The organism is Microlunatus phosphovorus NM-1, from assembly GCF_000270245.1.
Classification (GTDB): Bacteria; Actinomycetota; Actinomycetes; order Propionibacteriales; family Propionibacteriaceae; genus Microlunatus; species Microlunatus phosphovorus.
This window is the reverse complement of sequence record NC_015635.1, coordinates 575521-1036893: the sequence shown is the minus strand read 5'-3', so window position 1 is coordinate 1036893 and position 461373 is coordinate 575521. Positions and strand designations below refer to the sequence as shown.

Sequence of the window (461373 nt, the reverse complement as noted above, 5' to 3'; positions counted from 1 at the left end):
GGATCTGGACCTCAGGTCGTTCGATCGCCGCGGCACCCATGCGCTCGACGCCGTCGAGGACGAAGTCGAGACCGACCTCGAACGAGTCGCCGAAGTCGTACCCAGGTCGCATGACGTGTTCGGCGGTGAAGCGCACGAGCGCCGGGTAGTCCTCGGCAGACAGCGGGGCGATGATCTGCGCGCTTGCCTCGGTCAGGTCGCCGCTCGACTCACCGAAGGGCAGTGCCGCCTCCTGCAGGGCGAAGCCGTAGACGAAAGCGTCGACCACCGCGAGCGCATGTGCAACGATCGGGAGCGGGAAGCCGGTCGTCAGCCACGTGGCGACCACGGCCTCGTGATGATCGAGGATATCGGTGCCCGGCTTCCGGCGCGACTCCATGAGCGGGATCGCCCAGGGATGACGCCGTAACGCCGCCCGTAGCGAGCGGGCACGCCTGCGGCTCCCGTCCTGCCACGGCACCATGGGGTCCGGTCGCTCCACCTCGTCGAACACCCGGCCAACCATGCCGTCGATGATGTCGTCCTTGCCGTCCACGTAGTGGTAGACGCTCATCGGTTTGACTCCGAGGTGGCTGGCAAGACGGCGGATCGTCAGCGGCTCGAGCCCGATCTGGTCCGCGAGAGCCACGGCCCCGTCGATGATCCGATCGCGGCTCAGTGGCGCGCGTGCGTTGCCCGTAGGCAGTGTCATCCGTTCCTCCTTCAGCAGGGTCTTGACTCATCGTACTAAGTATGTTTATCGTTGAGGAATCGCCGTACTAAGTACGAACCAGTCGTCGGACCAGCATAGGCAGCGAGGGAACGAGCCATGACCGAGAAGTGCGTAGCCGGCACTGCAGCCGAGACCGTGCCCGCCACCATGCATGCCGTCGTCCAGCGCGGCTACGGCGCGCCCGGCGTTCTCCAGCTCGAACAGATCGCGGTCCCGACGCCCGGGACTGGTCAGGTCTTGGTCCGGGTGCACGCGGCAGGGCTCGACCGTGGGGTGTGGCACGTCATGGCTGGGCTGCCCTACCTGGTGCGCCCCATGTTCGGGTTGTCGACACCGCGCCAGCCCGTCCCGGGCTTCGATGTCGCGGGCACGGTCGTCGCGCTCGGCGACGAGGTCGACGGACTCGCTGCCGGCAACCGAGTCTTCGGCACGGCCGACGGCAGCTACGCCGAGTACGCCGTCGCGGACGCCGCCACGCTCGCACCCATTCCGGACGGGCTCGACCTCGACGCAGCCGCGGGGGTCGCGGTGTCGGGGCTCACCGCTCTCGAGGCGGTCCGCGATCACGGCGCTGTCCGGGCCGGGCAGCGAGTGCTGGTGATCGGCGCGTCGGGCGGGGTCGGTGGCTACGCCGTGCAGATCGCTGCCGCGGCAGGCGCCGAGGTCACCGGGGTGGCCAGCGCGGCCAAGGTCGACTACGTACGTTCGCTCGGGGCCGGGTCCACCATTGACTACGCTGCGGACGACGTCACCGAGCTTCCCGACCGGTACGACGTCATCATCGACATCAACGGCCGTCTGCCGATCGCTCGCTTGGCGCGGATCCTCACCCCGAGGGGCACGCTGGTCGTGGTCGGCGGCGAGGGCGGTGACCGGTTGACCGGCGGCCTGCACCGTCAGCTGGGCGCGAGCATCCGCTCCGTCTTCACGCGTCGCAAGCTCGGCTTCTTCATCTCCTCGCCATCGCCGGCCGGACTCCGCGACCTTGCGGCGCTGATCGCGAGCGGTGCGGTGCGGTCGACCGTCGAGTCGGTGCGCCCGCTGGCCGCCGTGCACGACGCGATCGCCGACCTCTCCGCCGGCCGCATCCGGGGCAAGGCCGTGCTCCGCATCACCGACTGACCACTCTCACCCACGACCCGAAGGAAGCATCATGCTCACTCCCTCCGACACCACTCGTCGTACCGCAGTCCGCGTCGCCGGCGCCGGTTACGTCGCCTTGTTCGTGCTCGCGATCTTCGCCAACTTCGTCGTGAAGCAGGGGATCGTCGATCCCGCCGACGCCGAGGCGACCGTCGCCGCCATCCGCGCGCAGGAGTGGCTGTTCCGCGTCGGAATCGCCGCGTTCGTGCTGGTGTTCCTGATCGACGTCCCCGTCGCCTGGGGTCTCTATGTGCTGTTCGTGCCGGCTGGCCGCGCGAGGTCGCTGCTGGCGGCGTGGTTCCGCATCGTCTATACGGTGTTCCTCGGTGTCGGTGCGGTCTTCATGTTCCTCGGGCTACAGATCGCCACCGGCGACTTCGCTCTCGGGGAGCAGCAGGCGATGCTCATGCTCGCGGCCTTCGACGTCGCGTGGTATGTCGGGCTGATCGCCTTCGGCGTGCACCTGATGCTGCTCGGCGACATCATCATCCGCTCGCGCATCGCCCCGCGCTTCATCGGCATCGTCCTCGCGGTGGCGGGCTGCGCGTACGCGGCCGACACCCTGGTGCACATCCTGGTGGCCGACTACGCGGCGGTCGCCGACCTCATGCTCGCGATCGTCGCGATCCCGTCGATCGTCGCCGAGCTCACCTTCACGATCTGGCTGCTGCTCGCTGGCCGCCGATCCAGCGCCGTGACGCGCGACGACCTGATCGAGCGGACCGACGTCGCGAGTCCTGGTCGCCCCCTTGCCCGCGAGACGTCGGGCCTCTGAGCTCGTGCTGCGCTTGCTGGGCGCCGTCATGCTCGGCCTCGCCGTCGCGCTGTTCGCCGGGAGCGGCGCCGCGGCCGAGCCACCGATCGCCGCCGGCCCGAACGGCGCGATCGAAGAGGTCATCGATCGCGAGCTGGCGGCATCGGGTGTCCCCGGAGTCGCCTACGCGGTGGCCGAGAGGGGCGAGATCTCCGCCGCGGGTGCCCGTGGCGTCGTGCGAGCTGGCGCCGACGCCGCTGTCACCCCCGACAGCGCGTTCCGCTGCGGGTCGGTCTCGAAGAGCTTCACTGCGCTCGCCGTGATGCAGCTCGTCGAGGCGGGGAAGATCGACCTGGATGCCGGGCTCGCCACCTACCTGACGGAATTCACCGGTCGGCCCGCCGCCATGATCACTGTTCGCCAGCTGCTCACGCACACCAGCGGCTACTCGACCTTCCAGGGAAATGAATCGCATTCTGACGACGAGGTCGGCGAGGACGCTCTTGCCCGGAGCGTGGCGGGGCTGGTCGACCTTGATCCGGCGTCCGCTCCGGGAAAGCGGTGGGAATACTCGAACACGAACTACCAGCTGCTCGGCCGCATCATCGAAGTCGTGAGCGGTCGGAGCTTTCAGCAGTATGTGGGCAATGCCATCCTGGGACCGATCGGTATGGATCACGGCTTCGTCGACGATGGTGAGGTGCACGACGACACCGCGGTCGGTCACACCCCCTGGTTCGGCACCAAGCGGCCCGTGGCCGACCACACCACGCATCGTGCCACCGGCCCGCAGGGAGGCATCGTGGCGAGTGCGGCCGACCTGGCGCTCTACCTGCAGACGATGATGAACGGTCAGGACGACGTGCTCAGCGCCGAGGGAAAGGCGCTCATGCTGCAGCCGGCCGGTGGCGCCTCGCCCTTCTATGGCTTTGGCTGGTTCGTTGACCCATCGGCGGGCACGGTGTGGCACTCAGGCTCGACCCCCGGGTTCGAGTCGCTCGCAACGATGGTGCCGCGCGAGCAGAAGGCAGTTGTCGTGCTGGTCAATGGTGGGACCGGACTGGGATTCGGTGAGACAGCCGGGCTGCGTGATGCCATCACGGCCGCCGCCCTCGGCCTCGACCAGGCCGGCGGGGACTCCCGGTGGTCGCAGAAGGCGCTCTTCACCGGACTGGTGCTGCTGCCGATCGGCTATCTGCTGGCGATGACCTGGGCGTGGTGGCGTCGTGACGGCATCCGTGCCAAGTCTGGTGTGTCTGGTTTGTTCAGCCTCTGGTTCCCGCTGCTCACCACGGCAGTCGCGGCCTGGGTGATGCTGGGTCTCGTGCCGAGGCTGGTGGGAGCGCCGCTGCGCACCATCGCGCTGTTCCAGCCGGATCTGGGAGTGCTGCTCCTCGCTGGAGCCGTGACAGGAGTGCTGTGGGCCGGGTTCCGGCTGGCCATTGCCTACCCGGTGCGATCTCTCTCAACCTCGGGACGGCACCGTCGTCAGGGCGCGGGCCGAGCGAATCGTGCCCGATAGTCCGTTGGAGTGATGCCGAGGACTCGCTTGAACGCGCGATGGAGGGTCTCGCCGTTGCGGAAACCTGTGCTGTGCGCAATCGCGTCGATGCCGGCGTCGGTGAGCTCGAGGAGGCGACGCGCGGCGTCCAGGCGGACGCGCTCGACATACCGGGCTGGGCTCGTGCCGATCTCGGTCGTGAAGAGGCGTTGGAAGCCCCGTTCGCTCATCAGGCTTCGAGCCGCGAGTGCACGCACCGTGAGATCGGCATCGAGGTGGTCACTGATGAAGGCGAGCAGGTCGGCGAGCCCGGGATGCTGGGAGGCCTGTGCGGCGAGGTGCGTCGAGTACTGCTGCTGCCCACCGGCACGACGGAGATAGACGACGAGACAGCGCGCGGTCTCTGCCGCGATCGTCGCGCCGTGGTGGGTGCTGAGGATCTCCAGCGACAGGTCGATGCCCGCCGTCACACCCGCCGAGGTCCAGACGCCGTCGTAGTGGAAGATGCGGTTCGCGTCGACCTCGACCTCTGGGTGTGCGGACGCGAGCGTATCGGCGAGCGCCCAATGCGTCGTCGCGTGCTTCCCGGTGAGGAGCCCGGCACGGGCCAGCAGCAGTGCGCCCGTACAGATGGAACCCACCTCCTCGCTGCGGGACGCAAGCGAGGAGAGGTCGGCGACGAAGGCGTCGTCGGCAGCCGCGGCGTCGACCTGGAGGCCGCCCGCCACCAGCAGGACATCGGGGGAGAGGCCGGGGTCGCCGACCGATCGGGTGGCGACGAGGGCCGGCCCGGCGGCTGTTGCAACTGGTCCCGGCGAGGCAGCGGCGACCTCGACGGTGTAGAGCGGATCGGTCTCCCCGGCCTGCTCTGCCACCCAGTTCGCGAAGTAGAAGACGTCCGAGGGCCCGAAGACATCAAGGCCTTGCACTCGCTCGAAGACGACGATCACGACCCGGCGGTGACGCACTTCGCCAGCGTGATCGGCGCCACCGCGGGTGTCAACCGGGTCGGTCACCGTGAGCGCAGGTCAACCGGCCGCAACAGGAGCGGGTGATGGCCTGCCGAGCCGTCGGTGCGCAGGCTGGAAGTGCCAGAGTGTGACTCCGACGAGCGAGAACCACACGATCATCGTGACCCCGAACACCGATCCGGCATCCGTCAGGCGCGGGACCATCGTCGCAAGGCCTGCGAGGCCCGTGACGATGCCGAATGCGGCAATCCAACGAGGCAACGCGCGCCCGATCCACGTCGATACACCGACCAGGATCACCCAAACACCGCCGACGACCTCGTTGCCGCCGCCGAGACCGTTGCCGATCGTGTCGACGGTGAGCCACAGGGCCTCCGCGGCTGAGGCGTCGGTGGCAGCGAGGACGCTGACGGTCGTGAGACCGACGCCGATGACCATGCCTGCGGCGACGATGACCGCTGCCCACATGATGCCGAACACGAGTCCCACGCGGCCGATTCCCGATCCGCGGGTGCCGGCAGTGCGGTCACGCAGAGCGATGGCGAGTGGCACCAGCGCGATGCCGAACAGGATCGTGATGACGAGGTTCCACAGCGCAAGCATCGACTCGTGCTCCAGGAGCTGCGACACAGCCGAGGCCGAGTCGGTAGCGGTGACGTACCCGTGGAGCGTGGTGACGGCGAGGAGCAGCCCGAACACGAAGGTGCCGGCTGCGACGTATGCCGCGGCCCCGCCGATCTTCTGCCCTGGTTCCATGGGCCGCGCGGTTGTGTCTCCTGCGGCGATGGGACCCTCGTCGCTTCGATCGATGCTGTGCTTCGCTGTCATGGTTCCACCATCACCGTGAGTGGTGGCCGGCGCCAGGACGGATGACTGACGATTCGCGCCAATCAGTCGCGGCGGACCTGCGGGACCAGCAGCCGGCCGGATCGCGGTGGCCAACTACTGGATGACGTATTCTCGCGCAGCCATCATTGCCGGGCCTTGTTCGTGCGCGCCTTCCCCGCGGTGAAGACATAGGCGAAGGCAGTCCTGGCGTACGCGACTCCACGTCCTTGCCGTCGGATCTCGTCGGGGTCGGCGGCCGATGCCCGCTTCGGAATGAGGCAGCTGTCGAGACTCGCGGTATCGAGACGGTAGCTGCCGCCTTGGTGGTGGACGGCTGTCACGACCTGGTGACGATGAACCTCGTGTTGCATGAGACAGGTGCTCATGGGGACTACCTGGTAGTGCTTCGTCGAGTCCTCGACGCGCTGCGGTCCGAGGGCGCGATCGTGGTGTCGGAGTTGCCGTACCCGGATGATATCAACTCATACCGCACTGACCCGGTGCACCGCCGGCTGGCGGGGGTGCAGTTGTACGAGACCGTTGTCGGGTGTGGCGCGATCACCCAACGTGAACTGCTCGGGCTTCTCGATGCCGCCGGGTTCGATGACGTCGCGCCCATCGATCAACCGCGCGCCACCCGTTTCGTCGTTACGGGAAGGCGTCGGTGACTTCGGCGTTGTCAGGTCTTCGCCTCCGACCAGATGGCTTGGACCGCGGAATGGATGCCATTCTCCCTGCTGAGTTGGTCGCCGAGCTGCTGTGCGCGTGCTCGGAGGTCGCAGTCGTTCAGCAGCCGGTCGATCGCCGGGTGCAGCCGCGCGTCGGTGATCTTCCAGCTGGGGATGGGACCCGGCCCGGCGCCGAGGTCGTGCACGCGGTGGCCCCAGAAGGACTGGTCTCCGATGAAGGGGCAGATCAGGGTCGGTCGCCCGGCTCCCAGGCCCGCGTGGGTGGTGCCGGAGCCCCCGTGGTGGATCACGGCTGCGGTGCGGGGGAACAGCCAGTCGTGCGGCACAGATCGGATCGTGTGGACCTGCTCGGCGTCGGTGTAGCGGGTGAGGCCGCCCCAGCCGGTCGCGAGCAGCACCCGTCGTCGGTGGTTGGTGAGGGCGTGGACGATGCGGGCGGTCCGCTGGGCGGCGTTCTTGAGGAAGCCCATGCTGCCGAACCCGACGTAGACCGGCGCATCGCCGGCGTCGAGGAACCGGGCGAGGTCGGCAGGCGGGGTCCAGGCCGGGTCGGTGTCGAGGGTCCAGGGGCCGGTGATGTGGGCGTGGTCGGGGTAGTCGGCAGGTCGGGGCACGAGGTGGGTGCTGAAGGGGTAGAGCGCAGGGACCGGGGTGCCGTCGCGGCGGGACAGCAGAGCATCGGTGCGGGGTGTGCGGCGCAGCCCGAGGGTGTCGGTGCGGAAGGTGTTGATCATTGACCCGTACATCAGCATAGTGGCGTGGTTGAACGCATAACTGGCCTTGTTCGCCGCGCCGCCAAGGGGCCAGCGCCCGATGAAAGGAATCGGGAACGCGGCGGTGGGGGTGAAGAACGGCAGCGGCAGCGAGATGAATGCGGGCAGGTCGAGCCGTTCGGCAATGTGTAGCGCGCCGAGACATTTTGGGTGGTAGACGATCACATCGGGACGCCAGCTGCGGGCGGCGGCCCACTCGTCGAGCATCATCTGCCGCATCGCGGCTTGCATCCGCCGAGCCAACTGGTAGCTGTCGGCTGCGCCGCGCATCGAGGGCATCACGGTCTGGATCAGCTCCAGGCCCGCGTTGTCCATCGGCAGATGCTCCACCTTGTGGGCGGTGAGGAGGTCGGTGAAACCGGTGGGAGTGCAGATCGCGGACTGATGTCCGGCCCCTGTCAGACCGGTGGCGAGAGCGACGAACGGACGAACATCGCCCTCGGTGCCGAACGCATGGATCAGGACCCTCACCGCGCCGCCCCTTCCGACACGGGCAGGTGTGGGCGAATAGCAGAACTGATCATGGGCCGGGGCCTCGTTTCTGATCGGTCGATACGTGATCAACGTTGCCGACCAGGCTTCCCGGCTCTCCGAGCAGCAACGATACGCCGCCACCGGCCCCACGGCCATACCTACAGGATGTGGTGGCTGGTGGGACCCGCTCGGGCCTCTCCGTCAACGGGGGCCGCGGCGTGTCGGGAAGTCTGGTCGATGTTCTTGTCGGCGAACCCGGCGGCAGGGGTGCGCCGAGAGCACTCGTATGCACGATGCTCGGTCATGCTGCCGCTTGACCGGCCGTGCCCGCCGATGGGTGGCTGCGGAGACCACCAGCGGCGCGTTGTTGAAGCACGGGACCGTCGTTGGGAGCCTGCGCCACATCCGGGAGGCGGCAGTACCGGTGCTCGACGCTGTGGGAGGGATGGCACGGCCCGCGGGGGTGTTCGTCACGGTCGAGCTCGGGCTCGGCGATGCATCCGCGCTGCACGAGTGGGCGATCCCCACCGCAACGACATCGGGTTCGCGCTGGCGGTACTGGCGATCGTCGGCCACGGACCGCCCAGCGTCCCACGCACCTTCCTGCTCACCCTCGCCGTGGTCGACACGACCTGCTGGCGATCATGGTGATTGCCGTCTTCTCCTCAGTCGCCTGCCTGGCGGTATGGGCACTTGGCAATGCGCAAGTGGTCACAGCGGAGTGCGCTGGGGAACATGAACAGCGTGACGTTATTGGTTAGTTGGCGCGGATTTCCACGCAGTTGGATCGGCTGCGCGTAGTCCGCGTCAATTAGTTGACCTGCTGCGTCATAGCCCGCCAGGGTCTAGTGTTGTCCATGGAGTGCCGGGAAGCCTGGTCGGCGTCGACATAGTCGTTCGCTGCGAAGGAGTTCCGATGCGTGTGCCGTCCGAGCCTGCCGTACGAACCGAGGGCCTGACCAAGAGATTCGGCAAGACCGTGGCCTTGGACCGGCTCGACCTGGAGGTGAGCGCCGGAGAGGTATTCGGCTTCCTGGGCCCGAACGGGGCTGGTAAGTCCACCACGATCAGGCTGTTGCTCGGATTGATCCGTCCGACGAGTGGGCGTGCCCTGATCTTCGGTATCGACGCGGCGGACAGCGTCGTGGCTCATGCTCACCTCGCCCACGTCCCGGCGGATGTGGCGCTGTGGCCCGATCTGACCGGCGCCGAGGTGCTGGCCCTGTTGGCGGCTCTCGGGGCTGGCTCGGACCTCGCCTACCAGGCTGAGCTGGTCGATCGATTCGGCCTGGAACCAGATCGGCGCTGTGGCACCTATTCCACCGGCAACCGCCAGAAGGTCGCCCTGATCGCGGCGTTCGCCAGGCGCGCACCGCTGCTCGTCCTCGACGAGCCCACCAGCGGACTGGATCCGTTGATGGAGCAGGAGTTCCGTGCCTGCTTGCGCGAGGCGACCGCCCGTGGACAGACGGTGTTCCTCAGTTCCCACCAACTTGCCGAGGTCGAGGCAGTCTGCGACCGCGTGGGCATCCTGCGGTGCGGCAGGCTCGTCGAGGTTGCTGGCCTGGCGGAGTTGCGCCGGCTTCGGTTGACCGAGCTCACCGCAACCTTCGCCGACACCGCGCCAGGGTACGAGCGGCTTGCCGCCATCCCCGGTGTCGAGTCCGCTCGAACGGTGTCGGAGAGCACCGTCGCTCTGGTGCTCTCGGGACCTCCCGGCCCGGCGCTGCAGTTCCTCGCGACCGATGGCCTGGTCGGCGTGGCTGCCCGTGAGCCGAGTCTGGAGGAGATCTTCCTGGAGTACTACGGCGGGAGCGCGTCGTGACTGCTGTGATTGCCGGCACTCCACACCGGACATCGAGTCCTCGGGTCCGGCTGTTGCGGTTGCTGCGGCTGGATCTGCGGGGCATCTCCCGCAGTGCTGTCATCCTCGGCCTTCTCACTGCTGGGTTCACCGCCATGGTCGTCCGGATCTATCCGACCACCGTTGCGACCCCCGCGGATGCTGCGGCGCTGGAGCTGGTGGCCGGCAACCCGGCGATCCGGCTGCTGTTCGGCGTGCCGCGAGCGCTGGACACCCCCGGCGGTTTCGTCGTCTGGCGGATCGGCACGATCGCCGCCGTCGCGATCGCCGCTTGGGCGCTGTCGACGGCGGCCCGGTTGACTCGTGGCGAGGAGGACACCGGCCGTTGCTGGCTGCTGCTGGCTGCGCCCATCCGGCTGGCCTCGACGGTGAGTGTGCACCTTTCCGCGATCGGCGGCGCGGTCTTTGCCATGGGTGCCGCGACGGCCGTTGCCCTGGTCGGAACCGGCGCCGGGCCGCGCGGTGCGGCGCTCTATGCGACAGGGCTGGTGGCGATCGGGTGGTTCTTCGCGGCTGTCGGTGCCTGCTGCGGCCAGTTGCTGGGCGAGCGCTCGTTGGCGGGCGGGCTGGCCAGCGGCGCACTCGTGGTCGGACTCGTCATTCGGATGGTCGGTGACGGGCTCGAATCGCTCGGATGGATCCGCTGGCTGACCCCGTTCGGCCTGCTGTCGCTCAGCGAGCCCTACGCGGGTGATCGTTGGCTGCCGGTGCTGGTGTTGTTGGTTGCTGCGCTGGGGAGCGGTGTGCTGGCAGTATGGCTGTCCAGTCGTCGTGACCTGGGGGTCGGGCTGATCGTGAGCCGCGGCACGAGGTCAGCACGAACGCGTCTGCTGACCTCGTCGATCGGTTTCGCCGCTCGCCGCTCGCTCCGGTCGCTGTTGGGCTGGGGTGCCGCACTGGGGGGCTACTTCCTGCTCATCGGGCTGCTGGCAGTGTCGCTGACAGACTTCTTGACCGCCAATCCGCGGTTCGCCGATCTGGCTGCGGCCGCCGGGTTCGGCGACCTGGCTCGCGTCGAGGGCTATGTGGCCTCGCTGTTCAAACTGCTGCCCATCCCGCTCGGTCTCTACGCCGCCATCCGGATCTCTCGGCTGGCGGCCGACGAAGCACGCGGCCGGATGACGTTGCTCTTCTGCACGCCCAGGCCTCGGGTCATTTGGCCGCTTGCCGAGGCGTCCGTCGCGTTCTGGGCGTGCCTGGTGCTGGCAGCGATCGCAGCTGTCGGCACCTGGATCGGTACGACCGTCGTCGGTGCTGATCTGGGACTGGGAGATGCCTTTGCCGGCACACTCAACGTGTTGCCGGTCGTGCTGCTGTCCCTGGGTGCGGCCGTGCTGGCGTGGGGTTGGCTCCCGGGGGCGGTGCTTCCGATCGGGGCGTTCCCGACCGTGGGCGGCTTCGTCTGGTGGATCCTGGCCGAGTCTCTCGGCTGGAACGAACGGATCCAGGCATTTTCCCCGTACGCCCACCTCGCGGCCGTGCCCGCGGATCCCCCGGATCTCGCGGCCGCCGGCGTGATGGTCGGGCTTGCTGCTGCCTTCCTCGTCGTAGGTCTGGTCGGATTCTCTCACCGGGACCTGCCCCACGGGCGATGACCAGTCGGAATCGCCGCGGGCCCGGCTGCCCGTCACGATTGCGGCTGCTGACTACATCGGGCACCTCCGGTAGGTGTGGACCGGCCGCTTCACCGGGTCGGTATCGTCCACGGCGACGGCGGGGTTCCCATCAGGAGCCGAAGGGTGTAGTGACAGTTCCTTCTTGATCTGCCACCAGCTGCCTACGTTTGACGGGTGCGAACCGAGAAGCTGACTCACACGGCCTAGGCGACGATGGCGACTCTCGCCACGCTGGCGCCGCTAGCCGGGTGCTCTCCGCAGGCGCCAGTCCGACGTCATCTCCGTCTGCGTCTCGGTCCACCGCAACGGCGGAAACGTCACCTGATGGCCCTACGGCGACATCCGACTACCAGGACGGCACCTATAGCGCCATGGGCACGTACGGCGGCGGGCCCTCCTACCTTGACGTCACCGTGACTCTCAGCGACAACGTCATCACCGCGGTGACCGTCGAGCCACAGGCGGAGAACGAGACATCCCTCGACTACCAGGAGCGCTTCGCTGCCGTCGCAGCAGCCGTTGGGCGACGAGCACCCCAGGGTTGGGGCCGACGACGAAGAAGGCCCCGGCCCTGATCTGCTCGTCAGTGAGTTCCTCGGCCAGGAGCTCCCGGCTCAGGAGGGGAACGACACAGATCGTGACCGTCAGACGGCCACCCGAGGACGCCTCGTAGCCGGTGAGAAGGTCTCGGTAGTAGGCGTCGCCCGGGGCGCCCACCAGCCAGATCAGGTGGATGTCACGAGTGGTGCGATAGGCGCCAAGGAGGCTGAGCAGAGGGGAGACTCCGGCCCCCATCCCCAGCAGGATCACGGGCTTGCGATCGTCATGGTCGGCGATGAGGGAGTCGAAGCGGCCGAACGGCCCTTCCAGGCGTGCGCGGGAGCCGACCTCGAGGGATCCGAGCTTCCTGGTGTAGTCGCTATGCTGCCGAACCGTGAAGGTGAGGACTCGGCGGTTGTCGTCGGTCACGGAGAACGGGTGGGCTTCGCGACCGACCGCCGACGACCCTTCGAAGCTGACGAAACAGAAGTCACCGGGCTGCACGGCCGACTCCTCACGATCCAGCGCCACGACGATTCGGCGACTCTGCTCGCTCAGCGGATGATTGGCGACGACGGTGCCGACGACAGCATTGCCTGGCGCGACCCACTTCTTCCAGGCATAGATGCCCAACACGGCCACCGTGTACAGGTCGAAGAGCACCATGAACACCAGATACTGATTCATTCTGGCGAGCAGGTGAGTGTGCAGCCAGATCATCAACAGGATGACGATGTTGAGGCGATGCAACCACACCGACAGCTGATGCCGGAACAGCCTTCGCTCCAGGAAACGCTTGGCAGCCAGGAACGGCCGGAACCGTTCGACCAGCCAGCCGCTGGGGAAGAACACCGCGAGACACAAGGTGGCGATCGCCCCGTACAAGCCCCAGTCACCGAGGGTGCGGGCGAGGCGGTTACTCGTATAGGAGTTCTCGGCGTGGACGTACGCCAGCACGATCGCCAGTACGCCGAGCATGCCGTGGAGCCCATAGATCGACGGCAGTCCGACGAACCGGTCGAGCCAGCGCGGCCTGACACTGAGCAGGATGGACAGCAGCCACCAGCAGTAGGCGATGAGGCCGAACAGCACGAGCTGCTTGAGGCTGACCGGCTCCGTGGCAATGGCGTCGTAGACGAGCACCAGCGGCAGCGGGAAGATCACTGCTACCGCCCAGAACGCCAACGTACGCAGTGTGCTCATCAGAAGCGGCCGCGGAGCGCGGCGAGGTCGCTGATCACCGCGGCCGGCTCATCGGCCAGCGCGAGATTGTCCCGGTCGTAAGGGCCGTCCAGCGCCGTGTCAGGAGCCAGCGCGGCGAACAGCGGATCGAGGTCGGCCGGGGCATTGCCCTTCTCGGCGACCAGCTCGAAGGTCTTGTGGTCGGCGGCGTCGGAGGTCAGCGCGGCCACGAGCACCTGCGCGATCTGGGCCCGGGAGATGACGCCGTCATCGGGGGAACCGGCCCAGCGGCGGTCCCCCTGCAACAGCACCAGGTGGTGCTGGTCGGGCTCGTTGTAGTCGAACCAGCCCGGCCGCACGATCGTGTACGGCAGGCCGCTGGCGCGCACGAGCCGCTCCGCGCGGCGTTTCCAGTCGTGACCAGTGGTCGGCTTGGTGACGCCGAGGGTGGTCATCAGCGCAATCCGAGCCGGAGCCTGCAACGCGTCCAGCACCGCCTTCACCGGCCGGTAGTTGACCCGCTCGGCGTCCGCATCGCGGTAGGTGCCCTGGGTGAGCACCACTCCGACGACGCCGTCGAGGGCGTCGTGGAGCACCTCGGGGTCGCTCGGGTCCCCGACGACGACTCGGGCGCTGCTCGGAAACAGGGATGCCTGCTCCGGATCGCGCACCAAGGCTCTCGTTCGAAGCCGGCTCGCAGCGATTCCGCGACGACGTGCCGTCCGATGCTGCCGCTGGCTCCGACGACCAGCACCGCGTTCGTCGAGTTGGTCGTGCTGGAGCTGTCTGCCGATGCGTGCGCTTCGTGAACCATATGGTCGACGCTAAGCGGCAGCCGCGGCGCGGAGAAGGAACTGCTGGTACACCCATCGCCAGCTTCTTCCCACTACCGAGGGGGACTGTCAGCTGCCGGCCGCCTGCTCACGGATCTTGGCGAGAGCTTCGTTGAAACCATCGGCGCAGCCGCCGGCGCCGGAAGCGTGACAAATCCGCGACTCAACCTTCCCAACCGGCGCGACACGCCGCCCCATGACTACTGAGCTGCACATCTGTCACCTGTTCGGATCCGGATCAGAGGAAAAGCTCTCCCGGGAAGTCGTTGGACCACTGCACCCGCCCGTCGGCGAGCATGCGCACCCAGGAGAACTCGAACATCTCGAGCCGCTCCGGTTCGGCGACGAACAGGGCGGTCGCCAGCCCGTCGGCAGTGGCTGCGTCGGCAGCCATCACCCAGGTCGCCACGACGTCGGACACGGGCCTGCCGGTCCGCCCGTCGAGAACGTGGTGCAGCCCTCTGCCCCAGGCGCGACGGGTGATCGCCGAGGCGCACAGCGCCGCATTCGCCAGCGGTGCGGTGCCGATCACCCGATCGGGCCGGGTGGGGTGCTCGAGGCCGACGACGATCGGTTCGGGTCCGGCATGATGCAGGTCGCCGCTGCCGTCGACCACGTACCGGTCGATGCCATGCTCCCGGAGCGTCGCGGCAATGAGGTCGACGAGGTGACCCTTCCCTGCCGCGCCGACGTCGATCACCAGCGGGCGGGCCGTGACGAACGCGTTGCCGTCCCGACGGACGTCGCGCGTCCAGACGTCCGGGACCCGGTCGGCGAGGCCGGCCCGATCGGGTGTGAGGGTGTACCGCGCGTCATAGCCGAGCAGCTCGAGGTCGCGCCCGACCAGCGGATCCACTGCTCCGTCCGTCGCGGCAAACAATCGGTCGTACAGATCCAGCAGGGGCAGGTCGCGGGCGGGGAACTCGAACCGTCCCCCGTCGGCCGCGGAGGCGATCTCGGCGATCGTCGAATCCGTGCGGAACCGCGACCACGCCCGGTCGAAGTCAGCACACAGCTCGGCGATCTCGATCCGCAGCCCGTCGGTCAGCGGATGGTCGGTGTCGAGTTGCCAGCCGGTGCCGATCGCCGTGAAGCGATGCACTGCGCCGGAGGATCGCTCAGGCCTCCGGGATATCGCGGTGGAACGACTCGAGGGTGATGATGTCGGGGTCCGGGCCGCTGCGCACCCCGGTGTCCAGGGCGTCGATCCGGCCGAGCTCGTCGGCGGACAGGTCAAAGTCGAACACGTCGAAGTTGGCGGCGATCCGCTCCGGCTTCACCGACTTCGGGATCGCGGAACGGCCCTCCTGCAGATGCCAGCGCAGCATCACCTGCGCGGGCGTCTTGCCGTGCGAGGTCGCGATCTCGCCGATCACCGGGTCGTTGAACGTCGACCGGCTGGAATCTCCGCGGTAGCTGGTGATCCCGCCCATCGGCGACCACGCCTGGGTGATGATCCCGTGCGCGGCATCAGCCTGCTGCACGTCGGGCTCCGAGAAGTAGGGGTGTCCCTCGACCTGGTTGACCGCGGGCACCACGTCGGTCTCGGCGAGCAGCCGCTCGAGCACATTGGGCATGAAGTTCGAGACACCGATCGCGCGGACCTTCCCGTCGGCGAGCAGCGTCTCCAGCGCCTGGTACGCGCCAATCGTCTTCTCGAAGTCCGCGGTCAGCGGCTGGTGCAGCAGGAGCAGGTCGATCTGCTCCACACCGAGCTTTCCGGCCGACTTGTCGAAGGAGTGCAGGGTCTGGTCATAGCCGTAGTCGCTGATCCACAGCTTGGTCTCGATGAAGATCTCCGACCGGTCGAGACCGGATTGGCGGATGCCCTCGCCGACCTCGCGTTCGTTGAAGTACGACGCGGCCGTGTCGATCAGCCGGTAGCCGACGCGCAGCGCCTCGGCGACGGAGGCGACGGTCTGGTCCGGCGGGGTCTGGAAGACGCCGAAGCCCAGGGCCGGCATCTCGACGCCGTTGTTCAAGGTGATATTCGCGCTCATGGCGCCACCCTAGGCTCGAGACCGCCGGCAAGGGAGGAACTGTCAGTTCACCTCTCGCCCCTCGACCATCGCCGTACGGGTTCTACTGCTCGACACCGGCCGGGCCCGACGCGGCGAAGCTGCCCAGCAGTTGGAGCCGCTCCTCGGTGGGACTGCCGGACTCGGCCGTGTGCGCGAACAGGAACCAGTCCGGGTCCGCGGGCAGGTCCAGCGCCTCGTAGTCCAGTTCGAGGTCGCCGACGATCGGGTGGTGGATGCGCTTGACGCCGAGCCGGTGAAAGCGGACGTCGTGTCTGCTCCACCGGGTGCAGAAGTCGTCGCTGCGGGTCACCAGCTCCCCGATCAGATCGGTCATCGCCTTATCGCGAGGGCACTGCCCGGCATAGCCGCGCAGGGTCGCGACGACCTCGTCGGCCACCCGGTTCCAGTCGGGGAAGAACTCCTCCGCGGCGGGGTTGAAGAAAATGAACCGGGCCGTGTTCGACCCGTTCGCCCGATCCTCGATGATCGGCGCATACAGCGCTCGCCCGAGCGGATTCGTGGCGACGATCGTCGTCCGACGATCGCGGATCCACGCCGGTGCGCCGGTGATCGCGTCCAGCAGCCGGCGCAGGCTGGGCCTGATCCCCTCTTCCTCGGTGCGCCGACGCCGTGGCGCCCGCCGGGGGCTCGCGGCTCCAGCGAGGTCATGCAGATGCGCGCTCTCCGCCTCGTCCAGCTTGAGCGCCTGGGCCAGGGCGTCCAGCACGGCGGGCGAGACGCCGGAAAGGTCGCCGCGCTCCATCCGGGCGTAGTACTCCACGCTGACACCGGTGCGCATGGCCACCTCTTCCCTCCGCAGCCCGGGCACCCGGCGGCGTCCGCCGCCGATCAGACCCAGCTGCTCGGGCACGATGCGGTCCCGACGGCTGTGAAGGAACTCCGCGACCTCTGCTCGATGATCCATACGCCCACGCTAGGGACCGCCGTCTCCCGGAGGGAGGCACTGGCAGTCCCTGGCTCGGCGGCGCGAAGAGTCGGCGGCGCGAGCAGTCGGTGGATCAGCCCACGGAGCGGTCGTCGCTGACCAGGTCGTCCGGGATCGCGACACTACCGAGAAGCTTGAGCCGCTCCTCGGTGGGTGATCCGGGCTCGGCGGTGAAGGCGAACATGAACCAGTCCGGGTTGGCGGGGAACTCCATCGCCTCGTAGAAAAGCTCCAGATCGCCCACGACCGGGTGGTGGATGCGCTTGACCCCGTCGCGGTGGTGACGGACGTCGTGTTTGGCCCAGCGGTGCCGGAAGGTGTCGCTGCGGGTGACCAGCTCGCCGATCAGCTCGGTGAGCCTCTTGTCCTGCGGGTTCTGCCCGGCGTACGTGCGCAGCGTCGCCACCAGGTCGTCGGCGTTCTCCTCCCAGTCGGGGAAGAAGACTCGGGAGGCGGGGCTGAGGAAGGTGAACCGCGCGGTGTTGCCCTGATTGGCCGGATCCTCCAGCATCGGCGCATACAGCGCCCGGCCGAGCGCGTTGGCGGCGACGAAGTCCAGCCGTCGGTCTCGCACCCACATCGGCGCACCCGTGACCGCGTCCAGGAACCGCTGCAGCGTCGGTTTCACGGCCTGCTCCACAGGCTTGCTGCGGCGGCGCCGCGGCGGTTTCGGCCCCGCGGCCCGAGCGAGGTCGGCCAGGTGGTCGGTCTCGGCCTCATCGAGCTTCAGCGCACGGGCGAGCGCGTCGAGGACCTCCAGAGACACGCCCCGGAGGTCGCCGCGCTCCATCCGGGCGTAGTACTCCACGCTGACGCCGGTGAGCATGGCCAACTCCTCCCGACGCAGGCCAGGCACCCGGCGGCGTCCACCGCTGATGATGCCCGCCTGCTCGGGCGTGATCCGGTCCCTGCGCGTGCGCAGGAAATCGGAAACCTCGTCTCGGTGCTCCACGACGTCAACGCTAATCGCGGACGGCGCAGCGTGGGAGGAACTGGGAGTGCCCCCGTCGCCTCGCTGCCTGCTGCGCGGTCTCAGGCGTGAGTCTCGTGGCCGCTGCCACGGGCACCGGTCACGGCCAGGTGTGCGGAACGCTCGTCGATCTCGGCAACCTCCTCGGGAGTCAGCACGACCTCGGCAGCGGCATTGTTCTCCGCCACCCGTTCGGGCCGCCGGCTGCCCGGAATCGGCACGATGCCCGGCTCCTTCGCCAACAGCCAGGCCAGCGCGACCTGCCCCGGCGTGACCTGCTTGCGGGCGGCGACCTCGACCACCAAGTCGACGACGGGCTGGTTGGCCGCCAGCGCCTCGGGCGTGAATCGCGGGAACCGGCTGCGGATGTCGTTGGCGGCGAAGGACTCCCCACGCCCGACCGTGCCGGTCAGGAACCCCTGCCCTAGCGGCGACCACGGCACCAGACCGATGCCCAGTTCCACACAGGCCGGCAACACCTCAGCCTCGACGTCGCGCGCCCAGATCGAGTACTCGTTCTGCACCGCGGCCACCGGCTGCACGGCGTGCGCCCGGCGGATGGTCCCCGCCGCGGCCTCCGACAGTCCGAAGTGGACGACCTTACCCTCACCGATCAGATCCTTGACCGTGCCGGCGACGTCCTCGATCGGCACCTGCGGGTCGACCCGGTGCTGGTACAGCAGGTCGATCCGGTCGGTGCGCAGCCGCTGCAGGGAACCCTCAACCGCCCGGCGGATGTTCTCAGGTCGGCTGTCCAGCCCGGTCCGGGTGGTGCCGTCGAAGCCGAACCCGAACTTCGTGGCGATCACCACCTGGTCGCGGATCGGTTCCAGCGACTCGCCGACCAGAGCTTCGTTCGCGAACGGACCGTACGCCTCCGCAGTGTCGAAGAACGTCACGCCCTGCTCGTACGCTCCGCGGATCAGACCGACACCGTGGGCAATGTCGACCGGCTCGCCGTAGTTGGCGCTGAGGCCCATGCAGCCCAGGCCGATGGCCGAGACCTCCAGAGTCCCGAGCGAACGCTTCTTCATGGCAGTGCCCTTCCTTCTTCTCTTGACCTTCTCTTTGACGGACTCCTCACGGTAGGCGCGACCGCTGCGGCGTGGGAGGAACTGTCAGTGCACCGATAACCGGTCCCTTCCTCGCCCGGTCCTCGACTGGTTGCCTGGCTTCGTCCCACCGCACAGAACCGAGAGCCGAGCATGTCCGAGACCACCGCTACCCCCAACACCCGCGCTGTCAAAGCCGCGAGGCCACGTGCCTCCCTCGCCGTCGCCATGCTCGGCTTCTTCGTCGTGGCACTCGACGCCCAGATCGTCAACGTCGCACTCCCCCACATCCGCGCCGACCTGGGCGGCGGACTGTCCGGCCTCCAATGGATCGTCACCGGCTACACCCTGATGTTCTCCGCCCTCCAACTGTTCGGCGGCACGCTTTCCGACCGAATCGGAGCCCGCCGCGCCTACGGCATCGGCATGGCCGTGTTCGTCGCCGGCTCCGCCGCCTGTGGGGCAGCCCCGAGCCTGACCGTCCTGATCGCCGGCCGTGTCGTGCAGGGCATCGGCGCGGCCATGATCACCCCGACCTCGTTGGCACTGATCCGCGAAGCCTTCCTTGACGCGGTGCAGCGGGGACGCGCGATCACCTACTGGGCGCTCGGCGGATCCGTCGCCGCAGCCGCCGGACCGGTCCTGGGCGGCGTACTGACCCAATTCGGCTGGCGCTGGATCTTCCTCGTCAACCTGCCCGTCGGGATCGTCGCGCTCATCGTGCTCGCCCGCGTCACTCCGTCCGCAGGTCGCGTCGCGCCGTTCGACTGGGCCGGACAGATCGCCGCCATCGCTGCCCTCGGCGGGCTCACCTTCGGCATCATCGAGGGTGGCTCGGTGGGCTACGCCGCACCGGAGGTGCTGGCCGCGTTCGTCGTCGCCATCATCGGCGCCATCATCTTCCTGATTGCCCAGGCTCGTGGACGCCACCCGATGATGCCGCTGGACCTCTTCCGCTCCGGGACGGTGTCCACCGGTCTGGGCATCGCTTTCGTCACCATGGCTGCGTTCTATGGCGTGGTGTTCGTGCAGAGCCTGTACTTCCAGGAGCAGCGTGGCGCAAGCGCGCTGGTCACCGGGCTGCTGTTCCTGCCGATGACCGGCCTCGTGGCCATATTCAACCCGTTCGTCGCCCGGGCCATGGAGCGCCTCGGGAAGATCGTCACCACCATCGGTGGCATGGTCTTGATGGCACTCGGCCTGATCGCCCTTGCCTGTCTCCCCGCAGACGCCCCGATCCTGGTCGCAGCGCTACTCATGGTGCCGGTCGGGCTCGGCGGCTCCTTCACCGTCCCGCCGGTGACCGCACTCATCCTGGATCAGGTCCCCGCCGCGCGGGCCGGCACCGCCAGTGGCATCCTCAACACCGCCCGACAGATGGGCGGCTCTCTCGGCATCGCGATCTTCGGCGCGGTCCTCGCCGTGCAGCCCACGTTCCAGACCGGTCTCCGGACCGACTACGCCGTCACCGGCGCCGTGCTCCTGGTGCTCGCCGTCGCGGCACTCCGCCTCCGCCGGGCGGCCTGATCGGCCACATCCCCGAAGGTGCAGCCATCCGGTGGAAGGGGGGAACTTCCAGTACCTTCCTCGGACGTCAATCCCCTGATGCGATAGCAACGCACATCAGACTCAATCGAAGGAGCGTCACCTATGAACGATGACCAGAGCGCCGGCCGCGTCGCGGTCATCACCGGAGCTTCCTCCGGCATCGGCGCGGCCACCGCGCGTGCCTTGGCCGCCGACGGCTACCGAGTCGCGCTGCTCGCGCGCCGCCTCGCCCGGATCGAAGCTCTCGCCCAGTCGTTCGGCAACGGATCGATCGCGATCCGGGCCGACGTCACCGACCGGGATTCCCTGCTGGCTGCGGCCGAGCGCGTGCAGGAAGAACTCGGCGGCGCCGACGTCTTGGTGAACAACGCCGGCGTCATGCTGCTCGGCCCGTTCTCCGCCGAGCAGCATACGGACTATCGGACCATGATCGAGGCGAATCTGCTCGGTGCGATTACCGCCACCGAGGTCTTCCTCGATCAACTCAAGGACGGCGGGGCCGGAGATCTGATCAACATCTCCTCCGTCGCCGGACGCACTGCCCGCGCAACCAACGGGGTCTACGCCGCCACCAAGTGGGGCCTGAACGGCTGGTCCGAGTCGCTCCGCCAGGAATTCCTGCCCGACATCCGAGTCACCCTCATCGAACCCGGCGTCGTCGATACCGAGCTACCCACCCACATCACCCACGAAGCCACACGCAAGGCCGCGCAGAAGGGCTACGACGCCGCGACCGTCAAACCCGAAGAGGTCGCCGAGATCATCGCCTTCGTCCTTTCCCGCCCCCGCCACCTCGCCATCAACGAAATCCTGCTCCGCCCGGCCGACCAGCTCGGCTGAGCAGCTCCAGACCGCGCTTCACGAGGGAGGACAAGGGAGGAACTGCCAGTACCTCCCGTCCCTGCATCGGGATGCCTAGGCTCAACGGAGGAGAATCACGACAGGAGAAGATGGCGTATGAAGCACCGCACGCTCGGCCGGAGCGACCTGACCGTCTCGGCAATCGGATTCGGCTGCATGGGACTCAGCCACGGCGACGGCAAGCCCGTCGACGATGCGCACGGCATCGAGGTGATCCGGCGCGCCGTAGACCTGGGTGTGACCTTCTTCGACACTGCGCAGGTCTACGGCCCCTTCGTCAACGAGGAACTCGTCGGCAGGGCCCTCGCCCCGGTACGCGACGAGGTCACGATCGCCACCAAGTTCGGCTTCGACTTCGACGGAACCCGCAAGTCCGGACTCAACAGCACCCCCGGCTACATCCGCACAACGGTCGACGCCTCGCTGACCCGGCTCGGTGTGGACAAGATCGACCTGCTCTACCAGCACCGCGTCGATCCCGAGGTGCCGATCGAGGACGTCGCCGGCACCGTGAAGGAGCTCGTCGAAGCCGGCAAGGTCACGCACTTCGGTCTCTCCGAGGCCGGCGCATCGACGATCCGCCGCGCCCACGCAGTGCAGCCGGTCGCTGCGCTGCAGAGCGAGTATTCGCTGTGGTGGCGGGAGCCGGAGGCCGAGATCCTGCCCACTCTGACGGAGTTGGGCATCGGCCTGGTGCCGTTCAGCCCGCTCGGCAAGGGCCTGCTCACCGGCACCGTCGATGCCTCCACCTCCTTCGCCGAGGGAGACCTTCGCGGCAACCTGCCCCGCTACAGCGAGCAAGGCCGCAAGGCCGGCGAGCAGGTCGTCGACCTGCTCGCGACGATCGCGCATCGTAAGGAGGCCACGCCTGCCCAGGTCGCCCTCGCCTGGCTGCTCGCCCAGCGGCCCTGGGTCGTCCCTATCCCCGGGACCACCAAGATCCACCGTCTCGAGGAGAACGTCGGTGCGGCATCCGTCACGCTCACCGACGACGAGCTGGACCAGCTCACCTCGGCATCAGCGCTCATCGACACCTCCGTCGCTCGCTACCCCGAGAAGATGCAGAGCTGGATCGACCGCTGACCTATTGCCGTAAGCGTTCGCAGACGATGCCTGGTCGCTCGGGCCCACCGCACCCGAAACGGCTCAGCCCGCGACCGCTTCCGCGAAGGTCTGCTGAGCTGCGACCTGCCCACGCGCAGCGGCTCGCTTCCTGCTGAACAAGATGGCGAGCGGTACGAAGTAGAGCGCGGCGATGCAGGCACCCACCAGCACCGGCCCGGTCGCCCCGAGCGACGATTCGATGGCGAACCCGGCGATCCAAGAGCCGGCCGCCGTGCCCGCGTTGAACGAGGCAGTGCTCAACGCCGAGGCCAGTGTGGGTGCCCGATCCGCATAGCGGACGGCCATCCCGATCAAGACCGGATTGGTCGACATGCCGAACAGTCCCAGCAGCACGACCAGGCCGACAGTGACGACCGAATGGTGGGAGAACAGGCACAGGGCGACGAGCACCAGGAACGTCGCGGTCGCCGAGACGAACAAGACCGCGTACAGACGGCTCGCGCCGAGTCGGCCGCCGACGTTCGTGCCGACGAACGCCCCGAGCCCGTAGCCGACCAGCACCAACGGGACCGCGGACGCAGCCAGACCGGTGTTCTCGGTCAACAGCGGTGAGATGAAGCTGTAGGCGGCGAGGGAGGAACCGCAGACAATGGCGCAACCGGCCAGGACCAGCCAGATCCGCCCATCGCGCAGGCTGGTGATCTCGGCCCGTACCGACGGCACAGGACCGGACTGAGGGTCGGCGGGCACGTGGCGGTAGACCACGACCGCGGCGGCCAACGCCGCCACAGCCAATGCCCAGAACGGCCCACGCCAGCCGATCAGCTGGCCGGCGAACGCACCGAGCGGGACACCGATGACATTGGCGAGCATGCCGCCGCCGAGGACGATACCGAGTGCGCGGGAGGCTAGCTCGGGGCCGGCGACCTTCGCTCCGACCACGGCCGCAACTGCCCAGAACGCGCCGGTGGCCAGTGCGGTCAGGAACCGGGCACCCAAGATCAGCCAGAAGTGCGTGGTGATCGCGACGATGATGTGACCGATGGCGAATACGACCAAGGCCAGGGTCAGGGTGACGCGGCGCGGCAGCTTGAGGGTGAGGATCGCCATCGTCGGCGTGCCGACGATCATGCCGATGGCGAACACGGTGATCATCAGGCCGGCGTTGGCGACCGAGGTGCCGAGATCATCGGCGATCTCGGGAAGGATGCCGGCGACGATGAACTCTGTCGTACCCATCAGGAAGACCCCGACGGCGAGGATGTAGATGACGCTCGGCAATCGGCCGGATTTGGTGACTGACGAAGCTGTGGTGCGCATGCGAAGCTCGATCTTTCTGTCTTTCTCGTTCACTGCTGGTTTCGAGTTCGCGTCGTTGCGCGCAAACCGCCTGCCAGATCGGCGTCGCTGGGAACAGAACACCACAAGATGCCGACGGAGTGGGAGTCCCGGTTGATGGCGGTACCCACGAGGACCCTCAGCTGCGCCAGACTGCGATGGTTCGATTGAGGTAGGTCTCGACACTGGTGGTGACCTCGGTGGATCGATCGAGCGAGACGATGGCTCCGCTCCTCATGGAAGAGAAGGAAGCTGCGATGAAGTACTCCGTCCTCGGTACGACCGGTGTCAAGGTGTCCCGGATCTGTCTGGGCACCGCCACGTTCGGGGTCGCGCCCATCGCGCAGGACGCCGACCGTCTCGTCGGTGCCGCGATCGACCTCGGCATCAACTTCGTCGACACCGCCGACGTGTACGGCAACCTGCCGGTCTTCGACCGGCCCGGCGCCCCAGCTGCCGCTGACCGTGAACCCGCCGAGCAGATCCTCGGCCGCGCGCTCCGCGGCCGTCGCGACCAGCTGGTGCTCGCCACCAAGTCGAACGGCATCGTCGGGCCCGACGTCAACGACCGCGGCCTGTCCCGCCGCCACATCATCCGCCAGGTCGAGAGCAGCCTGCGCCGCCTGCAGACCGACTACATCGACCTCTACTATGCCCACGATCCCGACCCGGACACCCCGTTGGAGCAGACCCTGGCGACGTACGACGATCTCATCCGGCAGGGCAAGATCCGTTACGTCGGCCTGTCCAACCATCCCGCCTGGCAGGTCACCCAGGCACTGTGGATCGCCGACGACCGGCGCCTCCAGGCCCCTGTCGCCGCTCAGGTGAAGTACAACCTGATCGATCGAGCGGCCGAACGAGAACTCGGACCCGCCTGCCAGCAGTTCGGGCTGTCCATCGTTCCGTATGCGCCGTTGCACGGTGGTCTGCTCGCCGATCTGGCCGTTCTCGACCGCGAGGTCTCCGGCGACCAACGTTTCGGCGCGGCTGGATTCAGCGACTCCGAGATCGCCGTCGCCCAATGGGTCGACAGGCTTGCCCGTGCTTGGGGGCTAGCGCCGTACCAGGTGTCGCTGGCCTGGCTGCTGTCTCGCCCCGCGGTGGCCTCCGCCATCGTCGGTGCGGAGACCCCCGAAGAGCTCCACGCCAACGCGACGGCGGCCGACGTCGAGCTCGATCGAGCCCAACTGGACACGCTGACCGCGTTGGCCGCCGGCCTGGTCCCCTGAGTCAGCCCGGACGCGCAGCCCACCCAGCCAGAATCAGGAGCCACACCTCTCATGGCACTCGTCCTCGTCACCGGCGCCTCAACAGGCCTCGGACTCGCCACCGTGCGACAGCTGGCCGACGCCGGGCACGACGTGGTGTTGCACGCCCGCAACCCCGGCCGCCGACGCCGCACGTACGACGACTCGAAGCTCTATGTCACGACACTCGCGATGGCCCTCGCCAGGATCCGTACCGACGCGCTGGCGCACGCGGTCGATCCCGGTTGGGTGCCGACCCGGATGGGCGGACCGGCTGCCTCCGACAGCCTGGAGGAAGGACACCGTACGCAGACCTGGCTCGCTACTGCGGACCCGGCACAGATCGACCCTCCCACCGGCGGATATTGGTTCCACCGCAAGGCCCGCCGTCCTCATCGGGCCGCACTCGACACGGCATTCCAGAACGAGCTCTTGGCCAAGCTGGAGGCGCATACCGGCATCCCGCTCGAACGAACTACCGACCTCGCCACCTGAGCGCTCAGTCGGCCCGCTCGATGGTCACCGGGCGTGCCTCGTCCCAGCCCTTCAGGATCGAGATGTCACCATCGATGCGGCCGAGGCGGACGATCCCGTTGTAGCGGCCGACGTCGGTGTAGTACAACACCACAACGCCATCCGGCGCGTAGTAGCCGATCGTTCCGGCCGGTGCGCTCTCTCCATCAGGCATGCCCTCCATCGTGAGCGGCCGAGGTGGTTCGGCCGTCACTTCCTGACCGCCGAAGTCGGCGAAGTCGAGGGTGAGCGGCAACTGCGCGACGAGGGATTTCGCGGCCGGGTTGTCCGACAGAGTCGCGTTGAGCGTCTTGCCGGCGACCACGATCCGGATGGGAGCCTCGCCCGAGGCCTCACTCGTCGCCTCGGCTGAGGTCTGGCGGGTGGGCGCCGGAGACTCTGCCGGGGTCGACGTGGCCCCGGCAGCAGCGGACGCGCCGGAGCCGGGGGTCGGCGCGGGACTGTCGTCGTCCGTACCGCAGCCGATGAGACCAGCGCAGGCAAGAACGAAGGCGACTGCCACAACTCGTCGCACCCCGCCAGCTGGCCCAAGGCCGCTGATCCGACCGGTCATGCTGGGGCATCACCGACCGTGACCCGGAATGGACCCGGCACGATGTGGAGCTGCCACAAGCGTTCGGCGAGAGCGTCAGGATCGAAGAGCGGATCGCCACCGCCGATCGCGCCGGGAATGATGAGCTGCCGCACCTGCACGCCTTGGGCAGCGACTGCGTCATGCAGGATGGCGCCGTAGGCGGACTCCCCGGCGAAGGCGACCGAGGTGCCGGCAACCTTCCCATTCGGCGTGACCGCACTCGACCCGTTCACGAACACGATGGTGCCCGATGCTCGTTCGAGCATGCCGGGTAGCACCTGCTCGACGGCGGTGGCCGGCCCGAGGATCGAGAACTCGGTGGCCGCCCGCAGGTCTGCGGCGGTGGTGTCGAGGACAGGTCGGAGGAACTGGCTGCTCGGCACCGGGCTGTACTGCAGCACCTCGATCGGACCCAGCTCCTCCGCCGCGAGACCGAGGGCAGCGACCAGCGCCTCCCGATCGCTGACGTCCCCCGGGTACGCCTTCGCGGCGATGCCGTCGGCGGCGAGCGCCTGCTCCAGCGCGGCGAGCTTGTCCCGGTTGCGGGCAATCAGTGCGACGGCGAAGCCCTCGCGGCCGAACTTCAGTGCGGCAGCAGCCCCGAGTCCAGGGCCGGCGCCGATGATGGCGATTACTGGCATGGTGCCACGCTACGTAACCGTGAGTGGCCGAGGGAGTCCCTGGTGATACCCCTACCAAGCGGGCGTTCCTCGCCGGCGGATCAGTCGGGATTGTGGGCGGCCACCAGGGTGACCACGGCCGTGCAGCAGCCCGCGGATCGAGGCGCTGACCGCGATGCCCTGTCCGGCGCCGGCGATCAGACTGGCCGATGAACTGACTCAGACCCCCGCTGGCCAGCGCCGCGACGACGCTGACCATGCCAGCCAGGAAGATGCTCATCCCCAGCCGTTGTGCCGTCGCTGGGCTGAACCTCCCGCCGAGCGGCGCACCCAGCACGCTCGGCGCCATGTAGGCGGCGAACACCAGCCCGATGACCAGCGCGTTGCGAGTTGCCGAGCTGATCGACGGTGAGTGCCGGCACGAACCCCTGGTAGCACGCCCCCATCGCCCAGGTCGCCAGGAAGATCACCGCGGCGACTGGCACCGGCCCAGCACCAGCAGCGCGGTGATCGTACCGACGAAGTAGGCGACGACGGCCAACGCGATCCCGGCGTTGCTGAAGCCGTCCTCGGCCCAGTAGGTGTCTAAGCTCCGGGATGTGCCTGGCCGCCGCACGCGCCTTCGCCGCGGCGGGTGCCGCTGTCGTCATCGTCGACATCGAGCAGGCTCAGGCGTCGGGAGGGTAGCGACTCCGCACCGTGCGCGGTCGTGACGGCTGGACGGTCCGATCACACGACCGCCCGCTGGTTTGTTTGCCCATCCTCCACGGGGGTATGAGACACACATCGTCGAGCACCCGAGAGAGGACAAGTCATGACAACCAGCCCATGGGAATGGAATGCGTGGGACTTCCGTGATCGAGAGAGCGCGTCCGCCGAGGACCGCGGCATCGTCGGTTTCAAGGTCAGCGCCACCGACGGGGATATCGGCAAGGTGGACGCGGCGAGCACGGAGGTCGGTGCTAGCCAGATCGTCGTGGACACCGGACCGTGGATCTTCGGGCGGCAGGTCTTGATTCCAGCTGCCTGCATCGAGCGCATCGACTGGGACGAAGAGAGAGTCGTTGTCGATCAGAGCAAGGACCAGATCAAGAACTCGCCGGAGCTTCGCGAGGGCTCCACGTGGGACGATCCAGGCTATCGGGCGGACGTCAGCAAATACTTCAGCGACTCCTACGGTGGCGGCCGGCACACACTGTGACATCCGCTTTCTACCGCGCCGGCTGGGACTGATCGCCCAAGCGCCACAGCCCCACTACCGCAGATCGCAGCGTTCGGGTCAGGAGATGCCGGCCTTCCGCGAAGATCGCCAGGAAGATGGCATATCCGAGGCAGACCCTCGTATCCCGGTCACGCTCTCCAACTCGGCGAGGCGTTCGGCGGTCTGGACGTAGAACTCCTCCCTACCCAGGAGTGACCACCTCCCGGGCCAACAACACCCACGGCGCATCCGGCTCGTCGTCGACGAAGAGCGCGAGCCCAGAACGCAGGAATCCCTTGCCCTTCAGGACGGGATCACTGTCATCCATCCACTCATGAGCGGAGGACAGATCCCGGAAGTCCCCCGCTGTGTCCACCACCGCCAGCAACGTCGCCCCGACCGCTGATGGGCTCAGGTGAAGATGTCGTCGATGGTGTTGGCAGTCAGGATGCGGCGGGTCCAGATCTCCAACTGGCTCGTCGGGGCGGTGCGGACCTTCTGCTCGATGTCAGTCGGCAGATCGCTGAATTTGATGTCGAGTTGCTCCAACAGCGTATCGGCACGGCCTCGTGCTTCGCCTTCGGCACGGAGTACGTCGGCAGTGGTCATGGCGACCTCCTTGGCTTCAGGCCCAAGTCGGGCAAGAAAATCAGTGAGCTCTGGTTCTGGAGTGTTGCTGACAATCAAAGCGTACGTCCACAAAATGACCAGATCAGACCGCCGCACCGCCTCCAAATCAGTCCGCCAGTCCGGCAGCACCCGGGTGAGATGCTCGCTCCCCGGAGCCTCACGCATCAGCACAAAGCTGAGTCGCACCGCGTGTGTCAGGGGTCGTGACCGAAGCTCCTCGACGCCGAGACGGTGCAGATCGTCCAACAGATAGCTGAACCTGGGCGCGAAACCGACGGTGTCATCGTCGGTGCCGATCAAATCGATCAGATCCAGTGGTGGGCTCCAAGGAGCGCGGCCCTGGTAGACGACGATCGGGATGATCGGCGGCAGCCGCCGCACACCGGGATGCTGCTCCAAGTGCCGGGTCCAGATCCGGGTGAGATAGCTACACATCCGCAACGCCATCCACCGGTCGGGCGTGGACTGGTGTTCCAACAACACATAGATCAAGGCATCACCCTGGTCGAGGCGGGCACGGAACAGCACATCGGTGTGCTGCTGACGCAGAGCCCGGTCGACGAAGCTGCCATCGACCTGTTCGAGCTGGTCGAGATCCAGCCGACTCGCCAGCCCGGCAGGCAGAATCGAGCGAAGCTCCGAAGCAGCATGCTCAGGCTTACCGAGAATGCCCTTGAACAAGCCGTCATGAGGCTGACCGGCGACCGACGGAGTCACGCTCTCGGCTGGTGGATCCGGCGGCTCGGCGGCGGTCATGGACGAGACGTTACGGGCAGCCACCGACACCGGCTCGGCAGCTTGTGGACGCCGAGTCACCGGGGCTCGATGGTGACGGCGCCGTCCGACACCTCGAGGCGAGGCAGTCAGACCTTCGTAGCCGAACGTGGTGTACGACAGACCGTGCCCGAACGGGAACCGTGGGGGAGCCCGTGCTGGTCGAACCCGCGGTAGCCGATGAACAGGCCTTCGGTATAGGGCACGTCGACATTCCACTCGTTGCCCACCGGGTTGGCGATGCCGATCGTCGCGTACCGATCCTCGCGGAGCGCAACCGTGTACGGCAGCTTTCCGGAGAGGTTCACATCACCGAACAGCACCCGCGCGCGCCAACCCATCCTGCTCGCGCCGCAGCGCCAGTGTGGTTTGGTCCTGCCGCTCGCCCTCACGGGAGCGGACAACACCACGGCGACATCGGACCGTTCATCAGCGTCTCGCCGGCGATGTTGGCTGCCTGCCGCTGGCAGCCGTCACCGGCCGCGCCGACCTGCTCGATGCCGTCCAACCCGATGGGCTCGGCGGCACCTGCTCGGGCAGTCCGATCGCTTGCGCCGCCGCTCTCGCGAGCATGGACTACCTAACCGAGCACGATCTGCCTGCCCGGGCTCCGGTCGTGTCGTGAGACCCACTAGTGGGAGCGGACGTTTGCGTCGGTGGTCATCAGGATCTGCTCGTTGGCCATTTTGGTGCCGATGAAGACGAGAAGCGCCCCTGGCGCTCCCCAAGCCAAGTACTGCACCATGGCGCCGCCGAGAACCGCATCGGCCTCACCGTCACTCCCCGCGGCCCAGAGGTCCATGGACCGCTGGGTCGCCTGGTCCAGCGCCACTCCGACCAGGATGTAGCCGACGATGATGATGAGCCGGCCAAGGCGGTCAAGCCAGCCGCGCCGACGGGCGCCGCGCCAGACGTACGCACCGTTGGTGACAGTCACCGCACCCCAGATGACCCGGCCTATGGCGTCGGCGAGCGCCGCTGAGCCCTCGGCTCCGAAGGGGTCAGGATGATCGTCCGTCTCCAGCACCTGACCCACCCCGCCGACGATCATGAGCAGTCCCGCGCCGAACACCAGGGCGCCCACGAACCAGCAGAGCACGTTCGGCCTCGGTGGTTCAGGCGAGGTCGTCACCTCCGACGCAGCCGCACCCGAGCGCCGAGCTGCGCGCGCTCTCCTGATCCTCGCGTCTCGTGCCAAGGCCGTCACGGTCCAGGCAAAGAGCATGACCCAGAGGGCCGCCAGGATGAGGACGACAGTGGGGATCGCGATCGTCTCCATTGCAACCATCGTGGTTACCCCGAGCCTTTCAGCACCGGCCCAGGCGTGGGCCTTCGGCGAGGCGGATACTCCAGGCGGAGTGTCTGGTTCGGCCGCAGCTCACGCGAGGGGAAGGTGACGTCGTGGACGCCGCGACCGTTGATCTCGAGCACGATTGCCACGCCGAACCGGTCGACAACGATCCCGTCCTGGCCGGCGTCTTCCGTAGGCTGATTGCTCATGGCGTCTCCCGGTACGACTGGCTTGGTTCGACCGCTTCAGCTGATGCGGCGGACTCGCACCCACAGGTCGTAGTCAGGTCCCCCGGCCACGTCGAACGGCAGATCGCCGCTCTTGCCGCTGAACCGGAAGCGCTCCTCGAAGCTGGCGCCGGGACGAGGGAGCCGACGCTCCAGCGTGCGTGCCGACCACAGCACGGTCCGCGACCCCATCAGGTCGTCGGCGATCAGGTTGTTCAACGAGTCCCGGATGACTCCGCGCGCCTTGCCCACCCAGTCCCCGATGACCGGCGCCCACTGAGCGAGGTTGAGCGCCTTCTCCGTCTTCTTGGCGACGTCGTCGGGATTTCCCTGGTCCATCTCCCAGAGCTGGATGGCCAGGGCGATCGGGCCCGGGGCCCCCTTGGTGTCGCGCGCGACGGGCCACACGGTGTTCTTGTTGCCCGTTGCGTCGAAGTTGAACGTCTCCCCGGAGTCGACATCGCCGAACTCACGCGACCGGCTCGTGGTCACCCGGCCCCCGGCGTTGGCGGTGAACACCCAGAGCGGCTCGTCTGAGCCAGTCCAGTCGATACCGGACTCGTCCACTGCCTTGAACTTGACCGCCTTGACGGTGTAGCTCGCCATCTCTGCTCCTCTTGCTGGTGCGTGCCCCGCTGGCACGCTTCTGTCCTGGAGGCGTGACATCGTTGTGCCAGGCCGTGGCACACGACCTGGCACGGTGCCACCATGGCGAGATGAGGTCGATGACCATCGTCGAGCGGCGCAGCGAACTGCGCCGGATCGGCGAGTACATCGAGGGCGCCCTGCACAGGCGGGGTCGGTCTGTCTGTCTGCAGGCTGCCGCCGGCCTGGGCAAGACCGCACTGCTGAGGGAGGCACAGTCCGCGGCCTCGGCCGCGGGGCTGGCTTCGGCGGCGGGCACCTGCTGGCGAGAAGGGTCGATGCCGTACGAGCCATGGCTTGACATCCTCAATCAGCTCCAGGTCTCGACCGGGACCACCGGCTGGCCCTACCGGCCCGGACTGACTGGCTTCATGGAGGTCGAGCGCGCCCTCGCCGCGGTGGCCGACGAGCGGCCCCTGCTGATCGAACTGGACGACCTGCACTGTGGGGACGAGGGAACCCTGCTGCTGACCCGCTACCTGGCCGGCCGTGCCGAGCGGTTCGGGCTCGTCCTCCTCGCGGCGGTACGAGACCTCAACCCCGCCGGGCTGCTCGCCGAGACCCTACGGCCCTTCGACCGGATCCGTCTCAGCCCACTGACCGAGCACGCCGTCGGCGAGCTTTGCATCCAGCGCGGCTACGCCGGCTTTTCTGACGCAGCGGTGAAGACCCTCACCACCGCGACCGGGGGCGTGCCGCTCCAGGTGATCGTGGCTCTCGAGTCGACCAGGCTGGATGCCGTCGAAGCGAACCTCGGCGCCGATTTGCCGGCCATGATCACGTCGCGGATGGACGAGCTGCCTGACCATCAGGCCGCCGTGCTCGCCAAAGCCGCCGTCCTCGGCCAACTCAGCGACCTCGCCACCGTCGCCGGCGTTGCACACGTACCGGAGGCCGAAGCGGCCGCCGCCATCCGCGCCGCACAGGCCCTCAGCATCGCCAGGCCCGGCACCGCCGATGTCCTCGACCTTCGCCACGACCTGGTTCGACAGGCTGTGCACAGCTGGCTCACCCCCGCCCAGCGCACCGAGGCCGAGGTCGCCGCTGCCGACTGGTTCGCGGCGCGATCGATCAGCGACCCAGCACTGCTGATCCGCGCCGCTCATCACACCGTCACCGCCGCCGGAGTCGATCGACGCCATGCACGACGTGCTGTCGAACTCGGACGGCTGGCGGCCCGGTCTCTCGCCGCGCAAGGGGCTCCCGAGGACAGTGCCCGTCTCCTCGAGCGACTCATCGCCATCAACGAAGCCGACCCTGCGGTCTCCCACGCGCTGCTCCTCGTCGAGCACGCACAAGCCGTGTTGCTGACCGGCCGCCTCGGCGCCGCCATGCGCCACTTCGACCAGGCACTCACCGCTGCCTTGGTCGAAGACGACCCGCAGACAGTTGCCGAGGCTGCCGCCGGGCTCGGCGCCCTGTGGGTCAACAGCATTCGCTCCCCCGACCACCAAGCTCACGTGCTTTCCACTCAGCGAAAGGTGCTCGCATATCTGCCACCCGGCTTCGGTTCAGTGCCGTTGCGGCTGCGTGCGCGCATCGCGGCCGAGTCAATGTTCTGGGAAGCGGCGCCACCCGACGCGCTCTTCGCCGTGATCGATGACGCGCTGCGGCTGGGCGATCCCGCCACCCTCGTCGAGGTGTTGTCGGTGGCACACAATCCGCTGCTCGGACCGCAGCACACGGCACGACGGCTCAGCATGGCCGAGTCGATGATCACCCGGGCCGCCTACATCGGCACCGGGGTTCTCCCGCTGATGGCCTGGTGCTGGCGTACGGTCGATCTGTTCCTCAGCGGGGACTCCAAAGCACCGCAGTCCCTCTCGCAGCTCCGTGCCGCTGCCGAAGCGACCCAGAGCCTGTCGGTGATCTACATCGTCCGCGCGATCGAGGCCATGGTGCTGATCGGCCGGGGTGACTTCGCCGCCGCCGAGGCGACCGCCAAGCAGGCCTACGAACTCGGCTGCGCGGCGGAGGATCCCGATGCCCTCAGCTACCTGACCGCGCATCTGGTGACCATCGGCTGGTACCAGGGCCGCGACACGGAGCTGCTGGCCCTGATGGAGCAAGCGGCGGGCAACGCCAGTATCGACGCCGTCGACTTCTCCTTCGACGCCGCGGCGGCTGCCATCGCGGCCCGCGCCGGACAGCACGACCTGGCCACTCACTACCTCAACAAGATCACCGACACCGGGCTCGATGCACTGCCGCGGTTCAGCACCTGGCTGATGGCGGTCTCCCTGGTCGTAGAGGCCGCGACGCAGCTCGACGACGCCGAGACGTTGGCCCGCGCCTACGCCCTGCTGACGCCGTACGCGCACCTGCCCATCATGGGATCGCTGGCAGTCGTCTGCCTGGGCAGCTGCCACCAATGGCTCGGCCGAGCCGCGCTCGCCCTCAACCGGCTCGACGATGCCGAGCGCCACCTTCGCGCCGCCGTGGACGCGGAGATCCATCTCGGGAATCTACCGGCCCTCACCGTCAGTCGCGCCCTGCTGGCCGACTGCCTGACGCGGCTGCCTGACCGCGCCGGCCGAGCAGACGAGATCGACACCCTGCTCAGCCGCTGCCGCAGCACCGCCGCGAAGCTCGAGATGTCAGAGGTTCTTCACCAGGTGGAGACGATCAGCCGGCGCGGAGCCAGCCAGCGCTGCATCAAGATCAGCCGAAGCGGATCCGAATGGCTGCTCCAGCTGGGAGCTGAGACCGCGCTGGTCCGCGATCTGGTCGGCATGCCCATCCTGGCAACCCTCACCTCGGCCCCCGACCAGTGGTTCCCCGCCCACGAGCTCGCCTACGCAACGGCCCCCGCGTCCGGCACCGCCGACAGCCTGCTGGACGATCAAGCACGGCACGCCCTGCGGGAGCGGATGACCGAGCTCGCGGACCAGATCGCGCGCGCTCGAGACGATGGCGATCTCGCCGGCCAGGAGGCCGCCGAGAACGAGCTCGACGCACTGACTGACTATCTGCGGCAGAGCAGCGGCCTGGGGGGCCGTTCCCGCAGATTCGCCGGCGACAGCGAGCGGGCCAGAACCTCGGTACGCAAGGCGCTGGTGCGCGCCATCGACGAAGTCCAGCGCTCCAACGCCGACATCTCCGCGCATCTGAAGGATCACATCGTCACCGGCGCGACCTGCTGCTATCGGATCCGGCAATGATGGATCCACGGTCGCCTCAACACCTCGCGGTGACCGGTGAGTTCGTCAGGCAGCGCAGCGGGACGTAGCAGCCGGCCCGCCACCCGACCGATCAGGAATCCGGCTCCTCCGGCGTGCCTCGAGTCACCGTGAACGGGTCGCGGCTGGTCCAGGCACCGGCTGGTCCGATCAGCTTGAGTGGTCCGGTGACTGCCTCCGCGGGCACCTCGGTCGTCACCTCGGACTCCGAGGCCGTGAGCACAGCAACTGAGATACCGCCGCCGAACCTGACCTGGGTGATCAAAGAGAGCCCGGCTCCGCTGATCTTGATCAGATCACCGACCGCACCCTCCGCAGGCGTGATCTTGTCGATCGTCGTGGTTCCGGTGAGCGAGTCCTTTCCTTTCTCGGCCGGCGACAGCAGGACCTCGAACACCGCCTTGAGCTTCTCCACGGCCTCTCGTGAGAACAGGCCGGCCAGGGCGCTGATCGCCGCGATCCCGTAGGGGTTCACGTTGTCGGTGGTGCTGAACGAGGTGGTCAGCCCGCCGCGAAGGACCAGATAGGTGAGGAGAGCCATCCCGCTGCCGGTCAGCGGCAGCGCCAGATACATGAGTGTCCAGCTCGAGTGCAGGTTCCGGTTGCCCACGTACCAGTAGAAGGAGCGCACGCTGTGGGCCAGTCCACCGAGCGCCCCGGCGGCGAGCACGATGATGAAGAGTTGTGTCTCGTCGGCCATGACGCCATGCCAACTGAACCAGTTCGAGGCGGTGTCGGAGCCGCCTGCCGGCACCGGGATCGGCCAGAACGCGACAAGTGTGTAGGCGGCGATTCCGGCGAGGGCGAAGAGGACGGCGGCGATCATGACGATCGCTGGCGCGGCGACGTACCCACCGCCAGGCCCCTCGGTGGCGGGTACGTCGCTGCTCTGATCTTGCTCTTCCATGGTGATCTCCTGTCTCAGACCCGCCAGAGCACGGCCGGGGGCTTGGGTTCGAGGCCTGCTACTTCTCGCATGCTCGGGTGAAAGACGTAGCCGGCGGGACTGTCGGGCAGTGTGAGACGTCCCATCCGGTCAAGGGAGAAGAAGATGTCGCCGCCCCGATCGCCGGCAAGGCCTAGCAGGCCGTTCTGCCACAAGATGGTGCCGACGTCGGGCGCTCCCAGAATCTCCCTGGCGCGTGTTCGCAGGTCGAGCATCTCCGAGACCGAGATTCTGGTGCCGCTGCACTCTTGCAGGATCCCGGTCAGCATTGCCGCTCGGTCGATCGCATACTCCTTGACCGACAGGTAGGAATCTGTGTACTCGTGGGCTGCCGCCCCCGCGGGGATCTCGTCCGAGACCATCTGGTTGGCCGCGACCGAGATCTGCTGCAAGCCGGAAAGTCGGGCGATGTTCTCGATCACCGCCTTGAACTCTGCCGACGTCAGCGAGCCGATGCCCGCCCGCTCGATGGCGGGACCGAGGACGTTTCCCAACAAGACGACGTCTCGAGGCAGGCACTGCGTGTGTCGGAGCGCGTAGGAGTAGAGATCCTCGGTATTGCCGAACCTGTTGGTTATCGACTTCAGGCCGGTCCATTCCTGCAGGTTGGCGGGCGGTGACGGCCTTCCTCGCCAGAGTGTCGGATCAAGCCGGGCGAGCTTGGCATCGACGAACGCTCGAGCAGCGTCGAATCCCCAGCTGAGCACGCGCATGTGAGGATCGCCGACGTAGCGCGAGGCGTGTTCACTGCGAAACACCGAGTACAGCACGAGGTCGCGGATCGAGATGACGATGTGGAGTCGGGCGCCGAGCCGGGAGTGACGAAGCAGCCTCATCACCTCGTAGAACAGCCCTTTCTGGCATCGCATCCAGTACATGGGGGCATTGGAGAACTCCTCGTCGATCGCATCGACGATCATGTAGAACGGTGGCGCCCCCTCGAGCAGGTAGCCGAGGTAACCCTCGAGATCGTCCCAAAGCGGGTTCTCCAGAGATCGCAGCAGGTCACGGCGGCTCGATGCCTCGTTGATCAGCGTGCGAATGGTCACGAAGGGGCTCCTGGGCCAGGTCGCCCCGCTCAGCAACGGTCCGAAGTAGCGCCGCAAGTGGGATTCCTGTTCCTCGCTGAGGACGTCCCTGATGTCGCGGTTGTGAAGCAGATGGGTGGCGACCGAGGACAGGATCGCCCGCCCCCAGAGCTGCTGCCAGATCTCGGTGAGGATCTTGTCGTCGAACCAGTGCGCGACTCGAATGACGTGCTCGGTGCTCATCAGCTCGGTCTGCTCTGTCTCAGCGACGGTCGCGGGCTCGCCATTGAGCAGACGGGTCGACGTGTTCACCTTCAGATCGGCCTTCAACTTCTTCAGGAAGAAGGTCTTGCCTGAGCCTTTGCGCCCGACGACGACCCGCACTCGCTCCTCACGGGATCTCGTGTAGGACGATCGCCGGAGCTCGCCGATCTCGACGAAGTCGGCGATGTTGGCACGGCTGCCATCTGGGTCGCCGAAGAAGCGAGCATCGCCTTGGTACCTGTCCAGGAAGCCGCCACCCGAGCCAGTCGGGTCGACCGGGCTGTGCTCGCTAGCCATGGAATGCGCTCCGTGCCGCCTGTGTTCGGACATATCGCACGACTCCTGACTGATCGGGGAAGAGAGTGAGGTCGTCGATGGTCATGTGCTCGAGGTCGACGAGCGCCTCTTCGAAGATTCGGGCGGGAAAGGTGTATGCGTGCAGGTACTGATGGAGCCCACGCTCTTGCATGAGGTCGACCAGGCAACCTTGAGCCTCGATGCTGAGGAACAGACCGCGCTGTGCCCTGAGGCGTGCATTCCACGGGCCCGCTCCGAGGCGCACGATGCTGATGTCTGCCGGGCCGGCGAGTCTGCGGTGGCTCGTATCCAGACGCCAGACACACGCCGTCGACTCCACCGACACCGTGCGAGAGACCTGATCCGACAAAGCGAAGTAGACCGCGACCATCGGGCTCGTGGTCCAGTCCAAGAGCGGTGTCGGCAGCCCCCAGTGCTGTCCCAACGCCCAGCGCTCCAGGTCCGCGGTGGGGACGAACTCCCCCACCGTGGCGAGCTTCTCGGCATAGAGGCTCTTCAACACATCCTGCATGTTTCGTCGGTCGGTCACGCCCTTTTCTTGGCAGAACCGCTCGAAGCTGGTCTTGATGCACCACTCGGCGTCGCCCATGCCCCTCCAGACGTGACTGCTGGAGGCCTCACGGAACAGGAGGTCGCGAAGCTCGGGCCAGGTCTCCACGAAACGTGAATCGACGTTCCTATACGTACCCAACGGAAATCTCCTCCCAGGTCGGAGTGAGCTTGCACTCCTCGGCCAGCACCGGATTCCAGCCGGCCAGCGTCCACGCTGGTCCGAGCCGGTCGCTGTAGGTCCGCGAATACAGCCACCTGTTGCCCTCGACGCGCGCGACGAGACGGGAACGCCAGAGCGCCTCGAGGATGAGGAACCGGAGACTGTCGGGGAATGCCTCGAGCATGCGGGCCGCCTCGCTCGGGGTGAAGGTGTCCTTGTCCATGGCCGAGATGGAGGTGATGAGCTGACGGCGCAGCTGGTCCTGCTCGTCGTTCGTCTCGACAGAGGGCTGTCGTGCAAAGCCCCTCGAGACGGACAGGGATCTCAGGTCACTCACGGTGTTGTGGGCAAGCGCGTTCAAGATGTCGATGGCCGTCGACGAGATCCCCTCCTCGAACTCGTCGGCAGTCAGCTGGCGGCCGACGAAGTCACGCTTCTCACATAGCACCCCGGCCAGCTTGTCAACGTCTCCGGCGACCAAGGATGTGTGCTGAAGCAGCTGGTCGATCCGGCGCTGAGCGGAGGACCGGACTTGGCCATCCTGACCCACGGGGCGGACGAGCCACCTCATCGTGCGCGGCCTGCCGTCGGATCCCCTGAGTCGTTGAAGAAAGAGCCTCTCGAGCGACCCCAGATCCCAGACGATCTCCTTGATGCATGCGGCCGTGCTGAGGTTGGGGACACCGTTCTTCCTGAGGAAGTCGAGGGTGCTGCGTCGAACGGCCGCGAGCAGCCGAACGTTGCGCGGGATCCAGCGCTGGCGGTCGTTGTGGGCGATGAGAGCCACGAGCCCGCCTTGGACCTCGGCCATCTCGCTGGGGTGGTTGTCGAAGTAGTTGTCGAGGTGGTCGATGATGATGACCACTGGCGGGAGCAGCGGCGCGAGATCTCCGGTCACCCGCTCTGCCCGCAGCCAGTCTGCCTCCTTCCCGTTGGTGAGCTCGCTTCCGGACGCTGAACGCAGACCGCTGGAGAGCTCGGTCATGACGGTGTACGGATGACGAACCGAGTGCGGGTCGCCGAGCGGCAGGGTCGTCATGACCGATCGGAGCCGCTGTCGGTCCTCCTCGTCGAGGAGGTGCTGATGCACGTTGGCGAATGACAGGTAGCTGCCGACGATCAGGATTCGCCACACGTTCTCCCAGTGCGACACGTCGATCGTGGGCCTGCTCAGACGTCGCCAGACGTCCGTCCGCGGTGTCGACGGCGGTTGCATGAGCTGCCACTCCGATGGCACCCGGGAGGCGACCTCAGACAGCAATCGGCTCTTGCCGCTGCACGCTGCACCGACTACCACGAGGTTGTGCACTTGGGCCGAGGATCCTCGGATGTCTGCACCGGCCCGTGACGGGCCCGGCTCCACCCAGACCGGTTCGTCCGAAGGCTCGTCGATGCCAGACATCTCATCGGCCCTCCGGTCGGGGCGGACATGGCCGTGAGTGCTGTCCACCGGGAAGAGGCAGACAGCAGGTCGACCATACGATCGCTCGGGTACGACATGGGCTCACGACCGACGGACCGCTCAGCTCGGGATCTGATACGTCACGAACATTTCGGTCCCACCTTCTCGATGTCGACGATGCGGTTCGGCGAGGTCACCAGACAGCGCAGCCTGGGGGTAGCGGGGGCGTAGCAGCGGCCGACCCCTGCGCTCCTGGCCGGCACCAGGCTGCATATAGTCACTTCGACGGCTCCGCCAGCTCGGACGCGGCAATGGGGCCATCGATCCAGCGAGTGGGAGACCTGCATGTCCGAAGCACCCGAACTGCCGAACGCATCTGAGCTCACGCTCGAGGAGAAGGCGTCGCTGACCAGCGGACGCGACTTCTGGACGCTGAAGGGCATCGACCGGTTCGGCATTCCGCCGATCATGGTGACCGACGGCCCGCACGGCCTGCGCAAGCAGACCGGCGGATCCGATCACCTCGGACTCGCCGGCAGTGTGCCCGCCACCTGCTTCCCGCCGGCCGTAGGGCTGTCCGCGACTTTCGACCCCGAGCTGGCGGCCCGGGTCGGTGAGGCACTCGGCGTCGAGTCCGCGATCGAGGACGTCGCGGTGATCCTCGGACCCGGCATCAACATCAAGCGGTCCCCGCTGTGCGGCCGGAACTTCGAATACATGTCGGAGGATCCGATCGTCTCCGGTGTGATGGGCGTCGGGCTGGTACGCGGCATCCAGTCGAAGGGGGTCGGCTCCTCCCTGAAGCACTTCGCCGCGAACAATCAGGAGACCGAGCGGATGCGGGCATCGTCCGACATCGATCCGCGGCCGCTGCATGAGATCTATCTGCGCGGCTTCCACCGGGTGGTCACCGAGACCCAGCCGTGGACGGTGATGTGCTCCTACAACCGGCTCAATGGTGTCTACACCTCCGAGGATCCGTGGCTGCTGACCGATCTGCTGCGCGGTGATTGGGGCTTCGAAGGTCTGGTCGTCTCCGACTGGGGTGCCGTCAACGATCGCGTCGTCGGCCTGCCTGCCGGCCTCGATCTGGAGATGCCCGCGAGCAACGGACGTACCGATGCTCAGCTGGTCACCGCAGTCCGCGACGGTCGACTCGACGAGAAGTACCTCGACATCGCCGCCGACCGGGTGCTCGACCTGATCCGGAAATCACTGGCCCGCCCGGCGGTCGACGGGCCGTTGGACGTCGATGCGCATCACGCGCTGGCTCGCGAGGTCGCCGGCCGCTCGATCGTGCTGCTGAAGAATGACGGCGGCGTCTTGCCGCTCAGCCCCTCGACCAAGGTCGCCGTGATCGGCGCCTTCGCCGAGACGCCGCGCTTCCAGGGTGCCGGCTCGTCCCAGATCAACCCGACCCGGCTCGACACCGGCCTGGCCGAGATCCGCGCACTGGCCGACGGCGAGGTCGCGTACGCCCCGGGCTTCACGATCGACGGCTCCGGGGACGCCGCGGCACTGCGTACGGAGGCCGTCGAGGTGGCCGGCGCTGCCGAGAAGGTCGTGCTGTTCCTGGGTGTCCCGGCAGCGGAGGAGTCGGAGGGCTTCGATCGCGAGCACATCGATCTGCCGGCAGCTCAGCTGGAGCTGCTGGATGCCGTGCGCGCCGCCAACCCGAACGTCGTCGTGGTGCTGTCCAACGGCGGCGTGGTGGCACTCCCCTTCGCCGACGAGGTGCCGGCGATCCTCGAAACCTGGCTGCTCGGCCAGGCCGGTGGCGGCGGCACCGCCGATGTCCTCTACGGGGTGGTGAACCCGTCCGGGAAGCTGGCCGAGACCATTCCGCTGCGGTTGGAGGACAACCCCTCGTACGGCAACTTCCCCGGTGAGTTCCTGCACGTGCGTTATGGCGAAGGCCTGCTGGTGGGCTACCGCTGGTATGACGCCAAGGGTCTGGACGTCCGCTACCCCTTCGGCCACGGTCTGTCGTACACGACGTTCGAGTTCGGCGACGCGTCCGCCTCGGTCAATGCCGACGGCGACATCGAGGTGTCGGTACCGGTGACCAACACCGGTACGGTCGCCGGACGCGAGGTCGTGCAGGCGTACTTCTCGCTGCCGGGCTCCTCGATCTCCCGCCCGCCGCGCGAGCTGAAGGCCTTCCAGAGCGTGGCGATCGAGCCGGGCGAGACCGCGACCGTCACCTTGGTGGCGCGCCGCGACGACTTGGCCTATTGGGATCTCCGCGTCGACGGCTGGATCGTCGAGAGCGGCACCTACACCGTCGAGGTCGGCGCCTCCAGCCGTGACCTGCGGACGAGCACCACCGTCGAGATCGCCGGCGACGAGCCTGACTTCCCGCTGAGCCTGAACTCCAGCTACGACGAGGTCTTCGCTCATCCGGTGGTGGGACCGACCATGGCGGCAGCGTGCAAGGCAGCACTCGCCGGCGACGACGAGAACCTGCTGAACATGATCGGCAGTGTGCCGGTCAACCGGCTGGACGGTTTCCCGCTGCCGCGCGCCAAGGTGCTGGAAATCCTCGCCGAAGTCGGTGTGACCGAGTAGTCGTCAGGCCAGGCGGTCGATGCGGCGGTGGAACCGCATGCCGCTCAGCCCACCGAGGACGGCTCCAACCAAGGCGACGGCCAAGACCAATAGCGCGGTGAGAATCCCTGCCGCGGTCAGTTCCTCAGCCGTGAGCGGGATCTGCGGCCCGCCATTGAGGTAACGCGTGGCATCGTGCTGGCTGCCGGTGATCAAGGTCAAGGCCGCGACGACGACAGCGGCGACGATCGCCCACAGCCACACGCCGACGCCTTGCCGGGCTCCGTTGAAACGAGCCATGCGACCCGCGACGTAGCCGCCGCAGAAGTAGGCGACGAAGGTGACGGCCAACAACACGACTGCACTGACGATCCCCAGCGTGCCTGCGCTGCCAGTGACCTGGTCGGGGTTCAGATTGGTGCTCAGTCCGATGCCTGCGCCGACGGAGGCAAGCAGCGCGATCATCAGCACGCCTGCCCCGGCTGCGGCCAGCCAGCCGAAGAAGCTGGCTCCGATCTTCAGCCCGCCGAATCGATCCCGCTGACGCTGCAGGGTCGATCGTTCGTCCCGGTCACCGACCACGTAGGTGCGGTCGGTGTCAGGTGCCGGAGCGACTGGAGCAGCCGGATCGGCCGAGTGCTCCCGCTCCCGTCGCGCCTCGGTGTTGCCATGTACAGGGCCTGAAGTGCTCATTTGTGGCTCCTCCTCACGAGGATCGTGATCTGAGGCGACCGAGACCGTTCTGTCGAACGTCCTGCGTCGCGCCCTTCGGCACATGTTCGGTTCGCCTGTTCTTGTGATGCCCCGCTGAGAGGGAAACCAAACCGGCCGTCTCGACTTGTCAGGGTGCTGGATCGGCAGCACAGTGACTCCATGACCAGGGATCGGACGACCAGGGACCCCGTGACCACGCTGGTCACCGCGCCCGGCGACGCGAGCTGAGCCCAGGATGCGGTATGGCGCGCACCTGCCGCTCATCGACTTCGACGGTCGAGGCTGGCCGCTGCCGACGCTGACCGGGTACGTCCGAACCGCCGCGGGACTCGGCCTCTCGGCACTGGCGGCAAATGATCACCTGGTGTTCCAGCGCCCGTGGCTGGACGGGATCGTGGCGCTGGCCAGCATCGTCGAGGCCAGCGGCGACCTGGAGTTGGCCACCACCGCAGTGCTCCCGGTGGTCCGCGGCACCGCGACTGTCGCCAGTTCGGCGGCTGCCCTGGACGCACTCTCCGGCGGACGGCTGCGGCTCGGGCTCGCTCCGGGTTCGTCGCCGGCGGACTTCGCCGCAGTCGGGGTGCCCTTCGATCAGCGATGGTCCCGGTTCGACGACGCGGTCGTCGCGCTCCGACGGGAGCGCCCGGAGCGTCCGCTCTGGGTGGCGAGCTGGGGTTCACCAGCGGGCCTGCGCCGCGTGGCCAGGCTCGGTGACGGCTGGCTCGCCTCCGCGTACAACACCTCGCCCGAGCAGGTGGTCAGCGGACTGCAGGTCTTGAGCGACGAGCTCACCCGGCTCCGCAGGGAGGACCGGAGACTCCCCTGCACGGTCGCGACGATGTGGCTCCACATCACCGGCAGCCGGACCGAGCGCGAGTCGACCCTCGAGCTGCTCGCCGGCATGCTCGGCCGGTCCGGGGAGGACCTGGCAGGCCGAGTGCTGGTGGGCGCGCCCGAGCAGTGCGCTGGTCTGGTACGCGCCTACGCCGAGGCCGGCGTCGATCTGCTCTGTCTGTGGCCGATCGTCGAGCCGGAACGCCAGCTCGAGCGCTTCATGACGCAGGTGGCGCCACTCGTCTAGCCTCACTCGTCTGGGACCCCGCTCGCCGGTGGACTCCTTCGCCTTGGTCAGTGCGGCGATCCGGTGGCCGACGCAGCCGCGCCGTGACGTCGATCAGGATGTCCGTCATCGCCCGGACCTGCGGCAGCACGGGCTCACCCGGCAACCGGGCGACACTGATCCGGCGGGCCGGAGCCGTCGGGAGCTCGCGGACGACGATGCCCGGCAACGGGTGCGCCGCGGCCAGACCCGGCACCACCGCCACCCCGAGGCCGGCGGCGACGAAGGCTTGCACGGCGCGGTAGTCGTCGGTGGCCAGGATCGTCCTCGGCTCGAAACCGGCCGTACGGCAGGCCTGCTGCACGATTCGGAACCAGGTGCTGCCCGTCCGCCCGCCGATCCACGACTCCCCGGCGAGCGCCCGCAGCGGCAGGCTCGCTGCGCCCGAGGCATGTCGATGACCGGCTGGCAGTAGAGCGCGGTAGTGGTCATCGAAGAGGGTGACGTGCGACAGCCCTCCGAGCACCTTCCCTGGCAGCCCCGGGTGGTGGTCGAACACCACCGCCAGATCGAGCTCGCCGCTCTCCAGCCTCGGCACGAGTCCCTGCATGTGCTCGTCGACCACGGTGAGCTGCAGTCCCGGACGCTGCTCGCGCAGCTTGACCAACGCCTCGCCGACGAACGACACCAGCGCCGTCGGGAAGCTCCCGAGCCGCAGCCGCCCCGCGAGCCGGCCACCGATCTCCCCCAGCGTCTGTTCCGCGCCGTCGAGCTGGGTGAGCATCACCGTGCCGTAGCGCACCAGCGCGGCGCCCGCCTCGGTCAGCTCGAGCGGACGGGTCCCGCGCTGCACCAGCGGCAGCCCGACCACGCCTTCCAACGCACCGATGTGCTGGCTGGCCGCCGACTGCGTCATCCCGAGCGCGCGGGCCGCCGCGGCGAACGACCCGGAGTCGGCCACCTGGCAGAGCACCCGGATCGCCCTGACCTGACCTATTAGCAACACTGTCGATCCTCAAGGAAACGGTATTGATACTGATACTGCCAGGTGATTCGCTCCGGTGCATCCACCGAAGGAAAGGGCAGCATCATGACCGACACGATCAGCGACACAGGGATCAACGACGCGGCGACCAACGACCCGGGGACCGACGACGTCGGGACCGGCAATGCGGGCCAGGCAGAGATCGACACCGACAAGCTGATGGCTTTCGTCCTCCGCGCCGTCGACGAAGTGGGCGCCACCCTCAACTGCGCCCTGGTCACGATGGGCGATCAGCTGGGCTACTACCGCGACCTCGCCGAGCACGGGCCGACGACGGCGGCCGAGTTGGCTGCGCGCACCGAGACCCCGCTCCCGTACGCGCGGGAGTGGCTCAGCGCCCAGTCCGCCGGGCAGTATCTCGGCTACGACCCGGAGACTCAGCGCTTCAACCTGCCACCGGAGTTGGCCGTGGCCTTGACCGACGAGTCGAGCCCTGCCTTCTTGCCCGGCTTCTTCCAGATCGCACTCGGCACTGCCCGAGACGCTGACAAGGTCATCGCCGCGGCTCGCGATGCGCAGGGCGTCGGCTGGCACCAGCACCATGTCGACGTGCATGTCGGCTGCGAGCGGTTCTTCCGACCGGGTTATGCCGCCAATCTGGTCAGCGCCTGGCTACCGGCCCTCGACGACGTGGTCGACAAGCTCGAGATCGGTACGACGGTCGCCGACGTCGGCTGCGGCCACGGTTCGTCGACGATCCTGATGGCCCAGGAATACGGCCGCTCACGATTCGTCGGCTCCGACTACCACGCCGCCTCGATCGAGGTGGCCCGGGAACGGGCCGAGGCGGCCGGTGCGGGCGGCAATGTGAGCTTCGAGGTCGCCTCCGCCGCCGAGTTCAGCGGCAGCGGCTATCAGCTGGTGACGATGTTCGACTGCCTGCATGACATGGGCGATCCGCTCGGTGCGGCCCAACACGTACGCGAGGTGATCGCGCCCGACGGCACCTGGATGGTTGTCGAGCCCGCCGCCGGAGACCAGATCGAGGACAACCTCAACCCGATCGGTCGCGCCTACTACGGGTTCTCGACCCTGCTCTGCACCCCGGCATCCCTCTCTCAGCCCGGCGCCGCGGCGCTCGGCACCCAGGCCGGACCCGCCCGGATCCGGGACCTGACCGCTCAGGCCGGATTCACCCGCTTCCGGATCGCGGCTCAGACGCCGTTCAACAACGTCTTCGAGATCCGACCCTGATCAGGTCGCCGGCTCCTACCGCACCATGAGTCGACCAATGGCATCCTGAGCCCTCTGATCAGACTCGTGCGTCGCAGTCTCGCTGGGCTCGAGCACGACCACACCCGCCTCACTACTCGATCTCGATCCGCGACGCCGGGCATGCCTGTGGCCACGGCTTGGGCGCCGCGTACGGCGACCGGCAGCAGGACACGTCGTCTCGCCCGGCGGGCAGGCCACGTCATAAACACCTGGATCAGGGCTCAGGAGGCCGCGTTCGGTTGGACAAGACGGACTATATCGCCAGTTTCCACTAGCAGATACCACAAGTTTGCCGCGTTAGAGTACAAGTCGGATTCAAATTTCTGAAGCTTTGCGTTGTAGGAGGAGTCTACTTGCGAGGACAGCGCTTGGCAGCCTTCTAGGATCTGGCTTGCGTACAGCGATATGTCCTGAGCATAGGACTTGATGTTCCCATAGTCGTATGCTTGGTCGACTGGGGGCTTGGGAAGCTGCTTGTAGCTATTTTCGGTCATGGCTTCTCCGATGTTTGGTTTGCACGCGATGCTTCTCGCAATCACGCGCCGGAATTTAGGTACACACAGCTCGAACCGTGTTCGACCCGACGTCGGAGCCGATTCGATTCGCCAGTCCGTATCTCTCGAACTGGCTTCACATACTCGAACCGAACCAGCTAGCCACGAGCGGAGAACTCAGGTGAACATCACCCAGGCGATGCCTGTTGCGTCGGGACCATCATTGGTGAATTCGACAAGAAAGCTACCGTTACTTTGAGGCATGCCCAGTGATATCCGGATCTGATCGTTGCCCTCTACCTGGAATCCCGCCCCGATCGCCGGGCCGTATCCATTGAGGAACGCCAGCTTACTCCCGTGAGGAAAAGCGAAATCCTTCCAGCATCCGACACCAGGCCAGGAGGAAGAAGCCGAAATCACCGCCTCCTGCTCGTCGCGAGGACCCAACTCGAATACAGGCACATCCTTCAACCCAGTACTCGTCGTCTCTTGACTCATGACACAACACCTCCGAACACCCCGAGGCTCCATAGGACAGCGCCGCTCTCCGCGGACCCCAAAGATGCTCGCCATTCTGCGTGCTCCCGCGACGACTCTGCGACGCTACCGCAACTCATCCCGCGGTGACAAGATACTGACGCGCCTCGCAAGATTTGAGGTCGTCACCGGCCGGGCTTGCCCTCATGGAAGGCAAGGTTCGACCTTGCCGGCGGATCGAGAAGGAGCAGATGCAGCCAAATTCGCTCGTTTGACCTGTGTTTGCTCCTTCTCGAGGGTCGCTTCTCCTTTTCGGTGAACGGCGAGAGCACGAACAGCGGACAAACCCGAGCAAAGCGGGCCGAGGCCCCGATCAGCTGGACATGGTCAGGGCTGGACGACCACGCGGCCCATGGTGGGGTTGGCTTCGACCTCGGCATAGCCGGCAACGAAGTCCGTGAGCCCGAACGTGGCGGCGACAGAAGGGACGAATCGTCCGTCGGTCAGCCGAGGCTCGAAGTAGGCGATTGCCTCGCTGCGTTTGACCGAGTCGGCGACGACCTGCCCGACCGTATAGCCGCGGACCGTCAGGGCACGCCCGATCACCAATTCCTGCGGGAACCGTCCCGCCTCGCCGGCGAGGATGCCGTACGCGATGATCGTCCCGCCGGATGCCGACGCAGCCGCCGCCTGGGTCAAGAAGTCCCCGCCGATGGGGTCGAAGGTGACGTCAGCACCCCGACCATCGGTGATCTCCCTGACCCGCGCGACGTACTCCTCGCTGTCGGTCACGATCACATGATCGGCACCCTTCGCACGGAGCTCGTCCGCCTTGCTCACGGAGCGCGTGGTGGCGATCGAGACCGCACCGGCATCCCGCACGATCTGCAGCGCGGCCGCCCCTACTGCCGACGAGGCGGCCGGCAGGGCCACCACATCACCTTCCTGGACGGCACCGACCAGACCATACGCAGTGCCGTACGGCACCCAGAACGCCGCCGCCTGCGCCGGGGTCAGACTGGCGGGGTGCCGCGCCAGCACTGGGACGATGCCTCCCGCATCCCGATCCTGAACATCGTCTTCGATGGGCTTCGACCGTCAGCCCGCACATCGGAGCCCTGACCGAGAGACGCCCTGGCAGCACGGATCTGCTCGATCTTGTCGGCCTCGCACCATCTACAGACCGAGCAGGACCGACAAACCCGAGCAGATCCGGCCTCCCGGGGGGAGGGGAGGAACGAGAGGCCGGACCGCCAACGGTGTGGGTTCAGACGCGTCGCGCGGTCACCAGAAGGTATTCCCAGGGCATGACCCCGTCCTCCAGGAACCGCTCGCCCAGGGCGGCCAGCTCGGCATCCAGCGCCGAGACCAACGCCGGGTCGTCGGCGTTGAACCGGTAGACCGCGATGGTCGGCCCGTAGTTGCGCTTCATGAAGTCGCGGAACTCGGCGCCGTCGGCGAAACGGTCGACCGGCAGGACGCGCTGGTGCGCGACCAGATCGCTCACCCGATCCCCGAAGAGGGCCCGGACGTGATCGGCCCGTCCCCACAACGGGGCCGGCGAAGCACCGGGCGGAGGCGGCGGCGCGTACGGCTTCATGACCGCGAAGAGCTGGCCGATGAAGCCCTCCGGAGTCCAGCTCAGGACACCGACGGCGCCACCCGGCCGGCACACCCGGACCAGTTCGTCGGCGGCCTGCTGGTGGTGCGGAGCGAACATCACCCCGATGGTCGACAGCACCACGTCGAACTCGCCGTCCGGATACGGCAGCCCCTCGGCGTCCGCGGTCTGCCAGGTGATCGACAGGCCCTCATCCGCCGCCTCGGCCCGGCCGATGTCGATCAGCTCCGGGGTGAGATCGGTCGCGGTCACAATAGCCCCGCGGTGAGCGGCGGGCAGTGCTGCCGTCCCGGTGCCGGCGGCGACATCGAGGACGCGTTGACCGGGCTGGATGTCCAGCGCGTCGACGAGGACTCCGCCAAGCGACCCGACGACCTCGCGTACGACAGCGTGGTAGCTGCCGCTGGCCCACATGGCCGCGTGCTTGGCTTTGAGCGCTTGGTCCTCGGGCGTGCCGATGATCGAGGTGTCACTCGTGTTGACGGTGATGCTCACGGTTCTCTCCGTTCGGTTGGTTGACGATCACCACCGTACGAACGCAGCACCCCGCCGGACATCGGCGTCAGCGCGTAACTTCGGCGCCTCGCCACACAAGGCTGATGGCGGCTGACGCGTAGCCGAGAACCGTGATCAGGCGCGGGAGAGGAGTCGCCCGACGGCAGCGGCGCGGGCACTACGTCCTTGCAGACCGAGCTTGGCGTACGTGTTCTGCAGGTGCCGCTCGACCGTCCGCACCGACAGCACCAATTCCGCCGCGATCGCGTCATTGTCGAGTCCCCGCGCCGCCAGCGAGAGGATGTCCAACTCACGCGGCGAGAGCTCCGCCAAGGCCGAAACGGGAACCGGCGAGACCGCCGGAGCCAGCGACCGATCGGGCGCCAGGAAGCTGGTGATCTCGCGCAGGAACACGGGCCAGGCCGGCTCGTCGGCCAGCAGAATGTGGTTGTCGCTCTCCAGCGCCACCAACCGCGCGCCGCGGATGCCGGTCGCCAGCGCGCGACACTCCTGGAACTCGATCATCTGATCGCCGCGACAGTGCAGCACCAAGGTCGGCAGGTCGAGTTCGACCATCCGATGGCTCGAATCGATCGCCTGACGCTGCGCCCGGGCCAGCACCGCGGTCTCGGCATCGACCGACATCCGCTGCAGATCGTCCAGCCAGCGCATCTGCTCCTCGGTCCCGCCCGGGATCATCATACTGCTGAACACCCGCCGGAACTCCGACGTGGGGCGGGCCCAGCCCACCTTGATCATGGCCTGGAAGGCGGCATACAGCTCGAGTTCCTCCGGCGTGGCCGCGGCCTGAGCGCCGGGATAGCTCCCGTAGAACGCCAGCCGGGTCAGCCGTTCCGGATGTCGCGCGGCATACTCGATCGCGACCGGCCCGCCCTGAGCCATCGCCAACAACGCGAACCGCTCGAACCGGCATCGTCCGCGACCGCTGCCAGGTCGGCGACCCGGGCCTCCAGACTGTGATCGGTGACGCCCCGATCCGACAGGCCGTGACCGCGTTCGTCGTATCTGATCACGGTCGCGATCCGACCGAGCTCGACCAGGAAGTGCCGCCACACCGGACTCTGCCAATCGAACTGCAGGTGGCTCAACCAACAGGCATCGATCAGCAGCGGCGGACCCGAGCCGTGCACCGCGTACGCGATCCCCACGCCATCGGCCGAGCGGGCGAAGCGGATGTCCTGCATCGCGTCCGATCCCCCGGTCACCACCAGACGATCGTAGATCGCCGGAGCGTCACTCCGACAGCAGATTTCTCGATCCCGCATGCGTGCTGACTGCTTACGTCCGTTCAGCCGAACCGTTGCGCCGTCGCGCACCATGTGGTCTGTTGCCCCAGGAGTTGGACGTCAAGGGCCATCCATCGAGCACAAGGTCATCCATCCCGCCGAGCATCCCTCATCAGCTCGGGGCGAGCTCGCCGAAGCGATAGGCGGCCGTGACTCCCCCGTCCATCAAGAAGTCACTACCGGTGATGAAACCCCCATCGGGCCCGAGGAGCAACGCTCCGACCGTACCGACCTCGTCTGGCGTGGCCGCCCGCCCGACCGGACACAGCTGGATCATCCGCTGATAGCCCTCTGCCCGAGGCCCGCTGAGTTCGTCACGGGCCAATGGTGTGATCACGATCCCCGGACTGATCGTGTTGACCCGGGCACCACGCCTCCCCCACCGCAGCGCCTCCGCCATCACGCGTAGTGAGTTGCCTCGCTTGGAGAGCTGATAGGCGTGCAGCGAGTCGGTCACCAGGTCAGGCTGCAGCATGGGCAGGGCCAGCAGTTGCTCGGTCGGCGTCAACGCCAGTGCGCGATCCTGCTCCGCGGTCAACGCACCCAGCCGATGCCCCGACTGCGATGCGATCACCACCCCGGCACCACCCGGCGCGACGACACCGCCGAACACCTCCAGCACCAGCGCTGTGCCGTACAGATCGACCCGCAGGATCGTCCCAGGAGAGGCCTGACTCGGCGAGACACCAGCCGCATGGATCAGACCCGTGATGTCACCCAGACCCGTAGCCACCTCGACCAGGGCCTCCACCGACTCCCGTGACGAGACGTCGACAGCCGTGGTGGTGACCTCGAAGCCGGCGTCAAGCAATACCTCGGCTGCTCGATCAGCATTCTCCGTACGCAGATCCGCCAGCAGCAATCGCTTGCCCGCACCGATCCGGCGCGCAATCGCCAGACCGATCGAACCGGCACCGACAACGACCACAACCTCAGCCACGAGCGTTCCCGTCAGCCAGGTCGGACAGACTCTGCGGATACTCGGCGTCGGCGAGGTGCTCGGCCCACTCGGTCTCCGGACCGTCCTGGCCCTCCGCCAAGCTCTCCCACATGGCCAGGTGCGCCATGAAGTGCTCCGGCGCCGCGCCATGCCAGTGCCACTCGCCCGGCGGGGTGTAGACCGTGTCGCCCGCCCGAATCACGATGATGTCGCCGTCCCGGGACTGCACCAGACCGAGGCCGTCGACCACGTGCAGGGTCTGTCCGTTGGCGTGCCGATGCCACGCCGTGTGCGCACCCGGGGAGAAGCGGACCAGGTTGACTCGCAATCGGGACGGGAGCACACCCGCGGCAATCACGTCGAACCAGACGTCGCCGCTGAACAACTCGGCTGGGCCTTTGGTGCTGGCGGTCTTGGGTAGCAGATTCACGGTTCCTCTCCTCTACTGCTCATGGGGCATCTCGTCACTGGGCATCTCGAGTCTGCGCTCAGAAGTCGTACGCAACCAGGCCCTGGCAGGACCCCCGACAACCAGGGGTGACCCAGTCCTCCGCGCTGTGGTCTGCTGCCGCCAAACGCCGCCGCGGCTCGGTTTGAACCAGTCCGTGTCACTACACTTCCCGCTCGTGAAACCAGCCCTCCGCCGTGTCGCGGTCTTCTGTGCATCAAGCGACGGGACCGATCCGAAACTCGCCGAGTTCTCGTACGGGATCGGCCGCGGACTCGCCGAACGCGGTATCGGGCTGGTGTACGGAGCCGGCAGCCAGGGACTGATGCGCCAGGTGTCCCAGGGTGCCCTGGATGCCGGCGGCGAGGTGATCGGAGTGATCCCCCGGTCGATGGTCGACCGCGAGTGGGGGCGCGCCGATATCACCGAGCTGCATGTCGTCGAGACCATGCATGAACGCAAGGCGATGATGGCGCAATACGCCGATGCGTTCCTCTGCCTCCCTGGTGGTCTGGGCACGTTGGAGGAGATCTTCGAGGTCTGGAGTTGGCGCCAGATCGGATTCAACGACGACCCCGTCTGCTTCTTGAACGTCGCCGGCTTCTGGACTCCCCTGCTGGAGGCCCTCGACGGCCTGGTGGCCGCAGGATTCGTCCGTCGTGAGGTTCTCGACGACCTCGTGGTCGCCGAGAACCTCGACGATGCACTGGCCGGTCTCGGCGCCCGGGTCAGCGCCGCCCTCGAGAGCGAGCTACCCGCCCAGCGATAGTAGTGAGTAGTGGCGTCGGCGTGGACAGCGTAGGCTTCTCGGGTCCGTGCAACACGAACGAGGAGGTGAGACCCATGAACGAAACGACGTCGGTGCTCCCCTCTGGAGTCACGGTCGGGCGATAGGTCGTCCGGGAGCGCCGTCCCAAGCGCACTCCCGAAAGGCACGACCATGCATCTCAATTTCACTTCCGAGCCGCGTCTGGCCGATGGCGTCATCGAACGCGATTTCACTCTCGGCGAGATTCCGGGCATCTTGTGGACGCCCGAGTCCATCTCGACACCCGTCCCGCTGATCCTGCTCGGCCATCCCGGCGGCCTGACCACGATGCACGCCCGTCTGGCAGCCCGAGCCCGGCGCGCCGCCGCGGACGGCTTCGCTGCAGCGACCATCGAACTGCCCGGAAGCGGGGGCCGACCGAAGCTGGCCGCCGTCGACGAAGCCCGCACCGACCTGCGCCGCGCACTGGGTGCCGGAGAACCAGTCAACCCGGAGATCATCGACCGGCTCATCCTGCCGCTGGTCGAGCAGGCAGTCCCAGAATGGCAGGTCGCCCTGGATGCCCTCCTCACGCTGCCGGAGATCGGCGGCCCGGTCGGGTACTCGGGAGGGGTGATCTCCATCGGCGTACGGCTGGCCCTGGTCGAGCCGCGCATTGCGGCCGCGGGACTGTTCGCCGGGAGTTTTGTGCCCCGCGCCATCTTCGACGAGGCCCGCCAGATCACGATTCCGCTGCACGTCCTGCTGCAATGGGACGACGAGTGGAACGACAGGCAGGCGGCCCTGGACCTGTTCGACGCCTTCGGCTCCCGAGAGAAGAGCCTGCACGCCAACATGGGCGGGCATACCGGCGTCCCGGCGCACGCGGGAGAAGACGCCGCCGGGTTCTTCGCCCGGCATCTGAGGTAAGAGGCGCGGACGTTTGGCGCCGGCGGGCCAGAGACGACCAGCGGTCGGACGTGATCTGCGGACGTTTGGCGCCGGCGGGCCAGAGACGACCGAAACAGGTCCTGTGAGGCGTCCTCGATGCAATCCAGTGCCGCCAGTACGGTTCTCTCAGGTTGAGTCGCGACACTATGTTGGGCGGGGACATCGATGAGAGCTTTCGTTGTTCGATCCTTCGGCACCAAGAAAGGCATCGACTTCGATCGGGTTCACCGCGAGTTGATCGGGCCGGCACTGGACCGGATAGGTGCGGGCGGTGGTACGACCGGCGAGGTCATCGAAGCCGGCAACATTCGCGAGGACATGTTCGAGCAGCTCATCTCGGCGGATCTCGTGGTGGCAGATGTTTCCATCCACAACGCGAACGTCTTCTACGAGTTGGGCATTCGACATGCGGTCCGGGATCGCGCGACCGTGCTGATCCGCGCCTCCGTCGACGAGGTTCCGTTCGACCTGCGCACCGACCGGTATCTGTCCTACGACCCGGCCGCACCCGGTGAGGCGAAAGAACAGCTGGTTCGAGCGTTGAACGCCACCTTGATGGGTGAGCGGATCGACAGCCCAGTCTTCTCCCTGCTCGGGCGTTTCGTGGCCACCAACCATTCGGCGCTCATCGCCGTGCCCCGGACCTTCCAAGAAGATGTGGCATCGGCGACCAGCTCCGGCCGCGCCGGGGCACTGCGACTCATCGCCGAGGAGGTCGACGGCCTTCGGTTCGAGGAACCAGCGCTGCGGCTCGTAGCCACGGCACTGCAACGCGTCGGTGACAACCACGGCGCACGGCCCGTCTGGGAACGGCTACGTGCCTTTCGCGTCGACGACCTCGAAGCCAACGAGGCCTTGGCCAACATCTACCGCCGCCTCGGCGATGGATCCGGCGCCGACGATCTCGCTGTCGCCTCCGACCAGGCCATCGATCGGGCGTTGTCGAACCACTCGGTGAAGAACCGTCCCTTGGCCGAGCTGTCGGCGCTGCGCGGCAGCCTCAGCAAGCTTCGCTGGGAGGCCCAGTGGCGGCAGGTGCCCCAAGATCAGCAAGACCGCGAGGCGCTGCGGTCGCGAGAACTGGATGCTGCGCTACGCCTGTACTCCCGCGGATTCAAAGAGGATCTCAACCACTACTACTCCGGCCTCAACGCCTTGGCCCTGGTGGAGATCGCCGTCGCCCTCGCCGACCGATTCCCCGATGAGTGGCGATATCACGCCACCAGCGACGAAGTGGCCGATCTGCGACTCAAGGAGCTACGCCAAGACTCCACGATGCTGCGCGTGTCAGTGGGTGCCGCCATCGAAGCGACTCGTCAACGATTGGACCGAGACTCCGCCGTCGATCCATGGCTCGGTGTCAGCTTTGCGGAGCTCTTGTTGTTGAGAGGCGAGGATCCCGAGCGGGTCGCGAACGCGTACGCGACACTTGCCAGCCCGGTGTTCGGGCCCAGTGAGCGAGCGAGCATTCGCCGCCAGCTGGATATCTACCGGGACCTGAAGGTCCACACCGAGCAGGTGGAACGCGTCTTCCAGCGCAACAACGCGCTGCTCAATCAGACCCAGCAGAAGCAGACGCATCCCATCGTGTTCGTGGGCGACATCGTCGACAACAACCGGATTCCAACACCGTGGTTCCCCGCCGACAAGGTGGACGCGGCCAAGGCCGCGATCAAGGAGAGGGTGCAGGAGGTGCTGGATGCGGGCACGGCCAACGGTGATCAGTTCATCGGCATCGCCGGCGTGTCCGACGGTGGCGACCTGCTCTTCCACGAAGTCTGCCATGAGCTCGAGATCCCGACCGATGTCATGCTCCCGCTCCCCAAACGTGACTACCTGGCCACGGTGCAGGCCGACCACGCCTCCGGCTGGGTCGGCCGCTATCACCAGGTCCTCAGCGCAGCTGCACATGTGCACGTCTTGTCGCGTACCGCTCAGTTGCCGCCGTGGCTTGTGGAGCGACCGAGCTATTCACCTTGGCAGCGTCAGAACCGATGGATGCTGCACCATGCCTGGGCCATACCTGGCGTCGAGCGGGTCACCGCTGTGGCTATTCCAGGAGACGTGGGTGAAGATCCAGGCGATGGCGGCGACTCGACCGGCACCCAAGGACTGGGCAGGGCTGAGGTTCCCCCGATCAACACCTCAGAGCTGTTCAAGATCGCCTCGCTCTCCTCGGCCCAACCACCGGCCGCGTCCGAAGCCGTTGAGCCCGACGGGGTCGCCGGCGCAGCCTCACCCGAGGACCCCGACGCTGACTTGCTGCCGCTCTGGAAAGCCCAGCAGGAGTTCTCGGCCGTCGCCAGCAGCCTCGGCCAACGTATCCGGCGAGCTCGGCTGCTCAACCTCGTCCTCCTCGTCACCGGCGCGATCCTCGGGGCCACGTCCGCGCTGTCCTGGCTCACGGGGAGTCCGTCCCGGGTGCTGTCCTTGATCGCCGCTCTCGCCCTCGCGACCGCCGGATTCATTCAGGCTTACGCACTCAAGAAGGATCAGACCGAGACGTGGATCGCGGCCCGGGTCACGTCGGAGTCGCTGAAGGCGGACGTGTTCCGTTTCCTCGTTCGGGTCGCCCCCTACACCGGCACGGATCGGGTCGAGCTGCTGAACCAGGCGCTGGCCGAGGTCCAGGAGAAGCAGTCCATCCTGCAGGCCGATCACGGCAACCCGACAGCAGCCGACCGACAGCTCCCGCGCGTCCACGACTTCACCACCTACGTCAGCGTGCGAGCTCAAAAGCAAGCCGACTGGCATCGAACGAGGGCGCGGGCGTACGGCCGGACGAACCGACAGCTGCGGAGGCTGCAGCTTCTCGTGACGTTCATCGGCATGCTCCTGACTGGGATAGCCACCGTCCAGCCGATGCCGGTGTTGTCCTCGTGGACGGCGGCGGCCACGACGATCGCTGCGGCGCTCGGCGCCCATCTCGCAGGCCGGCAATACCGCCGGCTGGCCATCACGTTCGGCAACACGGCTCTGCGCCTGGAGGAGGTGATCACCACGGCTGGAACAGTGGCACGATCCCCCGAAGGTCAGGCCCAGTTCGTCGATCAGGTCGAGGGCATCCTCGCCGCCCAGAACGGCAGCTGGCCGGAGTCGCTACGCGCTCAATAGATCGCGGACCTGGGTGGCTCATACTGAGGGCGCGGCAACCGACGGCTGGAGGCGACCAAGTTGACGGAACGAGTGCTTTGGGTGAGCGGTCACCGCACCGACGATCCGGGACGGCCACGGCCACGGTTCCCCGAAGACCGGGTGCCGCAGGTCCGCAAACGGATTGCGTGGGAGCTCAGTCAGCTGGACGTCGGGCCTTCGTGGACCATCCTGACCGGCGGCGCCCGAGGCGCTGACCTGATCGCTGCAGAGGAAGCACTGCGGCTGGGAGCCCGGGTCGAGCTGTGCCTGGCGCTCGAGCCGGAGGATTTCCTCAACCGCTCCGTCCGCGACGGGGCGAACGGCAGCGTGTGGGAGCAGAGCTTCGCCTACGTCCGCGACCACGCGACGGTCGAGGTGCTGCCGGGTGACGCAGGCGACGCTCGCGGCTCCCAGATCTTCGCCCGGGCAAACGACTGGATGATCGCCAAGCTGGCGGCGGCGCCCGAGGCACACGCCCTGCTGATCTGGGACGGCGTGGTGGCCACGGGAGGCGGCACCGGCAATGCCGCCCAGCAGGCGTTGAAGACCGTTCGGGAGAAGTCCGGGACCTTCACGATCATCGATCCCACCCCTCGGGCGTACGCAGCGCGCCAGCGCGGACCCGGTCCGAAGAAGATCCTGACCCTCACCGGCGGCGGCCTGCGAGGAGTGATCAGCCTGGAGATCCTGGCCGAGATCGAGTCCCAGCTCCGCGACACGCTCGGCCAACCCGACCTGGTGCTGGCGGACTATTTCGACTACCTGGCCGGCACCAGCACTGGCGCCATCATCGCGACCGGGCTTGCGCTCGGGAAATCGGTGGACGAGATCCGCACCCGCTATCACCAGCTCGGCAAGCTCGCCTTCCGGCGCAGCCTCGCTTCCGTGCCCTATCTGTCGCGGTTCGGGGCCAGCGGCATCACCGAGCAGCTCGAGGAGTTCTTCGGCACCGACCTCACCCTGGGCGACCCACGCCTTCGTACGCTGCTGCTGCTGGTGCTGCATCGCATCGACTCCGATTCAGCCTGGCTGCTGAGCAACTGCACCCAGGCCAAATACAACCGGACCGACCGGCTGATCACCGAAGGCGGCGCGGACCGCAACCTCGACCTGCCCTTGGTGAAACTGGTCCGGGGCAGCACCGCGGCGCCCACCTATTTCCCGCCGGAGACCGTCCAGGTCGGGCAGCAGCGGGTCCGCTTCCAGGACGGTGGTGTGACTGCGTTCAACAACCCGGCGCTGATCGCCGCGGTGATGGCCACCGTGCCCGCGTACGGGCTCGGCTGGCCGACCGGCAATCGTGACCTGCTGGTGGTCTCGGTCGGCACCGGCGTACGCGCTCAGGCCGGTCCAGAGCGGTCCTGGCAGCCGCTGGAATCCCTGGCGAATCTCGGCAGACTGCCCTCGGTCTTGATGAACGGCAGCGCGTTCAGCCAGGACCTGCTGTGTCGGGTGATCGGTGACTGCCGCTTCGGACCTGAGCTCGACCGCGAGGTGGGCAAGCTGACCGGGCAGCTCTTTCCGGCGCACGACCTGGACGCCTGGGAGCAACAGCAGGAACTCAGCCAGCAGGTCGGCATCCCCGCCATCGGCCAGTACTTCAGCTATGTCCACTATGACAGCGACCTCGGTCCGGACGGCCTGACAGCGGCCGGCATCGCCGACCAGGACTGGCCGGCGGTCACCGCCATGGACAACTATCGCCAGATCGACAACTGGCAGAAACTAGGCACCCTGGCCGCCCAGGATGTCGCGGTGGGTAAGCATTTCAGTGGCTTCCTGCCGCCCAGACCTTCCGGGGAGGCAGCGTGACAGCTTTCATCAGTCATTCCTTCAGCAACAAAGCAGAGTTCAGAAACGTTGCCGATTTTCTGACTCAGGTCAACGTCCCGTACTGGGAACCCACCAGTATTCGCTCCGGCGAGGGCCTGCGCAATCAACTCAGAAGCACCATTCGCGAATGCTCGGTGTGTGTCTTCATCGCGACTCATGACTCGGTGAATTCTGCCTGGTGCGGAGCCGAGCTGGGGGCTTTCTGGGGCGCCGGCATCAAAATCGTCACCTACGTCGCCGATTCCTCCCTCCAACCAGACGATCTGCCGCCGGTCGTTCAGGGTGATGTGTGGGAGCGCGAGCTTCGCCGCGTGGCGGAGACAGCCAGACGCATCCATGACTCCGCCAGACCTCGAGCTGGGACTGATCCGGCACCGCAAACCCCGCTCACGAACCTGACCGCGATGGAGCTGACCTCGCTGATCGCGAGCGCCGTGTCGCTGAGCCGTGCTCAAGAGCAGAGTCCGGCAGGCACCGGCGCACCGATGGCAGCCGACATCCTGGCCGACCGGGTGATCCGGGCAGCTGATGCAGCACACAGCACCAGCCGAGGAGCGCCGGCTGGTCAGCCAGATTCCTTGCTCTGGGTCGACGATCGGCCGGAGAACAACATCCACGAAAGGAGAATGTTCGAATCACTTGGTCTGGCGGTCGAGCTGGCCTTGTCCACCGACGAAGCCATGGCTCGCCTGGAGAACAACCGCTATGGCGTGATCATCTCCGATATGGGCCGCAAGGAGGGCGCCCGCGAGGGCTATAGGTTGCTCGCGGAAGTACGGCGGGCAGGCATAGGCACTCCCTACTTCATCTACGCCGCCTCGGGCTCCGAAGCCCATCGCCGCGAGGCATTGTCGAGGGGCGCTCAAGGATCGACCAATAGACCAACTGACCTGATAGAGATGGTGACGGACGCCCTGGGTCGGTCAGCACGTTGACAGCGGCGTGATCAGGCACTGCCTGGTGCAAGTCGCGGATCCACCGCCACCCCCAGCGCATTCAGCAACTGACGCAGACCAGTGCGAGAAGTCGAACTCTGGATCACCCGCAGTGCCGGAAAGGGGTCCGTCGCCAGCGGCGACGAGGGCGGGGCGAAGGCCGCGGCTCGCCACAACGCCCCCCGGGAAGGCGTTGACGTCAGTGGTGTCGTCCACCAGGGCGACGACCTTGTGCAGCGGCACCAGCGCGACAAGACGTTCGAGTTCCTCGGTGACCCCGGCATGGTGGGGGCCGAAGCCTCGGAGATCCAGCAGGATGACGTCCACGCTCGAGATCAGTGACTCGACCGTGGGACGCCAGGTGTCGTCATGGCACATGAGTTCGTTGACTCGGTATCTGCCGTCCCGGTCAGGTCGCAGATCAAGCGATTCCAGACGGTGCCCGATCATGCTCTCGTCGCGGACGAAACGGCGCGACAGCCGGAAGCTGATGAAGTCCACCAGTTCGTCAGGCGTGAGCGCCTCGGTGGCCAGATCGGGTGCGGTGATCAGCTCGACGCTGCCGACCCACCGCCACTGGCGAGTCAGGTCGCGGAGCAGCCGGGTGCTTCGCCGTCGAGCACCGAAGGTACGCAACAGCAGCAGCCGGACCGGGGCCTGCCGCCCTGGGCGTTGCAGCAGGAAGGAGACGAACAAGATGACGAGGAGGACGGCGTACGGGATGAACCCGACGGCGACCGCAGCGGCGCCCAGCGGAGTCAGCAGGGAGGCGTACACGATCGTGGCGACGAACCACCATTGCAGGAGCAACAACGTCTCGTCGCCGATCAGCTTCACCGCATAGATCCGGGTCATCAGCCAGGCGTACGCGGGCACGAGAGCCAGATAGCCCAACGCCTTGGCGACGAACGGCACGGCCAGAACGCCGACCCACACTCCCTCGAGGAGGGCGAAGACGACTGGATAGAGCTCCCAGAAGGCCAGGCCGATCATGACCATCGAGGGGGCGACCAGCCACGCGGCTCCGCGCATCGATCGGGCGCTACTGGCCAGTACGAAGAGTGCCGGCAACCCGATCAGCAGTCCGATCCCACCGAGGATCTGCAGCAAAGGGAGTCTCCCGATCACCAGCAGCACCACGATCAGGGCCAGCCAACCTGACCAGATCAGCCACCGCTCGGCACGACCAATCGGAGTCAGCGAGATCAACGTGGGGACGATCGGCCAGCTGAAGAGCAGACCGAGGACCAGGCTGCGAACGGGCAGCACCTCCATCGATTCGACCTGGTGGAAGACCACCACCGCGGCCACCCCGTAGCCGGCGGCCGCAACCGCGTACACCCACTGAACGCGCCGGATCCCGCGGAGCGCTTGCGCACCCAGCGGGGACGCAACCGCCGATCTCCCGTCCACAAGGGATATCTCGCGCACCGGTGCCGTCGGTGTCGGCTGCGCCATGGTCGGTGTCGGTGCCAACTGCCGGGAGCGCCGCATGCCACGCTCGATCGCCTTCCGGTACAACGAGAGGATCAGCAGGCACACGGGCCAGGTGCCAATGCCCGCGAAGAGCAACACGGCGATGGCCATCCCGGAGGCCAGCGTCCAAGCATCGGGTGACGGCTGGGTCATCGCCCACCCCGCAATCTCGCTCATCCCGGCAGAGATGCGTGCTCCCGCTCTCCATCGCCGAGAGAATGATGGTACCGATCGCGACTTCCAAGGAGTGACCCGCACTCATGCATCCCGGCACGCCTGTCCCCCGCCCGGAGCACCCCCGACCGCAGTTCTTCCGGTCGTCCTGGCTCAACCTCAACGGCACCTGGCAGTTCGAGATCGACCGTGGCGACAGCGGGCTGGAACGGGGTCTACGCACCCGCGAGCTCGGCGGCGAGATCGTCGTGCCGTTCTGCCCGGAGAGCGAGCTCTCCGGCGTCGGCGACACCGATTTCCTCGAGACGGTCTGGTATCGCCGGACTGTGCCGATTCCGGCCGAGTGGGCCGCGCAATGCGTGCTGCTGCATTTCGGGGCCGTCGACCACGACACCACGGTGTGGGTCAACGATCATGAGGTCGGCCGGCACCGCGGCGGCTTCTCCTCGTTCACCTTCGACATCACCGACGCCGTGGATAGTGGCGCGTACGGCGTCGAGCGGGACGACGAGGGCGAGGGCGAGCGGGACGAGATCACGATCGTCGTACGCGCTCGCGACACGATCCATGCCGTCCAGGCGCGCGGCAAGCAGTCCAGGCTCTATGCCAATCATGACTGCGACTACACCCGAACCACCGGCATCTGGCAGACGGTATGGCTGGAGGCAGTCCCCCAGGTTCATCTGCGCCGCGGCCGGGTCGTACCTCAGCTGGGATCCGGCGCCTTCACAGTCGAGCTGCCGGTCAGCGCGAGCCGTACCGGCTGGACGGCGAGCGCGACCCTGTCCGACGAGCACGGCACGGTCGGCTCAGCCACGACGAGGGTCGATCTGGACCGGGCACCGACGGTCACGGTGACGGTGCCGCCGGAGCGCCGACGGGTTTGGGAGCCGGCCGATCCGCACCTCTACGGCCTACGACTCGAGCTGTGGGACGCCGACGATCAGCTGGTCGACCAGGTCGACAGCTATACGGGCCTGCGCTCGGTGACCATCGACGGTACCGCGATCCTGCTCAACGGCGAGCGCGTCTTCCAGCGACTGGTCCTCGATCAGGGCTACTGGCCGCAGAGCCTGCTGACCGCACCCGACGACGCCGCGCTGCGACGCGACATCGAGCTGTCCATCGAAGCGGGATTCAACGGTGCGCGGCTGCACCAGAAGGTCTTCGAGGAGCGCTTCTTCTATCACGCCGATCGTCTCGGCTATCTCGTCTGGGGCGAGTTCGGCGATTGGGGCGCGCGGATCAACGGCGATGTCACCGACAACCAGCAGCCCACCGCGTCTTTCGTCACCCAGTGGCTCGAGGTGCTGGCTCGCGACGTCAACCACACCAGCATCATCGGCTGGTGCCCGCTGAACGAGACGCATCAGGTCCTCCGCGACCAGATCACGCAACTCGACGATGTCACCCGAGGCATGTGGCTGGCGACCAAGGCCGCCGATCCCACCCGGCCGGTGCTCGACGCCTCCGGCTACAGCCATCGGGTGCCGGAGACCGAGGTCTGGGACTCGCACGACTACGAGCAGGACCCGGATGGGTTCGCCGCGAACCAAGCCGGACTGGCCCAAGGCGATCCCTACCGGAACCGGCGTACCGAGGGTGAGTTCTCCCTCCCGTACGCCGGCCAGCCCTACTTCGTCAGCGAGTTCGGCGGCATCTGGTGGAATCCCGACCTCTTGGACAGCCACGGGTCCGACAGCGGCAGCGACGGGTCCTGGGGCTATGGTCAGCGGGTCCGTGATGTCGAGGACTTCCATGCCCGCTTCGAAGGTCTGGTCGGCGTACTCCTCGACGACCCCCTGATGTTCGGCTATTGCTACACCCAGCTCACCGACGTGTTCCAGGAGCAGAACGGCATCTACCGCTTCGACCGCTCCCAGAAGCTCGACATCGATCGGGTACGCCGGGCGCAGCAGCGACCGGCCGCGTACGAAGCTCGGTGAGCCGGAGCGCCCACCCGAGCCGTTTGTCGCCAAGTGAGCGCGCACTCACTGGTGCGCCAGGGTTGCTTCGCAACTCGCGAAGCAACGTCAGCGCACCTGTCGATGGTGTCGGCCCCGACGGCTGCTTCGCTCGGCGCAGGTGATGCAATCCCGAGTCTCCGGCCGAGCCAGCAGCCGCTCCGGCGCGATCGCTCGGCCGCAGACCTCACAGACGCCGTAGCTGCCGTCCTCGAGACGCCGTTGGGCTGCCGCCAAGTCGGCGAGCGTCTGCTCCGTACGCTCCAGCAACGCACTGTCCCGCGCCTGATCCAACGACGCCAGTGAGCCGTCCGGGTCATGCTCGTCATCGGCGAAGTCGAGGCTGCGCGCGGTCCGGGTGCTCTCGATCGCAGCTATCAGCGCCGCCCGCTGTGCCTCTGCCCGTGCGATCCGCCCAGACAACGCCTCGGCGTAGGTCAGCAGCGGGTCGCCCATCTCACCATTCTGCCTATCCACGCACACTTTCAGTCGGCCGGCACCAGGATCGCCGCACCGGCTGCCGGCACGGTGACCTGGATGGCCTTGCCGTTGGCGGGCAACACGACCGTCTCGCTGTCGATCCTGGCCGGGTCGCTGCTGTAGCGGTAGCGATAACGCTCCCCCGCCGTATGTAGCTCGTTGTCGATGGTGATCAACGCCGTACGGCTCTGACTGATGTCGGTGTTGACCACGACCACCAGCTCGCGATCGGACAGGATGCGGCTCCAGCCGATCAGGCTCGTCAGCCGACCGGATCCGATCCTGGTGGGAAACCAGAATGTCTGGCCATCGGTCGAGATCTGCCGCAGATACTGCCGACCGCGTCGCAGCGCGAGCTCGGCTGACCGGACCGACAGCACGGCAGCAAGCTCGCGATAGATCGCCGAGCCCTCGTCGAAGCAGTGCCGATGCCGGCTGCGGAAGGGCCCGAAGTCGCCGCCGAACATCGCCTCCCTGAGATAGCGATCGTGATCACCATGGCCGTCGAAGCGCTGCTCGCTTCCGTAGTAGACACACGGAATTCCGAGGGTGGTGACATTGACCACCAGGGCGACGAGGGCCAACGCGGCGCCCTCGGCATCTGCGGCGAAACGTGCCTTGGCCCCTCCCTTGCGTACCTGATCATGGTCGTCGTACGAGGTCACCACGTGCGGACCGAACCAGGTATGACTGCCCTGCCCGACCAGGTCGGAGTTGCGGAACAGATCGAAGTAGCCGGCCGGATCTCCCCAGCCCTTGGCCGTGCTCTCCAGCTGGCCCTGCACATCGGCCAGGCCGAGGGCCGCGTCGAGTCCGGTCACCTGCATCAGCTCGAAGGCGAACGACCTGCTCCCGGTGATCTCGCCGACACAGAAGAACCGGTCCTTGCCGATCGACTGAGCGAACTCCTTGATCACCGAGGTGAGATACCTGGTGGCGCCCGGATCCATGTGCTTGACCGTGTCGATCCGGAAGCCGTCCAGATCCGCATAGGCGATCCAGTAGCTGTACGCCCTGGCCAACGTCCGCAGCGCTGCTGAGGTCTGATAGGCGTCGATCGACCCACTGCCGTGTTGGACATCCTTGTAGGTCTCGAAGTCGCCCTCGAGGAACTCCGGATCGTTGTCCCAGTTGACGATCCGACCCTTGCCTGTATACGTGGCCGGCTGCTGCAGCTCGGCCGGCCAGACGGCAGCATCAGGTCGATCGCCGACGCTTTCGCCGAAGTCGAGTTCCGGCGAGCCGGTCTCGTCGCGCCAGCCCGCGACCGCGTACGGCCGGCCGTCCCACCGCGGATCCATGATGTGTTCGCCGGTGACTGGATCGATGCTGGCGTAGCGATCGGCGTCGTAGTCGAAGACGTCGCCGGTGTGATTCAGCACCACATCGAGGATGACGTACATCCCGAGTCGGTGCGCCTCGCTGACCAACAAGCGCAGTTCCTCGGCGGCGCCGAAGTGCGGATCGACCTCGAGGAAGTCCTGGATGCCGTAGCCGTGGTAGTCCTCGGTGCCCGGTCGCTGCCGCAGGACCGGACTGACCCAGAGGGCAGTGACCCCGAGCCGGTGCAGATAGCCGAGCTTCGAACGCGCGCCGGCCAGTGTGCCGCCGTTCCAGCGCACGCCGGCTGCCCGCCATTGCGCGGCGTCGGACTCGGTGGCCACGGCGCTACCGGTGTCAGCGGGGGTGAACAGTGGCGTCGATCCGCTGCCCGGCACACCATCCGGATCGGCCACGCCGTCTTCGTTCCCGTCGGAGAACCGGTCGAGCAGGAAAAAGTACAGCACCTGATCCGCCCAGGAACTCGGGGACGGATGATGCGGTCCGGCAAGGACCGCTGACCAGTCCAGGTCGGTGAGGCGGCGTGCACCCATCGGTCTCCGATCAGCGAAGCGGGCAGACCGCATCGTAGCGTCGAGGTGGCTTGCGGTATCTGGGCCGGAGCCCGAAGACTCTGTCACAGATATCAGCTCAGGCAGCGGCAGGGGGTTCAGCGATGAGCATCGACCGAGCGCACGAGGTCAGGATCGTGGTCGACCCGCACCCGCCGAACACGGTCGCGGCGGTCCGTGTCGTGGTGACCGCCACGCTGGGTCCGGGATGGCAGGTACGGCGGCTGGTCCCACGCAGGCCGCTGATCGTGGTCAGCGGTCGCAGCGACGAGCCAGTCGCCACCGTGGGCCACGCCCGGCGCAGTCATCGGGCCGCGATGGCGCTGGCCGCGACCGGCAGGTTCGCGCGCGTAGAGGCGGACGTACCGATCCGCGGATATGCAGAGAACGAGCAGGGGGCCTCCGCAGACGAGACCAGGGCCGCCGACGCTGGGATCGATGACGCTGGGATCGACGGGGCGGAGATCGGGCCGCTCCCTCAGGCGCAACCGGAGCCACCGCGGGACTGGGTGCATCGGATCCTGCGCTGGGAGCAGGCGCTGGCCGCGATGTCGGCCGACGTACGGGGTGGTCGCGGCATCCGGATCGGGCATCCCGACACCGGGTACACGCTCCATCAGAACCTCGGCCTGACCGGCTTGGACCTGACCACGGATCGCGACGTGATCGACAGCGATGACGACGCACTCGACGACCTGCGACAGAACGCCCTGTGGCCGCTGCCCTTTCCCGGGCACGGCACGGCCACCGCCAGCGTGATCGTCGGCCACGGGCCAGTCAGTGCCGGCATCGTCGGTCTGGTTCAGGAAGCCCGGCTAGTGCCGATCCGCGCGATCGAGAGCGTGGTGCAGGTGTTCGACTCCGACGTAGCCAAGGCCGTGGAGCACGCTCGGCGCGTCGGCTGCCACGTGATCTCGATGAGCCTGGGCGGCAAGGGCTTCTTCGGCCTGGAGGAGCAGATCCAGCAGGCGGTGGATGCCGGCCTCATCGTGATGGCCGCGGCCGGCAACTTCGTACGCTTCGTGACGGCGCCGGCCAGCTATCCCAGCTGCCTCGCCGTGGCCGCGACCGGTCCCGGTGATGTCCCCTGGTCGGGCTCGTCGCGCGGGCCAGCCGTCGATGTCTCAATGCCTGGTGCGCAGGTATACACCGCGCAGTTCACCGAGGATCACAAGCCCATCGTGGGCCTCGCCAATGGGACCTCGTTCGCCGTCGCGCACCTGGCCGGAGCTGCCGCCCTCTGGCTCGCTCATCACGGCCGCGACACCCTCATCCGGCGCTATGGCGCCCGCCGGATCCAGGCCACCTTCCTCGCTGTGCTGCGTACGCCAGGAGTCTGCGTGGTGCCTCCCGGTTGGCCGGCCGGTTGGGGCGTCGGCCGGGTCGATCTGCCCAGCTTGCTGAGTGCCCCGCTGCCTTCCCTACCAGGACCGGCGGTTGCGTTCACCGGGTCCACGGCCGAGGCGGAGCCGGAACCGACCGCTGCTGTCAGCGAGACGGCCCGGCGGATCGCGTACGCCCTGGGCGCCGATCCCGAGGTCGTGCAGATTCGGCTCGTCGAACTGCTCGGGATGGAGACCGCCGACACTGAGCAGTTTGCCGAGCAACTACAGCTGCATGAGGGCGAACTGGTCTATCTCGCCTACACCGACCCAGGATTCGCCGCCAGCGTCTCCTCACGAGCGGAGGCATTGGCCGACGTCGGAGCCGCCGAGATCGCCATCGAGCCTCGTGGTGTCAGCGACAGCCTGGCCGCCCTGCTGACCGCGCGCGGCTGAGCCGCCATCCCGGCGGTGACCCGCGATCTCCTCACATCGAGTGGTGCGCAGATGTAGCTTCAGCGACGCTGTAACTACATCCGCGCACCTTTCGCTGCCTCCCGGTCGGGAAGCCGCGCGGCGCCAACGTCACTGGCGTGGTGCTCCGACATGGTCGCAAGTCAACGACCTCGGCTTTCGACGACCTACGTTTGCCAACTGTTGCCAACTCGTCGCTTGTTGCCTACTGCTCTGCGGAATCGGCTGTTGCTCTGGTGCGCTGTTGCTGCTTCGCGTGAGCGCGGACTCACAAGGTCGAAGCAATCGCGGCGCACCGGTGGGTGCGTGCTCAAGAAGTAGGGAGGTATGACGGTGTGCCCGAGAGTTCGGGAGGCTATCCGTCCAGTCCGTTCGCGTCCGGCTGGCGACCGTCGGGTTCGCCGCCGCCGGACGGGCCCGGACGGAGCCGATACAGCACCTCGCCGGCATGGGGCTCGACAAAGGTGTCCGGATCTGCCTCGTACGCGGCGATGTCAACCGCAGCAGGATCGAGGTAGTTGAGGTTGACCGCGCGTACGACATCCTCGGGGATCCCGGTGGCCAAGGTCACCGTGACGCGGTTCCGCTCACCGTCGACCACATCCCAGGTACCCTGGCCGCGCAGGTGCGTGGAGTGGGCCAGGTCGCCCCACGGCCGGTCTTTGAAGCGTTCCCACTGGCCGACGAAGTAGTCGCGGTTGTGATAGCCGATCTCACTGATCTGTGGGTGCATGACCGAGACCTCGGTGATGTGCGGCGCGTAGATGATCACCTCACCGCCGTCCGCCACGATCGGCTCCAGCTTGTAGAAGCCCTTGGCTGCGGTCCAGATGTCCTCGTACTTGGTCGGCATGATCGACAGCACCCGCCGTACAGGGGCGTCCCGATAGCTGATGTGGGTCTCAGCAGATACCGCGGCGCAGGCAGCCCAGGCGTCCTCCGGGGTGCCGAAGGCTGCCGCGTGCAACGTGTCGGTGCCCGACGCCACGACCAGGCAGAGCGCCAACCGGTAGGCCGGGATGAGCGTGGCTGCCTCGTTGATCAAGGCCCGGACCGGGGTGACACCCCGGCTGCCGATCATCTCGGCGCTGGTGATCAGCGCGCCGACCCAGTGCGACAGGTCGATCAGTTCCTGGCCTGAGACCCCGGGAAAGAAGTACTTGTTGCCGCCGGAGAACCCGACGACCTCGTGCGGGAACACCGGCCCGACCACGATCGCCACGTCGGCCTCGGCGACATGACGGTTGATCCGTACCTCCACCGACGTGTCGGTGAGCAGTCCCCCGGTGAGCTCGGCCAGCCGGTCCGCGCCGATGCTGCCGAGAGTCGCGAACGTCTCCGGAATCCAGGACTCGTGATTGAGCACCGTCCAGCCCGGATAGGTCTCCTCCAGTGCCCCGGCGTCGTAGCCAAGGTGCTGGGCGAGGTGCTCCTCGCTCATTCCCTGGTGGGTGCCGAGCGCGATCACCACCGTCACCCGCCGAGCGCGGCCGTCGAGCGCGGCGTGCGCCGCGCGCAGCAGCAACGGCAGCGGACAGGTCCGGGTGCCATCCGGCACGACCAGACACACACTCTTGCCGTCTATGTCTGCGCCGGCCAGCGCGTCGGTGACGAACCCCGACACCTCGGCCGGGTCCAGTCGCTCGCCGACACCCCCGATCGTCAGCGCCCGGTCAGGATCACCGAAATCAGTGCCGAAGCTGCCTTCTGGGGACGCGGCGAGCCTGGATCGGGTGGGTACGGTCATGTCGGCCACTGTGCCGCCGGTTCGGCATTCTTGCCAAGGGAATCGGCCCATATCGGCAACAGTCGGCAACAACTGGTCGCGCCCCCGCCGCGCGTCATCTCAGGTGACGCCGCTGCCTTATCGACTCTCGGACCGCGTTTGGGTCACGGGCCAAGGGCGAGCGCGGACCAGGCGGTGGGTCCGTATGTCTTGCGCCCCCGGGCCAAGGACGACCGTCACCTAGGCACAAAGCCCGTACGTCTTGCGCCCGTGGGCCGCAGACGAGCGCGGGCCAGACGCAAGGCCCGTACGGTGTGCGCCCGGGGGCCACAGACGACCACGAACCAGGTGCAGGTCCCGTACGGTGTGCGCCCGGGGGCCATAGACGACCGGTGGTCAGGCGTGGCCGGAGCACAGCTTGCGCCCGTGGGCCGCAGACGTCCATCGATGCAGACGCAGGCCCGTACGGTGTGCGCCCGGGGGCCACAGACGACCGGTGGTCAGGCGTGGCCGGAGTACGGCTTGCGCCCGTGGGCCACAGACGACCACGGACCGACCGCAAGCCTGGGTGCGTGGGCATCACGACCGGGGAAGGGCTAGCGCAGCCGTGGCTTCGGCAGGTCGAGCCGACCAGCTGCATCGTCGGCCAGCCGGATCAGGGTCCGCTCGGAGTGCCGAGGGCCGATCAGCTGCATGGCCAGGGGTGCCTCGGGTACGCCGCAGCGTCCCACCGGAAAGCTGATCGCCGGCAGGCCCGCGAAACTGGCCAGCGTCGTGTAGCCGACTTCGCTGTCGTAGTCGGGGTCGTCAGGAGTAGGGATGGTCGATGCTCCGGGCCGCCGCGATACCGCGCCCCGCGGTCGCGGCACTGTCGGATCCAGGGGGAGCAGCCAAGCATCGACCCGCTGCTCGACGAAGAGACCGGCCACCGCAGTCCGAAGGCGTCGTTGGCCGTCCTTGATCTCAGCCAGCCGCCGGTCATCCACCCGCTCGCCGGCGGCCAGCGCGGCCAGGGTGGTCGGGCTGAGCTCATCGTCGATCCAGTCCCGAAGCGCAGCGAAGCCGTCCACGGCGTCACGCGCGCACAGTTCCCAGGCCGCTCCACGCCACTGCCACAGCTCGCCGACACTGACCGCACACAGCTCATGGCCGGCTGCCTCGAGCGCGTTGGCCGTCTGGAGCCAGGCTTGCTCGATGGCCGGCTCGACCGTCCCGTCGCCGATGTCGGTCACCACCCCGATCCGGCACCGCCGCGCTAAGACCTGACCGCCTGGGACCTGACGACCTGAGACCTGAGAACCTGGGACCTGATCCGCGGGGCCGTCCATGCCACCCAGGCCAGCCGCGCCACCGGGGCCGGCCGCGCCATCCAGGCCGGCCGCACCGCCCAGGTTGAGTCTGTCCCAGAGCACCGCCAGGTCGTCGGCGGTCCTGGTCACCCAGCCGACCGCGTCCATCGACGGCGACAGCGGCAAGATCCCGTCGAGCAGCTCCGCGTCGTGAGTGGTCCGGAGCCCGACGACCCCGCAGCGACCGGCCGGCCAGCGGACCGAGCCGAGGACGTCGGTGCCCAATGAGAGGTCGCAGATCCCGGCGGCGACGGCCACCGCCGACCCGGTGCTCGACCCGGCCGGATCGATCTGCGGCAGCAGCGGATTCCGGCAACCCGATCCCAGCCCGATGTTCAGCTCCGTGGTCACGACCTTGGCGTTCACCACCCCGGCCCGGAGACGCTCCAGCACCCTGGCCGACCGGACCGGGTAGTGCCGGAACCGACGAAGACCGAGCCTGGTCGAGAACCCGACGACGTCCACGGTGTCCTTGACGCCGACCGCGATCGGCAGCGCGCTGGCCGACAACGGGCGCAGCTCGGTGCAGGCCCGGTATCGGGCATCGGCCGACCGGCTCCACTCGTCGGCCTGCACCCGCCACGCCGCCTGGTCGAACGCGCCGCGGTCGAACTGCTCGAGCCTGTCGCGGAGCGAGCCGGTCAGCAGCTCTGAGGGCTGGGGAGCCTCAGACATGGACGAGCTCTCGTTAGACATGGACGAGCTCCTCCGCTGCCGGTTGCGACCGGCCGCCGACCCTGGCCAAGGCGCCGCCGGTGGCTAAGGGATCCGCGGTGGCCGAGGGACCCACAGTGGCCGAAGGACCCACAGTCGCCGAGGGATCGCCGAGAGCACCGCCCAACGCGACGCTCATCGCACCGCCACGCAGCGCGGCGGCCAAGGCACCGATCTCGGTGTCGAGCCGGCGGTCCCGGTCGCTGAAGCGGACGTGCCGACGCACCACCTCGTACGCCAGCCGGCTGCCGTCGCCGAGTCGGTCCGCACCGCGGAGATCAGCGGCCTGAGCCAGCGCGGCCAGATGCAGGGCGGCGAGGTCGAAGACGATCTCCAGCGCCGCCCGAGCATCCCGGGCAGCAATGGTGCCCATGGACACCTTGTCCTGATTGTGGGCCTCGGTCGACCGGGAGAACGCCGTGGCCGGCATGCCCAGCTTGAGCGCCTCCGCGGCCAACGCCGACGCGGCGATCTGCACCCCTTTGAAACCGTGGTCCAAGCCCGCTTCGGCGGCGTTCGCCGGAGGACGGATCAGATTCGGGGTCAGGCCGTCGTTGAACTTGTCGTCCACCACCAAGGCGAGCTGCCGGTCCAGCAGGTCCCCGACGCTGGCCACCACCACCTTCAGGGAGTCCATGGCCAGCGCGACATGGCCGCCATAGAAGTTGCCGCCGTTGTGAACGGTCGCCGATTCCGGATCGAACAGCGGGTTGTCGTTGGTCGAGCAGATCTCGACGCCGAGCCACCGGTCGACCCACTCGGTCGTGTCCCGCAGCACGCCTACGACGTGTGGGGCACAGCGCAGCGAGTAGCGGTCCTGGATCGGCTGTGCCAGCCGCTGATAGTCGGCCTGCCCGATGTCCGGGTTCGTAGACCGGATCGACGACGGGTCCTGACAGTGCCCGGACCCCTCGAGCAGCCGGAAGATCGTCGCGGCGCTCGCCAACTGCCCGGGGTGTGGCTTCTGTGCGTGCACGAACGGGGCAAAGGCGCCGCGGTTTCCCCGCAGCACCTCGGCGGCCAGGGCGGTGCACGCCTCCGCGACAACGGCAAGCTCGGCGGCGTCCGCGGCGGCCAGGACCGCGAAACCGGACATGAACGAGGTGCCGTTGATCAGCGCCAGCGCCTCCTTGGGCTGCAGCGTGACGGGTTGGATCCCGGCGTCGGCCAGAGCCTCATCCGCCTGTCGCAGCACGCCGTGCTGCCGGATCTGGCCGCCGCCGGTGACGACGTCGGCCACATAGCAGAGCGGCACCAGGTCCCCACTGGCCCCGACCGATCCGCGTTCCGGCACCACCGGAAGGAGATCGTGAGCCAGCAACTCCAGCAGCACCCGGACCACCTCCGGCCGGACCCCGGAACAGCCCCGGGCCAGGCAGTTTGCCCGGATGATCATGCTGGCCCGGACCACCTCGTCCGGGGCGATCGGACCGCTGCCCACCAGGTGGTAGCGGATCAGCGCTGCCTGCAGCTCGGCCGCCTTGGCTGCCGACACCTGGTGGACCACGCTGGCTCCGAACCCGGTGGTGACCCCGTATACCGGCTCACCGGAGGCCACCAGGACATCCCGGGCGGCCACCGACCGTCTCATCCGGGCCTCCACGGCCTTGTCCAGGACCAGCGTGGCGCCCGGCCGTCGGGCGAGGCTCACCACCTCGGCCGGGGTCAAGGTGTCGTCGCCGAGCGTCGGCATCACGACACCGTCTCGAGCCGGGTCGTGACCGTCAGCGCGTCGACGAACGCGTCCAGCACCTGCTCGGCTTGCTCCTGAGTCAGCCGGGGATCGCAGCCGCTCACGTACCTGGGCAGCGCTGCCACCCCGATGTCCTCCCGCCGCGGCACGCACTCCGTGACGTCGTCCGGGGTGCACTCCAGATGAAGCCCGGCCGGGCGTTGACCACTCGCCCGGACGGCCTCGACGAACCCGTGCACCTCGGCCACGATGTCGCTGACCGCTCGGATCTTCCGACCGTCGGCGAGCTTGACCGTGTTGCCGTGCATCGGGTCGCACAGCCACACCGGATGAGCGCCGACTGCCGCGGCGGTCGCGACCAGCGCCGGCAGCCGGTCCAGCACCCGACCGGCCCCCATGCGTGAGATGAAGGTGAGCCGTCCGGGTTGCCTTTGCGGGTCCAGCACCTCGATCAACTCGATCACCTCCGCCGGCGTCGTCGACGGTCCGAGCTTCACGGCCACCGGGTTGTCCACGCCGGCCAGCAATGAGATCTGCGGTCCGGAGGCGGATCTGGTGCGTTCCCCGGCCCACAGCAAGTGCCCGGAGGACGCGTACGGTGACCCGGTCCCCACGTCGCGGCGGACCAGCGACCCCTCGTACTCGATGAGCAGGGCCTCGTGGCTGGCCCACACCGGTTCGCCCGCCCACTGGCTCAGTCTCCGCAGCACGGCCGCGGAGCAGTCGTACGCGGTCAGCATCCGGCGCGGATCGGCGGCTCGACCGGCGTGCGTCGCCAGCACCGTGTTGACGGCATCGCCGCGGTACACCGGGATCTCGCCGCCATCCGGACCTGGCTCGTACCCACACGAGCGGGGCTTGGCGAACTGTCCGGCCATCCGCCCGATCAGCACGGACGGCAGTTCGGTGGCCTCGGAGAGGCGGCGACCGAGCCCGGCCAGCTGGGCCCGCTTCCGATCGGTGGTGCGGTCCGACACCTCGGCGAACAGCTCGGCGCAGTCCCCGCCCTGCATCACCAGGGCATGACCGAGGGCCGCGGCGGCAAGCCGCCGGCGCAGCGCCCAGCAGTCGGCATACTCGACCAGCGCGAGTCGGCCACGCAGCTCGGTGACGGCCGCAGTCAGCTCAGGACCCGACGGCCACAGCGGCGACACAGCTGCTTCGGAGGCCGGCGGCGGGTCGCCCAGCTCCAGCAGGATCGGGGTTGCTTGCGGCGCGTTCATCGCGACACCTCCAGGTGCACGTCGCGGGAGACCTGGGCCTCCAGCTGATCGAGGGCATCGGGTGAGGTGGCATCGATGACGAACATGCTCACCCGGTCGGCGGACTCGCGGAGCGGTCCGAGTTGGCTGCCGAGCGGCTTGAGGGCCATCAGGCAACGAACCGTGGGCGGGTCGGTGGCGGCACCAGCCTCGCGGACGGGGTCATGCGCAGCGGCCCGGTCAAACCACGTCACCCCCAGACCAGCACCATTCGGGGCCGCCATTCCGGAGAGAGTGCCGGGCTGGTGGGGCAGATAGACCTGGCGGGCGTAGCGGCGCGGATGCGACGGCGGCACGACGTCCTCGCCGACCGCCAAGCCGATCAGTGCGTCCTCCAGAGGTGTGCCGGTGGCCAGCCAATGCAAGGCCAGGATGCTGTCCCCGGGCGGTCGGACGGCCACCTCGGTCAACACGACCCGCCCGCGAGCGGTGACCCGATATTCCCCGTGGGCGATGCCGGTGCCGAACTGCAGCCGGTTGAGCACGGCGGCATGCGCGGCCAGCAGGTTGGCCCGTGCAGACTCGGTCAGATTGACCGCCGGGGTGGTGTGGCCCAGCTCCACGAAGTACGGGGAGTCGCCTTCGGTGGTCCGCTTCTCGGTCACCTCGACGTAGAGACACTCCCCGTTCCGGCTGAGCGACTCGACGGAGAACTCCGGCCCGACGACCCGCTCCTCGAACTGCAGCACCTCCCCCGGCTGGTACGCCTCGAGCGCCTCGACCAGCTCAGCCGGGGTCAACACCAGCTGGACGCCCGAACTGGCCAGCCGGCCGATCGGCTTGACCACCGCCGGGAATCGGTCCCACGCTGCCACCCGGGCAACGCGTGCCGCCGGGACGACCAGGTCCGAGCGGGGGCTCCAGGCCGACAGATAGCGCCGCTGCAAGAACTTGTTGCGACTCACCCGGCTGGCTCGCAGACCCGGACCAGACAGGCCGAGCAGATCAGTCACCAGGCCGGCCGCCTCGACGAACTCCTCGCGCAGACTGCAGATCCCCCGGACGTCCCACCGATCGGTCCAGTCCAGGCATGCCTCGAGCACCCCACCCACCTCGCCGGGCTCCCGCTCGGCGCAGTCGGTGACACCGTGCAGCGGGTGCCCCGAGCTGGGTGACTCCGAACTGGGTGATTCCGAGCTGCGCGACTCCGAGCTGGCCGAGCGGCGCTGCTCCACCAGCCCGGCCAGTCCGGTGGTCGGGCCGTCAACCAGCAGGACGGCCAGGCCACGGCGGCGGGCGGCGTGCAGGAAGCGGTGGTTCCAGGTGGCGACCATCCCACCCAGCAGGATCACCGCCGGCGGCTTCATGATGTCCGTCCTTCGGTTGCCAGCGTCCTCGACGGGCTCGCCTCGGTCGCGAGAGTCGGACCGGTTGTCGTCGGCTCTTCGGTCGGCGGGGTCGAGGCGCTGGCCCGCCGGAAGGCGGCGACGGTGACCACCAGGCCGAGCGCGGCCAGCACCGTTCCACCGGTCAGATAGGTGGCGCGCAAGGTCACCGCTCCAGCGGACACGGCCAAGGTCCCGTACACGATCAGCCGACCGATGCCGACGCTGGTGATGATCAAGGCCATCACCCGACCCTGCAGATCGACCGGCACCGCCTCCTGCACCCGGGTGCGGAACACGTAGAAGGCCTGGAAGCTGACCCCCATGGCGGCGTACAGCAGCATCGGCGCCAGCAGCCCGGAGGACAGCCCCATGCCCGCCAGCGCCAACCCCAGACCGATGACCCCGAGACCGGCCAACCGATCCCGGTTCAGCCGGGCGGTCAGCAGCGGCAGGGCCAGCCCGCCGCAGACCGCGCCAAGCGCGAACATGGCGTCGATCAGACCCAGACCGCCAGGCCCGACATCCAGCACGTCCACCGCGAACGGGGCCAGCAGCGTGTTCAGCATGTACAAGGTGGCGAATAGCAACAGCAGCATCAGGTACGAGGGCAGCATGCGCGGGTGGGCCCACAGATAGGTCAGGCCCTGGCGGGACCAGGCCATGGTGGAGCGCCAGCCGCGCGGACCGGTCGGCGCGGAGCGGCTCCGCCCGGCGTCCCGGAGTCCGAAGATGAAGGCGGCCGAGGCCAGGAAGGACACCATGTTGGCGACCAGCACGATGCCCACCGAGGAGACCGCGATCAGCAGTCCTCCGGTCGCGGCACCGAGCACCTGGCCCAGCTGGATGGCCACCCCGCTGGTGGCGTTGGCGGGCAGCAGCTTGTCCACCGGGACGATCTCGCGAACCAGAGCGGCACCGGTCGGCATCGACGTCGACTCGACCAGACCAAGGAGGAACACCATCACATAGACATGCCAGATCTGCAGGTTGCCGCTCAGGGTCAGTGCTGCGGCGGCGGCCAGACTGATCGCGGCGAAGAGGTCGGTGATCACGAACAGCAGCCGACGCGGAAAACGGTCCATGGCCATGCCGATCAGCGGCCCGAGCAGCACGCCGGGCAACGCGCCGGTCAACAAGACCACCGGAACGCCCCACGGGTGGTCGGTCAGCTCGAGGATCAGCCACACACTGGCCACGAACTGCATCCCGTTGCCGAAGTTCGACACCATCAGCGCGGCGGCGACGCGGCGATAACCGGGCGGCCGCAGCGGCTCCAGCCGCTCGCGCAGCAGCGCTCGGGCGCCGCCGGCCGCGGACGTGCGGCTCATCCCGCCACCGCCCCAGTTTCGACCAACTGAGTGTGGACCAACCCAGCGTCGACCAGCCCGTTGTCGACCACCTCAGCGTCGACCCGGACGTCGATGGCCAGGTCACAGCGGCGTTGCAGTTCCTCCAGCTCCGGCACCGTGGCGGCGTCGAGGATGTACATCAGCAGCCGGTCGCCGGACTGGCGGATCGGCACCAGGACATCGCCCCGGTTCCGGCCGACCACGACCATCCGAACCGACGCGGGCTCGGCTCCGTCCACCGGATCCGGCACCTCCGGCCAGGCCCAGCGGGCAGCCAGCCAGGTGACCGGCACGCCCAGCCCGTCGGCGGTCACGTCACGCAGCACTCCGGTCGGGTGCGGCAGGTAGACCTGCCGGGCATAGCGGCTGGGTGCGGGATAGCCGGCCGGGTGTCCGGTGGCGATGTCCAGCAGCGCCGGCTCGATCGGTGTCCCACAGGCCAGCTGATAGAGGGTGAGGATGCTGTCGCCGGGCGCCCGGGCGGCGAGCTCCATCAGCACGACCGACCCGTCGGCGCGGATCCGGTATTCAGCGTGAGCGATGCCGTCGCCGAAGGACAGGCGGGTCAGGATCTCGGCGTTGGCCGTGAGCACCGCGGCCCGCGCCTGCTCGTCCAGCGCCGGATCGGGCACGGTGTGTCCCATCTCGACGAAGAAGCTCGAGCCCGACTCGTTGGTCAGCTTGCCGGTCACCGAGGCGAAGATCACGCGGCCCTGCTGAACGAGGCTCTCCACGGAGACCTCGTGGCCGTCGACCAGTTCCTCGATCAGCAGCTCCTCCCCCGGCTCGTACGCGGTCAGCGCCCCGCTCAGGCCGGCTGGGTCGTCGATCCGCTGCACGCCGGAGCTCGCCTCGCGCCCGACCGGCTTGAGCACAGCCGGGAAGGTGTCCCAGGCGATGTCGCGGTCGGCACCGATGAGGCGGGACTGCGGACTCCACCGCGCCAGGTAACGCCGTTGCAGGTGCTTGTTGCGGCAGACCCGGCTGGCCCGCAGACCCGGGCCGGGCAGATCGAGCAGGTCGCAGACCAACCCGGCCACCTCGACGAAGTCCTCGCCGAACGCCAGGACGCCGCGGATGCGATGCTGTCGAGACCAGGTCAGCACCTGCTCGATCACCTCCTCATGCTGGTCGCCGGGGATCCAGGCCAGCTCTGCCACGCCCGCCAAAGGGTGGGTGGGGTCGCTGCGGCGGGCGGCGTCGACCCGCTGCTTGAACGGCGACGGCCCGTCCACGCCGAGTACGCGGAACCGCCGGGCGGCGGCAGCGGGAAACAGCCGTGGGTACCGGCCGGCGAACATCACGCCGAGCACGACGACCGCGTCGGCCGGGCTGGTGGGGTGGTCAGGCTGGTTCATCTTTCACTTCCTTGGTGGGTTGGTCTGGTGGGCTATCGGCCGAACAGGGTGCCGCCGTTCACATGCAGGACCTGGCCGCAGACCCAGGAGGCGTCCGGGCTGGCCAGATAGCTGACGGCCGCGGCCACGTCGGCTGTCTCGCCGGCTCGGCCGGTCAGCGTCTGGCCGACCAGCCATTGCACTCGCTCGGGCGGGAAGTCCTCGGTGAAGCCGGTGTCGGCCACGAATCCCGGTGCCACGGCATTGACCGTCACGCCCTGCGGGGCCAGCTCTCGAGCCATCCCGTAGGTCAGACCGATCAGGCCGGCCTTGGCTGCGGCGTAGCCCTGGGCAGCGCCGGCCCCGCTGCCGCCGGAGTAGGCGGCGATCGAGCTGATGTTGATCACCCGGCCGCCGGGTCGGGTGAGCAGGTCGTTCAGGGCCGCGGTGACCTGGTAGGCACCGATCAGGTTGACGCCGAGCTGCTCGGTCAGCGCGGCGGCACCGTTTGCCCGGTCGGCCAGGGTCACCGGCAGCAGATAGCCGGCGTTGTTGACCAGCACATCGACCCGGCCGAAGCGCCGGCTGAGGGTGGTGGCGAGGGCGTCGACGTCCTCGGGCCGGGAGACGTCGGCCGACACCGACAACGACCTCGGGCCGAGGGCGGCGACTGTCTCGGCCAGCACCTCGCTACGCCGTCCGACGATCACGACGGCGGCGCCGTCGGTGGCGAACCGCTCGGCTATCGCCCGGCCGATGCCGGTGCCGCCACCGGTGACCACGACGACCTGAGGTGACTTGCTCATGATGCCTCCTGGAGGTGATAGGGCTGGCAGAGTGCCGACACCAGCTTGGCGGCGGAGATGAGCAGGTCCTCAGCGCCTGGTCGAGCCAGCAGTTGCAGACCGATGGGGGCGCCGTCGGTGGACAGGACAACCGGCAGCGCCAGCACGGGCAAGCGGGCGTGGCTGGCCAGGATGGTCAGACTCAGGTCGACTGCGTCGGGCTGCTCGGTGGGCACCACCGACGCGTACTGCCGGTCGGCCCGGTCGGGCAGCCCCTTCTCCAGCGGCACGGCCAGCAGATCGAACTCGTCGGTCAGCAGCCTCGCCAGCCGGCTGCTCACCTGCTGCTGCCGTCGTCGCAGCTCTGCGTAGCGCGCATCGCTGGTCCGCGCGCCGGTCTCGACCGCGAGTCGGGTGTCCGCCGCCAGCGGGGTGCACCGGGTGTCGTCAAGCAGCGCACCGAACCCGTCGTACGCCTCGCGGGAGAGCAGTTCCCAGGCGTCGGCGCGTTGGCGCCACGCCCAACCCAGGTCCGGGTGACTCAACACATGCCCGCGGTCTGCCAGCCGGTCCGCGACCGCGGCCAGGGCATCGGCCACCTCGCTGTGCAGCCGTTCACCCGGCGGCACGGTGACTCCGATCCGCAGCCGGTGCCGTTGCAGGCTGGGCTCGGCGCCCAACGCAGCACCCAGTCCGTACGTCCGCCACAGCCAGTCCAGGTCGGCCGGGGTGCGGGCGATCAACCCGACGGACTCGAGGCTGGGCGAGACCGCGTGCACGCCGGTCAGCCGGTCTGACCGCGGTGTCAGCCGCAGTGCCGTCGCCCCGCAGTAGACGGCCGGCCAGCGGATCGAGCCACCCGAGTCGGTGCCGACGGAGACGTCGCAGAAGCCTGCCGCCACCGACACCGCCGACCCGGTGCTCGAACCGGAGGCGGAGAGATCGGGATAGGTGGGGTTGAGGCTCGGGCGCTCGGTGCCCAGGGCACACTCGGTGACGGCCGCCTTGCCGACGCAGAGCAGCCCGCGGGCCGACAGCTGGCTGGCGATCGCCGCGCTTCGGCTCGGATAGCTGCGGTAGCCGCTGCGGATGCCGAGCCGGGTCGGGAACCCGGCGACGTCGATGGTGTCCTTGTAGCTGACCGTGCAGCCGTACGGCAGGGGGCTGCCTTCGAGGTCGGCCGGACGCCAGTCGGCGAAGGCCCGGACCTGCGGGTCGAACCGCCGGACGTAGTCGACCAGTTCGCGGCGATAGCGGTCGGCGTCGATAGCGCCTCGCTCCGCCAGCAGTCGGCGGCGGGCCAACGGAAGGGTGAACCTTTCCCGTTCCGCGGCCGGGATGCTCATCATCAGGAGTCCCCCCTGCGCCGCAGCACGATGGGCGTCTTGGCCGTGCGGGCCACCGTCTCCAGCCGGTCGACGACGACCACCGGAAGCGCGTGCTCCTCGCTGCCGCGCAGACCGAACCGCAGATCGATGTGGCTGTCCAGGACGCGCTGTCGGACCGCGGAGAGATCGGGGCCGGCTGGGGCGACCAGCCGAAGCTCCAGCGCCTCGGTCTCGCCGGCCGCGGTCTGCCTCAGCACGCCTTGGGCGGCCTGCACTCCCGGCATGCCGGCCGCGACCCGCACCAGCTCGGCCGGGTCGACGAGGGTGCCGGCCAACTTGACCAGCGTCCCTTCGCGGCCGAGGATCCGCAGGGCCCTGCCGCGACCGCAACGGCACTGGACCCAGGCCCCCCGGTCACCGACCCGATAGCGGATCACCGGCCCGATGGTGGCCGGATGGGTGGTGGTGACGAGTACGGCCGAATCGACGACCTCGACGTGCTGGTGCGGCAGGACGTGGAAGCTGTCGGGGTCGCAACCAGGCCCGTTGTGGCCGATCACCCAGGTCTCGGTGGAGCCGTAGTTGCCGTACAGCTCCAGCGCCGGGGTTGCGGCGCGGCACAGCTCCAACAGATCCGGACCGCAGCTCTCGCCGAACCAGATCCCTGCCCGCAGCTGTTCGATCAGCGGATGAGCCAGGTCGGCGCAGCGCCGGAGCACGGTGGCCAGTTGCCCGGGCGTGCCGACCAGCACGGTGGTGCCGGCCTGCGCGAGGAAGTCGAGCCAGGGGTCCAGCTCGCGCTCCTCCACGTGTCCCAGTCCGATCACACCGGCGCCGGCCCGCTCGGCCAGCCGGTTGTAGAACAGATGGGCCGACCACAGTCGGCCGGGCATGGCCAGGTTGGCCACGGTGTCGGTGGCGCGGATCGGCCGCCAGTGCGCCTCGATCTCAGGCAGGTGCAGTCCGGCGGGGATCCAGGCGAGCTTGGGCTCGGCGGTGCTTCCGCCACTGGTGAACAGGTAGGCGGGCACGGCACGGCCCGACTCGACGCGCCGAGCCTGCCGTGCGGCGGCCGTCACGTCCTCCCGGGTCATCTCCGGCACGGACGCAAAGGCGAAGTCGCCACTCAGGTCGATGGCCGCGTACGCCCGGGCCAGGTGGGGCAGCCGGGCGGCCCGGCGGACGACGGCCCGCAGGGCGGCCGAATCGATCGCGCTCATGCTGCTCGCACCGTTCGTGGTCGTTGCCAGGCCGGCAGGGTGCGGCAGGCTCGCTCGATGTCGGCCAGGTCGGCCGGGCCGGCGGCGGAGACGTGGACGTCGAACCACTCGCCGCGCCGCGGGTCCGCGGCAGGCTGGCAACGAGCGATGGCCCCGGGCACCTGGCAGCGGAGGGCAGCCTCCACCTGGTCGAGATAGAGTCGACGCCCGTTGACCTTGAGCAGCCGGCTGGACCGACCCAACCAGCGGAAGGTGCCGTCCGGCGCGAAGCTGACCACGTCCTCGAGCACCGCCGAGGTCCGGTCCGGCCCGCCGGGCCTGGCTGCGATCCGGGGGCTGTGCACGATCAGCCGGCCGCTGCCCGGCTCCGCGGTGAGCGTCACGTCCGGGGCCGGGGTCCACGGCGCGTCCTCGCTGCGGCGGTAGCCCACCAGACCCGTCTCGGTGGAGCCGAACAGGTCGACCAGCCGGGCGCGACCGCCCAGGTCGTCGAGGAGCGTCCTGGCAGCTGGGGGCAGCACCGCTGAGCCGTGGACGAGAACGAGCTCGTCCAGGCCGCGGAGCACGCCGAGGTTGTGCTGCAGGGTGGCGATCGCGGCGGGCAAGGCCGCCACGAGCGGGCGGTGCAGCGCGTCGAAGGCCCACCGCAGCGGCGCGGTCAACGAGACCAGTCGGCAGGGCACGTTCAGAGTCGTCGGCATGGCGATGCCCATCAGGTGCCCGTACAGATGTCGCGGCGGCGCGAAGCTGACCACGCCGTCGACGCCGGCCTCCGATGCCCCGCAGAGGGCGGCGAGCAGGGCGGCCTCGGCGCCGATCTGGTCGGCGGTGCGGTGCCAGACCACCGGCGTCCCGGTGGTGCCGGAGGTGGCGAAAGCGTGGATCCGGCTGTCCATCAGGTCCATCCGAGGGCTTCGGCGTCGGCGAGCCGACGACGGACCAGCTCGCTGATCGAGGACACGCTGCGGAAGGTGACCCGCAAATCGTCGTCGACCAGGTCGATGGAGATGTCGAACTCGTCCTCGACAGCGGCAACGCAGTCCAGCACGCCGAGGCTGTCGTAGCGGTCAGGATCGAGGTCGGCCAGCGGGGTGGCATCGTCGGCCGGGTCGAGGTCGCGGCCACCGAGCAGGTCGGCGACCCGCGCACGTACGCGGTCGGTCACCGCGATGCCAGTGTGGGTCTCAGTCATGAGTGTTCTCCTCCGTTCCCCAGTCCGAGGTGGGGGTGAAGTGGTCGGCGGGATCGGTCGACTGCATGGCCACGAACACCCGCTCCGGCGGGATGTCCGGGCCGAGCACCCGGCGGACCTGGCGGGCATAGGCCGCCCGGAAGGCGGCATCGCGGTCGGCGGCCAGGACGCAGACCACAAAGGCGAACGGGACCTCGGCGCGGTCGCCGGCGTTCGGAAACGGTCCGAGGAAGACCCGGTCTGCAGCCCCGGGCAGGAATCGGGTCACCACGTGCGCCGGGTCGACGCCGTGGCGCCGCCACCAGAAGGTCAGGTCCTTGGCGACTCGGCGGCGAAAGGGTGCGCCGTCCAGCGGCGTCTCGACGGTGGTGGTGGGCACGGCAGTCCTCACAGGCTCAGACGGGGCAGGGGTACGGGATCGCCGGCGACGGCCTCGGCCAGCAGCCCGCCGAGGGCGCCGGCCAGCGCGCCGCCGGGTCGGCGACTCAGCGGGCTCCAGGCGTAGCCACCGCCGACCTCCAGCCGGTGCAGCAGCCGCCCGACGTGCCGGCGGTCCCAGGTCCGGCCGAACTGCTCGAAGGTCAGCACCGCCTGGTAGGTCGACAGCAGATCGGGTACGGCGCGCGGGGTCGCGGCGTAGCCGCCGAGCGGACTCGCCCAACGGGTGAGCAGCTCGCTTGCGTAGTCCGGGTCGCTCGTGTGGTCCGGATCGGTCGCGCGGTCCGGGTCCGTCGCGACGCCCAAGGCGTGCCGGACGCGTAACGCCTGGGCGGTGGCGGCCAGGGTCGTCTGCCCACCCGGCACCGGGGCATAGCCGTCCGCGGTGCGGCAGCGCTCGACGAAGCGCAGCACCCCGCCGCGGTCCAGCACCTCGGCCGGAAGGCAGCCGGCGGTCTGGCCCAGCTCGACGGCGGCGGCAGTGGAGACCAGATCCGATCCGCGACCGACCCAATAGCCGACGCCACCGTCGACGTTCTGCAGCCCGCGGAGCCACGAGCCCAGCCGGGAGCTGTCGAGTCCGGACCCGGTGCGATCCAGCGCGGCGGCAGCCCACAGGGTGCAGCGCACCTCCGCGCCGCGGCCGGGCATGTACATCACGCCGCCCTCGTACGGGGTCTGCGCGGCTCGCAGCCATGCCTGCAGTTCGGCGGTCCGCTCTGGTTCGGCACCCATGAGCAGGACAGCGGCGGTCGCCAGGCTGTCCCCGGCCGCGTCGGGCTGCCGGTAGGTGAAGCCGGTGCCCGGCAGCTGGCAGGCGCGGACCGCCTCGACCGTCGCCGGAACGTCGGCCGCCGGCAGCGGACGGTCCACGGCCAGCCGGGCTCCGACCACGCTGAAGCAGGCCCATACGTCGGCCACGCCGTAGCCCAGCCAGCGTTCGTAGCCACCGCTCGGCAGCCGGCGGGCGTCCAACCAGGCGAGCAGACCGTCGACGTCGCGGGGCCCGGCGCCGAGCGCCCGGAGAGCGTGGGTGGCCCGGAAGGCGGCCCAGGCGCAGGCAGCCACATCGGGTCCGAAGGCGAAGCCGCCGTCGCCACCCTGCCGGTCCTGCAGCCAGCGGACCAGACTGTCGGTGTCCCACGGGGTCGACCGACCGGCGTCGGCCGCCCGCCAGGCCAAGGCGCCGTAGTAGCCGGCCCGGACGTCGACCTGCCGACTGCCCGGTGACCAGCCGAGTCCGCCGCTCGGTGTCTGCAGCCGGGCGAGCCAGCCGGCCAGCGCATCGCGGTCCGGCACCGGCCGGCCGAGCACCTCGGCGTACAGGCGAGTTGCGTAGTAGGTCGCCCAGACGTCGGCGGACTGGCCGGGCGTCATGGCGAACCCTCCGTCCGCCGTACGGGTGCTGGACAGCCAGTCTGCGAGCCGGTGGGGGACGGGGACCGGCTCGCCGAGGTCTCGCAGCGTCTGCGCGCAGTAGTAGCTGGCCCAGACATCGGAGGGCAGGCCACGTTGCCAGGCGAAGCCGCCATCGTGGTTCTGCCGCGCACGCAGATAGTCGGCGACGGTGTCCGAGTCGTCGGGGCGTGCCCCCAGCCAGTGCAGCGTGCGGGTCGCGGCGTAGCTGCACCACAGGTCGGCCTCGGGCTGCCGGGCACCGCCGTCGGCGGTGGGCAGCACGCCGACCTGCATCAGTTCGGTGGTCGCGGCGCTCATGCCACCCTCGCCACGTTGGTCCGCTTCCAGCTCTTCTGGCTGCCGCCGGACTTGTTGGTCACCGGCAACTGCGAGACCACCACGATGTCGTCCCACTCCAGACCAGCGGCGGCGCAGCGGCGACGGGCGGCGGCAGCGATGTCTGCGTCGCCCAGGGCGGTGTCGCCTGTGTCGGTGTCGGCCGTGTCGGTGCCGGCCGGCACCTCGACGTCCTTCTCCAGCACCAGCCGGCCCTGGGATCCGTCGGCCCGGAGCTGCACCAGATAGCCGGTCAGCCGCGGATCCTCGTACACCACGGAGCCGAGGGAGTGCTCGGTGAGCGACTGGCCGCGCCAGACGATCCCGTCGTCACCGCGGCCCTGGACCTGCACGGGAGGAAGGCCCAGTCCGCATGGGCAGGGGGTGGCGGCGCCCACCTGCACCAGGTCACCGGTCCCGTACCGCAGCAGGGGTCGGGCGTGGTTGTTCAACGTGGTGGTGATCAACTCACCGCGCTGCTCACCGGTCGGCTCGATCGCCAACGGACGGACTTCGGCCCCGTCACGAATCTCGAAGACGTGTCCGGCGGCCAACAGGTGTAGCGCGCCGTGCTCGCAGGCGGCCGCCATGGTGCCGGTCTCGGTGCTGCCGTAAGAGGCATCGAGGACCTGGGCGTTCCAGTCCCGGCCGAGCTTGCGGCGTTGTGCGGCCAGGCTGACCTCCCCGAGCAGCAGGACGGTACGGACGCTGGCGCTGACCTCCGCGAGTCGGCCGCGGCTCTTCAGCACCCGGGTCCACTGAGCCAGCACGCCCGGGGCGGCGAACACGGCGTCGGGGCGGTAGCTCTCGAACAGCGCCTCCAACCGGTCCCAGTCGCAGATGCCGAGGGTGAACGGGTAGCTGCGCAGCAAGGTGTGACCGAGGTATTCGCAGGCCGCGGAGACGAGGTCACCGACGGGCAGCACGTCCGACGGCAGCAGCGCAGCCACCCGCCGCGGCTCCGGTCCGAGCGAACGGCGCCACAGACCGGCCACCGAGATGGCGTTGCCGATGATGTCGGCCGCCGTACGCGGGGTCGGGGTGGTCCGGCCGGAGGAGCCGGAGCTCTCGTAGTACTTCAGCACCCCACTGAGATCAGTACGAGCGAATCGGTGGGGGTCGGCTTTGACCTCGTCCTTCGTGGTGATCGGCAATCGGCTCAGGTCGCACTCGGCGAAGCCCGGCAGGCGCGTGTAGTGCGGGATGCTGCGAGCGCGGCCCCAGACCAGGGCAAGCTTTTCGTGCCGGATGCGCTCGGTCACTGTCGGTGCGTACGAGGTCGCCTCGAGGAGGTGCAGGTGGGCATGCGCCTCACGGAAGGCGGCCACCGCCGACGGGTCGGTCAGCCACATGAGGAGACTCCGATCAGGTTCAGCCGGGGCAGCGGCCGGGGATCGGCCTGGGCCACCCACCACGCCTGGCCCTCGGCAGGCAGGGTGTGGATGGGGTCGACGTACTCGTACTGACGGGAGGGGTCTTCGGCCACCGGGTCGAACGGCCCACGGAACGACTTGGTCCAGGTGGAGATGCCCCGGACCCGGTCGTAGGAGGCGGCCTGGTGCACCCAGTGCTTCCCCGCGTACGGCACGTCGCAGACCAACCGCGGGGTGGCGAAGCCGGGCAGGTAGCCCATGATCGACTCCTGCAGCCGCTGGGCCTCGTGCAGCGGCAACCGCCAGTGCTCGCTGCCCGGGATCAGATCGCAGAGATAGAAGTAGTACGGCGTGACGCCGGCTCCGTCGGCCAGCGCGAAGCACAGGTCGAGCAGCTCGTCCCGGGAGTCGTTGACACCGGCCATCAACACACCCTGGTTGCGGACGTCCCGCAGCCCGGCCCCCAGCAGGGCGCGGGATGCCTCGGCGACCAGCGGGGTGATCTGCGCGGCGGCGTTCGCGTGGGTGTGCAGGGCCAGACTCACCCCGCGCTCGGCGGCCACCCGGGCAACCCGTTCCACCCCGGCCACCGTGCCGGCGGCCAGCCAATGCTGTGGCAGGCCGATCAGCGCCTTGCTGGCGAACCGGATGTCGCGGAGGTGCTCGATCTCCAGTAGCCGGGACAGGAAGTCCTCCAGCCGCGGCCAGGGCAGGTTGGCCACGTCGCCGCCGGAGACCACGACATCGCGCACGGTGGGCGTGGCCCGCAGGTACTCCACGATGCGCTCCAGCCGGTCCCCCGGGCGCAATGCGAACCGGTATTTGTCGACCTGCGGGGTCGACGGACCGACCAGATCCATCCGCGTGCAATGGCCGCAGTACTGCGGGCAGGTGGACACGACCTCGGCCAGCACCTTGGTCGGGTACCGGTGGGTCAGCCCTTCGGCGGCCCACATCTCGGCCTCGTGCAACGAGTCCCGCATGGCGTACGGGTGGCTGGGCCAGATCGGGTGCCGATCCGAGGCGATCGGCAGCATGTAGCGCCGCACCGGATCGGCCCGCAGCCGGGCGCTGTCCGGCGGCGCGTCCGGCACCATCGTGTTGAGCATTTGCGGCGGCAGCAGCATCGACATGGTGGCCGACTCGGCCTGGTCTCGGGCCAGGTCGGCGAAGAACAGGTCATCGACCAGGTCCCCGGTGACCTCGCGGAGTTGGCGGATGTTCTTCAGACAATGAGCGCGCTGCCACTGCACGTCGAGCCACTCCTGGCGGGTGACGTCGCGCCAGCCGGGGAACCGGCGCCAATCCGGCTCGGACAGCACCCGCTGCCGGTAGACGTACGCTGTCTCGCTCATCGTCGGTTCCTCAGCTCTTCGATCCCTGCGAGCAGCCGTAGGGCCCTCGGGGGAACCCCTAGGTCCTGGGGCTCATCTGGTCGTCGTTCGGTCAAGCCCTTCCAGGTTCAGCGCGCGAATGTCCCTGTCGCCAGGGCGCGGCGCCCGGCGTTGCGGGACATTTGCCCCGCCGGCTGCCCTGCCGAGTGCGCTGCCCGGGGTCGGACCCGTCCGTACCGGGCGCGGCGAGTAAGTTGGCCGTCCGTGACCACCACAGCCGGCGGTCCGGTCACGGTGCTGATCATCGACGACCATCCGCTCATCCGGCACGGCCTATCGGCGCTGCTCGGGCTAGAAACCTGGGTGGCCGAGGTCTTGGCGGCCTCGAATGCCCGGGAGGGTCTGGAACTGGCCGTCACCCGCTCCCCCGGCTTGGCCGTCGTCGACCTGAGCCTGCCCGACGTGACCGGGACGGAGCTGATTGCTCGGCTGCACCGGGCCCGGCCCGACTGCGGTCTCTTGGTGCTCACCGTGAACTCCGAGGAGTCTGCGGTCCGCGACTGCCTGCTGGCTGGAGCCAACGGCTACGTCCTGAAGGGCAGTGCGCCGGAGGTGGTGCTGCGGGCGGCGCAGACCGTGGCCGACGGCGGTCTGGTCCTGGGGCCCGAGGTGCGAACCGGCACGCTGGTCGAACCCGGCACGCCGAAGCTGCCGGAGCCGCTGAGCCGGTTGACTCCGCGCGACCTCGACCTGCTGGCGCACCTCGCCGAGGGCAGCAGCAACCGGGAGATCGCCCGGACACTGGGGCTGAGCGAGAAGACGGTCCGGAATCGGTTGTCCGGGGTGTTCCTGACGCTCGGCGTGGCGGACCGGGTCCAGGCCGCTCTCGTTGCCCGCGACAACGGGCTGAGCGTCGCCAGCCGGTCAACCTGGTCCTGAGCGGTGCCGGCGGGCGAGGTTTGAGTGTCGACCTCCGATTGGACCTGATCGGTATCAGCCTCCCAGCCGCCCACTCCTTGACTGTCAGGTGTACGAAATCGCCGCCCCTCGCGCCGTTCGGAACTCGCGCGCCACGCTGCCCATGACGGGACGCTGGCCTGCTCGAGCCGGTTGCCGTGAGGCGGGGCACTGAAGGTTCGGGAGCACGACTCATGAACAACTCGGAAGACCTGGTGGACTTCGACACCGACGTCCTCGTCTTGGCCATCAGCAGCGACGACAGCATGCTGCACGTCGGCTCCGCGAGCGGTGTGCTGGCGCACCTGGCACCACCGAGCCCAAAGCGACCAGGGCGGCCGTCGCCGCCCCACTTCGCACCGCACGCGGTGACTCGCACCGCCGTCGGTGTCACGCCGGGCAGTTGCCTACAGCTGTTCGATGTGTCAGGTGTCCGGTTGACCATTCGCTCTCCGCGGAAGAACTCGACCCTGGCCGCGGTCCATCCACCGGAGGTGGTTCCGGAGAGAGCCTTGCTGGCGCGGATCTCCGCCGCGCTGGACCATATGCAGTCAGTGCTGGACGCGAACCCCGCGCTCGGCAAGGACGGGCAGATTCAACACGACTCCGTGCCCCGACCGGAAGGCTCGCTGATCGAGGTGCTCACGCAACTGGCCGTCTTCTTCGACCCGTTGGACCCGAAGATTCAGACCAATCGTGGCAACTGGTTGCACAACCTGGCGCACGCGGCGGGCTTCTAGGAGGGTGGTGTCGCATGGCGGCCGTAGCGAGCACCGCCCTCCCAGGATCATGACCGGCCTGGCGATGCTCCGCCGGCCGGCGGAGCCGCTTGCCTGGGTGATGGCGCCGCTCCGCCGGGTGGCCGGGATGGATCGCGGACTTTCCCAGCTGCGGTGGCCGCTGCTCGGCGCGGTGGCGATCAGCCTGATCGCGACGGGTGCGATCGGGCTGGTTCTCGGCCTGGACGGACCCACTGCTGGGCCGGTGTGGATGACCGTCACCTTCGCCGCCTCGTTCACGCCGTTGGCGCTGTTCGTGCTGCGCCGGGTGCCTGCTCATCCGATCGGTCACCTCATGCTCTGGATCGGCCTGAGCGCGATCGCGGCGACCCTGGCCATCTGCTGGTCGGCCATGCTGCCGATGGCCTGGCTGAGCCAGTGGGCTTGGTGGCCGCCGATTGCCTTGATCCCGCTACTGCTGCTGCTCTTTCCGGACGGCCGGCTGCCGTCGCCGCGTTGGCGACCACTGGCCGTAGTGCTGGTCGCTGCCGCCGCTGCGGCCACCGTCGCGCTGGCCTCCGCCGCGGTCATTGCACCGCGAACGCTGGTCACGGTCGGCACCCGCGTACCGTCGGCCGGGCGACCGCTGATCCTGGTAGCGCTGGCCGCTGTGCTGGTGCTCGGCTTGGCCACGGTGGCTGTTCTCGTGGCCTTGGTCCGCCGGGCCCGGGTCGCCTCACCGACCGAGCGGTGGCAGCTGGTCTGTCTGTTGCCCAGCGCGGCGTTGTTCCTGGTCGGTTTCGCGCTGGACTATCTCAACGTTCCCGGCGGCTGGCTGGCCACCGTGATCACGCTGCCCGTCGGGCTGACCTTCGCGATCTTGCGCTATCGCCTCTACGACCTCGATCTCTACATCCACCGCGGTGTGGTCTGGCTGCTGCTGACCACGCTGGCCGTCGCGTCGTACGCCGGGGCGGTCACCCTGGTCGAGGGCGTCATCTCACCGGACAGCTCGGTCACCTCGACCCTGGTCGCCGGTGCCGTGGTGGCGGCATGTCTGGTGCCGGCCGAGCGGTGGGCTCAGCGAGCGGCCAGTTCCCTGCTGTACGGCAGCCGGGACGACCCCTACACCCTGATGACCCGGGTCGGGTCGCACGTCGAGGCCCTGGCGGACCCGTTGGCCGTGCTGCCCCGCTTCGCCGCGACCGTGGTCGACGACCTCCGTGTCCCCTACGCGGCCATCGTGCTCACCGCCGGCCAAGACGATCCGCTGCTCGTCGAGCACGGCCGGCTGAGCGGCGAGCCGGAGCGGTTCTCGATGCGCGCGCACGGGAAGGAGATGGGCGAGCTGCTGGTCGGGCAACGACGCCCGGGCGCTCAGTTCTCCGGCGCCGAACGTCGACTGCTGCTCGGTCTGGCCGGGCAGGCGGCCCTGGCTGCCGAGGCCTGCCGCAGCACCCTGGACCTGCAGCGGGCTCGCGAGCAGCTGGTGCTGGCCCGGGAGGAGGAGCGCCGCCGGCTGCGCCAGGATCTGCACGACGGAGTGGCATCGGCATTGGCGGGAGCCGGAATGCTGACCTCCGCGGTACGGCACTGCGTACCCCCGGACGGGCGGGCGCCGGAACTGCTCGATGTGCTGGCCGGTGACCTGGACTCCTGCACGTCCGAGATCCGCAGGCTGATCGACGGGCTGCGGCCAGCGGCGCTGGACGACGGCTTGGCCGCGGCGCTCAGCACCGTCGTAGCCCGGGTGCAAGGGCCGACACTCACCTCGACGCTGACCGTGGACAACGACCTCGCTGAACTGCCGGCTGCGGTGGAGGTGGTCACCTACCGCATCGTCACCGAGGCGGTAGCCAATGTGGCCAAACACGCCCATGCCCAGCACTGCACGGTGCGGGTCGACCGGGCCGGACATCTGGTCCGGATCACCATCGACGACGACGGCCGGGGCCTGGCCGCCTCTGCCGCGCACCCGACCGGGGTGCCGTCCAGCGGGGTCGGCATCTCTTCCATCCGTGCTCGCCTGGAGGAAGTGGGCGGCAGCCTGGAGATCGCCTCCTCCGCGGCAGGGACGTCGGTCCGCGCCACGATCCCCGTGCACCGGGCCAGGATCGAGAAAGCGAGCTAGAACCGGGCCGGTCGGGTGCCCTGCCCAAGCCCCGTGTCAGCAGCCATCCGCCACATCGACAGGTGCGCTGTTGCTGTTTCCAAGTGACTCGAAGCAACCCTGGCGCACCAGTGAGTGTGCGCTCACTCGGTCTGTGACACGTCAGACACTCTCTAGCGATCCTTGGTCGCTAAGTGTTTGAGTCTTGAGCCGACTTTTCAGGTCGCGATTCTGGCGTCGTTGATGTAGTCGGTGATGGCGTTGTCGAGGACGCGGAGGGCTTGTCGGACTTCGAGTGGGGCGGGTGGCTGGTTAGCGGCCAGCAATGGTCGTAGTAGCCGGTTGTGGACTTTGCTGTAGAAGATCGCGAAGCGTTGTCCGTCGTCGGTCAGGGTGTAGGTGTTGGAGTGCGGCAGCCGCTCGATCAGCCCTTTCAGCCGGAGTCGGCGCAGGTCGTAGCAGCATTGGGCGCGGCTGTAGGGCTGGCCGTAGAGTTGTTCGACCAGGGGTCGCAGGGTTTTGTTCGACAGGCCGCCGATCAGGTGGGCGGTGACGGCGAGGGCGCCGGCCAGGGCTTGGACCCGAGGGTCGCCGAACCTCAAGGCTGGGGCCCTCCGACCGTCGGTGACCGACGGTTGCGCGATCCGCTCAAAGGCTGGACTCGCGAGGACGCAGCCCCGACCGACATGTTCATGATCCAACAGTCGGCGGTTCACGTCACGGGCTTTGGCCTGCAATTCGGGCAGGTGGACCAGGCGCCGTTTCACGCCGAGATCGGTCGAGTCGTTGACCACGGTCTCGATCCGCAAAGCGCGGCCTTCTTTGAAGTACTCCTTGACCCGGGAGTGCTTGTAACCGGCGTTGATGGTCACATCAACACCGCGGGTGACGACCCGGGTAGCGAAGACGCCGGTCGTCGAGGGCAGGATCTTCCTGCCGAAGATCAGCTCGAGACGCTCGGGCCGGCCCAGATCCAAATTGTCGGCCGCGAGCGCTTCGAAGAACGCACGGCCGTTACGGGGCTGGTCGAACACGATCGTGCGGGAGACCTCGATCTGCCGCATCGACAACTCCCACCAATACCCGTGGGCCCGGTCCTGGTCGGTCAGCGGCACTGGGAGCCGGTCCAGCCAACGATCGAAAAATGCCTGGATCTGCACCGGACCGAGGTGGTCGCAGATCGTCTGCAACCCGATTGGATCGGTGCAGGTGGCGAATCCGTTCGCCAAGGCGGTCCAGCCGATCCCCGCCTTGTCGGCTTGTCGCTTCGCCCATTCGTGGCCGTTCAACCACACCTTGATCGGGTACGGGAAGTAGGAGCCGATCTTGACAAACGCCGGTCCGAACTCGTCGTCCCAGACATAGAAGTAGTAGCAGGTCACCCGGCGTTCGGCCCGGCCCCAGCCGAAGTGCGGGGCGCCGCCACCGTGGGCCGGGGTCGTGGTGCACGAGGCCACCCATTGGAACTCCTGCGCCCAGCCGATCGCGGCTACCCCCGGCCGGCCTGTCTTGGCCTGCCGGGCCAGATACGGGGCCATCTTCTCGATCTTGCGGTCACCTTTACGAAACGTGACCATCGCGATCTTGTTGTTGTCGGCGAACGAGCGCACCGAGGCCCGGAACTGGTCACCGATCCGACCCACCACCGCCGGTGAGGGGATCGGGAACCCCCGCGACGCGAGGAACGACACCACCTGCCCGCCGACCTGTAAATTCGGCACGTACCCGTTGAGATAGATCCGGTCCAGACACGACACATCAAGATCGACATGCCCGGCCAAGAGATCTGAGGTCCTCACCGCACGACTGGTCATCACGCACCCCCTGCGACCAGGCTGGACCCACCAACCCCGACACCGCTACCGCCCAGACCAGATCAACCCGCCGACCCGACCACCAACCTCGACGGTCCGAGGCGGAGCCTCGTTAGCCCCTTTCGTCTGCGGGTGGCTCGGTGAACTGCTCGAGCAACTCGACCGCTTCGCGTGTGAGCGTGTGCAGGGTGGTGTGTGCACCAGGCTCGTCGGGCTTGATCATAGAGACGCCCGACATGTATGAGATCGCGATAATCCGGGCCTGCTGGGAATTAGAGAGACCTCGCGTAATATCGTCCCAAGGGCGTCTGTAGAACAGTACTACCAGATCAACGATTCCAACCCCGGCGATCACGATTGTGGAGGATGAAACAATCTGTTCGTTAACTGCTTTGATGAGTGCTACAGACAGGAAAGCCAACCCGATCAAGAACATTGTGACGCTCATCGCAGTGAGAATGCGAAACGTCCAGGTGATGTGGCCGAACGGCTGCATGAGCATGCGACGCACTTGAGAGTCAGGCTCGACGTCCCCATTCACGGTCGTTTCGCCCGGCCGTAAACGTCGTCGCTCAGCAGCGTTGACAATGCTGAGCAGGAGGGGACCAGCCTCGCTCGGCAAACCTAGTCGGTTGGCCTCACGCTCCGGCTGCTCGAGGAGCGCTTGTCGCACCTTTGCGCTGCCAAGGACCGACGGTACCGTCCTCAGCGCACGCACCATTGCATCACCCGTTGGCGTGCCGATCCGAGGTGGGTCAGGCGCAGGTTCGGAGATCACCTTTCACCGCCGTCGGGCGACGGCCGCAGCGCGCTTCGCAAGGAGGTCGAACTTCGCCTTCTGTGCCACCAGTTCATCGCTTACCTTGTACATGTAGTCCTTCCGGTCCTCAATGGTCCTGGCGGTCTCGGCACGACTGATCATGTTGTACAAGGCCTCTTCATAGAGCCAAGCGACCTCGCCCTCGCGCTCCTGTAGTGCCGAGGTGAATCGCCGCCAGGCGTCGACGCCGTCGATCGTGACGCCGGCTGGAAGAAACCGCAGATCCTCACCGAGGGCCTCGAGTTCGTCGCACCACCGCCGCGCGCGGAACACCGACTCCAGAGCTTCGTGGTGCAGGGAGCGGAGCACGCGTTGGCCCTCAGCAAGGGTCGGCACGGTGCATACTTCAACCGTGGCATTCAGGATGTCATCGTGGATCTCAACAAGAAGTTGATAGACATCCCGTGTCCGCCGCAGGTAGGGCGCAGTGTCTGGCCTTTGGCTGAGCGCATCGAGCACTTCGCTTCCGACAGCCGCAACCTCGTCGAAGAAGCCTATTTCGGTCATCTCACACACCTCGAATTCGCGTTGTTCGTGGAGTCGAAAATACCGCTCGGTAGCGCTCGTGTGAACCTTTCACAGGTCCGCCTCGGTCTCGAATTGCTGTTTTGGTTGGTACGAGTCCCGTACGCACCCGATCTGGCGAGGGTGGACTCGGCAGTCGCGGTCCGCATTCAACCTCGATGATTCATCGTGGCCTGACGGTCGCTTGATCTGGGCTGGATGTTGATCAACGTTGATCGCCGTCAGCCGAAACCGCCGAGCGCCCACCGTCTTCCGTTCCTTGACAGCGGGAATCAGGCGTTCTCGGGGCCTCGCCGAAGACGTGTCGGGGCGCAGCAGACCTGGTGCCACTTTCGACGAGCGACGACAGACAGGTCTGTCGGTTCGTCGAACATAGACGGATGCCCTATTGGGCAGCCCTGTTCGTTGACTCTTCTGCTGCCTCGGACTTCGGATCACCATGAGTGCCTGAGGTGGACCGATCGATTGGCGACGCAGACGTCCGCGATCGTTGGCGGGCAGGTCAGTCGACGTAGGCCCAAGTCGACACAGATGGTCGGCCGGGACGAGCCCGGGTCAGTCCGGACCGGGATCCAGGAATGACACCTACTGCACCCCAGGTACGGCTGTTCGATGGGAAGAGCGAGTCACCTACCGCAAGGTCATTATAGGCGGGCTTTGCTCGACCGCCGCCAAAGTCGGCGGCAGCAAACATTTCACCGTTGCTGTTCTGATCAATGAGTGGGTTTCCTTTGATACCGCGGCTGTCCCAACGCCAGATCTGACTGCCTTTCGTGGTCAGACCTTTGCCCGATCCGTAGATGACCTCGACCGGCACCCAGTTGCCTGCTGAGCTCGTCAACCTCGAAGTCAGTGCTGGCCCGACAGCCAGGTCGTCGAACCGGCGTCCGGCCCTGTCCCGTCCAAAGTTCTCCGCCGCCAGACTTGCGCCGAAGAACGTGTCCAGGTATTCCTTCCCGGCCAGGCCCTTCGATTGTGGCGTCAACAACTGGTCACCTTCGCTGACAGCCTCTTTCGACTGCCGTAGAGGATGTTGACCGCTCCGCCGTACTTGCGCGCGTCAGTGGCGGCACGAACACCAACAGCAAGATCAGCGGTGGCACGTCCGGCGAAGTGACCAGCCGCGAGCGACGAGCCGAACTGCTCACCGTCAACTGGCTTGCCTTTGACGCCTCGGCTGCTTTGACTCCACAACTGACTGCCCCGGGCGGTCAGTCCGGCCGCTGAGCCGTAGATGACGTTGACGGCACCCGGGCCTTCACCACCCTTCCTTCCGCCGTCTCCGGGGACACCGATAGCCAGATCAGCATAGGGACGGCCCGCGAATGGCCCCGCCGCGAGCGCGCCCCGAAGACGTCCGCCGCGGCCGGATTGCCAGGGATCCCGGGCGATGCCTGTGACCACAGTTGACTGCCCGTGGCGCTCAGTCCTGTCCCGGACCCGTACATCACCGTTACTTGACCGCCACCGTCTCGTTCAGGCGCTCCGATCGCCAGATCGTCACGCCCCGTGTCGCCAAAGTTGGCGGCGACCAGGCTTTCCCGAACGAGTAATCGTCCGAGCCGTGGAACGCAGGAAGGCCTGAGCTGGCTGACGTCCACAGTTGACTCCGGCCCCGTTGCAGCCCAGCCGATCCGTACAGAATCCTGATCGCACCGGTCAGAGGAACGAGCTCGGGATCTGACGGATACAACCCAACTGCGAGATCGGTGAAACCGTCACCGTCGAAGTCGGCGGCAGCAATGTCCCCGACCAACCGAAATGGCGTAGCTTTCATCGGGAAAGTCGAGCTGCCATACCTGATTTCGGGCAGCGGCGAGACCATGCGGCGACCCGTAAATGACGCTGACAACCCACTGTGGAAGGTCTGCGTCGTTGGCATAGTGCACGCCGCGACCGCCAAGTCGGCATAACCATCCCCGTTGAAGTCCGAACCTGGTCCCACCCCTGCCCCAGCCGTCGCCTTCAGCGGGCTCGGGGCCGAGACCGGTGTGGTTCTCTCCAGGCTCGACGACACCGGAACCAGACCGCTGCCCAGCAATAGCAGAATGCCCGCCAGCACCGATGCTCGCACCAGGCCTCCTCAAGGGCCAGAACGTCGCCGTCTGCCCTCCTTCTGCGCCGCTCGTCTGCTGTCGATCCTCAGCATCGCTCGCCGGGTTATTAGCCGTCCATACCCGGCCCGCGCGGCTGAGCGCATTTGGGCAATGACCAAACAGTTCCGCGACCCGACGAGGGCATTCACGCTCTGTGCACCACTTTGTGGACCGCGTGTTTGACCACGTCCGACGGCATTGCGGACCACGGACGATACAAGCCGGCTCAGAGACCGAGCACTCCTGTAGCAGTGACATGCAGTTCCATGGTTCCTGGTTCTGAAGCGACTGAAGAGGTGACGTCCTCGACACCAAGCAGCAGGACGTGGGTGGGCACGGAGATGCCTCCAGCTACTCTTTCCCTGAGTTTCACCACGGGCATTGCCAACGGGAACGCTTCCTTCCGAAGCCATCCTCCTTCGCTGGTGCACTTCCAGATCAACACTGGCTGCGGACTAGCCACGTAGAGACCCACACCCGATTCTGATACCACCCATGCGCCTTCATAAGAGAGACATAGATCGTCACCAGACCTGATGAGGTCGAGGTCGGCACCCAGCCCGAAGAAGTAGCAAGGAATGCCATTAAGCTCACCTCGAGCCCAGCTATGGTAGCCGATGATCGGCGCCCAGTCGAAGCGTTGGCGCATCCGGGCCACCTCACTGCATGCGCCTCTCATCAGCTCCGCGGCGGTGGTGTCGGATACCAGCATTGACGTGGAGAAGGGGGTCTCGGCGAGATCGTTCATTCTGTATGTCACGTGCTCTGCGGGTTCCCGTTGCACTGAGGTGGCGGCTCGGCAGAGCACGAGATGGGCGCGATCTTCCTCCGTACCCGGCGCCGCGTCGCCGACCAGGACGTCAAGCACCGTGCACAGCTGATGGGCTTCTGCCACATCTTGACTTAGGACATCGATAGCTGCGCGGCGCCAGGCGTTGAGGATCTCGACCCACCCCGAAGATAACCCCAGCCCTCGCACGTTAGCCTCTTCCGCGAGCGCCTTGAATGCTTGAGCGGCCTCCGTGTACCTGCCAAGCACCGTGAGAGTCTCGGCCCGGACAAATGACAACTGCATCCTGTTGTACGTTCCCGCCTCGCCCGCGATGGCCTCGGTCAGCTCCGTCAAAGTATCCACATCGTTGTTGTCTGGACTGCTCAGGGCTCGCGAGACCTTCGCCAACGTGCTCGGTCCGACTTCCAGATCCAGTGCAGACAGACGCCGCGTCCAGTCTTGAACTTTCGGGCCATGGTCACACGCTGGTGAGAACTCCAAGACAGCCATCACCTCGAGCAGCTGGGTCGCCGGTTCCACGAGGACTTGCTTCGCTTGAGCGTCAGATGACAGCACCTGTTCACACGCAGCCAAGCAACGGTCAATCAAGTCGAAGACCCGTGATTCCCCAGTGTTGAGACTCAGTTCGCACAATGCGAGGGAGGCAAAGATTTTCGCACGCAGAACGGGAGAGTCAAGCTCTGCCTTATCGAGCAGGTCCAATTGGAGTTCGAAATGACTTCTCGCCCATTCGAAATCATGAATTCTTAGTGCATAGTTTGCCTCGTTGCCCAGCAACGTCAGCCCGTTCAACGTCAGGGCCTGAGCTTCCAGTGCGTGGCGGAGGACATGTCGACCCGACGGGATCAATGCGCCGGCAACCAAGTATCTTTCCGAGACCAGCGCCTTCCGCAGGACCGAGTCAATCGTCAATTGGAGGGATTTCAGAACTCGTTCTACAGTCGAGGCATCCTGGCGGTCGCGCACAATTTCGGCCACAATGCTGTTCATCCGAATACACGGCCCGACTGCTGGATCCTGCTGGATCTGGACCAGCGACGATCTCGCTAGACCGCGCAAGGACTCGTCGAGGAGCAAGTCCTGGTCAGCCCTGGACTGATGCGAGCCGGGTTCTTCTCCGGTCGCGTGGCCACTCCAGATGGCATTGGCGGCAATCGTTGCCGGAGCATGCAGTGGTGGTAGGTAGGCGATGAAATCGAGGAGTTCACTAGGCGCGAGTTCGTATCGCGAAACCGAGCGCGCCAGGGTGTCTTCGAGTGCGACGAAGACCGCCCCGAGCAACGTTGCATGTGTCCGGTAGGAAGGCGGCGTCAGCTCTTCATCGCTAATCACTCGACTCCGGATCCGAGCCAAGTACTCCGACGTGACCGACAGTCTTCGCCCCGACTGCACTAGATGCGCGCACGCCAACTCGATAGCGAGTGGCCACCTGTCGAGCGCCAATACCAGTTCCGAGGCTAATCGGCGTTCATGATCGTTGAGACAAGGCTGTTGGAGCCTTATCCGAACGAGTTCAAGTGCGTCGATTCGAGCCATGCCCTCAATCGATAGTCGACGCCACGTCGACCATGTCGACGTGGATGTCGATGTCGCGATCACATCAACGTGACCGTATGCGGGAACCCACGGATCAAGGTCGCGTGCGCTGACCGCGTTGTCGAACACCAATAGCCATTGGTCTGCAGACTCCCCAATGCAGTCGCGGAACGCAGCGGCGACATCGGTACCTGGTTGCCGCCCGATTCGCTCGAGCACTGAGTGGGCAAGTGCGCGCATGCTCGAGTCGGCTCCGGCGTCGAACCACACGATCCGGTCGTAGCGCGACGCGGTGAGCTCGACGAACGTCGCTACGGCTATCGACTTCCCTGCACCGGAAAACCCATTGATCGACAGCAGTCGGGGTGCGGCTCTACGCGGCGGCCCCTGCAGTTCGAGCATGATGGCGTCGAGCACATCGGATCGGGTCACGCGATCGCACACGGGAACCGGACCGATGACCTCTCCCCAGTCGTATCGGCCCAGTGCGCCCGCCAGTGCATGCGATGGAGATCTCAGGAGCGCTGTCGCGGCGTCTCGATCAAGACACCTGTCACTACGACGTCCAGAAAGGAACAGCATCTCAGCGACGAGATACCCGAGGAGAACACGTGCGGACCCAGATCCGGCGCCCTGGAGACGCGAGCGTCGGTGCTCCAGAATGCGGTCCGTCAGCCGCTGGACCAACTCGAAGTTGGTCCCGTCGTGATAGACGACCTGGAGCCGATTGAGGGCAAGGAGGCGATCTGGACTGAGACTCTCCGATACGTCAGCAGCAGTGCCGCAGCGGCTGAGGAGCGCTTGAACGTCAGATGCGCTGCGCAGGGCTCCCTCCTGCAGAGCGGCGAGCAGGGACTTGGTTGCCGGAAACAGTCGCCGATTGGTGTCGATCCGGTATTCATCCGCAGCCACAGCCGCGAGCCTGATGCCTATCCTGATGACCTCCGAGGGACCGAGCGGACGGCCACCCGCGCCATCGACGGCACCTTTGGCCTGCGCCGCGACGAGTACCCTGCCGTCCCGGCTGATCGTGTAGTCGATGGCATCATGTGTTTCGTGCTCGGTACCGAGCACGAAGTCCTCACAACTCGACTCGAGTTGATCAATGAGAGCTTGCAAGGCCGCGAGATACTGGAACCCCAGGCCTGCGGCGCTCCCCACGCCCCCGGATGCGGATGTTTCCATCTCGGCTCCTTTCGACTGGCGACCGAAGATACCGTCATCAACTGACATTGGCCTCTGAGTGGGCCCGTGGGGGTGTGCGTCAGGTTTGTGGTGTGGGCCAGAGAAGTTCGTTGCGGCCTGATTGGTGGCCGTCGATGCCACCGGAGGTGATGGCTTCGGTGATCGTGTTGCAGACTTCGAAGGGCCAGTGGGGGCCGATGCCGAGGCTGCGGCGTTCGTAGGCGGCCATGACCCGGAGCAGCAGGTGGTGGCGGTGCCGGCCAACAGGGCGAAGCCGAGCTCGTCACAGATGACCAGGTCAGCAGGACCTGGCCTTCGGGCATCGCAAGGGGCCCGGGATCGAAGTTGGTGATGGCCTCCAGCCATTCGGACGACGAAGATGCAGCACGTCCTCGGATTCGGTGTCGAGCCAGTCGAGTCGTTCCTCGGTCTGCAGTTCGCGGCGCAAAGCGATCGCGCGCCGATAGAGCGCGAGCACGGAGGCCGGGACGTGGTCCTGAGCCTCGACGGACTGGGCTGCGTACCAGTCGGGTTGCGGCAGATGCGGCAGCGCGTCCCCGAGCCGAGGGAGGTGCCGGCGGTGCTCCAGGGCAGCGGGACGCGGCAGCCGTCGCGGCCGATCTCGACGCTGGGATTGCGGAAGAAGGAGGGGTCCTGGTGGGCCTCGTCGGGGATCTGTCCGACTTCGCGCAGCCCGAGTTACTCGCCTGGTAGAGATAGTTGGAGCCTGTCAGGTCGAGCAGCAGCAGAGTCGCGGCCTCGGCACGGCGCCGGCCACAGTCGGTGTCGATCTGGGCGAGGTCGCCGCCAGCGAGCAGCCAGGCTCCGCCGATCCGCTCGTCGCTGTCGTGGCGGGCGTTACCCGGGTGGGCCGGTAGTGCTACCGGGTGGCGTGCAGGACGGCGGCGTGGTCGGACAGCACCCAGTTGGTCGAGGAGCCGGTGGCGGCAGCTTCGGTGAGGTTGTCGGCGATGAGTAGCCGGAACTGTGTGGCGTTGAAGTCGGCCTTGGTGAGATCGAAGTTGAACGCCTGTCCGAGTCCGGAGGGTGCGGCGTACTTCGCGCGGCGTTCGGCGGTGGCGACCCAGGCTTCGGCGACGGCGATGCGGGGCGGGTCGTACTCGTCGAGCACACTGCGCCACTCGGCGTAGATGTCATGGACGTTGTCCCGGCCCCACATCGGGTGGAACCCGTCCTTGGGGAGTTCCACGAGCTCGGCCTGAGTCGGCGGGTGGTCCGGGAGGTCCTTGCGAGACCATGGGCGACATCGACGCGGAAGCCGTCGACGCCGCGGTCGGACCAGAACCGTAGAGTGGTCAAGAAGTCGTCGCGTACCTCACGGTTGTGCCAGTTGAGGTCGGGTTGCTCGGGGGCGAAGCTGTGCAGGTACCACTGCCCGTCGGCGACCCGGCTCCAGGCCGGATCGCCGAAGATCGAGGTCCAATCCGCGGGCGACAGTTCGCCGTTTTCGCCCGTGCCGTCACGGAAGATGTACCGGTCGCGGGCGGCCGAGCCTTGGGGCCGCGGTCAGGGCGTCTTGGAACCACGGCGTCGGTACGCGCTTTTGGGTCCGGTGTTCACTTCCGGGTTCAGTGTCATGGGTGTTCCTGTCTGTGGGGTGTGGATGGTCACAGGGTCTGGAGATATCCGGTGCGGTCGGCGTCCGTGATCGGACGGATCACCCGGGCGGGTACGCCGGCGGCGACGGTGCGGGCGGGGATGTCGCTGGTGACGACGCTGCCGGAGCCGATCACAGTCCCGTCGCCGACGGTGACGCCCGGGTTGACAGTCACGCCGGCGCCGATCCAGACACTGTTCCCGATGACGACGGGCTTGGCGATGCAGGCGCCGGCGGCGCGCTCGGCGGGGTCGAGGGCGTGGTTGGTGGTGTAGATGCCCACGCGCGGTCCGAACAGGACATGGTCGCCGATGGTGATGCCACCGCCGTCGAGCATCACGCAGTCGAAGTTGGCGTAGAAGCCTTCTCCGACCCAGATGTTGTACCCGAACTCGCATCTGAACGTGGGCTCGAAGAACGCACCCGTCCCGGCGTGTTGGAGCAGGTCGCGGAGCAGCGCCTCGCGAACCTCAGGCGGCTGACCGAAACTGGCGTTGTATCGGTTGGTGGCCATGACGGCACGTTCGCGGGCCTGGACGAGTTCCTCGGTGAGGTCGTTGTAGATCGCGCCGGCGAGGATCCGGGCACGCTGTTGGTCGAGGTTCACTGGTGGGCTCCTACGGCGAAGTGCGACAGCCGCCATCGGCGAGCATCGCGAGATCAGCACGCGTACGAGCGTACATCTATGACGTACGCTCGTACATCTCCAAGCGGCGGTTTGACCGAGATCACAGAAAGTAGGCGTCGCCGTGACGCTCGAGCGCGGCGAGCGCCGTGCCATCGACGATGCCGCGACTGCGGTTGTCCAGGTCGCAGCGGGCATTGAACGCGATCATCCACGCGGCAGCGGCGAAAGCAACGTGGCTCTCCTGCGCACTGAAGGGACGGACCCGGCCTCCTCGAAGTCATCGAGAAAGGCGGCGACGTCCTCCGGTGCGGGAGTCGTGTCGGTCCGATAGCCGCCGGCGGACAAGGCCGGCGAGGGCCTGCTGCGCGTCGGCGACGGTCCGTCGGGCGACGAGATCCACCGGCGGACGGCGGACCTTCAGCACGAGCCGTCGGCCATCATCGGACTCCACCCCGTAGACGGCGTCGATACGTCCGGCTCGAAACAGGGTGCGCACGGGCGTCGTACCCGTCAGTTCCTGGAACACCCGCGCGACCCAGGCGTCGATCTCCGGCCGCGAGAGCAGCCCGAGCAGCGCCTTCTCGGTGCCGGTGGGTGCCTCGTCAGGCATGAGCTTGGTCCTCTCGAGTGTCGTATCGCCGGCCCGATCGTCTGACACCGGTTCGAATCACGCGTACGACCGTACAGCACTCTGGTACGATCGTACGCGTGACTGCCTACTTTGCGGGCGACGAACGTACCCATCGAGAGCGGATGCTCGCGGGCGATCTCTACATCGGCGGCACCGACCCCGACAGCGCCAGGATCGCGCAACGGGCCGTGCAACTCGCCGATGCTTACCACCGGGCGGCCATCGCCGACGAGGCCGCGGCCCGGCCACTGCTGGCGGAGTTGCTGGGAACCCTGGGCGAGGGCGCCTTCATCAAGCCGCCGCTGTATGTCGACTACGGGGAGAACATCCACCTCGGCGCGCGCAGCTTCATCAACTACAACCTGGTCGCTCTGGACGTCGTCTCGATCACGATCGGCGAGGACTGCATGATCGGCCCGAACGTGCAGTTGCTAACCCCGACCCATCCCGTCGAGCCGCAGCCGCGCCGGGACAAGCTCGAGGCTGCCCAGCCGATCACCATCGGGAACAATGTCTGGCTCGGCGGCGGGGTCATCGTCTGCCCGGGCATCACGATCGGCGACAACAGCGTGATCGGCGCAGGCTCTGTCGTGACCAAGGACGTCCCGGCGAACGTGGTCGCGGTCGGCAATCCTGCCCGCGTCATCCGGGAAATCTGACCCGCATGGCAGAGCATGAGCGGGCGCGAGGCCAGGCCGACCCTGGCCGGCGGGACCGGATCATCGACGTAACCCTCGACGTGATCGCCGCCAATGGCGTGGCCGGCACGTCACACCGCAAGGTCGCTGCCGCCGCCGGCGTGCCGCTCGGATCGATGACCTACCACTTCTCCGGCATGGACGAACTGCTCCGCGAGGCCTTCGGTCGTTTCGCCGACCGAGGCGTAGAACGGTTCTCCACGCGGATGGCCCAAGCCCAGACCCCTGCCGACGCACTGGAGATCGTCGCCGGCACCATCGTGGACGACACCCCGGCAAGCGGCTCCGACGAGCAGGTCGTCACCTACGAGCTCTACACGCTCGCTGCGCGAGACGCGTCCTTCCGGGACATCACCGAGCGATGGATGGACCGGACCAGGGGTGTGCTCGAGAAACATTTCGACCCACTGACCGCACGGCTGCTCGACGCCCTCCTCGAGGGCCTTGCCGTCCATCGCACCCTCGATCGCGACCCGGTGACCACGGCCCAGATGATCGAGGGCATTCGTCGAATCACGAAAGAGGCCACCACATGGTAGTAGTGCGCGAGACCGCGTCCGCGGTGCCGGTCAACACCGAGCAACTCGTCGCGGAGCTGCGTGCTCTGGGAGTGCACGAGGGGTCGACCCTCATGGTCCACACCTCATTGCGATCGCTCGGCTGGGTCATCGGCGGCGCACAGGCTGTGCTGGAGGCGCTGCGCGGCGTGGTTGGGCCACACGGCACCCTCGTCATGCCGACCCAGTCCTGGCAGCTGTGCGATCCTGCATTCCTGCAGGAGGCCCCGGCCGAATGGTGGCCGGCCATCCGCGACCATCTGCCCCTCTACAGCCCGGCCACGACCCCGAGCCAGACCATGGGTGCGGTTGCTGAGCTCTTCCGCACCACGCCCGGTGCTCACCGCAGCTCCCACCCGCACCGGTCGATCACCGCAGTCGGTCCCCGGGCGGAGCGCATCACGGCCCGCCACCGGATCGACTCACCCGCGGGCGAGGAATCGCCGCTCGGCGCGCTCGTCGACCTCGACGCCTCGGTGCTGCTCCTCGGAGTGACCGCCGCCAAGGCGACCGTGCTGCACCTCGCCGAGCATCGCGCGTCCTATCCGGGCAAGCGAACCGTCCCGAACGGCGTCGCCATGCTCGTCGACGGCCGCCGGACCTGGGTCACCTGGGAGGAACTCGACGTCCACGACCACGACTTCGAAGAGGTGGCCGAGGCCTTCGCCGCCGACACCGGTCTCGTACGGACCGGCCGGGTCGGCGAGGCAAAGGCCCAGCTGCTGCCGACGCGTCCACTCGTGGAGTACGCCGCCGACTGGTTCACCACCCATCGCCGATAACCGGAGAGCCCCCGGGGCCCCGATCGTCGTCGGGCGGCACCGTATCGAGAGACGCGCGCTCTGAGGCCACGGCCGGGTTGAACCAGACCCAGGACCGATTGCTGCCCGCCAGCGCGCGGATCTGTGGGCTCACGCAGCTGTAGCCGCCGAGCCGACACCAGACCTCGACCAGATTGAGCCATAGCCCGGACTGTTCGACGGTGTGGAACACGAGTCGGGAGTCCGTGGCTGCGATCTGACCGAGACGGATCGTCAGATCCTGCCCCCCACCATCGACGACCAAGTGCGCTGGCCCGTCGGAGGCGACCGATCGGACGCGCTCGATGAACTCGCGGACCGAGTCGCCGATCCCCAGGTAGGCACCGAGCCGGCGACACTGGGCCGGTCGCAGCTGCGGATCATGATCGCGGCGCGGCCTGGCGATCACTTCGATCGGGGCTGCGCCGCGATCACCGAGGTCAGGCTGTCGAGCGCGGCGCGAGTGAGCGCCCGGTCCTGCGGGTCGGTGTCCAGCGCGATGTGCATGGCGGCGCCTTCGACATAGGCGTCCAGAATCCGCGCGGTATCGGGAGGAAAGTGACGGCCGAGCGCGGCTCGACTGGCGCGCATCCACTGATCGGTGATGACACGGAACCGGGCGTGGCGAGCGGCGAGTGTGTACAGCTCATAGGTCAAGACCTGTTCCCGGTTGGAGCGCTGCAGGTCCACGTGGATCAAGTCGACGATCGCGTCCAGCGCGGCGTCCGGGTCGGGGAGATCGTCCATCCGCTGCTCGAACGCTGCGGCGATGGTCGCCGTGAATCTCGTGAATGCCTCGATCAGCAACTCATCCATGCTGGCGAAGTGATAGGTCATCGATCCCAGCGGCACGTCGGCGCGAAGGGCGACCTTGCGATGCGAGGTCCCGGCCACGCCCTCCTCGGCGATGCAGTCGATCGCGGCATCGATGATCCGGTCGCGTCGTTCCGGATCGAACCGGCGGACCATCAGTGCGACCGGTTCGCGAAACAACGTGCCACACCGCGAGTGTACATGCGTACGCACTGTGCGCACGATCGTACGCATGAACTCACGCCACCCCTGCTGCCCCGGCCGCAGGTCGACGATCACCTCACCCCCCACCACCGCCGTCGGCCCTCCTCTGCTCCGTGGCCCGGCAGGACCAACGCTGCACGTCTATCGCCTGAGCAGTCGATAGACTCTCAGCCCATCAATTCGACCGATGGCTGGGCAGCCCCCGACCGTCCTCGGACAGGAGGTCGGCAGATGAGTCGGCGACCAGACGTGACCTTGACCCAGTTGCGCTACTTCGTGACCGCGGCCGGCAATGGGTCGATGACCCAGGCGGCGGCTGAGCTGCACGTCGCCCAGTCCGCGGTGTCCGCGTCGATCGCGGAGCTGGAACGGCAAGTGGGCACCCAGCTGTTCATCAGGCAACCGGGCCGCGGTCTCATCCTCACCTCGGCCGGCGAGGAGTTCGTCCGGGAGTCCCAGGCACTGCTGGCACATCTGGACGAGGTGCTCGGCAGCGCCCGGGGCCGCAGCGACCAGGTGCGGGGCCACATCCGCTTCGCCTGCTTCACCACCCTGGCCCCGTTCGTGCTGCCCGAACTGCTGGCTGATCTGGCGGAGCACTATCCCGGACTGGAGGTCGAGGTCATCGAAGCCGAGGCCGAGGGACTCGGCGCCGCCCTGCGCACCGGCCGGGCCGAGCTGGCCCTCGGCTACGACCTGGGGCTCGGGCCGGACATCGAGCGTCAGCTCGTCGCGGAGGTCGAGCCGCACGTCATCCTGCCGGCCGGCCATCGGCTGGCCAGTCATAGCCGCATCCATCTCGAGGACCTCGCGTCCGAACCGATGGTGCTGCTCGACCTGCCGCACAGCACGGAGTATTTCCACCGGCTGCTCGCCTCGGCGGGCGTCGAGCCGACCATCCGCTATCGCTCGGTCAACTACGAGACCGTACGCGGACTGGTCGCTCGAGGGCACGGCTACTCCATCTTGAACCAGCGGCCGCAGCACGACATCACCTACGGCGGCGGCAAGGTCGAACCCCGACCGATCGCCAACGATCTGCCACCGCTTCGGGTCGTCACGGCACGGCTGTCCATGGCACGGCCGACAGCGCGAGCTCGGGCGATCGCCGCCCGGGCCCGGCTGCTGCTGCAAACGTCCTGGACCTGAGGCTCCGCGGACGTCAGCGACGGCCCTTGGTGCCGTCGGAGGTGATGACGTCGATCGTGGTCCAGGCCATCAGCACCGCGGCGTCCAGCAGGGCACGTTCGGCGGCGGGACCGATACAGGCAGCGGCGAACCCGGGCTGGTGGTTGGTATGCGGCAGCGAGTCGACCCCGATGTAGGGATGGATGGCCGGCACGACCTGCGACACGTTGCCCATGTCGGTCGAGGCCCGGTTCATCCGTCCGGCGACGGCCGGGTCGGCGAACACCCGTCCGCGAGTGACGGCGTTGGCGCGGTAGGCGGCCAGCGCCGCGGCGTCGGTGCGGAACTCGGCGTACGGCTTGCTCTCCGGGGTGATGGTGAGCCTGGCCCCGGTCGCCAGGGCTCCGGCTTCGAAGCAGCGCCGGACCCGGTCCTCCAGTTCGGCGAGCTGATCGAGGGTGTTCGCCCGGACGTACCAGCGGCCCTCGGTGTGTTCGGGGATGGCGTTCGGGGCGGATCCGGCGACGGTCTGGATGCCGTGCACCCGGGTGTCGGCGGGCAGTTGCTGGCGGAGCAGGGCGATGGCCAGCTGCGCGACCAGGAAGGCGTCGTTGGCGTTGACACCTTGGTCGGGGTAGGCAGCGGCGTGCGCTGAGACCCCGTCGTAGGCGATGTGGTTGTGGGTGACCGCGAACGGTCGGGCCTCGGCGACGTCAACCGCGGCCGGGTGGACCATCATCGCCAGGTCGAGGTCGGTGAACGCGCCGGCTTCGAGCAGCTCGATCTTGCCGCCGCCACCCTCCTCGGCGGGGGTGCCGTAGACCCGCACCGTGATGCCGAGGTCGTCGGCCAGCCGGGCGAGCGCGAGACCGGCACCGACGGCGCTGGCGGCGATCAGGTTGTGTCCGCACGCATGCCCGAGGCCCGGCAGGGCGTCGTACTCGGCCATGATGCCGATCGTGGTCGGCCCGCTGCCCGCCTCGGCGAGGAACGCCGTCGGAAAGCCGAGATAGCCCGGGGTGACCGCGAAGCCGCCGGCGCTCAGCGCGTCGCCGATCCAGCCGGCGGCGCGATGCTCCTGCCACGCCGTCTCGGGGTGGCTGTGCAGCGTCTCGGACAGCCCGATCAGGCCCGGAGAGGCTGCGGTGACGATCGCGTCGGCGACCGCCTTCAAGGCGTCGGCTCGCTCACTCATCGCCGGGTACGCCGTAGGTGGGCGCCGCCGACGGATTGAGCCCGCGATTGACGTAGTCGTCTCGCTGCGGCAGCCAGACCTCGAGCAGACCCGCGAGTTCGGCGATCGGGTCACCGTCGGTCCAGTCGACCCGTAGATCGGTGACTCGCCAACCCGCGTCACGCACCACCGACAGCCCGGCGGAGTGCACCGGTCCGGCCTCACCGCCAGCCTGCATGGCAGCCTGAGCGGCGGCCAGCAGCCGGAGCTCGAGATCGCCCTCGGAGTCCTCGAACCGATCGACCATGAGCTGCGGGATCGCGGCGGAGGCGAGGAGATTGCCGCCGGCCACGACCCCGTCGCCGATCGCGTGGCCGAAGACGCCGAGGGCATGCTCACCGGAGTACGCGGCAGCCCGGCCGGCCGCGTCGACGACCAGAAGCTGGCGGAACGCGATGTTCTCGGTCTCCTCGGTCAGAGCCCGCAGCGCGTCCGGCGCCGGATCGCCACGGCGGAGTCGCTCCAACAGGACGGGACCAAGTCGGGGGTCGGTGATGTTCTGCGAGTTGACCCCGCCGACGCCGTCGGCCAGGTGCACGCAGCGTGCGGCAACGGCCGGCGACGACGAGCAGATCACCGCGCCGAAGGCTCCTCCGGCATCGCGGGCCACAATGGAGAACGTCACTGGATCGTCCCTTCCTCGTTGGACCGGCGCTCGCTGACCGCGCCAGAGTTGACCACACCGGAGTTGCCCGCGCCGGAGGACGTACTGATGACCGCGGTGGCGTCAATCTCGACCAACCACTCGGGCCTGGCCAAGGCGCTGACCACCAGACCGGTCGACACCGGATAGACCCCCTGCAGCCAGCGGCCCATCACCCGGTAGACGGTCTCGCGGTAGCGTGGGTCGACGAGGTAGACGACGACCTTGACGATGTCGGCGACCGAGGACCCCGCCTCCTCGAGCAGCATCGCGATGTTGGCCATCGCCTTCTCCGCCTGCACCTCGACGTCACCGATGCCGACCGATTCCCTGGTGTCGAGGTCCTGGCCGATCTGACCGCGCAGGTAGACCACGCCGTTGGCCACGACCGCCTGGCAGAGATCGTTGTCGAGATTCTGCTCGGGATAGGTGTCCTTGGTGTTGAAGGGACGGATGCGGACATGCGTGGGCATCAGGCAGCTCCTGCCGCCGCAGCTGCGGCCTGGTGATCGTAGGCGAGGTAGCCCCGCTGGATCTTGACCTGATCAGCGAGGTATTTGGCGTCGTGCCAGACGCCCCAGATGAAGCTCGAGCCGCGTCGCGACTGCCAGGGCAGGCCGAGGAAGTAGACACCGGGCTCCGCGGACACGCCGCGCTGGTGCTTGGGCCGGCCCGCCTCGTCGAAGGCATCGACCTGGAGCCACCCGTAGTCGAGTGCGAAGCCGGTCGCCCAGATGACGGAGCTGACGCCGGCCTCGGCGAGGTCGAGCTCGAGAATGGGATTGGTGAGGCACTCCGGGTCGGGGCCCAGGACACGGGCCTCGGGCTCCTCCGGCAGGTCCAGTCCGTTGCGAGCCACGTACGCGTCGGCCTCGTCGAGCAGACCCAGGTAGTTGGCATCGCCGTTGGCGATGTTCGTGCGCAGGTCGGCGGAGAAGTGCATGGTGCCGTCGTGGTGGGCGGCCGCCCGACCCAGCAGAGTGATGCCGTTGGCTGCCAGGGAGCGGAAGTTGACCGTGTGACCTCCGTGCGCGCCGCTGACGGCGATCGTCACATGTTCCGCACCCGCCGGCGGCGCCGCCATGTCCCACTTGCCCAGCACGCCCAGCCACCAGCAGAAGTCCCGGTCCCGGTAGCTTCGCGGCGGGCGGTCGTGCGGGCCGACGGCAAGGTAGACCTGCCGGCCCGAGCGGCGGAGCTCGTCGGCGATCTGCACTCCCGAGGATCCGGCCCCCACCACCAGCACCGCGCCTTCGGGTAGTCCCTGGGGGTTGCGATAGGAGCTGGAGTGGATCTGGTGGATCCCGGCGCTCTCGGGGAGAACCGTCGGGATGACCGGCCGCTGGAACGGACCGGTGGCGGCGACCACGTACCGCGCGTCGTAGACACCATCGGAGGTCTCGACGCGGAAACCGGGCCGTCCCTCGTTCCGCCGGACCGAGGTCACTTCGACGCCCGTGCGGATCGGGGCGTCGATCTTCTCCGCGTACGTGACGAAGTAGTCCGCAACCTCGTCCTTGGTGGCGAAGGCGTCGGGATCGACTGCGAACTCCAGGCTCGGGAAGCGGTCGTGCCAGGCCGGTCCGTTGGCCACGAGCGAGTCCCACCGACCGGTACGCCACCGCTCGGCGATCCGCTCCCGCTCCAAGACGACGTGGGGCACGCCTCCCTCACTCAGATGCTCGCTCATCGCCAGCCCGGCTTGTCCGCCGCCGACGACCACGACCTCGATCTCCTGGTTCGACATCTTGACCTCCCACGCACCAGCAAACCCCAATCGAGCCTCCCTGGCGAATAGCAGATAACGGCCAGACCCATCAGTTCAAGTGATGCCTTCAGCGGATTGCATCAATGATCCAGCGCGCGCACAACCGTCGACTGCGCCGCGAGTGTGTACTCCTCGCAGGCGATCGCCGGCTCGACCTATCTGAATGGCCTTCCGTGGTGCATGCTGCTTTCCGCGTCTCCTCCGCACGTTGTCGTCGTCATCCCTTCGGTCTCACGTCATTCCCCCCACCCCCGCCGTATGTTCCGGTTGAACTCTGGCGTTACGATGCAGCTGGTTTAATACGACCGATGAAGGAGTGAGAAATGGCAGGGCAGTTCGAGATCTACAAAGACGGGGCTGGGCAATTCCGTTGGCGGTTGAAGATGGCCAACGGCGAGGTGGTCGCCAACAGCGACGAATGCTTCCCCGAGGCTACGATGGCTGGCCTCAAAGCGGAGGTGGTACAGGATGCCGCAACTGGGGCCAAGCTCGTGTTCCCTCCCGACGACTGAGTTGAGGCCATTGACGCGGGCGTGCTGTGAATCAGCACCTCGGTTGCCTTGGTGTGCCTGGGTGCTGCATACCGGGGTTAGTGCTTGGCTCATGTGGGTAGGGGGCGGCCGCCAAATACCACCCGCGATCATCGAGTGATCTGACTCAGCGAAAGGCTGGCTGGCTTCTGGCTGCGTCCCGCAGGGATGACCCCTCCGGAGGACCGCGTCGGCACCTCGACCTGAGAATCTCCGTTCGGTCATGGTTCGAGTGGGTGTGGCGTAGAACGAGAATGTCCCTCTGGCGAATCAGTCATAGGCGACACCTCGCCGGTGAAGACATGCCTTGCCTTGCTGGTGGCAGGTGTTGGGTTCGAACCAACGTAGGCGATGCCGGCAGATTTACAGTCTGCTCCCTTTGGCCACTCGGGCAACCTGCCATGTCACCTCGACTCCTCGCGGAGCGTCGGCAACGACCGCAAACAATAGCAACTCTCGGCGGCGCCGCCCAATCGATACCGTGCGGCGCGCTACCGTACGGCTCGCAGCCCGAACCGACACAGAACAGGAGTCGCCCCATGGCGTCGGATAGCTCGTTCGACATCGTCAGCAAGGTGGATCGACAGGAGGTCGACAACGCCCTCAACCAGGCCGCCAAGGAGGTCCGGCAGCGGTTCGACTTCAAGAACACCGACGCGAGCATCCGCTGGTCGGGCGAAGCCATCGAACTGGAAGCCAACTCCGAGGAACGGGTGAAGGCCGTCCTCGACGTCTTCGAGTCCAAGCTGGTACGCCGCGGCGTCAGCCTGAAGTCGCTCGACGCTGGTGAGCCGCGTTCCTCCGGCAAGCTCTACAAGATCACCGCCACAACCTCCGAGGGGATCACCCAGGAGAACGCCAAGAAGGTCACCAAGCTGATCCGCGACGAGGGTCCCAAGGGCGTCAAGGCACTGATCCAGGGCGATGAACTCCGGGTCAGCTCCAAGAGTCGCGACGATTTGCAGCGGGTTCAGGCCCTGATCAAGGCACAGGACTACGACTTTGCGGTCCAGTTCGTCAACTATCGCTGAGCTGTCCCCCGACGCGGAGGCAACCGGATCGAACCATGGCCACTGATCAGAGCCACGGTTAGCATGGCGCGAAGAGCTGTCCCGACGTACGTGGCAGCCGAAGCGGAGAGGCGATCGGTATGGGTTTGGTCGACGACATCAAGCACAAGGCGGAAGAACTTGGCGAGAAGGCCGGTGAGGCATTCGAGCAGGCCAAGCAGAAGGCCGGAGAACTCGGCGGCAAAGCGGAGGAAGCGTTCGAGGCCGCCAAGGACAAGGCCGGCGATGCGCTCGACAGCGCCAAGCAGAAGCTGGACACCGATGGCGACGGAGATGTCGATGCTGAGGACGCCTCGCGAGCCTTCAGCGCGGTCAAGGACAAGGCGACCGAAGCATTCGACGGACTGAAGGACAAGGTCAGCGGCGGCCAGGATTCGGCAGCCGAGACTGTGGCCGATGCCGCCTCGAGTGCAGCCGCGTCAGCCACGGACACGGCGTCCAACGCCGCGGATGTGGTCAGTGACGCAGCCTCGGATGCCACCGACTCCGTGAGCGATGCAGCCGATTCGGTAGCTGATGCCGCGGGCGATGCAGCCGATTCAGCGGCCTCCGCCGTGGACGATGCAGCGAAGAGCGCGGCCGACGCCACCGGTGATGCAGCCCAGTCTGCAGAGTCGGCCAAGGACGATGCGCTGAGCGCCGTCCAGGATGCGGCCGAGGATCTGAAGTCGGACAGCTGACCGAGTCCTGCATACGTCGCTGCCGCCCCGTCGTAACCCGTAACAGGGGCGGCAGCGTTTGCGACCCTCACGCTCGTCTAACTCGAGTCGGTCGTCACCGATGTCGGCAGACACCGCCATCACACCACCGAGAAGGCGTAGTTACATCCCAATTCGCAAGTTTGAGGTGTGATTGCTCCTTCTCGATGTGGCCTGCTCCTTCTCGGTGCGTGATCGGTCAGTCGCGGACAACACCTGATCCGAACGGACAACAACTACTCGCGTTCGGGAGACAGATCGGACAACAGTCCTGCGGAAGCATTGGGGAATCTCGCGATGCGGTGACCGTAGGGCTCTCCAGCAAGCGAGACGTCCGGTTCGCGTCTGAGCCCGCTGTTGTATAGGGTCCGGCGCCAAGGAAGGAGGTGCGGCTGTGGTCAAACGTCTGCGGGTCGTGGCCTGTGGGCTGGTCGTCTTGGCTGCCTTGCTGGCAGGTGGCTGTACGCCCGAGTCCGGGCCGGCGCAGAGCACCTCGCCGAGCCCGGTGATGTCCGCGCCACCTTCACCCACGCCCAGCCCGACACCTACCGAGAACGCGCAGGAGCGGCAGCAACGGTTGGACTTTGAAGCGGCGAAGGGCGCCTACTTGGCCGCGACGTCAGAATTCGACCGACTCCTAATGTCAGGAGGGGCTCGCGAGCCCACACCCGCTCTCTTAGCGACCACCAGCGGCGACTATCGACGTGCTCTGATGTATGTGCTGCAGACATTCAAAGCCAATAGGTGGCATTCTGATCGGCCGATCCCCCAGATCGTTGTCATCAGGGGCGGTTGGAGTCCCAACGAACTAGACCTCGCCGCGTGTGAGGACACATCCAAGGTGAGGTACCTCGATCGGCGCGGCAAGGAAGTACTTACGGATCGCGAACGACGCTATGTCCACTCATTGACAGCCAAGAAGACCAAGGGGCAGTGGAAGATCGCCACCATCGACTCGGAGGCTGTCGAGAGCTTCACTCATGAGGCATGCGGAAAATGATGGCGATCTGGCGTCGAGTCGGTCTCGCCCTGGCAGGTGCGATCGTGCTGACAATCTCGACTATCGTGCCGACGTCCGCTGCTCCCGGCGATCCTGTCATTTCTGAGCCGGATGCCTGCCCAGGTGGTGTCTGCGAGGTGAGAGCCCAGAAACCAGACACCTCCAGCAGCTCAACCACCACGACGTCGTCTCGGGTGGGCCCATCGGCCAAGGAGGTCTGGCTCAAGCAGGTAGCCCAGATCCGCCGCTACAACCAACAGTTCGAAAGCTACGAGCGCTGCCTGGCGACGTCGTCCAACACCTGCACCGCGCCCGATCGAAACGCGCTCCCCGAGCTCGCAGCCTGGACCGACCTACAGTCGGACACCGCCGCACCCACGCTGTCTCCAAGCCAGGCTGGAGCCATCGCCGTCGCTCGCCTCCGGCTCCCCCTCACACCACCGAAGGTCGGACCGGATCCCAACCTCAACAAGTGGAAGATGGCCGCAGTCGGCTACCCGCTCTGGATCTGGGCGGATGGATCCACCCACGTCGGACCGGTCAGCGACAGCGTCGGCGGCCTGAGCGTGTCCCTCGACGCCCGCCTCGCCAAGACCGTGTTTCGGATGGGCGACGGCGGCACTGTCACCTGCACCGGAGCCGGTACGCCGTACAAGAACAGCGTCAAGCCAGGAACCGCGTCGCCGACCTGCGGCTACCGATACGAGAAACCCAGCCTCCCCAAAGGCAACTACACCGTCACCGCGATCAGCTACTGGGCCGTGACCTGGACGGTCAACAACACCAGTGGTGTTATCACCGTCCCTGTCGCCGCGAGCGCACCACTGCCTGTCGGCGAGGTCCAGACCCTGGTCAGATGACAGCTGGGTCCGATAACCGCGCGATTCGACAACGACCGAGTCCGATGATGACCTCACATTCCAGACCTCCCGCGCGTCTTCTCAAGTGATGACTGCGAAACCGACGTACGAAAAGCCACCGTACGAAGAGCTGGTCCGGGACCACGGGATCCGGGTTTGGCGGGTCTGCCGGGCCATCCTTGGCCCGGCCGATGCAGACGACGCCTGGTCGGAGACCTTTCTGGCCGGGCTACGCGCCTACCCGAACCTGCCCACCGACGCCGACCACGGTGCCTGGCTGGCCACCATCGCCTATCGCAAGGCGATCGACGCGGTACGCGCCCGCCAACGTCGAGCCACACCCACCGCCGACATCGAGACTGGCCCTCACTCGGCCGGCCTTCAGCCAGCTGAGTCGACACTCGGCCGGCCGGGAGCAGGCCCGGACGAGGACCTGGTCGATGCGGTGCGGTCGCTGCCTGACAAGCAACGGCTCGCGGTCACACTCCACTACCTCGCCGACCTTCCGTATGCGCAGGTCGCCGCTGAAGTCGGTGGCACCCCTGACGCTGCCCGCCGGGCAGCATCAGACGGCTTGCGTACGCTGCGGAAACGGTTGGCGAACCCAACCTCAGGAGGACCACGATGATGTCACCCGACCAGATCTCGCTGAACGAAACGCCGCTGGACGTGCCCCTCGACAACCCGCTGCCCCTGGACAACCCGCTGAGCAGGCTGCCCGAGGTCGACTCGGCCACCATGAGCCGGCTGCACGAGGCCCTGACCGCCAAGGCCGCCGATGCCGGCCTTCTCGATCTCGCCTATCGCACGGTCGACTCACCCCTCGGCTCCCTGTTGCTGGTCACCAGCGACCGCGGCCTGACCAGGGTCGCCTTCGCCAGTGAGGGTCACGACCAGGTGCTGACAGCGCTCGCATCCACCGTCAGTCCACGGATCCTGCGCGCCCCCGGCCGACTGGACGAGCCTGCCCGCGAGCTCGACGAGTACTTCGCCGGCATCCGTCGCAGCTTCGAGCTGCCCCTGGATCTGACCACCACCGGCAGATTCCGGCGGGCCGTGCAGTTGCTGCTGCCGGGCATCGCCTACGGGACGACCGTCTCGTATGGGGAGTTGGCGGCCCGGGCAGGCCGGCCGGCCGCGGTCCGCGCGGTCGGCACGGCCTGCGCGACCAATCCGCTGCCGATCGTCGTGCCGTGCCATCGGGTGCTGCGCAGCGACGGAAGCTTGAGTGGCTACCTCGGCGGTCTGCCGGCCAAACGTGCCCTGTTGGACCTCGAGTCACGCGCCAGCGCCTGACCGACAGCGCTCAGCCCGCCTTCACACCGAGATTCCCGACAAGCACGCACCCGGACGATCTACCCATCGAGGAAGCGTCCGGATGTGCAAAGCGCCCGCACACCATGAGTGTGCGGGCGCTGCGGACTTCGGATGGATCAGGCCTGAGGCGGCGCAGGCGGCTGCTGGCCATAGCCCTGCTGCGGCGGCTGGCCATAGCCCTGCTGCTGCCCATAGTTGGGCTGCTGGCCGTACGGATCGGACGGCAGCACGCCCGGCTGCGGCGGGTAGTAGCCCTCCGGTGCCGGCGGGCCATACTGCGCGGCGTTCGGCGAGGTCGGCATGGCGCACAAGATCACCGTCACGATGCCGAGTCCCACGATGTTGAAGAGGTAGAACCAGCCGGAGTAGCCGGCGTCGTGGAGTCGACGGATGGTGATGGCGATGTTCGGCACAATCGTGCCCAAGGCCCACAGGCCGAGCAGCACGAGCGGGAAGGTCGCCGCGGGCGGGAACTCGCCGCGCGCGGTGGCAGGCGAGGCCGCGAGGATGGCGAGAGAAATCCCATAGAACACGAACACCACGATCGCGTTGGCGAGCACCCACCACCAGTACTCGCCGCGGCTGGCGCGGCCGTCGAACTTGGCGTACTTCTGGAAGGCGCGCTTCACGGCCGGGATGAACCCGATGCCGTAGTGGGGCCAGTCAAGCGGAGGAACAGGAATACTCATGATGTTCTCAATTGTCTCTCGGCTTGGGGTCATTGCAGCATCGCAGAGACGTGATTCCTGACACCGAACCAATCGGGCCACTGGTCAGCAGCGACCCTGCACCTCCGCCAACACCGTCCGATAGCGGGCATCGAGTTCCTCGGCCGTCACCGCACCCCTCGCTCGCGCCTGCACTTCGTACCGACCCGAAACCGGCGAGGACCACTCCGGCAACGCGCCAGTCAGCGCCCACCCTGCTTGCCGCGCGGCACCGACAGCCACACTCTCGTACGGATCGGTGGTCAGCACCGGGACCCCGAACACGTCCGCCGCGATCGAGCGAACCGCCGCCGACTGTGCGGCTCCCCCGGTCAACATGATCTGCTCCACCGGGGACGCCTGCTCGCGCAAGCTCTGCACCCCGTACGCGAGGCTCCACAGCACCCCCTCGATGGTGGCGCGCGCCAGGTTGGCGGCCGTCAGGTTGGTCAGCGTCATCCCACGCAGTTCACCGGTCGCGTCGGGCAGCGGCGGCGTCCGCTCCCCCTCCAGGTAAGGCAGGAACACCAGACCCTCGCTGCCCGGCGGCGCAGACATCGCCAATTCGCTGAACTCCGCCAGCGGCACCTTGAGCGCCTTCGACATGGCCACCAGATTGCGAGCACCATTCAGGGTGCAGACCAGCGGCAGGAACTGACCTGTGGCATCGGCGAACCCGGCGATCACACCGCTCGCGTCATGGGTCTGCACCGGGCTGGGCAGGCACGCCACCCCGGAGGTGCCGAGCGAGATGAGTGCCGTCCGATCGGGCACCACCATGCCCAGCGCGGAAGCCGCGTTGTCACCGGTGCCGGGCCCGATCGCGATCCCCTCGGAGGTATGGCCCACGATCTCGGCAGGCGGAGCCACGCGGGGCAACGCGACCGTACGGTCGAAGGCCAGTACGACCAGATCGTCCCGATAGGTATTGCTCGCCGCATCGAAGTAGCCGGTCCCGGACGCGTCCCCGCGATCGGTCACCGGGTCGAAGGACCGGCTGCCGATCTCCCAGGTGAGGTAGTCGTGCGGCAAGATCACCCGGTCGACCCGGGCTGCGTTCTCCGGCTCGTGCCTGGCCAGCCACCGGAGCTTGGCGACGGTGAACGAGGCGACCGGCACCGAGCCCACCGCGTCGGCCCAGCGGTCCGGACCGCCGAGGTCGTCGATCAGTTCCAGCGCATCGGCCGCGGACCGGTTGTCGTTCCACAGCAGCGCATCGCGCACCAGCTCGCCTTCGGCGTCGAGGGTGACCATGCCGTGCTGTTGGCCGCCGACGCTGATCGCCTCCACACCGGCCAGCAGCGCCGGGTCGGCGGTCGCCTCGCGATAGGCGGTCAGCCAGGCTGCGGCGGACACCTCCGTACCGACCGGATGATCCGCCCTTCCGGAGCGGACCACCGCTCCGGACTCGAGGTCGCAGACGACCACTTTGACCGACTGGGTGGAGGTGTCCACCCCCGCGACGAGCCGGCGAGAGGTCACCCGCGGGCGCCCATCAGGTGCTCGAGCATCAGCTGCTGAATCTTCACGAAACCGAACCCCTTGCCGTTGTAGTAGGACGCCGCGTCGAAGTCCTCGTACGCACTAGCATCCGCCAACAGGTCGGTGTAGGTCTCACCGGGGTTCAGGGTCGGCTCCGACAACTCGGCCACCTTGGCCGCCGCCAGCGCCTCCTGGACCTCCGGATCGGCGCGGAAGGCGGCAGCCCGGTCCTTGAGGATCAGATACATCCGCATGTTGGCCCGCGCGGACTCCCAAACTCCGTTGTAGTCCTCGGTCCGGCTCGGCTTGTAGTCGAAGTGCCGCGGCCCGGTATACGCAGGCCCACCGCCGGGCCCGCCGTTCTCCAACAGATCAACCAGGGAGAACGCGTTCTGCAGATCGCCGTGGCCGAAGACCAGGTCCTGGTCGAATTTGATGCTGCGCTGCCCGTTCAGATCGATGTGGAACAGCTTGCCGGCGTCGAGCGCCTGGGCGATGCCGTGGGTGAAGTTGAGCCCGGCCATCTGCTCGTGGCCGACCTCGGGGTTGACGCCGAACAGGTTCGGCTGGTCGAGGGTTCCGATCCAGGCGATGGCGTGGCCGACGGTCGGCAGCAGGATGTCGCCGCGAGGCTCGTTCGGCTTCGGCTCGATCGCAAACCGCAGGTGGTAGCCCTGATCCGTCACATACTGCGCCAGCAGGTTCGCGCCCTCGCGGTAGCGGGCCAGCGCCGCCTGCACGTCCTTGGCCGCGTCGAACTCCGCCCCCTCCCGGCCGCCCCACATGACGAAGGTCTCCGCACCGAGCTCGGCAGCCAGGTCGATGTTGCGGAGCAGTTTGCGGAGCGCGAACCGGCGGACGGCCCGATCATTGGAGGTGACCCCGCCGTCCTTGAACACCGGGTGGCTGAACAGGTTGGTGGTGATCATCGGCACGGTCACGCCGGTGTCGGCCAGCGCCTTGGTCAGCCTGCCGATCTGACGGCTGCGTTCCACGTCCGTCGCCTCGAACGGAAACAGGTCGTTGTCGTGGAAGGTCAGACCGTACGCACCAATCTCGGCGAGTTTCTCGACCGCCTCGACCACGTCGAGGGGCTCGCGGCTGGCGCTGCCGAACTGGTCCTGACCGACCCAACCGATGGTCCACAGACCGAAGGAGAACTTGTCGGCGGGGGTGGGCGTGACGGTCATGCGGGCCTCCAGAAGCCAGAGTTAAATGTTGAGAAGAACAACATATTGCCGGGTGTGCCGTCCGTCAAGGGCCGATCTGCGCTACAGTCAGCCCATTGGCTGAATGTCAGGCCCAGCAACAAATAGCCTCGAAGGACCGGTGAGCGAACGGTGGGAGATCAGGAGTCGAACGCCGGCGTCGCCTCGACCCGCCGAGGCAACCTCAGCCGCTTGCTGACGTCAGTGCACCGCGATGGGCCGTCGTCCCGCGCAGCCCTCACCCGGCAGACCGGACTCAATCGGTCCACCATCGCCGGTCTGGTCGCCGAGCTGGTCGGTGCCGGGCTGGTGTCGGAGGGGATCGCGGAAAGCGCCCGTAGCGTCGGTCGGCCCAGTCCCCTGGTCATCGCGGAATCATCGGTGGTCGCACTGACCGTGAACCCCGACATCGACGCCGTCACGCTCGGCCTGGTCGGCTTGGGTGGCGTGGTGCACAAGCGGGTGCGCTACCCGACCAGCGGATCGTTGACCGCCGACGAGGCGGTCAACCTGGTCGAAGCGTTGGTGGCCGGGATGCGCTCGGAACTGGACAGCCGGTTCTCCGTGCTCGGCATCGGGGTGGCCGTGCCCGGCTTGGTCGAGCGAGCCACCGGTACGGTGACGCTGGCTCCCCACCTGCGCTGGCGTGACGAGCCGTTCGCGGCGCGGCTCACCGAGGCGACCGGCTATCGCTGTGTCGTGGCCAACGACGCCCGCACCGCGCTGGTCGCCGAAGGGCTGTTCGGCGCCGGGCGAGGCCGCCCGGAGTTCGTCTACCTGAACGGCAGCGCCAGCGGGATCGGCGGCGGCATCGTCGCCGCTGGTCGCCCGGTGCTCGGGCGGCACGGGTACGCCGGTGAGTTCGGACATCGGGTCGTACATCCCGGCGGGCTGCCGTGTCATTGCGGTCGGATCGGCTGCCTGGAGACCGAGGTACGCCGGGATCGGCTGCTGGCCGCGGTGGGACTGGATGATGTGACAGCCGAGCAACTGCCGCAGGCACTGACCGAAGCCCTCGCCGAGGGCCTGACCCGGAAACGGTCGACCGAGGTCAGGGCCGAGCTAGACCGGCAGGTCGGCTGGCTGGCCCAGGGATTGTCGGACGTCGTCACGGCGCTGGACCCGGAGGCGGTCGTGCTCGGCGGCTTCCTCGCCACCCTGGCCGATGCCTCCGACGGCAGGCTCCAAGAGCTCGTCCGGAGCACCGGGTTCGCGGCGCTGAGTGGTGACATCGAGGTCGTAGCGGCCGAGCTGGGCACCGACCTGCTCACCATCGGTGCGGCGGAACTGATCTTCGCCGACCTGCTCGCCGATCCGCAGTCGTACGCCTCCTTGGCCTCCTGATCCACTTCGCACCAACTGCTGTCACTGCGCAGCCCGTGTACCTGGTGCGCAGTCGCAGCAAATGGTGCGAAGTGGTGAATAGGGTGGCCTGGTGACCACCCCGACGATGCCGTCCGCACGCTCCGCCACCCCGCGCTCCGTGGTTCCGGGCTCGGTGGTGCCGCGCTCCGTGGTCCCGCGCCCGGTCAGCACCGAGCCGCGCTCAGGAACGTTCGTGCTGCCCGCGGGGTTGGCGATCGCCACCGACCAGCCGGGTTGGGCTGCAGTGGTACGACGGCTCCTCTCCCCCGGCACCGGGCTGGAGTTGCCCGAGTCCGCCGACGGCGCACTCCGGTTGACCAAGGACGACTCGCTGGCCGAGGAGGCATACATCGTCGAGGTCACTGAGGATGGCATCGAGCTGACCGCGGCAACGCCCCAGGGACTGAACTGGGCCACCCAGACCTTGCGTCAGTTGCTGCCCCCGTCAGTGCTGCGACCGGCCCCGTCCGGCGACCCGTTGACTCTCGCATGCGTGCGGATCATCGACGAACCACGGTTCGGTTGGCGGGGCGTGCACCTGGATGTCTGCCGGCACTTCATGCCGCTGGCCGACCTGTTCCGCTATGTCGATCTCGCGGCGCTGCACAAATACAACGTGTTCCACCTGCATCTGACCGACGACCAGGGCTGGCGGTTCGCCTCGAACCGCTACCCGCGGTTGCAGGAGCGAGCCAGCTGGCGGAGCGAGACTCAGCGGCATCTGCAGGACTTCGCCGATGGCACCCCGCACGGCGGCTTCTATACCCTCGACCAGCTCCGCGCCCTGGTGCGCTACGCCAAGGATCGCGGCGTCACCGTGATGCCGGAGCTCGAGTTCCCGGGCCATGTGCTGGCCCTGCTGGCCGCCTATCCCGAGCTGGGCAACCATCCCGAGACCGGCTATCAGCCGGCCACCACCTTCGGCGTGTTTCCCGAGGTGCTCAATCTGTCCGATGAGGCGATGCGGGTCATCTTCGACCTGTACGAGGAACTGCTGGACATCTTCGACAGCCCCTACATCCACGTCGGCGGCGACGAGTGTCCGCGTGACGAATGGGTCGTCTCCCCAGCCGCGGATGAGCTGGCGGCGCAGCGAGGGCTGGCCGGCCCCGAATACCTGCAGCGCTGGCTCACCGAGCAGCTGCGCGACTGGCTCGCCGACCGCGGCCGGCGGCTGGTCGGCTGGGACGAGATCAACGACGAGGGCCCACTGCCGGGCGCGGTGGCGATGGCCTGGCGCGACGCTGCATACGGGGTGAAGGCCGCCGAAGCGGGGATGGATGTCGTGATGGCTCCGCTCAGCCACACCTACTTCGACTTCTACGCCAGCGACGACCCGAACGAGGCGTACGCGATCGGCGGGCTGACCACGCTGGAGAAGGCGTACGCGTTCGAGCCGCTGGCCGGTGTGCCGGATGAGTTCCAACCCCGCGTGCTGGGCACCCAGTGCCAGCTATGGCGGGAATACATCGCCGACACCCGGCGGACCGACTACATGCTCTACCCGCGGGCCTGCGCGCACGCAGAGGTGGCCTGGTCGGCACCGGACGGGCGATCGTACGAGGAGTTCCTGACCCGATTGGGTCCTCATCTGGACCGGCTGACCGCCCTCGGCGTCGAATACCGACCCTTGGCGGGCCCGCTCCCCTGGCAGCAAGGGGGCACCGGCGCGCTGCGGCGCCCGATCGAGCACGGTGGACCCGCTACCGAGAGCTGATCCGCGAGTTATGGATAGCTTCGTCTCCGATGTCGGTGACGAAACTATCCATAAGTGCTCCCACCAGCCCTACGCCAACTCGAAGACCCAAAATCACCCGGCTGAGAAGGGAATAATCCGCGGTGAGGACGCCCTTATCATGACTGAGGCGCTGACGCGTCTCCGCGGCGCGCTCCCATGAGGATTGGGCCGCACCCACAGGTCCTGCGCACCACACGCGCGTAGGGCCGCGCCCAAACCGGCCCGGCGAGGGCAGGCCAGACGGAAGAAGGCTCCACAGCAGTGCGACAGGTCCACACGCTCGACCGGGTGGTCATCCGCTTCGCCGGCGACTCCGGCGACGGGATGCAGCTGACCGGTGACCGCTTCACCGCCGACTCGGCGACCTTCGGCAACGACATCTCCACGCTGCCGAACTTCCCCGCCGAGATCCGCGCGCCGCAGGGCACCATCCCGGGCGTCTCGAGCTTCCAGCTGCACTTCGCGAACTTCGACATCATGACCCCGGGCGACCGCCCGGACGTGCTCGTCGCCATGAACCCGGCCGCGCTCAAGGCCAACATCGCAGACCTGCCCCGCGGCGGCCTGTTGATCGCCGACACGGCCGACTTCACCAAGCGCAATCTGGCCAAGGTCGGCTACGACGCCAACCCGCTGGAGGACGGCTCGCTGGCCGACTACCAGTTGCACGCGCTCGACCTCACCGGGATGACCGTCGAAGCGGTCAAGGAGTTCGGTCTGACCCGCAAGGACGCCAGCCGGGCGAAGAACATGTTCGCGCTCGGTCTGCTGTCCTGGCTGTACGGCCGCCCCACCGAGGGCACCATCAAATTCCTGACCAGCAAGTTCGCCAGCAAGCCGCAGATCCGCGACGCCAACATCACCGCGTTCAAGACCGGGTACGCCTTCGGCGAGACCACCGAGGTGTTCGCGGTCACCTATGAGGTGCCGCCGGCCCCGATGCCGCCCGGCACCTATCGGCAGATCTCGGGCAACCTGGCACTCGCGTACGGGTTGATCACCGGCGCCCGCAAGGCGGATCTGCCGCTGTTCCTCGGCGCCTATCCGATCACCCCGGCATCCGACGTGCTGCACGAGCTGAGCAAGCACAAGCGGTTCGGTGTCACCACGTTCCAGGCCGAGGACGAGATCGCCGGTGTCGGTGCCGCGCTGGGTGCGAGCTTTGCCGGTCACCTCGGCGCCACCGTCACCTCCGGCCCGGGTGTTGCACTCAAGGCCGAGACCATCGGCCTGGCCGTGATGACCGAGCTGCCCCTGGTGGTGTGCGACATCCAGCGGGCCGGGCCGTCCACCGGGATGCCGACCAAGACCGAGCAGGCCGATCTGCTGCAGGTGATGTACGGCCGCAACGGCGAGGCGCCGGCCCCGGTGCTGGCCGCCCAGTCGCCCGCGGACTGCTTCGACATCGCGATCGAGGCGATCCGGATCGCAGTCAAGTACCGGACGCCGGTCTTCGTGCTCTCCGACGGCTACGTGGCCAACGGTGCCGAGCCGTGGCAGGTGCCGGACGTGGCGGCGATCGAGTCGATCGACCCGGGCTTCGCCACCGCCAGCAACGCGGTCGACGCGCAGGGCAAGGAGATCTTCCTGCCCTACCTGCGCGATCCCGAGACCCTGGCCCGTCCGTGGGCGGTGCCCGGCACGGCCGGTCTGCAGCACCGGATCGGCGGCATCGAGAAGGCCAAGGACACCGGCGCAGTGTCCTACGATCCCGGCAACCACGACGAGATGGTGCGTACCCGGCAGGCCAAGATCGACGGCATCGCCCGCGACATCCCCCATGTCGTCGTCGACGACCCCGATGCCGCGGAGGGCATCGGCGCGAGCGTGCTGGTGCTGGGCTGGGGATCGACCTACGGCCCGATCACCGCGGCCGTCCGCCGGGTCCGCAAGACCGGCCGGCGGATCGCCCAGGCGCATCTGCGCCACCTCAATCCGTTCCCCGCCAACCTCGGTGAGGTGCTTCGTCGCTATGACCGCGTGATCGTCCCGGAGATGAACCTGGGCCAGCTCGCGACGATGCTGCGCGCCAAGTACCTGGTCGATGTGCACAGCTACTCCCGGGTGCGTGGCCTGCCGATCTCGCTCAGCGAGCTGGCCGCCGACCTGGAAGCCGAGATCGACTCGATCGAAGGAGTACTCGCGTGACCGCCGTCAGCGGACATGACATCGCCAACGGGCAGGAGTCGCTGGCTGCCGTCAGCCAGCCGACTCGACCCGTACGTGCCGAGCGCCCAGACCGTCCCGAGCGCCCGGCACGGCCGGCGGGGAGGACCGCGGGCGGGCCTGCCGGCCGACGCGCGCCGGCAGCGGCTCCGACAGCGCCGATCGGACCCGGCTTGGCCGGCGTACCGCTCGCTTTGGAGCCGCTGAACCGCAAGGACTTCACCTCCGACCAGGAGGTGCGCTGGTGCCCCGGCTGCGGCGACTACGCCGTGCTGGCCGCGTTCCAGGGCTTCATGCCCGAGCTCGGCATCCGCAAGGAGAACACGGTCATCATCTCCGGGATCGGCTGCTCGTCCCGCTTCCCGTACTACGTCGACTCCTTCGGCATGCACTCGATCCACGGCCGTGCCCCTGCGATCGCGACCGGGGTGGCGACCGCCCGCGAGGACGCCGCCGTGTTCGTGATCACCGGTGACGGTGACGCACTGTCGATCGGCGGCAACCACCTGATCCACGTGCTGCGGCGCAACGTCAACCTGACGATCCTGCTGTTCAACAACCGGATCTACGGGCTGACCAAGGGCCAGTACTCCCCCACCTCCGAGATCGGCAAGGTCACCAAGTCGACCCCGATGGGCTCGCTGGACAACCCGTTCAACCCGGTGTCACTGGCGCTGGGTGCCGAGGCGACGTTCGTGGCCCGGACCATCGACTCCGATCGCAAGCATCTGACCGAGGTGTTGAAGGCAGCCGCGGCGCACCGTGGCACGTCGTTCGTGGAGATCTATCAGAACTGCCCGATCTTCAACGATGACGCGTTCGCCTCGGTGAAGGAGGCCGAGACGAAGGCGGAGGCGATCATCCCGCTGCAGCACGGCGAGCCGATCCGGTTCGGAGTGGACGGCGCCAAAGGTGTGGTCCGGAATCCGGTGTCCGGTGCGTTCGAGATCGTCGATGTGGACGCGGTCGGCGCCGACCAGCTGGTGGTGCACGACGCGCATGCAGCCGATCCCAGCTTCGCGTTCGGGCTTTCCCGGCTGACCGACTCCGGGGTGCTGCATCGGGCCCCGATCGGCATCTTCCGCGACGTCGAGGCACCTGCGTACGACGATCTGGCCCGCGAGCAGGTGAAGCTGGCCTCCGCGCAGGGCTCCGACGACGACGCCCTGCAGGCCCTGGTCGCCGGCCGCGACACCTGGACCGTCGTCGGCTGAGTTGTGTTGGTCGTCACTCACTGTTCGGCTGCGCTCCCAAGACTCCGTCTTCCCCTCGTCGCGCGTAGACGACAAAGCGTTGTCTGCGCGCTCCTCCGTCCAGACGGAGCCCTCGCTACGCCTCACGGCCGCTCGCGACAGGTAGCGGGTAGCAAGTAGAGAGAAGGTTGTCAGTGGACCAGCAGCGGCACCGGCGCGGGATCGCGTACGGGCTGGCGGCGTACGGGCTCTGGGGGCTGGTGCCGCTCTACTGGCCGTTGATGGCTGCGGCCAGTCCGCTGGAGATCCTGGCGCACCGCATCGTCTGGTCGCTGGTGCTGGCTGCCCTGCTGCTGCTCGTGCTCCGCAAACGCGGCTGGTGGCGCTCGGTGGCCACCCCGCGGATCCTCGGCCTGCTGGCCCTGGCCGCGAGCATGATCGCCCTCAACTGGGGTCTCTACATCTGGGCGGTCAACTCCGGGCACGTGGTCGAGGCAGCGCTCGGCTACTACATCAATCCGATCGTCTCCGTGCTGCTCGGTGTGCTGGTGCTGCGTGAGCGGATGGTCGCCGGACAGTGGGTGGCCATCGGGCTCGCGGCAATCGCCGTCGTCGTGCTGGCCGTGGACTATGGGCACCTGCCCTGGGTCGCACTGATCCTGGCGGTGAGCTTCGGCCTGTACGGGCTGCTGAAGAAACAGGTCAACTCGGGGGCGCTGGAGACCATGACCGTCGAGTCGGCGGTGCTGACCCCGATCGCCGTCGGCTACCTGGTGTGGCTGCAGGCCACCGGCTCCCTGGTGTACGGCCACCAGGACACCGGTCTGTCGCTGCTGCTGGTCTCCACCGGCCTGGTCACCTTGACCCCGCTGTTGCTGTTCGCCGCCGCCGCGACCAGGCTGCCCCTGAGCACCGTCGGACTGCTGCAGTATCTGACACCGACGGCACAGTTCCTGCTCGGGGTCTTCTACTTCGGCGAAACGATGTCGCCGGCCCGCTGGATCGGTTTCAGCCTGGTTTGGACCGCCTTGATCGTGCTCACCGTGGTCGGGCTGCGCAGCGCACGACGCAGCCACGTTGCGAGGTCCATGGATGCCACTGCCGAAGACTCTGTGGTGACGGTGGCTCGCAAGCCGACCTGACTCACCCGGTTCGGGTGAGATCTGGCAGGGCTCATGCCTGCTGCCTCACATTCCGCGAGCCGGAGGCCCGGTTTCTCCTTTTGCGCGCAAGGATAGATGCGTCCCCTGCGTTATGTGGACCTGTCAGAAAGGAACGTCATGTCCACCATTCCCAACCCGGTCTCGACCACCTATGCCGACATCGCCAAAGGTGCCTGGATCTGGGCCGTCGTCCGCGGCGTCATTGCGATCATCTTCGGCATCGTCGCACTGACCTCACCGATCACCACCGCGATCGTGCTGGCCACCGTCATCGGTGTGTTCGCCATCATCGACGGCATCATCGACATCGTCGATGCGATCCGTCACCGTGGCACCTCCGGCGTCGGACTCCGTGTCTTCCTCGGTGTCATCAGCCTGCTGTTCGGCATCATCATCCTGGTCTGGCCCGGCAAGACGGTCGGCTTCATGGTGATCTTGATCGCCATCTGGTCGATCGCCATCGGCCTGCTCCAGATCATCGCCAACGTCGGCATCCGCAAAGAGGCCCCCGGCGCCTGGGTCTGGGGTGTCATCTCGGGTGCGCTCGGCGTGATCTTCGGCATTCTGGTGCTGTTCAACCTCGGCATCGGCCTGGTTGCACTGATCTGGCTGCTGGGCATCTGGGCGATCGTCTTCGGCATAGCCCTGGTCGTGCTCGGCTTCCAGGTGCGCAAGGCAGCGAAGGCAGTCACCAGCTGACCTCGTCGGTCGGCGATCTCCGGATCGCGACCATCCGACAGCCGCCACCCACAGGGGCGTCGACTCGCCGTAGTCGGCGCCCTTGTCACATCTCACATCGCCGAACCCGTCTCAAGAGGCCCCGATTGGCCCGATGACTGCGTAGCCTCTTTGCAGTGAGCGGGAACGATCCATACCAGAACCAGCCCGGCCAGCCGCGGCCCGACCAGCCTCAGGGCCAGGGCCAGCAGGGTCAGCCCAGCCCTCCGGGGCCTCAGTACGGCGGCCCGAGCTACCCCGGACCGGGGTACGGCCAGCAGACCCCGGATCCCAGTGGGGGCTACCCACCGGCCTACGGTCAAGCCTCGCCGCCGCCATACGGTCAAGCATCCCCACCTCCGTACGGTCAGGCCTCGCCGCCGCCCTATGGTCAAGCCTCCCCACCTCCGTACGGCCAGGGAGTCCCCGGCCCGCAGGGACCGCAGGGACCGGGTGGGCCCCAGCAGCCCTACGGCATGTATGCCCCGGGCCCGCCGCCGAAGAAGAACTCCAAACTGCCCATCATCATCGGTGCGGGTGTGCTCGCCCTGGTGCTGATCGGGGGGCTGATCGGCTTCGCCGTCCTCCGCGGCAACGACAAACCGACGACCACCGGCACCACCGGGTCGAGCCAGGCCCCCGTCCCCGTCCAGGCGGACAAGCCCTCGGATGCGGTCCAGAACTATCTGCAGGCGCTCGCCGGCGGCGATGCGCAGACTGCGCTCTCCTACGCCGCGACCCAGCCCGCGGACACCACCTTCCTCACCAACGAGGTGCTGGCGGCGTCCAACAAGCTGGCACCGATCGCTGACATCACCGTGCCGGTGGTCGACGACGAGTACGCCTACACCATCGACGCGTCGTACACGCGCGGCGGCAAGAAGGTCAACACCTCCTTCTCGGTCCAGAAGGACGGTGACTCCTGGAAGCTGCGCGAGGCCGCCTACGATCTCGATCTGAGCTCCCGCCTCAACAAGACGCTGCCGATGATCATCAACGGGGTCACAGTGGAGTCCGACAGCATCGCGCTCTTCCCCGGCTCGTACGAGTTCACCACCAGCACCAAGAACATCAGCTACGGCAAGAACAACGTGGTCGCCATCGACAGCCCGTCGGAGTATCCGCGTGGCCTGACCAAGCTCGAGCCCACCGTGACCTCGACCGGCGAGAAGGCCTTCACCAAGGCGTTGGAGGCCAGCATCAAGGCCTGCATGAAGTCGAAGAAGCTGAAGAACCCGGGCTGCCCCAACCACGTGACCAAAGTCACCGGAACCACCCCCAAGGAGGGCACGTTCAAGTGGTCCTGGGACAAGGACTCGCTGGACAACCTGAAGATCCGGCTGGACTACAACAACCCGGCGATCGCCAGCACCTCGGTCTTCCTCAACATGAAGGCCGAGGGCGACTGCAAGCAGGGCCGCTGCCGGATCACCCCGTGGACCTCGCCGAAGCCCTCGGCGAAGCTGACCGCGGACAAGATCAAGGTCGTCTGGAAGTACTGAGATCCCCCAAGAAGGCGCAGGGATCGGTCGGAGGCATTGGAGCGTCCCGGGCTGGGTAGCATCACTGAGCGTGACGCAACCCAGCCCGGCCCTCGACTTCACCGCCTTCGACCATGACGTACGGGTCCAAGACGACCTCTACCGACACGTCAACGGCGGTTGGATCGCCAGCACCCCCATTCCTGCGGACAAGCCCCTGACCGGCTCGTTCATGCTGCTTCGCGACGCCGCCGAGGAGGCCGTCCGCGCCATCATCACCGGCATGGACCGCTCAGCCGTCGTCGAGGACAGCGACGAGGCCAAGATCGCCGACCTCTACGCCAGCTTCATGGACACTGACACCATCGAGGGCGCCGGCGCGACGCCGCTGAGCGGTTACCTCGAGCAGATCGAAGCGGTAGCCGATGTCCCCGACCTGATCACTCTGATGGGCTCGTACGCCCGGCTGGGCGTGCACGGGTTGGTTGGCGTAGGCACCGAATCCGACCCGGGGAATCCCAACCGGTACGTGATGTTCATCGGCCAGAGCGGTCTCGGGCTGCCCGATGAGGCGTACTACCGCGAGGACGCGTACGGGGAGGTCAAGACGGCCTACCTCGGGCACATCGAGCGGATGCTGGCGCTGGCCGGCCTCGATGACGCCGCGGCCAAAGCTCAGCAGATCCTCGATCTGGAGACCGCGATCGCCGCCTGTCACTGGGACAAGGTCAAGACCCGCGACATCCGGCTGATGTACAACCTGATGTCGTTGGCCGACTTCGCGTCCGGCAGTCCCGCGCTGCACTGGCGTGCGTTCATGGCGGCGGCCGACATCGATGAGCGGCAGATGGCCGAGCTGGTGGTCGAGCAGCCCTCGTTCTTCACCAAGGTGGCGGACCTGCTGACCGAGGATCGGCTGGGAGCTTGGCGGCTTTGGCTGACATGGCGGGTGATCGGCTCGTACGCGCCCTATCTGTCCAGCGCTTTCGTCGAGGAGAACTTCGCCTTCTACGGCACGACCCTGCAGGGCACCCCGGTGCTCAAGGAGCGCTGGAAGCGCGGCGTCTCCCTGGTCGAGGGGGCGCTCGGTGAGGCGGTCGGGCGGATCTATGTGGCCCAGCACTTCTCGCCGGTCGCCAAGCAGCGGATGGACGAACTGGTCGCCAACCTGATCACGGCGTATCGCGCCTCGATCACTGACCTGGGCTGGATGACCGACGAGACCAAGGCCGAGGCGCTGGCCAAGCTGGCGAAGTTCCGCCCGCACATCGGCTATCCGAGCAAGTGGCGCGACTATTCGGCGCTGGAGATCTCCGCCGACGATCTGCTGGGCAATGTGCAGCGAGCCTCGTCCTTCGAGCTGGACCGGTCGCTGACCAAGATCGGCCAGCCCGTCGACCGCGAGGAGTGGCTGATGACGCCGCAGACGGTCAACGCCTACTACCACCCGCTGAAGAACGAGATCGTCTTCCCCGCCGCGATCCTGCAGCCGCCGTTCTTCAACGAGTACGCCGACGATGCAGTGAACTATGGCGGTATCGGGGCAGTGATCGGGCACGAGATCGGGCATGGATTCGACGACCAGGGCTCGACCTGCGACGGCGACGGCGCCTTGCGCGACTGGTGGACCGCGGCTGACCGGGAGGCGTTCGAGCAGCGGACGGGCGCGCTGATCGGTCAGTACGACGCGCTCTCCCCCGCGGAGGCGCCGGGCTCCCAGGTCAACGGCAAGCTCACCATCGGGGAGAACATCGGCGACCTGGGCGGTCTGTCGATCGCGCTGAAGGCGTACCGGATCGCGCGTGGCGAGGGGACCGTGGAACCGATAGACGGCTACACCGACGAGCAGCGGCTGTTCTTGTCCTGGGGCGCGATCTGGCAGTCCAAGTCGCGGCCGGAGCTGGTCAAGCAGCGGCTGGCCACCGATCCACACTCCCCCAACGAGTTCCGGTGCAACCAGATCGTGCGCAATGTGGACGACTTCTACACCGCGTTCGACGTGACCGAGAGTGACGCCCTGTGGCTGGATCCAAAGGAGCGGGTCGCCATCTGGTGACGTACCCGCGGCTCAATGTGCTCAGCGCGGCGTGTCGCGGCCGCGTGAGCCGCTGAGGCCCGCGTTTGTCACTCCTAGTGCGACAGCTCCCGTTCGGGCGAACCCAGCCCTGGATAGCCGGCGTACGCCGACAGCGCCGGCTGACCGCCCAGGTGCGCGTACAGCACTCGTGAACCAGCGGGGATCTCACCGGAGCGGATCATCCCGATCAGCCCGGCCATCGACTTGCCCTCGTACACCGGGTCGGTGAGCATCCCCTCGGTGCGGGCGGCGAGCTGGATAGCAGCAACGGTCTGGGCATCCGGCAGGCCGTAGGCGGGCCCCACGTAGCCGTCGACCAGAGTCAGCTCGTCGTCGCGGAGCGGCCGGTCGAGCCCGACCTTCTCCGCCGTGTGACTTGCGATCCGCCAGACCTGGTCGCGGGTCTGCGCCAGCGTCCCGGAGGCGTCGATCCCGAGCACACGCCGACCAGGACGATCCGAGAGCGAGAAGCCGGCGATCATCCCGGCATGGGTCGAGCCGGTGACCGTGCAGACCACCACGTGGTCGAAGAAGATCTCTCGCTCCGCTTCCTGGGACTCCACCTCGACCGCCCAGTTGGCGAAGCCGAGTCCGCCGAGCGGATGGTCCGAGGCGCCGGCCGGAATCGGATAGGGCTTGCCGCCGGCTGCGACCACCGAGTCCAGCGCCCGCTTCCACGAGTCGCGCATCCCGATGTCGAAGCCGGCCGGATCGATCCGGATGTCGCCGCCCATGATCCGAGTCAGCTGGATGTTGCCGACCTTGTCGTACGCCAGGTCGTTGTAGTCGACCCAGCCCTCCTGGACGGTGACCGCCTTGAGCCCGAGATGGCAGGCGACGCCGGTGACCGCCCGCGTGTGATTGGACTGGATGCCGCCGATCGAGACCAGCGTGTCGCAGCCGGTGTCGATGGCGTCGGCAGCCAGATACTCCAGCTTGCGCACCTTGTTGCCGCCGAACGCGATGCCGGAGTTGCAGTCCTCCCGCTTCGCCCAGATCTCCACCTTGCCACCGAGCGCCTCCGACAGCCGCGGCATCGGATGGATAGGCGACGGTCCGAAGAGCAGCGGTTCACGGCGGAACTCGGCGAGGGTCATAGGGGTCAGGCTAAACCAGGCGTGCATGTAACCCGGCGCAGCGCAAGCCAGCGCGGCCGGGAGTGCAGGAGCGATCGGGCCAGGACACGCTCTTCGTCCTGGCCCGATCGTGACGAACGAGTGGCCTAGAGCGCTGGCGAGCAGCGCCAGAATTGGCGCGCAGCGCCAGCCAGCGCGGCCGCTGGCGTACCGACAGATCTGCTCGGGTTTGTCGGCATTGCTCGATCTGCTGATAGTGCAGAACCGACAAACCCGAGCAGATCCGGGAAGGGGCTAAACTTCAGCGCCCCCTCAACTCACCTGTGCAGGTCGAACCGGTCCAGCTCGGTCACCTTGGTCCACGCCTTGACGAAGTCGCGGACGAACTTCTCGTCCGCGTCGTCGCTGGCGTACACCTCGGCGAGGGCCCGCAGCTCGGAGTTGGAGGAGAACACCAGGTCGGCACGGGAGCCGATCCAGGTCGCCTCACCGGCGGAGTTGGTCGCCTGGAAGGCGTGCGAACCCGGATCCAGCGGCTTCCAGGTGTTGCCCAACTCGAGCAGATTGACGAAGAAGTCGTTGCTCAGCACCCCCGGCCGATCGGTGAGCACACCGAGCTTCGAGCCGTCCCAGTTGGTGTCCAAGACCCGCAGACCGCCGACCAGCACGGTCAGCTCAGGCGCGCTCAAGGTGAGCAGGTTTGCCTTGTCGACCAGCAGGTACTCCGCGGGCAGCTCGGCGTATTTGCCGTAGTAGTTGCGGAATCCGTCGGCGATCGGCTCCAGGTAGCCGAACGACTCGACGTCGGTCTGCTCGGCGCCCGCGTCGCTTCGACCCGGGTGGAACGGTACGACGATCTCCACACCGGCGGCCTTGGCCGCAGCCTCGACACCCGCGTTGCCGGCCAGCACGATCACGTCGGCCAGCGACACCTTCTTGTCCCCGGCCCCCTCATTTCCGGCTTGCGCATCATTGAACCGGGTCTGGATGCCCTCGAGGGTCTCCAGCACCGAGGCGAGGCCGACCGGATTGTTGACCTCCCAGTCCTTCTGCGGTGCCAACCGGATCCGGGCGCCGTTGACGCCACCCCGCTTGTCGCTACCGCGGAACGAGGATGCCGCCGCCCAGGTGGTGGCGACCAGCTGAGACACCGACAGGCCGGACGCCAGGATCTGCTCCTTCAGCGCGGCCACATCGGCCTCGTCGATCAGCTCGTGGTCGACCGCCGGCAGCGGGTCCTGCCAGAGCAGATCCTCGGCCGGCACCTCGGCACCGAGATAGCGCGACTTCGGCCCCATGTCACGGTGGGTGAGCTTGAACCAGGCCCGCGCGTACGCATCGGCGAACTCGTCCGGGTGCTCGTTGAACCGCTGGGAGATCGGCCCGTAGATCGGGTCGAAGCGCAGCGACAGATCCGTGGTGAGCATCCGCGGCTCGCGACGGGTCGACGGATCGTGCGCCAACGGCACCAGGTCGGAGCCGGCGCCGTTCTTCGGCCGCCACTGCCACGCACCGGCCGGCGACTTGAACAGCTCCCACTCGTAGGAGAACAGGATGTGGAAGAACTCGTTGTCCCAGCGGGTCGGGTGGTAGGTCCAGGTGACCTCCAGACCGCTGGTGATCTGATCATCGCCCTTGCCGGACCCGTACGCGTTCGCCCAGCCGAGGCCCTGCTGCTCCAGCGGCGCAGCCTCCGGATCCGGGCCCACGTTGCTGTCCGAGGCAGCGCCGTGGGTCTTGCCGAAGGTGTGCCCACCAGCGATCAGCGCGACGGTCTCCTCGTCGTTCATCGCCATCCGCTTGAACGTCTCGCGAATGTCGTGGGCCGCCTTCAGCGGATCCGGCTCGCCATTGGGGCCTTCCGGGTTGACATAGATCAGGCCCATCTGCACGGCGGCCAGTGGACGGTCGAGCTCCCGGTTGCCCTTGTAGCGCTCGTCGCCCAGCCAGGTGGTCTCCGGGCCCCAGTAGACGTCGTCATCGGGCTCCCAGGAGTCCACCCGGCCGCCGGCGAAACCGAAGGTCGTGAAGCCCATGGACTCCATCGCGGCATTGCCGGCCAGCACCATCAGGTCACCCCAGGACAGCGACTTGCCGTACTTCTTCTTGACCGGCCACAGGACGCGACGCGCCTTGTCCAGGCCCACATTGTCCGGCCAACTGTTGAGCGGCGCGAACCGCTGCTGCCCGGTGCCCGCACCCCCACGGCCGTCGGTCACCCGATAGGTGCCGGCCGCGTGCCAGGCCATCCGGACGATCAGCGGCCCATAGTGACCGAAGTCCGCCGGCCACCAGTCCTGGGAGGTGGTCAGGGCCTCAACGATGTCGGCCTTGACCGCGGCCAGGTCGAGCGCGGAGAACGCAGCCGCGTAGTCGAAGCCCTCGTCCAGCGGATTGGACACCGCCGGGTTCTTGGCGAGGATCTTCAGGTTCAGCTTGTTCGGCCACCACTTCTCGTTCGCCGAGCCCGAGGTCGGGTGCGGCTGCTGCTCGCCGTGGATCACCGGGCAGGCGCCGGCGGCGGGGGTCTCCTCGCCGGTCACCGTCGTGGACTCGGTCTCCTCGGCCGTCACGACGGGGGTGTCGCTGTCAGTCATTGCTGTCCTATCTGTGAGTGGTTCCACCGATTGCGTGGGGAGTTCATGGCTGCTGATTGGTCGCGGACGTCGCCGCCGCGCAGGGGGCGCAGAGACCCCAGAAGGTGACCTCGGCCTCACGGATGACGAACCCGTGGTCGTCGGAGGGGGTCAGGCACGGTGCCGAACCGACGACGCAGTCCACGTCCACCACCGTGCCGCACTCGGAGCAGATCAGGTGGTGATGATTGTCGTTGACCCGCAACTCGAACAGACCCGGATGCCCGGCCGGCTCGATCCGGCGTACCAGCCCGGCGTCGGCGAAGTCGCTCAACGCGTTGTAGACCGACTGCAGGCTGGTGCCCGGCACCGTGGGCAGTACGCGGTCGAGGATGTCGTCCGCTCTGGCATGTGGGTTGGTCCGAAGCGCCTCGAACACGGCCCGCCGAGATTCGGTCACCCGCAGCCCGACACCACGAATCGCCTCGTCGACGCTCGGCGTCGGCGGTGACTGGGTGACCATGTCCGGAGACTAGCACTCTTTTGAGTGATCCAAAACAATTCCTCGATGGGGGCACCCTGCGGTGAACTGTCGACTGGTTAGGGTGACTGAATGGCGGTGATCCGGCGCTTCGGGGTCTGGCAGCTGGCCCGCCGCGCGCTGTGGCAGCACCGCGGACAGACCCTCCTGCTGATCCTGGTTGGTGCCCTCATCAGCGGCGCGGTCATCTTCGCGGCCGGCTACCAACGGCAGGTGCAGCAGGCCATCGCTGACGCTACCTTCGCCGCCGATGGCCCTGGCAATGCGTGGCGGCTGACCGGCCTGCAGCAGGCTGACCTGCGATCGATCCTGCCGAGCGAGACCGAGGAGCTGTTCGGAGATCCGATCGCCGGCGCTACCGTCCGGTCGAGTTGGAGCAGCGCCCGATTCAGCATGGCGGTCCAAGGAACTCTGAGCTGGCGGCAGGACCTGTGCGACCACGTGGTGATCGTGACGGGCCGCTGCCCCACCGGTGAGGCCGAGGTGATCGTCGCCGCCGAGGACAGCAACGCGTACGGGGCCCGGCCCGGCGACGTCTTGGAGATCGGCGCGACCGGCGGGAGTCCCCAGGAGGCGACGGTGTCCGGGGTCTACCAAGCCCGCGACATCGCCGACCCCTATTGGTTCGACGTGCCACCGGTCGGTCGATCGGGCTTCGACGAGAACGGTGTTCCGCACGCCAATCCGCTGTACGCCACCCAGGACCTGATCGTCGGCTTCCAGGTCCAGCACTCCCTCGAGTTCCGGCTGGACAAGCAGGCGCTCGAGCTGGCAGACCTGCCGACACTCTCCGCGGCGACCTCGGAACTCATCGCGCAGGCAGCTCAACACCAAGGCAGCTTGACGACGTCCATCCCGGACAGTCTCGACCACATCGCCGGCGAACGATCCCGCGCCCGCGCGGGCCTGGCGTTGCTGTTGACCCAGCTGGCCGCGCTGGCCGTGGTCGTCGTCGGTCTGCTGGTGAGTGTGACACTCGCCGCACAACGTACCGAGCTTGGGCTGGCGCGACTCAGAGGTGAACCGACCGCCCTCCTGCGCCGGGAGGTTCTCGGGCGCTGGGCCGCCGCAGCCGGGCTCGGCTGGGCACTGGGCTGGCTGCTGGGGCTCGGGCTGCTGACGGTGACGTCCGGCCAGTTGCCCGGCGACCGAGCCCTGCCGGTGTCGCCGGTGCTGATCCTCGCACCAGGCCTCGCCCTGCTGTTGCTGCTCACGGCAATGGTCCCGGCCAGTCGACAGCTGCTGGCCCAGCCGGTCGTCGGGCTGCTTCGGGCGGTCCCACCGTCAGCGCGTGGTGGAGGACGCTCCGACCTGCTCATCGATCTGTTGGCGGTCACAGTCGGGATCGGCGGCGGCGTCGTCGCGCTGCAGGTCGGCACGGACAGCGTGATCGGGCTGCTCGTCCCGGCCTTCGCCGCGATCGCACTCGCGGTGGCCCTGCATCGCGCCATCGGGGGCGTTGCCGCAGTCGTGCGAGCCCGCTGGTCGGGGCGTCCGAGGTCATCGAGTGTCCTGCTGACCATGGTTCTCCTGCTCCGGCTCCGCGGCTCGCGGATCATGATCGTCACCATCTGCCTAGCGACCGCTGTGGCGACGTTCGGCCTCCAGTTGCTGCTGATCGGCAGCGCCGCGCGGCGCCATATCGCCGAGGTCAGCACCGGCGCCGCCGAGGTGTTCACCGTCTCGAGCGATCCCGCCACCGTGCTCCGGGCATTGGACACGATCGATCCCGGCCGAGCGACCGGCTCGGCCGCCACGAGCGTCGTCGTGGTCACCCGTCGGGTCGACGAGGCCGCGGTCCGGGGGATGTTCGTGGAGCCGAACATCTTCGCGCACCGGGCACTGGGCGCCGGGCTGACCGTCGGCCAGCCGGACTGGGACGCGATCTCGGCCCCGCCGATCGCACCGATCGAGCTCCGCGGCGACAGCGTCGAGCTGTCCGTCGGCGCGCATTGCGACCTGCGAGCCACCGAGGCGAACCGGACCGGTACGTCCGCAGCGGTCGGTCTCGAGCTGCTCACCGCGCGGGGCCGACCGCTGAGACTCCAGCTGGGTCGGATGCCGTTGGCCCCGGGCCCGGCTCAGCGACTGCGCCAACCGGTCGACTGCGCCGACGGCTGTCGGCTGCTGCGGATCACACTCGAACCGAACGGCCCGATGGACGGCACGGTCTCGCTGACCGGACTGCACGCCGTGCAGAACGGCCGGCCGATGCCCGTCAACCTCGGCCAGGGCGAGAGCTGGCAGTCGTTGCCGGTGCAGACGCCCAATACCGAGGTGGCCAGGAGTTCCGCGCCCGGTGGACTGCAGTTGACGGTGCGGACCGGTGGTACGCCGGGTGGTGTGCAGCATGCCTGGCTCCCCGGACTGGTCCCCGTGCTGGATGCCGGCAACGGCAGGCTCGGCACCAACCCGACGATCGCTGCCCCGGACGGCTCGCCGCTGTCGGTCCACCCGGTGGCCGCCGCCGACGACGCTGTTCCCCGTGAGCTCACCGGAGTCGCGGTCGCGGACCTCGACTCCGTGCTACGGGGCGGTGCCGGTCCGGTCGGTGATCGCACCTCGGTGCAGGTCTGGCTCTTCGATGCCGCTCGGACCTCCGAGATCACCCGGGGACTCCTCAACCACCAGATCAGGATCATCGGAAGCGACCAGTTGTCGGCGGCGCTCGCGGCGCAACGCACCACCGCGGCTGCGCTCACCGCTGGGGTCATCCCCGGCTTCGTCGGCGCCGCCGGAGTGCTTGCCGCACTGGGAATGGCCTTGGTCATGGCGGGCCACCGCGGTGTGCTCGCTCGCGACCTGGTCGGGCTGGCCGTCGCCGGGACCCGCCGGCGAACCTTGCGCCGGAGCGTCTATGCCGCCTATCTGGTACCGGGACTGCACGCCGTCGCGTCCGGGGTGGTAGCCGGCGCACTGGGCTGCGCGCTGGTCATCGCCGATCTGCCCTTGGTGCCGGACGCACCGGCCGTGATCGGCATCGATCGAGCGTTGCACCTCGAGGCCCTGGCCTGGTGTCTGGCAGGGTCAGCGGCCGTCGTCGGGATCATCGTGCTGCTCGGCACCCACCGACTCGCAGCCCGCTCCGCCGAGGTCTTGAGGACGTCGCGATGAGCGGCCGTGAGCCGACCGGTGTCGGGGTGGTCACCCGCGATCTGGTGCACGTCTTCCATGCCGATGGCCACGATGTCGCGGCGCTCTCGGGTGTGAGCCTGACCGTCACCGCCGGCGAGCTGGTGGGTTTGCTCGGCCCCTCCGGCTCGGGCAAATCGACACTGCTGCTGGCCTGTGCCGCGCTGCTTCGACCGACCGCCGGCCGGTTGCTGCTCAACGGCACCGACATCGTCAGGCTCCCCGATGCCGAACGGGATCGGCTCCGGACCTCGACCATCGGCATGGTGTTGCAGGGTGCCTCTCGCAACGTCCTCCCCTATCTCACAGTCGCCGAGAACATCCTCCTGGCGCAGCGTGCCGCCCAGCGGACCGGCGCCGATGTGCCGGAGCCGGCAGCCGTGCTGGAGCTGATCGGGTTGACCGAGCCCGACAGCGCCCGGGCGGATACCCTTCGGCCAGGAAGCCGGCAGTTGCTGGCTCTGGCCTGTGGCATCGCCCACCGGCCGCGGTTGCTCCTTGCCGACGAGCCGACCAGTCGGCTGGCAGCCGCGGAGCGGGATAGGGTGCTGGCTGCGCTCGACACGCTCAACGACCGCTGGGGCACCACCGTCGTGCTCGTCACCCATGACCCGGCGGTCGCCGCCGCGTTGCCGCGTACCGTCACCATCCGCGACGGCCGGATCGGCGCCGAGGGACGACGGGGCCAGGAATACAGCGTGATCACCGCCGACGGCTCAGTGACCTTGCCCGCCGAGGTGCTGGCCGACCATCCGCCGGGCACGCTGCTACGGATCGAGCGGGCCGGCCCGGGGCTGCTGCTCTCCCCCGTCGGTGACGATCCGGCCGGCACGGAACCCAGTGGCAAGGAGGGCCGATGACAGCATCCACCGCACCGCGACTTCAGTTCGATCACATGGTCGTCGGCGACCGACCACCGCTCACCGGGACGGTCCAAGCAGGCGAGATGGTGGGCCTGACCGTCTGGGAGGCCACGGAGGTGTTCTTGATCGCCGCCGGCTTCGGTGCGCCGGTGGCAGGCGAGGTCACCGTGGACGGCCAGGCGATCGCCGGTCGCGAGGCTGCGCTGGCTGCCGGAGTAGCACTGATTCCGGACGGTGGCGCCCTCGCCTCGCTGCTGACGGCGTACGAGAACGTGGTGCTGCCGCTCGTCGATGGTCGCTTCTCCGGTGACGACCCGGTCGGCGCAGCCCACGAGGCGCTGGCAGCGGTCGGTCTGGGCGAGAGCGCCGATCACCTGGTGGAGGAGCTCTCCGGCGGTCAGCAGCAGCGGGTGTCGATCGCCCGCGCACTCGCCACCGCTCCGCGTGTGCTGCTCGCCGACCAGGTGACCACCGACCTCGATCCAGCCAACCGGGCCCGCGTACTGACACTGCTTCGCGATCTCACCCGCACCGGAGCCGCGGTGCTGCTGGCCAGCGACGACCCCACCGTGATCGAGTCCTGCGACCGCACCCTCAACTGACCGATCCCCCGACGAGCCCCCGACGACAACGCGTTCCTGCTCGATCTTGTCGGCTTTGCTCTATCTGCAGATCGAGCAAGACCGACAAACCCGAGCAGATCCCGTCGCAAGCGCGCTAGCTCACGCCGAGCGGGTTACCACCGTGTCGCAGAGTTCGGCGAGGGCGTCGCGGGCGGGGCCGGCGGGGAGGTCGGCGAGATAGGAGCGGGCGCGTTCGGAGCGGCGGCGTACCTCGGCGCGGGCCTGCTCGATGCAGGGATGGGCCCGCAACAACGACAGTGCCTCGGCGAGATCGGCATCATCACTCAGGTCGGAGTCCAGGAGTGCCAGCAGCCGGGAGTCGGTCGCCGAACCAGGATCAGCGTGCCGCCGGAAGAGCAGGGTCGGCAGGGTCGGGATGCCCTCACGCAGGTCGGTGCCAGGCGTCTTGCCGGTCTCGTCGGAGGTGATGTCGATGATGTCGTCCGACAGTTGGAAGACGGTGCCGATCTCCTCCCCGTACGCGGCCAGTGCCCGCTGCACCCCGGGATCGGCCCCGGCCACCTTGGCTCCGAACAGCGCCGAGGTCGCGATCAGCGACGCGGTCTTGTCGGCGACCACCTTGAGATAGTGCTGCAGCGGATCGGCATCGCCCGGGCCGACGGTCTCGGCGATCTGTCCCTGCACCAGTCGGGCGAACGTGCGGGCCTGCAGCCGTACGTACTCGGTGCCGAGCTCGGCGACGACTTCCGAGGCCCGCGCGAACAGGAAGTCCCCGACCAGGATCGCGACCGTGTTCCCCCAGCGAGCGTTAGCACTGTCCGAGCCCCGGCGCAACCGGGCCTCGTCCATCACGTCATCGTGGTAGAGGCTGGCGACGTGCGTCAGCTCGACCACCAGCGCGGCCCGGACGACATCGTCGATCGGCGCAACCGCGGTCACCGGATCGAGCTGGGAGGCCAGCACCACGAGCAGCGGCCGGAACCGCTTGCCGCCGGCTGCGATGACATGCTGCGCAGCCTCGGTCACCATGGGCGAGTCCGCCTCCGCGATGGCAAGCAGAGCGGACTCGATCTCGTCGAGTTGTTCGCGGACCGTCGCCTCCCAGGAGACCTCCCGCGTCCCGGAAGCCAGCACTACACTCCTCGATCCTCAGCCGCCCCGCTCGACCATCGAACGAGTGAGGACCCTATTGTGACTCAGCGGACGAACTCTCCGGCCATTTGCGCAAGTTCGAGCACCGGACCAGGGAACAGTCCGAGACCCACCGTGGCGACCACCGCAATGCCGACCGCCACCAGCGTTCCGGTGCCCGGCTTGATCACCTTCACCGGGCCAGCCTCCGGCACCGCGAAGAACATCAGCACGATCACCCGGACGTAGAAGAACGCGGCGATCACGCTGATCACCACCGCCGTGACGACCAGCCACTCCGCGCCGCCGTTCCAGGCGGTCGCGAACACGGCCCACTTGCCGATGAAGCCGCTGGTCAGCGGGATCCCGGCGAAGCTGAGCAGGAACAGGGTGAAGACCACGGCCGCGGCCGGCGAGCGCCGGTACAGGCCCACCCAGCTGGACAGCTGGGTCGCCTCTCCGCTGGGGTCTCGGACCAAGGTCATCACGGCGAACGCGCCGATGGTCGCCGCGCCGTACGCCACCAGATAGAACATCACCGCGGAGACACTGGTCAGCCCGTTCGGCCGGCCACCGGAGATCAGCTGCGAGGCACCCACGAACGCGGTCATCAAGAAGCCGGCGTGCGCGATCGAGGAGTAGATCAGCATCCGCTTCACGTCGGTCTGGCTGATCGCCACGATCGAGCCGACAGCCATGGTGGCCACCGCGATGATCGCCATCAGCGGCTGCCAGTCCCAACGGTCCGCGCCGAGCGCGACGTAGAACAGTCGCATCAGGGCACCGATGGCGGCGATCTTGGTGCAGGACGCCATGAAGGCAGTGACTGCGGTCGGCGCTCCGACGTACACGTCCGGGGTCCAGGAGTGGAACGGCACGGCGCCGAACTTGAACAGGAGTCCGATCCCGACCAGCGCCATCCCGGCCAGCAGCAGCTTGGACTCCGAGCTGCCGCCCCGCAGCGCGGCGTCGATGGCGGCGAAGTCGAACGACCCCGCGTAGCCGTAGAGCAGAGCCGCGCCGTACAGGAAGATCGCCGACGACATCGCGCCCAGCAGGAAGTACTTGAGCGAGGCCTCCTGGGACAGCAGCCGCCGCCGGCGAGCCAGTCCGCAGAGGATGTACAGCGGCAGCGACAAGACCTCCAGTGCCAAGAACATGGTGATCAGGTCCGAGGCCGCCGGGAACAGCATCATGCCGGCCAGGGCGAACAGCGCCAGCGGATAGACCTCGGTGTGCTCGACACCGGCCTTGACGGCCTCGTCCTCCTCAGCAGTGCCCGGCACTGCGGCCGCCTGCGGTGCGAAGATGCTCGCGCCGTTCTCCGCGGTCCGGTCCGCGATCAACAGGAACGAGATCGCGCCGAAGATCAGCAGGATGACCCACATGAAGTAGGTCGGACCGTCGATCGCGACCGATCCCTCGGCCGCCACCTTCGCCGGCTGCCCGGCCCAGTTCTTCAAGGTCATGAACAACGCGGCGGCGATCGACGCGTAGACGATGGTCAGCTGCGCGCCTCGGCGACTGCCGCGAGGCACGAACGCCTCGACCAGGACTCCCAGGCAGGCGCCCGCGAAGACCAGGATGAAGGGCATCAACAGCCCGTATTCGATGCTGGGTGCGGTGATTTCCATGTCAGCGACCCCCCTCCGCCGTGACCCACGGTTGCGGGTCGCTCACTCCGACGTGCTGCATTGTGGCCTGCACCGCCGGCTCGATCACGTCGAGCATCGGCTTCGGGAAGAAGCCCAGCACCAAGACCAGGATGACCAGCGGCGCGATGGCCAATCGCTCCCGACCGCTCAGGTCGTCGGTGACGGTCCGCTCCACCTCGGGTGTGACCGGTCCGGTCATGGTGCGCTGGTACATCAGCAGCATGTAGAGCGCGGCCAACACGATGGTCACGGTGGCCACCGCGGCGAAAGCCGGGTGCCGGCTGAAGGTGCCGGCCAGCACCATGAACTCCGAGACGAACGTCGACAGACCGGGTAGCGAACATGTGGCCAGTGCCGCAAACATCCACAGCGAAGCGGCGACCGGGGTGTTCGTCTGCACACCACCGAACGCGAACACATCGCGCGAGCCACGCCGTTTGATGAAGTAGCCGACGATCAGGAACAACAAGGCGGTCGACAGCCCGTGGTTCAGCATGTAGAACGTCGAGCCCACCATCGATTGGGTGGTGAAGGCGAAGATGCCCATCACCATGAAGCCGAAGTGGCTGATCGAGGTGTACGCGATGAGCCGCATCAGGTCCCGGCTGCCGATCGCGGCGATGGCGCCGTACAGGATCGAGATCACGGCCAGCACCAGGACCACCGGTGTCGCCCACTGGGACGCCTCCGGGAACAGACCCAGGCAGAAGCGGATCATCCCGAAGGTGCCGATCTTGTCCATCAGGCCGACCATCATGGTCGCCCCACCGGGATTGGACTCCTCCGCCGCATCGGGCAGCCAGGTGTGGAACGGCACCATCGGCGCCTTGATGGCGAACGCGAACATGAAGCCGACGAAGAGCCAGCGACCGGTGCCGGTGGCGATGTCCAGCTGGCTGAGGTCGGAGAGCAGATAGCTCGGCTCACCGGCCCGGGCCGAGAGCACATACAGCCCGACCACGCTGGCCAGCATCACGAATCCGCCGAGCAGGCCGAAGAGCAGGAACTTCACTGCGGCGTACGAGCGGCGAGCACCGCCGAAGCCGCCGATCAGGAAGTACATCGGCAGCAGGATGGCTTCGAAGAAGACGTAGAACATGAACACGTCGGTGGCAGTGAACACGAACAGCGAGAGGCTCTCGACCACCAGCACCAAGGCGAAGAAGACCCGGGCGTCGTACTTGGGCGCGGGTGCCGCCTGATTGCCGGAGGCGATCCAAGCAGCCTTACCACCGTCGAAGTCGTTCCAGCTGGCCAGGATCACCAGCGGGGTCACGAAGGTGACCAGCAGCACCAGGGTCAGCCCGATGCCATCAACGCCGAGGGCGTAGTGGACACCGAAGGGCTTGATCCAGGTGACCTGCTCGTTGAACTGCATGCCGCCGCCGGGCTGGAACCCGAACAGCACACCCAGCGACACCGCGAAGGCGAGCACGGAGACCGCTAGTGAGAGCGACTTCGCGGCGCTGCCTTTGATGAAGATCAAGAGCGCCGCGCCGACCAGTGGCAGCAGAGCCAGGACAGTCAACCAGGGAAACACTGTCATTCCTTCCTCAGCCGAGCCGTCCGAGCGCGATGACCGCACCGACGACGACGGCCCCGAGGACCATCGTCAGCGCGTACGAACGCACGAATCCGTTCTGAACCTTGCGTAGCTGCCCGGCGATCTGGGAGACCACCGAGCCGGTGCCGTTGACGGCTCCGTCGATGCCGTCGTCCTCCACCCGCAGCAGCCCGTCGGTGAGCGCCTGGCCCGGCCGCATGAACACGGCCTCGTTGAAGGCGTCACCGTAGAGGTCGTTGCGGGCCGCGAGGGTGAACGGGGACCGGCTCTCCGGCGCCGTGCTCGGGATGTCCTTGCGCGGGCCGAAGACCACGAAAGCCACCGCGATGCCGGCTGCCACCAGTGCCATGGTCGCGATCCCGACCGGGGTGACATGCAGCAGGCTCGGCGCGTGACCCTCGGCGTGCGCGATGCCGAACGCCGGATTCAGCCAGCCACCGATCCAGTTGTTCAGCACCAGGCCACCGGCGAAGGACATGATCGCCAAGATGATCAGCGGCACCGTCATCACCAGCGGCGACTCGTGCGGATGCACGCCCTTCAACCAGCGCTTCTTGCCCAGGAAGGTCATCAGCATCAGCCGGGTCATGTAGAACGCGGTCACACCGGCGCCGAGCATCGCCAGCGCACCGACGAACGCGCTGCGTTCGAAGGCGGCCTCGATGATGTGGTCCTTGGAGTAGAAGCCGGCGAAGAACGGGAAGCCGATGATCGCCAGATAGCCGGCGGCGAAGGTGAAGAAGGTGATCGGCATGACCCTCGACAGCGCTCCATAGTGCCGCATGTCGACGTCGTCGTTCATGCCGTGCATCACCGAGCCCGCGCCGAGGAACATATTGGCCTTGAAGAAGCCGTGCGTGAGCAGGTGGAAGATCGCGAAGGCGTAGCCGGCAGGGCCGATGCCCGCGGCCAGCATCATGTAGCCGATCTGGCTCATGGTGGAGCCGGCCAGCACCTTCTTGATGTCGTCCTTGCCGCAGCCGATCCACGCACCGGCCAGCAGCGTCACCGTGCCGACCACGACGACAGCCGTGGCTGCCGTCTCGGTCTGCTCGAAGACCGCGAACGAGCGGGTGACCAGATAGACGCCGGCGGTGACCATGGTGGCCGCGTGGATCAGCGCCGACACCGGGGTCGGGCCCTCCATCGCGTCCAACAGCCAGGACTGCAGCGGCACCTGAGCCGACTTGCCGCAGGCGCCGAGGAGCAGCAGCAGACCCATCGCGGTGGCGATGGTCGGCGGCATCGAAGCGGCACCGTGATTGACGTCGACGAAGGCCGAGGAGCCGAAGGAGGCCAGCATCAGCATCACGGCAAGTGCCATGCCGATGTCACCGACCCGGTTGACGACGAAAGCCTTCTTGCCGGCGACCGCCGCCGACGGCTTGTGCTGCCAGAAGCTGATCAGCAGGTACGAGGCGAGGCCCACGCCTTCCCAGCCGACGAACAGCACCAGGTAGTTGTCGGCCACCACCAGCAGCAGCATGGCGGCGACGAAGAGGTTGAGGAAGGCGAAGAACCGGCGGCGGCGCGGATCATGCGCCATGTAGCCGATCGAATAGATGTGGATCAGGCTGCCCACACCGGTGATCAGCAGCACGAACATGATCGACAGCTGATCGATCAGCAGACCGACGTTGATGCTCCAGTCGCCGGAGGCGATCCAGGTATATAGCGGTACGCCGACAGCGCGCGCACTCTCCTCGCGGCCCAGCAGCTGGACGAACATGCCCAGCCCGATCACGAAGGACGCGATCGGCGCCAACGTGCCGAGCACGTGGGCCCAGGCGTCGCCGGCCTTGCCGATCAGCAGCAGGATCCCTGCGCTGACCAGCGGAATGACGATCAGCAGCCAGGCGTAGGAGAAGAGTCCCTCGGCCGCGACCGGGGTGACCACCTCGAGTAGGTTCACCGATCTCTCCTCAGAACTTCAACAGGTTCGCGTCGTCGACCGAGGCCGAGCGCCGGGTTCGGAAGATCGCCACGATGATCGCGAGTCCGATCACGACCTCGGCCGCAGCAACCACCATGACGAAGAAGGCCGCCACTTGTCCGTCCAACGCGCCGTGCACTCGGGCGAAGGTGGCCAAGGACAGGTTGGTCGCGTTGAGCATCAGCTCGACGCACATGAAGGCGACGATCGCGTTGCGCCGGGTCATGAACCCGATCAAACCGATCGTGAACAAGATCGCCGACAGGCCGATGTAGTAGTCGGGATTCACTGGTGCTCACTCCCTCCGCCGGTACGGGATTGCCCAACGTTGCGAGCGACGTCGCGGCCCTGGCTGCCTGGATTCGGCAGGTCGTCGGGCCCCCCGCCACCGTCTTCGTCTTCGATCTCGCCCAGGATCCGGCGGATCGGGCTGGACAGCTCGTTGATGTCGGCCACCGTGCCGCGCGCCTTCAAGGTGGCCGAGACCGACAGCTCCGACGCGGTGCCGTCCGGCAGCAGCGCCGGGGTATCGACCCCGTTGTGCCGGGCGAAGACACCCGGGCTGGGCAGCGGGCCGGGGTGCTGACCGGAGTCGGCGTACTTCTGCATCCGCTCGGTGACCAGCTCGATCTGGTTCTTCTTGGGCTTCAGCCGCTCGCGGTGGGCGAGCACCATCGCGCCCAGCGCCGCGGTGATCAGCAGGGCCGCGGTGGCCTCGAAGCCGAACACGTACCGCTTGAACAGCAGTGCCGCGATCCCCTGCACGTTGCCGCCGTGGTCGGTGTTGGCCGCCTGCAGACCCACCGCATCACCGACTACGGCGTTGCCGACCGCGAAGACCAGCAGCAGGCCGAATCCGATCCCGCCGACGACAGCCCACACTCGCTGACCGCGGATGGTCTCCACCAGCGAGTCGGCCGCGTCGACGCCGATCAGCATCAGCACGAAGAGGAACAGCATCAAGATCGCGCCGGTGTAGACGATGATCTGCACCACGAACAGGAACGGGGCGTCCTGGGCGGCGTACTGCACCGCCAGCGAGATCATCACCACCGCCAGGCACAGGGCCGAATGGACGGGCTTGCGGGACAAGATGATGCCCAGCGCGGCCAGCACCATCACCGGCGCGAGCAGCCAGAAGGCCACCTGGGGGCCCGTCACCAACGGGATGAGCACAGTCATCGGTTCGCCTTCTCCCGCTTCTCGGCTTCCTTGGCAGCGCGCTTTCGCTCGTTCCAGCCCTTGATGCCCTGATTCGGGACCGGTGGTCGCCAGCCGCTGATGTCCCCCGCCCGGTCGTCGGGCTTGCCGTTGCCGGGCAACCCGAGGAAGTAGGCCTGCTCGTCCGGTCCGAGTCGGCGTTCGTGCGGGGCCGGCTCCATGCCGGGGAGCAGCGGGCCGAGCAGCTCGGACTTCTCGTAGATGAGCTTGGCCCGGGTGTCGTCGGCCAGCTCGAATTCGTTGGTCATGGTCAGTGCCCTGGTGGGACACGCCTCGATGCACAACCCGCAGAGGATGCAGCGCAGGTAGTTGATCTGGTAGACGCGCCCATAGCGCTCACCCGGCGAGTAGCGCTCGCCGTCGGTGTTCTGGGCGCCCTCGACGTAGATGGCATCGGCCGGACAGGCCCAGGCGCACAGCTCGCAGCCGACGCACTTCTCCAGACCGTCGGGCCAGCGGTTGAGCTGGTGACGTCCGTGGAACCGGGGCGCGGTCACCTTCGGGGCAACCGGGTAGTCCTGCGTGAACGTCTTGCGGAACATCGTGTTGAACGTCACGCCGAAACCGGCGATCGGGTCGAAGACTCCCATCAGGACTGCTCCTCTCGGGTCGTCTGGTCTGAGGTCGCCCGGTCTGGGGCGGGCATCGGTCTGGCGGCACGGCGGGGGGTCGTCGTTTCGGTGGCCTCGCCCTCACCGACGAGCACGTCAGCCAGTTCCGGCAGCTGTTGGTTGCCCTGGGGGGGCACCGGGAAGCCACCGGCGAAGGCGTCGAAGGGCCCGTCCGGCACGGTCTCGACCGGCGACTTGTCTTCCTTGCCGCCGACGAAGGCGAACACGATCAGCACGATCAAGATGACTGCCGCGACCACCCAGAAGGCCGGGGTGGAGAACCAGCCCTCACGGTTGCCCATCCGGAAGGCGGCCACGGCCATCAGCCAGACCAGAGCGATCGGGATCAGATACTTCCAGCCGAAGCTCATGAACTGGTCGTAGCGCATCCGCGGCAGGCTGCCGCGTAGCCAGATGAAGATGAACAAGAAGCCCAGCACCTTGATGGTGAACCAGAGCAAGCCCCACCAACCCTGATCCAGACCGGGAATCAGGTTGAACGGCAGCGGCGCGTGCCAGCCGCCGAGGAACAAGGTGGTGGCCAGCGCCGAGACCGTGATCATGTTCATGTACTCGGCCATGAAGAACATGGCGAAGCGCATCGAGGAGTACTCGGTGTGGAAGCCGCCGACCAACTCGCCTTCGGCCTCCGGCAGGTCGAAGGGTGCCCGGTTGGTCTCGCCGACCATCGAGATCAGGTAGATCACGAAGGACGGGATGAGCATCAGGCAGTACCACATCGGGAAGCGCATGCCGAAGATCTCGAAGTTGGGCACCGCCTGGGCGGCCACGATCTCCGAGGTCGACAGCGAGCCCGCGTAGAGGAACACCCCGACCAGGGCCAGGCCCATCGCGATCTCGTACGAGATCACCTGGGCGCTGGAGCGCACCGCGCCGAGCAGGGAGTAGGTGGAGCCGCCGGACCAGCCGGCCAGCACGATGCCGTACACGCCGATCGAGGCCAGCGCCACGATGAACAGCACCGAGACCGGCAGATCGGTGACCTGCAGCGGGGTGCTCATGCCACCCGGCAGCGGCACCAGCCCGGCCATCGGGATCACGCAGAACACCGTGACGGCGGGAATCGCCATCACGAACGGCGCCAGCATGAAGACGACCTTCTCCGCGTTCTTCGGCGTGAAGTCCTCTTTGAACATCAGCTTCATGCCGTCGGCGAGCGACTGCAGCAGACCGAACGGACCGTTCATGTTCGGTCCCTTGCGGTGCTGCATGAAGGCCACCACACGGCGCTCGTACCAGATCGTGAACAAGGTCATGACCAGCAGGAAGACCAGGGCGAAGACCGCCTTGAGGATGATCAGCCACCACGGGTCGTGCGAGAACAAGTCCAAAGACCAGTCGTTCATCTCATGCCCCTTCGATCCGTACGGGATCGCCGGCTGCGGCCGCCAGGTGCTCGGCGACGTCGTGCCCGCGAGGTCGGGTCGGTAGCCAGACCACGCCTGGCACCATGTCAACGGCCAGCTCGACCGGCAGGGTGATCGAACCGTGGTCGTTGCTCACCGTGACGCGGTCGCCGATGCCGGCGGCCTCGGCCGTGTCCGGGCTGAGGATGGCGACCGGCGGCTTCCCGGTGTCGAGCAGGTACGGCTCGTTTGCGACCGCCGAGCTGCGGTCGATGTGCAGCCGCCAGGTGGCGAGCAGCACCTCCCCGGCGCCGGGCACGGCGGCAGCGGCCGGACCGGCCGACGGTGCCGCGGCGCGATCGCCCGTCCAGGCGCCCAGCTCGATCAGCTCGGCCCTGGCCTGAGCGGCGGTCCGCAGCCCGAGCGGCTTGCCGAGACCATCGGCCAGGGCGGCCAGCACCCGCAGGTCGCTCATCGAACTCGGCTTGGAGAACACCGCGTTGAACGAGCGCTCCCGGCCCTCCCAGTCGACGAAGGTGCCGGAGCGCTCCTCCATCAAGGAGACCGGCAGCACCACGTCGGCACGCTCGGTGACCTTGGAGGCCCGGGTCTCGATGCTGACCACGAACCCGACCTGCTCCAGGCCTTCGAGGGCGGCTTCCGGATCGAGCAGATCGCCCGGGTCGACGCCGGCCACGATGAGTGCGCCGAGCTCATTGTCGCTGGCCGCCAGCAGCATCTCGTCGAGGTCGCGGCCCGGTTCGCTCGGCAGGCTCCTGCTCCCCCAGGTCGCTGCGACATCGACCCGCGCGGCGGCGTCGAGGACGGGGCGGCCACCAGGCAGCAGATTCGGCAGACAGCCGGCCTCGATCGCGCCCCGGTCACCGGCGCGACGCGGCACCCAGGCCAGTCCGGCGCCGGTGCGCTCGGCCAGGTCGCTCACCGCGGTGAGCGTGCCGCCGGACAGCGCCGCGCGCTCGCCGACCAGGATGATCGTCTCCGCGTCCGGGGTCAGTCCGCCCAGATCCGCCAACGCCTCGGCCTCAGCACCCGGCGAGGTGGCGATCAGTGTCGCATTGAGTTTGTGGTTGCCGTTGCTCAGGTACGGCGCGACGGTCGCGACCTGGAGGCCGCATCTGCGCACCGCTTTGCGGAGCCGCAGGAAGATGGCTCCGGCTTCCTCCTCCGGCTCGAAGGCGACCAGCAGCACCCGCTTGGCCCGCTCCAGCTGCGCATAGGTGACGCCGAGGCCGGTGCCGGCCACCGCGTGCGCCAGGAAGTCCGCCTCTTCGCTGCTGTGCGGACGGGAACGGAAGTCGATGTTGTTGGTGCCGAGGATGGCCCGGGCGAACTTCGAGTACGCGTACGCGTCCTCCTCCGTCAGCCGACCTCCGGTGAGCACGCCGACCCGGCTGCCAGGGCTCGCCTGCCGCGCCTGCAGATCGTCCGGATCTGCCGGCGGGTTCATGGCCGCTCGCAGTCCCCGCACCGCGACGTCGATGGCCTCCGGCCAGGAGGCCGCGCGCAGCACCGAGCTGCCGTCCTCGGCGGTGTCCCGGATCAGCGGCCGGGTCAGTCGATCGGTCCCCCGGCCGTACATGAAGGCGAACCGGTCCTTGTCGGTCACCCACTCCTCGTTGACCTCGGGGTCGTCGCCGGCCAGTCGGCGCATCACCTGACCGCGCCGGTAGTCGACCCGGATCGCCGAGCCGCAGGCATCGTGCTCGGCGATGCTCGGCACCGACACCAGGTCGAAGGGCCGGGACCGGAACCGGTAGGACGAGCCGGTCAGCGCACCGACCGGGCAGATCTGGATCGTGTTGCCCGAGAAGTAGGACTGCAGCGGCTCCTTCTCATAGATCCCGACCTGCTGCAGCGCGCCGCGCTCGATCAGCGCGATGAACGGGTCGCCGGCCACCTGCTCGGAGAACCGGGTGCAGCGGGCGCAGAGCACGCAGCGCTCCCGGTCAAGCAGGACGTTCGCCGAGATGTTGATCGGCTTCGGGTAGGTCCGCTTGACATCGTGGAACCGGGTCTCGGCGTAGCCGTGGGACAACGCCTGATTCTGCAGCGGGCACTCGCCGCCCTTGTCGCAGATCGGGCAGTCCAGCGGGTGGTTCATCAGCAGGAACTCGAGGATCCCGTGCTGTGCCTTGTCGGCCACCGGCGACGTGACCTGGGTCTTGACGACCATGCCGGGTGCGACCTCGAGGGTGCAGGAGGCCTGCGGCTTCGGGAAGCCGCGTCCGTTCCCGGCATCGGGCACCTCGACCATGCACTGCCGGCAGGCACCCACCGGATCCAGCAGCGGGTGGTCGCAGAACCGTGGGATCTCCGTTCCGATCAACTCCGCGGCGCGGATCACCAGGGTGCCCTTGGGCACACTGACCTCGACATCGTCGATGGTCAGCGTGACCAGGTCCTCGCGCTTCTCCAGGTCCTGCCCTGAGTTGGCTGTCACGGTCATGAGCGGAGCCTCTCGGGAGTGCAGGAGCGATTCTGGGCGACGCGCCCGCGAGTGAAGCGCGCTGACGCAGCAGAGTCGTCGCACAGAATCGCGACGAACGAGCGAGACCTCGCGGAGCTCATGACCGCGGAGCGCGGAGCGCGACCATTCAACAGAGTCATGCCGAGGCTCCTTCCCGAACGAAGATCGAACTGCGCTCGTACGGGAACAGCTCCCAGGCCGGGGTGTGCATCCCGGCCTCGAACTCCTCCCGGAAGTACTGGATGCCCGAGGTGATCGGGGAGGTGGCACCGTCACCGAGAGCACAGAACGCGCGACCGAGGATGTTCTCGCACAGGTCGAGGAGCTTCTCGATATCGCCCTCCTCGCCCTTGCCGGCCTCCAGCCGCTTGAGGATCTGCACCAGCCACCAGGTGCCCTCCCGGCACGGGGTGCACTTGCCGCAGGACTCGTGTTTGTAGAACTCGGTCCAGCGCAGCACCGTGCGGACCACCGAGGTGGTCTCGTCGAAGCACTGCAGCGCCTTGGTGCCGAGCATCGACTTCACACTCGCCACGCCCTCGTAGTCCAGTGGGATGTCGAGGTGCGCATCGGTCAGCATCGGTACGGACGAGCCACCCGGCGTCCAGAACTTCATCTGGTGCCCCTCGCGCATGCCGCCGGACAGGTCCAGCAACTCCCGCAGTGTGATGCCCATCGGCGCCTCGAACTGTCCGGGACGAGCCACGTGTCCGGACAGCGAATAGATCGTCATCCCCTTGGACCGCTCGGTGCCCATCGAGGAGAACCATTCCGCGCCGTTGCCGATGATGCAGGGCACCGAGGCGATCGACTCGACGTTGTTGATCACCGTCGGGCAGGCGTACAGACCCGCCACGGCGGGGAACGGGGGCCGCAGCCGAGGCTGGCCCCGGCGACCCTCGAGCGAGTCGAGCAGCGCGGTCTCCTCGCCACAGATGTAGGCGCCGGCGCCGGCGTGCACGACGATCTCCAGATCGAAGCCGGTGCCCAGGATGTTCTTGCCCGCATAGCCGGCGGAGTACGCCTCGCGCACCGCCTGCTGCAGGCGGCGGATCACGTGCAACACCTCACCGCGGCAGTAGATGAACGCGTGCGAGGCCCGGATCGCGTACGAGGCGATGATCACGCCCTCGACCAGCGTGTGCGGCGAGGCCATCATCAGCGGGATGTCCTTGCAGGTGCCCGGCTCGGACTCGTCGGCGTTGACCACCAGGTACTTCGGGTTCGGGTTGTTCTGCGGGATGAAGGACCACTTCATGCCGGTCGGGAAGCCGGCGCCGCCACGACCGCGCAGCCCCGACTCCTTGACCTCCGCAACCACGGCGGACGGTTCCATCGCGAGCGCCTTGCGCAGCGCCTGGTAACCACCACGACGCTCGTAGTTGTGCAGCTTCCACGCCCGCTCGTCGCCCCAGTTGGCACTGAGCACCGGGGTCAGCACGTCAGTCATGGTTCTCCTCCCCCCTCGAGTCACCATCGGGTGCCGGCGCAGGTGGTGCCGTCCAACCCTTCTCTTCGGCGATCTGCAGTCCAAGCAGCGACTCCGGACCGGCGGCCGGGCCCTCGTCGACCCGGTTGTCGGAGAAACCGGCGAGCACCCGCTCGGCCTCACGCCAGCTGGAGATCCGCGCCCCCCGGGTCGCGGTGACCTCCTCGCCGGCGCGAAGCGCATCGACGACCGCACAGGCGCTCTGCGGCGTGGCGTTGTCGAAGAACTCCCAGTTGACCATCATCACCGGAGCGAAATCGCAGGCGGCGTTGCACTCCAGGTGTTCCAAGGTGATCGCACCGTCGTCGGTGGTCTCGTCATTGCCGATCCCGAGGTGCTCCTGCAGGGTGGCGAAGACCTCGTCGCCGCCCATCACCGCGCAGAGCGCAGTCGTACAGACGCCGACGTGATGCTTGCCCATCGGACGTCGCTTGTACATGGTGTAGAAGGTCGCCACGCCGCTGACCTGGGCGGTGGTGATGCCGAGCACCTCGGCGCACACCTCGATGCCCCGCGGAGTGATCCGGCCGTCGACACTCTGCACCAGGTGCAGCATCGGCAGCAGCGCCGAGCGCGACTGCGGATAGCGGGCGGCGATCAACTCCAGCTCGGCGATGGTGGTCTCGTCGATCGCGCTGTCGGTGGCCGACAGATCGATACTCGGCTGATCGAAATGGCTCTTGAAGTGCCCGTTCTGACCGCTCATCGGTCGACTCCTCCCATCACCGGATCGAGACTCGCGACGGCCACCACCACATCGGAGATCATGGCGCCCTCGCAGAGCGCCGGCATCGCCTGCAGGTTGACGAAGCTGGGGTCACGGAAGTGGGCCCGGAACGGCCGGGTTCCGCCGTCGGAGACGACATGGGCGCCGATCTCACCCTTGGGGCTCTCGATCGGCACGTACGCCTGACCCGGCGGGACCCGGAAGCCCTCGGTGACCAGCTTGAAGTGATGGATCAGCGCCTCCATCGACTCGCCCATGATGTGCTTGATGTGCTCGTTGGAGTTGCCCATCCCGTCGCTGCCGAGCGACAGCTGGGCCGGCCAGGCGATCTTGGGGTCGGCCACCATGACCGGAGCGCCCTCCATCTTCTCCAGCCGGTCGATGCACTGCTCGATGATCTTGCAGCTCTCCCACATCTCGTTCAGCCGGAGCCGGAAGCGACCGTAGGCGTCGCAGGTGTCCCAGGTCTGGACCTCGAAGTCGTAGGTCTCGTACCCGCAGTACGGCTGCTTCTTGCGCAGATCCCAGTCGTAGCCGGTGGCACGCAACGGCGGGCCGGTGATACCCAGCGCCAGGCAGCCGGCGAGGTCGAGGTAACCGACGCCGTCCAGCCGACCGATGAAGATCGGGTTGGCGTTGCAGAGGTCGGCGTACTCGGGCAGGTGCTTGCGCATCCAGGCCACGCAGTCACGCAGCTTCGGCAGCGCGTCGGGCGGCAGGTCCTGGGCCACGCCACCCGGACGGATGTAGGCGTGGTTCATCCGCAGTCCGGTGATCAACTCGAACATGTCCAGGATCACTTCGCGCTCCCGGAACCCGATGGTCATCACCGTGAGGGCGCCGATCTCCATCCCACCGGTGGCGATGCAGACCAGGTGCGAGGAGATCCGGTTGAGCTCCAGCATCAGCACCCGGATGACGTCAGCCTTCTCCGGGATCTCGTCCTCGATGCCGAGCAGCCGCTCGATGCCCAGACAGTAGGTGACCTCCTGCGAGAACGGCGACAGGTAGTCCATCCGGGTGCAGAAGGTCACACCCTGGGTCCAGGTGCGGTACTCCATGTTCTTCTCGATGCCGGTGTGCAGGTAGCCGATGCCGCAGCGGGCCTCGGTGACCGTCTCACCCTCCATCTCCAAGATCAGCCGGAGCACGCCGTGGGTCGAGGGATGTTGCGGCCCCATGTTGACCACGATGTGCCCGTCGCCACGCTCGGCCTGCTCGGCGACCAGAGAGTCCCAGTCCTGCCCCGTGACGGTGTAGACCTGCCCCTCCGCCTCATCGTTCGAGAAGGCGCCGTAGGGGTCTGTGTTCACACTTGTCGCGCTCATGAATATGACCTCCGCTGGTCCGGGGGCGGAATGCTCGCGCCCTTGTACTCCACCGGGATGCCCCCGAGGGGGTAGTCCTTGCGCTGCGGATGGCCGGGCCAGTCGTCCGGCAGCAAGATCCTGGTCAGCGCCGGGTGGCCGTCGAAGATGACGCCGAACATGTCGTACGTCTCTCGCTCCTGCCAGTCCGCCGTCGGGTAGGTCCGAACCACTGACGGGATGTGCGGATCCGAGTCCGGGCAGCTGACCTCGAGCCGGATCCGCCGGTTGTGGGTCATCGACGTCAGGTGGTAGACGACATGCAGCTCGGCGCCGGCATCTTCGGGATAGTTCACCCCGGAGACGCTGCTGCAGAGCTCGAACCTCAGATGTGCGTCATCCCGCAAGTGCTGGGCCAGCTCGGCGAGATGTCGCCGATCGACGTGGAAGGTGATCTCACCGTGGTGGATGACCACCTTGGTGATCACGTCGGAGTAGTTCGACACCAGCTGACCGATCCGGTCGTTGACCTGATCCCACCAACCACCGAACGGTGGCTGGGAGGCGGCCGGGAACTCGATGACCTTGGTCAGGCCACCGAAACCGGAGGTGTCGCCGGTGCCGTGCGCGCCGAACATGCCGTGCCGGACCTCGATCACCTCCGAGGTGGGCCGGGAGGTCTCGACGGCGTCGCTCTGCGGGACGACCGCCCCGTTGGTGTCCTCGGGTGCAGGAGTCTCGTCGCTCACCGCAGCAGCCCCTTCATCTCGTGCGCCGCCGGAGCATGCAACTGAGCCTGCTCGGCGGCCTCGTGGGCAGCGATCTCGTTCGGGCCGATCGGGCGGTGCGCGACCTTCTCGCGCAGCTTGAACATCGCGTCGACCAGCATGTCCGGTCGGGGCGGGCAGCCCGGCAGATACATGTCGACCGGGACGATGTGATCGACACCCTGGACGATCGCGTAGTTGTTGAACATGCCGCCGGTGCTGGCGCACACGCCCATCGCCATCACCCACTTCGGGTTGGGCATCTGGTCGTAGATCTGGCGCAGCACCGGGGCCATCTTCTGGCTCACCCGGCCGGCGACGATCATCAGGTCGGCCTGTCGCGGCGAGGCGCGGAACACCTCCTGACCCCAGCGAGCCGCGTCGTAGCGGGGGGCGCCGTAGGTCATCATCTCGATCGCGCAGCAGGCCAGCCCGAAAGTGGCCGGCCAGAACGACGCACTGCGCATATAGCCGAACAGGCCCTCGACGGTGGTCAACAAGACGCCCGAAGGGAGCTTCTCTTCCAGGCCCATGTCAGCTCCTCTCCTTCAGGTCCGCAGGCAGGCGCTCGGCCCGTAAGTGAAGGGTCATCTCGCTCATCGTCAGTCCCATTCCAGTCCCCCGCGCTTCAGCACGTAGAGGTAGGCCACGAACACCGTGATCACGAACAGCACCATCTCGACCAGGGCGAACATGCCCATCTGATCGAAGGAGACCGCCCACGGATAGAGGAAGACGATCTCGATGTCGAAGATGATGAAGAGCATCGCGGTGATGTAGTACTTCACCGGGAACCGGCCGCCACCGAGCGGCTGCGGGGTCGGCTGGATGCCGCACTCGTACGAGTCGTACTTGGCGCGGTTGTAGCGCCCCGGGCCCACCAGGATCGAGGTGAGCACCGTCAAGCCGACGAACGCCGCAGCGATCGCCAGCATGACCACGATGCCGAAGTAGGGACTCACGAGATCACTCCTGTCCATCCGATCACGGTCATGCCTGCCCTCGCGTTAGGTTCGTCATCTCGATCACGCCGCCGGCGCCAGCTTGCAGAGCGCGTTGATGATCTTGTCCATGGCGTCCCCGTCCCGGCTGTCGTGCAGATTGGCCAACAGCTTGAGGGTGAAGCGCATCAAGGTCTTGCGAGGCAGCCCGTACTTGGTGCAGATGCCCATCACCTTCGGGTTGCCGATCAGCTTCACGAAGATGTTGCCGAGGGTGTAGTAGCCGCCGAGCTGCGCCTTCAACTGGGTCGGGTAGCCCTGCAGGGCCCGCTCCGCGCTGGAGGTGCCGATCCCGCGATAGCGCGCCTCGGCGATCGCGTCGGCAGCCAACTCGGCCGACTCCATCGCGTACGCGATGCCCTCACCGTTGAACGGGTTGACCATGCCTCCGGCGTCGCCGACCAGCAGCAGCCCGTTGACGTAGTGCGGCTGCCGGTTGAAGCCCATCGGCAGCGCTGCGCCACTGACCTTGGTGGTCATGTTCTCGTCGCGGAAACCCCACTCCTCGGGAGTGTTGTCCAGCCAGCGCTTGAGCAGGTCCTTGTAGTCGGTCTTGCCGAATGCCGAGGAGGTGTTGAGCACCCCGAGACCGACATTGCAGGTGCCGTCGCCCATCCCGAAGATCCAGCCGTAGCCGGGCAACAGGTCGCTCTCGCCCGGCTTGCCGGCCCACAGTTCCAGCCAGGACTCCAGGTGGTCGTCGATGTGCCGTGGGCTGCGGTAGTAGGTGCGCACCGCGACACCCATCGGGCGATCGTCCCGCTTGGTCAGGCCCAGCGCCAGGCTCAGCCGCGTGGAGTTGCCATCGGCGGCCACCACCAGCGGGGCTTTGAAGGTGTCACCGTTCTTGGTGGTCACGCCGACGATGCGGCCGGTGGTGTCATCGATGATCGGTCCACTGACATTGGTCCGCTCATAGAGCTTCGCGCCTGCCGCAACGGCGTTGCGCGCCAGCAGGTCGTCGAAGTCCGCGCGGGGCCGGACCAGACCGTACGACGGGAAGTCGGCCAACTCGGGCCAGGGCAACTCGAACGGCGTCGTGGATCCGCCGTAGATCCGCAGCCCTTTGTTGTGCAGCCAGCCCGCTTCGACACTGGTGTCGATGCCCAGCCGGATCAGCTGCCGAGTCGCCCGCGGGGTGAGGCCGTCACCGCACACCTTCTCGCGCGGGAACTGCGACTTCTCCAGCAATGCCACGTCGAGTCCACGCCGCGCCAAGTGGGTCGCGGTCGCCGATCCGGCAGGTCCGGCGCCAACGACGAGGACGTCGGCCTCGACTGACATCGGTCCTCCTCCTGGGTTCTTCGGTGGGGTCGAAACTCACGGGAGATCGTGAAAACCTTCACGATCTCTCGGAACCTACCCTAGACCTTGAGCCCTTGGCGAGGCAGGCGGGGCCACGCCCGCGTTTCGGACGTTTTCCCTTACCAGGCAACGAATCGGTGACGAATTACGCGCCGTTTTGGTTGCGAAAATGCGGCGAGGGTGGTGTCCAACGGCGGCCGTGGCGAGCGGTGCCCAGGTGGGTGCCGGGCAAGGCGGAGGAGAAGCGATAGCGGGGTTCTTCCGCGATCGTTGTGGCCCGCGGGCACGAAACGACCCGGCGCCCGCCCGATCCCCGTTCGTTTGTGGCCCGCGGGCGCGAAACGTACCCGTGGCCCTGTCCCCGATCTCGGGGTCCGCGACGACGTCAGACGCCTATCCCCTTGCTCTGAGCTGGGCTGTGGTGTCGATGTCACTGGTGAGGTCGGCCGACAGCTCGACCTGGCGTGGGGATCGGGGCAGTCGGTGCAGCAGGCGGCGTACGGATTCACCGTGTCCGGCACCCGGTCCCGCCAGCTCGATCAGCGCTTCGGCGACGTTCGGGCGCAAAGCAAGCTGCAACACCTGCTCCCGCCCCTCCGCATCCACCGCCACCACGGCCTCGGGGTCAGTCGCAACGCCACGTTCTCCGTCGACTGACGGAGAACGCTGGTCAGGGTTGGCGGTGAGCGCTCGTACGAGTTGAAGGGCGGCGCGACCACCGGCCGGGGCATCTCCGGGCAGCGTCGCGATCACGCTCGCGTGCCGACCGAGCGCCCACTGCAGGCCGGCGACCAGTCCGGCTGCCGGCCCGCCACCTGGTGGATCCTCACGCAGGAAGGTGACAGCTCTGGAGAGCGGCCGCTCCGGTCCGACGACGGCAATTGGCGTATCCGCCGGGATCCCGTCCAGCGCATGCTCCAGCAGGGTCCGAGTATCAAGGTATGCAACAAGCTTGTCGCTGCCGAACCGTCGCGACTCCCCACCCGCCAGCACGATCACCGCCAGCCCGTCGACGCCGTGGCCCTCCTCAGCCGAGGGCATCGCGCATCGGGACCAGCTTGGCGTTGGACTCGGTCAGTTCCGCCTCGGGATCGGAGCCGGCGACCACCCCGCAGCCGGCGTACAGGCGGATCTGTCGGGGATCGGTGTCGTCGATCAGTCCGCAGCGCAGCGCGATCCCCCATTCACCGTCGCCTTGGGCATCGATCCAACCGACCGGGCCGGCATAGCGCTCCCGGTCCAGGTGCTCCAGCTCGGCAATGGTCCGCCGGGCGGTCTCGGTGGGGGTGCCGCACACCGCGGCCGACGGATGCAACGCCGCCGCCAAACCCAGTGAGGTGCGTTCCGGCCCGGCGACCGCGGTCACATCGGTCGCCAGATGCAGCACGTTCGGCAGCTCCAGGACGTACGGCGCATCGGGCACGTTCATCCCTGAGCAGTACGGCGCCAGCGCATCCGCGACCGAGGCCACGGCGTACTCGTGCTCCTCCAGGTCCTTGCTGGAGCGGCCCAATGCCGCGGCCAGCGCGAGATCGCGGACGTTGTCGCCGCTGCGCTGGATCGTGCCGGCAAGCACCCGCGAGGTGACCAGCCCGTTCTCCCGGCGGAGCAACATCTCCGGAGTGGCGCCGACCAATCCGTCGACCAGATAGCTCCAGCACCGCTCATACCGTTCCGCCAATCGAGCCAAGATCCACCGCGCATCGATCGGCTCCTCGGCCCGAGCGACCAGATCGCGCGCCAGCACCACCTTCTCCAGCTCACCGGCCGTGATCCGCTGCACCGCCTCGGCCACCGCCGCCTCCCATCGCGGGCCGGTGAGCCCGCCGTCGGCGTACGACACATTCCGTGGTGCGCGCGGTGGGCTGGAGGTCGACGCCAACCCTTCGTGGACGAACGAGGTGCCGATCTGGGTCAGCCAGCAGCGGCCCTGACGGCGGCCGAGGATCGTGCGCGGCACCACGAGGGTCGAGCGTGCTGAAGAGTTCGACGGATCGAACACGAAGCTCCCGAAGGCCATGAAACCCGACCCGGGGATGTGTTCCAGCGAGCTGACCGAGACGACCTGGGCGACCAGTCCGGTCCACCACTGCTCGGCGTCGGCGATGTCGGCCGGCTTGCAGCGCGCCACCTCGCCCCAGCCGATCATGCCTTCGCCGCGCCGCACCCAGGCGTACGCGTCCTGCTCCGGCAGCAATCCGACCAGCGGACCGGGATCGTCGATCTCGGTCGTGCGGGCATAGAGCCGCGGCGGCTTCGGATCGGCGGTGGTCACCACGTCGGTCAACCTATCCCTATGCGTAGCAGGTCGTGCTCCTAGTTGAATGGTCGTGCTCACTGAGACGCCCACAAGCCGGCTACTTCGTCGTCGCAAGGAGAGGAAGAACGCCTCTCCCCGCTCCTCCTCAGCACACCGGCGGGCATCTCAGACGTTCGCACTCCTAGCGCTTGCGCTGCTTATCGACCGCCGCGGCCGCCTCGCGCTGCTTCTTCGCCCGTTCCAGCTCACGCTGCTGCTCGGCCTGCTTGGCGCGGATCGACTCGGCGTCCATCGAGTTCAGCAGGATCAAGGCGGCGATCGCACAGATCGCCAGCGACCACAACGGGGAGAACCCGAGCAGCATCGGCGCGGTGGCGATCAGGCAGACGTCGAAGCCACGGAAGACGTTGGTCATCAGCCCCGGCGGGAAAGCCCCTGACGGAGTCGAGATCATCGGCGCGCTGAAGTCGGGGCCCTTGGCCTGAATCCAGCGGATCGCGCCGAGCAGTCCGGCCGCCGCGGTCGCGAGTGACATCACGATCGCCACGTCGATCGGGTGCTTGGTCGCCCCGTCCCCGAACCCGAGATAGGCAGGCATGGTCAGCGCGGCCCAGACAGCAACCAGGATGGCGGGCACGGTGATTGCGGAGATCTTCAACTGGGACAAGGAGAACGGCAGACAGCGTTGCAGTCCACCGGTCCTGGTGAGCACTCGGAGCCCGCCCAGCAGCGGCACGGCGGCGCCGAACAGCGCCAGTCCGGCGATCACCGGGGTCAACGTGGCCAGTCCCAGGGCATCGCAGGCGTACGGCACGATGAGGGTGACCGCGAGCATGAACAACGGTTGCGGGAATCGTTGCAACCGCTGCCACTCTCGCCATACCAGCGCCTGCCGTCCCAGCCCGTGGCCACGTTTCGGCTTCACCGAGCCGACGGCGACCGCGCGACGCTCCACGACGATGTCACGAGCGAGACCGAAGTCGAGCGCGAAGAACGCCCCGGAGATCCCCTTGACCAGGGCGCCACCGCTGGTCAGCCGGGTACGACGGATCCGGCCCAGACGCAGCACGGCGAGCACCCCGTTGACCAGCAACAGCACCAACGCGACGGCAATGACCGCGTACCCGATCTCCGCATCGACATCGGCGGTGATACCGAGGCTGAACCAGCCGGCCGCGATGCCGATCACGACCACCAGCGCGGCCACGCCGAGCACCGCGAACAGATAGGTGACGAACTGGGTCATACGACGGCGTTCGGCGCCTTGCTGAGCGGCCGCACCGGCCACCGAGGCGGTCGCGGCCAGCGCGGTCGCCGCGGACCAGGCCACGATGACCACCGCCTCGCCGCCGGTGAGCGCGGCGATCGCCGCGCCGATCAGGCCGCCGAGCACCAGGGCCACCACCAGCGCCGCGGCCAGCCGCGGACCAAGCAGCCGGGACCGCTTGACCGGCGTGTCCAACAGCCAGAAGCCTTCGGCGGCCGAGGCCAGCACCGGTCCGAACAGGCGCGCCACCGCCAGCGCCAGGGCGATCGACAACGCCAGCGTTGCCCAGGGCAGCACGGTCCGGGCGGAGAGGCAGGACTCGGTCGTGCAGCCGGACACCGCGCGCTGGGCGCGAATGACCACATTGACCAGCGCACCGCCGATCATCAGCGCGGCGATCACGGCGATGTAGGCGTCGGAGAACGCCTCCCAGAGGTTGCGGGTGGCGCGGCCCTTGCGCCAGTGCCGGACCATCCCCTTCAGTTCGGCGGCCGGCGGCACCACCAGGTGGGCGGGCTCCTCGTCACCCTCGAACCCGGCGTCGTGGTGAGCTGGATACGACTCGAACTCGGCGTCGCCGGTGCCCTCGTACGTGCTCATGCCGGCGCGCCGAGCCGGACGACACGTGTGGCCACCGACTCGACCAGCGACGGCTCGTGGCTGGCGAAGACGATCGCGAGCCCGCTCTTGCGCTCGGCCTGGAGCCGCTTGGACAGCCAGGCCACGCCTTCGGTGTCGAGCCGCTGCTCCGGCTCGTCCATGATCAACAGCTTGCGCGGCCGGACGAACGCGGTGGCCAGCGCAAGCCGGCGACGCTGGCCCGAGGACAGGGTGCCCGGCAGTTGCCCCGCCTGCGGGACCAACTGCACCTCGTCCAGCACCTCGTCCACCATCGGATCCGGATTCTCGTAGCCGTGCGCCCGTGCCAACAGGTCGAGATGCTCGACCACGCTCAGGTCGGGGAAGAAATCGAGGTCGTCGATGACGGTAGCGACATTGCGACGGATCTCCGGCGAGGTCTCCGACATCGGGGTGCCGAGCACCTCGATGGTGCCGTCGTCGGGCCGATCCGCGCCGACCAGGCAGCGCAGCAGGGTCGATTTGCCGGCGCCGTTGCGCCCGGTCAGCGCGATGGCCTCACCCGCCCGTACCTCGAGACTGAATTTGTCGAAGATGGTGTGCGGACCGAAGGCGCGCTTCAGTCCGGACACCTTGAGCACGGTGGTGCGTTTGGCCATGACTGCGATTCTGCCTCGCCGTTGCGGTGTCCTTCGGTACGCGACCAGTGGCGGACACTGGCGCCTGTTTGATGACCCTCGTACGAGACAGAATTCATACCTCGGACGAAAGAGGCCCTCATGACGCGCCCACCCAACTCCAACGGATCCTCGCCGGTCGAGCGCGCCAACAAGGTGAAGCTTGTCATCGAGCACCCGTTTCTGTCCGGAGTAGCAGCGACCATCATCGCCGCGATCGTCATCAGTATGGCCGTCGGCGGATGGCATCGAGTGCGTAACGCGATCTCCCCGGCCAGTGCGCTGCTGAACGCCACAGTGGAACCGTTTCCCGGACCAGCACTTTCTTGCCAGGGATATGGCCGGCTCACCGGGCGAGGAGGGGTGCCGACCCCCGCGGCCGCGAACGATCAGCTGAGCCCCGGCGAGGTGGACCTGTGGATCCGACGGGCGGGACTCATAGCTGTCGTCAGCACCGAGTTGGAAGTCCGTATCCAAGGCAGATCCGCCCAAGCAGTAGTCCTCGACGAGCTTCGCGTTGTCATCGACTCCGCCGCACCGGCCAGCGCCAGGGACCACTACTACCTGATGATGGGGTGCGGCGGCGGCTATGAGCCCCGCTCCTTCCAGATCGACCTCGACAGCAAGACACCAGAAGCGGTGCCCACTCCGGGGAGCGACGGCATCCGCGAGTTCCCCGCGATGTCCTTCCCGCTGGTGGTGTCCGACGCCGAGTCTGAGACGCTGATCCTGAGGGTGGCCGCCGCAAAGTATGACGTGTCGTGGCACCTCGAGATCCCTTGGTATTCGGGCACGGAGCGTGACGTTCTCACGATCAGACCTCCGGGCGCCAAGTCATTCACTCTCGCCGGCGACCAGGTCGAACGCACGCATCGGCTGTCTCCTGATGGCCGAACCTGGCTGGATGTGGAAGCTACGAGGTAGCCCAAGTCAGCTCCTCCACATCCACGAGTCGGCAACTCGTGCCAGACTCGGTGGCTGTCATGACAAAAAGTCAGGTTGATAAAGAGATTCTCGGCACCCGTGCGAGCCTGGAGAAGGGCCGGTCCGAGGTGGCGGCGATGTTCGACCGGGTCGCCGAACGCTACGACCTCGCCAACGATGTGCTGTCCCTCGGTCAGGACCGGGCCTGGCGCAAGTTGGTGCTCGAGGCGGTCGACCCGCAGCCCGGTGATCGGGTGCTGGATCTGGCCGCCGGGACCGGTACCTCCAGTGAGCCGTTCGCCGCCGCCGGAGCCTTCGTCGTACCCACCGACATCTCGCTGGGCATGCTGACCGTCGGCAAGCGGCGCAGCCCGTGGCTGTCCTTCGTCGCCGGTGACGGGCTGCAGCTGCCGTATGCCGACGCCAGCTTCGACGCGGTGACCATCTCCTTCGGCCTACGCAATGTCTCCGACACCGTGGCCGCGCTGACCGAGCTCCGCCGGGTGACCAAGCCCGGTGGTCGGCTGGTGGTGTGTGAGTTCTCGACCCCGACCTGGACCCCCTTCCGGGTCATCTATCTCAACTACCTGGTCAAGGCCCTCCCGACCATGGCCCGGATCGTGTCATCCAACCCGGTGGCCTATGAATACCTGGCTGAGTCGATCCTCAACTGGCCCGATCAGCCGGGTCTGGCTGCGCTGATGGAGGAAGCCGGCTGGCAGCAGGTCGAATGGAAAAACCTCTCCACCGGCATCGTCGCCCTGCACCGCGGTCGTCGCTAGTTGGGGTGTCGACGAGCTTTCGGCCGTCCGTCTTGCGCCCGTGGGCCCAAGACGATCGGCAATCAGACGTACCTGAGGTAGGACCGCCACCACAGCCCGCAGGACCCGCAGGACCAAAGCCCGCAGGACGGAAGGAACCAATGACCGACACAGGATCGCTGCTGCCCGACGATGCCGCCAACGCCCTGCTGATCGGTCGTCTCTGGGACCCAGAGCTCGGAGGTCCCCGGGTGATCGTTGCCCACGGCAACGCGGTCTATGACCTGGCCGGGGTGGTCGGGACGGTCTCCGAGCTGCTGGAGCGACCTGACCATCTGGAGATCGTTCAGCGGACGACCACTGGCTCGCCGTCCTGGCGAACCGACGAGGTCATCGAGGCCTCGCTCCAGCAGGACACCTCCCGTCCCCGTCTGCTTGCACCGGTCGACCTGCAGGTGATCAAGGCCTGCGGTGTCACCTTCGTGGACAGCATGATCGAGCGCGTGATCGAGGAACGGATCGGCGGCGACCCGGCGCGTGCGGCACAGGCTCGCGCGCTGATCACCGACGCACTCGGCAGCAGCATCTCCGAGATCCGCCCCGGTTCGCCGGAAGCGATGCGGGTCAAGGCGGTGCTGCAGGAGCAAGGGCTGTGGTCGCAATATCTCGAGGTAGGCATCGGGCCGGACCCGGAGGTCTTCACCAAGGCACCAGTGCTGGCATCCGTGGGGCTCGGGTCGCAGATCGGGATCCCACGCGCCTCGACCTGGAACAACCCGGAGCCGGAACTCGTGCTCATCGTGAACTCCCGCGGGCAGATCGTCGGGGCGACGCTCGGCAACGACGTCAACCTCCGCGACGTCGAGGGACGCTCAGCGCTGCTGCTGGGCAAGGCGAAGGACAACAACTCCTCCAGCGCGCTGGGTCCGTTCATCCGGCTCTTCGACGGCGACTTCACCCTCGACGCCCTTCGGAAAGAGGAGATCCTGCTCCAGGTGACCGGCGAGGACGGGTTCACCATGACGGGCCGCAACAGCCTGTCGCGGATCAGCCGCCCATTCGAGGAACTGGTCTCCGCCACCGTCGGCGACCATCACCAGTACCCGGACGGGTTCGCCCTCTACACCGGAACCTTGTTCGCCCCGACGACCGACCGCGACGTGCCGGGTCAGGGCTTCACCCACAAGACTGGCGATGTGGTGCAGATCCGCAGCACCCACCTCGGTACCCTCGTCAACACCGTCGGCGTCGCCGAAGAGCTTCCGCCCTGGACCTTCGGCATCGCCGAGCTGTTCCGACATCTGACCGCCACCCGTCCCCGCTGACATCGTCGAACCACGACCAGGAGCCCGCACACTCATGACCCCGACAGCCACCACCGCATCCGCGTTGGAGACGATCCTGGCCGGCGCCGCAACGGCGTACGCCAGCTGGGCGCAGGCCACCCGGGCCGACCGTGCCAGCGCCCTGAACGCGGTCGCGGACCGGCTCGATGCCGCGGCGGACGAGCTGGTCACCCTCGCACAGGTCGAGACCCATCTGCCCGAGGGCCGACTCCGCGGGGAGCTGAAACGGACCACCTTCCAGCTCCGCATCTTCGGCGAGGTGCTTACCGAAGGCAGCTATCTGGACGCACGGATCGACCATGCCGACCCCGACTGGCCGATGGGTGCACCTCGACCCGATCTCCGCCGCCAGCTCGAGCCGCTCGGGCCGGTGGTCGTCTTCGCAGCAAGCAACTTCCCGTTCGCGTTCAGCGTGGCCGGTGGTGACACGGCGGCCGCTCTCGCCGCCGGCTGCTCGGTGGTGCTGAAGGCGCACTCCGGGCACCCACAGCTGTCGCAGCGCACCGGTGAGCTCGTCGTCGAGGCACTCGAAGCTGTCGGCGCTCCGGACGGGCTGTTCGCGGTCATCTTCGGCACCGAGTCGGGACGAACCGCGCTGCTCGACCCACGGGTCAAGGCTGGATCGTTCACCGGATCCATCCCCGGCGGGCGGGCGCTGTTCGACCTGGCCAGCTCACGGCCGGAACCGATCCCGTTCTATGGCGAGCTGGGCAGCACGAACCCCGTGTTCGTCACCGAGAACGCCGATGCGGCCCGCGCGGAGGCGATCGCGGAGCAGTTCCTGGGCTCGATGACGATGGGGGCCGGGCAGTTCTGCACCAAGCCGGGCGTGCTGTTCGTGCCCGAGGGATCGTCGATCCCGACAGTGCTGCAGAGGCTGGCCAAGCCGGCAGCTGCGCCGCTGCTCAACCAGCGGATCCAGACCGGGTACGTCAGCGTGCTCGACGAGCGCCTGTCCCATCCCGACATCACCGTGCTCGCTCGAGACGACGCCGCTTTGGCCGACCCACCGTCACCGACGATCCTGCAGACCAACATCGACGCGTTGCTGGCCGACCTGGACGGGTTGTTCGCGGAGTGCTTCGGCCCGACGGCTTTGATCGTGACCTATGCAGATGAGAGCCAGCTGCTCGAGGTGGCTCGCACCATCGACGGCCAGCTCACCGCGACCATCGTCGGCGAGGGCGACGAAGCCGTCCTGCCGGAACTCGTCCGTCTGCTCGCCCGGCGCGCCGGCCGATTGCTCTGGAACCAGTGGCCGACCGGAGTGTCGGTCACGTACGCCCAGCAGCACGGTGGCCCGTACCCTGCCACCACCGCCGCCGGCACGACCTCGGTTGGTACGGCGGCGATCACCCGCTTCCTGCGACCGGTCGCCTACCAGGGATTCCCGCAAGGGCTGCTACCCGACGAGCTCACCGATGCCCCGCAGACCTCCATCCCCAGGCGGGTCGACGGGCAACTCACCCTGCCCGAGTGAGTGGGTACTCACTGGTGCGTCATGGTTGCTTCACCGTCGATCGAAGCAGCAACAGCGCACCAGTGGATGAGTCAGCGAGGGTTGAGCTGGGCGGCCGTCGGGACAATCACCGCCGGTTCACGGAGCGTACGGAACATCAGCCGGCTGAGGACCGGCAGCACGGCGAGTGGAGCCCGCGCGGCCCTGCAGAGAGGTCGCGTCAGCCAGCGCACACCGATCGCGATCGCGAGCGCGGCGAGGAGATAGGCCCAGCGCGCCACGCGCACCCGGTCCCACCGGTTGGCCAACGAGCCGCCTTTGCGGTCGGTCAGCGCCGCAACGCCGACCTGGTCGGCAGCGAGCACCTGATGCTTGCCCTGCTCGAGAATGACAACGGAACCGGGGTCCTCGCCGGCCTCGGAGTCAACGCTGCCGCCGTCGAGTCATTCCTGGACGCCGACGCCGGTAGGCCTGCCGAGTCCACCTGAAGACCACCGCGGTCAGTCTCCGCCTCACACCGCTGTATCACCGGGCGTCGTTCATGAATCTTCTCTTCAACGATCGGATGTGACCAGCACCAGAGGCGGACCACGATGTCGAAGTTGTCGAGCTATCTCAAGGGCGGCTTCGCCACGACCGCGAACGTCGCTGCGTACGCCGCCACCAACGGCCGCTACGTCCTGCTGGAAGGCCGCATGCAGGGCGGGACGTTCCGGAACTGGGCGCTGCGGTTCGCCAACGTGCCCCGGAAGTACGCCCTGCCGACAACCCGCGCGCAGATTGTCGAGCTGATCAAACGGCCCGGCCGACTCCGGGTGGTCGGCTCGGGTCACTCGTTCAATGACGGCATCGTCACCGACGACACCTTGGTGTCACTGGACAACTACTCGGGCGTGCTCCGGATCGACATCGACAACCAGCAGTTGACCTTCCGCGCCGGCACCCGGGTACGCGACGCGGTAGCGATCATGCTGCAGCATGGGCTGGCGTTCACCGCACTGCCCTCCCACGATGCTCAGAGTCTCGGCGGCATCCTGTCCACCGACGTCCATGGCACCGGGAAGGACTGGGGCTTCGTCAGCGAGTCCGTGGTGGGACTGACGATCGTCGACGGCACCGGCGAGATCCATCGCTGCGGGCCCGACGACGACCTGTTCCGGGCCGCGATCGGCGGTGTCGGGGCCGTCGGGATCATCACCGAGGTCACCGTGCAGGGCGTACCCAGATTTGCCATCGACCAACAGACCTCGATCCAGGAGCTCGCCTGGGTGCGCGAGCATCTGGACCTGCTGATCGCCGGTCACGATCACGTCAGCCTCTATCTGTTCCCGTACGCGGAGCATTGCCAGGTCAACACCTGGGACCGAACGGCCGCGGACAAGACCTCAGGCGGGGAGCTCAAAGAGTTCCTCAACATCTCCCTCGACGCGCTGCTCGCGGCCTGGGTCGGGAACCTGCTCGCCTATGCCGGGCTGCTGCCGCTGGCCAGACACTGGTCGCGGCTGGCGTACCTGCTCAGGCGTGGCACCCAACTGGTGATGGAGAGCAACAACGCCCACAACCGGACCATCTATCACCTGCATCAAGAGCTCGAGTTCACCGTGGACTTCGAGCAGGTCTTCGAGGTCTGCGACCGGCTACTCGCGCTCTACGCCGAGTTGTACAGGGCCGGGCTGCCCTATCTGCTGCTCGAGGTCCGCTTCACCCCGGCCGGGCACGACCGCACGCTGATCGGCGCTGGCCAGCAGCGCCGCTGCGCCTGGATCGACCTGATCTGCAACGACTCCGAGGGTTTCGAGACCTACTACGCCGCCGCGGTGGAGCTGATCAAGAGTGTCGGCGGCAGACCGCATCTCGGCAAGTACACCGAGGGATTCGACGGGAACTATCTCGCTGGACTGTACGAACCGAACTATCAGCGCTTCCTGGAGCTGGTCGCCCAGCACGATCCGGACGGCAAGTTCAGCAACGCCTTCACTCGCCGGATGTTCGGCACGCCGATTGAGGTCTCCAGCGAGCACGCCGCCTGAGCGTCGCTGAGCGCTCTTGATCCGACTTCGCACCATTTCGCGTGGCCTATCCCGACTTCGCCGCCCACCCCCAATTCCGACTTCGCACCATTTGCTGTCACTGCGCACCACGTCTACGCAGTGACACGAAATGGTGCGAAGTCGATGCGGGATCTCGGCGGTCGGCGGTGGAGGCGGGTGCAGGCAAGTCCCGTTCGGCCTACCTCCCCGGCGCAGGTCCCCGCGAGAAGGAGTTTTGGCACCTGTTTCGGCCGTGAACAGGTGCCTTGCCTCCTTCTCGATCAGCGATCCCATCCGACAGAGCGAGAAGTCACCGCTTCGGCGCTGATCTGTGGCCCCGCGGCGCGAGACGTACGCCGCACACACCCGCTCAACGACCGTCCGTGGCCCCGCGGCGCAAAACGTACGCCGCACACACCCGCTCAACGACCGTCCGTGGCCCCGCGGCGCAAAACGTACGCCGTGCACGCGCAACTGGTGGTCGTCGTTGGCCCGGCGGCGCAAACCGACTCAGCATCCCGTCAGAGCCGGGTACATCTCTGACCCGGCGGCGCCAGCCGGACCGGCGACCGCAGGTCACACCATCTCAATCCCCACTTCGCACCAGCTGATGCGACTGCGCACCAGGCGTACCTGATGCGCAGTTGACCTAATTGGTGCGAAGTCGGGATCGGACCAAGTCGCTGTAGTGCCGGGCGCTCGGTTTGACCCGACGTTCGAAGGTGACCGGATCGAACTCGATCAGGCCGAAACGCGGCTCATAGCCCATCGCCCATTCGAAGTTGTCCAGGGCCGACCAATGCAGATAGCCGAGCACCTCGACACCGTCGCGCATGACCTCGCCGAGGGACGCGAGGGCGGTGTCCAAGAACTCGATCCGCAACTCGTCGTCGCCGGTGGGGATCCCGTTCTCGGTGACCAGGATCGGCGTGCCCTCGGTCTCCTCCCAGGCTGACTTCACCGCGTGTCCGAGTGCCTGCGGGTAGAACTCCCAGAGGTCGGTCATCCGAGCGTCTGGGCCGACCGGCACCAGGCCGTTGCGATCGAACGTCGTACGGAAGTAGTTCTGAACTCCGACGAAGTCGTCGCCCCGCGCAGCGCGCAGGAACCTTCCCTCGTACCGCTCGAACCACTCGCGGGCCGCGGATTCGCCGTCGGCGTCGAACTGCAGATCCGCGATGCTGACGGTCCAACCGGCCTTGACGCCAGGCACACTGTGCACGACTTCCGTAGCACTGCGATGGGCAGCGATCAGGTCGGCGACCTCCTGCTCGGAAGGTACGGGCATGGGTCCCCCGTTCCAGGCCGCCAGCGCCTCCGGATCGTTCGCGTGCAGCTTGGTCATCAGCGGTTGCAGATTCGGCTCGTTGATGGTGCATACCCACTGCACGCCCTCGCGGATCACGGGAAGCACAGTCTCGGCGTAAACCGCGAACAGCTCGGTGGCCGAGTCGGCCGCCCAGCCGCCCGCCCGCCGGAACCAGGCCGGCATGGTGACGTGCTGCAGCGTGACAATCGGCGTGATGCCCCGCTCGAGGCAGCCGGCGACCATCCGGCGATAGTGATCGATCATCGCCCGCGAGATGTAGCCACGCTCGGGCTCGATCCGTGCCCATTCGACACTGAACCGGTACGCGTTCAGGCCCAGGCCAGCCAGCAGATCCAGATCCTCCGGCCAGCGGTGGAAGTGATCGGCTGCGTCGCCGCTGGGCTCGGCGACGACCGTGGAACCGGAGTGCTCGAGCTGCCACCAGTCGCTGGCGTAGTTGTTGCCTTCGACCTGGTGGGCAGCGGTGGCGGTGCCCCACAAGAATCCGGGGCGATGCGGGAATGCGAGCTGTGTGTTGGTGGAGGTAGGGGTCACGGCGGAGGCAGGGGTGGTGGCGGACGGGTTCATCAAGACTCCAAGTAGTCATTCAAGACGGGAGTCGACTCGCTCGGCGGCCTGAGACTGCGAATTCACGCGCCACACGTGATGGCGGAACTATAGTCACAGCTCCGATGGAAGGTCCAATGACTGTCAGCGACGGCCCACCCACAGCGTCGGCATCCACGACACCGGCGACGACCTCGACGACTGCAGTAACGACCGGGCAAGCACGGCGCCGGAAGACGGGGTACGCCCGCGGCGAGGCGGCGCGCCGCCGGATCCTGGACGTCGCGTGGGAGGCGTTCGCCGAGCGTGGGTTCCGCGGGACGTCGTTCAACGAGATCGCCAAGGCCGCCGGCCTGACCATGGCTGGGTTGATCCACCATTTCCCGACCAAGATCGACCTGTTCACCGCCGTACTCCAAGCGCACGAGGCCGAGGACCGGGCCCGGCTGCACGACATGTTGGGCGACGAGCCGTCAATCTTCGAGGTGCTCGATGCCTTCGTGGCCACGGCCAGGATCAATACCGGTCGGTACAGCTTCGTGCAGCTTCATCACGTGATCGCCGCCGAGTCCGCCCGGGGCGATCACCCCGGCACCGAGCACGCCCATGCGCACTTCGCCCGTACGCGCGAGCTGGTGAAACAGGCCGTACGCCGCAGCATCGAAGCAGGCGACATCAGCCCCCGGACCCGGCCGGAACCGATCGCGCTGCGCGTGGTCGCGATGATCGAAGGGCTGGAGAACCAGTGGCTCCACGATCCCGACACGATCGACCTGGCCGGCGTCTTCGAAGCGTGGGTCGCCGAACTGAAGCAGCAGCTGGCCTCACCCTCGCAATGACCCCGAACCCCACGAACTTTGTCGAGCTATTCAGCCCAGGTGGCGATAGCTCGACAGAAGTCGCGTGTGATCGGGTCCACCTTGCAATACCTACCAACTTATAGGTAGTTTTTGATACGCCACACGTAGGCACCGCCGGTGCCCGACTCGTTCATCCCAAACGTCCCGACTCAGCTCAAGGAACAGACCAAGGAGCCATCCCCGTGAGTGCAACAGCAGTACCGCAGCCCGCCGATACCCATCTCCGGCTGATCTGGCCGCAGTGGCAGGGCGCGGGCAGCAGCAGCGTCCGTCAGTTCACCACCGAGTTCCCATTCGACGTCGGACGACGCGGGTACGCGGTCGGCGCGAAGGTCCTCGAAGCCGTGCTGCCCGAGCACGACGGCCCGACCGCCGTAGTGCCGGTCGAGATGGGCGACCGCGGTCTGGAGGAGCGCGACGGCATCGAGGCGAAGACGATCGTGCTCGAGCAGCTTCGGGCTGCGCTGGAGATCATCGGCGAGCATGATCCGGCCCGCATCACCACGCTCGGCGGTGAGTGCTCGGTCAGCATGGCGCCGTTCTCCTACCTGATCGACAAGTACGGCGACGACATCGCGGTCATGTGGATCGACTCCCACCCCGACATGGGCACCGGCGAAGGCGAATACCCCGGCTACCACGCCATGGTCGTCTCGGCCCTCACCGGCCACGGCGATCCCGAGCTGCTCGACCTGTTGCCGGCCACCACCACCTCCGACCGGGTCGCCCTGGTCGGCATGCATGACTGGACCGACCCGACGCTGCCGGCGATTGCCGACGAATGGGGCCTGACCGTCTTCGGGCCCGATGCGCTGCGCACCAGCAGCGCTGCGCTGCTCGATTGGATACGCGCCACCGGCGCCAGCAAGGTCGCCATCCACTTCGACGTCGACACGATCGACGCCGACGAGGTCAGGTTCGGCCTTGGCTACGACAAAGGCGGCCTGACCAGGGCAGAAGCTCGCCGCGTGGTAGCCGATATCGACGCAGTCACTGACGTCGTCGCCTTCACCATCGCCGAGTACACCCCGCGTCAGGTCATGCAGCTCCAACAGCTGCTTGCCGACTTCCCCCTTCTGTGAGGCAGACCCGCCGCATCCTCGGACTGCTGTCCGCGACAGTCTTCGTCACCATCACGTACGAGATCTTGCCGATCGGACTGCTCACCCCGATCGCCGTGGGACTCGGTGTCGACGAGCAAGCGGCCGGCCTATTGGTCGGCGGCTTTGCCCTCGTCGTCGCCGTGGGATCGATCCCGCTCAGCGCTCTCGCGGCCCGGTTCAATGCTCGTACGACGCTGCTCGTGCTGCTCGGCGTCATGGTGCTCAGCAGCGGGCTCTTCGCCGCCAGCACCAACCTGGCGATCGCCTTCGTCGCCCGGCTCATCGGCGGCGCCGCCCACGCCGTCATCTTCATCAGCGTCTATCGGCTGGCCCTCGCGGTCGTCCCGATGGAACGACGTGGGCGCGCGGCAAGCACCGTCGCCATCGGCAACGGGGTGGCCCTGGCCCTCGGCGTACCGCTGGCGACCGCACTCGGCACCGCCACCACCTGGCGGATGGCCTTTGTTGTCCTGGCAGTCAGCTTCGTCGTCGCCGGCGCACTCGTCCAACTGCTGGTCCCCCAAGACCTCCGCGACGTTGGCCAGCGGCTCTCTGCCGCAACGGTGCTCACCGCCGTACGCCAGGCGCCTCTGCTGCGAGCAGGTCTGACCATCCTGATCCTCACTGCCGCCCACTTCGCCGCGTACACCTATATCGATCCGATCCTGCAACAAGCCGGCGTCGCCCCGTCCGGGATCAGCCTGGTGCTCCTCGGGTACGGCGTCGCCGGGGTGGTCGGTCTGCTGGTAGTGACACCATTCACCGACCGGCGGCCACTCCTCCTGACCATCGCCACCATGGCAGTGGTCGCAGCCGCCATCGCCGGACTCTTGCTGGGCCGCACCAGTGTGACCATCACCGTCGTCGCAGTGATCGTCTGGGGCCTCGCACTGGGAGCCTTCCCGGTCCTCGGTCAGGTGCTCGCCATCCGCGCCAGCCCAGAGCTGCCCGCCGCCGCAGCACCGATGAGCAACACCAGCTTCAACGTTGGCATCACCCTCGGCTCAGCCGTCGGCGGCCTCATCCTCACCACCTTCGGCGCAGCTCCCCTGATCATCGCCAGCGTCACGGTCGCCGTGGTCATCACCGGTCTCAGCCTGCTGCCCGGCTGGCTGCCCGCCGATCGACCCGCACCGCGGTAGCCCGATTGCAAGAGCGCGACCTGCACGTCAGCTTCCGGCCAAATCGCGACAGCAATCTTCATCCACGGATGGAAATTGCGGCCGCCCGAGCACTGGCCCGAGTCAGTCCTACGAGTCCAAGTGCCTCGTAATCTGAACCCCAATGACACCAACCGTCGCAGAGATTCTGGAGAGCGATCGCGGGTGAGCCCCGACGATCGCGCCGTCCTCGCACACGAGCGCTTGGTGAGCATCGGCGAGGACGATGTCGAGGAGGCGACCAAGCTCGAAGTGCTCCGTGCTGCAGTCGCTCCCACTGAGAACAGCATCGATGAAGGCAAGGGCAGCCGAATTCCGTTGAACGAACCGCGCGAGCACATCCGCAGGATCGGTCATGAGGCTACCGAACGGGCGCGGCAGGTTGCGTGAGCTACCGGCTCGCACCCGCGCCTGAGGCCCGAGAGGACATCAGGCACATCCTGGAGTGGGTTGACCTAAGCGTCCAATAGTGCACTTCTAATGCATTATCATGCATCTCATGACTGGGTCAGAGCTTCGAGCATCACTCCTTGCGGGCTCGCTCGATCGGCAGCCAGGCGATCGACCGTGACCAAGCCACCCGGCGACATCTTGCCGCCCTGGTCGCTGGCGATAGCAGCAATATTCTCCATCCAGCTGAGTTCGGCGCTCGCAGTCTCACTGATCGACTCCATCGGCGCCGGTGGTGCCGCCTGGCTCCGCACCACTGCTGGCGCCCTCCTCCTCTTGCTCATCGCGCGCCCCCCGCTGCGGTCGATCCATCGACAGCACGTACCGGCTCTGGTCGGGCTCGGGGTGACCACCGGACTGATGTCGCTCGCGTTTCTGGCCGCCTTGGAGCACATTCCGCTCGGTACGGCTGTCGCGGTCGAGTTCCTGGGCCCGTTGACGGTCGTCGCAGTCCGCAGCCACAGCCGACGTGCGCTCGCCTGGCCCGGCTTGGCCCTGCTTGGCGTCGTCCTGCTCACCGAACCCTGGCAAGGAGCGATCAACCTGGTCGGCCTGGGTTTCGCCGCCTTGGCCGGCGCCTGCTGGGGCTGCTACATCGTGCTCACCCAGCATGTCGGCGACCGCTTCACCGGCATCACCGGGCTGAGCATCACCCTGCCGATCGCCGCCATCAGCACCGCGATCGTCGGCGTACCTCAGGCGACCGGCCATCTCACCCCGATGATCCTGCTGGCTGGTCTCGGCTTAGGACTGCTGCATCCGCTGCTCACCTTCGCGCTCGAGATGACCGCCTTGAAGCGGATGACCACCGCCGCCTTCGGCACGCTGATGGCTATCGAGCCAGCTATCGCGCTCCTGATCGGACTCGTCGTCCTCCATCAACAGCCCACCCTGACTCAGCTGGTCGGGATCGCCCTGGTCATCGTGGCAGGTGCCGCTGCCCAGCAGCGCAGTCGCCGGCCCGAGCTGCTTCCGACCTGACGGGGACGCGTACGACAATGCAACAGCCGGCGCATTATGCTGCACCGACCATGGACCAGGAAGCAGCATCGCTGTCCTCGGCGATCGGCGCCCGGGTCAAGCACGAGCGACAGACCCGGCGTTGGACGCTGGACCGGCTGGCCGAGGCGACCGGGGTCAGTCGGCGCATGATCATCAACGTCGAGCAGGGCATCGCGAACCCGAGTATCGCGATCCTGCTGCGGATCAGCGACGCCCTCGGGATCGGCCTTCCGTCCCTCGTCGCCCCACCAGAGTCTCCCGCGATCACCGTCACTCGGTCAGGCCAGGGCGCGCTGCTGTGGAGCAGCGAGGGCGGCGGCCGTGGCGTACTGGTCGCGGGCACCAAGCCGCCCGATGTCGTCGAGTTGTGGGACTGGACGCTCGCCCCCGGCGATCGTCACGACTCCGAGCCGCATACTGCGGGCACCAAGGAGCTCCTTCAGGTGCTCGACGGCACCATCCTCGTCGAGATGGGCACGCAGCCGGTGACCCTCGAGATCGGCGACGCCCTGACCTTCGACGGCGATCAGCCGCACTCCTACCGCAACCAGACCACTCGGCCAGCCCGGTTCATGCTGACCGTCTTCGAGCCCGGCGTGGGCTCGGGAAGGACCGACCATGCCTGACCTCCCCGGGCCTGATCTCCCCGTGTCTGATCTCTCCGGATCTGATTCTTCCGGCCTGCAAGCGTTCTTAGCCGACGCCTCGGTCGATGAGGCCGTGTTCGAACTGCGACCCGACTACCGGGCGCTGCTGCTGGCCGTCGACGGCATCACACCCGGACCCAGCGACGAGTCGAGCGAGCAACTGCTCCAGGCCGCCGAGTCGGCGGCACGATACGCGACAGCCAGCACGCCCGTCGATCAGCTGCCACACATCGCTGCCTGGCGGGATGCGTACCGGGCCTTCGGCGCGAAACCTCAGCGGACTCGCAACAGCGTCGAGGCGTTGACCCGCCGGGCAGTCGGCCCGGGTCTGCCCCGGGTCAATCGGCTCACCGATCTCTACAACGCGATCTCCATGCTGCACCAACTCCCCCTCGGCGGGGAGGATCTGAGCCGCTATCAGGGTCCGCCCAAGCTCGTCCGCGCCACCGGTCAGGAGTCGTTCGACACCGCAACCGAGGGAGAGCCGGTCATCGAGCACCCGCTGCCCGGCGAGGTCGTCTGGTGCGACAACGCCGGTGTGACCTGCCGTCGCTGGAACTGGCGTCAGGCCCGACGTACCCAGCTGACCGACGAGACGACGTCTGCGCTTTTCATCCTCGACGTTCTCGACCCGATGACCGACGAACAGCTGACCATCGCCGCCGACGAACTGGTCGACCACCTGAAACAGCTCGGCCCGGAAGTCGCTGTGGTCCGACGGCTGCTGGCCAACCCCCGCGACTGATCCCCCGGCCCAACGCAGTCGCCGTGGTGCTACACCCTCGGGGGAACCGCTCGGTGTTCTAGGAATGACCTGTCGCATCCACTAACTGCTGGCTCATCCCCGAGTACGGGGATAATCCTGCAGCTTGTAGCCGCTGCCCCACCCCGCGATGCCTGCCTGCCTCAGCGGGCAGGCCCCAACCAGGATCCGTAGCCCGCTGGAGGCCGCCGAGGCGGATCTGCCGCCGATGCGCGCAGGCCAGCCGAGGACGCCATGGACCGATGGTGTCTACCCTTGGCAAGGTCTGGGACGGGGTACGTGCCGACGGCCGAAAGGGGCTGGCTGTGACAAGCGAGGACACTTTGGCGGGCGGGCTATCCGGCGGCCAGCTGCTGGCCGAGCTAGACCTCACGACGAAGGTGCGGTTGTTGACCGGCACCTCGTGGTTCACCTTTGGCGACGCGGCCGACGTCGGGGTGGGCGAGATCAGGATGTCGGACGGCATGACCGGGGTCCGCGGCGCGAAGTTCCACGGCGGTCCACTCGTGACGCTGTTCCCAGGCGCGACCTCGTTGTCGTCGAGTTGGGACGAGGACTCGGCGTACCAGCTGGGCCGCCTGCTGGCGGACGAGGCGAGGCTCCGCGGGGTTCAGCTGGTGCTGGGTCCGACGGCGAACCTGCACCGGTCCGCCCTGGGCGGCCGGCTGTTCGAGGGGTTCGCCGAGGATCCGCTGCTGACCGGCAAGCTGACCGCCGCGGTGGTACGCGGTCTCCAGGACCATGGGGTGGGCGCCTGCGTGAAGCACCTGGTGGGCAACGAGTCCGAGACCGAGCGCGAGTCGATGAACAGCGTGATCGACGAGCCGACCCTGCGTGAGCTGTACCTGCTGCCGTTCGAGATCGCGGTGGCGGAGTCGGACCCATGGGCGATGTTGTCGGCCTACAACCGGGTCAACGGGGTCGCCTGCACGGAGCACGATCTGGTCAACAACCAGATCCTCAAAGGCGAATGGGGCTATCGAGGTCTGGTCATCTCCGAGCTGCTGGCTGCCCAGTCGGTCGAGGCGACCGCCAACGGCGGACTGGATCTCGTGATGCCGGAGGTCGGGAGTCCCTGGGCGGCCGGGCTGGTCGACGCGGTCCGGTCAGGTGCGGTGACCGAGGACACCCTGGACGACCATGTCGGCCGGCTGTTGCTGCTGGCCGAACGTGTCGGTGCCCTGCAGGGTAGGCCCGCTCCGCAGGGTGGACCGACACCGCAGAGCAGACCGACACAGCAGCGGACCGAGGAGCCGGCGAACGCAGCAGAGCTGTCGAGCTTCCTGGTCAGCCTGGCGGCCGCAGGCATGACGGTGCTGACCAATCGTGACGCGGTGCTGCCGCTCTCCGGCGATCAACAAGTCGCCGTGATCGGCCGGCATGCGGTCGAGACGACCTGTGTGGGTGGTGGGTCGGCGCAGGTCGTGCCTCCCCAGCAGGTGAGCATCGGCGAAGGGCTGACCACCGCTCTCGGCTCCGCCGTGACCTTGGTCGACGGGGTGGAGATCCGCGCCGAGGCCGTACCCGCTCGGCCGTCGTTCGTTCGCGACCCCACCACCGGGGAACCGGGCGTGGGCTTCGCACTGCTGCGGGCCGACGGCACCACCATCGAGCAGCGGGCCAGCATCACGGCGACCACGATGATCGGACTGGAGGACGAGTTCACCGAGACCGTCGCCTCGGTCGTCATCCGGGCTCGGCTCGACCAGGGCGGTCCGGTGCAGCTCGGGGTGGTCGGGGTCGGCGACTGGAGCCTGTCGGTCGATGACCAGCCGACTTGGGAGACTGCCCTCTCGACCCACAGCGGCATGATGGGTGAGGAGTTCCTGGATCCGCCTCGGGCGACCGTGACCGTACAGGTTCTCGACCATGCCCTGGTCGAAGCCACAGTCTTGTTGCCCCCGGTCGGCGACTCGGGTCGTCCGCCCTCGTTGTTCGGCCTGATCGCGCGATCGGCTCCCCGGCCCGCCGACGAGGTGATCGCCGAGGCAGTCGAGGCGGCCTCGGCGGCCGACGTGGCAGTGGTGGTCGTCGGGCTCACCGACGAGCAGGAGACCGAGGCCGTCGACAAGACCACGCTGGCGTTGCCGGGTGAGCAGGACCGTCTGGTGTACGCCGTCGCGGCGGCAGCACCTCAGACAGTGGTAGTCGTGAACGCCGCGACTCCGGTGTTGATGCCCTGGCTCGACGCCGTCGACGCCGTGCTCTGGGCCGGGCTGCCCGGCCAGGAGGCAGGCCATGCGGTAGCGGCGGCATTGCTCGGCACGATCGAGCCGTCCGGGCGGCTCGTGACCAGCTTCCCGAGCGCCGACGGCGCCGCCCCGGCATGGTCGGTGACCCCGACCGACGGAGACGTGGTCTACCGGGAAGGGACCTTCGTGGGCTACCGCGGGCACTTCGCCGGCACGGCTCCCGCGCCCGCCTTCTGGTTCGGCCACGGACTGGGCTACACCAGCTGGCGTTATGACCAGCCGGTGCTGCTCGACGGCACGGACCCGGCGGCCGTCGAGGTGGCAGTCACCAACGTCGGAGGACGGACCAGCCGCGAGCTCGTCCAGCTCTACTTCGACCCGGCCGACCCCGCCCAGCCGGTCCGGCTGGTCGGCTGGGCTGCCGCGGTGGTCAGACCTGGCGACACCGCCCAGGTGACGGTTATCGGCGACTCCCGGCTGTGGCGCCGCTGGGATGCCGAGACCGGCACGTGGACCCACCTCCCCCGAACCGGGCGTCTGTTAGTCGCCCGTGGTCTCGGCGACATTCGCGGCACGATCACCCTCTGACTCTGCGGGCACGGTCGGGACTGGTGACCCTCCCCCGCGCCGGAAGCGGCAAAACACGCACGGTACTAGCGGCAAATCACGCACGAACTATCCGGCAAAACACGCATCTGACTATCTGCATGAGGTAGTTTGGCCTGACTACCGCACTCGTTAGGCAGGGCAGGCATGGTCCGCGTTCCCCCGTCGCCACTAGGCAAAGTGCTCCCTCGCCATGCGTTCGATACCGCCCGCGAAGCATTGGCAGATACCAGAGTGGTGCTCATCAACGGCGCCAGGCAGAGTGGCAAGAGCACGCTGGCCGCCCAGTTGGGCGCCGATGCCGTGTGGCGGACCTTGGACGACGCACCGACCCGTGCCGCGGCGCTGTCCGACCCAGCAGGTTTCGTGGCACCGACCGGACAGATGCAGATCATCGACGAGGTCCAGCGTGCGCCTGAACTGCTGCTCGCCATCAAGGCGGTAGTCGATCAGAACGCCGATCCGGGGCAGTTCCTCCTCACTGGGTCGGCCCGCGTGCTAGCGATGCGTGGCGTCACCGACGCGCTTCCGGGGCGCACCGAGACCATCGAGCTCTGGCCACTGTCACAAGGCGAGATCGAGCACGAAGCCGACGGCTTCGTGGACGCGATCTTCACCCTCGGCGCAGACTTCCGCCACGAATCCGACGAATCCCGCACGGCATACATCGAGCGACTCGTACGTGGCGGGTTCCCCGGCGCGATCGGGAGACCAGCCCCGCGACGGGCCCGCTTCCTCGATTCCTATGTCGGCGATCTCGTCAATCGTGACGTCGTCCAACTCTCCGAGATCCAGCGTGGACCTGAAATGCATACGCTGATCGAGGTTCTCGCGGGTCGCTCCGGGCAAACGCTGGCTGCGGGCTCACTCGCCACCAAAATCGGTCTCCCACGTGACACTGTCGCCCGCTATCTGCGCTTACTGGAAGAGGTTTTCCTGATCAAGCGGATCCCTGCCTGGGCCCGCAACATCAACACCAGAGCAACCGCGGCACCAAAGCTGGCGTTCGTAGACAGTGGCATTGCCGCCAACCTGCTTGACCAAGATGCCGCATCCCTTCGCCGGCCAGACGCACCCCTCGGCGCCCTGATGGAGGGATTTGTGGCCATGGAGATTGCCCGCCAGCTCACCTGGTCACACACCCGCGCCCGGCTGAGCCACTACCGAACCCGCGACGGAGTCGAAGTCGACCTGGTGCTCGAGGATCGCCGCCGCCGGGTCATCGCGATCGAAGTGAAAGCAGCCTCAACCGTACGAACGGAGGATTTCCGCGGCATTCGCCACCTCGCCGAACGCCTTGGCGACGATCTCGTGGTCGGCATAGTCCTGTATACGGGCGCCCAAACGCTGCCGTTCGGCAACCGCCTGCGCGCCATCCCGATTTCCGCGCTCTGGCGCACACTCTGACCGAGCACTGAGTCACGAATGTCAGCGCCGGTCGGCGGCCAGCCGGAATCCCTCCAGCCGGGTGGCGATCCGGCAGGAATCTCTCTCGACCAGCCGGACCGGCAATACCGTACGGCGCCGGTAACGGCGGTTGGGTTTGGCGAGCCGATCCAAGATCCGCTGGGCGGCGAGGGCGCCGAGTTGCAGCGGGTCCTGGTCGATCACGGTCCAGGACGGCGTGAGCATGTCGGCCAGAGGGAAGTCACCGAAGGTGGTGATGGCCAGGCCACTGTCCTGCAGGATGGGGACGAGACTGATCGCAGCACGGGCGTTGGAGCAGAACACCGCGCTGGGACCGGCACGATCGAGGTCCGCGAACGTCGCGGCGGCCCCGGCACGATCGACGGCGCCCACCGCGACCAGACTGTCGTCGAGGGCTATCCCGGCGTCACTCAGGGCGGCCCGATATCCCTCGAGACGGGCCCGGGTGGTGGGCAGGGCGAGATCGTCGCCAATGAACCCGATGCGGGTGTGGCCGTGCTCGACGAGGTGGCTGGTTGCCAAGTGAGCACCACCGACGTCGTCCTCGATGAAAGAGTCGGCCGCCACTCCCACCGGCTGGCGGTCGACGAAGACCACAGGGGTGCGATCGATCCAGGCCTTGAGATAGCCGTGGTCCAAGGCGGCCGGGGCTATCACCAGCCCGCTGAGCGCCTGCCGCAGGAGTGATTGCACCACCTCGGGCTCACGGTCGGGGCTGCGGAGATTCGTGATCACGACCGACATACCGTGCTCGGCGGCGAGAGTCTCCGCCGCCTTGGCGATGGAGGCGAAGAACGGGTCGATGATGTCGGGCACTGCGACACCGATGACAGGGGCCCGGCCGGTACGGAAGGTGGTCGCGATCGCGTTCGGCACGTAGTTCAGCTCACGAAGGGCCGCCTCGACCCGCTGCTTGGTCTCGGCCGTGACGTGCGGGTTGTCGTTGAAGACACGCGAAACGGTCTTGGCGCTGACGCCGGCGACGGCGGCCACGTCGCGCATCGTCACCATCGCACCTGCTCCTTCATGTCCGGCAGCAGGACCCGTATCCGCCGGTGACATGCTCTCAGGTCCGGACCGCGAACGCGCTGCACCCGAGGTGCGAGCTGTCGACCCGTGAGCGGTCAGCAGCAGGTATAGCCCCCGTCGATCGGCAGCGACACCCCGCTGATCATCGATGCACCATCGCTCAACAAGAACACGATCGGCGCGGCGATCTCGGCCTCGGTCGCCCATCGTCCCAGCGGCATCGCCTCCAGGAATGGGCCCTCGATGTCCGGCCGGCCCCAGTACCAGGCCGACATCGGGGTCATCACGACGGTCGGATTCACACTGTTGACCCGGATGTTGTACTTGCCCAACTCCAAGGCGGAGACACGGGTGATGTTGTCCAGAGCGGCTTTCGAGGAGCCGTACGAGATGTGGCCGCTCAGCCCGACCAGGCTCGCCTGGGAGGACACGTTGACGATCGAACCGCCCCGGCCGAGCCGGACCATCGAGCGCGACGTGTACTTGGTGACCAGCAGTGCACCACGGGCGTTGATGGTGATCACCTTGTCGAATACGGCGATGTCGGTGTCCATCGGCGTAGCGATCTCGCCACCGTAACCACCGCAGTTCACCACGCCGTACACGTCGAGACCGTCAAGAGCTTCGCGGACGCCGTCCTCGGAGGTGAGGTCGAACGGCAGCACCCGGCAGCCGATCTCCTGCGACAACGTACCCAGGGCCTCCTCCGAGCGTCCGCTGGCGATCACGTCGGCGCCGGCCGCGACGAGCTGGCGAGCGGTCTCGCCGCCGATGCCCCCGCTGGCCCCGGTGACCAGGATCGGGCGGCCGTTGAAGTCTGTCATGTGGGTCCTCTTCGCCATTGAGGGCTCGGCCATGTCGGGGCCAGGTAGTCGTTGTTCAGGGCCTGAGCGTAGCCACTTCTCACCGAATTATCACCGGTCACATTCATCTCCTCCCAGGTAGCGCCCGCAGGTTTGACACCGGTGACATGGCAACCCGGCTGGACCGGCATCCGCGACCGGCTGGACGAGGCCTGGTTCCTCGACGTCGCGGCCAACGAGCGCGTCGATCGGCTGGTGGCCAGGCACCAGTCCTACCGCGAATCGGTCTAGACAGCCACAGCCTGGGTGCACGGAGTCGACGAGGCGAACGCCGTCGTCGAGTCGAGCCGGAACCGAGCCGACCTGATCGTGCAGTTGACCGAAACTACCCTGAGTGGAAGTTGACCACCGTGAAGGCTGTCGTCTACGACGAACCCCGGTCGTTCCGCGTCCGCGAGATACCGACCCCCGACCAGGTCCGGGCGGGGTCAGGTGAGTCAGCCACACCTCCGGCACGTCGGTCAGCGACGCAAGCTGGGAGAATCCAGCGGTGGATGAGCTGACGTACTCCCAGGTCGAGGCTGCCGCCGAACGCATCTCCGGCAAGGTTCGCGAGGTTACGGTGGCGCGGGCGGACTCGGACCTGGCCGGCAGCGGCCGGACAGAGGTGTATCTGGCGCTCGAATTCCTGCAGCACACCGGAACATTCAAGGCCCGCGGTGCACAGAACTTCATCCAGGCGCACCGGGACACCGGGACCCTGCCCGATGCCGGCGTGACCATTGCGTCGGGTGGCAACGCCGGTATGGCCTGCGCCTGGGCTGCAAGAGAGCAAGGCGTACCGGCGACGGTGTTCCTCCCGGCCACAGCACCCCGGGTGAAGGTGGATCGGCTGCGTGGTTATGGTGCCGACGTCCGGTTGGTCGGCACCGAATACGCCGATGCGCTGGCTGCTTGTGCGGAGTACGCCGCCACCACCGGGGCATTGACCTCGCACGCCTACGATCACCCGCTCATTGCTGCCGGTGCAGGAACGCTCATGATGGAGCTTCACGCGCAGCTTCCCGATCTGCACACGGTGGTCGTGGCCGTGGGTGGCGGTGGGCTGTTCACCGGTGTGGCCACCGCCGCCCGGCAGTACGGGGTGCATACCGTCGCCGTGGAACCCGAGGGTTGTCGTGCATTGAACGCCGCCCTGCAGGCGGGCCGACCCGTCGACGTCAGCGTGGACTCGGTGGCCGCAGACTCGCTGGGCGCCCGCCGCGTCTCCGAGCTGGCCTCTCGGGCAGCCCTCCGAGGCAACGTGACCTCGGTGACGGTGCCAGACTCCGCGATCGTGTCAGCACGCCAGCTGTTGTGGGACGACTATCGCCTCGCCGTCGAACATGCCGCCGGAGCGGCCCTGGCTGGACTGCTCGACCCAGCCGGCTATCGCCCTCGACCGGAGGAGAAGGTCTGCGTGGTGCTCTGCGGAGCCAACACCGACCCGAGCAGCCTCCGCTGAAGCTGAAGCCAGACAGGTTCGGCTAGCAGAGGGCGCCGATCTGGTTGTCCAGGACGCGGCGCAGGCGGCGGTCGATGACGGCTTCGACGACTTCGATGCCCAGCGGTGGCTCGGCGAGCACCTCGTCCAGCTGATCGGCGGTCTCGACCCGGGAATAGCCGGCGCCGGTGGCAGTGGCCAGACGCTCGATGTCGACGTCGTGGGGCGTGCCGAAGATCCGCTCGTAGCTGCTCGAATGGGTGGGGTGACCATGCTCCAAGGTCGCGAAGATGGACCCGCCATTGTCGTTGGCTACCAGGATCCGCAGGTTCGGCCGTTGCTCGAGCTGACCGGTGATCAGTCCGGTGGTGTCGTGCAGGAACGTCTCATCGCCCATCAGCGCATGGGTGGGACGCTCCACGATCAAGCCCACGCCGATGGCCGTCGAAACGGTGCCGTCGATCCCGGCCAGTCCGCGGTTGGCATACACCGCCGGCGGATCGGGAGTCACGGTCGCCAGATCCAGGTCACGGACCGGCGACGACGATCCCACCACCAAGGTGTCCGCGCTCCCCAGAGCAGACCACAGCCGACCCGCAACAGTCGGACCGCTGAGATAGGGCAGCCCGTCGAGCAGGCTGTTCAGTCGGATCTTCATCGACTCATCCGCCTCGCCCCACCGGGAGCGCCAGTCGTCACCGGCCGGGTCCAGGGCAACCGCATCGGCGACCACCCGAGCGCTGGTGCCGGGGTCGATCCACTCCGCGGTCGACGACACGATGACCAGATCGAGATCGTCGCGAGCCAGCAGCCGCAGCACTGGACGCGACAAGGTGGGGTGACCGAACATGATCACCCGCTCGATCTCCTCGCCCAGCTCGGTACGCAGCAGCAACCGACCGGTGGTCAGGGCATTCGGACCCCCGCGCGCATTGCTCACCGACTCGGCGAGCAGGGGCAGATCGGCCCGCTCGGCAAACGCCCGGGCAGCCGCCCCGGCTGCCGGTGACATGGCCCCGGCGACGACCAGAGTCTGCGGTCCGGGCGTGAGCTCGACCGGTTCCGCCTGCCAGGTGCGCGGAAACACCGTCATCTCGGGCTGGATCGGAGGACTCTCCGGCCCTGGCACCAACGGCTCACTGAACGAGACGTTGATGTGAACCGGTCCCGGCGTACCGCTGCGCGCACCGGTGGCAGCCGTCAGCACCCGACCCAGCTCAAACCGCCAGGACCGAGGAGTCGCCGGGTTGTCATCGATCTGGGTCTCGGCACGCACGTGCCGGGCGAACAGGCCGGCCTGGTCGGTGGTCTGATTGCCACCGGCATAGCGGACCGCGCGCGGTCGATCCGCCGTCAGCACGATCAACGGGACGTGGCTGTGAAACGCCTCCATCACGGCGGGATGGACATTGGCAGCGGCCGTACCCGAGGTCGTGATGACCGCCACCGGACGTTCCGAGGCTTTGGCCAAGCCCAGTGCGAGGAAGCCGGCCGTACGCTCGTCGATCCGGACATGCAGTCGCAGCAGCCCGATCTTGTCGGCCTCGAACAGCTCGTACGCCAGCGGTGCGCTGCGCGATCCGGGAGAGAGCACCACTTCTTGTACGCCCACACCGAGCAGTTCGGTGACCACCAGCTGGGCGCAGCGAGACGCATCACCCATCGAGGTCTCCTCTCTGCCGTTGCGAGGGCCGCTGTGAGGGCCGTTGCGAAGACCCTCGTTCGGCCAGCTGGCGGGTCTGCCCGAGGCGAGCCTGCCAGAACTGCCGGGTCTCGTCGTCCGCGGCGCACGACGTGAGCAGATCCGGATCCGGATTGACGGCCCGGACCTGGATCCGCCCGTCGACGGCGATCAGCGGCTGCGCGGCAAGATCTCCGGTGAACAGCCGTACCGTGTTCAGCCCGCAGGCATAGGGCAGTTCCGGGAGCGCGGCGGCCAGAGCGACCCCGGCGGCGATCCCGATCGAGGTCTCCAACGCGCTGGAGACGACGACCGGGAGCCCGATCTCCGCGGCGATCTGCAGACAGGCGCGGACTCCACCCAGCGGCTGGACCTTGAGCACAGCGACGTCGGCCGCCTGCTTCCGGGCGACCAGATAAGGGTCAGCGGCGCGTCGGATGGACTCGTCGGCCGCGATCGGAACATCCAGGTTCGCGCGAGCCAGCGCGACCCGCAGCGTCGCCAGTTCGTCGACCGTACGGCATGGCTGCTCGGCGTATTCCAGCTCGAACCGACTCAATCTGGCGAGCGCATTGGTCGCTTGGTCCACGTCCCAGGCGCCATTGGCGTCGACCCGGATCCGACCACGCGGACCGAGCGCCTCACGGACGGCGGCGACGCGGTCGAGATCATCGGTGAGGGTCTGACCGCGCTCGCCGACCTTGACCTTGGCGGTTCGGCAGCCGGCAGCTTTGACGATCGCTGCGGCCTGCGCGGGACCGATGGCCGGCACGGTGGCATTGACCTCGACCTCATCCCGGATCGGCGTCGGCCAACCCTGCTCGGCGGCTTCGTCGGCGGCCTGCAGCCAGGGCACGATCTCGGCGCCGTCGTAGTCGAGAAACGGGCTCCACTCAGCCCAACCGACGCTGCCCCGCCACACCATCCCCTGCCGCTGGGTGATCCCGCGGAATCGGGTGCGCAGGCCGAGCGCGTAGGTGTACGGCACGCGTGCGAGGGTACGCGGGTGCCGTCCTGCCCGAGAATCGCGGCCTCACAGATCGGCAAGCGCGCACGGACTACCGTGGCGGCCGTGCCCGTGTTGGATTGTCGCGAGAGGCTCCACCGGTGACCGGCCCGGGAGCGAGGAGCACGACTTCGGGGCGACGGCTGCAGTTGGCCACCGGCATCACCGAGGTGCTGACGTCGCTGCGGCGCAGCCTGTCGGGTGGCGAGGAGGTCGTTACCGCCCCGCTGCCACCCAGCGGACCCGAGCGGAGGCAGACCTGCGCGATGCTCCAGCCAGGGCTCCCGATCACCGAACCGGATGCTGCCGCGATCGTGGCCACCTCAGGGTCGACCGGGCGTCCCCGCGGAGTCGTGCTGTCGCGGTCTGCGCTCATCGCCTCGGCCGATGCGACAGCAGCACGCCTTGGTGGATACGGCAGCTGGGTGCTCGCGCTGCCGGCCCACTACGTCGCCGGGCTGATGGTGCTCGTGCGGGCTGTGTGCGGCGGCCGGCCGGTGCATCCAGTGGACGGCCGACTGGCCGGACTGCCGTATCTGGTCGAACACGAGCTGAGTCTGACCGAAGGCCCCACCTACACCGCGCTGGTGCCGACCCAGCTGTCCCGTGCGCTCGCCGATCCAGTTCTGACCAATGCGCTCACCAGGTTCGATGCCGTGCTGCTCGGCGGCGCAGCGGCGGATCCGTCGCTGCTCGAGCGCGCCTCAACCGCGGGCATCCGGGTCGTCACCACGTACGGGATGAGTGAGACCTGCGGCGGTTGCGTCTACGACGGTCTGCCGCTCGACGGGGTCTCGGTCACCACCGACAACCGGGGCCGAATCAGCATCGGCGGACCGACGCTGTTCAGCGGCTACCGACTCGACCCTGCTGCCACGGCAGACGTCCTGGTCGATGGGCGGCTCCGGACCCGTGATCGCGGACAGTGGGTCGGCAACCGGCTGACGGTGCTCGGGCGACTGGACGACATCGTCATCTCCGGCGGCATGAATGTCGACCTGGCGACAGTCGAACGGGCGGTGCGTTCCTGGGTAGCCGAGACCGGCCGGAACGACGGCCTGACCGAGCCGACCGCGGGCGCCGGTGCGATGAACACGGTCAGCGACGCGGCGGTGGTGGGCGTGCCCCACCCCGAATGGGGCACCGAGGTGGTCGCTGTGGTCGAGACCGGACAACGTCCCCGTCTCGTTCAAGATCCCCGGCCCGACTCAGCCGTTCCGGCAACAAGGGGAGGGAGATTGTCCCTCTCCGCGCTGCGTCACAGCCTGTCGGCGGAGCTTCCGCACTACGCTCTCCCCCGTCGCCTGCTGATCCAGACCCTGCCGAGGACCTCGGGTGGCAAGATCGACCGCAGACGCCTGGTCGCCGACCTCAGCGCCCCTGCCGTCAGCGAACCAACCGTTGGCGACCCAGCCGCCAGCGAACCGACCTTCAGCGAACCCTCAGAGAGCACATGAGCATCGACGTGACCCAGCCCCGACCGACGGCTGCACAGTGGCTGGCCGGCGCGCGCCCACGGACACTCCCGGCGGCGATCTCCCCGGTGCTGGCCGGCACCGGTGTCGCCGCCTGGGCCGGCGGCTTCGCTCCGCTCCAGGCGTTGCTCGCCCTGGTCGTGAGTCTGGCATTGCAGATAGGTGTCAATTACGCCAACGACTATTCCGATGGTGTCCGCGGCACTGACGCCAACCGGGTCGGGCCGCTCCGGCTCGTGGGTTCCGGCCTGGCGGCACCCGCCATGGTGAAGGCCGCCGCTTTCGCCAGCTTCGGCTTCGCGGCAGTGGCCGGTCTGGCGCTGGTCGTGCTCTGCCAGCTGTGGTGGCTGCTGGCGGTCGGCCTGGCCTGCATCCTGGCCGCCTGGTACTACACCGGCGGCAAGCACCCCTACGGCTATCACGGCCTCGGCGAGGTCTTCGTCTTCGTCTTCTTCGGGCTGGTCGCCGTCTCCGGCACCGTGCTGGTGCAAGTAGGCCGCATCCCCTGGCAGACCTGGCCGGTTGCGGTCGGGATCGGGGCGATCGCGTGCTCCATCCTGGTGGCCAACAATCTGCGTGACCTTCGCGGCGACCTCGTCGTCGGCAAGCGCACTCTGGCAACTCGACTCGGCGACACCGGCACCCGGTGGTTCTACACAGCCCTGATAGCGGCAGCCGTTGCGGCCTTGGTGCTGGTCGCGGCCACCACCACCTGGTGGGCGCTGCTCGGACTCGGCGGCATCGCATTGCTCGTCCCAGCGGTGCGGACCGTCCTTGGGGGGGCCCAGGGCCCAGCGCTGATCGCGGTGCTCAAGGCCACCGGAAGTGCCGAGCTGACCTATGCCCTAGGTCTGGCCGTCGGTCTAGCCTTCTTCTGACGATCAAACCGGTGACACCGGAGTGAGTGGCGCACTCACTGGTGCGCCCGGGTTGCTTCGCGTGACGTGAAGCAACCACAGCGCACCAGTCGATGACCACGATCAGCTGATCGGCCGGAATCACCGGATCAGATGATCGGCGGGCGACCGGCCCGGGTCATTCGCCAGATCGTACGCCAGCTCATCGGTCGCCGCCGACCGCACTCTTCGGTCAGACCCAGCTGATAACCGCGGACGGTCTCCCGGAACGCCGTCCAGCTCCGCAGCCGCACGCCACCAACCAGGACCCAGGCCAGTACATAGAGCAGCCCGACCACCGTCGGCAGATTCCGGCGTGCCAGCCACACCCGGTTGCGGGCCTGGAACCGATAGAACTCTGGGTGCCGGGTCGGCTTGATCGCCGGATGAAAGACCTCGATCGCACCGTCGTAGCGCACCCGCCAGCCACCGTCCCAGACACGCCAGGCCAGCTCGATCCCTTCATGGGCATACCAGAACGGCGCGGGCCAGCCCTCGGCGTAGGCAAATGCCTCACGTCGCATGGCGACCGCGCCTTCCCAGACCGACATAGCAGGACTGCTGCGGCTCGGATCGCTGGAGCGGAGACGAGGTGTCCAACGCCGCGGAGCGGGTCGGCCCTCGGGATCGACGACTCGGGGCTGGACCAGTCCGAGGGTCGGGTCGGCGCGAAACAGGTCGGCCAGCTCGGCCAGAACGGTCGGTCCAGGCAGCCAGGCATCGTCGTCGAGGAAGAACAACAGGTCGCCACTGACCAGGTCGACGCCAGCGTTGCGGCCGGCGGGGATGCCCTGGTTCTTCGCCAAGCCATGCGCTCGGACGCCGTCGGGCAGACCGACGGGTTGCCAGCCGTTGCCGACCACCAGGATGTCGAGGTCGACATCGACCTGATCGAGCAGAGACTCCAGCCCACGCCGCAGGTCGTCCTGCCGCGTGCCCATGGTCAGCACGACCACCCCGTATCGGGTCCGCGGCGGCACCCTCTCGACGTCGAGCCGGTCGGTCCGATCTGGCGTGCTCACTTCAACCTCGGCGAACTCAACACAGCGGCGAGGTGGCCGACCAGCGTGACGGCGGCCGCCACCGTGAGCCCGATCAACAGCCACTGGGTGGCCAAACCACCGAGCCAGACGTCGATCACAGCCGCGACCAGGATCACCAGCGAAAGCTCCACCGAATGGAAGACCCGATGAAACGGGACGAACCGCGCGAGCCGTCGAGCGGACCGAAGCAGACTCTGCGACGGTTTGCGCACCGCATCGGTGTCCTGCATCTGCGGCAACCCGGCATAGTGCCGAGACACGTGCACCAAGTCGTTTTCCACCTTGTTGAGGCAGACCAGCAGTCCGAGCAGCAGACCCAAGCTGACCCAGACGTTGCCGAGCTCGACCTCCCGGGCGGCCCGGATGCCCAACGCGACCGCTATGCCGCATTCAGCGACGTAATGTCCGACCCGGTCCAGATAGACACCCTTCGGCGAGGAGGTCTGTCGCCAGCGCGCCACCTCACCGTCGCAGCAGTCGATCAGCATCTGCAGCTGAACGAACAGCACGGCAAGCACGGCGCCTGCCACCGACCACCAAGCCGTGGAGACCGCCGCCAGGGCAGCGGAGAGGATCATCAGCCAGGTGACGCCGTTGGCCGTGAAGCCGGCCTTGAGCAGAATCCGGGTCAGATAGGGCGAGATATCACGCAGGTACGCGCTCGCGACCCAGTGCTCGGCTCCGGCCCGGGTGCGGACGCTCGGTGGCTGGGTGATCTCGCGCAGCTCGGCGATCGATGGCTTGCTGGGTCGACCGGGCGCAGGGGTCGGGTCGAGCATCCGCCTACCCTATGTCCTGTCTCCTATCTCGCCGCTCGCGCCGCGCTAAGCTGACCGATTCCCGTGCCGACCGCTTGCGACACGCCGCCGACACGCCGCCACCGCTCCCGGTCGAAACTGATATATCACGAGCTAGGCCAGGCTGGGCAGCGACTCCCGCAGTCGCCTATTCTTGATCAATGGCCCGCTATCTCCCGATCATCATCGTCGCTTTGCTGATGATCTATTGCGTGGTCGAGGTCGCTCAGGCCCCGCCGTATGCCGTTCGCAAGATGCCCCGGTGGCTGTGGGCGACCGTCGTGATCTGTGTCCCGCTGTTCGGAGCGCTCTCCTGGCTGTTCTTCGGGCGGCCAAACCGAGAGACGCTGAACCCCACCAAGCACGAACCGCCTCGGGCCCCTGACGACGACGTGGACTTCCTCCGCGGGTTGTAGTCAGGATCTGCTCGATCTTGTAGGTCCTGCTCGGTCTACAGATAGAGCAAGGCCGACAAGATCGAGCAGATCCGGCCCGGCCCCACCGCGGGCGCTACGCTCGCGGCCGCTCGCGACGGGCTCGCTCGCTGGCGCTCGCTCCGCGACTTACCCTCGGTTGTAGCGGGCTGCGATCTCGGATTGGCGACGTGAGATCACCTCGTCGAGTGCCGCCTCGAAGCGGCGGGTGCTGGCGCCGGCGGTGATGTCGCCGAAGTAGTGCCTGGTCAGTGCCGCGAGTTCGGCGCTCTGCGGCGGCAGCAATACCTCGATGTCCCCGGCTCGATCAGCCGGCACCAAGGGAAGTGAGTCCAGCAATGCCGACTCCGGCCGGTACGCCTCCGCGGCCGGCTCGGTGATCGCCAACGGCTTGCCGGTAGCCAACCAGTCGTAGGCGACCGCGGAGATGTCGGTGATGCAGTGGTCGGCGAAGCGCCACTGCCAGCCATACGGCCCGAGGTCGACCAGATGCCGGTCTCCGTCCGACGTCAGCGCTGCCCGGATCTGGCTGTCGGCTCGGGCGTGCGCCGCCGATGCCTTGCCGATCCGGGGGTGGGGTCGATAGATGATCCGCACCCGGGGGTCAGCACGAAGTGCGCTGATGATGGCGGCGCCGTGGCTGACCAGGGACCCATACCGAATCGTCGCTCGATCCCCTTCCCAGGTCGGGGCATAGAGGATCCGCAGCCGCCCGTCGTCCGGCCAGTCGGGCGCGCCGGGGTAGTCGTGGTCGAGCTGAGGACGGCCCACCTCACGGATCCGAGCCTCCGCATCGAAGTCATAGAGCGCACCGGCCAGCCGCCGCCGGCCCGCCGGCCCGCCGATGAAGGTGAAGTCGTACGCCTTGTGCTGATTGGAGACGCTGCTGCCCTTGTCGCTCTCCCCATGCCCGATCTGGATGTGCACCGGGTCGGCGAACCGCAGCATCCGGAAGTTCTGCTCGACCTGGTTGACGTAGAGCACGGCAGCGACCCGATGGCGCTCGACCAGGCTCTCCAGCTCACCGCTGGCCCGCGCGAACGCGACCGGCAGGGTCGAACCGGCCAGCACCAGCCGGCCCGAGTCGGGCCGATCGACGATCACCATGACCGGCCGGCGGGTGGCCAGCGCTTCCAGCGGACGGCGCCACTGCTCGAATTGGTACGCGTTCTCCGGTCCCACCGCGAAGTACAGCGCCACCGCACCGTCCGGCACCGGGCCATTGGCGGCCGAGTCGATCGCGAACCGGCGAGCCCGCAGCCGATTCGCCACTCTCTCCGAACCCAGACGAGCAAGACTGCGCAGCTGCGCCAGCCGACCCACGATCAGCTTTCCAGCCGGCAGCGAGTGCCGGGGTCAGCCATCGATGGCGGTCTCGCTGCGGTCCCCGCTCCACTCGATGTGGAAGGAACCAGGCCGGTCGACCCGACGGTAGGTGTGGGCGCCGAAGAAGTCCCGCTGTCCCTGGATCAGCGCAGCCGGCAGCCGCTCGGCCCGGATCCCGTCGTAGTAGGCCAACGAGGAGGAGAAGGCCGGCGTCGGGATACCGTTCTGCGCCGCACCCGCGACCACCCGACGCCACGCCGGCAACGCCGCCGAGACTGCCTCGGTGAAGTACGGATCGGCGATCAGCAGGGCCAGGTCCGGCGTCCGCTCATATGCCTCGGTGATCCGGTTCAGGAAGCGGGCACGGATGATGCAGCCGCCGCGCCAGATCCGCGCCATCGCGCCCCGGTCGATGTTCCAGTCGTACTCGGCGCTGGCCGCGGCGATCTGGTCGAACCCTTGGGAGTACGCGACGATCTTGGAGGCGTACAATGCCTGGCGGACATCCTCGACGAACGCGTCCGCATCCCGGATCGACCACTCGGCCACGTGACCCGGCAGCGACGCTCGAGCCGCCTCCCGCTGCGGCACCGACCCCGACAGTGCGCGAGCGAACGTGGCCTCGGCGATCCCCGTGATCGGCACCCCCAGATCCAGCGCGTTCTGCACCGTCCACCGCCCGGTGCCCTTCTGCTCGGCCTGATCGAGGATCACGTCGACCAGCGCCTGCCCTGTCTCCGGATCGACCTGTGCCAGCACCTCCGCCGTGATCTCGATCAGGAACGATTCCAGATCGCCCTCGTTCCAGGACCGGAAGATGTCAGCGATCTCGGCCGCGGATTTCCCGGTCCCCTGCCGGATCAGGTCGTACGCCTCTGCGATCAACTGCATATCGGCGTACTCGATACCGTTGTGCACCATCTTCACGAAATGCCCCGCGCCATCGGGCCCGACGTAGGTGCAGCATGGGGTGCCGTCGACCTTGGCCGAGATCGACTCCAGCAGCGGACCGAGCGATTCGTACGAGGTCGGCGAGCCGCCCGGCATGATCGAGGGCCCGAGCAGCGCGCCCTCCTCGCCGCCGGAGACGCCGGAGCCCACAAAGTGTAGGCCGACGGCCTTCAACGCGTTCTCCCGCCGGATCGTGTCCGGGAAGTGCGCGTTGCCGGCATCGATGATGATGTCGCCCTCCTCCAGCAACGGCACCAGTTCGTCGATCACCGCATCCGTCGGACCGCCGGCCTTCACCATGATGATCACTCGCCGCGGGCGCTCCAACGAGGCGACGAAATCGGCCATCGAGGCCGACGGGACGAAGGCGCCCTCGTCCCCGTGATCGGCGATCAGTGACTCGGTCTTGGCATAACTGCGATTGTGGACGGCGACCCGATGCCCATGCCGAGCAAAGTTCCGGGCGAGGTTGCGGCCCATCACCGCAAGTCCAGTAACGCCGATCTGAGCGAGTTCGGTCATATCGCGGGGCTCCTTGGTGAGGTGTGAGACGATCACGAGCAGGTCGATGGCTCTGCGACGCAAGAGTATCGGGGGTGTCATGCACCACCGCATCGGAGTCGCCGGCCGCAGTCAGGAACGCAGGAGGAGCCCGCATGCTGCAGTCTCTGGGTGTCTCGAAAGAGGCTGAGGCCCTCTATCTCGTGCTGGCGCCCTTGGACAAGGCATCACCGACCGAGCTGGCCGAGCTCAACAACGTGACGACGGAGGCGGCGCAGGAGACTCTGGTCGAGTTGCAGATGCTCGGTCTGGCGCGGCCGACCGGGCACGGCGAGTGGTCTCCGCTGTCGTTGCTCGAGGCAGTTCGCGCCTTGCGGCTGCAACGCCTCGCCGAAGTCGATGCGGCCTCCTCCGCGGCGGAATCCATGTACAACCGGATCCTCGCGGCAGCGCACAACGACGCCGAGGAGGACATCAATGTGCTGGTCGGAGCAGACGCGATCATCCCGGTCCAGGTGGCCATCTGCGACAACGCGAAACGCGAGATCTGCTACTTCGACAAACCGCCGTATGTCGACGATCGGCACGATTCCACACCGGAGAGCCTCAGTGCCAGTGCTCCGGAATGGCAGGCACTGGAGCGCGGTGTGGTCTTGCGTTGTGTCTATCACCCAGGATTCGACGCCGACCGACTGTCCGAACTGAGTCTGTTCGCCGCGCGCGGCGAGCAATCTCGCACGGCTCAGGTGCCGATGAAACTGCTCCTCGCCGATGGTGAAGTCGCCCTGATTCCGTCGATGAGATCGTACGAGCCGGGCCAGGAGCTACGCGCCTCGTTGGTGCGCCATCCACAGCTGGTCGAGGCTCTCGTGTGGCTGTTCGAGTCCGTCTGGGACCAGTCAGTCCCGATCATGGCCTCGACCTACAACGATCCCCGCCGTCAGATGCTCGTCTCGATGCTGATGACAGGATCTACCGACGGGGCAATCGCCACCCAGTTGGGCATCAACGTGCGGTCGGTCCGTCGGTGGATCTCTGAGTTGATGGATGAACTGGGCGTGACGACGCGCCTTCAGCTGGGGGCGGCGTTAGTCCGCACCGATGCGCTCAAGGTGAAGCCACCCTCGAGGTGAAGCCGCGCCGAACCGAGGAGGCCGGAACGGCGGCGTTGGCGCTTACTGCTCTGGTCGATCAGCAAGGCCCGCAGACGCGCACGCCCCGGCTACCCAACAGGAGCCGGGGCGTGGCGTTTGCTCACAAAGAGTTGCCGAGCGAGTTCCCCAGGCTGTTGCCGAGTGAATTGCCGAGGCTGTTGCCCAAGCTGTTCCCCAGCGAGTTGCCCAAGCTGTTGCCGAGCGAGTTGCCCAGGCTGTTGCCGAGCGAGTTCCCGAGGCTGTTGCCCTGCTGGGTGGAAGTCCCAGTGGAGTTCAGATTACTGAGGTCGATGGTGGGCGTGGCGTGAGCTGGCAACGTCGCCAGCGCTCCCGCTGAAAGCACACCACCGAGCACGGCCGCCCCCAACAGCCGAGCCCAACGAGTACCTACCTGTCGATGCATGAATGATCCCTTCTCGGTCATTCTCACGCCGTTCCCGCGACGCGAATGACCCCCTGACGTGTATCAGCAAAACCCTAGGCCGAGGCCCTCATTTCGTCATCAGTCGAAGCTTGGCCAAAAGAGGACATGTCATCAAGTGGACATGCCTAAATCGCGTTAGGCCCTCTACTAGCTCAACGCGTACCTCAGCCCGCCTGCGCATGAACCCGAGCGCGACCGACTCCCCCGCCCAAGGTGCCCCACCCGGGGGGGCCCACAGAGTGTGCCCGGTCAGCTTCAACGCGTCGGTGCCCGTCAGTCAACCCCTGAGACGGAACGTCTCATATTTTCTCCCACCTTCGTATGGATTCTGCCGGGTCGACGCCGTCGGGCTCGAGGGATGTCGCAGCCGTGGCTTGGTTGACCGTCAAGCGGTCCAGCCCAGCAGCCGTTCGCCCAGGGTGACCACGCCGAGCCAGACGAGCACCGCGACGAACGGGAGCGGCAGAACGCGGAGCGGCCGCCGCCGGAACCAGCGGATCCCGAGCACTACGAGCAGCCCCCAGAAGATCATCAGCGCGACCACCGCCCAGAGCGGCGCGACCAAGCCGGCGGAGGCGTAGAAGATCCCGATGACGGCGAGCGCCGCCATCGCCAACCCTGCCCCCACCAGGCTCGCCACCCGAGCGCGATCGGCGGTCATCTGTCCATGATCGTGCACGGTGCCGCCGGATTCCAGCGCCGGTTTTGTGCCCTGGTGCACGCCGGACGGGGACCAGGGCACAAAAGTTCGGGCCGGCGGTGCCCACCGGGCGGCAATCGACCGCGGTCAGCGTCGGCACACCTCGATCTCGGCGGTCCGGAAGCGCGCCAGGATCTCCGGGATCGGCGCTCGTCCGATGCCAGGGGTGGCGTCGACCTCGACCTCACCGCCGTGCATCTCCACCGGCTCGGTGATGTCGAGCTGATAGAACCGGGCGGAGGCGGAGATGTCGCCGGGCAGCACGAATCCGGGCAGCGCGGCCAAGGCCGCGTTGGCGGATCGCCCAAGGCCGGTCTCCAACATCCCACCGCACCACACCGCCACCCCGTGTGCCTTCGCCAGGTCGTGGATCCGTACCGCTTCCAGATAGCCGCCCACCCGGCCGGGCTTGATATTGATCACCTGGGCGGCACCCAGCGTGATCGCGTCCGCAGCCGACTCAGCCGACACGATCGACTCGTCCAGGCAGATCGGCGTACGCAACCGCGATGCCAACTGAGCGTGTTGCCGCAGATCGTTCTCGGCCAGTGGCTGCTCGATCAACAAGAGGTCGAACTCGTCCAGGCGGCGCAATGTCGAGGTGTCGACCAGGGTGTAGGCGGCATTCGCGTCGACCTGCAGCAGCACGTCGTCACCGACCATCCGCCGGACCGCGCGGACCGGCTCGACATCCCAGCCGGGCGCGATCTTGAGCTTGATCCGGGCGTACCCCTCATCCAGATAGCCGGCCACCACGTGCAGTGTCTGCTCGATCGAGTCCTGGATCCCGACCGAGACCCCGGAGGGCACCGATGATCTGGTCGCGCCCAGATAGCTCTGGAAAGACTGCCCTGCGGCGCGCAGTTGCGCGTCCAGCACCGCCATCTCGACGGCGGCCTTGGCCATCGGGTGCCCGACGACGTGGCGGAGGTGGTGCGCGACCGATTCGGCCACCAGTCCCTCGACCCCCGTCAGTGCCGGGACGAGCCAGCGCCGGATCACCTCGGTGCAGCCGTCGACATACTCGGCGGAATACAGCGGCTCCTCCATCGCGACGCACTCGCCCCAGCCGGTCACCGCGCCGTTCTGTGTCTCCGCGGTCACCTCGACGAGCAGCGCCTCCCGGATGTACTCAGTGCCGAACGAGGTTGTGAACGGCGCGATCAACGGCATCGACACGCGATGCAAACGGACCTCGGTGATGATCATCAGTGGGTCCTCTCTGCAGAGCCCCGGTCGGGTGCGGCCTGAGGGGCTTCCAACCGGTAGCCGAAGATACGGTCGAAGCCGGTGACCAGCCAGCCCCGATCCAGCAGCGGCACCATCGCATTACGAACCGCTACCCGCCACAGTGACCCGGTGGCCGGGTCGCTGCGGCGCAGGCGCTCGATGTCATCGGGCACCGCGACTGTCAACGCGGTGTCCGGCTCGATCTCCTCCAGGCTGAGCCCGACCACCGGCGCACCGTCGTGATTCGCCAGCAGGGCAGCCGCGGGCCCGGTCGATGGCGGCCTAGGTGGCGTCGTCAGCGACCACCGCGCCAGCAGCCGATCGGTGGGGTCACCACGATTGATGTCGTCGCTCAACTCGCCGTACACGTCGTGGAGGTAGCGCTCCGGCCGTGCGCCCAACCGGTTCAGGTTGAAGTGCGCGTTCCGGGAGACCAGCGGGTCGAAGGTCCAGGTGATGGCGGCACCGCCGCGGTCCAGCACCCAGGAGCGCTGGTGGTTCTTGATCGCCGCGCCGACCCCTCGCCCCGCGTACGACGGCAGCACCCCGGTGATGTGTGAGTGCAATGTCCCGTACGCCGGTGATCCCCAGAATCCCAGTGCGGCACCGATCATGGTGTCGCCGTCGAATGCCGCCGCCAGATAACCACCGGCGTGGGACAACGCCACCATCAACGCCGGGTCCACCTCATGTCCGGGCTCGCGCCGAGCCCAGATCGTGTCCCACAGCGTCGATGCGGCGGTCATCTCCGCGATACCGGACAACTCGCGTACCTGGACCTCGGTGACACCTGACTCAGCGACCACGCGGCGGAGTCTAGATCCGACTGTGCCGGCAGTCGATCACTGCCCCGGCGGGCGCAGCCGAAGTGCCTGCATGCCGCCGTCGACGGCGAGGGTGACCCCGGTCGTCGAACCGGCCCGAGGACTCGCGAGATAGGCGACCGCCCCGGCCACCTCGTCGGCGCTGACCATCCGGCCGTGCGGCTGCCGCGCCTCCAGTGCGGACCGCTCCGCGGCAGGATCCGGCGCCTGCGCGAGCAGCCGGCCGATCCAGGGCGTGTCTGCGGTGCCCGGGCTGACGCAGTTGACCCGGATGCCTTCGCGCAGGTGGTCCGCGGCCATCGCCTGGGTGAGCGACAGCACAGCACCCTTGGTCGCGCTGTAGAGGGCCCGTTGCTGCAGACCGGCGGTAGCCGCGATCGAACAGGTGTTGACGATCACGGCCGCGGGCGAAACCCGCAGATGCGGCAGTGCGGCCCTACTCACCCGGACCATCCCCACCACGTTGACGTCGAACACCCGGTGCCACTCGGCATCGGTGTTGTCGGAGATCGTGCCCTGCGCGCCGATACCGGCGTTGTTCACCACGATGTCCAGTCGGCCGAAGCGGTCGACGACCTCGTGCACGGCGGCTCGGACCGAGACGTCGTCGGTGATGTCACAGCCCAGCCCGAGGAACGGCTCGGGCACCTGATCAGCCTGCAGATCGAAGACCGCGACCGTGGCACCACTCCGGGCCAGTTCGGAGGCAATGGCCGCGCCGATGCCCGACGCGCCGCCGGTCACCACCGCGACCAGCCCGTCGAACTCCCCGCTCACGCGACGTCTCCGATCACCAGAACGCCTCGCTCACGCACGAGCCTCGGGCGCCACCATCGTCTGGGTCTGGCTGCCCAAGCCATCGATCTCGATCCGGACCACATCGCCGGGCTTGAGATAGGGGAAACGGCCGGACAACGCGACGCCTTCGGGGGTGCCGGTCAACACGATGTCGCCGGGCTCCAGCGCCAGATACTGGCTGAGGTGCCGGATGATCGTCGGGCAGTCGAAGATCATGTCCGCCGTCGAGGAGTCCTGCCGCGGCTCGTCGTTGACGAAGCTGCGCAGCCGCAGGGGCGACCCCACGACATCATCCGGGCTGACCAGCCAGGGACCGAGCGGGGTCGAGCCGGGCACGCACTTGCCCTTGCTCCATTGACCGCCGGACTCCTCGATCTGGAAGGTGCGCTCCGACAGATCGTCGGCGACGGCGAAGCCGGCGACGTAGTCCAGCGGATCGTCGTCCTCGTCGAGTTCGTAGGCCCGCTTCTTGATCACCATCGCGAGTTCGACCTCCCAGTCCATCTTGACCGAGCGAGCCGGGATCACGAACGGGTCGTCCGGTGCGGCCAAGGTGTTGGGCGTCTTCATGAACATCACCGGTAGCTTCGGGGGCGCCGCGCCGGATTCGGCAGCATGTGCGGCGTAGTTCATCCCGATCGCGATCACGGCGCCGGTGTGCGAGATCGGCGCGGCGAACTTCGCGTCGGCGAGACTGACCCTGGTGAGCTTGCCGTTCGCGGCCGCGACCGCCGCCGGATCGAGCAGATCCATCGTGTTCGGGGTGATATCGCCGAGGAACTCGGTGAGGTCGTACGCCTCCTCCCCCGACACGATCACCGGCGTGATGCCGTTGCTGGTCCTCAGCCGGGCGAACTTCATCGATCTCCTTCAAGGCCGGGGCCGTCGTCGAACCTCGCCGAGACAGCCGATGTCGAGACCTGGCTACGATACGACCCAGGGAGGACATCCGTGATCAGGATCAGCGCTGCGGACACCATCGACGTGAGGTTTCCGACCTCGCAGCAGCTCGACGGCTCCGATGCGATGAACCCGGATCCGGACTATTCCGTGGCCTACCTGACGCTGTCCACCGATGCCGGCGATGACCTGGTCGGAGCCGGTTTCGTCTTCACCATCGGGCGCGGCAACGACCTCGCCGCGGCAGCGGTTCAGACCGTTGCCGACCTGATTGTCGGCGAGTCGGTCGAGGAGTTGCTGTCCGACCTGGGCGCAACCTATCGACGGTTCGTCCACGACTCCCAGCTGCGCTGGCTCGGCCCGGAGAAGGGCGTCATCCACATGGCAATCGGCGCGGTTGTCAACGCCCTCTGGGACCTGAAGGCGAAGCGCGCCGGACTGCCCCTGTGGCAGTTGGTCTCGTCGATGACACCGGCCGAGATCGTCGATCTCGTCGACTTCCGCTATCTGAGCGACGCGCTCACCCCCGGCGAGGCGCTGGAGATCCTGGAGCGAGCAGAACCCGGTCGAGCCGACCGGACCGCTCACCTGCTGGCGCACGGCTACCCGGCGTACACCACGACTCCGGGTTGGCTGGGCTATTCCGACGAGAAGATGCTGCGGCTGGCCCGGGAGGCCGTGGCCGATGGATTCACCCAGCTCAAGCTCAAGGTCGGCGGCAACCTCGAGGACGACATCCGCCGACTGGCACTGGCTCGGGCCGAGCTCGGTCCCAGTATCAAGATCGCGGTCGACGCCAACCAGCGCTGGGATGTGCCCGAGGCGATCGCCTGGGTGCGGGAGCTGCAGCCGTACGACCTGGCCTGGATCGAGGAGCCGACCAGCCCGGACGATCTGGTCGGCCACGCCACGATCCGCAAGGCGCTGGGCTCGACGCCAGTCGCCACCGGCGAGCACATCGCGAATCGGGTCATGTTCAAACAGCTGCTCCAACTGGGCGCCATCGACGTGATGCAGATCGACGCGGCCCGGGTGGCCGGGGTCAACGAGAACATCGCCAATCTGCTGCTGGCTGCCAAATTCGGTGTCCGCGTCTGCCCACATGCCGGCGGGGTCGGTCTCTGCGAAGCGGTCCAGCACCTGTCGATGATCGACTATGTCGCGGTCAGCGGCACGACCGAGAACCGCTATCTGGAGTTCGTCGATCATCTGCACGAGCATTTCGTCGACCCGGTCCGGATCGTCGACGGCCACTACGTGGCGCCGACGGCGCCCGGGGCGGGCACCGAGATGACCGCCGATTCTCTCGTTCACTACCGACATGACGGCCGATACGGACATGGCGGCGACTGATGTGATCGGCTGGCGACCATGAGCTCACCAGTCCGGCCACCCGATATCGCTGGTCTGATGCATGACCGGCTGGGCCTGTTCATCCACTTCGGGCTGTACTCCCTGGCCGGCCGCCATGAGTGGGTGCAGAGCTTCGAGCGGATCCATCCGGAGAGCTACCGTCGGTATTTCGACCGCTTCGATCCGGATCTGTTCGACGCAGCCGACTGGGCACGGCAGTGCAAGCAGGCCGGCATGAGGTACGCGGTCCTCACCACCAAGCACCACGAGGGTTTCTGCTTGTGGGACAGCGCCTACACCGACTACAAGATCACCAACACCCCGTTCGGGCGTGACCTGGTCGCCGAGTTCGTGACCGCGTTTCGCTCCGCGGGGATCAAGATCGGCTTCTACCACTCGCTGCTCGATTGGCACCACCCCGACTTCGTCATCGACGGACACCACCCATTGAGGGACTCGCCAGATCTGGCGGAGTTGAACGCCGGCCGGGACATGGCCCGCTACCGGGCGTACCTGCACGATCAAGCCCGCGAACTGCTCACCGGCTACGGCAAGATCGACTACCTGTTCTACGACTTCTCCTACCCGGCCCGGCAGCAGCCGCACATCTTCAACAACAAGGGCGCCGAGGACTGGGACTCGGCTGCGCTGATGGCGATGACCCGCGAACTGCAGCCCGGCATCGTGATCAACGATCGACTGGATCTCCCCGGCGATCTGGTCACCCCGGAGCAGTATCAGCCGTCCGAGCCGATGAGGCGTCGTCCCGGAGGGACGCAGGGTCAAGACAGCAGTGGTGAGCTGGTGGCTTGGGAGGCGTGCCAGACGATCAATGGCAGCTGGGGATACTTCCGCGACAACACCGAGTTCAAGTCGCCCGAGCTGCTGGTTCGGATGCTCGTCGACGGGGTGAGCAAGGGCGGCAATCTGCTGTTCAACGTCGGTCCCACCGGGCGCGGCACCTTCGATCCCACCTCTGCGCAGACCCTGGCCGGGCTCGGCGCGTGGATGCGATTGCATGAGCGCGCCATCGTCGGGGCCGGTCCCAGCGAGTTCGTCGCTCCACCGGACTGCCGCTATACCCAGCGTGGTGATCGGCTGTATCTCCATCTGTTTGCCTGGCCACATCAGCACGTGCATCTGCCCGGCTTGGCCGGCAAAGTCGCGTACGCGCAACTGCTCAACGACGCCTCGGAGATCACCTATCAGGAGAGCGATCCCGATCGGGAGGCGCAGAACACGAGCATGGGTGGGCTGGCTGCCGGCACGCTGACCCTGACGCTGCCGACCCGGCAGCCCGCCGTCGCCGTACCGGTCGTGGAGATCTTCTTGTCGTGACGGGATTTGTGTCGTGAAAGGGATTCTTGTCGTGAAAGAGGCCCGGCGATGAGAGCGATTCCTGCAGACTTGGGCCGCCTCGGCTATGGCACGGCCGCACTGGGCAATCTCTTCCACGAGGTGTCCGACGAGGAGTCGGCAGCCATCGTCGAGGTCGCCTGGCAGGGCGGCGTCCGCTATTTCGACACCGCACCGCACTACGGGCTGGGATTGTCGGAGCGCCGGCTGGGAGCGGCTCTGGCCCGCTATCCGCGATCGGAGTTCCTGTTGTCCACCAAGGTCGGCCGGCTGTTGGAACCGTCGCCGGAGAGCGCCGATCGGTTGGACGACGAGGGATTCGTGGTGCCGGCTGCGTATCGGCGGGCCTGGGATCCGAGCATCGTTGGAGTGCGGCGTTCGCTCACCGAGAGTCTGGGACGGATCGGCACGGATCGGATCGACATCGCCTATCTGCACGATCCCGACGAGTACGACCTGCAGGACGTCGCGACCGGGATGTCCTCGCTGGCCCAGGCGAAGCAGGACGGGCTGGTCCGGGCGATCGGCATCGGCTCGAAGTCGGTCGAGGCGCTGGCCGCCGCGGTGAGGACCGGGCTCTGCGATCTGATCATGGTCGCCGGTCGGCTCACTCTGTTGGACGACAGCGGGGCTGAGCTGATCCCGCTGTGTCAGCGGTACGGTGTCGGGATCGTCAACGTGGGCGTCTTCAACTCCGGCGCCCTGGCCGCCCCGACGCCGAGCCCCGAGCTGCACTTCGAGTACGGCCGGATCGGACGCGAGCGTCTGGCCGAGCTGAAGCGTATCCACGAGGCGTGTGCCGGATTCGGGGTCTCCGTGCTGGACGCTGCGCTGCAGTATTCCTGGCGACTTCCGGCGGTGGTCAATGTGACCGTAGGTGCCTCGACACGTCAACAGCTCACTCGGTCGATGATGGGCATGTCGGCCGCGATCGATCCCGCGGTGTGGCCCGCCCTGACCGCCGCCCGCCAAGGCAGGTGAGTCTGTCGATGCCGATGAGCTGTCGGCGCAGGACGACCCGTGAACACCGGGCCGGCGCATGATCGACACCCACCTGCACCTGTGGCGACTCGACACCGGCTGGTATGGCTGGAACACACCCGCCCTCGGAGCCGTCCATGCCGACTCGACCGCGGAGCGGGCAACCAGGGAGCTGGACGGCGCAGGTGTGATGGCCGCGGTGGTCATCCAGGCAGCGGATCTCCTCGCTGAGACCGACTGGTTAGTGGATCAGGCGCGCCGAGAACCGGCTCTGGCCGGTGTGGTCGGCTTCCTGCCGTTGGACGACATTCCTGTCCTCGAGGAACTGCTGGCGACCTATCAGGACACGCCGCTGGTGGGGGTCCGTCAGCTCTGGCATGACCACGACGATGCGAGCGAGCTGGCCTCCGGCACGACCATCGACGCACTACACCTGCTCGGCGAGGCGGGTCTGCCGGTCGACGTCCCGGACGCGTTCCCGCGGTTGTGGCCCGCGTTGACGACCGCCGTCGATAGCGCACCCAGGACCACCTTCGTCCTCGATCACTGCGGCAAGCCTCCGTTCGGCGACGACCGCGCCTGGCGGACCTGGGAGCACGGGTTCCGCGACCTGGTGAGCCGACCGAATGTGGTCGCCAAGCTGTCCGGCCTGTTCGGGGGCAGCGGATCGGCCGTCCCGGCCACGCGCACCGAGTTGGCCCGGGTGGCAGAACTCGTACGCGAGGTGGCCGGCGCGGAGCGGACCATGATCGGAAGTGACTGGCCGATGACCCGTGGCCGGCTCGATTATCCGGCCACGATCACCCGCCTGACTGAGCTGTTGAGTGCCTGGTCTCCGGCAGAGATCGCGGCGGCCAGCACGGACACCGCGCATCGCAGCTACCCGTTGTCACGCCTGCGGTGCGAGAAAATGTCCTCTTGAGGACATTGCACAAAGTGGACACGTTTTTTGCTGTCGTGACCCTTCACATGGTCCTAGAGTTACTCATGTCGGAACGGGGAACCCCCGAGCTCCGGATCCGACCTAGAAGTCAGTCAGGCAACTCCCCTTAGTGCCTGTGCTGACCAGATGGTGCGGCGGACCTGACGACGCCTGCGCCGCGATGTAGTCCGTATCGGGAGGGGATTCCCCCGATCCCCTCCCGACGGACCGCTCGCCTCACATTCTCTCTCTTGGCAGCCGAATCTGTATACCCGTCTCGCGATCGATCACTGTCAAGGGCTGCCGGCAGCTCGAGTTTCGAAAATCTGCCTCACACCGGACACCTGACGCGCGTTAGGTGCGCTGTTCCAGCAACCGAGGTGGCAGATTCTCGAACAGACTCCACAGGATCTACACAGGTTCCTACTCACGAGTAACTACTTCTGGCGATTTCGCCCCGACAGCCGTAGGAATCGCTACGCTTTCTGCACAGATCGTTACGGCGAGTCAGGCGTCGTGACGGTGCGGGCTCGCCGCCTGATAGGTCGTACCCCTTGGTCGACATCGGATGGGGCGGGAAACCAGTTGCGGTTTGTTGGTGTGTCGATTGGGGCGCACCAACCCCGCCGCCCTTCTGAGGCTCTTCTAGGGCTGGATCACTCTCAAGGTGGCGAGCGTCGGGTCCGCCGCGTACGCGATCCGTACGCCCGCTTCTCGAGCGTGCCGGAGAGCACCAAGCGTCTCGCCGGTGATCCGCTCGCCTGGCGCGAGCACCGGGATGCCCGGCGGATAGGGCGCAACAAGCTCGGCGGCAACGCGGCCGACAGCGTCGTTGAACGGCACGCTCGTCGAGCGCGCGAAGAAGGCCTGCCGCGGAGGCGCGGCGGCCACCGGCCGGACTCGGTAGGCCGCAGGGCCCTCGATTGTCCGCGGGGCTCCGCGATGTCGCTCGATCGACGCGGACAGGGCCGTGCCGAACGCGGTGAGGGTTTCCGCGGTGTCGGCCAGCGAGACCACGCCAACCAGGACGTCGCGGTCGGCCGATTCGACCGGCAGGCCTGCGGCGAGCAGGTCCCGCTCGACGGCGTTGCCGTCGGCACCGGTGCCGGACAGCACCAATGTCAGCTTCAGCGGATCAACCGTCGGCCCGTCCAGGACCGAGAGACTCTCGATCTCGAGCAGCCGATCGCGTACTGCACGGGTCGCCTTGATCGCACCATCGAGCAGTGCCCGGCCATCGCGTTCGAGGAGTGCCCGGGCTGCGTCAATGCTCGCCAGCATCGCTCCCGCGGGGCTGGTGGTCGCGGTCGCCTCGACCCCGGCCTCGAGGCGAGCTGGATCGACGCGCTCCGTCCGAGCGAGCACGAGCGCTGCCTGACTCCACGCCGGCAACGTCTTGTGGGCACTGGTCACCATCACATCGGCGCCGAGCTGCAACGGATGGCGGGGAAGGTCGGGATGGAAGCCGAAGTGCGCCGCCCAGGCTGCGTCGACGACCAGCGGTACGCCGAACTGGTGTGCGACCGTGGCCAGCCCGGCGATATCGCCGACCGTTCCGACGTAGGAGGGATCACCAATGAAGACCGCACGTGCGGCCGGATGCTCGACCAGCGCCTCGCGTACCGTCTGGGGCGAGACGCCCATCGGCAGACCGGTCGCGGGGTCGACCTCGGGGCGCACCCAGACCGGTGTCAGTCCCGCGAGCACCAGACCGAGCAACAGCGAACGATGCAAGGTACGGCTGACGATCACCTCGTCTCCGTCGCCGGCCACGGCGAGCGCCACGGCCTGATTGGCATGAGTGGAACCGCCAGTCGAGAAGCGGCAGAAATCAGCACCCCACAGACTCGCCGCACGAGACTCGGCCTCGGCCAGCACGCCGCGGCTGAGCTTCATCGTGTCCAGACCGGCATAGAGGGGAACGTCGCCGGCGACGACGTCCCCGACCAGATCGGTTCGCTGTTTGTGGCCTGGGATGGTGAACGGCGTCGGCCGATCCTCCTGGAACCGCAGCCAAGCGTCCAACAGCGGCGCATCGGACCGTAACTTCCGCGGGTCAGTCGGCATCGGGCCGCCAATCGCCCAGCACCGTCACGAGTGCGGTCGAGAGTGCGACGACCTGACGGAGGTCGACCCACTCATCCGCAGCATGGATGCCACCGCCGGACGGGCCGCAGATCAGCGTCGGGCACAGCTGTTGCCACAGCGGCGCCTCCATCCAGTACGGTGCATCGAAGGTGGCGTTCGTGCCGAGCTCGGCGCCGAGACGGCTCGCCAAGTCAGCCGCGGGCACCAGACCGGGATTGACGCTGTCGATCGCGACCAGCTCGCTCAGCAGCCTCACCGGGTCGCTTCGCACCTCGGGCATGACCGGAGCCTAGACGGGCGATCAGCTCGGTTTCCGCATGGCCCAGTCCGGCCGGCAACGTTTCCGTTCCAACGCGATCGCGGGACGGCTCGGTTGGATTTCTGTGCCCGCTGTGCATACCGTACCCCGGTCTTTCGACCAGCGCAGACCACCAGGAGGCTCAACCGTGAGCAAGCTCAGACGGGGTCGGGTGCTGACGCTGCTGCTGGCTGCGGTCATCGGCGTCATCAGCCTGTCGGCGCCCTCCCCAGCGCGCGCCGAGGATCCGGCGAAGGTTCTCCTACTGCTGGATGTGTCGGGCTCGATGAACGAGAAGATCTCCTCTGGCGGCACGAAGTTCGCGGCGGCGAAGCGGGCCCTCAAACAGGTGGCGGACGCACTGCCGGCTGGCACCCAGGTGGGTCTTCGCGTCTACGGGTCTGAGATCGCCGAGCCGAAGGAGGAGAACTCGAAGGCGTGCCGCGACACCGAACTGGTGATGCCGGTCGGGACGCTGAACCGGGACAAGATGTACCGGGCAGTCGACAGCTTCAAAGCCGTGGGCGAGACCCCGATTGCGTACTCGCTGGGCAAGGCCGCCGACGACCTGGGCGACACGGGTCGCCGCGTCCTGGTGCTCATCTCCGACGGGGAGGAGTCTTGCGCCGGCGATCCGTGCCCGGTAGCGAAGCGGCTCGCCGACAAGGGTGTTGACCTGCAGTTCAACGCCATCGGCCTGGATGTCGGCGGCAAGGCCCGCAAGCAGCTGAAGTGCATTGCAGAGGCCGGCAACGGCTCCTACTATGACGCCGATCAGGCCGATGACCTGTCCGAGGCGGTGCGCAAGATCACCCAGCGGGCACTGCGACCGTTTGCCATCACCGGCACCCGGGTCAGGGGCACCGAGAGCCCGGAGAATGCACCTCAGCTCACTACCGGTCAGTATCAGGACCGTCTCGGTGCAAGCGACGGCGCACGCTATTACCGGATCGACCGCCGGCCCGGTGAAACAGTGACCGCATCGGTGAACAGCCTGGTCCCGCCGACCGGGAGCTACAACGCAGAGAACCTGCTCATGACGCTCAGCACCGTGGACGGCGACTCCTGCGACAACGTCCACACGCTCAGCGAGACCGCCGATGCCGTCGTCGTGGTCTCCGGCGCGGTCGTCAGCGGGACCAAAGAGCCCGCTTGTGCGAACGACCCCCTCGTGCTGTCGGTCGAACGGCGCTCCAACAGCGGCAACAAGTTGGTCGCACCGGCCGAGATCGTCATCGCAGCAGAGCCGGAGATCACCAATCTCGCCGCGCTGCCAGGACCGGTCTCCTCGTACAAGCAGACCGGGGCTCCCGCGCCGGGATCGAAACCGGTGCGCCAGGTCGCAGGCGGCTCGTCGTTCACCAATGCCCCGCTGTTGACCCCCGGCTCCTACCGCGACGCCCCCGCCGTCGGCGAGAGCGTGTTCTACAAGGCGAGTCTGCAACTAGGGCAGCGACTGCGGGCCAGCGTGACGGCACCATCGAATCGCGACGGCTGGGATCTCGGCAATGTCGAGACCGTGACCGTGGCCACCGTCGTCTACACACCGACCCGAGTGCCGCAACTCAAGCAGAGCGGCATCCTGCAGGGTGACAACCGGGTGAAGCTGACCGCGTACTCGCCAGAGGTTCGGGTCCGCAATCGCGAGATCCCGCACGGCACCTTTGTCAGTCTCGAGGGCGATGCCTTGCCGAGAGCGTCGTACGCATCGATCGCCGGCGACTACTACATCTCCGTGCAGGTCCGCCAGACCACGCCGGATACGACCGGCCGCGTCCTGCCGATCAGACTCGACCTCGCCGTCGAGGGTGCCCCCGAGGGACTTCCTCAGTACGCGGCCACTGCCTCACCCACGCCGACATCGAGTCCGTCTACACCGTCGAGCAGTGATCCGTCGGCGAGCAGTGTTTCCAGCCCTCCGGCCGACAATGGGCCTGGGGTGGGAAGCCTTGCCCTCGGGGTGGGTATCGGCGCCGCCGTCGTGGCACTGATCGGCGTGATCATCGGAGTCACAAGACGCCGACGGGCAGCACCAGGCCGTGACCTGGCTCCTTGACCACTGTCGAGCGCGGCTGGTCCGGCTTGAGCACCGGCCGAGGCTCCTGTGGCGCACTCGAGGCGGTAGAAGGCCGACTAACCGCTACGACTGATAACTAGAACTGTCCACAGCTGATGCCAGACTAGGGAGCGTGGCAGCCCCGACCGTCCTAGAACGCGAGATGTATACCGAGCACCAGGCAGCTCGGCTGCTCCGTCTTGCCCCCTCGACGCTGCACTACTGGCTAGAAGGCGGCACTCGGCGCAACAAGACGTACAAGCCCGTCATCCGGGCAGAGGCCACCGGCTCGAACCGAGTGACGTGGGCCGAGTTCATCGAGGCGGGTCTGCTTCGGCAGTACCGGCAAGATCTTCAGGTCCCGATGCTGGAACTGCGCAACTTCATCGAGCGGCTGAGGGACAGACTCGGCGTGCCCTACCCCCTCGCCGACCAGCGTCCGTGGGTCGCTGAGCGCAAGCTTGTCGTCGAAGCTCAAGATGAGGCGCGTCTTGGCGCCGACTTCGCTCTCGTCGCCCCGGTGAGTGGGCAGTACATGCTCCTGCCGGCTGCCCAGGCCTTCTATGATCGGGTGACTTGGGCAGACGACATCGCCCAGCGGTGGCGCCCCGACGATCGAAGCGACTCGCCGGTCACCATCGATCCTGACATACGCTTCGGATCGCCTTCCGTCGGCGGTATCAGCACAGCCATCCTGTTCGAGCAGTCAGAGTCCGGCGAGGACGAGAAGGATCTGGCTGAGACTTTCGGCCTCAGCCTCGCCCAGGTGCGGTGGGCGCTCTCGTACGAGCTGGCTAACAGCGCAGCGTGACGCAACTCAAGGCTGTCACGCCCCGCTTCTACTTCGACGCGGATGTGCTCGGCCTGGCCAAGCTCGTCAGCCGGGAGCGAGCTGACTGCACCTACCCCGGCGATCCGGGCGGGCAGATCAAGAAGCGGCTTCGACCGGCATGCATCATCACTACCCCCGCCACCAGAGACCCCGTATGGATCCCAGCCGTGGCGGCGCAAGGTTGGCTCATCATCACTCGAGACAAGGCGATTCAGGGCAACCGAGCCGAGATCAACGCCGTAAGAGACAACGGCGCCAAGATGGTCAACCTCGCAAGCATCGACGCGACGAACACGTGGGCTCAGCTCGAAGTCCTCATGACACGGTGGCGTGAGATCGACAGGCTGGCGGATCAGCCAGGGCCGTTCATCTACGTCGTGAGTCGCACTGGCAAGCTCCGGGCGGTCGACTTAGCTCCCTGACCAAAGCCACTCACGGAGTTGCTCGATGTGTCGTCACTCGATGGCCCATTCCGGGTCGGCTGGTCCAGTGGCGTGGACACCTCGGCACCGAGGGATGCCGCGAGGCTGGGGTCGGACCAGATCTCGGCGGTGTTGCGCCAGTCGTCGATCAGGTCAGCGAATGCCGCGAACCTGCCGATGGATGCGCACGCGCGGAGCGTGTCGGCGGCCTCGGTGGCGAATGCCTCCCGATCTGGGTCGGGCAGGAACGTCACCCACGGCAGCGTTGTCGCCAATGCTGCGGCGAATCGGTCCACGAGCGCCTCGTCGTGAACGAGCGCCACCAGCGCGGCGGTGAGGAAGTCGGTGGCCTCTGCGGTCGCTCGGGCTCGGCGCTCGGTCTCCAGCACCCATGCAGGCCGACCGGCACGCTGCTCGAGGACAAGCACGTCATCGGTGCGCTCAGCCTCGGTCAGGTGCTGGTTGTAGTTCTGGATGAACCGGCTCATGGGCAGGGTCTTGGCCACGCCAGCCATTATACGTAACTATTTACGTAGTTCCAGATTGTCCCGACTCGCATCTGCTGCCCGCCGTCGGCCACAGGCCCGGCCGGCCGTCGGAGTGTCGGCTACTGTCTCCGGAAGCACCTACACCCCGCCTGCGAGGCCGCCGGCCTCCCGCTGATCGGGACGCATGACCCTGTCCGGATGGCTGCAGTCTGCAGGAAGACACTCCGCGTTGACTAGGTGGAATGCCTGCTCTCACTCGGTAGGCCCCGTGGGACTCGAACCCACAACCCCGCGGAAACGTCTCGGACGCCACGGGGGGTCTTGCTGAAACCGGTTCCTGAGCGTCGAATCGTTGGCGGCAGCGCGCTGGTTACAGGTCCGAATCGCAAACATTCGTCCCCCGACTTGTCCCCGGCGAGCTGCACACTACGAGTCGCTCGGGAGTTGTCCTTGCGGGTGCCGCTGAGCGTGAGTGGTCGATCAAGAGACAGTCAAGACCCAGTAACGAGCTCGAATGAATTCCGGCATGGTTGCCCTTCCCAGCCTTGAACCGGCGGACCCATCGCAGGAAGACGCTTGACCCGCAGTGACCACATCAACGCCGCTGAGTTGGCTCCCTGGCAACCGGCGGGCATCAAGCACTCCTGCCAAGCTCGTCCATCGGGTCTGCAAGACTGTTTGAATGGCCACCAGGCGAAAGAAGAAGGCGGGCAAGCCACGGCTCACACCTGACGAGCGAGCGGCGGCTAAGGCGTTAGCCGCAGATGTCCGTGGTCGACGAGTTAAGCCCACTTTGAAAGATTACGAACGCGTCGCGAAGATTGGCCAGGATCGAGTTGTCGAAGCTCTCATATCCCGCCACAACCTGCGAATGAGTCGCGTATCTTCATTGCCCGCGTCGTATCGATCGGAGGTTATGACGATCACAGTTCCGCTCTCAATGGTGGACACGGCCTTGTCTCGGATGGGAGCCAATCCGAAAAAGCATCCTAACGATTACTCCGGTGAAGCGGCCGACCATTACGCCTGGGCTACGTCTAGCATCGTGTCCGCGGTTCGGTTGATGCTGGTGGGCCAGGTTGTCGGTGCGGCCGCGGTAACTCGGCACCTACTGGAGCGGTGGACTCTTCACCGTGCCTACAATTGGAAGATTGTGAAGGACCCGGGTGAGGCACAGCTTGACTATTTTGCACGTGTTTGGAGCACACCGCAGCAGCTGGGTCCCATGATCGCGCCACCAGTTGGCTATTCGATTGATGAAGGTCTTCCGGGCGATAACGAGGTCATCACCACCGACCATGAAGAACCCTCCCCAGACCATCTGCACGTTGAACTCAGCGATGGACGTGAAATCTGCCCGGCAGTAGTCTATTCATATTTGAGCGAAGTTCTTCACGCACGGGAGTTTACAGATGCAATTGCTTGGGACGCTGGACCGTTACTAGAGACTCCGTCCAGCTTCCCTCCGCAAGCGTTCGCATGCGCGAGCCTTATAGGTGACGGTCTAGCTCTCTGCATGCGCCAGATTAGGCTTGCCACCATGACGCTCGCCCAGGAGCGCCGCGATCAATCGACAAAGTCCGCTCTAGGCGCGCTGAAGGATACCTATAGCGAACCCAGCGAGGCCGAAGTCCGTGCGGACAAAGAGCGAGATCCGATCGACAAAGCATTTGTCGGCAGCAACAAGTACGAACTAGCTACACCGCCCTTAGCAGCGCTAATTCCTCTCTTGCCCGAGGAAGGGCTTTCGCAGGGTGCACTCCGAGCACTCCAAAACGAGGCATTCAAGTATGAGCAACTACTCAAGGGATTCCGACCAGCCGGGAGGCTATACAGAGACGACGAATTCACTTCGATATATTTCTGCTGGAAGCGGCTGCGAAGCGCCAGGTGGGCGATTAGTGCGTTGGATGACGAACGCGCGCTGCTAGGTGACGAGTTCAATCTAGATTCCCTGAGCGGGAGGGCGACGAAATGGGTCGTCGTCACCGAAATTGCATCGTTGGCATCAATGTGGATTGAAACAAGTGAGGCATCTTCGGCGCTGGCCCTTTGCGGCACTGGTACAAGGTCGGCGTATTGGCTATGGCTCGAAGATGATGACCGAGCCATGGCCGTTTTGCGGTGCGTCTTGGAGCAGGTCGCTCGCGCACGTGCATGGCGCCTGAAGCCCGAGAAGGCGAGGCGCCTCGAGGATCGCCCTCAGACTCGTCCACGAGATTGGCTTGAGCTTGCGGGATGGCGCCGCCTGACACCGTTGAATAAGGCGCTGGGCGAGTTCGCACATACGCTGCGAGATTCACGGTGGGGTGGAGCTCGCCTCTTGCTGGCTGACCTACAAGTGGATGCAGATCCAGACCGAGCACCGTACACGGCACGCGGCGGCGCCCTTGAACTCGTTTTGGCGCTGTTGGCAATGGAGTCTCACTCCTGGATCGCCGGGCTGTCAGAGAACCTGGCATCAACACTGGGCGAAGTGTTTGACTCGATGGGCCTCATGCTCGACACCGCAACTATCGATCAGACTCTCAACCATATTTGGACTCATCGCGAAGCGGACCTTGGCCCGCCAACTTTCACTCAGATGCCCTCCGCGTAGCGTGGGCGCAAGAACAGGTGCGGCGGCCCGCGACAGCGGATGGCCTCATAGAGCGGGCGTCAAGAATTCAGCTCCTTTCGAAGGTGCTTCCTTCTTCGGGTGGCGGTCAGCCCTGTGAAAGGTCTCAAGGGGGCCTCACCTGTCGATACCTCATAGAGACCTTCATAGCCGTAGAGTGCTGGCCTGGCTTTTGGTTCGTGCCAGGTATCAACCACATTGGGCCATTCGCCCAAGAGAAACTCAACGACCTTGACTCCTGCTGGCTTATGGTTCGGTCCTTGCCTCCTGGCACTGCGATAGGCTGACTTTTCCCAGGGTCTGATGAGTAGCCACCGAAGCAACCTAACGAGGCTCCGCCTCGGACCGTCGAGGTTGGTGGTCGGGTCGGCGGGTTGATCTGGTCTGGGCGGTAGCGGTGTCGGGGTTGGTGGGTCCAGCCTGGTCGCAGGGGGTGCGTGATGACCAGTCGTGCGGTGAGGACCTCAGATCTCTTGGCCGGGCATGTCGATCTTGATGTGTCGTGTCTGGACCGGATCTATCTCAACGGGTACGTGCCGAATTTACAGGTCGGCGGGCAGGTGGTGTCGTTCCTCGCGTCGCGGGGGTTCCCGATCCCCTCACCGGCGGTGGTGGGTCGGATCGGTGACCAGTTCCGGGCCTCGGTGCGCTCGTTCGCCGACAACAACAAGATCGCGATGGTCACGTTTCGTAAAGGTGACCGCAAGATCGAGAAGATGGCCCCGTATCTGGCCCGGCAGGCCAAGACAGGCCGGCCGGGGGTAGCCGCGATCGGCTGGGCGCAGGAGTTCCAATGGGTGGCCTCGTGCACCACGACCCCGGCCCACGGTGGCGGCGCCCCGCACTTCGGCTGGGGCCGGGCCGAACGCCGGGTGACCTGCTACTACTTCTATGTCTGGGACGACGAGTTCGGACCGGCGTTTGTCAAGATCGGCTCCTACTTCCCGTACCCGATCAAGGTGTGGTTGAACGGCCACGAATGGGCGAAGCGACAAGCCGACAAGGCGGGGATCGGCTGGACCGCCTTGGCGAACGGATTCGCCACCTGCACCGATCCAATCGGGTTGCAGACGATCTGCGACCACCTCGGTCCGGTGCAGATCCAGGCATTTTTCGATCGTTGGCTGGACCGGCTCCCAGTGCCGCTGACCGACCAGGACCGGGCCCACGGGTATTGGTGGGAGTTGTCGATGCGGCAGATCGAGGTCTCCCGCACGATCGTGTTCGACCAGCCCCGTAACGGCCGTGCGTTCTTCGAAGCGCTCGCGGCCGACAATTTGGATCTGGGCCGGCCCGAGCGTCTCGAGCTGATCTTCGGCAGGAAGATCCTGCCCTCGACGACCGGCGTCTTCGCTACCCGGGTCGTCACCCGCGGTGTTGATGTGACCATCAACGCCGGTTACAAGCACTCCCGGGTCAAGGAGTACTTCAAAGAAGGCCGCGCTTTGCGGATCGAGACCGTGGTCAACGACTCGACCGATCTCGGCGTGAAACGGCGCCTGGTCCACCTGCCCGAATTGCAGGCCAAAGCCCGTGACGTGAACCGCCGACTGTTGGATCATGAACATGTCGGTCGGGGCTGCGTCCTCGCGAGTCCAGCCTTTGAGCGGATCGCGCAACCGTCGGTCACCGACGGTCGGAGGGCCCCAGCCTTGAGGTTCGGCGACCCTCGGGTCCAAGCCCTGGCCGGCGCCCTCGCCGTCACCGCCCACCTGATCGGCGGCCTGTCGAACAAAACCCTGCGACCCCTGGTCGAACAACTCTACGGCCAGCCCTACAGCCGCGCCCAATGCTGCTACGACCTGCGCCGACTCCGGCTGAAAGGGCTGATCGAGCGGCTGCCGCACTCCAACACCTACACCCTGACCGACGACGGACAACGCTTCGCGATCTTCTACAGCAAAGTCCACAACCGGCTACTACGACCATTGCTGGCCGCTAACCAGCCACCCGCCCCACTCGAAGTCCGACAAGCCCTCCGCGTCCTCGACAACGCCATCACCGACTACATCAACGACGCCAGAATCGCGACCTGAAAAGTCGGCTCAAGACTCAAACACTTAGCGACCAAGGATCGCTAGCCCGGCATACAAAATTGACGGCGCGTTGCCACCAGCGCAAAGTAGGGGGCCATCGACGTAGTTCTTGGTCGTTGCTTCGGCGCTTCCAGTGCTGCCCCCTGTGGTCTCGAAACTCAGCGATAGCAAATCCACCAGCTTCAGCAGGATCCAATGACATGGTTGACCGACCCATGACGAGGCGGTCTTCAGTCACCACGAGGTGTGACAGGTTAACTGTCCACCGATCTTCCTCCTCGAACCGGTGTTGCACGTAGTCAACAGACACGACTGCGATCGGTCTGTCACTCTCATTGAGTATCTGGACCTCAGCTCTTTCGAACCCCTTGTTGTTAGGGTTGCCATTTACGAGCGTCCAACTTTCTTCAACTCGTACGACCACGTCACGAGCCTGGGCAGATCGGCTGTCATCGCGTTCCTTGCGACGATCCCTTTGGCCCTGCCAGAGGAGATATAGAGCCACCAGTGCCGTCAGAAGCGTACCGACGGCCTCAGCTGCGTTCCAGTTCACCTGCCCCCCTCAACTCACTCACTGCGTGCAAACATGCATCGGTATCACGATAGGACCGAGACCGATTGAACCGACACATGGCCGTTCGACGGACGGCCGGCCGGTGCGATTCAGGAGCTGTGACCCAAGGCCCGTCCTCCTGCGAACGCCAGCTTGGATCCTATGATCTCGGAATAAGTTGGTTTCAGACCTTGCCAACTTTTGCGAGTCACCCATGTCGAGAGAGTCACTTGATCTGGCTGTGTCCGTGCAATCTCTGGTTCCATTGTTTCCAGTACGGGGAGTACTCAGCCAGCCTAGCCGCCAACTCGTATAGATTAGAGTTGGGATGTGAGGCGATTTTCTCGTCGCGAAAGATGAAGATCTCACCATTTGCTCCAGGAGGACCTTGCCTGTTGGTAAATCCGCATTCCACCAGCAGTGCCAGGCGGAGAACGACGGTGACTGATAGATCACAAGCCCATAGCAGTTCAGTATCGGCACTAAGGCCGTCGCTCAACTGGGAACCATGGGTTAGCGAGTTTCGAACTTTCGCAACCACATCTGCCCACACCCCGAGCTTCGGACCTAGCAGCCAGGCGGCCGATTCTTGACCAAGTGATCGAGCGAGACCTACTAATTTAGTAGACAAAGTACCCTGCCTCTGGTACTCCAACTGCTTGATGAGGTACTTTCTCGTGTCTCTTGCAATCTCGCCTACTTCGAGAGCTTTCTCGACTTCTGCAACCAGCAGGTGATGCTCTTGCGAGATGGGCACAACACGAGTGGCTGCAAGTGCCTCAACGCCGTTCGCGCCCTGGATGAGGCGGCTCGACAGGTACATCGCATCTTCTCGGGGAGCCGCAGCACTGCAAGCCACAAGCGCTGTTTGGTGCAGGTTGTGCCATTTATTGACAAAGGAGGCAAAACCAATCTCGGAGGTATCAAAGAAGGGGTCGTGTAAACCAGTAGATGCCCACCGCGCCCCCTCGATCTTGTCTTGTTCTTCGAACCAGAACCCACCGTCTCCCAGCGTCTCCGAGTACATCGTCACATCAAACGCGGACATCGGCTCATTAGTGATTAGAGAATGAAGGCGTTGAAAGCTCAAACAAATGAAGTCTATTTCGTCGAGCGACATCCCCGTTTTCTTTGAGACGACGTAAATGGCGAACTTCTCGGTGCTCTCATTAACTAAGGTTCTGGAACGAGATGATGTACCTAGAAGCCGTATCGTAGCGCCATTGTGGAGTTCTGCCGTAAGTTCGGAATTGTAATCGGCCACAGGGCTGTTGGATGCACCGCGCTGTGACGCGTAGTTCAGCGGCGATGGACCGAACCAATACAAGAGCCCGGGTAGCTTAAAGGTGAAGTGGCGAAACGCACTGGTCCGATCGATGTGACCTCCCCGAATCACTCGCTGGACGGTCCAAGTCTGCGTCTCGATTGGCGGGTCAGTCCAAGAGGTTGGCAAGGCGTTGAGTAGCGAGATTGGACCCTTCGGCGTTGTGCCCCAGATCGTTTGAGAGTTTCCGAAGCCAGGCTCGGGCAAGTCTCCGAACTTTCCATAGATCGACAGCTTGGCATCGCGCTCGGCAGACTTTTCGAGGTGGCCGTGACACTCCGGTCCACCACCCGACAGTGTCCACGTGCCAGTGACCTCAAAGTTCATGCTTTGCCCTCCGATCTTGCAGCTGCATTTTGGCTGTGAAAGTGCAGCCCGGCAGGTCGCTGCGTTAGCAGTTCAGCCTCAGGATAGAGAAGGTGGGTTGCGAAGGTCTCCTGAACCTCCGGTTCGAAGTGCTGACGCCCACTCGGCGGGACGGGCCACTGCATGGGCGGGGTTTGGTGTGGCCGCGGCCCGCAGCGAAGCGAGGACACGCAAGGCCACACCAAACCCCACCCCGCGGCCGCAGGCCGCGCTTGAAGGAGTACAGAAACTACTCACGGCACGGGGCAGAGGGACGGCCATGTGCCCGATGCTGTCGGTGCTTGGCAGCGAGTGTGTCGCCGGCTCGGTCAGCTGGCGTCGGCTGTCAAGGTGCTGTCGAGGTAGTCCTGGACCACTGGTGCAAAGCCGTAGGGGACGAAGGTGGAGAAGTCCGCGGGCTTGACCCATGCCAGGTCGGCTAGCTCATCTTCGTCGGCGACGTGAGCGGTGCCACTGACAATCTCGCAAGCGACGTATGCCATGCGGCGGCCAGTCTTGGGGTGGATGCGCTCGCCCAGAAGCTGCTTTGGGGTCACGGTCAGCCCAGTTTCCTCAACAGTCTCCCGGGCAGCAGCCTCTTGGAGGGTTTCACCTGATTCAACCTCGCCAGCGGGGAATTGCCACGACAGTGAGCCCTCCTTCACCCTGCGCTGCACCAGGAGCACGGCTCCGTTTCTCGTGATGATGCCGGCGGAGATTGCGGGACGGTCGTCGCTCAGTGTGGTGCTCATGTGCGTGCTCCTAGTGCGTCGAGTACGGGCGGAAAGATGTTGGCGAGCGGGATGAACCGTGCGAGCGCCTCGATAGGCGCCCAGAGGACGCTGGCATTCTCCACGATGTCCAGGTTGGTGGCTTCACCTGCGAGGTACTCGCATAGGAAGTACCTGCAGTACACGTTCGTCACCGGGTGCACGCGTGCACCGATCTCTTGCGGCGCTCCGGCATCGACGGCGGTCTCGATCTTGGTCTCTTGGATCGCTACCCGAGCGGCCGACTTCTCAGGCTTCACGACGCCCGCAGGGAACTGCCAACTGAGTAGGTCACCGTCGCGACGTTGGACGAGCAACACGTGACGCTCCCGAACGACGATGGCTATGGCGACATGGAGGCCTACCGGTGCCGGCACCTCGCTAGGTGCAGAGGCTCCGAATCGAGCCTGAACCTCGGCCGATGCCAGCCCGAGTGCGGTGTCTAGCGCGCGTTGCATCTCGGGGCGAGGTCGCCGATTGGGCTGCGCGTGCCATGTGGCGATGGTGCGGGCATTGATGCCCAGTGCGTGCGCAAAGTCCTCGTTTGAGAACCGAAGGGCACTTTGTAGCCGCGCTGCATCGGCCCCGGTCCATGACTCGGGAGGGTAGGTCACGCCTGTCATTGCACCTCGTTTACACCAACCGTCTACTTACTACGTGCAGCGTAGATGCAGCGCAAGTGCTCTCAACGTTCATGGTGAGGGGGCTCACTCTGGGTCAAGTTTGAGCCATGGATTTCGACAGCCGTGACTCGCTTCTCCAGTGCACCGAGGGCGCTCTCTACGCGAGCAAGCCTGGCTGCCAGCGACAACGGCTCCTCTGTGGCTGGTGCTGCCAGGACTTCCGCCGGAACACCTCGCCGCGACGCGATGACGCCTTCGTCAGCCAACGTGTTGAGTGCCTGTTTGACGGTCATATGCGACACGTCGAACTCCGCTCCAAGGCCGGAGATAGATGGCAGTCGCGAGCCAACGGGATAGGTCCCGTCGCTTATGCGGGTTCGGATCACTTTCGCGACCAGCTGGAACCGGGCCAGCGGCCGACCGTCATCCATGTTGCACAGCCTAAACGGCGACGGTGAGGACCACCCGTTGCATACTTAGCTATACATAGCTAGCCTAGTTCTGTCCACACTCCGTGGGCGAAAGCGAAAGGAGCCAGGGATGGCGATCGAACTGCAGGTGTCGTCGGTGACGGCGTTGGTGATCGATGGGCCGAAGGAGCGGCAGGTGTACCGGGGCAAGGGTGACAAGCGGGAGGCGTCGGGCCGGCTGACGGATGCGGAGGGGCGGCCGTTGTCGGGGGTGGCGGCGGTGGTGATGGCGGATCCGTTGGGCATGTTGGGTGAGGCGACGGTGCTGTTGCCGGATGTGCAGGCGGCTGGTTTGGTGCCGGGGTCGGTGATCCGGGTCGAGGGCACCACGACGGCGAAGTTGGCCGGCGGGGACTATGCGTCGATCCGGACGACGGTGACGGGTGAGCGGGTGACGCCGATTGGTCTGTGGCAGGACTGGATCGCTGCGCAGGGTCGTCCGCAGAAGGCCGGGGACGGACGAGCGGCATGAGGACCTTCGACCCACCGGATACGGATCCGTCCGCGCTGCTGGCGGGGCTGCGGATCTGGGCGGCCGGCTATGCAGCGGATGAGGCGGCGGTCGAGCTCCTGGCCCTGGTCGCGGCCGACGTGCCGGGCTGCTTGAACGCCGCCGTCTGGTGGGGCTCGCCGTGGCTGGTGCCGTGCCCTCGCCCCGGGGTGTGGTCGTTGGACGGCGCTGCTCTGGCTGAGGCTGTCGAGTGCTTCCCGGCCCGCGTGCGTCCGGTGCTGCTGGTGGCGTCGGCGTTGACGGTCGACGGTGCGTTGGTCGAGATCGGCACCACGTTGGCCGGAGTGCCGCCGGCCTGGATCGGTCCGGTGTTCGCCGCTCTGGCTCACGCTGCCGGCTGCCTGAGGGTGCAGCTGGTGCACGACGATCAGGCTGAACCGGGCCTGTTCCCTCTGCTGGATCGTTTGCCGGTGTTGGACGGTGCCGCATGAGCAGCGGTGTTGCGGTACTCCCGCAGGTCGGGCACGGTCTGCGTCGTCTCGGTCGGGGCCTGCGGGTGGTGTCGGCTGAGGTGCGGTGGTGGCTGGCTGGTGGGTGGCGGCTGCTCCGGACCGCGCCTCGACGGGCAATGACATGGTTGACAGGTCTGGGGTTCGCGGTCTGGGCGGACGTGACCTGGCTCCTCGCCGTCCTCCTGGTTCTCGTTGTGCTGCCTGGCTTGTATGCCCGATGGTGGCCGGCGTCGTGGGAACGGCGGTGGAAGCACCCGGCGTGGCGGCGTCGGATCCGTCGCCGTGTCCGGCGGACGTGGCCGCAGCTGATGGAGGCGTGTGGACTGTCCCGCCGCGTGCCTGATGTGACTGGCGCCGCGCAGTTGACGGTGCCGGAGTTGCGGCAGATTCGCTGGGAGGACCCGGATGTGCTGGTCACCGTGCCGCGGTTGATGCTCGGCCAGACCGTTGACGATGTGGTCGTCGTGTCGGATCGGCTGCGGGTAGCTGTCGGGTCCCGGCAGGTCCGGATCGTCCCGAACGATGCCCAGACCGGCTGCACTGTCCGGTTCTTGTTCGGCGACCCGCTCGCGCCGGTTTTCTACGCCTCGATCCCGGACCTGGATGCGCCGGCACAGTTCGAATGGGTCGAACTCGGGGTCACCGAAGACGGGCAGCCGTTTGGGGTGGCGATCCGGCGGTCCAGGCTGACCGGTGGTGCGTCCGGGTCCGGCAAGGCCGGCATCATGCACGCCACCGCCTTCGCCCTAGGGCCGGCGGTCAAAGCCGGCCTGGTGCGGATGAACGGCATCGACCTCAAAGGCGGCATGGAACAGGCCATGGCCCGACCGATGTACACCCGCTACACCTCCGACTTGGAGGAAGCAGTGGTGATCTTGGAAGACGAGGTCCGCGCCTGCAAAGCCCGCGCGGCGAAGATCGCCGGCATTGTCCGCACCCACGAGCCGACCGTGGCCGAGCCGCTGTCGATCACGGTCATCGATGAGCTGGCGCAGCTGACCTCCTACGCCACGGACACGAAGCTGATGAAACGCGCCGATGCGGCGTTGCGGTCCCTGCTCACCTTGGGTCGCGCCCCCGGCTTCCTCGTTCATGCGTATGTGCAGGACCCGCGGAAGGACACCGTGCCGCAACGGCACCTGTTCCACGAGTTCACCGGGCTCCGGCTGAACGACCGGGACGAAGTCGCCATGATCTTCGGCGACGGGGCGATAGCGGCCGGGGTCGCGTGTCACAAGATCCCGTACTCCACCGCCGGCATCGGCTACGCCATCGATGAGCAGCACCGGGTGACCCGGTTCCGGGTCGGTCACGTCACCGACGACATGATCCGCACCACCGCAGCCCGGTTCCCCGCACCCCGGCAGATCCCGGTCGTCATCCCCCAGGCCGACGACCAGGAACCGCCGGCGCCCCGAGCACGGGCCCCCCGGAAGCCCCGCGCGCCCCGCACCCCGCCTGGCGGTGGCGACGATGACTGAGCAGCTGACGCCGTCACGGTCGTCGCGGTTGGAGCCGGTCAGCCTTGCCGTGGCGGTGGCGGAGTACCGGCGGCTGGCCTACCGGGCGTTGGTCCTGCAAGCCATGCACACCACGCTGCCGCCGGTGTGGCAGGCCACCGACGACGACGGCACCGACCTGCTGGCCCTGGCCGCCGGCTGCGGCTGCGTCGGCCCGGAGGAACGCGCCTGTCGGCATTGGGAGTTGTGTCTGGCTGCCGCCGTTTGGCTCGATACGGCCGAGGAGTGGGCTGCCGGCACCGAGCGGGCTGCGCGGATTGAGTACTTCGCCGAGCTGGAACGGGTCGCGGTCGGCGTCGAACCCTGGATCGCCGCCCAGCAGCCCGGCACGGGCCGCTGATGCTCGCCACTGCGGAACTGCCGGTCGGGTTGCGGGCGGAGGTCACCTCTCGGTTGGCGTCGCCGGATCTGGGGCGGTGGCTGGCGCAGGTGCAGCAGGTCGGTGCCTGCGCCCGCCCGATCCGCCTGGTCGGCTTCTCGGACACGATCGACGCGGTCACGGGAGAAGTCCTGCGCAGCTTCACCACTTCATCGGAGCCGGACGGCCTCGCCTACACCCGCTGCGGCAACCGGCGACGCAAGGTGTGTGAGTCCTGTTCGCACCAATACCAGGGCGATGTGTTTCACCTGATCATGGCCGGCGCCGGTGGCGGCATGAAAGACGTGCCGGCCGAGATCGTCACTCACCCGTTGGTGTTCGCGACAATGACGGCTCCGTCGTTCGGCCCGGTGCACGCGTCGAAGAAGCCGGGCCGGCCCGGCTCCCGGCGGTGCCGCCCCCGGTCTGGCACGGGCCGTCAGCTGTGTGCGCATGGCCGGCCGTTGTGGTGCATGAGCGTCCACGACCACGACGCCCCGGTGGTCGGGCAGCCGTTGTGCGCGGACTGCTACGACTATCTCGGGCATCTGGTGTGGCAGTGGTGGGCGCCGGAACTGTGGCGCCGCTTCACCATCACTCTGCGGCGCATGCTGGCCCGGCATGTCGGGCTGTCGGAGACCGCGTGCAAGCAGCTGGTCCGGGTCCAGTTCGCGAAGGTCGCCGAATTCCAACGACGTGGCCTGATCCACTTCCACGCCCTGATCCGACTCGACGGGCGACCCGTCGCTGGCGACCCGTTCCCACCGCCGGCCGTGGCTGTCGACCCCGACACCCTGGCCCGGCTCATCCACCAAGCAGCTGCACAGGTTAGATACGACGCACCTGCCATCGATGGCGCGGATGTGGTCCGCAGCCTGCGCTTCGGCGCACAGGTCGACGTGCGGGCCGTGCACGGACAGGCAGACCGGGAGAACACCGCCGGCGCCGAGTTGCACCCCGAGACGGTCGCCGCCTACGTGGCGAAGTACGCCACCAAAGCCGCCGCCGATCTGGTTGGCGAGCAGTCCGGCAACACGCACCTGCTCCGGGTGAAGAAACTGGTTAGAAAGGTGGCGGTGCGGGCGCTCGCCGGGGGCCTGATGGCCGAAGACAACCCCTACCGGGGGTTGGGTCGGTGGGCCGACATGCTCGGCTTCCGCGGCCATTTCGCGTCGAAGTCCCGGCGGTACTCCACCACTCTCGGCCGACTCCGGCAGGCCCGACGTGACCATGTCCGGTCGCGGCTCAACGCTGCCCAAATTGGTGAGGCGGTGCGGGTGGGTGACGACGGAGACCTGGCCGAGCTCGAGCACACCACGCTCGTGGTCGGGTCGTGGAGGTTCGCCGGCATCGGATGGTTGACCGGCGGCGATGCCGCGTTGGCGGCGGCGTCTGCTGCTCGGGCTCGGGATGACTGACGGGGCTTGAAATGACGTGCGCTGGTAGCCCGCAGCTCGGCCTCCCCGATGACTAGCCGCACGTGGTCGGAGGTCCGGTTGTCAAGGGTGAGCGGAGCGAGTCCAGAGGACCCGTAGGGCCCTTGACGACTGGTCCGGAGACCAGATCATCCGAAGTCGGGGAGGCCGAGAACCCAATCAGGCAGGGAAGGTGGTTGATCATGACGAAAGTGCGTGGGGTGTCGGAGATTTCTGATCGTCTGTGGACGGTGCAGGAGGTGAGTGAGTACCTGGGCGTGTCGGTGGCGACGTTGTACGGGTGGCGCAGTGCCGGTGTCGGTGGTCCTCCGTGCCGCCGTGTCGGGGCGAGGCTGCGCTATCGGCCGCAGGACGTGCGCGAGTGGGTGGCGTCGTTGTCGACTGAGGTGTGGTCGTGAGGGTTCTGGGCCTAGGTGAGTGTGGCCAGGTGTCTGTCGTTCGTGAGGGCAGCAGGTATGTGGCCTACATCCGCTACCGGGACTTCTCGGGTCGGATGCGCAGGGTGAAGCGGGCTGGGCGGTCGAAGGCCGAGGCGTCTCGTCTGGTGCTCCAGGCGGCGACGGATGCTCTGGACCGTGACGGCGATGATCAGTTTACGGTGCGGTCGACGTTTTCGGAGGCTGCGGCGGAGTGGCTGGTCATGTTCGAGGCTCAGGTGGAGCGTGGGACTCGGTCCCCGTCGACGCTGGATGAGTACCGGCACGTGATCAAGAGGGTGGTCGACCCTGGGGTGGGGGCGCTGCGGCTGGGCGAGGTCAGCACCCCGCGTCTTGATCTGGACTTCCCCCCGTTTGACGGACACCTGACCTGAGGTGGCCACTGGTCACCAGGGAGGATGTCGTTGTGCCTGCTCCTCACCCGCCTGAGTTCCGCCGTCGTGCGGTCGAGCTTGCTCGTGAGCGGTCCAAGCCAGTTGCTGAGTTGGCGAAAGATCTGGGAATTTCCGAATCGTGTCTGCGTCGCTGGATGGAGCAGTCCGAGACCGACGCTGCCGGTGGTAGCGAGACGGCGTTGACCAGTCGGGAGAAGAAGGAGCTGGTCGAGCTGCGCCGGGATAAACGGCGCCTGGAGATGGAAGTCGAGATCTTGAAAAGGGCGGCCGCCTATTTTGCCCAGGAGAATGTTCTCCCAAAATAGTGTACGGGCTGGTCCATGAAATGGCCGATGACGGGATTGATGTCGCGGTGGCTTGCCGGGTGCTGAATGTGTCGCGGTCGGGATACTACGACTGGCGCGGCCGGCCTGCATCGGCACGGGAACAGGAGAACACGCTGCTGTTGAAGCTGATCGAGGAGATCCATGCCGATGAGGACATGAAGACGTACGGGGCGCCGCGGGTGCACGCCGAGCTGGTCTTGGGGCACGACCTGCAGGTGAACCAGAAGCGGGTCGCCCGGCTGATGCGCCAGGCCGGCATCCAGGGCCTGTACCGGCGGCGTCGGTCGTGGACCACGATCCGGGACCCGCACGCCATCCCCGCCAAGGACCTCGTCAACCGCCGGTTCACGGTGGACGGTCCGAACCGGTTGTGGCTGACCGACATCACCGAGCACCCGACGGTGGAGGGCAAGGTGTACTGCGCCGCGGTCATGGACGCCTGGTCCCGCCGGGTCCTGGGCTGGTCCATCGACGACAACATGCGGAAGGAGCTCGTGGTCGACGCGCTCGGGATGGCGGTGCTGCGGCGCAACCCGATGGACGTCGACAATAACACGATCATGCATTCCGATCACGGGTCGCAATTCACATCGTGGGCATTCAGTCAGAAAGTCTATGATGCCGGGCTGGTGCCGTCGATGGGCAGTGTGGGCGACTGCTACGACAATGCGATGATGGAGTCCTTCTGGGAGAGAATGCAACTCGAGCTGCTCGATTCGCAGGTATGGTTCACCCGGGACGAGCTTGCCAACGCGATGTTTCGATGGATAGAATCATGGTATAATCGGAGACGTCGGCATTCGAGTATTGGAATGCTGTCGCCGATAGAGTTTGAAACCCGTTCCACAGGGTCAGACCGTCCGGGCTGACCCTCAACCCCGAGTGTCCGTGGAACAGGGGGAACCTCAATCGTTTCGTTCAGGGCGTGTTGGTGGAGCGCGGCTATGCCACAGCGAAGCTGACGCGGACGGTTCTGTCGGGGGTCTGCGGCTGGCTGGTCCGGCGGGGCGCGCTGGGGGTGAATCCGGTGCGGGAGCTGACGCCGTTGGAGCAGGATCGGGATCGTCGGGCGCGGGCGCTTTCGGCGGTGGAGGTGCGGCGGTGGCTGGCGTTGCTCGATGGTGACGAGGTGGCTCGGCGGCACGACTTGCCTGAGTTGGCGCGGTTCATGCTGGCGACGGGGCTGCGGCTGGGTGAGGCGTTGGGGGTGACGTGGGCTGATCTTGACCTGACGGCTGGGAGGCTGGTAGTGCAACGGACGATCATCCGGGCGCAGGGCCAGGGGCTGATCGCGAAGCGGGTGAAGTCGCGTGCCTCGGAGCGTGCGCTGATGCTGCCGCCGTGGAGTGTCGAGCTCCTGCGTGGCCGTCGGCGGCGGACGGGCGGTTTCGAGGGCCCGGTGTTCCCGGACGCGAAGGGTGGTTGGCGCGACCGGAGCAATGTCGGGAAGGTGTTCCGGGCGGTCCGCGAAGGCTCGGACTTCGACTGGGTGAAGACGCACACGTTCCGGAAGACCGTGGCGACGCTGCTGGATGAGAGCGGGGCGAGTGCACGGATGATCGCGGACCAGCTGGGGCACTCGCGGGTATCGATGACGCAGGACGTCTACCTGGGTCGTCGGGCGGGGAACGGCGGCAACTTGGCCGCGCTGGAAGCGTCGAACCCCGATGCGTCCCCGGTGGGCGGGGATGACGATTTGTCCCCACATGTGTCCCCGACGCCGTTTGTTCAGGCTTCCAAGTCCCCCGAATCACCGTCTGACTAGGTGTGTTGGTGGGCCCCGTGGGACTCGAACCCACAACCCGCGGATTAAAAGTCCGCTGCTCTGCCAATTGAGCTAGAGGCCCTCGTACGTAGAGGTCGAAGCCAACGTACGGACTGACATTCAACAGCACGGCTCGGTCCGACGCGACTTCGATCTCGCCTCGACTCCCGCGACTGGTAGTCGTTCTTGGCCCGCGGGCGCCGACCGCACGCGATTCTTGCGTCTGCGGCGGTCGTTAGTGGCCCACGGGCGGCAGCCGTCCGTGACTCCCGCGCAACCCCTGCTCGTTTGTGACCCACGGGCGCAAGCCGTCCGTAACTCCCGCGCAACCCCTGCTCGTTTGTGACCCACGGGTGCAAGCCGTCCGCAACCCCCACCCAGCTTGGGCTCGTTTGTGGCCCACTGGCGGCAGCCGTACCAGCGACCAAGGACTACGAGCCCTTCCGCTCGCGCCATTCGCGGACCACCCGATCGGCGTCGACGGATCGGACGAAGATGTTCGGGCCGTCGACACCGCGGCGACGGCTGTCGGCGATGCGGGCGTTCAGGTCGGCGACCACCTCGCGGACCGCCGCCTCGGTCCGACAGCTCGCAACCGTCTCAGAGATCTCGGCGACCTCCTTGCGGAGCAGCAGTGGGCCGGGCAGTACGCCGGTGATGTTCTCCCGCTCGATCAGTCCCTTGATCCACCAGTTCTCGTCCTCGCGACCATCCAGTCCCTTGATCGGCTTGCCTTCGCCGGGCAGGTTGTCGAACTCACCACGCTCGGTCGCCTCTCGGATCTGTCGGTCGATCCAGGTCTCGAAGCCTGTCATCGTTTACCTCCCATCCCGCGCACCGACCGCCGTTCTCAGCACCCGCCCAGATCTCAGCCGCTCACAGCTACGTCCGACCAGGCTACATAGGTCAACGATGTGGCAGGCTGGCCGCCGTGGAGGGCTGGCAGATCGGGCTGATCGCGGTGCTCGTCGTAGGAGTGGCCGTGATCGTCTTCGGTGCGTTGAAGGATCGCCGGACCAACGAGCGACGAGTACGCGAGATGCTGGCGCCACCCGCGCGTGACATTCCAAGATTCACTCCCGACTCCCCCACTCCGCACTACCTCTCCGAGCTACAGGCCCGCCGCCCGCCGAACAGCGCCGAGTCAACGGCCCTGACCCCCGAGGAACGCGCCGAGCTCCAAACTGCGATCGACTCACCAGGCGTCACCACGATCCGCGCCGGCTATGCCTCCCGCGACCTCGTCACCGATCAGCCGACCGGATGGTCAGTGCTGCGACACCCTGCTGTTCTGGTCAGCACCGAGCCGATCATCACGATTCGGGAGCTGCTCGGCGTCCTGGAACGGCAGCTGCCCACCTCGCGACCCCTGGTCGTCGTCGCCCCAGCGATCAGCGAGGAGCTGATCGGCACGTTCGAGGTCAATCACATCCGGCAGCTCCTGACCGTCCTGCCGGTCGTCATCCCCGACGACCCCGGCGCACTCCGCCAGATCGCCGAAATCACCGGAGCAACGCCGATGTCGCGTACCGATCTGCAGGCCGGATACGTTCCTCCCCACGCACTCGGCTCCTGCGCCACCTGGATTGCCGCGCCCGACCGCAGCTATCTGCTGCCCGACGCCACTCACTCCGCCGCATGAGCCATCCCCGCAGCCGATGGGCCTATCTCGCCACACTCACCCCCATCATCTTCGCCACCACCTACCTGCTCACGACGCAGTTCCTGCCGCCCGGCCGGCCCATGCTCGCCTCCATGATGCGATCCCTCCCCACCGGGCTCGTGCTCGTCCTCGCGACTCGTACCTGGCCGCCGCGCGGCTGGTGGGGCCGGTTCCTGCTGCTGTCTGTGCTCTATTGCTCGGCGTTCTTCCCGCTGCTCTTCATCGCTGCCTATCTGCTGCCCGGCGGTGTCGCGGCAGTGATCAATTCGGTGACCCCACTGATCGTGGTCGTCCTCTCGGTTCCCCTGCTCCACAAAGGAATCCGTACGATCGATATCGTCGCCGGCGGTCTCGGGATCCTGGGCGTCAGCCTGCTGGTGCTGCGCTCCAGTGCCCGGCTCGACGGGTGGGGCATTCTCGCAATGACGGTCGGCGTGATCATGATGGGCTTTGCCACCGTGCTGACGAAGCGCTGGGGGCACCCACCCGGCTGGGGCGCGGCCGGCTTCACCGGGTGGACGTTCCTGCTCGGCGGACTCGCCCTGCTGCCTTTCACCCTGGCGATCGAAGGCCTGCCCACCTCATTGACACCCGCCAACATCGGCGGGTTGATCTATCTCGTGCTGATCAGCGGAATCCTCGCCTATGGCCTGTGGTTCTGGGGTCTGCAGCGCCTACCCGCCACCGCCGTCAGCTTTCTTGCGCTGCTCAACCCGGTGATCGCGGCCGGCCTTGGCTGGGTGGTACTCGACCAGGCGCTCAACGGCTGGCAACTCGTCGGCGCCGCCATCGTGTTGCTCTCGGTGCTGCTGGGGCAGAACCTGAAGCTCCGCCGCGCGACGCCAGTAGCATCCAAGTCGTGACCGACACCGATCCCGAAGCAGACCGCCGCTGGCCGCGGGCGGTCTACGGCGTCGGCTCCGAGCCCGATCCGCGCTTCTCCCTGGCCAACGAACGCACCTTCCTCGCCTGGATACGCACTTCATTGGGCTTCTTGGCGGCCGGCGCCGGTGTCGCCGCGTTCGCCCACGCCGTCGGACAGCTCCGATTCGAGCTCAAGCTCGTCTCGCTGCTGCTGCTCGTCTGCGGACTGGTTTGCGCGGCCGGCTCGTTCTTGCGCTGGACCCGCCACGAACGGGCGATGCGTACCGGCGAACCGCTTCCCTCTTCACCGGCCATGCCCCTGCTGACCGGGGTCCTGGCTGCCGTGGCCCTGCTCGCCATCATCGCGGTCGGCCTGGTATAGCCGTGGCGCTTCTGAACTGACGATGTCCATCGAACCGACGATGCCCGCCGAACGCACTCGGCTGGCCTGGACCCGGACCACCCTGGCCGGCGTGGTCTGCCTCTTGGGCGTGCTACGACTGTTGGCCGAGGTCTCGGTTCCACTGGTGGCCGCCGTCGGCATCGCGCTGCTGATCGCCGGTGCCCTGGTGGCGGGCGTACGCATCCGCAGCCGCGTACAGCGCCGCCAACTGACCACGGAGACCGCCGTCGGACGCAACGCAGCGCTGCTGACCACGGTGGCCTCCCTGGCCTGCCTGTCCGCAATGGCGTACGTGATCTTGGTCTGATCCAGCCTGGAGTGCCGCTCGGCCGGCCCGAGGCAACACGTACGCCAAGGGTCAGCCGTAGCCGAGCTCGTGGAGCCGGACGTCATCGATCCCGAAATGATGCGCGATCTCGTGCACCACGGTGATGTGCACCTCCTCGACGACGTGCTCGAACGCATCGCAGATCGCCAGCGTCGGCTGGCGGTAGATCGTGATCTTGTCAGGCAGTACGCCGCTGTAGAACTCACCGCGCTCGGTCAAGGGAATGCCCTCGTACTGGCCGAGCAGATCCGACGGACGATCGGGCGGCGGATAGTCCTCGACCAGGATCACGCAGTTGTCGATCAGGGTCGCCAACTCCTCCGGAATCGTGTCGAGGGCCTCAGCCACCAGCTCATCGAACTCGGCGGCAGTCATGGCGATCACCGCCCCGATGTTATCCGCCCGCCCAGCTACGACCCGAACCTGAGAATAACAACAATGTAGTTTTCGCGATCTCTGCGGCGTGTCGTCTTGCCAAAGTGACCAAATGGCAACTCAGATCTTGCGGTAACGGTTGTGACACGTTTAGAGTCCTGCGATGTCTGAGGTTTGTGTGACTGGTGTGGCAAAAGTCGCACCAGTGACGCCGAGCCATCAAAGCCCCGGCTGACACCGGTGAAACGGAGACATCCAGTGAGCACCATCACACGCAGAGCCCTCGTCTCGACGACCGTCGTCGCGATGACCGGGCTGGTGGCCGGGTTCGGTGTCTTTCCTGCCATCGCCGTCAGCACCATGACCGCTACCACGGCTGTGAACATCCGCTCGAAGCCGAGCACGAGCGCGAAGATCGTCGGCGGGCTCTATCGCGGCCAGACCGTGACCGCCGTCTCGATCTCCGGGGGTTGGACCAAGATCAAGTTCGGTTCGGGCACTGCGTACGTGTCCAGCCAGTACCTCAAGGGCGGCTCGTCGCTGCCCGATGCCACCACCAACCAGACCCGGGTCACCACCACCGATGTCAATCTGCGCAAGGGTCCTGGCCTCTCGTACCCCCGGATCAGGGTGCTGGCGCGCGGCACCAGCGTCACCCTGACCGGCAAGGCATCACGCGGCTACACCGAGGTGAAACACAGTTCGACGACTGGCTGGATCGCCTCCCAGTATCTGCAGCGCGGCACCGGGCTGCCCGCGATCACGGGCACTCGGGTGGCCACCGCGGATCTGCTGATCCGGACGACCTCGGGCTCGAACTACAAGGTGGTCGGCGAAATCCCCAAGGGTGCCACCGTGTCGATCACCGGCACGGTCCAGAACGGCCGAGCGCAGATCATCTACCGCAACGCGGTCCGCTGGGTGACGGCGCAGTACCTCACCACGCCGGCCAACCCTGGCCCCATCACCCCCGATCCCAATCTGCCCAAGGTCACCGGCACTCGGTACGCCACCACGACCCTGATCATCCGCTCGACCCCGAATGACGACTTCACCTCGATCACCGAGGTCGGGATCGGCACCCTGCTCAGCATCACGGGTGTGGTGACCAACGGTCGGATGCAGATCGTCTACGACAATGCGGTGCGCTGGGTCACGGCGCAGTATCTGTCGACGACCAAGCCTTTGATTCCGGCCTACCCGGTGGAGAAGGGCTTGAAGCCGAACGCCATCAAGGTCCATCGCGCCGTCCGGGCGAAGTTCCCGCAGATCACCTCGATCGGCGGCGTCCGCCCGGACCCGCTGCCGGACCATCCCTCGGGCCGCGCGCTCGACCTGATGATCCCGAAGTACAAGACGGCAGCGGGCAAGGCGCTCGGCAAGGAGGTCGCGCTGTGGGCCAAGGCCAACGCCAAGTCGCTCGGCATCAACTACGTGATCTGGGACCAGCACATCTGGAACATCCAGCGGGACAAGGAAGGCTGGCGCTACATGGCCAGCCGCGGCAGCGACTCCGCCAACCACAAGAACCACGTGCACATCACCGTCTTCGCCTGAGGCCTGGTTGCCGGCAATCGTCTTTGGCCCGTGGGCGCCAGCCGTACGCGATCCCCGCCTGACTTGCGGGCGTCCTTGGCCCGCGGGCGCGAAACGTACGTGGGTTGCGCTTGGTCCGTCATCATCTGTGGCTGCCGGCGCGAAACGTGCGCTCGCTACGCCCGACCCGCGATCGTCTTTTGGCCCGCGGGGGCCAGCCGTGCGCATCTCGCGCCGAGTCGGCCAGATCGCCGAAGGTTAGGTAGAGTCTGTTCGGTTCGACAGGTCCCCATCGTCTAGCGGCCTAGGACACCGCCCTTTCAAGGCGGCAGCGCGGGTTCGAATCCCGTTGGGGATACCATCGCAAGGCGCCTCGTGCCGCGCCTCACGGGTCACGTGACCAGGATGTTCACCTGGCGAAGAAGTCGACGCGATGACTGAGGCCGCAGGAGCGGGACCGTCGGCGGCCCGCCCAGCTCACACCACGGGACAAGGCCGTCCGAGGGTTTCAGATCCGCTCCAGGTGCTCACTCGAATACCAGTTGCTGCCGCCAGTGACCCAGCCGCTGACGGGCGGCTTCTTGACGGTGAACTTCCATCCTCGATCACGGACCACCGGTCGACCATTCTTGTCAGTGCTGATCGGTCCACCCGGAAACCGACGCGCCCGAAGTCCCGACTTCGCGGTGACCCTGACCGTGTCGTTCTCCTTGATGTCTGCCTTGTTGGCCGGATTGGGACGGAGCCTTGGCCACAGGTAGTCAGTGGAATACCAGCTCTTCCCGTCGGTTGCCCATCCATCCTTCACCGCCGTGACCTTGAAGGTGCGTCCGGGATTGAGATCAGCCCCTGTCTTGTTCCCGCCTGGCTTATTGCGGCCGAGTAGCGGCGCTGCTGCCGTGACGACGATCACCACGTCGCCGACGGCTACGCGGTTGGGGTTGGCCGCGATGGCTCGGACCGAGCCCGGAGCGAGCCAGGGCACACGAACCCCACCGATGTCCTCGGTCCAGCCTTCGTACCGCAAGCCCCAAGCCCTCTCCACCCAACCCAGATCGGTCTCACCGGTGCGACCGGCAACCTTGAAGTCGATGGTGCGGATACGACCGCCGCCGAGGCTGATAGCCGAGTGCCCATGGCCTTTGGAACCACCTGTCCACATGACATGGGCACCGGCTGGTGGATTCCTGTCACCAGCGTGGCGGTGCTGGGCGGCCTTCCACTGGCGAGTGGCGTCCGGGTACATGTGGGGCGAGCGGTACCACTCCTGTGACTGCCACAGGCACATGCCAGGTTCGTTGCGCGTCGTACCTCGAGCTCGCTCGATCAACTTCTCAGCCGACTGCACTAGAGTCATCGTCAACACCTTCCTCACTCACGTCGGGAACGCTGTAGTCGGAGTTCTGCTCGCCGCCTTCGGGTTCGGGCTGCGGAAACTCCGCTGGAACGTCGTCGTCGCTCATCACTTCTCCTCACGTTTGCGGGCACGTTCACACACCGGACCCACCCGAGACGTCCGTGATACAGAGCGCCGACAGCATCGCCAGACGGCTGTCTGCGCACTTGCCGTCGGTAACCGATGCGACTGTCAGACGGTCTTGGTCCAGACCGAGATGTGCTTGGTGCTGTCGGCAGTCAGCGGTGATCGATCCCAGTCTGCCCAGCGGTACGCCAGACGCATCCCGGCGATGCGGGCCATCAGGTCCATCTCAGCCGGCCAGGCATACCGGAACGGGATCCGGCGGAACCGTCCGACGCCGTCCGGCGACACCGTGACGTGGTTGGACGTGAACTCCTGGCTGACGACGTCGTACTGGTCGAAACCGACGTACCCGCCGCCACGGCGATCGGGAGCCACAGTGAAGGGCACGGTGTCCTGCCCCGGCGGCAGGCGTCGCAAGTCGGGCAACCCGACCTCGATCAGGAACAGCCCGCCAGGCCGCAGATGCGCTGCCGCATTGACGAACACGTCGACCTGACCGTCCTGAGTCGTCACATTGCTGATGGTGTTGAAGACCAGATACACCAGCGAGTACTCACCCGGCACCCGGGCCGAGGTCATATCGCCGATGGTGACCTCGACTGCAGCACCGCCAGGCTTGTCGGCAACGCGGGCCGCCGTGGCGCGGCTCAACTCGATGCCGCCCAGCGGCACACCTCGCTCCGCAAGCGGGGCCGCAATCCGACCGGTGCCAACCGCGAACTCCAGCACCGGACCACCGTCCGCCAGCTCTTCGAGCACACTCACCACGGGCTCGATGGTCTCGGGCGCATTCGCACCACCCGGATCGTCATACTCGGCGGCGACGCTCTCGGGAAACCAGCCATCGGCAGTGTCATCCTGCGGCTGCCCGGTCCGCGGCATGGGCGTCTCGTTGCCGTTCATCAGTACGACCCTACGACGCGACCACACCGGCTGCCTCCGGACTATCGGTGCCCCAGTTTCCCCGGCCACCGTCACCCCAATCAAGTCACCGTCAGACTTCAGGACCAAGACCCATGGCGGCGTGGGTCTGATCGACGGTGAACGCCGGCACCGGCAGGTCGAGTTGGTCGGGATGGGCTCGGATGCTGTCGAGCATCAGGTGCAGATAGCGGCGGTACAGCTCGGGTGAGACCTCGCGGGATCGCTCCGCAATGGCATTGAGCCCAACCTGGATGAAGACCAGGTCGGTCCCCTCGACGTCGTCACGCAGCACGCCGGCCTCCTTCGCACGGGCGGTGATGGCGTTGACCTTGGGCGCGATGACCGACCGGCTCCAGTCGTGTTGCTCGGTGCGGATCCGTCGGCCACTCAGGATCTGCGCGAGACCACGGTCCTTGGCCTGGAGGGCCATCACCTGTTCCAGATAGGTGGCCAGCGCCCGCCACGGATCCGAGTCGGCAAGCGCCTCGTCAGCAAGCCTGGAAATCTCCTCGACCTGGAGCCCGAACAGGGCGTCCATGATCTCGCCCTTGTTCGCGAAGCGACGATATGCGGTGCCGACGCCAACACCGGCGCGGGCAGCAATGTCGTGCAGGGTGACATCCAGGCCGCGCTCGGCGAACAGCTCTCGCGCCGCGATCAGCAATCGGCGTCGATTGGCTTCGGCGTCCTTCCGCAGAGTCCGATGCTCGCCATCACTCGGGTCGCGCGGCTGTGTGCTCACGAATCCAGCCTAACAAGAACTGGACAGTTCGTGTCCGGTTCGACTATGGTGAATATGTGGACACTAGATGTCCAGTTACTAGGCCGACCCCCACGCCCGACGAGAGAGACGAGCGACGTTGTCCACTAGCGCGACATCAGGTGCCAACCCCACGACCCCGAGCCCAGAGCGAGCTGCCTGGCCGGCGGTTTGGGCACTTGCCCTGGGCGTGGTGTCGCTGAACGCCTCGGAGATGCTGCCGATGAGCCTGCTCACGCCGATGGCCACCGATCTGGCGGTGACCGAAGGACTCGCCGGTCAAGCAGTGTCGGCCTCAGCCATCGTCGCCGTGCTGACCAGCCTGTTCATCGCTCCGGCGATCGGTGGCGCCGATCGCCGGCGGGTGCTGCTGGTGCTGACGCTCGCGCAGGTCGTCTCGAACCTCGGGGTCGCGTTGGCGCCGAGCTTCGCTCCGCTGATGGTTGCCCGACTGGCACTGGGCATCGCGGTGGGCGGCTTCTGGGGACTGTCAGCATCCCTCGCGCTGCGGCTGGTGCCCAAGCCGGACGTGCCGAAGGCGTTGTCGATCATCTTCGGTGGCGGCGCCGTCGCCGGTGTCGCCGCCGCTCCGCTGGGCGCCTTCCTCGGCGGCCAGATCGGCTGGCGCGGGGTGTTCCTCGGCGCCGCCGTCTTGGCAATGGTGGCGCTGGTCACTCAGGTGCTCACCTTGCCGTCGATGCCGGCGACCCGGACCACGCCTCTGTCCGGTCTGTGGCACACCCTGCGTCTCCCGCAGATCGCCCTCGGGATGCTCGCCGTGATGCTGATGTTCGGCGGCCGGCAGACCTTCGCCACCTATCTGCGCCCGTTCCTCGAGCAGGTCCCGCACTTCGGCGTGAACGGCGTATCGCTCACCTTGTTGGCGCTCGGCATCGCGAACTTCGTCGGCGCGACCACCGCGGCTCCGCTGCTGAAGCGCAATCTCCGCAGCACCCTCGCCGTGGTCGGCGCCACGCAGGGTCTGCTGGTAGCCAGCCTGCTGGTCCTCGGCACCTCGCAGATCGCGACCATCGCCGTCGTTGCTGGGTTCGGCTTCGCGGTCGGAATGACACCGGTGGGCTGGTCGACCTGGCTCACGCGCACCATTCCGGACAACGCAGAGAGCGGCGGCGGCATCCTGGTCGCCGCGATCCAGGGCTCCATGCTGGGGGGCGCCGTCCTCGGCGGTGCGGTCATCGATACCTACGGAGTGACCGGCATCCTCGTCGCCAGCTCCGCTCTCCTGTTGATCGCCAGTGCGCACACATTGGTCGCGCTCCGCCCCTCACGCACGTGACGGATCCCTGCCTCTCAATGGCGTCAAGAGGCCCGACACGCCGAGAGTGTGTCGTTGAGAGTCAAATTCCCATCACGAAGTAATTGGTGGATTTTGAGCACCAGGCCCCGATTGCGACCACTATTATTAGTCCTACTATTGTGAGTCTGGAGGCGATGGACGCAGTCGAGAGGTAGTCACGATGGCTAGAAGCAAGGTGCGCATCATGAACGCCGAAGTGGTCGATGGCGGCACGATCGACCTTGATCAGGAGGATGTACGCCTCGCTGATGGCACCCGCTTGACCGAGGGTCGCGCAGACGAGTTCGCGGAGGAGGTGCGTCGGGGAGTTGGTCGTCCGTCCTTGAGCGCTCCGGGCCGTCGCTCCCCACAGCTCCGACTCGCGATCCCCGAACAGACTCGCGACCAGCTCAAGGCACGCGCCGCCGCTGAACATAGAAGTGTCTCGGAAATCGCTCGCGAAGCTCTGGAGCGCTACTTGGCGTCATGAGCCCTGACGCATCGCACTGACCCGCCACGCACACGTCAACCGGCCGCGCCAGGTCGAACTACTCCGCCATCACCGGCGGGTGATCGCCGTCATGGTGATGAGCCGGGCCGGAGCGCATCAGCAAGGCGATCCCGGCGCCCACAAGGGTGATCATGCTGGTGACCTGGAACAGGTTCGTGATCGAGGTGGTGGTGATCTGCAGCGCGGTGAGCTTGAGGAACTGATACTGACCAAGGATCCCCAGGTGGGCGAGCTGCGGATCGCTCGCCGAGATCAGCCCATAGCGGTCCGCGGTCAGCTGCACTTGCTGGGAGGCGACCATCGCGGACAGTGCGGCGAGGCCGAGTCCGGCGGCCACCCGCTGGACCACGTTGTTGAACGCCGCACCGCTGTTGGTGAGCCGGTGGTCGAGGGCCGCGAGACCGCTGGTCTGAACCGACATCATGGCCAGGCCGAGTCCGAACGCGTTCACACACGTCCAGCCGATGATCTGTTCCTTGGTCGTGGTCAGGGTCAGCCCGGTCATCAGGTGATTGGCGAAGGCCACGATGAGCAGACCCGTGAACACCAGCCACCGCGGCCCCAGCTTGTCGTACAGCCGCCCGGAGATGGGCGCGATCAAGGCCATCAGCAGCGCTTGCGGCAACACCACCAGACCGGCATGCAGGGGCGGTAGGCCGAGCACCGACTGCAGATAGACGGGGATGTAGAACAAGGTGGAGAACATCCCGATGCTGATGATGGTGACGATCAGTAGCGAGTTGACGTACGGCCAGGTCCGGAACACCGCGAGATCCAGCAGCGGATGCTCTACCTCCAGTTCGATGACCACAAACAGCGCCAGGCAGAGCACTCCGCCGACGATCAGGCCCAGTGTCTTCGGGCTGGTCCAGCCCCAACCCGCACCTTCGGAGAAGGCCAGCAGGATCGCCACCAGCCCGGTCGCGATGGCGACGAAGCCGAACACGTCGAATTTGTACGTCGGCTGCTGGTGGAACTTCGGCAGCATCCACAGCGCCAGCAGCACGCCCAGGACGGCCACCGGAACATTGATGTAGAAGATCAGCCGCCAGTTCACGTACTCGACCAGATAGCCGCCCAAGGTGGGACCGAGCGCCGGTGCGGCGATGACCCCGATGCCGTAGATGCCCATCGCCGAGCCGATCCGGTTCCGCGGTACCAGGCGATAGATCATCGTCATGGTGATCACCGGCAGGATCCCGCCAGGCACCGCCTGGATGACCCGGAAGGCGATCAGGCTGTTGAGACTCCACGCCACCCCGCACAAGGCAGAGCCGGCGGCGAAGCCGATCAGCGAGTAGGTGTAGAGCCGGCCGAGACCGACTCGGTCGCCGAGCCAGGCGGTCGTCGGGACGATGACGCCGAGCACCAGGCTGTACGCGGTGCTGATCCACGCGACCCTGGCGGTGCTGCCGCCGAACTCGGTCTGGATGGTGGGTACGGCGACATTGACGATGCTGGTGTCGAGCACACACATGAACATGCCGACGACCAGCACCAGCAGCGGCCCGAGCCAGTGTTGGGTCTGGGTCGGATCCGCCGGTGGCGCGGCAGGTGCGGCAGGTGCGGAAGTCTCGGGAGACTTCGTCAGCTCAGCCACGGTGGATGCGCGCCGTCACGTTCATGCCGGGCGCCAGCGCCAACCCCTCCAGGTCGTCGATGGTGATCTTGACCGGGATCACCTGGGTGACCTTCTGGAAGTTGCCTGTCGTGTTCGACTGGCCGAACGGAGAGAACACCCCGGCGGCGCCGATCTTGATCTCGGCCACCTGCCCGGTCAACTGCGCATTCGGGAACGCGTCGACAGAGATCTTCACCGGGGCCCCGACGTGGACGTCGTTGATCTCGGTCTCATCAACTCGCGCCGTCACGAACACGTCCGACCCGTCGTACGCGATAGCGAGCTGGGTGCCGGCCGCCACGAAGGAGCCGGGTACGCCGTTGTTGACGGCGATGGTGCCGTCGGCGGGCGCCCGGACCACCAACTGGGGCTGGGAATACCCGTTCTGGATGGCGATTCGGCCGACCGGCTCGTTGGCGGCCACCTGGGTGCCCTGGGTGGCGTCCCAATCGATCAAGGTGCCCGCGGTCGGGGCGTTGATCGAGATCTGGTTGCCGTCGATCTGTGCGTTGTCGGTCGACACATAGCTGCGCGCATAGACCACGTAGTAGACGATGAAAACCACCGCGACGATCAGCGCGACGCCGCCGATCACGAAAAGCCGGATCTTGGTGGCCGGACGCATCGGCCGCTTGCCGTCCTCGCCCCCGGCAGCCGGGTCAGCACCGGACTCGGGCTTCTCCTGATCGGAGACGACCGGATGCTCAACCGTCGAATCGACATCGGTGGCCTCGGCGTCGCCCGTCGCCGTCGCGGTCGACTGCTCACTCATGCTCATGCTCCTTCGTCGCCGTACGCCGGCGCGCTCAGTTGGCCCCATCCGGCAACACGACGTGCTGGCCCTCGGTCAGTCCCGACTTCACCTCGGTGGTCTCGGCACCGACGGCGCCGGCCTGGAACAGCACCGTCTGCTGACTGCCGTCGCTGTTCAGCAGCACCACCGCACTTGAGCCACCCTGCTGGTGCACAGCCTGGTTCGGCACAGTGAGCACCTCGGAGCGCTTCCGGGTGATCACGGTGGCTCGAGCCGTCTGACCGTCCTTGAGTTTGCTGTTGGACTCATCCATGCCGATCGTGGCCAGGTAGCTGATCGCGCCCGCAGTCACCGTGCTGGAGGGCGACACCGAGATCACCGTCCCGGCCAGCTCGACCCCCGGCAGCGCGTCAGGCTGCACGGAGACTGACTGGCCCGGCTTGAGCCGTGCCGCGTCGGACTGCTCGAACGGCAGGACGAGCTGCACCTTGTCGATGTCGGACAAGACCATGAATTGCGTGCCGCCCGGACGGCTGGCGCCGGTCGCGCTGACCGCCGTACTCGAGCCGGGGATGGCGGCCTCCGAACCCGGGGCCAGGGCCGTGGTCCCGGTGCTGGGGGCGACGTACTCGCCCCTTCTGCCGTTGATCACCGTGATCGTGCCATCGGCCGGCGCCACCAGTTCGGTGTCGTCGACCGTCTTCTGCGCGGTGTCGACCGCGGCCTGCGCGGCATCTACCAACGCTTGCTGCTGGTCCAGGCTGTGCGGCCGGTCGGCAGCGCTGGCGTTCAGCCCGTTCTGCGCAGCTACCACCGCTTGTTGCGCGTTCTCGACCGCCAGCTTGCCGGATGCGGCATCGACCTTCTTCTTCTGCTGGGCGGCAACCAAGGCGGTCTTGTCGGCGACGACCTTCTGTTTGGCCGCCGTCACCGCGGCCTTCGCGGTCGGCACTGACGCGCAGGCAGTCGCATTGCTGGTGTTCGTCGGCGCCGCAAGCTGGCTGTTCAACTGCTGCAGCGTCTGCTGGGCCTGAGCAACCACCTCAGGGTCACTGGACTGCAGTTGTTGCATCGCCGTCTGCAGCAGTTTGGCGTTGGCTTTGGCAGCGGACGCAGCCGAAGCAGCCTGGCTGCACTGCGACTCCAGATCCGACAAGGCACCCCGCGCAGAGCTGAGTGCGTCCTCATCGGTGTTCAGTTGAACCTTGGTCCGATCGATGGCCCGCTGGTCGGCCTCGGCCCCCGCCGCGGCTTGCCCCTTGGTCGCACTGACGACATTGCGGGCCTGGTCGACGCTGCTCTGCGCCCCGGAGACCGTCGTCGCGTCGCTGATCCGACCCAGACCGGCCTGCTGCGCCGCCAGGTTGGCCTCGGCCTGCTCGAGCGCGCGCCGTGCGACGCGGGAGTCGATTTTGGCCAGCACCTGGCCCGCCTCGACATGATCGCCGACCTTGACCTTGACCGAGGTCAGCTTGCCGCCCGCTGCGAACCCGAGATTCTCACTCGTGACGGCGGCGAAGGAGCCGTTCGCCGACACCCCGGCGGTGACATCGCCCCGGGTGACAGTGGCCGTCTTGGCGGCAGCCGCCGTGTGACCATCGGCCGAGCAGGACGCCAATCCCACGAGCAGCGCGACCGACCCGGCCACAGCACCAACTCGGCGCAGCTGACCACGACGAACAGACATCGGAACTCCTCACGACCAACACCGGAGCAAGAGTCCGAACGCGGACGCCGCCCACCACCGGCGGGTCGGCGAAGCCTCAGCTCTCACCCATAACGCTACGGTCACCGTAGCGGTACGAGATCGTAGTCCTATCCTGTCGGGATCGGAAACGGAGGATCGTGACAACTCAACGTCAACCGACCCAGGGGCAACCAACTCGAGGGCAACCGGCTCAAGAGCAACCGGCTCAAGAGCAACCGGCTCAAGAGCAACCGGCTCAAGAGCAACCGAGCAGCGGCGTCCGCCGAGGTGAGGCGCGGCAGCGTACCGACGAGAAGATCGCGGCTGCCGTACGCCAGATCATGCGCACCTCCGGCCCGGACGCGGTCACCATGGAAGCCGTCAGCGCGCTGTCCGGGGTGGCCAAGACCACGCTCTACCGCCGCTACACCGATCGCTACGACCTGATGGTCAGAATCGCCGAACAGTTTCCCAAACCCAGAATGCCGATCCCCGAGGTGGTGACCGAGGAGAGTTTCACGACGCTGGTCAGCACCATCCGCGACACCGTCGCCAGGGAGGTCGGCTACGCCTCGGTCGGCCGGCTGCTGGCCAGCGACGAGACCTTCCTCAGCACTTGGCGAGACCGACTGATCCGGCCCAGGATCGGCGCCCTGCACGACTTCTTCCGCCGCGGCGTGTCAGAGGGCACCCTGCGGGAGGACGTGGACTATCAGCAGGTGATCGAGTTCATCTTCGGTGGCGCGGTGATGGGCGATGCCGTCCGTGGCGGACTCCCCGATGACTGGGCGACCTTGGCCGCCGCCACCCTCTGGCGATCCATCGCCGCGCGATGAAGGGCGTCAAACCGGGACTTGGCCGACGCGAGGACGGGCTTGCGTCAAATTGTGGTGGGTCCGCTGACAATGAAGGGCCTGACGCATGTCCTTCCTCGGGAGAGACACCAGTCTGCTGACAGAGACGCGCGCCAGACCTACGAGCCATCCCGTCTCATCTGCGGTCGTTTGTGGCCCACGGGCGCGAACCGTACGGCAGGCACGCCTCACCGCCGATCGTCTTTGGCCCGCGGGCGCCAGACGTGGCCGTGGAAGCCAACCGCTGCGCACGGCCCGGTTCGAAGCAACCAGAGGTCGCCACTCGATCTCATGCCTGTCATACTGACCTGGCCGGGCCTATTTGACCGCGCCGAAGAGCAGGCCACGCACCAGGGACTTCTGCGCCAGCCAGCCGGCGATGATCACCGGAAGACTGACCAAGGTGGCGACCGCAGCCACATGCGCGGTGTAGAGCTCGCCGAAACTGAGGAACTTCTGCAGGAACAGCGGGAGGGTGGACTTCGAGGTGGTCAGGTTCACCGCGTAGAAGTACTCGTTCCAGGAGAAGACCGCACACAACAGCGCCGTGGAGGCCAGACCCGGCCGGACCAGCGGCAGGATGATCGAGAACATCACCCGCCGGCCGGAGGCACCGTCGACCGAGGCTGCTTCCAGCACCTCGAAGGGGATCTCCTGCATGAAGGAGCGGATCATCCAGATCGCCAACGGCAGGTTCATGCCGATGTGCATGATGACCAGCACCGTGAGCGTGTTCAGCAGCCCGAGCGCTGACGCAACGACATAGACCGGGATGATGCCGGCGGCGATCGGCATCATCTTGGTGGAGATGAAGAAGAACAACGCATCCTGCGCCTTGTCGATCTGCCGGATGGACAACGCGTACGCGGCCGGCACGGCCAACACCAGGACGATCAGGGTGGAAAGGACGACCACCACGATCGAGTTGACCGCGTACGGGCCGACCCCGGCACTGATGGCCTCTGCATAGTTGGCCAGCGTCGGCGTGAAGATCAGCTTCGGACTGGGTGTGGCCGCATCGATCTCGGTCTGGAAGCTCTTCAAGACCATGTAGGCGATCGGGAAGAAGAGCACCAAGCTGCCGGCCCAACCACCGACGGCGATGCCAATGCTCTTGAGCTGCTTGGTAGTCATCGGCGTCCCTCCGCCTGGAAGATTCCGGACAGCAGGCGCAGCGCCGGGGAGACCAGCGCGATCGTCAACACCAGCGACACCACGCCCAGGGCGGAGGCGAAGCCGAAGTCGAACGCGTTGAACGCCTTCAGATAGATGTAGAAGGTGATGTTGGTGGTCGCATACGCCGGACCGCCCGCTGTCAGCAGAGCGATCTCGCCGAAGGTCTGGATCAGGTTCATCGCCAGCAGCAGCGAGGCCAGCTCGATGAATGGGCGCAGGTGCGGCAGCACGATGTAGCGGAATCGACTGAGCCAGCCGGCCCCGTCGACCTGGGCCGCCTCCAGCTGGTCCTGCGGCGCTCCCTGTAGCCCGGCCAGCATGATCAACAAGGCGAAGGGGCAGAACCGCCAGGTAAGCAGGATGATCAGCGCCACCAGCGGATAGTCACTCAGCCACGAGACCGACGGCAGTCCCAGAGTGCGGGAGACGAAGCCGAAGAACCCGAAGGTGGGGTCGAACATCGCCGAACGCCAAAACAGAGTGACGGCGACCGGCATCGCGAAGAACGGAGTGATCGCGAGTGTCCGGGCGAAGCCACGTCCCGGGAAGCTGTGATTCAGAGCCATGGCGACCAGCAGGCCGAACACGATGCAGGCGATCGTGGACACCCCGGTGATCAGCAGCGTGTTGAGGATCGACTTCCAGAAGATGGGGTCGGTGAACACATCGACGTAGTTGCGGCCCCAGTTGAACCCCTGCTCACCGCCCGCCAGCAGGTTCCAGCGGCGGAAGCTGTAGAAGATCGTCAGTACGAACGGGATCTGGGTCAGCACCAGGGTGAAGACCAGGGCCGGCAGCAGCGGTCCGCGGAGCCGCCATCGATCCGCTCTGCTCAGATCACCGCTCGGCGCCTGTTCGGCCGGTTCTGGCCGGGCTTTGGTGAGAGTGGACATCATCGATCCAATCCAAGGATGAGAATCCGCAGGAGTTGCGGAAAGCCAACGGGTGCGCCGGGCAGGAACCGCGGATCGCGGCAGCGAGTTCCCGCCCGGCACCTGTGGTGCAGGCTGGCTACTTGAGGTAGCCGGCGTCCTTCATCACCTGCGTGGTGTACTCCTGGCTCTTGTCCAGCGCGGCATCCACCGACTGCGTCCCGCTGATCGCACCAGCGATCTGCTGCGACACGTAGTCACCGATGTCGACGAACTCCGGGATCTGCACGTACTGCACACCGGTGTACGGGACCTGGTCGACCGTCGGCTGCTTCGGATTGGCCTTGGAGATCGACTGCAGGGTCAGATCGGCGTACGCCTCCGCGGCCTTCTTGTACTCAGGGATCTCGTACGTCGACTGCCGCGAGCCCGGCGGGATGGAGTCCCAACCGGCCTTCTCACCGGCGAGCTTGATGTACTCCTTGCTGGTCACCCAGGAGATGAACTTCCAAGCGGCGTCGGGGTTCTTCGAGCTCTTGGTGATGCCCAGACCCCACGACCACAGCCAGCCCGACGGCAGGTTCGCCGGCCCGGTCGGCGCCATCGCGAAACCGATGTTCTCGGCCACCTCCGGCTTGGCCTGGTCCAGCACCGAGCCGGCGAAGACGGTGTCGTCGTACCACATCGCCGACTTGCCCTGACTCATCCGCTGCAGGCAGCCCTCCCAGCCGTCCTTGGCGGCATCGGGCTGACCGTTCTTGCGGAGCAGGTCCACGTAGAACTGGACTGCGTGCTTGGTCTTCGGGTCGGTCAGCTGCGGGTTCCAGTCCATGTCGAACCAGCGCCCGCCGAAGGTGTTGATCACGGTGGTGATCGCGGCCAGGTTCTGTCCCCAGCCGGGCAGGCCACGCAGGCAGATGCCGGAGATGTCCTTGTCCTTGTCCTCCATCTTGGCCGCGGCGGCCGCGATCTCGTCCCAGGTCGGAGTCTCCGAGATCGTGACGCCGGCCTTCTTCGCCAGATCCTTGCGATAGAACAGGAACGACGACGAGCCGTAGAACGGCGCCCCGTAGAGCTTGCCGTCGGAGGAGACGATGTCGCGGATCGGCTGGAGCAGATCGGCCTGGTCCCACGCGGTGTCTTTGGCCACGTAGTCGTCGAGCGGCACCAACCACTGCTTCTGCGCCCAGATCGGCACCTCGTAGGAACCGATCATGGCGACGTCGAACTGACCCGAGTTGGTGGCCACATCCTTGGTGACCGCGGGCCGCAGATCGTTCTCAGGCAAGGTGGTGAACTTGACCTTGATCCCAGGGTTCTTGGCCTCGAAATCACTGATCAGTGACTCGGCGGTCTTCATCTGCGGGTTGGCGGCCAGCGCCACGTTGATCGTGACGTCGCCGCCACCGCTACCGGACGGTGCGCTCCCGTCGGTGGTGCACGCGGCCAGCGGCACCGCGGCCACGGCGACCGCAGCGGCAGTCGCGGTCAGCCGTAGGAGCCGGCGTCGTGGAATCGACAAGTGGTTCATTCGTACCCCTTCTTCGGGCCTGGAGGCATCCTGATTCCACCCGTACTGTACATACAAGCCATACTGGATGGACAAGAGAAGTATGTTGAGTGCCGTCGACGCCTGTCAATCCCAACCGGGCAGCACTGACAGTCCGTACCGAGAGGAACCCGATCATGCCTTTGGTCAGTGGACACGAGGTCATCGCCGAATGCACCTTCCGGCACCTGGTTGCCGGCGCGTTCAACACCACCAACATCGAGACCACGATGGGCATCGTCCGCGCCATCGAACGGGTTGGCGTCCCGACCTTCATCCAGTGCGCGCCGACCAATGCCGTGCTGTCCGGCTTCGAGTACATCCACGACATGGTCTCCAGACGCCTGGCCAGCTGCGACGTGCCGGTGGCATTGCATCTCGACCACGGCAAGACACTCCAAGCGGTCGAGGACGCCTTGGCCGCGAGGTTCACCTCGATCATGATCGACGCGTCCGAGCATCCGTACACCGAGAATGTCGAGACCTCAGCCCGAGCGCGGGTGATGTGTGGGCCGGACATCGCCTTGGAAGCTGAACTCGGCAGCATCGGCGGCAAGGAGGACGAGGTTGGGCCGGATCACGCCGACTCCACCGACCCGGCGCAAGTGAGCGAGTTCGTCGATGCGGTCGGTTGCGACATGCTCGCCGTATCGGTCGGCAACGTGCACGGCTATGCGCCGGACGCCCGGATCGACTTCGAGCTGCTGGGCGAGATCCAGGCGGCCTCCCCGGTGCCGTTGGTCATCCACGGCGGCTCCGGCCTGCCTGAGGAGCAGTTCGCCCGGCTGCACGAGTTCGGGGTGGTCAAGGTCAATGTCGCCAGCGACCTGCGCAACGCCATGATCCGTACATTCGGCGAGGCCTACATCGCAAATCCGGATGAGGTCTCGCTGATCCGCGTGTCCAAGAACGCGGTGAGCGCCATTGCCGATGTCGTGGAACGCCGCATCCGCATGTTCAACCCGAGCACCGGCTGAGCGGTTCGACCAGACTGAGCGGACTGAGAAGGCTGAGCAGGAACCAACGGAGGAGGGCTGCCCGAATGGGGATCCCCACGATCACGGTCGATGTCGGCACGACCGGCATCAAGCTGTGCCTCTTCGATGCCGAGGCTCAACTGCTCACCGCCGTACAACACCCGACACCGACGACCACCGATGGTGCCGGGGAGATCTACGACATCCCCGCCTTGCTCGGCGCCGTCAGAAGATTCATCCGAGAGCTGCCGTCCGTCCAACGGGACCTCGTCCAACGGATCGCCCTCACCGGCGTCGGTGAGTCCGGCGGGCTCGTCCGGTCCGACGTATCCCTGGCTTCGCCGATGATCCTCTGGCATGACCAACGCGGTGCTGGCTACCTCACTCGGTTGACACCCGAACAGCGCAGTCTGATCTATCGGGTGACCGGCCTCCCGGTGAGCGGCAACTATGGGCTGTCCAAGACGGCCTGGGCCATCGACCGGCTGCCCGACGGCGAGCGCCCGGGAGACGCCGTCGGCGGTCCCCAATGGCTGAACATCGCCGAATATCTGGCTGCCGTGCTGACCGGGGAACGCTGGTCCGAGCCGTCACTGGCCAGCCGGACCATGGCCTTGGACTTGTCCAGCCGGACCTGGTCGGACGAGATCTGCGCCTTGCTCGGGCTGGACGTCAACGCGTTCCCGGCCCTGCGTCCGGCCGGTGAAGGCGTCCTGGTCACCGCCCGGTTCGCCCGTGAGGTCGGGATCGACGCGGGCGTCAGGGTCCACGTCGCCGGTCACGACCATATGGTCGGCGCGATCGGCGCCGGCCTGCACCCAGGCGAGCTGCTGAACTCCACTGGCACCACCGAGGGTCTGCTGTTCCTGCAGGAGACCCCGAGCCTCGGCCCCCAGGCCGAGCGGGCGAAGCTGGCCAATGGCCTGGCCTGCGCGGGCTCCGACTACACGCTCTTTGCCTCCATCCCCACCGGGGGCTCCGCCTTCGCGACGCTGCAGAATCTGCTGGGCCTCGATGTGCAGCAGCTGACCGGCTGCCTGGCGGAACTGCACCGACAGTACGTGGGCGACCGACTCGGCCTGGCCGCTGTCCCGCTCGTGCTGCCGCAGTTTCGGGGCAGTCCCCCGCCGGCCAAGGATGCGTCGGCTCGTGGGCTCATCGCCGGCGTCGGCTCGCAGACCTCGGCGGCAGATATCGTGCTCGGCTGTTTCCTCGGCCTGGCGCTGGAGTTCCTCGACGTGCTGGAGTTGTTCGGCGTTCAGCCCGCTCAGATCAAGGTCATCGGGCCGGCCAGCAGGAACCCGCTCTGGTTGCAGCTCAAGGCCGATCTGCTGGGCATGCCGCTCGTGGTGTCACGCTTTCCCGAGGTCGTCTCACGGGGTGCGCAGGTGCTCGTCTCCGGCATGGCCGACGAGGCAGACCAGTGGGCGACGACCGACCCGTACGGTGTCGACGTCGACGCGACTCGGCACGACCGATTGGCCGAGTGGCGCTCCGGCATCCAGCAGCAGTGGGCGTATCTGAAGGGCTTTCCCTCGTGATCGCCCTGCCGACCGTCGGCTCGGCGCGGCAACCAGGGAGCGAACGATGACACTGGTTGCCGGAATCGACTCATCCACCCAGAGCTGCAAGGTGACGGTCCGCGAGCTCGCCACCGGCCGCGAAGTACGCCACGGCAAGGCGCGGCATCCGCTGCGTACCATCCTGCCCCCGGAGACGTGGTGGGAGGCCTTGCTCACCGCTGTGCAGCGCGTCGGCGGACTCGACGACGTAGCGGCGATCTCGGTGAGCGGGCAGCAGCACACCCCGATCTTTCTCGACGCCGCCGGGATGGTGGTGTGCGATTCTCCGCTGTGGAACGACACCAGCTCGCACGCCCACATGGTGGCTTTGAACGCCGAGCTCGGCAGAGAGGAATGGATCCTCCGCACCGGACTGCCGCTGACTCTGTCCGACACCGCGACCAAGCTGCGCTGGCTGCGCGACACCGGTCCCGAAGCCACCCGGCGGACCGCCGCGGTCGCAGTGGTGCACGATTGGCTGACCTGGCGCCTGAAGGGCTATGGCCCTGGACCCGGAAGCGCCGGGTCGGGAGGACTCGACGAGCTGACCACCGACCGGTCGGAGGCGAGCGGGACCGCCTATTGGTCAGGGGAGACGAACGACTACTGCCCGGACCTCTTCGAGCATGCCCTGGGCAAGTCAGCGATCCTGCCGAGAATCCTCGGCCCGCTCGATCGGTCCGGTGTCACCGGCTCCGGCATACCCGGAATCCCTGCCGGCATCCCGATCGGGGTCGGGAGCGGTGACAATGCCGCGGCCGCGCTGGCACTCGACATCACCGACGGCGAGGCGGTGATGTCGCTCGGCACCTCCGGGGTCGTCTATACCCGCTCGTCGGTGCCGGTCCACGATCTCAGCGGGTACGTCTGCAGCTACGCCGATGCGACCGGCCACCATCTGCCGCTGGTCGCGACGCTGAACGCGGCCCGCAATTTCGATGCCGGTGCCGGTCTGCTCGGCTGCACGTATGCCGAGTTGTCCGAGCTCGCGCTGCAGGCTCGCCCGGGTGCCGATGGCCTGACCCTGTTGCCCTTCTTCGAGGGCGAGCGGACACCAGACCTGCCCCATGCCCGGGGATCGCTCCATGACGCCTCGCTCGCGAACTTCACCCGGGTCAACTTCGCCCGGGCAGTGATCGAGGGGACCGTGGCCAGCCAGGTCGCGATGCTGGAAGCGCTGGCCGCCTGTGGTCTGCGCGTCGATCGGTTGCTGCTGATCGGCGGGGCCGCCGCCAGTGTCGCCGTGCAGACGGTCTTGACGCAGATGGTCGACGCACCGGTCGTCATCCCCGAGCTCGACGAATACGTCACCAAGGGCGCAGCCATGCAGGCGGCGTCGGCGCTCACCGGCGCTTTCCCGACCTGGAGCGTCGCATTCGAGCAGCTCCCGCGGCGCCCGCTCGAACGACAGATCGGTCAGCAGCACAAAGCGGCGATGGTTGCCCTCGGATACGACTGAGTATGTTTGGTCGCGCCGCGGTCATCGTCAGCCGCAGAGGAGGCAAGGCCCGTGCGCAGCACCAGGCGAGAACCGGTGGCGTGCGGCGTCGATATTGGCAGCACCAACGTCAAGGTGGTCACCATCGACCACGACGGTGCCGTCCGAGGACGGGCCGGGCGACCGACGCCGCGCGACGCGCAGGGACTCAGCATCGACGGATCAGTGCTGTTCGGCCTCGTCGAGGCACTGATCGGCGAGGTGTGCGCCGACGAATACGAGGTCCACGCGCTCTGTACCGTGGGGATCGGTGAGGACGGGTTGCTGCTGGATCCCCACCTCCGACCGCTGATCCAGGCCCTGGCCTGGTTCGATCCGCGCCGCCAGGCGATCCTGCACGAGCTGCGCTCACGGCTCGACGACGAGTCGTTCGATGTGGCCAGCGACGCGGCACGCACCATGGTCGGCTGGGCCTGGGCCCGCCGGCAGCCCGGCTTCGAATCAGCACACAGCTGGGTCGCGCTGGCCGATCTGCCTGCGGTGTTGTGGGCCGGTCGCAGCTTCCTCAGTGACACCCTGGCCTCCCGGACGGGCGCCTGGAGGGCGAGCAGCCGAGCCTGGGCAGGCAACCGGGTGACAGCCTCGCTCGGCTCCGGCGAACTGCTGCCGGTCGTGCTCCGAGCCGGCGACATCGTGGGCCCGGTGCGGTCGTCGGCCCTGCGGTCGGCCGGCGTGATCGCCGGTGACGCGCTCGTGATCGCCGGCGGGCATGACCACCCGGTCGGAGGCTGGGGCGTCGATCAGATGGTGCCCGGCGCAATCCTCGACTCGATGGGAACAGCCGAGGTCGTGGTCACTCAGTCGCCGCTGCCACCCCCCAGAGACAACCCTCGAGTCGACATCGCGCCGGGCATCCGGTCGACCGGAACCACGCTGCTGCGTGTCGTCGAGCTGGCGCGCAATGTCGCCTGGGCGGACCAGGACCCGGCCGTCGAACCGTGGATCCACGCCCTGCTCGACGGTACGGCACGCCCGGCAGCGGTGTTGGAAGCCGGCTACTTCCAACCCGGTCGTCGGGGTGGCACCCAACCCGCGTACCGGCCCGACGCCCCTCGCGATCCTCGGGCCCGGGCTTCGGCCGTGCTCGGGGCGCTTGCCTGTGCGGGTCGCGAATCGGTGACCGCCGTCGGTGGCAGTTCTCTCGACCCCAACGTGGTGCGACTGGCCGGAGGCTGGGCACGGTCGCCCGGCTGGGTGGAGATCAAGGAGTCCGTGAACGGCTATCGCGCAGTCCCCATCCCCGAACCCGAGGTCACCGCCGTCGGCGCGGCGCTGGTGGCCGCGACGGCTTGCGGCTGGGCACCTGATCCTGCCGCAGCGCTCGGCGGGGCCCCGGTGGTCGGTGTCTGTTGAGCAGGCCGGTGCCACGACAGGTCGGCAAGCCCGGGCTCGTCAGGTCGCGACGATGTTCAGCTCGAGTGGCACAGTCCCGGTGAGCACCCAGGTCTCGTAGTAGTCGAAGTAGCGGTCCTGCTGGTCCCAGGACAGGGAGCGGATGCGCAGCACGGGAGCACCAGGCCCGACCCCGAGATGGCGCGCGACCTCCTTCGGTGCTCGCATCGCATGAATGACTCGCCGCGCCCCGTTGATCACGAATCCAGCGTTGCGAAGGGTGCTGTTCAACGAGCCGGTGCCGTTGAGCACGTCTGGTGCCGCGGCCACCACGGCGCCGCTCTCACGCGGCAACCAGTTCGTGCTGAACAAGGCAGGTTTGCCATCGAGCGAGCGGGCGCGTTTGAGCGCAAAGGCCTGCTCGTCCGGCTGGAGCCCGAGCGCCTCGGCGGTATGCTGCGGCGGCACGAGATAGCCGGCCTCGATCACGGTCGTCTCGATCCCGGTACGCCCGTGGCGAATCTGCGACTCCAGAAATCCTTCCGTGTCCTGCACCAGCCAGCCTTGCGACGCGTCCGGGGTCGCGGCGAAGACGCCGCGCCGCGCGACCCGGCGGGCATAGCCTTCGGACTCCAGCTTCGACAGAGTCTGGCGCACCGTTGCTCGCGCGAGTCCGAATTCCCGGCCGAGCTCCAACTCACTCGGCAGCCGCTCACCAACGGGGAACTCGCCGCCGACGATGCGATCCTTGAGAATCCCGAACAACTGCTCGTAGTACGGGACCGGAGATGTCCGTTCGATCAATTGTGCCACCTGTCGCCTCCTTGCTGGCTGATGCTATCGCTACCGTCCATCCAGGCTTGACAGCCAGCATTGTCTGCACCGTCTAGACAGATTGTGTCGTCGAGAGATACCGTGCAGCCATCATGACCAGGACAATGCGAGCCGTGGTGGCTGACGGCCACGGCGGCGTCGACGTCCGCGACCTCCCCGTTCCGACTGCACACGAAGGGTGGGTCGTCCTCGCACCGGTCGGTACCGGCGTCTGCGGCACCGACTTGCACCTGGTCCATGGCGACTATCCGCACGGCCGGTTCCCGGTGGTGCCCGGCCACGAGTTCGCCGGCTACATCACCGAGGTCGGCCGAGGGGTGAGCGAGTTCGTCGAGGGCGACTATGTCGGCGTCAACCCGAACATCGCCTGCGGCACATGTGGGTCGTGCCGGCGCGGGGCGACCAATCTGTGCACGAAACTGATCCCGATCGGCGTCGCCATCGACGGCTCATGTGCGGAGTACGTGACGGTGCCCCGCCGGACCGTTCATCGTCTCGATCCCTCGATCATGCACCGCGCCGCTCCGCTGATCGAGCCTCTCGGCTGCGTACTGCACGCACTGGATCGGGTGCCGGATTGGCAGGACCACGAGATCGTCGTCTTCGGAGCCGGCTCGATCGGTCTGATGGCCGTCGCTCTGGCTCGGGCCGAGGGAGCAGCGGGCGTACGCATCGTCGAACCCAACCCGGCTCGTCGTCAGGCGGCCCTGGAGTTGGGCGCGATCGAGGGGGCCACCTCTGCCGGGGAGCTGGACCGGCAGGTGTTCGACATCGCCCTGGACGCCAGCGGCCATCCGGCAGCGATCGCGCAGGCGCTCGGCGCGCTCGGCCCCCGCGGCCGGCTCATCCAGATGGGCGTCGCCTCACCGACGGCCTCCGTCGCCTTGAGCCCGTACGAGGTGTTCGCGAAAGAGCTCACGATCATCGGATCGAACTCACTCGCCGACAAGTACGCCGAGGCTGCCGAGCGGATGGTCGAGCTGCAGAACGAGTTGGTCACTATGATCACCGCCACCTACCCGTTGGAGGACTACGCGCAGGCACTCATCGCGGCACAGAGCCCCGATCAGATCAAGGTCCAGATCATCTGAGGTCCCGAGTCGGGGTGGTCACGCTCCAGTTGCCATGCCGCGTTCCGTCACTCGACGGCGTGCGCCTGCAGCCAGGCATTCCACCGGGGAGTGTCGCGCTCGGCCAACACAGCCGCGTCATCGCCGTACAGGTACTGCCAGATCGAGACCCCGCACTGCTCCCCGGCACCTTCGCACGCGAGGATCGCGGTGCCCGGTGCCGGTGTCTCCAACAGCACGATCAGCCGACCGGGGCCGTGCTCGGCGACCCGACCGCTGAACGACGGCGCATCCGCATCATGGACCACGATCGCCTCCCCGACTGCCGGTGCGGCGGGGAGGCCGAGCCCTTCGATCAGCGTCGACCACGCTCGCTCGACCGACATCGGCCAGAGCGCCATCGGCAGCATGGAAGTCGCCGACCGACCGGCGAAGTGCGCCAGGTGGAGTTGCAGGTTGGCCAGGAACAGACCCCAGCCCTCGGACATCCCGTCGTACTGGTCGTCCCACGGTGTGCCCTCGACGAACCCGCTGTTCACCAACCGCACCACACAGGTGCCCTGATCGCGCGCTTCGACCAGCCACTCGAACGCCAGTCCGGGTACGCCTTCGCCGCCGTCGAACACGACCCGCTCCGGCGGTTCCCAGGCTGCGACCCGACCGGGAATGAGCATCTCCGGCCCGTCGCCGAACCGGTTGGTCATCGCTCCGCCGGTCTGCTCCTCGACCGTGGTCGGCACATACCAGGAGGAGACGCCGGGTCCGGTGGCGATCGCCGCCCACACCTCCTGCGGTGTGCCGACGACCTCGACACTCAGATCGATCACCCGCTCTCGGGGAGCAGCAGCCGAGTCGCCGGACGACGGCCCTAGCGGATCGGATCCTGTCGAATCTGACTCGGTCGGGCCTGATTCTGGGGACTTCGTCATCATTCCTCCTCGGGTGGCTTGGGGTAGGCGGCGACCAGGACACGATGCCAACGCCCCGTGGGCGATCCTTCGTCGTGGTACTTGGCGGCGAGCATACGGAGGCTTTCGGCGAGCTCCGCGGTGAAAGCGGCACGATCGGCGGGAGTCGCAAAGCGCAAATCGGTGTCCAGGGACAGCGTGGGCAGCTGCTTGCCGGCCCCGTCCGCGGCCCGCATCAGAGCCGCGACCTCCCGGACCACCCGGGCGGCGAGGGCAATCAGATAGCGCGCCGAAAGCCGGTCCATCCGGCGCGGATCGGCACCCAGCGTCCCGAGCACGGCCGGCGAGACCACATAGCCCCGGGCTGTGGCCCGAACGACTCGCTCGGTGAGTCCCCGGCGCTGTCGGGTGCCCACCTCGACGGCGAGACCTTGCGCCTCGAGCACTCGCAGGTGGTAGTTCACCTGTTGCCTGGTCAGCCCGATCGCCGCCGCGACGGTGGTCGCCGACCCGGACTCCTGAAGTGCCGACAGCACCAGCGCTCGCTTGGGATCGAGCAGCGCCGCGGCCACGACCGGATCGTCGATCACCGCAAGCTCTGCGTAAGCGACGGCTTCGGAAGTGGGCACAGCTGAACCGTACTAATTGACAAATCAGACTGTCAATAGCTCGAAAATGCTGCCCGCTCTCTCTATGGATGATGGAATCCCCGATGTCGGGGATTCCATCATCCATAAGTCGCAGGTCCCGCGATGTCCGCGGCCTACCAGACGGGGATGTGGCTCGCCCCGGACGCGAGGTCGGCGATGGGACCGGCCGGATAGGAGCCGTCCGGAGCCTTGTCGGTGCCCAGCAGGTCGACAGCCAACACGGCCAGGGTGCCGTCGGGCTCCTCGAACTCGGCGTCGACGAACCGGACCGGCGGCAGGTCCTCGCCACCGGTCACGGCCAGTCGAACGTCATCGAACCCGGCCGGCAATGTGGTCTCCAAGAACACCTGATCGCCGTCCTCGACGACCTCGACGGCGACGTCATCAACGATCACGGTCGCACCCAGCTCGGCCTCATATGCCCCGGCCCCCGGCGCATAGACGTTGTCGCGGATATAGACCGGCTGCTTCACGTCGGCGAACCGCTCGTGATCGCCGAGGGTCGGATCGTTCACCTGGGCGAGGTAGTCCTCTCGGGACGCCGGGTGACCGTCGTAGCCGGTGGTGCCGTAGCCGAGCGCCCCCCAGACCCGGGAGGTCGGGTGATAGGCAGCCGCGGGATCCCCGCCGAGGAAGATGTTGCCGATGTGCCGATCGTCACCACCGTGGATGGCGGCGTAGCCGGCAACCTGGGTGCTGTGCGGTCGATGGTAGGGCGTCGGGCGCTCCACGACGGGGGCCAGTGCCACCGTGCCGCAGACCAGGTTGTGCACGTACGCCCCGCCCTGGCTGAACACCTCCAGCGACGCCTTGGAGCCGAGGATGTTGTGCTCGACCAGATACGGCCCGTGGCTGACCTCGACGAACAGGTCGCGGTTGTTGGCATAGAGCAGGTTCCGCGACACCCGGGTGCCCTGGGTCTGCCAATCCAGCCAGATGCCGAGCGAGCAGTCGTGGATCCGGTTGTGCCGGATGGCCACGTCGATGGCGGCGTGCAGCTTGATGCCGGCGATCTCGTACCCGTAGAACTCGCGCTTGAGCGCGATGTTGTAGATGTGGTTGTCCTCGATGGTCGAGAACACACAGCCGAGGTGACCGACGATGCCGTTCTGGCCGCAGTCGTAGATGGTGTTGCGGCGGACGAGATGGGAGCCGATGTGGTCGCGGTCCCAGCCGAGCTGGCGGGCGGAGAACACCGACTCGAGCTGGTACTGGTAGCCGGGCTTGTCGCGTCGGATGGTCGCGAAGTTTTGTCCGGTGGAGTGTTCCTTGCCCAGGGAGATCGCGGAGCACTTCGCGTCGTGGATGACGTTGTCCTCGATGATCCAGCCCTTCGCCCAGTTCGGCCCGATCAGGCCCGGCTGGTCGGCGGTCGGCGGCGCCCAGGGAGTGGCCGCCTGGGCGAGCTCGAACCCCCGCACGGTGATGTAGTCGAGGTGGTGCACCAGCGGATAGAACACCGAGCGACGGACGTTGATCTCGACCAACTCGACATTGGGGTCGGTGCCGAAGAAGTTGGCCCAGATGATGGTCGCCTGATCCCCGACCTCGGCATACCAGACCCGCTGGGTCTGCTCGGGATCCCTGATGGGGTCCGTGATGCCGGTCCAGTTGTCGACGACCTCGGTACGCAACGGCGGATCCGCGACCTCGGCGATACTGGCGACCTCGAAGAAGCTGGCCCCGTTCAGATAGACATCGCCGAGATGCTTCTTCGGGGTCGACAGGTCGGCGTAGACGATCCAGTCCCCGTCGACCTCCTCCGCGTACGGGTTGAAGTCACCGAACAAGCTGTTGGGCACGCCGACCTGCCACACCCCGCTGCCGACGATCGCGCCGCCTCCAACCCCGCCGGCCACCGGAGTCCAGCCGGTGATTCGCTCGGAGCCCTTGATCACCACATGCTCACCGGGTGCGGCGGTGTAGGTGATGCGACGCAGGTTGCTGAGCCCGCCCCGCTGAGGTTGCACCCATTCGCGGTACTCACCGGCGTGGACGACGACGGTGTCGCCGGGTTGGGCGAGGGCGGAGGCCCGATTGATCGTCCGCAGCGGCCGATCGGCCGAACCGTCCTGCTGATCGGATCCAGCCAGGGCGACGTGCAGTTCTCGCATGAGGTGGGTTCGCTTTCGAGTCTTTGCTTCGGTAGACGAGTGGGATCGGTCAGCTGTCGGAGGTCGGGGTGAGCCAGCCGGCGGGGAAGTAGCCGAGGGACACCGCCTTGCCGAGATCCCAGCCGTCCAGGCCGGCTCCCCTGACCTGGAGCTTGTAGCTCCAGTAGAACCAGCCTTGGGTCACCGACCAGGCGTCCAGCTGCGCCTCGGTCAGCCGTCGGTAGTAGTCACGGCGGGTGGCCCGGTCCGCGGTGACGATCGCCCCGGCGGCGGTGTTCATGCACCACTCCCCCACGATCAGCGGGCTGTGTTGGGCAGCGGCTGCCAGCGCGGGCCGGAAATCGGTGTCGATGTAGCGCAGATAGCCGTCGACATCGGTGTCGCCGGCGGTCCAGGTGTGCACCATCAGATAGAGATGGGTGTCGAGCAGGTAGTTCTCGAAGCCCTCGTCGGCGAAGAAGCTGCCCCACTCGGCCAGCCGGAACCCATCGTGGAACACGATCGTCACGGCCGGGTCCGCGGCCCGGATCCGCCGGTACGCGTCGCGGTAGAACTGTCGGAGGAAGTCGCTCGGCACTCCTTCGGAGCCGACCGCGTCCTCCGGGTTCGCCGCGGGATAGCGAGACGGGATGTCCAGCGCGACCCACAGCTCCGGAGAGATCGGCTCGTTGACGATCTCGATCGCCCAGAACGCCTGGTGGCTGCGATAACGAAGAGTGAGGCGCTCGAGCAGGTCGAGCACGAACGCGACACCTTCTGGATCACGGTGCCAGCGGCACACCCCGCACAGTCCGCCGTTGTCGAACCCGTTCTGGCTGCCGGGCACGGTGTGCAGGTCCAGCATGACCTTCAATCCGTACTCCGCAGCCCACTCGAACGCGGCGTCCACATACTCGATGCAACCGACGAACGGCCCTACATCGCCGAACACGAAGTACGGCACCGGGATCCGCACCGCCTCGATGCCGAGCCCGGCGAGGTAGGCGAAGTCGCGTTCGGAGATGTAGCCGTTGCGATGGGTACGGAAGCGCTCAAGCTTCAGGGCAGGATCGAGCTGCTGGCAGAGCGCGGTCTCGTCCTCGGCCGTGGTGCCCTCGAACAGGCTCGGGCTCATCCACTTCTCCAGGACCAGCCAGTTGCCGAGGTTGACTCCCTTGATCATGACCTCTCCTCGTGTTCGACCCCGATGCCGGGGATTGACGCGGTGCCAGCCTCTCAGCAGACCCGCGCGCCGCCGCACGCCGGTCTGCCGAGGGGGTTCGGCCAACGGTTCGGCCATTTGCCGAAGCCTGCCGCAGGCCGCTGAGCAGCTGGCGACGACCGACCACGTACAGCACCAGGATCGGTAGCGTGGACAGCACCACGGCAGCAAGCACGGCCGGGATGTTCACGCTGTACTCACCCTGGAACGCCCACAGACCCAGCGGCATCACCCGCTTGTCCGGGCTCTGGGTCAAGATCAGCGGGAACAGGAACCCGTTCCACACGTTCAGGCCGTTGTAGATCCCGACGGTGACCACCGCCGGTCTGGTCAGCGGGAACGCCAGTCGCCAGGCCATCTGCCAGTCGGTGCAGCCTTCCAGCCGCATCGACTCGAACAGCTCCTTCGGCACGTCGCGGGGGAAGTTGCTCAAGATCAGCACCGTGAGCGGCAGCCCGAACGCGATCGAGGGGAGGATCAGCGCCCCCAAGGAGTCGTACATGTGGATCTTGGTGATGATCAGATAGATCGGGATGATCGTCGCCTGCAACGGGATGGCCAGGCCGAGGCCGGCTTCGATGACCTGCCCGTAGGCGGTGAAGGTGGGCGGGATCGGCAATGACAGCGGGTTCGAGCTGAAGTAGTCACCTTGGTTCTTGAAGGTGGTGATGACCACGTAGTAGATCGGCAGGATGATGATGTACATGTCCAGGGCGAGAATGCGGGTCGCATCGCCCGGTCCGCCGCCGGTCAGCACGAAGATCAGGTCGAAGTAGGTCAGCGAGCCGACCAGCATCAGAGTCGACGAGGTGATGATCGTGTACTTCAGCTGCGGGATGGTGATCGAGAAGAACTGCCGGATCCTCCACACGGTAGGTCGAAACATTTCGATATGTTTCGAAGAGATGGCCGGAAACTCACCGATAGATTTCGACGGCGTCAAAAGCGCAGATCTGGCCTCCAATCCAGAGATCTCCACCCTGGATGAACTACGAGGTAGGTCGTTCTGAGCGCGCGTTCTGCTACCGTTGTCGAAATCTTTCGACTAGGAGCATCGTCATAGCGCGCACCAGACCCACGCTCGCCGAGATAGCCTCCGCCGCAGGCGTCTCCGTCGCGACCGTCTCCAAGGTGTTGAACGAGCGCGAGGACGTCTCCGCCGAGACCCGGCGACGCGTCCAGAAACATCTACGCGAGGCCTCCTACCGTCCGGTGAACCGGGCGCCCCGGCACACCGGGCTGATCGAGGTCGCCGTCCCGGCCTGGCAGAACGCGTACATGGTCAGCGTCATCGACGGGATCAACACCGCCGCTCAGGCCGACGGCTACGAGCTGGTCATCGGGCCACAGCTCCATGGCGACGATGTCGACCTCGACCTCCAGCGGCTCCGCGCCACCAACCGAGCGGGCGCGATCCTGATCACCGTCGACGCCTCCCAGCCGTCGATCAAGAACGTCGTGGAAGCCGGGTTTCCCCTCGTGGTCGTCGATCCGGTCCGCGTCGGCGACACGAACTGCGTGACCATCGGCGCCACCAACTACGCCGGCGGAGTGACGGCCACCGAGCACCTCTTGGGGCTGGGACATCGGCGGATCGCGCATGCCGGTGGTCTGATCAGCGGCGATATCGGCAAGGCCCGGCTGGCCGGCTACCTGTCGGCGCTGCGCGCCAGCGGGGCGCCGATCGACGATTCGATGATCACCCACTGCGAGTTCAACTACGACGCGGGCCGCGCCATCGCACCGCTGCTGCTCGACCGCGCCGACCGGCCGACCGCGGTCTTCGCCGCCGGCGACGAGATCGCCCAGGGCCTGATGGAGGAGGCTCGCCGCCGCTCCATCCGCGTGCCGCAGGAGCTCAGCGTGATCGGTTTCGACGACAGCTTCATGGCGAGCCGGACAACTCCCCCATTGACCACCATCGCCCAGCCCCTGGTCGAGATGGGCCAGGTCGCCACCCGCTCGCTGACCCAGCTGATCAACAACTCGATGGTCGGCACCCGCCACATCGAGCTGGCCACCCGCCTGGTCATCCGGGACTCGACCGCCCCACTCAGCGAGACCTAGATCGCGATGAGCGACAGCTTCGTCAAGACACATCCGTCCGGTCCCGACGCCTACCTGGTCGAGGCCGCCGGGCTCGCCTGGCTCGCGGCGGCGGGGCCGACCGCGGCGCGGATCGTGGAGGTTCGCGAGGTGAACCCGGCGCGTCTCGTCCTGCAGCGGCTGACGCCTGCCGCGCCGGGGCGGCGGGCAGCGAGGGAGTTCGGCGTGGCACTCGCGGCCACACATGCCGCCGGCGCACCAACCTACGGCTGCCCACCGGATGGCTGGAGCGGTGACGGCTACATCGGCACCCAGCCGATGAGCTTGCGGCCCACCTCGACCTGGGGCCGGTTCTATGCCGAGCAGCGGCTGCTGCCGTACGCCGAGGCCGCGTACCGGATCGGCAATCTCAGCACCGCCGCGCGGCAGTTGATCGACCGGCTCGCCCAACGGCTCATGGACGGGGTGTACGACGATGACCGGCTACCGGCCCGGATCCACGGCGATCTGTGGGCCGGCAACGTGATCTTCACCGAGCGCGGCGTCGTGCTGATCGACCCGGCGGCCCACGGCGGCCACGGCCTCACCGATCTGGCGATGTTGCACCTGTTCGGGGCGCCGGAGCTACGCACGATCACCGACGCGTACGCCACCGCGGCCCGGCTGCCCAGCGGGTGGCGGGAGCTGATCGGCTTACACCAGCTCCATCCGCTGCTCGTCCATGCCGTGACGCACGGCTCCGGCTACGGGGCTGAGGCAGCTGCAGTCGCAGCCCGCTATCGCTGACACCCCAAAATGGGCCAAGCCGGCTGGAGACGTCATCGTCTCCAGCCGGCTCACCAGCGACCGGGTCCGCCCGTCACGGGCGGAGAGCTGACCTCAGGGGCGAGGCGCCTTCTTCTCGACGAAGCTCTTCACCTTCGCCAACTCCCGCTTGCCGTCGACCGAATGCGCGTAGGTGCGATCCCAGTTGATCGGCACCACGGTGATGTGATTCTTGTCGATGACCCAGACCTTGTCGGCATCCGGGCGGGTCACCTCACAGGTCGGCAGACCGCTGCACAGCTTGATGGCGACGGCGTAGCTGCCATCCGGCTGCCGCGTGTAGTAATGGAACGCAAACATCCCGTCGCTGATGCTCGCCCAGACCGCCTTCTTGGCCTTCTTGTCGTCATCGATGTTGGGGTAGTTCACGTTCAGGGCGAACTTGCTCTGCTTGAGCAGACCCTCGGACCGCAGCCCGATCAGGAATCGAGCGCCCCACTCGGCAGTCGCAGCGTAGTTGCTGTCCGGGAAGACGCCGGCGGCATTGCTCGCGGAGCTGAAGGCGACGGCCGGAATGTCATCCTCGATAGCTGCGATCGTGGCACCCACGGTGCCGGAGTCGGTGACGGAGTTGGCCACGTTGTTGCCGGAGTTGCTGCCACTCACGACGAGATCCGGCTCGCCCTCCCAGTTGGCCAGATCATGCAGTCCGCCGCGGGTGGCGAACTTGACGGTGTCGGAAGGCGTCGCGCCAGGGCTGGTGGCACTGCACGGGGCGATGTCGACACAAAGGCCGAAGACCAAGCCCTTGGATGGTGCGTCCTTGCAGTCGTTCACGTACTTCGCGCCGAGCTCCTTGGTGCCCACCTGCATGGTGCCGCTGTTGGTGACCGCGGTGCCACGACCGCTCTGCACCGACCAGGGCGCGATCACCACGACATCGGCGCCGACCGCGCAGAGCGCCTTGCGGATCTCGTACAGACCGCGGCCGTCGGACTGGTTCGGGCGCGCATCTTGCATGGAGTCGTCGTTGGTCAACAAGATCTTCAGTCCGCGCAGCGATTGGTGCTTGGAGGTGTGCGCGGTGGCACTGACCGCACCGCCGACCAGGGCGGCGGTCAGGATGAGTACGGCGGCGATTCTGGCGAATCGACGTCGATGGGGAGACAGCGGCACGTCATCGTCCTTACTGTTGGGCAGCTCAGGACTGCGATGGGGGATTTGGGTGTGACGTTATATCCCGGGCCCTCAGCGCTGCTGGCCGGCCCACTCCGCCGCAACCCGGTCGAGCGAGTCGTGGTCGAGACTCAGATTGAGGTTGGCCAGGGCGTTCATCGGGAAGTTCCCGATGACCTCGAGCAGCCCTTCCTGCATCCCTGCGCCCGGTTGGCCGGCAGCCACCTCTCGCTCCACCAGCTGACGGCCGGCAGGATCAGCCAGCCACTCTTGCAAGGTCGAGTCCCGGGTGAGCGGGGGCAGCAGCGTGGCGGCCTCGACAGTGACCGACTGGCTCAGCGCCAGGTCGCGAGAACTCGAACCCACGGAGATCTCGAAATCACCGGCCTCCACGACCCACCGCCGATACCGCGGCGACCAGTAGGAGAAGGCTCGCTGGTCCAACTCGATGCTGACCTGGACCGCGCCGCCTGCGGGGACAGCCACCTTGGCGAACCCCTTCAGCTCCTGGACCGGCCGGGCGACGGTGGAGACGACGTCCTGCACGTAGACCTGGACGACCTCCGAGCCGTCCACGTCCCCGGTGTTGGTGACGGTTACCTCGACGGTGGCGCCGAGCGTCTCGTCAGCCACCGACCCGCGCATCCTGACCTTGATATCGGACAGCTCGAAGCTGGTGTAGGACAGTCCGAAGCCGAACGGGAACGCGACATCCAGGTGCTGTCTGTCGTATCCGCGGTAGCCGATGAAGATCCCCTCGCCGTAGCGCACAGACTGCTCTTCGCCGGGGAAGTTCAGGTATGAGGAGTTGTCCTCCAGCCGGTTCGGAATCGTCTCGGCCAACCGGCCGGACGGGTTGACCGCGCCGGTCAGGACGTCGACGATGCCGCCACCGGCGGCTTGGCCACCCAGCCATGCCTCGGCCAGGGCCGACGCCCTGGGCAGCACATCGCCGAGGACGACCGTCGAGCCGTTGGCCAGCACCACGACCACATTCGGGTTGGCCTCGGCCACTGCCGCCAACGCCGTCAGCTGGTTATCCGGCAGGTTCAGGTGAGTCCGATCGAAGCCCTCGGACTCCTCGGCCGCCGGCAACCCGATCAGCATCACGACGATGTCGGCTGCGGCGGCCACCTGCTCCGCCTCGACCAACAGCACCGCATCGTTCGAGGTGTCACCGACCCCGTAGGCCGCCGCGAACGGCAGCTCGCCGTAGACGGTCTGCAACTCCTCCAGCACGGTGTCCAGCCGGGTCGGCACGACCTGCGAGGACCCCGCACCCTGATACCGCGGTGTCCGGGCGAACTCGCCGATCACGGCAATGTTCGCCTCGACCGTGAGCGGCAACAGGCCATCGTTCTTCAACAGCACCACCGACTCCGCCGCGGCCTGCCGGGCCAGGGCGTGGTGGGCATCGATGTCGAACGACTCGTCCAGTTCGAGAGCGTGCATGCCCTTGGCGACCAGCTCCAGGACGGTCCGCACCCGAGCGTCGAGCACGTCCACACTCAACTCTCCCGACTCGACCGCGGCAACGATCGCGGCCTCGCTACGTCCCTTGCTCGGGGGCATCTCGAGGTCGCAGCCGGCCTGGACGGCCGGCACCGGGTGATAGACCGCGCCCCAGTCAGAGACGACCAGCCCCTCGAAGCCGAACTCCTCGCGGAGCACCGTGTCGAGCAGCCAGGTGTTCTCCGAGGCCGAGGTGCCGTTCACCTTGTTGTAGGAGCACATGATCGTCCACGGCTGGGACTTCTCGACCACCCGTGCGAACGCGGGGAAGTAGATCTCCCGCAGCGTCCGCTCATCAACCTGGGAATCGCACCGGAGCCGGTCGGTCTCCTGATTGTTGGCGGCCCAGTGCTTGACCGAGGTGCCGACGCCACAGGACTGGATGCCGTCCACGATCCCGACCGCGAGTTCGCCGGCCAGGTACGGATCCTCCGAGAAGTACTCGAAATTTCGTCCGCACAACGGTGAGCGCTTCATGTTGATGCCCGAACCGAGGATCACCGACAGGTTGCAGGCACGAGCCTCTTGGGCCAGCGCCTGCCCGATGCGGTGCAGCAACTCGGGATTCCAGGCCGAGGCGATCGCCGAGGCCGTCGGGAAACACGTCGCCGGAAGCGAGCTGCCCAAGCCGACGTGGTCGCCGCCGCCGGGCGGCTGGGCCCGCAAGCCATGGGGTCCGTCGGACACCATGATCGCCGGGATACCGAGCCGCTCGACCGGCTGAGTGAACCAGAAGCCCGAGCCACTGACCAGACTCGCCTTCTCGGCGAGCGTGAGCTCGCCGAGAAGGCGGGGGATGTCGAGTCCGACAGCCACCTGCTATCTGACCTTCTTGATCGGGAAGATGACCGCGGCTCCGAGTAAGGCTGCGGCTCCGGCGACATACAGGGGTAGGCCGAAGTTCGGGTAGGTGCCGACGTAGACCAGAATGCCGGCGATCATCGGGGCAAAGGTCTGCGGGATCGCGTTGGCGATGTTGAACACACCCAGGTCCTTGCCCGAATCATCCGGGTTCGGCAGCACATCGACCACCAGCGCCAGGTCGACCCCGACATAGACACCGTAGGCGGCACCCATCACAGCCTCCAGGATGTAGTACTGCGAGACCGAGCCGATATGCACCAACGCCACCGTGCAGATCGCGAACGCTGCCGTCGAGGTCCACACGAAGATCTTCCGCTTGCCGAGCTTGTCCGACAGCTTCCCAGCCGCCCAGGCGGTCGCGACCAACGCGATCGTGTAGATCAACACGCTGGTTGAGATCACACTCGCGACCTGAGTCTCCGGCACCTCCAGGTGGATCTGGATGTAGAAGAACCGGAACGTGGTGAACACGAAACTGGCAAAGGTGATCAAGAACCGTGACCACCACGCCAACGCATAGTCCGGATACTTCGTCGGCGACACCCAGAACGTCTGCACCGTCTCCGCGAAGCTCATCTTCGGCGGCTTCACCGGCAACACCTTGTCCGGCAGGATCACCGCGAAGATCACCATCACCACGATCGCCAGCAGCGACGGGCCGACGAACATCACCAACATGTTCGTCTGGAACCACTCCGCCACATAGGTGCCGCCCAGGATGCCCACGTTCTGCGCGATGCCCAACGCCGCGGTGATGCTGCCACGCTGGAACTTCGGCACCTGATCAGCGATCGTGGCGATGAACGGCGCCAGCGTCATGTTCGCGCCCAACTGCGCCAACGCCCAGCCGACCGTCGCTGTCGCCAAGTTCGGCGCCAACGCCATGATCACGAACGCGACCGTCATGATGACCGTGCCCAGGACGATCCAGATCCGCCGCCGACCCCACTTCGACGTGGTCCGGTCCGACACTTTGCCGAACACCACGTTCGCCACCGTCGCGAAGAACGCGCCGACACCACCGAGCACCGCCGCCGCTGCGATCGCGCCGTCCTCCGGGATCGAGCCCCGATGCACCAGATCGTTGATCTTCAATCCGATGCCGACAATCGCCGGCCCCAGCAACGCGATGAAGAAGAACAGCTGGGCCGCGATCAACCAGCCCACATATTTGCCCGGCGCCTTCTCCGTCGGCTCACTGAACCAGTGATGCTCATGCGGATTCGTGATCGTCCCCGATCCGGATCCGTCCCCTGGGACGCTGCTCCCTGAGCTACTCATCCGACCAACCTCCTTTGGGTGGTTCTCAAGCTATTTTTAAGTGACCCGAGTCAGTGAACCGCATCAGGCCTCTCGCATAGGCTGCTGCTCTCAGGAACAGGTGTCAATCGACAGGCGGGGGGATTCCGAAAATGGAAGACTCTGAGACCCGCAGCAGCCGGGCTGCAGCTCCCCCGGCACCGGCACCGGCACTGACACCGAGCAAGGTGCCGGCACGCAAGGTGACGGCCAAGGATGTCGCGCGTGCGGCTGGTGTATCAGCGACGACCGTGAGCTACGTGCTGAACAACCGGGCACACCAATCCATCCCCGAAAGCACTCGTCGTCGAGTGCTGGAGGCCGCAGGACGGCTCGGCTACGCCCCGTCGGCCGCCGCCCGTGCGCTCGCGACCGGCCGGAGCAACCTGGTGCTCGGGCTGGTCTCCGACTGGCCGGTCGGCGACAACATGGGCCAGCTCTTTCGTCGGCTCACGCCGGCCTTCGCCGCGCGCGGCCATCCATTCGTGACCCACACCACCGACCCCGGTGACCACGGCGGCGCCGGCACCGACCTGTTGTGGCGATCGATCACGCCGGCCGCCGTGGTCGTGTTCGACGACATCGATGACGCTCAGCTGGCGGCGATGCACGCGGTCGGCATCCAGGCGACCGTTCTCGCGTTCACGGCAAGTGGCACTGGCCGTGGTGAGTTGGAGCGCGTCGATCGGGAGGTAGGACAGCTCCAGGTCCAGCATCTGGTCGCTCGCGGACACCGCCAGTTGGGCTACGCGTGGCCGGACGATCCACGACTGGAGGCCTTTGCCCGGCCCCGGCTGGCCGGTGTCGAGCTGGCCTGCCGGCAGGCTGACCTGCCGGCACCCGATGTCCGGACGGTCGCGGTCCGCGGAGATGATGCCCGAGCGGCGGTCGCCGCGTGGCGCGAGACCGCGCCTGCCGTCACCGGCGTGTGCGCCTACAACGATGCCACCGCATTCGCCATCCTGCGGGGGATGCGGCGGCTCGAGCTGTCCGCGCCCATCGATCTCGCGGTCATCGGGGTCGATGACGTGCCCACCTCGGCACTGGCCGAGCCACCTCTGACCACGGTGAACTATGACCGCAGCGAGCTGGCCGAACGACTGGCAACAGCGGTCGATTCCGCCATCACGACCGGCAGCTACACGTCAGCCGTCTTCGACGGTCTGGTCACGCTGATCGAGCGCTCGACCACCTGAGTGACCGGCACGATCAGCGGAGCGACCAGCCAGATTTCTCGATTCGAACCATCGGCTGACCTGCGCTATAGTTTCGCGGGCGCCCCGATGAGGAGTGCACACCAAGGCCCCGTGGCGCAGTTGGTTAGCGCGCCGCCCTGTCACGGCGGAGGTCGCGGGTTCGAGTCCCGTCGGGGTCGCGGAAGCGGTGATCGCATCGTGTGGTCACCGCTTTGGTGTCCGGTCTGTCCGCAGACCGGGGTTTGGCCAGGTAGCTCAGCTGGTAGCAGCGTTCGCCTGAAAAGTGAAAGGTCGCCGGTTCGACCCCGGCCCTGGCCACCCAAAAGCTCGTTGTTCAAACTGCCACCATGGCGGGTTTGAAGCGTAGATTCCGGTGTCTGCCCTTGGCGAGTCTGGGCGGGCTCGCGATAGGCCTGGATTGGACCTAGAGAAGTGATATATCAGCCTCGGCCCCTGCCCTAACTGGTGTGAGGTGAGTGTCGGCAGGCTGGTCGGGGCGGGTTTCTGTCAGCAGACTGGTGCCTCACCGCACGACTCGATCCCGCGGGGCCGATTCGGAGCTGGTATCGAGCGGCGACTCCAGACTGCTGCGCGGCTGAAGCAGCCAATACACGCCACTCGATTTCAGGCCCGCTACCGAGAGGCGACCTCTGGATGCTTCACGGCGCTTAAAGCAACCAATCCTCGCCTCTCAGCGAAGGAGGCGATATCGAGTGGCGACTTGTGGCTGCTTCGACGCGACAACCCGTCGGAATTTCCGACGGGGTTCGTACCGAAGGCGCCCGGGCGGGGCCGCTGGCCATGGGACGCCCTTCTACGACGGGGAAATCAGCGCGTGGAGCGGTCTCGGGGGTTTGAGAAGCACCCATGGAGGTCCATCACAGAACACCGGCCACATCGCCGATGTCGGCGGTGTGGCTATCGGCTGTCACTCGTCCTTCAGCGCCTTGAGCCTCGGAGTCGGAGCCCCGTCGCCGATGATGACGCCGGACTTGCCCAGCCCGGAATAGCGCACCGCGAGGTTGACCAGCGTCTGGATGCGGTTACGGCTGCCCAACAGGAACATGACATGCAGCGCGATCCAGCCGAGCCAGGCGACCAGCCCGGTCAGCTTCAGTCCGTTGGGCAGCTCTACCACCGCATCGGCCCGGCCGATGGTCGCCATCGTGCCCTTGTCGTAGTACTCGAACGGCTGCGTGGGCTGGCCCAGATGAATCCGGGCGATCTGCTCGGCAGCGTGCTTGCCGGTCTGCAGCGCCGGCTGCGCGAGCTGCGGCAACGGATTCTCGACGATGATGCTCGCGTCGCCGATCGCGAACACCCGGTCGTCGTTGATCGTGCGCAGATCGGGATGCACCTCGATCCGACCGCCCCTGCCGATCGGCAGCCCCCAGTCACGCAGCATCGGATAACCGGCGATGCCGGCGGCCCAGATGACCAGATCGCACGACATGGTCTGGCCATTGTCGAAGTCCACCCGATCGGGGTGCACCGCCGAGATCGCGGTCTTGAGCCGGACGTCGACGCCTCGCTTGACCAGCTCCCGCAGTGTGTAGCGGCGCAGCTTGTCGTCGAACGGGGCGAGCAGCACCGGACCCATCTCGACCAGGACGATGCGCACCAAGGCCGGGTTGAGCTCGGGCCAGACGTTCGGCACGGCGTGGCTCTTCAGCTCGGCCAGCTGACCGGCGATCTCCACACCGGTGGCACCGCCGCCGACCACCACGACGGTGAAGCCGCCGGTGTGCTCCTCCGACATGCCGGCGATGGTCTCGATCCCACCGAAGATCATGTCTCGCACCCGCAGCGCCTCGGCGCGGGTGTACATCGACATACTGTTCTCCGCCGCGCCGGGGATGCCGAAGTGATTGGTGGTGATGCCGTTCGCCACGACGAGATAGTCGTAGTCGATGTGCACCCCGTCCTCGCAGAGCACCTGGCGCTGCTCGTGGTCGATACCGATCGCGGTGGTCCGCCGGAAGTGAACGTTGTCGTAGCGGGCGCTGAAATAGCGCAGCGAATAGGTGACATCGCCGGGGTTCAGACCACCGGTGGCGACCTGATAGAGCAGCGGATGGAAGGTGTTGTACGGATGCCGGTCGATCAGCGTAACCCGGAATCCCTCCTTCGCGAGTGCTGTGGTGGCGGACAGCCCACCGAAGCCGCCGCCGATGACCACTACGTGAGGCATCTCAGTCACCGCCCCATTGAAGCAGTGCCTACCCTAACCGGGCAATGCGCCGACCGCGGGCGCGAGACTGGCACCCAGCACGTACGCACCGGACCAGCGGACCACCTCGTCGAGGGCCTGCTCACGGACGTCTCGGCGGGACAGGAACAAGTCGTGCAGACCGTCGGCGAATCTGACGATCGTCACGTGCCGGCCGAGCCTTGTGGCGCGACGGGCTATCTGCTCGACATCGAGCACCGCGTCCGCTGCATGCAGTCCCTGATGCCATTTGCGCGCGAAGTCCGACTTCGCCGACGTCATCACCAGCACCGGCACCTGCAGCCCCAGACCTGCAGCGACCTTCTGGTGGCCCTGCAGCACCGCACGCAGCCAGCCGACCCGAATGGCAGGTGACGGGCTGGTCTTCAGCTCGAGATCGTAGTCCCACTCCCCCTCCAGCGAGGCGTGGATCGTCCGGGCGTAGAAGCCGGTGTCCGGCAGCGGCAGCACAGTGGTCGGGCGATTCCCGCCGAGAGCATCGATCACCGGACCACCCAGTGCCCGCACCATCGCCGAGCCCTGGAGGTCCAGCCACGGGGAGTTGAGGATCACACCTCGGGCCTGTCCCGGATGAGCGGCTGCCCACAATGTCGCGGTGAGTCCGCCGGTGGAGTGACCCAGCAAGGTGATGTGCTCATGCTCAGCCGAGATGAGGTCCCAGGCTGCGCCGATCTCGGCGTCGTACTCGGTCAGGTCCGTGATGAAGCCCTTCAGCTGCCCCAGGCGCAGGCTGCGGCCGTAGCGTCGCAGGTCGAGGGCGTAGAACGCGAAGCCTGCAGCAGAGAGCGCGTCGGCCAGGTGGGCCTGGAAGAAGTAGTCGTTCCAACCGTGGAGGTAGAGCACCGCGTGCTCGGACAGCTCTCCCCCGGCCCGGCGAACCAGGGTCGCCACCATCTCGACATCGTCCGGCTCGCCTTGCGCCCGGGCAGCATCGGGCAGCGGGATCTCCAGTGCCTCATACCCCGGCAGGAGGTCGGCCTCCCAGCGGCTCCCTGGTCGCGCACTCATGAGACAAGAGTGCCGCGTGCTCGGGTCAGCGACCGCATCACGTGAGCTGCCTCACTTGATCAGCCTCACTTGATCAGGCGCCAGTTGACCGGGTACCTGTACTGCTCGCCCTTGTTGGTCGCGATCGCCGCCAGGATGCACAGCACCAGGGCCGCGATCCACAACAGCCCCATCAAGACCCCGCCGATGGTGGCAAGAAGCAAGATCGAACTGATCAACTGCGCGATCCCGTAGAGGATCGAGAAGTTGAGCGCCTCGGCCGTCGCCGCCCGCAGCCACGGATCGCGATCCTTGAACAGCAGGTACGTGATCAGCGGCCCCACGAAGCCGAAGAACGGGATCGAGATGTTGGTCAGGGTCGCCCACATCCGCTCGTCGCTGGGCGACAGCGGCCCCTGCGGCGGGTAGGCCTGCGGCGGGTACGGCTGTTGGGGCTGTTGCGGATAGCCCTGTTGCGGGTAGGGCTGTTGCGGATAGCCCTGTTGCGAGTAGGCCTGTGGTGGGTAGCTCTGTGGCGGGTACGGCTGCTGCGGAGGCTGGTCGGGTTGACCCGGCTGCTGGCCGTAGCCGCCCGGCGGCGGATAACCCTGCTGACCGTAGCCGGGCTGACCACCACCGGGTCCGGCAGGTGATTGCCCGTACGGGTGGTTCTCGGGGTCGGGTGCCGAGGGAGGGAACTGACTCATGCCAACAAGGCTATGCGCCGCCGAAAGGCAGACCGAGTGTGGCCCGAGGTCAGATCGCACCGAGCGGCTACAAAGCTCCGCGGGCTCAACTGAGCGTGACCGGATTATCCCGACTTACGCAGGTCGTACTGGTCGAACCCGTCGTCATCGTCGTCGTCATCGTTGTAGCGAGCGGCGAGATCCTCGTAACCCGACGGGATCTCATCGTCCTCGTACGCCGAGGGGATGTGGTGCCCATAATCCGCTCCGCGGAGCTCTCGCTCCAGGGAGCTGAAATCGGTGTCCACGGAGCGGTACTTCAGCTCTCGGGCCACCTTGGTCTGCTTTGCCTTCGCACGGCCGCGCCCCATGTCGGGTCGACCCCCTCGCACTTGTCGTCTGCCGCTGGCTCAGGCCACGGCGCAGGATGAATGAACAGTCGTAAGGCAAAGGCTACCCAATGCGAGCAATGCTGCAAGTTGCCACCCTGAGATTGAGAGGGGTCAGGCAGGTGCGTGATTGCCCTCGAGTACGACCCGCTCGCCGTCGCCCAGGGGCACTGCCTCGGCCGCTCCGCAGATCCAGGCCGGCAGCCCACGGTCGGCGAGGGCGGCCAACGCGGCATCGACGGCGTCCGGGGCCACCAGGGCGACCATGCCGACGCCCATGTTGAGGGTGGCCTCCAGGTCCGGCTGCGAGACCCTGCCGACCTGCTGCACGACGTCGAAGATCGGCGGTGGCGCCCAGGTCCCGCGGTCGATCCGCACCCGGATCGAGTCCGGCACGACCCGGGCCAGGTTGTTGGCCAGTCCACCGCCCGTCACGTGACTCATCGCGTGCACCTCGGCCTCGGCGAGCAGCCTCAGGCAGTCACCGCTGTAGATCCGGGTCGGCACCAGCAGTTCCTCGCCCAGGGTGCGACCCAACTCCGGAACATCACGATCCAGCGCCCAACCGGCCTGGGTGAAGAACACATGGCGGGCCAGCGAGTAGCCGTTGGAGTGCAGACCGGACGACGCCATCGCGATCGCGATATCGCCCGGCTGCACGCGGTCCGGGCCCAAGATGGCGTCCCGTTCCACCACGCCGGTGGCGGCCCCGGCCACGTCGTACTCGTCGGGCTCCAGCAGTCCGGGGTGTTCGGCGGTCTCCCCACCGACCAGCGCGCAGCCGGCCTGCACACACGCCTCGGCGATGCCCTTGACGATGGCGGCGATCCGCTCCGGTACGACCTTGCCGGTCGCGATGTAGTCGGTCATGAACAGCGGCTCGGCGCCGCAGACCACCAGGTCGTCGACGACCATGCCGACCAGGTCGAAGCCGATCGTGTCGTGGACGTCCATCGCCTGGGCGATGGCGACCTTGGTGCCGACGCCGTCGGTCGAGGTGGCGAGCACCGGATGCCTCAGCCGGGCCAGCGGTGCGGCGTCGAAGAGTCCCGCGAAGCCGCCCAGCCCACCGAGCACCTCAGGCCGGCGCGTCTTGCCGACCCACTCCTTCATCAGCTCGACGGCCCGGTCCCCGGCCTCGATATCCACCCCAGCCTGCGCGTACGCCGACTGCTCGGTGGCACTAGTTCCGGTCACAAGCGGAGCCTCTCAGGAGTGCGGGGACGTTGCTGGCATCACGGCCGGGAGAGGGCATCCGCGGCTCCCACTCCTGCGGCCGACGTGGCCAGTCCGTCGACATCGGTACGCGACTCGTCCTCCAGCACATGCTTGCCGAGCCGCTCGGCCAGCGGCAGCTCGACCGGATAGACGCCGTCGAAACAGGCCCGGCAGAGCCGGTCCATGCCGACTTCGGTCGCAGCTACCAGGCCTTCCAGGCTGACGTAGCTGAGCGAGTCGGCCCCGATGGAGCGGCAGATCTCGTCCACCGACAAGCCGTTGGCGATCAGCTCCGCCCGGCTCGCGAAGTCGATCCCGTAGAAGCAGGGCCACTTCACCGGCGGGGAGGAGATCCGGACGTGCACCTCGAGGGCTCCGGCCTCGCGCAGCATCCGCACCAGCGCCCGCTGGGTGTTGCCACGGACGATCGAGTCGTCGACCACCACCAGCCGCTTGCCGGCGATCACGTCGCGCAGCGGGTTCAGCTTCAGCCGGATGCCCAGCTGGCGGATGGTCTGGCTGGGCTGGATGAAGGTCCGGCCCACATAGGAGTTCTTCACCAGGCCCTGGCCGTACGGGATCCCGGACTCCTCGGCGTAACCGATCGCCGCCGGCGTACCGGACTCCGGCACCGGAATCACCAGGTCGGCCTCGACCGGGTACTCACGCGCCAGGATGCGACCGACCTCGACCCGCACCGAATGCAGTCGTCGGCCGTTGATCATCGTGTCCGGCCGGGCCAGATAGACGTACTCGAACAGGCAGCCCTTGGGGTCCGGCTCGGCGAACCTGCTGCTGCGCAGTCCGGCGCCGTCGATGCAGATCAGCTCCCCCGGCGCGACCTCACGCACGTACGACGCGCCGACGATGTCGAGGGCCGCGGTCTCGCTGGCCACCACCCAGCCACGCTCGAGCCGACCGAGGACGAGCGGCCGGATGCCCTGCGGGTCGCGGGCCGCGTACAGCGTCTCCTCGTCCATGTACACCAGGCTGAACGCACCCTTGAGGTGCGGCAGCACCTCCAGCGATGCCTGCTCGATGGTCAGACCCGGATAGGTCGCCAGCAGCGCGGTGACCAGCGAGGTGTCGTTGGTCGCCTCGTTCGAAAGAGCACCCGGCACCAGAGAGTCATCCGGCACGTCCCGCTCCGCCAGCCAGGCCTGCAGTTCCAAGGTGTTGGTCAGGTTGCCGTTGTGACCCAGCGCGATCGCACCGGTGGCGGTCGGCCGGAAGGTGGGCTGGGCGTTCTTCCACACACTCGCGCCGGTGGTCGAGTAGCGCGCGTGCCCGATCGCGAGGTGGCCGCGGAGCGAGTTCAGGGTGGACTCGTCGAACACCTGGGAGACCAGGCCCATGTCCTTGAAGACCATGATCTGGGATCCGTTGCTGACCGCGATCCCGGCGGCCTCCTGGCCGCGGTGCTGCAGTGCGTAGAGCCCGAAGTAGGTGAGCTTGGCTACCTCTTCCCCGGGGGCCCAGACGCCGAAGACTCCACATGCGTCCTGGGGCCCGCGCTCATGGGGGTCGAGGTCGTGGTTGAGGCGACCGTCAGCGCGTGGCACTGCCTCATGCTACCGCCTCTGTGGTAGGGCGCGGTCCCGACGACAACACCGCGCGGCGCGAACAGTGAGTGACGAATTTCGCCGCTCTCGGCGGTTAAGGTCGCATCCATGGCTTCGAGGTCCGCATCCGCTGATTCGTCGGTATGGCAGCGGCGGCTACGCCAGCTACGGAGCGAGCTGGGTGATTTCGGCATCCGCAACGTGATCAACCTCGGTGCTGTCGTTGCCGTGTGTCTGCTGGTCGCCTCCTCGTCAGCCGTGCTCGGCGTCGTCGGGGCCTTGGCCGGACTGGCCGCCCTGATCGGGATTCTCGCGCGGCGCTGGTCTGACTTCTTCCCGAAGCCGAAGACGGCTCTGCTCGGCTATTTCGTCAGCGTCCGGCTGCTGCTGGTGGTGGCGATCGGCGGCGCCTACCTGCACCGACGCTCGGCCGCGAGCGCGGTCGAGGCAGGGCTCGCCTGGCTGGCGCTGGCGGTCTTGTTGCTGTTGGTGATGGCCGAGCCCTTGATCAAGACCCTGCTCAGCACCACCAAGATCGTGGTCCGCAACCTGCCCGGGGTTCAGCCGGTGCCCAAGTCCCCGTTCTCACCGGGCTGGATCACCGCCGGCAACGTGCTCGCGATCGTGGTTGCCGCGCTCTTGGTGGCCGTCGCAGCACCGGGTTGGTCGCTGCTCCTGCCGTCGCTGGTCACGGTGCCGCTCAGCCTGCTCGCGATCCGCTACGGGCTGCGGGCGAACGCCGCCAGCCGCCGGATCGAACGCGACACCCCGGCCGCGCTGCGGAAGTATCAGCCGGCGTTCGTCGTCTACTACGCCACCACCGTGGGCGTGCGCTATCAGCTCGGGATGTGGCTGCCCTACCTGGAGCGGCTGAACAAGCCGTACGTCGTCATCACCCGCAACCCGGCGACGGTCGGCGAGATCGCCAAGCTGACCAAGTCACCCATCCTGGTGCCGCGGACCGACAAGAAGATGTCCGACCACCTGGACTCCATGGTGGTGCCCTCGATGAAGGCGGCCTTCTACGTCCAGGGCAGCGCCGCGAATTCGACCTTCCAGCGCTATCCGATGACCCATGTCTGGCTGAACCACGGGGACTCCGACAAACAGGCCAACTACAACCCGCGGCACGCCACGTACTCCAAGCTGTTCGTCTCCGGCCAGCAGGGCGTGGACCGGTATGCCGCGCACGGGATCGAGGTGCCGCCCGGTCGCTTCGAGATCGTCGGGCGCCCGCAGGTCGAAGCCATCGAGGTACGCGATGAGCCGCTGCCGCCGGAGTCGGCCCGCACCGTGCTTTATGCACCCACCTGGAAGGGCGGCCGGCCGAGCACCAACTACAGTTCGCTGCCCAACGGGCTGACCATCATCAAGGCCGTGCTGGATCGCGGCTCGACCGTGGTCTTCCGGCCACACCCGCTGAGCTACAACGACCGCACCGACGCGGGTCGGATCAAGGCGATCCATGACCTTCTGGCTGCCGACAAGGCGGCCAGCGGGCGACAGCATGTGTGGGGCAAGCAGGCTGAGAAGGACTGGGATGTGCCGGCCTGTTTCAACGCGTCGGATGCCTTGATCACCGACGTCTCTTCGATCGCCTCGGACTACCTCGCCTCCGGCAAGCCGTTCGCCATGTGCGCGGTGCTGAACAGCGGTCAGGAGTTCGTCACGAACTTCCCGATGGCCCAGGTCGCGTACGTGATCGAGCCGGATCTCTCCACTCTCGACGCCGCCCTGGACCACCTGCACGGTGACGACCCACTCGCCGAAAGGCGACGGGCCTACCGCACCTACTGTCTGGGCGAGACGGTCGGCCCGCACGCGGCAGCTGAGTTCCTCCGGGTCGCTGGTGCACTGACCAGCTGACCCGGAGGCAACCCGTCCTCAGATCTTCTCGCGCCAGACCCGCTCGAAGGGCAGCCGCCAGGCGTTGGGCGCGACCAGCTGATGGATCGAGTTGGGACCCCAGCTGCCCTGCGGATACGGCTTGACCGGCGGCGGATCCGCGAGCAGCGGAATCGACCGCTCCCAGAGGCTCTCGATGCCGTCGGCCGTGGTGAACAGCGTGTGATCGTCACGCATCGCATCCATGATCAGCCGCTCGTACGCCTCGAGCACGTCGGCGGCGTGCGCGGTCTCCTGGGTGGAGAACTGCATGGACAACTTCTCCATCTTCATCCCCGGCCCGGGCCGCTTGCCGTAGAACGACAACGACACCTTGGACTCGTCGGCCAGATCGAAGGTCAGGTGGTCCGGACCATGGGAGCCGACGCCGGAGTTGGGCGGGAACATGGAGCGGGGGGCTTCCTTGAACGCGATCGAGATGATCCGCTGCCCCTCGGCGAGCCGCTTCCCGGTGCGCAGATAGAACGGCACCCCGGCCCAGCGCCAGTTGTCGATGCCGCACTTCAAGGCGATGAACGTCTCGGTGTCGGAATCGGGGGCCACTCCCGGCTCGTCGCGATAACCCGAATACTGCCCGCGTACCACGTGTTCCGGCTTGATCGGCAGCATCGAGCGGAAGACCTTGTTCTTCTCCTCGCTGATCGCGAATGGCTCCAGCGCGGTCGGCGGCTCCATCGCGACGAAGGCGAGCACCTGGAACAGGTGGGTGACCACCATGTCCTTGTAGGCACCGGTCGACTCGTAGAACATGGCGCGCTTGTCGAGCCCGAGCGTCTCAGGGATGTCGATCTGGACGTGATCGATGAAGTTGCGGTTCCAGATCGGCTCGAACAGACCATTGGCGAAGCGGAACGCCAGGATGTTCTGTGCCGCTTCCTTGCCGAGGAAGTGATCGATGCGGAAGATCTGCGACTCGTCAAAGGTCTCGTGCAGACCGGCGTTGAGCTCCACGGCACTCTGCAGATCGGTGCCGAAGGGCTTCTCCATCACCACCCGGGAGTACTCGACCAGGTTGGCATCCTTGATCATCCTGATGACCGCCGGAGCGGCGACGGGCGGCACGCTGAGATAGTGCAGCCGGGGCGCGGAGCCGCCGAGCCTCTCTTCCGCCGCACCAACCGCGGTGGCCAGGCCCTCGGCGCCATTCCCCTGCGAGACATAGGTCAGCCGCTTGGCGAAGTGCTCCCACTGCTCGTTGGTGAGCGATCGGTGTGAGAACCGGTCGAGCGCCTCTTTGGCGAAGGCCCGGAATTCGTCGTCGGTCAGCGGCTCCAGCGAGGTGCCGACAACCTGGATGTCGGGTGCGAGCTCCGACAGGGCCAAGTGGGCCAGGCCGGGGATCAGCTTGCGCTTGGACAGGTCACCGGTGGCTCCAAAGAGCACGATGACGTGTGGCGGTAGCGCCGGATCACGAGGTGGGCGCGGCCGGCTCCCAGGGGCCGGGTAGGCGATGGTCTGCGCGGGTGGGGTGACGTCTGGCACACGGGAATATTCGCATCCGCAATTTCGGCGCGTCCACCGGGGTCCGATTTTCCGCATCTGATGGTAGCCGGGGCGGGTTAGGTGAACCCGCCCCGGCCGTCAGGACCAACTGGTCAGGATCAGTAGTTGACCACCTTCAGCGACAGCAGCTGGTGCAGTTCACGCAGCTCCTTGGTCCGCTGGTCGGGGCCTTGGCCGCTCGGCTCGATGTCGAAACGGGCGAGGTCGACGTCCGAGGCGAAGGTGCCGAGCTCGGCCTGCAGACGATTCTGCTCCAGCCGCGAACGACGTCCGTTGATGCGCCGCGCACGAGCGGCATTGAAGGACTCCAACATGAGTTCCCCTCCATTCGAGAGATTTCGTATGGAGGCGCCATTGCCTGGACCCTTTACGTGTTCAGGTCCGATCCCAAGTCTAGCAACTGGTCTACCCTGGTCTGACTCGATTCAGACGCTTAAATGATGACCTTCACCACCATTTCTCGACGCCCACCGATCAACTGGTCTGATAACTGGTATGCCAGTCGATCGGTGGTATCAGCAACCCCTCGGGTCAGCCACCGGCGCCCAATTCCGACTCCGCACCAGTCGCTGTCACTGCGCACCATTTCGAGTGGCCTGATTCCGACTTCGCACCAGCTGCTGTCACTGCGCACCAGGTACACGTGGTGCCCAGTCGCACGAAATGGTGCGAAGTGGATGTCGGGGCTCGACCACCGCCCCGGGGCGACACATCAGGCAGAGTCGGACCGGCCGTCCGCGAGTGCCTGGACGAACAGTGTTTCGGCGACGCAGGCGGCTTCGAAGTCACCAAGATGTACGCCCTCGTCGATGCCGTGCCAGCGGGCATCCGGATCGGCGACGGCCGTGATGAGAATGGCGGCGCCGGGGAAGGCGTCTGCGAACTCGGCAACCAGCGGGATGGACCCGCCCTGCCCGACCAGCACCAGGTCCCGACCCCAGGCTGCGCGGACGGCAGCCCGCGCCAGGTCGGCAACAGGACCCTCGAAGCCGATGACGGCCGGCTGGCCGACCTCGCCCTCGGTGACCGTCACCTGCGCTCCCCATGGGGCATGGGTCTCCAGGTGCCGACGAAGGCAGCCGAGTGCCCGTACCGCGTCGTCTCCGGGGGCCACTCGGAGGCTGATCTTCGCGCGAGCGCTCGGGAGCAAGGTATTGGACGCTTTGGCGATCGGTGTCGTGTCGAGGGCGATCACCGCGACCGCGGGCCTGTTCCACAACCGCTCCACGACAGAGCCGCTGCCGAGCAGCCTGACGCCGTCGAGCATTCCGGATTCGGACTGGAGCCGCTCGGGCGGATAGAGCAGGTCCGGGCCAGGTCCGCTGTGCAGACCCTCGATCGCCACATTCCCGTCCTCGTCGTGCAACGTGGCGAGCAACCGACACAGCGTCGTCAGGGCATCCGGAGCAACTCCGCCGAAGAGCCCGGAATGAACCCCGTGCCGCAGCGTACGGACCTCGACAATGCAGTCAGCCATCCCGCGCAGCGTGGTGGTGAACGCCGGCTCGCCGATGGCCCAGTTGGAGGAGTCCGCGATCACGTACACATCGGCGACCAGCTTGTCGCGATGCGCGGCGAGGAGGGCGCCCAACGTCGGCGACCCAACTTCCTCCTCACCCTCGATGAACAACGTCACTCCGATCGGCGGCCGCCCGCCGAAGGCGCGCAACATGGCCAGATGCATCATGATTCCGGCCTTGTCGTCGGCGGAGCCGCGGCCGTGCAGCCGATCGCCACGCTGCCGGGGCTCGAAGGGCGGACTCGTCCACAATGACTCGTCGCCCGTCGGTTGGACATCGTGATGGGCATACAGGCAGATCGTCGGGGCACCGGGTGGCGCCGGATACCGTCCGATCACAGCCGGGCCGCCACCAGCACTGACGATCTCGGTTTCCGGGCAGCCGGCCTGCTGCAGCAGTGCCACCACAGCCTCGGCACTGCGCTGCAGATCGTCGACGCGCTCCGGATCGGCGCTGACGGAGGGGATCGCGATCAGCGCCTCCAGGTCGGCTCGGACTCCGAGGAACTCATCACGCACAGCCTGGGCAAGATCCATGGTTGGGAGCCTACGGGGCACTGGGAGTAGGATTCTCACGACCTTGATATAGGTCAGGTCAATTAGTCACATGCTTCAGGGGCGACGATGAGTCACAAGCGGGTCAACCAGCAGACCGCAGCGACGGTGCTAGCGGAAGCAGTGCAGAAGGTCACCGACACTCAGCAGGATGCCATCACCGCGGCCGCGACCTTGCTGGCGGACTCCGTGGCCAACGGTGGAGTGGTGCAGGTGTTCGGCACCGGTCATTCGCGTTCGTTTGCCATGGAGATCGCCGGCCGGGCCGGTGGACTGGTGCCGGCGAACAAGATCTCCATCACCGATCTGGCCTTCTTCGGGCCCAAGTCGATCGCGGAGGTGATGGATCCCCATCTGGAGCGGGACGACACCCTCGCCGCACAGCTGCTCGAGGTGCACAACATCCAGCCTCAAGACGTCTTCGTCATCTGCTCCAATTCCGGCGGCAACGGATCCACCGTCGAGTTGGCCAGACTGGTCACCGAGCGTGGTCACAAGCTGATCGCGGTGACCTCGATGGACCACACCAGCAAGATCACGTCCCGGCATCCGAGCGGCAAGCGGCTGTTCGAGTACGCCGATGTGGTGATCGACAACTGCGGTGCCTTCGGCGATGCCGTACTCGAACTACCGGACGCACCCGACGGCTCTCCGCAAGGACCGATCCTGGCCACCTCGACCGTCACCAGCGCCCTGATCGCGCAGATGATGGTGACCGAGGCCTGCGGCCTGCTGATCGAGGCCGGTAAGCCGGTACCGGTGCTGATCTCGGCCAACATCCCGGGCGGCGATGAGAACAACGACCGGCTGCGAGCTGCGTACGCCGATCGGATCAAGCAGGGCGGACCGTAACCCAGACCCGCTTACCCACGGCGGCTCTAGCCCAGTCCCAGCTACATCCCGGGTCCCCGGCTCCCACTTCGCACCAACTGCATCTACTGCGCACCAGGTCTACGTGGTGCGAGGTGGCAGCAGCTGGTGCGAAGTCGGAATCAGGCCCACCCGAAATGGTGCGACGTCGGGTGGGCGAGCTCGGCTCAGTGTCCGGCGGCGGCCAAGGCGGCGGGGATGGGGGCTTGCCAGACCGTACGTATCTCGTCCAGCGACAGGGTGAACTGGCCTTCGACCTCGAGTGAATCGCCACCGGTGGTGCCCAGACGTCGGAACGGGATGCCGGCCTCTGTCGCGAGGTCGATCAGCTCGGGCGCGTTGGCGGACGACAGCGAGACCAGTACGCGGCCGGTGCTCTCGGAGAACAGGGCCACGAACGGGTCGTCGTCGCCGAGCGAAACCGAGGCCCCGACGCCGTAGCGGAGCGCCGACTCGACCAATGCCTGCGCCAGCCCGCCTTCGGACAGGTCGTGCGCACTGTTCAGCAGTCCACGACGGGCAGCCCGGACCAGCAGTCCAGCCAGCCGCTTCTCGTGGTCGAGGTCCAGTGCCGGCGGTTGCCCACCCAGATGCCCATGGACGACATCGGCCCAGACCGAGCCGGCGAACTCGTCGCGGGTCTCCCCCAGCAGCCAGATCTCCGCTCCGTCCACTTCCCCGCTCGGGGCGAAACCGACCGGGGTCCGGGCTGTGACGTCGTCGATCACGCCGAGCACCCCCACTACCGGGGTCGGCAGGATTGCGGTGTCGCCGGTCTGGTTGTAGAAGCTGACGTTGCCGCCGGTCACCGGCGTACCGAGCTCGAGACAGCCCTCGATCAGACCCTCGATCGCCTCGGAGAACTGCCACATCACCGCCGGGTCCTCCGGCGAGCCGAAGTTCAAGCAGTCGGTGATCGCCACCGGTTGAGCGCCACTGACAGCCACGTTCCGGTACGCCTCAGCCAACGCCAGCTGAGCGCCCCGGCGCGGGTTCAGATAGGCGAACCGGCCATTGCAGTCGGTGGCCAACGCGACGCCCAAACCGGAGGCGTCGTCGATCCGCAGCATGCCGGAGTCCTCCGGCTGCGCCAGCACCGAGTTGCCACGGACGTAACGGTCGTACTGGTCGGTCACCCAGGACTTGTCGCAGAGGTTCGGCGAGCCGACCAGCCGCAGCAGAGTGTCGGCGAGCTCGGGGCCACTGGCCGGTCGAGACAGTCCGTCCACTCCGCTGGCCTGCACCGCATCCAGCCAGTCCGGCCGGGCGAGCGGCCGCTCGTAAACCGGCCCCTCGTGCGCCACGGTCTTGGGGTCGACATCGACGATCGTCTCGCCGTGCCAGTCGATGATCAATCGGTCGCCGTCGGTGACCTCGCCGATCACCGTCGCCTGGACGTCCCATCTGCGGCAGATGGCCAGGAACGCCTCGACGTCGTCGGGCTCGACGATCGCCATCATCCGTTCCTGGGACTCGCTCATCAAGATCTCTTCGGGGCTGAGCGTGGAGTCCCGCAGCGGCACCAGGTCCAGATCGACGTGCATGCCACCGTCACCGGCCGCGGCCAGCTCCGAGGTGGCACAGGAGATGCCGGCCGCGCCGAAGTCCTGGATGCCGGTGATCAGCTTGGCTGCGAACAGCTCGAGGGTGCACTCGATCAGCAGCTTCTCCATGAACGGGTCGCCGACCTGCACTGCCGGCCGCTTCGACGGCTTGGTGTCGTCGAAGGTCTCCGAGGCAAGGATCGAAGCCCCGCCGATGCCGTCGCCGCCGGTCGCGGCGCCGTAGAGGATCGCCTTGTTGCCGACGCCGGTCGCCTTGGCCAGGTGCAGGTCCTCATGCCGCAGCACGCCGATGCAGAGTGCGTTGACCAGCGGGTTGCCGAGGTAGGACTGGTCGAAGACGACCTCGCCACCGATGTTCGGCAGTCCGAGACAGTTGCCGTAACCGCCGACTCCGGCCACCACACCCGGCAGCACGCGAGCCGTATCCGGAGCATCCAGCGGGCCGAAGCGCAGTGGATCCATCACACCGATCGGCCGGGCGCCCATGGCCAGGATGTCGCGGACGATGCCACCGACCCCGGTCGCAGCGCCCTGATAGGGCTCCACGTAGGAGGGATGGTTGTGCGACTCGACCTTGAAGGTGACCGCATAGCCCTGGCCGATGTCGATCACGCCGGCGTTCTCACCGATCCCGGCCAGCAGCTTGCCGGCCGGTGTCTCCGCCGGCACCTCGGCGAACTTCCGCAGATGCACCTTGGACGACTTGTAGGAGCAGTGCTCCGACCACATCACCGAGTACATGGCCAGCTCGGCACCTGTCGGCCGGCGGCCCAGGATCTCGCGGATGCGGAGGTACTCATCCTCCTTCAATCCGAGCTCAGCCCACGGCTGCGGCTGATCAGGACTGGATGCTGCATTCTCGACGGTGTCGGCCACGGCGCAACGCTACCTGGGCTCGGGCCGCCGAGTCGGCCACCGATCAATGGATGGCCTGCCCCGCTCCCGCGTACTCAACGCTCTTGCTATGGACCCAGCAGCGCGAGCGGTACGACGGCGACACCGTCTGGGCGGCGGTAGGCGTACTGCCCGGCATGGATGACGACTCGTTCGACCAGCCGTTCACCGAGCTGGTCGCGCAGCCAGTTGAGGTGACGTACATCCTTGTCGCCGATCGTGCCACTGAGCTTGACTTCGATGGCGAGTATTCGAAGAGCGCGCCGAGCCAGGTATTCGTGTCCGGTCTCGCCGTCACCCGATCACCCTCGCCGCGAAGGAGCCCATCGATGCTGACGCCGGCCAGTCGTGCGGCGAGGCCGGGGTCGACCAGATGGTGCTTCGGCGAATGAGTGAGGCGCTTCAACGGCGAGAATGCCGGAATCCAGGCAGGCACCGGATCCAGCACGAAGATCCGGATGAGGTGCTCGCGGTAGCTGGCAACAGTCTGCCTCGATGGTTTGTCGTCTTCGCCCGGGGTGGCCGCATCGAGGATCCGGCTATAGACATGGCCCATACTTAACAGATTGCCGAGCTTCTATCTAACAAATCGCGGGCTCTGTGTTTGACAAATCGCGCACTCGTTCACACCCGGGTCGCAGATTCCGGGTCAGACCTTGGCGGCGAGAAAGTCGAGCACGCTGGCGAAGAAGGGCTGGCCGTCCAGACTGGGCGAGGTCAGCGACTCGACGTTGTGCTCGGGATGCGGCATCAGGCCGACGACGTTGCCCCGCTCGTTGCAGATCCCGGCGATGTCGTTGAGCGAGCCGTTCGGGTTGTCGAGGTAGCGGAAGACCACCCGGCCCTCACCTTCCAGGCGGGCCAGCGTGTCGACGTCGGCGACGTAGCGTCCCTCGCCGTTCTTCAGCACGATGGTGATCTCCTGGTCCTTGGCGAACGCCGACGTCCAAGTGGTGTCGACCGACTCGACGCGCAGTCGCTGATCGCGGCAGATGAACGTCTGCCGCTCGTTGCGAATGAGAGCGCCGGGCAGCAGGTGGGCTTCGCACAGCACCTGGAAGCCGTTGCAGATGCCGAGCACCGGCATCCCCTGCTTCGCAGCGGCAATCACCTGCTCCATCACCGGTGCGAACCGGGCGATAGCGCCGCAACGCAGATAGTCACCGTAGGAGAACCCGCCGGGCAGGATCACCGCGTCGACTCCGTTCAGGGAGTCGCTGCCGTGCCACAGCGAGACCGGCTCGGCTCCACCGATGCGGACCGCGCGCAGCGCGTCATGATCGTCGAGTGAGCCGGGAAAGGTGACGACGCCGATCTTGGGTGCCATCAGACCTCGTCGATCCGGACGTCGAAGGTCTCGATCACGGTGTTGGCCAGCAGCTTCTCCGCGGCGTCCCGGATCTCGACCAGGCGCTCGTCAGTGACTTCACCGGCCACCTCGACCTCGAATCGCTTGCCCTGCCGCACGGTCAGACCCTCGTAGCCCAGCCGACCCAGTGCGCCCGTCACCGCCTTGCCCTGCGGGTCCAAGATCTCGGGCTTGGGCATCACGTCGACCACTACTCGCGCCATGGCGGCCAGCCTACTCATGGTCGCGGCGGCCGCAGGTCGTCGGCGACGTCACGAGATCGGGCGTCACAAGGTGGCGACGATCTCCTGGAAGTTCTGCTCCAGAGTGGTCAGTCCGCGAACGGGCTGGCGGTGAGCCGCCCGTACGCCTCCAGATAACGCTCCCGGGTCGCTGCGACGACTGCGTCCGGGAGCGGAGGTGGGGCATCGCCGCTGCTCCGGTCCCAGCCCGACTCGTGCAGCAGCCAGTTGCGGACGAACTGCTTGTCGTAGGAGTCCAGCACGCCCCGATCCCAGGCAGCGGCATCCCAGAATCGGGATGAATCGGGCGTCAGCACCTCGTCGGCCAGCACGATCGTCCCGTCGGGCCGTCGGCCGAACTCGAACTTGGTGTCGGCCAGGATGATGCCCCGCTCCCGCGCGATCGCCTCCGCAGTGCCGTAGACCGCGAGCGTCAAGTCGCGGATCCGCTCAGCCGTCTCGGCCCCGACTGTGTCGACCACGACCTCGTACGACACATTTTCGTCGTGCTCCCCCAGCGCGGCCTTGGTGGCCGGGGTGAAGATCGGCTCGTCGAGTCGGGAGCCGTCGTGCAGCCCCGCCGGGAGTGGGACCCCGCACACCGACTGAGACTGCTGGTACTCCAGCCAGCCGGAGCCCGTCAGATAGCCGCGGGCGACGCATTCGACCGGGATCATCTCGAGGCGTTCACAGATGATCGCCCGACCGCTCACCGCCTCGGGAACCTCGACCGAGACCACGTGGTTGTCGACCACATCGGCGAGCTGGCCGAACCACCACAAGGAGAGCTGGGTCAGCACCGCCCCCTTGTCCGGGATCAGGCTGTCCAGCACGAAGTCGAACGCGGAGATCTGGTCGGTCGCGACCATCAGCAGCCGGTCGTCCTCGTACGCGTACAGCTCGCGAACCTTGCCACGATGAATCAGCGGATAGTCGAGCCGGTCGGCATAACGGGCAGAGGTCGGCAACGTCACGCGGCCCATCCTGCCAGGCCCGGGCTTGGGGAGAGCTGCCCTGGCCAGACCCTGAACGACCCCGGATCTCCCGGCGGAACCCGTGACTTCTCCCGGCCGCGCAGGCATGGTGGATGTCGAGAGCCCGTCCGGCTCCGCCACCGTCTATCCGGAAGAAGGATCACCCATCATGGCCAGCCTCGCCCGCCCGTCCAATGACCGAGTCATCGCAGGGGTGTGCTCGGCAATCGCCCGCCGCTTCGGTCTTTCCAGCAACGTGGTTCGGCTGATCTTCGTGATCAGTCTGTTCCTGCCGGGCCCGCAGTTCCTCATCTATCTCGCCGGCTGGCTGCTGATCCCCGATGAGCGCAAGGCCTCCGTCTACTGATCGTCTCCACCCAAGCTCTCGATCCTCCCTCCCCCCGCGATCGCGCCCCTCGCCAACCCGGCGAGGGGCGCGAGTCATTTCGCCCCTGACCTTGAGCCTGGCTCGGCCCACCGAGCAGGCATTAGCCTGGCTGCGTGACGGCTCCAGACCGGGAGGCGACTCAGTCACGATCCGCAGCCCCGGATCGTGGACCAGATGGTGAGACCCCGGACGCGGCACAGCTCGCCGGGCGCCTCGGTGCAGCCCGCGACGACGCCTTCGTGGGACGCGATCAGGAGTTGGCTGCGATCTTCGACGCCGTGGCTGGGGCCACTGACGTACGTGTGCACTTCGTCCACGGCCCCGGTGGGATCGGCAAGACGATGCTCCTCGGAGCGATGGCTCGGCAGGCCGGCCGTCTGGGTCATCCCACCTGCTACTTGGATGCTCGCGACGTCGAATGTTCACCGATGGCCGTGCAGCGGCTCGTCCGAGCCGCGGACGAACGCCCGAACACGCTGCTGCTGGTCGATGGTTACGAGCTGCTCGAGCCACTGGATCGTTGGCTGCGTACGGAGCTGCTCCCGGCCCGCCCCGCCGACGCCGTCACCGTGCTTGCCGGTCGCGACGAACCCGGTCCTGATTGGTGGCTGGATCCCGGTTGGCGGCAGCTGCTCCACGTGCATCCGCTGGGCCGTCTCGACGACGCCACAAGCCGTCGGCTCCTGTCGGCACTGGGCGTGACCGACCAGACCGCACGGCTCGCCGACCTGGGCCGCGGATACCCGCTCGCTCTCGCCATGCTGGCCGAGGTCGATCGCAGCGGGCGACGGCCGGCCGAGCTGGCCGACGCCCCTGATGCCGTCAGTCGGCTCTGCTCGCTGATCATCGACGACGTCCCTGACGACGACCATCGCACCGGGCTGGCGGTCTGCGCGCACGCGACCCGGACCACCGTGGACCTGCTCAGCTATGCGATCCCCGGTCGAGCCGAGGAGGTCTTCGACTGGCTCGAGTCCCGCCCGTACGTTCGGCGTGGCGCTCTCGGTCTCTACCTTCACGACGTGGTTCGCGAGCTGTTCGAGGCCCAGCTGGAGCATCGCTCCCCCGCCGAGTACGCCAGGGTGCACAGCCTGGTCCGGTCCTTCTTTCTCGACCGGATCCACGACCCGGCCAATGCCCACCCAGACCGCGCGGCAGCCGAGATCCTGCTGCTGCACCGCCGAACTCCGTTGGCCGCGGACACCTCGGTGCTGCGCGATCGTGGCCGGCTCAGCGTGCCACGAGCCTCGGCGGCGGAACGCGAGCAGATCGTCACCGTGATCGAGGCGAACGAGGGGCCTTGGTCAGCCTCCCTGGCCCGCCGGTGGCTGGCCGACCAGCCGCGCTGCGCGTACCACGTCCAAGCCGACGACGGACCGGCGGCGTTCTCGATCCAGCTCTATCTCCCCGGGCCTGCCGACCTGATGACTGACGATCCGATCGTCAAAGCGATCTGGGACCTGGTCCGCGAGCGTGGGCCGCTACGAACGGGCGAGCGGATCAATGTCAACCGATTCGGCGGGGCCACCAGCGCCTACCAGGGCGATCCCCTGCAGCTGCTGGTCAACGGGGTCTCCTGCCTCCTCGAGTGGTGCACGGTCCCAGCGGCCTGGACGTTCATCGTCGCTCCCGACACCGACCACTACGACCGCTACTTCCAGTATCTGGGGCTCAGCCGGATGCTGGTCCTGGAACTGGGCGCTCACCGGATCGTCGCGTACGGGTGGGATCGACGCCGGTTCCCGGTCCCGGCGTTCTTCGAGATGATGGCGACTCGCGAGCTGACCGGCGAGATCGGGCCACCACCGGCCCACCTGCTGCGACCGGCGCCGCTGTCCAGGACGGAGTTCGACGCGTCCGTCCGGTCCGCACTGCGCCGGCTGACCCGGACCGGCGGACTGGACTCCTCCGAGCTGCTGACCAGCAACCTGGTCGCCGATGGCGAGGCCGATCCCACGAACGCGCTCGCCCAACTGCTCCGCGACACCATCGCCGGCCTGAGTGCCGAGCGTGGTGGCGACGAGCATCGCCGAGTGCTGGAACGCACCTATCTGAGCGGCACGCCGTCCCAGGAGGCGGCCGCGGAAGTCCTCGATCTGCCGTTCAGCACCTACCGCCGACACCTCGTCCGGGCGATCGAACGTCTGGTGGAGGTGCTGTGGGACCGCGAGCTCGCTGGTCCCTGGATAGATCCCTCGCCCGGATAGGCCCTTCGGTCCGACAGGGGCAGTGAGCACGAAGTGAGCATGGACTGACCTGGTGGGTGAGCAGCTTTCCGGCGGACCATCACCGGCATCACGAAAGGAGATGCCGATGAACGTGATCGTGCTTGGGGCCGGACCCACCGGGCTGACCACCGCGCTGCTGCTTGCCAGAGCCGGCTCGCGGGTGATCGTGCTGGAGCGTGACAGCGCACCGCCACCGACGAACGGGCACCCCTGGACGGACTGGGCGCGCCCCGGGGTGAACCAGTTCCGGCAGCCGCACATCGCACTGCCCCGCTGGCACCAGGTGATGGACGCCGAACTGCCGGATGCCGTCGAGGCACTGCTGACGCTCGGCGGTGTCCGCAGCAATCTGCTGCACCTGTATCCCGCGGAGCTGACCGGTGGCTGGCAGGAGGGCGACGAGCGGTTCCACACCGTCACCGCGCGCCGGCCGGTGCTGGAGGCGGCGGTGGCTTCGGTCGCCGAAGCCGAGCCAGGCGTACAGATCCTGCGCGGCCGGCGGGCGACCGGGCTGTTGCTCGATCGGGGGCGCGTGGTCGGCGTACGCACGCAGACCGACACCCTGACGGCCGACCTGGTGGTCGACGCGAGCGGTCACCGGACTCCGGTGCCGGGCTGGCTGGCAGCGTACGGACTCGGGCCGGCGGAACAGCGATCGACGGAGTCGTTGACCTACTACACGCGACACAGTCGGGCCGGGTCGCCGGCGCCGGCCGGCACCGGCGGGGCTTTGACCCATCATGAGTCGTACTCGGTGCTGACCCTTCCCAGTGACGACAACTGCCGAGGGCTGGCGATCATCGTCGGCTCGGGCGACCGGACCGTCCGAACGCTGCGGGAGCCGGCAGTCTGGGAGGCCGCGCTCCGGGCCAGCGGGATCGACGAGCGCTGGCTCGAGGGGCCGCCACTCGGCGACGTACAGCCACTGGCCGGACTGCAGGACATCGTTCGCGACTACGCGCCGAACGGCGTACCCGTAGTCGAAGGGCTGGTGGCGGTCGGCGACGCCTGGGCCACCAACAGCCCGTTCCTGGGCCGAGGGCTCAGTCTGGGGGCGCTGTCGGCGGTGGCCCTACGAGATGCGGTGGTCGAGTCTGGCTCCGGGTCCGGCGACTCGAGATCTGAGCGCTCGCCGGCCGCGAGGTATGCCGGGCTGCTCGACGAGCGGCTGGTGCCCTATCTGGTGTCCACCATCGACTTCGGCCGGCACCGGGTGGCCGAGATGAGGGCCCAGGCCGCCGGCGAGGTCTATCACACCAGCGACCCTGCCTGGGCAGGCAGCAGCGCCCTGGCCGCCGGAGCTCGCACCGACCCGGTGCTGCTGCGGGCCCACTCCATGATCGCCTCGCTGCTGGCCACGCCGGCCGAGGTCTTCGCCGATCCGGAGATCCGGGCCCACGTCGGGCCGTGGCTCGGGTATCCGCTCTGCCCACCCGACCGACCCGGTCGCGCCGCACTGCTCGACGCAATCAGCCGGACGTCCACACCAGCACGCCCAGATCCGAACACCAACATCTTCGAAAGGACACTGACATGACCACCAGCACCAGCACCCTGTCCGACCTCACCGAGTTGACCAGCCACTACCTCCAGACCGAGGTCGAGGTACGCGTCGCCGATGTGACCCGCAACCTAAATCCCAGGGCCGAGGGCACTTACACGGTGAAGGTGCGCAATGCCGACGCACCTCGGGGGATCCGGCTGCACGACGTCACCGTCCACATCAAGGCATCCTCCGACGTGGTGCAACTCAGCGCCAACGCGCCGACCATGTTGGAGACCCGTGCCGGCGGCAGCCGGTCCGAGCCCCTGTTGCCCGATGATGCGTTGGTCCAGGAGCTATACGTCTTCTTCCCCGACGTGTCCACCGGCGTGGAGCCGAACGACGTGCTGGAGCCTGGTGAAGAGCTCGCCTTCGACATGCCCTACCGCGCCAATCGCCGGGGTACGGCGCAGATCACCGCGCACGTCCATGCCTCGTTCCTGACCACGGATCTCTTTCCGCGCACGAACGGACCGTCCAACGGCAAAGACGTCACGGTTGGTTGAGGAGTCACCTTCGCCAGGGACAAGGGTCTCGGCCCAGACAGCACCTACGTCGCCCTCGCCGAAGCCTTGGGCGAGCCTCTGCTGACCACGGATCGCAAGCTCGCAGCAGTCCCGGGAATCCGATGTCAGGTGAGGGTTCTCTGACGTCAATCGGCCTAGCCGGAGTGCGAGCGGCCGGGGCCGCCCGCCGGCGTGCTGAGAAGGAGAGAGGAGAGGCGTTCTTCCTCTCCGAACGACGACGAAGTAGCCGGGCTCGAAGGGCGGACCCAGCGAGTACGACCATTCAGCTCGCGTAGAGCGTCCGGACGATGTCCTCGATGGCCGGCTCTTCCAAGGTGAGGTCGCGTACCTCGACCTGCGCCGAGACCTCGGCCAGCACCTTCGCTGCGGTGGTCCGACTGGGTGAGAAGGCAAGTCGCTGGCGGATGCCGCCGCCCTCGCTCTCGATCCAGGTCGCCCCGCTGAGCTGCAGCGGCGCGTGCGGCTCCCAGAGGTCGACGACCAGCACGCGCTGCAGGGCAACGCGCTGGGCCAGGTCGGGCAACGAGCCGTCGTACACCAGCCGACCATGGTCGACGACGAGCACTCGATCGCAGAGCCGCTCGATGTCGCTCATGTCATGGGTGGTGAGCAGCAGCGTGGTGCCGTGCTCGGCCCGCTCGGCAATCAGGAAGTGCCTCAACCGCTCTTTGCTGATCATGTCCAGCCCGATGGTCGGCTCGTCCAGCACCAGCAGCCGCGGGCTGTGCACCAAGGCAGCCGCCACCTCGCCACGCATCCGTTCGCCAAGGGACAACTGACGTACCGGGGTGTCGAGCTGGTCGGCAATGCCCAGGCCGTCGATCAGCTGATCGGTCCGTTCCCGCGCGACGGTCGGGTCGAGTCGGTGGATCGCCGCCAGGATCTGGAACGAATCGCGCAGCGGAAGGTCCCACCACAGCTGGCTGCGCTGACCGAACACCACCCCGATCTCGCGGGCGAGGGTCCGCCGCTGCGGCACCGGGTCGAGGCCGCAGGTGCGTACCGAGCCGGATGTCGGCACCAGGATGCCGGTGATCATCTTGATGGTGGTCGACTTGCCCGCGCCGTTGGCGCCGATGTAGCCGCACGACTCGCCGGCCTCGATCCGCACGCTGATCCCGTCGACGGCGTGCACGACCTTCTTGGTACGCCGCACTTTGCCGGCCTTCTGGCGGACGACGAACGAGCGCCGCAGGTCGGCGAACTCGACGATCGGCTCTCGAGTGGTCATGATCAACCTCCAGCTCCGGTGAATCGGCGAATGCCGGCGCGCCAGGCGAGCAGGGCCAATACCCAGGCCCAGACGGCGAACACGGGCGCGAACCAGCCGAGCCAGGCCGGCAGGAACGCGGGGCCGGGCAGCCCGAGGATGAGCAGACCGGGCAGGTAGGCGGTGGCGGTCGCCGGGATGACGAAAGTGAACAAGATCCGGACCGGCGGCAGCAGCACGCTGCCCGGCAGCTGCCCGGCGTACGAGCCGCCGTAGAGGAAGGCCGCGGTGAACTCGGCTCCGTCGATCAGGAAGAACTGCAGGCCGCCGGCCAGCACGAACAGCGCACCGTAGATCGCCGCGCCCACGAGCGGTGTGATGATCAGCAGGTAGAGCGTCGCGGGCGTGAGGGCGAGGTCCAACTGGGTCAACGCGATGACCATGATCACCAGACCGACCGCGGCCCGGCCGAGTCGGCGCAGTTGGAAGTCGCTGGTGACGAGCTGGACCAACAGCGGCAGCGGTCGCACCAGCATCACCTCGAGCCGGCCCATTCGCAGCAGGGAGGGCACCGTGTCGAGCTGGCCGAACACCAGGTCCGCGAGGGCGAAGCTCGTATTGGCCAGGGCGAACACCAACGCGGCTTGGGCAAAACTCAGACCGCCGAAGACGGGCACGTTGGTCAAGATCACATAGATCTCGATGAACTCGATCAGACCGATGCCGACCGAGGTGAGCACGGTCAGCCAGAAGCTGGCGCGGTACGCGGTCTGGCTGCGAACCCGGGATCCCAACAACACACCGACCGCCCGGCGCCGGCTGATCCCCACCGAGACGGGCTTGACCTCAACCACCCTGCACCACCAGCTTCCGCGCCGCTCGAGCCATCAGCCAACGGGTCAAGACGACGAGCAGAACCAGCCAGCCGGCCTGCATGGCGACCACCAGCAGCGCATCGCTGCCAAGCACCCGACCGCTGAGCACGTCGATCGGGAACTGCAGCAGCGACGGGAACGGGGTGGCGTACGCAATGGTCTTCAGCCAGTCCGGGAACAGGTGGACCGGTATGTAAAGACCGCTGAACGGAGCGACGACGACGAAGTAGAGCCCGATGAAGCCGCGGATGTCGATCATCCAGAAGGCGACCAGGTTGACCTCGAACCGAAGGACGAAGCTCAGCGAAACGCCCAGCACGACACTGATCGCGCCCAAGGGATAGGCCGTCCACGAGCCCGGCAGGGCGATGCCCACGGTGATCGCCCCGATCACCAGCGGTGCCAGTCCTCGGGTCAGCAGCTGGAACAGCGCCCGACCGAAGTCGGCGGCCCACCAGGCCAGCTGCACGTCGACCGGTCGGGCCAGGTCGACGGCGATGTCGCCGTTCTTGATCCGGTCGGCCAGCTCACTCCAGCCGAACAGCGCCAACGGCGCGAGCAGAGCCTGACCGAGCCAGACGTACGTCGATGCCTGCCGCTGGTCGTATCCCGCCAGCTCACCACCGGCTACCGTGATCGCGGCGAACAAGACACTGACCCGGATGAAACCGAAGACCGATTGGGTGAACACGCCGGCGACGATGGCCAGCCGATAGGTGCTGTACCTGCGAAAGCCGGCGGCGCCGAGCTGGAAGTAGGTACGCACAATCGCGTGACACTAGGACGAGCGAGTCACTCGGTCAATGCCCAAGGCGCGTCGCGGACACCACCGGGCGTGTCGCGATCGGTTCAATCCCGCGGGTATGCGCCGCCGGCCAGGCACGATCACCCGGCCCCACGCGAATCGGGTTCGTCTCGTGCCCAGGGGCCACAGACGCGCACGAAACGGACAGGGATCGGGTACGGCTTGCGCCTGCGGGCCACAAACGCCCGCAGATTGTGCGGGCAGCGGGTACGTCTCGCGCCCGTGGGCCACGAACGACCGGGCAATTGGCACACCCGAGTCGATCAGTCGGTGAGTCCGGTGGCCGAGGAGAGCGGACCGCCGAGAAGCGGCATCAACTGGGCTGGTCCGGCGAGTGCACCGCCGTCGACCGGCAACGTCACCCCCGTGATCCAGGCGGCGTCGTCGGAGGCCAGGAAGGCCACCGCCGCGGCGATATCGGCAGGTTCGCCGACCCGGCCCAAGGGATAGAGCGGCCGCAACCGATCGGCGCCACCCGGCTGACCGTCCCAGACCCGGGTCCGGATCGTACCCGGGGCGACGGCGTTCACCCGAATGCCGGCCGGACCCAGCTCGACGGCCAGGTTGCGGGTCAGCATCGTCAGGGCGGCCTTGGACGAGGAGTACGGCTCGTCTCCGAAGGCAGCCAGCCCGTTGACTGAGCTGATGGAGACGATCGACGCACCCGTCGGACGTTTGCGTAGCTGCGGCAGCGCAGCCCGGATGCAGCGCATGGTGCCGGTCAGATTGAGATCCAACACCCGCTGCCAGTCGTCGTCACTGATCTCGTCGAAAGCAGGCATCGGGATGGTGCCGCCGGCGACGTTGACCAGCACATCGACCTGCCCGTACGCCGTCACGGCCCGGTCGAGAAGCTCGTTGACCGAGTTCGTGGAGTGCAGGTCGCATTCGACGGCGATCGCCCGACCCGGCGCGAGCCCTGCAGCCACCTCAGCGGCCGTGGCCTGGTCGAGATCGCCGAGCACCAGCCGCGCGCCCTCGGCGCCCAGCCGTTCGGCCACCGCCCGGCCGATGCCGTGGGCGGCACCGGTGACCACCACTACCCGATCGGCGAACCGACCAGGCGACCGAGGGGCCGGTCGGTCTGTCACAAGACGTCGCCGGGGCGATAGGCAGCCGCCGCCGGATGTTCGGCGGCGATCTTCTCCACCTCGACGACGATCGCGGCTACCTGTGCCTGAGCAGTGCCGGCCATCGCCAGCGGCTCGGCAACCAGCGTCTCGAGGTCGGCCTGGGTCAGTCCGAGGCGAGGGTCGGCGGCCAACCGGTCCAACAGATCGTTGCGGGCCAGACCCTTCTCTCGCATCTCCAAGGCCACCGCGACCGCATGCTCCTTGATCGCCTCGTGGGCGGTCTCTCGCCCCACCCCGTGCCGGACGGCGGCCATCAACACCTTGGTGGTAGTGAGGAACGGCAGATAGCGCTGCAGCTCGGCCTCGATCACGGCCGGGAAGGCGCCGAAGTCACCCAACACCGTCAGGAAGGTCTCGAACAGCCCATCCAAGGCATAGAAGGCGTCCGGCAGGGCCACCCGGCGTACCACCGAACAGGACACGTCGCCCTCGTTCCACTGGTCGCCGGCCAGCTCGCCGACCATCGACACATAGCCGCGGACGATGACCGCCAACCCGTTCACTCGCTCACAGGACCGGGTGTTCATCTTGTGCGGCATAGCGCTGGAGCCGACCTGGCCCGGCCTGAACCCTTCGGTGACCAGCTCGTGCCCGGCCATCAACCGGATGCTCGTGGCCACGTTGGAGGGCGCCGCTGCGGCTTGAGCCAGCGCGGTCACCACGTCGAAGTCCAGTGACCGGGGATAGACCTGACCGGTGCTGGTCAGGATCGTCGGCACGCCGAGATGGGCCGCGACCAGCCGCTCCAGATCGGCCAGCTTGGCCGCATCCCCACCGAGCAGGTCGAGCATGTCCTGACCGGTGCCGACCGGACCCTTGATCCCCCGCAGCGGATAGCGGTCGATCAGCTCGCAGACTCGCCGGTAGGCGATCAGCTGCTCGTCCGCAGCGGTCGCGAAGCGCTTGCCCAGTGTGGTGATCTGAGCGGCCACATTGTGCGAGCGGCCGGCGATCGGTTGGTCGGCATAGGTCGCGCCGAGCCTGGCCAGCTGGACGAGCGAGGCCACCAGCCGGTCGCGGATGATCTTGAGCGAGGAGTGGATCTGCAGCTGCTCGACGTTCTCGGTCAGGTCACGGCTGGTCATCCCCTTGTGCACGTGCTCGTAGCCGGCGAGTGCGTTGAACTCCTCGATCCGGGCCTTCACATCGTGCCTGGTGATCTTCTCCCGAGCGGCGATACTGGCCAGATCGACCTTCTCCACCTGCGCGGTATAGGCGCTAATCACCGCATCCGGATCGTCGCCACCGAAGTCGACGCCGAGATCACGCTGCGCAGACAGCACCGCGATCCACAGCAGCCGCTCGGCGACGATCTTGTTCTCCGGGCTCCACACCGTACGCAGCTGCTGCGAGGCATAACGGTTGGCCAAGACGTTCGGCACGCTCACCGTACTGTCTCCTCCTGGGCTGTCTTCTCCTGCGCTGCATCATCGGCTGCCTGCTGGGCGATATCGCTGCGATAGAAGGAGCCGGCGAGGTCCAGGTTGGCGATCGTCGCGTACGCGGCATGCCGCGCGGTAGCCAGCTCCGCACCGGTGCCGACGACGGCGAGCACTCGGCCACCGGCGCTGACCACCCGGCCGTGGGCGTCCAGCGCGGTGCCGGCATGGACGATCATGGTGCCGTCGGCGCCAGCCACGTCGAGGCCGTCAATCACCCCGCCGGTGACCGGGCTGGCGGGGTAGTTCTCGGCCGCCAGCACGACCGCGACTGCAGCTCCGTCCGACCATTGCAGCGGCGGCTGCTCCGCCAGCGTTCCGGTGGCCGCGGCATACAGCAGACCGCCGAGCGGCGTCTTCAGCCTGGCCAGCAGCGGTTGCGTCTCGGGATCTCCGAAGCGGACGTTGAACTCGACCACCCTGATCCCCTTGCTGGTCAGGGCCAGACCGGCATAGAGCAGACCGGTGAACGGGGTGCCGCGACGAGCCAGCTCGTCGACAGTGGGCTGCAGGACGGTGCGCTGCACCTCGTCAACCAGCTCAGCCGGCGCCCAAGGCAGCGGGGTGTAAGCGCCCATCCCGCCGGTGTTCGGCCCGGCGTCGCCGTCGTACGCTCGCTTGAAGTCCTGTGCCGGCTGCAAGGGGACCACCGCGCTGCCGTCGGTGATCGCGAACAGGCTGACCTCGGGTCCGTCGAGATATTCCTCGATGACGACCCTGCCGCACGACGCGGCATGGGCCTCGGCGGCGGCCCGATCATCGGTCACCACCACACCCTTGCCGGAGGCGAGTCCGTCATCCTTGACGACGTACGGCGGTCCGAGCTCGTCCAACGCCGCCGCTACCTCGGCCGGGGTCTCGCAGACCCGCGCCGCGGCAGTGGGCACGCCGGCAGCGGCCATCACCTCCTTGGCGAATGCCTTGCTGCCCTCCAGCCGTGCCGCTTGCTTGGACGGGCCGAAGCAGGCGATCCCGATCCCGCGTACGGCGTCGGCGGCACCGGCAACCAGCGGTGCCTCCGGACCGACCACCACCAGATCGACACCGAGGTCGGCGGCCAGCGTGGCGACCGCCTCGGGGTCGGTGGCCGCCACAGGGTGGTTGCGACCCACCTGCGCGGTGCCGGGATTGCCGGGAGCGGAATGCACCTCGACGACCCCGGGATCGCGGGACAGCGCCCACGCAAGCGCGTGCTCTCTGCCGCCGGAGCCGATCACGAGAACTCTGAGCTGCTGATTGGCTCGGCGTTGCTGATGGCGGGGTGGCGCGGTCACCTGCGCAGCCTACCTACGCCCCACTTTGACGACCCCACTCCGCACCACTTTGGTCGGGCCACTCCGACACTCCCCACGATGACCCTGGCCACCCCGAACGACAACTTCGCACCATTTCGGGCGACTGCACACCAGGCGCACATGGTGCGCAGTCGCAGCAAATGGTGCGGAGTCGAGATGGGCGGCGGCGCCACGAAGCCCGCGAAAGCCACCAAAACGATCCAGCAAATCACAAACTCATCACCGCTTTCCTGACCCGTCAACCTGAGCTTTGACACGCGTTAGTTACATGAATCATTATGGAATCCTCAAACCTAACACGCGTTAGGTCTCTGACCGGTCAACTGTCAGAGAAGGAGCAACAAAGTGGTTGATCTCAGCCGAAGAGCGATGATCGGGGCCGTCGGCCTCGGCATCGTCGGCACCGCGATCTCTTGGCCACGGCTGACCGGGGCCGACATCCCCGGCCGTGGGCAGGATGCGCTGACCATCACCGTGCTCGGCACGGCGCAAGACGCCGCGCAACGCCAAGGCCTCGTCGATGGCTTCCAGAAGCAGCATCCCGACATCCCGGTGCGGATCGTCGCGATCCAGGGCCAGGACTGGGCCTCCTACTTCGCCAAGATCCTCACCATGGTCGCCGCCGGCAACCCGCCGGACATCGTGACCACGGCAACCGAGGGCACCCAGCTGTTCGCCTCCCGGATGGCCTATCCGATCGACGAGTTCGTCCAGCGCGACGCCGCCGACATGCAGGAGTATTTCGACGACGTCCATCCCTCACTGATCGAGTCGTTCCTCTACAAGGGCAATCTCTATCAGCTGCCCGACAACTTCAACGCCGCGAACGTGTTCTACAACGCCTCGGCGATGGAGCGTGCCGGCATCGAGCGCCCGGACGACAACTGGACACTCGAGGACTTCTTCGACGTCGCTCGTCGGATGAAGGACAGCGCCAAGGACAAGTTCTTGTCCTACTTCTGGAACAACCGGCTCTGGGGTGGCGTCGTGCCTGGCTGTACATCAACCAGACCAGCTTCCTGACCGAGGAGAAGGCTCCCGGTGGCGACTGGTTGTGGCAGCGGTTCTATCCGAAAGAGACGCCCCGCGGTGGCGGCTTCCTGCGGGAGAACGCCGACGCACTCAACGATCGGACGATCGAGAGCTTCCAGGTCCTCCAGAAGATGGTGAGCGAGGGACTTGCCGCGAACCCGGCCCAGGGTGGCGGCAACGAGCTGGTCGCCCTGTTCTCCACTGGTGCGGTGGGCATGACCCCGGCCGGCGGCTTCTGGGTGCAGGGTCTGAGCGAGGCCGGCGTCGCCAACGACGAGTACGACGTGACGTACTTCCCGAAGATGCGTGGGCAGCGGCACCAGTTCGGCGCCGGCGGCTACGCGATCATGGAGACCTCGCAGCGCAAGGAAGACGCGTGGCAGTGGCTGAAGTACTGCGTCTCCGTCGAGGGCATGTCGATCGCCCACAGCAAGCCGGACTCGTCCATCCCCAGAAGGTCGCTCAACGACAAGGTGTACGGCGGCGACCTCGGCCCGAAGCACTGGCAGGTCTTCTACGACACGCTGGAGAAGTTCCCCGACACCGGGCCCTTCCCGGCCCCGCCACAGCAGGCCGCTGTCGAGTCGGCGCTGATCAAAAACGTCGTCCCGGCAATCACCAACGGTCCAGACGGTGTCCGGCCGGCACTCGAGACGATGCAACGCGACCTCGAGCTCGCACTGAGGAGGCAATGATGTCCACCAAGACCGCCCTTCCCACCGCCACCCCGCAGGTTGATGCCCGGCGAAGCCGCAAACAGAACCAACTCCTCGTCTGGGTCTTCCTGGCCCCGACGCTGATCGGGCTCGGACTGTTCTCCTTCGTCCCGATCATCGGCTCGATCGTGCTGGCGTTCTTCCGGTGGGACATCATCACCGCACCTGAGTTCGTCGGCCTCCAGAACTTCGCCGAGCTCGCGGCCAACCCGACCGTCCGGGTGTCGTTCTTCAACACGATTACCTTCGTGATCGCGGCGGTGATCATCCAGCTCGCGATCGCGCTGGGACTCGCGATCCTGGTGCAGTCGAGGATGCCGGAGCGGGTGCGTACGTTCTTCCGGTCGACGCTGTTCTTCCCGCTGATCCTGTCCGCCGCGTCGGTGTCGTTGATCATGTCCTACCTGTTCAACCAGGAGTTCGGCCTGGTCAACCAGTTCCTCAACCTGCTCGGGATCGGGAGCGTCGGCTGGCTGACCACCGGCTTCGGCGCCAAGGTCGTCGTGCTGCTGGTCTATGTGTGGCAGAACTTCGGCTTCACCTTCCTGCTGTTCATCGGCGGCGTCTCGGGCATCCCGCGGGCGGTCTACGAGGCCTCCGCCATCGACGGCGTCACCGGCTTGAAGCAGTTCCGCCACATCACGCTGCCGCTGGTCAGCCCGACGATGCTGGTCGCCTCGGTGATGGCCATCATCAGCGCCCTGCAGATCTTCGACCAGCCCTACGTCCTCACGCGCGGCGGCCCCGGCGACTCGACCCGGACCGCGGTGATGGTGATCTACGAGTCGGCCTTCCAGCAGCTCGAGTTCGGCCTCGCCTCGGCGATCGGCATCGTGCTCACGCTGCTGATCATGCTCGTCACCGCCATCCAGTTCCAGCTCAGCAAGCGCTTCGTCTTCTACGAGTGAGGTCATAGATGTCAACCATCGACGCAGTCGCCAAGCCCTCACCGCTACAAGGGCTCGGCAAAGTTGCCAAGTACGCCGTGCTCGTCCTCGGCGCCTTCCTCACCCTCGGACCGGTGGTCTGGACCGTCATCACGGCCCTGTCCCCGACCGACCCGGAGACGAACATCCGCCACGTCGGTTTCTCCGCCTTCGCGGATGTGTTCGACAAGATCCCGTTCTGGCTGTACTTCTACAACAGCGCCCTGGTGACGGTCATCGTCGCGATCGGGCAGATGCTCAGCGCGGCCATGGCCGGCTATGTCTTCGCCCGGTTCGAGTTCCGGGCCAAGAACCTGCTGTTCGGAGCCATCCTCGCCACCATGATGGTGCCGATGCAGGTGACGATCGTCCCCGTGTTCATGCTGATCCGCGGCATGGGCCTGGCCGACACCCTGCTGGCGCTGATCCTGCCCGCGCTGCCAACCGCCTTTGGGACGTTCTTGATGCGGCAGTACTTCATGGGGCTGCCGGCCGAGCTCGCCGAGGCTGCGCAGATCGACGGCGCAGGCCCCTGGCGTACGTTCTTCAGTGTCTATCTGCCGCTGGCCACACCAGGTCTGGCGATCGTCGGAATCCTCGCGTTCAACTACCACTGGAACGAGTTCTTCCGACCATTGATCATGACCATCAGCGAACAGAACTTCACCCTGCCCCTCGGCCTGGTGACGCTGCAGGGCAACCTGGGCACCGGCAGCATCTCGACGGTCCTCGCCGGCGTGGTGCTCTCGATGATCCCGGCGCTGATCGTGTTCGTCTTCGGGCAGAAGCCGCTGCGGGAGGGTCTGACCGCCGGCGTCGGCAAGTAAGTCACGGGCACAGTGAGTCACCGCCAGTGAGTCACACCGACCCGTCGTTCCCAGGCCTGCATGGGCGTCCGGACCAGGGCTGGGTGAACGACCCGAACGGGTTGGCCGTCATCGACGGTCGATACCACGTGTTCTTCCAGTACAACCCGAACGCCCCGGTGCACGCCGGTATCTGTTGGGGGCACGTCAGTTCGACCGATCTCGTCCGCTGGCACCAGGAGCCGATCGCCCTGGTGCCACGGGCGGGCGGGCCGGACGAGCGCGGCTGCTTCTCCGGCTGCCTGGTGGACGAGAACGGCACCCCCACCGCGGTCTACACCGCCATCACGCACACCGACTACACCGGTGTCGCACTGGCCACCAGTGACCGCGCCGCTGTCTCCTGGGTCCAGGAGGACGCAGTCCTCGCGGACTCCGACCAGCCGCGTGGCATCGGCATCCGTGACCCCTACCTGTTCACCTTCGGCGGGCACCGGTACGCCGTCCAAGGCGGCGGGCTGGCCGGCGAGAAGCCTCGGGTCTATCTCTACGGCTGCGACGACCTCCGAGAGTGGTCGTTCCTCGGGGAACTGCTTACCGGTGACGATCCCATCGCGGCGGCATATGGCGACAGCAATGTGTGGGAGTGCCCCAATCTGTTCGAGTTGGACGGCAGTTGGTTGCTGCTGGTATCTCCGCTCAGTATCGAGCCGGACGGGCACGGGCATGGCGAGGTGTTCGCCCTGATCGGGGAACTGGAGCCGGACGGTGACGGTCTGCGCTTCCGCCCCTCGTCGGCAGGCCCGGTGGACATAGGTCCGAGCTTCTATGCGCCGCAGGTGCTCAAGGACGGGGAGCGACGGCTGCTGTGGGGCTGGACGAAGGATCTCGGCCGGCCGGTTGAAGCGATCACAGCGGCCGGCTGGACCGGGGCCCTGACCTTCCCACGCGAACTCAGGCTGGTCGACGGCGTACTGCTCTCCGAGCCAGCCGCAGAACTCGTCGCACTACGCCAGGAGCGTCTGGCTCCGGTGGACGGAGTCGTGACCGCCCGCGCGTTCGAAGTCGAAGGCAGCACCGCCGCGGTGCGGCTCGCCCTGGAACACGACACCATCACCGAGACGGTCCTCGATCATCAGCGCGAGCAGTCCAGCGATATCCGGATCCTGGTCGACGGCAGCATCGTCGAGGTATTCGTCGACGGTGAACCCCCGCAGACGCTGCGTGCTTACCCCGGATCGCGATCGCAGTGGCGGATCGAGGGTGGCGCGGAGCTGCGAATCTGGCTACTTGGACTGCCGGGCCCCGCCAATAGGATCCACGATTGACGGTATCCTCAGGCGTGCCTGCCGGCGATCGCCGCGGCGACCCCACCATCACCACGAACCAGAGGAGAACTCCACCATGCCCCTCATCCTCGGCCAGCGTCTCCTCTCTGAGGAGCCGACCGCAGGCGTGAGCAAGTGAACCTGCCGCACGCACGCGACCTGGGGTCGGACGACATCGCCCGGACCCGGTTGCACGTTCAACCCCCGACCGGCTGGCTGAACGATCCGAACGGGGCATGCCGGATCGATGGGGTTTATCACGTCTTCTACCAACACAACCCGGCCGGCCCGGACCACAGCAACATCCACTGGGGCCATGCCAGCTCGCCGGACCTGATCCACTGGACCGAGGAGCCGATCGCGCTCACCCCGACCCCGGGCAGCATCGACGAGCAAGGCTGCTGGTCGGGCTGCATCGTCGATGACGGCGGCGTACCCACCGCGGTCTACACGGCGGTGCACGACGGTCCGCACAATGCGGTGGTCGGCCTGGCCAGGAGCGACCGTACGCTTCGCCGCTGGCTCCAGGACCCGGTCGGCAAGATCGGCAACCCCGACGACCCGTCGATCGCCGAGGTCCGCGACCCGTTCCTCTTCACCCACGGTGGGAAGCGGTACGCGGTACAGGGAGCCGGGCACCCGTACGGCTCGCCGCAACTGCTGCTCTATTCCTGCGACGATCTGGAGTCTTGGACCTATCTCGGCCCGCTGCTGACGATCGACGACCCGATCGCCGCCTCGGTGGCGCCGGCGAACATCTGGGAGTGCCCGAACATCTTCCAGCTCGGTGACAGCTGGGTGATCATCCTCTCGCTGTGGCGGCAGATCGATGCCTACCACCAGCTCTTCGGCGTTCGCTATCTGGTCGGCGACCTGGTCGGCTCGGACGGTGACGAGCTCGGCTTCGTGGCGCGCGCCGGCGGCACCGTGGACGATGGCGACACCTTCTATGCCCCGCAGGCGCTGGTCGAGCCGGACCGGGTCTTGCTGTGGGGCTGGGCCTGGGAAGGACCGCACCGGTCCGCTGCCCAGATCCAGGAAGCCGGCTGGGCCGGCGTTCTGACTTTCCCGCGGGAACTGATGCTCGACGGTGATGTGCTGGTGAGCCGGCCGGCCACCGAGCTCTCCGGCCTGCGGACCGAGCTCCTGGAGCCGGACGAGGACGGGACGATCTCCGCCCATACCTTCGAGATCGTCGCCTCCGGGCCGGTCGAACTGGTGCTGGCCGACCCGACCACGGGTTTCCGGGACCAGGTCGTCCGCACGAACGGCCCTGGACGGATCCTGGTCGACGGCTCGATCATCGAAGCGTTCGGCGACGGGGCATCGACCACCACCCGGCACTATCCGACCGCGACCAGCCGGTGGCAGATCACCTCCTCCGCCGACTATCAGGTCTGGACCCTCAACTAGTCTTCGGCCCACGAGCGGGACGACGATCTGCGTTCACCAGCTACGTCGTCACTCTTCACGACGGCGCTCTCCGGAATCGGCTCAGTTCACTCGCCGGGGGCGCCGTCGCTCATCGCTCCTCCGCACGCCGGGCAGGTCATCTTCCCGCTCGTGGGCCCGTCACCGAGTCCCGCACCACCAGCGGGCAGTCCAGCAGCACCCGGGGCTGCGGGCCGCGGCCACCAGCGGCCGGCGATGGTGCGGGGTTCAGCACCGCATCAAGGAGGACCTGCATCGCCTGCTCCCCCATCTCCCGGTGCGGCAGTCGGACCGTGGTGAGGGCCGGCACCAGGCAGGGCGCCACGTTCTCGTCATCGTCGTAGCCGACCACGGACAGGTCTCCCGGGACCGACAGCCCGAGCTCCGCCGCGGCCAGGATGACGCCAACTGCCGAGCGGTCATTGGCGCCGACGATCGCCGTGGGCAGTGGGTCGGGCCGGGTCAGCACCTGCATGGCCGCCGCGTAGCCCTTGTCGATGTCCCAGCCCGTCACCACCGGCTCGGGCGCGGTCAGACCGGCCTCGGTCATCGCCTCCACGAAGCCCTGGACGCGGAGGCCCGCGGCGACCGCTTCGGGTGTGCCCATGAGCATCACGATGTCGCGGTGCCCACAGTCGAGCAAGTGCTGGGTCGCCGACTTGCTCCCGCTCACCTCGTCGGGCAGGAAAGCCGGGACCCGATCGTCCGGATCGAAGCAGTTGGCCAGCGCACCTGGTGCGATGCGCAACTCGTCCCCCGGCTCGTACGATCGCAGACTCTGGGCGGCGAACAAGAAGCCGTCGACCTGGCGGTTCTGCAGTCTCTCGAAGGCGTCCCGCTCCCGCTCGGCGGAGTTCTGGGTATCGATCACCAGCAGCAGATAGCCGGCGGCCGCAGCGACATCGGACGCCCCCTGCAGCAGCTTGCCGCCGAACGCGGTGGTGGCGATCCAGTCCGTCACCACCCCGATCGTCGCGCTCCGCCGCGAGCGCAGGCTGAGCGCGACGGTATTCGGCGTGTAGTTGAGCTTGCGCGCCGCCTCGATGATCAGCGCCTGCTTGTCGGCCGCGATGTTGCCGTCCCCCCGGCCGTTCAGCACCAGCGAGACAGCACTTCTGGATACCCCGGCGAGATCGGCGACATCTTGGGAGGTGGCTTTTCTCAGCATGGACGGATTCTAGGGGTGGGTCAGATCAGGCTGTTGATCACAATCGACTGCTCCCGGTCCGGGCCGACACCGATGCCGGAGATCCGGGCGCCGCAGAGTTCCTCGACCCGGTTCACGTACGCCTGGGTGTTCTTCGGCAGCTCGTCGAACGAACGGCAGTTGCTGATGTCCTCGGTCCAGCCGTCGAGGTATTCATAGATCGGTGTCGCGTGGTGGAAGTCGGACTGGCTGACCGGCAGCGTGTCGTGCCGGACACCGTTCACGTCGTACGCCACGCACACCGGGATCTGCTCCCAGCCGGTGAGCACGTCGAGCTTGGTCAAGAAGATGTCGGTGAAGGCGTTCGCCTGGCACGCCGCCTCGACCACCAGCGCGTCGAACCAACCGCAGCGCCGCTTGCGGCCGGTCGTGGTGCCGAACTCCACCCCGATCTCCCGCAGCCGATCTCCGTCGGCGTCGAAGAGTTCGGTCGGCATCGGGCCCTCGCCCACTCGGGTGGTGTAGGCCTTCGCGATGCCGATCACACGGTTGATCCGGGTCGGCCCCACCCCAGCGCCGACGCAAGCGCCGCCGGCGATTGGGTTGGACGAGGTCACGTACGGATAGGTGCCGTGATCGACATCGAGGTGATGGGCCTGGGCACCCTCGAACAGCACCACCTTGCCCTCGTCGAGGGCGGTGTTGAGCACCCGGCTGACGTCGGCGACGTACGGGGCGATCCGCTCGGCGTGCGACAGCAGGTGCTCGGTGACCTGCACCGGGTCCAGCGCCCGCCGGTTGTAGACCTTCACCAGAAGATGGTTCTTCTGATCCAGCGAAGCCTCGACCTTCTGCCGCAGGATGGAGGCGTCGAACAGATCCTGGATGCGCAGCCCGATCCGGTTGACCTTGTCGGAATAGGCCGGGCCGACGCCACGACCGGTGGTACCGATCCGGGCCTTGCCCAGGAATCGCTCGGTGACCTTGTCGATGGTCTGGTGATAGGACGCGATGATGTGCGCATTGGCCGACACCAGGAACGTGGGGATCTCGACCCCCCTGGCCCGCAGCCCGTCGATCTCGGTGAACAGCACGTCGAGGTCGACCACGACGCCGTTGCCGATCACCGGGATGCAGTTGGGGTTCAAGATCCCCGAAGGGAGCAGGTGCAGAGCGTATCTCTCACCCCCGACGACGACCGTATGACCGGCGTTGTTGCCGCCGGAATAGCGCACGCAATAGTCGACCCGGTCACCCAGCTCGTCGGTCGCCTTGCCCTTGCCTTCGTCGCCCCACTGGGCTCCCATCACCACAATGCCCGGCATGTGATCGCCGCCTTCAACTCAGCAGTGAAGTCCCTGGGCATTCATTGCCGCAGGGACTCTTACTGCCACACTGTAGCGACCCTCAGCCAGGTGTGAATGCGCTGCTCAGAGCCTGGTAACCGGTCTCGGTGGAATCGCGCAGGAACTGGGCACAACGATCGAACTCCTCGGTGTCGCCGATGCGCTGCGCCGCGCGGGCCAAAGACCATAGCGCACGTAAGAATCCGCGGTTGGCTTCGTGCTCGTACGGAATCGGCCCGGCCCCCTTCCAACCCGCTCGGCGGAGCGCATCCAGACCGCGGTGGTAGCCGGTCCGGGCGAAGGCGTACGCGCACACGTCGGCCTCGCTGGTGTCCGCTGCGAGCGCTTCCTCGGCGAGCATCGCCCAGGCGAGACTCGCCGCCGGGGCGGCGATCGCGGCGGCGACAACAGCCTCATGATCGGCATCGTCTGCCAGGTTTGGGCCGATCACCGGCAGCAGGGTCGGCCTCGGACCTGCGTTGCTGGCGGCCAACAGGTTGCGATGAGGTTCACTCACGGCCGTCACCCTAGTTGACTCGTCGGGAGTTCGCCCGGGCGGCAAACCCGGCCGACTCACCGGTGGCGGGCCGGAACACCGCGGGCACCGCCGCCAGGTCACCGGTCGCAGCGGCCGCGGCCAGCTCACCGGTCACTGGGGCGAACTTGGCGCCGTGCCCGGAGCAGGCCGAGACGATGGTGATGCCGTCGACGCTGTCGATCACGAAGGCCTCGGTCGGGGTGTTGGTGAACAGGCAGGTCGTCTCGGCGTATGGCTCGGGCACCAGTCCGGGCAGATGGCGCTTGACATAGGCCACGGCCCGGTCCCGGGCAGCCGGATCGATCGTGCCGTCCTGGTCGACCGCGCTCGCCATCTTCCGGCCGGCATTGAACTCGGCCAACTTCATACCGCGGAACTGCGCATCACGACCGCCCGGCAAGGCATAGGTCAAGATCTCGGGGTCCTCGTAGATCAGCGTCGGCCACGCCTGATCCGGATCGGCGTAGGGAAAGTGGAAGGCGTTCTCCTGGCTGATCTCCAGCGGCGGCAGACTCGCCCGGAACCCGTCGTGCAGTGGCAGCCGATCCAGCAAGGTCGGCAGCCAACCGCCGGCAGCGACCACCACCCGCTCCGGGTCGAGCGACCGGCCGTCGGCAGCGAGCACGGTGTAGCCCGACGTGGTGGCGGTGACGCCATCGACCGGCCACGACGTGAGCACCCGCGCACCGGCCGCCACAGCGGCCTCGACCATGACGTTGACCGTGGTCTCGGCGTCGATCACCCCGGCTCCGGGATGCCACAACGCCTCGGTGTCGATCGCCAGCTGCGGGAACCGCTGCTGGGCCACCTCGGCCGAGATCAGCTCATGGTCGACACCGGCTACCTCCAGCACCGCCGCCAAGGCGCGCGGGTTGCGTACCGAGCCGAAGTCCAGTTCACCGGTCGGGGTGATCAGTTGCCGTCCCGAACCGGCCTCCAGCTCGTCGAACCCGGCCCGGGCCCGCACCACCAGCTCGGTGTAGAGCAGATCGGCGTACGGATAGCGGAAGATCCGGGCCGATCCGTGTGAGCTGCCGTCGGCGGCCGCCGGCCGGGTCCGTTCGACAAGTGTCACCTCGTGCCCGGCCTTCGCCAGCTGCCACGCCGTGGCCGCGCCGGCCAGGCCGGCACCAATGACGACGTACTGCGAGTCCAAGGTCATTCCTTCTGCTGGTTGGAGTCTCCGTGCCCGGCCACGCTAGCCGATCTCGTACCAGCCGTGCGATCGAGAGGTGCGTGGATGTGGTTTCAGCCGGCTGAAACTACATCTGCGCACCTTTCAATCCGTTGCCCGGTCAGCTGCGGGTACGCAGGCCCTCCGTCGCGGCGCTCTTGAACTGCCAGAACCGAGCCCGGCGGGTCCTTCAGCCCTTGCACGTCGTACGGTGTCGGAACGAATATGGGTCTTTCCCCGTCCGTCGCCCGTGAAGGTCAAGCGGCGGCGACTGAGCGGGTCTGAGGTCCCGATCACCGTGCTCATTCCGCCGAAACCGCGGGTCATCTTTCAGGTCCCATCGGGGTGGCCACCGCCACCCCCCGGATGGGAGCCCGATCCCGGCTGGCGACCTGACCCCAGTTGGCCTGCCCCACCAGCTGACTGGCAGTTCTGGCAGCTGACGCATCAGTCGGCCCCCTCGATTCCGGCTCAAGCTCACGAGAAGTAGCAAGCGGTTCCGATCCGTCAGTTTCGGAACCACCTGCTACTTCTCGATGGCGACCGACGCCGGCCTTCCGATCGCAACAGCGGTCGTTCGTGGCTCGCGGGCGAGTCTCTCCTACGCCTGCCAGCCCGTGAGCACCTCGTCCACGAGGTCACGTACCTCATCCCGGGCTTCTTGGCGCGAGAATCCGCCCATCAGCAGGTTCTCGTACGGGGTGTCGACGTGCCGGACAGAGGCGACCACCGCAAGCCGGACCGCCTCCGGGTCCAGGGAGCGACCGGCGGCACTACGACCGACACGTCCGCTGCTCCGAGTCACGGTGTGCCGAGCGATCCGCGCCGCTCGCAACTCGGGGCATCCGGGAAACTGCTGTCGGATGGCGGCGGCGAACCTCTCCACCAGATCCTCGTCCTCGGCTTCGCGTCTGACGAGATCGCGTTGTCGACGGCGTTCCCGGACCTCGACATCGGCGAGACATTCCTGTTCGGCCTGCTCGATGGCCCCGGGCTCGACCAGGATCCCTTGCCGCTCGTATCGATTGCGCGCTCGGGCCCACTGCACCACGACGGCCGACAGCCGGCTGTGCTTCTTCGCACGCCGAGTGAGCGCGGCATTGCCGCTGCCCAGGAACTCCAGGTGTCCGAGGTCGGCACAGTCCAGGCAGAGGGTGCCCTCGTCGTCCATCCGGAACCAGCTGCCGCGATCGAACTCCTCCTGGCAGCCGGCACAGGTGAACGGGCGCCGGCCCATGATCACGACGATGTCTTTGGCCCGCTCAGCCATTGCCACGCCTCCAACGTCTCAGCTCCTGCGTCCGACCGTACGCCACCACTCTGGCATCGACCTCAACAAGGTCGAATGCCTCAGGATCGAAGCCATCGCCGACCCACGCCAGGAGATCCTCGGGCTCGGGATGGTTCGGATCGGCGCTGGCCGCGATCAGATTCGCGTACCCCCAGACCCCACCGCGGCCCTCCGGCGGACAGGCGCGAGCGCCGTCGAGAACATGAGGCCTCGCCACCCCGTCACCGACCGTCTCGATCAGCCAGCGATATGGCCGGACCGCCTGCTCAGGTGTGGGATCGACCTCGGCCGCTTCATCAAGGCGCGCGGCAGCGATCACCTCGAGCCACTGAGGATGCTGGGAGTCGATGAGTTGGTCGATGACGCCATCACCGCTCTGAGTGGTGTCCTTCGTCGCCACCCAACGATTCCATCGTGTCCCCTGACGTGATCGCCGATCTGGCATCCTGCGAGCGTTCATGCCGATTGACGATTGAAAGGTGCGTGGATGTAGTTCCAGCCGACTGAAACGACATCTGCGCACCTTTCAATCCGTGGGTTGACCTGCGAAGGAGTCGAACTCAGGCATTCGGGCCGAACACCGCCCGCCACAACGGCCCGAACGTCGGTGGCGGGCCATCGTAGCCACGGGAGACAAGGGCGTCATGAATCCTGGCGGCGACTTCCCTGGGTTGCCGCAGGTGCGCCTTCGAGACACGAATCGCCAGGACCCCTGCTGCAGCCAACGCCTCATATCGCAACAGATCGTTGCCATAGGTACGCGCATCGGTGCGATGGTGATCACCCTCGTACTCGATGGCGATCTGCCACTCGCCCAGATAGAGATCCACGCAGGCGATGAACCAGAATTCATCGCCGAGGTCGACATTGCACGCCGGCTCCGGCAATCCGGCCGCCACCAGCACCAACCGCAGCCGACTCTCCCGAGGCGATGCGGATCCGACGCGTACCAGCCCGGCCGCCTCCCGCGCCCGTAGACAGTGTCGACCCGACGCCGAAGACAGTCCCGACTGCACTTCCGCCAAGGTGGCCAGCTTTGCCCGGATCAGCCAATCGCCCGCCTCGACCAACTGCAGCAGCGTCAGATCGACCCGTGCGGCCACCAGAGCCGGCACCGGACGCACCACGACCCCGCGACATGCCGGCAGTTCCCCGGCTCGGCGGACCCGTACCTCGGGACGCTTCGACTGATAGGCGGCTGTCGTCACGAACCGATACGGCGTGACCGGCCCGATCTCGACACCCCAATAGTGCAGCGCAGTGACCCCGTCGACGGCTGTTCCGGCGGGAAGTACACCTAGGAAGGCCGCCAGTTCGTGCGTGAGCGTCGGCTCAACCTCCGCCGCGAGGTAGACGCCCCGTACGAGAGTCCGCACCCCGGGTCCTCGAAGGAGCCCGGGCGAGACACCCTCAGCGTCGGCACGCACACGGCTGAACGGCCGGTCCCTCAAGACCACAGGAAGTTGCTGACGACCAGGCATGCCGCCCACTGTGAACTACGCCGGCACCCTTGCGCCAGAGCTTCAGCGCAACGGACAACACCCAAGCCAAAAGGACAACACCGCGCTCAGCCACAGTCAAGTCAAGCGATCCGAGCCGGCTCCGAGAGGTGCGTGGATGTAGTTCCAGCCGACTGAAACTACATCTGCGCACCTTTCAATCCAGTCAATCCAGGTCAGATCCAGTCCTTGCGCCGGAAGACGTACCACAGCACACCTACGGCAATGATCATCAGCACCAGATAGACCCAAAAGCCGTACCCGGTCCCCTGCAGCGGGAAGCCGACGTTCATGCCGACGAAACCGGTGATCAGCGTCGGCGCGGCGACGATGCCCGCCCATCCGGTGAGCTTCTTCATGATCACGTTGAGTTGCAGGTCGGCGAGGGCCAGGGAGGTCTCGAACACCGAGGTGAGGGACTCGGCGAGCGAGTCGGCCGCATTGGCAACCCGGTCGTGATGCTCCGCGATCAGTGCCCAACGACGACCGGTGAGAGACTCGACCTTGCGCTGCGCCTTCGGCTTGGTGACCGGATGGACGTCGCGCAGATCGGCCACCACCGCGCGCATCGGCTCGGTCACCCGCCGGACGCTCGTCAACGCGGACCGCAGCCGAAACGCCCACAGCTGCTGCTCCTTGCTCAGCGGCCGACCGGTGAACAGTTCGTCGGCCAGCTCATCTCCGGCCTGTTCCAGCCAGTCGACGACAACGGCGTACGAGTCGATCACCCCTGAGACGAGGACCTGCAACGCGGCGGCCGTCCCACCGGTGGCCAGCCGCTCCCCTGCCGCCGCCAACCAGCGACGCGGGTCCATGTCTGCGGTCACATCGGCGAGGCAGACCAGAGCTCGATCCGTCACCAGCACCGAAACGGGATGCACCGTGACCTGCGCCGTGTGCTGATCAATGGTCACCGCATTGGTGAGAACGAGCCGAGCCTGACCGATCTCCTCGAACTTGGCTCGATGATCGGTCGCGACGAGCTCGTGCAGCACCAGCGCGTCGAGGTCGAACTCCTTGATCAGCCGTCGGAGGGCGTCTTGGGCATAGTCGCTGGAGCGGTCGAGCACCCACCAGCACAACGCATCGTCGTGCAGGTCGAGCACATCACCGAGGTCCTCACCGGCCAGATCTTCGGCCAGCACCTTGGTACCCGCCCAGACCCGGCTGACCGGGATCGGCCCCGCCAGCGTCCCCGTGGTGGCAGTCAACTCACCCGAACCAGCAGTCACATCCCCAGTCTGCCCGCTCCGAGGATCGGGGGCAGCCAGACCTAGGAGTTATCTGCCGGGGCGAGGAAGCAGAAGGGGGTGATGTCGGACACCACCCCCCTCAACCGGACCAACAGATCAGGCGCTCAGCGAGGTCCCGGCGCTGCGCAGATCCTCACACGCGGTGGCGATCCGAGCGGCCATGCCCGCCTCGGCGGCCTTGCCCCAGGCCCGCGGGTCGTAGGCCTTCTTGTTGCCGACCTCGCCGTCCACCTTCAGCACACCGTCGTAGTTGGTGAACATGTGCCCGGCGACCGGACGAGTGAAGGCGTACTGAGTGTCGGTGTCGATGTTCATCTTCACCACGCCGTAGTCGACGGCCGCCCGGATCTCGGCCAGAGTCGAGCCGGAGCCACCGTGGAAGACCAGGTCGAACGGGTTCTCCTTGCCGATCTTCGCGCCGACCTGCTCCTGGATGTCCTTCAACACCTCGGGCCGCAGCTTGACCGAGCCCGGCTTGTAGACACCGTGCACGTTGCCGAAGGTGAGAGCGGTGATGTAACGGCCCTTCTCCCCCGACCCGAGCACCTCGATGGTCCGCAGCCCGTCCTCGACGGTGGTGTACAACTTGTCGTTGATCTCGTTCGAGACGCCGTCCTCCTCACCGCCGACGACCCCGACCTCGATCTCGAGGACGATCTTGGCCGCGTTGGTGAGGGCGAGCAGTTCGTCGGCGATCGCCAGGTTCTCTTCGACCGGCACGGCCGAGCCGTCCCACATGTGCGACTGGAACAGCGGGTTCTGGCCGTTCTTGACTCGCTCGGTCGAGATCGCCAGCAGCGGCCGGACAAAACCCTCGAGCTTGGGCTTGGGGCAGTGATCGGTGTGCAGGGCGACGGTGACCGGGTAGTTCTTGGCGACCACGTGCGCATACTCGGCCAACGCCACGCTGCCGGTGACCATGTTCTTGACCGTCGGTCCCGACAGGTACTCCGCGCCCCCGGTGGAGACCTGGATGATGCCGTCGGACCCGGCCTCGGTGAAGCCCTGCAGCGCAGCATTCAAGGTCTGCGAGGAGCTCACATTGATGGCGGGGTAGGCGAAGTGGTTCTGCTTGGCCCGGTCGAGCATCTCGGCGTAGACCTCGGGGGTTGCGATAGGCATTGCGTCACTCTTCTCTGGGTTGGACTTCCTTGGCTGGACTTCCTTTGGGTGGAACTCCGGGGCGAAACTCGTGGACAGACGTCCGCCGGCGGGCACCGACGCGCTGGTCCAGCACGGCTCAGTCTCTCAGAGTCCGGTGCGGTGACCCAAGGGCGTCCGACAACCCTGTGACCAGGAGCGGCAGTGGTCCGCTCCGGCCAGTGACTCAGTTGCCCAATGCGGTGAGGTCGACGCCGAACCGGCCCCCGGAGTACGCCCGTGCAGTGCTGTCCAGCGTGGCTGGAAACACGTCGAGCTGATCGAGCGGCACCGCGAGACGCTGCCCGTCGCCGCGGGTCACGGTGAACTGCGGGCCGTGTCCGAGCTTGCCCTTCCGCACGGTCAGCGAGCTGAGCTCGGCCCAGGGCACGTACGCTCCGCCGATCTCCACGCCGGGCCGGCCCAGGCGCAGCGCGATCCCCTGACCCAGCCCGGCGACGATCCTGCGTGCCTGCAACCAGCCGATCAGCGCGAAGACCGCGAACCCCAGCGAGATCGCGAGCACGATCCCGTACACCAGCCACAACGAGACACCCACGAACTGCGCAGGCTGCCAGACATAGATGGCGATCATGATCCCTAGCGTGATCACCAGGCTGACGATCCGGGAGATGAACCTGCGCCGACGGTTCCGCAACCGTTGCAGTGCCGCGGACGGGTAATAGGGCAACACCAGTTCCTCGTACGGCGAACCGGTGGTAAACCACGGCCGGACACCAGGCTCGATGCTCATCGCCGCACCTTTCGCATGAGAAGACGGTATGCGCCGAGGTCCACTCGGCCAAGCGAGCAGGGCGGTAGTCCGCTCGTTAGGCACCACTAGCTGCGGGATGATCTCCGACTACGGAGACGATCCCGCAGCTAACGAGGAGGACCGACCGAGCCACGATGCTGGATCGGCATCGGCACCGTCCGCGGCTCCCCGGGCGAAAGCTCCGGCGCCCCCGACTCCACACCGAGTGCCATGGCCATCGCCAGCTCCCCCATTCGCAGATAGGGAATCCGCGCCGTGGTGAGCGGCGGGTGCAGATAGGCCGCCACCTCGTCGTCGTCGAAGGAGACCACCGAGATGTCGTCCGGAATCCGCCGGTCACTCTCCTGGATGGCCTGGTAGGCACCGAAGGCGAGCCGGTCGTTCAGGCAGATCACCGCCGTGAGCTCGGGATGCTCGGTGAGGATGCGCTGCATTGCCGCGAAGCCGGTCTCCGGCTCCCACACGACCCCCGTCGCCCCGACGGGCACGGACATCCCGACCGGGGCGACCGCTGCCCCGTCGAGAACCGCACGAATTCCGGCGATCCGCTCGCCGATGGTGACCGAGATACGGGGATCGAGCTCTCCACCCGACGGCAGCCCGATGATGCCGATCTGCCGGTGACCGGCGGTCAGCAGCACGTCGGCGACCTGCGATCCGGCCGCATACTCGTCCGGCAGCACCGCCCGGTGTCCGGCGGAGCTGGTCCCGTTCAAGATCACGACCGGGAAGCCCTCGACGAGGGTCGGCACGTCGATCTGCTTGGCCCCCATCAGTGCGAAGATCAGACCGCTCGGGCGCTGGTCGGCGACCACCTGAACCGCGCGCTCCCGCCAGTCCCGGTTCGTCCCGGTCTCGGTGATCAGCACCGTGTGGTCGTGCTGCTGTGCGACGTCGAGCGCTCCCCTGATCATCGCCGAGGCATAGCGAGTGATGGTCACCTCGTCGGAGACGAAGCCGATGGTGCGATTCCTGCCCTGGCGGAGGGTGCGAGCGGCCGGGTTCGGCCGGTAGTCGAGTTCGGCAGCGACGGCCCGGACCCGACTCACGACATGCGCCGAGAGCCGGGATCCGGGCCGATCGTTGAGCACCAGACTGGCCGCGGTCTTGGACACTCCGGCGCGCGCCGCCACATCAGCCAGGGTGACACGCCGGGTCATGCCAACCTCAGCCGTTGAGCAGTCCGACGACCTGCTCCGAGAAGCTCTTGGCCGTCAGGGTCGGCAGCGACTCCCTGCCGAACAGCTTGGTGACCAGCAGCGGCAGCCTCGAGCCCACCTCCGGCGAGGAGTAGATCGCCTTCGGCGTGCCCCAGCCGACCTTGGTCAGATCGTTGAACCAGCCGCCGTGCGGCGGGTCGTTGTTCTCGGTCGCGATGCTCTCCAGCCCAGGCAGGGTCGGCAGCGCATTGCCACCACCGGAAAGCCGGAACTTCTGACCCTCCAGATTGGTGTAGTCGCTGACGAACAGCTGGGCCGCCTCGGGATTCTTGGCCTTGGCGTTCACCGCGATCGAGGAGGTGCCGACCGGCACGCTCGGAATCGACTTGCCGTCCTCCGACGGCAGCACGACCAGGTCGTAGTCCACCTTGGCCTTGACTTTCCGCAAGTTCGGCAGTACCCACCGACCATACGACATGGTGGCGAGCTGGCTCGCGTAGAACATGGCATCCACGCCCTGCCCCTTGGGCAGCGACCCACCGAACAGCATGGTGCCGCTCTTCAGCTGCTCGATGATCCACTCCAGCGTGGCCTGGGACTTGGCATCGGTGTCGAACACCGCCTTGCCGTCCTCGTCGAACAAGGTGCCACCCTGGGCGCTGAGCCAGCCCATCCAGAAGCCCCACCAACCGGCCTCGATGACGTTGCCGGCCTTGCCGGTGGACGCCTTGACCTTGGTCAGCAGATCGCCGAACGCGTCGAGCGTCCACGTGCCCGCCTCCTGCTGGGCCGCGGGGTCCTCGACGCCAGCCTCGTTCAAGATGTTCTTGTTGAACCACAAGACGATCGGGTTGCAGTCGTTGGGCAGACCGTAGACCTTGCCGTCCGGACCCTTCATCCACCCAGTCAGACCGGCGAAGTGGTCAGTGAACTGACCGGTGGCCTGGTCAGAGGCGAGGAAGTCGTCCAACGCCAGCACGTTGTTGGTCTCGATCATCTTGGTCAGCTGATCGTCGCCGGCGTAGAAGGCGTCCGGTGCCGCGCCTCCGGCCAGCTGGGTCATCAGCTTGGCCAGGTAGTCGCCGACCACCAGCTGGAAGGTGGCGTTGACGCCAGTTCGCTCGTTCCACTGCTTGGTGTACTCCCGGAACCGCTCGGCCTCACCCGGGTTCGCCCAGGCGCTCCAGGTCATCGAGCCGGATGCCTTGCGGCCCGATTCCCCGCTGTCGCTGGACCCGGAGCTCGCGCTGTTGCCGCAGCCCGCCAGCAGCGCGCCCCCGCCGGCCACGCCGGCTCCGGCCAACGCGCTGGTCGTGAGGAAGCGGCGTCGTGAGAGTCGCCGGATCTGGTTGTAGGCGTGGTCAGCCATAGGTTCGTTCCTCCTTGAAGCGGGACAGCACCCAACTGTGCTGAATCCGTTTAGCACGTCGCACGCTAGCAGTGGACAGCCGCTTCGGGGAAGAGGTGCTAAACCGATTCGACCTGGTGAATTTGTTCCTTTCGGCGCGGTCCGGTCGCGGGAAGCCGACCCGCGGGAGGCCGCTCAGTTCTCCCGGGCGCCACGGGGGGTGATGGCCATGTGGATCCGGTAGCGATCCGCGCGATACCAGGACGTGGACAGCTCGATGGCGCGGTCCCCGGCATAGGTGACCCGTTCCTGCACCAGCAGCGGCGCTCGCTTGGTGGTGCCGAGGACCCGAGCCTGCTGGGCGTCCGCAGATTCAGCCCGCACGGTCTGCTCCCCGCTGGTGACGACCACCCCGTACTCGCTGGCGAACACGTCGTAGAGCGAACCCAGCTCTCGCTGCAACAGCCCCGGGAACAGGATCGAGGGGTAGTAGCCGACCTCGTACGCCATCGGCGTGCCGTCGGCCGTGCGCAGCCGCTCGACCCGGACCACTGGTCTCCCGGGCCGGATCCGCAGCGCGTACGACACGTCGTCGGCGGCGGCCTCCTCGCTCGCCGACAGCACGACGGTGGCCGGCAGCAGCCCGCGGTCGCGCATCTCGCGGGAGAACGAGGTGAGGTGCAGCCGAGAGTCGATCTGCGGGCCGGTGACGTAGGTGCCTTTGCCGTGCACCCGCTCCAGGACACCGGCCTCGACGAGATCGGCGATCGCCTGGCGTACGGTCACCCGACTGACGCCGAGCCGGACCACCAGCACCCGCTCCGACGGGATGGCGTCACCGGGGCTGAGCTCGGCCTCGATCAGCTGCTCCAGGATCGCCCGCACCTGCGCACGTTTGGTGGTGGCCGAGCCGAGCGGCCGCTCCACCCGATAGCCGCCGTACGAACCGCCGCCAAGCTCTCGCTGCACGCTGTCTCCTCACCCGGACTCCTGATCCGAAGTCGCTCACCGAGTCACGCCGTTGGTCACATAAGACCACCGCAGACCAGTATGTACCAGTTCACCCATCTTCGGGAGCGGTCCAGGACTCGATCGGGACGTACTGCGAGACGTTGTCCATCCGGCGCTGCGCGGCGGCGACCTCCCGGACGGACTGTTGGACGAGGCTGCGGTCGATCGGCGACAGATCATCGAGGACCATCAGGTCGGTCGGCCGGATCCCATGTCGTAGCTGATTCAACTGGTAGCGCAGCCGCAGCCGCTGCAACACCTGGAACGCCTCGACCAGGTTCGCAGCCCGGGTGGCCGGCAGCATGGCCGAGCCAGCGGCATCCTCCAGCCGGGTGACCGTGGAGAGCGCCGACGAGCCGACACTCGACGCCGACCACCTGGCCAGGTTGACGACCGGCAGGATCGCTCGCCGCTTGATGTCGAACGAGTCATCGCGGCCGCGGAGCGTATCGAGCATCGTGTTGCGCTTGGCCCGACGCGCCAGCGACTCCTGCAGCAGCAGCCGCATCGTGCCGGGGTGGCGCCGCAGGTCCGTGAACACCTGAGCCACCCCGAGCAGCGCCGGGTCCCCGAAGATCGCCCGGCCATCCACCAGCAGCGAGGCCATCACGGCGCCCTTGTTCTTGCCGGGATCCGACATCCAGTCCAGGGCCGCCGCACGCCAGGCCTTGCTGGTGCGCGAGAACGGCGCATGAGCCGCGGTGGCACCGTGATGATCCCCGCTCAGGCCGGCCTTGCTCAGCACGGCATGGACCTCGCCGAAGGCGCGACGATAACGGTCGTGCTCGGGCTCGGGCAGATCGTCGGCGAAGGCGACTGCGGTATCGGCGTCCGAGCTCGGCACCGCTTCGCGCCGCCCGTTGCTGCCCAGCGAAAGCCAGGCGAATGCGTCGAGAGACAGCCCAGGATGCTCCTCGAATACCAGCGTGATCGCCCGGCGGATGAGGGCATCGATCATCGTCGAATAGATGCTGATCACCCGGTCCGGGGTCAGTCCACCGGCCAGCAGATGGTCGAGGGTGCTCAGCACCCGACGCCCTCGGGCAACCAGTTCCTCGATGTCGGGAGCCCGACGCAACTGCTCGTGCAAAGAGACGCCGGCCGTGGTCGGCGAAACCGCAAAGTCCCGCGGCGCCACCACACCACACAACCGGCCGGCGGCGTCGGTGACCACCAGGAAGTCCTGCTCGGACTCCAGCAGCAGGATCAACGCCTCCGTCGCGGAGTCGCCGAGGTGCACCGCCGGGGCTGGCTCATCCAGGAGATCGCCGACCGGCGTCGTCGCAGCGCGCCCAGCGACGATCAGCTCACGGCGCAGCGCCGCGTCGCTGACGACGGCGTACGTTCCTTCCCCGCGGCCCACGACCGCGTACCCCCGGCCGGCCTCGGTCATCTGCCGGGCGACCTCGTACGCCGAACTCGACGCCTCCACGACCAGCGGCTGATGGCTGATCAGGTCGTCGATCAGACTGTACGTCGGGTGCTGGGTGCCTCGCGCGATCGCCGAGGAGACGTGCTCGGCAAGGAACTTGGCGCCCTCGGGAGAGGTGAGCGCCGGCCCGACGACTGCAGCTGGAATGGCTGCCACGGTGGTCGGGCCCGCCGCGACGGCCCGTGGGCCGACTGAGCGCTCGGTGAGCATGGAGGAGAACCCGAAGACCGCACCGGCCCGGAGCCGCTCGTTGGGCAGCTCCAGGATGCGGTCCCGCTCGTTCCACAGGTCGACCTGACCATCGACGACGACGAACATCTCGCTGTTCGGATCCCGGAAGGCGTCGAGGATCAGCTCACCGGCCTGAAACCGCTCGACCCGGGCTGCCGCCGCCATACTGGCGACGGCATCCGGGTCGAGGGAGGCAAAGGGCTGATAGGCGAGCAGGAAGTCCGCCAGTTCAGTCGCAGTCGTATCCACAGAATGGATCCTGCCGGATTCAGCCGGTTGCTCAGCTCCCCGGGGTCGGCGGGGCCGGGATCTTGTAGCCCGAGGGCCGCACGGTCTGGTCGAGCGCCGCCTTCCAGGAGCCATCGGCGATGTACTCCTTGAGCGCAGTGTTGACCTGCTCGACCAGCTCTGTGTTGCCCTTCTTGATTCCGACGCCGTAATTCTCGTCCGAGAAGCCCTTGCCCACGACCCGGAGCTTGCCCTTGTACTGCGGCTCTGCGGCGAACCCGGCCAGGATCACGTCATCTGTGGTGACTGCGTCGACCTCGCTGCGATTGAGGGCATCGACACACTCGGAGAATCGCGCGTACTCCCGCAGTTCGATCTTGCCCTTGTACTGCTCCTTGACCAGAGCCGCCGACGTGGTGCCGGTCACCGAGCAGAGCAGCCGGCCGTCGAGGGTCTTCGGCCCGGTGATCTCCTCCTCGTTGCGCCGGACCAGCAGGTCTTGATGGGCGACAAAATACGGCCCCGCGAAGTCGACCACCTGCTTGCGCTCATCGGTGATCGAGTAGGTGGACAGCACCAGGTCGACCGCACCGCTGGCGAGCAGATTCTCCCGATTGGCCGGATTCGCCTCGACCCAGTTGATGTTCTCCTCCGTAACCCCGAGCGACTTCGCGATGTACGTCGCAGTGATCACGTCGAAGCCGGTGTATTTGTCGCCATCCTGCATGCCCAGCCCAGGCTGGTCGAAGGAGATGCCGATCCGCAGACTGCCACCCGGACTCGCGCCCGGCACCAGAGACGGATTGGGGTTGGGCCCCTCGCTGGAACCGCACGCGGCCAGCGTTGCTGTGCAGACGACCGCGACCGCGGCGGCCAGCACCTTGCCGATCGTGGACTTCATCACTTCGCCTCCGGGTTGGGCTGGTCATCGTTCTCGTTGCTGTCCAGGACGTCTGGTGTGGCTCCCGCGCCGTACGTCGGGCCGCTGTCGGACCAGACCGGCGCGATCCGGCCGTTGGTGTGGGCCATGACGCCGGGCTTGGCGACCTTCCAGCCGATGGCCAGCAGCGCGATGATGATCGGGATGCCGAAGACCACCACCAGGAAGTTCGTCTTGTGCCAGAAGTACGGCGACGACTGCCAGCCGGAGATCAGCATGCCGACCAGCACGAACACCAGGAATGCCAGGCCGATGTAGCTCGTCCACGGATAGCCGGGAGCGGGGAACTTGCTCGGCGGGATGACGCCCTTGTTCACCAGACTGCGCAGCCGCAGTTGGCACAAGAAGATCGTCGACCAGGTGAACACGATGCAGATGGCGGAGGCTTCCAGAGCGATCTCGAAGGCGTCGGGTGCCACCGCGTTGAGCACGGCACCGAGGATGAAGGCCACCGACGTCATCACGATGCCGGCCCACGGCACGCCTTGGCTGCTCATCTTCAAGGTGAAGGCGGGCGCCTGCTTGGACATGCCGAGGCTTCGCAGCACCCGCCCGGTCGAGTAGAGACCGGAGTTCAAGCTGGACATCGCCGCGATGATCAAGATCGCCTGGATCAGCGCAGCCATCCAGTTGAGGCCCATCCGGTCGAAGACCGTGACGAATGGGCTGGTGCCGGCGGTGTACTCCTGGGTCGGCAGCATGCAGACCAGCAGGAGGATCGAGCCGCAGTAGAACACCGCGATCCGGAAGATGACCGCGTTGACCGCCTTGGGCACCTCCCGCTCGGAGTCCTCCATCTCGCCGGCGGCGACGCCGACCATCTCGATCGCGGCGTAGGCGAAGACGACGCCGGACATGACCAGCAGCGGCCCGTACCAGTTGTAGGGATCCATGGTCGGCCAGAAGCCACCCGGGTTGCTCCACAGGTTGGAGATCCCTGCCTTGTGGTCGCCGACGTTCATGCCGAAGACGACGACGATGGTGCCGACCGCGAGGAAGACCACGATCGCGCCGACCTTGCCGATCGCCGCCCAGAACTCGAACTCACCGAACGCGCGAGCCGACAGCAGGTTGATGCTGAGCACCACGGCCAAGGCGACCAGCACCGTGACCCAGGTCGGCAGCGTCGGGAACCAGTACTGCATGTAAAGACCGACCGCGGACAGCTCCGCGATGCCGGTCAGCGCCCAGTTCAGCCAGTAGAGCCAGCCGGTGACGAAGGCAGCCCGCTCGCCGAAGAACTCCCGCATGTAGGAGACGAAGGCGCCCGAGGTCGGACGGTGCAGGACGAGCTCGCCGAGCGCCCGCATCAAGAAGTAGGCGATCACGCCGACGAAGGCGTAGCTGAGCAACAGCGCGGGGCCGACGTTGTGCAGCCGCGAGGCAGAGCCGAGGAACAGTCCGGTGCCGATGGCGCCACCGATGGCGATCATCTGCACATGGCGACGTCCGAGGGTCTGCTTGTATCCGACCTGCTCAGCGTTCAGATGAGCACTGGGGTCATCACTTGGTCTGGTGTCGACTTGTGTCATGAGGTTCCTTCGGTTTCGGGGGGAGAAGGGGGAAAGAGACCGGGTGAGGAGGGGGAAAAGACCGGGTGGAGGGAAGGAAAATGGATCTGCGCGCACCGAGAACTGCAGTTCCGGGAGTTTGGCCAGATCGTGCTGGCTGAGGGAACTCGACTCGGTAGGGCGACGGTCGGTCGAGCGACGTTGATCAGCCGGACGATATTCGATCGGACGACGGGGATGAGACGGTCAGTGACCGGGTGACGATCTCGACCACCTGATCCAGGTGATAGCGCATGGCGTCCTCAGCCTCACCTGCGGATCCGCGGGCGATGGCTGCGGCGATGCTGCGGTGTTCGGCATCGCCTTCGGCGCGACGACCGTGCGACTGCTCGTTCACCATCGCCGACTGGATGGACATCGCCGATCTGATCGATCGGATCACCTCGGCGAACACGGGATTCTTGGATGCCTCGGCGATCGCGAGGTGGAAGGTGACGTCGAGCCCGTTCCAGACCTTGAGGTCTGTCTCGGCGTCCATCCGCTCGATCAGGTCCTGGATGTGTGCAAGGTCCTCCTCGGTACGACGGAGTGCCGCGAGACCGGCTGCGGGCACTTCGATGTGCGGCCGGACTTCGAGCAGATCACCGGCTGAGTAGTTGCCGAAAACCAGCTCGTGGGGGCGTCGGCCCACCACGAACGTGCCTCGGCCGGTACGGGTGACGGTAAGACCGAGGGCCGCGCTCGCCCTCAGCACCTCTCGGATCACCGAGCGACTCACCGAGTACTGGGCTGCGAGCGACGACTCCGACGGCAGCCGATCGCCGACCCGGATGATGCCTGCCTCGATCGCGTCCCGAAGATCGTCCAGCACGTAACCGACAGCTGATTGCCGGGGAAACACGGGACGCATACCTGTACGGCTGTCAGACAGGTATCCCATGTGGCAAGACTGGCAGCTTCCTGAGAATTTGGCAAGGGTTTCCTTGTGACAGGGATTGGTCGGTCACGTAACGACTGTCCGAGCCCAACCGAGTTCTGTTCCACGGTCCCCGTGTGGCGTGGACCGTGGAACAAAATCGCGGGCGTCAGCGAGGCAGTGCGAAGACAGCCACGGTGCGGCCCGGGACGGTGAAGGTCCGCGTCGAGGCGTCCCAGGTCGAGGTCTTCACCACCGGGTCAGACCCGCCTGCCTGGACCGGGGACAGCGTCCAATTGCCGGTCAGGCCCGGCACCTGCTGGGCGATCTCGGTTGGCGAGGTGTTGAACACGACCACAACTCCCTGCAGCCGGCGATCAGTCTTGTGACCCACTGTGTCGTCGATCCGCATCACGATCACACCGTCGTGGGCGGCGCCGGTCCCCGAGACCGGGAACGTCACCTTCTGCTTGATCGCGGTGGCAGACCCGAGCCGGAACAGCGGCGTGGAGAACCGTAGCCGCAGCAGATCCTGAGCCTGGGCTGTCGCGGTCGCGACCTCGGCGGCCGAGGGCTTCAGCGCCGGATCGGCCAGCAGCGGCTCCTGATACTTCCACTTCGCCTCGTTGTCGGCCTTGGGCGGCAGGCCGTGACCGAAGCCGTTGTCCGCGCCGGTCCAATCGAGGGTGTTGAACCAGTCCCCGGAGTTGTAGGAGTTCCGGTCCAGGCTCTTGCTGCGCAGCAGGTCGGTTCCGGCGTGCCAGAACGCGGGCGTCTGCGCCAACGCGGTGAACGACAGCGCCACGGTATTGGCCCGGACCCGTTGCTCCATGGTCGTGTCCGTGGGCAGCTTGTAGGCGAGCTCGTCGAACAGCGCCTCGTTGTCGTGCGCGTCGACATAAGTGACGACCTCGTCCGGCTGATCGGCGTAGCCGGCCGGACTGCCGTTGTAGTCCACCTGGTCACCACGGACCCGCTTCCCGTCATAGCCGGTGAACTCGTACGCGCGCAGGTTGCCGGCCAACCCGAGCTGAACCAGGTCGGTGGAGTTGGCCAGCCGCTTGGCGACGGTGGCCGCGTCGTCGGGGTCGGTTCCGTTCGGGTCGGTACCGAGACCGGTGCCCAGGCCCTGCTTGCGCGGGTCGTCGTCGAACGGTCCGCCACCCCGGACCGCATCGCGCAGCCGGTCGGAGAACGTGCCGATGCCGGTGCCGCCGAGCTGGCCCTGGGTGGCCTGGACGAAGCGCGCGTTGTCGGCGACCTCGCCGAAGTTCCAGCCCTCGCCGTAGACGTAGATCGACTTCCCGTCGACGCCGTCGGAGCGCAGCGTGAGCTTGTCCAGCGCCGACCGGACCGCGAGCAGGTTCGCCTTGCTGTGATGACCCATCAGGTCGTAGCGGAAGCCGTCGACCTTGTAGTGCTTCGCCCACAGCACCGTCGAGTCGACCATGATCTTCTCGCCCATGGTGTGTTCGGTGGCGACGTTCTGGCAGCAGGTCGAGGTGGTCACCGCACCGCTGGCGTCGAGCCGCTGGTAGTAGCCGGGCACCACCTGGTCGAGCACCGAGGTCTTGGCGATGCCCGAGCTCGGCGTGTGGTTGTAGACCTGATCGAGCACCACCCGCAGACCGGCCGCGTGCAGCCCGGCGACCATCGTGCGGAACTCCGCCACCCGGGCACCGCCGTCGGCCTTGGCCGCCGAGGAGGCGTACGAACCCTCCGGGGCCATCCAATGCCACGGGTCGTAGCCCCAGTTGAACGCATCCTTGTCGGCCACCGCCGTCACACAGGCCTGCTGATCGGTGGCGTCCGGGGCATAGGAGCGCAGGTCGCAGTCCGGTGTCTTCTGATCGGCCGGGTCCTCCGGGATGGAGGCGATGTCGAAGGTCGGCAGCAGGTGGACGGTGTTCATCCCGGCCTGGGCGAGCGCCTGCAGGTGGCGCCAGCCGTCGCTCGTGGTGTCGGCGAAGGCCAGATAGCTGCCCCGGTGATCGGCCGGCACGGTCTTGTCGTTGACCGAGAAGTCGCGGACGTGCAACTCGTAGATGGTGGAATCGACCCCACGGGGCAGCGCCGGGCTGACCGAGTTGCGCCAGGCGGTCGGCTGGTAGCGCCGGTCGTCGAGGTCGATCGCCACCGAGCGGGTGGAGTCCAGGGTCAGCGCCACCGAATACGGGTCGGTGACCCGACCGGTCTCGATCTTCTGCGTTTGCGGCTGATAGGCCCTGATCTCGTACAGATAGCGGGCCCCGCGCACTTGCTTGGGCGGCCGGGCGGTCCACGATCCGTCGGACTGCTCCCGCATGGCGACCCGGGTGGCCGCTGAGACCGGAGCATCGGCGGACGAGTCAGCCGGCCAGAGCAGCAACGAGACTCGCTGGGCAGTCGGCGCCCAGACCCGGAAGCTGCCTCGATCGCCGTGCCAGTCGATCCCGTACGGCTGCTTCTTGGCCTGCTTGCCGTAGAGCGCGTCCAGCACGAGGGCGGTCTGCACACCGGTGCCGTCGCGCAGCCGGTACGCGTCGCTGTACTGGCCGATCACGACCTGACCTTTGAGCAGTTCCTTGACCCGCCGGTCGGAGCCGTCGAAGCGCAGGGCCAGATAGCCCTTCAGGTAGGGGAACTGCGTGGTCACCGACGACGGCAGCCCCTTGGGGTCGAACCGCAGATCGTAGCTCCGGTCGGCGTGGATGTGCTCGTTGTCGGCGGTGATGCCGGCGTTCGATGATGCCTGCAGCTGCCAGCGCATCATCCCCGGCTGGTCGGCGGCGGGGATCGCGTCGGCCGGCCAGGCGAGCAGCCCGGGCTGCACCCAGTACGCCTTCGCCTTGCTCAGATCGGTCGAGCTGGCCGGTTCGCTCACCACGACACTCGGCACGTGGGTCGTGGAGTCGTAGCGGAACTGCACGTTGAGGCCGTCAGCCGGCACATTGAACGCGACGTTCGGACCATTGGGCGCACCGCCCTCACCGTAGTTGACGTCCCAGCCCAGATTGAGGGCGACCTTGAACTCGTAGTTCCCGCTGGGGATGTCGCTGCCGGTCCAGGTGTAGATACCGTCGTCGTCGGGATCGCCCAGCCAGGCCCGCATGCAGGACGGCGCCCAATCCTCGGCGCACCCTTGCTCGGACTGGAAGCTGCCGGCCGCGACCACCAGATCGCCCTGGGCGGTGTTCTGGATGTTCTTGGTGCGGTGGTCGTAGTAGAAGCCGACCTCGCCGCCGGGCGCGGTGTAGTCGATGTTGGACCCATTCGGCACGCCGCCGGCGCCATAGTTCTCGTCCCAGGACTTGTTGATCGCCACCTTGTAGGAGTAGTCGCCGGCGGCGAGGTCGACGGTCGACTTCCAGATGTCGTCGTTCCCGTCGCGGGTCAGCTGAGCCTGCTCGCAGTCCGGCTGCCAGTCTCCCGGACAGCCCATCGCCGAGTTGTGGGAGCCAGGAATGGAGGCGAACTCGGGCTGGGTGACCGGCCCGCCGCCGTCTCCCGGTCCCGCCGTGTCGGTGCCCTTGGCGCCGACCACTCCGGAGGTGGTCGCCACCGCGTACCGGCCGCGGAGATCCTTGGCGACCATCCGGTACTCCACCAGGGCGCCCTTGGGTAGGCCCGCGGTGTCGTGGTAGATCGCGTACGGCGCGGCGTCGTCGGTGCCGAGTGTCGTCCACGCTTTCGCGCCGGCCTTCCGCCAGGCGAAGGTCACCTGAGCGAACTGATCGTCACCGAGGGCTGCGCTGATCTTGGCCCGACCGGTGAAGTCGGCACCGCTGCCCGGGGCACGGGCGTAGAGCTTCGGCGCCGCGGCCGGAGCATCCATCCTGCTGCCGGCCCGCCAGACCGAGACGCTCAGCGCGGGCACCGTGACCTTCACCCGGCCGTCGGCGCGGGAGGTCACCGAACGGTCGGCGCCGTAGAGCGGCCGGTAGGTGGTCGAGTCGCCGTAGGTGTCGAAGTCGGCCGTCTTCGCCTCGGTGGCGTTGTTGATCGCCACGATGTATTCCCGCTGGGTGCGCCGATCGATCCTGCTGAAGGCGTAGATGCCGGGCCCGGCATCGGCGTACCGGCTGATCTGCGCGCCGTCGGCCAGCGCCGGATGCTGAGCACGCAGTGCCGACAGCTCCTTGATCAGCCGATACAGCGAGGTGTTGGTGCCGTAGCGGTCCTTCGAGCCGCCGGCCTGCTCGCCGTAGAGGTTCGCCTCGTCGGCGTACTGCTGGGTCTTGGTGGCGAACATGTCCTGGCGGGAGTCCTTGTCCCCGCCGGCACCGATGAAGCCCTGCTCGTCGCCGTAGTAGGTGACCGGCTGGCCACGGGTGAGGAACATCAGCTGATTGGCCAGCTCGACCCGCTGCAGCTTCTCCTGCGTCGTGAAGCCGGAGCCGATCAGGGCGGGCAGCCGGCCCATGTCGTGATTGCCGAGGAACGTGGGCAGCTGATAGGCGTTGGAGTCGGTGTCGGTGTAGTAGTCGTCACCGGCGAACAGGTCCCGCAGCACCGTGGCGTTCTTGCCTGCCGCGTACTGCTGTGCCGCGCTCTGGAAGCCGAAGTCCAAGGTGGCCTGCAGCTTGCCAGACGTGGTGTAGGTGCTCATGAAGGCGGGACTTGCGTCGTACACCTCGCCGAACATGAAGAAGTCCTTGTTTCCGGTCTTCCGGGCGTGATCGAGCACCGCCGGGGAGAACTGCTGCCAGAACTCCAGGTTCACGTGCTTGACGGTGTCGATCCGGAAGCCGTCGATGCCGAAGTCGGCCCAGGTCTGGTAGACCTTCGTCATCCCGTCGACCACCTGGTGGTTCTCGGTGAACAGGTCGTCCAGGCCGTAGAAGTCGCCGTACTCGGAGCTCTCGCCGGAGAAGGTGGAGTCGCCGCGGTTGTGGTACATCGTCGGGTCGTTCAGCCAGGCCGGCACCTTGACGGTCTTGTCCGCCTCGGTGCGGAAGACCGGAGTCCGCGGGAACGAGGTGTTGTCCGGCTTCATCGCCGGGAAGTCGTCCGAGGAGGCGTAGGTCTTGTCGTCGAACTCCTTGCCGTTCGCGTCCTTGTACGGCGACGTGCCCTTGTCGATGTAGGTGTACTCAGCCGGGTTGTAGTCGATCACGTCGGCGGTGTGGTTGGTGATGATGTCGAAGAAGACCTTCATCCCCTTGGCATGCGCCTTGGTGATCAGTGTCTTCATTTCGGCGTTGGTGCCCAGGTGCGGGTCGATCTGGGTGAAGTCGGTGATCCAGTAGCCGTGGTAGCCGGCGCTGGTGTCGTTGGCGCTGACCTGGACCGGTCGGTTCTTGAACGAGGGCGTCAGCCAGATCGCGGTCGTGCCCAGACCCTTGACGTAGTCCAGCTTCTCGGTCAGTCCCTTGAGGTCGCCGCCGTGATAGAAGCCCTTGTCAGTTGGGTCGAATCCGGTGGCCAGCCGATCGCCGGACAAGCCGCCGCGATCGTTGGCGGTCGACCCGTTGGCGAACCGGTCGGCCATCAGAAAGTAGAATCGCTCCCTGGTCAGGTCGCTGCGGAGGCTGTCGGCGGCCCGGCGCCGGTCATCGGAGGTGACGGTGTTGTCGAGGCCGATCGAGGTGATCGTGGTCAGATGCGTCTGGTCGTCGTAGACCACCCGGAGCCGGGTCTGGCCCGCCAGCACCAGCGGCCCGTTGTTCCCGCTGCCGTCGGGGCCGTAGCTCTCGTCCGAGCCACCGTTCAGCGCGAGCTTGTATTCCCACTCCCCCGCCGGCACCGTGAAGTCCTTGCTGTAGGTGGTGCCGGCCGGGTCCTTCGCCAATCGGGTCGCCGCACAGTCGGGCTGCCAGTCGGCCGAGCAGCCGAGCTCGGATTGGAGACTGCCGACCAGGGTGGCGGTCCGGTCGGCCGCATGGGCGTTGGGAACGCTTGCGGGCAACACCACCAAGCCGAAGGTCGCGACCAAGGCGAGGCTGACCAGCAGAATCAGCCGGCGGGCAACGAGACGAATCGGGGAACGGCGCATGCAAAGACTCCTTCGTCACAAACGGAACAACTGCGCGGAGGATCCCCCGATACCCCCGATGCGACGACAGTAGATGTGACCACCGACACTGCGCAAGGCCCGTGAGCGGGAAGATGACGTGCCCGGCGTGCGGAGAAGCGATGAGTGAAGGTACGTCCCTCCGCCTTCGCGAAGAGCGACGACGTAGCCGGTGAACGCACGTCATCGTCGCGAGCGGGCCCATCAGGCAGCGCCCGGGAAGTCGACCGGGACCGCGTGTGGATGCACCTTCGCGACCCCGACAGCAGGCACAGTGATCCAGTGACCACGACCAAGGGCGTCTTCGCGGGGCGGGCCGCCCAGGTATCCGCCGCCACTCCGGCCAGTCGGCACCGCGTCGTCGACTTCCTCCGCGCCGCCGCCATCACGGTGGTGGTGCTCGGTCACTGGACGATCGTCGCGGTCGACCCGACGGGGATTCAGCCGCATGGCGTCCTCGACAATGCCCCCTGGTCGCATTCGTTGACCTGGGTGTTCCAAGTGATGCCGGTGTTCTTCCTGGTCGGCGGGTACGCCAACGGGCTCTCCTGGCGGTCCGCCCGTCGCAAGGGCGTCGGATACGGAGCCTGGCTGCGGGCCAGATTGCGACGACTCGGCATCCCGCTCATCCCGCTGCTGCTGGTCTGGCTGGCGGTCTGCTGGACGCTGCTCGCGGCCGGTGTCACGCCGGACCGGGTCAAAGTGGCCTCGCAGATGGCGTTGATCCCGACCTGGTTCCTGGCGGCGTACCTGCTGATCATCGCCGTGGCACCGGTCTGCCTGCTGCTGTGGGAGCGGTTCGGCTGGGCCTCGATCGCCGTCGGTGTCGTGCTCGCCGGGGTGGTCGATGTGATCAGCATCGGCACCGGCTCGGAGCTGGCGGGCTATCCCAACTACCTGATCGTGTGGGCGAGCTTCCACCAGTTCGGATACGCCTGGTTGGACGGGAGGCTCGCCACTTCGGGCCGCAAACTGCTGCTGGCCGCGGTTGGCGCCGTCGGCTTGCTGCTGCTCGTCGGGCTCGGCCCCTACCCGGTGTCGATGATCAGCGCAGCATCCGACGAGATCAGCAACTCCAACCCGACCCGGGTGACGATGGCCTTCCTCGGCATGCTGCAAGCAGGGCTGGTGCTGCTGGCTGAGCGACCGCTCACCCGCTGGCTGCAACGTCCCCGGGTCTGGTTCGTCACCGTCATGTTCAACGCCCGGATCATGACCTGGTTCTTGTGGCACCTCACCGCAATGGTCGGCCTGGCGTCCGCGCTGGTCGCGTTCGGCGGGATCGGACTGAGGCTCGAGCCGCTGAGCTTGGCCTGGTGGCTGGCTCGCCCGCTGTGGTGGCTGGTGCTGCTGGTGATCACGTACGGGCTGGTGCTGATCTTCGGTCGGTTCGAGTCCCCGCGACAAGACGATCGGCCTGCTCCAGCTGCGTGGCGACCGGTCGCAGCGGCGACCTGTGTCTGCGCCGGGCTGGCTGTGCTCGCGTCCTCAGGAATGGTGGGGGCTGCTGGGCTGAACCCGGTCTGGCCGCTGCTGCCGGTCGCCGGTCTGGCGGTCTTCGGCGTTCTCCAGCCATTCCGGCTCACTAGGTAGATACCGCCGCCGCATGCCCATCCGATCGCTCAGCCGATCACCGGACGCGACCACCGACACGACGACTACCACGACGAAGGCCACCACGCAGATCCACCGCAGCACCATCGTCAAGGCTTCGCTGAACTCCAGCCCCATCGTCGACTCCTCCGCCGGGCCCCTGACCTGATAACGCGGAGATTAGTGATCACCGGCCACGTACAGACCACGGTTGGGTGACGCCCACGTGTCGAGTGGGTGACCGGTCAACGGTTCGGAGGTCCGGCCCACTGCCGCGACCGCTCATACATCGCGATCTCTCGATCAGGGAGTCAACCCAGCAGTGCGGGCACATCCGTCTGAGAGAAGTCATCGCCCTTGTAAAGAAGGTTGCCGCGCAACGCCCGCACGAGCGCGTACGAGAAGCAATCACCGAGGTTGAGGCGTGCCGGGTGGCAACCCTTCCCGAATCGCCGCCACGCCCCCCAGGCACGGTCCGCCTGGTCAGCCGTCACGGCCTCCACCCGAATGGACACCCTGGCAATGAGAGTCTCCAAGTCGGCAGCCGCATCGGGCCCCTTGCGAGACTCCAGCACGATGCGTGTCTCCACGAGCGAGACCGCACTCATATGCAGGTCCCCGATGTTGCGGGACAGCGCGTCGGCATACCGCGAGGCGTCGGGCTCACCGAGCAGAACGGCGAGCACTGCCGATGTGTCGACGACGACCGTCATCGAGGCAGACCGTCGTCGCCGTACCCGAGGATCTCCTCAGCCGAACGTACGTCGAGATCAGGGCGTGATCGCGCCCGTTCGATCAGATCACCGAGATCGACGCTTGCCGAACCGGCGTCGGCTCGAGCGCGAACTCGTTCGAGCCGTTCCTCAATCGCCCGGCGCGCCGCCACCGTGATCGACTCACCCGTGGCAGCGGCCAGTTCGCGCGCCAACCGGTCGGTCTCCGGATCCTTGATGTTCAACGCCATGCATCCACCATAGTAGGCAGAAAAGAAGATAACTAGGAAGAATCACCTCGGTGGGTCCGCCCACTGGAGCGCCCAGTGGTACATCGCGATCGCTGCCGCCGCTCCCGCGTTCAGCGAGCGCGTCGAGCCGTACTGGCTGATCGCCACCAACTGCTGACAGACCGCGACCAGCTCGGTGGTCAGACCAGGTCCTTCGGACCCGAAGACCAGGCAGACCCTCTCCGGCAGCCGAGCGGTCTCCAGCGGCACCGAGCCAGGCAGGTTGTCGACGCCGACGATCACGTACGACTCCGCGGCCATCACCTCGACGAACTCGGCCACGGTGGCGTGGTGGTGGACGTGCAGATATCGATCGGTGACCATCGCGCCGCGCCGGTTCCAGCGTCGCCGCCCCAGGATGTGCACCCCGGCCACGTTGAACGCGTTGGCTGTGCGGACGATCGACCCGATGTTGAAGTCGTGCTCCCAGTTCTGGATCGCCACCCGTAGCGGATGTCGCCGAGTGTCGAGCTCAGCGACGATCGAGTCGACGGTGCGGTAGCGGAAGGCATCGGGGACATTGCGTCGATCGCCCTCGGCCAGCAGGTCGGGATCCCACTGCGGGCCCTCCGGCCACGGCCGCGGGTGCGGACCCACCCCGTACGCGTCCGCCGGGCCCTCCGGTGGCGGACCCAGGCTCGCCTCGTCGTTCTTCAGGTTTCGCACAGGCCGGAACGGTATCCTTTGGCTGGTGAGTTTGCTCGACGCCGCCCTGCTGACGCCGATGCTGTTGCCGTCGTGGATGGACCCTGAGGCGCTGATCGCCTTCTTCGGACCGTGGGCCCTGTGGGGGGTCGCCTTCGTCATCTTCGCCGAATGCGGGCTGTTCGCCATCCTGCCCGGCGATTCGCTGCTGTTCACCGTCGGACTGCTGACCGCGACCGGAATCATCCAGCACTCGCTGTTCTTCGTCTGCGTGGTGCTGACCGTCGCCGCCGTACTCGGCAACGTGACCGGCTACTGGTTGGGGCGGCTGATCGGTCCCCCACTGTTCAAGCCCCGGTCCGGGTTCCTGGGCCAGATCTTCAAGCAGTCCTACGTCGACAAGACCCACGTCTTCTTCGAGAAGTACGGCCACCGGGCCCTGATCCTGGCCCGGTTCGTGCCGATCGTGCGTACCTTCGTCACCCTGGTCGCCGGCGTCGGCAAGATGGACTTCCGCAAGTTCATCACCTACACCGCGATCGGCGGCATCCTCTGGGCGTGCGGGATCACGATCCTCGGCTACTACCTGGGCACGCAACCGATCATCCACGACAACCTCGAGGCCGCGATCCTGCTGATCGTGTTCGTCTCGGTCATCCCGATGATCGTGGAGTATCTGCTGCACCGGCGCCGGAGCCGGCAGCAGAAGGTCAGCAACTCAGCCGATCGCTGATTCTGCTGCGGCGTCAGCCGACCTGCAGATCGGCGAACGCGCTGCGGATCGGGGCCAGGAATTGTGGTGAGGTGTCCGGGATCGTGGCGTAGAACAGCCCGGCCTCGCCCTGCTGGCCCACGTCGATGACCACCACGATCATGGTCTCGCCCTTGGTCTTGATGCCAGGGATGTCGAAGGTCAGGTGGGACTCGATCAGGTACGCCTCGTGCCCGTCCACCGTGATCGCCTCGCGTCGGGTGTCACTCCGCTGGATCTCGTGATTGTTGTAGAACAGTGCCACGACGCAACCGGCCACGATCTCGGCGCCCTGCTCCGGGCCATAGAACCCGTCTCCCGCCATCAGCCGTGCGATCAATGCCCACGCGACCCAGATCGTCTCGCCGTCCGGGGACTGCTCGACCAGCGCATGCTGGGTCTGGACGTCGTGCGCGAACGGCGTCCGGTCGTCCGGCATCGGTCCGCCGAAAGGCGCGGGAAGTCTCGGATAGGAGAGCTGACCGCTGCGGACCCGATCACCGGTGCTCGGGCTGACCGACGAGTCCGTCTGCGATGAGCGCGGACAGGACTGCGGCGTCGGATCCGTGCCGGGAGGCTCGGGACCGTCCAATACGGCACCGCTGATCGACCGTACGACCAATGCAGCGACCACGACGACAACCAGCAGCACAGCGGCTCCGGCCACCCACCAGCCGCGGGCCTGCCTCGGCTGCACCGCCCCGGCGCCGACCTGCCCGCCCTCACCGAAGTTTTGTCCCGTGGTCCCCGCTTGAGGTGCACCACGGAACAAAGCCGGTGGTTGGGCGGACGGGAATGCGGCATTCGGGCGGTCGGCGGTTTGCGGGCCCCAAGCGTGACCGTCCCAGAACCGGTAGCGATCGGGCGTACCGGCCGGATCCGGATACCAGCCGGGCGGTGCGCTCACCTCAGCCCTCCCAACTTTTGGCGCAAAAACCACATCCAGTGTGGATAGCGGACCAAAACTCCCGGTCAGGCGGTGAGGTCGACCAGGGTCTGCAGGTCCTCCGGTGTCGGCTGCCATTGACCGGCGACGACGTTGGACTCGATCTGGGACACCTTGGTGGCGCCGGCGATCACCGAGGCGACGCTGGGCATCGCAGCCAGGCCGCCGATCGCGATGTCGAGCAGGGTGATCCCCCGCTCGGCGGCGAAGCCGGAGAGCGCCTCGACCTTGTCGAAGGCAGCGTCGCTCAGATGGCTGGACTGCTCTGCGCGAGCCAGCCGGCTGCCCTGCGGCGCCGACTCGCCGCGGCGATACTTTCCGGTCAGCAGTCCCCGAGCGAGCGGGAAGAACGGCAGCAACCCGAGCCCGGTGTGCTCGAGGGCCGGCACGAGCTCCGTCTCGGCCGACCGATTGAGCCAGCTGTACTCGTTCTGCGCCGAGATGAACGCCTCGTAGCCACTGGACTTGGCGATCCAGTCGGCGTCGATGACCTGCCATCCGGCCAAGTTCGACGAGCCGATATAGCGCACCTTGCCTTCGGTGACGAGCTCTGTCAGCGCACCGAGCGTCTCCTCGATCGGGGTGACCCCATCGGGCTCGTGATACTGGTAGAGATCGATCCAGTCGGTGCCGAGCCGGCGCAGACTGTTCTCGACCGCGATCCGGATGTAGCGGCGCGAACCGCGTGCACCCCAGTCAGGTCCGTTCGCACCCCGCATGTCCATGCCGAACTTGGTGGCGACCACCACCTGGTCCCGCCGGCCCCGCAGCGCCTTGCCGAGCAGGGTCTCCGAGCCGCCCGCGTTGCCATAGATGTCGGCGGTGTCAAACAGCGTGACGCCGGCGTCGATCGCGGCGTGGACGACAGCCGGCACGTCCTCGTCGGCCATCCGGGCGCCGAAGTTGTTGCAGCCCAGACCCACGGTCGAGACGACGAGCCCGGATGGCCCGAGCGGGGCGTAGATCATGTGGTGCTCGGCGGTTGGTAACCCCGCGATCCACCTGAGTCACCCGACTCGCTCGGCTGCCCACTGCTCGGGGGCTGATAACTCGGCGGCGCCGACTCCGGCGAGGAGGGCGGCGCCGACTCCGGAGATTGCGGTGCCGACTGAGCGGAGGAGGCCGACTGAGCGGTGGGCTGGCCAGACTGCGGCCCGGTCTGCGGCGGGACATAGCCCTGGGCCGGCTGCGCCGGGGACTGCCCGTAGCTCGGCGGGACATAGCCGGACTGGGCCGGCGGCGCGTACTGCTGGCCAGGCTGCTGCCCGTACGGCGGCGGCGCGTACTGCTGTTGCGGAGGCTGCCCGTACTGCTGCTGCGGAGGCTGCCCGTACTGCTGCTGCGGAGGCTGCTGGCCATACTGGGGCTGGCCATACTGCTGCTGCGGGGCCTGCCCGTACTGCTGCGGCGGCTGGTTGTACTGCTGCTGCTGGTATTGCTGGGGCGGCGGCGCGTACTGCTGCTGGCCATATTGCTGCTGCGGCGGGTTGGGCAGCGCGTTTCCACCGCCGTGTCCCGGACCGAAGCCCTGCTGCGGCAACTGACCCTGCTGCGGATGCTGCGGAGCCTGTTGGGGATCGCCGCGATAGGCGATCTCGCCGAAGCTGACGTTCGGTGCCTGCCGGACCTCCGGGTCGTTCACCTCGAAGTAGGTCGCCTTCTCGAACTTGAAGATATTCGCAACGATGTTGGTCGGCACCGACTCGACCTTGGTGTTGTAGACCCGCACATTGGCGTTGTAGTAACGCCGTCCATTGGCGATCCGGTCCTCGGTCTCGGCCAACTGACGCTGCAGCTCGAGGAAGTTGGTGTTGCTCTTGAGGTCCGGGTAAGCCTCGACGCTGACGATCAGATTGCGGACCGCGCCGGACAGTGCGGCCTCGACGTCGGCACGCTGCTGGGTCGGCAACCCGCCCTCGGCCTGGGACAGCTGTTGAGCTTGGCTCCGCAGCCGGGTGATGTCCTCCAAGGTGTTGCGTTCGTGCGCGGCATAGGCCCGAACCGTCTCGACCAGGTTCGGGATCAGCTCATAGCGACGATTGAGCTCGACATCGACCTGGCGCCAGGACTCCTGGATCAGGTTCCGGGACTTCACAAAGCCGTTGTAAGCGCTCATCGCGACCAGCGCGATGACCGCCACGATCACCAACAGAACGATGATCAGGGTGATGGCTGTACCCATCGGGATGCTCCTAGCAGTCGGTGGTGCTGCTCACCCTAGTGCGCCCCGGGGACCATCCGGCAGATGATCCTCACGCCAGATCGAGATCTGCCAGGGAGAGCGCATACCGGTACGGCAGTCCCGCCGCCTCGATCTTCTCCTGGGCACCGGTGCCGCGATCGACGATCACCGCGACCCCGACCACGTTCGCCCCTGCCTCGCGGAGCGCCTCGACCGCGGTCAGCACGGAGCCGCCGGTGGTGCTGGTGTCCTCCACGGCGAGCACCGGTCGCCCGGCGACCTCGGCACCCTCGATCCGGCGCTGCAGTCCGTGCGCCTTCTCCGCCTTGCGGACCACGAAGGCGTCCAGCCGGCCACCGGCGGCTGCCGCGGCATGCAGCATCGAGGTGGCCACCGGATCAGCCCCCAAGGTGAGGCCGCCCACCGCATCGAAGTCCCAGTCGGCGACCAACTCGCGCATCACCCGACCGACCACCGGGGCCGCGGCTCCGTCCAGCGTCACCCGGCGGAGATCGACGTAGTAGTCGGCGGTCTTGCCGCTGGACAGGGTGACGGTGCCGTGCACCACGGCCAGATCCTTGACGGCCTCGATCAGGGACACACGATCCTGATCGCTCTGTGCGGCACTGGTCTCGCCGGTGCTGTTCTCTGCTGGGCTGGTCTCTGCTGTGCTGTTCTCTGCTGGGCTCACAGGCTCTCACCCTAGCCGGACGATTTCGTCGTACCCACTGTTGCCGCGTAGAAGCCGTCGTGCCACGGTTCTCCTAGGGATCGGGCCACCAGGCCGGGCTCCGACAAAGCAGCGCCGTCGATGAGGAGTCGCTGATGGAAGACCAGGCCACCTCGCCAACGGTCGTGTCGTCACCGGATGGCCGATCATTCCGACTACGGACCTCCACCGACGAGGGCCTGCGCGCCAGCGACTACGTGACGATCGCCGACGGCACCGGGGCCGAGCACCTCGGCTATGTGGAATCGGTCGATGAGGTGACCGAGACCACCACGTACGCGACCGGCTCGATCCTGCCCGGACCGACCACCCCGGCGCCCTTTCGGTCCGGGGCCGCGCGACGCAGCGACCCGTCCGCGGTGGCGGACTTCTTCACCTCTGCCGGGGCCTCGCTGACTGTCGGCAACCTGGTCGACGACCCTGCCGTCCCGGTCGGCTTGATCCCCAAGCGATTGAACCGCCACACCTTCTGGTGTGGGCAAAGCGGCTCGGGCAAGACGTACGCGTTGGGTGTCGCTCTGGAGCAGATCCTGCTGCACACCCGGCTGCCGATGGTGATCTTCGATCCGAACAGCGACTTCGTACGCTTTGGCGAGACACTCCCCCATGTCCAGCCAGAGATCGCCGAGCAGATCGCGGCGCGTGGCGTCCGGGTGCTCCGGCACGGCTCAGGACCGGACTCGTTGCGAGCTCGGATCCGCACCATGGACACCGCGGCCCGCGGCGCCATGCTGCGCCTGGACCCGGTGCTGCATCGCAACGAGTTCAACGCCATGGTCCGCTTCACCCCGACCGGCCCGATCCGGAGCCCGCAAGAGCTGGCAGCCGGGCTGGCCCGCTCGGATGACCCCAGCGCCCAAGCGCTCGCTCGGCACCTGGAGAACATCGGCCTGTTCGACTGGGACATCTGGGCGCTGGAGGAGACCGCGGCCACCGACGTGATCGACGAGCGACCCGCGGCCACCGTGCTCGACCTCGGCAGCCTGGAGCGACAGGAGGAGCAGCTCGCCATCGCCCTCAGCGTGCTGAATGACCTGTGGCAGCGGCGGGAGGAGCGCCGGCCACTGCTGCTGGTGATCGATGAGGCACACAATCTGTGCTCGCCCGATCTGGAGTCACTGCTCGGGCGCGCGGTGCGCGACCGGATCATCCAGATTGCGGCGGAGGGCCGCAAGTACGGGCTGTGGCTGCTGCTGTCGACCCAACGCCCGTCGAAGGTCCATGCAGGCATCGTCTCGCAATGCGACAACCTCACCTTGATGCGGATGAACTCTCCCCAGGACCTCGCTGACCTGGGCGATCTCTTCGGTTTCGTGCCGCGCCAACTGCTCGCCCAGTCGGCCCGGTTCCGGCAGGGCGAGGCCCTGCTGGCCGGCGGTTTCGTCCCGGCACCGACTCTCACCAAGATCGCGGCCCGGATGACCGTGGAGGGCGGCATCGACGTCAGGGTGCCCATGCCCTGAGTCATCATCCGGGCCGAGCAGCCTTGCTGGGACCTGGATCGGCGGGGATAGAGTCGTCTCGGCCATGGCGGCCGAGTGTGAGCAAGAAAGTGGATGAGATGACAGTGGACAGTTACGGCCCGGCGGATCTGTATGTCGTGGCCTTCCCCGAGGATCACGTGCCGGCCGCAGTCCGGCAGGCGTTGCTCGACACCCTGGCCAGCGGGGTCATCACCCTCCTCGACCTGACCCTGATCAGGAAGTCCGCCGATGGCGGTGTCCAGCTGATCGAGATCGAGAACCTCGGCGACGAGTTCGACCTCACGGTCATCGATGCGACCAGCACCGGCCTGATCGGCGACGAGGACGTCGACGGCATCGTGGCAGAGTTGGAGCCCGGCACCTCAGCACTTGCCATCCTGCTCGAGAACACCTGGGCTCGCCAGCTCGCCGGCGCTGTCCTCGGCTCCGGCGCCATCGTGCTCGCCGCTGAACGGATCCCAGCCGCTGTGGTCAACGAGGTGGCCGAGCTCGCCGGTCTCGGCGAAGAGTCCGTCCCGGCCTGATTCCTGGCGTACGACTCCATCGACTCGTACGTCGTCCAGCTCTCGATTAGCTCTCAGTAGAAGGAGAAAGCCATGCCTCTCGGTCGTCGAGCAGGTCGCCCTGGTCTGATCGGTACCGCCGCCCGGACCGCCGTCATCGCCGGCACCGCGCAAGCCACCGCCGGCGCCATCTCTCATCGCCAGCAGAACCGGTACGCGCAGCAGCAGGCCGATGCACAGGCCCAGGCCGACGCCCAGGCCGCCGCCGAACAGGCCAGGTTCGACGCCGCTGTGCAGCAAGCCGCCGCGCAGCAGGTGGCGGCCCAGCAAGCGCCTGCGCCAGCGCCGGCACCCGTGGCCGCACCCGCACCCGCGGGCGGCGGTGACGACCTGCTCGGGCAGCTCCAGCAGCTCGCTCAGCTGCAGGCCGCCGGTGTGCTCACCCCGGAGGAGTTCGCGGCCGCCAAGGCCAAGCTGCTCGGCTGAGGTGCGCCTTCACCACTGAGGTCCCTCCGGGAGCAGAGCCCGGGAGGGACCGTCACGGTTACTTGTCGGCGGTCTTGGCCAGGTGGGCGAAGCCGACGGAGCGATCCGGGGAGTGGAACAGATCCTGACAGGTGGTCAGTGTCATCACGGCCTTGGTCGGCTCCGCGCCGGGTTCGTGTGGGCTTGGGTCCAGCACCCAGGTCTCGGTGTCCTGGACCGTCAGATTCCGCGGCGAACCGTCCATCACGTAGGTGTAGATCCGGTCGCGGGTCTCGACGATGACCTTGTCGCCCTTGTTCAGTTCCAGCAGGCGCTTGAACGGCTCGCCGTGGGTCACCCGGTGCCCGGCGACGGCGAAGTTGCCGATCTCACCGGGCAACGCCGTGCTGGTGTAGTGACCGACCCCGCGGTTGAGGATCGACAAGTCCGTGCCCGAGAGGATCGGCACCTCGTAGTCCTCCCCGAACGCGGGGATGCGCAGCAGGGCGATCGCGTCGCCAGGGATCACCGTCGGGGCGATCTCGCCGTCTGCTGACCCAGCGTCCTGCTTGGCCGGCCGCTCCCAGACCTCGCGCAACTGGGTCGTCTCCTGCTGGAACGCCTTCTCCGAGGTGATGTTGGTGCCGAAATACTGCCAGGCCACCCAGCCCAGGCACCCGACGCCGGCGACCAGCAGCAGGGTCCCGACAACGGTCAGCACCGACACCCTCCGGCGCACGCCCTGAGCGCTCGGCGCCCGCTCGGTGTCGGCGCGATCATCCTTCAAGGACTGTGCCACCGAGCCATTGTGCCTGCTCCGGACCAAACCACAGGCTTCCTGGCCCAAACTGGCCGCGGGCAGCACGACCTGGTGCGCCTAGACTCCGAAGTCATGAGCCCGGCGACTTCGCAGCCACCTGCGCACCGAGGAGGGTGGTGTTGCCGGTGAGCGCAGCCGGCTGGTATCCCGATCCCGGCGGTGTGCCGGGTCGGTATCGCTATTGGGACGGCAGCACCTGGACTAACCAGGTCACCTCGCAGCCCACGGGACCCGGCACGAACCAACCGAACCCGTCCGGCACTGGAGACAGCGGAATCCCGGCGACCCCGAAGGCGGGCTCCGGTCGGCGGTGGCTGGTCGCGCTCATCGCTGCCGCCATCGCGTTGGTCGTGATCATCGTGCTGGCCGTCCGCGGGCTCGACGGGGTGATCTCCGGAGTGCCCGGGGTCCCCGGTGGCCAGCCGAGCGACAACGTCTGCCCGAGACCGGAGGCCGACAGTTCCCCCACCCCCCAGCCGAACGACGGCCGCGTCCACAGTGGCCCGCTCTCCTACCCGAAGCTGCCGGCACCGTGGGGAGAGCCGACCGTCGCCGACGACGTCCCGTTCGGCCGCGACGTGCAGCAGCAGTTCGTGCAGACCGAGCGAACCTCGAAGCTGAACTGGGGTGCCGCGGTGATGGTCGGCGAACTACTGGCCGGAGACGGCTTCTTCGCCCCGAAGGACGGCGCCGAGATCGTGCTGCGGTGCGTCACTGGGACCTTTTACGGCGACGCCGAGGTCACCCGGCACGACACCAAGAGCCAGGCCATGAAGATCGACGGGCACGACGCCTGGATCATGGAGTCCGACCTGAGCTTCGCCATCCCCGAGCTGGAGGCCACCAACGAACTGCTCACGGTGGTCATCATCGATCTCGGCAACGGCACGGCCGGCTTGTTCGCCTCGTCCGTCCCTGGCAACGCCCCGCAGTACAACGAACCTGCCCGCCGAGCGATGCAGAGTCTGCGGGTGAACTGAACTCGGCGGGTGAGCCCTCGTCGCTATCGTGTCAACCATGTCCCCGGTCGAAGCCCCCGCCACGAACCACCCGCCGACGTCGAGATACAAGGCCACCCGGGTCGGCTCCACCGCTCCCACGGTCTTCGCCGAGATGTCGGCGCTGGCGGTCGCCACCGGATCGGTCAACCTCGGGCAGGGATTCCCGGACTCCGACGGACCCGCGTTCATGCTCGAAGAGGCCGAGCGGGCTATCGCCTCAGGCATCAACCAGTACCCACCGGCGCGTGGCATCCCCGCCCTGCGACGAGCCATCGTCGAGCACAGCCACCGCCATTACGGGCTGGCCTACGACCCTGAGACCGAGGTGACCGTCACTGCCGGGGCAACCGAAGCGCTGGCGGCGACCTTCATGGCCTTCGTCGACCCCGGTGACGAGGTGATCGCGCTCGAACCGTTCTACGACTCCTACTCGGCGTCCGTCGAGATGGCTGGCGGACACATCGTGGGCGTGGGCGTCTTCGGCCCGGACTTCGTCCTCGACCTCGACGAACTCCGGGCAGCAGTGAGCCCGCGGACCAAGATGATCCTGGTGAACTCGCCGCACAATCCCACCGGTGCAGTGCTGAACCGGACCGAGCTCACCGCGATCGCCGCGCTGGCGACCGAACACGATCTGCTGGTGGTCTGCGATGAGGTCTATGAGCATCTGCTCTTCGACGACGTCGAACACCTGCCATTGGCGACCTTCCCGGGCATGCGGGAGCGGACGATCCGGATCTCCTCGGCCGGCAAGACCTTCTCGGCCACAGGCTGGAAGATCGGCTGGGCGATGGGACCGGCTCAGCTGATCACCGAGATCGTCGCGGTGAAGCAGTTCTTGACCTTCGCGTCCGGGGCACCCTTTCAACCAGCGATCGCCCGGGCGCTGGACGAGGGCGATGCCTGGGTCACCGCAGCTCGCCTGGAGCTGCAGGGCAAGCGAGACCGGCTGGCCGCCGGGCTGCGCTCGGTCGGGTTGGAGCCTGCGCTCCCCAAGGGGACCTACTTCATGACCACCGACGTACGACCGCTCGGGTACGCCGACGGGCTGGAGTTCTGCCGCGACATCCCGCACCGCTGCGGAGTGGTGGCCATCCCGCACCAGGTGTTCTATGCCCGCACCGACGCCGGCAAACCGTACGTCCGCTGGGCCTTCTGCAAGTCTGACCCGGTGCTCGACGAGGCAGTCCGTCGGTTGGTCTCGCTCAGCTGACTGGTCCACTCGGGACTCCGCGGTCCGGACGAGCCGGCTCAACGCAATCATGAGCCGACTGTCCGGATCGGTGCCGCCTACCCCTTGTTGCCGATGGAGTGGAAGATCGAGCCGTCGGTGACCCGTTCCTCCAACTCTTCGAGCGTACGACCCCGGGTCTCGGGCACGAACTTCAGGACGAACAGGAACGAGATGGCGTTCGCCACCGCGAAGATGACGAACAGGCCCATGCCCAGGGCCGCGACAACAGACGGCACGTTGAGCGCGATGACGCCATTCGCGACCCAGAGCACGAACACCGAGACGCCCATGCCGATGCCGCGCATGTGCAGCGGGAACACCTCGGACAGGTACACCCAGACAGCGAGGTTCAAGAACAGCTGGATCGAGCCGATCATGAACACGATCAGCACCAGGAACACCCAGGGACGGAGTGGGTTGCCCACCGGGAACATCGCCATCCCGATGACGATGAACAGGTGCGACAGTGCGGTGAGACCGAGACCCCAGAGGAAGTTGGTCCGGCGGTTGATCCGGTCCATCAGATACAGGGCGGTCGTGCCACCGATCACCGCGATGACGCCGGGGGCGATGTTCACCCACCCGATCATCGACTCGTTGAAGCCAGCCTCGGCGAGCATCCGCTGGCCGTAGTACATGATCGCATTCACGCCGGTGAACTGCTGGGCAATGCCGAGACCACAGGCGATCAGCAGGATGTAAACCAGGTTCTTGTTGGAGAGCACGGCGCGCAGGCCGAGCGCCTTGCTCGCCTGCTCATGCTCCTCCTCCGCGACGTGGGAGACCTCAGCGAACTCGGCCTCCGCCCGTTCGTCGGACCGGATGGTCTTCAGCACGGCGAGAGCTTCCTCGTTCCGTCCCTTCTCGACGTACCAGCGCGGCGATTCCGGCATCCGCAGCATGCCGAAGAACAAGACGATCGCCGGCAGTGCGCAGATGGAGAACATGATTCGCCAGACTCCCGGCTGATGGCCGAACAGCTGCGCGATGATCGCGTTGACGACGAAGGCTGCCAGCTGACCGACCACGATCATCAGCTCGTTGCGTCCCGCGAGCGAGCCGCGGATCTCGAACGGAGCCATCTCGGCCAGGTAGACAGGGACGACCGCCGAGGCTCCGCCGACCGCGAGACCCAGCAGGATACGACCGAGAACCAGCATGGTGAAGCCCTGCGAGGTGACGACGATCGCTGTCCCGCAGAAGAACGTCACAGCCAGGATGATGATGGTGGTCCGGCGGCCGATCGCGTCGGCGACCTTCCCGCAGATCAACGCTCCGAAGGCTGCTGCGAACACAAGTGAGCTGAGGACGACGCCTACCTGGAGGTCACTGAGGCCCATTTCATGCTGCATCGGACGCTCGGCGCCGTTCGCCACTCCGGTGTCGTAGCCGAAGAGCAGGCCACCGAAGGTGGCGATGATGGCGACGAGGCCGAGGCGCTTCTTGTGCGGCCCGTCGGTGAGCGGTGGCAATAACGATTCACTGGCTGATGCGCCGTGTGCCATGCTGACTCCTTTGTCTTGACAATCGAGACGTCACCACAACGCCCCGGTAGGGAGGGGATGGAGTGACTCGGAATAGCGAGTCACTGAATCGCGACGCCTGGCTAGACCGGTCTAATGCCGGAACAATAGGTGCGGCCGCCAGACATTGTCAAGACATACGACCATGGATCGAGCGCGCTGAGTTCGGGATCCTGGATCCTTCGGATCAAGGCGCCTACGCCCGACCCGGCTGCGACACCGGACGAGCGCTCAGCTCGTCCTTCGAAGATCAGGCGTCACACGAGCCGCGAGTCCGCTCGTCGATACCACTGAGTGGCACCCGGAGTCCACAGAATCAGGCAGACAAAGCCGATATAAGCAGCGCTCGGCAGCCACCAGACGAAGTCGTGCCGCAACCACCACGCCGACCAGGCCAGCGTCGCGATCCCTGTCGCAGTGAGCACCATTCGCGCCCAGGCTCGGGGCGCCAAAACCACGAAACCAAGGAAGAACGCAAGCGTGGGGAACCCGTACAACGGGATCGCAAGACCCTCGATCAAACCGAGATGGAAACGGCGCAGCAGGTGATAGATCCCACCCTCGATATCGGTGGTGGACAACCCGGCCGCACCGGCGGTCGCCACCAGCCAGGCGAAACTCAGCGCACAGAGCCACTGCAACGAGGCAGTCACCGTCATCGTGGCCGCCATCGCGATCACCGCCGGCCGCTGGCGCCGAGCCGGAGGCAGGTACGTCGGTGGACCCGCGACCCACTGCTGCTGCGGTGGCCAGGGGGACTGCTGAGGGGGGCCCGCGTACGGATCCTGCCGCCAGGCGACCGGGATCGGCGCGGTCGGCTGACTCCCGGGTGGCGCGAACTGCGGGCCGTGCGAGCCCGGCGCCGAGTATCCGGGAGGCTGTGACATAGAGCCCAGAGTAGATCAGCCACCGAGGCGGCGATTCAGAGTCGAGGCGGCTCGCTGCACCGCCTCGACCAGGCGCGCCCGGCGTTCCGCGTCGACTCGAGCGGCTTCGAAGGTCACCGAGATGCCGGCCACGGGATAGCCGGTCCGGTCCAGCACCGGCACGCCGACCGAGGCCAAACCTTCGGTGATCAAGTTGTCCTCGAGCGCGTAGCCACGCTCCCGCACGCCATGGAGCAGGTCGCGCAGCTCCGGGAGAGTGGTGGGACCATGACCGGCACGCTCGACGAGGGCTCCGGCATCGGGATAGACGGCCCGGACCTGGGCCGGCGACAACACCGACAGGATCGCCAGACCCGAGGCGGTCAGCGTGGCCGGCAGCCGTACGCCGACGTCGGTCACCAGTGCGCGTCGCCGCGGGGCACGCTGTTCGATCACGTAGTAGACGTCCGAGCCGTGCAGCACCGCCAGATGAGCGTTCTCTCTGGTCGCACTCACCAACCGGGTGAGGACCGGTTGGGCCACCCGACGGAGCGGCATCTGCCGCGAGTAGCTCGAGCCGAGCTCAAAGGCGACGACACCGAGGCCGTACCGCTTCTCCTCCGGCAGATAGCTGACAAATCCCTGCTCCACCAGGGAACCGAGCAAGCGGTAGGTCGTCGAGCGCGGCAACCCGAGAGCAGCGGCCACGGTCGCGGCGGGCACCGGCTCCACCTGCCGGGCCAGCAGCACCAGGATCTTCAGAACCGCATCGGCTGCCGGCGAGAGAGACATAGCGCGAGAGTCTCAGATATGAGACAGGATCACCAGCGACGGCCTTCCGAAGGTGTCCTCGGATCGCGTCCAATGGAGGCATGCCCACACAGACCCTGAACCCCACCGACACCATCACCGTCGGTCTGGGTCCGGTCAGCTTCGACGAGGTCGTCGCGGTGGCTCGGCACGATGCCCGGGTGCAGATCCACCCCGACGCGCTGGCCGAGATCCGCCGGACCCGGGCCGTGATCGAGGCCTTGGCCGACGACCCGCAACCGCACTACGGCGTGTCCACCGGCTTCGGCGCGCTCGCCACCAGGCACATCCCGATCGCCAGTCGCACCCAGCTGCAGCGCAGTTTGATCCGCTCCCACGCCGCCGGATCGGGTCCCGAGGTGGAGCGCGAGGTGGTCCGTGCGCTGATGCTGCTCCGGCTCTCCACCTTGGCCACCGGGCGCACGGGTGTCCGCGAGGTCGTCGCCCAGACCTACGTAAACCTGCTGAACGCGGGCATCACACCGGTCGTGCACGAGTACGGCAGTCTGGGCTGCTCCGGCGACCTCGCCCCCTTGGCCCACTGCGCACTGGCGGTGATGGGCGAGGGCACGGTCCGCGATCAGGACGGCGTGCTGCGGCCTGCCGCCGAGGCTCTCGCTGCGGCCGGCCTCGAACCCGTCGTGCTGGCCGAGAAGGAAGGCCTGGCGCTGATCAACGGCACCGACGGCATGCTCGGCATGTTGATCTTGGCGCTGGCAGATCTGGACACCCTGGTCACCACGGCGGATGTGACCGCCGCCATGAGCGTGGAGGGGCAACTCGGCACTGACGACGTGTTCGCCGAGGATCTGCACCGGCTCCGGCCCCATCCCGGCCAGCTGGCCTCGGCCACCAACCTGCGGAAGATCATGGTCCGAAGTGCCATTCGAGAGAGCCACCGCACCGACAACTGCACCCGGGTGCAGGACGCGTACTCACTGCGTTGCTCACCTCAGGTCGCCGGCGGCGCCCGCGACACCATGGCGCACGCCCGTACGGTGGCGTCGATCGAGCTGGCCTCCGCGATCGACAACCCCGTCGTCACCCTGGACGGACGGGTCGAGTCCAACGGCAACTTCCACGGCGCACCGATCGCGTACGTGCTGGACTTCCTCGCCATCGTGGTCGCAGATCTGGCCAGCATCTCCGAACGCCGCACCGACCGGTTCCTGGACAAGACTCGCAGCCACGGCCTGAATCCCTTCCTGGCCGACGATCCAGGCGTCGATTCCGGCCACATGATCGCCCAGTACACCCAGGCGGCGATCGTCTCCGAGCTCAAGCGGCTCGCAGCGCCGGCCTCGGTCGACTCCATCCCCAGCTCGGCGATGCAGGAGGACCATGTGTCGATGGGCTGGTCCGCGGCCCGCAAGCTCCGCCGCGCGATCGACGGGCTGACCCGGGTGCTGGCCATCGAACTGCTCACCGCCGCCCGTGGCATCGAGTTGCGCGCGCCGCTCACTCCAAGCCCGGCGACCGGAGCGGTGATCACTGCCCTGCGCGCCGCCGGTGCCCCCGCTCCCGGTCCAGATCGTTGGCTCGCTCCCGAGATCGAGACTGCCGTCACCTTCGTCTCCACCGGCGGCGCCGTTGCAGCCGCCGAGGCCATCACCGGCCCGCTCAACTGACTCCCCGAAAGGACTGATTTCTGATGGAAGGCGCCCGTCCCGTCCGCGCACCCCGCGGCACCACCCTGTCCGCCAAGAGCTGGACCACCGAGGCCCCGCTGCGGATGCTGATGAACAACCTCGACCCGGAGAACGCCGAGCGTCCCGACGATCTGGTCGTCTACGGCGGCACCGGCCGCGCCGCGCGTGACTGGCGGTCCTTCGACGCCATGGTCCGTACGCTGCGCGACCTCGAGGCCGACGAGACCATGCTGGTCCAGTCCGGCCGACCGGTCGGCGTGATGCGTACCCATGAATGGGCCCCGCGCGTGCTGATCGCCAACTCCAATCTGGTGCCCGACTGGGCGAACTGGCCCGAGTTTCGTCGGCTGGAGCATCAGGGTCTGACCATGTACGGCCAGATGACCGCCGGTTCTTGGATCTACATCGGCACCCAAGGCATCGTCCAGGGCACCTACGAGACCTTCGCCGCCGTGGCCGAGAAGCGGTTCGGCGGCACCCTGGCCGGCACCTTGACGCTGACCGGTGGCTGCGGCGGCATGGGCGGTGCCCAGCCCTTGGCCGTCACGCTCAACGACGGTGTCTGCCTGATCGTCGACGTGGATCGGCACCGGCTGCAGCGTCGAGTCGATCACCGCTATCTCGACGAGGTGGCCGACGATCTCGACTCGGGCATCGCGAAAGCGCTGCAGGCCAAGGCCGACAAGCGCGCCTGGTCGGTCGGTGTGGTCGGCAACTGCGCGGAGATCTTCCCCGAGTTGCTCCGTCGCGGCGTACCGATCGACATCGTCACCGACCAGACCAGCGCGCACGATCCGCTGGCGTACCTACCGGAGGGCATCAGCGTCGACGACTGGGACGACTACGCGGCCAAGAAGCCGGAGGAGTTCACCGATCGCGCCCAGGCCTCGATGGCCAAGCACGTTCAGGCGATGGTGGAGTTCCAAGATGGCGGCGCTGAGGTGTTCGACTACGGCAACTCGATCCGCGACGAGGCCCGCAAGGGCGGCTACGAGCGGGCATTCGAGTTCCCCGGCTTCGTGCCGGCGTACATCCGGCCGCTGTTCTGCCAGGGCAAGGGCCCGTTCCGCTGGGCCGCGCTGTCTGGTGATCCGAAGGACATCTATGCCACCGACAAGGCCGTGATGGATCTGTTCCCCGACAACGACCGACTGCAGAAGTGGATGCGGGGCGCCAAGGAGAAGATCGCTTTCCAGGGTCTGCCGGCGCGGATCTGCTGGCTGGGCTACGGCGAGCGGGACAAGGCCGGGGCCGCGTTCAACGACCTGGTCGCCTCCGGCGAGGTCAGCGCACCGATCGTGATCGGTCGCGACCACCTCGACTGCGGCTCCGTCGCCAGCCCCTATCGCGAGACCGAGTCGATGGCCGACGGCTCCGACGCGATCGCCGACTGGCCACTGCTGAACGCCCTGGTCAACACGGCCTCGGGCGCATCGTGGGTGTCCATCCACCACGGCGGCGGGGTCGGCATCGGCCGATCCATCCACGCTGGGCAGGTCTCGGTTGCCGACGGCACCGAGCTGGCCGCGCAAAAGCTGTCTCGGGTGCTCACCAACGATCCCGGCATGGGTGTCATCCGGCACGTCGACGCCGGCTACGACCTGGCCGTCGACGTGGCCACCGAGCGCGGCGTACGAGTGCCGATGCGCGAGGACAGTGTCTGATGGTCGCGCTCCGCGCTCCCCGGCCAAGGGCTCCGCGAGATCTCGCTCGTTCGTCACGATTCGGAACGACACTCTGTCGGATCTGCTCGCTTCACTCGCGGGACGTGTCGCTCCGAATCGCTCCTGCACTCCCGAGAGGCTCCGCCCATGACCGGTTCTGATGGTCGCGCATCGCGTTCCTCCTTCGATCGGCAGTGGGCGGATCTCGGTGGGATCGGGCGCAGCGAGGAGACCGGCGGCTACCGCCGTTATGCCCTGACGGGCGTGGACCATACCCTCCGCGAGTGGTTCGCCGGTGAGGCGGCCGCCCGAGGTCTGGAGTTGACCACCGATCGGATGGGCAATCAGTGGGCCTGGTGGGGTGATCCGGACATCACGCCGGGGATCGTCACCGGTTCCCATCTGGACAGCGTGCCCGACGGAGGCGCCTACGACGGGCCGCTCGGCGTGGTGTCGGCCTTCGCTGCGCTGGATCAGTTGCGTGCCGAGGGATTCGTCCCGGCGAGACCGCTCGGGATCGTCAACTTCTCCGACGAGGAGGGCGCCCGGTTCGGTGTCGCCTGCGCCGGATCCCGGGTGATCACCGGGGCGATGACACCCGAGCGGGCGCTCGGGCTGCAGGACGGAGAGGGGGTGACCATGGCCGAGGCACTGCGGTCGGCCGGTCGCGATCCGCACACGATCGGGTCTGACCCGGAGACGCTGAAGCGGATCGGTGCCTTCGTCGAACTGCATGTCGAGCAGGGCCGTGGGCTGATCGACCTCGGCCAACCGGTAGCGATTGGCACCGACATCTGGCCGCACGGTCGCTGGCGGATCGACTTCCCTGGTGAGGCCAACCACGCCGGTACGACCCGGCTGACCGATCGGCACGACGCCATGATCGGACTGGCCTCCACGGTGCTCGCGGCGCGCTCGGCGGCATCGATGCACGGCTGTGTCGCGACTGTCGGCAAGACCCTGCTCGTGCCGGGCGGGGTGAATGCCATCCCGTCGGCGGCAACGGCCTGGCTGGACGGCCGGGGCGCCGACGAGAACGCGGTCCGCCGGATGGTCACCGAGATCACCACGGCAGCCGGCGAGTTCGGCGCTGAGGTCGGCGAGGAGTCCTGGACCCCGACCACCCGGTTCGACGCCGGGCTCATTGGTCGGTTGCAGGAGGTGCTGCCGACGGCACCGCTGCTCGGCACCGGCGCCGGACATGACGCAGGGATCCTCGCCACTGCAGGAATCCCGTCGGCGATGCTCTTCGTCCGCAATCCGACCGGTATCTCCCACTCGCCCGCCGAACACGCCGATCGCGACGACTGCCTAGCCGGCGTCGAGGCGCTCACCGCTGTCCTAGCCGAGCTGCTCAACTGCGGAGAAGTAGCCCCGACTGCGTCCCATAGCGGCTTAGGAGCACACCATCAGAGCAGTCGAGGACACTTTTCCGCACGATCTGGTTCGCAGGACCCACGATGACCGCGTACTGGATCCCGCGCGCCCATCTCCCCACCGGAATCGCGACCGATGTGCTGCTCACCGAGACCGACGGGGCGATCACCGAGGTGACGGCGGGCGCCGATCCACGACAAGCCGACGTACGGTTCGCCGGCGTCGCGCTGCCCGGATTCGCCAATGCGCACAGCCACGCGTTCCATCGGGCACTGCGGGGACGTACCCATGGCGACGGAGGCACATTCTGGACCTGGCGTCAGCAGATGTACGCCGCCGCGTCTCGGCTGGATCCCGACAGCTACTTCCTGCTGGCTCGTGCGGTCTATGCCGAGATGGTGCTCGCAGGGATGAGCGTGGTCGGCGAGTTCCACTACCTGCACCATGACCGGCGCGGGCGCCGCTATGCGAACCCGAACGCGATGAGCGAGGCGCTGGTCGCGGCCGCCGACGAGGCCGGGATCCGGCTGACCCTGCTCGACGTCTGCTATCTCGAAGGAGGGCTCACCACCGACGGCTATCAGCCGCTCGACCCCGTGCAGCAGCGCTTCTCCGACGGATCCGTAGATGCGTGGGCCGACCGGGTCGCCGCCTTTGCGACCGAGCAGGCCGACGCACCGAACGTACGCGTTGGCGCCGCCGCCCATTCCGTGCGGGCACTGGATCCGGATGATCTTGCCCGGCTCGGCAAGGTCCGCCCAGCGGGACCACTGCACGTCCACCTCAGCGAGCAACCGGCTGAGAACGAGACCGTGCTCGCCGTCCACGGCTGCACACCCACCGCGCTGCTCGCCCAGCACGGCCTACTGGGTTCAGACGCGACGGCCATCCATGCGACCCATCTGACCAGCGAGGACATTGCCCTGCTGGGAAGCACCCGCACCGGATCATGCTTCTGCCCGACGACCGAACGCGACCTCGCCGACGGCATCGGCCCGGCTCGGGCGCTGGTGGACGCCGGCAGCCCACTCAGTCTCGGCAGCGACCAGCACGCGGTGATCGACATGTTCGAGGAGATGCGAGGGGTCGAGATGCACGAGCGGCTGGACACCAACCAGCGTGGCCGGTTCGCTCCCGCCGAGTTGATCACCGCGGCAACCGCCGCCGGCTACGACAGCCTCGGCTGGAATGGTGGCGGTCGACTGGCTACCGGCGCACCGGCCGACTTCGTGATCGTTGACAGCACCTCGGTCCGCACCGCCGGGAGCGAGCCAGGTCAGATTCACTACGCAGCGACAGCCGCCGATGTCACCGACGTGATCGTGGCCGGCGAGCAGATCGTCCGCGACCGCCGGCATCGCCTCGGACCAGTCGGTCCGCTGCTCACCTCGGCCCTCGACACTCTCCACGATGGCTCATGATCAGCGTCGCAGCCCACGCCACCATCCCAACCCATGCTCCCGAGAGGCTCCATCCATGACCAGCACCTTGATCACCAGCATTGGCGAGCTGGTCACCTGCGACGACAGCACCGAAGACCGACTTGGCATCCGCCACAACGCAGCGATCGTGATCACCGATGACGGGATCTCCTGGATCGGCGCGGATACCGAGGCGCCGCCGGCCGATCAGCGGATCGACCTCGGCGGCCGGACCCTGATCCCTGGGTTCGTGGATTCGCACAGCCACCTGGTCTTCGCCGGGGATCGCTCGGCCGAGTTCGCCGCCCGAATGACCGGCGCACCGTACGACGGTGGCGGCATCGCGAGCACCATGGCGGCGACTCGGTCGGCGTCTGATGACGAGCTCCGCTTGCCGGTCGCAGCGCGAGTCGCCGAGATGCGCGCCCAGGGCACAACCACGGTCGAGATCAAGAGTGGATATGGACTGAGCATCGCCGACGAGGCCAGGGCGCTTCGGATCGCCGGTGAGTTCACCCCGGAGACCACCTTCCTCGGTGCTCATGTGGTGCCACCGGAATGGCGCCACCGCCGTGCCGACTACATCGATCTCGTCATCGGCGACATGCTCAGCACCGCGGCCCCGTACGCACGATGGATCGATGTCTTCTGCGAGCCGAACTCCCCGTACGCGTTCGACGCGGACGAAGCTCGGACGGTGTTGGAGGCCGGTCGAGATGCCGGGCTGGAACTCCGGGTGCACGGTAACCAGCTCGGTCACGGGCCCGGGGCGCAGCTGGCGGTCGAGCTGGAGGCGGCAAGTGTCGATCACTGCACCTACCTCTCCGATGCCGATGTCGACGCGCTCGCCGACGCCTCGGACACGACGGTCGCGACGCTGCTGCCCGGAGTGGAGTTCTGCACCCGCTCGCCCTATCCTGACGGCGCCCGGCTGCTGGCCGCCGGGGTCTCGATCGCACTCGCCTCGGACTGCAACCCAGGCACCTGCTATTCGTCCTCGATCCCGTTCATGATCGCGCTCGCGGTCCGCGAGATGGGCCTGACACCTGCGCAGGCGCTCTATGCGGCAACCGTCGGTGCCGCGCGGTCACTGCGCCGGAGCGACATCGGCCGGATCGTGGTCGGCGGTCGCGCCGATCTCGCGGTGATCGAAGCGCCCAGCCATCTGCACCTCGCCTATCGGCCCGGTGTGCCACTCGTCCGTGCCCTCGAGGGACTCTGACGAAGCCATCGGCAGCGGTTGACGTCGGCTCTGGGCGGTGTGCGATATTCGCTGAGTGACGGGCAAACGGACGACCGTGCCCTGGTGGGCAGCTGGGCGATACCCGGTGCGACTCGCCGTGTTGCTGGCGGCCGCACCGGCTGCCATCAGCGTGATCATCGGCCTGCTCGGCGAGCGCGTCGGTGGTGATCCGCTGACCTGGCGTTTGATCGCCGTGCTGGTGGTCATGATCGGCGCGCTGGTGATCGTCGGCCAGGGTCGGGCCTGGCAGCGTACGGGCGCTGCCGGACCGAGCAGCTGGCGGCGGGAGGGCCTGGTGGTCATCCCGATGCTGATCGCGCTGGCTCCGCTGGTCACCGGCATCGACCTGCCGGCGGCATCAACCCTGGGCATCCTGGTTGCCGGCTATGTCGCTACAGGGGTGTTCGAGGAGATCTGGCACCGCGGCGTCATCCAGGACACGCTGCGGAGTCTGGGACTGCGACGGGCCGCTGTGCTCGGTGGGGCCATCTTCGGGTTGAGCCACTTGACCAACATCGCCTTCGGCCAGTCCGTAGCGGTCAGCCTGGCTCAGGCGGTCGGAGCGTTCTGCTTCGGTGTCGGCTTTTCGATCCTGCGCTGGCGTACCAACGCCATTTGGCTGCTGGTTGCGGTCCATGCGGTCGGCGATCTGCTTTTCAAGATCACCGGTCTGCACGGCGGGCTGCTCTGGGGATTCCTGATCGCGCACGACACTGCGATGCTGCTCTGGGGTCTGTGGTGTCTGCGCGGAGTTCGCGACAGCCTTCCGGTGGCGGTCAGCCGAAGTGAGCGCCGCCGGTGACCGGATCGGGAGATGCCTCCGCGTCCTCATCGGTGAACGGCTTCGCACCGCCCACGAAGCGACTCTGTTGAGTGCCGGTCAACACCCGGTACGGGAACATGGATCCCGCTGCACGCCGGATCAGAGCCGCCTCCGGCAGCGGCGCCTCGGACCCCGTGATGATGACGTTGCCGAACCGGCGACCTTTCAGTGTGGCCGGCTCGGCCCCGTAGACCGCATGGTCGAAGACCGCGGCAACTCCGGCCAGCACCCGTTTGGAGTAGCCGAGTCGCCCTTGGTCGGTCACATTGATCACCACCGCACCGGTCGATCCGACGACCCGGCGTACGTCGGTGAGGAACTCGGTCGTGGTCAGCTCGGGCGGCACTCGGGCACCGACGAACGCATCGACGATGACCAGGTCGGCGAAGTCGTCACGCATGGCGGCGATCCCGCTCCGCCCGTCAGTGGCCCGCACCTTGATCCCGCTGCGCCGTGGCAACGGCAGCTGCTCGCGGACCAACATGGTCAGCTCCTCGTCGGGCTCGAGCACGATCTGCGCCGAGCTGGGCCGAGTAGCCGCCACATAGCGCGGCAGGGTCAAGGCTGCGCCCCCGACGTGGACGACTCTCATTCGCGCACCCTCGGGAGCGATCTCGTCGATCACATCGGCAATCCGCTGGACGTAGTCGAACTCCAGCCGCAACGGATCGGCCAGGTCAACGTACGACTGGTCGGTGTCCCCGATTCGCACCAGAAAGGCGCCGGGCTGCGCCGGGTCCTCAACCAGCGTGACCGTCTGCGATCCGGTCTCCACTCTGGTCTCCCTGCTCACCGTTGCCCTCCTGGCACGTCCGAATCCTCACATATAACCCGTCGCCAGTGAGGACGCCGTCACGAGCGGCACCGCAGCGCACGCGAGGCGTGTTCCGTTTGGCGCCGCGGGGCCACGGACGACCCGTGGCTGGGCGTCTTCCGAGCACGTTTCACGCCCCCGGGCCAACCACGACCAACGGTCACCCGTAGCCCCAGCACGTTTCACGCCCCCGGGCCAACGACGACCGCGAGTCGTGCGCCAAGCCCGTGCCTGTGACGCCCGCGGGCCACACGCGATCAGCGGAGCCGACTCGCGTGAAGACGGAGTCCCTGGAGCGCAGCCGAGTAGCGAGTGAGGAACCCGTCGCGAGCGACCACGAGGCGAAGCGACGGCTCCGTCTGGACGACTGAGCGGGCAAGACATGTTCTTCGTCTTGCGAGGGAGGGAGGAAGACGGAGTCCCTGGAGCGCAGCCGAGTAGCGAGTGAGGAACCCGTCGCGAGCGACCACGAGGCGAAGCGACGGCTCCGTCTGGACGACTGAGCGGGCAAGACATGTTCTTCGTCTTGCGAGGGAGGGAGGAAGACGGAGTCCCTGGAGCGCAGCCGAGTAGCGAGTGACGAACCCGTCGCGAGCGACCACGAGGCGAAGCGACGGCTCCGTCTGGACGACTGAGCGAGCAAGACACGTTCTTCGTCTTGCGAGGGAGGGAGGAAGACGGAGTCCCTGGAGCGCAGCCGAGTAGCGAGTGACGAACACACTGTCAGTGGGTCGGAGCAGAATGAGACGGACGCAAGCAACCACGGGAGGATCACCATGGCTCTACTCAACCCCTACCTCAATTTCAGCGGTAACACCCGCGACGCGATGGAGTTCTACGCGTCGGTGTTCGGTGGCGAGGTTGACTTCTCCACCTTCGGCGAGATGCCGATGCCCGGTCTGGCCGACGACGACCGAGACCAGATCATGCACAGTCAGCTGAGCACGCCATCCGGCTTCACCTTGATGGCCGCCGACGCCCCGGCGAGCATGGGAATGACGGCCAGCCCCAATGGGACCATCGCCCTGACCGGCGACGAAGTCGATGAGCTGAGTGGCTTCTTCCAGGCACTAGCCGAGGGCGGACGCATCGATCTCCCGCTGGAGAAGGCGCCGTGGGGCGACTACTTCGGCCAGCTGACGGACAAGTTCGGCATCAGCTGGATGGTCAACATCGCCGGTTCGGGAGCAGCCGACGGCTGACGACAGTTACGTCGCGAGTGACGACCAACACAGGCCGGGGCCATGTGCCCCGGCCTGTGTTGGACGCATCGGTTATCCGCCGCTGGTTAGGTCACTAGCCGGCCAGATCACGGCTGATCAGGTCGGTCAGACCGTCACGCCTGCCGACTGGACGACCAAACCGTCGGAGGTTTCGTCGACATCGAAGGTGATCGTGTCGCCGTCGGTGACTACCCCGCTCAGCACGAGTTGAGCCAGTTGGTCCTCGATCGTGGTCTGGATCAGCCGACGCAGCGGACGAGCACCGTAGACCGGGTCGAAGCCGGTCAGAGCCAGCCAGTCCTTCGCGGCCGACGTGACCTCGACGGTGATCCGACGATCGGCCAGTCGGGCGTTCAGCCGGCGCAGGCTGATCTCGACGATCTTGGCCAGATCCTCGGTGTTGAGCGCGTCGAACAGCACGATCTCGTCGAGCCGGTTGAGGAACTCCGGCTTGAAGGCACCACGGACCACGCCCATCACCGCGTCCCGCTTGGTCTCCGGGTTCAGGGTCTGGTCCGCGAGGAACTGCGATCCCAGGTTGGAGGTGAGGATCAGCAGCACGTTGCGGAAGTCGACCGTCCGCCCCTGACCGTCGGTCAGCCGACCGTCGTCGAGCACCTGCAGCAAGATGTCGAAGACCTCGCTGTGGGCCTTCTCGACCTCGTCCAGCAACACGACCGCGTACGGACGGCGCCGCACCGCCTCGGTGAGCTGCCCACCCTCCTCATAGCCGACATAGCCAGGGGGCGCACCGACCAATCGCGCCACCGAGTGCTTCTCGGAGTATTCGCTCATGTCGATCCGGATCATGGCGTGCTCGTCGTCGAACAAGAACTCCGCCAGCGACTTGGCCAGTTCGGTCTTGCCGACGCCGGTCGGGCCGAGGAACAGGAACGATCCGGTCGGCCGGTTTGGATCGGAGATCCCGGCGCGAGACCGCCGTACCGCATCGGAGACGGCCTTGACCGCCTTCTTCTGGCCGATCAGCCGTTCGCCCAGCCGGTCCTCCATGTGCAGCAGCTTCTCGCTCTCGCCCTGCAGCAGCCGACCCACCGGGATGCCGGTCCAGTTGGAGACGACCTCGGCGATGTCGCCCGGGCCGACTTCCTCCGAGACCATCGAGGTCGTCTGGCTCTCGGCTTGGTCCGCACGTGCGAGCTGGTGCTGCAACTCCGGGATCTCGCCATAGTTGATCTCGCTGGCGCGTACGAGGTTGCCCTCCCGCAATGCCCGGTCGGCCTCGATCCGCAGCTCGTCGATCCGAGCCTTCAGATCACCGACCTGGTTGAGACCCTGCTTCTCGGCGTCCCAGCGCGCCTCGAGCCCGCGCAACTCCTCCTGGGCGTCGGCCAGCTCGCTCTCCAGCCGGCGCAGCCGCTCGACCGAGCCGGTGTCGGATTCCTTCTCCAGCGCGAACTGCTGCATCTTCATCCGGTCCACCGTGCGGCGCAGCTGATCGATCTCCTCCGGGGATGAGTCGATCTCCATCCGCAGCCGCGAGGCGGACTCGTCGATCAGATCGATCGCCTTGTCCGGCAGTTGCCGGGAGGTGATGTAGCGGTTGGACAGGCTCGCCGCCGCCACCAGAGCGGCGTCGGTGATCACCACCTTGTGGTGCGCCTCGTACCGCTCCCGCAGCCCGCGCAGGATGGCGATCGTGTCCTCCACGCTCGGCTCACCGACGTAGACCTGCTGGAAGCGGCGCTCGAGGGCGGGGTCCTTCTCGATCCGCTCCCGATACTCGTCCAGGGTCGTGGCACCGATCATCCGCAGCTCGCCACGAGCCAGCATCGGCTTCAGCATGTTGCCGGCATCCATCGAGGAGTCGCCGGAAGCACCGGCGCCGACCACGGTGTGCAGTTCGTCGATGAACGTGATGATCTGGCCCTCGGCGTCGCGGATCTCGGTCAGCACCGCCTTGAGCCGCTCTTCGAACTCGCCCCGGTATTTCGCGCCGGCGACCATCGCCGACAGGTCCAGCGAGACGAGCCGACGTCCCTTCAAGGAGTCGGGCACGTCACCAGCCACCAGCCGCTGGGCAAGTCCCTCCACGACGGCGGTCTTGCCGACGCCAGGCTCACCGATCAGCACCGGGTTGTTCTTCGTCCGCCGGGCCAGCACCTGCACCACACGCCGGATCTCGGTGTCGCGGCCGATCACCGGGTCGAGCTTGCCCTCGCGGGCCTGCTCGGTGAGGTCGACACCGTACTGGTCGAGCGCCGAGGAGGTGCCCTCCGCCTCCTGCGACGTGACCCGCTTGCTACCCCGGGATGCGCTGAACGCCGCGGTCAGACCGTCGGCGGTCACGCGCAGGTCGCTGAGGATCTTCTTGGCATCGGACTGGACCGCGGACAGCGCGATCAGCAGATGCTCGGTGGCGACGTACGCGTCGCCGAGCTGCTCGGCGCGAGTCTCCGCGTCGGCGAGCACCCGGGCGAACGAGCCGGACACGTTCGGTTGGCTGACCGAGGAGCCGCTGGTCGTCGGAAGCTTGGTGATCGCGCCCTGGGCGGCGGCATCGACCACAGCCGGGTCGGCGCCGACCGCAGCAAGCAGCGGTGCGACGGTGTTGCCCGGCACCATCAGCAGGGCGTGCAGAAGATGGACCGGCTCAGCAGTCGGGTTGCCGGCGGTCAATGCGTTGCGCAACGCGGCCGAGACCGCATCGCGACTCTTGGTAGTGAGCTTGTTGGTGTCCATAGAGGTCCTTCGAAGAGTCGAATTCAAAGTTGAGTCTACTACACTCAACCCTTGTCCAGCTGGGCGTATTCCACATTGAGCGAGGTTCGCTCAACCTTGCTGACGGCTCCTTCAACTGACCTGTCGGGTCTGATCAACTGCGGTCGACGGCACCCGTCAGAGATGCCGAAGGAGCACCATCGGTGCCCGTCAGCTCCTCCAGAAGAAGCGAAGCTTGCCTTTCTCGGGGTACTTGGCCGCCAGTTCCGGGAAGTGTGCACGTCGTTCTTTCCGATTCCGTCCTACGTCGGCACCGGCGGGCTCGAAGTCCGGGAAGTCTGCACTCGGTCGATCAGGGAAGGCGTCTACCAGGTCCACGCCGGTGCGAGCTTGGTACACGTCATGGGCCACGGCACCGAATACCTCGCCGGCACCGACATCCTCGCCATCATCGTCTCGGAACTCCAGGGCGGCCAGTCCATGGTCGGCAGACGCGACGACCCCTTCATAGGCAGATCGGCCGCGGGAGATCATCCAGGATCGAAAGTCAGCGAAGACATCTTCGGAAGTGTCACCGATCATGATGTCTGCGGCTCGCCAGATCTCCCAGGTGTACAGCGCGTAGCTAGCACCGGTGTAGGCACTCTCAAACTCCAGTAGCTCCTCGAGAGGCAGTCTGCCGAGCTCACGCCGGAGGACTTCCGCCTGTTCACCGAGCGAATGCGGCGCCTGCTGGCGCGTCAAGTCAACAATTGACCAGAAGCGGTCGACGTTCATGCGGCTCCTCGCAAGGTCAACGACCTGCCAGATGCAGACGTTCGCAGGTCTCCGTATGTGGATGAGGTTTCAGCTGGTGACCCGCGACGGCAGGGCGAGCATTGGCCGCGAGCGCCGGGCACCGGCAGCGCCGAGACCGACGCCGCCAGTGCCATCGGCGGTAAAGACCCGCGACCCGGGTGGGGCGGCATGCACCGCGGCCAGCAGTGCCGTCATGTCGTCCAGCCGTCGTCGCAGCTCGTCCAACTCGTCCTGCATCGCCAGGATCCGCCGGATGCCTTCGAGGTTGACACCCTCGTCCTGGCTGAGCCGCTGCACCAGCCGCAGGCGAGCGATGTCGCGCGCCGAATAGCGGCGACCACGCTTGGCCAGCCGGCGAGGCACCACGAGACCCATCCGGTCGTAGGTCCTCAAGGTCTGCGGGTGCATTCCCGCCAGCTGCGCGGCCACCGAGATCACGAAGACCGGCGCGTCCGAGTCGACCTGCTGGGGCAGCTGGGTTCCCGTCATCGCTTGCTCCCTCACGAGCCTGCGGCGAACAGCTTGGCCCGCGGGTTCTGGGCACCGATCGCGTGCGAATAGTTGTCCAATGCCTCGCGCGCCTCCGGAGTGAGCGAGGATGGGACGACCACCTCGACGGTCACCAGCAGGTCGCCCTTGGTGCCGTCGCGACGGGACACACCCTTGCCGCGGACGCGGAAGGTCCGCCCGTTCGGCGTACCGGCTGGGACCTTCAGCTTGACCGACGCTCCACCCAGGGTGGGCACCTCGATCTCACCGCCGAGCGCGGCCTCACTGAACGTGACCGGGGCCTTCAGGGTCAGGTTGTCGCCCGTGCGTCCGAACACCGGGTGCGAACGGACGTGCACGACCACGTAGAGATCGCCGGCTGCGCCGCCGTTCTCGCCGGCCCCGCCCTTGCCCTTCAGTCGGATCCGCTGTCCGTCGGTGACCCCGGCGGGAATGCGGACCTGCATGGTCTTGGTCGAGCGGCCGCGACCGGAGCCGTGGCAGACCGGGCAGGGATCGTCGACGACCATGCCACGTCCGTGGCAGTCCTTGCAGGGCTCGGTCATCGCGAACACCCCACCAGAGGTGGAGGTCTGCATGCCCGACCCCTGACAGGTAGGACAGACATGCGGCACCGTGCCGGCCTTCGCACCCGTCCCGTGACATGCCTCGCACGGCGCCTCGGAGACCATCTGCATGCCAACGGTGACGCCCTCGATCGCATCGACGAAGTCGACCGTCACCTCGCCCTCGACGTCGCTGCCCCGGCGCGGGCCACGGGAGGTGGAATAGCGCTGCGTACGGGTCTGGCCCTGGTTGAACAAGCCGCCGAACAGGTCACCCAGACCACCGTCACCAGCGTTGCGGAACAGGTCGTCGACCGACGGACCCGCCTGGCCGCCGCCGCCCCCGCCACGCGGGAACCGGAAGCCGCCACCACCGAAGAGGCTGCGGGCCTCGTCGTACTCCTTGCGCTTCTTGGCGTCGGACAGCACATCGTTGGCCTCGGAGACCTCCTTGAACCGCTTCTCGGCCTCCGGATTGCCAGGGTTCTGGTCAGGGTGGTTCTCCCGAGCCAGTTTGCGGTACGCCTTCTTGATCTCCTCCGGCTTGGCGTCCTTCGCCACCCCGAGGACCTTGTAGTAGTCCTTCTCCAGCCAGTCCTTGGTGCTCATGGGCGCCTCCTCTCGGGAATCTCGGCGTCGATCGTGGGATCGGTGATGATCAAGTGTGTCTTGGTTCGGTCGATTTCGGTGAGGTGAATGACCCGGTGTCGGGTGACCCGCCGGCCACCCGACACCCGCGTACGGTCACTGCTCGTCGTCGGCAGTCGGCGCATTGGGCGCCTCCTGGGACTCGGCCTGTGCGGCCGGAGCATCGGGGTCGGGCTCGGCGACGGCCACCCGGGCCGGTCGCAGGATCCGCTCGCCGATCCGGTAGCCGGGCTGCAGGATCTGCACGCAGGTGGGACCGTCGATCCCGTCGGCGTGCGCGTGCATCAGCGCCTCGTGGATGTGCGGGTCGAACGGCTCACCTGCGGTGCCGTAGCTCTCCAGCCCGTGCCGCGCGGTGACCCGCTCGATCTCGTCGGCGACGGCCTTGAAACCACCGGTCACCTCGCCGTGCTCCCGCGCGGAGCCGATGTGATCCAGGACCGACATCAGATCCTTGAGCACCGCCTCGATCCCGCCCTTGCGAGCAACATCGCGATCGCGGTCCACCCGGCGCTTGTAGTTGACATACTCCGCTTGCAGCCGCTGGAGGTCGGCGGTGCGCTCACCGAGCTGGGTCTTCAGACCGGCGATCTCCTCGGCTGCGGCGGTGCCGGCCGCCGTCTCCTCCAGGTCGCTCGGACCTGACGGAGCCCCTGGGCCGGGAGCCGCGGCCTGCGGCTCCCGCACCTGGTAGGTCTCCGGGTCGATCCGACGCCGATCCCGGATGGTCGGTCCGGTGTTCTCGGTCTCGGAGAATTCGCTCACTTGGTCCCCGTGTTCTCGTCGTCCACGATCTCGGCGTCGACCACGTCGTCATCGGAGCTGCCGTTACTGTCCGCGCCGCCCGAGTGCTGACCGTCAGCAGACGGCGCCTCGGACTGAGCGGCCTGCGCTGCCGCATACATCGCCTGGCCCAGCGCCGCACTGGTGGAGTTGACCTTCTCGACGGCGGCCTTCACCGCGTCGTTGTCCTCACCCTCCAAGGCGGTCTTCAGTTCGGCAATGGCCTCCTCGACCGGCTTCCTCACGTCGTCGCCGATCTTGTCGCTGTTCTCGGCGATCAGCTTCTCAGTGCGGAAGACCAGGTTGTCGGCCTCGTTGCGGAGCTCGACCCCCTCGCGCCGCTTGCGGTCCTCCTCGGCGTGCGCCTCGGCCTCCTTGACCATCCGGTCGATGTCGTCCTTGCCCAGCGCGGAACCGCCGGTGATCTGCATGGACTGTTCCTTGCCGGTGGCCAGATCCTTGGCATGCACGTGCACGATGCCATTGGCGTCGATGTCGAAGGCGACCTCGATCTGCGGCACGCCACGCGGAGCCGGCGGCAGACCGGTCAGCTCGAAGTTGCCGAGCGACTTGTTGTCCCGGGCGAAGTCACGCTCGCCCTGGTAGACCTGGATCATCACCGACGGCTGGTTGTCGTCGGCGGTGGTGAACACCTCCGAGCGCTTGGTCGGGATCGTGGTGTTCCGCTCGATGATCTTGGTCATCACGCCGCCCTTGGTCTCGATGCCGAGGCTCAGCGGGGTGACGTCGAGCAGCAGGACGTCCTTGACCTCACCCTTCAGCACGCCGGCCTGCAGGCTGGCGCCGAGGGCGACGACCTCGTCCGGGTTCACGCCCTTGTTCGGGTCCTTGCCACCGGTCAGCTCCTTGACCAGGTCGACGACGGCCGGCATCCGGGTGGAGCCGCCGACCAGGATGACGTGGTCGATCTGCCCGACGCTGATCTTGGCGTCGGAGATCACCGCGTTGAACGGCGCGCGGCAGCGATCCAGCAGGTCGGAGGTCAGCCGCTGGAACTCCGAGCGGGTGAGCTTCTCCTCCAGGTGCAGCGGGCCGGACTCACCGAGGGTGATGTAGGGCAGATTGATCGAGGTCTCGCTCGCGCTGGACAGCTCGATCTTGGCCTTCTCGGCGGCCTCCTGCAGCCGCTGACGGGCGATCTTGTCCTTGCTCAGATCGGTGCCGTTCTTGTTCTTGAACTGCTTGACCAGCCAGTCGACGATCCGGGCGTCCCAGTCGTCACCACCGAGCCGGTTGTCGCCCTTGGTCGCCTTCACCTCGAAGACGCCGTCGCCGATCTCCAGCAGCGACACGTCGAACGTGCCACCACCGAGGTCGAAGACCAGGATGGTCTGCTCCTTGTCGCCCTTGTCCAAGCCGTACGCCAGCGCGGCCGCGGTGGGCTCGTTGATGATCCGGTCCACGGTCAGACCGGCGATCTCACCGGCCTCCTTGGTGGCCTGCCGCTCGGCATCAGAGAAGTATGCCGGGACGGTGATGACCGCATTGGTCACCTGCTCACCCAGGTAGGCCTCAGCGTCCCGCTTCAGCTTCTGCAGCACGAACGCGCTGATCTGCTGGGGACGGTAGGTCTTGCCGTCGATCTGGACGGTCCAATCAGTGCCCATGTGGCGCTTGACCGAGCGGATGGTCCGATCGACGTTGGTAACGGCCTGCCGCTTGGCGACCTCGCCGACCAGCACCTCGCCGCCCTTCGCGAACGCGACAACGGACGGAGTGGTGCGGGATCCCTCGGCGTTGGGGATGACGGTGGGCTCTCCACCTTCGAGCACGGCGACGACGGAGTTGGTCGTCCCGAGGTCGATGCCGACTGCACGAGCCATAGTTCTGTGATCCTCCGGTGTGGAAGTAGTGGTTTCCTTGAGTCTGTAGGGCTCAACTTACACGTTGAGTGTACTAGGCTCAACCCTGGGCCTCCCCGGAGTATTCCACCCTGAGCGGGATCGACTCAACCTTTCTTCTGGCGGTGGGCTCGGGTCCTGGGGTGGTGGCCGCGACTGCGACCGACGGCAGGGTGACCGCTTCCCGTGAAACGATGCCGCGCGTGCACTCGGTCCTGTTGACTACGCAAGGGTTCAGTTGCTGGTCGTGCTTCAAGTGCCGAGGCACACGACGGAACGACCCGGATCGCTGCCGACATGTCTGACCATCCAGCCCCAGGGATGGACTGGGTGCCAAGATTTCATGTAGGGGATTGAGGAGCAGGGGTGGGATCTTCGAGTGCTGACGTTCAGTCGTGGCTTGCCGCCTCCGCGCAGCGGCACAGCATCGCGGTCTCAGTGGCGAGTGCACTCCTGTACGCACTGAGCTGTCTGCTGATTGCACTTGCAAGCCCGCTCAGCGACAGGGTCGATCTGCAGCAACTGGGCTGGGGCGTTGGGTGTTTCGCCCTCGCCGCGGGCCTCGGTGTCATCCGCGAGTGGGCGCAACGGTGGGTCGACCGAGGTCAGATTGTCGCTGCAGCCCAGTTCCGCACCGCCGTAAAGGATGCCTTGCGACCTGTGGCCACTCTGATTGCTCAGATGCAGACCATGAGACGCGGAACTGGACGTACTCAGCGACTCGATGTTGTCGCAACGCAGGTGGTCGGCTCGATGCAGCTACTGCTCACCGATGTCGTCGGCTTGCGTACCGTCGTCTACAAGTTGTCTGATCCCGACCGTTTGACCCCAATCGCGGCACTTGGTCGCGAGGACGAGCCGGCCCGGGAGTTCGTGCGACATCCGGCTGGAGAGCCTGACCCTGCATTCGAAGCGCTCGAGAACAACCGATCTCAGTTAGTCCCTGACATCCGGGTCGAGAAAGCGCAGGGTCGGCGGCAACATGGTGTGGATCACGGCTACCTGACCTACATCTCGGTCCCCATCGTGGTGGGCAGCACAGGTTACGGCATGCTGACGCTGGATGCACCGTAACCCGACTCCTTCACCGATACTGACCTGAAGTTGTGCGAGTTCGTTGCGGAACTTCTGGGGATCGCGTTCGTATCAGCAGATCCCGCACCGCGGCGCGATGAGAGCCGAAAAGGCAGTTCCTAGAGGCAGTGTCACTGGCAGGTGTCATAGTTGCTATGTCAGCGTTGCTACAGCAGCAGCGCCGTAGGTAGGAGTCGCAGAGATGACCACGATCCAAGTCAAGAACGCACGGTCAGCAGACGTCCAGGACTACTCCGCTCCCGCGCTCAGAGAGAAGATCAACCAAGCGTCCCGCAAGCAGGTGCGTTCAGAGGAGCAGACGCTCGTTCGGCGGCTCATGCGGTCACGCTCCAAGAAGTAAGAACTGGATAACCCGCACCAGCTTCGATCCAACCTCGTCGCGTTCCCAGGCTGACGTCCGAAGATGCGTGCGACCACATGACCGAACTGATCGATGGACACTCTGATTGCGCTCCTTGACGACGGGTGTGACTGGACCCCGGAATGCTGCGGCGGAAGATCGGTCACCGGCTCGGGGCCGACGATCCAAGCGGGCGTCCTCAGCGAGGTTTCGGCCTAGGGCGAAGCCACGCAGACTCCAAGCACACGGGTCGGCCACGCCAACGCGGACGTACTTCGTCGCGACGGAGAGCGTGGACAGTGCAGGTCGTCGACAAGTGCACATCGTTGACGACCTGCATCAGTAGCGGCGTTCTCCGACCTGCAATCGCCACTACGCGCCGCGGCTCGGGCGACGCCAGTCATGCACCGGGTGCCACTGCAGCAACCTCTGCGCAGCGGAACTGTCGAGTAGGGCAGCGAACGGCTGAGCTGCATACCGTTCCATCCCCGTCACCGGAACATCCGGCAGCAGCCGCCCAACGAGCGTGAGGCTGTCCTCGGCGGCTGAGCTGATGTCGTTGGCGCAGACCAGCAACCGGTGATGACCGCTCAACCCGGGCACCTTGAGCGCCGCCACCACGGCAGAGGCGAGGTCACGTACGTCGACGAAAGCGCCGTACTCCCAGATCGGCAACCATTCCGACTCAGCCCGTTCCGCACGCGCTGCCTTGACAAAGGTGTAGGTCTCGGCGTTGAACACCCCTGGAGGGCGAAGACACACCGTTGGGGTGCCTGTCATCCGAGTGAAGGCTGCGCAAAGATCCTCGCCGGCGAGCTTCGACCAGGCGTAGGGACTGCGGGGAGTCACCGGATGACGATCGTCGATCGGTAGGTACTCCGGCTTGCCCTGCCCCATGAAGCAGCCAAGAACGTCCACGCTGGACATGAAGACAACCCGCTCCACGCCGCTGGCAGCAGCCAACGCCAGGAGTTGGCTCGTTCCGCCCACATTTGTGGCCATCACGCGGTCGATGTCCCCGGTAGTCGCTGGCGTCAATGGATCAGCCTCAACAGGCTCGTCGTCCACTGCGGCCAGATGCACCACGCTGGCGCAGCCTCGCACTCGCTCCCTGACCGTGTCAGTATCAGTGAGGTCAGCGCCGTCGACCACGTCCAAACCAACAGCCACCAGGTCGGCAGCCTCCAGCGCTTCGACCACTGCTCGTCCGACGAGTCCGCGATGACCGGTGACAAGGACACGCCGGCCGGCATCACGTCCTGTTCCAGCCACAATCACGCTCTCAGCATGCCCGATACCATCCGTACGTTGAGGTCCGCATCCGATCCTCGGCGGTCACTGATCGTCGTACGACCTCAACGTCGAACTCGAGAAACGTTCCCGCGGGAACGTCGGCCACGACATACCCAAGCAGCGCGCGGCACGAGTCTCGGGCGCCAGACGCTTCCCTGCCCGGAATCGCTGGCCGGACTAAGAGAAGCCGCCGCCGCGCTACGCGGGTCCTTCACACCGACAACTGAAAGGATCGCGCCGTGGACCTTGCCAACCTCAGTGAGGACCTCACTGCCGTCTCAACGCACTACGCGGATCGGTACAACATCGATCAGAGCGACGACTGGCTCATGCTCAAACTGCAAGAGGAGCTCGGCGAACTGACCCCGGCGTATCTCGCGTTGACGGGCAGGACACGCGACCGGGGCCGATCCGCTTCGGAGGCACGGTCCCAGTTCGAGGACGAACTCACTGATGTGATCGGGCACGCACTGCTGATCGCCCAGCGGTTTGAGGTCGACCTTGACGTCGCGTTCAGCCGTAAGTGGCTGGCCTACCCATCCGATTGAGGCGAGGGCCTACCTCACGCAGACGGCGCGCAACCCGAGAGTGCAGTCGATAGGTAGCGTTACGGCTGTGATCAGGGATGCCGCACCTGGAGACTTCGAGGCAGTGATGCGGCTCTACCGCCAACTGAACCCCGATGATCCGATCCTGACCGATGGATCGGACCGGGTCGCATTTGAAGCGATCCTCTCGGCACCCAACTTGAGGCTGCTGCTGCTCGAGGTCGACGGTGAGGTCGTCGCCACCACATATCTCAATGTGATACCGAACCTGTCGCGACGTGCCGCTCCCTATGCCGTCATCGAGAACGTCGTGGTCGACGAGGATCGACGCGGCACGGGACTCGGGAAGAAGATCATGGCAACGACGCTCGAACAGGCATGGGCAGCAGGGTGCTACAAGGCGATGCTGATGACCGGTTCCAAGCGGCCATCGACGCATGCCTTCTACCGAAGCCGCGGATTTGACCCCGATGCAAAGACTGCCTATCTGGCCAGACCTGGTTCCTGAGACAGACCGGGTTCCTGAGAGAACCTGAGGAAACGTTCCCGCGGGAACGCCCAGAAGACGTCTCCGACGTGACCCAGCTCAAGCCTCCGCCGGGTCGAGGTCGTCGACCTCCCGTACTCGCAGCACCGGCGTGCCCAGCAGCCAGAGGAACGCCAATGAGCCGCCAACCGCAGAGATCGCGATGACGGGGCCCAGACCGACGAGCTGGGCGAGCCCGCCACCGATCGCCGCACCCAGCGGACGGATTCCGTAGTTGATGGTGCCGAACACACCCGTGACTCGGCTTCGCATGCCGTCCGGGATCACCGCGGTCTGGACGGAGTTGAGATTGATGTCGAACAACATGACGCCGGCTGAGCTGACGAACTGAACCGAGGCTAGGGCCGCACATTTGGTCACGGTTGATCCGGAGATCAACGGGAGAAACAGGAACGGTGCGCTGAACGCCACCGAGCCGACGGCGATCGTGACACCGGTGCCGATCCGCCGTGCCAGCGGGGCTGCCAGGGTCGCGCCGAGAAGACCGCCGACGGCGCCAACCCCGAAGGCAAGCCCGATCGCGCCGGGCGACAGGCCCAGATGCCGACTGGCGAACAAGATCAGCACTGCGAAGAGGATGAAGGAGAAGAAGTCGCAGGTCGTCACGCACCTGAGTGCTGGCCACAGGTAGGGCTGACGAACAACGAACTGCAGACCAGATCGGATGCGTCGCACCAGCGACCCCGCGTCCTGGGTGCCAACCGGGCTCTCGTCGACGTGCACACTTCTGATCGCGCATGCAGAAACCAGGAACGACACGGCGTCGATGACCATCGCAATCGGTGCCGTCAGAGCCTGAATCAATGTGCCGCCCAGCGCGGGACCGACGATGAACGACGCCGAACGGCTCCCACTCAGCAGCGAGTTGGCTTCGACATAGGCGCTCTTGGGCACCAGTCGTACGAAGAATGGCTGGCTGGAGGTCGCGAATAGCACACCGCCGGCACCCTGAACCAGTGCTACGGCATACAGCTGTGCCATGGTCACCTCCGCGACCAGGTAGGTGATCGGCAGGCTTGCGATCGCTGCTGCCTGGATCAGGTTGGCGATCACCATCAGCCGCTTCTTGCTCGGCCGGTGCTCGACCCATGCCCCGACGACCACCGACAGCAGATTCGGCGCCCAGACGGCGGCGACCAGGAGCCCGACCTGGATGGCACTGGCCTGCAGCATGCTTACCGCGATCAGCGGCAGCGCCAGCTCCGAGATCCGATCGCCCATCGTCGAGACCGCGTCGCCCGCCCAGTAGGTGGTGAAACGCCGGTCGCGCCAGAGCCGCCGAGGAGCGGCAGCACGAGTCACGACTGCTCGGAGTCAGACTCAAGCTCAGGCATGGTGTAGCGCAAGATCCGGACGTCTCGAGTGTCAGCCGGCCACTCATCTGCCGATGCATCACGTCGCAGCACGTACGGGGCGAGGAGTCTCTCGATCGCGAGCCCGATCGACTCCAGCTCCGCAGGTGTCACCGCGATGAGAGTGCTGGCGCGTCCGGACAGTCTGCGCCAGGTGGGCTCCAGGTGGGGTTCGACCTCGGCCCGCCAGCGCCCAGGGAGATCTCCATCAAGCTGTTCCAAGACCCCGGTCAGCGCCCGGGCGGCATCGGCCGAGTCGTCGTCGACGGCCGTGAAACGGAATCCGCTGACGGCCTCCCACCACCGTTGGCGACCCGGTCCCTGCCGGGCTGCGTCCTTCACCAGCCGGTGTTCAGCAAGATGACGCAGGTGCCAGCTGGCCACCGAGGGGCTCACACCCACGTGCGCCGATAGACCCGTCGCCGTGTCGGGACCATGCCGCTGCAGCCGGAGCAAGATGGCGAGCCGTGTGGGGTGGGCAAGGGCCCGCATGCCGTGGGCATCAAGCTCGATGTCGCCATAGAGATTGTCATCTGCAGCCATGAAAGAACTCAATCGAAAGATTCCTCTCATCAGCAGCTCGCCTGGATCGCCAAGCTCGGTGGCCACCAACGGCAATCGGCGGACTCGCTTGGAAAGAGCGGACGAACCGTGTGAAAGATCTGATGCGAGATGCACCAGATCCTTCTCAACACCAGGCCGGCAACACCGGGTGATTGGACCGGAACCGGTCAGCTGGGTCGTCCGCACGGCGACAAAGGGGCAATTTAGGTTAGGCTGCCCATCGTGACAGGCGGCGACCAGCTGAAGGTCGACAGGATCTCCTCGACCGAGGAGGGCGAGACGACCGAGGTCGTGCTCGGCGATCCGAGCGCCGGCCGCAACGTGCTCGCCATAGCGATCGGTCTGGTTGTGCTGATCGGGGCGTTCACACTCAGCCTGTTCGTCGGCTCTGGGTCCATCTCAGCCCGCGAGGTCATCGACGCGGTAACCGGCGACGGCCAGACGACGACCGAACTGCTGGTTCGCGACTTCCGCCTGCCGCGCACCGTGTTGGCCGTGCTGGTCGGACTGGCCCTGGCGTTGTCCGGTGTGGTCATGCAGGCGCTCACCCGAAATCCGCTCGCCGATCCCGGGCTGCTGGGAGTGAGCGCCGGTTCCTTCTTCTTCATCGTGGTGGGCTCAGCCTTCTTCAGCGCCACCAGCGTGACCGGGCAGGTCGCCTGGGGCATCGCCGGCGCCGGTGTCGCGGCGTTCGTGGTGTATGTGCTCGGCACCACCGGTCCGGGCGCCGGCACCCCGGCCAAGCTGGTGCTGAGTGGTGTGGCGATCGGTGCCGTGCTCTCCGGCGTGAGCCAGGCCATCAGCCTCGCCCACCCGACCACCTTCGACAAGCTTCGGTTCTGGGCCGCCGGTTCGCTGCAGGGACGGTCTTGGGAGTCGGTGTCGGTGGTATGGCTGCTGATCCTGCTCGCCGCCGTCGGCGTCGTTCTGCTGTCCAGCTCGTTGAACACCCTGAGCATTGCCGAGGTGGTCGTCGCGCACCTGTAAGGGGTTGGCATAGCTGTAGCGCTGCCCATCCAGCGAGATGCCGGCGAGGAACGCGTTGTAGAGCGTGCGTTCGAGCAGGTCGGCATACTTCGCCTCGCCGGTGATCAGCAGCAGCCGCTGGCAGAGCATGATCGAGGCGATGGCGGCACACGTCTCGCAATAGCTGCGTTCATTCGGCAGCTCGTACGGGTCCCCGAACGCCTCGTCGGAATGGTGCGCACCGACACCGCCGGTCAGGTAGGTCTTGGTGGCGACCATCTCGGTCCACAGCCGCTCGGCCGCCGTTCGCCAGCTGACGTCGCCGGTCTCGGCGTACAGATCGGCCACGCCGGCGAGCAGATAGAGCTGGCGAACCGCATGGCCAGCCACCCCCTCGGCCTCGCGTACAGGTCGGTGATCCTGCCAGTACTGGGCGCCGAAGCGACCTGCGCCGAGCAGGCCGTGCCCGCGGCGGTCGATGAAGTAGGCAGCGGTCTGCAGGTAGGCCGGCTCCCCCGTCTCCCGGTACAACTCGACCAGGGCAGTCTCGATCTCGGGGTGACCGCAGATGCCGTCGATCTGGTCCGGCCCTGCCTGGTTCGACTCGTCCTGGCCCGACCCGGCGCCGAAGCTGCGGACGACCAAATCGGCGACCCGGCGCGCTACCTCGAGCAGGCCTTCGTCCCCGGTGGTGCGACGCACCGCGACGGCGGCCTGGATCAGGTGGCCGGCGCAGTAGAGCTCGTGCCCCCAGTGGAGCTGGACGAAGCGTTCGCCGGGGAACTCGACCTGGAAGTAGGAGTCGAGGTAGCCGTCGTCCTGCTGCGCCGCCCGGAGCAGCAGCTCGCTCTCGGCCAGCAGCGTACGCAGCCGGCCGGCGCTCGCCGGATCCAGCTCAGGATCCGCCAGGACCCACCCGACCGCTTCGAGCCATTTGTAGACGTCGCTGTCCAGGAACGGCAGCTCGGAGACGTACCCGCCGTCGACCAGCCCCGCAGCGAGGCGGAGGTTGTGGATATTGCCGGCATCGTTCAGGCGCTGCCATGCCTCGGGCACGCTGACTTCTCGGTTGATCCGGCGGCGCAGTGCCCACAGGCCTCCGGTGATGGCTCCGCGCGAGGCAGGGCGGCGCAGGACCGCGGCATCACGAGTGGGCTGGATCGGGCCGCGCGCATCCTCCATATCCAGAACCTAAGCAGGCCGGCGTGATCACCTTCAGCAGGGTCGGCGTGGCGGACGGCGTGGTGCCCCGGAATCCGGCATCAGGGTGCGTAGCGTAAGCGCCAGCATCGATCTCGAAGGAAAGACAGCGCCATGAATGCCTTCACTCAGGTTCTCCACGACATCACCCTGCTGCTGATCCGCATCGGTCTCGGCGGACTCATGTTCTGGCACGGCTTCACTCGGTGGCTGTTGACGCCCGATGGTGTGACGAAATATGTCGACTACCTCGGCCAGTTTGCGGTGCCGTACCCGATCTACGCCAGCTGGGGGGTCACCATCCTGGAGCTCGTCGGCGGCATCTTCTTGATCCTCGGCGCCCTGACCCGGATCGTTGCTCTGCTGGCTCTGGTCCAGCAGGCGCTGTCGATCTCCTACACCAACTACTGGCGCGGACCGAACCTGCTCGATCAGGCCGGCACCTATGTCGGTGGCTGGGAGTACAACGTGACTCTCGGGCTGCTGGCCCTGGTCCTGGTGGCCTTCGGGCCTGGCCGCGCGGCTATCGATCGCCTGTTCCGTCGCCCGAAGGACGCCGAGGCGGAGGACGACGACACCGCGACCGGCACCACCTCCTCGTCCACGAACTCTCCCTCGATGGTGAGCGCCTCGTCCTCAACCTGGTGAGCCACTGCCGGGGTGTCCTCCTGTGACACCCGGACGCCGAACTCGTTCCCCCAGAACCCACCGGCCCCGGACCGTTCGTACGGTCATCGGGGCCGGTGGCGTTTCCGCGTCGGTTTTCACAGGGTTGTCACAGTAAACACATAGTTGTCACGGGGGTGGCTCCGCCATGATGAACAGCATGAGCCGCACCCAGACCTCACCCGCTCCGATCACTCGGCCCGATGGCACTGCCATCCGGATCCTCGCGGTCGACGATGAGAGCAGTCTGACCGAACTGCTGTCCATGGCCATGCGCTACGAAGGCTGGCAGGTCTCCACCGCGGCCTCGGGCAGCGAGGCTGTCAAGGCGGCCCGCGAGGTACGCCCCGATGCCATCGTGCTCGACATGATGTTGCCGGACTTCGACGGACTCGAGGTGATGCGGCGGGTTCGGGCCGAGGATCCGGACGTTCCAGTGATCTTCCTGACCGCCAAGGACGCCGTGGCTGACCGGATCAGCGGACTCACGGCCGGGGGCGACGACTACGTGACCAAGCCGTTCAGCCTGGAGGAGGTCATCGCTCGGCTGCGGGCTCTGCTGCGCCGCAGCGGTGCCGCGACCGGCCGTAGTGAGTCGCTGCTGGTGGTCGGCGACCTCACCTTGGACGAAGACAGCCACGAGGTCGCCCGTGCCGGCGACGCCATTCAGCTGACCGCAACCGAGTTCGAGCTGCTGCGCTATCTGATGCGCAATCCCCGCCGAGTGTTGAGCAAGGCTCAGATCCTCGACCGAGTCTGGAACTACGACTTCGGCGGTCAGGCCAACGTGGTCGAGCTCTACATCTCCTATCTCCGCAAGAAGATCGACGCCAACCGGGCCCCGATGATCCACACCATGCGCGGCGCAGGGTACGTCTTGCGCCCGGCTTCTTGATGATCACCGGATCCTGATGTCCACGGTCGAGTCTTTGGAAACCGGTCCACCACCGACGTCCCTGGGCCGGGGCACACTGGCGCGCCAGCTCGTGCTCCGCATGGTCGCCCTGGTCGCCCTGGTCGCCGTGCTCTTGTCACTGTTCACGGCACTGGCCACCCGAACTCTGCTGACCAGCCAGTTGGACAAGCAGGTGCTCGCGGCCAAGGCCCGGATCATGCAGGGCGATATCGGGCTCGCGAACGGCGGCCCAGGTCAGGCGCCCCGAGGCATCGAACTGCCTGGCCAGGCCGTCGGCACACTGTCCATGATCTACGCCGAAGGCCAGGCCCCCCGCGGATCGGTGCTGCTGGAGAGCGGACGCCGCGCCAAACCAACGTGGACCAGTGATCAGACGGCGGAACTGCTGGCCGGACTCTCCACCACTCCTGGGCCGATCACCATCGACATCCCCGAACTGGGCCGCTACCGCTATGTCAGCTGGTCACCGGGCGACGGCGTCATCGTCGGCGTGGGGCTGCCGCTGACCGGTGTCGACTCCGCACTGGCAAACCTGATCACCGTCGAGATCATCTTGTCCATCGTCGCCGTCGGGGCTGCCGCGCTTGCCGGGCGGGCGCTGGTCGAACGCAGCCTGCGGCCGCTCAATCGCGTAGCCGCCACCGCCCAGCAGGTCTCCCAGCTGCCGTTGGACCGGGGCGAGGTGGCTCTCGCCGTGCGGGTGCCACCAACCGATACCGATCCGCAGTCCGAGGTCGGGCGAGTCGGACTCGCCCTCAACCACATGCTCAACAACGTGGAGGACGCGCTGGCAGCGCGGCAGGCGAGTGAGACCAAGGTGCGCCAGTTCGTCGCCGATGCCTCCCATGAGCTGCGCAACCCACTGGCAGCGATCCGCGGGTATGCCGAGCTGACCCAGCGCAGCGGCGAGGCGATCCCCCCGGACGCGGCGTACGCGATGTCTCGGGTCGAATCCGAGGCCGAGCGGATGTCGACGTTGGTCGAGGACCTCTTGCTGCTCGCCCGGCTGGATGCGGGCCCGGCACTCGACATCCAGCCCACCGACCTGAATGTGCTGCTGATCGACGCCGTCAGTGATGCCCGGGTGGCCGGGCCGGACCACCACTGGTCGCTGGCACTGCCGGAAGAGATCGTCGAGGTCCAAGCGGATTCTTACCGACTGCACCAGGTGGTCACCAACCTGCTGGCCAATGCCCGTACGCACACGCCGGCCGGCACCCGCGTACAGGTCTCGTTGGGCACCACTGCTGATCACGCCGTCATCACCGTTGCCGACGACGGTCCCGGCATCGCCCCTGACATGCTGAACCGGGTGTTCGAGCGATTCACGCGCGCCGACAGCAGCCGCGCTCGCACGGCGGGAGCCGCACCCGGTGGCAGCACGGGGCTCGGCCTGGCGATCGTGACCGCGGTCGTGGAGGCCCATCACGGCACGGTGTCGGTGCAGAGCCAGCCGGGCGACACTCGATTCGTGGTCAGCTTGCCGCTCGGCGAGGTGCTTTGAGAGAGGACTTGAGATGACCGCACCGGCCGGTGCCGACGCTGCGAAGAGCGCTTTGTCAGCAGGGAACGCGACGGTGATCGCCGCTTCCGCCGGTGCTGCCACACTGGATCGGATCGCTCACCTGAAGCTGTCCTCGATCACGCTGCCGCTGGCCGATCCGATCAGCGATGCCAAAGTGCTGACAGGTCGGCAGAAGCCGATGACCGAAGTCGCCTTCTTGTTCGTCGAGGTCGTGACCTCCGAAGGCCGCACCGGGGTCGGCTTCTCCTACTCCAAGCGTGCCGGCGGCCCTGGCCAGTTCGCCCACGCCAAGGAGATCGCCGAGGTGCTGGTCGGGGAGGACCCCAGCGACATCGGCAAGCTCTGGACGAAGCTGTGCTGGGCCGGCGCCTCCGTGGGACGCAGTGGGCTGGCCACCCAGGCCATCGCCGCCTTCGACGTCGCCCTGTGGGATCTGAAGGCGAAGCGGGCCGGGCTCCCGCTGTCGAAGCTCCTCGGCTCCTACCGCGACTCGGTGCGCACCTACAACACCTCGGGCGGTTTCCTGCACACCCCGATCGAGCAGGTCAAGGAGAATGCCGCCGCCTCGCTGGCCGAAGGCATCGGTGCGATCAAGCTCAAGGTCGGACAGCCTGACTGGCGCCTTGACGTCGCCCGGGTCGCAGCGGTCCGGGAGTTCTTGGACGACGACGTGCCGCTGATGGTCGACGCCAACCAGCAGTGGGATCGCGCCACGGCGATGCGGATGGGCCGGATCTTCGAGGAGTTCGGTCTGGTCTGGATCGAGGAGCCACTGGACGCGTACGACGCCGAGGGCCACGCGGCTCTCGCCCGCGCGCTGGACACCCCGATTGCGACCGGCGAGATGTTGGCCAGCGTCGCCGAACACGCCCGACTGATCGAGGTCGGTGCCGCCGATATCGTCCAGCCCGACGCTCCCCGGATCGGCGGCATCACCCAGTTCCTCAGACTTGCGGCGCTCGCCGAGTCCAAGCAACTGGAGATCGCGCCCCATTTCGCCATGGAGATCCACTGTCACCTCGCCGCGGCCTATCCGATCGAGCCCTGGGTCGAGCACTTCGACTGGCTCGATCCGCTGTTCAACGAACATTTGGAGACCCGGGACGGCCGTATGTGGATATCTGGCCGCCCAGGTCTCGGCTTCACCCTCAGTGAACAAGCTCGTGCCTGGACGGTCGGCACCGCAGAATTCGGGCATCGCCCCTGAGCGGATGGCTGAATCCGCGTCGCCTGAGCCACGGATTGACCGAGTCAACGGATTGACTGAGTCAACGGGTTGACGGAGTCTCAGGCCTCCTGGGTGGCGAACTGGGTCGCGTACAGCTCCGCGTAGCGGCCGCCGGCAGCCAGCAGATCGGAATGCCGGCCGCGCTCGATGATTCGGCCGTCCTCGACCACCAGGATCAGGTCGGCCGACCGGATGGTCGAGAGCCGATGGGCGATCACCACCGCGGTGCGCCCCTCCAGCGCCTCGCCCAGCGCAGCCTGCACCGCGGCTTCGGAGGTGGAGTCGAGATGAGCGGTCGCCTCGTCGAGGATCACCACCCGCGGGTGGGCCAGCAGCAGCCGCGCGATGGTCAGTCGCTGCCGCTCACCGCCAGAGAGTCGGTAGCCACGCTCCCCCACCACCGTGTCGAGGCCATCGGGTAGCGACGCGATGAGCTCGTCCAGCCTGGAGCGACGCAGTGCCGTCCAGAGCTCCTCCTCACTCGCCTCGGGCTTGGCCAGAAGCAGGTTGTCCCGGACCGACTCGTGGAACAGGTGACCGTCCTGCGTCACCATGCCCATCGCACGGCGGAGATCGGCGAAGCTCAGCTCGCGGACATCGACCCCGCCGAGCCGGACCGCACCGGCATCCACGTCGTACAGCCGGGAAAGCAGCTGCGCGAGAGTCGACTTGCCGGCCCCTGAGGATCCGACCAGAGCGACCATCTGACCCGCACCGACCTCGAAACTGACGTCGTGGATCACGTCGACGCCGCCGCGGGTGTCAAGCGTCGCGACCTCCTCGAGCGAAGCGAGAGACACCTTGTCCGCCGCCGGGTAGGCGAAGGTGACATCGTCGAAGACAACCGACAGCGGACCGGTGGGCAACGGCGTCGGAGCCGGCGACTCGGTGATCAGCGGTTTGAGGTCCAAGATCTCGAAGACTCGCTCGAAGCTCACCAGGGCACTCATCACCTCTACCCGTGCCGATGCCAGTCCGGTCAGCGGGGCGTACAGCCGGGTGATCAGCAGCGCCAGCGCCACGACGGCTCCCGGCTCCAGCGACCCGCGCAGTGCGTAGAACCCGCCGAGGCCGTAGACCAGTGCCAGGGCCAGCGCCGAGACCAGCGTCAGTGCCGTCATGAACACCGTCTGCACCATGGCGCTGCGCACCCCGATGTCACGGACTCGGGTGGCCCGGACTGTGAACTCCGCCGACTCCCGCTCGGGCCGGGCGAACAGCTTGACCAGCGTCGCACCGGGTGCCGAGAAGCGCTCGGTCATCTGGTTGCCCATCGTCGCGTTGTGATTGGCAGCTTCCAGCTCCAGCCTGGCCAATCGCCGGCCCATCCGTCGGGCGGGGACGACGAAGATCGGGAGCAGCACCAGGGCCAGCAAGGTGATCTGCCACGACAGGGCGAGCATCGCGATCAGCGCCAAGGCCAGCGCCACGATGTTGCTGACCACGCCGGACAAGGTCTCGGAGAAGGCCCGTTGAGCGCCGATCACGTCGTTGTTGAGCCGGCTGACCAACGCGCCGGTCCGGGTCCGGGTGAAGAACGCGACCGGCATGGTCAGGACGTGGTCGAACACCGACCGCCGCAGATCGAGGATCAGCCCTTCCCCGATCCGTGCCGACAACCAGCGCTGTAGCAGACCCAGTCCGGCCTCAGCCACCGCGATGACGGCGATCGCGATGGCGATCTGCAGCACCTGCGCGTACGGCGCGGTGTTGAAGATGAGGTCGACCACGCGGCCGGCCAGCAGCGGTGTGGCCACCGCGAGGAACGCGCCGATCACGCTGAGAACCAGGAAGCCGACCAGCAACCGCGCGTGCGGACGGGCGAATGCGGCGATCCTTCTGACCGTTGCCCAGGTGAACGGTCGTTTGTCCTGCTGCGCCGTCATCATGTGGTACAGCGAGTTCCAGGCTGCGAACTCCATGCTCATACCGGCACGCTAACTGCGAGGACTGACAGTCGCACCGGCTTAATGCGGGACGTTGGGCCACGGAGCTGTTCCATGGAGCCAGGATGCAAGCTCAAGTGCACTCGAGGTCAAGCGGAGCGAACAGCGAGGGAACGACAACACCGTCCCGAGCGGCCGTGAGCGTAGCGCGGCTCCGCCTGGACGACCGAGGGAGCAAGACACGCTCTTCGTCTTGTGAGCGAGGGAGGAAGGCGGAGTCTGCAGCGCGGAGCGAACAGCGAGGGACGAGAACACCGTCCCGTACGCTCGGGCATGTGACGGAGCGCATCGAGCTCGAGGTCGGCGATCGGGTGGTCAAGCTGAGCAACCCCGATCGGGTCTACTTCTCGGTCCGGGGTGAGACCAAGCTGGACCTGGCGGAGTACTACCTGGCGGTGGCCGACGGGATCGTCAACGCGCTCTACCACCGGCCCTGCATGCTGCACCGCTTTCCCGACGGCGTCGATGGCGAGAAGGTGCACCAGAAGCGGCTGCCCCGAGGTGCTCCGGACTGGGTGGAGACGGTCCGAGTGCACTTTCCTCGCTACAGCCGCTTTGCCGATGAGCTGTGTGTCTCCCACCCGGCCGACGTGATCTGGGCGGTGCAGATGTCGACCGTCGAGTTCCATCCGTGGAACTCCCGGCGCGACGACACCGAGAAGCCGGACGAGTGGCGGATCGATCTCGATCCAGGCCCACTGGCCACCTATGACGACATCCGCCGGGTGGCTGCCATCGTCGAGGAGGTGCTGGCCGAACTCGGGGCGGTTGGCTATCCCAAGACGTCCGGTGGGAAGGGACTGCACATCTATGTCCGGATTCCCCCGGTGCACGGCTTCGCCGACGTACGCAGAGCAGCCTGGGCCTTCGCCCGTGAGGTGGAGCGTCGGGCCGGCGGTTTGGTCGACCTGACCTGGTGGCGCAAGGACCGTGATCCGGCAACCGTCTTCGTGGACTACAACCAGAACGCCCGCGATCACACGATCGCGAGCGCCTACTCTGTACGAGGCACGCCGGAAGGTCTGGTGTCGACCCCGGTGCGATGGGCAGAGATCCCCGACGCCGACCCGCACGACTTCACCATCGCCACCGTGCCGCATCGGTACGCCGAGATCGGCGACCTGCATGCCGACATCGACGACCACCCGTACTCGCTGGACACGCTGCTCGAGTGGGCTGAGCGCGACGAACGCGCCGGCAAGGCTCCCGCCGAGCCGAGTTGAGCCGTGTTGCTAGCTTGCTCTCCCATCGAAAGGTGCGCTGATGCTGCATCGCAGCCTGAAGCAGCATCTGCGCACCTTTCGATTTGGGGTCCGCTCCTGGCATCTTCCTACTATAGTAGTTGATTTCCCACTATAGTAGTGTAGTTCCTACTATAGTGGGAAAGGTCAACACTGAGGAGCTCGGCCATGCAGCTTGATCATCCACTAGCTGTGATCACGCCGACGGCCGACGGCGACGTGCTGATGGTGCTGGCTCGGGCTGACGCCGCGTTCACGACACGTCAGGTGCACACGCTTCTGGACCACTACTCCTACAGCGGCGTTCGCAAGGTGCTCGAACGGCTCGTGACGCAGGGAACTGTGCGCATGCAGCGCTACGGCACAACGGACGCGTTTCAGCTGAATCGGGACCACTTGGCAGCTGGACCGATCATCGAACTTGCAGACCTCCGAGCGACATTCATCAGCCGCCTTCGCGCTGAGATCGAGCAGTGGCCGCTGCCTCCGGTCTACGCCGCCTTGTTCGGGTCGGCAGCTCGCGGTGGGATGCGCCCCGGTAGCGATATCGACTTGTTCGTCGTACGACCCACAAACGTGAGCGAGGAGGACCCTCAGTGGCTTGATCAGCTCGGTCAGCTCGAGTCACGGGCTGCTTCGTGGACAGGAAACGATGCGCGAGTCCTCGAGTACTCCGATGAGAGTGTCCGAGTGCTGTGGTCTGATGAACCAGTCCTGGACTCAGTGCGGACCGAAGCAGTCACCCTGTTCGGTACGTCTTCCTACTGGAGGTCGATACGGCGTGGCAACGAAGAGCGGTAGAACTACTCCCTGCAATGCCATCATGCGCAGCGGTCGACAACGCAAGGCGATGCAGTTCTATGCCGCTGCCAGCGACATCACCGACCTCGCCACCGACCCAGGCGATATCTGTGACGCCTATGTCACTCTGCTTGTCCACGCGGGTATCGCGGCAGCCGACGTCCTGTGCTGCGCTTCGCTGGGTGAGCATGCCCAAGGCGACAACCATGTCGAAGCGGTCGCGTTGCTTGGCAAGTTCGACGCGGACCGCGCGAAAGACCTACGCGTTCTGCTTCAAGTGAAGACCAAGGCTGCCTATAGTCACCAGCGGGTGTCCGTGTCGGAGAGAGTCAAGGTGCGGCGCGCATGTGACCGCCTGATTGAAGCGATCGAGGAACTTGTCGGTTGACCTGATGTCTCGGCCTGAGAAGCAACGCTATCGTGCACAGGTGTCCGACCAGGTTGCGCACGACGACGTGCCCCTCACCGGCGGGCGATTCGCCGGGCCTGTCCGCCGTGGCCAGGTGGTGCTTCGTCGATCAACCTCGGCCACTGCCAACACCGCCGCGCTATTGCAGCACCTCGAACAGGCAGGATTCGAGCAAGCTCCACGTCACTTGGGTTACGCCAGCGACGGCCGCGAGCAACTCAGCTACGTCGAAGGGGACTCGGCGCTGCCGCCGTACGTCGAGGCGGTCCGCGGTGACGAAGCACTCGTCAATGTGGCGCGCACCATCCGGCGCTTCCACGATGCCGCCCAGTCGTTCGTGGCGCCTGAACCATGGAGGTCATCGACCTTGAGCGCGGCCGGTCCGACCGAGATCGACTGCATCGGGCAGGGTGACCTCACGCCCTGGAACATGATCTTTCGCGGGCCGGCGGTCGCCGCCATCTGGGAAACCCAGCCTTCGATGTTCACCGCGATGACCGCCATGCGTGGGGCTCCCGGACAACCGCCAGCTACCTGATCGAACACCGAGACCAGCTGGTGGGTTAAGCGCGGTGTCAGCTACGGCCAGGTCTCGATGACTCCCGTACTGCCGGTAGCCCTCGCGTACGTGCGGTCATTGAGGATGAAGGAGCGGATATCGCTGCTCTCGGCCTCGACCTCCTCCCGCGAGGCGATCCTGGCAAGCACGTCGCCCATCTCCGGGCGAGAAGTGCTGTCATGGATCAGTTCCCGCAGATAGCTCGACAGCGACACGGCTCGCGCTCGGAGGATCGCGACATCATTCTGAAGGGCATTCTGCAATTCCGTGTCACGATCGACCACGCCGCGATGATCCCCTGCATCGCGGCCACCGACAACTCGATTTGGCTTGGCACCAAGCGTCCTGGATTCCATCTCACTCTGCGGGGGTGACCTCGTGGTCAAGTTCAGCCAGTCCTTGACACGCTCGCGGATCCTCCGGACATCGAGTGGTGCGTGGATGCTGTTTCGCCAGCGCTGACGCTACATCTGCGCACCCACCGATGGCGCCAGCGCGAGTCGTGACGCCCGACGCGGTGGATGAACTACGAGGCAACCAGAATGCGAACCATGAATGCCGAGTCGGTGCGGACGCTGGCCAATGAGCAGTACGCCGTTGGAACGCCGACGCGAGTCGAACTTCTGACGACTGGACACAACGACACCTACGTCGTCGAGACGGCCGTCGATCGGTATGCGTTCCGCGTCTACGGGGCGAGTAAGTCGTGGATTCGCGGTGACGACGATCTTCAATTCGAGCTTGGCCTGCTCACTCATCTACATGCCCACCGCGCCGCGATCTCCTACCCGCTGAATACTCGCGGCGGAACCACTCTCGGCCACGTTTCGACATCGGCCGGCGAACGTCACTATGCCCTGTTCAGTTGGGCGTCCGGACAGCCGCTGGACTCGGAGCGCTGGGCGCCGGAAGCAGCCCACCGACTCGGGCATGCCTTGGCCACCGTCCACGTCTTTGCCGACCGGTTCGCGACGACCGGCAGCCGGTATCGCGTTGATGAGCAGACTCTGCTGGACCGATCGATGGAGCGGATGCGGCCCCGGCTGGAGCAAGCGGACCCAGCCGTCGTCGCGTTCATCGAGCAGCAGGTGACCGAGATCCGAGGGCTGCTTCGCTCCTTCGATCCAGGACCGAATGGTTGGGGCATCATTCACGCGGATCCACAGTCCCTGAACATCCACGTCACCGCTGACACAGTGACGCTCTTCGACTTCGACCGTTGCGGCTTCGGCTGGCGTGCGTACGACATCGCGTACGCACTGCGCCATACCGGAGCATCGGGTGATCCAGAGGCAGAGCGCCGCCGAGCCGCACTCGTGGATGGATACCGGTCAGTCCGGCCGCTCACCGCATCCGAGCTCGAGATGCTCCCGACATTGGGCCGGGCCGCCTGGGTCCGCGAAGGCACCGGGGCCGGTCACGGGCTGCCACCCAGCAAGCTCGCAACCTACCTCCGAGATCCGTACCTGCCGCGGTTCACCGGCACTGAGGCCGCGGATACCTGGCACCCGAGCTGATTGGGGCGTCGAAAGGTGCGCTGATGCTGTTTCGTCTGACGTGAAACAGCATCTGCGCACCTTTCGATTTGCCCCCCGCTTGTTGCCGGCTGTCAGCGCCAACTCAGCGGCCGGCCAGGAAGGCGATCAGATCCTCAGCCAGCAGGTCAGGCTGCTCGAGTGCGGCGAAATGACCACCGCGCGGCATCACAGTGAACCGCTCGACCGCGAAGAACCGCTCGGCGAACTCGCGCGGCGGGACACCCGCCAGGTCCTTGGGGAAGAGGGCAAACCCGGTCGGCACCTCGACCTGACCGACATGCCAGCCACCCTGCCAACCGGATTCCCCGCTCTCGCTCCCCTCGCCGGTGTCCCCCGACACCTCGCCGGCCTCCGCCGACTCCGCCGCGTCAGCATTCCCCCACTCCGTGTCTCCGTCACCCCTGTCAGCACTGTCCGCCCAGGATTCTTCACCCCAGGCATCTTCGTCCCACGCGCCCGCAGGCTCGGAGTAGAGCCGCATCGAGGACCGGACCGAGTTCGTCAACCAAAGCAGGCTCACCAGGGCCAGGACGTCGTCGTCGGAGATCGGGTCCTCGCTCCAGTCCTGATACATCTCCGCGATCCAGGCGAGCAGACCGACCGGTGAGTCGCTGAGCGCGACCGCGATGGTGTCGGGATTGGTGGTGTTGGCCAGCAGATAGGTCTGCCCTTCTCCCCACTTGGTGGCCGCGTCGAGATAGACCTGCTCGACCGGGCTCGCCTGCTCGCGGTCGACCGAGAACGTCTTGTCCCACGGCACATCGGTCAGGTGCAGGGCGGCGACGCTCTCCGGATGAGCGGTCGCCAGCGCGGTCGCGATCGCACTGCCCCAGTCACCACCATGCGCCGCATATCGGGCGTAACCGAGTTCGGTCATCAGCCAACTGAGGTCTTCGGCAACGAGCGCCGGCGACATCTCCGCCGTCGGCTGGTCGCTGAACCCGTACCCGGGGATGGTCGGTACGACGACGTCGTGGCCGGCGGCGGTCAACAGCGGGATCAGCTTCGTGAAGCGCAGCGAGGAGTCCGGCCAGCCGTGGACCAACAGCACCGGCATGCCCGTCGCCGACGCTGCTTTGGCGTGCATGAAGTGCAACTGGCGCCCGTCCGGCACGGTGACCAGCTGCTGGCCCAGCCGATCGAGTTCCGCTTCGACGCCCCGCCAGTCAAAGCTCGTACGCCAGTGCCCGGCCAGCCGGCGCGTCGTCGCCATCGGGAACCCGTGACCGGCCGCCGACTCGTCGACCACCCGGGGCCAGCGGACGGCATCGAGTCGGCCATGCAGCTCGTCGAGCGCGGTCTGCGGCACCGGCGGCACACTGGAGGTACGAGTGGTCAGATCCGTTGAAGTGGTCATGCCTCTAGCCTCGCGGCTGACCCCACAGCTCGAATTGAAGATTTCCGCCATCAACCGCCGGTCGGGCGGCTGGCGAACTCGTCGGTCGTGTCGGCCAGGATCCGGGCCGGTGTCCGGCCGGCGATCAGCCGGAAGGCGCGGGTCAGGTGCGCCTGGTCGGCATACCCCGCCTCCACGGCCGCCTCCGCAATCGACCGGCCGGCCTGCAGCAGTGCGTACGCCCGGCGGGCCCGCTGCAGCTGCTCGACCTGCTTACGCCCCAGCCCCACCTCGGCACTGAACCGGCGTTGCAGTTGCCGCTCGGAGTATCCGGCGTCCTCCCCGGCCAGCGCACGCGCCAACTCCGGCGACGCGGTGAGCACGCCCTGTCCGACCATCGCGGCGACCAGGTCCTCCATCGTGTCGTAGCTGGGCACCGGGAACCGCACCCCGCCCAGTTCGAAGAATCGACCGTCGGTGGGCAACTGCCGCATCTCGCCGAGCACATCGAGCTTGGGCACGCGGTGCAGAAACACGTGCGCCCGGAACTCAACCCCCCAGTTGTCATCGCCCGCCCGCACCTCGAGCTCCCGAGTGGTCAGACTCGGCCCGATCAGCACCGCCTCGAACGGGGCTTCGCGTCCGGTGCCGAACGCCAATCCCCAGTACTCGTTGGCGGCGTCGACATAGCTGCCGTCCTCCTCGGCCTGCGAGCGCCACACGACGGAGACCAACGGCGAGGTCGATTCGCGGTACTCGTACATGGGGAGATCGGGCAGCTAGAGCCAGGCCAGGCTCGGGGTCAGGAAACCAGTCCCTTGGCCTTCAGCCAGGCGGCCGCCGCCTCGTGCGGCTCCTCCTGGCCCGAGTCGACCTGCTTGTTCAAGGCGGTCAGCTCGTCGGTGGTGAGCGCCTTCTGCACGGCGTTGATCGCCTCGACCGCCGCAGTGTTGGTGGCCATGTCGGCCCGCGCCAGCGGGATCACGTTCTGCGGCAGGATCATCGACTGCGGGTCGGTCAGCATCACGTAGCCGTTGTCCCGGATCGCCGCCTCGGTGGTGAAGAAGGTCGCGACCTGGATCTTGTTGTCGTTCAGGTCCTTCACCTTCACCGCCGGCGCGTCGTACGGCTTGAACTGCTTGAACTTCGCGCCGTAGATCTTCTCCAGCCCGGGCGGACCGTACGCGCGGTCCTGCAGCTCCGAGGGGCCGCCGAGAATCGAGTTGGCCGAGATCTTCTTCAGATCATCGAGGGACGCGATGCCATGCTGCTGCGCGGTCTGCTTGGTGACCACATACACGTCCTGATCCTGAGCCTGCGACGGCTCAAGCACCTTCAGCTCCTCACCGATCGCCGCGGGCAGCGCCTGCATGATCTCCGACTCGGTGGTCGCAGTCGCCTCGGGATCGACATAGAGCAGCAGATTGCCGGTGTACTCGGGGACGACCGAGATGGAGCCGTCCTTGAGTGCCTTGATGTAGACCTCACGCGAGCCAATACCTGGTTTGGTCTCGACCTGGACGCCCTTGGCCTGCATCGCCTGCGCATAGAGCTCGCCCAGCACCTGGCTCTCGGTGAAGTTGGCCGAGCCTACGATCACCTTGCTGGTGCCCGGGGCTGACGAACTGTCAGACAGCGGGTCGCCCGTGCCGCCACAGGCGGCGAGCGCGAACGCCGCCGTACCAAGGGCGAGAGCGGCCAGCATCTGGCGTGCTCGTCCGCGAAATCGCTGGTGAAAGGCCATCCTGCACTCCGAATCCGGCGCCGATCGTCGGCACCTGCTCAGCGGTGGGGTCGTGCTTCTGCCACCCTAGCCCCGTCGCGAGCGGCCGTGAGGCGGAGCGAGGGCTATGCTGCCGCGAACGCGATCTCGCCGGCGCGGCCTGGCGTGCTCTTGCGGGCCGCCAGCCAGCCGAACAGCCCGAGAATCAGATCCAGCACGATGGCCAACACAGCGACCATGACGGCGCCGGCGAACATCTCGGCATAGTTGGCGGTCGCCTGCCCGCTGAGCAGCAACTGCCCGAGTCCACCTGCCGAGACGAACGCCGCGATCGTGGCGGTGGCGACGACCTGCAGCGTGGCGCTGCGTAGACCCGAGATGACCAGCGGGAGCGCCAAGGGCCACTCCACCTTGCCGATGATCTGATTGCCGGTCATGCCCAGCGCGCGGGCGGCGTGCACCGCCTCGTGGTCGGCGCCTTCCACCCCGGCGGCGGTGGCCGTCAGGATCGGGGGCAGGGCCAGGATCGCCAGCACGCCGATGATCGGTCCGATCCCGTTGCTCAGCAAGGTGACGACCAGGACCAGCAGACCGAGGCTGGGGATCGCCCGGGCGGCGTTGCTCAGCCCGATCCCGATGAACCGGCCATGCCCGGTGTGCCCGATCAGGATGCCGAACGGGATGCCGATCACGGCAGCGACGAGCACCGAGAGGGCGGTGTACGCCAGATGCTGGCCGAGTAGAACGAGGATGCCGTTGTTCGGCGCCGTCCAGTTGGCCGGGTCCAGCAGGTAACTCCAGATCATGCCGACCTCCGTCCGCGAGCCCAGGGAAGCGCCCCGCGTTGGATCAGCAGGATGAGTCCATCGAAGATCAGAGCCAGCAGCAGGCTGAGCACCAGACCGACCACGATCGGGGTCAAGAACCCGGCGTTCAGGCCGCGGGTGAAGAGCTCACCGAGCGCTCCGATGCCGATCACGGCGCCCACGCTGACCAACGCGATGTTGGAGACCGTGACCACCCGCAGACCGGCGAAGATCACCGGCATGGCCAGCGGCAGTTCGACTCGGAACAGGCGCCTGGTCCGACCGAAGCCCACCGCGGCGGCCGAGGAGTTGACAGTCGCAGGCACCGAACGGAGACCGTCGACGACGCTGCGGACGAGCAGCACCACCGAATAGACCGTCAAGGCGACCACGATGTTGAGCGGATTCAAGATCTTGGTGCCGAGGATCGCCGGCATCACGACGAACAGTGCCAGCGACGGGATCGCATAGACCACGCCGAGGATGGCCAGGACGACGTTGGCGAACCTCCCGGTCCGAAACACCAGGTAGCCGAGCGGGATCGAGATCACGAAGGCGGCGAGCACCGGGATGATCGAGAGGATCACGTGCTCACCGGTCAGCTGGGCGATCATCGTGAGGTTGCGCTGGACCCAGCCCCAGTCGATCACCCCATTCATCGTGGCGGCTCCCGATCCCGATCCTCGGCCCCCACGGCCTGATCCTGGTCCGGCCCCGGCGCCGCATCCTCAGGCACCACATTCTCGGGCGTCGCGTCTGAGGGGACAGCGCCCTCGGACTCGAGACCCTCGGCCGCGCCATCCTCCGGATGGGCTGCTGCCTCGGCCGGCGCACTCTCACCAGGCTGGGATCCGACGGACTCCACCTCGCCGGCCGGCGCCTCGAAGGACTGCGATTCGGTCGGCGTGGGCTCGATGTCGTCGGGCAGCGGCCCGGAGATCCGGGTGGCATCGGGATCATCCACAGGTACGAACGGCGCCGGCGCGACCGGGGCGACGCCCGGGACCGGCGGGACGGTGCCAACCGCCGGCACGCCCCGTACGGAGGTGGCCTCCGGATCTTCGTCCCAACCCATGGCCGCCGCGGGTGCGTAGTAGCTCGTCGGCACCGGGTCATCAGTGCGCACCGCCGTGTCGTCCGGACCCACCACCGGCGGATCAGTGCGGATCGCTGTGTCGTCCGGACGCGCCGCGACATCCTCGGTGCGCACCGCGATCGACTCGGCGATCTGAGCACGAGTCCGGGTTACTTGGGCCAGGATCATGTCGGCGTTCACCACACCGGCATACCGTCGCTGCGGTCCGGCGACTGCGACAGCCAGTCCGACCGGCGAGGTCAGCGCGGCATCGAGCGCGCTGCGCAGCGAGTCCCGTTCGGGGTCGAAGGTGGCGCCCAGCGCGATGGTCGAGCCGGGACGTGACGGATCTGCCCAGCTCATCGGCTGCGCATCGGCGTTCACCACCAGGGTGGGGCCGCCCCCACCGCCGTACCCGGCATCGCGAACGACTTGCACACTGCCCAGCGCCAGTCCCGACGCAGGTTGGAACGACAGCGCGCGATAGCCGCGGTCCTTGCCGACGAAGCCCTCCACAAAGGCGTCGGCGGGCTCGTCCAGCAATTGCTGCGGCGTCCCGACCTGGGCGAGCCGGCCACCGACGCGCAGCACGGCCACCTGATCGCCCAGCCGGATCGCCTCGTCGATGTCGTGGGTGATCATGATGATCGTCTTGCTGAGCTGCCGCTGGAGATGGAGGAAGAACTCCTGTAGCTCGCTGCGTACCACCGGGTCGACCGCGGAGAACGGCTCGTCCATCAACAGCACCAGCGGATCGGCGGCCAGCGCGCGGGCCACCCCGACGCGCTGCTGCTGTCCCCCGGACAGCTGCGCCGGATACCGGCTGCCCAGCGGACGCTCCAGGCCGACGCTGCCGAGCAGTTCCACGGCCCGCTTCTGAGACTTCCTCCGGTCCCAGCCGAGCAGGTCCGGGACGGTGGCGATGTTCTCCAGCACCGTCCGGTGCGGGAACAGGCCCCCGCTCTGGATCACGTAGCCCATCTGTCGTCGCAGAGCGGTCCTGCGCCGCGACTTGACCGGTTTGCCGTCCCAGGTGATCTTGCCCTTCGACGGTTCCAGCATTCGATTGACCATCCGCAGTGTGGTGGTCTTGCCACAGCCGGACGGTCCCACGATGACGGTGATCTTGCCCGACGGCACGACCAGGTTCAGATTGTCGACGGCCGTCGTCCCGTCCCGGAAGGTCTTGGAGACTGACTCGAACTCGATCACGCGAAACCTCTGCTACTCCGACTGCGGTGGGTCACGACACCCCTGCGGGTCGTGACCACGGCTGGCCCGGTCGCCCGCGCCGCCAACCATTTCGACCCTAGACGTCTGGACGAGAGCAACCAGGGAACCGGTCCGGCGCGCCTGCCGATTCACATTCTGACGCCACAGCCTCTTGCGCATGGCGTCATAGTGACGTCATACTGGCGTCATGGATCTCTCACCGTATCTGGAGACCGTGCGACAGGGCGTCACCGGTGCCGCTGCGCTCGGCGACGACAGCACCCGTCTGGTGGCCGAACGACTCGGCGGCGCAGTCGAGGCCAGCACCCGATTGGCCCTGATCAGCGCTTTGTCCGATGCAGCAGCGCAGATCAGCGCCGAGATCGCCCCGAGCAGCGTCGAGCTGCGTCTCAATGGTGTCGACCCCGATCTCGTGGTCGCCGTGGCCGCCCCCACCGCCGAACCCACCCTGCTGCTCCCGGCCCGCGAGGAGCCCGGCCCGGAGCAGGCCGAGGTCGAGGACGTCCCAGCCGCTGACGAGGACGAGCCGGTAGCCCGGATCAGTCTGCGACTGCCCGCCTCAGTCAAGGCTCGCGTCGACGAACAGGCTGATGCCGACAAGATCTCCACCAATGCCTGGTTGTTGCGGGCCGTGATGGATGCTCTCGGCCAGCGCCAAGCCTCGGCGGCGCCCAAACCCCCGACTCCGCCCGCACCACCTGGTGACAGCGGCCCCTTCGGTCCGTACGGCGTGTTCGGTCCGCACGGCCCCTTCGGCCCGAGCGGCTTGTTCGGTCGCCGCAACACCGGCGCCCACAACGCACCCGAGGCTGCCACGCCATCAACCAGCCGGGGCACCGTGCAGGGGTGGGTCCGATGACGGCTCGCACCTTCGATGCCGCGGGAATCCGGACGATCGTCGTGGACAATCTCGCCCGTGGCTCCCTGAGCCTCGAAGCCGGCCCACTCGATGACATCGTCGAGGGTACGGTCAGCGCGGCCGAGGATCTGCTGCAGCAGACCAACATCAGGCACGAGGCCGACACGCTACGGATCTGGTTCCCGGAGCAGGTGTTCCGGAGCCAGACCGCGCATCTGCGGATCGGGGTGCCGGCCGGCACCGCGCTCACTGCTCGCACGGGCTCGGCCGATGTCACCGCCACCGTCCCGCTCGGCCGGTGCCGGCTGATCACGGGATCGGGCGACATCAGTCTGGCCAGTGCCGAGGATCTCGACGTCACGACCGGCTCGGGGTCGGCGTCGGTCGGCTCACTCAGCGGCAGCGCGGCTCGGCTCAGCAGTGGGTCCGGCGACATCGTGGTCGGCGAGGCCCATTGCCCGATCTCGGCCAAGTCCGGTTCCGGCGATCTCCTGGTCAGGTCCCTCCAGGCAGTCGAGCTCCGCGCCTCCTCGGGCTCGGGCGACATCTCGGTGCCGGGTGCCCGAGGATCGATCGACCTCCGATCGGCGTCCGGCTCGCTGACGATCGGGATCGCCGACGGACTCACCGCCTGGCTCGACCTCAGTTCCACCAGCGGCGCGGTGCGGGTGGCGATGGATCCCTGCAACGCCCCGGCCGACGGCGAGCCGTACGTGAGCGTTCGGGCGCGTACCGCTTCCGGAGAGATCGCCGTCTACCGAACCTGATGCCGCTTGCCGAAGGCCAGCCGCACCGACTTGCCGCTACTGGATGGTCGAGTTGGTGAAGACCGGGTTGCCGCTGCCCAGGTAGAAGATGCCCGGGTAGTTCTGGAAGCTGTGCGGCCCCGGATAACCGGGCGCGGCGTAGGTGTTGTTCTTGCTCACCGTCTTGTCGATGATCAAGCGACCTGTCTTGTCATTACTGACATAGAAGATCGAGCTGCCGCCGGCCTTGGCGGTGTTGTACTGGATGTCGGAGCCGGAGATCCTCAGGTCGTACGACGTGCCGTCGGTGTAGATCGCACCACCGCTGCCACCACCCGGCGTACCGGAGTGAGCGGGGTTGGCGCAGCACCCGATCGCGTTGTTGTAGCTGATCTTGCTGTTCACGACGGTGATCGGGGTACGCAGACCGCTGATCGCGCCCCCGTTGGAGCACGAGTTGCCCTGGCCGCTGGCCCCGCCGAAGGTGCTCTGCACGATGGCTACCGGCTCCTGGTTGCGCGCGGCGTGGGAGTTGTCCAGGTCGTTCGGCGTCGGGGAGCGCTGGGCGAGAACACGGACTGCCGCGCCACCCAGGTCCGGACCGTTGGTCGCGCAGACGTTGTTGACGAACACCGAGCGGACGACCTTCAGCTTGCCGCCCAGTGCGAAGATGGCGCCGCCACCGTTGGAACCCTGATTGGTGTCGCCCGGTGAGACGTAGGAGGCATTGGTGGCGTTGCCGTTCGCGAAGGTGATGTTCTGCACCGTCACCACCGGCCACTGAGGCGCGTACAGACAGTTGCCCGACACCTTGCCCAATGAGGTGTCACAGGTGTCCATGTAGAGGATCCGGTTGGTGTTGCCACCGGACAGCGTGACCTTGCCGCCACCGTCGATCACCAACTTGCGAGTGCTGTTGCTCACCTTCAGCGTCTGCGAGAGCGTGATGGTGACCGGGTTGGGACCGCAGTTGAAGGTGATCACCCCTCCTGCGTTCACCGCGGCAACCACGGCTGCCGACGTGCAGCTGCTCGGGGTTCCGGTGCCGACCACTCGATCCGGACTGCTGACATCCTCCGCACCCATGCCGGCCGGCACCGCGACGGTGCCGCTCAGATTGCCGGGGTTGAAGCTCGAAGGCGTCGTAGGTGAGCTGGTGCTGCTGGGTGAGCTGGTGGCACTCGGCGAGCTGGTGCTGCTGGGTGAACTCGTCGCCGTCGGCGAGCTCGTGGCAGTCGGCGAGCTGGTCGGGGTGGCCGAGGGGCTCGGCGAGCTCGACGAAGGGCGGAACACCACATCGACGTAGTAGTTGCTGGCCTGATAGGTGGAACTCGGGAATCCGGACGTGCCGTAGCGGTAGACGCCGCCGTTGGTCGGCACGCTCAGGTCACCGCTGGTGTAGGTGCTGGTGAAGAACCGCTGCGCCACGGCATAACGACCGCGCGGCGCGCGATAGGAAGCGACGTACCGCTGACCGGCGGTCAGCTTGACCGGGCTCGCGAACTCGACCGTCTGCCAGCCCGTTGCGGTCTCGTTGGCGAAGGTCGCGGTCGCCAGGCGGGAGCCGGACGAACTCCACAGGCTGCCGGTGTGGGTGCCGGTATTGCCCGAGCCCTTGTAGAACCGAACACCCACGGCCGAGCCGCTCACCCGGGGGGTGAAGGTCACGCCCAGCTCGACTGCTGCAGTGTCACTGTCAGCCGGCGTCGCGGGCACCGTGGTGCCGAAGATGGTGGCATCGCCGGCCGCGCCCTGGGCGGGCGCGGGTGCGGCAAGCAGCCCCAGCGCCACTGCCAAGATCGTGGCAAGGACACCCACAGCTGTGCCCAAGCGCGCGCGGCTGGATCGTCGAACTGAAGTCTGCATCTCGTCTCCCCCGGTTCGGGGTCAGGTCCCGAACAAGCTGGTCACCGGCCCTAGCGCAGCGACCGACCGGCATATCGAGATGCAATTGTTACAGAACGCCTCCCGGACCGCCAATCCAGCACCTCCCGTGACCCGAGCGTGATCCGAGGAAGGATGGTGTCCAGCACGGCCGGCCGCGACGAGGGACTGGATCCACGCCGCCTAACGGAAGCTCTTCTTCTAGAGCTGAGAGCGGTGGAAGTTGACGTGGGAGCGGCTCGGGGTCGGCCCGCGCTGGCCCTGGTAATGCGATCCGTGGACCGCGGAGCCGTACGGGTGCTCGGCGGCGGTGGTCAGTCGGAAGAAGCAGAGCTGACCGATCTTCATGCCTGGCCACAGCTTGATCGGCAGGGTCGCGACATTGGACAGCTCCAAGGTCACGTGGCCGCTGAAGCCGGGGTCGATGAAACCGGCCGTGGCGTGGGTGAGCAGACCCAACCGGCCGAGTGACGACTTGCCCTCGACCCGGGCTGCGACGTCGTCGGGCAGGGTGACGACCTCGAAGATCGAGCCCAGGGCGAACTCACCTGGATGCAGGATGAACGGTTCGTCCGCGGCCACCTCGATCGGTCTGGTCAGCTCGGACTGATCCTCCGCCGGGTCGATGTGCGGATAGCGGTGGTTCTCGAACACCCGGAAGAACCGGTCCAGCCGGACGTCGATGCTGGAGGGCTGCACCATCGCGGCGGCGTACGGCTCCAGGCCGATGCGGCCTCGCTCGATCTCGGCTTTGATGTCACGGTCGGACAACAACATGACCCTGACCCTAGTGGTCACGACCGGAGGTTCGTCGGCGTGTCCGATCAGGGCCTGGTTCGCCGGACCTGGAGTCGATGGTCGCCGAACGAGATGACCGAGCCGCCGGTCAGGCCGATCTGGTCACCCGGCGGACAGTGCCGCCGGGTGCCGTCCGGGGAGGTCACGGTGGTGCCATTGGTCGAGCCGCGGTCCACCACGAAGAGCCCACGAGCGTCCAGACCGATCGCCAGGTGGGACTTGGAGACCGTCCTGCCCTTGTCCACGACCTTGATCAGGAGCGCGTCCTCCTCCCCCATGCGGGGCTGCGGGTTGCGGCCCAGCAACACCAAGCCGCCATCGATGCCGATATCGCGACCATCGTCCAGGCGCAGCCACCAGGCGTGTTCCGGCGCTGGCCCCACCGAAGGTGGGGGGATCTCAGTCGCCGGGTGGATCGCGGACGCCGCCCAGGTCGCCGACCGCTCTGGTGCCGGCGGGACCAGCGGGGAGACCAGCGTCGGCTCCGCCGACACCGCCGGAACTGTGGATTCGGTTCGACCGGCGGTCGTCGAAGCGGTGGACGGCGCCGGAACGGTGTCAGGCGTTGCCGCAGTGGTCGGCGTCGAAGCAGAGCTGGGGATCACCGGCAGCGGGGGAAGTTCCTTGATGACGACCGCTGCCACAACCAGGTCGTGCCAACCCTGACGATACGGATGCCTGCCCATCGCGATCAGCATCGCGACCAGCCCGATCCCCGTCACGCTCAACGCCGCGAAGACCAGTGAACGAAGCAGCACCCGACGCCAGCCGATCGGCTGACCGTCGGGACAGCCGACGATTTGCAGGCTGTCCAGACGCATGCCGGGGCCGGCCGTCTTGGTCGCCCGCCAGGACCAGACGAAGACCGCCCAGCCAAGACCCAGCAGGCAACTCAAGACCGCGAGCTGACCACGGCCCTCCAGCCCGGCGCCAAAGAGGAGTGCGAATCCGACCAGCAGCCAGACCGGACCGACCTCCACGAGCGCGGCCAGCAGTCTCGAACCGGTTGCCCCGATCTGAACTCCGGCGGGAAGAGGGGTCGCCGAGCGCCAGGCAGCAAACACCTACCTCACCTCATTCCCCCGACCGAGTCGACATCGACCATACCGAGCGGTGACCGGGATTTGGGGATCTAGTCCACAGGCTGAGGAGGATCAGTCGGGCCGTGGTGGGCCGTCGACCAGGACGCTCACCCCGTCTCCGAGCTCCACCAGTGTGCCGACCAGGACCGCCAGCGGCTCGCCCGGCCGCAGCTTGAGCCGATCGGTTCCAGCGCCGGGCCGAACGATCGTGGTCCCGTTGGTCGAGTGCAGATCGGTAAGCCGGATCTCCCAGTCATCCGGGCTGACCAGCAAATGCGTACGGCTGATGTCCTGCCCAGGGCTCGGCACCCGCATCAACGACGGGGCCTCCGGCAGGTCGTCGCGCAACACGGGCGCGCGCCCGACCAGGATCGGCCGATCGATCGCGACACTGGTGCCATCCGGGGATCGCAGGATGCCGAGCACCGGCCGAGCCACCAGCTGCGGCGACTGGGGTGGAACCGGCGAGTCACACAGCGGACAACGATCCGCATACGGCGGGTTCGGATGACCGGACAGACACAACGCGGCCTGGACCAGCACGGCTCCCTCATCGGGAACAGCCGGTGCCAGCGCCTCGACGACTCCCCGCTCCCCGAAGAGGCCTGGGTCCTCTTTGAAGACCGCCGTCGACGCGACGTCGGCAGTCGGCGGCTCGGTCTTGCGGGTGAAGGCCGGCCCGACGGGCGACTCGAGATCGTCCTCGGCCGACAATGACGCGAACGGATTCCAGTCCGTTGGCGGCCACATGGCTCCAGAGGCGACGAGATCCAGCTCGGACGACTCGAGCAGCGAATGGTCAGGGTCCGTCCAGCCGCCGAGCTGATCGGGTGGGATCGTCTGCTCGATCGCCGTCGCCTGCGGGGAGATCACCGCCGCGCCCGCACCGGCCTCGATCCGGACAGCCCCGGCCCGTACGGCGCCGATCACCAGAGGGAGCCCGCGGTCGCCCACCGGCCCGGCACCCAGGTCGATCTCGATCTGGGTGCGATCGGCGAGACCCACCTCGCGCCAGGTGACCATCCCGGCGCCATCGGCGATCACCTCCGCCGACCCAGGATCCAGCAAACGCACATTGCCACGGACCAGCGATCGCATCCCGCTGGGCGACCAGAACATGGCGACCAGGTCAGGGCTGGCATCCGGACCGATCACCGCCAGTGCCGAGACCAGTTCAGCCATCGATGCGGCCCCGGTCACTTTCTCCCACAGCGCACTCAGATCGGCATCGGTGGCCGGGCTGACGATGACCAGGCTGGACGGCCCCATCAACACTGGCCAACGGCCGGGCACGTGGCTGGTACGCCAGTCGGCGACCTTGCTGCTCATCGGTTCCTCATCTCCCACTGCGGGCACTCCAGGCCGTGACGATACCCGTCATCTGTGACGCGCTGGTCACATCTGTCACAGCAGTGCCGGTCAGCTCGGCGCCGGTCAGCTCAGGGCGGGTCAGGTCAGATCAGGGCCGCTTGCTCCTCTTTCTCCATCTGCTCGTTGAAGTCGCGCTTGGACCCCTGCCAGCCATCCTCGTTGAGCCCGGTCCGCCAATAGCCCGAGATTGACACCAGCCGCCGGTCGTGGCGGTGGTCGACGAACAGGAATCGACGCAGATCCTTGACCAGATCGGCGTTGCCATGGACGAACACCTGGGCGCCGTCCCCTGGCACCCAATTGGTCCGCACCGCGCCGGCCAACGGCTCTCCGTACGGCTGGTCGCCACGATGCACCCAGGTCAACGTGGTCGCCGACGTCTCTCGCAGCGGGATCTCGTGGGCAGCATCGGCAACCTCGATGAACACGTCGACGGCCGCGTCCTCCGGCAAGGCATCGAGAGCTGCGGCAACAGCGGGCAGGGCTGCTTCATCACCGACCAGCAGGTGCCGGGGGGCTCCGGGGTCTGGCGCGTACGCACCACCCGGACCGAAAAAGCCGATGCTCTCCCCCGGCTCCACGTTCGCGGCCCAAGGACCTGCCAGACCGGCGTCCCCGTGCACGACGAAATCGATCGCCAGCTCCGCGGTCGCTGGGTCGAACGAGCGGATGGTGTAGGTGCGGGTGACCGGCCACTCCTCGGCCGGCCGCTCGCTCCGGATCCCCTCCGGATCGAACGGCCAGCGATAGTCGGCACCGGCCGGCGCGAACAGCAGCTTCACATAGTGGTCGGTGAAGGTCAGCTCCGGCAGGGCACGCAGGTCCTCACCACCGAAATAGAGTCGGACCATCCCTGGGCTGAGCCATTCCTTGCGGAGCACGGTGGCGGAGCGGGACTGACGTGGTTTGCGTGGACGATCTGCCATGCAATAAGGCTATCCTTACTCCCTGTCGGCGGCCTGTGTCTCTGGTCACCCTGGATACCCGAATCACCCGATGTCCTCGGTCACTCCCGATCGGGTGGCTGCCATGGCGAGAGCCACTCGGTGGCCGGCCAACCTTCCGCACCGGCCATCAGCTCATACATCGTCGCTCCGTCGATGTGCTCACGGACGATGTCGGCATGGCCCGCATGTCGTGCGACCTCCTCGATCAGGTGCAGCAGGATCCAGCGTGCCGAGTAGCCAGCGGCATTCTGTGGATACCACGGTGCCTCCGGCAGTTGGACCGCCACATCCAGGCTGGGTAGGCCACGGACGACCTCTTCGGTGTGAGCAGCCGTGACCGCCTGCAGTTCGAGCAGCGACTCGAGACTCTCGTCGGGTCCGACGATGAAGTCGGAACCGTACTCCTCCTCGGTCTTGTCGGCGGCCTTCCCGGCGATCAGGTCGACCCAGCCGCGCTCTGTCACCGTGGCGTGTTTGAGCAGTCCGCCGACGGTCAGCGCGCTGGCCGGGGTGGCCTTCAATCGGAGTTGCTCCTCGGTCAGCCCGTACGCCGCGAAGCGCAGGCCATCGCGCTGCTGCACGAGATAGAGCAGCAGACCGTCGGTCTCGTTGTCGAAGGGCGGTGGATTGCCAGGCATGGATGCCTCCTTGGGTGGTACAACCTGTGGACTCCTACCTTCTCGCGCACCACTGACAGTCTGCGGACGCTTCGCTGCGGTGCGGGTGGGCTCAATCCGCGGTCGTCTTCGGCCCGCGGGCGCAAGACGTACAGGCTTTCCGCCTAGTCCGTGATCATCCGTGGTCCGCGGGCGCAAGACCTACGGGCTTTCCGACGAGCTGAGCCACTCCCTTCTCGATGACGGGTACGGAGCCGACGCCGCGTTCGCGGCCGCACAAATCCTCGGCACAGCCAGGTCCCCGGACTCACACCACGGCGGCCCGGACACACAGCACATCGGGTAGATGTCGGGCGACCTCCGACCAGGACTCCCCGTCGTCGGTGCTGGCCCAGACCGACCCGTCGCGCGCACCGAAGTAGAGCCCGGTCTGGTCCGCGTTGTCGGCCGCCATCGCATCGCGCATCACCGCGGCGTAGAAGGCGTCCGGCAGACCGCTGGCCGACTCGCTCCAGGTCCGGCCCGCATCGGTGGATCGCCAGACCCGCGCCTTGCCGTCCGGCGGGATCCGGGCGCTGTCGGCGATCAGCGGAAAGACGAACACCGTCTCTGGATCGTGTGGGTGGACCACGATCGGAAAGCCGAAATCGGCCGGCAAGCCGTCAGCGATCGAGGTCCAGGTCGAGCCGCCGTCCTCGGAGCGGTACACGCCGTGGTGGTTCTGGGCGTACATCAGCTCCGGCCGGTCCGGGTGCGCGGCGACCTTGTGCACGCACTGCCCGAACTCCGGCCAAGGATCGGGGAAGAAGTACGCCTTGATCCCGGTGTTGTGCGGACTCCAGGACTGCCCGCCGTCCTCGGTGCGATAGACCCCTCCGGTGGACATGGCGACCGTCAGCCGATCCCGGTCGGTGGGATCCGGCACGATCGTGTGAATGGCCTGGCCGCCGAACCCAGCGCCCCACTCCGGGCGATGCGGGTGATCCCACAACGATCGGACCAGCTCGAAGGACTCGCCGCGGTCCTCGGACCGAAACAGCGCCGACGGCTGCGTACCGACCCACACCACATCCTTCTCGGCTGCGCTGGGCTGGATCTGCCAGACGCGCTCCACGCTGGAGCCGACATCGGCCGGGAAACGCACCGCCGCACCCTGGGTCTCGGTCCAGCTGTGGCCGAGATCGTCGGAACGATAGACCCCTGGTCCCCAGTGCTCGCTCGTGCCGCCCACGAACAGCCGCGGACGGTCACCGCTGGTGTCGACACAGGTGGCATAGATGCCGTCCATCAAGAACTGCGGCGCATCGAACTGCCAGCGTCGCCGGCTCTCGTCGCTGCGCCCGACCCACAGACCCTTCTTGGTGCCCACCAACAGCACGGCTTCCGACATTTCGACCTCCGTATTCGGCTATTCGACTGTCCACCCTCTTCGTTACCACCGAGGGAGACACGTCACATTCACAACTCCCGGTCTGCGGATCAGACCAGCGATGCTGTCCGTGACTGCGGAAAGCTGACGACCGGAGACTGAGCGCCGGGGACCCGTTAACCCATTGTTCGCCCGGCAGGTCGATACTGACCCCGTGATCATTCGAGAGAACTTCCGCGAGTACCTCGACCATCTGCTCCATGACGGCTACACGGTCCGGCACGATGAGCATGGCTCTGACCCCGACCTGATCGATCCGGGCGGCGATCCGGTCGAGACCTGGCGAGAGGACTATCCGTACGACGAGCGGATGGAGCGCGAGATCTACGAGCAGGAGAAGTACGCGCTGCAGATCGAACTGCTGAAACTGCAGTACTGGGTGCAGGACACCGGCAGCCGGATCGTGATCTTGTTCGAGGGCCGCGACGCGGCCGGCAAGGGAGGCACGATCAAGCGGTTCATGGAGCATCTGAATCCGCGTGCCGCGCGGGTGGTCGCGCTGACCAAGCCGACCGAGACCGAGCTGGGTCAGTGGTACTTCCAGCGTTACATCACCCACCTGCCGACGGCCGGCGAGATCGTGCTGTTCGACCGGTCCTGGTACAACCGCGCCGGGGTCGAGCGGGTGATGGGTTTCTGCAGCGACCGGCAGTACGAGCAGTTCCTGCACCAGGCACCGCTGTTCGAGGAGATGCTGGTCGACAGCGGCTTCCTGCTGACCAAGTTCTGGTTCTCGGTGACCCAGTCCGAGCAGCGCACCCGGTTCGCGATCCGGCAGATCGACCCGGTACGCCGCTGGAAGCTGTCCCCGATGGACCTGGAGTCGCTGGACAAGTGGGACTTCTACGGAGAGGCGAAGGAGGCGATGGTGCTGCGTACCGACACCGACTTCGCGCCCTGGACCTCGATCAAGAGCAACGACAAGAAGCGAGCCCGAATCAACGCGATGCGCTTCTTCTTGAACCAGTTCGACTACGACGACAAGGACACCTCCGTCGTCTACTCGGCCGATCCGCTCATCGTGCAGCGCAGCATCGACTCGATCGTGGACTGAGCTTGGGCTCGATTCAGCTCACCGACATTCGCCGTTATCCGGTGAAATCGTGCCGCGGTGAGCAGCTTGAGTCCGGCCGGGTGGAGCCGTGGGGTCTGCTCGGAGATCGCCGATGGATGGTGATCGACCCGACCGGCGAGGTCGTCACCGCGCGTGAAGTCAACCGGCTCGTGCTGGTCACCCCGCTGCTCACCGAGCAAGGGCTGCGGCTGTCCGCTCCGGGAATGCCTGAACTGGAGGTCGTCCGGCCGACGGCCGCGCCCTTGGTTGACGTGGAGATCTGGGACGACCGGCTGGTCGCCCGCGAGGCGGACCGGGATGCGGCCGCGTGGTTGACCGAGGTGACCGGCCGACCGCTGCGGCTGGTCTATCTCGATGATCCCCGCCGACGACCGGTCGATCCCCGCTACGCCGAACCCGGCGATGTCGTCTCCTTCGCCGACGGCTACCCGCTGCTGCTGGCGGCCGAGGAGTCCCTGGCCCAGCTGAACGCCTGGATCGCCGCGGGTCGGCACGCCGCCGACGGACCACTGCCGATGACCCGCTTCCGACCGAGTCTGGTGATCCGTGGCGCCGACCCGTTTGCCGAGGATTCGTGGCGACGGGTCCGGGTCGGCGAGGTCACTTTCCGGGTGGTGAAGCCCTGCGCCCGCTGCGTCTTGACCACCGTCGATCCCGACACGGCCCGGCGTACGAAGGAGCCGTTGGTCACCCTGGCCCGGCACCGCCGATTCGGCCAGAAGCTGCTGTTCGCGATGAACCTGATCCCCGAAGCCCCGTACGGCGTGATCCGCCTCGGCGACCAGGTCGACGTTCTGGCCTGATCAACTACCCCCGCCCACCGTTGCTGCTCGGGTTTGTCGGCTTCGCTCTATCTGCAGACCGAGCAAAGCCGACAAGATCGAGCAGATCCGGTCAGGCTGCCGACAGGTTGCGGAGGGCCCAGTCGTACGAGAGTTGCTGGGACTCACGCGGGGTGGCCACGCTCGGCTCATCGACCTCGATCATCAGGTCCCCGTCGAAGTCGGCCGGCAGGGCGGCCAGCACCGCAGCGAAGTCGATCACTCCAAGCCCTGGCTCGGCCCAAAGCCGCTTCGTGTCGGCGAGTTCGCGATAACTCGCCTCCCCGCCGCGACCATCGAGATGATCACCGAAGCAGTCCTTCAGGTGCAGCGCGCCGACCCGATCGGCGTAGCGCGCGATGAAGGCTGCCGGATCGACCCCCGCCCAGCGCAGGTGACCGGTGTCGGGGCCGACGCCGATCACGTCCGGGCCCAGCTCATCGAGCAGTGTGTTGATCTCCTGCTCGGTCTCGAACACCCCACCGACATGGGAATGGTGCAGCGGACGCAATCCGTCCGACTGCAGGACCTGGCAGATCACCCCGCAGTTCTCGATCGCCAACGCCAACCGGTCGGCATTGAAATCGGCCCCGACGGCAGGTCGTTCGAGGCGAGCCGGAATCGCCACCGAGCTCACCATCGTGCGATCCAGTCCCAGCTCCAGCTGCACGGCCGCGAACCGCTTGGCCCGCTCGGACTCCGCGGCGATGTCGATCGTCTCGTCGAACGCCGAGTTGAACAGACTGACCGCCGGCGAGAGGCCGTAGCCACCGAGCCAGTCGAGGTAGTCACCAGGAGTCATCCCGTCCGGCACATCGGCCTTCACGGCGGTGAAACCGATCGCCGACAACTCTGCGAAGGCCGCGTCCAGCACCTCTTTGGTGCGGCCCGCCTTGGCCCAGTACGGGATCGGGTTGACCGAGAGCCTGGCCCCAGAGAGCGAAGCGCGACAGTTGGCCACAGTCATGACAGCTTCACAGGCCGACCCGTTCGAGCCGACTCGTAGACGCCGGTGATGATGGCGATCGCCTGGCGGTTCACCTCCAGGTCGACTCGGAGCTCTTCGGTCCCGTCCAGGGCAGCCAGCACGTTCTCGTACTGACGGAGATGGGCGGCAACGCCGAGGGCACCCGGGTCGGCGCCCGCCGTCTGGACCGGTGTCGCGGCCGCAGGGAATTCGCCGACCTGGTTGAGATCGGCGTTGGGGTCCCCGTACGCCCGCTCAGCTGCCCCGCCGTCGGTCGGCGTGCGGTGGATGAAGGTCAGCAGGTCGTTGTCGATCACCAGCGAGCCCCGGTCACCGTGCACCTGCAGCCGAGCACTCATCCCCGGGTACGCGGCGGTGGTGGCATGCAGCACCCCGAGCGCGCCGTTCTCGAATCGCACCACACCGACGGCGACGTCCTCGACCTCGATCCGTTCGTGGGCGAGCGTCCCGGTGTAAGCGAAGACCTCCACCGGCCGCCCCAAGGTGGCGACCAGCAGGTCGATGGTGTGCACACCCTGATTCATCAAGGCACCACCGCCGTCGAGCTCCCAGGTGCCGCGCCAGGCGCCGGAGTCGTAGTAGCTCTGGCCGCGCCACCAGTCGATCGAGGCGATCCCGCTGGTCAGCCTGCCCAGCTCGCCGCGGGCGATCGCCGCGACCGCCACCTCGGTCGACGGATCGAAGCGATGCTGGGAGATGACACTGACCAGCCGTCCGGTCGCCCGCTGCGCCGCGATGATCTCGTCGGTTCGTTCGACGGTGATCTCCGCCGGTTTCTCGATGATCACGTCCTTGCCGGCCCGCAGCGCCTCGATCGCCGCCGGGCCATGGTTTCCGGTCGGCGTGCAGATCGCTACCAGATCCACCTCGGCACCGTTCAGCGCCTCGGCAAGGCTGGCGAACGGTTTGCCGCCATAGGTGTCGACGAGCTGCTGGGCCAGCTCGGTGGCCGGGTCGATCACCGCAACCAGCTCGAGCCGGTCGGCCAGCTCGCCGATCACCCGGGCATGGTGCCGCCCGATGACACCGGCCCCTACCAGGGCGATCCGGCGCCGATCCGGCTGGGCGGACTGCTGACTGGACGTGGTCATGCGTACGCGATCCCTTCTGCGCGGAGGAGCCGGGTGAACGCTTCGTGGGCTCCCGCCCACAGGTCCGCACCGGAGAAACCACCCAGGGAGTTCTGGGTGCCGAGATGCGGCTCGAGAGAGAAGAACCCGTCGAATCCGTCGGCCCGCAGGGCCCGGATCGTCTCCGCGACCTGGCCGTCGCCGACGCCGGCGACCACCACCGAGGAATCGGCGAACAGAGCGTCCTTGATCTGGATATAGACGGTGTGCGGCCGCAAGTCGGCGTACCCGTCGGTGAAGGGCGCGACCCCGCACTGCACGAAGTTGGCCGGATCCCAGGCCAGCCGGAGATTCGGGGAGTCGACCGTGGTGACGATGTCGAGGCAGCGCCGCGGGATGTCGCCGTAGATCTCCTTCTCGTTCTCGTGCACCGCGATCACGCCACCGGCTTCGGCGACATCGGCCAACGCCCGCATCCGGCGCAGCACCTCGTCGCGGTAGGAGTCCGGGTCGTCCCCGACGGGGATGAAGAACGAGAACAACCGCAGATAGGGAGCCTGCAGCAGCTGGGCCACCTCGACGGCGTGCACCATCCGTGCCAGGTGCGGCTCGAAGTCGTCGCCGATACCGATCTTGCCGATCGGTGAGCCGATGCTCGACACCTGCAGCTCGTGCTCGGCCAGGATCTCGCGCAATCGGCGGAGCTGGTCATCGTCGAGATCCAGGATGTTGGTGCCCCACGCACTCCTGATCTCCACATATTTCAGACCGAGACCTGCCGCCACCCGGCATTGGACGGCGAAGTCGTCGTCGATCTCATCCACGAACCCGGACAGTGTCCACATCAGTTGTCGCTCCTCCTCGTTCCTCGTCCGCGATGGTGGCAGCCGTGCGATGATCTCGGCAACGACTTGCCAGTTATTGCCAGACCTGCTCCCGACCCCCTTCCAGATCCGCTCCCACACCCCGAGAGGCCCCACCCATGACCGGTGTGCGGCCCGAGCCCGAGCGAGACCATGACTGATCGCAGACTCCAGGAGCAGGGCAAGCAGGTCACGATCTACGACGTCGCGGCCGCCGCCGGCGTGGCCCCGTCCACCGTCTCGCGGGCCCTGTCCAAACCGGGTCGGGTGAGCTTCCGCACTGCCGAACACGTACGCAGGGTGGCAGCCGAGCTGGGCTACCGCGCCGAGAGCAGACAACGATCGACCTCCGCCGAGCCGACCCGGCTGTTGGCGATGGTGGTGGCCGACATCACCAACCCGGTCTTCTACGGCATGATCCGAGGCGCCGAGCGGACCGCCCGACACGAGGGCTATGAGCTGCTGCTGGTCGAAACGCAGGAGTCCAGCGACGTCGAGCAGTCGGTGCTGCAACGGCTCGGCTCGGTGGCCGACGGGATCATCCTCACCTCCTCACGCCTGTCGGACGCCCAGATCCTGGCCGTCGCCAAGACGGTCCCGTTGGTGGTCCTCAATCGGCTGGTCAGCCAAGTGCCGTCGGTAGCGGCGGACAATCTCCAGGCGACCACCAAGGCGGTCGAGCATCTGGCCCGGCTCGGCCACCAACGGATCACCTATCTGGCCGGACCGGAGGCATCCTGGGCGGACGGTGCCCGCTGGCGGGGTCTGGTCGAAGCGGCCCACCAGCTCGATCTCGGCATCCGGCGGAGCGGTCCACACCAGCCCAACCCAGCGGGCGGACGAGAAGCCGCGTCCGCCTGGCTCGCCCACCCCACCAGCGGCGTGGTCGCGTACAACGACCTGATCGCGATCGGCTTCATCCGTGAGATCAGCCAAGCGGGCATCCAGGTTCCCGAGCAGGTCAGCATCATCGGGTTCGACAACATCCGTGACACCGAACTCGTCGTACCACCGCTGACCACGGTGGTGGCGCCGCTGGTCAGCCTTGGCTCGGCTGCGGTCCGCCATCTGCTGAAGATCAGCATGCTGCCCGCTCGGACCGACGAGTCGGTAGTCCTGCCCGCGCGATTGGTGATTCGTGCCTCCACCGGACCCGCGCCGGCCTGAGCCGCGGCGGGCCTGATCCCTTGCGTGCCTGATCCCTTGCGTGCCTGAACTCCGTGGCCGACCTGAACGCGGGGGGGGGGGGGGGGGGGGGGGGGGACCTGAACACCCGGGGGCCGACCTGAACGCCCGGGGGCCGCGCAGCGTGGCGGCAACTCCCGGCAACAGCTGCCGAAGCCACCGACGGGTGCGCGAGGATGACGCGCATGGTCACGGCCCTCACCCTGCATCCGCACCGCCTGCTACCGACCGATCCCGCCGTCCGGCGGCTGGCCGGTGAGCTCTACGCCTCGGTGCGGCAGCTGCCGATCATCTCCCCGCACGGTCACGTACCGGCGCGGTGGCTCGCCGACGACGTGCCGTTCGCCGACCCGACGTCGTTGCTGATCACTCCCGACCACTACGTGAACCGGCTGCTGCACGCTCACGGCGTCGGTCTCGAGCAACTCGGCGTCGCTCAGCAGGACTTCGACGAGGAGTCGTCCCGGCGGGCATTCCGACTGCTCTGCGATCACTGGAACATCTACCGCGGTACGCCGGTGCGCTACTGGCTGGACACCCAGCTGTCGGAGATCTTCGGAGTGACTGTCCGGCCGAGCGCGGACACCGCCGACCAGATCTACGACCAGATCGCCGGCTGCCTGGCGACGCCGGAGTTCCGGCCCCGGGCCCTGTACGAGAGGTTCGGCATCGACGTGCTGGCCACCACGGACGATCCGTGTGACGACCTCGGCGATCATCGCCGACTGGCAGCCGACCCCAATTGGAGCGGGCGGGTCGTGCCCACCTTCCGTCCCGACCGCTACCTGGAGCCGTTCAGTCTGACCTGGAATCGCGATGTGGAGCGACTCGGCGAGGCCGCCGGTCAGTCGGTCGACGACTACGACGGCTATCTGACCGCCCTGGCCGAGCGGCGTCGCTATTTCATCGCCAACGGCGCCGTCTCCGCAGACCACAGCCACCCCGACGCCCGCACCGACCCGCTCGAGCAGACCGAGGCTCGCCGTCTCTACCGACGCGCCCGCACCGGGGCCATCACCGAGGCCGAGGCCACCGCGTTGCGACGCCATCTGGTGTTCGAGATGGGCCGGATGTCGGCTGAGGACGGTCTGGTGATGACCATCCACCCAGCGATCTCTCGCAATCACCACCGACCGACCGCGCAACGATTCGGGGCCGACGTCGGCTGCGACATCGGCGTCCGGGTCGAGTTCACCGAAGCGCTGCGCCCGCTACTCAACGCCGTCGGCACCGCGCCACGCTTCCGGCTGGTGATCTTCACCGTGGACGAGACCTCCTACTCCCGCGAGATCGCGCCGCTGGCCGGCTTCTATCCCAGCGTGTACGTGGGTGCGCCGTGGTGGTTCCTCGACGCCCCCGACGCGATCCGGCGCTTCCGGGCCGCCGTCAGCGAGACCGTCGGGTTCGGCAAGACGTCCGGTTTCATCGACGACACCCGAGCCTTCTGCTCCATCCCGGCGCGGCACGACATGTCCCGGCGCCTGGACGCCGGCTATCTTGCCCAGCTGGTCACCGAGCATCGGCTCGAGGAGGACGAGGCCTTCGAGGTGGTCCACGATCTGGTCGACGCCACGCCCCGGAAGGTCTTCAACCTGTGACCACCGCGCTGCCCCGGCTGTCCCGGTCGCTGCCCGCGGCCCCGCCGGCAGCACCGATCAAGATCGTCCATCTCGGACTCGGCAACTTTCACCGCGCGCACCAGGCCTGGTACACCGCGCACGCACCCGATGCGAGCGCGTGGGGCATCGCCGCCTTCACCGGCCGGCGACCGGACGCCGCGCTGGCCCTGGCGCCGCAGGACGGGCTGTACACCTTGATCGTCAAGGGGCCCGAGGGGGATCGGCTCGAGCTGCTCGGCGCCGTATCGGCGGTGCACGCAGCCGGCGACCACGACACGTACCTCGACTATCTGCGTCGAAGCGAGGTGTCGCTGGTCACCCTCACCATGACCGAGGCCGCCTACCTCTCCGATGGCGTCGGCGGACTGCGGCGTACGCCCGAGGTGGAGCAGGATCTCGCCTCGTTGCGCAGCGACGCTTCGGCAGCAGTGGTCACCCTGCCGGCCAGGCTGGTCGCCGGTCTGCTCGCCCGACGAGCGGCCGGCGCCGGGCCGATCACTGTCTTGTCCTGCGACAACCTGCCCCACAACGGATCCGCCACCGCCGGTGTGGTCACGGCACTGGCGGCCGGGGTCGATCCATCGCTGGTCGACTGGATCAGCGACCACGTCGACTTCGCGTCATCCATGGTCGACCGGATCACGCCGGCTACGACGGATGGGGATCGGGAGCTGGTCGCCGAGCGTTGCAGCTATCTCGATGCTGCGCCGGTGCCCACCGAGCCGTTCAGTGAGTGGGTGATCGCTGGGTCCTTTCCGGCAGGACGACCGCAGTGGGAAGCCGCCGGAGCTCAGCTGGTCGACGATGTCACACCGTACGAACAGCGCAAGCTCTGGCTGCTGAACGGATCGCACTCCTTGCTGGCGTACGCAGGCAGTGTCCGCGGGCATACCTACATCGACGAGGCGATCGCCGATCCGGTGTGTCGTGGCTGGGTGCAGGCGCTCTGGGATGAGACCGTCCCGCATCTGCCGCTGCCCGCCGAGGATCTCGACAGCTATCGGAGCGCCCTGCTGGAGCGCTACGCAAACCCACGGATCCGACACCGGCTGGCGCAGATCGCCGCCGATGGGTCGACCAAGATCGCCGTACGCACGTTGCCCGTGCTGCGCGCCGAGCGTGCGGCCGGTCGAGTGCCGGTCGGCTGCGCGACCGCGATCGCCGGCTGGATCCAGCACCTGCGGGGTGCGGGGGTGCCGGTCAACGACGCCGGCGCTGAGCCCTATCTCGGCCTGGTCTCGCTGCCTGACGAAGCAGCCGTCCGAGGCGTGCTGGAGCTGCTGGACAGCGGCCGCGGGAGCGATGACGAGTTGGTGGCGGCCGTGTTGTCCCGCCTCCACGAGAGGCATCACTCGTGACCGACGGCGGCAGGTGGGCGACGATGCTCGTATGACGGCGCGTTCGCGGCTGAACCGGCCGCTCGCGCTGCTGGTCGCCGGCACCTTCTTCATGGAGATCCTGGACGGCACGATCCTGTCCACCGCGGCGCCGGCGATCGCGGCCGATCTCGGGGTCGAACCGGTCGACGTCAACACCGCGATGACCGGCTATCTGATCGCCTTGGCGGCCGGTATCCCGGTGAGCGGCTGGCTTACCGATCGCTTCGGTGGCCGACGGATCCTGACCGTCGCCATCGCCGTGTTCACCCTCGCCTCGATCGCCTGTGCGCTCAGTCCCAACCTGCCGACGCTGGTCGTGATGCGGATCGTGCAGGGTTTCGGCGGGGCGCTGATGGTCCCGGTCGGCCGCCTGGTGGTGCTGCGCGAGACCTCCAAGGCCGACCTGCTCGACGCGATCGCGTACCTCACCTGGCCTGCGCTGCTCGCCCCGGTGATCGCGCCGACCCTCGGCGGGTGGATCGTGACCATCGCCAGCTGGCACTGGATCTTCTTGATCAACGTCCCGCTGGGAGCGCTCGCCCTGATCGTGACCGTACGGATCGTGCCGACCACCCGCGACCACGATCCGCGGCCCTTGGACTGGCTGGGCTTCGTGCTCTGCGGCGGCACGCTCGCGGTCACCATGATCTTCCTCGAGCTGGTGCAACTGGCCGGTGGCCTGGATTGGCCTGTCGTGCTCGTCGCAGGAGTCGGTTCTGCCGTCCTGATCGTGGTGACCGGGTGGTGGTTGCGGCGTACGCCCCACCCGATCCTGCAGCTGGGCGCGTTGCGCATCCGTACCTTCGCCGTCAGCAACCTCGGCGGTGGGGTCTATCGGATGGTGATCAACGCCGTCCCGTTCCTGGTGCCCCTGCTGCTGCAGGTCGGCTTCGGACTGTCCCCGGTCACCTCCGGCAACCTGTTGCTGCTCCTCTTCCTCGGCAACATGGCCATCAAACCGGCGACCAGCCCGCTGATCCGCCGGTTCGGCTTCCGCCCGGTGCTGATCTGTTGCATCGCCGCCGGCGCCCTGGTCATCGCGGCTCTCGGTCTGTTGCAGCCCACCACTCCGCTGCCGGTGGTCGGCGGACTCTTGCTGATCAGCGGTGTCTTCCGCTCCGTCGGGTTCAGCTCCTACAACTCGTTGCAGTACGCCGATGTCCCCGCCGATGCGATGACCGGCGCCAACACGTTGTCGGCCACGATGCAGCAGCTGGCGAGCGGTCTGGGGATCGCTATCGGCGCCATGCTGCTCCGGCTGGGCGAGCAGGTGTCCCCGAGCCCGCCGTCTGAGGCCTACGCCTGGGCCTTCGGCGGTCTCGCCGTGCTCATGGTTCTGCCGCTGATTCAGGTCTGGCGACTCCAGGCAGGTGCCGGCGATGAGCTCAGACGCCGCTGACATCCGCTCGGCGGTTAGGCTCCAGAGCGTGACCGATCTCGCCGCACCAGCCGTCCCGCTGGCCCAGGCGACCGAGCGGGTTGCTGCCGAACTCGCTGGGATCGAGAGACTCGGTGTTGCGTTCTCCGGCGGGGTGGACTCCTCCGTGCTGCTCGCCCTCGCCGCCCGGGTGCTCGGTGCGGATCGAGTGGTGGCACTGCTCGGGGTCTCTCCCAGCCTCGCGGCCACGGAAAGACGCGCCGCCCACGCCGTCGCTGATCAGCTCGGGGTCGCCGTGGTCGAGGTGGAGACCAAAGAAGGCGATCGAGCCGCCTATCGGGCCAACGGTCCGGATCGCTGCTATCACTGCAAGGACGAGCTGTTCGCCACCATCGACGCCGGCCTCGCCCCCTCGCTGGGGTTGGACGCCATCGCCTATGGGGAGAATGCGGACGACGTGCTCCGGCCGGACCGCCCCGGAGCCCGGGCCGCGACCGAGCACGGCGTGCTCCGGCCGTTGGCCGCTGCCGGCCTGACCAAGGCCGATGTCAGGGCCGTCGCCCGGGAGCTCGGACTCACGGTGGCCGACAAGCCGGCCTCGCCGTGCCTGGCGTCCCGGATCCCCCACTTCGAGGAGGTCACGCCCGACAAGCTGGCGCAGATCGACCGCGCCGAGGAGGCTCTCCGTGAGCTCGGTCTGGGCGACCTGCGGGTACGCCATCACGGCGATATCGCCCGGCTCGAACTGGCGGCCGACGATCTTGTTCGGATCGCTGCCGACCCGGTGCGTGGCGAGGTTCTCCGCGCCGTCCGAGCGGCCGGCTTCCGGTACGTGACGCTGGACCTGGCCGGCCTGCAGTCGGGCGCGTTCACGCTGCCCTTGGTTGCGGTCAGCCATGACTGACCACTCCACCCGCGCGGCCCTGGATGACGCAGCCCTGGATGACATCGCCCAACTCGACCTGGGTCGCGCGACCCGACGCGGTTATCCGGAAGCGATCTTCTGCCAGGGCAAGACCGTCGATCAGGTCGCGCGGATCGCGACCGTCCTCGTCGGCCAACCCCAAGTGGCCCTGTTCACCCGGGTCCGAGAAGAGCAGGTGACCGCTCTCCTGGAGGTGCTGCCGGATGCCGCATACGACGCCGAGGCCCGGCTGGTCGCCTGGCCACCGGTTCCACCGGAACCCACCGGCGGCCCGGTGCTGGTGCTGGCGGCCGGCACCTCGGATCTCCCCGTCGCTCGTGAAGCCCTGCTCACCACCCGCTACCTGGGTCGGCAAGCCGATCTCGTGGTCGACGTCGGGGTTGCCGGACTGCACCGCATCCTCGCCCAGGTGCCGCGACTGCGTACCGCCAAGGCCATCGTCGTTGCTGCCGGGATGGATGGCGCCCTGCCCAGCGTGGTCGCCGGCCTGGTCGCGGCGCCGGTGATCGCGGTACCGACGTCGGTGGGCTACGGCGCCGCCTTCGAAGGGCTCGCGGCACTGCTCACCATGCTGAACGCCTGCGCTCCCGGTGTGGCAGTCGTCAACATCGACAACGGGTACGGCGCCGGCCACCTCGCCGCCCAGATCGCGGCACCGTGATCAGCACCGCTGGATCGGCCACCCGGCACGCCTGGATCGACGCCTCCGCCGGGGTAGCCGGAGACATGCTGCTGGGTGCCCTCATCGATGCCGGGGCCGATCTCGCCGTGGTGCAGGAAGCGGTGGACGCGGTCGTTCCCGGCTCGGTCCGGCTGACTGTCGCCAACGTGATGCGGTGCGGACAGCGTGCGACGAAACTCACGGTCGAGGTGCTCACCAAGGACCTGCCGCATCGACGCTGGGCAACCATCCGCGAAAGCCTGCAGGCCGCGTCGCTGGCGTCCCCGGTCCGAGATCGCGCGTTGGCCACCTTCGCCCGACTCGCCGAGGCCGAGGCCGAGGCGCACGGCATCCCGGCGGAGGAGGTCCACTTCCACGAGGTCGGTGCGCTGGACTCGATCGCCGATGTGGTCGGAGTTGCGGCGGCGCTGACCGACCTCGGGGTGACGAGCGTCAGTGCAAGCGCGGTGGCGGTCGGCTCCGGCCGGGTCCGTGCCGCCCACGGTGAGTTGCCGGTGCCCGTACCCGCCGTCGTACGGCTGTCGGCCGGCTGGCGCGTTCATGCTGGCGGGGCCGGCGAACTGGCGACCCCAACAGGGATGGCGCTGGTGACCGCTTTGTCGACCGTCTGCGAGGATCTGCCAGCCCTGCGCGTGGTCGGATCAGGTGCCGGAGCCGGCACCAAGGACTTTCCCGACCGGCCCAACATCACCCGGGTCATCATGGGCGAGGTCGAGCCGTCCGCCGCCACTGCCCCCGCGACCGAGTCGGACGCTGAGACGACAAGCACGGACTCGACAGGCACAGAGTCGATGAGCACAGAGTCGACAGGCACCGAATCGATGTCCGTGCTGGAGGCCAATGTCGATGATCTCGATCCCCGGCTCTGGCCCGGCGTGATCGATCGACTGCTGCAAGCCGGCGCCGCCGATGCCTGGCTGACACCGATCCTGATGAAGAAGGGCCGACCTGCGCACCTCCTCAGCGTGCTGAGCCGGCCCGAGCTGGTCGAGGTGCTTCAGCAGCTGATCCTGACGCACACCAGCACCCTGGGGATCCGCTGCTACCAGGTATCGCGGATCGCGCTCTCTCGCCGCTGGTACACCGTCGATCTCCCCAGGGCCGATCCCCCCAGTGCCGATCCCCCGGAGGCCGAGGTCGCCGAGGCCGGGGCCGCCGGGGCCGGGGCCGCCGGGGCCGGGGCCGCCGGGGCCGGGGCCGGGGTCGCCGGGGCCGAGGTCCGGGTCAAGGTCGGGTACGACAGCACTGGCATCCGGCAGCTGAATCCCGAGTTCGCCGACGTGGCCTCGGTCGCAGCTACGTACGGTCTGCCCGAGCGTGAGGTGCTGGCCCTGGCACAAGCAGCAGCCCGCGATGCCGGCCTCGTCCTGGGCGCCCCGCCACCGGACTGAGCCCCGATCCCACCCACCTCAAATCCCGCGCCCAATTCCGACTTCGCACCATTTCGGACTACTGCGCACCCCGTCTACCTGGTGCGCAGTCGCATCAGCTGGTGCGAAGTGGATGAGGGCCCTCTTCGTCCTGACAGATCCAGACGGCGTGCTCATCGGCGCCAACTCGCGAGAAGGAGCTGCGCCAGCGTTGGTGGCCCCGCGGCGCGAAAACGTACCCCGCGCACGCCCGGCCGCCGAATGTTCATGGCCCGCCGACGCAAGCCGTACGCCAGGCACGCCCACCCTCCGACAATCGTCCGTGGCCCGCCGGCGCGAGCCGTACGCCGCACACGCCCAACCGACAATCGTTCGTGGCCCCGCGGCGCCAGACGTACCCCGCACACGCCCAACCGACAATCGTCCGTGGCCCGTCGGCGCCAGACGTACGCCACGCACGCCCACCACCGGCAATCGTCCGTGGCCCCGCGGCGCAAGACTTACGCGGAGCACGCTCGATTCGGCGCCCTGATCGACTTCGCACCCATTTGGTCGACTGCGCACCCCGTCTACTTGGTGCGGAGTCGCAGCAGCTGGTGCGGAGTCGGAGTTGGGGACGGCGGACGCGCGTGACACGAGCCAGTCGCACCTTCAGACACCCAGCCGCACCTTGGAGACACGAGCCAGTCGCACCTTCAGACACACGGAACCAGTGACACCTCGGGAACGTTGATAGGGGCAGAGAAGAGAGGACCATCGTTCGTGGACACCATCGTGGTAGGCATCGTCGCCGTCGTGATCGGAGCGCTGCTGTGCTTCCGTGGTTATGTGACGATGCGGTTGATCATCAGCTTGTTCGGCGCCTTCGTCGGGTTCCTGTTGGGCGCCGGGCTGGTGTCAGGAGTCACGTCGAGCGCGTTCGGACAGCTCGCGATCAGCTGGTTGGTCGGCTTCGTCGGCGCGGTGATCTTCGGCGTGCTGGCGTACCTCTCCTATCAGCTGGCCGTCATCATCGGGATGGCCGGCATCGGCTTCACGATCGGTACCAGCCTGATGGCCGCCGCCGGAGTCAGTTCCGGGTTCGCCACGATTGGAGTCGGCGTGGCCGCCGGCGTGCTGCTCGCCATCTTGGCCATCAGCACCAACCTCCCCGCGGTGATCCTGGTGGTGCTCACCGCGCTGGCCGGCGCCAGCGTCACCACCACCGGTGTGATGATGATCGCCGGCTCCGTCGGCATCGGTCAGCTCACCGGGGAGGGCGTGGCCGACCCGACATCTACCGGCTGGGGCTGGCTCGCGCTCTACGCCGTGCTGGTCATCCTGGGCGTCGTCGCACAGTTCCGTGCCCTCTCCGGGCGCCGTCGCACGATGCGCCAGCAGTGGAACGCACCGATGTACGCGCCGCATCCTGCGCACTGACGCGGTTCCCGCGCCACGGGCCCGATGAGCCAGAATCCCCCCGTGACCACGATCCAGCTGGAGCTGACCGACGGCGAGTGCTGGTGGGGCGGAGCGGTCCCCGACGGCCAGGTGATGCCGTTCGGACGGCGGCCACACACTCGGAACCTGGCAACGAATGCCGGTCTGCTCGCCAACCCCGATGACGGGGCCAACCAGTCGGCACCGCTCCTGGTCTCCAACAGTGGCCGATTTGTCTGGTCCGAGCTCCCGTTCACGTTTTCCTTCGACGGCACAGGCCGGCTCGAGGTCACCGGCACCGACGTCGTTGTCGGCGCCGGTGGAGACTCGGTGGCCGATGCCTATCGCGCCGTGTCGCGGGCCTTCTTCCCGCCGGCCGGAACGACGCCGGCAGAGGTGATGTTCACCAGCCCGCAGTACAACACGTGGATGGAGATGCCGTACCGGCCAACCCAGGACGCGGTGCTCGTGTACGCCCGGGGCATCCTCGATGCCGGCTTTCCACCGGGGTTGTTGATGATCGACGACCGCTGGTCTCGTGACTATGGAACCTGGGAGTTCGATACCGCCCAGTTCCCCGACCCGCGGGCCATGGTGGATCAGCTGCACGAATGGGGCTTCCCGGTGATGCTCTGGCTGGTCCCCTTCCTCAGCCCGGACAGCGCGAACTTCCGGCTCGCCCGGAAGGCGGGGTGGCTGATCTGCGGCGCGGACGGCGAGCCGGTGATCAGGAAGTGGTGGAACGGCTACAGCGCAGCGCCCGACCTCACCGACCCGGCCGCTTTGGACTGGCTACGCGGTGAGCTGCGGCGGCTGCAGGACGACTTCGGTGTCGACGGGTTCAAATTCGACGCCGGCGATCTGCGCGACTACCGGCTCGACGACCGGACAGTGGCCGGCAGCGGTCCGACCGGTCAGTGCGAGGCCTGGGCGAGGTTCGCCGCGGAGTTCGACTACAACGAGCTGCGGGCCTGCTGGAAGCTGGGCGGCCAGCCACTCGCCCAACGGTTGCACGACAAGCCGTGCCGGTGGGGGCCTGGCGGGCTGGGATCGCTCATCCCCGAGTCGATCGCGCAGGGACTGATCGGCGACGTGTTCAACTGCCCGGACATGATCGGCGGCGGGGATGTCGCCTATGTCCTCGACGGCGCGCCGGTCGATCAGGAGCTGTTCGTCCGGTTCGCCCAGTGCGCGGCGCTCTTCCCGATGATGCAGTTCTCGATGGCACCGTGGCGGGTTCTCGACAACGAGCACTTCGCCGCGGTGAAGGCTGCCGTTGAGCTGCGCCAGTCCCTGCTGCCGGAGATCATGGCGCTGGTTGCCCACGCCGCCCGAACCGGCGAGCCGATCCTGCGGCCGCTCGCCTATCACCACCGCGGGTACGAGCGGGTGCACGATCAGTTCCTGCTCGGCGAGGATCTACTGGTCGCGCCGGTGCTGGAGCCGGCGGCGACCTCGCGTACGGTCCTCGTTCCGCCGGGACGCTGGACCGATCCGGCCGGCTCGGTGGTCGAAGGGCCGACCGAGATCACCATCCCGGTCAACCTCCGGTCCGTGCCCTGGTGGCGCCGCCTCGAACCCTGAAATGTTGCTCGATCTTGTCGGCGTCGCTCTATCTACAGATCGAGCAAGACCGACAAGATCGAGCAGATCCGCCAAGTCAGTGGGCGTCGGGTGCCGGCTCCTCCTGCAGACCACGGTTGGCGGTCTCCGGGGCGTACTTCTGTGACACCAGCGCACCGAGCACCAACAGGCACAGGGTGCCGATCATGACCACCTGAACGCCGTACGACGCCAGCACCAGCGGCAGCACGAAGGTGCCGAACGCAGCCCCGATCCGGCTCATCGCCGCCGCCATCCCAACACCTGCGGCCCTCAGCGAGGTCGGAAAGAGCTCACTCGGATAGACGAACTGCAGGTTCCCGGCAATCGCCTCGATGAAGGCATAGATGCACAGGCAGGTGATGACCACGGCGGCGCTCGGGTCCGGCAGCACCACCAAGGCGAGGATCGAGATCGCCATCAGCCAGAAGGTGGAGACCAGCATCTTCCGGCGGCTGATCAGGTTGATCAAGAACATGCCCACCACGCCGCCGACGGCGAAGAAGATGTTCTGAATCAGCGTCGGTCCGAGGCCGCCTGCCAAGCCGAGCGCCACGAACAGTGCCGGCAGGAAGGTGAAGATCGCCGTCTGCGGAGTCGCCTGGGCGATCCAGAAGAAGCCGGCGAACAGGGTACGGGAGCGCCACTGCTTGCTGAACAGGATCCGGGTCGCTTCCCAGGTGCTCCGCTTGTGTCCTTGCTCGTGGCCGACCGTGGCGATCAGGTCATGGATACCGGCCTCGGGGTTGATGTACTTCTTCACGATCGCGTCGGCCTCGGCGTCGCGACCTTGTCGCACCAGCCAGCGCGGCGATTCGGGCGCACCCAAACGCAGCAGCATGACGAGGGCCGTCGGCACCGCGCTGGTGACCAGGATCCATTTCCAGGCACCCGGACCCATGTCGCGCATGAAGTATCCGACGATGACGGAGGCGAGGAAGCCGATCCGCCAGATCTCGGCCAGGCTGCCCAGCAACGGGCCGCGCAACCGCTTCGGCAGCATCTCCGACAGGTAGGTGGGGGCGACGGCGTAGTCGATACCGATAGCGATGCCCAGGATGAGTCGCATCACGAAGAGCTGCGACGGACTCTGCACGAAGAACTGGGCGAGCGCGGCCGCCAGGAACAGGATCAGGTCGGCGGTGTAGAGACGCTTCCGGCCGATCCGGTCCGCCAACGGGCCGATGAAGGCGCTGCCGATGAAGAGCCCGAAGAGGGCGGCCGAGCCCACCAGGCCGGCATAGAACGGAGTCATCCCGAAGTCCGGCGGTATCACCGCGAGTGCCACCGTCAGCACGCCCAGCGTGTAGCCGTCGATGAACTTCCCACCGCCGGTGAACAACGCCAGTCGATAGTGGAAGCCGGTCGCCGGTGCGGTGTCGATCGTGTAGCGGTCGATTGTCTCGGGCTCCTGGGACGGCATCGCAGACCCCTCCTCTCTGAATCCCCTGTGCGGGGGTCGCAGGCTCAGGGTCCTCGGTCTGCGTGCGCGCATTCTTGCGCCCTCGCGAAGAACGGGCAAGCAGCCGCGCTGGCCGACGGCTAGGCCGGAGGAAGCTAGAAGACCGTCGTCTCGAGCGTGGCGACCGCCGCATCGCCGAAGCGGGACAACGCCAAGCGGGAGAGATCCATCCCGGGATCGCCGTCCACGAACCAACTGGCCAGAGCCTCACCGACCGCGGGAGCCTGCATGAAGCCGTGGCCGGAGAATCCGGCCACGACCCAGAGTCCTGGTCGTGACTCGATCGGGCCCACGATGGCGTGGTCGTCGGGCGTCATTTCCCGCAGGCCTGCCCAGGCGTTGGTGATCTCCAGATCCTCCAGCGCCGGGAATCGGCCGGCGATCGCTTCAGCCAGCGAGGTGACGCGTGACCAGTCGACGGTCGCCGCCTCGCTGCTGGCCGTCTCCCGGTCGTTGCCGCCGATCACCGCCGTACCGCCGGTGGCCTCCGGATGGACGTAGGCACCGGTGGCCATGTCCACGGTCAACGGGTAGCCCGGGTCGATCGCCGCCAACGGTGCGGTCGCGAACGCCTGCCGCGAGTGCGGGGAGACGGGAATGTGTACGCCGCACAGCCGGCCGACCTGCCGCGCCTGCGGGCCGGCCGCAATGATCACCCGTTCCGCCTCGATCGATCCCTCGGAGGTCTCGACTGCCCGAATCGCCCCATCCGAGGTGCAGGTCAGACCGACAACCTCGGTCTGTTGGCGGATCTCCGCACCTTGAGCCCGGGCCGCGCGCAGCAGACCGGCCACCGCGTCCGCCGGTGAGGCGGAGCCATCCTCCGGGGTATAGGTCCCGCCCACCAGGTCGTCCACCTCGGTCGGCGGGAACACCTCGGCGATCTCATCGGGACGCAACTCGCGTACGTCGACACCCAGCTCGCGCTGCATGGCGGCGTTACGGCGGAAGACCTCGTACTGAGCCTCGTTGTCGATCAGGAAGAGATAGCCGTGCTGCCGGAAGTCGAGCGGCGAGCCGGTGCGCTCCTCGAAGGTCTGCCAGAAAGGGATGGATCGACGGGAGAGCTCGACATTCACCCGGGAGGAGAACTGCTGCCGAATCCCGCCGGTGGCGCGGGCCGTGGCCCCGTCACCGGGATGGTTGCGCTCTACGACGGTCACGTCGCGATAGCCCCGCAGCGTCAAGTGGTAAGCGATGGAGAGCCCGATCACCCCGCCCCCGACGATGACCACACGGCCGCCATCCAGCAGTTCCATCACCCGTCTCCTTCCCCACGCGGACGTACCCGTCCGATCCTCGCATTCCCCGAAAGCTCCTGACTTATCCAGGGAGTGGGCGGCGGCTCGTTCAACTGCGGTCCTGCCGCTCGGGTGTCCGTGCCGAGCGATCTGCCGATCTGCTTCATCATGTGCAGGACGACGGCTCGGTCGGCGACCCGGGCACCCTCCAACGCCTTGCCGAGCGCAAGCTCGAACCGGTTCACATCCGCGAGCGTACGAAGCCAGACGGCCAGGATCAGGTTGTATCGACTGGCGCAGACCGCGGCCAGTCGGACCTCCGGGACGGCCACGATGCGTGCCCGCGCCGACTCGATCGTCCGAGCCGGTGCCTCCACGAAATACCAGGCGTAGACCGGCCAGCCCGATGCCGCACGCGCCACGTCCGTACGCAGCCGCAAGATCCCGCGCGACCGCAGGACGGCGATGGCATCGCTGATTCGCTGCGGCGTGAATCCGCTGGCGGCAGCGATCGCGGCCACGGACGCCCGCCCGTCCATCCAGACCTCGCGGGCGATGGCTGCCGCGAGATCGTCAGGAATCGTTCGGGCGGCGCGGGCCCGGGGCAGCCTGGGCGGCGGAATCCGCTCTACCTCGGCTGGACTCAGCGCCCGCAGCCGCCAATGAGAGCCATCCGAAAGGAGTTCGCTGACCAGATGGGTCCGGACGGCCCCCAGTCCTTTGAGATCGGGACCGGTCACGAAGTCAGCCAGCGAACGGATATCCGGTGCGATGACGATCAGCAGGAGATCCCGTGAACCTGAGCAGACGTCGATCACGAACACGCCGGGATTCTGCTGGAGCCGGGCAGCGACTTCGCGGGTGACGTGCCGGTCGAAGTCCAACTCCACGATGGCGTACTGGGCCGGTTCCAGATAGCCCGTGGTCCACGCGATACCTTCGGCGTGCAGCCGCGCCCAGCGTCGTGCCAAGGTCGCGGAATCAGCCCCCACGATCGGAGCGAGGTCGGACCAGCTCGCCCGTGGCTCCACCTGCAACGCGTGCACCAGCCGCGCATCGAGCTCGTCGAGTTCCATCGAGTCCCCCGCCTCTTCAACCCCGGACGGCGCATATCTTGGCAGCTCTGATACAAATTCCGCAGATTTCCAGCAATGTAGCACGCCGGTAACACCCGGCAGTACAGAATCCTGCCGCCGAACCAAAGGATCCCTCCGTGACCAATTCCATCGCAGCATCGGCCCCAACGGCACCGCCGAAGACTCAGCTGCTCAAGGATCAAGCCGCCGCCGAAGTCGAGCGTCGCAAGCCCCAACTGCTCGAACTGAGCCGCGAGATTCATGCGAATCCAGAACTCTCCTGGCAGGAGTTCAAGGCGTCCGCGCGGATCGCGGACATCATGCGGGACGCCGGATTCGCCACCGAGTTGGGTGCCTACGGCATCGAGACCGCTGTCGAGGCCACCTTCGGCGAAGGCGATCTCACCGTCGCGGTCTGTGCCGAGTACGACGCGCTGCCCGGCATAGGGCACGGCTGCGGGCACAACGTGATCGCGACCGCCGGCGTGGGCGCGGCTCTTGCCCTGGCGTCGGTCGCTGACGAGGCCGGACTGCGAGTGAAGCTGCTGGGAACGCCCGCCGAGGAGCATGGCGGCGGCAAGGTGGCGATGTTGTTGGCCGGCGCCTGGGAGGACGTCGACTTCTCCTTGATGGTGCACGGCATGACCGGCGAGGACGGCAGTGCCTCGGGCTTCCATTCGACCGCCGTCGACCGGTTCGAGGTCATCTTCCACGGCCTGACCGCGCACGCGGCCGCCATGCCGGACCAGGGCATCAACGCTGCGGCGGCCGCGACGCTCGCCCTCACTGCCATCGGCCTGTTGCGCCAGCACGTGCCCAAGGAAACCAACATGAACGCGTTCGTCTCCCTCGGCGGCGAGGCGACGAACGTGATCCCGGACAAGACCGTCGTCCAGGTGGAACTGCGAGCGTACGACATCGACATCTGGCGCTCGTTGAAGAAGCGCGTGCTCGCCTGCTTCGAGGGTGCGGCGATCGCCACCGGGTGCACCTGGGAGTGGGCGCCCACCGAACATCCGTACGCCCCAGTCGCGCCCGATCCGGCCCTGGCCGACTTCTGGGATCGCAACCTGGTCGCACGCGGCCGAACGATCACCCCCCAGGCCTCCGCCGCCGGGGGGTCCACCGACATGGGCAACGTCTCGCAGGTGCTGCCGGCGATTCATCCGCTGATCGCCTTCCTGGGCGAGACGGGTCCGGCCCACAACCCCAATTTCACGATCTCCGCCGCCACACCGGCGGCGGACGATGCCGCGATCGACGGCGCCGTGCTGCTCGCGTGGACCAGTCTCGACGCGGCTCTGGATCCAGAAGTCCGCGCCGATCTGCAGCGGCGACGCGCCGAACGCCCCGCGGGGGCGACGCAAGTGACTCTCGAAGCCTGATCACGACCACCTCAGGAGCCCGAATGCCCAGCGAACCCAGCGTCGACACGTCAGCCGCAGATCCGGCCGGGAGCAAAGCCGGCACCGTCGTCATGACACTTCGCGACCGGAAACTGTGGGCGATCCTCGGTCTCACTCTGGTGATCGCGAGCATCGCCCAGGCCATCGGGCCGCTGGTGATCCCGATCGGCGTCGCCTCGGTGACGTTGCTGCCGATGATCTGGGGCCTCCTCATGTCGGGCTTCATCTCCGGCCAGCCGTGGCGCCCGCTCGCCCTCGACATGCAGGAGGCGGCGACCTCCATCATGGGCGTGGCCGTGCTGTTCCTCGGCGCCCGGCTCTCCTTCGAGATCGGCCCCAACGTCGGCTTGCTGCTCGATGCCGGCCCGGCACTGCTGCTGCAGGAGGTCGGTCACCTGCTTGGCACCCTGGTGCTGGCTCTGCCACTGGCGGTCCTCCTCAGGATGGGTCCGGCCACCGTCGGCGCCACCTTCTCGATCGACCGGGAGGGTTCGTTCGCCATGGTCAGCGAGCGGTACGGCGCGGACTCGCCGCAGTATCGGGGCGTGTTGTCGATGTATGTCTTCGGCACCATCTTCGGCGCGATCATCGTCAGCCTGATCGCCTCCCTGACCATCTCCTTGGACATCTTCGACCCGTTGGCCCTGGCGATGGGCGCCGGCGTCGGCTCGGGTTCGATGATGGCGGCCGCTGCCTCGGTGATCGTCGCCGCGTACCCGGAGATGCAGCAGCAGGTGCTGGCCCTGTCGGCTGCCTCGAACCTGATCACCAGTGTGCTGGGACTCTACGTCGGTGTCTGGGTGGCGCTGCCGCTGGCTGACCGGATGTACCGGTCGCTCTCCAAGCGCTGGAAGCAGCCGGAGGAGAAGCGCGGAGACGCGGCGGCGATGAAGTCGGCCGTCAGCAGCCTGCTGGAGATGAAGACGACCGTGCCGTTGGCCACCTCCCTCGTGGTCTTCAGCGTGACGGGCCTGGTCGTGGCGGTGATCGCCAAGAAGAGCTTCTCCTTTGACATGGTCTTGACCTTCGTCGTGCTGTCCCTGCTGGTCGCACTCAGCATCGCCCTCAGCAAGCTGACCCGACACAAGGTGCCGGCCATTGTCACCGCCATGACGCTCGGCGCCCTGGCCACCACACCGATCTCACCCTTCGCCGGCTGGCTGACCCATATCGCCGAGAGCGTGCCCTTCCTGTCGATCATCACCGGCATGCTGACCATCGCCGGGCTCGGGATCGGCAAGGACCTGCCGCTGCTGAAGGGCATCGGCTGGCGGATCATCCCCACCGGCATCGTCGCCATCGCCGCCTCGTTCATCCTGGCCACCGTGATCGCCGAGTTCGCCCTCGGAGCCTGGGGAGTCTGAGTTCAGCGGCCGTGCTGGAGAGCCGAGGCGGTGGGGATAGCTCCGGACACCACGACCCGTAGCAGGGGGCGAGGGTCGGTGGTGTCGTGGCGGGCGATGCGGTGCAGGATGATGCCCTCGCCACAGGCCATCAGAGCGAGAGCGGCCGAGAACGGGTCCGTGGCACCCAGGCGCGCCATCACAGCCATCACCGACCGCTCCATCACCGTGCGGGTCCGGGATACGGCGGCCTGGATCTCGGGGTTGTGATTGGCCTCCATGAACAGCGTCAGCCGTGCCGCGGTCACGACCCGATGCGGGCCGGTGAGCACCTCGATCCCGACGGCCAGGCTCTCGACCAGTTCCGCGGCGCTGCGGGGGGCCGTCGCGATGTCGTCGGCGCTGGCCAAGTCGTGCTCAGCGATCCAGTCGTTGACACCGCTCAGCAACTGGGCCCGAGTGCGGAAGTAGTTGGAGGTCGAACCCTTCGGTAGGCCCGCCTGCTTGTCCACCCGTGCGTGGGTCAGCGACCGCAGACCCTCGGTGCCGAGCAGTTCGACCGCAGCCTCCAGGACCTGGATCTTGGTTGGCGTCACGCTAGGAAACTATAGATGGACTAGCCACTACGAACTTAGTTGCAACACACTACAGACATAGTAGAATCGTGCGTATGGTCAGCGCGATTGCCTTGGTCGCCGGAGTGTCGGCGGTCATTGCCGGCTCCCTCCTGTTGAGGACCTGGATCCGTCACGGCGGAGCCTCCGGCACCACACACTTCAAACGTGTCCAGATCCTGGGCCATGCGTCTGTGGGGATCCTCGGCGTGATTCTGCTGATCGTTCATCTCGCAGCCATCCAGGATCCGCGTTGGGGCTGGACCACAGTGGTGGTGCTCTTCACGGCCAGCGCACTCGGGGCGACGATGTACCTGCCCTGGTGGCGACGGGGCCGCAAGGGGCTGTACGGGGACAACGACCCGGCCGGCTTCTATCCCGCCGAAGATCACTTCCCGATGCGCACGGTGCTGATCCACGGCGGCTTCGCCGATCTGACCTGGATCCTGCTGATCATCGCCCTCCTCGTGACGTGAAGCCGGCGAAAAGAGGGAGTCAGGTTCGGCACACGGAATCGCTTCGAGCCGCCTTGATGAGGAACCCGGCGACGACAAGGAGCCAGACGCACCACAAGACGTAGCCAGCGAAGTTGGTCAGGCTGGCGCCGGACACGACCGGGATTATCACCCCGGTGGCGATCAAGGTGGCGGCCACTCCGCCGAGCACCACGAGCCAGCGAGGCAGCAACCGCCGGTCGAAGGCGATGACCACCAGCACGGTGAACGCTGCGGTCAGGGCGTAGCCGACGGTCTCACCGATGGCCGTGTCGAGCAGTCGGTGCCAGAACAGGAAGGCCGATTCGGACGCCGCTTGGCTGCCCGGGTCGAGGGCTTGCTCGCTGATCCCTGGCACGATGGTGATCCAGCGCTGCAGGCCCGCCACTTGGACGACAGCCGCGGCGATGCCGAGCCCGGTGATCCAGCGGCCGAGGATCCCACCCCGCAACCGTCCGAGCCAGCTCCCGGCCGGCGCCATCAGAGCGGCACTGAGCGTGAGGACCGCGAACCAGCCCATCACGGCGGCCTGACGATCGCGGAACCGGTTCAAGATCACCTCGACCGGCTCGTGCAGGATCTGCGGATAGCTGAAGATCGATCCGAGGGCGGTGAAGCCGGCGATGGCAAGGACGGCGGCCGTCGCCAAGGCCGCTGCGGCCAGACGTGCGAGGCGCCGACGACTGCGGTTCGTGAGCTGCTGGTCCGTCGTCTCCGTTGTGATGATCATGGTCGATTCCTTTCTCGTTGCGCAGTGATGGATGGGCGATCTCCTGGCGGAGTCGGTTGCGGCTGACTGGCCGCGGCGGATCGGAACCAGGCCAGGGTTGTCGCGAGTGCCTCGCTCTGCGGGGTGGCCAGGTCGCCGAACGCCGTACGGAACTTGTCATCGTCGACGAGCCACGGCTGGCTGAACTGGTACAGGGTGTGCCGATATTCACGCAGTGCCGGTTGCACGGTCCCGATCAGCCGGAGACGCCACTCGCCGACCGACCTGATCCTCGGGCGGTGGCCGGCCAGCCGGTACACCTCGGCGACGACCTCACGGGTCGTCCGGGTTTGCCCGATGGGAAGGTGCCAGACCTTGCCCACAGCGTCGGGTGCGGTTCCGAGCGCGAGCAGGGCCCGGGCCACGTCCGGGGTGTAGGAGTAGCTGTGCAATCGGTCCGGGTTGCCCATGAGCCAGCAGGCACGTCCAACCGACGCGGCCTCGAAGACGCCGGCACCCAGCGCGGACTGTGTCGTACCGGGACCGAAGTAGTCCGACGCCCGCCCAATGGCAACCTGGATCCGGCCGTTTCGATGGGCGGACAGCAGTTCCTCGGTCATCGCCACCCGTACCGCGGCCTTCGTGGAACTGGGCGACACTCGGGTCGTCTCCCGCAGAACGCCGTCGGCGGGTGGTGCGTAGCCGTACAGGTTGTCGAGTACGACGAGCCGGGCTCCGCTGGCCTGTGCGCCGGCGACCACTCCACGCTGCAACGGCGGGAACTCCTCGGCCCAGTGCTCGTACCGGGTGGCGTTGAGGCAGAAGTAGACGACATCAGCGCCTCGGGTCACCTTCGTCGTGAATTCCGGGTCGGTGGCGTCGCCGGCGACGGCGGTGGCCCCGGGGACCGGACTGTGGCCGCTGCGGTTGACGCCGATCGCATCGTGGCCGACGCGAACGAGCTGATCGAGCAGGTGCCGTCCGACCTGGCCGGTTCCGAAGACCACCTGCCGCGACATCAGCGGACCCGCGCGATCTGCTCACGCCGCCACAGCGCCACCGGGAGGAGAGCGGTCAGGATCGTCACGGTCACCGCACCTGCAGAGCCGAACACGGTCCAGCGCAGACCGACCTCGACCCCGATCGACGTCGTCACCGCCCAGCCGAGTCCCCAGGCGAGACCGACCAGCACCGGCCAACCGAGCGCGAGACGACCGATCATCCGGGCGACCAGTCCGGCCTGGGCCGCGCCGACAAACACACCGCTGAGCAAGCCCAGGACGATCAAGCTCGACAGGTCAGTGCTGAACCCGGTCGCTACCCCGGCGACTGGAAGACCGACACCGAAGGCCATCGCGGTGACGGCTGACCAGGTCAGCAGCCGCCGACGGCCTAGTCCGAGCCCCAGGCCCTGGGCCAGCCCCAGCACCGCGCCGGCGATCGGGCCGCCACCGAGTGCGGTGAGTGGACCGTTCACGGGCCCGACCAGCGTCATCGCGGCGAGCCCGCCCAACGGGAAACCGACGAAGGAGATCAGCCAGCGGCCGAGGGCCCGGGGAAGGGAGCGGCGGTGTGGTGGTGCTGGTGCGTGGGTCATCGGCGGGGTGACAGGCATGACAGGGTCCTCTCGGGTCGGGTGGTTGATCACGATCGGCCGGCGATCCAACTCGCGAGCAGGTCGTCGGGGAACATGAGCAGGTGTTCGCGGACCAGGACGTCGAAGAGGTCCTGCTGCCCGCCGATTCGGGCCGCGGCAAGGGCGACCAGCTGCCGGTCCCGGGTCGTCCGGGCCAGCGGTCGAGCCGTCGAGAGCATCATGGAATCTCTGCTCAGCAACGCGGCCGCGACGATCACCGAAGGATCGCTCGAGGTCGACGCCGCTCGCGCAACCGCGTTCGGAACGTCCGGACGGCCGCTCAGCAGCAGCCGGAGCAGATCATCGGAGAGTTCGGGCCCGGTCGCCGGGGTGCTCATGACCGAGTTGGATTGTCGCGCTCCGCGCTCCGCGGTCATGAGTTCCGCGAGATCCCGCTCGCTCGTCGCGATTCCGTGCGACGGCTCTGTCTCATCTGCTCGCGTTGCGCGCGGGCAGGTCGCACAGAATCACTCCTGCACTCCCGAGAGGCTCTACTCATGACCTGAAGGCTGTCCGACTGCGCTGACGGATCGCTGACGCGTCCTGACAGCGCCGTGGCCGCGGCTTTACGCTCAGTAGGTGCTCACGGTCGGGGTGCTTGGGCCACTCGAGGTGCAGCGAGACGGCCAACGGGTGCCGGTGCCGACGGGTAAACCCGCCGAGCTGCTCGCCCGACTCGCCGTCGACGTCGGCCGCAGTGTCAGGGTCGAGGTCCTGCTGGACGACCTGTGGAGCGAGCCGACCGCCCGGAACACCTTGCAGTCCAAGGTGTCCATGCTGCGTCGGGCTCTCGGACGCGACCTCATACGGGCCTCGGATGACGGCTATCTGCTCGACCTCCCGCCCGACGCGGTTGACGCCACTGTGGCGACCAGACTCGCCCAACAAAGCACGGCGGCCAGGCACTCCGGAGAGCTCGCACGATGCCTCGACCAAGCCGGCGAAGGCCTCCGTTGGTTCCGAGGGGAGCCACTGGTCGATGCCGGCTTGTGGGCGGCTCCATACCGCAGCCGGTTGAAGGAGGTGCGGTTGCAGCTCATGGAGGACCTCGTTGCCGCTCGGGTCGGACTCGGCGCCGGCTCCGAGCTGGTGGGCGAGCTGCAGGACCTGACCCGCTCGTACCCGTTGCGGGAGGGGTTCTGGGCGGCGTTGATCATTGCGCTCTACCGGGCCGGTCGACAGGCAGAGGCCTTGACGGCGTACCAGCAGGTGCGCCGGCTGCTGATCGACGAGCTCGGTGTGGAACCGGGTCCAGAGCTCCAGTCCATCCACAAGGATCTGCTGCAGCAACGGGTGAGTCGCGCGGCGGACACCGACGTACGCCGGGGCCGACCGGGAAATCTGACGCTCCCCGTCGGCCTCACGGTCGGACGGGGCGAGGACATCACAGCCGTGCTCGAGGCGATGCACTCCAGCCGGCTGGTCAGCGTGCTCGGTGCGGCCGGTGTCGGGAAGACCCGGCTCGCGATGTTGGTGACCGATCAGGTGCGCCATGCCGCCGGCGGCGTGTGGTTCGTCCGGCTCGACGGTGCCGACGGCACGGTGCCGCTGTGGCAGCTGGTGGCCGAGACGTTGCACGTACGGGTCGAGCGAGGGGCCCTGAGAGATCGACTCAACGGCGCAGACACCGTGCTGGTGATCGACAACTGCGAGCACCTGGTCGCGCCGGCTGCGGCTCTGGTCGAGTCCCTGCTCGCCGAAGCGCCAGGGCTGCGTGTGCTGGCGACCAGTCAGGTGCCGCTCGGTCTCGCGACGGAGGTACGGCATCAGCTCGCGCCGCTCAGCCACGACGATTCCGTTGCCCTGTTCACGGCCCGGGCCGGCCAGACCCGCCGACAGTTCGCCATCGATGCCCAGGTCGAGGGGGCGGTCGACCTGGTGTGCCGTCGACTGGACGGGCTCCCACTGGCCATCGAACTGGCGGCGGCCCGGGTCCGCTCGCTGTCGGTGCACGAGATCGCCCGCCGACTCGACGACCGGTTCGCCCTGCTCACGGACCCGACCAGCGCCCGGTCCGACCGGCACCGCACCCTGGCCGGCGCGATCGGCTGGAGCTACGACCTGTTGTTCCCCGACGACCAGCGGGCTCTCTGGGCGCTGGCGTGCTTCGCCGGCGGCGCCTCGCTGGACGGCATCCTCGCGGTCCTTGCCGCGCTCGATGTCCCGGCTATCGCTGCGGTCGACAGCATCGCCCGGCTGGTGGACCGCTCCTTGCTCACCATCGATGAGCTGCCGGGCGGCAACGTCCGCTACCGACTGCTGGACAGCATCCGCGTGTTCACGCTCGATCGGCTGGCGGAGTCGAGGCTCGCGCACCAGGCAGCAGCTGGCTGGGCCGAGTGGTACGCCACCCTCGGCCGATGGTGTGAAGAACACGTACGCACGCGGGGTCAGCTGGAGGTCCTGACCGTCGTGCGCGTCGAACGCCCCAACATCGACGCCGTCCTCGGCTGGTGCGCCGAGCACCGACCGGAGCTCGGGCTGCAGATTGCCGACGACTTCGGCTGGGCCTGGGTGGTACTGGGTGAGGGAACCGCAGCCGCCGCACGGATCCGTGCCACGCAGCACGAGGACGCAGCCGATGAGGACCGGTTCCGTGGCCACCTGCTCGCCGCCTGGTTGGAAGCGTCGGCGGGGAACGTCGCCATCGCGGCCGACGACCTCACACAGGCCAGGACGCTCCTCGAGCCGGATCCCGACGAACGCCTGCAGGCCCAGCTCGCGCAGCACGAGGCCTTCGTCGCCATCCAGCAGGGAGATGCGGAGCACACGGTCGCGGCAGCGTCATCGGCGGCCGCGGTCGCTCGTCGGCACGGGTCGGATTGGGACCTCGCCTGCAGCCTGCTGCTCGGCGCGTACGGCTCGATCATGCGCGGCGACCTCGACAAGGCGCGGACGGACTGCGAAGAGGCGATGATGTTGCTGGCCCCGATTGGCGATCCCTGGGGACTCGTACACGGACAGGCGATCCGTGCCGCCATCGCACAGGCCGAGCACCGCTTCGACGATGCGGCACGGGCCCTCCTGGATGCGGCGGACACGGCACGGACCAGTGGTTTCGCCGGCCAAGCGGCGCTCCATCGCGCCAACCTCGCCCGTGTCCAGCACCGTGCGGGCCTCGATGAAGCGCCGACCACGTACAAGCAGGCGATCGACGAGGCGGTGGCTGTCGGCGACGGCCGGCTCGCGGCTTCAACCCGGTTGCAACTGGCTCGATGGCACCGCAGCCGAGGCGCCGACGGCGTCGCTCTCGAACTCCTGGAGCAGAACCAACGCTGGTACCTGGCCGCCGGCGGCGGTGACTACGCCCTGCTCAACGAGGCACTCGCGGCTGCCATCCGGTCCGACATCGGGGAGTTGCGCGCAGTTCTTGCCCGCGGCCGAGCGCAAGGCAACGCCGAGGTCGTCGTGCACTGCCTCGACGCCCTCGCCCGGCTCGCAGCAACCTCCGGCGATCCCGCCGAAGCGAGTGTCTTGCTCACCGAGGCCGACGCCGTCGCCGCCCGGGTCGCGTACCTGCTCGACCCCGTCGACAGGACCGACGCAGTCCAGGCGTGGCTCAAGCTCGGAACGACCGGCTGACGCCTCGGCCATTGTGCTGTGGTTCGTGGTGGAGCGGATGACGGGAATCGAACCCGCATTCTCAGCTTGGGAAGCTGATGTTCTGCCATTGAACTACATCCGCATGCGCCCCCAACATGGGCGAGCCCGGGGACGCGCGGAGCAGTCTAGCCGATCCCGGCGGGCGCAAGTCCCACCCGCGCTTCAGCCGCTGGCGAGCCGATCGAGCAGCCACCCCGGCCCGACCACCGTCGCACCCAGGTGCTGCACCCGGGCGGCAAGTCCCCGGTCTGCCGTCACGACGACCACCGTCCCACCGGTCAGAGCCAGTCTGACCTCGTCGACGATCGTGTCGTCGCCCTCACCCGGAGCGTGTACGACCTCGAGCGAGCCTGTCACGCCCTCCGGCACACCGGCTCGGGCACGGCCCTCGAGAACCAAGATGACACGGGATGCTCCCTGGGGCTCCTCGTCGAGGTACTGCTGCAGCTGCCCGTGCAGACGGGCCGCGGCGCCTGGACGGTCACGCCACCAGCCGTCCGGTCGAGAACCGACCACATTCGCCCCATCGACCACCAGCACCTGCGCGTTCACGCGATCCGCCTGCTCACCACACCAGTCGACCACAGGCGGCGGCAGGTCGACGCTCAGTAGTGAACGAGTGAGGTGTGGCGAGACCGTGTCGCGGATCATCGACATCGAAGAACTCCGCACGTGCCGCACGGATGGGACGCCGGCCTGTTCTACGACGAGTCCACGTCGACCCTGCGGCGATCTGTTCACCGCGGTCGGCCCCAGCCCTGCCCTGACCGAACACGAGGTCGCCCACTGGCCGTCCACCGAGCGGGACATTGGGGCCGTGAGTCATACGATCACTGACATGTCCTCCTTCTCTCTTGGCCAGGTGGTCGTCGACTGCGCTGACGCCGAAAGGCTCGCCACGTTCTGGTCCCAGCTCCTCGATCTGCCGGTGGCCGAGGGGGCCAACCAGTTCTGGGCGATGGTCCCCGCGCCGGCCGACAAGAGCCTGCCGGCGTTGATGTTCCTCGCCGTGGAGAAACCGACACCGGGGAAGAACCGGTGGCACCTCGACCTGTTCGCCGCCGACCCGGAGGCGACAATCGAGCGAGCCCTCCGCCTGGGCGCCACCAGACAGGGCGACTTCAACGAGTACGACACCGTCTGGACCACCCTCGCCGACCCTGACGGCAACGTGTTCGACATCGCCGCCCCACACTGAGCCTCGACCCCATCAAGTCGTCCACAACACATCCATCGGCACCGCGGCAATTCGGTCGCCGAACGCGCCGGCCGTCGTGCCGGTATGCAGAATCACCCCGGCGACGAACCGCTTACCGAGCCTGTCTCGGAGATAGGCGAGGCCCTTGGCGTCTTTGGCCTTGGGCGCGGCCGTGGACTTCACCTCGATACCTGCAACGCGCCCATCGGGAGTCTCCAGTACGAGATCGACTTCTCCGGCGGATTGCTCGCGGAAATGCCCTATCCGTGCAGTCTCCTCGCTCCAGGTGAGCTGGCGGCGGATCTCGCCGGCCACGAAACCCTCCAGCAGGCCGCCTGCAACGTGGGGATTGCCATCGGGAGAAGCTCCCTGGGCAGAGACGTTGATCAGACGAGCAGCAAGACCAGAGTCGAGCAGGGACACCTTGGGTCGAGACACGACGCGCTTCGCGAGGTTGGTCGCCCACGCCGGGACGTGCTGAGTGAGATAGAGGGTTTGCAGGAGTTCCAGGTACGGCGTGAGCGTCCGCGCCGGAATCTCGGTCTCGCGTGCCACGTCGGCAACGATGAGTTCGCCGCTGTTGCGGGCGGCGAGCACGCGCAGGATTAGCGGCAGCTCAGCGATGCGCTGAAGATTCGAGACATCGTCGGCTTCCCGGCGCACGATTCCATTGACATAGTTGTCGAGCCACAGATCGCGCCGCCTGCCAGGAGTACGCGTCAGCGCTTCCGGGTATCCCCCCGCGACAGCACGTTCGAGGTAGTCCCGACGATGCAGATCACTCCGGTGGTCGGCGAATCGCTCGCCAGTCAGGAGTCGGTCGACAAATCGCTCGGCATGTCCGGCAATCTCACCCTGGCTGAACCCGTGGAGCTCGATGCTTTCCGTTCGTCCGGCAAGGCTGTCTTCGATGGCAGGAAGTTTCAGGAGGTTGGCCGAACCGGTGACCAGGAACCGGCCGGGCCGCGTGTCTCGGTCCACGACATACTTGAGCGCCAAGATCAGCTCGGGGACACGTTGAACCTCGTCGATGGCCAGCAGCCGATCAGGGGCGGCGCTGAGGAAGCCAATCGGATCTTCGCTCGCTGCGCGGGCCGTCAATCGATCGTCGAAAGACTCCAGGCGGCCGCCCTTTGCCCCGACGATCTCCCGGACAAGGGTCGTCTTGCCGACCTGCCTTGCTCCTTGGACCACAACGATGCGAGTGTCCCCAAGAGCCTCTAGGACGCGAGGTTTGACATGGCGAGCGACCGGAGACATGTCGTCAATCTACTCTGGCCTCGCCGATCCACAGCACATTGCTCGCCGATTCGCCGATATTGTCTCGCCGATTTGCAGCACTCCGTTCGCCGATTTGCAGCAGGCTTCTGTTCCGTGTGGTCCCCCGACCCAGGGGACCACGGAAACAACTGCGCAGCCCCCGCCCGAGGATCACCCGGAATCTTCCCCCAGGTTTGCCCTGACCCACAGAGGACGCCGCGGGACGAAGTCAACTTCAGCGTACGGTGGAGCACATGTCTGACAGCGTTCCCGAGCCCACCGGCGTCGGTCCTCTCGCCGGCGGCAACCTGCGGGCCTCCGATGCCGACCGGGACCAGGTCACCGCAGTGCTCAGCACGGCGTACGCGGAGGGCCGGATCACCCGCGAGGAGCACGACGAGCGGCTGGACCAGGTGATGCGGGCGAAGACCTTCGACGACCTGGTGCCGATCACCAGCGATCTGGTCCCCCTCTCAGCCGTACCGGTCCAACCGCTCGCCACCAACCCCGTGCCCGCTCCCGTCGAGGTATCGACCACCCAGTTCCAGATCGACACCTCACGCGACTCCGGGTCCGATCAGCTGATCGCCATCTTCGGGGGCGCGAGCCGCAAGGGTCGGTGGCGGATGCCCAAGCAGTCGACGGCGATCGCGCTGTTCGGCGGCATCGACCTCGATCTGACCGAGGCCACCTTCGAGTCCACCGAGATCGAGATCACCGGCTTCTGGTGCTTCGGCGGCATGGACATCAAGGCGCCGGCCGGCATCGAGGTACGCGACCGCACCGCAGGTATCTTCGGCGGCACCGACATCAAGGGCCTGGGCGATCCGGTCCCCGGAGCGCCGGTGATCACGATCAAAGGGGTCTCCCTCTTCGGCGGGGTGTCAGTGGCTGGACCCATACCCTCGAAACGCAAGCGCAACCGCAGGAGACACGAGCTTCACTGACCATGGACGAACTCTTCGCCCCACCTGCCTACGAATGGCGCCGGCTCGCCCCCGGCTTCCTCTGGCTCCGCCGACTCACCGACGCCATCGGCTGGCTGGTCTTGTTCACCATCCCGGCTGTCCTACTGCTGATCTTCTTCCGGGAGCTGTGGTGGCTGTCGGCCTTGCTCTGGCTCGCCGCGGTGGTGATCATCGCGCTGCGCTACCACTTCCTGCGCCGATCCTGCAGATCGTGGGGATACGTCGAGCGCGAGGACGACCTCTACATCACCCACGGCGTCTGGTTCCGATCCCTGACCGCGGTGCCGTACGGACGGATGCAGTTGGTCGAGGTCGAGTCGGGACCCTTGGAACGGCTCTTCAAGCTCGCCTCGGTCACCCTGAAAACCGCGAGCCCCGGCACCGATGCACGGATCCCCGGCCTCGACCCGGTCGAGGCCGCCCGGCTCCGTGACCAGCTCACCGAGCTCGGCGAGGCACACGCATCCGGCCTATGAGCGAGACCACACCACCGACCCAGGCCCAGGCAACCGGCCGCCCGGTCAAGCAGACCGAACGCCCCCATCCACTGACTCCGCTGATCCGCGGCTGGGTGGTGCTGCTGGCGATCGTGATCGGCTTCGGTCGCGAGTTCATCCCCGACGGCTCCGGCAACGAACCCGAGTTCACCCATTGGGGGCTGCGCTGGATCCTGCTCGGGGTCGCCGGCATCATCGTCATCGCCGCCGTGGCGGGCTTCCTGTCCTGGTATTTCACCCGCTATGTCATCGATGACGAGGAATTGCGGATCGAGACCGGCGCGGTGTTCAAGAACTCCAAACGTGTCCCGTTCGAGCGGATCCAGTCGGTCGACATCATCCAACAGCTCGCAGCGCGGATCTTTGGCCTGGCAGAGTTGCGGATCGAGGTCGGCAGCGGCGACTCGACCATCAAGCTGCGCTATCTGACCCGGGCCCAGGCATCGGCGCTGCGCGACTACCTGCTCAGCCGAGCGCATGGCGATCGGGTCCGGCTCGCCGACCAGGGCACCGGCCCGGCCAACGCTTTCACCGATCTCGGCGTCGCCGATCAACCCCTGGTCACCGTCCCACCGCAGCGGCTGATCATCGGGTTCCTGCTGTCCAGTGAGTTCCTGTTCACCGCCGGCCTGCTGGTGGTCGTGTTCGCTGTCACCACAGCCTTCGGGGTGGTCGCTTTCGCCCTCGCCGGACTCATCCCGCTGGCCATCGGGGTGGTGTCCATGATCGGCAATCGGGTCATCCAGATGTTCAACTTCACCTTGGCCCAGTCGGCCAGGGGTGTACGTGTCACCCGCGGACTGACAAACCTGACCAGCCAGTCGGTGCCGGTCAACCGCATCCAGGGCGTCCGGGTCCTGCAGCCGATCCTGTGGCGGCGCCTCGGCTGGTACCGGATCGACGTCAACGTGCTGGGCTACGGCGGCGGCGAGGGCAACGACAACGACCGCACGGCCACCAGCGTGCTGCTTCCCGTCGCCGCCGCCCACGAGGTCGACCTCGCGTTGAGCCGGATCCTGCCGGGGCTCGATCTGTCCCAGGTGCAGCTGCACTCCTCGCCGAGACAGGCGCGCTGGCTGCGACCGTACGACTTCTGGACGCTCCGATATGGCGCCGACGACCGAGTGGTGATCACCGAGCACGGCTGGCTCACCCACGTCCGCAACGTGGTGCCGCATGCCAAGACCCAGTCCGTCCGACTCAGTCAGGGACCGCTGCAGCGTCGCCTCGGACTGGCCGACGTCCACCTGGACATCACCCACGGCCCGGTCACCCCGATCGCCCACCAGCTCGGCGCCGACGCTGCCCGCGAACTGACCATGTCCCAGCTCGACCGAGCCCGCCGTGCCCGGGCAGCCGATCGCGTACGGGTGCCGGTCGACCTGGCCGGTCAGTCCGTGTTGGAGCGGTTCGGGCTGACGGAGCGGGACCGGATCGGCGAAGGCGGCGAGTCCGAGGTCTATGCACTCGGCCGAGATCGGGTGCTGCGGGTCTATCGCGCCGGCCACGAGGGACCGGCCACGCTCATTCCTCAGCTGAAATCCCTGTACGCGAGCTGGGCGCACACGTCGATCGGCCTGCAGGTCCCGCAGATCCTGGACAGCGGGCAGATTGCCGGGCGCTGGTTCACCGTCGACCGCCGGATGTCCGGTGGGTCGCTGTCTGCGTGGCTGCCGACGGCCGAACCCGACGTACGACGCCAGGCGCTGCTCGACTATCTGGAGGCCACCAGCCGCATCCAGCATCTTCCCTCCCCCGTGCCCGGGCATGCCCGGTTGCTCGGGGACGATGCGCCGCAGCTGTTTCCGAATCTGGCGGACCTGCTCACCGCCCAGCTGTTCCGGATCCTGCCCAACAGCCAGCAGAGGCTGGAGGCCGACCTACCGCAGATCAGCCGGATCTGGGACCGGCTGCAGGAGTGGCTGGGCGCGCGCAAGGGTGAGCCGCGGCTCGTGCACGGCGACGTCTGCCCGCCGAACACCTATCTCACCGTGCTGCCCGACGGTCGCCCCTCGGTCACCGGCATCGGCGATTTCAGCCCGCACACTCTGAGCGCTGACCCCATGATGGACATCGCCGGCGCGATCATGTTCTGTGAGCTGGAGACGTACGACCAGGCAGCTGCCGACTGCGCCTGGCTGGCCGGTCAAGCCCGTGAGCGGTACGGCCCGCAGCTGGACGAGGCACTGGAGATGTATCGGATCTACTACGGTTTCTACTTCTCCAATGCCCATCGCTTCGACCGCCGCCTATATGACTGGTGCCTGCAGCAGCTGACCGCCTGACAACCGCCAAAGGGATCTGGATAGGCTGCGGCCCATGACCGACACCCCACCCGTAGCAGCACCCGGCCGTTCCGTGCTCGGTATCGACATCGGCGGCAGCGGCATCAAGGGAGCTCCGGTCGATCTGGCCACCGGATTGTTCGCCGCCGAACGGCTCCGCATCGACACACCAGCCAAGTCGACTCCGGCCAATGTGGCCAAGGTCGTCGCAGAGATCGTCGACCACTTCAAGGCCGAAGTGGGCGACGGACCGATCGGCATCACCATCCCGGCGGTGGTCACCCACGGGCAGACCCGCTCGGCCGCCAACATCGACCATTCCTGGATCGACGCGGAGGCGGAGCAGATCTTCGAGGATGTCCTGCAGCGCGACATCTATCTGATGAACGATGCCGACGCCGCTGGTATCGCCGAGGTGCACTACGGCGCTGCGAAGGGACATCCCGGCCTGGTGATCGTCACCACCTTGGGCACCGGCATCGGCAGCGCCATGATCCATCGCGGGGTGCTGATCCCGAACTCCGAGCTCGGTCACCTCGAGATCGATGGCTTGGACGCCGAGACCAACGCGGCCTCCAGCGCCAAGGAGCGGAATGACTGGTCCTACTCCGAGTGGGCGCCCAAGCTGCAGCGCTACTACGAGCGGCTCGAGGCGCTGTTCTGGCCGGACCTGATCGTGGTCGGCGGCGGCGTCAGCAAGAAGGCGCACAAATTCTTGCCCAAGCTGAAGCTCAAGAGCCAGATCATCCCCGCCCAACTGCTGAACACGGCCGGGATCGTCGGTGCCGCCTGGCTGGCCGCCGATCGGCTGGTACACCCCGACCCAATGGGCTGACTCTGTAGTCGTCGCTCGCTGTTCGCGACGCGCTCAAGTCTCTACCTTCCCTCGTCGACCGCAGACGAAGAGCGTGTCTGCACTCTCCTCGGTCCAGGCAGAGCCGCGCTCTGCTCTCGGCCGCTCGCGACGGGGCTCGCTCGCTGACGCTCGCTCGGGGGTTCCACGGCCGCTCACGACGGGAGGTCTACATGCGCTCCAGCGGCTCGATGCCGAGCATGTCGAGCCCGCTGGCCAGCACCTTCTTGGTCAGCGTGCACAGCGCGAGCCTGGACGCCCGGACCTCGCCATCCGATTTGAGCACCGGGCACTGCTCGTAGAACACCGACAAGGCCCCGGCCAGCTCATAGAGATAGCCACAGAGCCGGTGCGGCTGCAGCGTGTCGGCGACGTCGGCGACCACCTCGCCGAACCGGGTCAGCAGCAGCGCCAGCGTCTGCTCTGCCGGCTCGTCCAGGACGGCGATCTTCTCCTCCACGACCAGCCCCTCGGCCTCCGCGCGCCGGAGCACCTGGGCCAGCCGGGCATGCGCGTACTGCAGGTAGGGCCCGGTGTTGCCGGTGGTCTGCACCATCCGGTCGACGTCGAAGACATAGTCCTTGTTCAACCCGTTGGACAGGTCGGCGTACTTGATCGCCGCCAGCGCGATCGGCGGAGCCACCTGCTCCTCCGCCAGATCGAGGAGATCGGCGAGCAGCATCGCCTTGCCCTCCCGGGTCTTGTACGGCTTGCCGTCCGGGCCGAGCACCATGCCGTAGCCGACGTGCTGGGCGATCACGTCGTCGGGCAGCCAGCCGGCCAGACGGCAGACGGCGAACACCTGGGCGAAGTGGTCGCTCTGGCGCGCATCGGTGACATAGATGATCCGGTTGGCGTGCAGGTCGCGGACCCGGTGCCGTACGGCGGCCAGGTCGGTGATCGAGTAGCCGTAGCCGCCGTCCGACTTGCGGACGATCATCGGTGCGTTGAAGCCCTCGACGAACACGACCAACGCGCCCTGGTCGATCACTCCGGTGCCATCGGTCTCGAGCTCGGCGGCGACCGAGGCCAGATCGTCGTTGTAGGTCGACTCGCCCGCCAGATGGTCGTCGGTCAGCTTGACGTTCAACCGGTCGTACGTGGCGTTGAAGCCGGCCAGCGAGATGTCGATCAGCTGACGCCAGATGCTCCGGGTCTGCTCGTCCCCGGACTGCAGCGCGACCACCCGGCGCCGGGCCCGCTCGGCGAACGCGGGATCCTCCCGGAAGCGGAGCGAACCCCGCTTGTAGAGGGCTTCGGCCTCGACCAGCGCAAGAGTCGACGCATCGACACCCTCCTCGAGCACTTCCTCGACCAACATGCCGAACTGGGTCCCCCAGTCCCCGATGTGGTTCTGCGGGATCACCTGGTGCCCGACGGCGGTCAGCACCCGATTGAAGCAGTCGCCGATGATCGTGGTCCGCAGGTGTCCGACGTGCATCTGCTTGGCCACGTTCGGCGCCGAATAGTCGATGACCACGATCTGCGGATGGTCGGTGGTCTGAACTCCGACGCCGGGCTCGGCCAGCTGATCGGTGATAGCCCGCGCCAGCACATCCGAACGGAGCCGGAAGTTGATGAATCCGGGCCCGGCGATCTCCAACGGCTCGCACAGGTCGGCGACATCGAGCTCGTCAACGATGCGCTGCGCGACGACTCGCGGCGGCTGCCCCTGCGATTTCGCCAGCCGGAGTGCCACGTTGCTCTGGAAATGCCCGAACTGGGGCTTGGTGGCGGGGCGCAGCTCGGGATCGATTCCGGCGATCGCTTGCACCCGGGAACTCAACTCGTACGGCAGGGAAGACACAAAGATCAAGTATCCCTGATCACGCGGTCGCGTACCCGGCCCGCCCACACTCGCCCGCCGCCGCCCCGGATCCACCCTCGCGAACCCCAATCCCCACTTCGCACCAGCTGCTGCTACTTCGCACCAAGCAGGCCCCATGCGGAGTTGCCGCAGTTGGTGCGAAGTCGGAACTGGCGGCCACACGAAGTGGTGCGCAGTGGACAAAGAGTGGGTGGGCAAGGTGCCTGGTGAGAAGGCCGCCCGTGCGAAGTGGGGACAGGGACACCGAGTCACCGGGTGCTCCTAGGATTTCGACCGTGCCACAACCGGTTCAGCCACTCCTGCATCAGCTCGTGACGCTCTGTGCCGCACCGAGTCAGGTGCTATTCGCTGCGGATGGCTCGATGATGATCGAGGTCGATGGTCGTGGCACGGCCCACGGGCTGATGCACGCCGACGTACGCGTGCTGAGCGGTTGGCAGCTGGCGATCAGTGGGCGACGACCAGCGCATCTGGCCACCGCTCTCACGGGTGAGGGACAGGCACAGTTCAGCTATCTCGCTCCTGAGCTGCCGGGCAGCACCATCGACCGGTTCCTCCGAGTCGATGTCACCCGGGAGCTCTCGCCAGGACTGCTGGCCGAGACCCTGCTCCTCACCTCCGAGATCGGCGAGCCGGTGGACGTGGAGGTACGCATCGAGCTGACCAGCGATCTCACCCCGATGGAGCTGATCAGGATCGGGCGCCATCGTGAGGCGCTCGCGTTCGAAGAAGCGAAGAGCGGGACCGTCACGTTCGGCGATGGGACGGTGACGGCACGGATACGGGCACCGAACGCGGATATCAGTCGGCTTCCGGATCCGACCCGGTTGACGCTGAGCTGGCAGGTGACGGTGCCGGCCGGTGAACTGATCGAGCTCGGCTGGCTGGTGAGCGTGACAGACTCCGGTGCCGCCGTCGGCCCGGCGCGTGGCTCCGGACTGGCGGTCGAGGCGATCGTCGGCGAGTTCAGCGGGAGCGGCGGGGCAGGCGAATCCGACGCCCGGCTCGAGCCGTGGCTACGCCAGTCGCTGCACGATCTCAACGGACTGCGGATGTCCACCGCGCAAGCGCCCGACGACGCGTTCTTCGCCGCCGGGTCACCGTGGTACTTCACGCTCTTCGGCCGCGACAGCCTGTGGACCTCCCGCTTCCTGCTCCCTGTTGATGTCGCTCAAGCCGGCGGCACGCTGCGCGCCTTGGGGCGCCTGGCCGGCACGACGAGCGAGGTCGCGACCGCCCAGGATCCCGGAAAGATCATGCACGAGCTGCGCCGGGGCACGTTCACCTTCAACGAGATCTCGCTGCCGCCGCTCTACTACGGCACCATCGACGCCACCCCGCTGTGGATCTGCCTGCTGCACGACGCGTGGCAGGCCGGGCTGCCCGAGTCAGAGGTCATCGAACTGCTACCCGTGCTCGAGGGTGCGCTGCATTGGCTGGTGAACCATGGCGACGCCGATAGTGACGGGTTTCTCGAATACATCGACGCCACCGGACATGGCCTGGCCAACCAGGGCTGGAAGGACTCCGGCGACTCCATCCGATTCGCCGACGGACAGATCGCCGAAGGGCCGGTCGCGCTCTGCGAGGTCCAGGGGTACGCGTACGAGGCTGCTGTCGGCGGCGCAGCGCTGCTCGACGCCTTCGACCGGCCGGGTGCGGCGGTCTATCGCGATTGGGCGGCGACGCTGGCCGAGAGGTTCCGTGCGGCCTTCTGGTGTGGAATCGGCGACGAGCGTTACCCGGCCTTGGCGCTGGATGGGGCGAAGCGCCAGGTGGACTCGGTGACCAGCAACGTCGGTCACCTGCTCGGCACCGGGTTGCTCGACGCCGAGGAGGAAGACCTGGTGGCCCGCCGGGTGACTGCCCCGGACCTGGACTCCGGACTCGGCCTGCGCACCATGTCCAGCAGCGCGGGCGGATACAACCCGCTCAGCTATCACTGTGGCACCGTCTGGCCGCACGACACCGCGATCGTGATCGACGGCCTGCTGCGCACCGGTCGGGCCGATCTCGCCGACGGACTGGCCGAGGGAATGCTCCGGGCGGCACTGGCCTTCGACTGGCGGCTGCCCGAGCTCTGGTCCGGTGAGGGCCGACCGGTTCCCTATCCGGCGGCCTGCCGGCCACAAGCCTGGTCGGCGGCCAGCGCTGTCGTCGTCGCCCGCTGGGCACAGGCCCACACCCACCAGCAGTAGGACGTGAGCGGGAAGTCGGCGCGCCCGGCGTGCGGAGGAACGATGAGTGAAGGCACGCTCTTCGCCTTCACGAAGAGTGACGACGTAGCCGGTGAATGCGTGCCGACGTCGCGAACGGCCGCGACGACCTAGGCACACCGTGCAGGGCAGAGATGCGAGGAATCCGTGGTCGAGCACGCATACTGAACAGTCTGACTTCGCTTCCGAAAACAGAAAGCTTGTTGTGTTTTTGCTTCTGGGCGCTGATCGCTCGTGATCTTTCGGCGCATCGTCCTCACTTTGGTTCTCACCCTTCTCGCCGCCGTGACCATCGGCGTGATCGTCGGCCTCGATGAGAGCACTCGCAGCAACCTGGCGAGCAAGCTGTCCAACGACCCGATCACGAGCCCCTCGCCGGAGCCAGTTACCTCTGCCAGCGGCTCCCCTACGGCGAAGCCATCGAAGATGCCGACGCCAGCGAGCACCGCGTCCCGAAGTCCGAAGCCGACCAGCAGCGCAGCAAGCACCACGCCGAGCACGGCATCGCCGAGTACGACGAGGTCGTCCAGCCCGAAGCCCCGGACGAGCGCCTCATCGTCGGCCAAGCCGAAGCCCACGAAGTCGTCAACCACCAAACCCAAGAAGGGCAAGGTCGTCTACCTGACCTTCGACGACGGCCCGAGCCCCTACACGCCGCAGATCCTCGCGATCCTGCGCGCCACCGGCTCGACCGCGACCTTCTTCCAGCTCGGAGTGAACAGGCCCGGGCATGACGCGACCATCGCCGCGATCAAGGCACAGGGCAGCAAGATCGCCAACCACACGTACAACCACCCGAACCTCACCTTGCAGAGCGACGCCGAGGTGCAGCGCCAACTCCGCGGGGGGCCGAAGGCGAAGTGCTTCCGACCGCCGTACGGAGCCACAGACGCCCGGATCCACCAGGCGGTGAACAAGGCTGGGATGAGGGAGGTCCTATGGACCGTGGACACCTTGGATTGGCAGAAGCCTGGTGTCAAAGCCATCCAACGAGTCGGCAAGAGCCGGCACGTGAAGAACCACGGCATCATCTTGATGCACGACGGCGGCGGCACCCGGGAGCAGACGGTTGCCGCCTTGCCCAAGCTCATCAAGGAGCTGCAGGCTCGCGGCTTCAAGGCGCAGGCCCTGCCCTATTGCTGAGGCTGCTGAGCGGCTGGCAGGTCGGGCACCAGTAGCTGCGTCGCTCCTGACCGGCCGGGCCGAACTCCTCGGTCCGGATCGGCGTACGACACCTCCGGCATGGCTGTCCGGCACGCTCGAACACGTACGCCCGGCGACCTGCCCGTAGGTCACCGGTGGTCACCTGCTCCGGTCGCTCCTTGTTGGCCTGCATCAGTTGCCGGCTGCGAAGCACCACGCGAGGCAAGTTGGCCACGTCGCCAGCCGGAGTGCGTGGATGCACACCCTGCAAGAAGAGCACCTCGGCGCGATAGAACGTGCCGATTCCGGCCAGATTCCGCTGATCGAGCAGTGCCTCACCGATCGATCGGTCCGGCCGAGCCCGAATCCTGCCCAATGCCTCCTCCAGATCCCAGTCCGGGCCGAGCAGGTCGGGGCCGAGGTGCCCGACCACCTGATCCTCCTCGGCGGTACGCAGCAGCTCGACGACCGGGAGCCGATAGCCCACCACATCGGTCTCCGCCGTGCTCAGCAGCACACGAACCTCGTGCTCCGGGCCGCCGCCCCAGCGCTGGCCGGGCCGATAGGTCCGCCAGGCGCCGTCCATCCGCAGATGCGTGTGCAGCGACCAGCCGGAGTCGAATCGGAACAGCTGGTGCTTGCCGCGCGAGGTCACATTCACCACCGTGGCTCCGCCGAGGTCGGTGCCGGCGAGCTTCGGCACCCGGAACTCGGCTCGAGTCAGCACCTGACCGGCCAGCACCGCATGAAGCCAGCGGCACACCCGCCAGACGGTGTCACCTTCGGGCATCGGCCACCTCCCGGACACCGAGCCTGCCGCCGAGTGCTCGGAGCATCACCAAGACCCACGTCCGCCAGGGCCGCCACGCCTCAGCCAGCTGTTCCAACTCAGCCGCGTCCAACGATCGGCCGTAGATCGTGCGCAACTGCTCCAGCACCTGCGGCTCGGCGGCCAGCAGATCAGTGAGTCCGCAGGCTCGCACCATGATCAACGAACTGTAGAACGGCCCGATCCCAGGAAGCTGCTGCAGCTCCTGCATCGCCTCGGCTGGTTCCATCGCCGTCAGCCGATTCACATCGAGCGCGCCGCGCTTGGCCGCTGCTGCGATCGCGTGCAGCCGCGGGATCCGATCTGCTGGCAGACCTGGCACCTGGTCCACCGCCAGCAGCTGAGCAGGCGTCGGAACCACCGGCACACGCTGCCCAGCCACGGTGAGCACCGACCCGAAGGTCTCCGCCAGCCGACGCCGAAGGACGATCCCCTGACCGCGCGAGCGCCGGGCACTGACTATCGACCACACGGCCGCCTCGTACGGCGAATAGAAGTTGCTCGGCCGGAAGCCCGGCGCAGTCTCGAACACCGGCGCCAAGAACGGGTCGGCACGACACAGTGCCGCGTACGGCCGGGCATCGTGATCGGCCGAGACGACACGGAGTGTCTGTCGAACCACCGCTTCGACGTCGTCCGCGGTCCCCGCATGATCCTCGATCCGGATCAGCAGTGCCGGACCTCGCTGGGTCACCGCGACGCCGACCTGGGACTCACCATGGCCATCCAGGCAGAACCCGAGTCGCATGACACCGTCGAAGCTCTTCTCCTCGCGATGTCCGAATCCCATCAGGGCTAATTCACGCAGGTCGTACGGGCCCTGAAGCGGCACCCGCACCGTGGTCAACATCTCCATGAGCCGATGCTGGCAGTCACCACTGACAGTGCTGGTCGTCACTCGCTGTTCCGCTGCGCGCCGATTGATTCTGTCTTCCCTCGTCGTTCGCAGACGATAAAGCGTTGTCTGCTCACTCCTCAGTCCAGACAGAATCGGGCGCTACGCTTCACGGTCGCTCGCGACGGGGGTCGTCATATGCTCGTTTGGTGCCCTCTCTTCGACCCGTCGCCGCAGCTGTTGTCGGCGGTGGTGCGATCGGGGCGGCATCTATCCTCGGCGGCTCGGTCGGTGTCGTGCGTCGCGCGGCGGCCGGGCATCTTTACTCGCTCGCTCAGATCGATCAACTGCCGGCCGCGCCGGTGGGTCTGGTGCCGGGGGCGCAGGTCTATCCGAGCGGGATGCCGTCCCGGTTCCTACGCGCCCGGTTGGATCTGGCAGCAGTCGTACTCCGTCGCGGGATCGTCGACCGGCTACTGCTCTCAGGCGATGCGTGTGCCCCGGAGTACGACGAGCCGTCCGCGATGCGTGCCTATCTGATCTCGGCCGGCGTTCCAGACGACCGACTCATCCTCGATCCGTACGGACTCGACACCTACGACTCCTGTGTGCGCGCTCGCGATGTCTACGGCATCGATCGGGTGGTGATGATCACCCAGAGCTACCACCTGCCGCGCGCGGTCGGGACGGCTCGGCTGGTCGGCCTGGACGCGGTCGGCGTCGGTGACCGGACGGTACGCGTTCGCGAGGACGGGACCGGACTGAACGAGCCGTGGGTGCGTGGTTGGGCACGTGACCAAGTCGCGTGCGTCAAGACGATCTGGGACGTGGGCAGCCGTCGCCGCCCGGCGCCTTTCGGTCAGGAAGCCGGACGGGAGCTGGACCCCTGATCGGAGCTCGGGGTCCCCGACTGCTTGAACCCGATTCTGTTCCGTGGCCTACCTGCTCGTGGACCCTGGAACAAAAGCCGAGCTCAGGAGCCGCGTCCGGACCCGCGACCGACAACGACCTCGCGGTGGCCGGCGTCGAGTCGACGGGTCCAGCCGCGGCTGTCGAGGTGTTCCAGCAACGGGATCACCACCCGGCGGGTGGTACCGAGCGCCTGCCGGGCCTCGCTGGTCGTGAAGGGCTGGTCGAGTTGCGCCAGCGTACGCATCGCCAGGGCGGGTGATCTCGGCAGCACGACGATGCCGTCTCGGAGCCGCAGCAGCCGATCCGCCCGCTCGGCTGCAGCCAACTCTCGAACCCCTAGCCCGAGCTGGACGAGATCATCGGCCTCCGGAGCCTGGAACGGGTCCGTCGCCAGCCGCCGTTCGAGCTCGGCCACGGCCGCTTCGGCCGGACCCAGCTCCCCGACATGACCTGGCTCGCTGAGATAGCCGTCATTCAGCACCAGCCCGGCCTCGTCCGCCGCGACATCCACCAGTTCTGCCGCCGAGAGTCCCAGCAGATCCTGGGCAGCCCCCCGGGACAGGCCTGCGGCCAGCGGATCACGACGATGCAGTTCCTCGACCGCAGTCCTCAGCTGCCTCGCCCAAGCCGCGCACCTAGCCGTGTCCAGCCACCAGCCGTCCACCACTCGGACGCCTTCTGGCACCGCCTGCACGGGACCCTCGAGCAAACCCAAGCGACGCAACTGAGCCTCCGCCACCACACCACGTCGTGCGACCTCCACAGCGAGATCGCCGTCGGGCCGCATCGTCGTCAGGACCGACGCACGTCGGGCCGCGTCACCTCGGCGACGCAGTTCCGGCGGTTCCGCATCCAGCACCTGCGCACCGCCGATCACACCGTTGCCAGGGTTCCGGAGGATCAGGCGATCGCCCACGGTCAACGGCAGTGCCCGATCCAATCTCAGCCGTGCATGGGACGAGTCGAAGGGCCTGAGTCGCGCTGGGATGGCAGCGGTCCCGATGTGGACGGTGAGCTGCTCGGGCAGCTGGTCGAACCCCGGCCCACTCACCCCGCGCACATCGAGCAGCTCGGTGAGACGCCAGACGTCGGGGGTCACCAAGGCCTCGCCGCGCAGGAGATCCGACGACGCCGCGCCGCGCAGGTTGAGGGCGACCCGGCTCACCGGACCGACGGCAGGTTGAGCCTGGTTCTCGCTCTCCAGCCCGCGAATGGTCACCCGCCTGGTCGGCTGGGGCCGGTCTGCACTGCCGGCGACATCCAGCGCGTCGCCGCGCCGGAGCGTGCCGGCCGACAGCGTGCCGGTGACGACCGTGCCGGCGCCGGTGATGCTGAACGAGCGGTCCACCCACAGCCGCACTCGGCTATGCGCATTGGGCAGCGGCTGCCGTGCCAACACCTCGTCCAAGGAGTCCCGCAGCGCATCCAGCCCGACGCCCGTCACTCCTGACACGACCACCGCAGGCGCGTTGCGGAGTCCGGTGCCGGCCAGCTCCGTACGCGCCTGCTCCACGACATCAGCGACGCGCTCGGGTGCCCGGTCGGCGCGGCTGACCACCAAGAGACCGCCGTCGATGCCGAGCGCGGCCACCGCGTCTCGGTGGTCGCTCGACTGTGCTCGCCATCCCTCGTCGGCCGCCACGACGAACAGCACCACCGGCGCCGGGCCGAGCCCGGCCAGCATGTTGCCGAGGAACCGCTTGTGACCAGGAATATCCACGAAGGCGACGTCGCGGCCAGACGGCAGCCTCGTCCACGCGAACCCGAGGTCGATGGTCAGTCCGCGGCGCCGCTCCTCCGGCCACCGATCCGGCTCGATCCCGGTGAGCGCCCGGATCAAGGTGCTCTTGCCGTGGTCGACGTGACCGGCGGTCGCGACGACGTAGGAGCTCATCCGGACTCCGGGCCCTCGATCGCGGCCAATGCATGCTCGACGGCAACCATGAGTCGTACGTCGTCGGACTCCGGGATGCACCGGAGATCGACCAGGCAAACTCCGCCGTGGACCCGGGGCAGCACGGCCGGTTCGCCCGTACGCAACGGCTCGGCCGCCGCCTCGGGCAGCTGAACGGCCCAGCCCGGCAGTGGAACGCCCGGCGCTCCCCCACCGCCGACCCGGCCGTCGTGCGGCACCACCGTGCCACCGACCGTGGCTGCCAGACGTTCGGCCCGGGACTGCAACCGGTCCGGATCGGCATGAAGCGCCCGAGAAACCGGGGTCGGGCCACCGGAGAGCGTCGCCTCGATCGCGGCCAAGGTCAGCTTGTCCACCCGGACTGCCCTGGCCAGCGGATGCTTGGACAACCGCCCGGTCAAGTCGGCAGCGCCGAGCAGCAGCCCCGCCTGCGGTCCGCCGAACAGCTTGTCGCCGCTGGCCACGACGAGATCGGCACCCTCCGTCAGGGCCGTCGTCGCGTCAGGTTCGTCCGGCAACGCAGGATCGGGAGTCAGCAGTCCACTGCCCAGATCAGCGACCAACGGAATCTCGGAGATCGCGGATCGCAGCTCCCCGATCGACACGCCACTGGTGAATCCCGTGACTCGGAAGTTGCTGGGGTGCACCTTCAGGATGCAGCCGGTGTCGGGGCCGATCGCGTCGAGGTAGTCGCGCAGGTGCGTACGATTGGTGGTGCCGACCTCTCGCAAGCGGGCGCCCGTCGAAGCGATCAGGTCCGGCAATCGGAAGCCGGCCCCGATCTCGATCAACTCGCCGCGGCTGATCACCACCTCGCGACCGGCAGCCAGCGCGGTGGTGGCCAGTACCAACGCGGCCGCACCGTTGTTCACGATCAAGGCGTCGGCTGCGGTCGGACAGGCACTCAGCAGGGCTTGGCGGGCTGCGACCCCTCGCCGCGACCGGCTCCCGGTGGCGAGGTCGAGCTCGACGTCGACGTATCCGGCCGCCGACAGCAGGGCCTCAGTGGCCGCGGGAGACAGGGGCGCCCGACCCAGATTGGTGTGGATCACGACCCCGGTCGCGTTGAGCACGGGCCGCAGTGTGGTCGGGCGGTGCGCATTGAGTTGGTCGAGCACGACCGGCTCGACCTGGTCGGGAGCCAACTCGCCGCGACGTGCCCGATCCTGGGTCTGTCTGATCAGATCGCGTACCACGCGGACGCCGACTCGCTCGACCGCAGCTCGGGTTGCCGGCAACGCGAGCAACTCATCGGTGCGAGGAATGAGCCGTCGCGGGTCCACCTGGCTCACTCGGGGTCTCCTCGCGATCTCGGGTCACGGAGTCTGGGCATGGCGGAGGCGGACGGGAATCGAACCCGCCAGGCCGAGCTGCTCGACCTCCTCGGTGTTGAAGACCGGGGGGCCCACCAGGAACCCAGACGCCTCCACGCGCGCACCAACTTAGCCGAGTTACGCTCGCCGCATGACCGTTCAAGAACTGGCTCGACTGACCTCGTACGCGCACGGCGGCGGCTGTGCCTGCAAGATCCCGCCGGGCGAGCTCGAGGACGCGGTACGCGGACTGACCGGCCAGTCCGGTCCGGACATCCTGGTCGGTCTCGAAGACGGCGACGACGCGGCGGCCGTCCGGGTCCGCGACGATCTGGCCATCCTGTCGACGGCCGACTTCTTCACCCCGGTTGTCGACGATCCGTACGACTGGGGGCGGATCGCCGCGGCCAACGCGCTCTCCGACATCTACGCGATGGGCGGTGACCCGGTCGTCGCGATCAACCTCGTCGGCTGGCCACGCGAGGTGCTGCCGATGGAGTTGATGACCGAGGTACTGCGAGGCGGTCTGGACGTCGGTGCCGAGGCCGGCTGCCCGGTGATCGGCGGCCACTCGATCGATGATCCGGAGCCGAAGTACGGGATGGCCGTCACCGGAATCGCCCTCCCGGACCGGCTGCTGCGCAACGACGCTGCCCAACCCGGGCTGCCGATCACGCTCACCAAGCCGATCGGGGTGGGATTGCTCAACAACCGGCACAAACGCACCGGCGAGGTCTTTCCACAGGCGATCGCGTTGATGACCCGGCTCAATCGAGTGGCCTCGCAGGCCGCACTGGCGGCCGGCGTACGAGCTGGTACTGATGTCACCGGCTTCGGGCTGCTCGGCCACCTCTACAAGCTGTGCCGCGCCTCCGGCGTCGGGGCGGTCCTGGACCGCAGCGCCGTGCCCTTGGTCGAAGGGGCCGCGGAGGCGCTGCGCGATGGGTATGTCTCCGGCGGCACCCGACGCAACCTCGACTGGGTGCTCCCCCACTTGGCCCCGGATGCCGGCGTGACGGAGGACGACCTGCTGCTGCTCGCCGACGCCCAGACCTCGGGTGGCCTGCTGCTGATCGGCGAAGTGCCCGGCTATCCGATCATCGGCCACACCATCTCCGGGTACGGGATCCAGATCCGCTGAGCTACACCAGACGCCAACGCGACGGAAATCGGCCGCTCATTGCGCCTGAGCACGGGCGACACGCCGGGTCGACTCGATTGAGAGTCAAATTCCCATCATGAACTAATCCGACGACGGCGAGCCAGTGATGACCTATTGCCGCCGACGGACACCAGTCTGCCGGGAGCCGGGTCCGCCGGCTGCGGTCAGATCAGCGGGATCGTTTCGACGAAGACGGTGGTCAACACCGTCGTGCCGTCCTGCTCCCGGAGACCGGGCTCGAACTCCTCGACCAACAGCCGCGTGGCGCTCGCCGGCACCTCGATGCTCCCCGACCAAGTCGTGACAGATCCCTCAGACGTCGCCACCAGCCCGACCGGATCGCCCACGCTGCTCCAGCGCAGCTCGGGATCCGCGATGTTCGGATCCGCCTGCTGCAGGCTCACCTGCACCGAGTTGCCGAGCCCATCCAGCCCGCTGACCTCGATCTCGACGCTCTTGCCGACCCTGGTGGCGATCGTCGCCCGGACCAGCCCCAGCCGGACCGCATCGAGGGTCACGCCCGCCGACCTGGTCGCGCCGTCCACGGAGTCGGGTTGGTAGCGCGCCAGGGTCAGCTGCAGGAAGGGCCGATAGCCGAACCCATCGGCCAGCTCGATGTCGGCGTACCACCGTCGGCTGGTCGCGTCGAAGGTCACGGGATGGACCGCAAGCGGCGTCCCGTCCACGTCGGTGACAGCCGTCGCGCGCGGGAAGTGGGCCGCCGTCAACTCGGGAATGTCGGCGCCGCCGGCCAGCAGCGGATCGCGGCCCACCCGAGTCGCCGACAGGTCCACGGCCAGCCCCTCCCCGTCTCCGGAGACCAGCCACGGCCGCGCGAGATAGATCCGGAGCACCTGACCTGAGTGATGTCCCGTCGTGTCCCGCGCCGAGGCCGGCACCACGTCGCTCACCACCGGAGCCGGCGGCGCGACGGTGTTGGGAAAGATGATCGAGAACGACGGCGATCCGGCTTCGTCGCTGGTCCGGCTGATCGGTCGGCTGACGTAGCGGACACTCACCTGGGTGCCACTGCGGATCACACCGCCGGGCAACCGGACGATCGCGCCGCGTCGCTCGTCGATCCGTATGTCTGTTCCGACATCCGCCCGTCGGCCGTCCGGCAACCGCACCTCGACCGAGCTCGCCACGACGCCCTTGCGATCCAGCAGCACCGGCCGGTCGGCCAGCACGACAGCCTTCTCCTCGGTGAAGTACTCGGCAAAGCTGGAGTAGGCCTCCAGCCGGAGCGTGGCCTCGTGCCGTTTGGTGTCCGGCAACCGCTTCTCCAACGATTCGATGCTCACCTCGTTCTTGGTGGAGCGCGGGACGGTCACGGTGCCGAGTCCGATGGCCGTACGGCGTGGCACCGGTGCGTCCAGCGCCGGATCATCGACAGTGTCGGTCCAGGCAGCGCCGATCGTGACCCGATCCGTGCTCAGGCAGCTGGCCACCAGCGTCCCGCTCAGCCGGAGCCCGGCCGATCCGAGGTCACGATCCACCGCAAGCCGATCGACTTCGGGTGCCAGCAGCGGGCGGCGTACGGCGTGGATCAGCGTCAGCGGACGTGCCGGAGTGAACATCCAGTGTTCGCCGCCCATCACCCGCTCGCTCAGTTCTGCCTGGTCGACCGCACTCAGCCGCTGCCAGAGCGCGAAGTGATCCAAGAATGCCGGGTCGATGCGGTAGCTGACCGAGCCGGTGACGATCTCCGCCTGCGGCACGAAGACGGTCAGATCGGTGTCCGGATCCGGGTCGACCACCGCCGACGGATCCCCGGCGGCCACGACCAGCCGGGTCGCCTGCCGCTCGGGCCAAACGCCCTTGAGTGACAGTGCGACCGGTACGCCGAGCGCGGGGAGATCGAGCCGCAGCCCCACGGCAGCCGGGTCCGACAGATAGCCAATAGCGGGTTGCGGCGGGCCGGTCACCATCAGCTCCCCCGTCCGCTCGTCGGTCTCGGTCTGATCGGCCAGATCGAGGGCATCTCGGGTCACCAGGTCGGCATAGCTCGCCGGATCCACACCGCCCGCGGGGAGTCCATGCAGCTCGCAGAGGTCCTGGCCGACCCGGCCAGGAAAGAACAGCCGCTCGACCGCTTCGACGTCGGTATCGGCCAGGTCGTAGTCGCCGAGCAGCACCAGCGTGTCGGGGCTGTCGCCGATGCCGGGAATCGGCCGCGGCGCACGACGAACCGCAGTTGGTGCAGCGATCGGCTCGAGCCGGCCAAAAGGCTCCGGCGGTGACGCAGCGCCGGTGGGGTTGGCAGTGGCCAGGTCGCAGGAGTTGCCCGCGAGGTCGACGCAGCGCCCACGGAACTGGTAGGTCCGCCCGAATCGCAGCCGCGGCAGGGTGCGGGGCACGACGCCGTAGTCGACCGCCACCTGTGCAGTTTGATCAGCCGTGGGGAGGTTGTCGCTCGCCTCCACCGGCTGACCGGTCACGGAGTCCAGCACACTGCTCGGAGTCGGCACAGCACCACTCCAGCCGTCCCACTTGTAGAACGCGTCGTCGAGGCGGAACAGTGCGGTGGGCCGCAGGATCGCATCCTGCTCGGGATTCTGGTGAAGCACTCGAACGTCTTCCTGCTCGGTGACCAGGACCGTGGTGTTCCATCCCTCGTCGGGCTTCGGCACGATGCTCAGCGACTTGTCGCGCGGGAAGGCATAGCCCTGCTTCGTCCGGCGCTGAAACAGACTGGACCACCGACCGGCCCCGGTGAGGTCGAACACATCGATCCGTTGGCCGATGGTCAGGTCCTCGGCGAACAGCTCGACCGGCGAGCCGCCCGGCGCGAGGCTGGCCTGCAGCTCCGTCTCCAGTTCGGTCTGCCGTTCGGTGCGGTTGCGGTACGTCGTGCTCAGATCCGGCCGAATCAGGGTGAGGGCACGGCTGTCCAGGGCAGGCAGCACACCCTCGCCGAACTGGTCGGCCTGGGCGGCTGCCTGGCTCAGCCGAGAGGCGGCGAGGTGCGGGTCCATCATGGTGAGGAATGCCTTCTCCGCAGCCAGTGCGAGGAAGCCGCGGCTCTGTTCGCGCAGCTTCGGGTCGGGGTTCGGTTGGGCCAGGAAGTCGGGCGTGGTCAGCGTGATGAGGCCGATCTCGCGGGCCTGCCCGCCCGCACCTCCATAGCCGAGAGTGACTCGTACCCGCCCGGGCGAGGCGGGCAGACCGATCTCGAGGTCGATCGCCAGCCCGAGGTGACGCAGCAGTTCGGGGTGGTGTCCAAGCAGGCTGATGCTGGCGTGCACATCGAAGTCCGGCGCCTCCGGCTTACGGGTGTCCCGGTCGTCCATCGGCGCCCGGTAGTCGGCGGCCTCGGCCAGGCTCCCTGGGTCCGGTACGCCAGTGCCGGCTCCGTCGAGCAGTCCGGCCGCAGCCGCCAGCGCCAAGAGCTGAGCACCGTCCGGTGGGCCGTCCGGATGCTCCGCGGCCATGCGGACGTAGGTGTCCAGGATGGAGGTCGCGACCCGGCCGCTGGCCATCGGCTGGAGCGGAGTGTGAGAGAAGTCGACGAAACGGTGCCCGTCGACCGGAGCATCTGGCGTGAACGTCGCCGCCCAGACAGCTGAGGAGGGAACGGGACTGACCACGCGGTGCGGCACGATCGCGCCGTCGACGCGCACCCGCAGATTCAAGCCGGCGAGGGTGGCCGGCCAGTCGACCCACTCCGGATAGTCGGCGAGAACCCCGTCGGCTTTCAGCCGAGGCGAGAGATAGACCGTCAGCCGGCCGGTTGGTCCGGTGCGGCCAGTGGGAAGCGCAAAGGGAAGGAGGTGACGTACGGGCATGAGATCTCGTCCTTGCTCTGGTGCCGATGTCGGATGGGTGAGGGGGTGGTCCGGGAGTGATCAGACGTAGGCGGCGCAGTATTCGGCCCACTGGTCGGCGCTGAAGCGATCGCCGAACGACGGACCGCTACCGAGCGGCTCACCGGCGGTCGGCCCGGCGCCCAGGACAGCGGCTCGTGATCGTCGGCCGCCGTCATCGGAGGCGAGGGAGACCTCGACGGTCTGCCGCCAGCTGGTGTCGGACTTCGAGAACGGCGTGTCCACCTCGGCGGTGATCTGGGCGGTGCCGCTGAGCAGCTTGCTGCTCAGGTTGTAGAGCAGCGAGAGCAGCACCTTGCCGGTGATGTTCACCAGGCCGAGCACGCTGGCGTTGCCGGTGAGCTCGACGTAGGCGCCGAGGGTGACCGCGGAGTCTTCGTACGTCAGCTCGATGCCCAAGGAGGCCGAGAGGGAGGCCGAGACGACGACGATGGAGGCCGCCAGCTCGTAGGTGACGGCCAGGCTGCCGAGCAGGAAGTCCAGATCGTCGGCGACCAGCCGCACCTCCAGCGAGCCGCTGCCTCCGAAACCCATCACGGTGATCCGGAACGGGTCGTCGCGACGGGACAGGTTGAACCCGATCGTGGAACTGCCCGTGTTGGGGAGGTCCAAGCCGAGTCCGACGTTCAGCCCGGTCACGTTGATCACCCCGAAGGCGAGCTTGGGCACGGGGATCTCGACCTCGGCGCGGACGCCATCGGAGTCGATCTCGATGTCGCCGAGGTCGAGCAGGCCGACGATGAACTCTCGGACCGGCTCGAGAAACTCCAGCACCTCGATGAACCGCCAGTCGGCGAGATCGGTGTCCAGGGCGGCGTTGCCGTCACCCGGATCGTGGTAGCTGACCCGACGGAACGCGATGGCGATCGCGGGTGCCCCGGGTGGCAGCCGGAGCGTGACGTTATCCAGGCTGAGTTCGAAGTCGGTGTCGACCGCCTCCTCGGGATCGGCATCGAACGGCACGAACTGGCTGAGCTCGATCTTCGCTGTCGAGGTTGCTTTGTCGCCGAAGAAGTCGGGCAGGCCGACCTGGGTCAGGTCCTGGGCGATCACGAACACCGGGTCGCCGGCCACCCGGAAGGTCTTCAGCTTCGGCTGCCAGCGGAGCAGATAGCCGATCCCCTCCTCCTCGAGCAGCGTCTCGACGGTCGGCAGCCCGGTGTCGCCGCCGAGGTCGTCCAGCGCGATGTTGACCTGCTCGACGATCTCCTGCAGGGCGATCGAGCCAAACAACCTGGCCGCGTCGCCCAGTGCAGCTGCCGGATCCCAGCTGAGGATCGGCGGTCCGGCGCTCGCACCGGCTGCGGAGGATGCCGTCCCGGCGAGCGGCGATGCAATCCCGGCGGTGGGAGCGATACCGGAGCCGAGGGTCTGGCTGAAGGTGTCGATGCGCAGCGACGGCCGAACCAGGCCCTGCCCGGCGCCGGTTCGGTCCAGGGTGCCCGGCGTGACCAGGGAGTGGAACGCGAGACCGGGGTTGGCGCGACCGTTGCCATGGGCAAGCCAGGCATCGGCATAGGTCACCTCAATCGCCTCGCTGCCACCGACCAGAGCCGCCACCGCGTCGTCGGTGACCTGCGCGGACGACACTCGCGGATAGAACGCCGGCTGCCCCGCGGCCTCGAGCTCGTCGCGGATCGCATTCGCGCTCGACCCAGCCAGATCCGGCCGATCGAGACCGAACCGGATAAGGCGGGTGGATCGAGTCGAACCGGCCCGTCCGTCGGGATGCGGGTCGGCCCAGCCGACCGACTGACCACCCAGTTCGGCCTCGACCGGGTGATCGGCGAAGAACCTGCTGAGATTGCCGAGCGGGGTGAGAACGCCGTTGACCCTGTCCTGGACGGTGAACGCGTGATCGAGGGTCACGAAGATGGCCGGCAGGGTGAACGCGATGCCGGTGCGTGCGGTCCGGTCGGTCGCCCGATAGCCGATCACCACGGGTACGCCGTCGCGGGTGACGGCAGCGATCTTGTCGGTGCCGATCTGGCTGCCGTCGTCGAGAGTCACCGGAATCAGCGCCACCGGTCCGTGTCCGCCGTCGGTGGCGACGACGCGGGAGAACGGGAGGCCGCGGCCGTCCTGCGGCATGCGCACGGCCGGGAACACCCGCGCGGCACCGGAGACGGACAGATAGTCCTGCCGGACGAGGATCGCAACCGGGTGGCCGTCGGCATCGTCGCTGAGCACCCGCTCGATGACGGTGGTGATCGTTGCCGGTACACCGAAGGGTGCGAGGAAGCCACGCTCCGCGGTCTCGACGTGCAGGTCTCGGCCGGCCACGGTGCGGTGCAGATAGCTCGCGAGCTGACCGGTGGCCCAGGCGCCGGAGAGGTCGATGAACGATCCGTGGGTGGTCAGCCAAAGCCGGTTCACCTCGATCGCCTCGGCAGGGTCGACCGTGGTCGCGGTGACGATCCGGCTGCGTTCGTCGGAGGTCAACGGCCGGTCGGGCGGAGTGTCGCCCGGTCTGGACCAGATCGCTCGGAGCTTGGCCCGCTCGGCCGAGTCCGCGTCGGTGCTCACGCCCGTCTCGCCTTCGGGCAGGAGACGTGCCCGCCAGATCTCGGTGACGTCCGCCCTGGTCACCGGCACCAGCCCAGCGGCGAATCGGCCGTCCGGCTCGGGAGAGAAGATCAGCGAGTCGACCAGCTCGAGGGCGGTCACCTCAGAGCTGGGCTCGGACGACGTGCTGGACGGTTTGCGGCTCGGGACCGCTCGTTCGTCCAGGACGAGCGCTCGCCCGGCGAGATCGAGGATGCTCTTCAACGCGTACGGGGTGCCGCTCGGAAGCGCGACCACCAGCCGGGACTCTGCCGCGCGGCGGTGGTCGACGCCCGCAGTCGGTGCCTCCTCGTCGGCGTCGACGGTCGCCTCGGCCGTGTGCTGGGAGCCGAACACAATCCGTACGCCGGTGAAGGCAACCCGCGGATCGACGGTGACCAGTGTGCGCCCAGTCGGGTCGACGTCCAGGTTGAGGAACTCCAGTGTCAGGCAGAGTTGGTCGGCGGCTCGGATCAGCCGGTCGACGCGAGTGGGCGCGACCTGGGCCGCTGAGTGCTGATCGGTTGCCGCGCCGACCGCCGAAGGGTTGTCGAGAATCGCCATACCGACCAAGGTCGGACATCAACGTTGCAGATTTGTTGTGTCGTGGTTGCGCTCAACTCAGCCGGCGACGGTGAGTCGCCGGTGACGCCAGCGGCCAAGCGGCGCTTGTGGTTCGGCCGTATGGCGGGGTCCTTGAGCTACGGGCGCTCGCCGCGAGCCCTGGTCAGGGAACCGGCGGGGAGATCGTGATGACCTCGCAGTGGATGACCGCGCCAGACTTCTCGATCTGGCCGTTCGCAGTCAGCAGCGCGCTCTGGTGCCGCTCTCCGGCGGCCACGTAGATCGCGTCCGCATAACGCAGAGACCCCTGCGCGAGCGCCCAGGCCCGCTCGACGTCAGGCCACGGCGTCCCTTCAATGATGATTCCAAGCCCGGCGGCCGCCTGGAGCGCGGCGGGCAAGTCGGCCGGCTGGAGCGGATGATGCGGCCGGTTCACCGCCGAGCGGAGACCAGACATCACCTCGAAGGCGAAGTGCCCCGGCGTTCGGAGCACCTCCGCAGCAGGCACTGACTTCAAGGCGGCCCGAGCGGCCTGGCCACGGCGCCCGGGATCGGCGACCGCGTCGATGACCAGCGCGGCGTCGACGATCACCGGTCAAAACCGCGTGCCCAGGTGCTCGGCTCGGTCCTGGTGGGCTTGCTCAACCAGATCCAGCACCGCGGCTCGTTCGCTCTCGGGCACCTTCGACCGTCCGGCCAGCCGGGCCTCGGCCTGGGCGATCGCCGCCTGCCGCCGCAAATACACCGCCTGGGCGTGAATGGTGTCCCGCAAGTAGCTCTGCAACGAAGCACCCTGATCCGCCGCCGCCGACCGAATCAGCTCCAAGTCATCGGGCGAAACGTCACGAACGAGCACATTCGACATGAACTCATGCTATCAATTCCGCTATCAGCGACAGGGACCACTCGCGCCGGAGCCAGGGGCGCCACACATGCCCACCTGAGTTAGTTCATGATGGGAATCTGCCTTTCATTCGGGCTGACGCGCCGCGACACGCCGAGAAGGCTCGATTGAGAGTCAAATTCCCGTCATGAACTAACTCAGATCGGCGAGCTCTGACTCAACCGGCGGTGGTGATCGAGTCGTCGGTGATGCCGGCGGCGCGGCGGGCGGCCAGGCGGCGCTTCTGCGGCTCGACGGTGTAGCGGGGATCCTTGGCGGCGTGGATGCCCGCCTCGAACACCCCGAATCGGGTCAGCGCCGAGGCCGACAGCAGCGCCAACCCCGACAGGGCCGCAACCGCTCGATGGCGCCCGCCCAGCAATGCCCCCAAACCACCAGCCACGGCCAGCCGCTCACTCCACCGCAGCAGCGTCCCAGCCTGACCGTGGTGCAGCGGCTCGGCCGCGACCGGGTCCATCCGGCGCTCCATCAGCTTCATCGCGGTGATGTCGCCAGCCACTCCGAGCACGGCCAGCACCCGCGCCGGCCCGGTCTCGGCGACCGGTGTGGTGACCATCGCCAGCCCACTGGCGGCCAGGCTCGCCGAGCTGACGAAGACGAACGGCAGATCCCGGTGGGTGGCGTTCCAGGTCGGGTTGGCCGTGTCGGCCAGCAGCACCGCGGTGTAGCCGGCCAACGGGGCCGCGAACACAGCAGCCGCGAGCCCGGCCGGCCCCTCCACGAACCGCAGCACCTGCCGCAAGGGCCCGAGCGGCAGGCGGTTCTTCAGCATCCGATCGATCTCGGAGGCGCCGGCGACGAACAGTCCGCCCGCGAACGCGCTCAAGATCCAGGAGCCGACGCTCATCGGCGAGGTGACCTTGAACGTCCGCAGCATGTTGTAGAAGCGATCGGGCCGGCCGAGGTCGGCCACCAGCGCCGCTCCGCCCAGACACACCGACGCCATGCCGCCAAGTCGCGCGTTGCGCCGCAGCTTCGGCCTGCCGGTGAGCTGGGCACCGGCAGCCAGCAGCCCCGACCCGCCGGCGACGCCGCCGAGGAACAAGTACGCCGCGACCTCGTGCCCCCATGGCGGCGGTTTGACGATCGGCTTGTCGTAGTAGGAGGTGAACTCCGCCTCCGGCACCATGAACATCTCGCGGGCGCCATCACCGCCGGCACCCGAGCCGCCCCGGCGACCCGAACGGCGCCCGCCCGGACGATCGCCGCGGCGGCGCCGACGCGGCGGCTCGGGCGGCCGAACCTCGTCGAACTCCGACTGCGTCATGGCCGTCCCGTCGTCGCTGGCCGCACCGGCGTCATCGCCGTCCGGTCAGGAACGCGACCGCCGCGGCCGCGACCATGCCCGCCATCGCAATCCCGGCCCGTTTGTACATGGTCATCAGATCGGCCGTGCAGACCCGCGGATCCGGCGGCAGTCCATACACCTCCGGCTCATCCAGCAGCAGGAAGACCGCCCCCGTGCCGCCGACGCCGTCGAGCTCGTTCGCACCATAGAGCCGCGCCTCGGTCAGACCCTGGGCGTGCAGCTCGGCCACCCGTTCGCGCGCCATGTCCACCAGGTCGTCGTGGTCGCCGAACTTGATCGAGGTGGTCGGGCAGGTCTGCGCGCAGGCCGGGGTCTCGCCGTCGATCAGCCGGTCGTAGCAGAGCGTGCACTTCTGTGCGACCCCCCGCTTGGGCACCGGCGGCTGCTCACCCTTGCGCTGCCCTTCCCGGTACGTCGGCGCCGCGGTGCCGTCGCTGCGCCGCTCGACCACCCCGAAGGGACAGCCGGCGACGCAGGTGCCGCAGCCGTTGCAGACATCCGGCTGGATCACGACGGTGCCGAACTCCGTGCGGAACAGGGCACCGGTCGGACAGACATCCAGGCAGCCGGCATGGGTGCAGTGCTTGCACACGTCGGAGGCCATCAGCCAGCGGAACTCGGGCGTGTCCGGTGGCGTGGTGTCCGTCCCGGACAAGTCGCGTCCCCGGAGGTCGATCACCGGGGGCTCGAGCGTCGCGGTGCCCACCCCAGCGCCCGCCGCGCGCGGCGGGCCCATCGACGGCATCCCCAGGCTGACCAGCGCCCGGCCGGACTCGCGCGCCTCGACGATCCGCTCACGACCTTGCTCCACGAAGGCGACGTGCCGCCAGGTGCTGGCACCCAGCGCGACGGTGTTGTCGTACGACATCCCGGTCAGTTCGAGGTCGCCGTCACGCGGGTTCTGGTTCCACTCCTTGCACGCGACCTCGCACGCCTTGCACCCGATGCAGATCGAGGTGTCGGTGAAGAAGCCCTTGCGCGGCTGGTGAATCTGCCAGTGAGCGTCGGCACTCGGGTCGGTCGGCCCGGACAACTGTCCCATCAGCCGCTCCTCCCCGTCACGATCTGGCCCGTCACCATCTGATCGAACCGCCCTTACCCTCATCGTCGCCGCTCACCGGCGGATCGACGATCTCACGCGACGGATCGGTGACCCGCGCCTGGTCGGTCTGAACCGTCGCACCGGCCCGCTGTTGATACTCCCGCACCAACCGCAACAATGCCTCACCCTGCGGCCGGCGCCCGGCGACCACGTCGCACGAGGCAACCTTGGACTCCTGGATCTGAGTGTTGGGATCCAGGGACACCCCGAGCAGGTCGTTGGCCGCGTCTCCGCTGACCACGGCGTCACTGCCGACCCCCCAGTGGTACGGCAGCCCGACCTGCTGGACCTCGCGACCGTTGATCGTGAGTGTCCGCACCCGGTCGGTCACCAGCACCCGGGCCTCGATCGCGGACCGCGGCGAGATGATCGTCGCCCAGCCACCGTTGGTCAGCCCCCGCTCGGCGGCCAGTTCCGGGGAGACCTCGCAGAACATCTCCGGCTGCAGCTCGGCCAGGAACGGCGACCAGCGGCTCATCCCGCCGGCGGTGTGATGCTCGGTCAACCGATAGGTCGTGAACACGTACGGATAGACGTCCACCCCCGGATCGCCTGCGCTGGGTGCGCCGAGGTTGTCCTGGCGGGCGAACAACACCCGGGCCGGTGCCTGCTGCTGCGGATACAGGGCATTGGCCACCGGTGACTCCTGCGGCTCATAGTGCGCCGGCAGCGGACCGTCGACCAGGCCACGAGGCGCGAACAGCCAGCCCTTGCCGTCGGACTGCATGATGAACGGGTCGTCGCCGGCCAGCGCCTCGGCTCCACCGAGCGCGGGATCGGGCCGGGCATGCGGCGCTCTGTCGATCGGGAAGTCCGGCACATCCGGTCCCGTCCACCGCCCCGCTTGCTCGTCCCACCACAGGTACTTCTTGCGTTCGCTCCACGGCTTGCCGTCGGGATCGGCCGAAGCGCGGTTGTAGATGATCCGCCGATCGGCCGGCCAGACCCAGCCCCACTGCGTCCCGCTGGGGCCGCCACGTTCCTGCCGCCGAGCCGCCTGGTTGATCCCCTCGGCATACACCCCGGTGTAGATCCAGCAGCCGCCTGCCGTCGACCCATCGGCTCGCATCTCGGTGTAACTGGACAAGGGCTTGCCGGCATCGGGCCCGGAGACATAGAAGCCGTTGATCTCGTTCAGCACCGCTTCCGGATCGGGGTTGCCGTGCTCGTCGGGTGGATAGCCCCAGGTCATCTCCAGCAGCGGCCGATCGCGCTCGTCGGTGGAATCGGCCAGCCGCGCCCGGATCCGTTCGCCCAGCGCATGGAAGAAGTCGAGGTCGCTCTGCGCCTGGCCCGGCGGATGCAGCGCTTGGTGGCGCCACTGAACCATCCGTTGGGTCTGGGTGAAGGAGCCCGCCTTCTCGGCGTGGGTGGCGGCCGGCAGGAAGAAGACCTCGGTGCCGATCTCGGTGGTCGACAGCTCACCGGAGGCGATCTCCGGCCCCTCCTTCCACCAGGTCGCCGACTCGATCATGTTGAGGTCGCGGACGACCAGCCACTTCAGGTGGGACATCGCCAGCCGTTGCTGGCGCCCGTTGGCCGAGCCGACCGCCGGGTTCTGGCCGAGGATGAAATAGCCCTCCACCTGGTCGGCGAGCATCGCGATGGCGGTCTGGTAGGTGCCGTGCGGCCCACTCAGCCGCGGCAGATAGTCGTAGGCCCAGTTGTTCTCCGCGGTCGCGGCCTCGCCGAACCAGGCCTTGAGCAGGTTGACCACGTAGGTCTCCGCGTATGCCCAGTAGCCCTTCTGCTGCTTGGAGCCGATCGAGGCGACGTAGTCGTCGTACGTGTCGTGCTTGCCCACCGTGGGCATCGGCAGATAGCCCGGCAGCAGGTTGAACAAGGTCGGGATGTCGGTCGAGCCCTGGATGCTGGCATGTCCGCGCAAGGCCATCACTCCGCTGCCCGGCCGACCGACGTTGCCCATCAACAGTTGCAGGATGGCCGCCGTGCGGATGAACTGGGCGCCCAGCGTGTGCTGGGTCCAGCCGGTCGCGTACCCGAAGCAGGTCGTCCGCTCCCGCCCGGAGTTGTCCGCGATCGATCGGGCGACATACTCGAAATCGGCGATGCTGATGCCGCACATGTCGCGCACCATCTCCGGGGTGTAGCGGGAGAAGTGCCGCTTGAGGATCTGGAACACCGTCCGTGGATCCTGCAGGGTCTCGTCGCGCACCACCTCGGCATGTTCCAGCGGCGGGCCGCCCGAACCGTGCTCCTCTCCCGCAGCCCGGTCCGACGCGCTCGCCCCGTGCTCGTCACCGCCCGCGGTGCCTACCGAACCACCGCCTGGATCCGCGTACGACCATGTCGACGGGTCGTAGTGACCGGTCGTGGGATCGAAGCCGGAGAACAGTCCGCCGAGGTCCTCGGTGTCGCGATAGTCCTCGTTGATCAACGTCGCCGCGTTCGTGTAGGCGACCACGTAGTCCCGGAAGTAGAGCTCGTTGCTGATCATGTGGTTGATCAGCGCACCGAGCAGCACGACGTCGGAGCCGGCCCGGATCGGTACGTGCTTGTTTGCGACCGCCGAGGTCCGGGTGAACCGCGGGTCGATGTGGATGACCCGGGCACCTCGGGTTATCGCCTCGGACACCCATTGGAAGCCCACCGGGTGTGCCTCCGCCATGTTGCCGCCCATCAGCACGATGCAATCAGCATTGGCCATGTCCTGCAGGGGCTGGGTGGCACCACCGCGCCCGTACGTGGCTCCCAAACTGGGAACCGTGGCGGAGTGTCAAATGCGGGCCTGGTTCTCGATCTGGATCGCTCCGGCAGCGGTGAACAGCTTCTTGATCAGGTAGTTCTCTTCGTTGTCCAGCGTCGCGCCGCCAAGCGACGCGATGGCCATGGTCCGACGCAGCGGCCGCCCGTGCTCATCGCAGTCCTGCCAACCCCGGTGGCGCGACTCGACGAACCGGTCGGCGATCATGTCGATCGCGGTGTCCAGTTCCAGGTCTTGCCACTCCGTCGCGTACGGCGCCCGGTAGCGGATCTTGGTCTGTCGGAGCGGGTTGTTGACCAACTGCTCGCTGGAGGATCCCTTCGGGCAGAGCCGGCCGCGGGAGATCGGCGAGTCGGGATCACCCTCGATCTGGACAACCCGCTCGTCCTTGACATAGATCTTCTGGCCGCATCCAACCGCGCAGAAGGGGCACACACTTTGCACGACCCGGTCCGCGGTCCGGGTGCGCGGAGTGGTGCGGCGCGTGGTGGCCGAGGTCACCGCGGGTCCGCGACCAAAGACGTCGCCGGAGCGGAACTGCCGGAGGACCGGCCACTCCAACGGACTCCACGCCATGGCCCGATGCTACAACCGGTCCTCGTGGCCAGGGACCAGTCATCGAGAAGGAGCAGATACACCTAAAACCGCGGCGCTTTCGGCCGGTATCCGCTCCTCCTCGACGTCGGCGGCTGCCCGCCTACTCAGACTGTGATCGACTGTTGTTCTTCTGCCGTGGCGATCTGGATCTTGCGCGGCTTCGCCCGTTCCGCGACCGGGATCTCCAGGCGGAGCACCCCGTCGCGGTAGCTCGCCGTGATCTTGTCGAGGTCGAGGTTGTCGCCCAAGATCAGCTGGCGGCTGAACACTCCTCGCGACCGCTCGTTGGAGAGCAGTTCGCCGGTGCTCTCACGCATCGGGCGCTCGGCCCGGACGGTGAGGACGTTGCGTTCGACATCCAGATCGATCGAGTCGGTGTCGACCCCGGGAAGGTCGAACTCGACGATGAACCTCTCTCCCTCGCGCCACGCGTCCATCGGCATGAAGGCCGGCCTGGCAGCCGTGCCGAAGATCTGCTGAGTGAGCCGGTCGAAGTCGCGGAACGGATCAGAGCGCAGG

General features: G+C 67.2%; 412 protein-coding genes, 7 tRNA genes and 3 pseudogenes (2 of these 422 cut by a window edge). 176 read left to right on the top strand and 246 right to left on the bottom strand.

Features of this window, described 5'->3' with window-relative positions; genetic code table 11:
- Positions 1–691 carry the 5' portion of a TetR/AcrR family transcriptional regulator gene (locus tag MLP_RS04565; protein WP_013861841.1) on the bottom strand. The gene continues 8 nt to the left of window position 1, outside the view, so 691 of the gene's 699 nt are visible here — the first part of the coding sequence; its start codon is at positions 689–691; the stop codon falls past the left edge of the window.
- 117 nt (positions 692–808) lie between these two features.
- Here MLP_RS04565 and MLP_RS04560 point away from each other — a divergent pair, with 117 nt between their 5' ends.
- Genes MLP_RS04560 through MLP_RS04550 form a run of 3 tightly spaced genes read left to right on the top strand, consistent with a single transcriptional unit; the run spans position 809 to position 4131 of the window.
- Positions 809–1834, top strand: a complete 1026-nt coding sequence (locus MLP_RS04560; RefSeq protein ID WP_013861840.1) for an NAD(P)-dependent alcohol dehydrogenase — start codon at positions 809–811, stop codon at positions 1832–1834.
- A 31-nt stretch (positions 1835–1865) separates the two neighbouring features.
- Entirely contained in the window at positions 1866–2630 is a 765-nt protein-coding gene (locus MLP_RS04555; protein WP_013861839.1) for a DUF4386 domain-containing protein, read from the top strand.
- 4 nt (positions 2631–2634) lie between these two features.
- Positions 2635–4131, top strand: a complete 1497-nt coding sequence (locus MLP_RS04550; protein WP_013861838.1) for a serine hydrolase domain-containing protein — start codon at positions 2635–2637, stop codon at positions 4129–4131.
- Here MLP_RS04550 and MLP_RS04545 read toward each other — a convergent pair.
- The 3 genes from MLP_RS04545 to MLP_RS04535 form a co-directional block, all read right to left on the bottom strand.
- Positions 4098–5078: a GlxA family transcriptional regulator gene (locus MLP_RS04545; protein ID WP_041791247.1), complete on the bottom strand. Its 981-nt coding sequence runs from the start codon at positions 5076–5078 to the stop codon at positions 4098–4100. The two genes, MLP_RS04550 and MLP_RS04545, sit on opposite strands and share 34 nt — an antisense overlap.
- Before the next feature lie 60 nt (positions 5079–5138).
- On the bottom strand, positions 5139–5909 hold the full coding sequence (locus MLP_RS04540; RefSeq protein WP_156821027.1) for a DUF4386 family protein: 771 nt from the start codon (positions 5907–5909) through the stop codon (positions 5139–5141).
- Between the two features lie 143 nt (positions 5910–6052).
- Positions 6053–6250 carry a hypothetical protein gene (locus tag MLP_RS04535; protein ID WP_041789728.1) on the bottom strand — a complete coding sequence of 66 codons (198 nt, stop codon included), beginning with the start codon at positions 6248–6250 and terminating at the stop codon, positions 6053–6055.
- Between the two features lie 21 nt (positions 6251–6271).
- On the opposite strand from MLP_RS04535, the gene MLP_RS04530 reads away from it, so the two are divergent.
- Positions 6272–6577 carry a class I SAM-dependent methyltransferase gene (locus MLP_RS04530; protein ID WP_013861834.1) on the top strand — a complete coding sequence of 102 codons (306 nt, stop codon included), beginning with the start codon at positions 6272–6274 and terminating at the stop codon, positions 6575–6577.
- 11 nt (positions 6578–6588) lie between these two features.
- On the opposite strand, the gene MLP_RS04525 is transcribed toward MLP_RS04530, so the two are convergent.
- Positions 6589–7842: a glycosyltransferase gene (locus MLP_RS04525; RefSeq protein WP_013861833.1), complete on the bottom strand. Its 1254-nt coding sequence runs from the start codon at positions 7840–7842 to the stop codon at positions 6589–6591.
- A 289-nt stretch (positions 7843–8131) separates the two neighbouring features.
- On the opposite strand from MLP_RS04525, the pseudogene MLP_RS29430 reads away from it, so the two are divergent.
- The 3 genes and pseudogenes from MLP_RS29430 to MLP_RS04515 all read left to right on the top strand — a co-directional run bounded on the left by MLP_RS29430 (position 8132) and on the right by MLP_RS04515 (position 11304).
- Positions 8132–8496, top strand: a pseudogene (locus MLP_RS29430) (Na+/H+ antiporter NhaA).
- Between the two features lie 265 nt (positions 8497–8761).
- Positions 8762–9670, top strand: a complete 909-nt coding sequence (locus tag MLP_RS04520) for an ABC transporter ATP-binding protein (protein ID WP_049804453.1) — start codon at positions 8762–8764, stop codon at positions 9668–9670.
- Positions 9667–11304 (top strand): ABC transporter permease, encoded by a 1638-nt coding sequence (locus MLP_RS04515; protein WP_013861830.1) that lies wholly within the window; start codon positions 9667–9669, stop codon positions 11302–11304. Before MLP_RS04520 ends, MLP_RS04515 begins: the two co-directional genes overlap by 4 nt.
- Before the next feature lie 456 nt (positions 11305–11760).
- Here MLP_RS04515 and MLP_RS04510 read toward each other — a convergent pair whose 3' ends face one another.
- From MLP_RS04510 to MLP_RS04480, 7 genes are all read right to left on the bottom strand, one after another.
- Entirely contained in the window at positions 11761–13068 is a 1308-nt protein-coding gene (locus MLP_RS04510; RefSeq protein WP_013861828.1) for a hypothetical protein, read from the bottom strand.
- Complete coding sequence (locus MLP_RS04505; RefSeq protein ID WP_197536501.1) at positions 13068–13718, bottom strand: NAD(P)H-binding protein; 651 nt, start codon at positions 13716–13718, stop codon at positions 13068–13070. Before MLP_RS04505 ends, MLP_RS04510 begins: the two co-directional genes overlap by 1 nt.
- A 400-nt stretch (positions 13719–14118) precedes the next feature.
- The gene (locus tag MLP_RS04500; protein ID WP_013861826.1) at positions 14119–14982 is read right to left on the bottom strand and encodes an FAD:protein FMN transferase; all 864 of its coding nucleotides are present in this window, start codon (positions 14980–14982) and stop codon (positions 14119–14121) included.
- 16 nt (positions 14983–14998) lie between these two features.
- Positions 14999–15880: an aldo/keto reductase gene (locus MLP_RS04495; RefSeq protein WP_013861825.1), complete on the bottom strand. Its 882-nt coding sequence runs from the start codon at positions 15878–15880 to the stop codon at positions 14999–15001.
- Between the two features lie 82 nt (positions 15881–15962).
- Positions 15963–16826 carry a helix-turn-helix transcriptional regulator gene (locus tag MLP_RS04490; protein WP_013861824.1) on the bottom strand — a complete coding sequence of 288 codons (864 nt, stop codon included), beginning with the start codon at positions 16824–16826 and terminating at the stop codon, positions 15963–15965.
- A 94-nt stretch (positions 16827–16920) separates the two neighbouring features.
- The gene (locus MLP_RS04485; protein ID WP_013861823.1) at positions 16921–17799 is read right to left on the bottom strand and encodes a helix-turn-helix domain-containing protein; all 879 of its coding nucleotides are present in this window, start codon (positions 17797–17799) and stop codon (positions 16921–16923) included.
- An 80-nt stretch (positions 17800–17879) separates the two neighbouring features.
- Complete coding sequence (locus MLP_RS04480; protein ID WP_013861822.1) at positions 17880–18851, bottom strand: aldo/keto reductase; 972 nt, start codon at positions 18849–18851, stop codon at positions 17880–17882.
- A gap of 171 nt (positions 18852–19022) precedes the next feature.
- Between MLP_RS04480 and MLP_RS04475 the strand changes: the two genes are divergently transcribed.
- The 3 genes from MLP_RS04475 to MLP_RS04465 all read left to right on the top strand — a co-directional run bounded on the left by MLP_RS04475 (position 19023) and on the right by MLP_RS04465 (position 22361).
- On the top strand, positions 19023–20396 hold the full coding sequence (locus tag MLP_RS04475; protein ID WP_013861821.1) for an MFS transporter: 1374 nt from the start codon (positions 19023–19025) through the stop codon (positions 20394–20396).
- 123 nt (positions 20397–20519) lie between these two features.
- Positions 20520–21257, top strand: a complete 738-nt coding sequence (locus MLP_RS04470) for an SDR family oxidoreductase (protein WP_013861820.1) — start codon at positions 20520–20522, stop codon at positions 21255–21257.
- A gap of 117 nt (positions 21258–21374) precedes the next feature.
- Entirely contained in the window at positions 21375–22361 is a 987-nt protein-coding gene (locus tag MLP_RS04465) for an aldo/keto reductase (RefSeq protein WP_013861819.1), read from the top strand.
- 63 nt (positions 22362–22424) lie between these two features.
- On the opposite strand, the gene MLP_RS04460 is transcribed toward MLP_RS04465, so the two are convergent.
- Positions 22425–23663 carry an MFS transporter gene (locus tag MLP_RS04460; RefSeq protein WP_013861818.1) on the bottom strand — a complete coding sequence of 413 codons (1239 nt, stop codon included), beginning with the start codon at positions 23661–23663 and terminating at the stop codon, positions 22425–22427.
- Positions 23664–23938: 275 nt separating this feature from the next.
- Here MLP_RS04460 and MLP_RS04455 point away from each other — a divergent pair, with 275 nt between their 5' ends.
- Together MLP_RS04455 and MLP_RS26060 are read left to right on the top strand one after the other, a co-directional pair.
- Positions 23939–24913, top strand: a complete 975-nt coding sequence (locus MLP_RS04455) for an aldo/keto reductase (protein ID WP_041791235.1) — start codon at positions 23939–23941, stop codon at positions 24911–24913.
- A 51-nt stretch (positions 24914–24964) separates the two neighbouring features.
- The gene (locus MLP_RS26060; protein ID WP_013861816.1) at positions 24965–25426 is read left to right on the top strand and encodes an SDR family NAD(P)-dependent oxidoreductase; all 462 of its coding nucleotides are present in this window, start codon (positions 24965–24967) and stop codon (positions 25424–25426) included.
- Between the two features lie 4 nt (positions 25427–25430).
- On the opposite strand, the gene MLP_RS27280 is transcribed toward MLP_RS26060, so the two are convergent.
- From MLP_RS27280 to MLP_RS27875, 3 genes are all read right to left on the bottom strand, one after another.
- On the bottom strand, positions 25431–25967 hold the full coding sequence (locus MLP_RS27280; protein WP_013861815.1) for a cyclophilin-like fold protein: 537 nt from the start codon (positions 25965–25967) through the stop codon (positions 25431–25433).
- Between the two features lie 47 nt (positions 25968–26014).
- A complete protein-coding gene (locus MLP_RS04440; protein WP_013861814.1) occupies positions 26015–26680 on the bottom strand; it encodes an SDR family NAD(P)-dependent oxidoreductase in 666 nt (221 codons plus the stop codon).
- Between the two features lie 445 nt (positions 26681–27125).
- Positions 27126–27275: a hypothetical protein gene (locus tag MLP_RS27875; RefSeq protein WP_156821026.1), complete on the bottom strand. Its 150-nt coding sequence runs from the start codon at positions 27273–27275 to the stop codon at positions 27126–27128.
- 198 nt (positions 27276–27473) lie between these two features.
- Here MLP_RS27875 and MLP_RS04435 point away from each other — a divergent pair, with 198 nt between their 5' ends.
- Positions 27474–27860, top strand: a complete 387-nt coding sequence (locus tag MLP_RS04435; RefSeq protein ID WP_013861812.1) for a hypothetical protein — start codon at positions 27474–27476, stop codon at positions 27858–27860.
- 202 nt (positions 27861–28062) lie between these two features.
- Here MLP_RS04435 and MLP_RS04430 read toward each other — a convergent pair whose 3' ends face one another.
- The 3 genes from MLP_RS04430 to MLP_RS04420 all read right to left on the bottom strand — a co-directional run bounded on the left by MLP_RS04430 (position 28063) and on the right by MLP_RS04420 (position 29605).
- Positions 28063–28239: a hypothetical protein gene (locus tag MLP_RS04430; protein WP_156821025.1), complete on the bottom strand. Its 177-nt coding sequence runs from the start codon at positions 28237–28239 to the stop codon at positions 28063–28065.
- A gap of 32 nt (positions 28240–28271) precedes the next feature.
- Positions 28272–29246 carry an Rpn family recombination-promoting nuclease/putative transposase gene (locus tag MLP_RS04425; RefSeq protein WP_041789724.1) on the bottom strand — a complete coding sequence of 325 codons (975 nt, stop codon included), beginning with the start codon at positions 29244–29246 and terminating at the stop codon, positions 28272–28274.
- A gap of 107 nt (positions 29247–29353) precedes the next feature.
- The gene (locus MLP_RS04420) at positions 29354–29605 is read right to left on the bottom strand and encodes a glycoside hydrolase family 3 C-terminal domain-containing protein (RefSeq protein WP_013861809.1); all 252 of its coding nucleotides are present in this window, start codon (positions 29603–29605) and stop codon (positions 29354–29356) included.
- A gap of 23 nt (positions 29606–29628) precedes the next feature.
- Here MLP_RS04420 and MLP_RS29325 point away from each other — a divergent pair, with 23 nt between their 5' ends.
- The gene (locus tag MLP_RS29325; RefSeq protein ID WP_013861808.1) at positions 29629–29889 is read left to right on the top strand and encodes an aminotransferase class III-fold pyridoxal phosphate-dependent enzyme; all 261 of its coding nucleotides are present in this window, start codon (positions 29629–29631) and stop codon (positions 29887–29889) included.
- 6 nt (positions 29890–29895) lie between these two features.
- Here the strand turns inward: MLP_RS29325 and MLP_RS04415 are convergent, their stop codons facing one another.
- From MLP_RS04415 to MLP_RS04405, 3 genes are read right to left on the bottom strand one after another with little or no spacing between them, the layout of a single operon-like run.
- Positions 29896–30543: a hypothetical protein gene (locus MLP_RS04415; protein WP_041789722.1), complete on the bottom strand. Its 648-nt coding sequence runs from the start codon at positions 30541–30543 to the stop codon at positions 29896–29898.
- A 14-nt stretch (positions 30544–30557) separates the two neighbouring features.
- Positions 30558–30764 (bottom strand): hypothetical protein, encoded by a 207-nt coding sequence (locus MLP_RS04410; RefSeq protein ID WP_013861806.1) that lies wholly within the window; start codon positions 30762–30764, stop codon positions 30558–30560.
- A 36-nt stretch (positions 30765–30800) separates the two neighbouring features.
- The gene (locus MLP_RS04405; RefSeq protein ID WP_013861805.1) at positions 30801–31388 is read right to left on the bottom strand and encodes a hypothetical protein; all 588 of its coding nucleotides are present in this window, start codon (positions 31386–31388) and stop codon (positions 30801–30803) included.
- A 110-nt stretch (positions 31389–31498) separates the two neighbouring features.
- On the opposite strand from MLP_RS04405, the gene MLP_RS04400 reads away from it, so the two are divergent.
- Entirely contained in the window at positions 31499–34588 is a 3090-nt protein-coding gene (locus MLP_RS04400) for an AAA family ATPase (RefSeq protein WP_156821024.1), read from the top strand.
- Positions 34589–34679: 91 nt separating this feature from the next.
- On the opposite strand, the gene MLP_RS26050 is transcribed toward MLP_RS04400, so the two are convergent.
- Genes MLP_RS26050 through MLP_RS04380 form a run of 4 tightly spaced genes read right to left on the bottom strand, consistent with a single transcriptional unit; the run spans position 34680 to position 39276 of the window.
- Positions 34680–35513 carry an IPT/TIG domain-containing protein gene (locus MLP_RS26050; RefSeq protein WP_013861803.1) on the bottom strand — a complete coding sequence of 278 codons (834 nt, stop codon included), beginning with the start codon at positions 35511–35513 and terminating at the stop codon, positions 34680–34682.
- A 14-nt stretch (positions 35514–35527) separates the two neighbouring features.
- Positions 35528–37141 (bottom strand): hypothetical protein, encoded by a 1614-nt coding sequence (locus MLP_RS04390; protein ID WP_013861802.1) that lies wholly within the window; start codon positions 37139–37141, stop codon positions 35528–35530.
- Positions 37134–37853 carry an FRG domain-containing protein gene (locus MLP_RS04385; protein WP_156821023.1) on the bottom strand — a complete coding sequence of 240 codons (720 nt, stop codon included), beginning with the start codon at positions 37851–37853 and terminating at the stop codon, positions 37134–37136. Before MLP_RS04385 ends, MLP_RS04390 begins: the two co-directional genes overlap by 8 nt.
- Positions 37840–39276, bottom strand: a complete 1437-nt coding sequence (locus MLP_RS04380) for a hypothetical protein (protein WP_041789721.1) — start codon at positions 39274–39276, stop codon at positions 37840–37842. Before MLP_RS04380 ends, MLP_RS04385 begins: the two co-directional genes overlap by 14 nt.
- Positions 39277–39621: 345 nt before the next feature.
- Here MLP_RS04380 and MLP_RS04375 point away from each other — a divergent pair, with 345 nt between their 5' ends.
- Positions 39622–41844 (top strand): glycoside hydrolase family 3 C-terminal domain-containing protein, encoded by a 2223-nt coding sequence (locus tag MLP_RS04375; RefSeq protein WP_013861799.1) that lies wholly within the window; start codon positions 39622–39624, stop codon positions 41842–41844.
- A 3-nt stretch (positions 41845–41847) separates the two neighbouring features.
- Here MLP_RS04375 and MLP_RS04370 read toward each other — a convergent pair whose 3' ends face one another.
- Positions 41848–42516: a hypothetical protein gene (locus MLP_RS04370; RefSeq protein WP_013861798.1), complete on the bottom strand. Its 669-nt coding sequence runs from the start codon at positions 42514–42516 to the stop codon at positions 41848–41850.
- Positions 42517–42772: 256 nt separating this feature from the next.
- Between MLP_RS04370 and MLP_RS04365 the strand changes: the two genes are divergently transcribed.
- A complete protein-coding gene (locus MLP_RS04365) occupies positions 42773–43618 on the top strand; it encodes an LLM class flavin-dependent oxidoreductase (RefSeq protein ID WP_013861797.1) in 846 nt (281 codons plus the stop codon).
- Here the strand turns inward: MLP_RS04365 and MLP_RS04360 are convergent.
- Positions 43590–44603 (bottom strand): LysR family transcriptional regulator, encoded by a 1014-nt coding sequence (locus MLP_RS04360; protein ID WP_013861796.1) that lies wholly within the window; start codon positions 44601–44603, stop codon positions 43590–43592. The two genes, MLP_RS04365 and MLP_RS04360, sit on opposite strands and share 29 nt — an antisense overlap.
- Before the next feature lie 84 nt (positions 44604–44687).
- On the opposite strand from MLP_RS04360, the gene MLP_RS04355 reads away from it, so the two are divergent.
- On the top strand, positions 44688–45836 hold the full coding sequence (locus tag MLP_RS04355) for a class I SAM-dependent methyltransferase (protein WP_013861795.1): 1149 nt from the start codon (positions 44688–44690) through the stop codon (positions 45834–45836).
- Between the two features lie 692 nt (positions 45837–46528).
- Here the strand turns inward: MLP_RS04355 and MLP_RS04345 are convergent.
- The 7 genes from MLP_RS04345 to MLP_RS04320 all read right to left on the bottom strand — a co-directional run bounded on the left by MLP_RS04345 (position 46529) and on the right by MLP_RS04320 (position 51621).
- Positions 46529–46849, bottom strand: a complete 321-nt coding sequence (locus tag MLP_RS04345) for a hypothetical protein (protein ID WP_041789718.1) — start codon at positions 46847–46849, stop codon at positions 46529–46531.
- A 366-nt stretch (positions 46850–47215) separates the two neighbouring features.
- On the bottom strand, positions 47216–47869 hold the full coding sequence (locus MLP_RS04340; protein WP_013861794.1) for a zinc-binding dehydrogenase: 654 nt from the start codon (positions 47867–47869) through the stop codon (positions 47216–47218).
- 226 nt (positions 47870–48095) lie between these two features.
- Positions 48096–48944 (bottom strand): class I SAM-dependent methyltransferase, encoded by an 849-nt coding sequence (locus tag MLP_RS04335; RefSeq protein WP_013861793.1) that lies wholly within the window; start codon positions 48942–48944, stop codon positions 48096–48098.
- A gap of 135 nt (positions 48945–49079) precedes the next feature.
- The gene (locus tag MLP_RS04330; protein WP_197536500.1) at positions 49080–49847 is read right to left on the bottom strand and encodes a helix-turn-helix transcriptional regulator; all 768 of its coding nucleotides are present in this window, start codon (positions 49845–49847) and stop codon (positions 49080–49082) included.
- Positions 49790–50173 (bottom strand): alpha/beta fold hydrolase, encoded by a 384-nt coding sequence (locus MLP_RS28495; RefSeq protein WP_013861791.1) that lies wholly within the window; start codon positions 50171–50173, stop codon positions 49790–49792. Before MLP_RS28495 ends, MLP_RS04330 begins: the two co-directional genes overlap by 58 nt.
- A gap of 190 nt (positions 50174–50363) precedes the next feature.
- A complete protein-coding gene (locus tag MLP_RS04325) occupies positions 50364–51191 on the bottom strand; it encodes an SDR family oxidoreductase (RefSeq protein ID WP_013861790.1) in 828 nt (275 codons plus the stop codon).
- Positions 51184–51621, bottom strand: a complete 438-nt coding sequence (locus MLP_RS04320; protein WP_013861789.1) for a (R)-mandelonitrile lyase — start codon at positions 51619–51621, stop codon at positions 51184–51186. Before MLP_RS04320 ends, MLP_RS04325 begins: the two co-directional genes overlap by 8 nt.
- 196 nt (positions 51622–51817) lie before the next feature.
- On the opposite strand from MLP_RS04320, the gene MLP_RS04315 reads away from it, so the two are divergent.
- From MLP_RS04315 to MLP_RS26040, 5 genes are all read left to right on the top strand, one after another.
- Positions 51818–52408, top strand: a complete 591-nt coding sequence (locus tag MLP_RS04315) for an LOG family protein (RefSeq protein ID WP_156821022.1) — start codon at positions 51818–51820, stop codon at positions 52406–52408.
- A gap of 171 nt (positions 52409–52579) precedes the next feature.
- Positions 52580–53317 (top strand): dienelactone hydrolase family protein, encoded by a 738-nt coding sequence (locus MLP_RS04310; RefSeq protein WP_013861787.1) that lies wholly within the window; start codon positions 52580–52582, stop codon positions 53315–53317.
- Positions 53318–53503: 186 nt separating this feature from the next.
- Positions 53504–56452 (top strand): DUF4231 domain-containing protein, encoded by a 2949-nt coding sequence (locus MLP_RS26045; RefSeq protein ID WP_013861786.1) that lies wholly within the window; start codon positions 53504–53506, stop codon positions 56450–56452.
- 81 nt (positions 56453–56533) lie between these two features.
- Positions 56534–58285, top strand: coding sequence for a patatin-like phospholipase family protein (locus MLP_RS04300; protein ID WP_013861785.1), 1752 nt, complete (start codon positions 56534–56536; stop codon positions 58283–58285).
- Positions 58282–59241 (top strand): TIR domain-containing protein, encoded by a 960-nt coding sequence (locus tag MLP_RS26040; RefSeq protein WP_013861784.1) that lies wholly within the window; start codon positions 58282–58284, stop codon positions 59239–59241. The genes MLP_RS04300 and MLP_RS26040 overlap by 4 nt, the downstream gene beginning before the upstream one ends.
- Here MLP_RS26040 and MLP_RS04290 read toward each other — a convergent pair.
- The gene (locus MLP_RS04290; protein ID WP_041789716.1) at positions 59230–60894 is read right to left on the bottom strand and encodes a hypothetical protein; all 1665 of its coding nucleotides are present in this window, start codon (positions 60892–60894) and stop codon (positions 59230–59232) included. The genes MLP_RS26040 and MLP_RS04290 overlap by 12 nt on opposite strands.
- 83 nt (positions 60895–60977) lie before the next feature.
- On the opposite strand from MLP_RS04290, the gene MLP_RS04285 reads away from it, so the two are divergent.
- Positions 60978–62837 carry a glycoside hydrolase family 2 protein gene (locus MLP_RS04285; protein WP_013861782.1) on the top strand — a complete coding sequence of 620 codons (1860 nt, stop codon included), beginning with the start codon at positions 60978–60980 and terminating at the stop codon, positions 62835–62837.
- 87 nt (positions 62838–62924) lie between these two features.
- On the opposite strand, the gene MLP_RS04280 is transcribed toward MLP_RS04285, so the two are convergent.
- Both MLP_RS04280 and MLP_RS04275 read right to left on the bottom strand, forming a co-directional pair.
- Positions 62925–63311 carry a TraR/DksA family transcriptional regulator gene (locus MLP_RS04280; RefSeq protein ID WP_013861781.1) on the bottom strand — a complete coding sequence of 129 codons (387 nt, stop codon included), beginning with the start codon at positions 63309–63311 and terminating at the stop codon, positions 62925–62927.
- A gap of 29 nt (positions 63312–63340) precedes the next feature.
- Positions 63341–65209 (bottom strand): alpha-amylase family glycosyl hydrolase, encoded by a 1869-nt coding sequence (locus MLP_RS04275; RefSeq protein ID WP_013861780.1) that lies wholly within the window; start codon positions 65207–65209, stop codon positions 63341–63343.
- A 122-nt stretch (positions 65210–65331) separates the two neighbouring features.
- On the opposite strand from MLP_RS04275, the gene MLP_RS26035 reads away from it, so the two are divergent.
- Positions 65332–67005, top strand: a complete 1674-nt coding sequence (locus MLP_RS26035) for a S8 family peptidase (RefSeq protein WP_013861779.1) — start codon at positions 65332–65334, stop codon at positions 67003–67005.
- A 373-nt stretch (positions 67006–67378) separates the two neighbouring features.
- Here MLP_RS26035 and MLP_RS04265 read toward each other — a convergent pair whose 3' ends face one another.
- From MLP_RS04265 to MLP_RS04190, 16 genes are all read right to left on the bottom strand, one after another.
- Complete coding sequence (locus tag MLP_RS04265) at positions 67379–68770, bottom strand: lactate racemase domain-containing protein (RefSeq protein WP_083843984.1); 1392 nt, start codon at positions 68768–68770, stop codon at positions 67379–67381.
- Positions 68771–69345: 575 nt separating this feature from the next.
- Entirely contained in the window at positions 69346–70794 is a 1449-nt protein-coding gene (locus MLP_RS04260; protein WP_070100456.1) for an amidase, read from the bottom strand.
- Positions 70787–72505, bottom strand: a complete 1719-nt coding sequence (locus MLP_RS04255; RefSeq protein ID WP_156821021.1) for an HAL/PAL/TAL family ammonia-lyase — start codon at positions 72503–72505, stop codon at positions 70787–70789. Before MLP_RS04255 ends, MLP_RS04260 begins: the two co-directional genes overlap by 8 nt.
- Positions 72505–73728 (bottom strand): 3-deoxy-7-phosphoheptulonate synthase, encoded by a 1224-nt coding sequence (locus tag MLP_RS04250; RefSeq protein WP_013861775.1) that lies wholly within the window; start codon positions 73726–73728, stop codon positions 72505–72507. Before MLP_RS04250 ends, MLP_RS04255 begins: the two co-directional genes overlap by 1 nt.
- Positions 73725–75074 (bottom strand): ATP-grasp domain-containing protein, encoded by a 1350-nt coding sequence (locus MLP_RS04245; RefSeq protein ID WP_013861774.1) that lies wholly within the window; start codon positions 75072–75074, stop codon positions 73725–73727. The genes MLP_RS04250 and MLP_RS04245 overlap by 4 nt, the downstream gene beginning before the upstream one ends.
- Entirely contained in the window at positions 75071–76423 is a 1353-nt protein-coding gene (locus tag MLP_RS04240) for an MFS transporter (RefSeq protein WP_013861773.1), read from the bottom strand. Before MLP_RS04240 ends, MLP_RS04245 begins: the two co-directional genes overlap by 4 nt.
- Positions 76420–77802: an ATP-grasp domain-containing protein gene (locus tag MLP_RS04235; RefSeq protein ID WP_013861772.1), complete on the bottom strand. Its 1383-nt coding sequence runs from the start codon at positions 77800–77802 to the stop codon at positions 76420–76422. The genes MLP_RS04240 and MLP_RS04235 overlap by 4 nt, the downstream gene beginning before the upstream one ends.
- A gap of 32 nt (positions 77803–77834) precedes the next feature.
- Complete coding sequence (locus MLP_RS04230) at positions 77835–78587, bottom strand: SDR family NAD(P)-dependent oxidoreductase (protein WP_013861771.1); 753 nt, start codon at positions 78585–78587, stop codon at positions 77835–77837.
- Complete coding sequence (locus MLP_RS04225; RefSeq protein WP_013861770.1) at positions 78584–79915, bottom strand: amidase family protein; 1332 nt, start codon at positions 79913–79915, stop codon at positions 78584–78586. The genes MLP_RS04230 and MLP_RS04225 overlap by 4 nt, the downstream gene beginning before the upstream one ends.
- On the bottom strand, positions 79915–81114 hold the full coding sequence (locus tag MLP_RS04220) for an AMP-binding protein (protein ID WP_013861769.1): 1200 nt from the start codon (positions 81112–81114) through the stop codon (positions 79915–79917). Before MLP_RS04220 ends, MLP_RS04225 begins: the two co-directional genes overlap by 1 nt.
- Positions 81111–82010 carry an AMP-binding protein gene (locus MLP_RS27865; RefSeq protein ID WP_172641538.1) on the bottom strand — a complete coding sequence of 300 codons (900 nt, stop codon included), beginning with the start codon at positions 82008–82010 and terminating at the stop codon, positions 81111–81113. The genes MLP_RS04220 and MLP_RS27865 overlap by 4 nt, the downstream gene beginning before the upstream one ends.
- On the bottom strand, positions 82010–82306 hold the full coding sequence (locus tag MLP_RS04210) for an acyl carrier protein (protein WP_013861767.1): 297 nt from the start codon (positions 82304–82306) through the stop codon (positions 82010–82012). The genes MLP_RS27865 and MLP_RS04210 overlap by 1 nt, the downstream gene beginning before the upstream one ends.
- The gene (locus tag MLP_RS04205) at positions 82299–82685 is read right to left on the bottom strand and encodes a hypothetical protein (protein WP_041789713.1); all 387 of its coding nucleotides are present in this window, start codon (positions 82683–82685) and stop codon (positions 82299–82301) included. The genes MLP_RS04210 and MLP_RS04205 overlap by 8 nt, the downstream gene beginning before the upstream one ends.
- A gap of 8 nt (positions 82686–82693) precedes the next feature.
- Positions 82694–84460 (bottom strand): prenyltransferase/squalene oxidase repeat-containing protein, encoded by a 1767-nt coding sequence (locus MLP_RS04200; protein ID WP_013861765.1) that lies wholly within the window; start codon positions 84458–84460, stop codon positions 82694–82696.
- Positions 84457–85830, bottom strand: a complete 1374-nt coding sequence (locus MLP_RS04195) for a phenylacetate--CoA ligase family protein (RefSeq protein WP_013861764.1) — start codon at positions 85828–85830, stop codon at positions 84457–84459. Before MLP_RS04195 ends, MLP_RS04200 begins: the two co-directional genes overlap by 4 nt.
- Positions 85821–87206 (bottom strand): KamA family radical SAM protein, encoded by a 1386-nt coding sequence (locus tag MLP_RS04190; RefSeq protein ID WP_013861763.1) that lies wholly within the window; start codon positions 87204–87206, stop codon positions 85821–85823. The genes MLP_RS04195 and MLP_RS04190 overlap by 10 nt, the downstream gene beginning before the upstream one ends.
- A 243-nt stretch (positions 87207–87449) precedes the next feature.
- On the opposite strand from MLP_RS04190, the gene MLP_RS28275 reads away from it, so the two are divergent.
- From MLP_RS28275 to MLP_RS04175, 3 genes are all read left to right on the top strand, one after another.
- Complete coding sequence (locus tag MLP_RS28275; protein ID WP_013861762.1) at positions 87450–88124, top strand: response regulator; 675 nt, start codon at positions 87450–87452, stop codon at positions 88122–88124.
- A 212-nt stretch (positions 88125–88336) separates the two neighbouring features.
- Entirely contained in the window at positions 88337–88882 is a 546-nt protein-coding gene (locus MLP_RS04180; protein WP_013861761.1) for a hypothetical protein, read from the top strand.
- Between the two features lie 49 nt (positions 88883–88931).
- A complete protein-coding gene (locus MLP_RS04175) occupies positions 88932–90992 on the top strand; it encodes a sensor histidine kinase (protein WP_013861760.1) in 2061 nt (686 codons plus the stop codon).
- A 197-nt stretch (positions 90993–91189) separates the two neighbouring features.
- On the opposite strand, the gene MLP_RS04170 is transcribed toward MLP_RS04175, so the two are convergent.
- From MLP_RS04170 to MLP_RS04125, 10 genes and pseudogenes are all read right to left on the bottom strand, one after another.
- Complete coding sequence (locus MLP_RS04170; RefSeq protein WP_041789688.1) at positions 91190–92785, bottom strand: hypothetical protein; 1596 nt, start codon at positions 92783–92785, stop codon at positions 91190–91192.
- 112 nt (positions 92786–92897) lie between these two features.
- Positions 92898–93506, bottom strand: coding sequence for a hypothetical protein (locus tag MLP_RS27860; RefSeq protein WP_156821020.1), 609 nt, complete (start codon positions 93504–93506; stop codon positions 92898–92900).
- Between the two features lie 60 nt (positions 93507–93566).
- The gene (locus tag MLP_RS27855) at positions 93567–94112 is read right to left on the bottom strand and encodes a hypothetical protein (RefSeq protein WP_013861759.1); all 546 of its coding nucleotides are present in this window, start codon (positions 94110–94112) and stop codon (positions 93567–93569) included.
- A gap of 1471 nt (positions 94113–95583) precedes the next feature.
- On the bottom strand, positions 95584–96204 hold the full coding sequence (locus tag MLP_RS27270) for an FG-GAP and VCBS repeat-containing protein (RefSeq protein WP_013861755.1): 621 nt from the start codon (positions 96202–96204) through the stop codon (positions 95584–95586).
- Positions 96205–96452: 248 nt separating this feature from the next.
- Positions 96453–99740 (bottom strand): ATP-binding protein, encoded by a 3288-nt coding sequence (locus MLP_RS28490; protein ID WP_013861754.1) that lies wholly within the window; start codon positions 99738–99740, stop codon positions 96453–96455.
- Positions 99741–99819: 79 nt separating this feature from the next.
- On the bottom strand, positions 99820–99969 hold the full coding sequence (locus MLP_RS28485) for a hypothetical protein (protein ID WP_197536499.1): 150 nt from the start codon (positions 99967–99969) through the stop codon (positions 99820–99822).
- 651 nt (positions 99970–100620) lie between these two features.
- Positions 100621–100950: an alpha-amylase family protein gene (locus MLP_RS28840; RefSeq protein ID WP_049804449.1), complete on the bottom strand. Its 330-nt coding sequence runs from the start codon at positions 100948–100950 to the stop codon at positions 100621–100623.
- Positions 100951–101036: 86 nt separating this feature from the next.
- A pseudogene (locus MLP_RS29635) lies at positions 101037–101198 on the bottom strand (alpha-amylase family glycosyl hydrolase); the annotation flags it as partial.
- Between the two features lie 170 nt (positions 101199–101368).
- On the bottom strand, positions 101369–101965 hold the full coding sequence (locus MLP_RS04130) for a sugar O-acetyltransferase (RefSeq protein ID WP_013861751.1): 597 nt from the start codon (positions 101963–101965) through the stop codon (positions 101369–101371).
- Positions 101966–102263: 298 nt separating this feature from the next.
- The gene (locus MLP_RS04125) at positions 102264–102596 is read right to left on the bottom strand and encodes a hypothetical protein (RefSeq protein ID WP_049804448.1); all 333 of its coding nucleotides are present in this window, start codon (positions 102594–102596) and stop codon (positions 102264–102266) included.
- Positions 102597–102694: 98 nt separating this feature from the next.
- Here MLP_RS04125 and MLP_RS04120 point away from each other — a divergent pair, with 98 nt between their 5' ends.
- The 3 genes from MLP_RS04120 to MLP_RS04110 are packed head-to-tail and all read left to right on the top strand — an operon-like array spanning position 102695 to position 104654.
- The gene (locus MLP_RS04120; protein WP_041789705.1) at positions 102695–103276 is read left to right on the top strand and encodes a sugar O-acetyltransferase; all 582 of its coding nucleotides are present in this window, start codon (positions 102695–102697) and stop codon (positions 103274–103276) included.
- Between the two features lie 5 nt (positions 103277–103281).
- Positions 103282–103854 carry a TetR/AcrR family transcriptional regulator gene (locus tag MLP_RS04115; protein ID WP_013861748.1) on the top strand — a complete coding sequence of 191 codons (573 nt, stop codon included), beginning with the start codon at positions 103282–103284 and terminating at the stop codon, positions 103852–103854.
- The gene (locus tag MLP_RS04110) at positions 103848–104654 is read left to right on the top strand and encodes an aminoglycoside N(3)-acetyltransferase (protein WP_041789703.1); all 807 of its coding nucleotides are present in this window, start codon (positions 103848–103850) and stop codon (positions 104652–104654) included. The genes MLP_RS04115 and MLP_RS04110 overlap by 7 nt, the downstream gene beginning before the upstream one ends.
- Here MLP_RS04110 and MLP_RS04105 read toward each other — a convergent pair.
- Both MLP_RS04105 and MLP_RS04100 read right to left on the bottom strand, forming a co-directional pair.
- A complete protein-coding gene (locus MLP_RS04105; protein ID WP_013861746.1) occupies positions 104635–105081 on the bottom strand; it encodes a hypothetical protein in 447 nt (148 codons plus the stop codon). The genes MLP_RS04110 and MLP_RS04105 overlap by 20 nt on opposite strands.
- Complete coding sequence (locus MLP_RS04100; protein ID WP_013861745.1) at positions 105078–105779, bottom strand: TetR/AcrR family transcriptional regulator; 702 nt, start codon at positions 105777–105779, stop codon at positions 105078–105080. The genes MLP_RS04105 and MLP_RS04100 overlap by 4 nt, the downstream gene beginning before the upstream one ends.
- A 141-nt stretch (positions 105780–105920) precedes the next feature.
- Between MLP_RS04100 and MLP_RS04095 the strand changes: the two genes are divergently transcribed.
- A complete protein-coding gene (locus MLP_RS04095; protein ID WP_013861744.1) occupies positions 105921–106838 on the top strand; it encodes a LysR family transcriptional regulator in 918 nt (305 codons plus the stop codon).
- 13 nt (positions 106839–106851) lie between these two features.
- Here the strand turns inward: MLP_RS04095 and MLP_RS04090 are convergent, their stop codons facing one another.
- Genes MLP_RS04090 through MLP_RS04075 form a run of 4 tightly spaced genes read right to left on the bottom strand, consistent with a single transcriptional unit; the run spans position 106852 to position 110441 of the window.
- Positions 106852–108012, bottom strand: coding sequence for a M20 family metallopeptidase (locus MLP_RS04090; RefSeq protein WP_013861743.1), 1161 nt, complete (start codon positions 108010–108012; stop codon positions 106852–106854).
- Entirely contained in the window at positions 108005–108676 is a 672-nt protein-coding gene (locus tag MLP_RS04085) for a DUF1028 domain-containing protein (RefSeq protein ID WP_013861742.1), read from the bottom strand. Before MLP_RS04085 ends, MLP_RS04090 begins: the two co-directional genes overlap by 8 nt.
- Complete coding sequence (locus MLP_RS04080) at positions 108673–109167, bottom strand: RidA family protein (RefSeq protein WP_013861741.1); 495 nt, start codon at positions 109165–109167, stop codon at positions 108673–108675. The genes MLP_RS04085 and MLP_RS04080 overlap by 4 nt, the downstream gene beginning before the upstream one ends.
- Positions 109167–110441 carry a flavin-containing monooxygenase gene (locus MLP_RS04075; protein ID WP_013861740.1) on the bottom strand — a complete coding sequence of 425 codons (1275 nt, stop codon included), beginning with the start codon at positions 110439–110441 and terminating at the stop codon, positions 109167–109169. Before MLP_RS04075 ends, MLP_RS04080 begins: the two co-directional genes overlap by 1 nt.
- 344 nt (positions 110442–110785) lie before the next feature.
- On the opposite strand from MLP_RS04075, the gene MLP_RS04070 reads away from it, so the two are divergent.
- Positions 110786–110974 (top strand): YegP family protein, encoded by a 189-nt coding sequence (locus MLP_RS04070; protein WP_013861739.1) that lies wholly within the window; start codon positions 110786–110788, stop codon positions 110972–110974.
- 334 nt (positions 110975–111308) lie between these two features.
- Here MLP_RS04070 and MLP_RS04065 read toward each other — a convergent pair.
- A tRNA-Tyr gene (locus MLP_RS04065) sits at positions 111309–111393 on the bottom strand.
- Positions 111394–111531: 138 nt separating this feature from the next.
- Between MLP_RS04065 and MLP_RS04060 the strand changes: the two genes are divergently transcribed.
- From MLP_RS04060 to MLP_RS04035, 6 genes are all read left to right on the top strand, one after another.
- Positions 111532–112023: a YajQ family cyclic di-GMP-binding protein gene (locus MLP_RS04060; protein ID WP_013861738.1), complete on the top strand. Its 492-nt coding sequence runs from the start codon at positions 111532–111534 to the stop codon at positions 112021–112023.
- Positions 112024–112142: 119 nt separating this feature from the next.
- Positions 112143–112742 (top strand): hypothetical protein, encoded by a 600-nt coding sequence (locus MLP_RS26995; RefSeq protein WP_013861737.1) that lies wholly within the window; start codon positions 112143–112145, stop codon positions 112740–112742.
- A 412-nt stretch (positions 112743–113154) separates the two neighbouring features.
- The gene (locus tag MLP_RS04050) at positions 113155–113760 is read left to right on the top strand and encodes a hypothetical protein (RefSeq protein WP_013861736.1); all 606 of its coding nucleotides are present in this window, start codon (positions 113155–113157) and stop codon (positions 113758–113760) included.
- A 194-nt stretch (positions 113761–113954) separates the two neighbouring features.
- Entirely contained in the window at positions 113955–114620 is a 666-nt protein-coding gene (locus tag MLP_RS26025; RefSeq protein ID WP_156821019.1) for a hypothetical protein, read from the top strand.
- A gap of 88 nt (positions 114621–114708) precedes the next feature.
- Positions 114709–115248, top strand: coding sequence for an RNA polymerase sigma factor (locus MLP_RS04040; RefSeq protein ID WP_041791165.1), 540 nt, complete (start codon positions 114709–114711; stop codon positions 115246–115248).
- Positions 115245–115916 (top strand): methylated-DNA--[protein]-cysteine S-methyltransferase, encoded by a 672-nt coding sequence (locus MLP_RS04035; protein WP_013861733.1) that lies wholly within the window; start codon positions 115245–115247, stop codon positions 115914–115916. The genes MLP_RS04040 and MLP_RS04035 overlap by 4 nt, the downstream gene beginning before the upstream one ends.
- A gap of 137 nt (positions 115917–116053) precedes the next feature.
- On the opposite strand, the gene MLP_RS04030 is transcribed toward MLP_RS04035, so the two are convergent.
- The 3 genes from MLP_RS04030 to xylA form a co-directional block, all read right to left on the bottom strand.
- Positions 116054–116626, bottom strand: coding sequence for a DUF805 domain-containing protein (locus MLP_RS04030; protein WP_013861732.1), 573 nt, complete (start codon positions 116624–116626; stop codon positions 116054–116056).
- An 84-nt stretch (positions 116627–116710) separates the two neighbouring features.
- A complete protein-coding gene (gene xylB / locus MLP_RS04025; RefSeq protein ID WP_013861731.1) occupies positions 116711–118126 on the bottom strand; it encodes a xylulokinase in 1416 nt (471 codons plus the stop codon).
- Positions 118123–119316, bottom strand: coding sequence for a xylose isomerase (xylA, locus tag MLP_RS04020; protein ID WP_013861730.1), 1194 nt, complete (start codon positions 119314–119316; stop codon positions 118123–118125). The genes xylB and xylA overlap by 4 nt, the downstream gene beginning before the upstream one ends.
- Before the next feature lie 210 nt (positions 119317–119526).
- Here xylA and MLP_RS04015 point away from each other — a divergent pair, with 210 nt between their 5' ends.
- The 8 genes from MLP_RS04015 to MLP_RS03980 all read left to right on the top strand — a co-directional run bounded on the left by MLP_RS04015 (position 119527) and on the right by MLP_RS03980 (position 131213).
- Positions 119527–120678, top strand: coding sequence for an ROK family protein (locus tag MLP_RS04015; protein ID WP_197536498.1), 1152 nt, complete (start codon positions 119527–119529; stop codon positions 120676–120678).
- Positions 120679–120769: 91 nt separating this feature from the next.
- Positions 120770–122416, top strand: coding sequence for a beta-N-acetylhexosaminidase (locus MLP_RS04010; RefSeq protein WP_013861728.1), 1647 nt, complete (start codon positions 120770–120772; stop codon positions 122414–122416).
- A 282-nt stretch (positions 122417–122698) separates the two neighbouring features.
- Positions 122699–124585, top strand: a complete 1887-nt coding sequence (locus MLP_RS04005; RefSeq protein WP_013861726.1) for a 2-oxoacid:acceptor oxidoreductase subunit alpha — start codon at positions 122699–122701, stop codon at positions 124583–124585.
- 179 nt (positions 124586–124764) lie between these two features.
- A complete protein-coding gene (locus tag MLP_RS04000; RefSeq protein ID WP_041791156.1) occupies positions 124765–125817 on the top strand; it encodes a 2-oxoacid:ferredoxin oxidoreductase subunit beta in 1053 nt (350 codons plus the stop codon).
- 173 nt (positions 125818–125990) lie between these two features.
- Positions 125991–126938 (top strand): EamA family transporter RarD, encoded by a 948-nt coding sequence (rarD, locus tag MLP_RS03995; protein WP_013861724.1) that lies wholly within the window; start codon positions 125991–125993, stop codon positions 126936–126938.
- Positions 126939–127076: 138 nt separating this feature from the next.
- On the top strand, positions 127077–127658 hold the full coding sequence (locus tag MLP_RS03990; RefSeq protein WP_013861723.1) for an HdeD family acid-resistance protein: 582 nt from the start codon (positions 127077–127079) through the stop codon (positions 127656–127658).
- Between the two features lie 155 nt (positions 127659–127813).
- Complete coding sequence (locus MLP_RS26020) at positions 127814–129178, top strand: flagellar basal body-associated FliL family protein (protein ID WP_156821017.1); 1365 nt, start codon at positions 127814–127816, stop codon at positions 129176–129178.
- 70 nt (positions 129179–129248) lie between these two features.
- A complete protein-coding gene (locus MLP_RS03980) occupies positions 129249–131213 on the top strand; it encodes a M13 family metallopeptidase (RefSeq protein ID WP_013861720.1) in 1965 nt (654 codons plus the stop codon).
- Between the two features lie 74 nt (positions 131214–131287).
- Here MLP_RS03980 and MLP_RS03975 read toward each other — a convergent pair whose 3' ends face one another.
- The 3 genes from MLP_RS03975 to MLP_RS03965 all read right to left on the bottom strand — a co-directional run bounded on the left by MLP_RS03975 (position 131288) and on the right by MLP_RS03965 (position 135409).
- Complete coding sequence (locus tag MLP_RS03975) at positions 131288–132331, bottom strand: 1-aminocyclopropane-1-carboxylate deaminase (protein WP_013861719.1); 1044 nt, start codon at positions 132329–132331, stop codon at positions 131288–131290.
- A gap of 296 nt (positions 132332–132627) precedes the next feature.
- A complete protein-coding gene (gene katG / locus MLP_RS03970; RefSeq protein WP_013861718.1) occupies positions 132628–134907 on the bottom strand; it encodes a catalase/peroxidase HPI in 2280 nt (759 codons plus the stop codon).
- Positions 134908–134950: 43 nt separating this feature from the next.
- On the bottom strand, positions 134951–135409 hold the full coding sequence (locus MLP_RS03965) for a Fur family transcriptional regulator (protein ID WP_013861717.1): 459 nt from the start codon (positions 135407–135409) through the stop codon (positions 134951–134953).
- 90 nt (positions 135410–135499) lie between these two features.
- Between MLP_RS03965 and MLP_RS03960 the strand changes: the two genes are divergently transcribed.
- Genes MLP_RS03960 through MLP_RS29190 form a run of 3 tightly spaced genes read left to right on the top strand, consistent with a single transcriptional unit; the run spans position 135500 to position 140024 of the window.
- Complete coding sequence (locus tag MLP_RS03960) at positions 135500–138541, top strand: FtsX-like permease family protein (protein ID WP_013861716.1); 3042 nt, start codon at positions 135500–135502, stop codon at positions 138539–138541.
- On the top strand, positions 138538–139419 hold the full coding sequence (locus MLP_RS03955) for an ABC transporter ATP-binding protein (RefSeq protein ID WP_013861715.1): 882 nt from the start codon (positions 138538–138540) through the stop codon (positions 139417–139419). The genes MLP_RS03960 and MLP_RS03955 overlap by 4 nt, the downstream gene beginning before the upstream one ends.
- Entirely contained in the window at positions 139416–140024 is a 609-nt protein-coding gene (locus MLP_RS29190) for an ATP-binding cassette domain-containing protein (protein WP_013861714.1), read from the top strand. The genes MLP_RS03955 and MLP_RS29190 overlap by 4 nt, the downstream gene beginning before the upstream one ends.
- A 120-nt stretch (positions 140025–140144) precedes the next feature.
- Here the strand turns inward: MLP_RS29190 and MLP_RS03945 are convergent, their stop codons facing one another.
- The 20 genes from MLP_RS03945 to MLP_RS03850 all read right to left on the bottom strand — a co-directional run bounded on the left by MLP_RS03945 (position 140145) and on the right by MLP_RS03850 (position 163337).
- Positions 140145–141140: a polyprenyl synthetase family protein gene (locus MLP_RS03945; RefSeq protein WP_013861713.1), complete on the bottom strand. Its 996-nt coding sequence runs from the start codon at positions 141138–141140 to the stop codon at positions 140145–140147.
- A gap of 62 nt (positions 141141–141202) precedes the next feature.
- A complete protein-coding gene (nuoN, locus tag MLP_RS03940) occupies positions 141203–142771 on the bottom strand; it encodes an NADH-quinone oxidoreductase subunit NuoN (protein WP_013861712.1) in 1569 nt (522 codons plus the stop codon).
- Between the two features lies 1 nt (position 142772).
- Positions 142773–144338 carry an NADH-quinone oxidoreductase subunit M gene (locus tag MLP_RS03935; RefSeq protein ID WP_041789700.1) on the bottom strand — a complete coding sequence of 522 codons (1566 nt, stop codon included), beginning with the start codon at positions 144336–144338 and terminating at the stop codon, positions 142773–142775.
- Between the two features lie 7 nt (positions 144339–144345).
- Entirely contained in the window at positions 144346–146268 is a 1923-nt protein-coding gene (gene nuoL / locus MLP_RS03930; RefSeq protein ID WP_013861710.1) for an NADH-quinone oxidoreductase subunit L, read from the bottom strand.
- 10 nt (positions 146269–146278) lie between these two features.
- On the bottom strand, positions 146279–146578 hold the full coding sequence (gene nuoK / locus MLP_RS03925; RefSeq protein WP_013861709.1) for an NADH-quinone oxidoreductase subunit NuoK: 300 nt from the start codon (positions 146576–146578) through the stop codon (positions 146279–146281).
- A complete protein-coding gene (locus tag MLP_RS03920) occupies positions 146575–147471 on the bottom strand; it encodes an NADH-quinone oxidoreductase subunit J (protein WP_013861708.1) in 897 nt (298 codons plus the stop codon). Before MLP_RS03920 ends, nuoK begins: the two co-directional genes overlap by 4 nt.
- Positions 147468–148100, bottom strand: coding sequence for an NADH-quinone oxidoreductase subunit NuoI (nuoI, locus tag MLP_RS03915; protein ID WP_013861707.1), 633 nt, complete (start codon positions 148098–148100; stop codon positions 147468–147470). The genes MLP_RS03920 and nuoI overlap by 4 nt, the downstream gene beginning before the upstream one ends.
- A complete protein-coding gene (gene nuoH / locus MLP_RS03910; RefSeq protein WP_013861706.1) occupies positions 148100–149488 on the bottom strand; it encodes an NADH-quinone oxidoreductase subunit NuoH in 1389 nt (462 codons plus the stop codon). The genes nuoI and nuoH overlap by 1 nt, the downstream gene beginning before the upstream one ends.
- A gap of 1 nt (position 149489) precedes the next feature.
- Positions 149490–151955 (bottom strand): NADH-quinone oxidoreductase subunit G, encoded by a 2466-nt coding sequence (locus MLP_RS03905; protein WP_013861705.1) that lies wholly within the window; start codon positions 151953–151955, stop codon positions 149490–149492.
- Positions 151956–152112: 157 nt separating this feature from the next.
- A complete protein-coding gene (gene nuoF / locus MLP_RS03900; protein ID WP_013861704.1) occupies positions 152113–153426 on the bottom strand; it encodes an NADH-quinone oxidoreductase subunit NuoF in 1314 nt (437 codons plus the stop codon).
- Complete coding sequence (gene nuoE / locus MLP_RS03895; RefSeq protein WP_013861703.1) at positions 153419–154171, bottom strand: NADH-quinone oxidoreductase subunit NuoE; 753 nt, start codon at positions 154169–154171, stop codon at positions 153419–153421. The genes nuoF and nuoE overlap by 8 nt, the downstream gene beginning before the upstream one ends.
- Positions 154168–155520, bottom strand: a complete 1353-nt coding sequence (locus tag MLP_RS03890) for an NADH-quinone oxidoreductase subunit D (protein WP_041789698.1) — start codon at positions 155518–155520, stop codon at positions 154168–154170. Before MLP_RS03890 ends, nuoE begins: the two co-directional genes overlap by 4 nt.
- Complete coding sequence (locus MLP_RS03885; RefSeq protein ID WP_013861701.1) at positions 155517–156248, bottom strand: NADH-quinone oxidoreductase subunit C; 732 nt, start codon at positions 156246–156248, stop codon at positions 155517–155519. The genes MLP_RS03890 and MLP_RS03885 overlap by 4 nt, the downstream gene beginning before the upstream one ends.
- The gene (locus MLP_RS03880; RefSeq protein ID WP_013861700.1) at positions 156245–156799 is read right to left on the bottom strand and encodes a NuoB/complex I 20 kDa subunit family protein; all 555 of its coding nucleotides are present in this window, start codon (positions 156797–156799) and stop codon (positions 156245–156247) included. The genes MLP_RS03885 and MLP_RS03880 overlap by 4 nt, the downstream gene beginning before the upstream one ends.
- Before the next feature lie 69 nt (positions 156800–156868).
- Positions 156869–157246 carry an NADH-quinone oxidoreductase subunit A gene (locus MLP_RS03875; RefSeq protein WP_013861699.1) on the bottom strand — a complete coding sequence of 126 codons (378 nt, stop codon included), beginning with the start codon at positions 157244–157246 and terminating at the stop codon, positions 156869–156871.
- A 45-nt stretch (positions 157247–157291) separates the two neighbouring features.
- On the bottom strand, positions 157292–158551 hold the full coding sequence (locus MLP_RS03870) for a geranylgeranyl reductase family protein (protein WP_013861698.1): 1260 nt from the start codon (positions 158549–158551) through the stop codon (positions 157292–157294).
- A 414-nt stretch (positions 158552–158965) separates the two neighbouring features.
- Positions 158966–159613: a molybdenum cofactor guanylyltransferase gene (gene mobA / locus MLP_RS26015; protein WP_013861697.1), complete on the bottom strand. Its 648-nt coding sequence runs from the start codon at positions 159611–159613 to the stop codon at positions 158966–158968.
- Complete coding sequence (locus MLP_RS03860) at positions 159600–160859, bottom strand: isochorismate synthase (RefSeq protein WP_013861696.1); 1260 nt, start codon at positions 160857–160859, stop codon at positions 159600–159602. Before MLP_RS03860 ends, mobA begins: the two co-directional genes overlap by 14 nt.
- 154 nt (positions 160860–161013) lie before the next feature.
- Complete coding sequence (locus MLP_RS03855; protein WP_013861695.1) at positions 161014–162699, bottom strand: DUF6297 family protein; 1686 nt, start codon at positions 162697–162699, stop codon at positions 161014–161016.
- Positions 162696–163337 carry an ABC transporter ATP-binding protein gene (locus tag MLP_RS03850; RefSeq protein ID WP_013861694.1) on the bottom strand — a complete coding sequence of 214 codons (642 nt, stop codon included), beginning with the start codon at positions 163335–163337 and terminating at the stop codon, positions 162696–162698. Before MLP_RS03850 ends, MLP_RS03855 begins: the two co-directional genes overlap by 4 nt.
- 120 nt (positions 163338–163457) lie before the next feature.
- On the opposite strand from MLP_RS03850, the gene MLP_RS03845 reads away from it, so the two are divergent.
- The 4 genes from MLP_RS03845 to MLP_RS03830 all read left to right on the top strand — a co-directional run bounded on the left by MLP_RS03845 (position 163458) and on the right by MLP_RS03830 (position 167866).
- Positions 163458–164279, top strand: coding sequence for a hypothetical protein (locus MLP_RS03845; protein WP_013861693.1), 822 nt, complete (start codon positions 163458–163460; stop codon positions 164277–164279).
- 59 nt (positions 164280–164338) lie between these two features.
- Positions 164339–165061, top strand: coding sequence for a demethylmenaquinone methyltransferase (locus tag MLP_RS03840; RefSeq protein ID WP_013861692.1), 723 nt, complete (start codon positions 164339–164341; stop codon positions 165059–165061).
- Between the two features lie 140 nt (positions 165062–165201).
- Positions 165202–166365 carry a fumarylacetoacetate hydrolase family protein gene (locus MLP_RS03835; RefSeq protein WP_013861691.1) on the top strand — a complete coding sequence of 388 codons (1164 nt, stop codon included), beginning with the start codon at positions 165202–165204 and terminating at the stop codon, positions 166363–166365.
- 1 nt (position 166366) lies between these two features.
- Positions 166367–167866: an aldehyde dehydrogenase (NADP(+)) gene (locus MLP_RS03830; protein WP_269453413.1), complete on the top strand. Its 1500-nt coding sequence runs from the start codon at positions 166367–166369 to the stop codon at positions 167864–167866.
- A gap of 71 nt (positions 167867–167937) precedes the next feature.
- On the opposite strand, the gene MLP_RS28825 is transcribed toward MLP_RS03830, so the two are convergent.
- Positions 167938–168210, bottom strand: coding sequence for a hypothetical protein (locus MLP_RS28825; protein ID WP_041789696.1), 273 nt, complete (start codon positions 168208–168210; stop codon positions 167938–167940).
- Between the two features lie 3 nt (positions 168211–168213).
- Here MLP_RS28825 and MLP_RS28820 point away from each other — a divergent pair, with 3 nt between their 5' ends.
- Entirely contained in the window at positions 168214–168333 is a 120-nt protein-coding gene (locus MLP_RS28820) for a hypothetical protein (RefSeq protein ID WP_013861689.1), read from the top strand.
- A 105-nt stretch (positions 168334–168438) separates the two neighbouring features.
- A complete protein-coding gene (locus tag MLP_RS03820; protein WP_049804445.1) occupies positions 168439–169875 on the top strand; it encodes a D-arabinono-1,4-lactone oxidase in 1437 nt (478 codons plus the stop codon).
- Positions 169876–170524: 649 nt separating this feature from the next.
- Here the strand turns inward: MLP_RS03820 and MLP_RS03815 are convergent.
- The gene (locus MLP_RS03815; RefSeq protein ID WP_013861687.1) at positions 170525–171772 is read right to left on the bottom strand and encodes a family 1 glycosylhydrolase; all 1248 of its coding nucleotides are present in this window, start codon (positions 171770–171772) and stop codon (positions 170525–170527) included.
- Positions 171773–171888: 116 nt separating this feature from the next.
- Between MLP_RS03815 and MLP_RS03810 the strand changes: the two genes are divergently transcribed.
- From MLP_RS03810 to MLP_RS03795, 4 genes are all read left to right on the top strand, one after another.
- Complete coding sequence (locus MLP_RS03810; protein WP_013861686.1) at positions 171889–172590, top strand: TetR/AcrR family transcriptional regulator; 702 nt, start codon at positions 171889–171891, stop codon at positions 172588–172590.
- 203 nt (positions 172591–172793) lie between these two features.
- Positions 172794–173693, top strand: coding sequence for an arginase family protein (locus MLP_RS03805; RefSeq protein WP_013861685.1), 900 nt, complete (start codon positions 172794–172796; stop codon positions 173691–173693).
- Positions 173690–174856 carry an MFS transporter gene (locus MLP_RS03800; protein ID WP_013861684.1) on the top strand — a complete coding sequence of 389 codons (1167 nt, stop codon included), beginning with the start codon at positions 173690–173692 and terminating at the stop codon, positions 174854–174856. The genes MLP_RS03805 and MLP_RS03800 overlap by 4 nt, the downstream gene beginning before the upstream one ends.
- Positions 174857–175081: 225 nt before the next feature.
- Positions 175082–175264, top strand: a complete 183-nt coding sequence (locus MLP_RS03795) for a hypothetical protein (RefSeq protein WP_156821015.1) — start codon at positions 175082–175084, stop codon at positions 175262–175264.
- 107 nt (positions 175265–175371) lie between these two features.
- Here MLP_RS03795 and MLP_RS28475 read toward each other — a convergent pair whose 3' ends face one another.
- Positions 175372–175581 carry a hypothetical protein gene (locus MLP_RS28475; RefSeq protein ID WP_197536496.1) on the bottom strand — a complete coding sequence of 70 codons (210 nt, stop codon included), beginning with the start codon at positions 175579–175581 and terminating at the stop codon, positions 175372–175374.
- A 19-nt stretch (positions 175582–175600) separates the two neighbouring features.
- On the opposite strand from MLP_RS28475, the gene MLP_RS03790 reads away from it, so the two are divergent.
- The 5 genes from MLP_RS03790 (at position 175601) to MLP_RS03770 (ending at position 181941) form a co-directional block, all read left to right on the top strand.
- Positions 175601–176305 carry an EamA family transporter gene (locus MLP_RS03790; RefSeq protein WP_197536495.1) on the top strand — a complete coding sequence of 235 codons (705 nt, stop codon included), beginning with the start codon at positions 175601–175603 and terminating at the stop codon, positions 176303–176305.
- Positions 176306–176355: 50 nt separating this feature from the next.
- The gene (locus tag MLP_RS03785) at positions 176356–176952 is read left to right on the top strand and encodes a helix-turn-helix domain-containing protein (RefSeq protein WP_013861681.1); all 597 of its coding nucleotides are present in this window, start codon (positions 176356–176358) and stop codon (positions 176950–176952) included.
- The gene (locus MLP_RS03780) at positions 176945–177718 is read left to right on the top strand and encodes a B3/B4 domain-containing protein (protein WP_083843691.1); all 774 of its coding nucleotides are present in this window, start codon (positions 176945–176947) and stop codon (positions 177716–177718) included. Before MLP_RS03785 ends, MLP_RS03780 begins: the two co-directional genes overlap by 8 nt.
- A 260-nt stretch (positions 177719–177978) precedes the next feature.
- Positions 177979–180516: a glycoside hydrolase family 3 protein gene (locus tag MLP_RS03775; protein WP_013861679.1), complete on the top strand. Its 2538-nt coding sequence runs from the start codon at positions 177979–177981 to the stop codon at positions 180514–180516.
- Positions 180517–180771: 255 nt separating this feature from the next.
- Positions 180772–181941, top strand: a complete 1170-nt coding sequence (locus tag MLP_RS03770; RefSeq protein ID WP_231851416.1) for an ATP-binding protein — start codon at positions 180772–180774, stop codon at positions 181939–181941.
- Between the two features lie 21 nt (positions 181942–181962).
- Here MLP_RS03770 and MLP_RS03765 read toward each other — a convergent pair whose 3' ends face one another.
- Both MLP_RS03765 and MLP_RS03760 read right to left on the bottom strand, forming a co-directional pair.
- A complete protein-coding gene (locus MLP_RS03765) occupies positions 181963–182973 on the bottom strand; it encodes a LacI family DNA-binding transcriptional regulator (RefSeq protein WP_013861677.1) in 1011 nt (336 codons plus the stop codon).
- A 113-nt stretch (positions 182974–183086) separates the two neighbouring features.
- Positions 183087–183815 carry an SDR family oxidoreductase gene (locus MLP_RS03760; protein WP_041789695.1) on the bottom strand — a complete coding sequence of 243 codons (729 nt, stop codon included), beginning with the start codon at positions 183813–183815 and terminating at the stop codon, positions 183087–183089.
- 141 nt (positions 183816–183956) lie between these two features.
- On the opposite strand from MLP_RS03760, the gene MLP_RS29185 reads away from it, so the two are divergent.
- A complete protein-coding gene (locus MLP_RS29185; protein ID WP_269453380.1) occupies positions 183957–184085 on the top strand; it encodes a hypothetical protein in 129 nt (42 codons plus the stop codon).
- A 259-nt stretch (positions 184086–184344) separates the two neighbouring features.
- Positions 184345–185298, top strand: coding sequence for a threonine/serine dehydratase (locus MLP_RS03755; RefSeq protein WP_013861674.1), 954 nt, complete (start codon positions 184345–184347; stop codon positions 185296–185298).
- Positions 185299–185320: 22 nt separating this feature from the next.
- Here MLP_RS03755 and menD read toward each other — a convergent pair whose 3' ends face one another.
- A complete protein-coding gene (menD, locus tag MLP_RS03750) occupies positions 185321–186940 on the bottom strand; it encodes a 2-succinyl-5-enolpyruvyl-6-hydroxy-3-cyclohexene-1-carboxylic-acid synthase (RefSeq protein ID WP_013861673.1) in 1620 nt (539 codons plus the stop codon).
- The gene (locus tag MLP_RS03745; RefSeq protein ID WP_013861672.1) at positions 186933–187946 is read right to left on the bottom strand and encodes an o-succinylbenzoate synthase; all 1014 of its coding nucleotides are present in this window, start codon (positions 187944–187946) and stop codon (positions 186933–186935) included. Before MLP_RS03745 ends, menD begins: the two co-directional genes overlap by 8 nt.
- Positions 187947–188065: 119 nt before the next feature.
- On the opposite strand from MLP_RS03745, the gene MLP_RS03740 reads away from it, so the two are divergent.
- Together MLP_RS03740 and MLP_RS03735 are read left to right on the top strand one after the other, a co-directional pair.
- Positions 188066–189421, top strand: a complete 1356-nt coding sequence (locus MLP_RS03740; RefSeq protein ID WP_013861671.1) for an AMP-binding protein — start codon at positions 188066–188068, stop codon at positions 189419–189421.
- Positions 189418–190317 (top strand): 1,4-dihydroxy-2-naphthoate polyprenyltransferase, encoded by a 900-nt coding sequence (locus tag MLP_RS03735; protein WP_013861670.1) that lies wholly within the window; start codon positions 189418–189420, stop codon positions 190315–190317. Before MLP_RS03740 ends, MLP_RS03735 begins: the two co-directional genes overlap by 4 nt.
- A 128-nt stretch (positions 190318–190445) precedes the next feature.
- Here the strand turns inward: MLP_RS03735 and MLP_RS03730 are convergent, their stop codons facing one another.
- Together MLP_RS03730 and MLP_RS03725 are read right to left on the bottom strand one after the other, a co-directional pair.
- On the bottom strand, positions 190446–191357 hold the full coding sequence (locus MLP_RS03730; protein WP_013861669.1) for a glycosyltransferase family 2 protein: 912 nt from the start codon (positions 191355–191357) through the stop codon (positions 190446–190448).
- A complete protein-coding gene (locus MLP_RS03725; RefSeq protein ID WP_013861668.1) occupies positions 191354–192157 on the bottom strand; it encodes a CDP-alcohol phosphatidyltransferase family protein in 804 nt (267 codons plus the stop codon). Before MLP_RS03725 ends, MLP_RS03730 begins: the two co-directional genes overlap by 4 nt.
- A gap of 179 nt (positions 192158–192336) precedes the next feature.
- On the opposite strand from MLP_RS03725, the gene MLP_RS03720 reads away from it, so the two are divergent.
- Positions 192337–192591 (top strand): PLD nuclease N-terminal domain-containing protein, encoded by a 255-nt coding sequence (locus tag MLP_RS03720; protein ID WP_013861667.1) that lies wholly within the window; start codon positions 192337–192339, stop codon positions 192589–192591.
- 147 nt (positions 192592–192738) lie between these two features.
- On the opposite strand, the gene MLP_RS03715 is transcribed toward MLP_RS03720, so the two are convergent.
- Positions 192739–193881 carry a CDP-glycerol glycerophosphotransferase family protein gene (locus MLP_RS03715; RefSeq protein WP_156821014.1) on the bottom strand — a complete coding sequence of 381 codons (1143 nt, stop codon included), beginning with the start codon at positions 193879–193881 and terminating at the stop codon, positions 192739–192741.
- A gap of 84 nt (positions 193882–193965) precedes the next feature.
- Complete coding sequence (gene gndA / locus MLP_RS03710) at positions 193966–195408, bottom strand: NADP-dependent phosphogluconate dehydrogenase (protein WP_013861665.1); 1443 nt, start codon at positions 195406–195408, stop codon at positions 193966–193968.
- A gap of 134 nt (positions 195409–195542) precedes the next feature.
- Between gndA and MLP_RS26010 the strand changes: the two genes are divergently transcribed.
- Positions 195543–196520, top strand: a complete 978-nt coding sequence (locus tag MLP_RS26010; protein WP_013861664.1) for a helix-turn-helix domain-containing protein — start codon at positions 195543–195545, stop codon at positions 196518–196520.
- Between the two features lie 121 nt (positions 196521–196641).
- Here MLP_RS26010 and MLP_RS27850 read toward each other — a convergent pair whose 3' ends face one another.
- From MLP_RS27850 to MLP_RS03675, 6 genes are all read right to left on the bottom strand, one after another.
- Positions 196642–196944 carry a hypothetical protein gene (locus MLP_RS27850; RefSeq protein WP_013861663.1) on the bottom strand — a complete coding sequence of 101 codons (303 nt, stop codon included), beginning with the start codon at positions 196942–196944 and terminating at the stop codon, positions 196642–196644.
- Positions 196945–197350: 406 nt separating this feature from the next.
- A complete protein-coding gene (locus MLP_RS03695; RefSeq protein WP_013861662.1) occupies positions 197351–197626 on the bottom strand; it encodes a hypothetical protein in 276 nt (91 codons plus the stop codon).
- 126 nt (positions 197627–197752) lie between these two features.
- The gene (gene menC / locus MLP_RS03690) at positions 197753–198874 is read right to left on the bottom strand and encodes an o-succinylbenzoate synthase (protein WP_013861661.1); all 1122 of its coding nucleotides are present in this window, start codon (positions 198872–198874) and stop codon (positions 197753–197755) included.
- Positions 198874–199701 (bottom strand): GNAT family N-acetyltransferase, encoded by an 828-nt coding sequence (locus tag MLP_RS03685; RefSeq protein ID WP_013861660.1) that lies wholly within the window; start codon positions 199699–199701, stop codon positions 198874–198876. Before MLP_RS03685 ends, menC begins: the two co-directional genes overlap by 1 nt.
- A gap of 36 nt (positions 199702–199737) precedes the next feature.
- Complete coding sequence (locus tag MLP_RS03680; protein ID WP_013861659.1) at positions 199738–200496, bottom strand: SDR family NAD(P)-dependent oxidoreductase; 759 nt, start codon at positions 200494–200496, stop codon at positions 199738–199740.
- A 30-nt stretch (positions 200497–200526) separates the two neighbouring features.
- Positions 200527–201378, bottom strand: a complete 852-nt coding sequence (locus MLP_RS03675) for a fumarylacetoacetate hydrolase family protein (RefSeq protein ID WP_013861658.1) — start codon at positions 201376–201378, stop codon at positions 200527–200529.
- Positions 201379–201468: 90 nt separating this feature from the next.
- Here MLP_RS03675 and MLP_RS03670 point away from each other — a divergent pair, with 90 nt between their 5' ends.
- From MLP_RS03670 to MLP_RS26005, 4 genes are read left to right on the top strand one after another with little or no spacing between them, the layout of a single operon-like run.
- Positions 201469–202770, top strand: a complete 1302-nt coding sequence (locus tag MLP_RS03670; RefSeq protein ID WP_013861657.1) for an enolase C-terminal domain-like protein — start codon at positions 201469–201471, stop codon at positions 202768–202770.
- A gap of 18 nt (positions 202771–202788) precedes the next feature.
- Positions 202789–204108 carry an alpha-L-fucosidase gene (locus tag MLP_RS03665; RefSeq protein WP_013861656.1) on the top strand — a complete coding sequence of 440 codons (1320 nt, stop codon included), beginning with the start codon at positions 202789–202791 and terminating at the stop codon, positions 204106–204108.
- 48 nt (positions 204109–204156) lie between these two features.
- On the top strand, positions 204157–205107 hold the full coding sequence (locus MLP_RS03660) for an aldo/keto reductase (protein ID WP_013861655.1): 951 nt from the start codon (positions 204157–204159) through the stop codon (positions 205105–205107).
- 58 nt (positions 205108–205165) lie between these two features.
- On the top strand, positions 205166–206029 hold the full coding sequence (locus MLP_RS26005; RefSeq protein WP_013861654.1) for an amidohydrolase family protein: 864 nt from the start codon (positions 205166–205168) through the stop codon (positions 206027–206029).
- A 645-nt stretch (positions 206030–206674) separates the two neighbouring features.
- Here MLP_RS26005 and MLP_RS03645 read toward each other — a convergent pair.
- Positions 206675–208096: an aminotransferase class I/II-fold pyridoxal phosphate-dependent enzyme gene (locus tag MLP_RS03645; RefSeq protein WP_013861653.1), complete on the bottom strand. Its 1422-nt coding sequence runs from the start codon at positions 208094–208096 to the stop codon at positions 206675–206677.
- Entirely contained in the window at positions 208086–208397 is a 312-nt protein-coding gene (locus MLP_RS03640) for a hypothetical protein (RefSeq protein ID WP_013861652.1), read from the bottom strand. The genes MLP_RS03645 and MLP_RS03640 overlap by 11 nt, the downstream gene beginning before the upstream one ends.
- 166 nt (positions 208398–208563) lie before the next feature.
- Here MLP_RS03640 and MLP_RS03635 point away from each other — a divergent pair, with 166 nt between their 5' ends.
- From MLP_RS03635 to MLP_RS03625, 3 genes are all read left to right on the top strand, one after another.
- Entirely contained in the window at positions 208564–210471 is a 1908-nt protein-coding gene (locus MLP_RS03635) for a vWA domain-containing protein (protein WP_013861651.1), read from the top strand.
- A 133-nt stretch (positions 210472–210604) separates the two neighbouring features.
- Positions 210605–211282 carry a DUF433 domain-containing protein gene (locus MLP_RS03630; protein ID WP_013861650.1) on the top strand — a complete coding sequence of 226 codons (678 nt, stop codon included), beginning with the start codon at positions 210605–210607 and terminating at the stop codon, positions 211280–211282.
- The gene (locus tag MLP_RS03625) at positions 211279–211725 is read left to right on the top strand and encodes a PIN-like domain-containing protein (protein WP_041789691.1); all 447 of its coding nucleotides are present in this window, start codon (positions 211279–211281) and stop codon (positions 211723–211725) included. Before MLP_RS03630 ends, MLP_RS03625 begins: the two co-directional genes overlap by 4 nt.
- On the opposite strand, the gene MLP_RS26000 is transcribed toward MLP_RS03625, so the two are convergent.
- Positions 211674–212240, bottom strand: coding sequence for a hypothetical protein (locus tag MLP_RS26000; protein WP_013861649.1), 567 nt, complete (start codon positions 212238–212240; stop codon positions 211674–211676). The genes MLP_RS03625 and MLP_RS26000 overlap by 52 nt on opposite strands.
- A gap of 655 nt (positions 212241–212895) precedes the next feature.
- Between MLP_RS26000 and MLP_RS27845 the strand changes: the two genes are divergently transcribed.
- Positions 212896–214812: a hypothetical protein gene (locus MLP_RS27845; protein ID WP_013861648.1), complete on the top strand. Its 1917-nt coding sequence runs from the start codon at positions 212896–212898 to the stop codon at positions 214810–214812.
- A 458-nt stretch (positions 214813–215270) separates the two neighbouring features.
- On the top strand, positions 215271–216866 hold the full coding sequence (locus MLP_RS03610; protein ID WP_041789688.1) for a hypothetical protein: 1596 nt from the start codon (positions 215271–215273) through the stop codon (positions 216864–216866).
- Positions 216867–217645: 779 nt separating this feature from the next.
- Here the strand turns inward: MLP_RS03610 and MLP_RS27840 are convergent.
- The 4 genes from MLP_RS27840 to MLP_RS27255 all read right to left on the bottom strand — a co-directional run bounded on the left by MLP_RS27840 (position 217646) and on the right by MLP_RS27255 (position 220912).
- Positions 217646–219070 carry an ApeA N-terminal domain 1-containing protein gene (locus MLP_RS27840; protein ID WP_013861646.1) on the bottom strand — a complete coding sequence of 475 codons (1425 nt, stop codon included), beginning with the start codon at positions 219068–219070 and terminating at the stop codon, positions 217646–217648.
- Positions 219071–219417: 347 nt separating this feature from the next.
- A complete protein-coding gene (locus MLP_RS03595; protein WP_013861645.1) occupies positions 219418–219840 on the bottom strand; it encodes an NUDIX hydrolase in 423 nt (140 codons plus the stop codon).
- Positions 219837–220481 carry an NUDIX hydrolase gene (locus MLP_RS03590; RefSeq protein ID WP_041789685.1) on the bottom strand — a complete coding sequence of 215 codons (645 nt, stop codon included), beginning with the start codon at positions 220479–220481 and terminating at the stop codon, positions 219837–219839. Before MLP_RS03590 ends, MLP_RS03595 begins: the two co-directional genes overlap by 4 nt.
- A 62-nt stretch (positions 220482–220543) precedes the next feature.
- A complete protein-coding gene (locus tag MLP_RS27255; RefSeq protein ID WP_013861643.1) occupies positions 220544–220912 on the bottom strand; it encodes a GntR family transcriptional regulator in 369 nt (122 codons plus the stop codon).
- 109 nt (positions 220913–221021) lie between these two features.
- Here MLP_RS27255 and MLP_RS03585 point away from each other — a divergent pair, with 109 nt between their 5' ends.
- From MLP_RS03585 to MLP_RS03540, 10 genes are all read left to right on the top strand, one after another.
- Positions 221022–221423: a hypothetical protein gene (locus tag MLP_RS03585; RefSeq protein WP_013861642.1), complete on the top strand. Its 402-nt coding sequence runs from the start codon at positions 221022–221024 to the stop codon at positions 221421–221423.
- Positions 221420–221893, top strand: a complete 474-nt coding sequence (locus MLP_RS03580) for a hypothetical protein (RefSeq protein WP_013861641.1) — start codon at positions 221420–221422, stop codon at positions 221891–221893. The genes MLP_RS03585 and MLP_RS03580 overlap by 4 nt, the downstream gene beginning before the upstream one ends.
- Entirely contained in the window at positions 221890–223395 is a 1506-nt protein-coding gene (locus MLP_RS25995) for a hypothetical protein (RefSeq protein ID WP_013861640.1), read from the top strand. Before MLP_RS03580 ends, MLP_RS25995 begins: the two co-directional genes overlap by 4 nt.
- Positions 223388–223774 carry a hypothetical protein gene (locus MLP_RS03570; protein ID WP_156821013.1) on the top strand — a complete coding sequence of 129 codons (387 nt, stop codon included), beginning with the start codon at positions 223388–223390 and terminating at the stop codon, positions 223772–223774. The genes MLP_RS25995 and MLP_RS03570 overlap by 8 nt, the downstream gene beginning before the upstream one ends.
- Positions 223774–225210 (top strand): replication initiator, encoded by a 1437-nt coding sequence (locus MLP_RS03565; protein ID WP_013861638.1) that lies wholly within the window; start codon positions 223774–223776, stop codon positions 225208–225210. Before MLP_RS03570 ends, MLP_RS03565 begins: the two co-directional genes overlap by 1 nt.
- A gap of 200 nt (positions 225211–225410) precedes the next feature.
- Positions 225411–225626: a helix-turn-helix transcriptional regulator gene (locus tag MLP_RS03560; protein WP_041789684.1), complete on the top strand. Its 216-nt coding sequence runs from the start codon at positions 225411–225413 to the stop codon at positions 225624–225626.
- A gap of 29 nt (positions 225627–225655) precedes the next feature.
- Positions 225656–226039, top strand: a complete 384-nt coding sequence (locus tag MLP_RS03555; protein ID WP_156821012.1) for a hypothetical protein — start codon at positions 225656–225658, stop codon at positions 226037–226039.
- Positions 226040–226071: 32 nt separating this feature from the next.
- Positions 226072–226365, top strand: coding sequence for a transposase (locus MLP_RS03550; RefSeq protein WP_013861031.1), 294 nt, complete (start codon positions 226072–226074; stop codon positions 226363–226365).
- 20 nt (positions 226366–226385) lie between these two features.
- A complete protein-coding gene (locus MLP_RS03545; RefSeq protein ID WP_041790759.1) occupies positions 226386–227255 on the top strand; it encodes an IS3 family transposase in 870 nt (289 codons plus the stop codon).
- Positions 227256–227311: 56 nt separating this feature from the next.
- Complete coding sequence (locus tag MLP_RS03540) at positions 227312–228151, top strand: tyrosine-type recombinase/integrase (protein WP_013861635.1); 840 nt, start codon at positions 227312–227314, stop codon at positions 228149–228151.
- Between the two features lie 6 nt (positions 228152–228157).
- Here the strand turns inward: MLP_RS03540 and MLP_RS03535 are convergent.
- Together MLP_RS03535 and MLP_RS03530 are read right to left on the bottom strand one after the other, a co-directional pair.
- Positions 228158–228233: transfer RNA gene (locus MLP_RS03535), tRNA-Lys, on the bottom strand.
- A gap of 349 nt (positions 228234–228582) precedes the next feature.
- Entirely contained in the window at positions 228583–228966 is a 384-nt protein-coding gene (locus MLP_RS03530) for a DnaJ family domain-containing protein (RefSeq protein WP_013861634.1), read from the bottom strand.
- A 116-nt stretch (positions 228967–229082) separates the two neighbouring features.
- Between MLP_RS03530 and MLP_RS03525 the strand changes: the two genes are divergently transcribed.
- From MLP_RS03525 to MLP_RS03510, 4 genes are read left to right on the top strand one after another with little or no spacing between them, the layout of a single operon-like run.
- Complete coding sequence (locus MLP_RS03525; RefSeq protein ID WP_013861633.1) at positions 229083–229793, top strand: hypothetical protein; 711 nt, start codon at positions 229083–229085, stop codon at positions 229791–229793.
- A complete protein-coding gene (locus MLP_RS03520; RefSeq protein ID WP_013861632.1) occupies positions 229790–230677 on the top strand; it encodes an EamA family transporter in 888 nt (295 codons plus the stop codon). Before MLP_RS03525 ends, MLP_RS03520 begins: the two co-directional genes overlap by 4 nt.
- Positions 230674–231060: a YidH family protein gene (locus MLP_RS03515; protein ID WP_013861631.1), complete on the top strand. Its 387-nt coding sequence runs from the start codon at positions 230674–230676 to the stop codon at positions 231058–231060. Before MLP_RS03520 ends, MLP_RS03515 begins: the two co-directional genes overlap by 4 nt.
- Before the next feature lie 22 nt (positions 231061–231082).
- Positions 231083–231388: a DUF202 domain-containing protein gene (locus MLP_RS03510; protein WP_013861630.1), complete on the top strand. Its 306-nt coding sequence runs from the start codon at positions 231083–231085 to the stop codon at positions 231386–231388.
- Positions 231389–231439: 51 nt separating this feature from the next.
- Here the strand turns inward: MLP_RS03510 and MLP_RS03505 are convergent, their stop codons facing one another.
- Positions 231440–231793 (bottom strand): metallopeptidase family protein, encoded by a 354-nt coding sequence (locus tag MLP_RS03505; RefSeq protein WP_013861629.1) that lies wholly within the window; start codon positions 231791–231793, stop codon positions 231440–231442.
- A gap of 249 nt (positions 231794–232042) precedes the next feature.
- Here MLP_RS03505 and MLP_RS25990 point away from each other — a divergent pair, with 249 nt between their 5' ends.
- Entirely contained in the window at positions 232043–233341 is a 1299-nt protein-coding gene (locus MLP_RS25990) for an SH3 domain-containing protein (protein ID WP_013861628.1), read from the top strand.
- 264 nt (positions 233342–233605) lie between these two features.
- Positions 233606–233681: transfer RNA gene (locus MLP_RS03495), tRNA-Glu, on the top strand.
- 147 nt (positions 233682–233828) lie between these two features.
- Here the strand turns inward: MLP_RS03495 and MLP_RS25985 are convergent.
- From MLP_RS25985 to MLP_RS03480, 4 genes are all read right to left on the bottom strand, one after another.
- Positions 233829–234482, bottom strand: a complete 654-nt coding sequence (locus tag MLP_RS25985) for a hypothetical protein (protein WP_013861627.1) — start codon at positions 234480–234482, stop codon at positions 233829–233831.
- A 172-nt stretch (positions 234483–234654) separates the two neighbouring features.
- Complete coding sequence (locus tag MLP_RS29180; RefSeq protein ID WP_269453379.1) at positions 234655–234783, bottom strand: hypothetical protein; 129 nt, start codon at positions 234781–234783, stop codon at positions 234655–234657.
- Positions 234784–234908: 125 nt separating this feature from the next.
- Positions 234909–235706: a class I SAM-dependent methyltransferase gene (locus MLP_RS03485; protein ID WP_231851415.1), complete on the bottom strand. Its 798-nt coding sequence runs from the start codon at positions 235704–235706 to the stop codon at positions 234909–234911.
- Between the two features lie 91 nt (positions 235707–235797).
- The gene (locus tag MLP_RS03480) at positions 235798–236469 is read right to left on the bottom strand and encodes a TetR/AcrR family transcriptional regulator (RefSeq protein ID WP_013861625.1); all 672 of its coding nucleotides are present in this window, start codon (positions 236467–236469) and stop codon (positions 235798–235800) included.
- Positions 236470–236587: 118 nt separating this feature from the next.
- Here MLP_RS03480 and MLP_RS03475 point away from each other — a divergent pair, with 118 nt between their 5' ends.
- Positions 236588–237784, top strand: coding sequence for an MFS transporter (locus MLP_RS03475; protein WP_013861624.1), 1197 nt, complete (start codon positions 236588–236590; stop codon positions 237782–237784).
- 205 nt (positions 237785–237989) lie between these two features.
- Entirely contained in the window at positions 237990–238274 is a 285-nt protein-coding gene (locus tag MLP_RS27250) for an Arc family DNA-binding protein (protein ID WP_013861623.1), read from the top strand.
- A 58-nt stretch (positions 238275–238332) separates the two neighbouring features.
- Here the strand turns inward: MLP_RS27250 and MLP_RS03465 are convergent, their stop codons facing one another.
- The 3 genes from MLP_RS03465 to MLP_RS03455 are packed head-to-tail and all read right to left on the bottom strand — an operon-like array spanning position 238333 to position 242357.
- The gene (locus MLP_RS03465; protein ID WP_013861622.1) at positions 238333–239895 is read right to left on the bottom strand and encodes a DHA2 family efflux MFS transporter permease subunit; all 1563 of its coding nucleotides are present in this window, start codon (positions 239893–239895) and stop codon (positions 238333–238335) included.
- Entirely contained in the window at positions 239888–240688 is an 801-nt protein-coding gene (locus MLP_RS03460) for an efflux RND transporter periplasmic adaptor subunit (protein WP_172641537.1), read from the bottom strand. The genes MLP_RS03465 and MLP_RS03460 overlap by 8 nt, the downstream gene beginning before the upstream one ends.
- Positions 240689–240722: 34 nt before the next feature.
- Entirely contained in the window at positions 240723–242357 is a 1635-nt protein-coding gene (locus MLP_RS03455) for an HlyD family efflux transporter periplasmic adaptor subunit (protein WP_013861620.1), read from the bottom strand.
- 158 nt (positions 242358–242515) lie between these two features.
- Between MLP_RS03455 and MLP_RS03450 the strand changes: the two genes are divergently transcribed.
- Positions 242516–243193 (top strand): TetR/AcrR family transcriptional regulator, encoded by a 678-nt coding sequence (locus tag MLP_RS03450; protein ID WP_013861619.1) that lies wholly within the window; start codon positions 242516–242518, stop codon positions 243191–243193.
- Positions 243194–243529: 336 nt separating this feature from the next.
- On the opposite strand, the gene MLP_RS03445 is transcribed toward MLP_RS03450, so the two are convergent.
- The 3 genes from MLP_RS03445 to MLP_RS03435 all read right to left on the bottom strand — a co-directional run bounded on the left by MLP_RS03445 (position 243530) and on the right by MLP_RS03435 (position 246790).
- Positions 243530–244345 carry a carbohydrate ABC transporter permease gene (locus tag MLP_RS03445; RefSeq protein WP_013861618.1) on the bottom strand — a complete coding sequence of 272 codons (816 nt, stop codon included), beginning with the start codon at positions 244343–244345 and terminating at the stop codon, positions 243530–243532.
- On the bottom strand, positions 244342–245280 hold the full coding sequence (locus tag MLP_RS03440; protein ID WP_041791098.1) for a carbohydrate ABC transporter permease: 939 nt from the start codon (positions 245278–245280) through the stop codon (positions 244342–244344). The genes MLP_RS03445 and MLP_RS03440 overlap by 4 nt, the downstream gene beginning before the upstream one ends.
- A gap of 118 nt (positions 245281–245398) precedes the next feature.
- Positions 245399–246790 (bottom strand): ABC transporter substrate-binding protein, encoded by a 1392-nt coding sequence (locus tag MLP_RS03435; protein WP_013861616.1) that lies wholly within the window; start codon positions 246788–246790, stop codon positions 245399–245401.
- A gap of 155 nt (positions 246791–246945) precedes the next feature.
- Here MLP_RS03435 and MLP_RS03430 point away from each other — a divergent pair, with 155 nt between their 5' ends.
- The 4 genes from MLP_RS03430 to MLP_RS03415 all read left to right on the top strand — a co-directional run bounded on the left by MLP_RS03430 (position 246946) and on the right by MLP_RS03415 (position 252198).
- Complete coding sequence (locus MLP_RS03430) at positions 246946–247785, top strand: class II fructose-bisphosphate aldolase (protein WP_013861615.1); 840 nt, start codon at positions 246946–246948, stop codon at positions 247783–247785.
- Between the two features lie 65 nt (positions 247786–247850).
- The gene (locus MLP_RS03425; RefSeq protein ID WP_013861614.1) at positions 247851–249326 is read left to right on the top strand and encodes an FGGY-family carbohydrate kinase; all 1476 of its coding nucleotides are present in this window, start codon (positions 247851–247853) and stop codon (positions 249324–249326) included.
- Between the two features lie 46 nt (positions 249327–249372).
- The gene (locus tag MLP_RS03420) at positions 249373–250806 is read left to right on the top strand and encodes an FGGY family carbohydrate kinase (protein WP_013861613.1); all 1434 of its coding nucleotides are present in this window, start codon (positions 249373–249375) and stop codon (positions 250804–250806) included.
- A 51-nt stretch (positions 250807–250857) separates the two neighbouring features.
- Complete coding sequence (locus MLP_RS03415) at positions 250858–252198, top strand: FGGY family carbohydrate kinase (protein ID WP_013861612.1); 1341 nt, start codon at positions 250858–250860, stop codon at positions 252196–252198.
- 39 nt (positions 252199–252237) lie between these two features.
- On the opposite strand, the gene MLP_RS03410 is transcribed toward MLP_RS03415, so the two are convergent.
- Positions 252238–252990 (bottom strand): GntR family transcriptional regulator, encoded by a 753-nt coding sequence (locus MLP_RS03410; protein ID WP_013861611.1) that lies wholly within the window; start codon positions 252988–252990, stop codon positions 252238–252240.
- 113 nt (positions 252991–253103) lie between these two features.
- Here MLP_RS03410 and MLP_RS03405 point away from each other — a divergent pair, with 113 nt between their 5' ends.
- Positions 253104–254102 carry a zinc-dependent alcohol dehydrogenase gene (locus tag MLP_RS03405; RefSeq protein WP_083843687.1) on the top strand — a complete coding sequence of 333 codons (999 nt, stop codon included), beginning with the start codon at positions 253104–253106 and terminating at the stop codon, positions 254100–254102.
- Positions 254103–254149: 47 nt separating this feature from the next.
- On the opposite strand, the gene MLP_RS03400 is transcribed toward MLP_RS03405, so the two are convergent.
- The 5 genes from MLP_RS03400 to MLP_RS27245 form a co-directional block, all read right to left on the bottom strand.
- Entirely contained in the window at positions 254150–255010 is an 861-nt protein-coding gene (locus MLP_RS03400) for an SRPBCC family protein (RefSeq protein ID WP_013861609.1), read from the bottom strand.
- Positions 255010–255618 carry an ArsR/SmtB family transcription factor gene (locus MLP_RS03395; RefSeq protein WP_013861608.1) on the bottom strand — a complete coding sequence of 203 codons (609 nt, stop codon included), beginning with the start codon at positions 255616–255618 and terminating at the stop codon, positions 255010–255012. Before MLP_RS03395 ends, MLP_RS03400 begins: the two co-directional genes overlap by 1 nt.
- A gap of 134 nt (positions 255619–255752) precedes the next feature.
- The gene (locus MLP_RS03390; RefSeq protein ID WP_013861607.1) at positions 255753–257753 is read right to left on the bottom strand and encodes a right-handed parallel beta-helix repeat-containing protein; all 2001 of its coding nucleotides are present in this window, start codon (positions 257751–257753) and stop codon (positions 255753–255755) included.
- 49 nt (positions 257754–257802) lie between these two features.
- Positions 257803–258867, bottom strand: coding sequence for a glycoside hydrolase family 5 protein (locus tag MLP_RS28815; protein WP_049804440.1), 1065 nt, complete (start codon positions 258865–258867; stop codon positions 257803–257805).
- Positions 258785–259840: a carbohydrate ABC transporter permease gene (locus tag MLP_RS27245; protein WP_231851414.1), complete on the bottom strand. Its 1056-nt coding sequence runs from the start codon at positions 259838–259840 to the stop codon at positions 258785–258787. Before MLP_RS27245 ends, MLP_RS28815 begins: the two co-directional genes overlap by 83 nt.
- Before the next feature lie 98 nt (positions 259841–259938).
- On the opposite strand from MLP_RS27245, the gene MLP_RS03375 reads away from it, so the two are divergent.
- Together MLP_RS03375 and MLP_RS03370 are read left to right on the top strand one after the other, a co-directional pair.
- The gene (locus tag MLP_RS03375) at positions 259939–261021 is read left to right on the top strand and encodes a LacI family DNA-binding transcriptional regulator (RefSeq protein ID WP_013861604.1); all 1083 of its coding nucleotides are present in this window, start codon (positions 259939–259941) and stop codon (positions 261019–261021) included.
- A 6-nt stretch (positions 261022–261027) separates the two neighbouring features.
- Entirely contained in the window at positions 261028–261786 is a 759-nt protein-coding gene (locus MLP_RS03370) for a fructosamine kinase family protein (RefSeq protein ID WP_013861603.1), read from the top strand.
- Positions 261787–261879: 93 nt separating this feature from the next.
- Here the strand turns inward: MLP_RS03370 and surE are convergent, their stop codons facing one another.
- The 3 genes from surE to MLP_RS03355 form a co-directional block, all read right to left on the bottom strand.
- Positions 261880–262941: a 5'/3'-nucleotidase SurE gene (gene surE / locus MLP_RS25980; RefSeq protein WP_013861602.1), complete on the bottom strand. Its 1062-nt coding sequence runs from the start codon at positions 262939–262941 to the stop codon at positions 261880–261882.
- Positions 262942–263013: 72 nt separating this feature from the next.
- On the bottom strand, positions 263014–265269 hold the full coding sequence (locus MLP_RS03360) for a glycoside hydrolase family 3 C-terminal domain-containing protein (protein ID WP_013861601.1): 2256 nt from the start codon (positions 265267–265269) through the stop codon (positions 263014–263016).
- 3 nt (positions 265270–265272) lie between these two features.
- On the bottom strand, positions 265273–266598 hold the full coding sequence (locus tag MLP_RS03355) for an MFS transporter (RefSeq protein WP_013861600.1): 1326 nt from the start codon (positions 266596–266598) through the stop codon (positions 265273–265275).
- A 131-nt stretch (positions 266599–266729) separates the two neighbouring features.
- Between MLP_RS03355 and MLP_RS03350 the strand changes: the two genes are divergently transcribed.
- From MLP_RS03350 to MLP_RS03340, 3 genes are all read left to right on the top strand, one after another.
- A complete protein-coding gene (locus tag MLP_RS03350) occupies positions 266730–267812 on the top strand; it encodes a LacI family DNA-binding transcriptional regulator (protein WP_013861599.1) in 1083 nt (360 codons plus the stop codon).
- 105 nt (positions 267813–267917) lie between these two features.
- Positions 267918–267991: transfer RNA gene (locus MLP_RS03345), tRNA-Asp, on the top strand.
- A 65-nt stretch (positions 267992–268056) separates the two neighbouring features.
- Positions 268057–268130, top strand: a tRNA-Phe gene (locus tag MLP_RS03340).
- A 610-nt stretch (positions 268131–268740) separates the two neighbouring features.
- Here the strand turns inward: MLP_RS03340 and MLP_RS03335 are convergent.
- The 6 genes from MLP_RS03335 to purF form a co-directional block, all read right to left on the bottom strand.
- Complete coding sequence (locus tag MLP_RS03335; protein ID WP_156821334.1) at positions 268741–270003, bottom strand: NAD(P)/FAD-dependent oxidoreductase; 1263 nt, start codon at positions 270001–270003, stop codon at positions 268741–268743.
- Positions 270004–270036: 33 nt separating this feature from the next.
- Positions 270037–271050, bottom strand: a complete 1014-nt coding sequence (locus tag MLP_RS03330; RefSeq protein WP_013861597.1) for an alpha/beta hydrolase — start codon at positions 271048–271050, stop codon at positions 270037–270039.
- A 65-nt stretch (positions 271051–271115) separates the two neighbouring features.
- On the bottom strand, positions 271116–271736 hold the full coding sequence (locus MLP_RS03325) for a DUF4870 domain-containing protein (protein ID WP_013861596.1): 621 nt from the start codon (positions 271734–271736) through the stop codon (positions 271116–271118).
- Between the two features lie 104 nt (positions 271737–271840).
- Positions 271841–272086, bottom strand: a complete 246-nt coding sequence (locus tag MLP_RS03320) for a DUF3073 domain-containing protein (protein WP_013861595.1) — start codon at positions 272084–272086, stop codon at positions 271841–271843.
- Between the two features lie 132 nt (positions 272087–272218).
- Positions 272219–273301, bottom strand: coding sequence for a phosphoribosylformylglycinamidine cyclo-ligase (purM, locus tag MLP_RS03315; RefSeq protein WP_013861594.1), 1083 nt, complete (start codon positions 273299–273301; stop codon positions 272219–272221).
- A gap of 38 nt (positions 273302–273339) precedes the next feature.
- The gene (gene purF / locus MLP_RS03310) at positions 273340–274884 is read right to left on the bottom strand and encodes an amidophosphoribosyltransferase (RefSeq protein WP_013861593.1); all 1545 of its coding nucleotides are present in this window, start codon (positions 274882–274884) and stop codon (positions 273340–273342) included.
- A 108-nt stretch (positions 274885–274992) separates the two neighbouring features.
- Here purF and MLP_RS03305 point away from each other — a divergent pair, with 108 nt between their 5' ends.
- The gene (locus MLP_RS03305) at positions 274993–276750 is read left to right on the top strand and encodes a CDP-glycerol glycerophosphotransferase family protein (protein ID WP_013861592.1); all 1758 of its coding nucleotides are present in this window, start codon (positions 274993–274995) and stop codon (positions 276748–276750) included.
- 18 nt (positions 276751–276768) lie between these two features.
- On the opposite strand, the gene zwf is transcribed toward MLP_RS03305, so the two are convergent.
- The 3 genes from zwf to MLP_RS03290 all read right to left on the bottom strand — a co-directional run bounded on the left by zwf (position 276769) and on the right by MLP_RS03290 (position 280348).
- The gene (gene zwf / locus MLP_RS03300) at positions 276769–278328 is read right to left on the bottom strand and encodes a glucose-6-phosphate dehydrogenase (RefSeq protein ID WP_083843685.1); all 1560 of its coding nucleotides are present in this window, start codon (positions 278326–278328) and stop codon (positions 276769–276771) included.
- A 62-nt stretch (positions 278329–278390) separates the two neighbouring features.
- Complete coding sequence (locus tag MLP_RS03295; RefSeq protein WP_013861590.1) at positions 278391–278606, bottom strand: hypothetical protein; 216 nt, start codon at positions 278604–278606, stop codon at positions 278391–278393.
- 398 nt (positions 278607–279004) lie between these two features.
- A complete protein-coding gene (locus MLP_RS03290) occupies positions 279005–280348 on the bottom strand; it encodes a dipeptidase (RefSeq protein ID WP_041789671.1) in 1344 nt (447 codons plus the stop codon).
- A gap of 87 nt (positions 280349–280435) precedes the next feature.
- Between MLP_RS03290 and MLP_RS03285 the strand changes: the two genes are divergently transcribed.
- On the top strand, positions 280436–281218 hold the full coding sequence (locus MLP_RS03285; protein ID WP_013861587.1) for a sugar isomerase domain-containing protein: 783 nt from the start codon (positions 280436–280438) through the stop codon (positions 281216–281218).
- Positions 281219–281403: 185 nt separating this feature from the next.
- On the opposite strand, the gene purL is transcribed toward MLP_RS03285, so the two are convergent.
- The 5 genes from purL to MLP_RS03260 form a co-directional block, all read right to left on the bottom strand.
- Positions 281404–283677, bottom strand: a complete 2274-nt coding sequence (gene purL, locus MLP_RS03280; RefSeq protein WP_013861586.1) for a phosphoribosylformylglycinamidine synthase subunit PurL — start codon at positions 283675–283677, stop codon at positions 281404–281406.
- A gap of 43 nt (positions 283678–283720) precedes the next feature.
- Positions 283721–284251 carry a DUF4143 domain-containing protein gene (locus tag MLP_RS27835; RefSeq protein WP_013861585.1) on the bottom strand — a complete coding sequence of 177 codons (531 nt, stop codon included), beginning with the start codon at positions 284249–284251 and terminating at the stop codon, positions 283721–283723.
- A gap of 93 nt (positions 284252–284344) precedes the next feature.
- Positions 284345–285022, bottom strand: coding sequence for a phosphoribosylformylglycinamidine synthase subunit PurQ (gene purQ / locus MLP_RS03270; protein WP_013861584.1), 678 nt, complete (start codon positions 285020–285022; stop codon positions 284345–284347).
- Complete coding sequence (gene purS / locus MLP_RS29420; RefSeq protein WP_013861583.1) at positions 285022–285267, bottom strand: phosphoribosylformylglycinamidine synthase subunit PurS; 246 nt, start codon at positions 285265–285267, stop codon at positions 285022–285024. Before purS ends, purQ begins: the two co-directional genes overlap by 1 nt.
- Positions 285268–285374: 107 nt before the next feature.
- The gene (locus MLP_RS03260; protein WP_049804437.1) at positions 285375–286268 is read right to left on the bottom strand and encodes a phosphoribosylaminoimidazolesuccinocarboxamide synthase; all 894 of its coding nucleotides are present in this window, start codon (positions 286266–286268) and stop codon (positions 285375–285377) included.
- A 73-nt stretch (positions 286269–286341) separates the two neighbouring features.
- On the opposite strand from MLP_RS03260, the gene MLP_RS03255 reads away from it, so the two are divergent.
- The 4 genes from MLP_RS03255 to MLP_RS03240 all read left to right on the top strand — a co-directional run bounded on the left by MLP_RS03255 (position 286342) and on the right by MLP_RS03240 (position 290924).
- Positions 286342–286626, top strand: a complete 285-nt coding sequence (locus MLP_RS03255) for a PspC domain-containing protein (RefSeq protein ID WP_231851413.1) — start codon at positions 286342–286344, stop codon at positions 286624–286626.
- A gap of 134 nt (positions 286627–286760) precedes the next feature.
- Complete coding sequence (locus MLP_RS03250) at positions 286761–288854, top strand: ATP-binding protein (RefSeq protein ID WP_013861580.1); 2094 nt, start codon at positions 286761–286763, stop codon at positions 288852–288854.
- A 106-nt stretch (positions 288855–288960) separates the two neighbouring features.
- Positions 288961–290412, top strand: a complete 1452-nt coding sequence (locus MLP_RS28810) for an NAD(P)/FAD-dependent oxidoreductase (protein WP_013861579.1) — start codon at positions 288961–288963, stop codon at positions 290410–290412.
- Entirely contained in the window at positions 290409–290924 is a 516-nt protein-coding gene (locus MLP_RS03240; protein ID WP_013861578.1) for a hypothetical protein, read from the top strand. The genes MLP_RS28810 and MLP_RS03240 overlap by 4 nt, the downstream gene beginning before the upstream one ends.
- Before the next feature lie 283 nt (positions 290925–291207).
- Here the strand turns inward: MLP_RS03240 and MLP_RS03235 are convergent, their stop codons facing one another.
- The 6 genes from MLP_RS03235 to purD all read right to left on the bottom strand — a co-directional run bounded on the left by MLP_RS03235 (position 291208) and on the right by purD (position 297681).
- Positions 291208–292176, bottom strand: coding sequence for an ABC transporter ATP-binding protein (locus tag MLP_RS03235; protein WP_013861577.1), 969 nt, complete (start codon positions 292174–292176; stop codon positions 291208–291210).
- 2 nt (positions 292177–292178) lie between these two features.
- Positions 292179–293009: an ABC transporter permease gene (locus tag MLP_RS03230; RefSeq protein ID WP_013861576.1), complete on the bottom strand. Its 831-nt coding sequence runs from the start codon at positions 293007–293009 to the stop codon at positions 292179–292181.
- On the bottom strand, positions 293002–293796 hold the full coding sequence (locus MLP_RS03225) for an ABC transporter permease (RefSeq protein WP_013861575.1): 795 nt from the start codon (positions 293794–293796) through the stop codon (positions 293002–293004). The genes MLP_RS03230 and MLP_RS03225 overlap by 8 nt, the downstream gene beginning before the upstream one ends.
- Positions 293797–294098: 302 nt before the next feature.
- On the bottom strand, positions 294099–294926 hold the full coding sequence (locus MLP_RS03220; RefSeq protein WP_013861574.1) for an SDR family NAD(P)-dependent oxidoreductase: 828 nt from the start codon (positions 294924–294926) through the stop codon (positions 294099–294101).
- Complete coding sequence (purB, locus tag MLP_RS03215; RefSeq protein ID WP_013861573.1) at positions 294923–296356, bottom strand: adenylosuccinate lyase; 1434 nt, start codon at positions 296354–296356, stop codon at positions 294923–294925. Before purB ends, MLP_RS03220 begins: the two co-directional genes overlap by 4 nt.
- On the bottom strand, positions 296353–297681 hold the full coding sequence (gene purD, locus MLP_RS03210) for a phosphoribosylamine--glycine ligase (RefSeq protein WP_013861572.1): 1329 nt from the start codon (positions 297679–297681) through the stop codon (positions 296353–296355). The genes purB and purD overlap by 4 nt, the downstream gene beginning before the upstream one ends.
- Before the next feature lie 78 nt (positions 297682–297759).
- Between purD and MLP_RS27830 the strand changes: the two genes are divergently transcribed.
- From MLP_RS27830 to MLP_RS03185, 7 genes are all read left to right on the top strand, one after another.
- On the top strand, positions 297760–297936 hold the full coding sequence (locus MLP_RS27830; RefSeq protein ID WP_156821009.1) for a hypothetical protein: 177 nt from the start codon (positions 297760–297762) through the stop codon (positions 297934–297936).
- Positions 297937–298047: 111 nt separating this feature from the next.
- The gene (locus MLP_RS28805) at positions 298048–298725 is read left to right on the top strand and encodes an ABC transporter substrate-binding protein (protein WP_013861570.1); all 678 of its coding nucleotides are present in this window, start codon (positions 298048–298050) and stop codon (positions 298723–298725) included.
- Positions 298726–298754: 29 nt separating this feature from the next.
- Entirely contained in the window at positions 298755–299429 is a 675-nt protein-coding gene (locus MLP_RS28800; RefSeq protein WP_013861569.1) for an extracellular solute-binding protein, read from the top strand.
- Positions 299429–300358 carry a carbohydrate ABC transporter permease gene (locus MLP_RS03200; RefSeq protein WP_013861568.1) on the top strand — a complete coding sequence of 310 codons (930 nt, stop codon included), beginning with the start codon at positions 299429–299431 and terminating at the stop codon, positions 300356–300358. Before MLP_RS28800 ends, MLP_RS03200 begins: the two co-directional genes overlap by 1 nt.
- A gap of 8 nt (positions 300359–300366) precedes the next feature.
- Positions 300367–301203 (top strand): carbohydrate ABC transporter permease, encoded by an 837-nt coding sequence (locus tag MLP_RS03195; protein ID WP_013861567.1) that lies wholly within the window; start codon positions 300367–300369, stop codon positions 301201–301203.
- A gap of 26 nt (positions 301204–301229) precedes the next feature.
- Complete coding sequence (locus MLP_RS03190) at positions 301230–302510, top strand: glycoside hydrolase family 32 protein (protein ID WP_013861566.1); 1281 nt, start codon at positions 301230–301232, stop codon at positions 302508–302510.
- Positions 302511–302645: 135 nt separating this feature from the next.
- Entirely contained in the window at positions 302646–303923 is a 1278-nt protein-coding gene (locus tag MLP_RS03185) for a glycoside hydrolase family 32 protein (protein ID WP_013861565.1), read from the top strand.
- Positions 303924–304059: 136 nt separating this feature from the next.
- Here the strand turns inward: MLP_RS03185 and MLP_RS03180 are convergent, their stop codons facing one another.
- The 18 genes from MLP_RS03180 to pulA form a co-directional block, all read right to left on the bottom strand.
- Positions 304060–305109 (bottom strand): LacI family DNA-binding transcriptional regulator, encoded by a 1050-nt coding sequence (locus MLP_RS03180; protein ID WP_013861564.1) that lies wholly within the window; start codon positions 305107–305109, stop codon positions 304060–304062.
- A gap of 20 nt (positions 305110–305129) precedes the next feature.
- On the bottom strand, positions 305130–306413 hold the full coding sequence (locus tag MLP_RS03175; RefSeq protein WP_013861563.1) for an adenylosuccinate synthase: 1284 nt from the start codon (positions 306411–306413) through the stop codon (positions 305130–305132).
- A gap of 82 nt (positions 306414–306495) precedes the next feature.
- Entirely contained in the window at positions 306496–306951 is a 456-nt protein-coding gene (locus MLP_RS03170) for a DUF3151 domain-containing protein (RefSeq protein WP_041791065.1), read from the bottom strand.
- A 10-nt stretch (positions 306952–306961) separates the two neighbouring features.
- On the bottom strand, positions 306962–308134 hold the full coding sequence (locus tag MLP_RS03165) for an FAD-dependent oxidoreductase (RefSeq protein ID WP_013861561.1): 1173 nt from the start codon (positions 308132–308134) through the stop codon (positions 306962–306964).
- A 613-nt stretch (positions 308135–308747) separates the two neighbouring features.
- Positions 308748–309416, bottom strand: coding sequence for a DUF2293 domain-containing protein (locus MLP_RS03160; protein WP_013861560.1), 669 nt, complete (start codon positions 309414–309416; stop codon positions 308748–308750).
- Positions 309409–309837 (bottom strand): IS1096 element passenger TnpR family protein, encoded by a 429-nt coding sequence (locus MLP_RS25975; protein WP_049804435.1) that lies wholly within the window; start codon positions 309835–309837, stop codon positions 309409–309411. The genes MLP_RS03160 and MLP_RS25975 overlap by 8 nt, the downstream gene beginning before the upstream one ends.
- 160 nt (positions 309838–309997) lie before the next feature.
- Entirely contained in the window at positions 309998–310813 is an 816-nt protein-coding gene (locus tag MLP_RS25970) for a PDDEXK family nuclease (RefSeq protein ID WP_049804434.1), read from the bottom strand.
- Positions 310814–311112: 299 nt separating this feature from the next.
- Positions 311113–312168 (bottom strand): magnesium transporter CorA family protein, encoded by a 1056-nt coding sequence (locus tag MLP_RS03145; RefSeq protein ID WP_013861557.1) that lies wholly within the window; start codon positions 312166–312168, stop codon positions 311113–311115.
- 117 nt (positions 312169–312285) lie between these two features.
- The gene (fbaA, locus tag MLP_RS03140; RefSeq protein WP_013861556.1) at positions 312286–313311 is read right to left on the bottom strand and encodes a class II fructose-bisphosphate aldolase; all 1026 of its coding nucleotides are present in this window, start codon (positions 313309–313311) and stop codon (positions 312286–312288) included.
- 205 nt (positions 313312–313516) lie between these two features.
- Positions 313517–314083: a hypothetical protein gene (locus tag MLP_RS03135; RefSeq protein WP_013861555.1), complete on the bottom strand. Its 567-nt coding sequence runs from the start codon at positions 314081–314083 to the stop codon at positions 313517–313519.
- A gap of 128 nt (positions 314084–314211) precedes the next feature.
- Entirely contained in the window at positions 314212–315264 is a 1053-nt protein-coding gene (locus MLP_RS03130; protein ID WP_013861554.1) for a LacI family DNA-binding transcriptional regulator, read from the bottom strand.
- A gap of 7 nt (positions 315265–315271) precedes the next feature.
- Positions 315272–316633 (bottom strand): ABC transporter substrate-binding protein, encoded by a 1362-nt coding sequence (locus tag MLP_RS03125; RefSeq protein ID WP_013861553.1) that lies wholly within the window; start codon positions 316631–316633, stop codon positions 315272–315274.
- A 174-nt stretch (positions 316634–316807) separates the two neighbouring features.
- Positions 316808–317581: a GntR family transcriptional regulator gene (locus tag MLP_RS03120; protein ID WP_013861552.1), complete on the bottom strand. Its 774-nt coding sequence runs from the start codon at positions 317579–317581 to the stop codon at positions 316808–316810.
- A gap of 91 nt (positions 317582–317672) precedes the next feature.
- Complete coding sequence (locus MLP_RS03115) at positions 317673–319535, bottom strand: putative nucleotidyltransferase substrate binding domain-containing protein (RefSeq protein WP_013861551.1); 1863 nt, start codon at positions 319533–319535, stop codon at positions 317673–317675.
- A 31-nt stretch (positions 319536–319566) separates the two neighbouring features.
- Positions 319567–320415 (bottom strand): glutamate ABC transporter substrate-binding protein, encoded by an 849-nt coding sequence (locus tag MLP_RS03110; RefSeq protein ID WP_041789665.1) that lies wholly within the window; start codon positions 320413–320415, stop codon positions 319567–319569.
- The gene (locus MLP_RS03105; protein WP_013861549.1) at positions 320415–321986 is read right to left on the bottom strand and encodes an amino acid permease; all 1572 of its coding nucleotides are present in this window, start codon (positions 321984–321986) and stop codon (positions 320415–320417) included. Before MLP_RS03105 ends, MLP_RS03110 begins: the two co-directional genes overlap by 1 nt.
- 184 nt (positions 321987–322170) lie before the next feature.
- Positions 322171–322905 (bottom strand): FadR/GntR family transcriptional regulator, encoded by a 735-nt coding sequence (locus MLP_RS03100; protein WP_013861548.1) that lies wholly within the window; start codon positions 322903–322905, stop codon positions 322171–322173.
- Positions 322906–323050: 145 nt separating this feature from the next.
- Positions 323051–328855: a pullulanase-type alpha-1,6-glucosidase gene (pulA, locus tag MLP_RS03095; RefSeq protein ID WP_013861547.1), complete on the bottom strand. Its 5805-nt coding sequence runs from the start codon at positions 328853–328855 to the stop codon at positions 323051–323053.
- A 300-nt stretch (positions 328856–329155) separates the two neighbouring features.
- Between pulA and MLP_RS03090 the strand changes: the two genes are divergently transcribed.
- Together MLP_RS03090 and MLP_RS27825 are read left to right on the top strand one after the other, a co-directional pair.
- Positions 329156–330466 carry an acyltransferase family protein gene (locus tag MLP_RS03090; RefSeq protein WP_013861546.1) on the top strand — a complete coding sequence of 437 codons (1311 nt, stop codon included), beginning with the start codon at positions 329156–329158 and terminating at the stop codon, positions 330464–330466.
- Positions 330467–330479: 13 nt separating this feature from the next.
- Complete coding sequence (locus tag MLP_RS27825) at positions 330480–330635, top strand: hypothetical protein (protein ID WP_156821007.1); 156 nt, start codon at positions 330480–330482, stop codon at positions 330633–330635.
- Between the two features lie 142 nt (positions 330636–330777).
- Here the strand turns inward: MLP_RS27825 and MLP_RS03085 are convergent, their stop codons facing one another.
- The 3 genes from MLP_RS03085 to MLP_RS03075 are packed head-to-tail and all read right to left on the bottom strand — an operon-like array spanning position 330778 to position 332105.
- Positions 330778–331179 carry a type II toxin-antitoxin system VapC family toxin gene (locus tag MLP_RS03085; protein ID WP_013861545.1) on the bottom strand — a complete coding sequence of 134 codons (402 nt, stop codon included), beginning with the start codon at positions 331177–331179 and terminating at the stop codon, positions 330778–330780.
- Positions 331176–331430 (bottom strand): type II toxin-antitoxin system VapB family antitoxin, encoded by a 255-nt coding sequence (locus MLP_RS03080; protein ID WP_013861544.1) that lies wholly within the window; start codon positions 331428–331430, stop codon positions 331176–331178. Before MLP_RS03080 ends, MLP_RS03085 begins: the two co-directional genes overlap by 4 nt.
- A gap of 42 nt (positions 331431–331472) precedes the next feature.
- Complete coding sequence (locus tag MLP_RS03075; protein ID WP_197536561.1) at positions 331473–332105, bottom strand: TrmH family RNA methyltransferase; 633 nt, start codon at positions 332103–332105, stop codon at positions 331473–331475.
- 88 nt (positions 332106–332193) lie between these two features.
- Between MLP_RS03075 and MLP_RS03070 the strand changes: the two genes are divergently transcribed.
- On the top strand, positions 332194–332847 hold the full coding sequence (locus MLP_RS03070; protein ID WP_172641536.1) for a DedA family protein: 654 nt from the start codon (positions 332194–332196) through the stop codon (positions 332845–332847).
- A gap of 13 nt (positions 332848–332860) precedes the next feature.
- Here MLP_RS03070 and MLP_RS03065 read toward each other — a convergent pair whose 3' ends face one another.
- The 4 genes from MLP_RS03065 to pyrE form a co-directional block, all read right to left on the bottom strand.
- Positions 332861–333772: a DUF2510 domain-containing protein gene (locus MLP_RS03065; protein ID WP_041789664.1), complete on the bottom strand. Its 912-nt coding sequence runs from the start codon at positions 333770–333772 to the stop codon at positions 332861–332863.
- A gap of 65 nt (positions 333773–333837) precedes the next feature.
- Entirely contained in the window at positions 333838–334779 is a 942-nt protein-coding gene (locus MLP_RS03060) for an aldo/keto reductase (protein WP_013861540.1), read from the bottom strand.
- On the bottom strand, positions 334776–335993 hold the full coding sequence (locus tag MLP_RS28795; protein ID WP_013861539.1) for a LemA family protein: 1218 nt from the start codon (positions 335991–335993) through the stop codon (positions 334776–334778). Before MLP_RS28795 ends, MLP_RS03060 begins: the two co-directional genes overlap by 4 nt.
- Positions 335994–336063: 70 nt before the next feature.
- Positions 336064–336684 carry an orotate phosphoribosyltransferase gene (gene pyrE / locus MLP_RS03050; RefSeq protein ID WP_013861538.1) on the bottom strand — a complete coding sequence of 207 codons (621 nt, stop codon included), beginning with the start codon at positions 336682–336684 and terminating at the stop codon, positions 336064–336066.
- A gap of 134 nt (positions 336685–336818) precedes the next feature.
- Between pyrE and MLP_RS03045 the strand changes: the two genes are divergently transcribed.
- The 3 genes from MLP_RS03045 to MLP_RS03035 all read left to right on the top strand — a co-directional run bounded on the left by MLP_RS03045 (position 336819) and on the right by MLP_RS03035 (position 339196).
- A complete protein-coding gene (locus MLP_RS03045) occupies positions 336819–338186 on the top strand; it encodes an ATP-binding protein (protein ID WP_013861537.1) in 1368 nt (455 codons plus the stop codon).
- Positions 338187–338284: 98 nt separating this feature from the next.
- Positions 338285–338731 (top strand): DUF6325 family protein, encoded by a 447-nt coding sequence (locus MLP_RS03040; protein WP_070100519.1) that lies wholly within the window; start codon positions 338285–338287, stop codon positions 338729–338731.
- Positions 338732–338803: 72 nt separating this feature from the next.
- Positions 338804–339196: an SHOCT domain-containing protein gene (locus MLP_RS03035; RefSeq protein ID WP_013861535.1), complete on the top strand. Its 393-nt coding sequence runs from the start codon at positions 338804–338806 to the stop codon at positions 339194–339196.
- A gap of 58 nt (positions 339197–339254) precedes the next feature.
- Here the strand turns inward: MLP_RS03035 and MLP_RS03030 are convergent, their stop codons facing one another.
- Complete coding sequence (locus tag MLP_RS03030; protein WP_231851412.1) at positions 339255–339974, bottom strand: class E sortase; 720 nt, start codon at positions 339972–339974, stop codon at positions 339255–339257.
- Positions 339975–340120: 146 nt separating this feature from the next.
- Between MLP_RS03030 and MLP_RS27820 the strand changes: the two genes are divergently transcribed.
- Both MLP_RS27820 and MLP_RS03020 read left to right on the top strand, forming a co-directional pair.
- Positions 340121–340975: a DUF2510 domain-containing protein gene (locus MLP_RS27820; RefSeq protein WP_269453412.1), complete on the top strand. Its 855-nt coding sequence runs from the start codon at positions 340121–340123 to the stop codon at positions 340973–340975.
- 37 nt (positions 340976–341012) lie between these two features.
- Positions 341013–342209 (top strand): pyridoxal phosphate-dependent aminotransferase, encoded by a 1197-nt coding sequence (locus MLP_RS03020; protein ID WP_013861532.1) that lies wholly within the window; start codon positions 341013–341015, stop codon positions 342207–342209.
- Between the two features lie 77 nt (positions 342210–342286).
- Here the strand turns inward: MLP_RS03020 and MLP_RS03015 are convergent, their stop codons facing one another.
- The 3 genes from MLP_RS03015 to MLP_RS03005 all read right to left on the bottom strand — a co-directional run bounded on the left by MLP_RS03015 (position 342287) and on the right by MLP_RS03005 (position 345411).
- Positions 342287–343735 carry a sugar porter family MFS transporter gene (locus tag MLP_RS03015; RefSeq protein ID WP_013861531.1) on the bottom strand — a complete coding sequence of 483 codons (1449 nt, stop codon included), beginning with the start codon at positions 343733–343735 and terminating at the stop codon, positions 342287–342289.
- Positions 343736–344010: 275 nt separating this feature from the next.
- Positions 344011–344640 (bottom strand): hypothetical protein, encoded by a 630-nt coding sequence (locus MLP_RS03010; protein WP_013861530.1) that lies wholly within the window; start codon positions 344638–344640, stop codon positions 344011–344013.
- Between the two features lie 15 nt (positions 344641–344655).
- Positions 344656–345411 (bottom strand): IclR family transcriptional regulator, encoded by a 756-nt coding sequence (locus tag MLP_RS03005; RefSeq protein ID WP_013861529.1) that lies wholly within the window; start codon positions 345409–345411, stop codon positions 344656–344658.
- An 80-nt stretch (positions 345412–345491) separates the two neighbouring features.
- On the opposite strand from MLP_RS03005, the gene hutH reads away from it, so the two are divergent.
- The 6 genes from hutH (at position 345492) to MLP_RS02975 (ending at position 353585) form a co-directional block, all read left to right on the top strand.
- Complete coding sequence (gene hutH, locus MLP_RS03000) at positions 345492–347057, top strand: histidine ammonia-lyase (protein WP_013861528.1); 1566 nt, start codon at positions 345492–345494, stop codon at positions 347055–347057.
- A gap of 23 nt (positions 347058–347080) precedes the next feature.
- A complete protein-coding gene (gene hutU, locus MLP_RS02995) occupies positions 347081–348742 on the top strand; it encodes a urocanate hydratase (protein WP_013861527.1) in 1662 nt (553 codons plus the stop codon).
- 147 nt (positions 348743–348889) lie between these two features.
- The gene (locus tag MLP_RS02990; protein ID WP_013861526.1) at positions 348890–350206 is read left to right on the top strand and encodes an allantoate amidohydrolase; all 1317 of its coding nucleotides are present in this window, start codon (positions 348890–348892) and stop codon (positions 350204–350206) included.
- The gene (locus tag MLP_RS02985) at positions 350203–351540 is read left to right on the top strand and encodes a formimidoylglutamate deiminase (protein ID WP_013861525.1); all 1338 of its coding nucleotides are present in this window, start codon (positions 350203–350205) and stop codon (positions 351538–351540) included. The genes MLP_RS02990 and MLP_RS02985 overlap by 4 nt, the downstream gene beginning before the upstream one ends.
- Before the next feature lie 55 nt (positions 351541–351595).
- Complete coding sequence (hutI, locus tag MLP_RS02980) at positions 351596–352762, top strand: imidazolonepropionase (protein ID WP_013861524.1); 1167 nt, start codon at positions 351596–351598, stop codon at positions 352760–352762.
- Positions 352763–352817: 55 nt separating this feature from the next.
- Positions 352818–353585: a CPBP family intramembrane glutamic endopeptidase gene (locus MLP_RS02975; protein ID WP_156821004.1), complete on the top strand. Its 768-nt coding sequence runs from the start codon at positions 352818–352820 to the stop codon at positions 353583–353585.
- Here the strand turns inward: MLP_RS02975 and MLP_RS02970 are convergent.
- Complete coding sequence (locus MLP_RS02970) at positions 353560–354399, bottom strand: spermidine synthase (protein WP_231851411.1); 840 nt, start codon at positions 354397–354399, stop codon at positions 353560–353562. The two genes, MLP_RS02975 and MLP_RS02970, sit on opposite strands and share 26 nt — an antisense overlap.
- A gap of 797 nt (positions 354400–355196) precedes the next feature.
- Here MLP_RS02970 and MLP_RS02965 point away from each other — a divergent pair.
- A complete protein-coding gene (locus MLP_RS02965) occupies positions 355197–355622 on the top strand; it encodes a VOC family protein (protein WP_013861521.1) in 426 nt (141 codons plus the stop codon).
- Positions 355623–355748: 126 nt separating this feature from the next.
- Here the strand turns inward: MLP_RS02965 and clpB are convergent, their stop codons facing one another.
- From clpB to dnaK, 6 genes are all read right to left on the bottom strand, one after another.
- On the bottom strand, positions 355749–358343 hold the full coding sequence (clpB, locus tag MLP_RS02960) for an ATP-dependent chaperone ClpB (protein WP_013861520.1): 2595 nt from the start codon (positions 358341–358343) through the stop codon (positions 355749–355751).
- A 189-nt stretch (positions 358344–358532) separates the two neighbouring features.
- Positions 358533–359099 carry a DUF4240 domain-containing protein gene (locus MLP_RS02955; protein ID WP_013861519.1) on the bottom strand — a complete coding sequence of 189 codons (567 nt, stop codon included), beginning with the start codon at positions 359097–359099 and terminating at the stop codon, positions 358533–358535.
- A gap of 69 nt (positions 359100–359168) precedes the next feature.
- Positions 359169–359609: a heat shock protein transcriptional repressor HspR gene (locus MLP_RS02950; RefSeq protein ID WP_041789659.1), complete on the bottom strand. Its 441-nt coding sequence runs from the start codon at positions 359607–359609 to the stop codon at positions 359169–359171.
- An 11-nt stretch (positions 359610–359620) separates the two neighbouring features.
- Complete coding sequence (gene dnaJ / locus MLP_RS02945; protein WP_013861517.1) at positions 359621–360784, bottom strand: molecular chaperone DnaJ; 1164 nt, start codon at positions 360782–360784, stop codon at positions 359621–359623.
- A 135-nt stretch (positions 360785–360919) separates the two neighbouring features.
- Positions 360920–361588, bottom strand: a complete 669-nt coding sequence (gene grpE, locus MLP_RS02940; RefSeq protein WP_013861516.1) for a nucleotide exchange factor GrpE — start codon at positions 361586–361588, stop codon at positions 360920–360922.
- On the bottom strand, positions 361585–363450 hold the full coding sequence (dnaK, locus tag MLP_RS02935; RefSeq protein ID WP_013861515.1) for a molecular chaperone DnaK: 1866 nt from the start codon (positions 363448–363450) through the stop codon (positions 361585–361587). Before dnaK ends, grpE begins: the two co-directional genes overlap by 4 nt.
- 384 nt (positions 363451–363834) lie before the next feature.
- Here dnaK and MLP_RS02930 point away from each other — a divergent pair, with 384 nt between their 5' ends.
- Complete coding sequence (locus MLP_RS02930) at positions 363835–364542, top strand: hypothetical protein (RefSeq protein ID WP_013861514.1); 708 nt, start codon at positions 363835–363837, stop codon at positions 364540–364542.
- A gap of 733 nt (positions 364543–365275) precedes the next feature.
- Here MLP_RS02930 and MLP_RS02925 read toward each other — a convergent pair.
- The gene (locus MLP_RS02925) at positions 365276–366181 is read right to left on the bottom strand and encodes an NAD-dependent epimerase/dehydratase family protein (RefSeq protein WP_197536493.1); all 906 of its coding nucleotides are present in this window, start codon (positions 366179–366181) and stop codon (positions 365276–365278) included.
- 254 nt (positions 366182–366435) lie between these two features.
- Between MLP_RS02925 and MLP_RS02920 the strand changes: the two genes are divergently transcribed.
- The gene (locus tag MLP_RS02920) at positions 366436–366744 is read left to right on the top strand and encodes a nucleoside triphosphate pyrophosphohydrolase family protein (protein ID WP_013861511.1); all 309 of its coding nucleotides are present in this window, start codon (positions 366436–366438) and stop codon (positions 366742–366744) included.
- 40 nt (positions 366745–366784) lie between these two features.
- Positions 366785–367252, top strand: coding sequence for a GNAT family N-acetyltransferase (locus MLP_RS02915; protein ID WP_013861510.1), 468 nt, complete (start codon positions 366785–366787; stop codon positions 367250–367252).
- A gap of 78 nt (positions 367253–367330) precedes the next feature.
- Here the strand turns inward: MLP_RS02915 and MLP_RS02910 are convergent, their stop codons facing one another.
- Positions 367331–368593, bottom strand: a complete 1263-nt coding sequence (locus tag MLP_RS02910) for an MFS transporter (RefSeq protein ID WP_013861509.1) — start codon at positions 368591–368593, stop codon at positions 367331–367333.
- Entirely contained in the window at positions 368590–369186 is a 597-nt protein-coding gene (locus MLP_RS02905) for an ArsR/SmtB family transcription factor (RefSeq protein ID WP_041789656.1), read from the bottom strand. Before MLP_RS02905 ends, MLP_RS02910 begins: the two co-directional genes overlap by 4 nt.
- Before the next feature lie 243 nt (positions 369187–369429).
- On the opposite strand from MLP_RS02905, the gene MLP_RS29415 reads away from it, so the two are divergent.
- On the top strand, positions 369430–370194 hold the full coding sequence (locus tag MLP_RS29415) for an iron chelate uptake ABC transporter family permease subunit (RefSeq protein WP_013861507.1): 765 nt from the start codon (positions 369430–369432) through the stop codon (positions 370192–370194).
- Here the strand turns inward: MLP_RS29415 and MLP_RS02895 are convergent.
- Positions 370186–371355 (bottom strand): annotated as a pseudogene (locus MLP_RS02895) (glycoside hydrolase family 127 protein); the annotation flags it as partial. The gene MLP_RS29415 and the pseudogene MLP_RS02895 sit on opposite strands and share 9 nt — an antisense overlap.
- Before the next feature lie 132 nt (positions 371356–371487).
- Here MLP_RS02895 and MLP_RS25965 point away from each other — a divergent pair.
- From MLP_RS25965 to MLP_RS02875, 4 genes are all read left to right on the top strand, one after another.
- The gene (locus MLP_RS25965) at positions 371488–372021 is read left to right on the top strand and encodes a DoxX family protein (protein ID WP_013861505.1); all 534 of its coding nucleotides are present in this window, start codon (positions 371488–371490) and stop codon (positions 372019–372021) included.
- 178 nt (positions 372022–372199) lie between these two features.
- Positions 372200–372934: a response regulator transcription factor gene (locus tag MLP_RS02885; RefSeq protein WP_041789653.1), complete on the top strand. Its 735-nt coding sequence runs from the start codon at positions 372200–372202 to the stop codon at positions 372932–372934.
- 16 nt (positions 372935–372950) lie between these two features.
- Entirely contained in the window at positions 372951–374459 is a 1509-nt protein-coding gene (locus MLP_RS02880) for a sensor histidine kinase (RefSeq protein ID WP_013861503.1), read from the top strand.
- A gap of 13 nt (positions 374460–374472) precedes the next feature.
- Positions 374473–375687 (top strand): L-talarate/galactarate dehydratase, encoded by a 1215-nt coding sequence (locus MLP_RS02875; protein WP_013861502.1) that lies wholly within the window; start codon positions 374473–374475, stop codon positions 375685–375687.
- A gap of 80 nt (positions 375688–375767) precedes the next feature.
- Here MLP_RS02875 and MLP_RS02870 read toward each other — a convergent pair whose 3' ends face one another.
- Complete coding sequence (locus tag MLP_RS02870; protein ID WP_013861501.1) at positions 375768–377636, bottom strand: ABC transporter ATP-binding protein; 1869 nt, start codon at positions 377634–377636, stop codon at positions 375768–375770.
- Between the two features lie 293 nt (positions 377637–377929).
- On the opposite strand from MLP_RS02870, the gene ligD reads away from it, so the two are divergent.
- From ligD to MLP_RS02850, 4 genes are all read left to right on the top strand, one after another.
- Positions 377930–378877: a non-homologous end-joining DNA ligase gene (gene ligD, locus MLP_RS02865; protein WP_013861500.1), complete on the top strand. Its 948-nt coding sequence runs from the start codon at positions 377930–377932 to the stop codon at positions 378875–378877.
- Positions 378878–379063: 186 nt separating this feature from the next.
- On the top strand, positions 379064–379696 hold the full coding sequence (locus tag MLP_RS02860; protein WP_013861499.1) for a nucleotidyltransferase domain-containing protein: 633 nt from the start codon (positions 379064–379066) through the stop codon (positions 379694–379696).
- Positions 379697–379718: 22 nt separating this feature from the next.
- Complete coding sequence (locus MLP_RS02855; protein WP_041789651.1) at positions 379719–380084, top strand: hypothetical protein; 366 nt, start codon at positions 379719–379721, stop codon at positions 380082–380084.
- 40 nt (positions 380085–380124) lie between these two features.
- Entirely contained in the window at positions 380125–380643 is a 519-nt protein-coding gene (locus MLP_RS02850) for an aminoglycoside phosphotransferase family protein (protein WP_013861497.1), read from the top strand.
- Between the two features lie 41 nt (positions 380644–380684).
- On the opposite strand, the gene MLP_RS27815 is transcribed toward MLP_RS02850, so the two are convergent.
- Positions 380685–380948: a hypothetical protein gene (locus MLP_RS27815; RefSeq protein ID WP_013861496.1), complete on the bottom strand. Its 264-nt coding sequence runs from the start codon at positions 380946–380948 to the stop codon at positions 380685–380687.
- Positions 380949–381215: 267 nt separating this feature from the next.
- On the opposite strand from MLP_RS27815, the gene MLP_RS02840 reads away from it, so the two are divergent.
- Positions 381216–382181: a phosphotransferase gene (locus MLP_RS02840; RefSeq protein WP_041789648.1), complete on the top strand. Its 966-nt coding sequence runs from the start codon at positions 381216–381218 to the stop codon at positions 382179–382181.
- Positions 382182–382284: 103 nt separating this feature from the next.
- Here MLP_RS02840 and MLP_RS02835 read toward each other — a convergent pair whose 3' ends face one another.
- The 6 genes from MLP_RS02835 to MLP_RS02810 form a co-directional block, all read right to left on the bottom strand.
- A complete protein-coding gene (locus MLP_RS02835; protein ID WP_013861494.1) occupies positions 382285–383559 on the bottom strand; it encodes an epoxide hydrolase family protein in 1275 nt (424 codons plus the stop codon).
- A 50-nt stretch (positions 383560–383609) separates the two neighbouring features.
- Positions 383610–384302, bottom strand: coding sequence for a helix-turn-helix transcriptional regulator (locus MLP_RS02830; RefSeq protein WP_013861493.1), 693 nt, complete (start codon positions 384300–384302; stop codon positions 383610–383612).
- Positions 384303–384340: 38 nt separating this feature from the next.
- Complete coding sequence (locus MLP_RS02825) at positions 384341–385243, bottom strand: ABC transporter substrate-binding protein (RefSeq protein ID WP_041789646.1); 903 nt, start codon at positions 385241–385243, stop codon at positions 384341–384343.
- A 143-nt stretch (positions 385244–385386) separates the two neighbouring features.
- A complete protein-coding gene (locus MLP_RS02820) occupies positions 385387–386067 on the bottom strand; it encodes an ABC transporter permease (protein WP_013861491.1) in 681 nt (226 codons plus the stop codon).
- Entirely contained in the window at positions 386064–386726 is a 663-nt protein-coding gene (locus MLP_RS02815; protein ID WP_013861490.1) for an ABC transporter permease, read from the bottom strand. Before MLP_RS02815 ends, MLP_RS02820 begins: the two co-directional genes overlap by 4 nt.
- Positions 386723–388354, bottom strand: a complete 1632-nt coding sequence (locus MLP_RS02810) for an ABC transporter ATP-binding protein (protein WP_013861489.1) — start codon at positions 388352–388354, stop codon at positions 386723–386725. Before MLP_RS02810 ends, MLP_RS02815 begins: the two co-directional genes overlap by 4 nt.
- Before the next feature lie 208 nt (positions 388355–388562).
- On the opposite strand from MLP_RS02810, the gene MLP_RS02805 reads away from it, so the two are divergent.
- Together MLP_RS02805 and MLP_RS02800 are read left to right on the top strand one after the other, a co-directional pair.
- Entirely contained in the window at positions 388563–389234 is a 672-nt protein-coding gene (locus tag MLP_RS02805) for a hypothetical protein (protein WP_013861488.1), read from the top strand.
- Positions 389231–390001 carry a DUF4097 family beta strand repeat-containing protein gene (locus tag MLP_RS02800; protein WP_156821002.1) on the top strand — a complete coding sequence of 257 codons (771 nt, stop codon included), beginning with the start codon at positions 389231–389233 and terminating at the stop codon, positions 389999–390001. Before MLP_RS02805 ends, MLP_RS02800 begins: the two co-directional genes overlap by 4 nt.
- A 36-nt stretch (positions 390002–390037) precedes the next feature.
- On the opposite strand, the gene MLP_RS02795 is transcribed toward MLP_RS02800, so the two are convergent.
- From MLP_RS02795 to MLP_RS02765, 7 genes are all read right to left on the bottom strand, one after another.
- Entirely contained in the window at positions 390038–391810 is a 1773-nt protein-coding gene (locus MLP_RS02795; RefSeq protein WP_172641534.1) for a DUF4082 domain-containing protein, read from the bottom strand.
- A gap of 255 nt (positions 391811–392065) precedes the next feature.
- On the bottom strand, positions 392066–392641 hold the full coding sequence (gene dcd / locus MLP_RS02790) for a dCTP deaminase (RefSeq protein WP_013861485.1): 576 nt from the start codon (positions 392639–392641) through the stop codon (positions 392066–392068).
- Positions 392642–392688: 47 nt separating this feature from the next.
- On the bottom strand, positions 392689–393726 hold the full coding sequence (locus MLP_RS28465; RefSeq protein WP_013861484.1) for an RDD family protein: 1038 nt from the start codon (positions 393724–393726) through the stop codon (positions 392689–392691).
- A gap of 90 nt (positions 393727–393816) precedes the next feature.
- Positions 393817–395073, bottom strand: coding sequence for an FHA domain-containing protein (locus MLP_RS02780; protein WP_041789644.1), 1257 nt, complete (start codon positions 395071–395073; stop codon positions 393817–393819).
- A 125-nt stretch (positions 395074–395198) separates the two neighbouring features.
- Positions 395199–396041 carry a siderophore-interacting protein gene (locus MLP_RS02775; RefSeq protein ID WP_013861482.1) on the bottom strand — a complete coding sequence of 281 codons (843 nt, stop codon included), beginning with the start codon at positions 396039–396041 and terminating at the stop codon, positions 395199–395201.
- Between the two features lie 80 nt (positions 396042–396121).
- Positions 396122–396700, bottom strand: coding sequence for a DinB family protein (locus MLP_RS02770; RefSeq protein ID WP_013861481.1), 579 nt, complete (start codon positions 396698–396700; stop codon positions 396122–396124).
- A 286-nt stretch (positions 396701–396986) separates the two neighbouring features.
- Positions 396987–398069 carry a WD40/YVTN/BNR-like repeat-containing protein gene (locus MLP_RS02765; RefSeq protein WP_013861479.1) on the bottom strand — a complete coding sequence of 361 codons (1083 nt, stop codon included), beginning with the start codon at positions 398067–398069 and terminating at the stop codon, positions 396987–396989.
- Positions 398070–398232: 163 nt separating this feature from the next.
- Between MLP_RS02765 and ppk2 the strand changes: the two genes are divergently transcribed.
- Both ppk2 and MLP_RS02755 read left to right on the top strand, forming a co-directional pair.
- Positions 398233–399162: a polyphosphate kinase 2 gene (ppk2, locus tag MLP_RS02760; protein ID WP_013861478.1), complete on the top strand. Its 930-nt coding sequence runs from the start codon at positions 398233–398235 to the stop codon at positions 399160–399162.
- A gap of 2 nt (positions 399163–399164) precedes the next feature.
- Positions 399165–399986, top strand: coding sequence for an MOSC domain-containing protein (locus MLP_RS02755; RefSeq protein ID WP_013861477.1), 822 nt, complete (start codon positions 399165–399167; stop codon positions 399984–399986).
- A 91-nt stretch (positions 399987–400077) separates the two neighbouring features.
- On the opposite strand, the gene MLP_RS02750 is transcribed toward MLP_RS02755, so the two are convergent.
- Genes MLP_RS02750 through MLP_RS02740 form a run of 3 tightly spaced genes read right to left on the bottom strand, consistent with a single transcriptional unit; the run spans position 400078 to position 402907 of the window.
- Positions 400078–400971: a sugar phosphate isomerase/epimerase family protein gene (locus MLP_RS02750; protein ID WP_013861476.1), complete on the bottom strand. Its 894-nt coding sequence runs from the start codon at positions 400969–400971 to the stop codon at positions 400078–400080.
- Positions 400968–402083: a Gfo/Idh/MocA family protein gene (locus MLP_RS02745; RefSeq protein ID WP_013861475.1), complete on the bottom strand. Its 1116-nt coding sequence runs from the start codon at positions 402081–402083 to the stop codon at positions 400968–400970. The genes MLP_RS02750 and MLP_RS02745 overlap by 4 nt, the downstream gene beginning before the upstream one ends.
- Positions 402080–402907 carry a sugar phosphate isomerase/epimerase family protein gene (locus MLP_RS02740; protein WP_013861474.1) on the bottom strand — a complete coding sequence of 276 codons (828 nt, stop codon included), beginning with the start codon at positions 402905–402907 and terminating at the stop codon, positions 402080–402082. The genes MLP_RS02745 and MLP_RS02740 overlap by 4 nt, the downstream gene beginning before the upstream one ends.
- 171 nt (positions 402908–403078) lie before the next feature.
- Between MLP_RS02740 and MLP_RS02735 the strand changes: the two genes are divergently transcribed.
- The 9 genes from MLP_RS02735 (at position 403079) to MLP_RS02695 (ending at position 414466) form a co-directional block, all read left to right on the top strand.
- A complete protein-coding gene (locus MLP_RS02735; RefSeq protein ID WP_041789643.1) occupies positions 403079–404092 on the top strand; it encodes a LacI family DNA-binding transcriptional regulator in 1014 nt (337 codons plus the stop codon).
- A gap of 194 nt (positions 404093–404286) precedes the next feature.
- On the top strand, positions 404287–405708 hold the full coding sequence (gene uxaC, locus MLP_RS02730; protein WP_013861472.1) for a glucuronate isomerase: 1422 nt from the start codon (positions 404287–404289) through the stop codon (positions 405706–405708).
- Positions 405705–407087, top strand: coding sequence for a mannitol dehydrogenase family protein (locus MLP_RS02725; RefSeq protein ID WP_013861471.1), 1383 nt, complete (start codon positions 405705–405707; stop codon positions 407085–407087). Before uxaC ends, MLP_RS02725 begins: the two co-directional genes overlap by 4 nt.
- 31 nt (positions 407088–407118) lie before the next feature.
- The gene (locus MLP_RS02720; RefSeq protein ID WP_013861470.1) at positions 407119–408507 is read left to right on the top strand and encodes an MFS transporter; all 1389 of its coding nucleotides are present in this window, start codon (positions 407119–407121) and stop codon (positions 408505–408507) included.
- Between the two features lie 28 nt (positions 408508–408535).
- Positions 408536–409390 (top strand): ATP-dependent sacrificial sulfur transferase LarE, encoded by an 855-nt coding sequence (larE, locus tag MLP_RS02715; RefSeq protein WP_013861469.1) that lies wholly within the window; start codon positions 408536–408538, stop codon positions 409388–409390.
- Positions 409383–410072: a nickel pincer cofactor biosynthesis protein LarB gene (larB, locus tag MLP_RS02710; RefSeq protein WP_013861468.1), complete on the top strand. Its 690-nt coding sequence runs from the start codon at positions 409383–409385 to the stop codon at positions 410070–410072. Before larE ends, larB begins: the two co-directional genes overlap by 8 nt.
- Entirely contained in the window at positions 410069–411484 is a 1416-nt protein-coding gene (gene larC / locus MLP_RS02705; RefSeq protein WP_013861467.1) for a nickel pincer cofactor biosynthesis protein LarC, read from the top strand. The genes larB and larC overlap by 4 nt, the downstream gene beginning before the upstream one ends.
- 741 nt (positions 411485–412225) lie before the next feature.
- Positions 412226–412882 (top strand): TM7S3/TM198-like domain-containing protein, encoded by a 657-nt coding sequence (locus MLP_RS02700; protein ID WP_013861466.1) that lies wholly within the window; start codon positions 412226–412228, stop codon positions 412880–412882.
- Between the two features lie 42 nt (positions 412883–412924).
- On the top strand, positions 412925–414466 hold the full coding sequence (locus MLP_RS02695; protein ID WP_197536492.1) for a glycoside hydrolase family 31 protein: 1542 nt from the start codon (positions 412925–412927) through the stop codon (positions 414464–414466).
- A 76-nt stretch (positions 414467–414542) separates the two neighbouring features.
- On the opposite strand, the gene MLP_RS02690 is transcribed toward MLP_RS02695, so the two are convergent.
- The 3 genes from MLP_RS02690 to MLP_RS02680 form a co-directional block, all read right to left on the bottom strand.
- The gene (locus tag MLP_RS02690; protein ID WP_013861464.1) at positions 414543–415907 is read right to left on the bottom strand and encodes an MFS transporter; all 1365 of its coding nucleotides are present in this window, start codon (positions 415905–415907) and stop codon (positions 414543–414545) included.
- A gap of 134 nt (positions 415908–416041) precedes the next feature.
- Positions 416042–417205 (bottom strand): NAD(P)/FAD-dependent oxidoreductase, encoded by a 1164-nt coding sequence (locus MLP_RS02685; RefSeq protein WP_013861463.1) that lies wholly within the window; start codon positions 417203–417205, stop codon positions 416042–416044.
- Entirely contained in the window at positions 417205–418263 is a 1059-nt protein-coding gene (locus MLP_RS02680; protein ID WP_013861462.1) for an Lrp/AsnC family transcriptional regulator, read from the bottom strand. The genes MLP_RS02685 and MLP_RS02680 overlap by 1 nt, the downstream gene beginning before the upstream one ends.
- 137 nt (positions 418264–418400) lie before the next feature.
- Between MLP_RS02680 and MLP_RS02675 the strand changes: the two genes are divergently transcribed.
- Entirely contained in the window at positions 418401–419648 is a 1248-nt protein-coding gene (locus MLP_RS02675; RefSeq protein WP_013861461.1) for an amidohydrolase, read from the top strand.
- 23 nt (positions 419649–419671) lie between these two features.
- Complete coding sequence (locus tag MLP_RS02670) at positions 419672–421033, top strand: DUF3100 domain-containing protein (protein WP_013861460.1); 1362 nt, start codon at positions 419672–419674, stop codon at positions 421031–421033.
- Between the two features lie 2 nt (positions 421034–421035).
- Here MLP_RS02670 and MLP_RS02665 read toward each other — a convergent pair whose 3' ends face one another.
- Positions 421036–421608: a TetR/AcrR family transcriptional regulator gene (locus MLP_RS02665; protein WP_013861459.1), complete on the bottom strand. Its 573-nt coding sequence runs from the start codon at positions 421606–421608 to the stop codon at positions 421036–421038.
- A 74-nt stretch (positions 421609–421682) separates the two neighbouring features.
- Here MLP_RS02665 and MLP_RS02660 point away from each other — a divergent pair, with 74 nt between their 5' ends.
- On the top strand, positions 421683–422102 hold the full coding sequence (locus tag MLP_RS02660; protein ID WP_013861458.1) for a hypothetical protein: 420 nt from the start codon (positions 421683–421685) through the stop codon (positions 422100–422102).
- Between the two features lie 19 nt (positions 422103–422121).
- Here the strand turns inward: MLP_RS02660 and MLP_RS02655 are convergent, their stop codons facing one another.
- Genes MLP_RS02655 through MLP_RS02640 form a run of 4 tightly spaced genes read right to left on the bottom strand, consistent with a single transcriptional unit; the run spans position 422122 to position 424803 of the window.
- Complete coding sequence (locus MLP_RS02655) at positions 422122–422850, bottom strand: DUF4386 family protein (protein WP_013861457.1); 729 nt, start codon at positions 422848–422850, stop codon at positions 422122–422124.
- Positions 422847–423848, bottom strand: a complete 1002-nt coding sequence (locus tag MLP_RS02650; RefSeq protein ID WP_013861456.1) for an NAD-dependent epimerase/dehydratase family protein — start codon at positions 423846–423848, stop codon at positions 422847–422849. The genes MLP_RS02655 and MLP_RS02650 overlap by 4 nt, the downstream gene beginning before the upstream one ends.
- Positions 423848–424444 (bottom strand): hypothetical protein, encoded by a 597-nt coding sequence (locus MLP_RS02645; protein WP_156820999.1) that lies wholly within the window; start codon positions 424442–424444, stop codon positions 423848–423850. The genes MLP_RS02650 and MLP_RS02645 overlap by 1 nt, the downstream gene beginning before the upstream one ends.
- A gap of 29 nt (positions 424445–424473) precedes the next feature.
- A complete protein-coding gene (locus MLP_RS02640) occupies positions 424474–424803 on the bottom strand; it encodes a hypothetical protein (protein WP_013861454.1) in 330 nt (109 codons plus the stop codon).
- A gap of 241 nt (positions 424804–425044) precedes the next feature.
- Between MLP_RS02640 and MLP_RS02635 the strand changes: the two genes are divergently transcribed.
- Complete coding sequence (locus tag MLP_RS02635; RefSeq protein WP_013861453.1) at positions 425045–428047, top strand: BTAD domain-containing putative transcriptional regulator; 3003 nt, start codon at positions 425045–425047, stop codon at positions 428045–428047.
- Positions 428048–428076: 29 nt separating this feature from the next.
- Here MLP_RS02635 and MLP_RS02630 read toward each other — a convergent pair.
- Positions 428077–428150: transfer RNA gene (locus tag MLP_RS02630), tRNA-Gly, on the bottom strand.
- A gap of 80 nt (positions 428151–428230) precedes the next feature.
- The gene (locus MLP_RS02625; RefSeq protein WP_231851410.1) at positions 428231–428725 is read right to left on the bottom strand and encodes a hypothetical protein; all 495 of its coding nucleotides are present in this window, start codon (positions 428723–428725) and stop codon (positions 428231–428233) included.
- 181 nt (positions 428726–428906) lie between these two features.
- Between MLP_RS02625 and MLP_RS02620 the strand changes: the two genes are divergently transcribed.
- Positions 428907–429266 carry a VOC family protein gene (locus MLP_RS02620; RefSeq protein WP_013861451.1) on the top strand — a complete coding sequence of 120 codons (360 nt, stop codon included), beginning with the start codon at positions 428907–428909 and terminating at the stop codon, positions 429264–429266.
- 12 nt (positions 429267–429278) lie between these two features.
- Here MLP_RS02620 and MLP_RS02615 read toward each other — a convergent pair whose 3' ends face one another.
- Entirely contained in the window at positions 429279–430526 is a 1248-nt protein-coding gene (locus MLP_RS02615) for an ATP-binding protein (protein ID WP_013861450.1), read from the bottom strand.
- A 254-nt stretch (positions 430527–430780) separates the two neighbouring features.
- On the opposite strand from MLP_RS02615, the gene MLP_RS02610 reads away from it, so the two are divergent.
- Genes MLP_RS02610 through ppgK form a run of 4 tightly spaced genes read left to right on the top strand, consistent with a single transcriptional unit; the run spans position 430781 to position 435111 of the window.
- The gene (locus MLP_RS02610; RefSeq protein ID WP_041789637.1) at positions 430781–431473 is read left to right on the top strand and encodes a DUF1707 SHOCT-like domain-containing protein; all 693 of its coding nucleotides are present in this window, start codon (positions 430781–430783) and stop codon (positions 431471–431473) included.
- Between the two features lie 2 nt (positions 431474–431475).
- Positions 431476–431970 carry a PH domain-containing protein gene (locus MLP_RS02605; RefSeq protein WP_013861448.1) on the top strand — a complete coding sequence of 165 codons (495 nt, stop codon included), beginning with the start codon at positions 431476–431478 and terminating at the stop codon, positions 431968–431970.
- Positions 431967–434276 (top strand): PH domain-containing protein, encoded by a 2310-nt coding sequence (locus MLP_RS25955; protein ID WP_013861447.1) that lies wholly within the window; start codon positions 431967–431969, stop codon positions 434274–434276. Before MLP_RS02605 ends, MLP_RS25955 begins: the two co-directional genes overlap by 4 nt.
- 34 nt (positions 434277–434310) lie before the next feature.
- Positions 434311–435111, top strand: a complete 801-nt coding sequence (gene ppgK, locus MLP_RS02595; protein WP_013861446.1) for a polyphosphate--glucose phosphotransferase — start codon at positions 434311–434313, stop codon at positions 435109–435111.
- A 187-nt stretch (positions 435112–435298) separates the two neighbouring features.
- Here ppgK and argS read toward each other — a convergent pair whose 3' ends face one another.
- Entirely contained in the window at positions 435299–436936 is a 1638-nt protein-coding gene (gene argS / locus MLP_RS02590) for an arginine--tRNA ligase (RefSeq protein ID WP_013861445.1), read from the bottom strand.
- Between the two features lie 296 nt (positions 436937–437232).
- Here argS and MLP_RS02585 point away from each other — a divergent pair, with 296 nt between their 5' ends.
- Both MLP_RS02585 and MLP_RS27215 read left to right on the top strand, forming a co-directional pair.
- Positions 437233–439155: an amylo-alpha-1,6-glucosidase gene (locus MLP_RS02585; protein ID WP_013861443.1), complete on the top strand. Its 1923-nt coding sequence runs from the start codon at positions 437233–437235 to the stop codon at positions 439153–439155.
- Positions 439156–439434: 279 nt separating this feature from the next.
- Complete coding sequence (locus tag MLP_RS27215; RefSeq protein WP_156820997.1) at positions 439435–440316, top strand: polysaccharide deacetylase family protein; 882 nt, start codon at positions 439435–439437, stop codon at positions 440314–440316.
- Here the strand turns inward: MLP_RS27215 and MLP_RS02575 are convergent.
- Both MLP_RS02575 and MLP_RS02570 read right to left on the bottom strand, forming a co-directional pair.
- Positions 440288–441106: an Fpg/Nei family DNA glycosylase gene (locus MLP_RS02575; RefSeq protein ID WP_013861441.1), complete on the bottom strand. Its 819-nt coding sequence runs from the start codon at positions 441104–441106 to the stop codon at positions 440288–440290. The two genes, MLP_RS27215 and MLP_RS02575, sit on opposite strands and share 29 nt — an antisense overlap.
- Complete coding sequence (locus MLP_RS02570) at positions 441093–442001, bottom strand: DNA-3-methyladenine glycosylase family protein (RefSeq protein WP_049804430.1); 909 nt, start codon at positions 441999–442001, stop codon at positions 441093–441095. Before MLP_RS02570 ends, MLP_RS02575 begins: the two co-directional genes overlap by 14 nt.
- A 188-nt stretch (positions 442002–442189) precedes the next feature.
- On the opposite strand from MLP_RS02570, the gene MLP_RS02565 reads away from it, so the two are divergent.
- The gene (locus MLP_RS02565; protein WP_013861439.1) at positions 442190–442870 is read left to right on the top strand and encodes a SanA/YdcF family protein; all 681 of its coding nucleotides are present in this window, start codon (positions 442190–442192) and stop codon (positions 442868–442870) included.
- 83 nt (positions 442871–442953) lie between these two features.
- On the opposite strand, the gene selB is transcribed toward MLP_RS02565, so the two are convergent.
- The 3 genes from selB to MLP_RS02550 all read right to left on the bottom strand — a co-directional run bounded on the left by selB (position 442954) and on the right by MLP_RS02550 (position 446235).
- Positions 442954–444786, bottom strand: coding sequence for a selenocysteine-specific translation elongation factor (gene selB, locus MLP_RS02560; RefSeq protein WP_013861438.1), 1833 nt, complete (start codon positions 444784–444786; stop codon positions 442954–442956).
- A complete protein-coding gene (gene selA / locus MLP_RS02555) occupies positions 444783–446099 on the bottom strand; it encodes an L-seryl-tRNA(Sec) selenium transferase (protein ID WP_013861437.1) in 1317 nt (438 codons plus the stop codon). The genes selB and selA overlap by 4 nt, the downstream gene beginning before the upstream one ends.
- 40 nt (positions 446100–446139) lie before the next feature.
- Positions 446140–446235, bottom strand: a tRNA-Sec gene (locus tag MLP_RS02550).
- A gap of 36 nt (positions 446236–446271) precedes the next feature.
- Between MLP_RS02550 and selD the strand changes: the two genes are divergently transcribed.
- Entirely contained in the window at positions 446272–447261 is a 990-nt protein-coding gene (gene selD, locus MLP_RS02545; protein ID WP_013861436.1) for a selenide, water dikinase SelD, read from the top strand.
- Positions 447262–447446: 185 nt separating this feature from the next.
- Here the strand turns inward: selD and MLP_RS02540 are convergent, their stop codons facing one another.
- From MLP_RS02540 to MLP_RS02500, 8 genes are all read right to left on the bottom strand, one after another.
- Positions 447447–451070, bottom strand: a complete 3624-nt coding sequence (locus tag MLP_RS02540) for a hypothetical protein (protein ID WP_013861435.1) — start codon at positions 451068–451070, stop codon at positions 447447–447449.
- Between the two features lie 60 nt (positions 451071–451130).
- Entirely contained in the window at positions 451131–454217 is a 3087-nt protein-coding gene (locus MLP_RS02535) for a hypothetical protein (RefSeq protein ID WP_013861434.1), read from the bottom strand.
- A gap of 163 nt (positions 454218–454380) precedes the next feature.
- On the bottom strand, positions 454381–454809 hold the full coding sequence (locus tag MLP_RS02530; RefSeq protein ID WP_013861433.1) for a type II toxin-antitoxin system VapC family toxin: 429 nt from the start codon (positions 454807–454809) through the stop codon (positions 454381–454383).
- Between the two features lie 3 nt (positions 454810–454812).
- Entirely contained in the window at positions 454813–455082 is a 270-nt protein-coding gene (locus MLP_RS02525; protein WP_013861432.1) for a hypothetical protein, read from the bottom strand.
- Between the two features lie 196 nt (positions 455083–455278).
- Positions 455279–456388: an NrfD/PsrC family molybdoenzyme membrane anchor subunit gene (gene nrfD / locus MLP_RS02520; RefSeq protein ID WP_013861431.1), complete on the bottom strand. Its 1110-nt coding sequence runs from the start codon at positions 456386–456388 to the stop codon at positions 455279–455281.
- Between the two features lie 31 nt (positions 456389–456419).
- Positions 456420–457472, bottom strand: coding sequence for a 4Fe-4S dicluster domain-containing protein (locus MLP_RS02515; RefSeq protein WP_013861430.1), 1053 nt, complete (start codon positions 457470–457472; stop codon positions 456420–456422).
- 31 nt (positions 457473–457503) lie between these two features.
- Positions 457504–460833: a formate dehydrogenase gene (gene fdh, locus MLP_RS02510; protein WP_013861429.1), complete on the bottom strand. Its 3330-nt coding sequence runs from the start codon at positions 460831–460833 to the stop codon at positions 457504–457506.
- A 125-nt stretch (positions 460834–460958) separates the two neighbouring features.
- Positions 460959–461373 carry the 3' portion of an Hsp20/alpha crystallin family protein gene (locus MLP_RS02500; RefSeq protein ID WP_013861428.1) on the bottom strand. Its footprint extends 8 nt past the window's final position, so 415 of the gene's 423 nt are visible here — the last part of the coding sequence; its start codon lies beyond the right edge, outside the window; it ends in the stop codon at positions 460959–460961.

Coding starts and splice junctions, on each gene's coding strand:
- MLP_RS04560 (WP_013861840.1), top strand. CDS start 809: ATGACCGAGAAGTGCGTAGCCGGCACTGCAGCCGAGACCGTGCCCGCC.
- MLP_RS04555 (WP_013861839.1), top strand. CDS start 1,866: ATGCTCACTCCCTCCGACACCACTCGTCGTACCGCAGTCCGCGTCGCC.
- MLP_RS04540 (WP_156821027.1), bottom strand. CDS start 5,909: ATGACAGCGAAGCACAGCATCGATCGAAGCGACGAGGGTCCCATCGCC.
- MLP_RS04520 (WP_049804453.1), top strand. CDS start 8,762: ATGCGTGTGCCGTCCGAGCCTGCCGTACGAACCGAGGGCCTGACCAAG.
- MLP_RS04510 (WP_013861828.1), bottom strand. CDS start 13,068: ATGAGCACACTGCGTACGTTGGCGTTCTGGGCGGTAGCAGTGATCTTC.
- MLP_RS04495 (WP_013861825.1), bottom strand. CDS start 15,880: ATGAGCGCGAATATCACCTTGAACAACGGCGTCGAGATGCCGGCCCTG.
- MLP_RS04490 (WP_013861824.1), bottom strand. CDS start 16,826: ATGGATCATCGAGCAGAGGTCGCGGAGTTCCTTCACAGCCGTCGGGAC.
- MLP_RS04480 (WP_013861822.1), bottom strand. CDS start 18,851: ATGAAGAAGCGTTCGCTCGGGACTCTGGAGGTCTCGGCCATCGGCCTG.
- MLP_RS04475 (WP_013861821.1), top strand. CDS start 19,023: ATGTCCGAGACCACCGCTACCCCCAACACCCGCGCTGTCAAAGCCGCG.
- MLP_RS04470 (WP_013861820.1), top strand. CDS start 20,520: ATGAACGATGACCAGAGCGCCGGCCGCGTCGCGGTCATCACCGGAGCT.
- MLP_RS04465 (WP_013861819.1), top strand. CDS start 21,375: ATGAAGCACCGCACGCTCGGCCGGAGCGACCTGACCGTCTCGGCAATC.
- MLP_RS04460 (WP_013861818.1), bottom strand. CDS start 23,663: ATGCGCACCACAGCTTCGTCAGTCACCAAATCCGGCCGATTGCCGAGC.
- MLP_RS04455 (WP_041791235.1), top strand. CDS start 23,939: ATGAAGTACTCCGTCCTCGGTACGACCGGTGTCAAGGTGTCCCGGATC.
- MLP_RS26060 (WP_013861816.1), top strand. CDS start 24,965: ATGGCACTCGTCCTCGTCACCGGCGCCTCAACAGGCCTCGGACTCGCC.
- MLP_RS04440 (WP_013861814.1), bottom strand. CDS start 26,680: ATGCCAGTAATCGCCATCATCGGCGCCGGCCCTGGACTCGGGGCTGCT.
- MLP_RS04435 (WP_013861812.1), top strand. CDS start 27,474: ATGACAACCAGCCCATGGGAATGGAATGCGTGGGACTTCCGTGATCGA.
- MLP_RS04425 (WP_041789724.1), bottom strand. CDS start 29,246: ATGACCGCCGCCGAGCCGCCGGATCCACCAGCCGAGAGCGTGACTCCG.
- MLP_RS04420 (WP_013861809.1), bottom strand. CDS start 29,605: ATGGGTTGGCGCGCGCGGGTGCTGTTCGGTGATGTGAACCTCTCCGGA.
- MLP_RS04415 (WP_041789722.1), bottom strand. CDS start 30,543: ATGGAGACGATCGCGATCCCCACTGTCGTCCTCATCCTGGCGGCCCTC.
- MLP_RS04410 (WP_013861806.1), bottom strand. CDS start 30,764: ATGAGCAATCAGCCTACGGAAGACGCCGGCCAGGACGGGATCGTTGTC.
- MLP_RS04405 (WP_013861805.1), bottom strand. CDS start 31,388: ATGGCGAGCTACACCGTCAAGGCGGTCAAGTTCAAGGCAGTGGACGAG.
- MLP_RS04400 (WP_156821024.1), top strand. CDS start 31,499: ATGAGGTCGATGACCATCGTCGAGCGGCGCAGCGAACTGCGCCGGATC.
- MLP_RS26050 (WP_013861803.1), bottom strand. CDS start 35,513: ATGGAAGAGCAAGATCAGAGCAGCGACGTACCCGCCACCGAGGGGCCT.
- MLP_RS04390 (WP_013861802.1), bottom strand. CDS start 37,141: ATGGCTAGCGAGCACAGCCCGGTCGACCCGACTGGCTCGGGTGGCGGC.
- MLP_RS04380 (WP_041789721.1), bottom strand. CDS start 39,276: ATGTCTGGCATCGACGAGCCTTCGGACGAACCGGTCTGGGTGGAGCCG.
- MLP_RS04375 (WP_013861799.1), top strand. CDS start 39,622: ATGTCCGAAGCACCCGAACTGCCGAACGCATCTGAGCTCACGCTCGAG.
- MLP_RS04370 (WP_013861798.1), bottom strand. CDS start 42,516: ATGAGCACTTCAGGCCCTGTACATGGCAACACCGAGGCGCGACGGGAG.
- MLP_RS04365 (WP_013861797.1), top strand. CDS start 42,773: ATGCGGTATGGCGCGCACCTGCCGCTCATCGACTTCGACGGTCGAGGC.
- MLP_RS04355 (WP_013861795.1), top strand. CDS start 44,688: ATGACCGACACGATCAGCGACACAGGGATCAACGACGCGGCGACCAAC.
- MLP_RS04345 (WP_041789718.1), bottom strand. CDS start 46,849: ATGAGTCAAGAGACGACGAGTACTGGGTTGAAGGATGTGCCTGTATTC.
- MLP_RS04330 (WP_197536500.1), bottom strand. CDS start 49,847: ATGGCTCAGGGCGGGCCGGTCGCGATCGAGTATGCCGCGCGACATCCG.
- MLP_RS04310 (WP_013861787.1), top strand. CDS start 52,580: ATGCATCTCAATTTCACTTCCGAGCCGCGTCTGGCCGATGGCGTCATC.
- MLP_RS26045 (WP_013861786.1), top strand. CDS start 53,504: ATGAGAGCTTTCGTTGTTCGATCCTTCGGCACCAAGAAAGGCATCGAC.
- MLP_RS04290 (WP_041789716.1), bottom strand. CDS start 60,894: ATGAGCGAGATTGCGGGGTGGGCGATGACCCAGCCGTCACCCGATGCT.
- MLP_RS04285 (WP_013861782.1), top strand. CDS start 60,978: ATGCATCCCGGCACGCCTGTCCCCCGCCCGGAGCACCCCCGACCGCAG.
- MLP_RS04280 (WP_013861781.1), bottom strand. CDS start 63,311: ATGGGCGACCCGCTGCTGACCTACGCCGAGGCGTTGTCTGGGCGGATC.
- MLP_RS04275 (WP_013861780.1), bottom strand. CDS start 65,209: ATGGGTGCACGCCGCCTCACCGACCTGGACTGGTCAGCGGTCCTTGCC.
- MLP_RS26035 (WP_013861779.1), top strand. CDS start 65,332: ATGAGCATCGACCGAGCGCACGAGGTCAGGATCGTGGTCGACCCGCAC.
- MLP_RS04265 (WP_083843984.1), bottom strand. CDS start 68,770: ATGACCGTACCCACCCGATCCAGGCTCGCCGCGTCCCCAGAAGGCAGC.
- MLP_RS04260 (WP_070100456.1), bottom strand. CDS start 70,794: ATGTCTAACGAGAGCTCGTCCATGTCTGAGGCTCCCCAGCCCTCAGAG.
- MLP_RS04255 (WP_156821021.1), bottom strand. CDS start 72,505: ATGCCGACGCTCGGCGACGACACCTTGACCCCGGCCGAGGTGGTGAGC.
- MLP_RS04250 (WP_013861775.1), bottom strand. CDS start 73,728: ATGAACGCGCCGCAAGCAACCCCGATCCTGCTGGAGCTGGGCGACCCG.
- MLP_RS04245 (WP_013861774.1), bottom strand. CDS start 75,074: ATGAAGCCGCCGGCGGTGATCCTGCTGGGTGGGATGGTCGCCACCTGG.
- MLP_RS04240 (WP_013861773.1), bottom strand. CDS start 76,423: ATGAGCCGCACGTCCGCGGCCGGCGGCGCCCGAGCGCTGCTGCGCGAG.
- MLP_RS04235 (WP_013861772.1), bottom strand. CDS start 77,802: ATGAACCAGCCTGACCACCCCACCAGCCCGGCCGACGCGGTCGTCGTG.
- MLP_RS04230 (WP_013861771.1), bottom strand. CDS start 78,587: ATGAGCAAGTCACCTCAGGTCGTCGTGGTCACCGGTGGCGGCACCGGC.
- MLP_RS04225 (WP_013861770.1), bottom strand. CDS start 79,915: ATGATGAGCATCCCGGCCGCGGAACGGGAAAGGTTCACCCTTCCGTTG.
- MLP_RS04220 (WP_013861769.1), bottom strand. CDS start 81,114: ATGAGCGCGATCGATTCGGCCGCCCTGCGGGCCGTCGTCCGCCGGGCC.
- MLP_RS27865 (WP_172641538.1), bottom strand. CDS start 82,010: ATGGACAGCCGGATCCACGCTTTCGCCACCTCCGGCACCACCGGGACG.
- MLP_RS04210 (WP_013861767.1), bottom strand. CDS start 82,306: ATGACTGAGACCCACACTGGCATCGCGGTGACCGACCGCGTACGTGCG.
- MLP_RS04200 (WP_013861765.1), bottom strand. CDS start 84,460: ATGAGCGCCGCGACCACCGAACTGATGCAGGTCGGCGTGCTGCCCACC.
- MLP_RS04195 (WP_013861764.1), bottom strand. CDS start 85,830: ATGTGGCTGACCGACCCGTCGGCGGTGGCCGCCTTCCGTGAGGCGCAT.
- MLP_RS04190 (WP_013861763.1), bottom strand. CDS start 87,206: ATGAGCGAGACAGCGTACGTCTACCGGCAGCGGGTGCTGTCCGAGCCG.
- MLP_RS04180 (WP_013861761.1), top strand. CDS start 88,337: ATGAACAACTCGGAAGACCTGGTGGACTTCGACACCGACGTCCTCGTC.
- MLP_RS04175 (WP_013861760.1), top strand. CDS start 88,932: ATGACCGGCCTGGCGATGCTCCGCCGGCCGGCGGAGCCGCTTGCCTGG.
- MLP_RS04170 (WP_041789688.1), bottom strand. CDS start 92,785: ATGACCAGTCGTGCGGTGAGGACCTCAGATCTCTTGGCCGGGCATGTC.
- MLP_RS27860 (WP_156821020.1), bottom strand. CDS start 93,506: ATGGTGCGTGCGCTGAGGACGGTACCGTCGGTCCTTGGCAGCGCAAAG.
- MLP_RS27855 (WP_013861759.1), bottom strand. CDS start 94,112: ATGACCGAAATAGGCTTCTTCGACGAGGTTGCGGCTGTCGGAAGCGAA.
- MLP_RS28490 (WP_013861754.1), bottom strand. CDS start 99,740: ATGGAAACATCCGCATCCGGGGGCGTGGGGAGCGCCGCAGGCCTGGGG.
- MLP_RS28485 (WP_197536499.1), bottom strand. CDS start 99,969: ATGGCCGCCTACGAACGCCGCAGCCTCGGCATCGGCCCCCACTGGCCC.
- MLP_RS04125 (WP_049804448.1), bottom strand. CDS start 102,596: ATGCCTGACGAGGCACCCACCGGCACCGAGAAGGCGCTGCTCGGGCTG.
- MLP_RS04115 (WP_013861748.1), top strand. CDS start 103,282: ATGGCAGAGCATGAGCGGGCGCGAGGCCAGGCCGACCCTGGCCGGCGG.
- MLP_RS04110 (WP_041789703.1), top strand. CDS start 103,848: ATGGTAGTAGTGCGCGAGACCGCGTCCGCGGTGCCGGTCAACACCGAG.
- MLP_RS04095 (WP_013861744.1), top strand. CDS start 105,921: ATGAGTCGGCGACCAGACGTGACCTTGACCCAGTTGCGCTACTTCGTG.
- MLP_RS04090 (WP_013861743.1), bottom strand. CDS start 108,012: ATGAGTGAGCGAGCCGACGCCTTGAAGGCGGTCGCCGACGCGATCGTC.
- MLP_RS04080 (WP_013861741.1), bottom strand. CDS start 109,167: ATGCCCACGCATGTCCGCATCCGTCCCTTCAACACCAAGGACACCTAT.
- MLP_RS04075 (WP_013861740.1), bottom strand. CDS start 110,441: ATGTCGAACCAGGAGATCGAGGTCGTGGTCGTCGGCGGCGGACAAGCC.
- MLP_RS04070 (WP_013861739.1), top strand. CDS start 110,786: ATGGCAGGGCAGTTCGAGATCTACAAAGACGGGGCTGGGCAATTCCGT.
- MLP_RS04060 (WP_013861738.1), top strand. CDS start 111,532: ATGGCGTCGGATAGCTCGTTCGACATCGTCAGCAAGGTGGATCGACAG.
- MLP_RS26995 (WP_013861737.1), top strand. CDS start 112,143: ATGGGTTTGGTCGACGACATCAAGCACAAGGCGGAAGAACTTGGCGAG.
- MLP_RS04040 (WP_041791165.1), top strand. CDS start 114,709: ATGACTGCGAAACCGACGTACGAAAAGCCACCGTACGAAGAGCTGGTC.
- MLP_RS04035 (WP_013861733.1), top strand. CDS start 115,245: ATGATGTCACCCGACCAGATCTCGCTGAACGAAACGCCGCTGGACGTG.
- MLP_RS04030 (WP_013861732.1), bottom strand. CDS start 116,626: ATGAGTATTCCTGTTCCTCCGCTTGACTGGCCCCACTACGGCATCGGG.
- xylA (WP_013861730.1), bottom strand. CDS start 119,316: ATGACCGTCACGCCCACCCCCGCCGACAAGTTCTCCTTCGGTCTGTGG.
- MLP_RS03990 (WP_013861723.1), top strand. CDS start 127,077: ATGTCCACCATTCCCAACCCGGTCTCGACCACCTATGCCGACATCGCC.
- MLP_RS03975 (WP_013861719.1), bottom strand. CDS start 132,331: ATGACCCTCGCCGAGTTCCGCCGTGAACCGCTGCTCTTCGGACCGTCG.
- katG (WP_013861718.1), bottom strand. CDS start 134,907: ATGACTGACAGCGACACCCCCGTCGTGACGGCCGAGGAGACCGAGTCC.
- MLP_RS03965 (WP_013861717.1), bottom strand. CDS start 135,409: ATGGTCACCCAGTCACCGCCGACGCCGAGCGTCGACGAGGCGATTCGT.
- MLP_RS03960 (WP_013861716.1), top strand. CDS start 135,500: ATGGCGGTGATCCGGCGCTTCGGGGTCTGGCAGCTGGCCCGCCGCGCG.
- MLP_RS03955 (WP_013861715.1), top strand. CDS start 138,538: ATGAGCGGCCGTGAGCCGACCGGTGTCGGGGTGGTCACCCGCGATCTG.
- MLP_RS29190 (WP_013861714.1), top strand. CDS start 139,416: ATGACAGCATCCACCGCACCGCGACTTCAGTTCGATCACATGGTCGTC.
- nuoN (WP_013861712.1), bottom strand. CDS start 142,771: ATGGAAATCACCGCACCCAGCATCGAATACGGGCTGTTGATGCCCTTC.
- MLP_RS03935 (WP_041789700.1), bottom strand. CDS start 144,338: ATGACAGTGTTTCCCTGGTTGACTGTCCTGGCTCTGCTGCCACTGGTC.
- MLP_RS03920 (WP_013861708.1), bottom strand. CDS start 147,471: ATGACTGTGCTCATCCCGTTGGTGACGGGCCCCCAGGTGGCCTTCTGG.
- nuoI (WP_013861707.1), bottom strand. CDS start 148,100: ATGGGAGTCTTCGACCCGATCGCCGGTTTCGGCGTGACGTTCAACACG.
- nuoH (WP_013861706.1), bottom strand. CDS start 149,488: ATGAACGACTGGTCTTTGGACTTGTTCTCGCACGACCCGTGGTGGCTG.
- MLP_RS03905 (WP_013861705.1), bottom strand. CDS start 151,955: ATGACCGTGACAGCCAACTCAGGGCAGGACCTGGAGAAGCGCGAGGAC.
- nuoF (WP_013861704.1), bottom strand. CDS start 153,426: ATGACTGACGTGCTGACCCCGGTGCTCAGTGCCAACTGGGGCGACGAG.
- nuoE (WP_013861703.1), bottom strand. CDS start 154,171: ATGAGCGGTCAGAACGGGCACTTCAAGAGCCATTTCGATCAGCCGAGT.
- MLP_RS03890 (WP_041789698.1), bottom strand. CDS start 155,520: ATGAGCGCGACAAGTGTGAACACAGACCCCTACGGCGCCTTCTCGAAC.
- MLP_RS03880 (WP_013861700.1), bottom strand. CDS start 156,799: ATGGGCCTGGAAGAGAAGCTCCCTTCGGGCGTCTTGTTGACCACCGTC.
- MLP_RS03875 (WP_013861699.1), bottom strand. CDS start 157,246: ATGGACAGGAGTGATCTCGTGAGTCCCTACTTCGGCATCGTGGTCATG.
- MLP_RS03870 (WP_013861698.1), bottom strand. CDS start 158,551: ATGTCAGTCGAGGCCGACGTCCTCGTCGTTGGCGCCGGACCTGCCGGA.
- mobA (WP_013861697.1), bottom strand. CDS start 159,613: ATGCCCTCGGCTGAGGAGGGCCACGGCGTCGACGGGCTGGCGGTGATC.
- MLP_RS03855 (WP_013861695.1), bottom strand. CDS start 162,699: ATGAGCACGTACGAGGGCACCGGCGACGCCGAGTTCGAGTCGTATCCA.
- MLP_RS03850 (WP_013861694.1), bottom strand. CDS start 163,337: ATGGCCAAACGCACCACCGTGCTCAAGGTGTCCGGACTGAAGCGCGCC.
- MLP_RS03845 (WP_013861693.1), top strand. CDS start 163,458: ATGACGCGCCCACCCAACTCCAACGGATCCTCGCCGGTCGAGCGCGCC.
- MLP_RS03840 (WP_013861692.1), top strand. CDS start 164,339: ATGACAAAAAGTCAGGTTGATAAAGAGATTCTCGGCACCCGTGCGAGC.
- MLP_RS03835 (WP_013861691.1), top strand. CDS start 165,202: ATGACCGACACAGGATCGCTGCTGCCCGACGATGCCGCCAACGCCCTG.
- MLP_RS28820 (WP_013861689.1), top strand. CDS start 168,214: ATGCTTGCCCTGCTCGAGAATGACAACGGAACCGGGGTCCTCGCCGGC.
- MLP_RS03820 (WP_049804445.1), top strand. CDS start 168,439: ATGTCGAAGTTGTCGAGCTATCTCAAGGGCGGCTTCGCCACGACCGCG.
- MLP_RS03815 (WP_013861687.1), bottom strand. CDS start 171,772: ATGAACCCGTCCGCCACCACCCCTGCCTCCGCCGTGACCCCTACCTCC.
- MLP_RS03810 (WP_013861686.1), top strand. CDS start 171,889: ATGACTGTCAGCGACGGCCCACCCACAGCGTCGGCATCCACGACACCG.
- MLP_RS03785 (WP_013861681.1), top strand. CDS start 176,356: ATGGACCAGGAAGCAGCATCGCTGTCCTCGGCGATCGGCGCCCGGGTC.
- MLP_RS03780 (WP_083843691.1), top strand. CDS start 176,945: ATGCCTGACCTCCCCGGGCCTGATCTCCCCGTGTCTGATCTCTCCGGA.
- MLP_RS03775 (WP_013861679.1), top strand. CDS start 177,979: ATGGTGTCTACCCTTGGCAAGGTCTGGGACGGGGTACGTGCCGACGGC.
- MLP_RS03765 (WP_013861677.1), bottom strand. CDS start 182,973: ATGGTGACGATGCGCGACGTGGCCGCCGTCGCCGGCGTCAGCGCCAAG.
- MLP_RS03760 (WP_041789695.1), bottom strand. CDS start 183,815: ATGACAGACTTCAACGGCCGCCCGATCCTGGTCACCGGGGCCAGCGGG.
- menD (WP_013861673.1), bottom strand. CDS start 186,940: ATGGGTGATGCGTCTCGCTGCGCCCAGCTGGTGGTCACCGAACTGCTC.
- MLP_RS03735 (WP_013861670.1), top strand. CDS start 189,418: ATGAGCATCGACGTGACCCAGCCCCGACCGACGGCTGCACAGTGGCTG.
- MLP_RS03725 (WP_013861668.1), bottom strand. CDS start 192,157: ATGCTCGACCCGACCCCTGCGCCCGGTCGACCCAGCAAGCCATCGATC.
- MLP_RS03720 (WP_013861667.1), top strand. CDS start 192,337: ATGGCCCGCTATCTCCCGATCATCATCGTCGCTTTGCTGATGATCTAT.
- gndA (WP_013861665.1), bottom strand. CDS start 195,408: ATGACCGAACTCGCTCAGATCGGCGTTACTGGACTTGCGGTGATGGGC.
- MLP_RS26010 (WP_013861664.1), top strand. CDS start 195,543: ATGCTGCAGTCTCTGGGTGTCTCGAAAGAGGCTGAGGCCCTCTATCTC.
- MLP_RS27850 (WP_013861663.1), bottom strand. CDS start 196,944: ATGCATCGACAGGTAGGTACTCGTTGGGCTCGGCTGTTGGGGGCGGCC.
- MLP_RS03695 (WP_013861662.1), bottom strand. CDS start 197,626: ATGACCGCCGATCGCGCTCGGGTGGCGAGCCTGGTGGGGGCAGGGTTG.
- menC (WP_013861661.1), bottom strand. CDS start 198,874: ATGATCATCACCGAGGTCCGTTTGCATCGCGTGTCGATGCCGTTGATC.
- MLP_RS03675 (WP_013861658.1), bottom strand. CDS start 201,378: ATGAAGTTCGCCCGGCTGAGGACCAGCAACGGCATCACGCCGGTGATC.
- MLP_RS03665 (WP_013861656.1), top strand. CDS start 202,789: ATGAGCTCACCAGTCCGGCCACCCGATATCGCTGGTCTGATGCATGAC.
- MLP_RS03660 (WP_013861655.1), top strand. CDS start 204,157: ATGAGAGCGATTCCTGCAGACTTGGGCCGCCTCGGCTATGGCACGGCC.
- MLP_RS26005 (WP_013861654.1), top strand. CDS start 205,166: ATGATCGACACCCACCTGCACCTGTGGCGACTCGACACCGGCTGGTAT.
- MLP_RS03645 (WP_013861653.1), bottom strand. CDS start 208,096: ATGCCGACTGACCCGCGGAAGTTACGGTCCGATGCGCCGCTGTTGGAC.
- MLP_RS03640 (WP_013861652.1), bottom strand. CDS start 208,397: ATGCCCGAGGTGCGAAGCGACCCGGTGAGGCTGCTGAGCGAGCTGGTC.
- MLP_RS26000 (WP_013861649.1), bottom strand. CDS start 212,240: ATGGCTGGCGTGGCCAAGACCCTGCCCATGAGCCGGTTCATCCAGAAC.
- MLP_RS27845 (WP_013861648.1), top strand. CDS start 212,896: ATGGCCACCAGGCGAAAGAAGAAGGCGGGCAAGCCACGGCTCACACCT.
- MLP_RS03610 (WP_041789688.1), top strand. CDS start 215,271: ATGACCAGTCGTGCGGTGAGGACCTCAGATCTCTTGGCCGGGCATGTC.
- MLP_RS27840 (WP_013861646.1), bottom strand. CDS start 219,070: ATGAACTTTGAGGTCACTGGCACGTGGACACTGTCGGGTGGTGGACCG.
- MLP_RS03595 (WP_013861645.1), bottom strand. CDS start 219,840: ATGAGCACCACACTGAGCGACGACCGTCCCGCAATCTCCGCCGGCATC.
- MLP_RS03590 (WP_041789685.1), bottom strand. CDS start 220,481: ATGACAGGCGTGACCTACCCTCCCGAGTCATGGACCGGGGCCGATGCA.
- MLP_RS27255 (WP_013861643.1), bottom strand. CDS start 220,912: ATGGATGACGGTCGGCCGCTGGCCCGGTTCCAGCTGGTCGCGAAAGTG.
- MLP_RS03585 (WP_013861642.1), top strand. CDS start 221,022: ATGGCGATCGAACTGCAGGTGTCGTCGGTGACGGCGTTGGTGATCGAT.
- MLP_RS03580 (WP_013861641.1), top strand. CDS start 221,420: ATGAGGACCTTCGACCCACCGGATACGGATCCGTCCGCGCTGCTGGCG.
- MLP_RS25995 (WP_013861640.1), top strand. CDS start 221,890: ATGAGCAGCGGTGTTGCGGTACTCCCGCAGGTCGGGCACGGTCTGCGT.
- MLP_RS03570 (WP_156821013.1), top strand. CDS start 223,388: ATGACTGAGCAGCTGACGCCGTCACGGTCGTCGCGGTTGGAGCCGGTC.
- MLP_RS03565 (WP_013861638.1), top strand. CDS start 223,774: ATGCTCGCCACTGCGGAACTGCCGGTCGGGTTGCGGGCGGAGGTCACC.
- MLP_RS03560 (WP_041789684.1), top strand. CDS start 225,411: ATGACGAAAGTGCGTGGGGTGTCGGAGATTTCTGATCGTCTGTGGACG.
- MLP_RS03545 (WP_041790759.1), top strand. CDS start 226,386: ATGGCCGATGACGGGATTGATGTCGCGGTGGCTTGCCGGGTGCTGAAT.
- MLP_RS03530 (WP_013861634.1), bottom strand. CDS start 228,966: ATGACAGGCTTCGAGACCTGGATCGACCGACAGATCCGAGAGGCGACC.
- MLP_RS03520 (WP_013861632.1), top strand. CDS start 229,790: ATGAGCCATCCCCGCAGCCGATGGGCCTATCTCGCCACACTCACCCCC.
- MLP_RS03510 (WP_013861630.1), top strand. CDS start 231,083: ATGTCCATCGAACCGACGATGCCCGCCGAACGCACTCGGCTGGCCTGG.
- MLP_RS25985 (WP_013861627.1), bottom strand. CDS start 234,482: ATGTGGACAGGTGGTTCCAAAGGCCATGGGCACTCGGCTATCAGCCTC.
- MLP_RS29180 (WP_269453379.1), bottom strand. CDS start 234,783: ATGAGCGACGACGACGTTCCAGCGGAGTTTCCGCAGCCCGAACCCGAA.
- MLP_RS03485 (WP_231851415.1), bottom strand. CDS start 235,706: ATGAACGGCAACGAGACGCCCATGCCGCGGACCGGGCAGCCGCAGGAT.
- MLP_RS27250 (WP_013861623.1), top strand. CDS start 237,990: ATGAACGCCGAAGTGGTCGATGGCGGCACGATCGACCTTGATCAGGAG.
- MLP_RS03460 (WP_172641537.1), bottom strand. CDS start 240,688: ATGAGTGAGCAGTCGACCGCGACGGCGACGGGCGACGCCGAGGCCACC.
- MLP_RS03455 (WP_013861620.1), bottom strand. CDS start 242,357: ATGTCTGTTCGTCGTGGTCAGCTGCGCCGAGTTGGTGCTGTGGCCGGG.
- MLP_RS03445 (WP_013861618.1), bottom strand. CDS start 244,345: ATGACTACCAAGCAGCTCAAGAGCATTGGCATCGCCGTCGGTGGTTGG.
- MLP_RS03440 (WP_041791098.1), bottom strand. CDS start 245,280: ATGTCCACTCTCACCAAAGCCCGGCCAGAACCGGCCGAACAGGCGCCG.
- MLP_RS03435 (WP_013861616.1), bottom strand. CDS start 246,790: ATGAACCACTTGTCGATTCCACGACGCCGGCTCCTACGGCTGACCGCG.
- MLP_RS03430 (WP_013861615.1), top strand. CDS start 246,946: ATGCCTTTGGTCAGTGGACACGAGGTCATCGCCGAATGCACCTTCCGG.
- MLP_RS03425 (WP_013861614.1), top strand. CDS start 247,851: ATGGGGATCCCCACGATCACGGTCGATGTCGGCACGACCGGCATCAAG.
- MLP_RS03420 (WP_013861613.1), top strand. CDS start 249,373: ATGACACTGGTTGCCGGAATCGACTCATCCACCCAGAGCTGCAAGGTG.
- MLP_RS03405 (WP_083843687.1), top strand. CDS start 253,104: ATGACCAGGACAATGCGAGCCGTGGTGGCTGACGGCCACGGCGGCGTC.
- MLP_RS03400 (WP_013861609.1), bottom strand. CDS start 255,010: ATGACGAAGTCCCCAGAATCAGGCCCGACCGAGTCAGATTCGACAGGA.
- MLP_RS03390 (WP_013861607.1), bottom strand. CDS start 257,753: ATGCGAGAACTGCACGTCGCCCTGGCTGGATCCGATCAGCAGGACGGT.
- MLP_RS28815 (WP_049804440.1), bottom strand. CDS start 258,867: ATGAGCCCGAGCCTGTTCGAGGGCACCACGGCCGAGGACGAGACCGCG.
- MLP_RS27245 (WP_231851414.1), bottom strand. CDS start 259,840: ATGTTTCGACCTACCGTGTGGAGGATCCGGCAGTTCTTCTCGATCACC.
- MLP_RS03375 (WP_013861604.1), top strand. CDS start 259,939: ATGAACTACGAGGTAGGTCGTTCTGAGCGCGCGTTCTGCTACCGTTGT.
- MLP_RS03370 (WP_013861603.1), top strand. CDS start 261,028: ATGAGCGACAGCTTCGTCAAGACACATCCGTCCGGTCCCGACGCCTAC.
- MLP_RS03355 (WP_013861600.1), bottom strand. CDS start 266,598: ATGAGTAGCTCAGGGAGCAGCGTCCCAGGGGACGGATCCGGATCGGGG.
- MLP_RS03350 (WP_013861599.1), top strand. CDS start 266,730: ATGGAAGACTCTGAGACCCGCAGCAGCCGGGCTGCAGCTCCCCCGGCA.
- MLP_RS03335 (WP_156821334.1), bottom strand. CDS start 270,003: ATGCCTCACGTAGTGGTCATCGGCGGCGGCTTCGGTGGGCTGTCCGCC.
- MLP_RS03330 (WP_013861597.1), bottom strand. CDS start 271,050: ATGAGTGCGCGACCAGGGAGCCGCTGGGAGGCCGACCTCCTGCCGGGG.
- MLP_RS03325 (WP_013861596.1), bottom strand. CDS start 271,736: ATGAGTCAGTTCCCTCCCTCGGCACCCGACCCCGAGAACCACCCGTAC.
- MLP_RS03320 (WP_013861595.1), bottom strand. CDS start 272,086: ATGGGGCGCGGCCGTGCGAAGGCAAAGCAGACCAAGGTGGCCCGAGAG.
- MLP_RS03305 (WP_013861592.1), top strand. CDS start 274,993: ATGGCTTCGAGGTCCGCATCCGCTGATTCGTCGGTATGGCAGCGGCGG.
- zwf (WP_083843685.1), bottom strand. CDS start 278,328: ATGCGGAAAATCGGACCCCGGTGGACGCGCCGAAATTGCGGATGCGAA.
- MLP_RS03295 (WP_013861590.1), bottom strand. CDS start 278,606: ATGTTGGAGTCCTTCAATGCCGCTCGTGCGCGGCGCATCAACGGACGT.
- MLP_RS03290 (WP_041789671.1), bottom strand. CDS start 280,348: ATGGATCTTGCCCAGGCTGTGCGTGATGAGTTCCTCGGAGTCCGAGCC.
- MLP_RS03285 (WP_013861587.1), top strand. CDS start 280,436: ATGAGTCACAAGCGGGTCAACCAGCAGACCGCAGCGACGGTGCTAGCG.
- MLP_RS27835 (WP_013861585.1), bottom strand. CDS start 284,251: ATGGGCCATGTCTATAGCCGGATCCTCGATGCGGCCACCCCGGGCGAA.
- purQ (WP_013861584.1), bottom strand. CDS start 285,022: ATGGCACCCAAGATCGGCGTCGTCACCTTTCCCGGCTCACTCGACGAT.
- purS (WP_013861583.1), bottom strand. CDS start 285,267: ATGGCGCGAGTAGTGGTCGACGTGATGCCCAAGCCCGAGATCTTGGAC.
- MLP_RS03260 (WP_049804437.1), bottom strand. CDS start 286,268: ATGGGCCGCGTGACGTTGCCGACCTCTGCCCGTTATGCCGACCGGCTC.
- MLP_RS28810 (WP_013861579.1), top strand. CDS start 288,961: ATGAACGTGATCGTGCTTGGGGCCGGACCCACCGGGCTGACCACCGCG.
- MLP_RS03240 (WP_013861578.1), top strand. CDS start 290,409: ATGACCACCAGCACCAGCACCCTGTCCGACCTCACCGAGTTGACCAGC.
- MLP_RS03235 (WP_013861577.1), bottom strand. CDS start 292,176: ATGACCACTCGAGAGCCGATCGTCGAGTTCGCCGACCTGCGGCGCTCG.
- MLP_RS27830 (WP_156821009.1), top strand. CDS start 297,760: ATGACCCTGGCCACCCCGAACGACAACTTCGCACCATTTCGGGCGACT.
- MLP_RS03200 (WP_013861568.1), top strand. CDS start 299,429: ATGTCCACCAAGACCGCCCTTCCCACCGCCACCCCGCAGGTTGATGCC.
- MLP_RS03195 (WP_013861567.1), top strand. CDS start 300,367: ATGTCAACCATCGACGCAGTCGCCAAGCCCTCACCGCTACAAGGGCTC.
- MLP_RS03180 (WP_013861564.1), bottom strand. CDS start 305,109: ATGCTGAGAAAAGCCACCTCCCAAGATGTCGCCGATCTCGCCGGGGTA.
- MLP_RS03175 (WP_013861563.1), bottom strand. CDS start 306,413: ATGCCGGGCATTGTGGTGATGGGAGCCCAGTGGGGCGACGAAGGCAAG.
- MLP_RS03165 (WP_013861561.1), bottom strand. CDS start 308,134: ATGACCTTGGACTCGCAGTACGTCGTCATTGGTGCCGGCCTGGCCGGC.
- MLP_RS03160 (WP_013861560.1), bottom strand. CDS start 309,416: ATGGCTGAGCGGGCCAAAGACATCGTCGTGATCATGGGCCGGCGCCCG.
- fbaA (WP_013861556.1), bottom strand. CDS start 313,311: ATGCCTATCGCAACCCCCGAGGTCTACGCCGAGATGCTCGACCGGGCC.
- MLP_RS03135 (WP_013861555.1), bottom strand. CDS start 314,083: ATGAGCATCGAGCCTGGTGTCCGGCCGTGGTTTACCACCGGTTCGCCG.
- MLP_RS03130 (WP_013861554.1), bottom strand. CDS start 315,264: ATGACCCGGCGTGTCACCCTGGCTGATGTGGCGGCGCGCGCCGGAGTG.
- MLP_RS03125 (WP_013861553.1), bottom strand. CDS start 316,633: ATGGCTGACCACGCCTACAACCAGATCCGGCGACTCTCACGACGCCGC.
- MLP_RS03110 (WP_041789665.1), bottom strand. CDS start 320,415: ATGAAGTCCACGATCGGCAAGGTGCTGGCCGCCGCGGTCGCGGTCGTC.
- MLP_RS03105 (WP_013861549.1), bottom strand. CDS start 321,986: ATGACACAAGTCGACACCAGACCAAGTGATGACCCCAGTGCTCATCTG.
- MLP_RS03100 (WP_013861548.1), bottom strand. CDS start 322,905: ATGGGATACCTGTCTGACAGCCGTACAGGTATGCGTCCCGTGTTTCCC.
- pulA (WP_013861547.1), bottom strand. CDS start 328,855: ATGCGCCGTTCCCCGATTCGTCTCGTTGCCCGCCGGCTGATTCTGCTG.
- MLP_RS27825 (WP_156821007.1), top strand. CDS start 330,480: ATGCCCATCCGATCGCTCAGCCGATCACCGGACGCGACCACCGACACG.
- MLP_RS03085 (WP_013861545.1), bottom strand. CDS start 331,179: ATGACGGTCGTCGTCGACACATCGGCAGTGCTCGCCGTTCTGCTCGGT.
- MLP_RS03080 (WP_013861544.1), bottom strand. CDS start 331,430: ATGGCGTTGAACATCAAGGATCCGGAGACCGACCGGTTGGCGCGCGAA.
- MLP_RS03070 (WP_172641536.1), top strand. CDS start 332,194: ATGCTGTTGCCGTCGTGGATGGACCCTGAGGCGCTGATCGCCTTCTTC.
- MLP_RS03060 (WP_013861540.1), bottom strand. CDS start 334,779: ATGATCTACGCCCCGCTCGGGCCATCCGGGCTCGTCGTCTCGACCGTG.
- MLP_RS28795 (WP_013861539.1), bottom strand. CDS start 335,993: ATGGGTACAGCCATCACCCTGATCATCGTTCTGTTGGTGATCGTGGCG.
- MLP_RS03045 (WP_013861537.1), top strand. CDS start 336,819: ATGGAAGACCAGGCCACCTCGCCAACGGTCGTGTCGTCACCGGATGGC.
- MLP_RS03040 (WP_070100519.1), top strand. CDS start 338,285: ATGACAGTGGACAGTTACGGCCCGGCGGATCTGTATGTCGTGGCCTTC.
- MLP_RS03035 (WP_013861535.1), top strand. CDS start 338,804: ATGCCTCTCGGTCGTCGAGCAGGTCGCCCTGGTCTGATCGGTACCGCC.
- MLP_RS03020 (WP_013861532.1), top strand. CDS start 341,013: ATGTCCCCGGTCGAAGCCCCCGCCACGAACCACCCGCCGACGTCGAGA.
- MLP_RS03015 (WP_013861531.1), bottom strand. CDS start 343,735: ATGGCACACGGCGCATCAGCCAGTGAATCGTTATTGCCACCGCTCACC.
- MLP_RS03010 (WP_013861530.1), bottom strand. CDS start 344,640: ATGTCACAGCCTCCCGGATACTCGGCGCCGGGCTCGCACGGCCCGCAG.
- MLP_RS03005 (WP_013861529.1), bottom strand. CDS start 345,411: ATGTCTCTCTCGCCGGCAGCCGATGCGGTTCTGAAGATCCTGGTGCTG.
- hutH (WP_013861528.1), top strand. CDS start 345,492: ATGCCCACACAGACCCTGAACCCCACCGACACCATCACCGTCGGTCTG.
- hutU (WP_013861527.1), top strand. CDS start 347,081: ATGGAAGGCGCCCGTCCCGTCCGCGCACCCCGCGGCACCACCCTGTCC.
- MLP_RS02990 (WP_013861526.1), top strand. CDS start 348,890: ATGACCGGTTCTGATGGTCGCGCATCGCGTTCCTCCTTCGATCGGCAG.
- MLP_RS02985 (WP_013861525.1), top strand. CDS start 350,203: ATGACCGCGTACTGGATCCCGCGCGCCCATCTCCCCACCGGAATCGCG.
- hutI (WP_013861524.1), top strand. CDS start 351,596: ATGACCAGCACCTTGATCACCAGCATTGGCGAGCTGGTCACCTGCGAC.
- MLP_RS02965 (WP_013861521.1), top strand. CDS start 355,197: ATGGCTCTACTCAACCCCTACCTCAATTTCAGCGGTAACACCCGCGAC.
- clpB (WP_013861520.1), bottom strand. CDS start 358,343: ATGGACACCAACAAGCTCACTACCAAGAGTCGCGATGCGGTCTCGGCC.
- MLP_RS02955 (WP_013861519.1), bottom strand. CDS start 359,099: ATGAACGTCGACCGCTTCTGGTCAATTGTTGACTTGACGCGCCAGCAG.
- MLP_RS02950 (WP_041789659.1), bottom strand. CDS start 359,609: ATGACGGGAACCCAGCTGCCCCAGCAGGTCGACTCGGACGCGCCGGTC.
- dnaJ (WP_013861517.1), bottom strand. CDS start 360,784: ATGAGCACCAAGGACTGGCTGGAGAAGGACTACTACAAGGTCCTCGGG.
- dnaK (WP_013861515.1), bottom strand. CDS start 363,450: ATGGCTCGTGCAGTCGGCATCGACCTCGGGACGACCAACTCCGTCGTC.
- MLP_RS02905 (WP_041789656.1), bottom strand. CDS start 369,186: ATGGCTGCAGATGACAATCTCTATGGCGACATCGAGCTTGATGCCCAC.
- MLP_RS25965 (WP_013861505.1), top strand. CDS start 371,488: ATGAATGCCTTCACTCAGGTTCTCCACGACATCACCCTGCTGCTGATC.
- MLP_RS02885 (WP_041789653.1), top strand. CDS start 372,200: ATGAGCCGCACCCAGACCTCACCCGCTCCGATCACTCGGCCCGATGGC.
- MLP_RS02880 (WP_013861503.1), top strand. CDS start 372,951: ATGTCCACGGTCGAGTCTTTGGAAACCGGTCCACCACCGACGTCCCTG.
- MLP_RS02875 (WP_013861502.1), top strand. CDS start 374,473: ATGACCGCACCGGCCGGTGCCGACGCTGCGAAGAGCGCTTTGTCAGCA.
- MLP_RS02870 (WP_013861501.1), bottom strand. CDS start 377,636: ATGAGCATGGAGTTCGCAGCCTGGAACTCGCTGTACCACATGATGACG.
- MLP_RS02860 (WP_013861499.1), top strand. CDS start 379,064: ATGCAGCTTGATCATCCACTAGCTGTGATCACGCCGACGGCCGACGGC.
- MLP_RS02855 (WP_041789651.1), top strand. CDS start 379,719: ATGCGCAGCGGTCGACAACGCAAGGCGATGCAGTTCTATGCCGCTGCC.
- MLP_RS02840 (WP_041789648.1), top strand. CDS start 381,216: ATGAATGCCGAGTCGGTGCGGACGCTGGCCAATGAGCAGTACGCCGTT.
- MLP_RS02835 (WP_013861494.1), bottom strand. CDS start 383,559: ATGACCACTTCAACGGATCTGACCACTCGTACCTCCAGTGTGCCGCCG.
- MLP_RS02830 (WP_013861493.1), bottom strand. CDS start 384,302: ATGTACGAGTACCGCGAATCGACCTCGCCGTTGGTCTCCGTCGTGTGG.
- MLP_RS02825 (WP_041789646.1), bottom strand. CDS start 385,243: ATGCTGGCCGCTCTCGCCCTTGGTACGGCGGCGTTCGCGCTCGCCGCC.
- MLP_RS02820 (WP_013861491.1), bottom strand. CDS start 386,067: ATGATCTGGAGTTACCTGCTGGACCCGGCCAACTGGACGGCGCCGAAC.
- MLP_RS02815 (WP_013861490.1), bottom strand. CDS start 386,726: ATGAATGGGGTGATCGACTGGGGCTGGGTCCAGCGCAACCTCACGATG.
- MLP_RS02805 (WP_013861488.1), top strand. CDS start 388,563: ATGGATCTCTCACCGTATCTGGAGACCGTGCGACAGGGCGTCACCGGT.
- MLP_RS02800 (WP_156821002.1), top strand. CDS start 389,231: ATGACGGCTCGCACCTTCGATGCCGCGGGAATCCGGACGATCGTCGTG.
- dcd (WP_013861485.1), bottom strand. CDS start 392,641: ATGTTGTTGTCCGACCGTGACATCAAAGCCGAGATCGAGCGAGGCCGC.
- MLP_RS02780 (WP_041789644.1), bottom strand. CDS start 395,073: ATGAGCAGCAAGGTCGCCGACTGGCGTACCAGCCACGTGCCCGGCCGT.
- MLP_RS02775 (WP_013861482.1), bottom strand. CDS start 396,041: ATGGCAGATCGTCCACGCAAACCACGTCAGTCCCGCTCCGCCACCGTG.
- MLP_RS02770 (WP_013861481.1), bottom strand. CDS start 396,700: ATGCCTGGCAATCCACCGCCCTTCGACAACGAGACCGACGGTCTGCTG.
- MLP_RS02765 (WP_013861479.1), bottom strand. CDS start 398,069: ATGTCGGAAGCCGTGCTGTTGGTGGGCACCAAGAAGGGTCTGTGGGTC.
- MLP_RS02750 (WP_013861476.1), bottom strand. CDS start 400,971: ATGACTGTGGCCAACTGTCGCGCTTCGCTCTCTGGGGCCAGGCTCTCG.
- MLP_RS02745 (WP_013861475.1), bottom strand. CDS start 402,083: ATGACCACGTCCAGTCAGCAGTCCGCCCAGCCGGATCGGCGCCGGATC.
- MLP_RS02740 (WP_013861474.1), bottom strand. CDS start 402,907: ATGTGGACACTGTCCGGGTTCGTGGATGAGATCGACGACGACTTCGCC.
- MLP_RS02735 (WP_041789643.1), top strand. CDS start 403,079: ATGACTGATCGCAGACTCCAGGAGCAGGGCAAGCAGGTCACGATCTAC.
- uxaC (WP_013861472.1), top strand. CDS start 404,287: ATGACGCGCATGGTCACGGCCCTCACCCTGCATCCGCACCGCCTGCTA.
- MLP_RS02720 (WP_013861470.1), top strand. CDS start 407,119: ATGACGGCGCGTTCGCGGCTGAACCGGCCGCTCGCGCTGCTGGTCGCC.
- larB (WP_013861468.1), top strand. CDS start 409,383: ATGACTGACCACTCCACCCGCGCGGCCCTGGATGACGCAGCCCTGGAT.
- MLP_RS02690 (WP_013861464.1), bottom strand. CDS start 415,907: ATGCCGTCCCAGGAGCCCGAGACAATCGACCGCTACACGATCGACACC.
- MLP_RS02685 (WP_013861463.1), bottom strand. CDS start 417,205: ATGGAACTGCTGGATGGCGGCCGTGTGGTCATCGTCGGGGGCGGGGTG.
- MLP_RS02680 (WP_013861462.1), bottom strand. CDS start 418,263: ATGGAACTCGACGAGCTCGATGCGCGGCTGGTGCACGCGTTGCAGGTG.
- MLP_RS02670 (WP_013861460.1), top strand. CDS start 419,672: ATGCCCAGCGAACCCAGCGTCGACACGTCAGCCGCAGATCCGGCCGGG.
- MLP_RS02660 (WP_013861458.1), top strand. CDS start 421,683: ATGGTCAGCGCGATTGCCTTGGTCGCCGGAGTGTCGGCGGTCATTGCC.
- MLP_RS02655 (WP_013861457.1), bottom strand. CDS start 422,850: ATGATCATCACAACGGAGACGACGGACCAGCAGCTCACGAACCGCAGT.
- MLP_RS02650 (WP_013861456.1), bottom strand. CDS start 423,848: ATGTCGCGGCAGGTGGTCTTCGGAACCGGCCAGGTCGGACGGCACCTG.
- MLP_RS02645 (WP_156820999.1), bottom strand. CDS start 424,444: ATGCCTGTCACCCCGCCGATGACCCACGCACCAGCACCACCACACCGC.
- MLP_RS02640 (WP_013861454.1), bottom strand. CDS start 424,803: ATGAGCACCCCGGCGACCGGGCCCGAACTCTCCGATGATCTGCTCCGG.
- MLP_RS02625 (WP_231851410.1), bottom strand. CDS start 428,725: ATGTCGATGATCCGCGACACGGTCTCGCCACACCTCACTCGTTCACTA.
- MLP_RS02620 (WP_013861451.1), top strand. CDS start 428,907: ATGTCCTCCTTCTCTCTTGGCCAGGTGGTCGTCGACTGCGCTGACGCC.
- MLP_RS02615 (WP_013861450.1), bottom strand. CDS start 430,526: ATGTCTCCGGTCGCTCGCCATGTCAAACCTCGCGTCCTAGAGGCTCTT.
- MLP_RS02610 (WP_041789637.1), top strand. CDS start 430,781: ATGTCTGACAGCGTTCCCGAGCCCACCGGCGTCGGTCCTCTCGCCGGC.
- MLP_RS02605 (WP_013861448.1), top strand. CDS start 431,476: ATGGACGAACTCTTCGCCCCACCTGCCTACGAATGGCGCCGGCTCGCC.
- MLP_RS25955 (WP_013861447.1), top strand. CDS start 431,967: ATGAGCGAGACCACACCACCGACCCAGGCCCAGGCAACCGGCCGCCCG.
- ppgK (WP_013861446.1), top strand. CDS start 434,311: ATGACCGACACCCCACCCGTAGCAGCACCCGGCCGTTCCGTGCTCGGT.
- MLP_RS02575 (WP_013861441.1), bottom strand. CDS start 441,106: ATGCCCGAAGGTGACACCGTCTGGCGGGTGTGCCGCTGGCTTCATGCG.
- MLP_RS02570 (WP_049804430.1), bottom strand. CDS start 442,001: ATGGAGATGTTGACCACGGTGCGGGTGCCGCTTCAGGGCCCGTACGAC.
- selB (WP_013861438.1), bottom strand. CDS start 444,786: ATGAGCTCCTACGTCGTCGCGACCGCCGGTCACGTCGACCACGGCAAG.
- selD (WP_013861436.1), top strand. CDS start 446,272: ATGACCGTTCAAGAACTGGCTCGACTGACCTCGTACGCGCACGGCGGC.
- MLP_RS02540 (WP_013861435.1), bottom strand. CDS start 451,070: ATGCCCGTACGTCACCTCCTTCCCTTTGCGCTTCCCACTGGCCGCACC.
- MLP_RS02535 (WP_013861434.1), bottom strand. CDS start 454,217: ATGGCGATTCTCGACAACCCTTCGGCGGTCGGCGCGGCAACCGATCAG.
- MLP_RS02525 (WP_013861432.1), bottom strand. CDS start 455,082: ATGTCGAATGTGCTCGTTCGTGACGTTTCGCCCGATGACTTGGAGCTG.
- nrfD (WP_013861431.1), bottom strand. CDS start 456,388: ATGACGCAGTCGGAGTTCGACGAGGTTCGGCCGCCCGAGCCGCCGCGT.
- MLP_RS02515 (WP_013861430.1), bottom strand. CDS start 457,472: ATGGGACAGTTGTCCGGGCCGACCGACCCGAGTGCCGACGCTCACTGG.